Origin of the sequence: Stenotrophomonas maltophilia R551-3 (assembly GCF_000020665.1) — a bacterium.
Lineage (GTDB): Bacteria > Pseudomonadota > Gammaproteobacteria > Xanthomonadales > Xanthomonadaceae > Stenotrophomonas > Stenotrophomonas maltophilia_L.
Map to the genome: position 1 here is coordinate 1,603,745 of NC_011071.1, position 453,166 is coordinate 2,056,910.

Below are 453,166 nucleotides of genomic sequence, written 5' to 3' on the forward strand. Positions count from 1 at the left end.
CGGATTGCAAATCCGTTTACAGCGGTTCGATTCCGCTTGAGGCCTCCATATTGAAAAGCCCTGACTCCGGTCAGGGCTTTTTCTTTGGGCGCTTTCTGGCCGGTTCCGGTCGAGCCCTCCCATTCATGGGCATGTCACTAGAATCCGCCAACTTCTTCCCTGCCCGTGCTGGCGGCCGGCAGGTCCTTGTCGCCTGGCTCGGCAGCCGTACTCCCCCCACTTCTTGCATCCCGCCGCCATGCATCCTGCCCATCGCCGCCTTCTGGCCCTCGTTCTGAGCACCTGTCCACTGCTGCCCCTGGCCGCATGCGCGTCTGGATCCAACACAGGTCGTCCAGTGGAAGCGGCCCCCGCGGAAGGCCGCTTCATCGCCATCCATGAGAAGGCATCCACCAGGGAGAATCAGGCAGAGGCCCGGCTGTGGAAGGAACGGAAACTGCTCGAGGACTTCGTTGACGCGATGAACAGCTACATCCGCATCCCGCGTGACATCAAGGTCATCGCGAAGGAGTGCGGAGAGTCCAATGCCTACTTCGATCCGGAAACCAGCAGCATCGAGATGTGCTACGAGATGTCCGCGGAGGAGCGTGCGCGCTTTGAGGCGGCGGGCGATGCTGCTGAAGATATCGACAACGCGCTGTACCAGAGCGCGGTGGGTACGCTCTACCACGAGCTGGGCCATGCGCTGATCAGCGAACTGGAGCTGAAGATCACCGGCCGCGAGGAAGACGTTGCGGATCAGTTGGCCGCCTACGTACTGACCGCAGACGATGAGTCCAGGGCGTTCCTGGTCACGGTTGCTGATACCTATGTGCTGTCCGCGCAGGAGCAGACCCGTATCGAGGATCTGCCCACGGCGGGCACCCATTCGCTGGACTTCCAGCGCGCCGTGAATTTCCTGTGCTACCTGTACGGCTCGGACGCGGGCACCTTCGGTTATCTGGTGAAGGACGGCACGCTGCCCGAGGAGCGTGCGGAGAACTGCGAGCACGAATATGGGCAGCTGGTCGATGCCTGGGAGTCGCTGCTGAAGTCGTACCTCAAGCCGGAGTAGGGGGCTGTGCGCCTGGCCTTGTCTTGGCCCGGGTGAGCGGCCGCGGTAACGCATCGCCAGCCACCCCACAGATCGAGGCGCTGGCCGATGCGCTATATGCGCGCAACCGGGCCGCATTCAACACTGCGTGATGTGGCCGCCAGCGCCGGCGTCTCAGCACGGAAGTTGCGCGCGACCGGTTCGCCCACGCCGGTGTAGTGGCGGAACAGGTAGATCAGCGGCTTCCAGCGGGTCACGTCGATGTGCTGGCTGCCCGCAATGGTGATGTCCTCGTGTGCATGCACGCAGCGGATGCGGCCTTCGGCAATCACGAAGCCCTGGCCATCGTCATCGCTGGGTGCATGCATCGCCATCATCGTGACCTCCACCTGCAGCGGGCATTCGGCAATCGTTGCCGGTGCCACCTGCGCTGAGGGCATGGCACTGAACCCGGCTAGCGCGAACTTGTCGCGCACATGCACATAGCCCATGGCCTGCTTGGCTTCGGGCACCGGATCGCGCCCGGTCGCACGCGCAATGGCTTCCACCTGCTCGGCTTGTGTGGCTGCAGGGAAGTTGAGCACGCACTCGTTGCGCAACTGCAGGTTGCGGTAGCCCTGGCCCTGCGTTCCCAGGCCCAGCACGACCCGGTTGCCCAGCGCCCAGAACGAAGACAACGGGCTGATGTTGCTTCTGCCATCGGGATTGAGCGTGGTCATCAGCACCACCGGGGTGCCCGGGTACATGACGGTCGGGGCGATGCGCCGGCGCGGGAAGGAAGGGATCGTCACTGCGGGTCTCACGATTGCGGGACGGCCACTGTGCGGGGTAGCTGCCGGTGGATGCTTCGGCCCGCATCGAACTGTCCGCGTGCCACTGCATGCCACAATGCCGGCATGGTCCATACCTCCGGTTCCCTTGTCAGTGTCGGTGCCCTGGTTGGCGACCAGGCACGCGCGGCCATGCTGCTGCAGCTGATGGATGGGCGGGCCTACACGGCGATGGAGCTGGCCCGCGTGGCAGGAGTGACGCCGCAGACGGCGAGCTCACACCTGCGCAGGTTGGTCGAGGGCGATCTGCTGGTGGCCGTCGCGCAGGGGCGCCATCGCTACCATCGGCTGGCCTCGCACGAGGTTGCCGACATGCTGGAGGGCATCCTGCGCGTTGCCGACCGCACGCCGTCCTGCACCGCTGCGGCATCACGCAGCATGCCGGCGCTGCGCAAGGCGCGCTCCTGCTACCGGCATCTGGCCGGCGTGCATGCGGTGGCCATCGCCGATCATCTGTTGCAGGTGGGGCATGTGCTTCCGTGCGAGGGGCATTGGCAGGTGAGCGCGGGTGGTGCCGACTTCCTGCGAGGGCTTGGCCAGCCGCTGGCCGATGTGTTTCAGCAGCCGCTGGCGGTCAAGCCGGCCCGCTACTGCCGGGGATGCCTGGACTGCACCGAGCGGCGCCCACACCTGGCGGGCGTGGTCGGCGAGGCGATGCTGGACAGCTTCGTGAAGAACGATTGGCTGCGGCGCGTCGAGGCACGGCGAGAGCTGCAGTTGACACCGCCCGGGCGCGAGGCCTTCTGGAGGTTGTTCGGTCTGGCGACCTGAGTCGCGCGATCAATCTCATCCGCCCGCGACATGGCAAGGCGCTATGGTCGAGGTCCAAGCCTCAGGGAGCAGCAATGTCGAGCAGGGACAAGATGGATCGCGGCATGCAGGCAGCAGGCCGACAATGAACAAATCTACTGCGGAAGTCCGCTGGCTGACGTTCCGGTTGATGAACGGCCAGTCGATCGGGCCGGATCAACTGAAGGATGGCTGGGTGACCGCTTCGGAAACCCGCCATTGTGGTGTGCGTCGCGAGTCCATTGAAGGCGCGGGCATGGTCTATGCGCTGTATGGGCCTGCCAACCTGGCCTCACCGCGACGCGCGGAAATGCGCATGCGCGAGTTTCTGATGAGCTCCGGCTACACCTTCACCATGGGCACGCTGGGCGGCTGACGCCGCCCGTCATCGTGGTCACGGACGTACCGTCAATGCCTGGGCGAGCGTCCCGATCGGGCCGCGCGCATCGTGCAGCACCGTGCTGGTCAGGCCCAGGCCCTGGCGGCCGAACGACACCGAGGTGTCAAAACCCAGCCACTCGCCTTCGGGCATGCCGAACAGGTGCGCGGTCAGGTCGAGGTTGGGGAAGGCGATTTCCTTGGGATCGGCGCGCACGGCCATGCCATTGGACAGATCGAACAGGGTGGCTGCACGGGCCAGCGGACTGACCGGTTCGCCGTCCAGCAGTGCGTGCTTTGCGCGCGCCCAGTAGCTGGCGCGTCCAGGCCCTTGGTCGTGTCGGCGGATCTCTACGCTTTGGATGAATCCCCCTGGCCAGACCGTGCCCGGATCCCACGCCGGCATCGACTCCGGTGGTGCAATGGTTGCTAGCGGTGTGCCGGCGATGGTCTCGGTATCGTTCGGACGCATCAGCCAGGCGCGCACGCGCAGTGCCGGCCGGCCGCCATGCTGCAGCGTGGCTTCGACCAGCTCGATGGTGCGACCGCTGCGCAGTACCTGCACGACGGCTTCCATCGCTTCGATAGGGATGGTGCCGAGAATGTCGTAGGACAGGCGCGCGATCAGGAAGCCGTGGCCACGTGCGGTGGCATCGCGCTCCAGATGATGCGCCAACAGGCCGATCGCAGGCGCGATATGTTGTTCGCGGATGTTCCAGGCGCCGCCGGTATGTTCGGTCGGCAGGTAGCGGGTGTCGCTGAGTCGTTCGAAGAAGGCCATCGTGCGCGTTGCTTCAGCAGGAAGGGAGGCGGCAGGTGCTGCACCGGTCCTTGCATCGTAAGCGTTTGGCAACGTGGCGGGCTGAGCCGGCTCCCGCAGGAGCCGGCCGGACGCCGGTCAGGGAGACGGGCAGTCCATTTCGCGGCACATCTTGTACTCGGCCAGACACTGCTCAGAGGTCTTGCCCAGCGGTCCATGTGACGTGCGCAGGCACTGCTCGTACTTCAGCGTGCAGAACTCGCAGGATCCTGCTGCGAAGGCCAGGCCGGTCACGGCCATGCCAAGGAACATCATGGTCTTCAAGGTCGTCTTGATCATCACGTCAGTCCTTTGTTCGCCCTTCATTGGGCCAGGCCACCATAGCAGTCCTCATGGCACGCCCCTGATGCGCTGCGGCACGCGATGGGCTCAGTGCTGCACCGCCTTCAAGGCCTCGACCACCTGCGCCTCAGAGAAGCCACAGTGACCTTCGCCCGCCGGCTGCAACACCCGTGGCCGTGGCCGTGCGCCGGCCCGTGCCGCCAACTGCGGGTACACCGCCTGCATGTGCGGCACGATGGTCGGGTCATTGTGGTTGAACTGGATCACCAGCGGTCGCTTCAATGCGCCGGTCAATGCCAGCGTGTTGCGAACGTGCGCCTGCGCCGCAGGCGCGGCAGCGATACGCTGCACGCCGGCGTTGAACGCGGCGTCGTCGCCGAAGCCGCTGTAGATCACGTCGATGTTGCCGACCGGCATGCCGTCGCTGCGCGTGACCAGTTCGTGCAGGACCAGCGCGTGCAGGCTGATCGTGCCGGCCAGTACATCAGGGGAGACCTGCAGCCGCCGCGCCAGCAATGCGGCGTGCGACGGATCGTGCTGCAGTGCAGTGGCAATGCCCTGGTACAACTCGCCCTGCGGCAGCGCCGCCGCCTCGCGCGATACCAGTCCTGCGCCCTGCAGGCCCTCGGCCTTGGGAAAGAAGTAATCGAACGCGACCAGTGTAGTCAGCAGTTCGGTCGCGATCTGTTCGCCACTGAGATTGGCGCCGCAGAGCGAAACACCGCCCGTGTAGTGCTGCGGGAAGCGTTCAAGGGTACTGATGGCGACAGTACCCCCCATCGAGAATCCGAGCATCCAGGTGTGGCGTACATGCTTGAGTTCAATCAGGGCATGTTGGCGCAGGTGTTCCATGTCGGTGATCGCATCGGCCACCGCCCAGCCCTGGCTTGCATAGGCACTCTGCGCGACCGCGTAGCCCGCAGCCAACAGTGGCGCGGTGCTGTCATTGGCGGCCATCGGCGTAGTGCGAGGCACACCCACCGGTTCGTAGCCATGGGCCAGCATCACCAGGTCGCCGTTCCAGGCTGCCGGCACATCCAGCCGCCAGGGCGCGCCCTGCAGCTCGCCACTGAGCGTGCGTGCCGCCGTGGGCGGTGCACCCAGCAAGACCGTCGATGGCAACAGCAGGCCGAGGGCGAGGGCACATCGAAGCAAGGGGCGCATCGGGGTCGTTCCATGCAGGAATGGCGCCGAGCATAGATGCCAGCGAAACGTTGCGCGCGCTGCACTGCCGCAGGCATTGCCGGTCGACCGTGCTGCGCTCTACGCTGGCGACATGGTCCTGCACACTTCCGCGTCGATTATCCGCATTCCCCTCGGGAAGACGGGATAGCGCGCGGTCGTCACGGCCATGCAACCCGCCCGGGAAGGCGGGCTGCGCACAGCTCTCTCTCCCGGATATTGGAAACCAGCCTGGAGAGCGTAGATGCACCATCCTTCATCGATCGGCGATGCCCCGATCCTGCACCTGATGTGCGGCAAGATCGGCGCCGGCAAATCCACCTTGTCGCAGCAGTTGGCTGCACAGCCACGCAGCGTGCTGATCAGCGAAGACGCGTGGCTGGCGGCGCTGTATCCCGACCAGATCCATTCCATCGCCGATTACCTGCAGTGCGCGGCAGCCCTGCGCGACGTGCTGACGCAGCATGTACGCGCGATCCTGAAGGCAGGTGTTTCGGTCGTGCTCGATTTTCCGTTCAATACGCCGGCCAGCCGTGAATGGGGCCGCGAATTATTCGACTCGGCCGGCGTTGCCCATCAGCTCCATTTTCTCGACGTTCCCGACCCCATCTGCAAGGCGCGGCTGCGCGCACGCAACGCACGCGGTGAACACCCATTCCAGGCCAGCGACGAAGCGTTCGAGCAGATCACCCGCCACTTCGTGGCGCCTGCGGCGACGGAGGGCTTCGTGGTGATCCGCCATTTGCAGGATGGGTGAGAGTCCGGGGCGGACAGCGCTCAATTGTCCATCACAGGGGCGATTCCGATACGATCTGACGTATTGAACCCTTTCTGCTTGATCCGGAGTGCCGTCATGGTCGACCGTCTCGCCATTCTGCTTGAGCGCTTTTCGGTCACCGCTTCGGTGTTCCATGCGGGTGCGCTGTGCGGCATCAACAGCCTGGAGAGTGAAGATGAGGCCGGCCAGCTGCATCTGGTGCGGCGCGGGCCGGTGCAGGTCAGCCACGGCCAGCAGACCGTGCAGGTCGAAGTGCCGAGCCTGCTGCTGTATCCGCGACCGACGCCGCACCGCTTCAGCACCGACCCACAGCATGGCGCCGACATGGCCTGCGCCAACCTGCACTTCGAAGGGGGCCGGCTGAATCCGATCAGCGCCGCGCTGCCCGATTTCATCTGCCTGCCCTTGGCGGATCTGTATGGCGGCCACGCGGCGCTGGAACTGCTGTTCGAAGAGGCCTTCGAGCAGCGTTGTGGCCGTGCGGCCATGGTCAACCGCCTGTTCGAGGTGGTGATGATCCAGGTGCTGCGCCAGCTGATGGAAGGTGGCGAGATGCGCGGTGGCCTGTTTGCCGGGCTCGGGCATCCGCGGCTGCGGCTGGCGCTGGTGGCCATGCACGAATCACCGGCACAGGCGTGGACGCTGGAAGATCTGGCCGACGTCGCCGGGATGTCGCGCAGTGTGTTCGCGGCCAGTTTCCGCGAGGCCATGGGAACCACTCCAGGCCAGTACCTGCAGGGCTGGCGGGTGGGCCTGGCGCAGCAGGCACTACGCCAGGGTAGGCCGCTGAAGCGGATTGCCGACGACGTGGGCTATGGCAGCGAAGCGGCGTTGTCGCGCGCGTTCAAGGCGCACACCGGGCAGTCGCCACGGCAGTGGCGCGGGCAGGCCCGTGCCACTGCGGCCTGAGCTTCAGCCCAGCACCAGCCGGGCCAGCTTCATCCCGCCGAACAGGCCGGCCAGGCCCAGTGCCACCGAGCCGCCGGCATACAACGCCGCCAGTCCGTGCTGGCCCCGCTGCAGCAGCAGGCCGATTTCCAGCGCGTAGGTGGAAAATGTGGTGTAGCCGCCGAGGATGCCGGTGGCCAGCAGCAGGCGAAGCTGCGGTGAGGCGCCATTGCGCATCGCGAAGACCTCGACCACCACGCCCATCAGCAGTGCGCCGCTGATGTTGATGAGGAAGGTCGACCACGGCCACGGGCTGCCGACTGCCACCCGTGCGCCGATCAGGTTGCAGGCATGGCGCAGGCAGGCGCCGAGACCGCCGCCAATGAAGACCAGGAAGTAATTGTTCAGAGCTTGCATCGCGTGCCTCGAGTGCGGATTCGCAGGTTCGATGGCGAACGGCGAGGGCAGGCACGACCTGCCCTCGACGAACGCCGGGTTCGTCTTGGCAGGAGCCATCAGCCTTCTCAGGCGGTTATCGGGGGAGCCCCATCCCCATCGTCGCCCATGCTACCAGCGGCGGTGCGCTCACGTCATCGAGGTCATCAGCACGCGGGCGACCTTGCTGCGGCTGAAGCCATCCATCAGCAGCTCGAACGCGAGCAGGTCCAGCGCCGCGTGACGGCGGTGATCGATCTCCAGTCCGTTCTCGGCAACCAGGTGACTGACCAGTTCGTAGGCGTCCTGCCAGACGTCCAGGTGGGCCTGGCTGGGGATGTAGGCATTGCCGGGCTCACCTACGCCGAGCCCACTGATGCCGTACAGCAGTTCACGCGCGTCCAGCTTGGCCGCATCGGCGATGCGGAACAGCTGTTCGGCCTTCACATGCGAGGGACTGACATGGTCGTTGAGCCAGTTGCTGATGGTTGCCGTCGTCGAATGCGCGGCGCGGGCCAGATCGGCCGGGCGTGGATGCCCGGCTTTCTTCATGGCGGTGGCGAGTCGTTGGCCGAGAGTATTCATCTATGCAAGCCAGCTTAACGCGTGGAATGCGAAGAATCCTTGTCGCAAGAATAAGGCTGGTTAACAGAAGGACCGGCCATGACCGAATTCTGGAGCAAGGGGCAGGTGCGTACCCGGTTGGGCTTCCGGACCGACGCCGAACTGGCGCGTTTCTTCGGCATAAGCCGATCCGCAGTGTCGCAATGGCCCAGGGACTTTCCAATCCCGGCATTGCGGCAATACATCCTGCACCAGCGCTATCCGAATCTGTTCCCTGCAACTGAGGCCGCGGAAGGTAAATCCATCTGATCTGCGCCGCATTCTGTCGCATCTAGCACTCTAAGCACTTTTTGTTAAGTATGCTTAGCAACATAGGCAGATTCGATCAATCCGGGTTTGCCGATCAGTGATGTCTACTGGCGAGCGGAGCGGTCGAGGCAGGTCGCGTGTCGGCTTCGGACCATCCGGCGACCCCGTGGGCCCGTATGCAGTTTCGTGAACGATTAATAATTTCGATCACGAATGTCGCCGCATGTAATTGACCTGTCGTGAAATCTATGACTAATTGGCATCAACTGGGCGTGAAGCCCGGGAGTCTTTCAGTAGCACGCAAGTGAGTCGGTAGACCGTCAACAATGCAGAACAAGTCCAACGGAGGTCGTATGGAATACGGCATGCATGGCTTGGCTGAACGGGTACGCCGCGAACTGGAAGCCAGCTATCACAAACACGGATGCGGTCCGGCGTTCTGGGATACCTACCAGCAGGTGCTGGACCGCCTGGTCCCGCAGGGGACCGAGCGTACTGAAGTCACCAATGAAATGGCGTTGATCATCGAGCAGCTGGGCATCGTCCGACGAGCGCAGCTGGTCCCGCCGAACGCCAGCGGGCCGCGTTGATTCAGAGCAGGCGCCAGGCGCCGCAGGCAAGCAGCGCCAGCAGCATTGAAAGCAGGCCCAGGGTCCGCGGTCGCCACCAGCGCCGCGGTTGCCCGGCCATCGACTGTGGACTGCAATAGCGCACCAGCCCCGGACCGAAGCCGGCCCGGTGCTGTTGCTGTGCGCAGGCTTCCATGCAGGCGCCGCAGGCCAGGCAATCGGCCTGCGGCCCGTGGCGGATGTCCAGTTGCATCGGGCAGGCGTTGACGCAGGCAGCGCAGTCGGTGCAGTCGCCCAGGCGGTTGGCGCTGAAGACGGGCATCGGCCCGGCCAGCAACGGATGCGCAGCACGGAACACGTAGTCCTGCGCAGTTGTTGGATCGAGCAGGCCACGACCGCGGCCGAGAACGCCTCCCAGGCCGGAAGGCCGCGACCCGCGTGGTTCACCCCGACGCGCGTCGTACATCATGCGCGGCGTGTGTGGATCGGTCAGCAGCGGCTGCATGCGTGCGAACGGGCACAGCGAGCGGCAGACCTGCTCGCGCAGGAAGCCGGCATTGCCCAAGGTAGCGGTCGCATAGAACAGCACCCAGAACGTTTCCCAACGGCTCCAGCCCGCGTGCGGCAGCGCCGACACCAGTTCGCCGATTGGACTGAACAGTCCGACGAAGGTCATGCCGGTCCACAGTGACAACAGTCCCCAGGCCACCTGCGTGGCGGGGCGTGCCATTGATGCCGGCAGCATGCGGGCCACGGCGCGTGCGATCCAGTCGAAGGCACGGCGCCACAGTGTCTGCGGGCAGGCGTGGCCGCACCAGATGCGCCCGGCAAGATGGGTGAGCAGCGCAAGGCCCACCGCCAGCGCTGCCAATAGTCCGATCAGTACGCCGGCGTCGCCAGGCCACAGCGTCCAGCCGAACAGGTCGAAGCGTCGCGCGTTGATGTCCAGCAGCAGGGCCTGGCGACCGTCCCAGCGCAGCCACGGCAGTGCGTAGAACAGCACCAGCAGGGCGGCGCTGAGCGGGCCGCGCCAGTGCCACGGTCCGGGTGTCGTGGTGCAGGTCGTGCTCATCCCAGCGGCAGCTCGTCGTCGTCGTCGCTCGGCAACGGTCGTTGCAGATACCAGGTGACTGCACTGGACAGCGCCGTCACCGCCCAGAACATGAAGAAGCCAGCGCTGTAGCCCAGCTCGCGGCTGATCACCGTGCCGGGGAAGCTGATCGCCTGCAGGCGCAGCGGGTCGACGAAGGCGAAGAACACCACGCTGGCCACGCCGGCGGCAATGAAGCTGGGCCAGAGAATGGCGCCCCATTGCTGGATCAGTCGCTGGCGGCGGCTGGGAGAGGGTCTGTTCATGCTGTCCCGGTTCGAAAAGTGGGCGGCGCGTATACTCCGCCGGGCTGGCGCAGCATCCGCAGGGCATGCTTCCTGCAAGCGCGCCAGCCTAGGTGCAGCGGACTGCGCCGACATTGATCTGGATCAACGGTGGTGATGGCCGGCTGCGGCACACTGCCGGCAAGCTTTGGGTACCCCGATGACCGCAATACCTCCGCCAGCCCTTCCCGTCGCCTCGCCGGAGTTGTGCACCGAGCAGGAAGTCTCCCGCCTGGTCCACGACTTCTATGCCCGCGTGCGCGAGGAAGAACGGCTGGGGCCGGTGTTCGGCGCGCACGTCCATGATTGGCCGGAGCATCTGGCGCAGCTGGTCGACTTCTGGTCGGCGATGCTGCGTGGCACCCGCCGCTTCAAGGGCTCGCCGATGTCCAAGCACATGGCCATTGAACTGGACAAGGATCTGTTCGACCGCTGGCTGGTGCTGTTCCGGATCACCACTGCCGAATGCAACAACCCGCCGATGCAGGAACTGGCCAACGATGTGGCCGCACGCATCGGAGACACCTTCTGGAAGCGCTACCAGATGCTGCGCTGGCCGCAGGTCGGCCTGCCGGTGCTGGGGATCCCCGCCAAGGATTGATCTGGGTCAAGGCGGCGCAGGCCGCCCGGCGCGATGCTGGCGCCATGGACACGTTCTCTCCCGCCGCTGGCGGCCTGGCCTGGAATTTCGACCCCGACCTGCTGCGTCGGCACGACCGCCCGGGGCCGCGCTACACCTCGTATCCGACCGCGCCGCATTTCCATGATGGCTTCGACGCACCGGCGTTGCGCCAGGCAATTGCCGACAGCAACCAGCTGGCCCGCGCGCTGTCGCTGTACGTGCACGTGCCGTTCTGTTCCAGCCCGTGCTTCTACTGCGGCTGCAACCGGGTGATCAGCCGTGATCGCGGCCGTGGCCACAGCTATGTCTCGCGGGTGCTGGCCGAGGCCGACCTGCTGGCGCCGCAGTTCGAGGATGGTCGCGAGGTCATCCAGCTGCATCTGGGCGGCGGCACGCCGAACTTCCTCGACGCCGAGGCGATGACCACGCTGATCGAAGGGCTGCGCCGGCGTTTCGACTTCAGCGATTCGTCACAGCGCGATTTCTCCATCGAGCTCGATCCGCGCTTCATCGATACCCCCGACGTGGCGATGCTGGCCCGGCTGGGGTTCAACCGCGCAAGCCTGGGCGTGCAGGATTTCGACCCGCAGGTGCAGGAATCGATCAACCGCGTGCAGGGCGTGCAGCAGACGCTGGACATCCTGCGCGCCTGCCGCGACAGCGGCATGCGCTCGGTCAACGTCGACCTGATCTATGGCCTGCCGGGGCAAAGCCTGGAGGGCTTCGGGCGCACATTGGAACTGGTGCTGGCGCTGCGCCCGGATCGTTTGGCGGTCTACGGATATGCGCACCTGCCGCATCTGTTCCGCGCGCAGAAGCAGATCGACGAAAGCCGGTTGCCGTCGCCGGAAGACAAGCTGGCGCTGCTGGGCCTGGCGGTGGAGAGGCTCTCCGCGGCCGGCTACCAGTACATCGGCATGGATCACTTCGCGTTGCCGGAAGAGGACCTGTCACGCGCGCAGCGTGCCGGCCAGCTGCATCGCAATTTCATGGGCTACACCACCCACGCCGATACCGATCTGCTCGGCCTGGGCGTGAGTGCGATCAGCCACATCGGGGCCACTTACAGCCAGAATCCGCGTGACCTGCCGTCCTGGGAGGATGCGGTGGATCACGGCCAACTGCCAGTCTGGCGTGGCGTGGCACTGAGTGCCGACGATCAACTGCGCGCGGAACTGATCCAGCAGCTGATGTGCCAGGGCGAGGTGGATGGTGCCGTGCTGGGCCAGCGCCATGGTGTCGACTTCGAGCAGTACTTCGCCGAAGACCTGCGTTCGGTGCAACGCCTGCAGGACGACGGTCTGGCCGAGTACCGTGAGGGTGTGGTGCGCGCCAGTGAACCGGGACGGCCGCTGCTGCGGCTGCTGGCAATGTGCTTCGATCCGTACCTGCGCGCGGCGCATGAGCAGCCGCGTTATTCGCGCGCGATCTGACGGCTCGCTGCGCTGTGCGTGTGTGGTGCCCGGAGCCGGAATCGAACCGGCATGGGGTTGCCCCCGGCGGATTTTAAGTCCGATGCGTCTACCAGTTTCGCCATCCGGGCCTGCAGCGCGGCGCCGATTGTAGCCCACCTGCCGCACGACGGCTGGATTGCACCGGAGCAGTGACCTGCGGGGACGTGCTTAACTGTTGTGCCTGTTCATGTCATAGTCCCAACCATCGTTCCCAGGGGGGGAGCCACCTGATGTCGCTGCACGCGATTGCCTATGCCAGTGAGGCCCGCGCCGATCTGCAGACAACCGATCTTGACCGCCTGCTGGCCGATGCCACGGCATTCAATCGTGTAGCCGGCGTCACCGGCGTGCTGATGTTCGACGGCACGCGCTTCCTGCAGTACCTGGAGGGTCCGGAAGATGGCATCGATTCGGTGTTCCCGCGCATCCTCAACGCGCGCAGTCATGGGCAGCTGAAGGTGTTGTGCCGCGCCCCGGTTGCGCAGCGTGCGTTCCCGCGCTGGTCGATGGGCACGCGCCGGATCGAAGCGGACCTGCTTGCGCAGATCATCGACGCCGCCTGGCCGGGCTTCCTGCTGGGCAGCGGTGGCTTCGAACGCCTGCGCCAGGCCTGGACCGGTGCTGATGGCGAGCTCGAACCGGCAGCGGTGGCACTGGGGTCCTGAACCGCCTTGGCGGCGGGGGGGCGAGGCCGTTACGCTGTAGTCTTTCCGGCGTGGGTTCCTCCGAGTGGTACAGCGAATGAGCGTATTGGCCGAAGCCATGGCTGCGAACGTGAAGCCTTGCCTGTTGCACAGGGCGTGCCGATGAGTGTGCCTGTTGCAGCGGCCGACGCACCCCGTTTTGCGGTGATCGGCCTGGGCTATGTCGGCCTGCCGCTGGCGGTGGCCTTCGGCCGGCACTGGCCGACGCTGGGTTTCGACATCGATGCCGGGCGCATCGCCGAGCTGCGCAAAGGCGTGGATCACACGCTGGAAATGGAAGCCGACGAGCTGGTCACTGCGCAGCTGCTGGAGTACGGCAGTGATCCGGATCTGCTTGACGCGTGCAACGTCTATGTCGTGACCGTGCCGACGCCGATCGATGCCTACGAGCAGCCCGACCTGGAGCCGCTGCGCTCGGCGACGCGGTTGATCGCCAGCCACCTGCGTGCCGGCGACCTGGTGATCTACGAATCCACGGTGTATCCAGGCACCACCGAAGAAGTGTGCGTGCCGCTGCTGGAGCAGGGCTCCGGCCTGCGCTTCAACGAAGATTTCTATTGCGGCTACAGCCCGGAACGGGTCAGCCCCGGTGATCGCCAGCGACGCCTGGCCGACATCCGCAAGATCACCTCCGGCTCGACCCCGGGCGTCGCTGCGGTGATCGACGGCCTGTACCAGCGCATCATCGCTGCCGGTACGTTCCCGGCGCCGTCGATGCGCGTGGCCGAAGCGGCCAAGGTGGTCGAGAACATCCAGCGTGACGTCAACATCGCGCTGGTCAACGAGCTGGCACTGATCTTCGACCGGCTCGGCATCGATACCCAGGACGTGCTCGACGCGGCCGGCAGCAAGTGGAACTTCCTGCCGTTCCGCCCGGGCCTGGTCGGTGGCCATTGCATCGGCGTGGATCCGTATTACCTGTTGCACAAGTCCGAGAGCGTGGGTTTCCACCCGGACCTGATCCATACCGCGCGGCAGGTCAACAACCGCGTGGGTGAACACGTGGCGACGCGGGTGCTGGCAATGCTGGCCGAACGCGACCGCGCTCCGGCGCAGGCACGGATCCTGGTACTGGGTGTGACCTTCAAGGAAGACTGCCCGGACCTGCGCAACAGCCGCGCGCTGGAACTGGCGCAGCGCCTGCGCGATGCCGGTGCCCAGGTCGAGGTCAGCGACCCATGGGTGGGCCCCGCCGCATTGGCCGGCGAAGGCGTGCAGTGGCTGGCCGAGCCGGCAGCAGGCTGCTACGACGCGGTGGTGCTGGCCGTGGCCCATGCCCACTTCAAGGCGATGGATGAAGCACGGATCCGCAGCCTGCTGGCGCCCGGCGGCCTGGTCTACGACGTGAAATCGGCCTGGCCGCGCAACGTGGTTGATGATCGACTGTAAACCCTGCGGACAGGCGGCGCGGTAGACTCGGGGGCAGTTGCAACCGAGGAAAGCCATGCACCGGTATATCGTCTACCTGCTCGCCATCCTGATGTTCCCGATCTGCCTGTGGCTGGCCGTGATATGGCCGGCCTGGTACTGGGGCGTCGGCCTGACTGCCGCGATGGTGGCGCTGGGGACCTGGGACCTGCTGCAGAAGCGCAGCACGCTGCGCCGCAATTATCCGGTGATGGCGCACTTCCGCTACGGCCTGGAATCGATCGGCCCGGAGATCCGCCAGTACTTCGTGCAGAGCGACCTGGAGGACGTGCCGTTCTCGCGGCAGCAGCGCGCGCTGATCTACCAGCGCGCCAAGAACGAAATGGACACGGTGCCGTTCGGTACCCTGCGCAGTACGTACGCTGTGGACTACGAGTGGATCAACCATTCGCTGGCGCCGACCGCCATCGCCAAGCATGACTTCCGCGTGCTGATCGGTGCCAGCTGCGCCAAGCCCTATTCGGCCAGCGTGTTCAATATCTCGGCAATGAGCTTTGGCTCGCTGTCGGCCAATGCGATCCGTGCGCTGAACGAAGGCGCGCGCCGCGGCGGCTTCTACCACGACACCGGCGAAGGCTCGATTTCACCCTATCACCGCGAAATGGGGGGTGACCTGGTGTGGGAGATCGGCTCGGGCTACTTCGGTTGCCGCGACGAGAAGGGCGGTTTCAGCGAAGAGCGCTTCGTTGCCAACGCCACCCATGACCAGGTCAAGATGATCGAGATCAAGCTGTCGCAGGGTGCCAAGCCCGGCCACGGCGGCGTGCTGCCGGCGCCGAAGGTGACCGCCGAGATTTCGGTGACCCGTGGCGTCCCGATGGGCGTGGATTGCGTGTCGCCGTCGCGTCACTCGGCATTCTCCACGCCGGTCGAGCTGCTGCAGTTCGTCGCCCGCCTGCGCGAGTTGTCAGGCGGAAAGCCGGTCGGCTTCAAGCTGGCCATTGGCCATCCGTGGGAGTGGTTCGGCATCGCCAAGGCGATGCAGGAGACCGGCCTGCTGCCGGACTTCATCGTGGTCGATGGTGCCGAGGGTGGTACCGGCGCAGCCCCGGCCGAGTTCGTCGACCATGTCGGCGTGCCGATGCATGAAGCCCTTTTGCTGGTGCACAACACTCTGGTCGGTCTGGACCTGCGTGACCGCATCCGCATCGGCGCGGCGGGAAAGATCACCAGTGCCTTCGACATCGCGCGCACCATCGCGCTCGGGGCCGACTGGTGCAATGCCGGCCGTGGCTTCATGTTCGCGCTGGGCTGCATCCAGTCGCTGAGCTGCCACACCGACAAGTGCCCGACCGGCATCGCCACGCAGGACCCGGCACGCTGGAAGCACCTTGATGCGCCGGACAAGGCAACGCGTGTGTACAGCTACCACGAGCACACACTGCACGCCTTGAAGGAGCTGCTCTGCGCTGCTGGCTTGAATGACCCGGCGGAGCTGGGCCCGGAGCACATCCTGCGTCGTGTTTCGCCCGTTGAGATCCGTTCGCTGGCGTCACTGTACCGTTATCTGGAACCGGGCGAGCTGCTGCACAAGGTGCCGGACCACGCGGTGTTCCATGCGTTCTGGGCCGATGCACGCAGCGACTCGTTCCAGCCACCGCCGAAGATCCAGGCGTTGCGCGCCAGCAAATCGCGATGACGCTTCTGTAGAGTCGAGTCTTGCTCGACTGCCTTTCAATCAGGCATCGCGACGTTGGAACGAAGAACAGCCGAGCATGGGCTCGGCGCTACAAGGAGGCGTCATGCAGTTCAGGACCGGCACCATGGCCGACGTGGCCACGTTGTGGGCGCTGCGTACGCGCTGCGTGCGCGAAACCTGCAGTAGCCACTACCCGCCGGAGGTGATCGCCCCCTGGTCGGCTTCACCGCCGCCGGTGCAGTACGCGCGGTTGCTGGGGCAGGGCGGTTGCGTGGTGGCTGAGGACACGCAGGGAGACCTGCTGGGCTTCGGCGTGTTTGATCTAGAGGCCAACGAAGTGGATGCGTTGTTCGTCGACCCGGATCAGGGCGGCAGGGGCATCGGCCAGGCCCTGATGCAGCGCCTGTTGGCGATGGCCGACCAGGAGCGCGAGGTCGTGCTGTCGGCCTCGCTCAATGCCGTACCGTTCTACCAGCGGCAGGGCTTCATCAGTGTGCGCGAAGAGGCTTACCCGCATCCCAGTGGTGTTTCGCTGGCCTCGGTGAGCATGCGCAGGCCGTGGTGACCAGTGTGTAGAGCCGAGCTCGCGCTCGGCTGCTTTTGATTCAAGCCGAGCATAGGCTCGGCTCTACAACGCAATGCAGTCGAGCAAGCTCGACTCTACAGGGCGGGCTTCAGCGCCCGGTCAACCACCCGATCACGCCTTCCGCTGCACGCAGGCCACTGGCGTAGCACGCAGTCAGCAGGTAGCCACCCGTCGGCGCCTCCCAGTCCAGCATTTCGCCGGCACAGAACACGCCGGGCACTGCCCGCAGCATCAAGCCCTCATCCATCGCATCCAGGCGCACGCCACCGGCGGTGCTGATCACTTCGGCCATCGGCCGCGGGCGCAGCAGCCGCAGCGGCAGACGCTTGAGCGTGGCAACCACGGCGGTCAGATCGTTGCCCGCTTCCTTGCCGAGGAGCTCGAACACCAGCGCGGCCTTCACCGCATCCAGACCGGCCTGACGGCGCAGGTGTTCGCCGAAACTGCGACCCTTGCGCGGGCGCGACAGGTCGGCCAGCAGGCGTGCCTCGTCGCGTCCCGGCACAAGGTCCAGCCACAGCATGGCGTGGCCATCGCGGTTGATGGTCTCGCGCAGATCAGCCGCCAACGCGTAGACCAGGCTGCCTTCGATGCCGTACTCGCTGGCCACGCATTCGCCCTGCAGCGACCGCGGCTGGCCGGCCAGGTCGATCCAGTGCGCAACGACCGGCTTCAGCGGCGCGCCGGCGTTGCGCTGGGCAAAGAACGGCGTCCAGTCGACGTCGAAGCCGCAGTTGGCTGACTGCAGCGGCGCAATCTCCACACCCTGTGCCTGCAATGGTGTGACCCAGGCGCCGTCACTGCCGAGCTGTGGCCAGCTGCCACCACCGACGGCCAGCACGGTGGCATCGGCGTGGACCGCGATCTCACCCTCTTCTGTGGTGAAGCGCAGGGCGCCGTCGTCACTCCAGCCGATCCAGCGATGGTTGGCATGCAGGCGCACGCCCTGTTCCTTCAATCGGCGTACCCAGCCGCGCAGCAGCGGTGCCGCCTTGCGGTCGACCGGGAACACGCGCCCGGAGCTGCCGACGTAGGTTTCCACGCCGAAATCGGCGGCCCAATCGCGCAGCGCCTGCGCATCGAAGCTGTCCAGCCATCGACCGACCGCGGCCGCCTGCTCGCGGTAGCGGCTGTCGAACAACGGGCGCGGCTCGGAGTGGGTGAGGTTGAGCCCACCCTTGCCGGCGATCAGGAACTTGCGGCCGGGCGAACCCTTGGCCTCGTACAGGTCGACCTGCAGCCCGGCCGCGCGCAGGCGCTCGGCGGCGAACAGGCCGGCCGGACCACCGCCGACGACGGCGACCCGGGGTGGCATTGCGGTATTACGGTTTGACATCGAGCAGCTCGACATCGAACACCAGCGACGAGCCAGCCGGGATCGGGCCGACGCGACGGTCGCCGTAGCCGTAGTCCGGCGGAATCATCAGGGTGCGCTTGCCACCGACCTTCATGCCGGCCACGCCCTCATCCCAGCCGCGGATGACCTGGCCGGCGCCGAGCGCGAAGGTGAACGGTTCGCCACGGCTGACCGAGCTGTCGAAGGTTTTGCCGTGCTTGGTTTCGGTGCGGTTGTCGTAGATCCAGCCGGTGTAGTGCACGGTGACCTTGTTGCCGGCAACGGCTTCGGTGCCGGTGCCCGGGACGGTATCGATGCGCTCGAAGGTGGTCAGGGTGCCACCCGGCGGTGGGCCGGACGGTTCTGTCGAGCAGCCAACGGCGGCGAGGGACAGCAGCAGGGGAAGCAGCAGGCGGCGCATCGGGCGTCTCCGGAAGGGCGCAGGGCGAGGGCGGCAAGGGTAGCGCATCGGCGCCGGGTATCATGGGGGCATGGCAAAACTCCTGCTCAATCTGCGCAATGTCGGCAACGACGAATATGCCGATGTCTGCACGCTGCTCGACCAGCACGGCATCGCCTGGTATCGCACCGAACCCAGCCCGTGGGGCATCTCCAACGGTGGCCTGTGGCTGCGCGAGGACGCCGATCATCCGCGCGCCAAGGCGCTGATGGCCGAGTACCAGGCCGAACGCGGGCCGCGCATCCGTGCCGAGCGCGAGCAGGCCCTGCGCGATGGCACCGCCGAGACTTTCGGCAGCCTGCTGCGGCGGCGGCCTGTGTACGTGGTGCTGGTGCTGCTGGCGATGGCCGGTGCGGCGGCGCTGGTGCTGCTGCCGTTCGTGCTGTTGCGGGGGTAAGGGGGGCTTCTGGCCGGGTTGCACCCGGCACCCGCCGATGCCAGGGCAACTACAACAGCAACAGCAACAGCAACAGCAACAGCAGGCAAGCCGTGGTGGGCAGGGCGGTGTGGGCAGGCGGGACACGCCGTAAACCCGTCCATGGGGGCTCGATGGCGCCATCCATGGCGCCAACGGTCCCGCCTGCCCACACCGCCCCGCCTCTGACAGATTCCGGGTGCCTGCCGGGGTCGGATCCCTCTGCTGCGCAGAGGGCTCTGACCCCTGAATCTGATTCTGGGGTGGTCTGGCGCTAAAATGGCAGGATGATCGCCAATACCGCTGCCTACCATTTCGCCGTCATCGACGCCCCCCAGGCCTTGTGCGACCAGTTGCTGGCGCGCGCCGAGGCGGCGCAGCTGCGTGGCACGATCCTGGTGGCGGGCGAGGGGCTGAACCTGTTCCTGGCCGGTGCGCCGGAGGCGGTCGAAAGTTTCTATGCGGTGCTGCGTACCGATGCGCGCTTTGCCGATATGCGGGTCAAGACCAGTTTCAGCGAGCACCAGCCGTTCGTGCGGCTGAAGGCCAAGGTGAAGGACGAGATCATCAGCTTCCGTCGCGATGACGGCCAGCCGCTGGATTACCCGCGCGCACCTGCGGTCGACCCGGCCACCGTGCAGCGCTGGTTGCGCCAGGGTCATGACGACGCCGGTAAGCCGGTGGTGATGCTCGATACGCGCAATCTGCAGGAAGTGGAGTACGGCACCTTCAAGGATGCGCTGGTCTTGCCGATCCACAAGTTCACCGACCTGCCCGAGGCGTTGGCGCCGCACCGCGAAGCGTTGAAGGACAGCACGGTGGTCAGTTTCTGCACCGGCGGCATCCGTTGCGAGAAGGCGGCGCTGTGGATGGTCAACGACGGCATGGACAACGTGCTGCAGCTCGACGGCGGCATCCTCGGCTATTTCGAGGAGGTGGGGGGCGAAGGCTATGAAGGCCGCTGCTTCGTGTTTGATGAGCGCGTGGCGCTGGATGCCGGACTGAAGCCAATGGTCGACCAGCCGCTGCCGGAGCCGCGCCCCAGCGCGTTCTGACGCTTCCTTGGTAGAGCCGGCCGCTGGCCGGCTGCAAGGGCTCTCCGTCTGCCGGCCAGCGGCCGGCACTACCCAATACGCATGGCACCCCGGGCCATGCCCGGCGGCCCTGAACCCGCCCCACGGGAATCAGCATCCCGCTACCGTCACTGGCCGCCGCGCCTGACCGACCCCATGCATGGGGAATCCTGTGACGGAAAACCGCCTGATGATTCCATTGTCGATTCTCGACCTGGCCCCGGTCTGCGAGGGCAGTGACACCACCGCCGCCTTCGCCAACATGCTGGAGCTGGCCCAGCATGCCGATGCGCTGGGCTACCGCCGCTACTGGCTGGCCGAACACCACAACATGCCCGGCATCGCCAGCGCCGCCACCGCGGTGCTGATCGGCCATGTCGCCGGTGGAACAAAGCGCATCCGCGTCGGTGCTGGCGGCATCATGCTACCCAATCATGCGCCGCTGCAGGTGGCCGAGCAGTTCGGCACGCTCGCCTCGTTGTATCCGGACCGCATCGATCTCGGCCTGGGCCGTGCGCCGGGCACCGATCAGCCGACCGCGCGTGCATTGCGCCGCTACTTCGACAGCGCTGACCAGTTCCCACAGGACGTGCGCGAGCTGCTGCACTACTTCGAGCCGGTGCAGCCCGGGCAGGCGGTGCAGGCCGTTCCGGGTGGTGGCCTGCGGGTGCCGACCTGGATCCTCGGTTCCAGCCTGTTCGGTGCGCGCATGGCCGCGTCGATGGGTCTGCCATACGCGTTTGCCTCGCACTTCGCACCGGATGTGATGGACGAAGCGCTGGCGGTGTACCGCCGCGAATTCCGCCCCTCGGGCACGCTGAAGCAGCCGCACGCGATGCTGGCCCTGAACGTCGTTGCCAGCGACAGCGAAGCCGAATCGCGGCGCCTGTTCACCAGCCAGCAGCAGAGTTTCGTGAACCTGCGTCGTGGCCGACCGGGCAAGATTCCGGCACCCATCGACGACATCGAGTCCTTCTGGGAGCCGCACGAAAAAGTGGGCGTGGAGCGGGCACTGGCCTGCACCGTGCTGGGGGATCCGCAGCAGGTGGCGGAAGGCATCGCCGCGTTTGTCGAGCGCCACAAGCCGGACGAGCTGATGCTCACCGCCAACCTGTATGACCACCGTGCGCGCCTGCGCTCGTTCGAACTGGCGATGCAGGCCTGGCACGCCCGCCACGCGGGCTGAACAATTGCGTCACGGCCCATTGCGGCCGAACCGCGTCTGATGGGGGCTCATATCGAAGGAGCCCCCACATGGCCGACACCCGCGCCGAACACATTGCCCAACTGGCAGAACTGATCAAGGACGTGGAGGTGGCGATGTTCACCACCACCGGCGTCGACGGCCGCCTCTACAGCCGGCCGCTGGCCACCCAGCAGGTCACCTTCGACGGTGATCTGTGGTTCGTCATCACTGCCGACAGCCCGAAGGTGGCCGAGATTGCGCTCGACCCGCGCGTCAACGTGGCCTATGCCTCGCCATCGAAGAACACCTATGTGTCGGTGGCCGGGCGCGCGCGCGTGGTTGATGATCGCGCGAAGATCGAGGAACTGTGGTCGCCAGCGATGAAGCTGTTCTTCCCCGGTGGCAAGGATGATCCCAACCTGCGCCTGATCCATGTGCGTGCCGATTCGGCCGAGTACTGGGATGGCCCGGGTACGTTGCTGGGCAAGGCGTTGACGTTCGTGTTGTCGGCAGTGCAGGACGAGCCCGGGCAGTTGGCCGACAACGGATTCATTGACCTTCGGTGATGGCAGTAACCCGCCGGGCATGGCCCGGCGCTACCGGGCGTGGCTCGTGGGGGTAGCGCCGGGCCATGCCCGGCGAGCGCAGCGGCGCGCGCTCAGAACCAGCGCTGGAACAACTCCACCGTATAGCCCACCAGCTGCCCCGAACTGAAACCGAAGAAGGCGATCGCCGCCAATGCCGCGATCCAGTTGAACAGCATCAGTGCGCCATCGCGTTCCAGCAGCGCCAGCGCGAACAGCAGCAGCTGGAAGCCGAACAGGAAGTTGGTGAAGGGGATCGGCAACGACAGCAGCAGGCCCAGCAACACCAGCAGCATGCCGCTGAAGGCGTGCGCCGGCAGCGGTGTCAGCAGCTGCGGCAGGCGCGGTTTCAGCATCTTGTCCAGGCGCCGCAGCGGGCGATCGATGCGGTCCAGGAAACGGTGCATGGTGCCGCGCTTGGGCCCGCGACGGGCGATGAAGCCGGGCAGCCACGGTCGGCGCAGGCAGAACAGCATCTGCAGGCCGATCAGGATCACCAGCGGGCCGCTGACCGCGCCGCCCATGCCCGGGATCGGGATGAACGACGGCAGGATCGCCACGAACAGGAACACGCCGAACGCGCTTTGCTGCAGGTTGCACAGGATCTGGCCGAGCGGCATGTGCTCGGCCGGGTCGCCGGAGGCGAACATCTCCAGCAGGGTGCGGATGCCCTCGTTGCGGTAGGCCGGGCGCTCAGGGCCCGGTCCCTGGCCGGCCTCAGGCGGTGAGCTCATCGGCCTGCTCGTCCGACAGCGTGCGCAGCAGCAGCTTGTCCACGCGGGCACCGTCCAGGTCGACCACCTCGAAGCGCCAGCCAGCCCAGTCGAAGTATTCGCCCGCATGCGGGATGCGGCCGAAGTAGTGGATGCACATGCCGGCCAGGGTGTAGTAGTCGCCATCCTCGGCATCGGGCAGGTCGTTGCTGCCGATCAGCTCGCGCAGGTCTTCGATCGGCAACGAACCATCCACCAACAGCGAACCATCTTCGCGGGTCACCACCAGCGCATCTTCGTCGGCATTTTCGGTGGCCTGCAGACGGCCAACCACCGCGCCCATCAGATCGCTGATGGTCACCAGGCCCTGGATCTCGCCGTATTCGTCCACCACCAGCGCCATCGACTGCTGTTCCTCGCGGAAGATCTCCAGCAGCTTCATCGCGTGGGTGGATTCAGACACGTAAAGCGGCTCGCGCAGGGTCTGGAACAGCGCGTTGTCACCGCGCGCCATGCGCGTGGCCAGCGACTTCAGTTCCAGCACACCGACCACGTCCATGTCGTTGTCGCGGTACACCGGGTACCGCGAAAACTCATGCTCGGCCATGATCTCCAGGTTCTTGTCCAGACCGCCCTGCGTGTCCAGCCAGGCAATCCGGTTGCGCGGGGTCATCAGACTGTCGGCGGTACGATCGCCCAGGCGCATGACGCGGTTCATCATGTCGCGCTCGTGGGCGTCGATCACGCCGGCCTCGTGGCTTTCGGCCACCAGCATGCGGATCTCTTCTTCAGTTACCGAGGCGACTTCATCCTTGCCCAGGCCGAACAGGCGCAGCACCAGCTGGGTGGTCTTGGACAGCAGCCAGACGAAAGGCAGGGCCAGTTTGGCCAGCCAGCTCATCGGCATTGCCACCAGGCTGGCAATGGCCTCCGAACGGGTCAGCGCCAGTCGCTTGGGCACCAGTTCGCCGAAGATCAGCGTGATGAAGGTGATCAGGCTGACCGCCAGCGCGGTACCGACATTGCCGGCGTAGGCAAAGCCGGGCATCAGGCCCTGGATCCAGCCGGCGAAGGCCTCGCCCAGCGCTTCACCGCCGAGGTAGCCGGTCAGCACACCGATCACGGTGATGCCGATCTGCACGGTGGACAGGAAGCTTTCCGGCTTCTCCGACAGCTCCAGTGCCTTGGCGGCGCGCTTGGAGGTGCCGGCCATCTGCTTCAGGCGGCTCTTTCGCGAGGTCATGACCGACATCTCGGACATGGCGAAGAAGCCGTTCAACAGAACCAGCGCGAAGACAATCAGGATCATTTCAAACACGGGCATCGTCCCCGGTTGGTGGCAGGGAGGGCGGGTGCTTGCGATGGCGGCAGGCGCTCAGGAACCGGGTCCGGCGCGGCGCAGGGGGATAAGGGTCGTCGTCCATAAGGTGCGCCCGAGGGCGCGCTGGCATCTTAGCAAAGGGCCGTGGCAGGGTGGCAACTGCCTGTTCAGGTTGAGGGTCTCCAGGCCCCGAAAGGAGGCGGGGATACCCGAGATGGTCATCTAGCCGTCATAATTCCGTCTGGTGCCGTCCTTCCCGCGACGGCTGACAGGTTTCTCAATGTTCTCTCTGCAGACCATTTTCGGTTCCGGCAAACAGTTCTACACCCTGCTCGATGAGGCTGCCGTCGCGGCGTCCGACGCCGCCAAGGCGCTGCACTCCATGCTGCGCGAGGCCGACCGCCAGCCCGCGCTGGACGCTTTCAAGCTGGCCCGCCTGCGCGAACGCGCGGCCTCGGACAAGATCAGCCAGGCGCTGGTGGACAGCTTCATGACCCCGATCGAGCGCGAGGACATCGAGGCGCTGGGCTCGGCGCTGTACAAGATTCCCAAGCAGATCGAGAAGTTCGCCGATCGCTATTCGCTGGCCACGACCCACCTGGAGCACATCGACTTCGCGCCGCGCGCGGCGATGCTGGAGCAGGCTGCCGGCGTGGTGGTGGAGATGGTGGCCGACCTGCGCCACATGAACCTGGACCGGATGACCGCGCTCAACGAGAAGCTGCGCTCGCTGGAGAACGAGGCCGACCGCCTGATGCTCGAGCTGTACCGCGACATCTATTCGGGCCGCCTGGACAACCTGCAGATGTTCCTGCTGAAGGAATTCTTCGAGATCCTGGAAAAGGCCATCGACCGCTGCCGCGAGGCCGGCGTCGTGGCATACCAGATCGTGTTGAAGAACAGCTGACGGACGCCGCCGCATGTTGACCCTTGTCCTGGTGGTGATCCTGGCCGCACTCGTCTTCGAGTTCATCAACGGCTTCCACGACACCGCCAACTCCATTGCCACCGTGGTGGCGACCAAAGTGCTCTCGCCCGGCTGGGCGGTGATGCTGGCCGCTTTCATGAACCTCATCGGTGCACTGACCGGTACCGCGGTGGCGCTGACCATCGCTTCGGGCCTGCTCAACACCAACGTGGTCGACGTGACCCCGCAGGTGATCCTGTGCGCGCTGCTGGGCGGCATCATCTGGAACCTGATCACCTGGTGGAAGGGGCTGCCGTCCTCGTCCTCGCACGCGCTGATCGGCGGCCTCTGCGGCGCCGGCCTCGCGGCGGCCCACAACAACTGGGACGCGCTGATCTGGTCCGAGCGCCTGGGCAGCTGGGCGCAGAACAAGGGCCTGCTGTGGAAGGTGTTCGTGCCGATGATCACCTCGCCGATCGCCGGCTTCCTGCTCGGCATCGTGGTGATGGTGCTGCTGTGGGGCTTGATCGCCGGCCTGGCCAAGATCGGTGGTGCCATCGGCCGCCTGGCCCGTCCGCGCATCGTCAACGCCTTCTTCGGCAAGGCACAGATCGCCTCGGCGGCCTACATGGGCTTTGCCCACGGCCACAATGACGCGCAGAAGACCATGGGCATCATCGCGATGACCCTGATCGGTGCCGAAGCGACCGGCGCACTGAACGACCTGCCGTCGTGGCTGGCCTTCATGCACCCGGACGCGCATGCCGGCGACGGCATCGCCATGTGGATCGTGCTGACCTGCGCGGTGGTGATGGCTGCCGGTACCGCTTCGGGCGGCTGGAAGATCATCAAGACCCTGGGTCACAAGATGGTCAAGCTGCACCCCATCCATGGCTTCGCCGCAGAGACCAGCTCGGCAACCATCCTGACCCTGGCGGCCCACTTCGGCATGCCGGTCTCGACCACGCACAGCATCTCCACCGCGATCATGGGCGTCGGCTTCGCCAAGAACCCGCGTTCGCTGAAGTTCGGCGTGATCGAACGCATCGTCTGGGCCTGGATCCTGACCATTCCGGCAGCAGGTGGTTGTGCGTACCTGATCCTGAAGCTGTTCGAACTGTTCGGCTGGGCCTGATCGCCGCGCCAAGGTGCACACGAAAAAGCCCGCCGGATACCGGCGGGCTTTTTTCATGGGCAGAGCATTCTTCCGGACACATCGTGTCGACCAAGGTCGACACCTACCAGAGCAGAACCAGGGTCAGAGCCCGTTGCCAAGCAATGGGATCCGCCCCCGTGCCGACCAACGGTCGGCACCCACCAACAGCCGCAGGAATCTGTCAGCGGCGGGGTGGGGTGGGGTTGCAGGACCGTTGGCGCCATGGATGGCGCCATCGAGCCCCCATGGATGGGTTCACGGCGTGTCCTGCAACCCCACCCCACCTCGCCAGCCCACGGAAACCCGGCTTTTGACGCTGCCGTTGCCGTTGCCGTTGATCCGGCGGGTGCCGGGCCGCAGGCCCGGCCGAACCCCCTCAATTGCGCTGGAACAACGCCTGCACATCCTTCCGGAATGCCGCCTGGCTGTCCGCCCGGCTGTAGAACATGTGCCCGCCCGGATAACTGCGTACCTGCACCCGGTCCGGATTGCTGCCCATCGCCGGCATCTGGTCCACCGTCAGGATCGACCCCATGAACGGGCACGACAGGTCGTTCCAGCCATGCACGATCAAGACCTGAAGGTGCGGATCGATCGCCACCGCCTGGCGCAGCTGGGTCACCGCTCCCTGGCGCAGATCACTGTTGCGGTCCCACAACCGGTTCACCTCGTAGTTCAGCGCCTGGTAGCGGGAATCCACCTTCCAGCCGACCACGCGCGTGACGAAGTCGACCATCGCCGTGGTGGTCGGCGCGATGATGCTGTCCAGCAGCGGATCGTTGGCGCGCTGCTCCGGATCGTTCGGGAACGGATCGAACGCGGTCACGTTGGAATCGTAGCGGCTGCCCAGCGTGCCCTTGTCGCGGAACACCTCGCGCAGGTACGCCTGGGTTTCCAGACGACCACCGGCACGACGCACGAACTGCGGATCCAGGCCGGTCAGCTCGGTCACCCGGCGCAGCATCGCCTCGGTGGCCTGCGGATCGCTGCGGCCCTTCATCAGCGCGGTGGCGTAGTCGCCGCGGGTGTACTCGACCACGTCACGCATCGCCGCGTCGGTCAGCTTGCCCTGGCGCTCCAGGTGCGCGGCGGCGATGGAGGGCAGCGTCTGCATCCACGCCATCGGCGAGACATCGGCGTTGTCTTCCAGGGTCGGGCTCAGGTACGGCGACACCAGCACCAGGCCGTTCATCGCCACGCCCAGCCGGGTCTGCAGGTAGTGGGTGATGCGCGGGCCGCGGTAGCCACCGTAGCTTTCGCCGGTCAGGTACTTGCGCGAGGCCATGCGCTGGTTGCGCAGCAACCAGTCGTAGATCGAACGTGACAGGTACTCGATGTCGGCGTTGGGGTTGTACAGCTGCTTCTTGGCCTCGTCATCGCCGATGCGCGCGCGGCTGAAGCCGGTGCCGACCGGATCGATGAATACCAGGTCGGTGAAGTCCAGCCAGGTGCCCGGGTTGTCGTGCAGGGTGGCCGGCGCCGAGGCGCTGTCGCCTTCCGAACCGAAGGTCACCACCTTGGGGCCGATCGCGCCCATGTTGAGGTAGACCGACGAAGCGCCGGGGCCGCCATTGAGCGCGAAGGTCACAGGCCGGTCCTTGCCGGGCATCGTGTAGGCGGTGAACACCACGTCGGCGATCACCTTGCCCTTCTCATCGCGCACCGGCAGGGTGCCGACGGTGGCGGTGTAGTCGAGGGTGCGGCCGGCCAGGCGGATGCTCTGGCGGGCGGACGCATCGGCCGGCAGCGCAGGTGCTTCGGTCTTGTCGTCCTTGGCATCGGACTTGGATTCGGCGGCGGGCGCGGCCAGTACGCTGGCAGGAGCAATGAGCAGGCCGACGCAGAGCGCGGCAGTGTGCAGCAGGGACTTCATGGCACCGGATCGGCAGCGGAAGGGGGTTCCGATGCTAGGCCGCTACGGTGCCGCACCGTATGTGTCCAAAGCCATGGACAGGCGTTGTCGCCCGTTGCAGCCAGATTGGGTCAAGCGGGCAGGGCAGCGGCGGCTTCGTCGTCGGCCAGCAGACCGTACACCGCCGAGTCGGCCAGTTCACCCTGGATGCGCCAGCGCTGGCGCAGCAGGCCCTCACGATGGAAGCCGAGGCGTTCAAGCACGTGCGCGGAGGCCGCGTTGCGCGGATCGATCTCGGCTTCCACGCGATGCAGGCGCAAGGTGCGGAACAGGTAGGCCAGCACCTGCTGCAACGCTTCGTGCATGTAACCCTGGCCCTGCAGGTCAGGTGCCAGCAGGTAGCCGATCTCGGCACGGGCAGCGTCACGGTCGACGGCAAACACCACGCAGATGCCCAGCAGCGGCCCCTCCAGCGACTCGCGCACGGCCAGCTTGAGCTGGGTGCCGATGGCGTGCGCGGCGAGGTCGTCGTCGATCTGTTCGCGGGCGTCGGCCGGTCGTTTCCACGCCGGATGGTTCCACCAGCGCATCACCGCCGGATTGGATTGCAGCGTGAACAACGCAGCCGCGTCATCACGGCGGATCGGGCTCAGGACCAGGCGCGCGCTGTGCAGCGGCAGGCCGGGGAACAGCAGCGAGTGGCTGGGCAATGCGGTGGTCCGCGCGGGTAGGCGCGCATTATGGACCCGCAGGGTTTGCCGATGGGGGTGTAATGCCAATGGGGGTGTAATGCCAAGGGCACATGAACCGGTAGTGCCGGCCGCTGGCCGGCAGATCTGCCTGAATCACGCTGATGTCGAGGGTGCCGGCCAGCGGCCGGCACTACCGGGCGATGGGGTCAGAGCCCTTTCCCGCTGGGAAACGGATCCGACCCCGGTCAGGGATCAGGCTTCCAGCGAAGCGAGGTCGCCCTTGGTCTCCAGCCAGCCCTTGCGGTCAGACGCCCGCTTCTTGGCCAGCAGCATGTCCATCAAGGAACTGGTCTGCTCGCGATCGTCCACGGTCAGCTGCACCAGCCGGCGGGTATCCGGGTGGATGGTGGACTCACGCAGCTGCGGCGGGTTCATTTCGCCCAGGCCCTTGAAGCGGGTCACGTTGACCGCGCCCTTGATCTTTTCGCGTTCGATCTTGTCCAGCATCGAGCGCTTTTCTTCCTCGTCCAGGGCGTAGAACACCTGCTTGCCCACGTCGATGCGGAACAGCGGCGGCATTGCCACGAACACGTGGCCGGCATCGACCAGCGCCGGGAAGTGCTTCAGGAACAATGCGGTCAGCAGGGTGGCGATATGCAGGCCGTCCGAGTCGGCGTCGGCCAGGATGATCACCTTGCCGTAGCGCAGGCCGCTGATGTCATCCTTGCCCGGGTCGCAACCGATGGCGACGGCCAGGTTGTGCACTTCTTCCGAGGCCAGCACGCTGTTGGAGGACACTTCCCAGGTGTTCAGGATCTTGCCGCGCAACGGCAGGATCGCCTGGAAATCCTTGTCGCGGGCCTGCTTGGCGCTGCCACCTGCGGAGTCACCCTCCACCAGGAACAGCTCGGTACGGGAAAGATCCTGGCTGATGCAGTCGGCCAGCTTGCCTGGCAGGGCAGGGCCCTGGGTGACCTTCTTGCGGACGACCAGCTTTTCGGTCTTCAGGCGCGCGCTGGCGCGCTCGATGGCGATCTGCGCGATCTTCTCGCCCAGTTCCACGTTCTGGTTCAACAGCAGGCTGAACGCATCGTGCGCGGCGCCTTCGACGAAGCCGGCCGCTTGGCGCGAGGACAGGCGTTCCTTGGTCTGGCCACTGAACTGCGGGTCGGTCATCTTCAGCGACAGCACGAACGACACGCGGTCCCAGACGTCTTCCGGGGCCAGCTTGACGCCGCGCGGGAGCAGGTTGCGGAAGTCGCAGAACTCGCGCAGCGCTTCGGTCAGGCCGGTGCGCAGGCCGTTGGCATGGGTGCCGTGCTGCGCGGTCGGGATCAGGTTGACGTAGCTTTCCTGCACCAGCTCGCCTTCCGGCAGCCACGCCACGGCCCAGTCGACGATCTCGGTATCCTTCTTCAGGTTGCCGACGAACAGATCGGCCGGCAGCGACTCACGATCGCCGAGCTCCAGCTTCAGGTAATCGCGCAGGCCGTCTTCGTAGTACCAGGTGTCGACGTCGCCCGTGGCTTCGTCGGTCAGCTTGACGGTCAGGCCCGGGCACAGCACGGCCTTGGCACGCAGCAGGTGCTTGAGCGCACGCACCGCGAACTTGGGCGTGTCGAAATACTTGGGGTCGGGCCAGAAGCGCAAGCGGGTGCCGGTGTTCTTCTTGCCAACGCTGCCAACCACTTCCAGCGGCGAGGCGCGGTCGCCGTTGCGGAAGGTGATGCGGTGCTCGGCACCTTCGCGCTTGATGTGGATTTCGACCAGGGTGGACAGCGCGTTGACCACGCTGACGCCGACGCCATGCAGGCCGCCGGAGAAGGTGTAGTTGTTGTTGTTGAACTTGCCGCCGGCATGCAGGCGGGTGAGGATCAGCTCGACGCCCGGGATCTTCTCTTCCGGATGGATGTCCACCGGCATGCCGCGGCCGTCATCGCTGACCTCTACGCTGCCGTCCTTGAACAGGGTGATCTCGATCGAACGGGCGTGGCCGGCGAGGGCCTCGTCCACCGAGTTGTCGATCACTTCCTGCGCCAGGTGGTTCGGGCGCGCGGTGTCGGTATACATGCCGGGGCGGCGCTTGACCGGGTCAAGGCCGGACAGGACTTCAATATCGGCGGCGTTATAGCGGGCGTTCATCTGTCTTCGAAAGCTTGGAGCGACGCGCAAGTGTGCGGTCTGGCCCGTGATTTTGCACGCCTGCGGTTCAGCCTCGGAGCGCGCAAGGGGGTAAAATGGCAGCCGCTGGAATCTGAACGCCGGCGCCCCTAGTTGGACCGATATGTCCAAGCCATACCGCGAGGAGGACTCCATGAAGAAGTTGCTGACCATTGCGATCCTGGCCGCCGCTGCCGTTGCAGTGCCGCTGGTGCTGGCGCAGAACGCCGGCCAGCCGGCCCCGCAGCAGGGCGACCAGGCCGACAAGGCGCAGTCCGAGGCCGACGCCAAGGCCAAGCGCCGCGCCCAGGCCAATGCCGAGATGAAGGCCAAGGGCCAGCCGGTCCCGCAGCAGGAAGAAGAGGAAGAAGCGCGGAAGAAGCGCTGATCGCACAACCTGCCAGGCGCCCTTGCGACAAGGGTTGCGCTCCAGAACGCCCCGCCCAGCGGGGCGTTTTTTGTTGGATGGGACGCACAAGCCCCTTGGGTTGGCGGCCATCAATCTGTAAACTATGGCTTTCCGGGAGTAAGTGCGTGTCCACCATTTGCGAATGGGCTGGAGCGGCCAAGCGTGGCTTCCAGCATGGCGGGTCGCAGGTGACGGTCGATTTGACCGGCACGGCCGCCCCGACCTCGCACGGTGGTCCCCGTCCGGCGCCTGCCGCCGCACGGATCAGCACCTCCCTCGCTGTCCCAGCGAACCGGAAAACCCCCTCTGAGCACCATGCCCGCCCTCCGGGTGCGCGTGGTGCTGCCGTTTTCCATTTCCAGACAGGATGCTTGCAGCCATGACTCCCTTGATTTTCGTAACCGGCGGCGTGGTGTCCTCGCTCGGCAAAGGCATTGCCGCCGCGTCGCTGGCCGCCATTCTCGAAGCCCGTGGCCTCAAGGTCACGATGATGAAGCTCGACCCTTACATCAACGTCGACCCGGGCACCATGAGCCCGTTCCAGCACGGTGAGGTCTATGTCACCGACGATGGCGCCGAGACCGACCTCGACCTGGGCCACTACGAGCGCTTCGTGCGCACCCGCCTGAGCCGCAAGAACTCGGTTACCACCGGTCGCATCTACGAGAACGTGATCCGCAAGGAACGGCGCGGCGACTATCTGGGTGCGACCGTGCAGGTCATTCCGCACATCACCGACGAGATCCGTCGCTGCATCGATGAAGCCACCGAAGGCTACGACGTTGCCCTGGTCGAGATCGGCGGCACCGTCGGCGACATTGAATCGCTGCCGTTCCTGGAAGCGATCCGCCAGGTGCGCACCGAGCGCGGTCCGGAGAAGGCGCTGTTCATGCACCTCACCCTGGTGCCGTACATCGGCGCCGCCGGTGAGCTGAAGACCAAGCCGACCCAGCACTCGGTGAAGGAGCTGCGCTCGATCGGCATCCAGCCGGACGTGCTGCTGTGCCGCTCCGAGCAGGCCGTGCCGGATTCGGAGCGCCGCAAGATCGCCCAGTTCACCAACGTTTCCGAGCGCGCGGTGATCAGCGTGCCGGACGTGGACGTGCTGTACCGCATTCCGTCGGGCCTGCATGCGCAGGGCCTGGACGAGATCGTTGTCAACCAGCTGAAGCTGGCCGACAAGGTCGGTCCGGTCGACCTGTCGATGTGGGAAGACGCGGTCGACGCGACCCTGCACCCGCTGGATGAAGTGACCATCGCCGTGGTCGGCAAGTACGTCGACCACCAGGACGCCTACAAGTCGGTCGGCGAGGCACTCAAGCACGGCGGCCTGCGCCAGCGCACCAAGGTCAACCTGAAGTGGCTGGAAGCGCAGGATCTGGAAGGCACCGACATGGCCGCGCTGGCCGATGTCGATGGCATCCTGGTGCCGGGTGGTTTCGGCGACCGTGGTTTCGAAGGCAAGGTGCTGACCTCGAAGTTCGCCCGCGAGCAGCAGGTGCCGTACTTCGGCATCTGCTACGGCATGCAGGCGGCGGTCGTTGATTACGCCCGCAACGTGGTTGGCCTGGAAGGCGCCAACAGCACCGAAAACGACCGCCAGTCGCCGAACCCGGTGATCGGCCTGATCACCGAATGGCGCACCGCCACCGGCGACGTCGAGAAGCGTGACGACAAGAGCGACCTGGGCGGCACCATGCGCCTGGGCCTGCAGGAACAGCGCCTGAAGCCGGGCACGCTGGCGCGTGAGCTGTATGGCAAGGATGTGGTGGCCGAGCGCCATCGTCATCGCTACGAGTTCAACAACCGCTACCGTACCCAGCTGGAAGATGCGGGCCTGGTGATCGCCGGCAAGTCGATGGACGACACCCTGGTGGAAGTGGTCGAGCTGCCGCGCGATGCGCACCCCTGGTTCCTGGCCTGCCAGGCGCACCCGGAATTCCTGTCCACGCCGCGTGATGGCCACCCGCTGTTCATCGGCTTCATCCGTGCCGCGCGCGAGCGCAAGGCCGGCGGCAAGCTGCTGCAGGAAGTCCGCGCCTGACTTGTGATGGGGGCCGTGAGCCCCCATCTTGCTCGCTTCAACCCCAGTGCATCGGCCCGGCCGATGCCGTGGACAACCAAGGAAATGCCATGAAACTGTGTGGATTCGAGGTCGGGCTGGATCAGCCCCTGTTCCTGATCGCCGGCCCCTGCGTGATCGAGTCGATGCAGCTGCAGCTCGATACCGCCGGCAAGTTGAAGGAAGTCACCGACAGGCTCGGTGTCAACTTCATCTTCAAGTCCAGCTTCGACAAGGCCAACCGCACCTCGGGCACCGCGTTCCGCGGCCCGGGCATGGAAGAGGGCCTGAAGGTCCTGGCCGAGGTCAAGAAGCAGATCGGCGTGCCGGTGCTGACCGACGTCCACGAATACACCCCGATGGATGAAGTGGCCTCGGTGGTGGACGTGCTGCAGACCCCGGCGTTCCTGGTCCGCCAGACCGACTTCATCCGCAAGGTGTGCTCGGCCGGCAAGCCGGTCAACATCAAGAAGGGCCAGTTCCTGGCGCCGTGGGACATGAAGCCGGTCGTGGAAAAGGCCAAGGCCACCGGCAACGAGCAGATCATGGTCTGCGAGCGCGGTGCCAGCTTCGGCTACAACAACCTGGTCAGCGACATGCGTTCGCTGGCGGTGATGCGCGATACCGGTTGCCCGGTGGTGTTCGACGCCACCCACTCCGTGCAGCTGCCGGGCGGGCAGGGCACCAGTTCCGGTGGCCAGCGTGAGCATGTGCCGGTGCTGGCGCGTGCCGCCGTGGCGGTGGGCATCTCCGGCCTGTTCGCCGAAACCCATCCGGACCCGTCCAAGGCGCTGTCCGATGGCCCCAATGCATGGCCGCTGGACCAGATGGAAGCCCTGCTCGAGACCCTGATGGAGCTCGATGCGGTGACCAAGAAGCACGGCTTCTCGCGCTTCGCGTGAGTCGTGACCCGTGGGCGGCGCTGGCAACCCAGCGTCGTCGCCGGCACTGGAAGCAGTGGCCCTGGGGCCTGATCGCACTTGGCTTGGCATTGCTGTCGCTGTCGGGTGCGTTCTTCATCTTCATGCTGGTGGGCGCGGCGATGCGCCCGCCCGGTGACGGCGCGGGCGTCAACCTGAAGCCCTATGTCATCACCCTCGCCGTGGCCGAACTGTTCACTGTTTGCGCCGGCATCGTTGCGTCGGTGCTGGGCTGGCGACTGAACCGGGGCAGGGCGGCTGCGGCACTGGCGATGGTCCTGCTCTCGCTGTGGCTCGGCGTCCTGCTGCACGACCTGCTCTGATGAATACGACGACGCCGCCACGAAGCTGGCCCTGGGGTCTGGTTGCCCTGGGATTGTCGGTGCTTGCCTGGAGCAGCCTGTTTACCGCCGTAGTGGCCTTTGCGGCCAGCTTCCGTCCCCCGGGGGACGGCGACAACGGCGTGCAGGCGATGCAGTGGTGGGTGCTGGGCGCGCTGGTCACGCTGGTACTGTCCTTTCTGGGCAGTCTGGTGGCGATGGTGCTGGCCTGGCGGCGGCAGCGAGGACCCATCTGGGCGGCGATTGCCGGTGCCCTGCTGGTGATGCTGGTGTCGCTGGTGCTGATCGTGATCGGGTCCAGCTGGGGCTGACGCCGATCAGGCCATTTGGCAAGCGGCGGGTAGCCGGGGATAATCACGCGGCATTCGTTTTTGTCGCCCCCTCTCCATACAGGTAACCGGCCCGACCATGAGTACGATCCGCAGCATCCATGCCCGTGAAATCCTCGACAGCCGTGGCAACCCCACGCTGGAAGCCGAAGTCACCCTGGAGGACGGTTCGTTCGGTCGCGCCGCAGTTCCCTCTGGTGCCTCCACCGGCACCAAGGAAGCGGTGGAGCTGCGCGACGGCGACAAGACCCGTTACCTGGGCAAGGGCGTGCGCAAGGCGGTCGACAACGTCAACACCACCATCGCCAACGCGCTGAAGGGCGTTGAAGCCTCCGACCAGGAAGGCCTCGACCGTCGCCTGATCGACCTCGACGGCACCGAGAACAAGGGCCGCCTCGGCGCCAACGCGCTGCTGGGTGTTTCGATGGCCGCCGCGCATGCCGCCGCTGCATCGAGCAAGCAGGCGCTGTGGCAGTACCTGGCCGCCAAGACCGGCGTGACCCCGTCGCTGCCGGTGCCGATGATGAACATCATCAACGGCGGCGCACATGCCGACAACAACGTCGACTTCCAGGAGTTCATGGTGCTGCCGGTCGGCTTCACCTCGTTCTCCGAAGCGCTGCGTGCCGGTACCGAGATCTTCCACTCGCTGAAGTCGGTGCTGAAGGGCCATGGCCTGAGCACGGCGGTTGGCGACGAAGGCGGCTTCGCGCCGGACTTCCGCAGCAACGTCGAGGCGCTGGACACCATCCTCGAAGCGATCGGCAAGGCCGGCTACACCGCCGGTGAAGATGTGCTGCTGGGCCTGGACGTGGCCTCCAGCGAATTCTTCGAGAACGGCAAGTACAACCTGGTCGGCGAGAACAAGCGCCTGACCTCCGAGCAGTTCGTCGACTTCCTCGCCGACTGGGCCGCGCAGTACCCGATCATCACCATCGAAGACGGCCTGGCCGAGAACGACTGGGCCGGCTGGAAGCTGCTGACCGACCGCATCGGCAAGAAGGTGCAGCTGGTGGGTGACGATCTGTTCGTGACCAACCCGAAGATCTTCCAGGAAGGCATCGACTCGGGCACCGCCAACGCGATCCTGATCAAGGTCAACCAGATCGGCACGCTCAGCGAGACCCTGGAAGCCATCGCGATGGCCGACCGCGCCGGTTATGCCGCCGTCGTCTCGCACCGCTCGGGCGAAACCGAAGACACCACCATTGCCGATATCTCGGTGGCCACCACCGCCACCCAGATCAAGACCGGCTCGCTGTGCCGCAGCGATCGCGTGGCCAAGTACAACCAGCTGCTGCGCATCGAGGAAGCTCTCGGCGCCGGCGCGCGTTACGCCGGTCGTGACGCGTTCGTTTCGCTGAAGCGCTGATCCGATGCGCGACTGGCGCTGGATGCTGCTGGTGCTGGCCCTGTTGCTGGGCTGGCTGCAGTATCGCTTCTGGTTTGGTCCGGGCAATTCGGGTGAAGTGATGATGCTCGAAGCCCAGGTCACCAACCAGGAGCGCGACAATGAGGGCCTGCAGCAGCGCAATGATGCGCTGGCTGCCGAAGTGAAGGACCTCAAGGAAGGCCAGTCCGCCATCGAAGAGCGCGCACGCAGCGAGCTGGGCATGATCAAGCCTGGCGAGAAGTTCTACCGCGTGGTCGAGGATGCACCGGTGCATCCGGTGCAGCCTGCGGCTGGGGTCAGCGCGCAGGTGGGCGAACACCCGGCGGACGTGCCATGAGCGCGGCGATCTGGGTGGTGGTTCCGGCCGCCGGTCGTGGCGCCCGTTTCGGTGCGCCGATGCCCAAGCAGTACCTGCAGGCGGGTGGGCAGATCCTGCTCGCCCATACCCTGGACGCACTGCTGGCACATCCGGCGGTGGCCGGAGCGATGGTGGTGATCGGCCCGGACGATGCCGACTGGCCGGGCTGGAGCGAATGGGCCGGCAAGCCGGTGCTGACCTGTATCGGTGGCGCTACCCGTGCGGCCTCGGTGCTGGCCGGGTTGCAGGCGCTGCCGGAGACGGTGCGCGCCGATGAATTCGTGCTGGTCCACGACGCGGCGCGCCCGAACCTGTCGCCGGCCGATCTCGGCCGCCTGCTCGAAGTTGGTCGTGCCGACCCGGTCGGCGCGATTCTCGCCGCACCGGTGCGTGACACCCTCAAGCGCGCTGGCGACGATGGTGGCATCGATGGTACCGAGCCGCGCGAGCGCCTGTGGCGCGCATTGACGCCGCAACTGTTCCGCCGCCATCAGCTCAGCCGCGCGCTGTCCGAAGCCGCCACCGCCGGTGTGGAAGTCACCGACGAGGCCATGGCCATGGAGCGCCAGGGCCAGCGCCCGCTGCTGGTCGAAGGCAGCGAGGACAACTTCAAGGTCACCACCCCGGCCGATCTGGACCGGTTTGAATTCGTACTTTCCCGCCGCGCCGGCTGATCGCCCGCGCGGCCCTGCTGCAAGGGCTGTATCCATGAGCACCGCACCGTTCCCGCCCGTCCGCATCGGCCAGGGCTACGACGTCCATGCCTTCGGTGAAGGCGACCACATCATGCTCGGCGGAGTGAACGTGCCGCACAGCTGCGGCGTGCTCGCACACAGCGATGGCGACGTGATCCTGCATGCGCTGTGCGATGCCATGCTGGGTGCGATCGCGCTGGGTGACATCGGCCAGCATTTCCCGCCCAGCGACGATCGCTGGAAGGGCGCCGACAGCAGCGATTTCGTGCGCCACTGCGACAGCCTGCTGCGCGGGCGCGGCTGGCGCGTCGGCAACACCGACATCACCGTGATCTGCGAGCGGCCGAAGGTCGGCCCGCACGCGTTGGCCATGCGCGAACGCATCGGCGAGCTGCTGCAGCTGCCGCTCGACGCGGTCAGCGTCAAGGCCACCACCTCGGAGAAGCTGGGCTTCACCGGCCGTGGCGAAGGCATCGCCGCGCAGGCGGTAGTGCTGCTGGTGGCGGCATGATTCCGCTGCCGCTCGCGTTCGGCGCGCCGCTGCTGAGCGCACGCATCCGCACCACGCCGGAAGATTTCCAGGTTGACGAACTGCCGGCCTTCGAGGCCACCGGCGAAGGCGAGCACCTGCTGCTGCATATCCGCAAGCGTGGAGCCAACACCGTGCACGTGGCCAAGTTGCTGGCCACATGGGCCGGCCTACCGGAAATGGCGGTGAGCTATGCCGGCATGAAGGATCGGCACGCGGTCACCACCCAGCGCTTCAGCGTGCACCTGCCCAAGCGCGTGGCACCTGACCTGGCCACGCTGGCCAGTGATGAAATCGAAGTGATCGAATCCACCTGGCACAACCGCAAGCTGCAGCGTGGCGCGCTGGCCGGCAACCGCTTCAAGCTGGTGCTGCGCGACGTGCAGGGTGATGCCGCGGCGATCAGCGAGCGCCTGCAGCAGATCGCAGAGCGGGGCCTGCCGAACTGGTTCGGCGAGCAGCGTTTTGGCCGCGACGGTGGCAACGTGCCGGCGGCGCTGGCGATGTTCGGTGGCCGTCGCATGCGCAAGGACCAGCGTTCACTGCTGCTGTCGGCGGCCCGCTCGGCGCTGTTCAACCGCGTGCTGGCCGCGCGCGTGGAGCAGGGCAACTGGGACCAGCCGCTGGATGGCGAAGTGTGGATGCTCGATGGCAGCCGCAGCGTGTTCGGCCCCGAGCCGTATACCGACGTACTGGCCGAGCGCCTGGCGCGCTTCGACATCCACCCCAGCGCACCGCTGTGGGGCGAAGGTGAACTGCGCAGCACCGAAGCGGCACACGCGCTGGAGCTGGCGGCGCTGGATGACGACGAATCCAGGGCGCTGCGTGCAGGTCTGGAAGACGCGCGCCTGAAGCAGGAGCGCCGCGCACTGCGCCTGCGTCCAGCGTTGCTGCAGCACCAGTGGCTGGCCGACGACGTGCTGGAACTATCGTTCGCGCTGCCGCCGGGCTGCTACGCCACCGCCGTGCTGCACGAACTCGGCCCCGTCGAAGACGCCTCGCAGGCCTGACAGAAAAAGGGGACGGAGGGAATTAAGTCGTTTGTGCCACAAACGACTTAATTCCCTCCGTCCCCTTTTTCATCTACGCGCCAGCAGCACCAGCACTGCGCCGGTGCCGCCTTGTCCGGTCGGCGCCGAATGGAATGCCAGCACGTCGTTGCGCAGCCGCAGCAGGCGATCGACCAGGTTTTTCAATACCGGGGCGCCGCCATCGGATTGCAGGCCCTTGCCATGGATGATGCGCACGCAGCCGTATTCGTGCGCATGCGCTTCCAGCAGGAACTGGCGCAGCAACGCCTCTGCCTGCGACGCAGTGGCGCCATGCAGGTCCAGCTCGTCCTGCACCGAGTACTGGCCACGCTTGAGGCGCTGGAACACCCGCGGTGGCAGGTTGTCGCGTCGATAGCTGGCCACGTCGCCGGCTTCCAGTGGTGTACTGTCGCGCAGCAGCCGGGCGAACTCGCCGGCGGCTTCCGCCTCGTCGCGCTCTGCCATGCGCGCGCGCGGTTTCGGCCGCGGCGCGGCGGGCGCCGGCTCGACTTCCTTGCGCAGCGGCGTCACTTCGCCGATGGCCGCACGGAACAATGCGGCCGGATCTTCGTCTTCAGGGTGCGACATGCGCACAGGGTAAACCGCCGGCGCGAGCCTGCCTATGACGATTCGATGTCGGCCGTGACCGCCGGCAGGGTAGGACCGGCGGCTCGCATGCGGCACAATAGACGATGCCCTTGCAGGGTCGACCGCTTCCGCAGGGAAGCGCGACGGTCCCGCCCACACTGCACGGTGATGGAATCGAATTCTTGGAAAATCAAGCGGTTAAATCGAAGATGCGAATCCTGGTCAGCAATGACGATGGTGTCGACGCCGCAGGCATCCGGATGCTTGCCTCGGTCCTGCGCGAAGCCGGTCACGAAGTGACGGTGGTCGCACCCGACCGCGACCGTTCCGGCGCCAGCAACTCGCTGACCCTGGACCTGCCGATCCGCCTCAAGCGCATCGACCACTACACCGTCTCGGTAGCCGGCACGCCGACCGATTGCGTGCATCTGGCGCTGACTGGCCTGCTTGAATTCGAACCCGACATTGTCGTGTCCGGCATCAATAACGCCGCCAACCTCGGCGACGACGTGATCTATTCCGGAACCGTCTCTGCAGCGATGGAAGGCCGCTTCCTCGGCCTGCCGGCAGTAGCGGTCTCACTGGTCAGCCGCAATCACGATCCGAAGCACTTCGAGACCGCCGCGCGTGCCGCAGTCGAGATCGTTGCCCGGCTCAAGGCCGACCCGCTGCCCGCCGACACCATCCTCAACGTCAACGTGCCGGATCTGCCGTGGAACGAGGTCAAGGGCTTCGAGGTCACCCGCCTCGGCAACCGCCATCGCGCCGAAGGCTGCATCGCGCAGAAAGACCCGCGCGGCAATGAGGTGTACTGGATCGGTCCGGCTGGCCGCGAGCAGGACTCCGGCCCCGGCACCGATTTCCATGCGGTGCGCACCGGCCACATCTCGATCACGCCGATCCAGGTTGACCTGACCCGCTACCAGGCGCTGGAGAAGGTGGCCAGCTGGGTCGGCGGCCTCAGTGCTGCGCTGGACCAGCCGGCATGAGCCCGCGCCTGCGCCTGCAACCGGAAGCCGTCGGTATCGGCATGACCTCGCAACGTGTGCGCGACCGTCTGGTCGACCGCCTGCGTGAAGCAGGCATCGTCGACGAATCAACCTTGAATGCGATCCGGGTGGTGCCGCGCCATCTGTTCATCGATGAGGCGCTGGCGTCACGCGCCTACGAAGACACCGCACTGCCGATCGGCCATGGCCAGACCATTTCGCAACCCTGGGTGGTGGCGCGGATGACCGAGGCCGTGCTGCAGGTGGCACCCAAGCGGGTGCTGGAAGTGGGTACCGGTTCGGGCTACCAGGCCGCCGTGCTCGGTGCACTGGGCCTGGAGGTCTACACCGTCGAGCGCATCGGCGACCTGCTGCGCCAGGCGCGCAAGCGCTTTCGTGCGCTGGGCATGAACATCCGTACCAAGCATGATGACGGCCGCGTCGGTTGGGCCGAGCACGGTCCGTTCGATGCCATCGTGGTCACTGCAGCGGCGCCGGCGCTGGTCGATGTACTGATCGAGCAGCTCGCTGAAGGCGGCCGCCTGGTGGCCCCGGTCGGCGGCCCCAGTGCGCAGTCGCTGGTGCAGCTGGACCGCAGGGCCGACGGCAGCATCGAACAACACGTGCTGGCGCCGGTCACCTTCGTACCGCTGCTGTCTGGCATGCTGGACTAATCCACGGAGCAGGGTTGCATGAAGATTTTCGGGCCGCTGTACGAGCGGGCGATGAAGTGGGCGGCGCACGAACGCGCGCCGACCTATCTGACGGTATTGAGTTTCTTCGAGGCGATCATTTTTCCGGTGATGCCGGAAGTGATGCTGGCGCCGATGTGCGTGGCCCAGCCCAAGCGCGGCTGGTGGTTCGCGACTCTCAGCCTGGCCGGTTCAATGGTCGGTGCGGTGGTCGGCTATGCGCTGGGTCATTTCGCCTTCGAGGCGATCAAGCCACTGTTCGAAGCACTGGGCATGCTGCCGGCGATCGAGCAGGGCATCACCACCGTGCAGGCCAAGATGGCCGAGTCGCCGTGGGCGGTGTTCACCTTCCTGGTGCTGGGCGGCTTCATGCCCATCCCGATGAAGGTCTTCACGTGGGCATCGGGTATCGTCGGCGTACCGATGCCGCAGTACCTGTTGAGCATGCTGATCGGTCGTGGCAAGCGCGTGTTTGTGCTGGCCGCGGTCATCCGTATCGGTGGTGCGCGTGCCGAAGCGGCGCTGCGCCGCTGGATTGAACCGCTGGGCTGGATCGCCACCGCGTTGGTGGTGGTGCTGATCGCCTGGCTTGTATGGAGGTCGAAGTTCGCATGAATCCTGATCGTCTGAGCAAGGGAGTGCGCATCGGCGCGCTGGCGTTGCTGGTTTCCACCCTGGCCGCCTGCGGCACCGCTACCGTGGTTCGTCCTGGTGGTGGCAGCACCGGTGGCGGCGTGAGCACGCCGAAGACCTCGGTGCCCAAGCCGGGGCAGACCGTGGTCGTGCGCAAGGGTGACACCATCTATGCGCTGGCCCGCATCCACGACATCACCCCGGCCGACCTGATTGCCTGGAACAGCCTGGACAACCCCTCGTCGATCCATCCGGGGCAGGTGATCCGGCTGTATCCGGCGGGTGCCAGCGGTGGCCGCGCACCGACCACGGTGGTGACCCCGCCACGTTCCGGCGGCAGCACCGCAGGCAGTACTGCACCGACCACGGCGCCGGCCGGTCCGGTGAAGAGCAACATCGCATGGCGCTGGCCGGCCGATGGCGCCGTCGTGGGCCGCTATGTGGCGGGTGATGCGACCAAGCAGGGCGTGGATATCGCGGGCACCAGCGGCCAGGCGGTCAAGGCCACTGCCAATGGCGTGGTGGTGTATTCCGGTGCCGGCCTGGTCGGCTACGGCGAGCTGATCATCATCAAGCACAGCGATCAGTGGTTGTCGGCCTACGGTCATAACCGCAAGCGACTGGTGAATGAAGGCCAGAGCGTGAAGGCCGGTGAGCAGATCGCGGAGATGGGCCGTACCGGCGCGAACCGCGACATGGTCCACTTCGAGATCCGCTACAACGGCAAGCCGGTCGACCCGCAGCAGTACCTGCCGGCGCGCTGATCAGCGCGCTACGAGTTGCCGCATTCACTGTAGATACCGTGTCGCCCTCGCCTAGGCAAGGGCGACGTCAGGCTCAAAGGGTCGGCCACTTCTCAGTACGCCCCAAATCAGATGGATGAGCTTGCGCATCACTGCACACATGACGACCTTGAAGGGCTTGCCTTTCGCGCTGAGCCGGTCTGCAAAGGACTTCAGTGTGGGGTTGTGGGTCTTCCCGGTCAGCGCCGGCATGTACAGCTTTTTGCGGAAATTGGCGTCGCCGACGCGTGATATCCGGCATTTGCCTTCGTAGTTTCCTGATTGACGCTGGGCCGGATTCAGGCCCGCGTGGGCAACCACCTGGCGCACGTCGCTGTATTTGCTTAGATCCCCCAGCATGGCCAACAGCTGGGCACTGCTGGTGTTGCCTACACCGGGGATGCTGGTAAGCAGTTGATGACGCCGGCGCAGGTCCGGATCGTTATCGATATGGTCCTCAATCGCCTTCTGGACCTGCTTGATCTGCTCTTCCAACGTCCGGATCACATCCTTGATCCCTTGCTGGACCGAGATATCGGCAACGTCCAGGCGGTTGTGCTCCATCTGCAGCATTTCCTGGAGGTCATCTCGACGCCGTACCAAGGCGCGCAGCTTCACCTCCGAGGGCGTCGGTGGAACGTAGGGATACAGCTTTTCCGAGCGTTGTGCCTCAAAAAACCGGGCAATCAGCTTGGCGTCGCTGCGGTCAGTCTTGGTCCGCATCCCCTCCGCCTGCCCAAACGCCTTTACTCGGGCGGGATTGGCCACATGAACCACTACCCCCGCTTCCACCAGTGCTTGAGCCAAGGCCTCGTGATAGATGCCTGTAGCCTCCATACCTACCGCCGCGTTCGGCGCATGTTTGGCGCGCCAGGCCAGAAGCTCATCAAAACCCTTTGGCGTATTGGGGAGTTTGGCCTTGGTTCGATACTTGCCGTGAGATAGAGGCAGGGCGATGTCAAAAGTCGCCTTGGCTGCGTCGATGCCGATAAATTGCATGATTTCGCTCCAGCTTGAACTTACGATCGTGATCGGAAGCCGCCAGACTTGCCCTTGTGAGTACAGGCTCTCACCCGATGGCGGGCCTAAGATACCGTTCAAGTTCCATGGCGGTGTCAGGCCGCCGACGCGCTGAATCTACTTTGCAAGCTCGAAGGCTTAAGAGCCGAGGCAGCGTCATCGGAGCCTCCCGGGTCACCGGGGGATTGTGCCTGATCAGGGCACGATCCAAGACACAAGAGCCGAGCCTAGGCTCGGCTGCCTGTCGTCGCCATGCGGCGCCGCCCGAGCATGGGCTCGGGCGCTGGGTGTCGCGTTTCAACCTTCCCGGCGAGCCGGGGACGCGGCATGCTTCTGCGTACCCCAACCGAGCCCGTTGCCGCGTATGAGTCGTCTTGCCTCCACTCTGCTGCTGCTCATCGTCGCGCCGCTGGCTGCCGCAGCCAGTGATCCGCGTGACGTGGTCACCCGCCTCTACGCCACAGTCCAGGCCCCTGCTTCGAGTGAAGAGGTCATCAGACCGTTGCTCGGCGATGCCCTGAGCGCGGCCATCAATGCGCAACGCGCATACGAGAGGGCTTGCACCGTGCTGGCCGCGCACGACGAGAAGCCGCATATGCTCGACCAGAGTCCCTACCTGATGGCCCCAGATCGACCGGAGACGGTGAGGGTGGGAAGGCCAGGGCCGATTGGCAGCGCGACGTGGGTCCAGGTCGACATGGCCGTGGGCGACTATCGCTGGACCGACCGGGTCCTGCTGCAAAGGCAGGGCCAGGACTGGAAGGTCATGGACATCCGCTGGGGCCAGGGCGGTAACCTGATCGGGCGGCTGAAGCAGTTCTCCGCCTTCCGATGCACCGCTTCTGGCAGCTAGCGCCGGGGTGCACCCGGCGGCTCGAAATCAGCCTTCCAGAATGAAGGCGGCCGCGACCTTGCGGCCTTCGCCGGCCAGGATGTTGAAGGTGCGCGCGGCGGCCGGGTTGTTCATCACTTCCAGACCGATGCCACGGCTCAGGCACGCAGCCATCACCACCGCCGGCGGGAACACCTGGCGGTCGCCGGTGCCCAACACGATCAGCGCCGGATTCAGCGCCAGGATCGGCTCAAGGTCAGCCAGCTGCAGCGCGGTGGCGCTCACTACCGGCCATTGCGTGACCAGCTGGTCCGGGGTCAGGAAGAAACTGCTGCCCAGCACCTGGTCATTCACCTTGGCCGAGCGGCCATCGGCGGCACGCAGGCTGTAGGCGTAATCGGGCGGTTCGTGGTTCAGCTGCATGGCAGTAAGGCGATCAGCCGCGCGGCAGCACGATCTGGCGCTGTTCCTTGCTCGGGCGGTACAGCACGGCGACGTGGCCGATGCGCTGCACCAACGCGCTCTCGGTGGCTTCGACGATCTCGCCGATCATCACGTCACGGGCGTCGCGGTCTTCGGCAGCGACCTTCACCTTGACCAGCTCGTGGCGCTCCAGCACTTCGTTCAGCTCAGCGATGAAGGCCGGGGTCACGCCCTTGCCGCCGGTCTGCAGCAGGGCCTTCAGGTCGTGGGCTTGGCCGCGCAGGAAACGGGTCTGGGAAGCGGTCAGGGCGATGGACATGCAGGAAAACACGGTTGAATGGGGCGATCAGGGTATCATGAGGACCCCATCAGCCCCTATTTTCAATGGCTACCCGCAGCAAAAGCAGCCAGCGCTGGCTCAAGGAACACTTCTCCGACCCCTTCGTGAAGAAGGCCCAGGCCGAAGGCATGCGCTCACGCGCCGCCTACAAGCTCGAAGAGCTGCTGGAACGTGACCGGTTGCTGAAGCCGCACATGGTGGTGGTCGACCTCGGCGCAGCCCCGGGCGGCTGGTCTCAGCAGGTTCGGAGACAGATCGGCGACACCGGCCGCGTCCTGGCATTGGACATCCTGGACATGCCGCCGCTGGCCGGCGTGGAGTTCCTTCATGGTGACTTCAGGGAAGAAACCGTTCTATCGCAGTTTGAAGCCATGCTCGGGGATCAGCCGGTAGACCTTGTGCTGTCGGACATGGCCCCCAATAAGAGTGGTGTAGGCGCGGTCGACCAGCCGCGGATGATGCACCTGGCGGAGCTGGCCCTGGATTTTGCCGACAACCACCTGAAGACCGGTGGGGCGTTCCTGATCAAGCTGTTCCAGGGTGAAGGCTTTGACGACTACGTGCGTGACATGCGCCGCCGGTACGACAAGGTCTCCATCCGCAAGCCGGAAGCGTCGCGCAAGCGCTCCCCCGAGGTGTATGCCTTGGGTCAGGGAAAACGCGCCCACATGAAGTAAGCTCGCAACGTACGCAAGTTCGACCCCAACGCAACGCCAGCACTGAGAGGAACACCGGAGCCAATGAGGATGAACGACTTGACCAAGAACCTCCTGCTATGGGTGGTCGTCGCCGTCGTGCTGATGGTGGTCTTCCAGAGCTTCTCGCCCAAGACCTCCGGGGCCGGGGCGCAGGGCGCGTCGTATTCGCAGTTCCTGGACCAGGTGGACAGCGGCAACGTGCAGAAGGTCGCCTTCGGCGGCGACATGCGCGGCGGCACCAGCCAGCTCACCTACACCACCCGCGGCGGCCAGTCGGCCACCATCACCGCACCGTTCGATCGTGACCTGATCAACGTGCTGCGTACCAAGAACGTGGAAATCGTGCAGGAAGAGCCGTCCAGTGGCATCTCCCTCGGCGCGATCCTGATGAATTTCCTGCCGGTCATCCTGATCATCGGCTTCTGGCTGTTCATCATGCGCCAGATGCAGGGCGGTGGCGGCGGCGCCAAGGGCGCGATGTCCTTCGGCAAGTCGCGCGCCAAGCTGCAGGGCGAGGACCAGATCAAGGTCACCTTCGCCGACGTCGCTGGCTGCGACGAGGCCAAGGAAGAAGTGGGCGAGCTGGTCGACTTCCTGCGCGACCCGTCCAAGTTCACCAAGCTGGGCGGCAAGATTCCGCGCGGCGTGCTGATGGTGGGCCCGCCGGGTACCGGCAAGACGCTGCTTGCCAAGGCCATCGCCGGCGAAGCCAAGGTGCCGTTCTTCTCGATCTCCGGTTCGGACTTCGTGGAAATGTTCGTCGGCGTCGGCGCCAGCCGCGTGCGCGACATGTTCGAGCAGGCCAAGAAGCACGCGCCATGCATCATCTTCATCGACGAAATCGACGCTGTCGGCCGTCACCGTGGCGCCGGCCTTGGCGGCGGTCATGACGAGCGCGAGCAGACCCTGAACCAGCTGCTGGTCGAGATGGACGGTTTTGAAGGCGGCGAAGGCGTGATCGTGATCGCCGCGACCAACCGTCCGGACGTGCTGGACCCGGCGCTGCTGCGTCCCGGCCGTTTCGACCGCCAGGTGGTGGTCGGCCTGCCGGACGTGAAGGGCCGCGAGCACATCCTGAAGGTGCACATGCGCAAGCTGCCGCTGGCCGACGATGTCGAGCCGATGGTGATCGCGCGTGGTACCCCGGGCTTCTCCGGCGCCGACCTGGCCAACCTCTGCAACGAGGCCGCCCTGTTCGCCGCGCGTGGCAACGAGAAGGAAGTCCGCATGGACCACTTCGACCGTGCCCGCGACAAGATCCTGATGGGTGCCGAGCGCCGCTCGATGGCCATGAGCGAAGAAGAGAAGACCCTCACCGCCTACCACGAAGCCGGTCATGCCATCGTCGGCCGCCTGGTGCCCGAGCATGACCCGGTCTACAAGGTCACCATCATCCCGCGCGGCCGTGCGCTGGGTGTGACCATGTACCTGCCGGAAGGCGACAAGTACTCGATGAACCGCGTGGCGATCAAGTCGCAGCTGTGCTCGCTGTACGGTGGCCGCGTGGCCGAGGAGCTGATCTTCGGTGCCGACAAGGTCACCACCGGCGCCTCCAACGACATCGAGCGCGCCACCAAGATGGCTCGCAACATGGTCACCAAGTGGGGCCTGTCCGACCAGCTCGGCCCGATCGCCTATGGCGAGGAGGACGACGAGGTGTTCCTGGGCCGTTCGGTCACCCAGCACAAGAGCGTGTCCAACGACACCGCGCGCCGCATTGACGAGGAAGTGCGCAACATCCTCGACGAGGCTTACGCACGCACCACCGAGCTGATGACGGCCAACCTGGACAAGCTGCACGCGATGTCCCAGCTGCTGCTGCAGTACGAGACCATCGACGCGCCGCAGATCGACGCCATCATGGAAGGCCGCGATCCGCCGCCGCCGGCCGGCTGGAACAAGTCGAACAAGGACGGCGGCAACGACAAGGGCGGCGACGCCCGTCCGCTGCCGCCGATCGCAGGCCCGGCCGAATCGCACTGACGGCCCGCTGCAGGTAACACCAGACGAGGCCGGGGCAACCCGGCTTCGTCGTTTCCGGGCCCCACTGGCCCATCCCGAAGACCCGATCTGACGCTGGAGCCCGCATGTCCACCCCGAAGCCCGAACCGATTTCCCACACTGTCGAAATGGTCATCGCCACCGTGGTCGGCGTGGGTGTAGGCCTGGGTGCCGACAACCTGTTGCTGGGCTGTGTGGTGGGTATCGGTGTCGGCATCGTGCTGAGCATTGCCAAGACCCTGTACGTGGACCGCAAGCGCCGCCGTCGTTGAGGGGTATCGGCAGGGCTGCGCCCTGCACCTGCTACGAGCCGGAGCAACAGCAACAGCAGCATCAGGTTTCTGGGGATGGTGGGGCGGTGTGGGTTGGCAGGACACGCCGTAAACCCGTCCCTGGGGGCTCGATGGCGCCATCCATGGCGCCAACGGTCCTGCCAACCCACACCGCCCCACCTCTGACAGATTCCGGCAGCTGTTGGTAGGTGTCGACCTTGGTCGACACATCTGTCAGATATCGATGTACAAGGGGGTCAGATCCGTTTTCCGCAGGAAAACGGATCTGACGCCAAGAGCTGCTCCAACAGATCGCGGAAATCTGTCGAAGGCGGGGTGGATCCGGTTGCGGGGGCGTGAGCCGCATGGATGCGGCGACCGAGCTTACATGGACGTACTTGCAGCGGCCCCCGCAACCGGATCCACCCCGCCATCCCTCAGTAAACCCGCTGTTGCTCCGGCTGTTGCTGTCGCTCTGGCCTCTGCGGGTGCAGGGCGCCGCCCTGCCGAACTAAACTACCCGCCGTTGTCCCTGCAGGATTGCCCATGTTCGATACCTCGCCCCAGCTCGATTGCGCCGGCCGCATCCTGCGCCTCGACCGTGCCCGGGTCATGGGCATCGTCAACGTCACCCCGGACTCGTTCTCCGATGGCGGCGCACACGACACCACCGAAGCGGCGGTCTCGCATGGCCTGAGGCTGGTCGAGGAGGGCGCTGACCTGCTCGACATCGGCGGCGAATCCACGCGCCCGGGCGCCGCTCCGGTCTCGATTGAAGAAGAACTGCGCCGCGTGATCCCGGTGATCGAGCAGTTGGCCGCCCGAACCCAGGTGCCGATCAGCATCGACACCTTCAAGCCCGAGGTGATGCGGGCGGCAGTGGCCGCCGGCGCCGGCATGATCAACGACATCTTTGGCCTGCGCCAGGAAGGTGCGTTGGACGCGGCTGCCGAGGCAGGCGTGCCGGTGGTGCTGATGCACATGCAGGGCGAGCCGGGCCACATGCAGGCCGATCCGCACTACGACGACGTGGTCGGCGAGGTGCATGGCTTCCTGGTGCAGCGCCTGTTCGCCGCGGAAATGGCCGGCATCGCAAAGAAGAACCTGCTGATCGACCTCGGTTTCGGCTTCGGCAAGACCACTGCCCACAACATGACCCTGCTGGCGCGTTCGGAGCGCTTCCTGGAACTGGGTGTGCCGATGCTGGCTGGCCTGTCGCGCAAGCGCAGCCTGGGAGAACTCACCGGCCGCGATACGCCCTCCGAACGGGTGGCGGCGTCGGTAGCCGCGCACCTGATTGCGGTCCAGCGTGGCGCGCGCATCGTGCGCGTGCATGACGTGGCCGCCACGGTCGACGCACTGAAGATCTGGCAGGCAGTGCAGGCCGTACCGACGCCGCGCGCCGACGCCACGCCGACGATCCGCTGGCCGGACGAAGACTGATGGGGATCGACCAGCGGCCGCTGGCGATCGCCGTGATGGGACCGACCGCCAGTGGCAAGACCGCGACTGCGATCGCCCTGGCCCGGCAGCTGGATGGCGAGATCGTGAGCGTCGATTCGGCACTGGTCTATCGCCACCTGGACATCGGCTCGGCCAAGCCCGACGCGGCTGAGCGCGCACAGGCACCCCACCACCTGCTGGACCTGCGCGATCCCTGGCAGACCTATTCGGCGGCCGAGTTCGCGGCCGATGCCAGTCGCGTCGTGGTCGACATCGTGGCGCGCGGCAAAATGCCGATCCTGGCCGGTGGCACGGGCCTTTATTTCCGCGCCCTGCTGCAGGGCCTCTCGCCGATGCCCGAAGCCGACCCGGCCATGCGTGCGGCACTGGCTGCCGAAGCCGCCGAACGTGGTTGGGCGGCGCTGCATGCTGAACTGGCACAGATCGACCCCGCCGCCGCTACGCGTATCCACGCGACCGACCCGCAACGTATCCAGCGCGCACTGGAGGTCTATCGCCTGACCGGCACGCCCATCACTGAATGGCAGCGTCGGCCGGGCGTAGCGCCGTTGCCGGTGCGCACCCTCAAGCTGATCCTGGCGCCGCATGATCGCGCGGTGCTGCACCAGCGTATCGAGGCGCGCTTCGACGCCATGCTGGCGCAGGGCTTTCTGGATGAGGTGCGGGCATTGCGCGCGATGCCGGAAATGGCCGCCGTGGAGGCGCCACTGGACCTGCCGGCGGTGCGCGCGGTCGGCTATCGGCAGGCCTGGGAGTACCTGGACGGGGAGGGCGATGCCGCCCGCTTCCGTGACAAGGCGATCTTCGCCACGCGCCAGCTGGCCAAGCGCCAGCTGACCTGGCTGCGCGGCGAGCTTGATGCGCGCTGGTTCGACCCCCATATCGACCAAGAGCGCCTGGCCGGCGCGGTGTCGACCTTCGTCGCACGCTGAACCCCCGCCAGCCGTGTAACATCATCGGTCGGCGGGCGGCTCGGGGGCCGTGGCAATCGTCGGCAACCCAATAAGAACAATAATCAGGAGTGTGCAATGTCCAAGGGGCAATCGCTGCAGGATCCTTTCTTGAACGCACTGCGGCGCGAACGCGTGCCGGTTTCGGTGTACCTGGTGAACGGCATCAAGCTGCAGGGCACGATCGAGTCGTTCGACCAGTTCGTGGTCCTGCTGCGCAACACGGTCAGTCAGATGGTCTACAAGCACGCCATTTCCACGGTCGTTCCAGCACGCAACGTGAAGGTCGGTCCGGGCGGTGGTTACGTGCAGTCGGGTGAAGGTGGTCAGGCAGGTGATGAAGCAGACGAGTAATACCGGAGCGGTGAATGTTTGACCGCTCGAAGAAGGGCGAACACGCCCTGTTGATCCAGCCCCATTTCGGCAAGCTGGAAGACGATGTGCTGGAAGAATTCGGTGATCTGGCCCGCTCGGCTGGGGCCAGCATCGCCGCGACGATCACCGCGCGCCTGGATCGTCCGAATCCGTCGACCCTGATCGGCAGCGGCAAGCTGGACGAGATCAAGGCTGCGGCCGATGCCAGCGGTGCCGACCTGATCCTGGTCAACCATGCGTTGAGCCCGGGCCAGGAGCGCAACCTGGAACGCTTCCTCGAGCGCCGGGTGATCGACCGTACCGGCCTGATCCTGGACATCTTCGCCCAGCGTGCGCACAGCCACGAAGGCAAGCTGCAGGTCGAGCTGGCGCAGCTGCGTCACCTGGCCACGCGGCTGGTGCGCGGCTGGACCCATCTGGAGCGCCAGCGCGGCGGTTCGATCGGCCTGCGTGGTCCGGGTGAAACCCAGCTGGAAACCGACCGCCGCCTGTTGCAGAAGCGGGTCGAGCAGCTGCAGAAGCGGCTGGAAAAGGTCGAGGTGCAGCGCACCCAGATGCGCCGTGCGCGCGTGCGCAGCGAGCTGCCGCGCGTGGCCCTGGTCGGCTACACCAACGCCGGCAAGTCGACGCTGTTCAACGCCATGACCGGCGCCGAGGCTTATGCCGCCGACCAGCTGTTTGCCACGCTGGACCCGACCGTGCGCCGCATCGCGGTGCCGGGCGGCAACGTGGTGCTGGCCGACACCGTCGGCTTCGTCCGCGACCTGCCGCATGACCTGGTCGCCGCGTTCCGCTCGACCTTGTCCGAGGCGCGCGAGGCCGACTTCCTGCTGCACGTGGTTGACGCCGCCGATCCGCACCGCGAGGAGCGCATCGCCCAGGTGGACGAGGTGCTGACCGCAGTCGGTGCCGGTGACCTGCCGCAGTTGCTGGTGTTCAACAAGATCGACCGGATCGAGGGCGCCGACGTCCGCCACGATGGCCAGGACGGTATCCCGGACGAGTCGCGCCGCGAGCGGGTGTGGATTTCCGCACGCGATGGGCAGGGCCTGGAGCTGCTGCAGAGCGTGCTGGGCAAGCGCCTGGGCCTGCAGCACGTGACCGGTGAGCTGCGCCTGCCGCCGGATGCCGGCCGCCTGCGTGCGCGCCTGCACCAGCTGGAAGTGATTCGCAGCGAGCAGGCCGATGAAGACGGCTGGCTGCTGCAGGTCGACCTGCCGATCGCCGAAGCCGAAAAGCTGGCCGCCAGTGTCGACGGCGCGCCGATCAGGGCGCTGCTGCCGGAGAAACTGCCGGAGTGGTGAGGTAGCGCCGGGCTAGGCCCGGCTGCTGTCATTGCGGTGGCCCGCGACATCCGGCTGTCATCTGCGGTACAACGTGCAGGTTCTTCACCCCACCGTCATGCCGATGTCCATTCCCACCGACGCTGAACTCAATGCCCAGTCCGCCGCGCTCGGGCAGCGCCTGCAGCAGGCCTCGCTGCAGCTGGTGACCGCTGAAAGCTGCAGTGGCGGCTGGATCGCCAAGTGCATGACCGACATCGCCGGTTCCTCGGCGTTCTTCGACTGCGGCATGGTGGTCTACAGCTACGAGGCCAAGCAGCGCCTGCTCGGCGTGCGCGCGCAGACGCTGGAGCAGTTTGGTGCGGTCAGCCGCGAAACCGTGCTGGAGATGGTGTCCGGTGCGCTGGTCAACTCTGGCGCCGGCATTGCCGTGGCGGTGACCGGTATCGCTGGCCCTGGTGGCGGCAGCCCTGACAAGCCGGTCGGCAGCGTCTGGATCGGCTGGAAGCGCCGTGGTGGTTACGCCCGCGCCGAATTGTTCCAGTTCGATGGCGACCGCGAAGCCATCCGCCGGCAAACCGTGGCCGCGGCATTGCGCGGTATCGACGCCCAGCTGTGACATGCTGCTCCGGTAATCGTCCGGAGCACGCATGATGTGGGAAACGCTGGGCACGGTCCGTGACCTGGGCCGACTGCAGGAAATCGCCGTCGTCCTGATCCGCTATGGCTTCGGCGACGTGGTGCGGCGCATCGGCCTGGCCACGGTGCTGGAACGGGCAGGGCGCCTGCTGCACTGGAACGAAGAGCGCCAGGAACTGCTGCGGATGACCGCACCGGTGCGCGTGCGCAGCGCAATGCAGGATCTCGGCCCGACCTTCGTCAAGCTTGGCCAGGTGCTGGCGACGCGCGTCGACCTGCTGCCGCCGGAATGGATCGCCGAGCTGTCCGAACTGCAGAACGCAGTGCCGGCGTTGCCGTACGCGGAAATCCGCGAGCAGCTCGAGTCCGACCTCGGTGCGTCGCCGCAGGAGGTGTTCGCCTTCCTTGATGAAACGCCCATGGCTGCGGCTTCGCTGGCGCAAGCCCATCGCGCGCGACTGCAGGACGGCCGGGAGGTGGTGCTGAAGGTGCGTCGCCCCGGCATCCGCGATGTGGTCGAGGCCGATCTGCGTCTGCTTGCCCGCCTTGCCGAGATCGTTGAAGCCCGCCTGCCGGACCTGCGCCGCTATCGTCCGGCCGAGGTCGTGCAGCAGTTCACCGTTTCATTGCGCCGCGAGCTGGATTTCGCCGCCGAGTGCCGCAACGCCGAACGCATCGCGCGCAACTTCAAAGGACGCGACGACATCCTGATCCCCAGCGTGCACTGGCAGTGGACCTGTGAAAGCCTGAACGTGCAGGACTTCGTTGATGGCATTCCCGGCCGCGACCTGGCCGGCGTCGATGCGGCGGGGCTGGATCGGCGCGAACTGGCGCGGCGTGGTGCTGACATCGTGCTGAAGATGGTGTTGGAGGACGGCAGCTTCCACGCCGATCCGCATCCGGGAAACATCATCTACCTGCGCGACGGCCGCATCGGCGTGATCGATTTCGGCATGGTCGGTGCGCTGTCGGAAGTGCGTCGTTTCCAGGTCGCGCAGCTGCTGCACGGGCTGGTCGAGCAGGACCCGCAGGGCGTGGCCGACGTGCTGCTGGACTGGGCCGGCGGCGTGGAAGTGGACGAAAACCGGCTGCAGCACGACATCAGCCAGTTCGTCGACCAGTACCGGGGCGTGCCGTTGAAGGACCTGCGCATCGGCCTGATGCTGGGCGACATCACCCAGTTGCTGCGCAGCTACAGCCTGACCCTGCCGGCCGATCTGGCGCTGATGATCAAGGCGTTCCTGACCCTGGAAGGCATGGGCCGGCAGTTGGACCCGGATTTCGACATGGCCAGCGCCGCGCGCCCGTTCCTGGAGCGGGTGGTGCTGCAGCGTTATGCGCCCAAGGCGCTGCTCAAGCGTGGCCGGCGCAGCCTGCTGGGCCTGGTCGATTTCGCCGGTGAACTGCCGCGCGACCTGCGCAAGCTGGTCCAGGCCGCGCGCCGTGGGCGCCTGCAGCTGAAGGTGGAAACCACAGCGTTGCAGGGCTTCGGCGAACAGGTCAACCGCGCCGCCAACCGGCTGGTGATGGGCATCGTTACCGCCGCTCTGATCATCGGCTCATCCATCGTGATGCACAGTGTAGGTGGCGTCTCCAGCCGCTGGCTGCTGGCGCTGGGCGTGTGCGGCTTCATCGGCGCCGGCTTCTGCGGCGTCTGGATCCTGTTTTCGATCTGGAGAAGCGGCAAGCACACATAGTGTGCTTGCCGCAGCGGTTCCCAACGGGAACCGCGGAATCGCCCAGCGATTCCTGTAGAGCCGACCGCTGGTCGGCTGCTTTTGCTCTCGCCTTTGCTTCTGCCTCTGCCAGCCGGGCCAAGCCCGGCGACGATCGCCGAGCATGGCTCGGCACCACAGATGCCGCCGTGTCGCCCACGGCACTTGCAGTCCCGCTAGTTAGTAGTAATACTACTAATCATGGACCTGACCGACACCCAGCAGGCGATCCTGCAGTTGATCGCCGAGCGTATCGAGAGCGAAGGCGCACCGCCGTCGCAGACTGAAATCGCGCGTGCATTCGGCTTCAAGGGCGTGCGCGCGGCCCAGTACCACCTGGAAGCCCTGGAGCAGGCCGGTGCGATCCGTCGCATTCCGGGCCAGGCCCGTGGCATCCGCCTGGTGCAGGCGCCACCACTGGAGAAGCTGGCCGAGCCGGGCCTGCCCGACAACGTCCTGCGCCTGCCGGTGCTCGGCCGGGTCGCAGCGGGCCTGCCGATCGGTGCGGACATCGGCTCGGATGATTTCGTGGTGCTGGACCGGGTGTTCTTCTCGCCGGCGCCGGATTACCTGCTCAAGGTGCAGGGCGATTCGATGATCGACGAGGGCATCTTCGACGGTGACCTGATCGGCGTGCATCGCACCCGCGACGCCCATTCCGGGCAGATCGTAGTGGCCCGCATCGATGACGAGATCACCGTCAAGCTGCTGAAGATCGCCAAGGACCGTATCCGCCTGCTGCCACGCAACCCCGACTACAAGCCGATCGAGGTGCTGCCGGACCAGGACTTCTCGATCGAAGGCCTCTATTGCGGCCTGCTGCGGCCCAACCGTTGACCTGTTCCATAGCGCATTACCCCGCGGTCTTTTGTGGCGATTCTCTGGTTCCACTGAGGTTGGTACGGATGTCCGATAATTCTTTTCAGAGCGCCGGGCAGAATCTCAGCCTGTGCGATACGTCCGACTTAAAGTGAGCCCATGGCAAAGAAGACCCCCAAAGACAGCACCTCCAACGACACGACCTCTGCAAGGACCAATCCGATGGACGAGAACAAGAAGCGCGCCCTCGCTGCAGCTCTGGGCCAGATCGAAAAGCAGTTCGGCAAGGGCTCGGTGATGCGCATGGGCGACCGTGTGGTCGAACCCGTCGAAGCCATCCCGACCGGTTCGCTGATGCTCGACATCGCGCTCGGCATTGGTGGTCTGCCGAAGGGCCGTGTCGTTGAGATCTATGGTCCGGAGTCGTCGGGCAAGACCACCTTGACCCTGCAGGCCATCGCCGAGTGCCAGAAGCTGGGCGGCACCGCAGCCTTCATCGACGCCGAGCATGCGCTGGATCCGATCTACGCCGCCAAGCTGGGCGTCAACGTGGACGACCTGCTGCTGTCGCAGCCGGACACCGGCGAGCAGGCGCTGGAAATCGCCGACATGCTGGTCCGTTCGGGCTCGGTGGACATCCTGGTGGTCGACTCGGTTGCCGCGCTGACCCCGAAGGCCGAAATCGAAGGCGAGATGGGCGACCAGCTGCCGGGTCTGCAGGCCCGCCTGATGAGCCAGGCGCTGCGCAAGCTGACCGGCAACATCAAGCGCTCCAACACCCTGGTGGTCTTCATCAACCAGCTGCGCATGAAGATCGGCGTGATGATGCCGGGCCAGAGCCCGGAAGTGACCACCGGCGGCAACGCGTTGAAGTTCTATGCCTCGGTGCGCCTGGATATCCGCCGTATCGGCGCGATCAAGAAGGGCGACGAGATCATCGGCAACCAGACCAAGATCAAGGTCGTCAAGAACAAGCTGGCGCCGCCGTTCAAGCAGGTCATCACCGAGATCCTGTACGGCGAAGGCATCAGCCGCGAAGGCGAACTGATCGACATGGGCGTGGATGCCAAGCTGGTCGAGAAGGCCGGCGCCTGGTACAGCTACGGCGAAGAGCGTATCGGCCAGGGCAAGGACAATGCCCGTGGCTACCTGCGCGACAACCCGACCGTCGCCGCCAAGCTCGAAGCCGAGCTGCGCGAGAAGTTCCAGCCGTCTGAAGCTGCCCGCGAAGAAGGCGATGACGAAGGCGACGACGAATAAGGCTTGCTGTGGGGCAGGGTGGCGCCGTCAGTGACGTCGCCCTGCTCCGCAGGTTCGAATCGCCCATGGACGGGCAGGGCGCCACGGATGGCGCCACCCCTGGAGCACCGATGTCCGACGCCGAAGACATTCCCACCGGCCGCAAGCGCCGGCCGCGTGAGCAGACCCCGGTACAACGGGCGCTGGGCCTGCTGGTCCGCCGCGAACACTCGCGCAAAGAGCTGACCCGCAAGCTGACCGCCCGTGGCATCGAGGATGAGGCCGCGCAGGCTGCTGTTGCCAAGCTGACCGAGGCGGGCTGGCAGGATGACGCCCGCTTTGCCGAGAACCTGGTGCGGATGCGTGCCAATACCGGCTACGGGCCGATCCACGTGCGCGCCGAGCTCGGCACCCATGGCCTGGACAGCGAGGCGATCGCCGCGGCGATGGACAGCTATGAAGGCGACTGGCAGGAGAACGCCCGCGACCTGGTCCGCCGCCGCTTCGGCGAAACCGGCCCGCAGGACCTGGCGCAGCGTCGCAAGGCTGCGGACCTGCTGGCCCGACGGGGCTTCGACGGTGACAGTATCCGCCGCGCGACCCGCTACGACCCGGATGACTGAGACTGGCGGCGCCGGGCCTGATACCCTTTAGGTTTTCGGCGGTCCCGCGCGACCCTGGCCATTGCGGCCGGTGGTCCGGGTCCGCCGGCCCGCCGACTGCCAGCCCCCAATGAACGCATCCGCCAAATTCACGACTTCCCAGATCCGCAGCGACTTCCTTGAATTCTTCAAGGGCAAAGGCCACACCATCGTGCCGTCGGCGCCGCTGGTGCCGGGCAATGATCCGACCCTGCTGTTCACCAATTCCGGCATGGTGCAGTTCAAGGACGTGTTCCTTGGCGCGGAGAAGCGCAGCTACGTGCGCGCGGCCGACGTCCAGCGCTGCCTGCGCGCCGGCGGCAAGCACAACGACCTTGACCAGGTCGGCTACACCGCACGTCACCATACTTTCTTCGAAATGCTGGGCAACTGGTCCTTTGGCGACTACTTCAAGAAGGACGCGATCGCCTGGGCATGGGAGCTGCTGACCCAGGTCTGGAAACTGCCGGCCGAACGCCTGCTGGTCACCGTCTACCAGACCGACGACGAAGCGTATGCGCTGTGGCGCGACATGGTCGGCATCCCGGAAGAGCGCATCGTGCGCATCGGTGACAACAAGGGTGCGCCGTTTGCCTCGGACAATTTCTGGCAGATGGCCGATACCGGCCCGTGCGGCCCGTGCACCGAGATCTTCTACGACCACGGCGACCACATCGCCGGTGGCCCCCCGGGTTCCCCGGATGAAGACGGCGACCGCTTCATCGAAATCTGGAACCTGGTGTTCATGCAGTTCGATCGCCAGCCCGACGGCACCCTGGTGCCGCTGCCGGCACCGTGCGTGGATACCGGCATGGGCCTGGAGCGCCTGGCGGCGATCCTGCAGCACGTGCACACCAATTACGAGATCGACCTGTTCCAGGCGCTGATCCGCAAGGCGTCCGAACTGACCGGCACCGCCGATCTGGAGAACAAGTCGCTGCGGGTGATCGCCGATCACATCCGTGCCTGCTCGTTCCTGATCGTCGACGGCGTGCTGCCGTCCAACGAAGGCCGCGGCTACGTGCTGCGCCGTATCATCCGCCGCGCCCTGCGCCACGGCTGGATGCTGGGTGTGCGCCAGCCGTTCTTCAGCAAGCTGGTGCCGACCCTGGTCGAGCAGATGGGCGAGGCCTATCCGGAACTGCCCGCGGCGGCCGATACCGTCACCCGTGCGCTGCAGGCCGAGGAAGAGCGTTTCGCTGAAACCCTCGACGCCGGCATGAAGATCTTCGAAGACGTTGCCGGCAAGGCCAGCAATGGCGTGATCCCCGGCGTTGACGCGTTCCGCCTGTACGACACCTATGGCTTCCCGCTCGACCTGACCCAGGACATCGCCCGCGAGCGCGACCTGACCGTCGACATCGCTGGCTTCGATGCGGCGATGGAGCAGCAGCGCGAAACCGCGCGCGCGGCAGGCAAGTTCGGCGGTGGCGTGACCCTGCCGGCCGAGCTGGTGGCGACCCTCAGCCCGACCCGCTTCCTCGGCTACGACCGCCTGCAGGCCGACGGCCTGACCGTGCTGGCCGTGCTCAAGGACGGCCGTCCGGTGCAGTCGGCCAATGCCGGCGATGCGGTCATCGTGATTACCAACCAGACCCCGTTCTACGCCGAGTCCGGCGGCCAGGTCGGCGACACCGGCGTGCTGACCGGCAACGGCGTGCGCCTGGCGGTGGAAGACACCCAGAAGTTCGCAGGTCAGTTCCATGGCCACGTCGGCATCCTGTCCGAAGGCGGCCTGAAGGTTGGTGACGTGCTGTCCGGCCAGGTCGATGGCGAGCGCCGTGGCGCCACCATCCTCAACCACTCCGCCACCCACCTGCTGCATGCCGCCCTGCGCGAAGTGCTGGGTACCCACGTGCAGCAGAAGGGCTCGATGGTGGCGCCGGATCGCCTGCGCTTCGACTTCTCGCACTTCCAGCCGATCAGCGCGGAAGAGCTGGCCGTGATCGAGCGCAAGGTCAACCAGCAGGTGCGTGCCAACAACGCTGCCGAAGTGCACAACATGGGCATGCAGGAAGCGCTGGACTTCGGCGCGATGGCCCTGTTCGGCGAGAAGTACGGTGAGCACGTGCGCGTGCTGAAGATGGGTGACTACTCCACCGAGCTGTGCGGCGGTACCCACGTCAACCGTACCGGCGACATCGGCCTGTTCAAGATCACCTCCGAGGGCGGCGTCTCCGCTGGCGTGCGCCGCATCGAGGCCGTCACCGGCCAGGGTGCCCTGGACTACGTGGATGCCGAAGAGGCCCGCTTGGCCGAGGCCGCCGACCTGCTCGGCGGCAGCGCTGCCGACGTGGTCGAGAAGATCCGCGCCCTTGGCCAGCGCCAGAAGCAGCTGGAACGCGAGCTGGAGTCCGTGAAGGCCAAGGTTGCCGCTGGCGCCACCGCCGACCTGTCCGGCCAGGCCGTCGAGGTTGCCGGTGTGAAGGTGCTGGCGGCGCGCCTGGAAGGCTTCGACGCCAAGGCCCTGCGTGACGCCATGGACCGCCTGAAGCAGCAGCTGGGCGACGCGGTGATCGTGCTGGCCGGTGCCCAGGACGGCAAGGCCGCCCTGGTCGCGGGTGTGAACGGCAGCGCAATGGGCAAGGTCAAGGCCGGGGAACTGTTGTCCCATATCGCCGGTCAGATCGGGGGCAAGGGCGGCGGACGCCCGGACCTCGCCCAGGGTGGTGGCGAGGACGGGCCCGCCCTTGCCACCGCGCTGGCTGCCGTCGTCGAATGGGTCAGCCCCCGCCTGTGATGAACCGCGCCGTCCCCCTCCTTGTAGGAGCGGGACGGCTGACGGTACCATTGCGAATCTTTTCCCTTTGTCGTGGTAGCGCTTCTTGACGGAGCGTCAAGCCGGTGGGGGATACCCTTCCACACGGTTCCATGGAGACTTACAAAAATGTTGATCCTGACTCGCCGCGTCGGCGAAACCCTGATGATCGGTGACTCGGTGAGCGTCACCGTGCTTGGCGTCAAGGGTAACCAGGTGCGTATCGGCATCACTGCGCCGAAGGACGTCGCTGTGCATCGCGAAGAGATCTACCAGCGCATCCAGCGTGGTGACGAAGCCGGTGGCACCGGCAGTGAAAATTCTGCCGAATAACGCTTTACCTTCGCACTCGATTAACGTTATGATTCACGCCCCGCTGAGGTGCAACGCACCAGACGCGGAGAAAACCCCGGAGTGATGCCCGAGCGGCTGAAGGGGCTCCCCTGCTAAGGGAGTATAGGGTCAAAAGCTCTATCGAGGGTTCGAATCCCTCTCACTCCGCCAGATGCAAAGAAGCGCCTGCAGATCCTCGATCTGCAGGCGTTTTTCTTTGCTCCAATACTCATCTCTGAAGCACCATCCACCGATCATCGATCAGTGGATGGTGGCGGATCCATTGTCCGCTCAGAGCTTCACCGTTACACCCACCTGGAAACCACGCCCCGGCAGCGGCGCGATGTATTTCAGCGGCGAGTTGTGCGGCCGTGCTTCCTCATTGAGCAGATTGCTGCCATTGATGAACACTTCCATGCCGGCGATGAAGCTGTTGCGCACCGGCAGTTCGCGGCTGACCTGCAGGTCGACTATGTTGAACGCATCCAGTGGCACTTCCTCGCTGACATTGCGGCCGAGGTACTTCTGGGTGTCGTAGTAGGTGCTGGACAGCTGCGCCTTCCAGCCCTCGCGCTGCCACTGCAGGTTGGCGCCGTAGCGGTTGGTCGGCATGTTCGGCAGGTACTCGCCGTCATTGTGGGCGCGCAGCGAATCGGGGTGGTCGGCCTTGTTCTTCACCAGGTCGGCGAAGGCGGAGACATTCAACGAACCATAGCGGCCCAGGTCCACGGCCTGCGACACGTCGATCTCGAAGCCCTTCACCGTGGTGTCGGTCTGCTTCCAGTACTTCAGCGGCAGGCGGTTGGCGGTCTGCAGGCCGGAGTAGCCGAGGTAGAGATAATTCTCGTACTTCATCCGGTACGCGGTTGCCGATAGTTCGAAACCACCGAGGTGGAACAGGCCGGTCAGCTCCAGGTTCTTCGCGCGTTCCGGTTCCAGATTCTGGTTGCCTTCTTCCTGGGTCATCACCGAGTAGTGCGCGTTGCTGGCATACAGCTCGTTGATCTCCGGGGCACGCTGTGAAGACGAGTAACGCACCTTGGCCGCGAACATCGGCCCCAGCTCGACATACGAGCCCAGGCTGTAGCTGTTGAGCCGGTAGTCGCGGTCCTGCAGTTTCGTGTTGGAAGCATTGCGCGCGGTCTTGAAGCGGCTGGGCTGCAGCTCGTGATCCACGCGTTCGTGGCGCACGCCTGCGTCGAAGCTGGCCCAGCCGAAGTCCAGCGTTTCCTTCAGGAACACCGCGTTACTGCGGGTGTCGACGTCAGGCAGGTAGCGCAGCGAGCCGCTGCCGGTGACATCACGCGACTGATGGCTGAAACCGAGCTGGCCGCTGAGCGGGCCAACCCGCTGGTGGCTCAGCAGCAGCTCGGCCTGGGTGCTCTCGAAGTCGTAGTCGTTGGCTTTCTTTGCGCCCAGCCGCTCACCGGAGGTGTTGTCCAGCTTCGAGACCCGCAGCTCGGCGCGTTCAACGTAGGGCAGCGGATCGCGCAGCAGGGCTTCCAGTGCGTAGCGCTGCTGCTTGATCACCACGCCCACCGGCAGGCCGTCGGCGTAGTTGGAGCCGAACGACAGGTTCTGCATCGAAAAACCCGGCACGCCGTACTCGCTGTCCTTGGCATCAATGCTGACACCGACGTAACCGCGGTCGAAGAACAGCGTCGAACCGAAGGCCACCTGCGAATTGCGTGCATAGCTGTTGCCCAGCCGGTGGTGGTAGTCGGGAGTCACATCGTTGTTGATCTGCTTCTGCACGTATGAAGGCGTGCCTGCGACGTAGGCCGGGTTGACCGGATTGACGTAGGTGCGGCGCTGCCAGACCGATGTCGGATTGTTGGTGTAGAAGGAGAAATCACCATCGGCCCAGTCAGGGTTCTCGGTCATGAACTGGTCGATGTAGGGTTGCGAGGCCTTGTTGTAGATCTGCTGGACGCGCGCCTCTTTCTGGCAGGCGTCGGCCAGCGCCGAGTTGACGCCCCCGCCTGCCGGGAACAGCCCGGTGTTGCAGACGCTGGCCTTGCTGTTGCCGGGGATGTCGTAGTGCGAGATGCGCTGCCGCGACACCTGCAGATTGGTGGAGATGTTGCGCTGGTTGTTGAAGTTCATGCGGAAGCCCTGCGCGTCGGCCGCGTTGAAGCCCTTGCGCAGGACCAGTTCCATCGACTGATCCTTGTCTTCCATGCTGCGCGAGATCAGGCCCGAGTCGATCTCCACGCTGCCGCCGATCGCATTGCCCCCATAGCGCACGGTGTCGGAGGACTTGTTGACGGTGACGCTGCGTACGAACAGCGGATCGAACGGGATGTTGATGTCACCGCTGATCGCGTTCATGCCCAGGATGGACTGGCCGTCCTGCAGGATCTGCACGCGGTTGCCGCTGAGGCTGCGGATGACCGGGGCGCCCGCATTCGGCCCGAAGGCGCTGCTCTGCACACCGGAGACGTGTTCGAGCAGGCCGCCGAGGGTGCGGTTCTGCGCCTGCGGGTTGTCCACGGTGACCCGGCTGTCGATGCGGGAGGGCTGCGAGGCCTGCACCTGGAGGGTGGGAAGGGTAGGTTCGTCCGCAGCCTGGGCGTTGTGAACGACGAACAGAATGGCGGCAGCAAGCAGGTGGCGACGCATGGAACGCTCCGTGAAAAAGATGTGAAATGTTATAACGTAACTATTTGTATCGGCAAGGGCAGATCGGGCCTTGCCACGAAGGCTGGAGATGAGAGCGGTTCTCATATGACAATGGCACTGGATTTCCCTCAGGCGCCCCATGCACACCCTTACCCTTGCCGACCTGGACCGCTTGGGCCGCAGCAGTGGTTTCCGCTATCGGCTGCCAGCACTCGCGTCCGCCGCCGATTCGGGCGTGCTGTGCGTGGTCGAGGGCAGGGTGGAACAGCGCTGCTTGCGCCCTGGCATCAGCCTGGCGCTGTCGGACGTGGTCGCGCACCAGCCGTTCGAGGCGACTTCGGAGGCCCCCCCGCCGTTCGCTGCGATCGTGATGCTGGAAGGTCGTGCCGGAGCACGCCTGGCAGGGCAGGCCGTGATCGGCATGAACCGCGGCGCCGGCGCGATGGTGTTGGCCGATGCCGCGCCGATGACTGCGATCCATCCGGCCGGCCAACGGATGCGCAGTCTGAATGTCTCGCTGGATGCACCGGCCGAGATGGATGATCCGGTGATCAGCGATCTGTTGTTGCAGGCTCGTCGCCATGGTCGGCGGCGGCTGCACAGTTGGCAGGTACCCGCGCATCTTGAACACGCCGCCGAACAGTTGCTGTCGGGGACCTGGCAAGGCGCGATGCATGCGCTGCTGTGCGAGGGTGTGGGACTGCAGATGCTGGCGATGGCGTTGGGTGCGTCTGCACAGGACGCGCTGCCGGATCTGCGTGTTTCACCGCGCGACCGCCGCATGCTGCAACGGGTGATCGACTGCCTGCAGGCATCACCTGCGGCTGACCACCGGCTGGAGGATCTGGCCCGCGTGGCCTGCATGAGCCCGAGCAGCCTGCGCCTGAAATTCCAGCAGGTGCACCACTGTTCGGTATTCGCGTGGTTGCGCGAGCGACGCCTGCAGTTGGCCTGCGAGCAACTGCGGCAGGGCTGCAGCGTGCAGCAGGCCGCGCATTTCGTCGGCTACCGGCATGCCACCAATTTCGCGACTGCGTTCCGGACGCGCTACGGCATCGCCCCCAGCCAGATCCGCTGAGTCCGGATCGCGGCTGGCAGTGCGCATACGCGTGCTGCGTGGGCGCATACGTGCGCTCACGCTCAAATGACAATAATTCTCATCCAGCCTTTCCCTCCCGCTGGATCTCCCATGCCTGCCTGTTTCCGCCCGTGTGCCCTGGCCACCGCCATCGGCACGACCCTGGCGCTGTTCAACGCTGCCCACGCCGCCGAACGCATTCCCTCCGTAACGCCTTCCCAGCTCCCAACCGTGCAGGTCACGGCCGACCTCGATGGCAGCACCGAAAGCTCGCGCTCCTACACCACCGATTCCATGGGCACGGCGACGGGGCTGTCGCTGACCTCGCGACAGACGCCGCAGTCGGTCAGCGTGGTCACCCGCCAACAGATCGAGGACCGCGGGCTGCTGAGCACCGCCGACGCCTTGTCGACCGCCCCGGGCATCTCGGTCACACGCAGCGATGCCAACCGCTATTCGTTCTCGGCGCGCGGCTTCGACATCGACAACTACCAGTTCGATGGCGTGGTGATGCCGGTGCTGTCGCCATGGAATTTCGGCGAGAACAATCTGGACATGGTGGTGTACGACCGTATCGAGATCGTGCGCGGTGCCAACGGCCTGATGACCGGTGCCGGTAATCCCTCGGCGGCGGTGAACTACGTGCGCAAGCGCCCGCTGCGTGAATTCGCTGCCAGTGGTGGCATCAGCCTCGGCAGCTGGGACGCGCGCCGTGCCTGGGTGGATGTGTCCAGTCCGTTGAGCCGGGAAGGACGTGTGCGCGGGCGCGTGGTCGCTGCGCAGGCAGAGGGCGACAGCTACACCGCTGGCCTGGACAGCACCGCGAAGACGCTCTACGGCGTGGTCAGCGTGGACCTGGGCGAGGACACCGGATTGATCGCCGGTATCTCCTACCAGGGCAACGACAACCGTGGCTTCGGCAGCGGCTTCGCGCTGTTCAACGCCGATGGCACGCGTACCCGTTTCGACCGCTCGGTATCAGCCACCGCGCCGTGGGCACGGATGACCACCGATACCCGCAACGGCTTCTTCGACTTCAACCATCGTTTCGGCAACGACTGGCAAGCGCGCGTGTCCTACAGCCGCTCGCATACCGACATGGAAATGAAGCATCTCTATCGCGGTGGCTACCCCGATCCGGCTACCGGCGCCATGCCCAATGGCAACAGCTTCACCCGCTACGACGGTCCGGTGCGCCGAGAAGCGATCAGTGCCAGCCTGTCCGGTCCGTTCCAGCTGTTCGGCCGCCAGCACACTGCGTCCATCGGCTGGTCGCGCTCACGCGATGAAATCGCGCTGGGGCAGTACCGCGCACTGGCACCGCTGCCGCCGTTGGCCAGCTATCTGGACTGGCACGGGCCGGGCACGCCGGAGCCGATCTGGGCCAGCAGCAAGACCCAGGCCGATGACCTGGACAACCAGCAGAGCGGTGCCTATGCCGTCGCGCGGCTGTCGTTGGCCGATTCGCTGCACGTGATCGTCGGTGGCCGCCTGAGCAACTGGGAGACCGACCAGGTGTACTTCGGAGCCAAGCGCAAGTACCGCTACCGCAACGAGTTCGTACCCTATGCTGGCGTGGTCTGGGACATCAACAACTACAGCAGCGTGTACGCCAGCTACACCGGTATCTTCAAGCCGCAGAACAACCGCAATGAATCCGGGCAGATCCTCGATCCGGTCCGCGGCCGAAGCTACGAGCTGGGCCTCAAGGGCAGCTGGCTGCAGGAGCGTTTGAACGCCTCAGCGGCGTTGTTCCGCACCCAGCAGGACAACCTGGCCGAAGCCACCGGCGGGCTGGTCGAAGGCAGCACGCAGGCGGCCTACCGCGCGGTGAAGGGCGCAACCGTGGACGGTCTGGAACTGGAACTGGCCGGCGAGCCGCTGCCGGGCTGGAGCCTGGGCACCAGCTTCACCACCTTCATCGCGCAGGACGCGCAGGGCCGGGCGATCAATACCGCCAAGCCGCGCAGCCTGTTCAAGCTGTTCACCACCTGGCGCCTGCCAGGTGCCTGGGACCAGCTGACGATCGGCGGTGGCGTGGACTGGCAGAACCGCATGTACCAGACCGCCACCGCGCCCGGAAATCGCCGGGTGCCCGTGGAGCAGCCCAGCTACGCACTGGTGAACCTGATGGCGCGCTACCAGTTCAGTTCCAACGTGTCGGCGGCGGTCAACATCAACAATCTGTTCGACCGCCACTATTACTCGCAGATCGGCTTCTACAACCAGGGCTGGTACGGTGCACCGCGAAACGTGATGCTCACGCTGAAGGTCGGCTACTGAGGATGACGTCGCGCCCTTCAGGGATCCAATGGATCCATCGGATCGATGCGCAGCGATTCGGGCGCTGGCACGAAGGTGATCGCGTACGGCGAAATGCGTGAACCGACCTTGCCTGGAACGTAGCCCAGCTCACGACGGTTGCGCTCGCTGAATCCGCTGCTGGCGACCGAATCGATATGCGATGGGCTGCTGACCACCAGTGCCGGTTGCCGTGGCGGTGCCTGCAGGGCCGCCAGCAACCGGGCTGCGTTGCGCAGGTTGGTGGTGGTGTGGCGGGCATAGGGCTCGATGAGGATCGCCTCTGCGGGAATGCCGAAGCGCGCGATCAGCGCTTCGCGCATCTGCACGGCTTCGACGCTGCGGGTGCCGCGCGGATGCACGGCGCCGCCAGAGACGATGATGAAAGGCGCATCGCCCGCTGCATAGCGCTGCGCAGCGGCTTTCAGGCGCAGCTTGCTGCCGGCGCTGAGCGGGGTGGTCAGCTCGTCTGGGCCCTGCCCAAGCACGATGATCGATGTGTATGGATGCGCGGTCCAATCCAGCTGCCGCGCGCGTGCGAATGGCGCGGCGTTCATTCCCGCGCTGATGGGCTCGAAGCGGATCGCATCGAGGCGGTCATTGGCATCAAGCAGGCCCACCGCCACCGCGATGCTGCGATCGAATGCGGTGTAGGCCGCGGCGGCGTCCACCTCGCTCATCTGCATGGCAATGGCAGCATCGCCAGCCAGGCGCGTGCTGCCCGCCGCGCCGACCGGGCCGTCGACGGCGTCGTAGCGGGGCGGCTGGCCGTGGCCGTAGACGGAGAGGATGTTGTTGAGGCCCGCCAGCTCCCTTTCGATGGCTGCAGCGCGCGCCGGAACCGCGGCGCTCAACAGGCCCGCCTGCGCGGGCGTCCAGCGTGCGGCCTCGAGTGTGCAGGCAGTGGTCCGGCAGGCCGACAGCTGCTGCATGCGTTCGGCCAGGGCGGCGCGCGCACGATCGGGCAACGTATCGTGATTCAGCTGCACGAGGGTCGGAAACAAGCGCGAGGCGAGGGCCGCGCTGTCGCGGTCGTCGGCGGCTGCCGCAAGCGGCAGCACAGCCGTGGCCAGCAGGGCGAGGGACAAGCTCAATCGTCGGTGCATCACCAGCTCCTGCTCACCATCAGGCGGACGTTGCGGCCGAACAGCGGCCGTCCATAGATTGCCTCGGCCGAACCCTGGCCAGCCAGTGCATCGGTACGGGTGTTGCCCTCGGTGAGCCCCTTTTCATTGGTCAGGTTGTCGCCCACCAGCTGTGCGCCCCAGTTGCCGCGCTTCCATGAAATGCCCAGGCCCAGGGTCTGGTAGGCCGGCAACGCGGTCTGGTTGAACAGATCGACATACGATTTGCCGACCACGTCATAGCGCAGCCAGGTCTCGAACTGGTCCTGGCCGTGCTGGAAGCTGAAGGTCGGCCGCAGGTTGCCGTAGAGCTTGGGCTCGCGGACGATCTGCTTGCCGTTGACCGCGGCCGGATCGGCGCCGGAATCGTTCTGCAGGCTGTCGTACTGCGGATCGCTGACCGTGATCGAGCCGGCGATGCTGAACCAGTCCAGCGGCCGGAACATGCCATCCAGCTCGATGCCCTTGGAGACGGCGGTGCCGATGAAGGGCACCGACTGGTCATTGCGGCCGGTCGTCGGATTGAAGGCGACGAAGGACGCATTGAGTGGATCGAACTTGGTGTAGAACGCGGTCAGGTAGAGATAGGACCGGCCGAACCCGGCCTTCAGGCCCAGCTCGTACTGGTCCAGCTGGGTCTGCACGATGGTGGGGTCGATCGAGCGCGCCACCGACGAATTGGGAACGATCTCCATGTGCGAGACGCGGGCGTAAGCACCCACTGAAGTGGTGAAATCGAAGTTCGCACCCACGGTCCAGTTGGTCGCGGACGGATTCAGGCGATGGTTCTGGACGACGCCGGTGAACCGGCGCGTGGTGTTGTCGGCCAGTGTGTTGCGGTCGCCGAGGTCGACCTGGGCAGTCTGCTCGGCATAGCCCTCGTAGCGGTAGCGCTCATGGCGGATGCCGGCATCAAGCTTGAAGCGGTCCGACAGTGCCCACGTGTCATTGGCATACACCGCGAACATGCGGGCATCGACCTTGCCGCGATTGAGAGTGGTGGTGTAACGCAGCGTGCCCTTGTCGGTGACATAGCCCAGTGGGGCGCCATCGTTACCGTAGGCCACCAGATCAAGCAGGCGTGGCTTGCCGCGCATCTCCATCAGCATGTCCTGGTACAGGCTGAAGGACGTGGTGCCGAAGAAGGCGGTGTAAGCGCCGATGTTCAGATCGTGATTGCCCCAGGCCGTTTCAAACAGCCGCGTCGCACCCAAATCGGCCTGACCGGAGTAGAAGTCCGAATCAGCAGCACGGTACTGGGCTGAGATCACCAGGCCGGAGTCGGCGTAGGGATCGTAGGCAGTGGCGCCGTTGCTGCCGGCCAGCGCGTAGCCCATCCGCGCGACACCGGCACCGAAGGCGGTACGGGCCGCGCCCAGATAGCCGTTGGCGAAGCTGCGTGCGTCGACCGGATTGGTGGTCGAGTACAGCGCGTCGAAGGTATTACGGCCCTTGGTGTAGCCGGATTTCAGCGAGATCGTCCAATCGCTGGCGGTGTTCTCGTACTGGAAGCCGATGTTGCCGAAGCGCATGTGGCGTCCATCGGCCAGATCGCGGTTCATGCCCTGCAGGACACCGCCGCCATCGAGGTACTTCAGGTTGACACTGCGCAGCGAGGGCGAGTTCAGGGTGCCGTCGAAATAGTCGATGTACGGGTCCAGCGGAACGCTGGGATTGCGCGGATCGGCGACCGGGATCGGCAGGTAGAACGTATTGTGGTCATCAACGAAGGTACCGCTGACCTTGAACCAGCTGGTGTCGTCGAAGTAGTGCTTGATGTTGCCCCTGATCTGCCCGCCCTTGTCATTGGGGAAGCCGTTGTCGCGGTAGCCATCGTGCTGACGCAGGAATCCACCGACCGCATAGAAGGTGTCCTTGCCCAGCGCGCCCGACTGGTACATCTCACCGCGGTACAGGCCGGTATCGCCGATGGTCAGCTGCGCCTTGCCGTGGGTGTCTTCGGAACCCTCGGCCAGGATGTTGTTGACGATGGCACCACCGCTGCTCGCATAGATCGGTGCGGGGCCACCACGTACGATCTCTACCCGCTGGTTCATCACGTCGAACCGGTTCATGCCGTCGCCGGAATTGAAGAAGTGGCCGTCCAGCTCCTGGTAGAGCGGCAGGCCGTCCTGCTGGAAGGCAATGAAGCCGCGGTCAGTGGGAATGCCACGCAGCCGGGTGATGTTCTGTACTTCACCACCGGTGGCCTCGACATGGATGCCGGGCACCGACCCGAGCAGGTCGGCGTAGCTTTTCGGTGCGAGCTTCTGCACGTCTTCGCGGCTGAGTGAATTGACCGCGAAGGATGCATCGAAGCGACGCTGGGTGCGTGCCGCACCGGTAACCACCACCGCATCCAGTGTTGCTGCGTCGGCCGTGTCTTGCTTCTGCACCGGTGTGTCCTGCGCCGTTGCAGTGCCGTGCAGGGATATCAGGACCAGGGAGATGCCCAGGACCAGGGGGCTGATGTTCATCGTAGGGCGGCCATGCAGGGAAGGGGGACCGCTGCACGGTAGGTCCGGGCGATGACGGAATTGTTTACTTCGGCGGAAATAAACAATTAAGCGGCGGCATCGGCACCCAGCTGGTGGATCGGCAGCAGGGCCGCGCCCACCGATACCGCAGACCCTCCCAGCCGCGACACATGCACCTGCGGCAGGCGCAGGCTGTCCAGCGCACTGCTCCAGCGTGCAGGCTGCTGCAGGTGTTGCCCCAACACTTCCAGCACCTGCCTCGGCAGTGAGCCGGACAGGATCACGGCGCCAGGATCGAGCCACGCCACACCGGTATTGGCGGCCGCGCCCAACTGGTTCCCCGCGCGTTCGGCCCAGGCGCTGATGATGCCGGCATGGGTTTCCAGGCAGGACTCCAGTTCGAACAGTGAGGGAATGCCGGCGCCGGCCTCGCGCAACGTGGCCAGCAGGTCGATGCCCGAGGGACGCGGTGCGTCCATGCGGAACAAGCGACCGATATCCCCGGCATTGCCGAACTCACCGCGCATCACGTCGCGCCGATGGATCACGCCGCCGCCCACGCCGTGGCCGACATACAGCAGCAGCGCCGAGGCGCAGTCCCGGATCAGTCCGCTGTCGTAGTACTCCGCCAGCGCCGCCAGGGTCGCATCGTTCTCCACCCAGACCGGGAAACCGAAGTAGTCTTCGAAGAACTGGTCGTTGTCGATATCGCGCCAACCGTGCAGCCAGTCCACCGCGTGCCTGCGCGCCGGCCCGGTTTCGACCACGGGCCCGGGAACCGCCACGCCGAGGCCCAGGAAGCGCGCGCGCATGAGCCCAGTGCGGCTGGTAAGGCTGCGCAGGCGCTGGTCCACTGCGTGCACGAAGTCGTAGGGATCTGCGCTGTCGAATGCGGTTGCATCGCGGGCGATGAGCTGGCCGGCAAAATCCACCAGCGCGATCTCCAGCCAACCGGGATGTACCGTGGCACCGGCGGCATAGCCGCCCCGCCCGGACAGCGCCAGTGGCACCGAGGGTCGGCCGCGCTGGCCATCGGACAGTTGCCCCTGTTCCTCGATCACCTCCAGCATCAGCAGTTCACGCGCCAGGCGGGTCAACGCGCCGTTGTGCATGCCCAGCTGGTGGGCAATGGTGATGCGGGGAACGGCGCCCATCGTGCGCAACAGCCAGATGATGCGCTTGTGGTCGGCATCCAGCGCGATCAGCGGTTTGCGGCGCAGCCGCGATGTGGGGGCCAGGTTCATGGGTGCAGGCCCTCGGTACGTGGCAGCGCGACCGGCCAGGCCAATGCGGCCAGCGACAGCAGGCTGCCGACGGCAACCAGCGAGACCAGTGCGGCAGAGGTGACCGGATCACCGGCCTGTATGCCGGGCAGCAGCTGGCCCAGCAGCAACGAGGAGGCGGCAATGGACAGTTTCATGGTTCCAGTGAGCAGGGCAAAACAGCTCAGGTCATCCTCACGTCCGCTGCGGGCGGCATGGCGACGGGCGATCAGCGCGGTGCGCCGCCACAGGACCAGGCCGACACTGGCCACCGCCGCCCCATGGACAGCGGCACACGCAATCGCTACAGGCAGGGAGGGCTTGGCCTGGTAAACGCAGACGGCAGCGATGGCCAGCACCGACATCAGCGCAATGAGGCCTGTCTCGCTGCACAGTGGGGGGCGCAGGCGCAGATGGAGCCAAGGCGCGACCACCATGCCCGCGACCATGGCGAAGGTCAGCGCTGCACCCTGGTCGGCAAAGGGAAACAAGCGCCCGGCCAGGCCCACCAGCGCCGTTTCTGCCGCTGCAGCCAGCAGAACCGGCAGCAGTGCCGGCAGCGGCAGGGCGCCGGCAACGGGCCTGATGGCTGTGGCCGGCTGTGCGGGCGTGGCGACGCAGGCCAGGGGAAGCGCGGCGGCCACGATCAGGATGCCGATGATCATGCAGATCAGCAGCGCGCTGCCACTGCCTGCGGATGCAGGTGAACCGACCACGCCGAACAGTGCTGCAGCGATGCACAGCTTGGAGATCGGTACCACCACAGCGCGGGCGGAAACGTAGCGCATGGCCTCGTTCTCGTCGCGGGGCAACAGCGACGTCAGTGCATTCTGGGCTACGTCGTAAACCGCGTAGCAGGTACGGAACAACAGCGAGGCGGCCAGCAGCGGCAGGAAGGCGGGCTCGGTCGCGCTGCTCGGGCTGAACAGCAGGCAAGCGCTGGCGGCGGTGCCGAGCCCGCCGATGAGCTGCAGGCGCAGGGCGAGGCGCTGCTGGTTGCGAAGGCGGGTGAATACGGCGGCCAGCAGCAGGTCGAGAACGCTGCTGTAGGCCAGTGAGATGGCCAGCAGTTGGCCGGTGTGGGCAGCAGACAGTCCCAGCCGGACGTGCAGGTAGTAGCCCAGCGCCAGGTCCACGAACGACCAGGACAGAGTGCGGGCGAAGTGGCCGGCGGCATAGAGCTGCCGCGGCGATGGCTGCGCGTTCAACGCTGTTTTGGGGGGAGGAGGCCGGAGATCCGGGATCGTTCTACTACCCCTGTGTGACAGCGGCCTGACATGGCGCGAGGTCGGCCATTCAGCGAGTGGCTTGCAGCGCATGCCGTGGGCGAGCAGCATTGATCGTGCTGCGCCCCGCAACGCCTCACGCAGAGCCTTCTTCGCCGAATGGAGCAACGTATGAAGCTGTTGTCCGCTGTGTTGTTGTCTGCGCTTTCACTCCCCGCCGTTCCGGCGCTGGCAATGGAGGTATCTCCTTCGCCGCTGTTGGGGCGCTGGTCGCTGGATATCGCTACCTCGGCGCTGCCGCAGGCGCAGCGTCCAAAGCAGGTAGTACTCGAATTCAAGGATGCCGGTGGCGGCCGCTGGAGTTCGCACGTGGACATCGTGCTGCACGATGGCAATACCATGAAGTCCGATGGCACGCTGGCGCTGGATGGCACGCCAGGTCCCCTGTCCGGTACCTACGGTGCGGACAAGGCCAACCTGAAGCTGCCGGCACCGAACACCCTGGTGATGCAGCTGGTGGACCATGGTACGCCGGCCTCCACCCGCATCTACACCGTGGCGGCCGATCGCTCGACGATGACCGAGACCAAGGCGTTCTACGGCCACGACGGTACGCCGATCCTGCAGACCAACCTGTTCAAGCGGATGCCCTAGCGTTGCCGCCGGCACCACGCCCGCAGAACGGGCGTGGTGAATGCAGCAGTCTTACACCGCCGCCGGATCGCGCTTGCCGGTGTCGATGCCGTACTTTTCGATCGCCTCCTGCATCCGCGAACGCTCGATGCGGCCCTCATCGGCCAGTGATTTCAAGGCCGCCAGTACGATGAAGTGGCGATCCACTTCGAAGAACGTGCGCAGCGACTCACGCGTGTCGGAGCGGCCGAAACCATCGGTGCCCAACGCGGTGAAGCGGCGGTCGTTGATGAAGGGACGGATCTGGTCGCCGACGATCTTCATGTAGTCGGTGGCAACCACCACCGGGCCTTCATGGCCCTGCAGGCACTGCTGCACGTAGGGTACGCGTGGCGCCTCGGCCGGATGCAGCAGGTTCCAGCGTTCGGCGGCCAGGCCGTCGCGGCGCAGTTCGGTCAGGCTGGTCGCGCTCCACACATCGCTGGCGACGCCGAAGTCCTGCTGCAGCAGTTCCGCCGCGGCTTCCACTTCGCGCAGGATCGAGCCGCTGCCCATCAGCTGCACGCGTGGCTGCGAGGCGGCATCGGCGGCTGCCGGGCGCAGCAGGTAGAGGCCCTTCAGGATCCCAGCCTCGGCGCCCTCGGGCAGTGCCGGTTGCGGGTAGTTCTCGTTGAGTACGGTGATGTAGTAGTAGATGTCTTCCTGCTCGACGTACATGCGGCGCAGGCCGTCGTGGATGATCACCGCGAGCTCGTAGTTGTAGGTCGGGTCGTAGGACACGCAGCTCGGGATCACCGACGACAGCACGTGGCTGTGGCCGTCATCGTGCTGCAGGCCTTCGCCCATCAGCGTGGTACGGCCGGAGGTGGCGCCGAGCAGGAAGCCGCGGGTGCGCGCATCGGCGGCGGCCCAGGCCAGGTCGCCGACGCGCTGCAGGCCGAACATCGAGTAGAAGATGTAGAACGGAATCGTCGCCAGCCCGTGGTTGCTGTAGGCGGTACCGGCGGCGATCCACGAACAGATCGCACCGGATTCGTTGATGCCTTCCTGCAGGATCTGGCCGTCCTTGGCTTCCTTGTAGTAGCTCAGCTGGCCGGCATCCTGCGGGGTGTACAGCTGGCCCAGGTACGAATGGATGCCGATCTGGCGGAACAGGCCTTCCATGCCGAAGGTGCGCGATTCATCGGGCACGATCGGAATCACCAGCTTGCCCAGTTCCGGGTCCTTCAGCAGGCTGGTGAGGATGCGCACGAAGCCCATGGTGGTGGACTGGCCGCGATCGCCGCTGCCCTGCAGCTGGGTGTTGAAGATCGACAGCGGCGGCAGCGGCAGCGGATCGACCTTGGCCAGGCGCGCCGGCAGCTGCCCGCCTTGGATGCGGCGGCGTTCGGCGAAGTAGGTCGCCTCGGCGCTGCCCGGCTCCGGACGCAGGTACGGCATTTCCTCCAGCTGCTCATCGCTGACCGGCAGGTTGAAACGGTCGCGGAACGCACGCACCGCGTCGGCGCTCATCTTCTTCAGCTGGTGGTTGATGTTCTGGCCTTCGCCGGCTTCGCCCATGCCGAAACCCTTGACCGTCTTGGCCAGGATCACGGTCGGCCGGCCGCTGGTATTCACGGCCTGCTGGTAGGCGGCGAACACCTTCTGCGGATCATGGCCACCACGTGCCAGCGCCCAGATGTCGTCGTCGCTCATGTGCGCGACCAGCTCCAGCAGCTCGGGGTAGCGGCCGAAGAAATGCTCGCGTACGTAGGCACCGTTCTGCGACTTGAAGGTCTGGTAGTCGCCGTCCACGCATTCCATCATGCGCTGGCGCAGCAGGCCGCTGTGGTCGCGGGCCAGCAGCTCATCCCAGCCACTCCCCCAGATCAGCTTGATCACGTTCCAGCCGGCCGCGCGGAAGGTGCCTTCCAGTTCCTGGATCACCTTGGCGTTGCCGCGTACCGGTCCGTCCAGGCGCTGCAGGTTGCAGTTCACCACGAACACGATGTTGTCCAGCCGCTCGCGGCCGGCCAGCGAGATCGCCGCCAGCGATTCGGGCTGGTCCATCTCACCGTCGCCGAGGAAGGCCCAGACCTTGCGGCCCTGGTGCTCCTTCAGGCCGCGGTACTCGAGGTAACGCATGTAGCGTGCCTGGTAGGCGGCGGTCAGCGGGCCCAGCCCCATCGATACGGTGGGGAACTGCCAGAACTCCGGCATCAGGCGCGGGTGCGGATACGAGGACAGGCCTTCGCGGCCCGCTTCGCGGCGGAAGTTGTCCATCCGCGCCGGATCGATGCGGCCTTCCACATAGGCGCGTCCGTAGATGCCTGGCGCTGAATGACCCTGGATGTAGATCATGTCGCCGTCGAAAGTGTCGGTGCGGCCTCGGAAGAAATGATCGAAACCCACGTCATACAGCACTGCCGCCGACTGGTAGGTGGCGATGTGGCCGCCGACGTTGGAATGCTTGCCGGCACGCAGCACCATCACCATCGCATTCCAGCGGATCATCGCGTTCAGGCGGCGCTCGATGGCCAGGTCACCTGGATAGGCCGACTGGCGCTCGGGCGGAATGGTGTTGACATAGGCGGTCCACGCGCGGGTATGCAGGTCGCCGTGCTGCTGCGCATCCAGTTCGCTCAGCTGGTCGATCAGGTAGTGCGCGCGGGGCCGGCCGCCGGCCTGCATCACCGCCTCCAGCGATTCACGCCACTCCTGCGTTTCCAGCGGGTCGGTATCGAAGGGAATGAGGGCTTGATTCATGGCTGTCTCCAGAAGGCGCCGGTCGGACTACTGCCTGGGCGACAACACCGGCAGGGCGCACAGCACTGGAGCGGGGTCGCAACGGCGGGGCCGTGACGCGAAGGGCGACCGTGGCGGTCACCGAGAAGACAAGCGTAGGCCGGGCCCCCGGGCTTCGATAGGCGGGCAGGGCTTGGGTCTCTGGCAAGCTGGGGTTGGCGCGGCGCGCCGTATCATGGGCGGGGGCGCTGGGTGCGGCCGCTGATCAGGCCGGGGACAGGCCCGGGAAGAACATCGGGATGACCGCCACGCCGATGCCCAGCAGGCACCAGGCCACGATCGGCAGCCAACCTGCGAGCTGCTGGCAACGTTCCGGCATCCGGCGCCCACCGATCCACAGCAGCAGGGTGAGCAGGCCGAGCGCGTAGGCGAGGGCGACGACTACCGGATGCACGTGGACGACCCGGCTGGGCGGCCACATCTGCTGCTGGTACGCGGTGGTGTGTGCGACCAGCAGCAGGAACAGCAGGCTGCTGAGGGTGTTGATGGCGGTGCGGGCGTTCATCGCGGGGCGCTCCTTGTGCCGGCTGCCGGAAATTGCAGGGGCGGCATTCTAGCGGCTGCGTGCCGGCAGTTGAAACGCCACTGTCATCGATGGCCGTCACCCTGCGGGGCTTTCCAGCCTCGGGGTGGTTGGTCGGCCGTGAACAGCGTGAGGATCTGGGAGAAGGGCTATGCCCTGCGGCGACGGCTGCTGCGTGGCTTCTTCCTGCGTCGCGGTTCGGCCAGCGAGGATGCCGAAGACCTGGCGCAGGAGGTCTACCTGCGCCTGCTGCGCAGCACCGGCGAGAATGCCGCAGCGATCGAGAATCCGGAAGCCTACCTGTTCGCCGTCGCGGCCAACCTGGCGCGCGAGCATGCACGCTCACGTTCGTCGCTGCCGCCGCTGGAAGACGTTGATCTACTGGCGGAAGTGCTGAAAAGCGAAGAAGACATCGAAGGCGAGTTCGAGCGCGCGCAGCGCTGGAACGGTATCCGCAGCACCATCGCTCGGCTGCCTGCGACGACGCGGCGGGTGATGGAGCTGCATTACCGCGACGGGCTGGACTGCCCGGCAATCAGCCAGCAGCTGCAGGTGTCGGTGCATATGGTGCGCAAGCATATCGGCAAGGGGCTGGAGGCCTGCAGGAAGGCGCTGGGCGCCAGGGAGATCAGATGAACTGGCATCCATTGCGTGCGGCCGACGATGAGATCGCCCGTGAGGCCGAGGACTGGTTCCTGCGCAATCGAGAGGGGAGTATGGGCGAGGCCGAGCGCGCTGCGTTCCTGCACTGGATGAAGCGTTCGCCCGAACACGTGCGCGCCTATATGCACGCTCTCACGCTGCACCGGCAGGTCGGTGCAGCGCTGCAATCGCCATTGCCTGAAGAGGCGCAGGCGCCGCCACGGCAGGCGGCCGCCAAGGTGGTGCCGCTGTTCGGTAGCGCACCCGCCGCGTCGCGCGCTGCACCGCGTCGCGGCCGCGCGCGCTGGTGGGCGGTGGCTGCCGCAGCCTGTGTCGCCCTGCTCGGCGTGGGCCTGGTTCCGCAGTTGATGCCCACCGAACAGCTGTACAGCGCCGACCATGGTGAACTGCGCGACCTGGTGCTGCCTGACCAGACCCAGGTGCGGCTCAACGCGGACAGCCGCCTGCGGGTACGCATGAGCTGGTTCATCCGCAAAGTGGAGCTGCTGCAGGGCGAGGCCACGTTCGACATCGCCCGCGACCGCCGTCCGTTCGAAGTGCAGGTGAACGGGCTGCAGATCCGTGACATCGGCACCGTATTCGACGTCTCGCGACGCCTGCAGGGCACGCGCATCGGCGTGGTCTCCGGCGAAGTGGAGGTGTGGAGCCAGGGCAGGGATGCAACGCGTCTTGCGCAGCTGGGCGAAGGCCGGGTGGTGCAGGTCGACGCGCGCAGCCATGCGGTGGAGTCGCTGGATGTACCGCTGTCGATGCTGCTGGACTGGCAGCAGCGCAAGGTGTCCTTCCTTGATGAGCGGCTGGATGAGGTGGCTGCCGCCTTCAACCGTCACAACCAGGTGCAGGTGCGCGTGCTGGACGAGGGTGCGGCAGCGGCACGGCTTTCCGGCAGCCTGGATGCACATCGCATTGGGGCTCTGCAGGCGTTCCTCGAACGCGATCCGCGCTTCGTCGTCCGCCGCGAGGGCGACACGATGCGGGTCGGCAGCCGCTGAGGCCGGCGTGGCCCTGCGCTGTCAGAAAAGATTCATCGAATCCGCGTTCTCCACTTCGGTGGAAGCGGGCTCTTACTTGGGAGAAGCCGCTGTCGAATCGCTCAGCGGCACCTGCTGCCTTCTCTCTTCCAAGGACCCGTGATGCGCAACACGCTCTACCTGTCAATCATCCTCGCCCTGTCTCCCTGCAGCGTACCGCTGGCAGCCGCGGCCACTGCCGATGGCCTCGAGGCGCGCGTGCCGGCTCCGATCGCGGCGCAGCCGCTGGCGCGTGCGCTGGAGCAGTTGTCGCGCAGTTCCGGCGTGCAGTTCCTGTACTCGGGCAGCGGTGAAGCACGCATGGCCGGGGCGGTGCCGCGTGGTGCGACCGTCAAGCAGGCACTGGACGCGCTGCTGGCAGGAACCGGCCTGGGCTACACCGTGGTGGACGGCAACGTCATCGCCATCGATCCGGCGCCCGCACGCAACGAACCGAAGCGGGCCGCGCCGAAGCCGCGCGAGGCCGAGGCGGTGGTGGCGCCGACCCTGGACACGGTGAAGGTGATTGCTGCACATGAGGTGATCGACCAGAAAAAGACCTCGCCGGTGATCAAGGATTCGGTGGTCTACGACGAGATGGACAGCTACGGCGACGAAACCCTGGCCGAGAGCCTGATGGCCGCGCCGGGGCTGAGCGCGGTGGAAGACGCCGGCGAGCCGCGTTACGTGACGGTGCGTGGCGTGCAGGCCAACCTCAACTACACGACGATCGATGGCATCGCGATTGCCAGTGTCGGTGGCAGTGGCTCGGGTGAGCGCATGAACAACCTGCAGCTGATCCCCAGCGACATTGGCACCCGTACCGACATCTACAAGAGCTTCAGTGCCGAGCAGGCGCCGGATGCCATCGGCGGCGTGATCGACATCATCAGCCGCAGCGCGTTCGACCGGTCCGGCAGGTACGTGTTCGCCGATATCGCCGGCATCTATTCCACCGCTGAAACCAACGTCGAGCGCAGCGCCGGCGGTGATCACAAGACCCTCGGCCACTTCGGCAAGAGCGCCAAGATGGTGTTCTCCAACCAGTTCGGCGCCGACCAGGAATTCGGCATCGTTGCGGTGGCCCGCTATGAGCAGCGCTCGCGCAACAGCGTCAAGCGCTGGGTGGAGTCGAACTACTACTACAACGACGCCGGCAAGTACCTCACCGACGGCACCACTGGGCCGGACGAGGCCAAGGGCTGGAACGGGCTGCGTGCGCCCGGCAATTTCAGTACCGGTACCTACACCAACTTCATCACCAATTTCGGTGGATCGGCCAAGCTGGAATGGAAACCGTCGGACGATCCGTTCTACGCGTCGCTGCTGCTGTACTCGTACCGGTTCTACGAGAACTCGACGATGAACAAGACCGACCTGTACGGCAACGCCAAGTTTCCGGTCCGCAACCAGACCAATGACAGCGGCACCACCCAGATCAACAGCATCTACATCAAGAACCGGCATGATCGTTGGGATCGCAGCAATCGCGGCGCCATCGCCAGCTTCAACTGGGACATTGGTGACCGTTCGCGGTTGACCCTGCGTGGCGGCCACACCGAAGAAACTTTCCACAACAGCCAGGTCTACTGGGGTGTGCGCGCTTATCCGAGCAACCTGTTCGTCGACTACGAGAACGACAGTCACGGCTTCCCCAACGCGGTGGCGGTGTCCGATTCCAGCCTGTTGACCAGCTCGGCCTTCAAGCTCAACCCGGCACAGGCCTATGTCTCGCCGCGTGATGCCAAGGAGAGCATCGACAACCTGCGCGCCGACTTCAGCTACAACATTGATGCCGATGCGCGCGGCTTCGGCCTGGCTGCCGGTGCCGAATACCGCCACCTGAAGATCTGGCAGGACATCGACTTCGACTACTTCAAGAGCAGCGCGACGCTGAACGACTATCTGTACCCCGGCTCGACACTGCTGGGCAGCGTGCCGGGCTTTCCGCTGATCGACAATCGCAAATGGAATGACGAACTCGCGCCCACGCTTGGCGGCAACGACGCGGCCTATCCGAATGCCGATTTCACCAGTGACTACAAGTACGTTGAGGACATCACCAATGCCTATGTCTCCGCGCACTATGCCTGGGATCGGCTGTTGCTGATCGGTGGCCTGCGCTACGACCACACCACCTTCGATGCATTCAGCCCTTTCAGTGATGATGGCGGTGCCACCTATACCTCCGCGTTCCGCAGGACCAGTGGTGGCTACAACAACCTGCTGCCGTCGTTGAACGCAACCTTCAAGCTGACCGACGACCAGCGCCTGCGATTCTCCGCCAGCCGAACGCTGGGCCGGCCGACACCCAGCAACATCGCCCAGGCCACCAGCACCAGCTGTGGCGATGACGAGGAGGGCAGAGGCTTCTGCACGATCAAACAGGGCAACGCCAACCTGCAGCCGCGCCGCTCCACTAACATCGACCTGGCCTGGGACCTGTATTTCAACGACAACAACGGCCTGGTCTCGGTCGCGCTGTTCGACAAAGTGATCAAGGACGACATCTACACCCTGACCACGTTCGAGAACGTGGGTGATACCCGCTACCGGGTCACCCAGCCGATGAACACCGACGCGTCCAAGCTGCGCGGCGTCGAGTTCGCGGTGGCCAACCGCAACCTGCAGTGGCGCCGCCAGCGCTTTGATATGTATTTCAACGCCACGCGGCTGGAAGGCCAGACCAACTACCGCATCAGTGATGGCAGCGAGCGCCGCCTGGACCGCCTGCTGTACCAGCCGGACTGGTCGCTCAATGGGTCGGTGATCTGGCGCATGCCATGGAAGAGCGCACAGCTGCGCATGTCCGGCACCTACCGCAGCCGGATGCTGGTCGACTTCGGTGATACCCAGTGGCTGGACTCGTACTACGACCCGTACATGACCTTCAACATGGCCTTCAGCCACAAGGTCAGCAAGCACGTGACGCTGAAGTACGAGGCCAAGAACCTGTTCAACACGCAGCCGACCTACAGCACTGGTCCCAACGGTCGCTTCCGCACCGAGATCGACGACTACGGCCGCTTCTTCTACTTCCACATCATCTACAACTGAGGGCGCACCCGTGGATACGATCAATCGCAGGCGATTCCTGGCCCTGGCCGGTCTGTCCGCCGCCGGCGCCTGGATGGGCACGGCACGGGCGCTGGCCGCGCAGACTGATGCCACCGCGCTGAACCCGCGCAACCTGCTGGCATCGCCGCGGTTCGCCAGTACACCGTTCACCCTGGGCGTGGCCTCGGGTGATCCCTCGGCCGATGGCATGGTGCTGTGGACACGCCTGGCAACGGAGCCGCTGGTGTTCGGTGGTGGCATGCCGACACAACCGATGGCGGTCCAGTGGCAGCTGGCGGCCGACGATGGCATGCGCAAAGTAGTGCGCCAGGGTTCGGCGATGGCCCACCCCGAGCTTGGCCATGCGGTGCACGTGGAGCTGGAAGGGCTGGCACCGGGCCGTCCGTACTGGTATCGCTTCAGCGTGGGCGGCCACGCCAGTGCCGTGGGCCACACCCGCACGCTGCCGCCAGCCAACGCTGCGGTGGATCGTGTCCGTTTTGCCGTGGCCGGTTGCCAGCACTATGAAGAGGGCCATTACACCGCGTGGCGGCGCATCGCCGAGGAGCCGCTGGACTTTGTCTTCCACTACGGCGACTACATCTACGAGGGCGCAAGCCAACCGGGCGCGCGCCGGATGAACGGCCAGCCGTTCACCAACCTGCGCAACCATGTAGGACCGCAGATCTACACGCTGGACGATTACCGTCGCCGCTACGCCCAGTACAAGAGCGATTCCGACCTGCAGGCCGCGCATGCGTCGGCGCCGTGGTTCGTCACCTTCGATGACCATGAAGTGGACAACAACTGGGCCGGTGCCGAGGACCAGGACGATACCCCCAGCGAGGTGTTCCTGCTGCGCCGCGCACAGGCATTCCAGGCTTACTACGAGAACATGCCGCTGCGCCGATCGGCGCTTCCCCGCAACGGCCACATGCAGATGTATCGGCGTGCCCGCTATGGCACGCTGATGGACCTGCACCTGCTCGACACCCGCCAGTACCGCAGCAAGCAGGTGAACATGGCGCTGCGTGAGGAAGTGGAATCACCGGCGCGCAGCATCGTCGGTGCGAAGCAGGAGCGCTGGCTGTTCGACGGACTGGCCGATGCCACGCCACGTTGGCACACCATCGCCCACCAAGTGGCACTGGGCAACTACATGCGCGAGAAGGATGGTGTGGTTCAGTCGTCCGACGACCAGTGGTCGGGCTATCTGGACAGCCGCCGGCGCCTGCTTGACCACATCCAGAAGGTTGGCTTCGGCAATGTAGTGACCGCCTGCGGCGACGCGCATCGGCACTACGCCAGCGACCTGGTGCAGGATCATCGTGATTCAGGCGTGGTCTCCAGCGAATTCCTCGCCACCTCGATCACCTCCGGTGCCGATGGCCAGGGCGTGGACGCGTATGCCGAGAACCAGCTGCGGCACAGTCCGCAATTAAGGGCGACCACCGACAAGCGTGGCTATGTGCTGTGCGATGTCACCCGTGATGCCTGGATCGGCGACATGAAAACGCTGGATACCGTGATGCAGCCGAACGGAACGGTGCAGAGCTGGAAGCGCTACGCGGTGGAGCACGGCCGGCCGGGGTTGCAGGAGGCCTGAATCTACCGGTCTACTCTGTAGAGCCGAGCCCATGCTCGGCTGCTCTTCGATAACTGACCGGAAAAGCAGCCGAGCATGGGCTCGGCTCTACAGAGATCCTTCAATCGTGCTCGAACCGCAATGGCTCGCTGCCCATCGCCGGGTCGCTGGTGCCGGGGCGACCATCCTCTGCGCGCCCGGCCAGACGCAGCATGCTCTCACCCGCGCCGACCTGCAGGTCATACCAGCCTGCAGTGGGTGTCGCGTCCCACGCCAACGCGGTCTCTGCATGCGCCGGCAGCGCCAGCGTCTGTTCCGGCATGTGCCCGGCATAGGCGCCTGCATGCACGCGCAGCTGCTGTGCGGCATCGCTGAGATTGCGCAGGCGCAGCCGCAGCTGGCCGTCGGCGCGCTCGACCGACGCCTGCACGACGGGCCCGTTGGCAGCGCCCTGGAAGTGACGGTGGAAGCCGTTCGGGCCCAGCAGCCACAGGTCATAGCGGCCATGGGCGTCCAGCGCCCAGCGTTCGCGCAGCGGCGTGCCCGGTACCAGCGTGTAGCGGCGTGGTACCGCTCCCAGCCGCAGCCGGTCGTAGACATGCAGCACCGCCGCTGCACCATCGCAGGACAGCGTCAGATCCACGCCCGATGCGCCGATCGCAGCAATCGATGCCTGCGGCCGGTAGGGCAGGGCACGCGCCGGGCGTACGCCGCTTTCCTGTTTCGCCGGCTTCAGTCCCTCCGGCAATGCCGGCACGGTGCGTCCCGGCAGGGCGGCAGCACGTGCGGCAACGGCGCTCACGTCGGGAAGGCCGCGTACGAACGGGCGGGTATCACGCTGGGCGAAGTCGAAGGCATTGCTGAGGTCACCGCAGACCGCGCGGCGCCACGGCGAGATGTCCGGTGCGGCCACGCCGAAGCGGTGTTCGATCAGGCGTATGACCGAGGTGTGGTCGTACACCTGCGAATCGACCCAGCCACCCCGGCTCCAGGGCGAGATCACGTACAGCGGCACGCGCGGGCCCAGTCCGTAGGGGCGTCCGCGTAGCTCGGCGGCGTCGTACTTCTCATCCCCCGGTGCCGGATGGCGGTGGTACTCGCCCTCGGTGCTGACCGAAGACGCACCCGCCCAGCCACCGTTTTCCGGTGAAGGTGGTGCCGGTGGCGGCATGTGGTCGAAGAAGCCGTCGTTCTCGTCGAACATCAGCAGCAGGGCGGTGCGGCTCCAGACCTCCGGATCGGCGGTCAGTGCATCCAGCACGCGAGCGGTATAGGCCGCGCCGTGGGCCGGGCTGGAAGGGCCGGGATGCTCGCTGCCGGCCGCGTCGGCGATGATGAAGCTGACCTGCGGCAGGCGCCCATCGACCACGTCCTGGCGCAGTTGTGCCAGCCCACGCGTGCTGACCCCACGCGCGCGCAGCTGCGGGTCATGCCCCGGCGCAGCACGGTAGGCCTGGCGGAAAGACTCGAAGCCGGCCAGTGGGTTGTCGGTGAAGTTGTCAGCCATGTCCTGGTAGATCTGCCAGGACACCCCGGCCTTCTGCAGGCGTTCGACATAGCTGCTCCATCGGTACGACGCCGGATGCCCGCCATGTTCCGGGAAGTTGTCGTGCGAGTTGGCGATCACCGGGCCACCGGCGCGCGCGGCCGCATCGTTGTGGCCCGTCCACAGGAACACCCGGTTCGGGTTGGTCCCGGCCTGCATCGCGCAGTGGTAGGCGTCGCAGATCGTGAAGGCATCGGCCAGGGCAAACTGGAAGGGCAGGTCGCTGCGCTGGAAGTAGCCCATCGAGTGGTTCTGCTTGGATTTCGGCCATTGCCCCATGCGTCCATGGTCCCAGGCGCGCTGTGCATCGGGCCAGGTATGCGGCGTGCCTTCCACCCGCATGTAGCCGAAGTGCGCAGCGGTATCCAGCGGGAACGGTGCGATCGCGCGCTGGCCGCTGGCATCGGGCTGCAGCCACAGGCTGCGCGCGCGGCCACCGGCCTGCAGCGCAGCGGCCGGGGCCACGAAGCGGTCGCCGAAGCCACGTACCCCCGGCAGCGTGCCGAAGTAGTGGTCGAACGAACGGTTCTCCTGCATGAACACCACGATGTGCTGCAGGTCTTCGAGGCTGCGCGTCTGCGCGGCGGGGGCGATCGCTGCGGCCCGGGCGATGCTGGGCAGCAGCGGGGAAAGGCCGGCGGCAGCGCCGGCCTGCAACAACCGGCGTCGGCCGATATCGGTCACGGGTTCACTCACAGGTCCACACGGAAGGAGATGCCGACGGTACGCGGTGCGCCGATGAAGGCGTTGTCGCGGCCATCCACCCCTGCAAGATACCGCTTGTCGGTGAGGTTGCTCACCACCAGGTTGGCACCCATGCCCTTCAGGCGCGGCGACAGGCCCTGCAGGTCGAAGCCGATATTGGCGTTGAACACGGTGGCCGAGGGCAGCTTGTTGACGTTGGCGGCATCGAGGTAGCGCGTGCCCAGGTAGCGGCCGGACAGGCCGAAGTTCCAGTTTTCGCCCTGCCAGTCGGCCGACAGCACCAGGGTCTGTTCGGGCTGTCCGATCACCTTGGCGCCGTCGACGATGCCCAGCTGGGTATCGCGCGCGGCATCGCCGCTGCCCAGGTACTTGGAGCGGTTGTAAGTGTAGGCAGCGTTGAGTCGCCAGCCATTGTCCCAGCCGTAGCCGAAGGCGGCTTCCAGGCCGTTGCTCTCAACGCCGCCGAAGTTCTCGTAGACGCCGTCGGTCTCGCCCAGGTAGTCGATGCCGCTGACAAAGCCGGCCGGCAGGTAGACGATGCGATTGTCGAACTTGATGTTGTACAGGGTGACCGACGCGGTCAGCGGCCAGCGGCTGATGCGCATGCCGACTTCGATGTTGTCGGCGGTTTCCGGTTCCACATTGCGGAAGCGCTGCGGATCGGTCTCGCCGAGCACGCCGGAAGGAATGGCGGCGAAGTTCTGCGAGAAGCCGGCAAACAATTCCATGCCTTCCACGCCCGGTGCCCAGGTGAAGCCGGTGGACAGCAGCGGATCGGACTTGGAATCGGATTTCACGTGCTCATTGGCACCGATCACGCGGCGGCGCGACTGGTCGACGAAGAACTGCTTCACGCCCAGGCGCGCGCTGAACGGGCCGAAGCGCGCGACATCCTCGACGTAGTACATCTGCTCATCAACCTTGTACTTGTCCTCGAACTGCACCCAGTACGGCTGGTGGTCGAAGGCGATGTCCTGGCCGACGTTGAGCAGGCGGTGCCAGTCGCGGCGCGCCGAGCGGTCCAGCTTCTCCACCCACAGGCCGCCACGGATCGTGTTGTCGACGGCACCGAAGGTCTGCCGCCACTCGACGTCGGCGGTCACGCCCTTGCGGTTGTTGTCGTAGTGGGTGTGGCGGTAGGACTGCGCGCCCAGCACGTTGCCGGCGTAGCAGTTCGGGTCGTACCCGGCAGTGAAGCCCAGCCGTGGGGTGCAGCTGGCCAGGCGCTGTGCGGCGCTGCCATCGGGATTGACGAAGAAGATCTGGCCGCGGTTGCTGCCGCCGTACACGGTCTTTCCACCGATGTACTCCGACTCCGGGCGACCGGCACCATCATCGCTGACCTGGGCCAGGTAGGGTGGCAGCCAGTCGCCACGACCCTCCATGCGGTGCCCGTAAGCCGCCACCGAGGCCTTGAAGCCGTTGCCGCCGTCGAAGGCCGCGCGCAGGTAGCCGAAGGTGTTCTCGCGCAGCGCACGCGAGCCGGAACGGTAGTTCTGGTCCAGGTACGGAATGCCGGTGAGGGTGCCGACCAGGTTGTCGCGGTCCGGGTTGGTGGCGAAGCCCTTCGGCGAGACGCTGGTGTACTCCGGCTCGTCGGCATCGTTGTAGGACAGGTAGCCGGTCAGGGTCCAACGGTCCAGTTCGGTGATGAACTTGCCGGCGATGTGGTCGTTGCTGGTCTTGCCGCTGCCGTCGATCCAGTCGTGCACGCGCGCGGAGGAAGCGCTGACCCAGGCGCGGGTATGGCCACCAAGCAGGCCGGTGTCGTAGCGCACGTAGTACTTGCGGGCCTCGTTGTCACCGGCGCCCACCACGAAACGCAGGCGGCTGTCCTGCAGCGGATCGCTGGTGAGGAAGTTGAGGGTGCCGCCGAGGGCCTCGTTCGAGCGCGAGGAGATGTCGGCGGTGCCCTGGCTGACTTCCACCGTTTCCAGATCGAGGGTGTCGATGTAGCGGTTGGCCAGCGAGCCGCCGCCGTAGCCCGAGCCGCCATTGGGCAGGCCATCGATGGTGGTGCCGATCTGCTGCGTATCGCGATTGGTGACGAAACCGCGCATGCTGATCTGCGTGCCCCACACCGACGAACCGGTGGCGTCGGCTTCACTGACCACCACCCCGGGTACTTCATTGAGTGCGTCGTTGACGCTGCTCATCACGGTCTGCCGGTTCAACGTTTCCGCACGTACCGAGGTCTTGGCGTAGCTGGTGGCCTGGCCAATCACCTGCACCTGGTCCAGGGTACGGGCATCGCTGCTGCGCGATTCGGCCGCGTCGCCCTGCGGTGCTTCGGCCAGGGCATCCAGTGCGGGGGCGATCAGCAGGGCAAGCAGGGAGACACGGGGAAAGCGCGCAATCGTTCGCATCGAGACCGGACCTTGAGGGGAGTGAAGCCCCGGAGTGTCGGCAGCGCCAATGACATCGGCATGACGCGCAGATGCAGGAACCGTGTTGTGTGACGGCCGGTGCCTGCGGCCGCCTGCCTCAGTAGCGCGCGTCCTTGGGTTTCGGGTCACGCGGCCAGTCCTTGGCCTTGTTGGCGAAATCCGGACGCGGCTGGTTGATGAAGTAGCTGGCGATGTCCACCGCATCCTGGTCGGGCATCACCTGCTGCCCCAGCGGGGGCTCGCGGGTCACCGCCGGTGGCATGTTGTGCTTGACGAAACCGGCGGCCTTGTACAGGCGCGCCATGCCGGCGCCGATGTTGAAGCTGTGGTCACCCCACAGCGGCGGGAAGGCGATATCACCGCTGGCATCACGTCGGCCTTCGCCGTTGTCACCATGACAGGAGGCGCATTGCGCGGCGTACAGCGCCTGGCCGCGGATCGGATCAGGTGTCAGTGAGCTGTCGATCGGCCCTTCGCTGGGTGCCGCCACGCGCGCGCCTTCGGGAACGGGGCGGTTCAACCAGGTCATGTATTCCAGCATGGCGCGCATTTCCGGCGCGTCCTTGGCCAGCGGCTTGCCGTTCATCGAGCGCTGCAGGCAGCCGTTGATGCGCTCGGTCAGCCCGATCACCTTGCCCGGCCGTGGCATGTAGCGTGGGTAGGCACCACCACCCGTGTTGAAGTAGTGGTTGCCGAACGGCCGCTTGCCCTCGGCCATGTGGCACGAATTGCAGTTCAGATCGTTGCCGACGTTGTCCGGCAGCAGCCGCGCGGTCTCGTTGAGGAGGCGGCGGCCGAGCATCACCGACCCGGCATTGCCCAGCCCGGCAATTTCTTCGGCACTGGGGGCGTGGTACTGGCCGACCACCGTGCCCTGCGCATCGAGAATGTCGATCGTGCTGGCCACGGCGGCATCCAGGTCCGGGTACAGATGGCGATAGGCGAGGGTGCCGGCACCGGCCAGCAGCACGACAACGATCGCACTGCCGAGCAGCAGGCGGGAACGTTTGCGCGAACGCTTCATCGTGCAGCCTCCTGCGGAACGTAATGCACCGGCTTGTCACGCACCACCCGGCGCATCCTCGCCACGTCGACCTCGCTGACCGCGCTGGCCTGGTTGCCCCAGCTGTTGCGGATGAAGGTCAGGATCTGTGCCAGTTGTGCATTCGGCAGCTGCTCGAAACCGGGCATGGTGAACGCCATGCGGTCGTGCGGGGTATGCGGGGTGCGGCCCCCGATCAGGGTCACCTGCACCAGCGAACTGGGATCATCGGCGAACACGATCGAGTTGCCGGCCAGCGCCGGGTAGACCCGTGGCATGCCGCGGCCGTCGGCGCGATGGCAGGCCTGGCAATGCTCGGCATAGGCCAGCGAGCCGGCCACGCGATAGTCACCACTGCGCAGCGCGGCGGTGGTGGTGTTGGTACCCGGCGACCACTGTGCGCTGCGGCCCTCGCGCGCCGGCAGCTGTTTCAGGTAGCGGGCCATCGCCAACAGGTCGGCGTCGGACAGGTACTGGGTGCTGTGCTCGACCACATCGGCCATGCCACCGAAGGCCGCCGAGCGATCAGTGCGGCCGGTGCGCAGGAAGTCGACGATCTCGCCCTCGCTCCAACTGGCCAGGCCGGTCGATTCGTTGCGCAGGTTCTTCGCATACCAGCCTTCCAGCACCGAGCCGGACAAGTACTGGCGGCTGCCATCATCGGCCATCGCCTTTTCCTGGAACGCCAGGCCGCGTGGCGTGTGGCAGGCGCCGCAGTGGGCCAGGCCTTCCACCAGTTCGGCGCCGCGCTGCTGGCTGGCATCCAGCGACGGATCCGGGTTGAACGTACGCGGGCGTGCAAACAGCAGCTGCCACCAGGCCAGTGGCCAGCGCATGTTGGCCGGCCACGGAATCGTGCTGTCGGCGTTGTCCTGCTTCACCGGCTGCACCGAGCCCATGAAATAGGCGTACAGCGCCTTGATCTCGGCGTCGCTGGCGATCACGTACGAGGCGTATGGCATCGCCGGATACAGCGGCTGGCCATCGTGGCGGATGCCCCGGCGCACCGCGCGTTCGAAGTCGGCGTAATCGTAGGCACCGATGCCGGTGTCCGCATCGGGCGTGATGTTGGTCGAGTAGATCGTGCCCATCGGCGTCTGCATGCCCAGGCCACCGGCGAACGGCTTGCCGCCCGGCGCTGTGTGGCAGGCCGCGCAGTCGGCAGCACGCGACAGGTATTGCCCCTGCGCGATCAGCGCCGGATCGTGGATGTCGACCTGCGCCGCCTGTCGCAGTGCGAACCAGTAGGGCGTGGTGCGGGCGATGCCGTAGGCGGCGGCCACGGTGGCGGCCAGGGCAATGGCGAGCTTGAACGAGGTGCGCATGGCGGCACTGTGGGCAATCGCGCACGCGCGTTCATTGATCCGGATCAATGACTGAACGGATACAGCTTGTACACCAAGCTGAATCGTTCCTGCGTTGTCATCAAGCCGTCATCCGCGCGCGATAGATGGCCGGTCTATTGGGGCGTTAACGTCACAACTTGTCTGATTCACCCCTACGACGTGATATGAAGCGCCTGCTGCTGTTGCTGCTGGCGTGCGCCGGCCTGTGGCTGGCTGCATGCTCATCCTCGATCAATGCCTCGTCCACCTCGCTTGCCGATCGGCTGATCGCGCCGGGTGGCGTGTCGACCCTGCTTGATCGCCCGCGCATAGCCGCGGCCATCGCCGAACTGCCGAACCGCCATGGCTTCGCGCCGGGGCGCGATGGCGTGCCGATCTTCTGGCGCGTGTTCGATCCGGGCAACTATGGTGCGCGCTATCACTACCTGCCGCAGCGCCACGAGAATGGCCTGCCGCTGGATACCGGCTTGAGCCTGGCCGTGCCACAGCCCTTCCACGCGCAGGCACCGCGCGGCACCGTGGTGCTGCTGCACGGCTGGATGATGAATGGTGATTCGATGCTGCCGTGGTCGCTGCAGCTGGCGGAGTCCGGCTACCGCGTGGTCACCCTCGACCTGCGCAACCACGGCCAGTCCGGTGCCGGTCCGTCCGGCTATGGCACCTATGAATCGGATGACGTGGTCGATGTAATCAGCGAGCTGCGTGCACGTGGTGAAGTGACCGGCCCGCTGTACCTGTTCGGCGTGTCCTATGGCGCCGCCACAGCGGTATTCACCGCCGACAAGCTCGGCGACCAGGTGGAAGGCGTGGTAGCGATGGAGTCGTTCGCCAATGCCGGCGTGGCCATCCGCACGATGATCCCGCACCTGATGGGACTGCAGCCGGAAGGGTTGAAGGCGCAGGCGGTAGCCTCCTACGCGCGCTGGCGTTACGGTGGCCAGGACATCGACCAGGTGGTCGCCGCGGCAAGCCGCCGCATCGACGTCGATCTCGACCGTGTGGATGTGGCGCGCGCGCTGGCCGATACCCGCGCCTGCGTACTGCTGCTGCACGGGCAGGGCGACCAGCACATCCCGGTCAGCCAGGGCCGCGAACTGGCGCAGGCCAATCCGCGCGCGCACTACATCGAGATGCGCGGCGAGGACCACATCACCCTGCCGTTGCGGCTGGACCTGCTGGCCGGTGTGGTCGACGACTGGATGGCGCGCGACGAGCACCATCCGCAGAGTGCCTGCCCGGCTCCCCAGCTGCCGGCCCAGGCCGAGTGGCTGACGCGCAGCTGAAAAAAGGGGACGGAGGGGATTAAGTCGTTTCCCGCACACCCAGGGCAGAAACGACTTAATCCCCTCCGTCCCCTTTTTCTGTCAGGGCAGGCGCCGTGCCAGTGAGCGCGCCGACGCGGCTACGCCCAGCAGCAGCGCGGCCACGCAGAGGAAGGCGAAGCCGAGGCTGGTGGCGTGTGCCAGTGCACCGATCGCTGCCGGGCCGGCGAGGATGCCGGCGTACCCCAGCGTGGTAACCGCAGTGATGGCGATGCTCTCCGGCATCACCCGCTGCTGGCCCGCCATGGAAAACAGCGCTGGCACGATGTTGGCGCAGCCCAGCCCGACCAGCACGTAGCCGGCCAGCGCCACCGGGAATGACGGCACCAGCGTGGCCAGGGTGAAACCGGCCGCAGCGGTGATGCCGCCGAAGACCATGGTGCGGGTGCGGCCCAGGCGCTCGACGATACCGTCGCCGAACAGGCGCATCGCGGTCATCGCCAGGGTGAACAGCGCGAAGCCGGCGCCAGCCTGGTCGCGTGGCACCTGCCGTACTTCGGCCAGGAACACGGCACTCCAGTCCAGCATCGAACCTTCGCCGAGGAACACCACGAAGGCCAGCACGCCGATGAACAGCACCACGCCATGTGGCAGTGCCAGCAGCGGCCCTTCGTGCAGGATCCGCTGTGGGCGCCAGTGAGGCGCCGACAGCGCCGCGACCAGCAGCAGTGCCGCCACCGAAACCAGCGCGGCCAGCCACAGCGGCGTACCCAGGATCAGCAGGCCGGTCATGCAGCCGGCACCGATAAAACCACCGATGCTGTAGAAGGCGTGGAAGCCGGACATCATCGCGCGCCCGGCGTCGCGTTCGACCGCCACCGCCTGCATGTTCACCGTGCAGTCCATCGCGCCCACGCCGGCACCGAATACGAACAGAGCAGCGCCCAGCGCGAAAGGCGAGGGCGCAAGCGCCAGCAGTGGCAATGCCAGCAGCACCATCGCGCAGGTCACCATCAGCAGCCGCCGGCAACCGAGGCGGCCGGTCAAGGCACCGGCCAACGGCATCGCCAGCAACGAGCCCAGGCCGAGGCACAGCAGTACCGCGCCGAGGCTGGCATCGGACAACCCGGCCTTGGCTTTTGCATAGGGCACCATCGGCGCCCAGGCGGCGGTGGCGAATCCGGGAATGAAGAAGGCGGCACGGGTGGCGTGCTGCTGGGCACGTGGGGATGAGGGCGTCATGCGCGGTGCGAAACTCCAAGGATCATCCATGAAAACGTTTTCAGGCGGGATCGGCAAGTGCCATGCGTGACATCGAGCGACGCATACGATTGCAGTGACCCGAATGCGTCACCGCTGATTAACGCCAAAGACGGACAGTAGCGACACGGTCGGCATTCCGCCGGCCGCTGCCGGAGATCCGTACATGAGCACGACACCGACCATCCTCCTCGTCCATGGTTTCTGGGGCGGGGCCGCACACTGGGCCAAAGTGATCCTGGAGCTGCATCGCAACGGCCATGACCGCGTGCAGGCGGTGGAACTGCCACTCACCTCGCTGGCCGATGATGCCGGCCGCACCCAGAAAATGATCCGGCAGATCGACGGGCCGGTGCTGCTGGTCGGCCACTCCTACGGCGGCGCGGTGATCAGCCAGGCCGGCAACGAGGCCAACGTGAAGGGCCTGGTCTACATCGCGGCGTTCGCCCCGGATGCCGGCGAGAGCCCCGGTGGCATCACCCAGCAGCATCTGCCGGAAGCGGCACCGAACCTGGCGCCGGACAGTGATGGTTACCTGTGGCTGCGTGCCGACACGTTCCATGAAAGCTTCTGCCAGGACCTGAGCGACGACGAAGGCCGGGTGATGGCGGTGACCCAGAAGGCACCGCTGGCCAGCACTTTCGGCGATGCAGTGAGCGACCCGGCGTGGAAGCACAAGCCGAGCTGGTACCAGCTGTCCCGCCACGACCGGATGATCGCGCCGGAGAACCAGAAGACCATGGCCGGACGGATGCAGCCCAAGCGCCTGCTGGAGCTGGATGCCAGCCATGCCTCGCTGGCCTCGAAGCCGGCCGAGGTGACCGCGTTGATTCTCGAGGCCTGTGCCGCTGTAGGCGGCTGATCCGGCGCCATCGCGCCGCGCGACGGCACACCGCACGACAGCCGGGGCGCAGGGGAGTAAACTCCTGCGCCTGCGGCCATCCGGCCTCATTCCCATCCCGCCTCCAGCCGCCGCCAGAGGATCCCACCCGATCGTGGAGGTCCCGTCGTGTCGTCTGTGCCTGTCCGTTTTCCGCTCCCGTTTCCACGTCGCCTGCCGCTGTCGCATGCGCTGGCCCAGGGCCTGCTGCTGCTTGCGCTGAGCGGCGGCACCGCGGCCGCCCAGTCCTCCCAGGACGAGGACAAGGCCAAGCCGGCGCCCGCCTCGCAGACCCTGCAGACCGTACAGGTCACCGCCAACCAGCTCGGCACCATCACCGAAGGCAGCGGCGCCTACACGCCGGGCACCATCGCCACCGCCACCCGGCTGGTGCTGACCCCGCGGCAGACCCCGCAGACCATCAGCGTGATCACCCGCGCACAGATGGACGACTTCGGCCTGGACGGCATCGATGACGTGATGCGGGTGACCCCGGGCATCAGCATCGTGACCTACGACAGCGAGCGCACCGAGTACTACGCGCGCGGATTCGCCGTGCAGAACTTCCAGTACGACGGCATCCCGATGTCGCGCGACTCGGCCTATTCGGCCGGCAACACGCTCAGCGACACCGCCATCTACGACCGCATTGAAGTGCTCAAGGGCGCTACCGGCCTGCTGACCGGCATGGGCGATCCAGGCGCGACCATCAACCTGGTACGCAAGAAGCCGGGCAAGGACTTCGCCGGCAGTGCGACGCTGGGTGTGGGCCGCTGGGACGACTACCGCGCCGAGATCGATGTGGGCGGCCCGCTGACCGCCGATGGTCGTGTGCGTGGCCGTGCCGTTGGTGCCTGGCAGGACAAGCATTCCAATCTCGACTTCTACCAGCGCACCAGCAAGGTGGGCTACGCAGTGCTGGAGGCCGATGTGGGCGAGCGCACGCTGCTGACCGTGGGTGGCGATGCGATGGACAGCGACCCGAAGGGCTCGACCTGGGGTGGCATCCCTCTTCTGGACAGTGCCGGCAACTTCAATGACATGCCGCGTTCGTTCAACAACGGCACGCGCTGGAGTGGCTGGCGCCAGTATGTGCGCACCGGCTTCGCCACGCTCGAGCACACCTTCGCCAACGACTGGGTGGCCAAGCTGCAGCTCAACCACCAGGTCAACGGCTATGACGCGGCACTGGCCGGTGCCGCCGCCGGCAATCCCGATCCGTTGACCGGCGAGGGCGTCAGCCTGTGGCTCGGCAAGTACGTTGGCAAGACCGTCAGCAATGCGGCCGACTTCTACCTGAGCGGTCATTTCGGCCTGTTCGGCCGCGAGCATGAGCTGGTCGTCGGTGGCAGCGCCTCGCGCAAGCGCTGGACCAACACCGGCTACGGCCCGCAGGCGGGGTTCCCGGATACCGTGCCGGACTACAGAACCTGGAATGGCGACATTCCCGAGCCGGAGTGGCAGCGCAGCTACAGCAACAACGAAGTGACGCGTGAGAACGGCCTGTACGTGGTCGGCCGCTTCGACGTGGCCGATCCGTTGAAGGTGATCGTCGGCAGCCGCCTGGCCAGCTACCGCTCGCCGCAGACGCGCGAAACCGGCGTGTTCGTACCGTATGCCGGCGTGGTCTACGACCTTGGCGAGCACTATTCGGTGTATGCCAGCTACAGCACCATCTTCAAACCGCATAGCGAACGCGACGAGCAGGGCAAGGCACTGGATCCGCTGGAAGGCCGCAGCTACGAGATGGGCCTGAAGGCCGAGTTCCTCGATGGGCGCTTCAACGCCAGTGCGGCGCTGTTCCAGCTCGACCAGGACAACTTCGCCCAGCCCACCGGCGGCAAGACGCCGGACGGGCAGGATGCGTATCGCGCCCTGATGGGCGTGCGTACCAAGGGCTACGAGCTGGAAATGTCGGGCCAGCTGGCGGAAGGCTGGCAGGTGCAGGGTGGGTTCTCGCACAAGATCGCCCGCCAGGCTGGTGCCAAGGTCACCACGCTGGAGCCGGAAAACCAGTTCAGCCTGCACACCAGCTATCGCCTGCGTGGCGACTGGAAGGGCCTGACGCTGGGCGGTGGTGCGCGCTGGCAGGATTCCACTTTCGGCGAGATCACCAACCCGGCCACGCAGGCCAAGGTGGTGCATCGTACCCAACCCTACTGGCTGCTCGATGCAATGGCGCGCTATGAATTCAACGATCGTCTGTCGGCTACGCTCAACGTCAACAACCTGCTGGACAAGCGGTACTACACGATCTTCAGCTGGTACAGCACCTATACCTGGGGTGAGCCGCGCAACGTGCGCCTGGCGATGACGTACAAGTTCTGACGCCGGTGGTGCTGTAGAGCCGAGCCCACGCTCGGCTGGCTGTCAAACCGCAGCCGAGCATGGGCTCGGCCCTACAAATACGCCCGCGATGATTTTCGGCATCGCGGGCGTTGTCGTTACAGCGGCAGGTCGAACACCAGCACTTCGGCGTCGTTGCCGTTTTCCAGGGTCAGCTGTGCTTCGTCGCTGACCTGCAGTGCATCACCGGCTTCGAGGGTGATGCCATTGACCTGCAGCTGGCCTCGGGCTACCTGCACATAGGCGCCACGACCGTTGCCGAGGGCGTGGTGCAGCTTCTGGCCGCCATCGAGGATGGTGGCGAAGATGCGGGCATCCTGGTGGATGCGCAGCGAACCGTCGGCACCGTCCGGCGAGGCGATCAGGCGCAGCTGGCCGCGCTTGGTTTCCGGGGCGAAGTGGGTCTCTTCGTAGGACGGCGTGATGTTCTCCGCGTCCGGGAAGATCCAGATCTGCAGGAAGTGCACGGTCTCGTCGGCGGAGTGATTGAACTCGCTGTGGCTGACACCGCTGCCGGCACTCATGCGCTGCACGTCGCCGTAACGCAGCACCGAACCGGTGCCCATCGAGTCCTTGTGCTCCAGCGCGCCGCCCAGCACATAGGAAACGATCTCCATGTTGCTGTGGCTGTGGGTGCCGAAGCCCTGGCCGCCGATCACCTTGTCTTCGTTGATCACCCGCAGCGGGCCGAAGCTGACGTAGCGGGGGTCGTAGTAGTTGGCAAAGGAGAAGGTATGGCGCGAGGACAGCCAGCCATGCTCGGCCAGGCCACGGGTAGCGCTCTTGCGGATCTGCAGCATGATGGAATCTCCTTGTTCGATGGTTTCGATGGGGCGGGGTGGGCCGCTGGCCGCTGTGTTTCCCCGTTGGAGAGAAGTATCCGCTTGCGCCCCGGCTTTGAAAAACGGATAGTTTTGACAGCCATCATCGAAAAAATCGAATGCTCAAGCTCAGCCTCGATGCCCTGCAGATCCTGGATGCCATCGACCGCCGTGGTTCGTTCGCCGGCGCCGGCAAGGCCCTGCACAAGGTGCCCTCAACCATCTCCTACACCGTGGCCAAGCTGGAGGAGGATCTGGGCGTGCAGCTGTTCGACCGGGTCGGCCCGCGTGCCGAACCGACCGAGGCCGGCCGCGCGCTGCTGGAAGAGGGCAGGCACCTGCTGCGCGCCGCGCGCGAGCTGGAGCTGCGGGTGCGGCGAGTGGCCTCGGGCTGGGAGACCGAGCTGACGCTGGCGGTGGACTCGGTGTTCCCGACCTGGCTGCTCGGCCCGGACATCGCCGCCTTCCGTGAGGCCGAGGCGCCGACCCGGCTGCGGCTGATTGGCGAGGCCCTGTCCGGCACCTGGGAGGCCCTGCTGGACCGCCGTGCCGACCTGCTGGTCGGTGCGCCGGGCGAGGGGCCCAGTGGCGGTGGTTACGTGGTCGAGCCGCTGGGTACGGTGGAGTTCGTGTTCGCGGTCGCCCCCGGTCATCCGTTGGCTGCAGTGCCGGGTGTGCTCGGTCGCGAGCAGCTGGTCGAGCATTGCGCGATCGCGGTCTCCGATTCGGCACGGCGGCTGTTGCCGCGCACGGTCGGCCTGTTGATGGGACAGGAAATGCTCACGGTGCCGGACATGGCCAGCAAGCTGAAGCTGCAATGCGAGGGTGTGGGCTTCGGATTCCTGCCCGAGCCGTGCGCACGCGCTGCGGTGGCGCGTGGTCAGCTGGTGATCCGTGAGGTGGAGGAGCACAAGCCGGAAGAGACCTTCTGGCTGGCCTGGCGCACCGGTGAGGATGGCGCCGCACTGCGCTGGTGGCGCGAGCGCCTGCGCAGGCCGGAGCTGCTGTCGCAGTGGTGGCAGTCAATGGCACGGGGTTAGGGGTACGGCAGGGCTGCGCCCTGCACCCGCTACGAGCTGGAGCAACAGCAACAGCAACAGCAACAGCAACAGCAGAAGCTGGTTTCCTGAGGGATGGCGGGGTGGGTCCGGTTGCGGGGGACGCTGCAAGTACGTCCATGTAAGCTCGGTCGCCGCTTGCTCGTGTGCGCAGTCCTGCGCACACGGCAAGACCGGGGTTGGGCGTCCTGCCCAACCCGCCCGAGGCATGCCTCGGGCCCATGCGGCTCACGCCCCCGCAACCGGACCCACCCCGCCTTCGACAGTTTTCCGCGATCTGTCGGAACGGCGTACTGCTCTGGTAGGTGTCGACCTTGGTCGACACGGTAGATCCACGCCATGCGTGGATGAATTCATTCGATATCTGACAGATGTGTCGACCAAGGTCGACACCTACCAACAGCCGCGTGAACCTGTCGAAGGTGGGGCGGTGTCGGAGTGCGGGGTGTCAGCCGCATGGATGCGGCTGCCAAGCCTACAGGGACGTACTTGCGGCGTCCCCGCACTCCGACACCGCCCCGCCAACCCACGGAATGCCAGCTTTTGCTTTTGCTTTTGCTTTTGCTGTTGAGGTTGCCGGCCAGCGGCCGGCACTACCAGGGGTGCAGGGCGCAGCCCTGCCGAAAAACACACATAAAAAAACAGCAGGCCGAGGCCTGCTGTTTCGGTGTAATGGTGCGCCCGGAGAGATTCGAACTCCCGACCGCCTGGTTCGTAGCCAGGTACTCTATCCAACTGAGCTACGGGCGCCAATTACATAAACTTGTTGTGCTGACTGTGTGTGGTGCGCCCGGAGAGATTCGAACTCCCGACCGCCTGGTTCGTAGCCAGGTACTCTATCCAACTGAGCTACGGGCGCGCGGTACACAATCAACTTACTGCCTAATTTTACTGCATTTCCAGCGGCGGATGCTGGAAACCTGTCGAGTGGTGCGCCCGGAGAGATTCGAACTCCCGACCGCCTGGTTCGTAGCCAGGTACTCTATCCAACTGAGCTACGGGCGCCCTGCGACAGGAGCGGAATTATGCGGATCTCGGCGCGGACCGTCAACAGTTTTGTGAAAATTTTCACCCAACTGAATGAAAAAGCTGTCAGCTACGGCGTCCGGTGCCTTCAGCCAGGCGAAATGATCGGCACGCGTGCCCAGTTCCTGCGCGGAAAGCACGCGCAGCTGCGCGGCCACATTCGGCAGCTTCGCCAGCAACGTCTGCATCGATCCGGTCGGTGCCAACCAGTCGTGTTCCATCAGCACCGCCTGTGCGCTGCCATGCACGCGTGCCATCTGTGCGTCGAGGTCTTCGGCCATGCCCGCGGCGGCGTAGTGATTGTTCAGGCCCACGCGCGCCCAGTCGGCGATCAGCCCACGTGCTTCGGTGCCACCGAAGCCGAGGCGACGGCCATGCAGCACGCCTTGGCGTTGTGCGATCCACGGCAGGAAGCGATAGACCAGCGGCAGCAGCCAGCCGCGTGGCGGCGGGAAGCTGCGCCAGAACGGTGAGCCACTGGCGGCCAGCCACAGCCGATTGAAGTGCTGCGGATGTCGACCGGCGTGTACGCAGGCCAGCTGCCCACCCAGGCTGTGGCCACCGATGATCCAGGGCAGGGCGCCCGTTTCGTGGTCCGCTGCGGCCAATACGCCCTGGCTGCTCGGCAGATCCTGATCGAGTACTTCGCGATAGCCCCAGTCCTTCGCGCGTGACGGACGCAGCGAGCTGCTGCCGTTGCCACGCCACTCGTGCAGGTACACCGCCACCCCCTTGGCCGCCAGCGCCTGCGCCAGCGGCAGGTAATGGCGTGCGGCCACGCCCAGCGCCGGCAGCCACAGCAGGCGTGCGATCGGCTGTGCCGGAACGCATGCGATCACTTCATAGCGATGACCATCACCACACTGCACGGCAACAATCTGCGGTGTCACGCTCATGCGTGCGGTGCCGCGCCGAAGTGGTCGAGCACCAGTACCTCGCTGCGGCCCGGCGCGTAGCCTTTCTGCAGCCCGCGTGCGACGTAGTCGATGCCGGCTTCGCAGGCGTTGGCCAGGCTCAGGCCATTGCACAGCTGCGCGGCAATGGCCGAGGCCAGCGTGCAGCCAGTGCCGTGCGCATCCAGCGGCAAGCGGGCATGGATGAACTCTTCGCTGCTGACGCCATCGAAGTAACGGTCGATCACCCGGTTGCCTTCATGCAGGTGCCCGCCCTTGAGCAGCACCGCGCCGGCGCCGAGGTCGAGCAGGGCCGAGGCGGCGCGCTCTGCATCTTCGGCATTGTCGATGCGGCGGCCGATCAGCAGCTCGGCTTCCGGGGTATTGGGGGTGACCAGCGTCGCCAACGGCAGCAACCGTTCGCGCATTGCGTTCAGGGCACTTTCTTCCAGCAGGCGCGCGCCACTGGTGGCCACCATCACCGGGTCCAGCACCACATGCGGCGGGCGATGCTTCTCCAGTGCGTCGGCAACGGCGTTGATCACTTCGGCATTGGCCAGCATGCCGAGTTTCACGGCGTGGATGTCGAAGTCGTCGAAGCAGGCTTCGATCTGTGCACGCAGGAATTCGACCGGCGGCACGTGCACGGCGGTGACGCCGCGGGTGTTCTGTGCGGTCAGCGCGGCGAACACGGCCAGACCGTGCACGCGGTGTGCGGCGAAGGCCTTGAGGTCGGCAGGAACGCCGGCGCCGCCGCCGGAATCGGAGCCGGCGATGGTGAGGGCGGAAACGGGAGTGGTCGGGCTCATCGGGTGATTGTGCCGTGGTCGCCGTAAAGGCGGTAGCGTCGATCCGGTAGACGGGGTCAGATCCCGTTTCCGCGGGAAAAGGGATCTGACCCCAAGCGCGGACGGTTCAATGTCGCCAGCGAGCCCACTGCTGGTACAGCACATAGCCCAGGCCGGTCAGGCCGGTCAGCAGGGCGGGGGCAAGCAGGGCGTCGTATTGCCAGCGCATGAACAACCAGGCGCCGAGGATGCCGCCGCCGAGGAAGCCGCTGATGATCAGGCCGCTGAGGGTCAGCCGTCGAACCTGCAGCGGCAGTCCACGCAGCAGGTGGCCCAGGCCAATGCCGAGGTCGGTGAACATGCCGCTGAGGTGGGTGGTGCGCACCACCGCGCCACTGAAGGTGGTGGCCATCGCGTTCTGCAGGCCGCAGGCCGTGGCGGCGGCCAGTGCGCCCCAGATCTGATGCTGTTCGAACAGCGGAATGGCCACCAGCAGCAGCGCCGATTCCAGTGCCAGCGCCACGCCGTAGCGACGGCCCAGCTGCAATGCGCTGTCCTGGATCAGCAGGCCGCTGAGCATCGCGCCCAGCGAGAACGCGATCAACAGTCCCCATAGATGGCCGACTGCGCGCCAGTCGCCCTGGGCCAGGGCCATGCCCAGCTGGCTGGTGCTGCCGGTCATGTGGCTGACGGCCTGGTGTTCGAAACCGAGGAAGCCGACCACATTGACCATGCCAGCCACGCACGAAAGCGCGACCGCGCCGATCCAGACCCAGGTGGGCAGGCGTATTCCCATCGGCGGGGCCCCTCAGGGCCCGCCGAAGCCGCCGTTGAACTGCAGCTCGCTGAAGGTGTTGCTGGCCGGGTCGAATACCGCGCCCCAGAACTGCGTGCCGCCGTCACAGACGCGGATCGCTTCCCGTGCCGGGTTGATGCCGCTGTCGTCGGGCAGATGGAAGGCGTTGATGTAGATCAGCCGCTTGCCGGCGCTTTCGATGCCGACGTATTGGCGGTCGAAGTCCAGCACCTTCGGTACCTGTGACTCCAGCGACGACAGCTGCGCTTCCAGCTGGTCGATCTGCTGCCGGCTGGGTGCCCAGTAGCCGCTGACCCGCCCGGCCTCGCGGCCGGGACTGGGGCGCGAGCAGGTGTCGAGCACCTGCGCGGCGATGATCGGGCGGGTGACCACCCAGGATTGGCCGGTACGCTCGGCGGTCGGCACGCTGGCCGGGCCGCGCGTGGTGGTGCAGGCACCCAGGGCGGCTGCGAGGGCGATCGCAGCCGTGGGCAGCAGCAGGCGGGTGCAGCGGTTCACAACACCTCCGAGGCGTAGTCGGCCAGGCGCGAGCGCTCGCCACGACGCAGCGTGATGTGCGCGCTGTGCGGCCAGTTCTTGAAACGGTCCACCGCGTAGGTCAGGCCCGAGGTGGTCTCGGTCAGGTACGGGGTGTCGATTTGCTCGACGTTGCCCAGGCAGACGATCTTGGTGCCGGGGCCGGCACGGGTGATCAGCGTCTTCATCTGCTTCGGGGTGAGGTTCTGCGCCTCGTCCAGGATCAGGTAGCGCGACAGGAAGGTGCGGCCGCGCATGAAGTTCATCGAGCGGATCTTGATGCGGCTGGCGAGCAGGTCGTTGGTGGCCTGGCGGCCCCAGGTGCCGCCTTCCTGGTTGTGGGTGAGCACTTCCAGGTTGTCGGTCAACGCGCCCATCCACGGCGTCATTTTCTCTTCCTCGGTGCCGGGCAGGAAGCCGATGTCTTCGCCGACGCTGACCGTGGCGCGGGTCATGATGATCTCGCGATAGCGCTGCTGGTCCATCGTCTGCGCCAGGCCAGCCGCCAACGCGAGCAGGGTCTTGCCGGTGCCAGCGGTGCCAAGCAGGGTGACGAAGTCGATTTCCGGATCCATCAGCGCATTGAGCGCGAAGTTCTGTTCGCGGTTGCGCGCGCTGATGCCCCACACGGCGTGGCTGCCGTGGCGGAAATCATCGACCAGCGACAGCACCACCTTGCCATCGCCGACCACGCGGCTGACACGCAGCTCGACTTCGTCTTCGCCGGGCAGGTAGACGTACTGGTTCGGGTACCACTCTTCGCCGTCCTGCGCCTGGATCTCGTAATGGGTACGGCCCTTGTCGCTCCAGCTGCGCAGGTCATCGCCGTGGCGCTTCCAGAAATCTTCCGGCAGCTCGGTGGCGCCGGTGTAGAGCAGGCTGAAATCGTCCAGCGCGCGATCGTTCTCGTAGTCCTCGGACACGATGCCGGCGATCGCTGCCTTGATCCGCAGGTTGATGTCCTTGGATACGAACACCACCGGGATCTCCGGGGTCTCTTCCTTCAGGGCCAGGATCGCGCCGAGGATGGCGTTGTCCGGGATCACCTTGCCGAAGCTCTTGCCGGCGTCGAAATGGCTGGTCTGGAAGCGCAGCAGGCCCACGCTCTGCTTGCCGCGCAGCTGCAGGCCCTGCGGCCGCTGCAGCGGAATGCCGTCGGCCAGGTTGTCCAGGCCCGACGCCTGCACCAGCTCGTTGAGGAAGCGGCTGACCTGGCGGGCGTTGCGGCTCGCCTCGGTGGTGCCCTTCTTGCCGTTGTCCAGCTCTTCGATCACCTGCATCGGCAGGTAGACGTCGTGCTCCTCGAATTTGAACAGCGCGGTGGGATCGTGCATCAGCACGTTGGTATCCAGCACGTAGATGCGCTTGCCTCGGGTCATCGTCGATTCCTGGTTACGGACAGGGAAAAACCATCACGGCCTGCTGCGGGGCAGGGTGATGGCAGACACAGTAGGCAGTGGGACTCACTTGGACTGGGAGGCCTTCAGTTCGGCGAGAACGGCATCGGCATGGCCGGCGACCTTGACCTTGCGCCAGGACTGCACGATGCGGCTGTCGGGGGAAATCAGGAAGGTGCTGCGCTCGATGCCACGTACCTGCTTGCCGTACATGTTCTTCATCTTGATCACGTCGAAGGCGCTGCACAGCGCTTCGTCGCCATCGCTGACCAGCGGGAAGCTGAACCCCTGCTTGGCACAGAAGTTGTCGTGCGACTTCACCGAATCGCGCGAGACGCCGAGTACGACTGCGCCTGCCTTCCTGAACTTCGGCAGCAGCGCGTTGAAGTCGATGCCTTCGGTGGTGCAGCCGGGGGTGCTGTCTTTCGGGTAGAAGTACAGCACCAGCCATTGGCCGGCGTAGTCGCCGAGGGTGGCCTGTTCGCCGCCGGACAGTGCCAGCGGCAGGGAAAGAGTGGTGCTGTCCAGGGTGTCGCCGTTGTTCATGAGGTCCTTCTGTCGAGCCTGGGTTCTTTCCAAGACAATTGCATGAAACGCCACGCGCCTGTGAGAGGCGCGCGAAATTCAGAACTTCATCGGGTCCATGATCGCGTCCAGGTTCAAGTGGTCGCAGAACTCGAGGAAATCGTCGCGCAGTGCGGCGATGTGCATGTTGGCTGGCACGCCGATGGTGACCTGCGCGCTGAACATTTCCGCACCGGTCTGCATGGCGCGGTAACGCGTGCTCTGCAGGCTCTCGATGGTGATGCCCTGGCGGTCGAAGAAGTCGGCCAGCTGGAACAGAATGCCCGGCTTGTCGGCGGCGATCACCTCCACGATGTACGGCAGCAGGTTGGACTGCGCCTGCTTGGCCGCGGTGCGGTACCAGACCAGCTTCAGGCCTTCTTCGCGCTCGAGCCGGGTCAGCATCGCTTCCAGCTTGGCCACCGAATCCCAGGAGCCAGTGGCCAGGGCGGTGACCGAGACATCGCGGCCGACCGTGGCCAGGCGTGCGTCCACCAGATTGCAGCCGCTGTCGGCAATGCGGCGGGTGACGGACAGCAGGGGGGACTCCGGATGCGTCGTATAGGCGTTGATCAGGAGGTGGTTTTCGCTCGGCGCGGGGCGCGGGGTGGTGTCGGTCAAGGCGATTCCGGGTAATGCATGCGTTAGTCTGAATGCCCGCCAGAGGCGGGGATCCACCGGTGTCCAGCATACTTGCCCGTGGTTTCGCGCCGCAAGTAACATTCAGGTCGCCCCCGGCCTTTCGTGGCGGGCGTTTTCCCTTTCCAGCCAAGAGCAGCACGTCCTTGTCCCTTTCCGGCCTCATCACCGCGCTGGCGACCCCGTTCCGGGCCGACGGCGCCCTCGACCCCGACGGTTGGCAGCGCCTGCTGCATCTGCAACTGGAAGGTGGTGTCCATGGCGTTGTCGTTGCCGGCTCGACCGGTGAAGCGGCAACCCTCACCGATGCCGAGTACGACCAGCTGCTGGCCAGCGCGGTCGAGCGCATCGGCGGCCGCATCCCGGTCATGGCCGGTACCGGCCTGTCGGGTACCGCCAAAACCATCGAACAGACCCGCCGCGCCGCCGCGCTCGGTGCCAGCCACGCGCTGGTGGTCACCCCGCCGTATGTACGGCCGACCCAGGCCGGCCTGATCGCGCACTACCGCGCCGTCGCCGACCAGGGCGGGCTGCCGGTCGTGCTGTACAACGTGCCCGGACGTACCGGTTGCGACATGCAGCCGGAGACCGTGGCCGAGCTGGCCAGCCATCCCAACATCGTCGGCATCAAGGAAGCCGTGGGTGACACCGGCCGGGTGCAGGCGCTGCTGGCGTTGCGCAGCGCGCAGTTCGCCGTGCTCAGCGGCGATGACGGTACCGCTGCGCGTTCGATCCGGGCTGGCATCGATGGCCTGATCTCGGTCGGTTCCAACGTGCTGCCGGGCGCCTATCGCCGGATGTGCGAGCTGGCGGCCGCCCACGACCACGAAGCCACCGAATCATGGGATGGGCGCCTGCAGCCGTTCCATGAGTTCTGTGGCGTCGAACCGAACCCGATTCCGGTCAAGGCGCTGCTGCGCCGCATCGGCATCGGCCACGACCTGCGCCTGCCGCTGCTGCCGTTGTCGGCAGTGCATCATCCGGCTGCCGATCACCTTGCCGGCGACATCGCCGCCCTCGAAGCCCTTTCCAGCCACTGACCTTTCGTCTTGGTCTGACCCAGGAGATTCACATGCGTCAATCCGTTTCCACTGTCCGCGTGCTGTCCTACGCCCTGCTTGCTGTGGCCGTCGCCGCCGGCACCACCGGTTGCTTCAAGCGTGGCGTCAAGGGCGACTACGCCTTGGCGCCGGAAATGCGTCCGCTGGAAGTGCCGCCGGACCTGAACCTGCCGGCCACCACCGGTGACAACAAGCTGCCGGCTGCGGCTTCGGTGACCAAGCCGGCTGCGCCGGTTGCGGCGGCTCCGGCCGTGGGCAACACCGGCTTCACCATTGCCGGAGGCAAGGATGAAGCCTTTGCCAAGGTGGGTACCGCGCTGGAAGGCGTGGAAGGCGTGACCATCGCCAGCCGCGCGCAGCTGCTGGGCTCGTACGACGTGGCCTACGAAGGCAGCAACTTCCTGGTGCGTGTGGTTGCCGTCGACGCCGGTGCTTACATCTCCGCGGTCGACCCGCGTGGCCTGCCGGCCACCGCCGAGGCCCCGGTGAAGCTGATTGCCGCGCTGAAGGCGAAGCTGGCGCAGTAAGCGCGGGTCGGGTGGGGGCGGGCCCAGGTCCGCACCTGCCTTGGGTAGCGCCGGGCCATGCCCGGCGAGCGTGAAGCGCGGCCCAGGATCCGCCGGGCATGGCCCGGCGCTATCGAAAAAAAGGGCGCCGATGGCGCCCTTTTCCTTGCCGCAACAAGCGCTTCTCAGCGCTCCAGCAGCTTCAGCTTGTCCGGCTTGCCGTCCCATTCGCCGGCGTCGGCAGGTGGGTCCTTGCGCACGGTCAGCACCGGCCATTCTTTGGCCAGTTCGGCATTGAGGGCGACGAAGCTTTCCTGGCCGGCGGGGACATCGTCCTCCGGGAAGATCGCATTGACCGGGCACTCCGGTTCGCAGAGGGTGCAGTCGATGCACTCATCCGGGTCGATCACCAGGAAGTTCGGGCCTTCGTGGAAACAATCCACGGGGCACACTTCCACGCAATCGGTGTGTTTGCACTTGATGCAGTTTTCGGTGACGACAAAGGGCATGGGCTGGGGGTGGATCGATTCCTGAACCCGACAATTCTAGAACAGGTTGGCCCCCGGTGTCGGCGCAGGGCGGAAAACGGGCGTCTGGCAGGCCCGGCCATGGCTGGTTGGCGGCAGGGCAACGCCCATGCGACGCTGTGGCGCAGCCGGTCATCCGCGATGGCCGGCGCCCCTTCCCAGCAGGAACGTCCATGTCCCAGATCCAGACCGGATCCGCCTTGCACCGCGGTGAGAACACCGCGTTCATCGTCCTGATCAGCTGCGTGGCCACCCTCGGTGGATTCCTGTTCGGCTTCGACAGTGGTGTCATCAACGGCACGGTTGATGGCCTGCGCCAGGCCTTCAATTCCAGTGAGGCGGCGCTGGGCTTCGAAGTCGCCTCGATGCTGCTGGGCTGCGCGATCGGTGCATTCCTGGCCGGTTGGCTGGGCGACCGCCTGGGCCGTCGCGGCGTGCTGATCGTGTCCGCGCTGTTGTTCCTGGTCTCGGCGCTGGGTGCCGGTGCTGCGCATGCCTCCTGGCTGTTCATCGCCGCACGCGTGCTCGGCGGATTCGCAGTGGGCGCTGCCAGTGTGATGTCGCCGGCCTACATTGCCGAAGTGGCGTCGGCACGCTATCGCGGTCGCCTGGCCACGGTGCAGCAGATGGCGATCATCTGCGGCCTGTTTGCCGCCTTCCTCAGCAATTACCTGCTGGCCCGTGCCGCCGGGGCCTCCACCGAGCCATTGTGGCTGGGGTATGAGGCCTGGCGCTGGATGTTCTGGATGCAGGCGCTGCCGTCGGGCCTGTTCCTGCTGCTGTTGCTGGTGATCCCGGAGAGCCCGCGCTTCCTGGTGCTGAAGGGTCGGCAGGCGCAGGCGAGGGCGGTGCTGGCACGGTTGTATGGCGAGGACGCGGCGGTGGCCAAGCAGGCCGAGATCGAGGCCAGCCTGGCCCAGGACCAGCACAAGCCTCGCTTCGGCGATCTGCTCGACAAGGCCACCGGCAAACTGCGCCCGATCCTCTGGGTGGGCATCGTCCTGGCGATGTTCCAGCAGCTGGTTGGCATCAACGTGGTGTTCTACTACGGCGCGGTGCTGTGGCAGGCGGTGGGCTTCTCGGAAAGCGACGCGCTCCTGATCAATGTGTTGTCCGGTGGGCTGAGCATCGGTGCCTGCCTGCTGACCGTGCTGCTGATCGACCGCATCGGGCGCAAGCCGCTGCTGTGGATCGGCTCGGTCGGCATGTCGGTGGCGCTGGTGCTGATGGTGGTCGCCTTCGCCAGCGGCAGCCTGGTCGACGGTCGCCTGCAGCTGTCCGATGGCATGGGCCGGCTGGCCCTGGTTGCGGCCAATGCCTACGTGGTGTTCTTCAACATGTCCTGGGGCCCGGTGATGTGGGTGATGCTGGGTGAGATGTTCCCCAACCAGATCCGCGGCCCGGCGCTGGCGGTGGCCGGCGCGGCGCAATGGACCTCGAACTTCGCCATCACCGTGACCTTCCCGATGCTGCTTGCCGGCATCGGCCTGGCCGGTGCCTACGGCATCTATATGGTCGTGGCGATCCTTTCGATCTTCTTCGTGGTCCGCTACGTGCGCGAGACCAAGGGCAAGGAACTGGAGCAGATGGAAGGCTGACGAGTTACAGCTTCGGTTGCATCCAGTTGGCGCCTGATTGTCCCGAGTTTGAGGGGGCAGGCCGCCCTCTCCAGGACACGCAAAAGCCCATCCATGGTGCTCGATGGCGCCATCCATGGCGCCAACGGTCCTGGAGAGGGCGGCCTGCCCCCTCCTGACAGTTTCATGGTGCGTGCGGACGCGGCGAAGCGCTGGTCGGTTGTTGCCGGGGTTCGCGGGAAACCGTCCAGAGCCGGTGGGGTCACCCAGGGCGGGACCGTTGGCGCCATGGGTTGGGCGCATGCGCCCGACGGGTTGGGCAGGAGCCCAACCCCGGTCTTGCGGTGTGCGCAGGACAGCGCACGCGAGCAAGGCGCCATCGAGCCCCCATGGATGGGTTCACGGCGTGTCCTGCCCTGGGTGACCCCACCGGCTCAAGCCGATTGCAGGGAAGCGCCGATGCGACCAACCCGACCGCAGTCACTGCAATCCCGGAAAACAGAAAAGCCCGCACAAGGGCGGGCTTTTTCGGTTCCTGCTGCGGCGACTGGTGCTCCCTAGGGGACTCGAACCCCTGTTTTAGCCTTGAGAGGGCCACGTCCTAACCACTAGACGAAGGGAGCAGTGTGTCGCTGCCGATGCAGGAGCGCTAGTATATGCACCTCGATGCCATTGGGCAATCCCGAAACTTCAACCGGAAGCGCCAACATCATTTCCTCTGCTCCATCACCGTTCAGCCTGCGCGTCATCCCGCGCGACCAGCACACGATCTCCCGCAAGGACATCAGCCCGAACGCCCTGCGCGTGCTTTATCGCCTGCGCGATGCCGGCTTCGGCGCCTACCTTGTGGGTGGCGCGGTGCGCGATCTGCTGGTCAATGGCCAACCCAAGGATTTCGACGTGGCCACCGATGCCACGCCCGAGCAGGTCAAGCAGTTGTTCCGCAACTGCCGCCTGATCGGCCGCCGATTCCGCCTGGCCCATGTTGTGTTCGGCCGCGAGATCATCGAAGTGGCCACGTTCCGTGCCAACAGCGATGACGGCAGCGGCGACCGCGAGATGGAAAACGGCATGCTCGTGCGCGACAACGTGTACGGCACCATCGAAGACGACGCCATCCGCCGCGACTTCACCTGCAACGCCCTGTATTACGCCATCGAGGACTTCTCGGTGCGTGACTACACCGGCGGCTTCGAAGACGTGCAGGCACGCCTGATGAAGTTGATCGGCGACCCGGTGCAGCGCTACCAGGAAGATCCGGTGCGCATGCTGCGTGCGGTGCGCCTGGCGGCCAAGCTTGGTTTCCAGATCGAAGAGGGCACCGCCGCACCGATCCCGCAGTTGGCCAGCTTGCTCAACGAGGCCGCGCCGGCGCGTCTGTTCGAGGAAGTGCTCAAGCTGTTCCTGTCCGGGCACGGCGTGGCCAGCTTCGAAGGCCTGGAGCGTTACGGCCTGCTGGACGTGCTGTTCCCGGAAAGCGCCAAGGCCCTCAAGTCCAACCGCACCGGCGCGCTGCGCCGCATGCTGGTGGAAGGCCTGGCCAATACCGATGCGCGCGTGGCCAATGACGAGCCGGTCTCGCCGGCGTTCCTGTTCGCGCTGCTGCTGTGGCCGGCGTACTGCCGTGCACAGGCGACCCTGCTCAAGCAGGGCGTGGCGCCGGAAGAAGCGCAGCGTCGCGCCGCCGACCGCGTCACCGTGCAGCAGCTGAGCACCATCGCATTGCCGCGCCGCTTCTCGCTGCCGATGCAGGAGATCTGGCTGCTGCAGTCGCGCTTCGGTTCGCGCCAGCGCAAGCGCGTGTTCCGCACCCTGACCCACCCGCGCTTCCGCGCCGCGTTCGATTTCCTGGCCCTGCGCCAGGTGGCCTCGGCCGAGCACGAGGCCGATGTCGCGTTCTGGCGCGAAGCGCAGGCGCAATCCGGGCATGAGCTGGAATCGTCGCTGGATTCGCTGCACCACGAGGGCGTTGACGAAGAGGGTGGGGCGCCGCGCAAGCGCCGCCGTCGCCGTCGCCGTCCGGGTGCCCCGGCTGGTGCTGCGGGCGAGTAAGCGATGACCCTTGCCTGGATCGGCCTCGGCGCCAACCTTGGCGACGCGGCTGCAACCGTCCGCGCAGCGATTGCTGCGCTGGATGGCCTGCCCGGCACCCGCGTGGACAGGGCGTCGCGCCTGTACGCCACGCCGGCCTGGGGCAATGAAGACCAGCCGCCGTTCGTCAACGCGGTGGCTGCGGTCGAAACCGATCTGCCGGCCGACGAACTGCTGCAGGCGATGCTGTCGCTGGAGCGGCACTTCGGCCGCGTACGCGATCCGCAGGTGCACTGGGGGCCGCGCGCGCTGGATCTCGACCTGCTGCTGCATGGCGCGCAGGTGATCGATCAGCCCGGCCTGCAGGTGCCGCATCCCTATATGCACGAACGCGCCTTCGTATTGGTGCCGCTGGCCGAAATCGCGCCGGATCTGGCCATTCCCGGCCACGGCCGCGTGCAGGATGCAGTGATGCGGGTGGATGCCTGCGGGATCGCGCCGATAGGGTGATAATGCCCGGGTTATCTCCCCCGGTTATCAGCACATGAGCACCCACGCAGACAGCAAGCCCTGGACCGTTCCCGCACTGGCCGAGGCCAAGCGCAATGGCCAGAAGCTGGTCATGTTGACCGCCTACGACGCCGGCTTCGCCCGCACTTTCGATGCCAACGGTGTCGACCTGATCCTGATCGGCGATTCGCTGGGCATGGTCGTGCAGGGTCATGACTCCACCTTGCCGGTGACCGTGGCCGACATGGTCTACCACACCCGCGCCGTGGCCCGCGTGCTGCAGCGCGCGCTGCTGGTGGCCGACCTGCCGTTCGGCGCCGATGCCACCCCGGAGCGCGCGCTGGATGCCTCGCTGCAGCTGCTGCAGGCCGGCGCGGAGATGGTCAAGATCGAAGGTGCCGGCTTCAAGGTCGACATCATCCGCTACCTGGTCGAACGCGAGATTCCGGTCTGCGCGCATCTGGGCCTGACCCCGCAGTCGGTGCTGCGCCTGGGCGGCTTCAAGATCCAGGGCCGTGGCGATGCTGCGCGCCAGCTGGTGGAAGATGCCAGGGCCGTGGCTGCTGCCGGCGCCAGCATCATGGTGCTCGAATGCGTGCCGACTCCGGTCGCCGCCGAAGTCACCGCTGCGGTGGACGTGCCGACCATCGGCATCGGTGCCGGCCCGCAGTGCGATGGCCAGGTACTGGTGCTGCACGATTTCCTCGGCCTGGACAGCGGCCATCGCCGTCCGAAGTTCGTCAAGGACTTCCTCGCCGAAGGCGGTTCGGTGGCCGGTGCCACCCGCGCCTATGCCGACGCCGTGCGCGACGGCAGCTTCCCCGACGAACAGCACGCCTACGCCCAATGATCCAGACCTTCAACGAGCTCGGCGCACTGCGCGGGCAGATCGCCGAGTGGAAGCGCGAAGGCCTTCGCGTTGCGCTGGTGCCGACCATGGGCAACCTGCACGGGGGCCACCACTCGCTGGTGACCCTGGCCCGCCAGTACGCCGACAAGGTGGTGGCAAGCATCTTCGTGAACCCGACCCAGTTCGGCCCCAACGAGGATTTCAGCCGCTACCCGCGCACGCCCGAGGCCGACGTGGCCGGGTTGGAGCAGGCCGGCTGCGATGCGGTGTGGCTGCCCAGCGTCGAGGCGATGTACCCGCTGGGCGTGGACAAGACCACGCGCATGCACGCGCCGGGTGTCAGTGAAGTGCTGGAGGGCGCCAGCCGCCCGGGTCACTTCGATGGCGTCTGCACGGTGGTCGCGCGCCTGTTCCTGCAGGTGCAGCCGGACGCGGCCGTGTTTGGTCGCAAGGACTACCAGCAGCTGGCCGTCATCAAGCAGATGGTGGCCGAGCTGTCGTTCCCGATCCAGATCGTCGGCGCGGACATCGTGCGTGACGACGATGGCCTGGCCAAGAGCTCGCGCAACCAGTACCTGAGCGCCGAACAGCGCCCGGTCGCGACCAGCATCCACCGCACCCTGCTGGGCATGCGCGAGGGCTACGTTGCTGGCCAGTCGCGCGCGCAGATCGAGGCCGACGCAACGGCCGCGCTGCAGGCGGATGGTTTCCAGGTCGACTACGCCGTGTTGCGCACACCGGAACTGGCCGAGCCGACCTTCGATGGCGGCGGCCGTGTAGCGCTGATCGCCGCGCGCCTGGGTACGACCCGGTTGATCGACAACCTGGAATTCTGAGCCGCCAAGCGCAGCATGGGAGGGCGCCCACAACGGGCGCCTTTCACCTTCCCACGGACGGGAGATCGGAAATGAAGACCCCCACCACTGATACCGGCCGCCTTGCCCAGGCCTCGATCCTGGCGGTGCTGGCGGCCGGCATGCTGCCGGCCCAGCTGTTTGGCGGCCTGTTGTTCGCGCTCGAATTCCGGCGCACGCCGGTGCCCGCGCTCACCGGGGCTGGGCTGATGTTCGTGCTGGCCGCCTGCAACGCGATCGCCGTGCTGCTGCCGATGGCGCTGATCCTGCAGTCTCAGCAGCGCCTGCGCCGGATCGGGTTCGTCCTGGTCGGGTTTGGGCTGGGCGCGTTGGCCATGGCCACGTGCGCCTGGCCGGGCGCGGACAACGGCCCGCTGCTGCAGCGCCTGCGCTATGTCGACACCTTCGACGTGATCAGCTACGGCCTGACGGTGCTGGCCGCAGGGGGCTTCGGCGTGGTCGCCGGGCTGGCCTTCCACACGGTCTTCCGCCTGTCGCTGCACGGCACTTCCGGCGCTGTCCCGGCAGTCCCGCCGGGCGAGGGCGCCTGAACGGCCTTCAGCGTCCTGCCGCAGGCCCCTGACGACAGCCAAGCGGGTGCTAGAATCCGCTCTTTCCTTTGCCGTTGCAGCGCCCCCATGCACCTGTCCCTGCTCAAGACCAAGATCCACCGCGCCACCGTCACCCATTCCGAGCTGAACTACGAAGGCTCGATCGCCATCGATGACAACCTGCTGGCTGCCACCGGCATCCGCGAGTTCGAGCAGGTGCACATCTGGGACGTGACCAACGGTGCGCGCTTCTCGACCTATGCCATCCGCGCCGAAGCCGGCAGCGGCGTTGTCTCGCTCAACGGTGGCGCCGCGCGCCATGTGCAGGTCGGTGACATCATCATCATCGCCGCGTTCGCCAGCATGACCGAGCAGGAAGCTGACAGCTTCAAGCCGAAGCTGGTGTACGTTGATGGCAACAACCAGATATCCCACACCAACGACACGATCCCGACACAGGCCGCATGACAACGAACAACGGATTCGACTCGCTGCATTCCCACGCCCAGCGCCTGAAGGGCGCAAGCATTCCCAGCCTGCTCGCCGCCGAACCCGGCCGCGTCCAGGAGCTGGCGCTGCGGGTCGGTCCGTTGTATGTCAGTTTCGCCCGGCAGACGTACGATGCCGCGGCGCTGCAGGCGTTGCTGGCGCTGGCTGCCGAGCGTGATGTCGGTGCTGCCATCACCCGTCTGTTCCGTGGCGAACAGGTCAACCTGACCGAAGGCCGCGCCGCACTGCATACCGCGCTGCGTGGCGATGTGGTCGATGCGCCGGTGGCGGCCGAGGCCTATGCCACTGCGCGCGACATCCGCCAGCGCATGGGCGTGCTGGTACGTGCGCTGGAAGACAGCGGCGTCACCGACGTGGTCAGCGTTGGCATCGGTGGTTCCGATCTCGGTCCGCGGCTGGTCGCCGATGCACTGCGCCCGGTCACCGGTGCGCGCCTGCGCGTGCATTTCGTGTCGAACGTGGACGGCGCCGCCATGCAGCGCACGCTGGCTACGCTGGATCCGGCGAAGACTGCCGGCATCCTGATCTCCAAGACCTTCGGCACGCAGGAAACCCTGCTCAACGGCCAGATCCTGCACGACTGGCTGGGTGGCAGCGAACGCCTGTACGCGGTCAGCGCCAATCCGGAACGTGCCGCCAAGGCCTTCGCCATCGCCGCCGATCGCGTGCTGCCGATGTGGGACTGGGTCGGTGGCCGCTATTCGCTGTGGTCGGCGGTCGGTTTCCCGATCGCGCTGGCAATCGGCTTCGAGCGCTTCGAACAGCTGCTGGAAGGTGCCGCGCAGATGGACGCGCACGCACTGGACGCGCCGCTGGAGCGCAACCTGCCGGTGCTGCATGGCCTGACCGATATCTGGAACCGCAACCTGCTGGGCTATGCCACGCATGCGGTGATGACCTACGACCAGCGCCTGGCGCTGCTGCCGGCCTACCTGCAGCAGCTGGTGATGGAAAGCCTGGGCAAGCGCGTTCAGCGCGACGGCCAGCCGGTTACCACCGATACCGTGCCGGTGTGGTGGGGTGGGGCAGGCACCGACGTGCAGCACAGTTTCTTCCAGGCGCTGCACCAGGGCACCAGCATCATCCCGGCCGATTTCATCGGCTGCGTGCACAACGATGATCCGTACACGATCAATCACCAGGCACTGCTGGCCAACCTGCTGGCGCAGACCGAGGCGCTGGCCAATGGCCAGGGCAGCGACGACCCGCATCGCGATTACCCGGGCGGTCGCCCGAGCACGCTGATCCTGCTGGATGCGCTGACTCCGCAGGCGCTGGGCGCGCTGATCGCGATGTACGAACACGCGGTGTACGTGCAGTCGGTGATCTGGAACATCAATGCCTTCGACCAGTTTGGCGTCGAGCTGGGCAAGCAGCTGGCCAGCGGCCTGCTGCCGGCGTTGCAGGGCGAGGACGTGGCGGTTGCCGATCTGATGACCCGCGAGATCCTGGCGCAGCTGAAGCGCTGAGGTATCTGTAGAGTCGAGCCATGCTCGACTGGCTTGTGCGCGTAGTCGAGCATGGCTCGACTCTACAATTCGGTAGCGCCGGGCCATGCCCGGCGGACGCGACGCCGCGTTACCGGCTCGGATCGCGCTCCGGGCTCGGCCGCTTGGCCAGCTTGCGCTGCAGCGAACGCCGGTGCATGCCGAGCAGGCGCGCGGCCGCTGACACATTGCCGCCGGTCTCGTGCATCGCCTGCTGGATGTGTTCCCACTGCAGGCGGCTGATCGGCGTCATCGCGTCCGGCACTTCCATTTCGCCATCGTCGGCCGGGCCGTCGTCTTCCTCGCCGAGCGCGCGCAGGATCATCGGCACCGTGGCCGGCTTCGGCAGGTAGTCATCCGCACCCAGCTTGATCGCCTCCACGGCGGTGGCGATGCTGGCGTAGCCGGTTACCAGCAGGATCCGCATGTCCGCGCGCAGGGCACGCAGCGGCTGGATCAGTGCCAGGCCGGAATCGCTGCCCAGTTTCAGGTCGATCAGCGCGAACGCCGGCGGGTGCTGGCGAGCCAGTGCAAGCGCGCTGGCGGCATCCTGTGCGGTCTGCGTTTCCAGCCCCTTGCGGGCCAGGCTGCGCTGCAGCGTGCGCAGGTACAGTTCGTCATCGTCGACCAGCAGGCCGAGGGTGGAGTGGTGAAGGCTCATGGGGTGTCCTCGCGTGGGGCCAGCGGCAGGCGGAAGCCGACGCGGCTGCCGGCCCCCTGGGCCGGGCGCATCCACATCTCGCCGTCGAGGCGTTCGATGGTGGCATGGGACAGGGCCAGGCCGACGCCCATGCCCTCGCTCTTGCTGCTGCCGAACAGCTTGCCCGGCAGGACGGCGGCACGGGCGTCGAAGCCATGGCCGTAGTCGCGGACTTCGCCGATCAGGTCGTCGCCTTCGATGCGCAGGTCCAGGTCCACGCGCGGCCGGCCGGCCTGTTCGCCGGCATCGGCGGCATTGTTGAGCAGGACCATCAGCAGATGGCCCACGCCCGGATCCAGCGGCAGCCGCAACGGCGCATCGTCGTTGCGGTGCAGGTCGATGGTCGGACGCACCAAACGCCACTGCTCCAGCACCTGCTGGGCGCTGGAATGGCTGCGTCCCGGTGCATCAGCCGAGGCCGGCGCGGCCAGCGCCAGCACCCGTTCACGGCATTGCACCAGCAGCTCGCGCAGGGTTTCCATGTCTTCGCGTACTTCCGGCTCTTCGCTGCGCTCGGCGACGTCATCGGCGAGCAGGGTCATGGTCGCCAGCGGCGTGTTCAGTTCGTGCGCCACCGAGGCCGCATGGGTGGCCAGGGCGACAATGCCCTCGTTGCGGGCGAAGCGCTCGCGCAGTGCCGACAGTTCAAGCTCACGCTGGCGCAGCGCCAACGCCAGGCGGGTGGAGAAGGTCAGCACGACCGCAGCGGAAATCAGGAAATTGGCGACCACGCCCCAGCGGTTGAGGTCCTGCGCGCGGAAATAACCGTCCGGCAACGGCTGCCCGAAAATGCCGCTGGCGGCGTAGCCGAGCAGGCAGGCCAGTGCCACCGCCAGCGCCCAGCGCAGGGGCAGGGCGAACGCGGCCAGCGCGATCAGGATCAGGAACAGCGAGCTGAACGGGTTGGCCATGCCGCCGCTCCAGCCCACCATCCAGGTCAGGATGATCACGTCCACCAGGATGTGACCGAATGCGGTCAGCGGTGCTGTGTCAGCCGCTTCCGGGCGCAGCTGGGTGTAGATGTTGAACAGGGTCAGTACGGCCACGCCGGCCCACAGCGGCAGCTGCGGCAACGGCAGTCCCAGCACCCAGGTGGCGACCAGGATGGTGGCGGCCTGGCCGCCTACGGCAAGCCAGCGCAGGCTGCACAGGGTTCGGAGAAACGGGGCGTCGGGACCGGTCATTCACGCTCATCGTATGCGTTCACGCGTGGACGTGCCTGCGACAATCGGCCGCAGCCGTGCCGGCGGCTGAATGCGAGTCACCCGGAATGCGGGGGCGGGCGGTAGAATGCGCCCATGCACGACGCCGTCACCCGCCCGACTCCTCCCTCCGATGCCACCTCCTGGCCGCGCCGCCAGACCCATGCCGTACAGATCGGCGGGGTCACCGTAGGCGGAGGCAAGCCGGTGGTGGTGCAGTCGATGACCAATACCGACACCAGCGATGTGGCCTCCAGCGTGAAGCAGGTGGCCGAGCTGTGGCGGGCTGGCTCGGAGATGGTGCGGTTGACCGTCAACACCGTTGAAGCGGCCGCCGCGATCCCGCGCATTGTCGACAAGCTGGCGATGATGGGCATCGACGTGCCGCTGATCGGCGACTTCCATTACAACGGTCACCAGCTGCTCACCGCCGAACCAGCGTGTGCCGAAGCGCTGGCCAAGTACCGCATCAACCCGGGCAACGTCGGCTTCGGCAAGAAGAAGGACCTGCAGTTCGCCCAGCTGATCGAGTTCGCGATCCGCTACAACAAGCCGGTGCGCATCGGCGCCAACTGGGGCTCGCTGGACCAGGCCCTGGCGGCGAAGCTGATGGACGAGAACAACCACCGCGAACAGCCCTGGGACGCCGGCCGCGTGCTGCGCGAGGCGCTGATCCGTTCGGCGCTGGACTCGGCCGAGCAGGCAGTGGAGATCGGCCTGCCGCGCGACCGCATCGTGCTGTCGGCCAAGGTCAGTGGCGTGCAGGAACTGATTGCGGTGTACCGCGACCTGGCCCAGCGTTCGGATTTCGCCCTGCATCTGGGCCTGACCGAGGCCGGCATCGGCAGCAAGGGCATCGTCGCCTCGTCGGCCGCGCTGAGCGTGCTGCTGCAGGAAGGTATCGGCGACACCATCCGCATTTCGCTGACCCCGGAGCCGGGCCAGTCGCGTACGCAGGAAGTGATCGTCGCCCAGGAACTGCTGCAGACCACCGGCCAGCGCGCCTTCACGCCATTGGTCACGGCCTGCCCGGGCTGTGGCCGTACCACCTCCGAGTTCTTCCAGGAACTGGCCAAGGTGGTGCAGAGCCATGTGCGCGAAAAGATGCCGATGTGGAAGATCCAGCACCCGGGTGCGGAGAACATGACCCTGGCGGTGATGGGCTGCATCGTCAACGGGCCGGGCGAGTCGCGGCACGCCAACATCGGTATTTCGTTGCCGGGCACCGGTGAAACCCCGGCTGCGCCCGTATTCGTCGATGGCGAAAAGAAGGTGACCCTGCGCGGCGAGAACATCGCCCAGGACTTCGTCGCCCTGATCGACGACTACGTCGAACGCACCTATGTACGAAACGCCGGATAAGCCTGCGATCCTCGCTGCACCGGAGTCTGCCTCCGGGTTCCGCCACTGGATGGCGAGCAATGCCTGGCGCCTGCTCCTGCTGTTCGGTGGCGTGCTGCTGCCGTTGGCAGGCTTTGTCGCCCTGGCCGACGAGGTGCACGAGTTTGAATCGTTCCATTTCGACGCGCCCCTGCTGTGGCAGATGCATGGCCTGCATTCGCCGCTGCTAGACCGCTTCTTCGTGCTCATCTCCAAGCTGGGCTACGAGTGGTTCCTGATTCCGGCCGACGTGCTGATCATCGGTGTGCTGCTGGGCTACCGGCGCTGGCGCGAGGCCACCTTCGTGGCGGTCAGCTTCGTGGGCTCGGCGCTGTTGAACATGGGCAGCAAGCACTTCTTCCAGCGCCAGCGCCCCAGCCTGTGGGAATCGATCGCGCCGGAATCGACGTTCAGCTTCCCCAGCGGCCATGCGATGGGCTCGATGACCCTGGCGGTGACCCTGGTGCTGCTGGCCTGGAACACCCGCTGGCGCTGGCCGGTGCTGCTGCTGGCACCGGCGTTCAGCCTGCTGGTCAGCGTGTCCCGGGTCTACCTGGGGGTGCATTACCCCTCCGACATCCTGGCAGGATGGTGTGCCGCGCTGGTTTGGGTGGTAGGGTGCTATCTGGTCATGTTCAGTCGCCGGCACCCATGGCGACGTCACGGCTCGCCGCCAGCGAAGGCCAGCGAAGCATCATCACAGGGGGATTGACGTGGATGGCCCCTCCGGGACGTCTACGTGATAGATCAGTTGTTTCGTTGCAGCAGGTTCTGCAAGACAGGGGGCAAGCACAACGCGCGGTAATGTGATGCGCAAGGCAGATCGCCAGCGCCGCATTCCGGACGCGCTTGCAGGGTATCGGCACCCTGTCTAGCTTGACCTGCAATGGCCGCATTCGAAGAGGTACGTGAATGACGATTCGAGTCTACCTGGTGGATGACCACGCGCTGGTCCGCACCGGGATGAAGATGATTCTGTCGGGGGAAACCGACATCGAGGTGGTGGGCGAAGCCGAGACCGGCGAAGACGCGCTGCGTGAAGTCCGCCAGCTGCTGCCGGACGTGGTGTTGTGCGATCTGCACCTGCCGGGCGTAAGCGGCATGGAAGTGACCGAGCGCATCGTCCGCAGCCACCGCAACACCCGCGTGGTGATCGTGTCGGTGCTGGAAGACGGCCCGCTGCCGAAGCGCCTGCTGGAAGCCGGTGCTGCCGGGTACATCGGCAAGGGCTGCGATGCGCAGGAACTGCTGCGCGCGGTGCGCGACGTGGCCGGTGGCCGCCGCTACCTGGGCACCAGCATCGCGCAGAACCTGGCGTTGTCGACGGTGGAGGGCAACGGTTCGCCGTTCGACAGCCTGTCACCGCGCGAGCTGGAAGTGGCACTGCTGCTGACCCAGGGCCTGCGTCAGGAAGACATCGCGCGGCGGCTGAGCCTGAGTGCGAAGACGGTGAACACGCACAAGGCGCGGTTGTTCGAGAAGATGGGGATCCACGACAACATCGCGCTGGCGCGGATGGCCAGCCAGTATGGGCTGGTGGATCCGGCACGGCCGCTGTAAGGGATTCGGCCAACGGCTGAGCCCCTCGCGGTGGAGTGCGGTTGGATTCTGGGGGATGGCCGGGCGGATGGGCTGTGCAGGGGGCGCTGCAAGTACGTCCATGTAAGCTCGGTCGCCGCATCCATGCGGCTCACGCCCCTGCACAACCCATCCGCCCGTCCACGGACAGGTTCCGTGCGCGTCCACCGCGGAATGAAGAAGGAAGAGCAGGAGCGGGTCGCGCGCTGTGCGCGCTCGTTACCCGGGGTCGGATCCCTTTCCCTGCGGGAAAGGGCTCTGACCCCGGATGATGCCGGAGCCGAGCGTCGGCTCGGCTCTACACCTTGATCTGCTCAGTGACCGCGCACGCGCTTGATGATCTTGGCGGCGTCGGCGGCGCTGGCGCGCACCTTGTCCCATTCGCCGTTGGCGATCCAGTTGCCCGGCACCATCCACGAACCGCCGATGCAGACCACGTTCTTCTGCTCGAGATATTCGGCGGCGGTGTTTTCGGTGATGCCACCGGTCGGGCACAGCTTGAGGTCGGCGACCGGGCCGGCCAGGCCCTTGATCATCGCCAGCCCACCCACGGCCGTGGCCGGGAACAGCTTGCACACACGGAAGCCCCGCGCATACAGCGACAGCAGCTCGGTCGGCGTCGCCGCACCCGGCACTACCGGCAGCGGTGCCGCCGCCAGTGCATCGGCCAGCGCCGGTGGCGTACCCGGCGTCACGAGGAAGTCCGCACCCGCATCGATCGACTGCTGCATCTGCTCCACGGTCAGCACCGTACCGGCACCCACCACCACGTCCGGCAGCTCACGCTTGAGCATCGCCAGCGCTTCCATCGCCACCGGCGTACGCAGCGTCAACTCGATCGCCGGCAGGCCACCTTCCAGCAACGCCGCACTGACCGCACGCGCCTGGTCCAGCGTATGAATCGTCACCACCGGCAGGATGCCCGCCGCACGCAACAGCTCCGCCGCCTTCACCTGATGTTGTTCGATACCCATAGCTCTGCTTCTGCCTTTGCTTCTGCTTTTGAATTTGATTTTCAGTGATCACTTCGCGGCGTCGATGCGCCGCAGAGTGTCAGGAGGGCGCGGGTAGCCCCAGCCGGGACCGTGAGCGGCATGGATGCCGCGACCGAGCCCCCATGGAAGGGTTTACGGCGTGTCCCGGCTGGGGCTACCCGCGCCCTCAACCAGGAAACTCACCGCCACATAGAACCCGCAACGCTCCTCAACCCTCAGGCGTCTTTCGCCTCATGCGGCGCCGCCGCCGCCGCTGCGTCATGCCCCAGCTCGTACTCCGCATCGTAGTCCCACGGCCCACCATCAGCCGCTGCCGGCCCGCACGAAATCGAAATCGCACCCTGGTCGGCCGGCCCCACCACGCGACGGTTGATCGCGAACAGGTTGCGGCCCAGGTCATGCGCTGCCGGTGCGGTGTTCGGCGCCAGCGGACGTGCGGCCCATTCAGCCGCGTCCACCAGCACTTCCAGCGTGCCGGCCTCGCCATCAAGGCGGATCATGTCGCCCTCGCGCACCTTGCCCAGCGGACCACCGCGCGCCGCTTCCGGCGTCACATGGATCGCCGCCGGAATCTTGCCCGAGGCACCGGACAGGCGGCCGTCGGTGACCAGCGCCACGCGTCGGCCCTGGTTCTGCAGCAGGCCCAGCAGCGGCGCCAGCGAATGCAGTTCCGGCATGCCGTTGGCCCGCGGGCCCTGGTAACGCACCACCGCCACGAAATGCTCCGGCAGCATGCCAGCGGCGTGCAGCTTGTTCAGCACCTGCGGCGCATCGACCACTACCGCCGGTGCTTCAATCGTGCGGTACTGCGGCTTCACCGCCGACAGCTTGATCAGTGATTTGCCAAGGTTGCCGCGCAACAGGCGCAGGCCCCCCTGATGTTCGAATGGATTGTCTACGCCACGCACCACCTCTTCGTCGGCGCTGCGTTCCAGGCCCGGCAGGTAGACCAGCTTGCCGTCGCGCAGCTGCGGCTCGCGCGCATAGTCGGCCATGCCGCCGCGCGCCACGCTGACCAGGTCGCCGTGCATCAGGCCGGCCTTGATCAGTTCGCCGAACACAAAGGCCGGGCCGCCTGCTGCGGCGAAGCGGTTTACATCGGCTTCGCCGTTCGGATAGACGCGGGCCAGCAGCGGAATCAGCTGCGACAGCTCGTCGAAGTCGTCCCAGGTCAGCACGATGCCGGCCGCGCGTGCCACCGCGATCCAGTGGATGGTGTGGTTGGTCGAGCCGCCGGTCGCCATCAGCGCAATGACCGCGTTGATGATCGCGCGCTCGTCGATGATCCGGCCGAGCGGACGGAAATCGTCGCCCAGTGCGGTGATGTCCAGCGCGCGTTCGGTGGCTTCGCGGGTCAGGGCATCGCGCAGCGGCGTGTCCGGGTTGACGAACGAGGCGCCCGGCAGCTGCACGCCCATCGCTTCCAGCAGCACCTGGTTGGAATTGGCGGTGCCGTAGAAGGTGCAGGTGCCCGCACCGTGGTAAGAGGCCGATTCCGCTTCCAGCAGTTCCTCGCGGGTGGCCTCGCCGGCGGCGTAGCGCTCGCGCACTTCGGCCTTCTGCTTGTTCGGAATGCCCGGCGTCATCGGGCCGGCCGGCACGAACACCGCCGGCAGGTGGCCGAAGGCCAGCGCACCGATCAGCAGGCCGGGCACGATCTTGTCGCACACGCCGAGATGGATGGTGGTGTCGAACATGTCGTGGCTGAGGCCGATGGCGGTCGCCTGCGCGATCACATCGCGCGAGAACAGCGACAGCTCCATGCCGCCGCGGCCCTGGGTGACGCCGTCACACATCGCCGGTACCGCGCCGGCCACCTGTGCGGTGGCGCCCAGCTCACGGGCCATCGCGCGGATCTGATCGGGATAGGTTTCGAATGGCTGGTGCGCCGACAGCATGTCGTTGTAGGCGGTGATGATGCCGAGGTTCGGCGTCACGCCACCGCGCAGGCGGCTCTTGTCAGTGCCACCGCAGGCGGCGAAACCGTGGGCGAGATTGCCGCAGCTCAGGCGGCTGCGGAACGGGCCATCGCGCAGTGCGGCGTCGATCGCGGCCAGATAGGCGGCGCGCGAGGCGGCGCTGCGGCGGATGACACGTTCGGTGATGGCTTGCAGTTGCGGATGGAGGCTCATTGGCTACCGGCGTTCGTGGTGGCGAGAGGCAAGCGGCGGCACGGTGCCGCCGCCAACATCAATCAGCCCAGTGGACGCGCAGGCGCGCGCCTTCCAGGTTGATCGCATTGAGGATCGGGTACTGCTGGGCGTCGTTGCTGTCCAGCGCCTGGCGCAGCACCTGCAGCTTCTGCTTGCCGCGCAGCAGCAGCAGGCGCTGGCGGCACTGGCGCAGGCCATGCGGGGTCAGGGTGATGCGCAGCGGCCACTGGTTGGCACCCGGGCAGCCGGTGGCGTCCAGCGCGGCATAGGGCAGGGTGCTTTCCAGTGCACGGGCCAGGTCCTTCGAGCCGGGGAACAGCGAGGCGGTGTGGCCGTCGTTGCCCATGCCCAGCGCCACCAGGCTCGGCGGCTGGCTGTGCTGCGCCTGCAGGTTGGCGGTGTACACGCATTCCGGAAGCGGCTTGCCGATCCGCACCAGCGGATCGAAATGCGCACCTTCGGCGCGCTTGAGCAGATTCTCGCGCACCAGCCAGGCATTGCTGTCGCGATCCTGCGGCGACAGCCAGCGCTCATCGGCCAGGCTCACTTCCACCCGGTCCCAGTGCACGTCCAGCTCGGCCAGTGCCTGGTACACCGGTGCCGGCGTGGTGCCGCCAGACAACAGGATGCGGGCGCGGCCCACTTCGTTGATGTCGTGGTTGAGGGTCTGCGCCATCTCGGCGGCCACCGCCTCGATCCAGCCATCGGCATCGCCGTGCTGGATGAACTCGATGCGGTCGTCGTGGAAGGTGGTGGGGCTCATGCGGCAACTCCAGGTGCGTCACGTTCGGCGTCGGCGGCATAGGCGGCGGCGCCCAGCAGTCCGGCGTGGGGGTGCATCACGGCCAACGAGGGAACCCGCGCCATGATCGAGGAGAAGCGGCCCTTGTGTTCGAAGCGCTGGCGGAAACCGGAGTGCTGCAGCGAATCGAGCATCTTCGGGGTCAGCCCGCCGGTCAGGAACACGCCGTCCCACGCGCCCTGGGTCAGCACCAGGTCGCCGGCGATGGCGCCGAACACCGCGCAGAACACGTCCACGGTGCGCATCGCCTGCGGATCGCCGTGCAGGGCACGGGCGGTCACGTCCACCGGCTGCAGCTGGCCGGGATCGATGCCCGCCATCTCGCAGACCGCGCGATGGATGTTGACCAGGCCAGGGCCACAGATCAGCCGCTCGTTGGAGACGCGGCCGAACTGTTCGGACAGGATCTCCAGGATGCGGATCTCCTCCGGGGTTCCCGGCGGGAAGCTGACATGGCCACCCTCGGTCTCCAGCGGATAGCAGCGGCCATGGCGCAGGATCAGGCCGCCGACACCGAGCCCGGTGCCCGGCCCGATCACCGCGTAGTTGCGCGGCTGACCCGGCTTGCCCGGTACCCATGCAGCGCCGCCGACCTGGACCACGTCATCGGACTGCAGCAGTGAAATCGCCATCGCCTGCGCGGCGAAGTCGTTGATCAGGTGCAGTTCGTCGAAACCGAGCATGGCCGCGGTGCGGCTGCGCGAGATCACCCACGGATGGTTGGTGATGCGTGCTTCGTCACCGTCGACGCGACCAGCGACCGCGAACACGCCGCGGCTGGCGGTAGCGCCGATCTGTTCCAGATGGTGGCGCGCGGCATCACCCAGCGACGGGAACTCCGCCACCGCGTACTCACGGATGCTGTCCTGCTGCAGCGGTGCATCCAGCGAGGTGTCGGCCAGGGCGAAGCGGGCGTTGGTGCCACCGATGTCGGCGACCAGCACCGGCTGCGAGCTGGCACTCATGCCGACGCCTCGCTGTCCGGCGCATCCACGCCCTGCGGCAGGAAGCCGGTCGCGTTGTCCGGGCCCCACTGGCCGGCGGGGTAGGGTTCCAGCGGCAGCTTTGCTTCCTTCCAGGCATCGGCCACGCTGTCGATCCACGCCCAGGCCGCGCGCACTTCGTCGTCGCGCACGAACAGCGTGTGGTTGCCGTTGAAGGCGTCCAGGAACAGGCGCTCGTAGGCGATGCGGCGATGCAGGCCGGTCGGCACCGACAGTTCCAGTTCCAGCGGGTGAAGTTCCAGCGCACCCCATTCCGGGCCGGCCAGGCTGCTCATCAGGCCCAGCTCGATGTTCTCCTGCGGCTGCAGCTGGAACACCAGCCGGTTCGGTGCGGCCTGCGCGCGCTGCGGGCGCTCGAACAGCCAGTGGGTGACCGGCTTCAGCGTGACCACCACGCGGGTGGTGCGCTCGGGCAGGCGCTTGCCGGTGACCAGGTGGAACGGCACGCCGCTCCAGCGCCAGTTGTCGATATGCGCGGTGACACCGGCGAAGGTTTCCACGTCGCTGCCTTCCGGCGGCTGGTAGGCCTGTGCCGGCTGGCCATTGATGGTGCCGGCGGTGTAGCGGCCGCGGATGCTGTCACGTGCGGCGTGCTTCGCATCGAGCGGGCGCAGGGCGCGCAGCACCTTGACCTTCTCGTCGCGGATGCGATCGGCTTCCAGCGAGGCCGGCGGTTCCATCGCCACCATGCACAGCAGCTGCAGGATGTGGCTCTGCACCATGTCGCGCAGCGCACCGGAGCGCGCGTAGTAGGCATCGCGGCCGTCCACGCCTTCGCTCTCGGCCACCAGGATGTGCACCGATTCGATGTAGTTGCGGTTCCACACCGCTTCCAGCAGCGTGTTGCCGAAGCGCAGCGCGATCAGGTTCTGCACCGCCGCCTTGCCCAGGTAGTGGTCAAGGCGGAACACGCGGTCCTCGTCGATCCACTGGCCGATGGTGCTGATGATTTCCTCGGCGCTCTCGCTGTCGCTGCCGATCGGCTTCTCAAGCATCAGCCGTGCCGGCGCGGCAAGGGCGCCGCCCTTGGCCAGGCCTTCGCAGGTGGAGATGTACAGGCCCGGCGGAATGGCCAGGTAGCTCACGCAGCGGCGATCAACCAGATCGGACACCGCAGCGGCCACCGAGTCGACATCGCGCAGGTCGACCGAACGGTAGTCGATGCGGCGCAGCAGCGCGGCGATGTCGTCCTGGCTGGCCATCGGCATGGCCTGCTGCAGGCGCGGCCGCAGGATGTCATGGAAGGCTTCGGTGTCATGCCCGGACAACGCCAGTGCGCGGATGCGGAAGTCCTCCGGCAGCAGGCCGTCGCCAAGCAGGCGAAGCAGCGAAGGGAACAGATAGCGCTGGGCCAGATCACCTGTGGCACCGAACAGGAAGAGGGTGTCGTGCATCGCTCGAGTTTCAGATCCGGGTGACATCGTTGTCAATCGCTTCATGGCTGGGTTCGGGGGACATCCGCGCAACTGCCTGTCCGAGGTTCGTCCGGGGCGATCTCCGCGGTAGCGGAAGACCGTTCCATTCGAAACCACTACATCGGCGGAACCTTCGTTCAACCGCCGACGCAGATCGGTGCGCACCGATCATCGGATAGTGCCACGTGAAAACGTTTACATGGCAGAATGGGCAACTGTATTCGATTGCAGTGCTCGCCGTCATGCGGCAGGCGCGCAATCATCACTGCCATCGGGAGGCCCGAGGCAGTCCCAAAAGACAGCCCGGCTTCGGGCGGACCGGATAGGTGATATGGCAAAAGTGCAGTTGCAGGGTGTGCGCAAGGTCTACGACAACGGCCAGGTCGCGGTGAAGGACGCCACCTTCGAGGTCGCCGATGGCGAACTGATGGTGCTGGTCGGTCCCTCCGGCTGCGGCAAGTCGACCCTGTTGCGGATGGTTGCCGGCCTGGAAGAGATCAGTGGCGGCACGCTCACCATCGGTGACCGTGTGGTCAACGATGTGGCGCCGAAGGACCGCGACATCGCCATGGTGTTCCAGAGCTACGCGCTGTACCCGCACATGACCGTGGCCGAGAACCTGGCCTTCGGCCTGAAGCTGCGTGGCCATGACAAAGCCACGATCGACAAGCGCATCAGCGAGGCGGCGCAGACGCTGGGCCTGACCGAGATGATGGACAAGCTGCCCAAGGCGATGTCCGGTGGCCAGCGCCAGCGTGTCGCGCTGGGCCGTGCGCTGGTGCGCGAGCCGGCGGTATTCCTGCTTGACGAGCCGCTGTCCAACCTCGATGCCAAGCTGCGCCACAGCGTGCGTACCGAGATCGCGCAGCTGCATCGCAAGCTGGGCACCACCATGATCTACGTGACGCATGATCAGGTCGAAGCGATGACCCTGGGCCAGCGCATCGTGGTGCTGAAGGACGGCATCATCCAGCAGATCGATACACCGATGGCGCTGTATGATCGCCCGGCCAACCTGTTCGTGGCCGGTTTCCTCGGCAGCCCGGCGATGAATGTGCTGCGTGGCACCCTTGAGGGCGATGCCGGCGGGGTGACCGTGGTCGATGGCGAATGGCGTGCTCCGCTGGGCCAGGCCACGATCGATCCGGTCTGGCTGCAGAAGCCGATCGCGGTGGGTGTGCGTCCGGAACACCTGCAGCCGGCCAGTGCCGATAATGCGCATGCATTCACCGCGCGTATCGAGGGCATCGAACCGGTCGGCAACGAGATCTTCGTCAACCTGAGCAGTGGCCAGCACGCGCTGACCATGCGCGTGGCGCCGCAGTCGCTACCGCGCGTGGGCGAGGACATCCGCGTGGCGATCCACCCGCAGGGCCTGCATTTCTTTAACCCGGAAACCGGCGAGCGCCTGTAAGGGGCGGTAGCGCCGGCGTCATGCCCGGCGTCATGACCGCCGTGCGGACCAACGGTCCGCACCCACCAGGGTGGTGGTAGCGCCGGGCCATGCCCGGCGGGCGCCTAACGCGCCAGCCCATCCAGCAGCGGTATCCGCTGCGCAACCGCATCACCCACCTGCAGATCAGCGTCGCTGGCCTCCAGCGGCAGCACCGCCAGCGCCAGATCGCCGGCCACGCTGGCAATGGTGCCCAGCGCCGTACCGTCCTGCTGCACGCCATCACCGGCCTGCGCCGGTGCTGCGGTATGCAGCAGCTGCACCGCGCGCTTGGCCTTGCCGAGGAAGTGGGTGCGGGCGACGATTTCCTGGCCCGGGTAGCAGCCTTTCTTCACGCTGTAGCCATTCAGGCGGTCCAGGCCCAGCTGCTGCGGGGTCCACACTTCGCGCTGGCTTTCTTCCAGCCGCGGCAGGCCATGGCGCAGGTCGGCCTGGCGCCAGGCAAGCGCGAAAGTGGCCTCATCGGCCTCGCTGCCGGCGGCGAAGGCCTCGGTGGCGCCGATGCGCAGGGTGCGCGGCAGCGCGTCGCTGCCCAGGTCCAGCTCCCAGCCGTCACCTGTGGTCTGCGCAATGGCGGCGCCGCTGGCGGCCTCGGGCGCAGTGAACGCACCGGCCACGGCCAGATCGCTGCGCACCAGTACCTTCACCTTGCGGCGGAACACGAAGCGCTGCAGTTGCGACGCAATCGCATCGGCATCACCGTCGGCCAGCACCAGCATCACATGGTCTTCGGCCAGCCGAAGCAGCTGGAACACCGTCAGGGTGCGGCCCTTGGCGCTCAGCCAGGCGCTCCACTGCCAGTGCAGCAGGGGCAGGGCAGTGACATCGCCACTGAACTGGGCATGGGCGAATACGGCCGCATCCGGGCCCTGCAGGCTCAGCAACTGGTGGCCGGGCAGGCGCGGATATCCGACGAAAGCAGGGGGCAGGTTGTCAGGCACGTGAACGAGGTCTAAAATTTGTGCGTTGCGAGACCAACAATGATAGGCCAAACAACCCCCACTCCCGACGACGAATCTGAAGCCCCGCTGGTCCCCGCGGCACCCGTGCCCGTGGAACAGGAAAAAGCAGAGGAATTCGGCGGCCGCGGCGGACTTGATCCGGTGCGGTATGGCGATTGGGAGAAAAACGGACGCTGCATCGATTTCTGATCAGCATTGAGCCAACGCGGCCGTGTGCCGCCCAGCCGAGACAACGAGCCCAGCGAATGGCGACCAGACAACGCCCACTTTCCCCGCACCTTCAGGTGTATCGCTGGCAGATTCAGATGGCCACCTCGATCCTGCATCGAGCCACTGGCGTCTTTCTGTCTGTTGGTGCCCTCATCATCGCCGCCGGCCTGCTGGCCCTGATGATGGGGCCCGATTCCTGGAACTGCTTCACCGGCCATGCCGGGGCCTGGTATGGCCGCGTGTTCCTGTTCGCGTGGACATGGTCGTTCGCCTATCACCTGTGCAATGGCATCCGCCATGTGGTGCAGGACTTCGCCATCGGCTTCAGCATCCCCGCCTTCATCCGCAGCAGCTGGCTGTCGGTCATCGGCAGCCTGGTGATCACCCTGCTGGTGTGGGCCTATGTGATGTTCGGAGGTGCCGCGTGAGCAAGTTCCGTACTCCGCTGAAGGGTGTGCGCGGCCTTGGTTCGGCCAAGACCGGCACCGAGCACTTCGTGCACCAGCGCCTGACCGCCGCCGCCCTGGTGGCGCTGGGCATCTGGTTCCTGGTCTTCGTGCTGGGCCTGCTGGGCTCGGACTACGCGACCGCCGCCGCCGCCGTGGCCAAGCCGTGGAACGCAGTGCCGCTGATCGGCCTGCTGATCGCCATGTTCTGGCACGCGCAGCTCGGCATGCAGGTCGTGCTGGAAGACTACATCCACGAATCGCTGCTGGCCCTGGTGCTGCAGACCGCGGTGAAGTTCGTCGCCGTGCTCGGCATGATCGTCAGTGTGTTTGCGGTGGGCCGCATCGCCCTCGGCGTTGCCTGAGCCCAGGCACCTACACAGGAATCCAGATTAGATGTCCGCTTACAAGATCACCGAACACAAGTACGACATGGTCGTGGTGGGCGCCGGCGGCGCCGGCCTGCGCGCCACGTTCGGCCTGGCCGCCAAGGGCCTGCAGACCGTGTGCCTGACCAAGGTCTTCCCGACCCGTTCGCACACCGTTGCCGCCCAGGGCGGTATCTCGGCCGCACTCGCCAACATGGGCGAGGACGACTGGCGTTACCACTTCTTCGACACCATCAAGGGCTCGGACTGGCTGGGCGACCAGGACGCCATCGAGTACATGTGCCGTGAGGCCATCCCGGCCATCATCGAACTCGAACACTACGGCGTGCCGTTCTCGCGTACGGCCGAAGGCAAGATCTACCAGCGTCCGTTCGGTGGCATGACCACCAAGTACGGCGAAGGCCCGGCGGCGCAGCGTACCTGCGCGGCGGCCGACCGTACCGGCCACGCGATGCTGCACACCCTGTACCAGCAGTCGCTGAAGCACGACGCGCGCTTCATGATCGAGTACTTCGCGCTCGACCTGATCTTCGATGACGAAGGTGCCTGCCGCGGCGTGCTGGCCCTGGACATGTCCGACGGTACCCTGCACCTGTTCCGCGCCCAGGGCGTGGTGCTGGCCACCGGCGGCTACGGCCGTGCCTACTTCAGCGCCACCTCGGCGCACACCTGCACCGGCGACGGTGGTGGCCTGGCCATGCGTGCCGGCATCGCCATGCAGGACATGGAGTTCGTGCAGTTCCACCCGACCGGCATCTATGGCGCCGGCTGCCTGATCACCGAGGGTGTCCGCGGTGAAGGTGGCATCCTGCGCAACAGCAGTGGCGAGCGCTTCATGGAGCGTTACGCACCGCACTACAAGGATCTGGCCTCGCGCGACGTGGTCAGTCGTTCGATGACCATCGAGATCCGCGAAGGCCGCGGCGTTGGCGAGCACAAGGACCACATCCTGCTCGACCTGACCCACCTCGGCCCGGGCGTGATCGACGAGAAGCTGCCGGGCATCGCCGAGAGCGCCCGCATCTTCGCCGGCGTCGACGTGCACAAGCAGCCGATCCCGGTGATCCCGACCGTGCACTACAACATGGGCGGCATCCCGACCAATTACCACGGCGAAGTGGTGCGCAAGGATGGCGACAACCCCGATGCGGTGATCCCTGGCCTGTACGCGATCGGCGAAGCCGCCTGCGTGTCGGTGCACGGTGCCAACCGCCTCGGCTCGAACTCGTTGCTGGATCTGGTGGTGTTCGGTCGTGCGGTGGCCAACCGTTGCGCCGAGACCATCAAGCCGGGCGCGTCGCACAAGCCGCTGGCGGCCGATGCCTGCGACAAGGCACTGGGCCTGCTGGACAAGCTGCGCCACGCCAACGGCGACACCCCGACCTCGGTCATCCGCGATCGCATGCAGCGCACCATGCAGGCCGACGCCGCCGTCTTCCGCACCAGCCAGACGCTGAAGGAAGGCTGCGAGAAGATGGACAAGATCTTCGACTCGTTCCAGGACGTGAAGGTCTCCGACCGTTCGCTGGTATGGAACTCGGACCTGATCGAGACCTACGAGCTGAACAACCTGCTGCTCAACGCGGTGGCGACGATCAACTCGGCCGAACAGCGCAAGGAAAGCCGCGGCGCGCATGCGCACGAGGACTTCCCGGACCGCGACGACGTCAACTGGCAGAAGCACACCCTGGTCAGCGTCGACGAGAAGGGCAAGTGCAGCTTCGACTACCGTCCGGTGCACATGTACACGTTGACCGACGACGTGTCCGTGGTGCCGCCGAAGCCGCGCGTGTACTGATCCGACCCCGCCTACCATGCAATCCGCGCCCAAGGGCGCGGGCCGCCTGAGCCAACGAGAGCAGCCATGGCCGAGTTTTCACTCCCCAAGAATTCCAAGATCACGAAGGGCAAGCACTTCCCCGTCAAGAACGGCGGCAAGAACGTGCGCACCTTCAAGATCTACCGCTGGAGTCCGGACGACGACAGCAACCCGCGCACCGATACCTATGAAGTCGATCTGGACGCCTGTGGCCCGATGGTCCTGGACGCCCTGATCAAGATCAAGAATGAGATCGACCCGACCCTGACCTTCCGCCGCTCCTGCCGCGAAGGTATCTGTGGTTCGTGCGCGATGAACATCGACGGCACCAACACCCTGGCCTGCACCCGAGCCATCTCGGACTGCGGCAAGAAGGAAGTGCCGATCTACCCGCTGCCGCACATGAACGTGGTCAAGGATCTGGTTCCGGACCTGACCCACTTCTACGCGCAGTACGCCTCGATCAAGCCGTGGATCCGCACCCAGACCCCGGCACCGCCGGACCGTGAGCGCCTGCAGTCGCCGGAAGACCGCAAGAAGCTGGACGGCCTGTACGAGTGCATCCTGTGCGCCTGCTGCTCGACCAGCTGCCCGAGCTACTGGTGGAACGGCGAGCGTTACCTGGGCCCGGCGATCCTGCTGCAGGCCTACCGCTGGATCATCGACTCGCGCGATGAGGACACCGGTGCGCGCCTGGACGATCTGGAAGATCCGTTCAAGCTGTACCGCTGCCACACCATCATGAACTGCGCCCGGACCTGCCCGAAGGGCCTGAACCCGGCGCTGGCGATCGCCGAGATCAAGAAGCTGATGATGGAACGCCGCGCCTGATCGGGCCTGGCTGTACCTGGTAGAGCCACGCCATGCGTGGCTGTGCCACCCCAGTAGAGCCACGCCATGCGTGGCTTTGCTGTATCTGGAGAAACACGATGGAAGAAGATGTACTGCTGAAGAAGCTGCGCTGGCGTTGCCGCCGCGGCATGCGCGAGCTGGACCAGCTGTTCGGCCGCTATCTCGACCGCGAATGGAGCACTGCGCCGACCGAAGAGCGCGAGGTTTTCCTGTTCCTGCTCGACTGCGAGGACGATAAGTTGTGGCGCTGGTTCATGGGCTATGAGGCCTGCCCGCATGCGCACGCGATCCCCCTCATGCAGAAGATCCTCGCCCTCAAGCCTTGAGTGGCGCCCCTCGCGGCTGCAGGCCGCCGCCCAGTTGGCGGTGCTGCTGGCCGCGCCATGGCTGCTGCGCGCGACGGAGTTGCCGCCGCGCCTGCTGATGCCGGCCGTGCTGCTGGCCTGGGCCATGGGACTGGCGGAGCTGGCCTGGCGCTTTCGCCGGCCACGCGTTGCCCTGTGCCTGCCAGCGCCGCCCGACCCGATGCAGGTTGCCGGTCAGGACATCGAAAGCCCGCAGCTGGTCGTGCGTGGGCCTTGGCTGCTGTTGCTGTGGCGTGAGGATCGGCGCCGCCGGCGCCTGTTGTTCTGGCCCGATGTGCTCGATCCCGGGCAGCGACGTGAACTGCGACTGGCCGTGGCCGCACGTGCCGTTTCCCGTAGGCCCCGTACGATGGCACCATAAGCTGAATTGACTGGCGTGCCTGCATGTTCAAACCCCTTCCCGTGGCGATCGGCCTGCGCTACCTGCGCGCCAAGCGCCGCAACGGCTTCATCTCCTTCATCTCGATGGCATCGATCCTGGGCATCGCGCTCGGCGTCACCGTGCTGATCACCACCCTGGCGGTGATGAGCGGTTTCCAGAAGGAAATCCGCAGTCGCCTGCTGCAGATGACCGCGCACACCACCATCAGCCGCGACGGCGAGCCGATGCCGGACTGGATGCGCGTGGTCGACGTGGCCCGCAAGGACCCGCGCGTGGCCGGTGCCGCGCCTTACATCGAGATCCAGTCGATGATCAGCGGCCCGCGCGTGCAGGGCGCGATCATCCAGGGCATCGACCCGGCGCTTGAGCCGAAGGTGTCGGTGATCGACAAGAAGGTCACCAAGGGCAGCTACGACAGCCTCAAGCCAGGCAGCTTCAACCTGCTGCTGGGCAAGGAACTGGCGATCTGGCTGGGCGTGGATGTCGGCGATCAGGTGCTGGTGACCTTCGCCGAAGTGCAGGGCACGCCTGCCGGTGCGGTGCCACGGATGAAGCGCTTTACCGTGAGCGGCCTCTTCGAGGCCGGCTACAACGAGGTCGACCGAGGTGTCGGCTTCGCCAACATGAAGGACCTGGAGCGCGTGCTGCGTTCCGATGGTGCTACCGGCGTGCGGCTGAAACTGCACGACATGGACCGCTCGCTGGAAGTGGGCGTGGACCTGGCGCAGAACCTCGGTGGTGCGTACCGGGTGAGTGACTGGACCCAGCAGAACGCCAACCTCTACCACTCGCTGCGCATGGAGAAGGTGGTGATGGGCATCCTGCTGTCGTTGATCATCGCCATGGGCGCGTTCAACCTGGTGTCCTCGCAGGTGATGCTGGTCACCGACAAGCAGGCCGACATCGCCATCCTGCGCACGCTAGGCCTGACCCCGGGCGGGGTGATGCAGGTGTTCATGGTGCAGGGTTCGCTGATCGGCATCTTCGGCACGCTGGCCGGCTTGATCGGCGGCATCACCCTGACCCTCAATCTGGAACGCATCCTCGGCGCCATCGAGAGCGTGTTCAACGTCAAGCTGATGCCGGAGGATGTCTACTACATCACCGGCCTGCCGACCGACATGCAGACCGGCGACGTGGTGGCGATCACCGTGGTCGCGCTGCTGATGAGCTTCCTGGCCACCCTGTATCCCGCCTGGCGGGCAGCACGCACCCAGCCGGCGGAGGCCCTGCGTTATGAATAAGGTCTTCAACCGCGGCGATGAAGTGATCCGCGCCGAGGCATTGGGCAAAACCTATGCCGAGGGACGCATGCAGACCCCGGTGTTCGATGGCCTGGGCCTGACCGTGACCGCAGGCGAGACGGTGGCGATCATCGGTGCCTCCGGCGCCGGCAAGAGCACGCTGCTGCACCTGTTGGGCGGGCTGGATACTCCGACCGCCGGCGAGGTATACGTGACCGGCCAGCGAATGTCGGCGCTGTCTGATACCGCGCGTGGCCTGCTGCGCAACCAGGCACTGGGCTTCGTCTACCAGTTCCATCACCTGCTGCCGGAGTTCACCGCGTTGGAAAACGTAATGATGCCGGTGCTGCTGGCCGGCACCGCGGTGGCCGAAGCGAGCAGCCGTGCAACGACCCTGCTGGAAGCGGTCGGCCTTGGCCATCGTCTGGACCACAAGCCGGGCGAACTGTCCGGTGGCGAGCGCCAGCGCGCGGCCGTGGCGCGTGCGCTGGTCAACCATCCGGCCTGCGTGCTCGGCGACGAGCCGACCGGCAACCTCGATGACCGCACCGCGGCGACGGTGTTCGAGCTGATGCTGGAGCTCAACCGGGCGCGGCATACCAGCCTGGTGCTGGTGACCCACGACCGCAGCCTGGCGCGGCGCCTGGACCGGGTGCTGGAGCTGCGCGAAGGGCGCCTGCACGCACTGGCCCACGCCGACGTCTGAGGCACTGGGCACGCTTTGGTAGAAGCCGACCTTGGTCGGCTGCTCTTGCAGGGCAAGCGCCAACCAAGGTTGGCGACTACCGTGGTCCGGCCAGCAGCCGCCGACCGGCTGCTGAATGGGGCTCCGGCTGTCGCGCCGGCGTTGTCTGCGCAGGCGCATGATGGCGACAGTTCCCCGAGGAGATCGCCATGAAGACCCCGATCCTGATGGCCGGACTCTGCCTGGCTCTGGCCGCCTGCGCGACCACCGGCCGGCTCAGCTCTGCCGAGAAACTTGACCTGTACCGTGCCCATGCCGGCGCGGCGCAGAACGACATGCAGTTCTTCGGCAGCCTCAATGGCTGGACCGAGCTGGGCGACAGCGCGCTGGCAGTGTGGACCCGTCCCAGCGAAGCCTACCTGCTGGAATTGAGAGGTCCCTGCCAGGACCTGCCGTATGCCACCGCCATCGGCCTGACCAGCCAGATGAACCGTGTTTCGGCGCGTTTTGACAAAGTGCTGGTGCGCGACCCGACGGGCGGCCCGCGCATGCCGTGCTTCATCGACAGCATCCGCAAACTGGACGTGAAGGCGCTGCGTGCCTCCGAACAGGAGCTGCGCCAGGCGCAGGTGCAGGAGCGCGAGGAAAGCACGAAATAGCGTGATAGTGCCGGCCGCTGGCCGGCATCGCGCGGATGCCAGGTTGCCGGCCAGCGGCCGGCACTACCTGTGTGTCAGGCTTCCGGGGTGAAGCCGGCCGGCTTTTCCGCGTCCTTCTCGAACAGGAACTTGACCAGTTCGCCTTCAAGGAACGCGCGATGCTCCGGCGTGCGCGGCGACAGGCGGTTTTCGTTGATCAGCATGGTCTGGTGCGCCAGCCATGCGGCCCAGGCCTGCTTGCCGATGTTGTTGAAGATGCGCTGGCCCAGCTCGCCGGGGTAGGGCACGAAGTCCAGGCCCTCGGCATCGCGTTGTTCGTACTGGCAGAAGACGGTTCGGGACATGGCATTCACTCGTGGTTGCGGGGTTTCTTGGAATTTCGTTTTGGCGTCTTGATCGTTGCGCCGTCGAGCAGTTTGCGGATCGGTGCCGGCAGGCCCAGCGCGGGCAGTTCGTCGGCGGCCACCCAGCGCAGCGTCGGTTCTTCCACGCGCAGGCCGTGCACCTGTCGCGACAGTACCTGCAGATGCAGCTTGTAGTGACTGAAGGTGTGCTGCAGCACTGGCAGCTCTTCGGCCTCTTCCAGCGAGCCGTCGACGTGCAGGTCGAACCAGTCCTGCAGCACGCTGCCGGCCTCGGCCTGTGGCAGCGTCCACAGCTGCGCCCAGATGCCGGTATCCGGCCGCTTCTGCAGCAGCACGCGCTGCTGGGCGTCGCGCAGCAGCAGCGCAACGGCCTCGCGCTCGGGCAGGGTCTTGCTGGGCTTGGGGGTCGGCAGTTCGGCGCTGCGGCCTTCGCGCCGTGCCACGCAGTCATCCTGCAGCGGGCAGATCACGCAGGCCGGTTTGGCGCGGCTGCACACCGTCGCGCCCAGATCCATCTGCGCCTGGGTGTAGTCGGCCATGCGCCCGGCCGGCACCTGCGCCACGTGCGTCTCGGCGATCGCCCACAACTGCTTCTCGATCGCGGGCAGGCCGGGGAAACCCTCGATGCCGTGGTAGCGGCTGAGCACGCGCTTGACGTTGCCATCGAGGATCGCGAACGGATCGTTCCAGGCCTGGCTGAGGATCGCGCCGGCGGTGCTGCGGCCGATGCCGGGCAGGGCATGCAATGCATCGAAGTCGCGCGGCAGTTCGCCGTCGTGCAGTTCCACGCACCGTTTGGCTGCGGCATGCAGGTTGCGTGCGCGGGCGTAGTAGCCGAGCCCGGCCCACTGCGCCATCACCGCGTCGTTGCTGGCGGCGGCAAGGTCGGGCAGGGTCGGGAAGTGCTGCAGGAACCGCTGGAAATACGGGATGACCGTACTCACCTGGGTCTGCTGCAGCATGATTTCCGACAGCCAGACCCGGTAGGGACTGCGCGGGTGCTGCCAGGGCAGGTCGTGGCGGCCGTGGTCGTCGAACCAATGCAGCAGGTGGGCGACGAAGCCGTCTTCCTGGGCAGTCTTGGCGCTGGCGTGCGGCTGGCGGGGCATCGGTGTTCCGGAGGTGGGCAGCCACCCATGGGGTGGCTCTACCGGTTTCAGTAGAGCCACGCGACGCGTGGCTGCACGGTGTATCAGGCGCCCAGCGCCTCAGGCAGCAGGGCGTCGACGAAGGCTTCCGGATCGAACACGCGCAGGTCTTCCGGGCGCTCGCCGATGCCGGCGAAACGGATCGGAATGCCGAACTCGCGGGCTAGCGCGAACACCACGCCGCCCTTGGCGGTGCCGTCCAGCTTGGTCACCACCAGGCCGGTCACGTTCACGGCGGCGTTGAACTGGCGCAGCTGCGACAGCGCGTTCTGGCCAGTGGTGCCGTCGATCACCATCAGCACTTCGTGCGGTGCAGTGGGGTCGATCTTGCCGAGCACGCGGCGGATCTTGCCCAGCTCGTTCATCAGGCCGGACTGGGTATGCAGGCGGCCGGCGGTATCGGCGATCAGTACCGAGGTGCCGCGAGCCTTGCCGGCCTGTAGCGCGTCGAATGCCACTGAAGCGGCATCAGCGTTCTGACCCTGCGCGACCACGGCCACGCCGTTGCGCTCGCCCCAGGCCTGCAGCTGGGCCACGGCAGCGGCGCGGAAGGTGTCACCGGCGGCCAGCATCAGGCTGTGGCCTTCGTCCTTGAAGCGCTTGGCCAGCTTGCCGATGGTGGTGGTCTTGCCGACGCCGTTGACGCCGACGGTCAGCACCACGAAGGGCTTGGCGGTGCGGTCGATCACCAGCGGCTTGGCCACCGGCTGCAGGATCGCGATCAGTTCGGCACGCAGCGCGGCAAGCAAAGCGTTGGCATCGACGAATTCACGCGCCTTCATGCGCTTGCGCAGGCCCTCCACCAGGTCGGTGGTGGCACCAACGCCGACATCGGCAGTGATCAGTGCGGTTTCCAGCTCGTCCAGCAGGTCGTCGTCGAGCTTGGGATTGCGCGAGAACAGGCCGCCGAAGCTGCGCGCGATGACGCTGTTGCGCAGGCGCTCCCGCCAGCCGGGCTTGCCAGCCGTGGCCGGCACGGCGTCGACGGAGGCTGCCGCAGGCAGATCGTCGGTGATCGGTGCCGGGGTGGGCTCAGGCAGCGGTGAGGGTACCGGTTCGATGGCCGGGGTCGCGACGGGGGCGACGTCGATCTGCGTAATCGGGCTCGGAGCGGTGGGAGCCGGGACTGCCGGGACCACCGGCGCTGTAGCCACCGGGGAGGGCTCGATCGTTACCGGTGCGACCGCTGCCGGGGGCGGCTCGACGGGGGCGGGTGCGGTTGGCGCAGCTACCGGCGCCGGTTCCTTGTCCTCGGCGGGCGCGGCCGACGGGAACGCCGCCGCCAGCTCTTCAGCCGAGTAGTGCTGGGTCTTGGGAGCCTCCGTTGCGGGGGCATCCTGGGGCTTCTTGCGGCGGAAAAAACTGAGCATTGGCAAAAGGCGCTGAAATCAGAGGGATATGCTACCACTCGGGCCTGTCGGGCCGATGTGGACTCAAGGTCGCGGCCCGTCGGCCGTTAACCGGTCCGGAGGGCTGCGCAGGGCGGCCCGGAGACCGCCATGAACAACGTGATGGGAATCGCCCTCAGCGGGATGCGCGTGGCCCAGCAGGGCGTGCAGGTAGCCGCGCACAACGTGGCCAACCTGGCGACCCCGGATGCCCAGCGCCTGCAGCTGCAGCGCGGTGCTGCGGAGCAGGGCGGGGTGCAGGCCGCGGTGGTCCCTGCCGACGCCGATCCTGGTGCGCCATTGGGGGATCTTCTGGCGGCAAAGGCCGAGGTGGTGGCCTTCGCTGCCAATGCCGCGGTGATCCGCCGCCAGGACCAGATGCTGGGCTCGCTGCTGGATCGGGACGCCTGAGCAACACCGCTTTGGCAGGTGCCAACCGCCGCCCCTGGTGGGTGCCAACCTTGGTCGGCACGCTTCGACCCAGCCTGGTAGGTGCCAACCTTGGTCGGCACGCTCGACCCGCCCTGGTAGGTGCCAACCTTGGTTGGCACGCTTTTTGGGGCGCCAACCAAGGTTGGCCTCTACCAGGGCAGCAGTGCCAACCAAGGTTGGCCTCTACCAGGGCAGCAGTGCCAACCAAGGTTGGCCTCTACCAGGGCAGCAGTGCCAACCAAGGTTGGCATCTACCAGGGCAGCAGTGCCAACCAAGGTTGGCATCTACCAGAGCAGCGCCGGGCCATGCCCGGCGACCACCGCTTCGATCAGGCCGACAATTCCAGCAGCAGCTTGTTCAGGCGTGCCACGTAGGCACCCGGGTCCTTCAGGCTGTCGCCGGCGGCCAGCGCGGCCTGGTCGAACAGCACCCGGCCCAGGTCGTCGAAACGTGCGCCATCGGCTTCCGCATCCAGCTTCGCGATCAACGGGTGGCCCGGATTGATCTCCAGCACCGGCTTGCTGTCCGGCACCTTTTGCCCGCTGGCTTCCAGGATCTGGCGCATCTGCAGGCCCAGGTCCTGCTCGCCGATGGCCAGCACCGCCGGCGAATCGGTCAGGCGGTGCGAGACGCGCACTTCGGCCACGTCATCGCCCAGCACGCTCTTCAAGCGCTCGACCAGGCCCTGCTTGTCCTTGGCTGCCGCTTCCTGCTCCTGTTTGTCGGCTTCGCTTTCCAGCGCACCCAGGTCGAGGTCACCACGCGCGATATCGACGAAGCCCTTGCCATCGAAATCGGTCAGGTAGCCCATCAGCCACTCGTCGATGCGGTCGGTCAGCAGCAGCACTTCCACGCCCTTCTTGCGGAACACTTCCAGGTGCGGGCTGTTGCGTACCTGGCTGTAGCTCTCGCCGGTCAGGTAGTAGATCTTGTCCTGGCCTTCGGCCATGCGGCCGATGTAGTCGGCCAGCGACACGCTCTGTGCATCGCCGTCGCCACGGGTGGAGGCAAAGCGCAGCAGGCCAGCGACCTTCTCGCGGTTGTTGTAGTCCTCGGCGGGGCCTTCCTTCAGCACCTGGCCGAATTCCTTCCAGAACGTGGCGTACTGCTCAGGCTTGTCGTTGGCCAGCTTCTCCAGCATGTCCAGCGAGCGCTTGGTCAGCGCGGCCTTCATCGAATCGATGACCGGGCCGGACTGCAGGATCTCGCGCGAAACGTTCAGCGACAGATCATTGGAATCAACCACGCCCTTGATGAAGCGCAGGTACAGCGGCAGGAACTGCTCGGCCTGGTCCATCACGAACACGCGCTGCACATACAGCTTCAGGCCCTTGGGCGCGTCGCGGTGGTACAGGTCGAAGGGCGCGCGACCGGGCACGTACAGCAGCGAGGTGTACTCGAGCTTGCCTTCGACCTTGTTGTGGCTCCACGCCAGCGGGTCGCTGTGGTCGTGCGCCACGTGCTTGTAGAACTCCGTGTACTCGGCGTCGCTGATTTCAGTACGCGGACGGGTCCACAGCGCGCTGGCGCGGTTGACGGTCTCCCACTCGACGGCCGCGCCTTCTTCGGCGTCTTCCTTCGGCATCTGGATCGGCAGGCCGATATGGTCCGAGTACTTCTTGAGGATGCTGCGCAGGCGCCAACCGTCGGCGAAGTCATGCTCGCCATCCTTCAGGTGCAGCATGATCTGGGTGCCGCGCTCGGCCTTGTCGACGGTGGCGACGTCGAAATCGCCTTCGCCACGCGAGGTCCAGCGCACACCTTCGCCTGCAGCCAGGCCGGCACGGCGCGAGGTGACTTCCACTTTGTCGGCGACGATGAAAGCGCTGTAGAAGCCGACGCCGAACTGGCCGATCAGCTGCGAATCCTTCTTCTGGTCGCCGGACAGCTGGCGCAGGAAGTCGCCGGTGCCGGACTTTGCAATCGTGCCCAGGTGGGCAATCGCTTCGGCGCGGCTCATGCCGATGCCGTTGTCTTCGATGGTGATGGTGTGGGCGGCGGGGTCGAAGCTGACGCGCACGCGCAGTTCGCTGTCGCCTTCCAGCAGGGCGGGCTGGGTCAGGGCCTCGAAGCGCAGCTTGTCGGCGGCATCGGCGGCGTTGGAGACCAGCTCGCGCAGGAAGATCTCCTTGTTGGAGTACAGCGAGTGGATCATCAGCTGCAGCAGCTGCTTGACTTCGGTCTGGAAGCCAAGGGTTTCGGTCTGGGTGGTCTCGGTCATCGATAAGGCTCCGTGTGCAATGCCGCGCCAGCGCGTGCGGCCTCGCCAAGGGGTATGGCTGATTGTCCCGAAATCAAGGGGTTGGTCGGCCGGGCTGCGCCCGGCACCCGCTCAGTGCAACTGCAACTGCCAGAGCCAGAGCGGCATTCCGTGGGATGGCGGGGCACTGTGGGTTCGCGGGGACGGCGCAAGTACGTCCATGTAGCCTTGGTCGCCGCATCCATGCGGCTCACACCCCGCGAACCCACAGTGCCCCGCCTCTGACAGGTTCACGCGGCTGTTGGTAGGTGTCGACCTTGGTCGACACATCTGTCAGATATCGATACATCCAATGGGGTCAGATCCGTTTTTCGCAGGAAAACGGATCTGACTCCAAGAGAGTTCCGACAGATCGCAGAAAACTGTCGAAGGCGGGGTGGGTCCGGTTGAGGGGGCGTGAGCCGCATGGATGCGGCGACCGAGCTTACATGGACGTACTTGCAGCGTCCCCCTCGACCGGACCCACCCCGCCATCCCAAGGAATGCCCGCTGTTGCTGTTGCTTCGGCCGTTGCTGTGGCTTCTGCGGGTGCCGGGCGCCGCCCGGCCGAACTACAATCCCGCTCATGCTGAAATTCTCGAATACCTCCCGCCGGGGGCGCCGATGAGCGGCCGTGGCGGCAATGACGGCCAGGTCCGCATCATCGGTGGTCGCTGGCGCAATACCCGCCTGCCGGTGCCGACCCTGCCGGGCCTGCGGCCCAGCAGCGACCGCGTGCGCGAGACCCTTTTCAACTGGTTGATGCCCAGGTTGGGCGGTGCGCGGGTGCTCGATCTGTTCGCCGGCAGTGGTGCGCTGGGCCTGGAGGCGGTCTCGCGCGGTGCCGCCCACGCCACTATGGTCGAGCGCGACGCGCAGCTGGGACGCAATCTGACCACCGCCGTGGCCAAGCTGCAGGCCACCGACCAGATCACGGTCGTGCAGTCCGACGCCGTGCGCTGGCTGCAGGGTGCGCCCGCGCAGCAGGCCGACCTGGTCTTCATCGACCCGCCGTTCGCCGACGGCCTGTGGCAGGACGTGCTGGCCCAGCTGCCGCGGCACCTGGCCGCCGATGCCTGGCTGTACCTGGAGTCGCCGGCCGGCCACGTGCCGGTGCTGCCGCCGGAATGGCTGCTGCACCGCGAGGGCAGTACCCGCGAGGTGCGCTTTGCCCTGTACCGCCGCGCCACTGCTACACTTTGACCTCATCTGAACATCTGCAACCGCCCATGACCGTGGCCAACCGCCGCATCGCCGTCTATCCCGGCACGTTCGACCCCATCACCAATGGTCATATCGACCTGGTGAGCCGGGCCGCGCCGCTGTTTGAAAAGGTCGTGGTCGGTGTGGCGCAGAGCCCGTCCAAGGGCCCGGCGCTGCCGCTGGAGCAGCGCGTGCAGCTGGCGCGTGGCGCATTGGGCCACCACAGCAATGTCGAGGTGATCGGTTTCGATACGCTGCTGGCGCATTTCGTACGTTCGGTGCAGGGGGGGGTCCTGCTGCGCGGCCTGCGCGCGGTGTCCGACTTCGAATACGAATTCCAGATGGCCAGCATGAACCGCCATCTGATTCCCGAAGTCGAGACCCTGTTCCTGACCCCGGCCGAGCAGCACAGCTTCATTTCGTCATCGCTGGTCCGCGAGATCGCGCGCCTGGGCGGCGACGTGTCCGGTTTCGTGCCGGCCGCGGTGCTGGAAGCCCTGCGCAAGGTCCGCGAGGCGAAGTCGGCGCAGTCGTAAGCCCCGCGGTACCCGCACCCCCTTTACGTACAACACCACGCACCATTCCGGGAGGAAACCCATGAACACCACCATGCGCGCGATGCTGATCGCTTCGTTGGCCCTGGCCTTCACCGCCTGCAAGAAGGAAGAGGCCGCTCCGGTCGACGAGGCCAAGCAGGCCTTGGTCGCTCCGTCCAAGGACGACGATGCAGGCTGGAAGAAGTACCTGCAGGAAGTGGCGATCCAGAACATGGGCAACATCACCAACAGCCCGTTCCTGTACTACCTCTCGCCGGAATCGGATCCGGACTTCCAGGCCAAGTACGAGCGCCAGACCGAGAGCGCGACCCAGGCCGTGGCCCGTGGCGTGCAGCCGGGCAACATGCTGGCCTTCGGTTCGTCGGCCTCGGGCAAGATGGCTGACATGATCCAGGCCGTGTTCAAGGACGTGTCGCCGGATTCGATGAAGGGCGTGCGCGTCGTCTTCATCGGCCAGTCGGCCGACAACGCCCGTGTGCAGGCTGCGATCCAGCCGACCGGTGCCGAGTACATTTTCGTCGAAGCCAAGTAATACCGAGCCATGGCGGCCATGCTCCGGCATGGCCCGGGCGGCGTCCTGCAAGGGCGCCGCTGATGACCTGACCGGCCCGCGCGCCCGCGTTGGCCGGTCCTTTGTCCCAGGGCGCGGGCGAGGAGTATCGCCGTGTCGCTGAAAATCAACGAGCTCTGCGTCAACTGCGACGTATGCGAGCCGGCCTGCCCGAACCAGGCCATTGCGATGGGTGAAACCATCTACGTGATCGACCCTGCGCGCTGCACCGAATGCGTGGGTCATTTCGACGAGCCACAGTGCGTGGTCGTCTGCCCGGTCGAATGCATCGACCCGGACCCGGAGATCGTGGAAACGGAAGACCAGCTGCTGGCCAAGCTGCGCCAGCTGCAGCACGATCACCCTGAACTCTATGCGGAGCCCCCATCCGAATGAAGACGTTGATCGTCCGCCCCCTGTTGCTGCTTGGCCTGCTGCTGAGCCCGATGGCCTGGGCCGACAGCTCGGTCCGTGCCGAGCGCCCCGATGGTGCGGCCATCGCCAGTGGCCACCGGCTGGCCACCCAGGCCGGCATCGACATCCTGGCGCAGGGCGGCAACGCTTTCGACGCTGCGGTGGCGGTGTCGTCCACGCTGGCGGTGGTCGAGCCGATCAGCTCGGGCCTTGGCGGCGGCGGTTTCTTCCTGCTGCATGATGCGGCCACCGGCAAGGACGTGATGCTGGACGCGCGCGAGACCGCGCCGGCCGCTGCGACTCCGCAGGCCTACCTGGACAAAAAGGGCGACCTCGACCGTGACCGCTCGGTCAACGGGCCGTGGTCGGCCGGCATTCCCGGCCTGCCTGCGGCGCTGGTCGAGCTGTCGGCCAAGCACGGCAAGCTGCCGTTGTCGGCTTCGCTGCAACCGGCGATCCGCATCGCGCGCGACGGTTTCCCGGTGTACGACCGCATGGCCAAGGGCTATGCCTCGCGCCGTGAAGTGATGGAGCGCTACCCGGGGACGCGCGAAGTCTACCTGCGCAACGGCAAGCCGATCGCCACCGGCGACCTCTTCCAGCAGCCGGAACTGGCGCAGACCCTGGAACGTCTCGCCGCTGACGGCTTCGATGGCTTCTACAAGGGCCAGACCGGCAAGCTGCTGCTGGCCGGCGTGAAACAGGCCGGTGGCAAATGGACCGCCGAGGAGCTGTCGGGCTATCGCGTGAAGCTGCGCGAGCCGATCGTCTTCAACTACCGCGACTGGAAGATCACCACGGCGTCGCCGCCGTCTTCCGGTGGCATCGCGCTCGCGTCGATGCTGCAGATCCTGGAAGGCTGGGACCTGAAGTCGATGGATGAGGCCCACCGCACCCACCTGGTGGTGGAAGCGATGCGCCGTGCCTACCGTGACCGCACTTTCTTCCTCGGCGATCCGGACTTCGTGCAGATCCCGCAGAAGGTGCTGGTCAGCAAGGACTACGCACAGGGCCTGCGCGCCACCATCCATCCTGAGAAGGCCACCCCCAGCGACCTGCTGTCGGGCAACCCGACCCCGCTGGAGGACGACGAGACCACCCATTTCTCGATCATCGACCGCGACGGCAACCGCGTCGGTGCCACCCAGACCGTCAACCTGCTGTATGGCTCGGGCCTGATTCCGAAGGGCACCGGCGTGCTGCTGAACAACGAGATGGACGACTTCGCACTGAAGCCGGGTACGCCCAACGCGTTCGGCGTGATGGGCTATGAGGCCAATGCGCCGAAGCCGGGCAAGCGCATGCTCAGCTCGATGACGCCGACCTTCATGGAGAACGCCGACAAGGTGGTGGTACTGGGCACGCCGGGTGGCAGCCGCATCATCACCATGGTGCTGCTGGGCATCCTTGGCTACGACGCGGGCCTGGACGCGCAGCAGGTCGCTGCGCTGCCGCGCTACCACCACCAGTGGCTGCCGGACCTGATCGAAGCCGAGAACGATGCGTTCGACGCCGACACGGTAAAGCAGCTGCAGGCGATGGGCCACAAGATCGACCTGCCGGGCAATGTCGCCGCCGGTGGCCGTGGCTCCAGCCACGTCTGGGGCAACCTGCAGACCGTGGAATGGGACCGCAAGGCGAACAAACTGTTCGGTGGCAGCGACCCGCGTAACCCGGTGGGCAGTGCCCAGGTTGTACCGGCACGCTGATGCTCCGGTAGCGCCGGGCCATGCCCGGCGGACGGAGAGCCTGAAGACCCCGCCTTTACCGGCGGGGTTTTCCGTTTCCAATCTAGCGATTATTTAACGAGCCGACGCCGATAATTGGCGCATGAAACTCTGGTCGATTCGTGGAAACTCGCAGCGCCTTGATGGCGGTGCGATGTTTGGTAACGCGCCGCGCGCGTTGTGGGAAAAATGGGCGGCACCGGACGAGCTCAATCGCATCGAGCTGGCCTGCCGTGCGCTGCTTGCCAGCCCGCTGGAAGGCAAGACGGTGCTGTTTGAAACCGGTATTGGTGCCTTCTTCGATCCACGCATGCGCGAACGCTACGGCGTGCAGGAAAGCCAGCACGTGCTGATCGATTCGCTGCGCGAAGCCGGTTTCGAGCACGAGGATATCGACGTGGTGGTTCTCAGCCACCTGCACTTCGATCACGCCGGGGGCCTGCTCGCGGCCTGGAGCGAAGGGCGTGAGCCGGAGCTGCTGTTCCCCAACGCGACCTATGTGGTCGGTGCGCAGCACTGGCAGCGTGCGCTGCAGCCGCACCCGCGTGACCGTGCCAGCTTCATTCCGGAACTGCCGGGCCTGCTGCAGGCCAGTGGCCGTCTGGAAGTGGTGGACGGCGAATATTCGAAGGCGCTGGGGCGCACCGTGCGTTTCAGTTACAGCGACGGCCACACGCCGGGGCTGATGCTGGCCGAAATTGTCGGCCACGCGCGCGCCGATGAATCACCGAAGGGCGGCGTGGTGTTCTGCGCCGATCTGATTCCGGGCCGCTCGTGGGTGCACGTGCCGATCACCATGGGCTACGACCGCAACGCCGAGCTGCTGATCGACGAGAAACGGCAGTTCCTCGAAGACAAGCTGGCGCGCAACGTGCATCTGTTCTTCACCCACGACCCGCAGGTGGCGCTGGCGCAGCTGGGCCGCGATGACAAGGGCCGTTTCGTGACCCTGCACGAGCAGGGCGAGCTGAAGGCACGCGCCCTGGGGTAAGGGTAGAGCCGAGCCTACGCTCGGCTGCTCCCCTGAACGGTCATGCACGTTACGGATTCCTGAGCCGAGCATGGGCTCGGCTCTACGTCACTGCCATTACGACGCCTTCAGGCAGCTGCTCATGAAGGTCTTGCGTGCATCACCGGCCAGCTTCTTCGTACCCGCATCGGCGTTGCACTTGCGCATGCGTTCCTGCGGCGTGGTCGCAGCCTTGCTGTCGGTAGCGTGGCCGCTGAGGCAGGAGCTCTGCGCGGTCTTGTAGGCGTCGCCCTTGAGCCCCTTGTTCTTGGCCGAGCAGTCGGCCATGCGCTGCTGCTGCGGAGTGGTGGCGTTGGCAGCCAAGGGCAGGCCGACCAGCAGGACGGCGGCCAGCAGGAAAGAGGCTTTCATCGGGAGCTCCAAGGGTGGCTGGTGCGCGGAGCATTCGCTTCCCGGCGCCAAGAGCACGTGAAGAATCGCAACGCGGCCGCGACGCCCCGCGCTGTTGGGGTCAGAACCCTTTCGGCACGAAAGGGCTCTGACCCCGCTGGCATTCAGCCGACGCGGGTGCCGAAGATGCGATCACCGGCATCGCCCAGGCCAGGCAGGATGTAACCCTTGTCGTTGAGCTGGGCATCGATGGCCGCGGTGTAGATCTCCACGTCCGGGTGCACGGCCTTGACCGCCTCGATGCCTTCCGGCGCGGCGACCAGGAAGATGCCCTTGATGCGGCGGGCACCGGCACGCTTGAGCATGTCGATGGTGGCGATCAGGGTGCCGCCGGTAGCCAGCATCGGATCCAGGATCAGCGCATCGCGCTCTTCCAGGCGACCGGTCAGGCGCTCGAAGTAGGGTACCGGCTGCAGGGTTTCCTCATCGCGCTGCAGGCCGACCACGCTGACGCGGGCCGCCGGGATCAGCGACAGCACGCCGCTCAGCATGCCCAGGCCGGCGCGCAGGATCGGCACCACGGTGATCTTGGCCCCGGCAATGCGTTGTACGGTGATCGGGCCGGCCCAGCCGGGCAGGGTGTGCGGTTCGGTCTCCAGGTCAGCGGTGGCCTCGTAGGCCAGCAGCGTGCCCAGCTCGTTGGCCAGTTCGCGGAAATCCTTGGTGCTGAGCGCGGCGTTGCGCATCAGGCCGATCTTGTGCTGCACCAGCGGGTGGCGCACTTCGACGATCTTCATGGTCGGGAAGGGGGAAGAAGGAGAGAGGACGCCATTTTGCCGGATCGGCGGGCCGAACCCAAACCTGGCCTGGAGCGGCCTTACATGAAATGTGCAGGCGCATGTCACGGCCATGCAACCTTGCGGACATACCGTGCAGACCCATTCTTAACAGGAATGGGGATTCCCAGTGCATATCAAGACTCCGTTGGCCGTTGCCATCACCCTGACCCTGGCGATGGGGGCCGCAGCCCCGCTGCAGGCGGCCGGGCAGCAGGCGGTTGCCGCCACCGGCGCCGTGGCCGCTGATGCGGTCGACCTGGACCGCATCGAAGTGCGCGCCCAGCTCGAATCACAGATCCGCGCGGTTGACCTCAAGCGCAGCAGTGATGCGATCGAAGATGCCGTGTCCTCCGATGCACTGGGCCAGTACCCGGACAAGAATGTCGCCGAATCGCTGCAGCGACTGCCGGGCATCAGCGTGACCCGCGACCAGGGCGAAGGGCGCTTTGTGGTCATCCGCGGCCTGGACGCCAACCTCAACAGCGTCAGCGTGGACGGCATTGCCATCGGTACGCCGGAAGATTCCAGTCGTGCCGCACCGCTGGATGTGATTCCGTCCGATTCCACCGAGCGCCTGCGCGTGGTCAAGTCGCCGACCCCGGACATGCCGGGTGATGCCATCGGTGGCGCCGTGCTCGTGGAGTCGGCCTCGGCCTTCGACCGCGACGGTCGCAGCCTGCGTGGCAAGATCGAAGGCAGCCACCAGCAGTTGTCCGGTGAGACCAGCCCCAAGGCTGCCTTCAACTACAGCGAAGTGTTCAACGACACCTTCGGTGTGGCGCTGGGCGTGAACTACCAGAAGCGCAAGTTCGAGTCGGACAACACCGAAGTGGAGTATGACGGCGAGGACGATGCCGTCCCCGGCGATGTCACCGCGATCAACCTGCAGCACCGCAAGTATGAGATCGAGCGCAAGCGCATCGGTGCCAACCTCAACCTCGACTGGCGCCCGAATGAAGACAGCAAGTACTACCTGCGGACGCTGTACAGCCAGTTCGACGATGCGGAGACCCGCCAGCGCGTGATCTTCAACTTCGACGACGCAAAGATGGTCAAGACCGGCACCGACCAATATCGGCTGGATGGCATGCCGAAAGATTCCATCGACAAGCGCATGCGCTACCGCACCAAGAAGGAAAACACCTTCGCGGCAAGTCTCGGTGGCGAGAACAAGCTGACCAACGCCGTGGTCGATTACCGGATCGGCTACACCCGCACCGAAGAGCGGGTGAACGACGAGATGGAGGCCCGTTTCAAGCTTGATGGCAAGGCCTTCAATGGCACCCTCGACCAGCGCAGCCGCCTGCCCAGCTACAGCTTCGACAACCCGCAGTGGCTGGACAACGGCAACTACGCGTTCGACCGCTTCGTGCTCTCGCCCAAGCAGGTCAACGACAAGGAACACAGCGCGCAGGTCAACGTACGCTTCGACGGCGACAGCAGCAGCATCAAATTCGGCCTGCTGGGCCGCTGGCGCGACCGCGACGTGAACGTCGACGAACGCGAACTGCGTGTCGGCCCGAAGGTGGCGCTGTCGAGCTGGACAACCTCCTCGCCGGAACACCGCCACGGCAACCTGGGTGACGGCATGGATTCGGCCGCGATGCGTGCTTTCTGGGCGGCCAATGGCGGCCAGTACAGCGCCCGTCCCCAGGATGCCGGTGGCAACGCGATGACATCGCTGGAAGAGGACTACGTGGCCAGTGAAGACATCTTCGCCAGCTACGCCATGGGTACCTGGGATGTGGGCGCGCTGCGCATCATCGGCGGTGTGCGCGTGGAAAACACCCAGTTCAAGGCGATCGGCAACCAGGTGGACGTGGCCGCCAACGGGCGCAGCTTCACGGTTACCCCGCGCGTGGCCAACAGCAGCTACACCAACGTGCTGCCGGGCCTGCACCTGCGCTACGACGCGGCCGATGACTGGGTACTGCGCGCCTCGGCCAACAAGACCGTATCGCGTCCTTCCTTCGGCGATGTCTCGCCACGTGTGGGCTACAGCCGCGGCGACGAGGAAGTGCGCCTGGGTAATCCGGAACTGGATCCGTACGAGTCGAAGAACATCGACCTGTCGGTGGAGAAGTACATCGGCAGCACCGGTATCGTTTCACTTGGCCTGTTCCACAAGTCGATCGATGGCTACATCGTGCAAACGGTGCGGACCAATGATCCCGCTTATGGCGGCTTCGACGTGACCCAGCCGATCAATGGCCGCAAGGCCACCGTGCGCGGTGCGGAATTCAACTGGCAGCAGCAACTGGCCTTCCTGCCAGCCGGCCTGGACGGCCTGCTGGTCGGCGCCAGCGGTACCTGGCTGGATACCAAGTTCGATGCCGGCATCAAGGACCGTGCCGGCGAGGATTTCACCCTGCCGCGCGCCTCCAAGCATGTCTACAGCGCCCACATCGGCTATGAAAAATATGGTGTCAGTACGCGGCTGGCGGCGGTGTACCGCAGCGAGTACCTGGACAGCATCGGCAAGGGCCGCGCGTTCGATATCTTCGTGGCGCCCAACACCCAGCTCGATTTCTCGCTGGACTACAAGTTCACCCCGCGGGTGAGCATGTACTTCGAAGCACAGAACCTGCTGGACAAGCCGCTGGAGCTGTACCAGGGCACGCGCTCGCGCACCCTGCAGATGGAAGAGTACGGCCGTACCTACGCGCTGGGCCTGAAGGTGGCGCTGTGATGGGGCGCCGCATCCCGGTCCTTGCCGCGGCATTGGCGGCTGCTCTGCTGGCAGGCTGCACGCCGGCCACCGGCAATGATCCGGCCGTGGCCGCCACAGCAGCGAAGCCCGCGGCACAGCGGGCGGTGGCGACCATCGCCGAGGCATTTGTCACTCCACTGACCCCGGCCGACAACATCGATTCGCCGGCGGCGTGGCGTGCACCGGATGGCAAGCTGTGGCTGATTGCCACCGCCAAGGCCACCGACAAGCTGGTGGTCTACGATGGCAGCACCGGCCAGCACCTGCGTGACGTTGGTAGCAGCGGCACCGGGCCAGGGCAGTTCGATCGCCCAAACGGCATCGCGGTGACCGACGACCTGCTGTGGATCGTGGAGCGCGACAATCATCGCGTGCAGGTGCTGAGCCTGCCGGACTTCATCCCGCTGGCAACGTTCGCTGCCGAGGATCTGCGCAAACCGTACGGGTTGTGGGTCGACCGCCGTGCCGATGGCTACAGCGTCTACGTCACCGACTCCTGGGACAACGGCGAGGATGCGCAGGGCCGTGACATCCTGCCGCCGCTGGCCGAACTGGACAAGCGCGTGCGCCAGTACCACGTGACCCGCGACGGTGCGAAGGTCGAGGCGAAGCTGGTGGCCAGCATCGGCGATACCACCGAGGCGGGAGCGTTGCGCGTGGTCGAGTCGATCTGGGGCGATCCGGAGAACGATCGCCTGTTGATCGCCGAAGAGGACGAGAGCTACGCCAGCGAGTTCAAGGTCTACACCCTGGCGGGCCGTTTCACGGGTACCACCTTCGGCCGCGATGTGTTCAAGGCGCAGGCTGAAGGCGTGACCCTGCGCACCTGTGGCAAGGACGGCTGGTGGATCACCACCGAGCAGGGCAAGCAGCGCAGTGTGTTCCACCTGTTCGACCGGCATACGTTGAAGCCTGTGGGTGCGTTCCAGGGCAATACGGTGGCCAACACCGACGGCATCTGGTTGATGCAGCCGGCCAGCCCACGCTTCCCGCACGGTGCGCTGTACGCAGTGCATGACGACCAGGGCGTGGTCGCGTTCGACTGGGAAAGCATCGCCAAGCAACTGGCGCTGCCATTGGAGTGTGGCGAATGAGCCGCCATTGCGTGATGCGTTCATTGGCGCTCGGCCTGCTGCTGGTGTTGCCGTCGCTGTCACCTGCTGCGGTCGAGCCGAATACCCAGGTGCCGGCGGGCAGCCGCTACTACGCAGCATCCACGGTGCCGGACCGCATCGTGGCATCGCCCGCGGCCGATCCCAGCCATGGCTTTGCCGTGGCATGGCGTACCGATGGCAGCGTGCAGGCGCCGCTGCTGGAGATTGCCGTGGCAGGTGATTCGCCGGCCATCGAGGACATCCGCCAGGTGCGTGCGACGACCCGCGCGCTGCAGACCGAGAACGGGCTGTCGCATCATCATCGCGCGGACATCAGCGGCCTGCAGCCGGATACCCAGTATGTCTACCGCGTGCAGGGCAATGGCAGCTGGAGCGCCTGGAACCAGCTGCGTACGCTGGCCGCCGCCGACCAGCCGTTGACGCTGTTGTACTTCGGAGACACCCAGAACAAGAACGTCAGCCATGTCAGCCGCGTGCTCCGGGCCGCGCAGAAGGCCGCGCCGGAGGCACGCATGAGCCTGTTCGCCGGTGACCTGGTCAGCGGCGGCGACAACATGGATGACAGCGAGTGGGGCGAGTGGTTTGCTGCTACCAGCTGGCTGGCGCAGGAAACCCTGGTGGCGCCGGCGATCGGCAACCATGAGTACTTCGAGGAATTCGAGGACACCCCGCAGGAGCGCCGCGTGCTGGGCAAGCATTGGCCGGTGACGTTCGCGCTGCCGGGCAATGGCACCACCGCCGCGCAGCAGACCAGCTACTGGTTCGATGCGCAGGGCGTGCGCGTGGCCGTGGTTGATGGTACTTCGGCACTCGACCTTGGCACGGCCAAGGCACAGGCGCAGTGGCTGGACAGGGTGCTGACCGGCAATCCGCAGCCATGGACCATCGTGCTGCTGCACCAGCCGTTCTACTCACCGCGCGAGGGCCGCGAGAACGCGGCGCTGCGTGATGTGCTGTTGCCGGTGGTGCGTCGCCACAACGTGGACCTGGTGCTGCAGGGCCACGATCACACCTACGGCCGCCGTGGAGAAGGGCAGGCTGCCACGCCGCAGTACGTGGTGACCGTGGCCGGGCCCAAGCAGTACCGCCTTTCCGACGAAGCACGCAGGACGATGGATCCGGTGGCCGAAGACACCCAGCTGTTCCAGGTGCTGCGCATCGACCCGCAGCAATTGCGTTACGAGGCACGCACGGTGACCGGTCGCCTGTACGACGCGTTCGAGCTGCGTCGTGATGCCAAGGGTGGCAAGCAGCGGCTGGAGCAGCGCGAGGGCCGCATCACTTCGCGTGAATGCCCCCGTGCGCAGACTGCCAAAGGTCGCGCAGACCGTTGTTGGGAGTGAGAGGAAACGCCATGACGACACGCCGTATCGTCCCGATGGCCGCCATCGCCGGCGCACTGCTGCTTCTGGCCGGTGCGGTTGCCGCCGCCGACGCGGTGCTGCATCCGTTCCTGGTCGCGCAGCCGAAGCAGGCCCCGCAGGAGGTGAACCTGGCGGTGGAGATCCCCGCTGGCAGCTTCACCAAGTACGAAATCAAGGAAGACGGTTTGGTACACGTAGACCGCTTCCAGTCGATGCCGGTGGCCTATCCGGCCAACTACGGTTCGATGCCGCGCACCTTGGCCGGCGACAACGATCCGCTGGATGCGCTGGTGTTGACCCGCGAGCCACTGCATCCGGGCGTGATCGTGCGCTTCCGGCCGATCGGCTACCTGAAGATGATCGACGGCGGCGAGCATGACGAGAAGATCATCGGTGTTCCCACCGACAAGGTCGACCCGACCTACGCCAACATCCGTGACCTGAAGGATCTGCCGGAGGTCGAGCGCCAGCGCATCGAGGCCTTCTTCCGGGTCTACAAGGACCTGCCGGCGGGGCGCAATCCGGTGCAGCTCAACGGCTGGGGCGATGCCGCCGAAGCGCGTGTGCTGATCAGCGAGGCGATGCAGCGTTTCGAGAAGTAGATCCATGCCATGCATGGATTCAGCCTCGCAGTGTCTCCAGCAGGCACTCGGCATCCAGGCGGTTGCCAAGCACCTGCGCAACGGCCTGCACCGCGGCTTCCTCGTGCACGGCACGGATGCCCCCATCGTCATCATCGTCGTAGAGGTCGTCGCCGGCCTCCAGATACACGGTGCCGGCCGCGGCCAGAACCGCCATCAGGGTGGGTACATCGGCAACAATCTCGCCGGCATCCAGCAGACCGGCACCGTGGTGACTGAACAGCACGCGGCCGTCGTCCAGGTCGAGGATGAACGGGTCAGCGCCGCGATCGGCAATCACCAGCCAGTTGGAGGGCCAGCTGTCGATGGGCTCGCCGCTGACGCCGTTCCAGCGGTAACCGGCTTGGTGGCGCCACAGACGCTGCAGCGGGGGTATCCAGACATCGAGGCCCGGAATGGTGATGCCGGAGTTGCCCACCTTCGAATTGATCTCATGACCCAGCGGTCCCACCTGCGCGTAGAAGCGCGCCAGCACCGGTGGTAACGGGAGCGGTCCCTGCCAGTCACCTTCGTGCTGGGCCCGCAGCAGCCCGAAGCGGGCGAATGAGGCGTGCAGATCATCCATGGCGGGGTCCAAAGAGGAGCGGCTCAGCAGACTAGCAGACGGGGTCTGCGTGCAACGCCTTCACCGCCGCTGGCTATCATGACCGCCTTCCACAACGAAGGCGGTGCATGTGTCGGTAGCGTTGGTATGGTTCCGCCGTGATCTGCGGCTGCAGGACAATCCGGCCCTGCAGGCCGCGCTGGATGCCGGCCACGATGTGGTGCCGGTCTACATCCACGCGCCGCACGAGGAAGGCGAGTGGGTACCCGGTGCGGCCTCGGATGCGTGGCGCCACCGTTCGCTGGCGGCACTGGATGCCTACCTGCGTTCGCGCGGTTCTTCGCTGGTACTGCGCAGCGGCGACAGCCTAGCCACGCTGCAGGCACTGATCAAACAGACCGGCGCCGAGGCGGTGTTCTGGAACCGCAAGTACGAGCCAGCCACCCAGCCGCGCGACGCCACCATCAAGCGCACGCTGCGCGAGCAGGGCATCGACGCACAGAGCTGCAATGGCAGCCTGCTGTTCGAGCCGTGGGACATCGCCACCCAGCAGGGCCAGCCGTACAAAGTATTCACGCCGTACTGGCGCAACGTGCTCAGCCACTGGCGCCTGCCCGCGCTGCAGGCCGCACCGAAGGCGCTGACGGCGCATTCGGTCGACAGCCTCGGGTTGGAGGAGCTGCGGCTCGCGCCCACGCTGGACTGGGACATCGGCTTCTGGGAGCACTGGCAGCCGGGCGAGGCCGGTGCGCTGGAGGCGTTGTCCGTGTTCGAGGACGGCGCGTTGCGCGGTTACCGCGAGCAGCGTGACCTGCCGGATCGCGTGGGCACCTCGCGGATGTCGCCGCACCTGCATTTCGGCGAGATCGCGCCGTGGCGCATCGCCCATGCGCTGGAAGGGCTGCGCAGTGCCGGGACCGATGCCGATATCGATGGCTACCTGCGCCAGTTGGGCTGGCGCGATTTCGCCTACCACCTGCTGCACCACTTCCCGAAGACGCCCACCGAAAACCTCAACCCACGCTTTGACCGTTTCCCGTGGGCCACACCGAGTGCCGCGCAGCTGCATGACTGGCAGCGCGGCAACACCGGCGTACCGATCGTCGATGCTGGCCTGCGCGAGCTGTGGCACACCGGCTACATGCACAACCGGGTGCGGATGATCGTGGCCAGCTATCTGTGCAAGCACCTGCGCGCGCACTGGCTGCATGGCGCACGCTGGTTCTGGGACACCCTGGTCGATGCCGACCTGGCCAACAACACGATGGGCTGGCAATGGGTGGCCGGGACCGGTGCCGATGCCGCGCCGTACTTCCGCGTGTTCAACCCGGTCACCCAGGCCGAGAAGTTCGACCCGCAGGCCCGCTACATCAGCCGCTGGGTGCCCGAACTGGCGGCGCTGCCGGTGAAGGCGCGCTTCGCGCCGTGGCAGCATCCGCTGCTGCTGGCGGCGCATGCCCCGGGCTATCCGCGTACGCCGCTGGTGGATCTGGCGGTTGGCCGCGATGCCGCGCTGGCTGCTTACCGGCAGTCGGGAGCGGGGTAAAGTGCGGGCTGGGCGATCCGGTCAGTTAGCTGAACGCGGCCCTGTCGGCGTGCCCGATCATCATTCCGGCATCGCACCGGGCTGTTTATTCTCTTTGCGCCCGCAGGCCGCCGGCCGACCGGAAACCAAGGAGAACCTCATGATCCGCAACACCACCCGCAACGTCGCACTGGCCCTGATGAGTGCGGCCGTCCTGTCGGCCTGCGCCACCGGCGGCTCCTACGTACAGAGTGACCAGTACGGCAACCCGACCGAGCAGCAGAACCGCACCGGCCGCAACGCGCTGATCGGTACCGCCATCGGCGTGGCCGCCGGCCTGCTGACCGGTGACAGCGCCACGGAGCGTCGTCAGCACGCGCTGATCGGCGCCGGTATCGGCGCGCTCAGCGGCGCGGCCGTTGGCCAGTACCAGGACCGCCAGGAACGTGCACTGCGCGAGCGCACCGCCAACACCGGCATCGATGTGCAGCGCCAGGGCGACAACATCATGCTGAACCTGCCGGACGGCATCACCTTCGACTTCGGCAAGGCGACCCTGAAGCCGCAGTTCTACGGCTCGCTCAACGGTGTTGCAGGTACCCTGCGTGACTACAACCAGACCATGATCGAAGTGGTCGGCCACACCGACAGCATCGGCAGTGACGCAGTGAACAACCGCCTGTCCAAGGAACGCGCCGACTCGGTCGCGCAGTACCTGGTCGGCCAAGGTGTGCAGAGCGTGCGCATCGAAACCCTGGGCGCAGGCAAGTCCTACCCGATTGCCGACAACAGCACCGATGCCGGCCGCGCCAAGAACCGCCGCGTCGAGATTCGTGTGATTCCGCTCAAGCAATAACGCTACGCGTTATTGCTTGAGCCGGTCCGGCCATCGGCCGGAACGAAAATGCCGCCCTTGCAGGCGGCATTTTTGTGGGTACCGAGCGTTGCTCGGCACGCCGATAGCGCTTCCGGTTGCGGCTTCTCCGAACGGCGCCGACCAAGGTCGGCGCCGTTCCAACAGCAGTCGAGCATGGCTCGACTCTACATGGAGCTGCACCGCGCGCCGGATAGATCCATGCCGTGCGTGGATGCGTCCGGTCATGCCGCCGAAGCGGCCACCTTCTCCAGAATCCGCTTGCCGCTGCTTTCCAGCGCGGCGTCTTCCTTTTCCCGCTGCTGCTGCGCCAGTTTCGCGCCCGGGCACTGGGCCAGCATGTAGTTCGCGTCGAAGTTGAGCTTCTCGACCAGGAAGTCGACGAATGCACGCACCTTCGGCGAGACCAGGCGGCCGCCGGCGAACACGGCATTGAAGTCCACCTCCGGCCCGGTCCAGCCAGCCAGAACGCGGCGCACCATGCCTGATTCGACGAACGGCTTGGCCATCACGTCGCCGGTCAGCAGCAGGCCTTCGCCACACACCAGCGCACCATTGAGCGCGGACATGTCGTTGGCGGTCATCAGCGGCGTGACCGGGAAGTCACGCAGCTCGCCACCGTTCTCGCCCAGCTGCCAGGTGAAGCGCGGCGAGTTGCCGGTGTGGTACGGCTTGCGCATCGCCAGGATGCGATGGAACTGCAGCTCTTCCGGATGCAGCGGCTCACCATAGCGTTCGATGTAGGCCGGGCTGGCGAACACCTGCGTGCGCAGGCTGCCGAGCTTGCGTGCCACCAGGTTGGAATCGGGCAGGGCACCCACGCGCAAAGCCAGATCGGCTTCGCCGGCAATCAGGTCCAGCTTCTCGTTGCCCATATGCATGTCGAGGCGGATCTCCGGGTACTGCGCATGGAACTGGCCCAGTAGTGGTGCGATCCAGGTGATGCCGATCGAGTAGGGCACGGTGAAGCGCAGCCAGCCGCGTGGGCCGGACTGCAGCTGGCTGACCGCGCTCTCGGCTTCTTCCAGTTCGCGCGCGATGCGCTGGCAGTGTTCGTGGTAGATCGAGCCGGCTTCGGTCAGGCCAAGGCGGCGCGTGGTCCGGTGCAGCAGGCGCGCACCCAGGCGCGTCTCCAGTTCCTGCACCTTGCGGCTGACCGTGGTCTTGGGTAGGCCGAGCGATTTGGCAGCGGCAATGAAACTGCCTTGCTCGACCACTTTGACGAAGATCAGCGTCTCGTTGAGATCGTGGGACATGGTCGGGGATCCTGGACGTCGGGGATGGGACAATCGTGACAGAACGATTGGACCGGGAGCGGGATGATTATTCCCCTTAATCAGGACTAATCAAGTAAAGGTTTGAGGTCTATCGTGGCGCCATTCGTTATTTGGAGCCCGTCCGCCATGAGCCTGCGCAACATTCTTGCCCGTCTCCGGAACGCCGGCCAGAGCACCCTGGACCTGGCAATGACCGTTGAAGTCCGCCCGAGTTCCTTGGTACACAAGGACTTCCGTGAGTTTACCGCGCCCATGCGTCAGCAGCGTGGCGGTGCCATCCGCCTGGTCCCACACAAGGGCGACCGACTGCGCCGAATTGGGACTATCCCGGATTTGGGAGGAAATGTCCCGTGAATGGGATGCTGACGCCAGAAGTTCTGGTTCTCGGCGGCACCGGTGCCGTGGGTCAGGGCGTGGTTGGCGCACTGTTGGAAGCCGGTAGCCCGGTGCTGGTGGTTGGCCGCGATCCGGGCCGACTGGCGGCGCTGCATGAGCAGTTCGCCGATGAGCCAGGCCTGGAAACGCTGCTCGGCTCGCTCAGCGACGATGGTTCGGCGCGCGCGCTGGCTGAGCGCGTCGCGCAGCGCCCGCGCCCGCTGGCTGCCGTGATCGCGGCCATGGGCGGTCCTTACCGGCGTGGCCGCGTGGTCGATCGCAATGGCAATGAACTGCTCGGCGCGCTGCAGGCTGACCTGATGCCGCACGTGCACGCGGTGCGCCACCTGCTGCCGTTGCTGCAGGAGAACGTGCACGCACGTCGCTACGTGATGATCGGCAGCCCGGCCGCCGTGAAGCCATGGGCCGGTTACGGCGAAAGCTCGATCACGGCTGCCGCGATGCGCATGTACGCGCAGGTGGTGCACCAGGAAGCGCAGGCGATCGGCGTGCGCGCGCAGATGCTGGAAGTCTGCAGCCCGGTGTGTACCCCGGCCAACGCGGCCAATGCCTGCATCGAGTGGCCGAGCTCGCTGCTGGTCGGCCGCCGCGTGGTCTCGCTGCTGGATGGATGCCGCGACAACCGCGCCGTCGTCCGTTGTGACAGCAGTGATGCCGAACTGCCGCGTGGCCTGCTGCACCTGGAAATTCCACCTTTGTGGCGCGATACCGCAGGCGTTGCTTGACCTCGACCTTGGTTGAGGTCGCAGGATACGCCGCCCGTTTTTGCAACACGTTCTCATCTAGCTGTACCACCCCTCCGTACGGATGCATGCCATGACTTCCCCCAATACCACCCCACATCGTTTCGGCCATCGCATCGCGATGGTCGGCGTGTCGATCCTCGCCGCAGCCGTGCTTGCGGCCTGCAGCGGCGGCCACGCCGAAGAAGCGGGCGCACCGCCGCCGCCGCAGGTCAGTGCCGCGCCGGTCCTGGTCAAGCAGGTCAGCCAGTGGGACGAGTTCAGCGGCCGCGTCGAGGCGGTGCAGAGCGTTGAACTTCGCCCGCGCGTGTCCGGCTACATCGACAAGGTCAACTACGTCGAAGGCCAGGAAGTGAAGAAGGGCGAAGTGCTCTTCACCATCGACGCGCGCAGCTACCAGGCCGAGTACGACCGCGCTGCTGCCGAACTGGCCCGCGCTCGCACCCAGGCCACCCTGGCCCGCAGCGAGTCCGAGCGTGCCAAGCGGCTGTCCGAGCAGCAGGCCATTTCCACCGAGACGGCCGAGCAGCGTCGCGCTGCGGCCGACCAGTCCGGTGCGGCCGTGCAGGCGGCGCAGGCGGCGCTGGATGCCGCTCGCCTCAACCTGGAGTTCACCAAGGTGCGGGCCCCGATCGACGGCCGTGCCGGCCGCGCGATGGTTACCGCCGGCAACCTGGTCACCGCCGGCGACAGCGCCAGCGTGCTGACCACGCTGGTGTCGCTGGATACCGTGTTCGTCTACTTCGATGCCGACGAAAGCACCTTCCTGCGCTACGCACAGATGGCACGCAAGGGCGAACGCCCGAGCGAGCGTGACAGCGATCTGCCGGTGAAGGTCGGCCTGTCCGGTGAAGAGGGCTACCCACATTCGGGCAAGGTCGACTTCCTCGACAACCAGGTGGCCCGCAGCACCGGCACCATCCGCGTCCGTGCACTGCTGGACAATGCCGACCGCCAGTTCACCCCGGGCCTGTTCGCCCGTGTGCAACTGCTCGGCAGCGGCCAGTTCCAGGCCCTGCTGATCGACGACAAGGCGGTGCTGACCGACCAGGACCGCAAGTACGTGTACGTGGTCGACAAGGATGGCAAGGCCCAGCGCCGTGACATCCAGCTCGGTCGCACCGCCGACGGCCTGCGCATCGTCGAACACGGCCTGGCGGCCGGCGACAAGGTGATCATCGACGGCGTGCAGAAGGTCTTCATGCCGGGCATGCCGGTGCAGGCCAAGGCCGTGGCGATGCAGCCGCAGGCTGCGCCGCCGGCACCGGGTCGCGATGCCACCGCTGCACTGAACCACTGAACCGCGTCCCCGCTTAGCTGCCGGCGCCAGCGGCAGCCTTCCCTGCCTTCGTCATATCGGCGAGGGGCAGGGTGGCTGTTGCCCGCCGAACGCCTTTTCCAGGAATTCCTCCATGGACTTTTCCCGTTTCTTCATCGACAGGCCGATCTTCGCGGCGGTGCTGTCGATCGTGATCTTCGCCGCAGGCCTGATCACAATTCCCATCCTGCCGATCAGCGAGTACCCGGAAGTGGTGCCGCCGTCGGTGGTGGTGCGCACGGTGTATCCGGGCGCCAACCCCAAGGTCATTGCCGAGACCGTTGCCACGCCGCTTGAAGAAGCAATCAACGGCGTCGAAGGCATGATGTACCTGAAGTCGGTTGCCGGTTCCGACGGCGTGCTGCAGATGACCGTCACCTTCCGCCCGGGCACCGACCCGGACGCGGCCGCGGTGAAGGTGCAGAACCGCGTGGCGCAGGCGCAGGCGCGCCTGCCCGAGGACGTGCGCCGGCAGGGCGTGACCACGCAGAAGCAGTCGCCGACCTTCCTGATGGTGGTGCACCTGACCTCGCCGCAAGGCAAGTACGACACCCTGTACCTGCGCAACTACGCCCGCCTGCACGTCAAGGATGCGCTGGCGCGTATTCCGGGCGTGGGTGATGCGCAGATCTTCGGTGGTGGCGACTACGCCATGCGTGCCTGGCTGGACCCGGACAAGGTCGCATCGCGCGGCCTGACCGCCAGTGACGTGGTGCGCGCCATGCGCGAGCAGAACGTGCAGGTCTCGGCCGGCCAGCTCGGCGCCGAACCGCTGCCGAACAGCCAGTTCCTGACCCTGATCAATGCCCAGGGCCGCCTCAAGTCCGAGAAGGAATTCGGCGACATCGTGCTCAAGAGCGGTGTGGATGGCGAGATCGTGCGCCTGGCCGACGTGGCCCGCCTGGAACTGGGCGCCGGTGACTACACCCTGCGCTCGCAGCTGGACGGCAAGAACGCGGTGGGTATCGGTATCTTCCAGTCGCCGGGTGCCAATGCACTGGAGATCCGTGACCAGGTCATCTCGACGATGGACGAGATGCAGAAGACCATGCCGGCCGACGTGAAGTACGAAGCGGTGTATGACACCACCATCTTCGTGCGCGACTCGATCAAGGCCGTGGTCTCCACGCTGCTGGAAGCCATCGCCCTGGTGGTGCTGGTGGTGATCCTGTTCCTGCAGACCTGGCGTGCCTCGATCATCCCGTTGATCGCGGTGCCGGTGTCGGTGGTGGGTACCTTCGCAGCGCTGTACCTGCTGGGCTTCTCGATCAATACGCTGAGCCTGTTCGGCCTGGTGCTGGCGATCGGCATCGTGGTCGACGACGCGATCGTGGTGGTGGAGAATGTCGAGCGCAACATCGAGGAAGGCCTGTCGCCCACTGCGGCGGCACACCAGGCCATGCGTGAGGTGTCTGGCCCGATCGTGGCGATCGCGCTGGTGCTGTGTGCCGTGTTCGTGCCGATGGCGTTCCTGTCCGGTGTCACCGGCCAGTTCTACAAGCAGTTCGCGGTCACCATCGCCATTTCCACGGTGATCTCGGCGATCAATTCGCTGACCCTGTCGCCGGCCCTGGCCGCGCGCCTGTTGAAGCCGCATGACGCGGCCAAGGACGCCCCGACCCGGATCATCGACCGCCTGTTCGGCTGGGTGTTCCGTCCGTTCAACCGCTTCTTCAAGTCCAGCTCGGAGAAGTACGAGCGTGGCGTGTCGAAGATCCTCGGCCGTCGCGGTGCGGTGTTCGTGGTCTACGCGATCCTGCTGGTCGGTACCGGCGTGATCTTCAAGCTGGTGCCGCCGGGCTTCATCCCGACCCAGGACAAGCTGTACCTGATTGCGGGCGTGAAGCTGCCGGAAGGTTCGTCGATCGCGCGTACCGATGAAATGCTGCGCAAGGTTGCCAAGATCGCCCAGGAAACCGATGGCGTGGCCCACACCATTTCGTTCCCGGGCCTGAACGCGCTGCAGTTCACCAATACCCCGAATACCGGTGTGGCATTCATTCCGCTCAAGCCGTTCGCCGAGCGTCATGGCCGTACCGCCGCGCAGATCAATGCCGAGATCAACCAGAAGATCGCCGGCCTGCAGGAGGGCTTCGCGTTCGCGATGATGCCGCCGCCGATCCTCGGCCTGGGCAACGGCAACGGCTACCAGATGTTCATCGAGGACCGTGGCAACCTGGGTTACGGCGCGCTGCAGAACGCTGTGCAGGCGATGCAGGGTACCGTCGCGCAGACCCCGGGCATGGCCTTCCCGATCAGCAGTTACCAGGCCAACGTGCCGCAGCTGGATGCTGAAGTGGACCGCGTCAAGGCCAAGGCGCAGGGCGTGCAGCTCACCGAGCTGTTCGACACGCTGCAGACCTATCTCGGTTCGGCCTACGTCAACGACTTCAACCAGTTCGGTCGTACCTGGCAGGTGATCGCCCAGGCCGACGGCCCGTTCCGCGAGAGCGTCGAGGACATTGGCAAGCTGCGTACCCGCAACGACCGTGGCGAGATGGTGCCGATCGGTTCGATGGTCACCATCAAGCAGACCTTCGGCCCGGACCCGGTGCTGCGCTTCAACGGCTACCCGGCGGCGGACCTGGCCGGTGAAGCCGACCCGCGCCTGCTGTCTTCGGCCGAGGCGATGAACAAGCTGACCGAGATCGCCGGCAAGGTGCTGCCGGTAGGCATGACCACCGAATGGACCGACTTGAGCTATCAGCAGGCGACCCAGGGCAAGGCGGCCTTCATCGTGTTCCCGGTGGCGATCATGCTGGCCTTCCTGGTGCTGGCCGCGCTGTACGAGAGCTGGTCGCTGCCGCTGGCGGTGATCCTGATCGTGCCGATGACCCTGTTGTCCGCGCTGTTCGGCGTGTGGCTGACCGGCGGTGACAACAACGTGTTCGTGCAGGTCGGCCTGGTGGTGTTGATGGGCCTGGCGTGCAAGAACGCGATCCTGATCGTCGAATTCGCCAGAGAGCTGGAGATGGGCGGCAAGGGCATCGTTGAATCGGCACTGGAAGCCTGCCGCCTGCGTCTGCGCCCGATCGTGATGACCTCCATCGCGTTCATTGCCGGCACGGTGCCGCTGGTGCTGTCGCATGGTGCGGGCGCTGAAGTGCGCTCGGTGACCGGTATCACCGTGTTCGCCGGCATGCTGGGCGTGACCCTGTTCGGCCTGTTCCTGACGCCGGTCTTCTACGTGGCCCTGCGCAAGTTCGTCACCCGCAATGGTGGTGGCAAGCTGGTGCAGCACGGCGAGCCGACCATCCATCACTGACATGGAACCCCGTCGCCGCCGGTCACTGGCCGGCGGCGGCTTCCCCCTCACAAGGCATGAATCCATGAACTCCCATCAGAACAAGATCGCGCTGGTTACCGGCGCTACCCGCGGCATCGGCGCCGAGACCGTGCGCCAGCTGGCCCAGGCCGGCGTGCACACGCTGCTGGCCGGCCGCAAGCGCGAGACCGCTGTCGAGCAGGCACTGAAGCTGCAGGCCGAGGGCCTGCCGGTGGAAGCCATCCAGCTGGACGTGACCGACGCGGCCAGCATCGCCGAAGCGGTCGAGCAGGTACGCCAGCGCCACGGGCGCCTGGACATCCTGGTCAACAACGCCGGCATCATGATCGAGAACCCGGCACAGGCGCCGTCCGAACAGTCGCTGGATACCTGGAAGCGCACCTTCGACACCAACGTGTACGCACTGGTCGCGGTGACCCAGGCCTTCCTGCCGCTGGTCAGGCAGGCCAAGTCCGGGCGCATCGTCAACGTATCGAGCATGCTCGGCTCGCAGACCCTGCACGCTGATCCGACCTCGGGCATCTACGATTTCAAGATCCCCGCGTACAACGCCTCCAAGGCAGCGGTAAACAGCTGGACGCTGGCGCTGGCCCATGAACTGCGCAGCACCCAGATCAAGGTCAATACCGTGCATCCGGGTTACGTGAAAACCGATATGAACGGCGGCCACGGCGAGATCGAGATCAGCGAAGGCGCGCGCTCCAGCGTGCAGATGGCACTGATCGGCCATGAAGGTCCGAACGGCAGCTTCACTTACCTGGGTGAGGTGCTGCCATGGTGATCCGCACGTTGGCGATGGCCGTCTCCAGCCTGGTGCTGGCAGGTTGTGTCAGCGTCGGCCCGAACTACAAGGCGCCGGTGCAGGAACCGGTGGTGCTGCAGGGTGCGCAGCAGCCGGTATTCAGCACCACCTCGCCGGTGGCCAGCTGGTGGGCGCAGTTCGATGATCCGGTGCTGGAAGAGCTGGTGCATGGCGCACTGTCGGACAACCTGGACCTGCGCGTGGCCGTGGCCCGCGTCAGCCAGGCCCGTGCGGTGTTCGTCGAGAGCCGCTTCGACCAGGCGCCGCATGTTACCGCAGGCGGCAGCTACGATCGCCGCAAGCAACCCGATCCGCAGCTGGGTGGGCAGCGGGTGTTCAGTGAAAGCTACCAGCTCGGCTTCGATGCGGGCTGGGAGCTGGATCTGTTCGGCCGCAAGCGCCGTGCTGCAGAAGCCGCGCGTGCCGACCTCGATGCCGAGCAGGCCAACCTGGCCGACGCACAGGTGCTGGTCGCCGCCGAAGTGGCTCGCAACTACTTCGAACTGCGCGGCACGCAGAAGCGCATCGCCGTGGCCCAGCACACTCTCGTCAATCTGCGCGAAACGCAGAAGCTGACCGAGGCGCGCTGGGAACTGGGCGCCGGCAGCGAGCTGGACGTGCAGAGCAGCCGTGCACGGCTGAAGGCGATCGAGGCCGACATTCCGCTGCTGGAAGTGGCCGAGACGCAGTCGCGCAACCGACTGGCGGTGCTGCTGGGCCAACGTCCGGAGACGCTGACCGCGATGCTGGCACCGCACGAAGTGCCGGCCTATGCCAAGGCGTTGCCGCTGGGTGATACCCGTGAGCTGCTGCGCCAGCGTGCCGACGTGCGCGTGGCCGAGCGTCGCCTGGCGGCGGCGACCGCACGTGTGGGCGTGGCCACTGCCGATCTGTTCCCGCGGCTGTCGCTGTCCGGTTTCGTCGGCTTCCTCGGCGGTGACGCCAGCGGGCTGGTCAACGGCAACAACAAAGCCTGGTCGCTGACCCCGTCGTTGAGCTGGGCGGCGTTCGACTTCGGCACCGTGCGTGCACGCCTGCGTGCCAGCAAGGCCGAGGCTGAAGGTGTCGCCGCGCAATACGAACAGGCCGTGCTGCTGGCACTGGAAGACACCGAGAACGCGCTGACCCGCTACTCCAAGCAGCAGGCGCGCCTGGCCATCGTGGTCGAGCAGGCGCAGGCGGCACGGCGTGCCGAGTCGCTGGCGCAGATCCGCTACCGCGAGGGTTCGGAGGACTTCCTGACCCTGCTCGATGCACAGCGCACCCAGCTGTCCGCTGATGATGCGTTGGCCGCGGCCGAAGCCGAGGTCAATGTCAGCGTAGTGGGTGTGTACAAGGCGCTGGGCGGTTGGGGCCAATCACCTCAACAGCCGAGTGTGGCGCAGGTGCAGTAAAGGGGAGGGGACGGACGCGCAGGCTTCCGTCCCTTTCTTCTTCAGGGCCGGCGATGGGCTGGCACGGTGCAGCCGTGCACCTGGTCACAGTCGTGACGTTTCTGACTCTGCCGAAAGCCGTGTCCGCCGTGTAACTAGTGGGGCAGGCTCTTGGGAGGACAGGTGATGGTCGACGGTAAACGGGATACCCGGCGGATGTTGTTCGGCGATCCGGGGCCGCCTGGCGCCGGGCTGTCGGTAGCGGTCGTGGTGTTGCTGGTACTGGCGACGACGGCCGCTGCGATCGGGTTCCTGCGCTTGCCCGATCAGATGCTGGGCCTTGGCCTGATCGGAGTTGCCGTGTTCCTGGCGATCGGCGCGCGCATCTGCCAGGCACGCAACCAGCATCAGGCGTTGTATCGGTTGTTGTCGCGGCAGCCGCCACCGTAGCTGCGGCTGCCGCGCGGGTTCAGCGCGCTGGCCAGTCCAGCTCGACCACCAGCGGGAAATGATCGGATGGCAGTACGCCGTCGATGCGCCGGTCATCGGTGAGGAAGCTGCGCGCATGGAAACCACGCACCAGCACCCAATCCAGCTGTGAGGTGGCCTTGCCGGTGAAGTCATGGAAGGTCAGGCGTGGGCCCTGCGGCGCCTTCACCTGGGGACGGGTGTCCTGCAGCACGCGGGAGAACGCTTTGTAGGTATCCCCGCCGGGCTCGCTGTTGAAGTCTCCGGTCAGCACCACCGGCAGGTCGGCCGGCAGCGATGCCAGGCGTTTGCCGATCAGTTCGGCACCCTTGACCCGGCGCGGCTCATCTTCGTCGCGGTAGGGCAGGTGGGTGTCCATGAAGTAGAAACGACGGTCATCATCAAGGCGCCGGAATACGGCCCAGGTGACCATGCGCGGATACAGGTTGCCCCAGCTGATGCTGCCGGGCACGTCGGGCGTATCGGACAGCCAGAAGTTGCCTGACTCCTCGATGGTCAGCACCTTGCTGTCGTAGAACACGCCCATGTGCTCGTCGCCGCTGCCACCACGGCGGCCTTCGCCGAACCAGCGGTAGCCGGGCAGGTGCTCGGACAGGTAGTCGGCCTGTTCCTTCACCAGCTCCTGGGTGCCGATCACTGCCGGGTGTGCATCGAGGATGACCTTGACCATCGCATCACGGCGGTCGGGCCAGCGTTTGCCGGGCTCGGTATCGGCCGGGGTGCGGACATTGAACGACATCACTTTCAGTGGCGCAGGTGTGGCAGCCCAGGCGACGGCAGGCAGAGCTAGTGCCAGCAGCGCACACAGCGCAGGGCGATGGAAACGCAACAACATCGTGGAATCCCTCCATTCCATGAAAACGGTTTCACGGAGCATCGCATGGATTGCCGGTTCCCGGTTGTGCCCGCACTGGCGGTATCCGCTGGCTGTCCCCAGCGTATTCAGGTCAACGTTGACGGCGTATTGACCTGCCTGCGCGGGTTCGCGTGCTAGAACGGCGCTGCCGGGCCGTTGATTCCGGCACCCGCAACAGCAACCCACAATGGATCGACAAGGAGCTGTGCCATGACACGATTGATTCGCGCTCTTCAGGTATCGCTGAACCTGCGTTCGGACAATTCCACGCAGTGCATCCGTTCCAAGTACCGCTACTGGAACATCTTCTGAGCGGAAGGACTCCACGTATTCGATGACACATCGCCAGGGATGGCCGGTGGCCATCCCTGGCCTCAGGAGCGGGGCATGGATGAGCGTGCAGCGGATGCGGAAGTCGTGTCCATCAACGACCTGCTTGAGCGGGTGCGGCGCGAAGGACCGGTACTGCGGTTCCAGAATGATGTGGTTGGCATCTTCGACCCGGCATTGGCGGTAAAGATCGACAAGGCCAATACCGACCAGCATACCGTGCCGGATTCGTTGATCGATTTTCTTGGCCTGCGCGGTTCAAAGGATCCGGTTGCATGGCGCGAGGTGCGTGCGTTGTTGAGCGAACAGGCCGGGCGCCTGGCCAGTCCTGCGCACATGCGTTCACTGTATGCACGAATGCAGGGTTTCCTCACCGAGCGCGCAGGCCGCCCGCACGACCTGAGCGCGCTGAGCTGGTGGACGATCTCGCAGTCGTTGCTGCCATTGCTGATCGACGGCCTCAGCCGATCCGATGTCGATGCGCTCATCGGCGAGCAGAAGACCCGCTACAACGCGATCGTGCTGCAGAACTTCTCGTTCTGGCGGCGCGTCATTGATTTCCACCTTTCCCGCCGCGCGGCTCGCACGGTGTCACGCCATATCCGCCGCCGGTCACGCGAGACGCAGCCGCGCGAGGATTTCCTGCAATCCCTGCTGCCGTTGGTACAGCGGGTGGGTGTGGATCGCGTGGCTTACCTGGTGTCCATGGTACTGGCTGGCATGTCGGGGTTGCCGGGCATCACCGCCGCCAGCCTGCTGTATGCCATGCATCGCTTCCCGCAGTGGCATGCACGGATCCGCGAGGAAACCTCGGCGCTCAGCCTGGACGAACTGTATGCGCTGCCGATCAAGTCGTTGCCGTGCACATCGCGATTCGTGAAGGAAACGTTGCGACTGTGGCCTGGGCTGTTCGCCCTGCATCGCCCGGCGTCGCATGACATCGATATTGACGGGGTCTGCATCCGCAAGGGAGGTGCCTATGAGTTGTCGTCGTACTTCCAGCACCATTCGCCGGACTACTGGCAGTCGCCTGACAGCTTCGATCCGGACCGCTGGTTGCCCGAGCGCCGGCAGCCGAACAAGGGGGCCTACGTCCCGTTCGGTTTTTCTTCGCGTGCGTGCATCGGCAGCGCGGTCGGCCATGCACAGCTGCTGTTGTTCTGTGCGCTGGTGACGCGTGATTTCGAGCTGCAGGTACAGGATCAGCCGGCCCCGTGGATGCAGCTGGAAGGGTTCGCGATTCCCGTCGATTTCATCGGCACGCTGACGCCGCGTCGCGCTTGAAGCCCGCAGCTGCAGCCGTGCAGACCGGGCGGGCGATGGACGCCCACCCGGTGAATTGGACATACAGTCGCTCAGTCGGCCGGGAGGTACCACTGGCCATTCTGGTCAATCCAGTACACGCGGACGTAAGGTTCGCCGTTCTCGTCGAAGTACGTTACTTCACAGCGCTGATGGTAGTAGGGCCCCATCTTCACTGGAACGCAGTTCGTGTTCTCTGGGCCGCCTCCACCGGGACGGGCGTCCGCCACCGGGGCCAGGGTCGCAGTTGCCACTACCAGAGCGGCCATCGCGGCCAGTTGCAGTTTCATAAGCATCATCCTTGCTTTCTGCAATCGCGCACATGCGCATGGCGTGTGTAACACGTGAACCCCACCGCAGGAAGTGCCTTGCCAGGATCAGTCCTCGATCTCGCCGCGACGGCTGGCAGCGCGTACCGCCTGCGCGGTGGTCGCCACGCCCAGGCGCTGGCGCGCGCGCCGCAGGTGGTTTTCCACGGTGCGTGCAGACAACCCCAGCGTGGCGGCGATCTCTGCTTGGCGCCGGCCCGCGGCAACCCAACGCAGCACTTCGCGTTCGCGCGCGCTCAGTGCGCCGACTGGCAGTTCGGCGGGGGCTTCGGCCAATCGTCGCGCCGTGCGGAATGCTGCGGTCGCAACAGCCTCCAGCAGTAGGCGCGCGCGTGCGGATGCATCGACCGCGGCCCCGGCGAAGCTGATCGCCCCCTCCAGACCCGTGGTGCCGAACACCGGCACCTGCAGACCGTGCAGGCCATCGCCACGTGGCTGCTTCACCACCTGGTAGCGCTCGCCGCGCGCACCCTGGCGCTTGCTCCAGAAGAACGGCGCATCACTGTCCAGCACGTGGCGGTTGACCGGGCAGGCATGCAGGTAGCGGGCGAGGTCGGTATCGCTGCCATCGCCGAGCCAGTCGCCCTCTATCCAGTACACGCGCTGCGCGTCGCGCTCCAGCCCGGTGCCGGTGGCGAACACCAGCACACGGTCGTAGCCAAGCGGTGCGGCGACACTGCGCAGTATTGCGCCTACCTCGGTCAACGAGTCGGCGCGTTCAAGCCCCAGCAGCGCCTGCACCAGCTCGGCCATCGGGATCAGCGCCCGGCCAGAGTGTCGAGCAGGGTGCGTGCAGCCAGCTTGCCCAGCGCGTTGCCGGCCAGCGGGCTGTCGCCGGTCAGTAGCAGGCGGTCCTGCAGGACGCTGCCATCGATACCCTTGTTGACGATCTGCACGCCCTGCTGCGCCAGCCGTTCACCGAAGAACCACTGCAGCTGCCCCGGCATGTAGCCGATGTCGGGTGTCTGCCGGTCCATTGCATCGGGGAAGGCACAGATACGATAGCCACGGAACAGCGAGCCGCCATCGGCTTCGTCGACGCCCGCGGCCAGCAACGCAGCAGGTCCGTGGCAGAGGGTGATGATGTGGCGTTGCTGGGCCATCGCCCACTGCAGGGTGGCCTTCACCGCGCGGCTTTCCGGCAGGCCGATCAACGCGCCATGGCCACCGGGGATGAATACCGCTGCGTAGTCCGAATCGGGACCGAGGCCGGCCACCACGTCGTCCAGCTGCAGCGGCTGGCGGAAGCGTTCTTCATAGCGCTCATACAGTCCGCCGATCTCCTTGTCCTCGCGCGGGAATGCCCACCACTCGAACTTGGCGGCGTTGCCCGAAAGCGTGGCTACATCGATGTCGAAGCCGGCTTTGTCGAGGTGGTACATCGGCAGCAGGGTTTCCACCGGGTGGTTGCCGGTGGAGAAAAGATGGCCGTTGGCGGTCGGCAGATAGCGCTCGTCGGCGGTGATCATCAGCACCTTCCAGCGGCCATCGCGGCGCGCATCCGGGTAGTCGGCGCCGGACAGGTCACTCTTCGCCGAAGTGAACTGCGACAGCGAGTACGGGGAAGGGAAGAAGGCGTCGCGCTCGGCCGGATCAGGGCTGGGCTGGCGGCTGGGCTCTTGCGTGTTCATGCGGACCTCCTGCGGGAATGTGTGGCCAGCATAGAAGGGCCGCTGCGCACGCGCGATGAGGGAATTCCCTCAAGCGCCGCGGGCTCCCGTGGCGGCGCGCAGGCCTCAGGCGGCCCCCTGCGCCGACTTCACGCAGCGGTAGGCATCATCCAGCGCGGACAGGAACGCCTGCTGCTGCGCCGCATCCAACGTCACCGAGCGTTCGAAGGCCGTCAGGCGTTCGCTCCAGTCCGGCAGGGCGTCGTCGCTGTACAGCGCCTGGTGAGCGTCCCAGCAATCAGCGGCCTTCAGCAGCATCCACGGCGCATACAGCGCCAACCGGGTACCGTCCTTGAGGATCAGCGGGCGCGTGGTCTGCGAATGTGCCAGCACAGCATGCAGGGAAGGGTCATCCTGCACCTGGCTCTTCCAGATGTGATTGTGGAGGCGCTGCTTGGTGAAATGGAGGATGGCTTCATGGTCCTCACCCGGTCCCGCGGCCCGGAGGGCATCGGTGAGCTTCAGATGCCCGCGTTCGAACAGCCAGCGCACCAGCAGGGTCGAGGCCTGCTTGAACGTGTTGTGTTCGTTGTCCGGGTCGAAATCGTGATGGCCGATGAACTGGCGGTCCTCGACCAGATTGATCTGCAGCTCCTGCACGTGCTGGCGGCGCTGATCGAACCAGAGCTTCATCTGCACATCGTCAGCGAGCACTTTCTCAAAGTAGGCCGTGTCACCGAAGTCCTGCATCTGGCCGTCGAACCCGTCCAGGCAATCCTGAAGCGATGCCTCCGGTCCGACGTATCCACTCCAGAATCCTGCGGGCACGGCAGGAGCGTTCCGCGGCCGATGGGAATACAGGGTGACCGACTTCAGATGGCTCGCCCAGCTCCCGCGCTTGGCCTCCCGCGGTGGGTAGAAGCGATCATGGATGATGTCGAATGCAAAGTGGTACTCCATGCCATGTGCCTTGTCCCTGGCCGACTTCTGGCCCTGGTTGGCGGTGATCGTGGCAGGTGGAGATGCCAGTCCGTGCTGCGCGAACCAGGCGGCCAGCGCCGGATCGGAACCGCGCAGGCCGATCAGGCCGATGATGTCCTTGATATGCATTCCGTTGCCTTGTCCTGTTGAAATGAGGGCGGCCCACACGCCGTGGTGGCGTCCCGGTAGCGCTAGTTCGCCGCGGCACCGTGCTCCTGCATGTCCTCGTGCAGGATCCGCCGCAATTCGACGATTGCCGGGGTTGCCTCCTGCACGCTGTGCCCGGACACGATCACCTTTTCCGAAACCGCATGTGGCAGGTGCGAGCTCCAGTACGGCACCAGCCCATCGTCAGTCTTCTCCAGCGGGCCGTCGGCCTTGGCGCGGGCGATGATCGAGTGGTAGTGCACCTTCGGCGCCATTGGCAGGTCGGCCACGGCGCGTACGAAGGGATCGTCCTTGTCCAGATTCTGGATGCTGTTCATCTGGTAGCCGTGCTTGCCGTCGTTGCGATCGATCTTGCCGTCGTTGGCGATGGTGGCCACGTCTTCCAGTACGGTCAGCGGCAAGCGCACCAGGCGGCCGATCCAGCGGCCCAGGCGGGTGCTCGCCACATCGGTGCCGCGGTGCGGCGTGGCGATGAACACCACGCGCGATACTTCCGGTTCCGGCAGGAAGGTCAGCACCGGCGCGCCCTTGGTGCGCAGCAGTTCCTGCTGTGCCGGCGTCATCTGTGCGGTGGCCAGCAGGGTATCGACCAGGTGGTCGCCTGAAGAGGAGATCATCAGTCGCGCAATCACGCCGCCCATGCTGTGCCCGACCAGCACCATGTCATGCGAGGCCTGCGCCTTGCCGCTGGGGTCGAAGTGCTGGAAGACCTCGGCCAGCGTATGACGCATCGCATCGTGGCTCATCGCGATCGGCATGTTGGTCGGGTAGTAGAACTGCCAGATCTGGAAATCCTGGCGGATCTCCTCGTCGCGCATCAGCTCGTTGGCGACGTTGACCCAGGCTTCCGGGCTGCTGGCCAAACCGTGGATCATCAGCAGCACGCGACGGTTCGGATCATACGGTTGCATCATGTACAGATGCGGCGTATCGATGCCGCCCTTGCCGCCGAACAGCGAGCGCAGCGACTGGTGGCTGAAGTTCGAGCGCGCCAGCCACAGTGCGTAGCCAGCGGTGAAGTTCGCCGCCAGCGGCACTTCCTGTCCGTGCAGGGTGACTTCGGTGACCTGGTAGGGATCGTGGATCTCCAGTTCCGGCTCGTCGTCGTGCAGCACTTCCCACAGGTTCTTTCCGGAGAAGCGCAGCAGCACTGTCATCGACGGCGAGGGCATCTCGCTCCAACTGCGTGGCGTCGCTGCCGTCGCCACGGTAGAAGTAGAGGTCGTAGTTGGCGTCGCACTGGCATTGGCTGGATCATCCATCACCGCCACCAGCTCCGCGCCGAAGCCATCGCGGCGGTGCACGCTGCGCAGCGTGCCGGTGAACGACAGTGACGCGGCGGGCACCAGCTCGGTGGGGGTACGCGTGTCCAGTGGCGAAGCTTCGCCTGATGGGGCCAGCACAAAGGTCCAGCGGCCGAGCTGGAAATGGCTGGCTTCACTGTGCACGCGGCCGGTGGCATAGGCGTTGTACAGCTGCACCGAGGCTTCCTGCACGGCCAGGTTGTAATAGTCACGCACCTGGGTCTGGCGATCTTCGAAGCCACGCTGGTTGGCGGTGCGCTCGGTGAAGAACAGATACCCGTAAGCCTGCCGCGCGACCTGCATCCAGGCATCCAGGCGCGGCTGGAAGTCGGCGTCCAGTTCGGTGATGGTGGTCTTGGCCCGGCCCGAGGCGGAGTACTCGCGTTTCGGTGCGGGCAGGGTCATGGCGTACTGCAGCCACAACTCGGCCAGGCTCGAGCGCTTGTCCTCCTCGCGCACCAGGATGGTGGCTTCCATCGCTTCGATGCAGGGTAGGCCAGGCTTGGCGCAGACGCCTTCGTCGAGGCCGGCCACGCGCAGGGTTTCCGTAGTTGCCGAGCTGAGCTTGCCGGTGGTGAGGATGTCACCGCGCTTGAGCGCGATGTACTGGCCGGGCGTGACCGAGGCCACCTGCACCGACGGTCCGAACTGGCGCAGCGTCGCGCAGCCACCGAGGGTGAGCAGCACGGTGATGATGAGGGTCGTGCGACCGATGAAGCCCAAGCCCGTGGTTGCCATACGATCCTCCTGCGCGGTGGCGACACTCTAACGACAGGCCTGTCAAAGCGGAAGATACCGAGCGGTCGGTTTGTCTGGCCAAAGCACCGCCTTCCGGGCGATTCAGGCATTTCCGTGTGACACTGGGGTGAATGGGGTGAGGCAGGGACTGCGATGCGGTGGCTTGAGACCCGTATTCCACCACCGCTGGTGATGCTGCTGTGTGCCGCTGCCGGTTACCTGGCCAGCCGCCTGTGGCCGGGCACAGTGTTGTCATTGTCGATGCCGGCGCTGCTGGCGGGCGGGGTGATGGCCATCGGCCTGGTGCTGAACCTGCTGCCGAAGCTGGCTTTCCAGCGTGCGCGTACCACGGTTAACCCGCTGCGCCCGTCGGCGTCGAGCGCGCTGGTCACGCACGGGGTGTATCGCTACACGCGCAATCCGATGTATCTGGGCCAGGCGACCGTCCTGGCCGGAGCGATGCTGTACCTGCAGAATCTGGCCGCGTTGCTGGCTGTGCCACTGTTCGTGCTGTACATCACCCGCTTGCAGATCGTGCCGGAAGAGCGGGCACTGTCGGCCCGCTTTCCCGAGGCCTATGCAGGCTTCCGCCAACGCGTGCGGCGCTGGCTATAGACCTGCGCCGTTACGGAGTGATCTGGCACTTCACCGCCGCCGAATAACCTTCGTAGTCGTCGCCGGCGATCACGTGCAGGGTGTGGCGCTTGTCAATGCGCTTCACATACGACGGCTCTTCGGTGTTGGCGTGCTCGTTGACCGTGGTCACCGACCAGGACTTGGCCAGGCGCTGCGAGTCGACACCGTTCAAGTACACGAAGATGCTCTTCTCGCCCTCGGCCACGTTTACATCGGCACTGGTTACCGTGCCGCCAAACAGCGCGACCGGCTTGTCCTCCGGCTCGAAGGTACCGCCCGGTTTCTTGGCCAGGCCGGCCGCCTGCAGCGCATCGATGGCGTCGGCCGCACTGAAGTTCGAGCCAGCCTTGCAGGCCAGCAGCGCTTCCAGCGTGGCGGTGCCTGGCGGCGCGATGGTCGGTGTCGCGGCGTGCGTGGCTGGGGCTGCTGCGAGGGCGGCGAGGAGCAGGGAAATCGTGAGGGCAGCTTTCATGGCAGATCCTTCTGATGGGAGCAGGAATCAGAACGCCGGTTCGATTACCGGGAACTCTTCAGCGGAGGAGTAGAGGCGATACGCCTGCGTGGCGCCGGCGCGGACGTTGATTTCGGTCGAGCGCCGACGGGAATTGTTGGTCTTCTCCGATTGCAGCACGCCGCACAGGCCCCGCCCCTGGACAGGCGTGGCGGTCAGTACGTGGCGCCCCTCGGCCAGGACAAGGGACAGGCGCTCGGCGGGATCGAGATGTGCGGCCATCTTCCCGTCGACCATGACCCCCATGTAGCAGCCGCTGCCCACGAATCCAACGTCGCGGGTGACCGTGATGGTGCCGGTGGGTTCGCCCTGTGCGTCGATCGGGAAGATACGGGCCGCCGGTGCGTCCTTGATCTGCTCAGGCAGAGCCTGCTTGGTAGGCATGCAGCCTGATAGCGCGGCAGCCAGCAGGGCAGGGGCGAGCAGTTTCTTCATTGCATTCTTCCTTGGTCGTGGACAGAGTCTTGATGATCGGGATGATGCAATGAAACAGGTCCTGGGAAAAGTTGCCACACATCCACCAGTGCTGGACATGCTGCTGGCGGGCCTGCCGCCTCTGCACGGGAGGCTCAGGGAGCCGCGAAGGACGCAGCGGCCTCGACAGGCCGCTGCGCCATGCCATCAGTTGCTGGCGGCCTTCACCGCTTCTGCAGCGTCGACAATGCCCGGTCCGCAACCGCCCGGGCAGTTCGCCGCCGCGATCGGGTGCGCGGTTCGACGCAGGATGTCCTTGACCTGGTCGGTGGTCTTCGGCACCGGCGCCACCGCCTGCATCAGCGCGACGATGCCAGCGACGTGGGGCGCCGCCATCGAGGTGCCGGACATGAAGTCGAAGGCGTTGTTACCCACGGTGGACAGGATGCCCTGCGCCGGATGCTGGCGGGTGGGTGCGCAGTTGGCCTGGCTCGGCGGCGTGGCCAGCGGCAGGAACTCACCCACCGACGCACGGCACGACCAGGTCTCGCCACCCGGTGCGGTGATGTGGATGCCTGCACCATAGTTGGAGTAGAACGCGCGACGACCGCCCTGATCGTTGGCAGCAACCGCGATCACGCCCTTGCAGTTCGCCGGGGCGAACTCGGACACATCAAGATTGCTGTTGCCGGCGGCGACCACCACGATCGTGCCCTGGGCCGTGATGTCGTCGATTGCATCCTGCTCGGCCGGCGAGCAGGCGCGGCGGCCACCCAGGCTCAGATTGATGACCTCGGCCGGGTTGGCATTGGCCGGGACGTTGGGCACGTTGATACCGGCACTCCAGAGCATGCCGTCGATGATATCGGCGGAGCCACCATTGCCCTGGTTTCCCAGTACGCGCACCGGTACGACTTTTGCGTTGTAGGCCACGCCGGCCACGCCGATCTGGTTGTTGGTCACCGCAGCGACCGTTCCGGCGACGTGGGTGCCGTGTGCAATGCCCGAGGCATCGAATGCATCGGCGTCGCGTCCGTCACCATCGTCGGAGCCACCACAGCCGGGATTCATGCCCCCGATGATGCACTGCCAGTCACTGAACGGACGGGTTGACGAGATCATGTCGTAACCCGGCAGCAGGTTCGCCTGTAGGTCGTTGTTGTTGAGATAGCCCGAATCGACCACCGCAACCACCACGCCCTGGCCGGTGGAGCGATCCCACGCGCCGGGCAGGCGCGCGCCACTGGTCGGGTTGCTGTAGTGCCACTGCTCGCCGTAGCGCGGGTCGTTCGGCGTGGCGAATGCACTCATCATGTAGTTCGGCTGCACATACTCGACGTCAGGATCGTCGGCGATGCGCTGCATCAGGATCTCGGCCTCCGGACGGTCCAGTGGCTTGTCCGTGGTGACCACGTCGGCGCCGCCGCCCATGCGGCGTTGATGGGTCACGGACGCGGCCGCTGGCGGCGCACTGCCGATCGAACGCTTGCTGCGCTGCTGGACGCCGAGGCGCTTCTTCAGCGCGTCCTGGGCGGTGTTGGCGGAGACGCGCTTGCTGCTGCCGTCCCGGTACTTGACGATGAAACTGCTGTACTGCTCGTTGCTGGCCATGCCTCGCGTCCATACCCGTTCGATGGGTTGGGCGAAGGCGGGGGCGCTGGCCAGGACCAGAGTGATGGCACTGGCAAGGGAAACCCGAAGCGACGTACGCATGGATACAGTTCCTTTGTGGAAGATGTGTCGAACAGGCCGTGCCCTTCGGGCTCGGCTCGATGTGAAGGGTGCAGGTGTCCCGTGGCCTCCTTTTGATGGCGACCAAGGACGAACGTCTTCGCGGACACATCCCCCCCAAGGAGAGGGTGGGAAATTTCTGAAGTGGTTTAGTGATGTCGAAAGCGAGAGAAGATGGCCGTTACCGACATGGCCTGTCGGACTTAGATCTAAGTGGCGCCTTTTCAGGGATTTTCACGGCGAAGCTGGTCGGGAAATGAAAAAACCCGGAAACCCACGCTGGAGGAATTTCAGGGCTTCTTCGGTACGTGACGAACCGTTTACTGCTGCCGGTCCAATCGAGCCATCGCGTACTAGCCCTTCAGCCTTCCGGACACAGAATAGAGCGGTTCCAGCAGCCATTCATAAAGCTTGCGACGCTCCCCCATGATATCTGCCTCGAGTTGCATGCCAGGGCGAAGCGGCTCCATCTTCCCGTATGCCAGCACTCCCTGCTGATCCAACGAGACCAGGACTCGATATAGAGACTGCGTCGTGCTGCCTTCCTTCTGATTCCCCGCCAAGGCGCTGCGAGAGATGCGGATGACTGTTCCTTCGTGGGCTCCAAATTTCTGATGGGGATAGGCCTGGTAACGCAGCAGAACCCTGTCGCCTGATTTAACGAATCCTATGGCCGAGCTGGGCACCAGCAGCTGTGCTCGAAGCTCGGACCCCTTGGGAAGCAGACTGAGAAGGGGTTGGCCGGGCTGCACCGCCTGGCCAGCCTCAACGAGTCGATTTGCCACCAGTCCAGTTACCGGGGCTCGAAGGAGCAGCTCTCCGTCGGCCTCCATCCGGATGAATTCCTGATTCAACGCGGCAAGGTCACGCTCAGACACTGCCTTGGCGGACAGCCTTTGGTGGGGAATTTCTGCAAGCCGCTGCTCAAGTTCGGCCAGGTTCCGCCGAATCGAGGTCGCTTGGCGTTGAAGGGCTTGTTGCGCATTGACCGCCTCAAGCACCGATTGCTCTTGTTGGTTGATCTGAATCAGGCTTACGTAGCGCTCATCCTCGACGCTCCGATAGCGGGCGAGGGTCTCGCGCCCGATTCTCACCTGCTCGCCGCGGGTATGTATCTCCGCGTCGATCTGCGAAAGCTCGCGCAACATCGCAGCGCGTTGGGTCTTGGCGCCATCCTGTTGAGTTGCCAGCTGTCTATCCTGAAATTCGCTCATCGCACCCACACTGGCTATGCGGGAGCGTTGTGCGTCCAGCAATGTTGATACGGCATCCTGGCCCGAGGACGTTACCCGAGGCACGTTGATCGTCAGCAGCCCGTCCTGGCGTTGCACATGATCACCCTCTTCGACGTCCAGTCTTGCGACCACTCCAGCGGACGGGGCGACGACCGTGGAAAGCCCGAGGTCGGGCACAAGCTCACCGGAAACTCGCGATCTGCGCGAATACTCGCCGATCCAGAAGAAGCTGACGATGCCCATGGCCGCTATCGCTGCGAATACCGCCAGAAGCCAGAACCGGAGTGGCTGTACGAGGGATATCCCGCCCAGCCAGCTTCGCCGCTGGGCATCAATCGCCTCCTTGCGGAAGAGGCCGCTCATGCAGTGAGCTCCGCTGCATCACCTCGCTCCGGCGCCAGGGAGCTGGATGTGTTCTGGCTCAGCACGTGCGCTACTCCTCCCGCATGCATGATCAGCACGCGGTCGGCGCTGGCGATGGTTTCCGGCCGATGGGCGATGATCACCCGAGTCAGTTCAAGCTGTTTTACGGCCTCATTCACCAGTCTTTCGCGCTCCACATCAAGATGGCTGGTTGCCTCGTCCAGGAAGAGCAATTGAGGTCTGCGATACAGGGCGCGAGCGAGGATCACCCGTTGTTTCTGGCCTCCAGAGAGGGTCGTTCCCATATCGCCGATCAGGCTGTTGTAGCCCATGGGCATGGCCGCGATGTCGTCATGCACAGCAGCCAACTGCGCCGCCTCAAGCACTTTTCCTTCATCATGGTGATCATCTTCGAAGGCAATGTTGTCGCTGACACTTCCTGCGAAAAGCTGGTCATCCTGCATCACGGCTCCGATCATGCGGCGGTAGTCGCTTATGCTGATCCTTGATAGTGGCACGCCGCCAATGCGGACCTGACCCTCGGTCGGCTGTAGGAGCCCAAGGAGTATCTTGATAAGCGTAGTCTTCCCGCAGCCCGAAGGGCCAATGATTGCGACCGACTCACCGGCGTCCACCACAAAGCTGCAGTTTTTCAGCACCCATGGCTCCCCAGGGGCGTAGCGGAAGCCAAGATCCTCGACCTCAATGCGGAGTCCGTCTGGCAACAGGGCGTTCCCGTTGTCAGTGCTGTCCTCTGGCTCGGAGAGAACAATGTCGGAGAGTCGCTCGCCGTGAAGGCGAAGCATGCGGAACTCTACCCACTTGTCGATCAACGCTCCAACGCGCTGCGAGAACTGGTCCTTGTAGGCAAGGTAAGCAATCAGCATGCCGACGGAGAACACATTGTCCATGGCCAGTAGTGCCCCCAGCCAGATGACCGCAATGCGCTCCAGGCCAAACAGCAACTGATTCGCACCACCGAAGCTCAGCCCGAACTTCGAGAGCCAAATGTCTTGATTGACGGTCTCGTTCATGAGGTTGAAGTAGCCCGCCTGACGAACTGATTCGCGGCCAGCGACTTTCACCGACTGAACTCCCCGAATCGACTCAAGAAGATGGCTCTCCTGTCGTGCCCCGGCAATCAGCTGCTTCTCCGTGCCTCGCCTGAGGGGCGCGAATGCGCAGGCGCGTGCAATTGCATACAGGGCAACTGCAAGCAGCGTGACCAGCGCCAGCTTCCAGCTGTACAGCAGCATCATTCCCAGGGTCACAACCGCCATGAGGCCGTCAATGAGTGCTTCTACGAAGCTGGTTGTCAGTGTTCTCTGAATGGCCTGGATGCTTCCCATCCGTGACGTGACATCACCTAGATGGCGCTTCTCGAAATAGTCCAAGGGTAAATGCAGGAGGTGGCGGAAGACGTTGCCGGTCCATTGCAGGTTGAGCCGGTTTGACAGGTAGATGACTGCCCAGCCTCGAATCTGCCCAATACATACCTGCAGCAGAAGCGCCAGAGCGAACCCAGTGCCCAGCACAGTCAGCAAGTCTCTGTCATAGGCGACGAGGGCTTGATCCACGGTCCACTGCATGAAGAACGGTGCTATCAGGACGAATACCTGAAGTGCCACAGACAAGAGCAGCAGTAGCCCAAGAGCCCGCCAAAGCCCCTCGACCCTGCCTGTCAGCTGTGCAAGCGAGACTGCTGGCGGGCGAGGGGTTACCTGGAACTCGGCAGTTGGATGCAACTCCAGAGCAATCCCGGTGAAGTGGCGTGAGATCTCCTCCAGGGAAAGCCTACGCTCGCCATAAGCGGGATCCAGGACAGTGACGCCGTTGCGATGAACTTTGCTGATTACAACAAAGTGGTTGAGGTCCCAGTGCGCGACGCACGGCAACTGAAGTTGGCTCAGGTGCTCCAGGTCCAAGCGCAGGGGCCGGCAACGAAAGCCTAAGCTTCCCCCGATTTCCATGATCTGGGCGAGGGTGGCACCCTTGAGGGAAAGTGCATGACGACGGCGAAGTTCACGGAGTCCGAGGTTGTTGCCATGATGCGACGCAATCATGGCCAGACAAGCGAGTCCGCATTCCGCTGCCTCAGATTGAATCACGACGTCAATGATCTAACGCTCCCAAAAAGGCCGCAAGACTGAAATAAAAAGAATGGGAAACTCAGGCGCGTAGCCGATGTCCATCATGTGCGCATGTGCGTCTTCAGGATGGGCGGGTTGTAAGTCCATGCTGGAACATGTGGGGGCCTAGGGATGCTTGGTATGGATCCTAGAGAAGAGGGGGGAGAAGTGCCCAATGCATGATGGAAAGATTGATAACTCCATGGATTATGGATCGCTGGACGGTGTTCAGGCCAAAAGCTATCGCACCAATGCAGAGAATCACCGAGTAGATGAAAGATGACACAAATGCATCGACGTGGACGGCAGCGAACAGCGCGCTGACGACAATGGCACCCGCGACTTTTCCGAGGTAGTGAGAGGCTCCATCCAGAAAGAGATGTCTCACGACCTTCTCCTCAAAAAGTGGAGCTACGATGCAGCTGGTTACGATGCCGAGCACATAGAACTTCAATGGAATTTCATTCAAGGATATGGAATTGCTGGCATGTCCTGAGGGCAGTCCTGCAAAAGCTATCCAAAGTGCTCCGCAAATAAGGCCGGCGCCAACCAATACGGGTGGAAGCCAGAAAGTCCATCTCCTTCCGGGTTCATTTGGAAATAGCCAGGCGCAAGCGAGAAATGCGAGGAACTCAGTCGCCGCCTTTGATCCGAATACGTTGAATGAATCCAGAATCCCCTGTGCTGCCCCAACGGCAACCGTCGCAATCGCTGCGGCGAATATCTTGTTCTCCGCAATAGGGCGGGGTCTTCGATGGGCAAATTTTTGAAGCATGTTTCCTTGCTCCAAGGGTCTAGGCCCGAAATGGCGCCTAGACCCCTACTTATGCTGCCTGAATCAGCGAGCCATGATGTAGTGATAGATCAGGCCGGCAGCGCCAATTCCACTGAATGGTGCGATCCTTCCGTACATATACGCAGCATTACCAAAATCATTGAGCGTTCCGGTGACGTGGGTGCCGTTGCTTGGGCCAATCTGGATGCGAACACCGCCCGAAATTTCTGCAACTTCAAGTTCATTTAGATCACGCATACAGCCTCCAATTCCAAGTTGTTGAGACAGTCATCCTCGTGAGCCCGCGCAGCGCGTCGAGCATGAGCCAAGCCGCACCGACAGTCATTCATGTGGCTACGATGCCGATGTGCTGGCAATGCTCTTGTGTAAGAACGGATTGAGGCAAGGCATCCCCCATTCCACCTTCAGCAATGTTCACGTTGAGTTCACATCCCGCTTGGCTGCAGGACCGGGGCGTGGCAGAGCAAGCTGCGAACAGGTTGGTCAATACACAGCCAGCAGAATTGGCGCATGGCATTCCGTTCGATGCCGGATCTGTTCGAAGGCGTCAAGTGATTCCACAAGGCGAGGGGCCATGAGTCGCTAATCATGGTCGACGGCCAGGTGATCGCGCTGATCGTATGGCGACGGCGTACCGCACGACCTGGCCACAGCTCTATGGATTGTCCAGATCTACAGCGGGCAACAAAAAAGCCGGAACCCTTATTTGACGAGGGATTCCGGCTTTTCGTGGACCCTTGCGGACCCGGTATTGGTGGAGGTGGGCGGAATTGAACCGCCGTCCGAAGGCACTCCATCCCCAGCACTACATGCTTAGCTCACCGTTGAATCTCATCCCCGAGCAGCACGGTGTGCAAAGCGCACCCGGGAACCAGCCTGTTGTGTTCTAGTGCCGGACTGACAGGCAGCCGCCCAGCGCGATTCCATGATAATGACTCTACGCTGCGAGCATGGACACAAGCAGTTTCGAGGCTCCGCCTAAGTCGGCAGAAGGTCACGCACCGCAGTTTTTAGGCTGCGAGAGCGACCGGAGCGTAGTTGTCGTCGTTGGCAACTAGAGTTTTGCAGCTGGATTTACGAGGAAAGCTACCCCCTCGGCATGCGCCAGGCGACTTCACAACCCCCGTCGAAACCAATGCACCCCCGGTTTCTTCAAGTCTTGCAAGGCTTTCAGGTTCCAGGTTGACCTAAAGTCGCCCAGGAGCCTGCCTAACGCTGCGAATGGTACGGCAATCTTCCTGAACAGTCACGCGCGGGGTGGTCTCGTGCCCCTGCCGCTTGGCACGTTGCCATCCCCGGGGAGGCATGCTCGAATTTCCTGACGTCACTCCACGGGCCTCCCATGGTCGTTTCCGTCAGCTCCGGCAAGATGCGACTGGGATGGGCGCGGGCGCTTGCCGCGGCCGTTCTGGCAATGCAGGCATGGCCCGTCGTAGCGGTCGAATCGCCGCAGGCGACGGTGGAGGTGGCTTACAGTCCATCGCTGGACCTGTTCAACCTGCTCGACAACCTGCCTGATTGGCTGCCGGGATACACCGCTTCGGTCTACCAGCAGGAGTGGCAGCGGCGCTTCGGCCTGGACGAGCAGGACCGCGCGTTGTTGGCTGCCTATGCAGCATTCCGCCAGCGCACGTCACCACTGGCGCGGGATCACGAGGTAATGGCCGCGGCAGCCGAGCGGGTGTTCGCAGGTGCAGACACCCGCGACGGCGATCCGTTCGCCAACCATTTCCTGGCGGCAGAATCGTTCGACGTAGCCGTCAAGGCTGCAATTGCCGGCCAGGACCACCATGACCAGGCCTTGCTGCGGCGGTATTACGCGCGCTTCGCCCCGCATGCACGCCAGCTGCTGGCAGGGCAGGCGCCATTCAACGCGCAGAAGCGCGAACTCGCACGGCAGCTGGCATCCGACCCGGTCGGCGGGCTTGCAGCGCAGATGCAGGCGTTCTTCAGGGTGGATGCGCCAGCCACCTTCCAGGTGCGTTTCCTCTGGTGGCCGGATGCGACGCAGACCCAGGCCAAGCTGCGGGACGGATACATTTTTCTGTTCTCGATGTTCGATGCCGAGGAAGACTGGGCACCGATCGTGATGCACGAGTACAGCCACTTTCTTTCAGCCGGGCAGCCGCCGGCGCAACGAAAGGCGTTGGCCGAAGCCTTTACGGCGTTGTGTCCCGCCGCGCTGACGCTGCGCAACCCATTGAATGCACTGGAGGAACCGCTGGCGATCTACTGGGGCCAGTACCGGTTCGAGCAGGAGGTGCGCGGTGACACGCTGTCGCCGGAGTCGTCCTGGTACATCCAGCCCCATGCAGACCAGGCAGCGAAGGCGCTCGCGGCAGCGTTCCCGGCAACAGGTCCTGCGCCACGCCTGGAGGCCGGCCCGCTGTTGGATGCAGCGGCATCTGTCTGTGCTGACGCCAAGGTGAAATAGCGTTGGGCGCTGCGCCGGGTGCACGCAGGGTTGATAGGATCAGGATCCCGGATATGCAGCTTATGGACGGATCCGATGTCGCTTGAAATCGCTGTAACGGATGAACCCAGCAACGAGGCGCTGGACCTGATTGGCAGTGGCCTGGACCAGTTCAATCTGGAGGCTGCAGGGTATGCCGATCGACGCGCGCTGGCGGTACTGGTTACCGATCCAGCCAGCGGCAAGGTGGTAGGGGGCCTCACAGGGCGAACGTCGCTGGGCCTGTGGTTTGTCGATCTGTTCCATCTGCCACCGGCATATCGCGGCAGCGGGCTGGGCTCGCGTGTGCTGAAGGCTGCGGAAGATGAGGCACGGCGGCGGGGTTGCCGCTCCGGTGTGCTTTACACCATCAGCTTCCAGGCGCCGGACTTCTATGTGAAGCATGGCTGGACCGTATTCGGTGAAGTGCCGTGCGATCCGCCCGGTACGTGCAGGGTGTTCCTCAGCAAGGATCTGTCAGCGGGGTGAGCGCGGCCGCCGCCCACGCGCCTTGTCAATCCGCAACTTGTTGTAGAGCGTCTGTCATAGCGGATTGCTAACTTCGTGGGCACGAATTTGCGACACACTGGCAACGACCATCCGGGCCAGGACAGACACGGAGACTGTGGGTGACCGATGCAAGCCAACAACGCAGCCTGCGACAGCTGATCGGGCCGGTCGGCGCCGATTACCAGCGGCGCGCTGTGCCGCCGGGCTGGGTCTGGGCGGTGCTGGGGGTGCTGCTAGCGGCAACCTGGCTGACCGAGCTGCCGGCTACCGCCGCCGCCGCGTTGGTGGCCAGTGCGGTGGTGGTGCATTGGTCGCAGCGGGGCCGGTTCCATTGGCTGGGCTGGCGCCTGCCGGCGCTGGCGGTGCTGGCCGCCCTGCTGTGGGGGCCGGAGGTGCTGTCGCAGTGGTTCGAACACGGGCTTGCCGTGGTCCTGATGTCGCTGGCCAGCCTCAGTATCGGTGTGCATGTGTGGCAGTCGCGGCAGATGGCCCGGCAGCTGCAGGGTGCGGCTGATTCGCTGGATGACGCCCAGTTGCTGGCGCTATTGCCGGCTGATGCGGCTGAACTGGCCCGGAAGTGGCGGGCGGGTGATGACCGCTACGCGCCGGAACTGGCCGTGGTGATGCACCTGGCGGTGATGCATGCGGCGCTGGCGCCGCGGATGCGCAGGCAGGGCATGCTGGCGGGGTGACCCGCCTTTTGTAGAGTCGAGCCATGCTCGACTGCTTTTCTTACCGAAGCCGAGCATGGCTCGGCTCTACAGAAAGCCAAGGCAGTCGAGCATGGCTCGACTCTACAGGGGGATGCGCAGACGCCTTACGCGTCGCGGTTGCCGCGACGCATTACGCGCTGCTTCTCGATCGCCCAGTCACGATCCTTGGCGGCATCGCGCTTGTCGTGGGTCTGCTTGCCCTTGGCCAGCGCCACTTCCAGCTTGATCTTGTTCTTGCTCCAGTACATCGCCGTCGGCACGATCGTGTAGCCATCGCGCTCGACCTTGCCCACCAGCTTGTCGATCTCGCTCCGGTGCAGCAGCAGCTTGCGCTCGCGCCGATCGTTGGCCACCACATGGGTCGAGGCCTGGATCAACGGGGTGATCTGCGCGCCGATCAGGAAGATCTCGCCCTGCTTCACATAGGCGTAGGCGTCGATGATGTTGCCGCGGCCGGCGCGGATCGACTTCACCTCCCAGCCCTGCAGGGCCAGGCCGGCTTCGAAGCGCTCCTCGATGTGGTACTCGTGGCGGGCACGCTTGTTCAACGCGATGGTTTTGTTGGCCGTCGCGCTCTTTGCTTTATCCTTGACGCTGTTCTTGCTCATATCCGTATTGTCTCCGATTCGGGCCCGCCCGGTCGATTGCCGAAACGTCCTGTATTCATGCCAACTATCCGCCGCAGCGCCCTGGTCGAACATTCGGCCGCACGCATGTTCGACCTGGTCAACGATGTCCAGGCTTATCCGCGCCGCTTCCGCTGGTGCTCGGCTGCCCAGATCCTGGAGCAGGGCGAGGACCGGCTGGTCGCGCGCCTGGACCTGGGCCTGGGCTCGTTCAGTACCTGGTTCCAGACCGAAAACACCCTGCAGCGACCGCACAGCATCGACATGCAGCTGCGCGACGGTCCGTTCAAGCAACTGCACGGCCGCTGGGAATTCCATGTGCTGGCCGAGGATGCCTGCAAGGTGACCCTGACCCTGGAGTTCGAGCCCAGCTCGCGGCTGCTTGGCCCGGCATTGGCGATCGGCTTCCAGGGGCTGGCCGATCGCATGGTCAACGACTTCGTCCGCGTCGCCGACGAGGCCTGAACGATGATCGAGGTCGAGGTGGTGCTAGCTTGGCCGCAACAGGTGCTGTCGCGCCGGCTGCAGCTGGAAGAGGGCGCCACCGTGGCTGAAGCCATTGTCGCTGCCGCGCTGGAAGGCAGTGCTGGATGCCCGGCCGTGGCCGTGCACGGCGTACTGGCGCGCCCGCAGCAGGTGCTGCTGGATGGCGACCGCATCGAGCTGCTACGCCCGCTGCTGGCCGACCCCAAGGACAACCGCCGGCGTCGCGCGCTCGGCGGTTGATTCCCGCAACCCGTCCGCGTGGACGGGCAGGGGGCCTCAGCGGCCCTTCTTCTTCTTGTCCTTCGGCAGGTTGCGGCCGAACTGGCGGACGGTCTGCTGGGCCAGGGCCTTGTCGTTGCCCGGGAAATACTCGCCTTCCCAACGGGTCACGTTGTCGTTCTCGAAGAACACGGTGAAGTTCTTCACCTCGGTACGGCCCAGGCGGTTCACGCGCTGGCTGGCGGTGTAGTCCCAGCGCTGCGCATGGAACGGGTCGGGAATGGACGGGGTGCCCAGCAGCGCGGTGACCTGCTGCTTGCTTTGCCCGACCTGCAGCTTGGCCACGGCATCTTCCCGGATCAGGTTGCCCTGATAGATGGGTTGCTTGTAGATGATGCCGCACCCGGTGGTGGACAGGGCGACGGCGGCGACCAACAGGAGATTGCGCATCGGGACTGGCGGTTGGGGAAATCAAACCGATGATACACTCCCGGCGTGCCACCGCGACCCAATCCGAGGCAGCTGGCGCTAAATCGCCAATGAACGGAGACCTATGGAAACCCACGACCTGCGTAAAGTCGGCCTGAAGGTGACCCATCCGCGGATGCGGATCCTGGCGCTGCTCGAGCAGCGCAACGCCCAGCACCACATGACCGCCGAAGATATCTACCGCCAGCTCCTCGAGCACGGCGACGAGATCGGCCTTGCCACGGTGTACCGGGTGCTGACCCAGTTCGAGGCCGCCGGCCTCGTGCTCAAGCACAATTTCGAAGGCGGCCAGGCCGTCTACGAGCTGGACCGTGGTGGCCACCATGACCACATGGTCGACGTGGACAGCGGCAAGATCATCGAGTTCGAAAGCCACGAGATCGAGGAGCTGCAGCGCAAGATCGCAGCCGACCACGGCTACGAGCTGGAAGAGCACTCGCTGGTGCTGTACGTGCGCAAGAAGCGCAAGTAAGCCGTTCCGGCCAGCTGGATGCGACAAGACCCCGGGCTTGCCCGGGGTTTTTCGTTGATGGGGTCAGCGCCCTTTCCCTGCGGGAAGGAGATCCGACCCCGGCCGGCCCCTTGGGGTCAGATCCCTTTTCCACCAGGAAAGGGCTCTGACCCCGGGCTGCCCAGCAAGGCGTCCAGATCCACCGCCTCGGCCATCGCCTTGTTGCCTGCATCGCCCGGATGCAGGTGGTCGCCGGAGTCATAGGCGGCAGCCATCCGTGACGGATCCGCCGGGTCGCGCAGGGCGGCATCCAGATCGATCAGCGCATCGAACGGGCTGTCGCTGCGCAGCCAGGCATTGAGCTGCTGGCGCAGCGCTTCTTTTTCCGGCTGGTAGTAGTCGTCCAGCGGCGTGCCGGGCAGGGCGCCGGCGAACGGCGCCAGGGTGGCACCCAGAATGCGCAGGCCCCGGCCACGGGCCTGGTCGGCCAAGGCGCGATAGCCGGCCTGCAGTTCGGCCAGCGTTGGCCGCACCTGGTTGCGGGCGAACGCGGTGCCGGGCCAGCTGATGTCGTTGATGCCGATCAGCACGATCACGCTGGCCACGCCGGCTTGGTCCAGCGCGTCACGCTGGAAGCGACTGAGGGCGGCGTCCCCCATCCCGTCGCGCAGCAACCGGCCACCGGAGATGCCGCCGTTGACCACGGCCACGCCTTGCGGTGCCAGGCGCGCCGCCAGATGGTCGGTCCACCGCTGGTCCTGGTCGAGGCTGGCGCTAGCGCCGTCGGTGATTGAATCGCCGATCACCACCACGCTGCGCGCGCTGGCCGCCGCCTCGACCTCGATGCCTGTCAGGAACAGGCGGGCAGTGGTGCTGCTGGCCCGGCTCAGTGCCTGGGCTTGGCTCTGGTCGCCGGGCGCAATCCAACTGGTCTGGCGGCCTTCCCAATGGAACGTCTGCAGCGGCGTCGGCCCCGGCACGAAGACGCTGACCTGCAGCGCCTGGCGGTCATCCGTGGCCAGTGGTAGTGGATCGCTCAGCCGTTCCTGGCCGGGATCGATCAGCACGCTGGGCTGGCCGTCGAAACGGAGTGGCTGCGGCGTTGCGCCTGCCTGTGCCGCCACGCTTGCCGCCTCGATCCGCAGCGGCTGGCTGCCATAGGCATTGCTCAGCCGAACCCGCAGCCGAGGGCCGCCCAGGCTGATACGCGCGGTCTGGCGGAAGGTCTGGTCATGCAGTTCGGCTGGAATCAGGGGGGGGAACAGGAAGCCCGCGTCCCACACCCGTTGCGGGCTGGCCTGCCAGCTGGCGACCCAGAGTGGGGGCGGGGCGGCGCTGGCAGCGCCGGACAGGACGATCAATGCGGCGGCGGTGAGCTGGCTGAAGCGATTCATTGGGCGGCCCAGAGTGGAGGGACCGCCATGGTGATTCCGCGCTCATCTGTGAACTAGACTGCGCATGGACAATCATCTGTGAACTGAATTCATAGTCATGGCACGACCCGACATCAACCGATCCGGCGAACTGGAAGTGTTCGTGCGGGTGATCGAGACCGGTGGCTTTTCCGCCGCCGCGCGTACGCTGGATATGACGCCGTCGGCAGTCAGCAAGCTGGTGGCACGGCTGGAGCAACGGCTGGGCACGCGCCTGCTGCAGCGTTCCACCCGCCAGCTGCAGCTGACCCCGGAGGGCTGCGCGTTCTACGAGCGTGGCCTGCGCGTGCTGGCCGACCTGGAGGAGGCCGAGCGTTGCGCCAGCGCGCATGCCGAGCCGCGCGGACGGCTGCGGGTCAATTCCAACGTGCCGTTCGGCCAGCATTTCCTGTTGCCGCTGCTGCCGGCGTTCCTCGAGCGCAACCCGCAGGTGGGCGTCGATCTGACCTTGAACGACGAGGTGATCGATCTGCTCGAGCAGAGAACCGACGTGGCGGTGCGCGCCGGCCCGCTGAAGAGTTCCAGCCTGGTGGCACGACGGCTGGGCGCAACGCGGATGATGATCGTGGCCGCACCGGCCTATGCGCAGCGGCACGGCCTGCCGCGCACCCCCGAGGAGCTGCAGTCGCACAACCGTCTGGACATCGGTCATGCGCGTGCGATGCAGGGCTGGCCGCTGCTGCAGGATGGTCGTGAGCGGATGTTGCTGCCCAGCGGCAATGCACGCGCCAGCAACGGCAACGCACTGCGTCAGCTGGTGCTGGGGGGCCTGGGCCTGGCGCGGCTGGCGACCTATCAGGTGCAGGAGGACATCGCTGCCGGACGCCTGTTGCCGGTGCTGGAAGAGGCCAATCCCGGTGACCTCGAAGAGGTGCACGCAGTGTTCCTGGGGCAGGGCGGTTACCTGCCGCTACGCGTACGCGCGTTCCTCGATTTCCTGGTGGAAACGGTGGATCTGGCGCGGCCGTTGGGGTGAGCCTGGTAGTGCCGGCCGTTGGCCGGCAACCTCACGATCTTCGCCCAACCGCGTCGGGGTGCCGGCCAGCGGCCGGCACTACCGTGCGGAAGTCGAGCATGGCCCGACGCTACAAAAGCGGGGCTCAGACCTGCAGCAGCTTGCGCGCGGCGGCGCGCGCTTCCTTGCTCACTTCCACGCCGCCCAGCATGCGCGCCAGTTCTTCTTCGCGTGCCTTGCTGTCCAGCTTCTCCACTGCGCTCTGGGTCATGCCTTCCACCGGCGCCTTGCTGACCCGGTAGTGCGCATGGCCCTTCGAGGCGACTTGCGGCAGGTGGGTCACGCACAGCACCTGGCGCTTCTCGCCCAGCGCGCGCAGCTTCTGCCCGACGATGTCGGCCACTGCACCGCCGATGCCCGAGTCGACTTCGTCGAACACCATGGTCGGCACCGCATCCAGGTCCAGCGCGGCCACTTCGATGGCCAGCGAGATGCGCGACAGTTCACCGCCGGAGGCCACCTTGCGCAGCGCGCGCGGCGGTTGGCCGGCGTTGGCCGCGACCAGGAATTCCACGCGTTCGGCACCCTGCGGATCGGGCTTGCCGGCGTCCTGCGGCTCCAGCTCGATCAGGAACTGGCCGCCGCCCATGCCCAGCTCGGCAATGATGCCGGTGGTGGTGGCCGACAGTTCGGCAGCAGCGCTGCGGCGGCTGGCGGACAGCACGTCGGCCTGTACGCGCCAGGCGGCGACGGCCTTGTCGATCTCGCCGGCCAGGCGCTGCAGGCGCTCGTCGGCGCCGCGCAGCTGTTCCACTTCGGCATGCATGCGCTCGCGCTGCGCGCCGAGCTCGTCCATCGGCACGCGGTGCTTGCGGGCCAGGTCGTGCAGTCGGCCGAGGCGACGCTCGTTCTCCTCGAACTGTTCGGGGTCGGCGTCGAGGTCGTCGTGCACCCGGTCCAGCAGCGACAGGGCTTCGTGCAGCTGGATCGAGGCGTTCTCGATCAGGCCGTCCACCTCGCCCAGGCGCGGGTCGTGCTCGATCAGCCGCGACAGCTCGTGGCGGACCTGTTGCAGCAGGTCCAGCGCGGAACTGCCGTCGTCGCCGTTGAGCTGGTTGCTGGCGGCCTGGCAGGCACTCAGCAACGCGCTGGCATGGGCCTGGCGGCGGTGGCTGGCGCCGAGTGCGGCGATCGATTCCGGCTCAAGGTCCTCGCGGTCGAGCTCGCGCAGCTGGTGTTCAAGGAAGCCGATACGGTCACTGACGTCGCCCTGTTGCGACAGGGCAAGTGATTCGTCGACCAGCGTCTGCCAGGCGGCAGCGGCACGGCGCACCTGGCGGCGCTCGTCCTCGTTGCCGGCATAGGCGTCGAGCAGGGCCAGCTGCGACGGACGCGTCAGCAGGGCCTGCTGCTCATGCTGGCCATGGATTTCGACCAGCAATCCGGCCAGGTCTGCCAGCTGTGCCAGCGTCACCGGGCGGCCGTTGATCCACGAACGTGAACCGCCATCGGCGCGGATCACCCGCCGCAGCTGGCACTGTTCCTCATCGTCCAGCTCGTTGTCGGCCAGCCATTGGCGCGCGGCCTGCAGCTGGTCCAGCGCGAATTCGGCGGAAAGCTCGGCGCGCGCGGCACCGTGGCGGACCACGCCACTGTCGGCGCGCAGGCCGGACAGGAAGCCCAGGGCGTCGACCATCAGCGACTTGCCGGCGCCGGTCTCGCCTGAAACGACCGTCATGCCGGGCCCGAACTCCAGTTCGGTGGCGCGGACGACGGCAAAATCCTTGATCGAAAGATGTCTGAGCATGGGTAAGGGGTATCAGCAGCCGCGCAACGCTAGCACGTGGGCGAGGGAGGTCCAATGACTTGCCAAGGTGATGCGCCGCCATTATCTAGTGTCCGTGTCTCACAGGTTGATTCCATGCACGGTTCTCCCGACCAGCTTGCCCCGCGTGCGCGCCATCTGCTGCGCTCGCTGATCGCGCGTTACATCCAGGACGGCGAGCCGGTCGGCTCGCAGACGCTGGCGCGTGTGGCCGGCCTCGAGGTCAGCCCGGCCACCATCCGCAACATCCTCGGCGACCTTGAAGACCTGGGGCTGCTGGCGTCGCCGCATACCTCGGCCGGGCGCATCCCGACCGCGCATGGCTACCGGGTGTTCGTCGACAGCCTGCTGCAGATGCAGCCGCCGGGCGAGGGCGAGCTGGCCCGCCTGCGTCAGGAGCTGGCGGGCGGCGGCAGCACCCAGGCCCTGCTTGGCAGCGCCTCGGAACTGCTGTCGGCGATGAGCCACTTCGTTGGCGTGGTCAGCGCGCCACGACGCGAGCAGTTTGCCTTCCGACAGATCGATTTCGTGGCGCTGGACGGACGCCGGGTGCTGGCGATCCTGGTGTTCGCCGACAACGAGGTGCAGAACCGGGTCATCGAGACCCGTCAGGACTTCGCGCCAGGCCAGCTGGAGCAGGTCGCCAACTACCTCAATGCCCACTTCGCCGGCCTCCCGATGGCCGAGATCCGCACTCGGCTGCTGCTGGAGCTGCGCGACGCCCGCTCGGAGCTGGAGCAGCTGCTGGCGCACAGCATCGAGCTGGCCGAGCAGGCCCTGCAGCCGCCGGCCGACGACATGCTGGTGGCCGGCCAGACCCGGCTGATGGGAGTACAGGACCTGTCCGACCTGGAACGCCTGCGCGAGCTGTTCGAGCTGTTTTCCAGCAAACGCGAGATCCTGCAGCTGCTGGAGCGCACCATCCAGGCCCCGGGCGTGCGTATCTTCATCGGCGAGGAGACCGGGATGATGCCGCTGCAGGGTGTCTCGCTGGTCACCGCCCCGTACACCGCCAATGGCCAGGTGCTGGGCGTACTGGGCGTGATCGGGCCGAAGCGGATGGCCTACGACCGCATGATTCCGCTGGTCCAGGCCACCGCCGATGTGCTCGGCGCGGCCTTTTCACCGGCCGGGCGCACTCCCGGAACATCCGACGCTTGAAACGCAGCATCCCGCCCACACTAGGGTGGGTGGAGGCGGAGATTGACCGCCAGGGACCCAGACATGAACCACGAACATCCAGATATCGAATCCCAGCAGAGTGCCGCCGATGCGGCCGCCGCCGCCGGCGTGAACGACGAAGTGGAGCGCCTGCGCGCTGAGCTTGATCAGGTCAAGGCCGATGTACTGCGCGAACGCGCCGACCTCGAGAACCAGCGCAAGCGCGTCGCCCGCGACATCGAGCAGGCCCGCAAGTTCGCCAACGAGAAGCTGCTGGGCGAGCTGCTGCCGGTGTTCGACAGCCTGGATGCCGGCCTGAAGGCCGCCGGTGACGATGCCCATCCGCTGCGTGAAGGCCTGGAGCTGACCTACCGGCAGCTGCTGAAGGTCGCCGGCGACAACGGCCTGGTCCTGCTGGACCCGACCGGCCAGCCGTTCAATCCGGAGCATCACCAGGCCATCAGCCAGGTGCCGACTCCGGGCGCCGCCCCCGGCAGCGTGGTGACCGTGTTCCAGAAGGGCTACCTGCTCAACGAGCGCCTGCTGCGGCCGGCGCTGGTGGTGGTGGCGGCCGACTGACCCCGCGGGGCCGGGAGGCGGGCAGGATCCGCGCCCGACCCGACGCTGAACGCGCCGGGCAACCGGAAACACAGCGTTCGGAGGATGGCTTGAATGTTCCACGGGCCTCCCCCACTTCGTATTCATCCACCGGCCGAACGGCCGGACTGACCTAAACAGCATTCTTCAGGAGTCTCCCCCATGGGCAAGATCATTGGTATCGACCTCGGCACCACCAACTCGTGCGTGGCGATCATGGACGGCGGCAAGGCCCGCGTCATCGAGAATTCGGAAGGCGATCGCACCACACCGTCGATCGTCGCCTACACCAAGGACGGCGAAGTCCTGGTGGGTGCCTCGGCCAAGCGCCAGGCCGTCACCAACCCCAAGAACACCTTCTACGCGGTGAAGCGCCTGATCGGCCGCAAGTTCACCGACGCCGAAGTGCAGAAGGACATCGCGCACGTCCCGTACAGCATCCTGGCGCATGACAATGGCGATGCCTGGGTGGCCACCAGCGATGCCAAGAAGATGGCGCCGCAGGAAATCTCGGCCAAGGTGCTGGAAAAGATGAAGAAGACCGCCGAGGACTTCCTCGGTGAGAAGGTCACCGAAGCGGTCATCACCGTGCCGGCCTACTTCAACGACAGCCAGCGCCAGGCAACCAAGGACGCAGGTCGCATCGCCGGCCTGGACGTCAAGCGCATCATCAATGAGCCGACTGCGGCCGCGCTGGCCTATGGCCTGGACAAGGGCGACAACAAGGATCGCAAGATCGTGGTGTACGACCTGGGCGGCGGCACCTTCGACGTTTCGGTGATCGAGATCGCCAACGTCGATGGTGAAAAGCAGTTCGAAGTGCTGGCGACCAACGGTGACACCTTCCTGGGCGGCGAAGATTTCGACAACCGCGTCATCGAGTACCTGGTTGAAGAGTTCAACAAGGACCAGGGCATCGACCTGCGCAAGGATCCGCTGGCCCTGCAGCGCCTGAAGGATGCTGCCGAGCGCGCCAAGATCGAACTGTCCAGCGCCCAGCAGACCGAAGTGAACCTGCCGTACGTCACCGCTGACGCGTCGGGTCCGAAGCACCTGAACATCAAGTTGACCCGCGCCAAGCTGGAGTCGCTGGTGGAAGAGCTGATCAGGAAGTCGATCGAGCCGTGCCGCGTCGCCCTGAACGATGCCGGCCTGCGTTCGAGCGACATCAGCGAAGTGATCCTGGTCGGCGGCCAGACCCGCATGCCGAAGGTGCAGCAGGCGGTGACCGAGTTCTTCGGCAAGGAACCGCGCAAGGACGTCAACCCGGACGAAGCCGTGGCACTGGGTGCTGCGATCCAGGGCGGCGTGCTGGGCGGCGACGTCAAGGACGTGCTGCTGCTGGACGTGACCCCGCTGTCGCTGGGTATCGAAACCATGGGTGGTGTGTTCACCAAGATCATCGAGAAGAACACCACCATCCCGACCAAGGCCTCGCAGGTGTTCTCCACCGCCGAGGACAACCAGTCGGCCGTGACCGTGCACGTGCTGCAGGGTGAGCGCGAGCAGGCCCGCTTCAACAAGTCGCTGGCCAAGTTCGACCTGTCCGGCATCGAGCCGGCCCCGCGCGGCCTGCCGCAGGTGGAAGTGTCCTTCGACATCGACGCCAACGGCATCCTGCACGTGTCGGCCAAGGACAAGAAGACCAACAAGGAACAGAAGGTCGAGATCAAGGCCGGTTCGGGCTTGTCCGAGGAAGAGATCGCACGCATGGTCGCCGACGCGGAAGCCAACCGCGAAGAAGACAAGAAGTTCCAGGAACTGGTGCAGGCCCGCAACCAGGCCGACGCCCTGATCCACGGCACCCGCAGCGCCATCACCGAGCACGGCAGCAAGGTTGGCGGCGATGTCATCGGCAAGGTGGAAGCGGCCCTGGCCGACCTGGAAACCGCGATGAAGGGTGACGACAAGGCGCAGATCGAAGCCAAGTCGAAGGTGCTGGAGGAAGCTGGCCAGTCGCTGTTCGCCGCCGCTTCGGCCGAGCAGGGCGGTGCCGCCCCGGGCGCCGACGCCGGCAATGCGGGCAAGGCGCAGGATGACGTGGTGGATGCCGAGTTCACCGAAGTCAAGGACGACAAGAAGTCCTGATCCGGACCGACGCGGGACGCTGCCTGCCAGCGTCCCGTTGTCGTATCAGGGTCCTGGCCGCCCTCTGGCGTGTCGGGGCGCCCGACGCAAGAGCGGACCTGGTTCCGCTCTTCCGCTTTGACGAATCCCGACTTTCCGGAATGCGATCCACGATATGAGCAAGCGCGATTACTACGAAGTGCTGGGCGTTGCCCGCACTGCCAACGACGAAGAGCTGAAGAAGGCCTACCGCCGTTGCGCGATGAAGTTCCACCCGGACCGCAACCCGGGTGATGCGGCGGCCGAAGCCTCCTTCAAGGAGTGCAAGGAAGCCTACGAAGTGCTGTCCGACGGCAACAAGCGCCGCATGTACGACAGCCACGGCCACGCCGCGTTCGAACACGGCATGGGCGGTGGCGGCGGTCCGGGCGGCCCGGACATGAACGATATTTTCGGCGACATCTTCGGCAACATCTTTGGTGGTGCAGGCGGCGGTGGTCCGCGCCAGGCCCGCCGTGGTGCCGATATCGGTTACGTGATGGAGCTGGACCTGGAAGAAGCGGTGCGTGGCGTCGAGCGCCGCATCGAGATTCCGACCCTGGCCGAATGCGGTGACTGCGATGGCAGCGGCTCGGAAGACGGCAAGGTCGAGACCTGCAACGTCTGCCATGGTCGCGGCCAGGTGCGCATCCAGCGCGGTATCTTCGCCATGCAGCAGGCCTGCCACAACTGCGGCGGCCGCGGTCAGATCATCGCCAAGCCCTGCAAGACCTGCCATGGCAACGGCCGTGTCGAGGAAGACAAGGTGCTGTCGGTGAAGGTGCCGGCGGGCGTGGATACCGGCGACCGCATCCGTTTGTCGGGCGAAGGCGAGGCCGGTCCGGCCGGTACACCGCCAGGCGATCTGTACGTGGAAGTGCGGGTACGCGAGCACGCGATCTTCCAGCGCGATGGCGACGACCTGCACTGCGAAGTGCCGATCCGCATCTCGCAGGCCGCGTTGGGCGACACCGTGCGCGTGGCAACCCTCGGCGGTGAAGCGGAAATCCGCATCCCGGCCGAGACCCAGACCGGCAAGCTGTTCCGCCTGCGCGGCAAGGGCGTGCGTTCGGTGCGCAGCCGCAGCGAAGGCGACCTGTACTGCCGCGTGGTGGTGGAGACCCCGGTCAACCTCACCAACGACCAGCGCAAGCTGCTGGAGCAGTTCGAAGCAACCTTCAACGGTGAAGATGCGCGCAAGCACTCGCCGAAGTCGGCGACCTTCATCGATGGCGTGAAGGGCTTCTGGGACCGGATGACGTCCTGAGTCTTCAACGGAAACGTTGAACGGTAGCGCCGGGCCATGCCCGGCGTTTTCGTTTGTGGTGCCGCACTGCCGCCGTCGGGCATGGCCCGGCGCTACCGGAAAAACGCCGCTGGCGTCTGCCCCAGCTGCCGCTTGAACATGCTGGTGAACGCGCTGGGGCTGTCGTAACCCATCGCCAGCGCGACATCGATGACCTTGTCGCCGACTGCCAACCGTTCCATCGCGGCCAGCAGCCGCGCCTGCTGCCGCCACTGCCCGAAGGTCATGCCCAGTTCGCTGGTGAAATGGCGCTGGATGGTTTTCACGTCCACCTGCAGCGCCTGCGCCCAGTCCTGCAGGGTGGCGTCGTCCGCAGGATGCTTCTGGATATGCAGGCAGATCTTCAACAGGCGGGGATCGGACGGTTCCGGCAGGTGCAGCGGCAGCGCATCCATCCGTCGCAGTTCGTCCAGCAGCAGGCGCACCACACGGCCATCGCGGCTGTCGTCCTCGTGCGCGCCCTCGATCAGGCTGGCAGCCAGCAGCAGTTCGCGCAGCAGGGGGGCCACCTGTATCGCGAAGGCTTCGGCAGGCAGGTGTGGCGCGAACTCCGGCTCTACATACAGGCTGCGCATGTGCACCTCGGCAATGCAGTCCACCGCATGGGCAATGCCTGCAGGTACCCAGATCGCACGGGTGGAAGGCACTACCCAGCGGCCGACTTCCGAGCGCACCACCATCAACCCGGACTGTGCATAGACCAACTGGTGGCGGCGGTGCTTGTGCGGCGAGATATGGGTGCCGGCCTGGTAATGGCGGGCACGGCAGGTCACCGGCCGTTGTATCGGCACCTCCCGCCAGGGAGCGGTTTCGCGGACCGGGCAGGGGATGTCCTTTTTGCGATAGGCCATGACCAGAACGCGGCAGAAGGGAGGGACGTGCAACCGTAGCATGCGTGGCTCGCCCCCAACCTGACTGTGTCCATGTCGACCCTGGCTTCCCCCGCAACGACCTCACGCCCGGTGGCTCCCGGCGTGTTGGCCGCCATCTCCACCTCGCATGTCGTCAACGACATGATGCAGTCGCTGATCCTGGCCATCTATCCGGTGATCAAGGGCGGCTTCAATCTCAGCTTCACCCAGATCGGCCTGATCACGCTGACCTACCAGCTCACCGCCTCGATCTTCCAGCCGCTGATCGGCATCGCCACCGATCGCCGCCCGGCGCCGTACTCGCTGCCGATCGGCATGGCCTCGACCCTGTGCGGCATGCTGCTGCTCGGCTTCGCGCCGAACTACACGATGGTGCTGCTGGCCGCCGCGATGGTCGGCATTGGTTCGGCGATCTTCCATCCCGAGGCCTCGCGTATCGCACGCCTGGCATCGGGTGGCCGACATGGCTTTGCACAGTCGGTGTTCCAGGTTGGCGGCAACTTCGGCACCGCGCTGGGCCCGCTGATTGCCGCCGCGGTGATCGTGCCGTATGGCCAGCACGCCGCATCGTGGTTTGCTGGCGCTGCCCTGATCGGCATCGCATTGCTGACCTATGTCGGTCGCTGGTACGCGCTGCACCTGGGTACACCGCGTCCGGCCAGCACCGCATCGATGGCCCCGCGCCATCCGCCGCGCACCGTGGCCAGGGTGCTGGCGATCCTGCTCGTGCTGATCTTCAGCAAGTACTTCTACATGGCCAGCATCGGCAGTTACTTCACCTTCTACCTGATCCACCACTTCGGCATTCCGGTGGCGCAGGCGCAACTGCACCTGTTCGCCTTCCTGGTGGCCTCCGCCGCCGGCGGATTCCTTGGTGGCCCGCTGGGCGACCGCATCGGCCGCAAGCCGATCATCTGGACCTCGATCCTGGGCGTGGCACCGTTCGCGATGATGCTGCCGCATGCCGACCTGCTGTGGACCACGGTGCTGGCGGTGCTGATCGGCTTTGTGCTGTCCTCGGCGTTCTCGGCCATCGTGGTGTATGCGCAGGAGATGATGCCGCACCGCATCGGCATGGTGTCGGGGTTGTTCTTCGGCTTCGCGTTCGGCATGGGCGGGCTGGGTGCTGCCGTGCTCGGCCTGCTGGCGGACAAGACCAGCATTGAGTACGTCTACCAGCTGACGGCGTTCCTGCCGCTGCTCGGTATCGTGGCGGCATGGCTGCCGCCGTCGCGGCCTGCTGCTCACTGAGGGAGTGTAGGTTTGCAGGGCTTGCAGCCCTGCACCTGCCGAATCAACGTCAACGTCAAAAGCCTGCATTCCGCGGGTTGGCGGGGTGGGTCCGGTTGAGGGGGGCGCTGCAAGTACGTCCATGTAAGCTCGGTCGCCGCTTGCTCGTGTGCGCTGTCCTGCGCACACGGCAAGACCGGGGTTGGGCCTCCTGCCCAACCCGCCCGAGGCATGCCTCGGGCCCATGCGGCTCACGCCCACTCAACCGGACCCACCCCGCCTTCGACAGTTGGCCGCGATCTGTCGGAACGGCTTACTGCTCTGGTGGGTGTCGACCTTGGTCGACACGGATGAATTCGTTCGATATCTGACAGATGTGTCGACCAAGGTCGACACCTACCAACAGCCACGCGGAACAACAGCCGCAGTTACCAACAGCCGCGTGAACCTGTCGAAGGTGGGGCGGTGTCGGATTGCGGGGTGTCAGCGGCATGGATGCCGCTGCCAAGCCTACAAGGACGTACTTGCGGCGTCCCCGCACTCCGACACCGCCCCGCCATCCCACGGAATGCCGCTCTGGCTTTGGCTCTGGCTGTTGCCGCTGCATTGAGCAGGTGCAGGGCTGCAAGCCCTGCCGAAAACCCCCTTGGGCGTAGAATGCGGGCATGAGCGAATCCCTTGATAACCACCTGGTCCACGGCCGCCGCCAGCGGCCGGACGGGCCCTCGCCGATCGATGTCATCTCGGTCCAGTCGCAACTGGTCTACGGCCACGCCGGCAACAGCGCCGCCGTGCCGCCAATGCGTGCACTTGGCGTGCGCGTGGCGGAGATCCCGACCGTGCTGCTCAGCAATGCGCCGTTCTACGACACCACCCGCGGCCGTGTGCTGCCCGCCGACTGGTTCGCCGATCTGCTGCTCGGCACCCGCGAACGCGGCCTGCCGCAGCGGGCGAAGATGCTGGTCTCCGGCTACTTCGGCAGCACCGCCAATGGCGCTGCGTTCGCCGATTGGCTGGATGAAATCCTGCCGGCCTGCCCGCAGCTGCGCTACTGCCTGGACCCGGTGATCGGCGATACCCATACCGGGCCCTACGTGGAACCGGGCCTGGAGGCGATCTTCGCCGAACGCCTGCTGCCGCACGCTTGGCTGGTGACGCCGAACGCCTTCGAACTGAATCGCCTGACCGGCATGCCGGCACTGGCCGAGGCCGATGCCATCGCTGCCGCTCGCACGTTGCTGGACCGCGGTCCGCACTGGGTGATCGCGCACAGCGTCGGCGGCAACCCGGGTGAGCTGGTGACGTTGGCCGTCGGCCGCGAGGAAACCTGGCGCTGGACCTCGCCGCTGCTGCCGGTGGACGTGGCCGGCACCGGCGACGTGCTGATGTCGCTGGTGGTGTCGTTCCTGCTGCGCGGTGAGTCGATGCAGCAGGCGATCTCGCGCGCCATCGCCGGTACTCACGCGGCATTGGAAGCGACCCTGGACAACGGCTTCGAGGAATTCGACGTAATCGCCGCGGCACCTGCCGCGCTGGCCGAAGGCACGCGCTTCCGCGCCGAACGCGTGGCATGAGCGGCCTGCAGGAACGCGCGCCGCGCACGGTCGGCATCATTGGTAGCGCCGGCGCCTATGGGCGCTGGTTGACCCGCTTCTTCCAGCAGCACATGCAGTTGCAGGTGATCGGCCACGACCCGGCCGATGCCACCTCGCATACGCCGGAGCAGCTGTTGGCGCAGGCCGATGTGCTGGTGTTCTCGGCGCCGATCCGGCACATGCCGGCGCTGATCGCCGAATACGTGCGGGAATCGGCTGGTCGCGAGCGGGACCGCCTGTGGCTGGATGTGACTTCGGTAAAGGAGGCGCCGGTACAGGCGATGCTGGCCTCGCAGGCCGAAGTGGTCGGGCTGCACCCGATGACCGCTCCGCCCAAGGCGCCGACACTGAAGGGCCGGGTGATGGTGGTCTGCGAAGCACGGCTGCAGCACTGGCAGCCGTGGGTCGACGCGTTGTGCGCGGCGCTGCAGGCCGAGTGCGTGCGCGCCACGCCGCAGCACCACGACCAGATGATGGCGCTGGTGCAGGCGATGGTGCATGCCACCCATCTGGCCCAGGCCGGCGTGCTGCGCCAGTACCAGCCGCAGTTGGGTGACCTTGCCGCGATGATGCCGTACCGCTCCGCGTCATTCGAGCTGGATACGGCGATCATCTCGCGGATCCTGTCGCTGAACCCGGCGATCTACGAGGACATCCAGTTCGGCAACCCGTACGTGGCGCCGATGCTGGAGCGCCTGGTAGGCCAGTTGCAGGCCCTGCAGGTACAGGTCGGGCAGGGTGACGACACCGCGCGTGCTGCGTTCCGCGAGCAGTCGCTGTCGGCCAACCACAATGCCTTCGGTGAGCAGGCGCTGGCCGCAGGCAACTACACCTTTGAACGGGTGGGCTACCTGCTGGCCGACCTGACCGAGCGCAACGCGTTGTCGGTTCACCTTCCGGAAGATCGTCCAGGTTCGTTGCGCGAGCTGCTGAACGTGTTCGAGCAGCATCGCATCAGCCTGGCCTCGATCCATTCCTCGCGCACCCCGGGCGGCGAAGTGCATTTCCGTATCGGCTTTGTGGCGGGAAGTGATCCGGCCGCCATCGCGCCGGCGGCGGCCGAGGTGGATGCCAGCGGCATTGGGCGGGTGCTGGGCTGATCATATTCATCCACAGGCGGTGTGGATGGTTTCTGAGCAAACATGTGGATAACCGCGTGCAGCCCTTGGCAGGAAAGGCTGTCAAGATGGTTGGTCAAAAAATGGCCACGCTTTTTTATGGCGTCGGGCCATGCTCGACTACCCTTGGCAAAGAGCGTGTCGACCAAGGTCGACACCTACCAGGGCGGGGCGATACGAATTCCGGTAGCGCCGGGCCATGCCCGGCGAACCTCAGATCGTCAGCCGCACATCACCGCCGCTGGTGGTGAACTCACGGCCATTGCGGACCAGCAGGCGTCCGTCATCCAGCTCGTAGCGCGGCGTGGACTCGGAGTTGTGCCCGCTGCCATTCGCCTCGGGCTTGAACTCGATGATGATGTGGCTGTCGCCATTGCTGTCGACGGCGGGGAACTGTCGGAACGACATCGTGCACCTCCTTTCAGCAGGTGTTGCTGACGCGCGACCAGCTTGGCCCGCTTGGTGTTAGCCGGCCGTCATCAATCGATGAACTGCAGCCTTGCCAGTTCAGCGTACAGACCACCTTCGGCCAGCAATTGTGCGTGCGTGCCCTCGGCGACGATGCGGCCCTGGTCCATCACCACGATGCGGTCGGCCTTGAGCACGGTGGCCAGGCGGTGGGCGATGACCAGCGTGGTACGGCCGGCCATCAACCGCTCCAGCGCCTGCTGCACGCCATGTTCGCTCTGCGCATCCAGCGCGCTGGTGGCTTCATCCAGCAGCAGGATCGGTGCGTCCTTCAGCAGCGCACGGGCGATCGCCACACGCTGCTGCTGGCCGCCGGACAGGCGCGCGCCACGCTCACCCAGTTCGCTGTCGTAGCCCTGCGGCAACGCACGCAGGAAGCCGTCGGCCTCGGCTGCGCGCGCAGCATCCTCGACCTCGGCGTCGCTGGCCTGCAGGCGGCCGTAACGGATGTTGTCGCGTGCGCTGGCCGCGAACAGGGTCGGCTGCTGTGGCACCAGCGCCAGCTGGTCGCGCAGTTCGGCCGGATCGACCTCGCGTACATCGATGCCGTCCACGCAGATGCGGCCAGCAGCCGGATCGTGGAAGCGCAGCAGCATCGACAGCACCGTACTCTTGCCGGCGCCGGACGGCCCCACCAGCGCCACGGTCTCGCCCGGGCGCACGTGCAGGTTGAAATGATCCAGCGCAGCCTGGTCCGGCCGCTGCGGGTAGTGGAACACCACGTCGTCGAACCGGATCTCGCCATGCAGCGGCTGCGGCAGCGCGTGCGGCTGTGCCGGCGCGCGGATCTCGATGTCTTCCTGCAGCAGCTCGCCGATGCGGCCCATGCCGCCAGCCGCGCGCTGCAGCTCGTTCCATACTTCGGCCAGGGCGCCGACGGATCCACCGCCGATCAACGCGTAAAGCACGAACTGGCCCAGCGTGCCTGCACTGAGGCGACCGTCGATGACGTCGTGCGCGCCCAGCCACAACACGCCGACGATGGCACCAAACACCAACAGGATGGCGCTGGCGGTGACCAGAGACTGTGCACCGATGCGCCGGCGCGCGGCACCGATGGCGTCACCCAGGGCCTTGTCGAAGCGGCCGCGCTCGTACGGTTCGCGCGCGTGCGCTTGTACCGTGCGGACCGCGCCCAGGGTTTCGCTGGCCAGGCTGTTGGCATCGGCGATGCGGTCCTGGCTGCTGCGCGCGACGGTGCGCAGCTTGCGTGCGCCAATGATGATCGGCAGCACCGCCAACGGGATGCCCAGCAGTGACCATGCCGCCAGCCGCGGGCTGGTGACGAACAGCATCGCCAGGCTGCCGACCACGGTCACGCTGCTGCGCAGGGCCACCGACATGGTTGACCCGACCACGCTGCGCAGCAGTTCGCTGTCGGCGGTCAGGCGAGAGACCAGCTCACCGCTGCGACTGCGGTCGTGGAAGCCGGCACCGAGTTGGATCAGGTGCGCGTACAGGCGGCTGCGCAGATCGGCCACCACCTTTTCGCCCAGCAGCGACACGAAGTAGAAGCGTGCCGCCGTGGCGAGGGCCAGCACCACCGCCACCAGCATCAGCAGGGCGAAGGCGCGGTTGATCTGGCCGCCACTGGTGAAGCCGTGGTCGATCATCTGCTTCACTGCCGGTGGCAGGCTCAGCGTTGCCGCCGAGGACACCGCCAGAGCCAGCAGCCAGGCGGTGAACAGGCCACTGTGGCGGCGCACGAACGGCCACAGCGTGCGCAGGCTGCCGAGGCGGCGCAGCGGCGGGGTCGAGGCGGGGGCGTCGTCCTTGTCAGTCATCCTGGTCGTCGTCTTGTATGCGGATACGGTCACGGGTGGCGTCGCGCAGGCGGATTTTCAATGCGTCGACCTGATCGGCAGGCAATTCGACCCGCAGGCAGACACCGTCGGCATCGAACTGTTCATCACGCTTCTCTGCGGCAAAGGCGGGCAGGGTAGCGTGCAGGATGCCCAGATCCTCGAAGCCGGCCAGCAGCCGCAGCCGGGTCATGGCCACCAGCGGCAGCCGCGGTGCGGTACGCAGGCATTCGGCTGCGGCCCCGCCGTAGGCACGCACCAGGCCGCCGGCGCCAAGCTTGATACCGCCGAACCAGCGCGTCACCACCACCATCACCCGATCGAAGCCCTGGCCATCAATGGCGGCCAGGATCGGCCGGCCGGCGGTGCCAGCAGGCTCGCCATCGTCGCTGGAGCGATAGTCCTGGCCGTGCCTGTAGGCCCAGCAGTTGTGCGTGGCATCGGCCACCGCCACCTGCTGCAGGAATGCCATCGCCGCCGCCGCACCGTCGATTGGCGCGGCATGGGCGATGAAGCGGCTGTGCTTGACTTCCAGCGTGTGGTTGACCGGCTGGGCGAGGGTATCGGGCATCCCCACCATTCTACGGGGTTGCTGCAGGACCCGGTCCCGCTCAGTCGTCCAGCAGCGGACGCAGGTCGCGCGGCAGGCGCGATTCCGGATACTGCTGGATGTAGCGCTCCAGGCTGGCGCGGGCGAGGTCGCGCTGGCCATCGTCGCGACGTTCGCGGATCTTCTGCAGCCACTGCCGCCGTGGCAGCCGGGCGTCGGCAGCCACTTCAGCCTGCACCGTGTCCGCACTCAGGCCAGCATCGCTGCCGCGGCGCATGACCCCCGGTGCGGAACGGCTGGGGACTTCGCGCTTCATCGAGGTGATCTCTACCCGGTCCAATGCCGAGGCCTGTTCGGCCTGCATGCTGTTGGACTCTGGCGAGCCTGCCGAGCGCGCCTTCAGCGAACCACTGGCGACAACCGGCGCCATCAGTGGCGCAGGTGCCGAGTAGGCGGCGGGCGCGGGCGGCGCCGGGGGTGCCGCAGCCGGGGGCGGCGGCAGTGCAGCGAAGTTACTGTCGGCAGCGGGTTCTGCCGCCATCGAGCGCGCGGCCGGTGCCGGTGCATCGGTGGCGTCTGCAGGTGCCGGCTTGCGCTCGCGCGCGATGGCCGCTGCCGGGGCGGCAACGGATGCGGCCTCCGGCATTGCCGGCGCAGCCGCTGGTTCTGCAGCGGCAGTGGCGCTGTCTGCGGCGCTGCTTTCAATCGTCTGCTCAGTGGCGGCGACATCGGCAGCTGCAGGCGCTGCCGCCATCTGGGCTTCGCCGGCCGGAACCGGCGGCGGTTCCGGGCGCAGCTGCCAGGCAATACCGATCGCGAACACCATCGAGGCCGCAATGCCGAACACCGCCGGCCACCGCGGGCGCGTACGCTGCGCGCGCGGGGCGTCGGGCGAGGCAACGGCGGCGTCGGCCGGCGCATCCACGGCGGCACGTGCCGCGGCCAGGATGGCGGCGTCCAGCGCGGCCGGCGGCGCCTGCTCGGGGCGACGGCCGAGCAGCTGGGCCAGCTCGCGTTCTTCCGGCGTCAGGGGTTCGTTTCGGTTCATGCGTTCAATCCCGCACGCAGCTTGTCCATCGCATAGCGCAGCCGCGATTTCACGGTTTCCCGGCCCACGCCGGTGATCTGGCCGATCTCCTCCAGGCTCAGTTCCTGATCCAGCCGCAGCTGCAGCACTTCGCGCTGCTCGGGCGGCAGTTGCTCCATCGCCAGCTGGATGCGGCGACGCTGTTCGAATTCGGAAAGCTCGGCTTCCGGGGTCTGCCCGTCCTCGATCGCGGCCAGGCGCAGGTCGGCGTCGGCCGGTGCAGCGGGGCGATGGCGGGCGGCGCGCCAGTGGTCGTTCAAGCGGTTATGGGCGATGCGGAACAGCCAGGTACTGAACGCCGCTTCGGGCTGCCAGCCGGCGCGAGCGCTGATCACCCGCTGCCACACATCCTGGAAGATCTCCTCGGCCAGCGCGTTGTCGCGCAGTTGCCGCAGCAGGAAGCCGAACAGGCGCTTGCGATGGCGCGCATACAGGCTTTCGAACGCACGCAGGTCGCCACCGGCCCAGGCCAGCATCAAGGCTTCATCGGTTGGCAGTGCGCTGGCTTCCACGGCGTACAGGGTAAGGCCTGCAGGCGGTGGCGCATAGCCGGTGGCGGTGGTGGGAAGGGCGAGGGTCATGGCTCGGAAGGGGCTACGGTCGGCAGGAAAAACGTACGGGCGCACGATTCGGGGTTTACGGGCTTCCATTGCCCCCCGGGTGGCGCGCTATGCTCGGCGGCTCAGGGGAGGCGACGCACAGACGGCGCCAAGAGATTGTCATTTGTCCACGCATGCTGAACCGGCGGAAGAACCACTACACGAGGCCGTGCTGAGCACGGCGCTGGTGCGCGCGCTGCATGCGCTGCTGCCGGAAACGGCGGTGGTCCGGGTCGGCTGGGACGACCTGCAGCTGGGGCGTGGCGAGGGCGGCTGGCCGCCCGTCAGCGGTGACCGGCCTGCAGTACCTGCTGGCATCGGCGATGGCCAGCATGGCTGGGACTACGACGGTGCGCGCCTGCTGCTGTCGGTGGAGGGCGCGATCCCCTCGCCAGCGTGGTGGGGGCTGGCCCGGCAGGCGATGGAGCTGGCCCTGCAGCGTGGCCGCCAGGCGGGACAGATCAAGGCGCTGGAGGAGGCCGAGCGGCTGCAGCAGGCGCTGTTCCAGATCGCCGACCTGGCCGGTGCCGACCTGGAGATGGGCGAGATGCTGCGCCACGTGCACGGTGTGCTGGGCACGCTGATGTACGCCGAGAACTGCTACATCGTCGAGTACGACGATGTGCGCGACCAGATCCGGTTCCTGTACTTCGCCGACCAGGTCGATGACTTCGTTGCCAACCCGGCGCAGAGCCACGACGCCAGCGAGATGCCGCGCAGCCTGACGGTGGCGCTGCTGCGCCATGGCAAGCCGCTCAGTGGCCCGTCACGCGAGCTGCTGGCGCGGGTGGTCGAGCAGGAGCACGATCCGCAGCGTGGCCCGGAAAGCCTGGACTGGCTGGGCGTGCCGATGCTGCGCGATGGCCGCGTGTGCGGTGCCATCGTGGTGCAGAGCTACGAACACGCGGCCCGCTATGGTGAGTCCGAGCGTGCCCTGCTGGGTTTTGTCGCCCAGCACGTGCAGACCGCGATGGACCGGCGCCAGGCGCAGGTGCGGCTGGAGCAGCAGGTCGAGCGGCGCACGCAGCAGCTGCAGCGTGCCAACCACAGCCTGCAGGACGAGGTGGCCGAACGGCGCCGTGCCGAGCAGCTGCAGACCGCGTTGTACAACATCGCCGAGATGGCGATGTCGGCCGACAGCCTGGCCCAGTTCTACGGGCGGGTACACGGTGTGGTCGGGCGCCTGCTCGACGCGCGCAATTTCTACATCGCGCTGGTCAACGCGGCCGGCAACGGCCTGGATTTCGTCTATTCGGTGGACGAGCACAATGCCAGCCGCGCGCCACGGCCGTTCAGCCGTGGCCTGACCGAATACGTGGTACGCAACCGGCGGCCGCTGTTGGCTTCGCGCGCGCAGATCGATGCGCTGCTGGCCAACGGCGAGGTGCGTGAATCCGGTGCGCGTTCGCACTGCTGGCTGGGCGTGCCGCTGCTGCGCGACGACGAAGTGGTCGGCGCGATCGTGGTGCAGAGTTACAGCCAGAACAGCACCTTCAGCGTGCACGACCAGCGCCTGCTGACCTTCGTCGCGCAGAACATCGGTACCGGCCTGGCCCGCCAGCGCGACCAGCAACGGCTGCGTTCGGCGCATGCCGAGTTGGAAAAACGGGTGGAAGAGCGCACCCGGGAGCTGGCCGAGGTCAACGAGAAACTGCTCGGCCAGATCGGCGAGCGGTTGCGCGCAGAACAACGGCTGACCCACCAGGCCATGCATGATGCGCTGACCGGGCTGCCCAATCGCCTGCATCTGCTCGACCGCCTGCAGGACGCATTGGCGCTGGCCCGGCGCGAGGGTGGACCGGTGTTCGCCGTGTTGTTCCTTGACCTGGACCGCTTCAAGCTGGTCAACGACAGCATCGGCCATGCCGCGGGCGATCGCATGCTGGTGGAGGTTGCCAAGCGCATCGTGTCGATGGCCGGCACCGACGATGTGGTGGCACGGCTGGGCGGTGACGAATTCGCAGTGCTGCTGCAGTGTCCGCAGGGCCTGGCGCAGGCACTGGATTTTGGTCAGCGACTGCTGCTGGCGCTGCAGGAATCGATGTGGATCGCCGGCCGCGAACTGTTCCCGTCCGGCAGCCTGGGCATCGCCCTGTGGAACCCGCGCTACCGTACCGGCGAAGAACTGCTGCGCGATGCCGACGCCGCGATGTACCGGGCCAAGGCGCAGGGCCATGACCGCTGCGCGATCTTCGACGAGGACATGCGCGAGCAGGCCATGCGCAGCCTCGACTTGGAAGCCGATCTGCGCCGCGCGATCAATAACCACGATTTCCTGCCGTTCTACCAGCCGATCGTGCGCCTCTCCGATGGCGAGGTGGTCGGGCACGAGGCGCTGCTGCGCTGGCAGCACGAGCGCCGTGGTCTGCTGCTGCCGGGTGCGTTCCTGGAGCTGGGTGAGGAGAGTGGGCTGATCGAACAGGTCGACTGGCTGATCTACGAACAGGTCATCGCCGGCCTGGCCGAAGGCGGCCACACCTATGTGTCGGTGAACGTGTCACCGCGTCATTTCCGCTCTGCGGAGTTCAGCGGCCGCCTGTTCGGCCTGCTGGATGCGTACGGTGCCGATCCGCAACGGCTGCGGCTGGAGATCACCGAGGTCGCACTGCTGGATGACGGCCCGCACACGCTGCGCATCCTGCAGGGCCTGCGCGAGCGCGGCATCCAGGTGCAGCTGGACGATTTCGGTACCGGCTTCTCGGCGCTGTCCTACCTGCACCGCTTCCCGATCAGCACGCTGAAGATCGACCAGAGTTTCATCGCTGGCCTGCATGGACCGGAAGTGCAGAGCACGCGCGCATTGGTCGAGGGCGTGCTGTCGCTGGCGCGCACGCTGGGCATCGAGACCATCGGCGAGGGCATCGAGACCGAGGCGCAGCAGCAGACGCTGCGCGAACTCGGCTGCGACTATGGCCAGGGCTACCTGCTGGGGCGGCCGGCACCGTGGGGCTGCGCGGCGGCCTGAGCCGCCGCGCAGGGAAGCATCAGCGCAGGGCGGCGCGACGCTTTTCGTCGATCCACTTCGAGGCCTGGGCCGGCTGGTAGTTCTTCATCCACGCCAGCATTTCTTCGATGTCCGAGCCGTACCACAGGTCCTGGCGCTGGTCCGGGTGCAGGAAGCGCTCTTCCACCATGCGATCGATCATGCCGATCAGCGGTGCGTAGAAGCCTTCCACGTCGAGGAACGCGCACGGCTTGTTGCCGATGCCCAGCTGGCGCCAGGTCAGCATCTCGAAGATTTCTTCCATGGTGCCGAAGCCGCCGGGCAGGGTGACGAAGCCATCGGCCAGGTCGAACATGCGCGACTTGCGCTCATGCATTGAGCCTACGATTTCCAGTTCGGTGAGGCCGCGATGTGCCACTTCCCAGTCGGCCAGCTGGCGCGGAATCACGCCGGTCACTTCGCCGCCGGCAGCGAGCACGGCATTGGCCACGGTTCCCATCAGACCGACGTTCCCGCCGCCGTACACCAGGCGCATGCCGTCGCGGGCGATGCGGTCGCCCAGGGCAAGGGCGCGTTCGGTATAGGCCGGCTTGCTGCCAGCGTTGGAACCACAGTACACACAGATCGATTTCATGGATCTTCCTGTCTCTTGGCCGGAAACGAAAACGCCCCGTCGCCGACCGCAGAGCGGTCAGGGACGGGGTGTCTATGGATTATGGACTTTCGCGGTTGCCGTCTGTAGAGCCGAACCGCGCTCGGCTGTTCTTCGTTCAGATCGCGGCAACGGTAGAGTCGAGCAAGCTCGACTCTACAAAGAACGGGGCTTACGCCGCGGCGGCCTGCTCGCGGCGCGGACCTTCACGCAGGGCGCGGCCGACCAGGCCCACCAGCAGGTCCAGCTCCTCGCTGTCCATGCCGAAGTGCGGAGTGAAGCGCAGCGAGTTCTCGCCACCGTGGATCACGTTGATGCCGTGCTGGCGCAGCCATTCCTCGGTGGAATTGGCGCCGTAGCACTTGAACTGCGGGGCCAGCTCGCAGGAGAACAGCAGGCCGGTGCCCTGCACCTTGGTGATCAGGCCGCCCAGTTCGCCCTTGAGCTGCTCCAGCTTGCGCACCGCCTCGGCACCGCGTTCGGCGATGTTGGCGCGCACCTGCGGGGTCAGCTGGGCCAGGGTGGCGCAGGCCACGTCCAGCGCACGTGGGTTGCTGGTCATGGTGTTGCCGTAGATGCCCTTGCGGTACAGCTGCGCGGCATGCTCGGTCACGGCCAGCACCGACAGCGGGTACTGCGCGGCGTTGAGCGCCTTGGAATAGGTTTCCATGTCCGGCGGATCGAGGCCTTCAAAGCCCGGGTAGTCGACCACCGACAGCACGCCATGCGCGCGCAGGCCGGCCTGGATCGAGTCCAGCAGCAACAGGCTGCCATGGGCACGGGTCAGTTCGCGGGCCACCGCATAGAACGACGGCGGCACCGAACGGCCCGGGTCGCCTTCGCCCATCACCGGCTCCAGGAACACCGCCTCGATGAACCACTGGTTGCGTGCGGCGTCCTCGAACACCTTGCGCAGGCCGGCTTCGTCGTACGGCGCCACGGTGATCACCGAGTCCTCGCCACGGTAGCTGGCCAGGTGCTGCATGTAGCTCTTGCGGCTGGAATCGGAATACAGGGCAGGGCGGTCGGTGCGGCCATGGAAGCTGCCCTTGACCACCACGCGCTTGATCGCAGCACCGGCGTGGCGTGCGCCGGGGTCGGTCTGCAGCTTGGCGTTGACGTCGGCGATGCGCGCGGCCAGGCCGACCGCCTCGGAACCGGAATTCAGGCACATGAAACGGGTGAACGGGCAACCGCCACGGCGGTGGCCGATCTCGGCACGCAGGGCGGTGATGAAGCGCTGCTGCGACAGGCTGGGGGTCATGATGTTGGCCATCACCTGCGGGCGGGCCATTGCCTCCAGCACGGCGTCCGGGGTGTGCCCGAAGCCGAGCATGCCGTAGCCGCCGGCGTCGTACAGCACGGCGCCCTTCAGGGTGACCACCCAGGGGCCGCGTGCGGCCAGTGCCACGTACGGAGTTACCGCGTCATCGGCATAGAAATTGACGAAGCCGTCCTGCATCGCGTCGATCTGCGCCTGTTCGTCCTGCGCCAGCAGCGGCCCCAGGTCGGCCTGCACGCGCGCGAATTCCTCGGCGGCGGCGTCCACCGCGGCGATCAGCTGCGGGTGGTTGGCGGACAGGGCGGTCAGGGTGGCATCGTCCAGGCCGGAGGTGAGGCGGGTGCCGGGCTGGCTGCGCAGGGGGGCGAGGCGTTCGATGAAGCTCATTGCAGATCTCCTGAAACAATGGGTCGCACGGGTCTTCAAAAGCAAAACGCGCGTCATCACGCGCGCTTGGGGCAGGCTCGTGCAGCGGACTTCCAACTCGATGCTAGCACTTGTTTTTTTGCGCGATAACCCCGCGGAAACCTGCTGCATAGCAGCATTTTGCGCGACGTTCGCCGCGAAGCGCGCTGGCTCGCAGACGCTGGACGTACAATGCGCGCCATTGTCGACCTGTTGCCGCCCACTGCCTTGAAGAAGTCCGATTTCAACTACAACCTGCCGGCTGAACTGATTGCGCAGGCGCCCCTGGCCGAGCGTTCCGCAAGCCGCCTGCTGCTGGTGCCTCCGGCGCCCGATGCCTTCACCGACCTGCAGGTGCGCGACCTGCCGTCGCTGCTGCAGCCTGGCGACCTGCTGGTGTTCAACGACACCCGGGTGATCCCGGCGCGCCTGTTCGGGCAGAAGGCCAGTGGCGGCCGCGTCGAGATCCTGATCGAGCGCCTGCTCGGCGGCCAGCAGGCACGTGCCCAGGTGGGCGCCAGCAAGTCGCCCAAGGCCGGCAGCCGCATCGCCCTGGATGCCGGTGGCGAAGCCGAGGTGCTGGGCCGCGACGGCGAGTTCTATGTGCTGCAATTCCATGTGCCGGAATCGCTGGAGCAGTGGCTGCTGCACGCCGGTCGCCTGCCGCTGCCGCCGTACATCCAGCGCGAGCCGGGCATGGACGACCGCGAGCGCTACCAGACCGTATTCGCGCGCGAAGTGGGCGCGGTGGCGGCGCCGACAGCCGGCCTGCATTTCGACGAACCGCTGCTGGCCGCGCTGAAGGACAAGGGCGTGGACTTCGGCCACGTCACGCTGCACGTGGGTGCGGGTACGTTCCAGCCGGTGCGTGCCGATGACCTGAAGGACCACGTGATGCACCGCGAGTGGCTGAACGTGGGTGCCGAGCTGGTGCAGCAGGTACGGCGCACGCGCGCCGCCGGCGGCCGGGTGATCGGCGTCGGTACCACCGTGGTGCGCGCGCTGGAAAGCGCGATGCGCGATGGCGAACTGCTGCCGTTTGCTGGTGAAACGCAGATCTTCATCACCCCGGGCTACCGCATCCGCAGCGTCGACGCGATGGTGACCAACTTCCATCTGCCGGAAAGCACGCTGCTGATGATGATTTCCGCGTTCGCCGGCAAGGAGCGCGTGTTCGAGGCCTACCAGCACGCGATCGCGCAGCGCTACCGCTTCTTCAGCTACGGCGACGCGATGCTGTTGTTCCCGCAGGCGGGGTAGGGTAGCGCCGGGCCATGCCCGGCGAGCACGCTGTGCGGCCCAGGAGCCGCCGGGCATGGCCCGGCGCTACCTGTAGATGCCGCGTTTGGGGGACAATAGACAACTATTTGCCCGAATGACCGCTCCATGTCCCGATTGCAGTTCCAGCTCCAGACCCGCGACGGCCGCGCCCGCCGTGGCCGCCTGACCTTCCCGCGTGGCACGGTGGAAACGCCGGCCTTCATGCCGGTGGGTACCTATGGCTCGGTCAAGGGCATCCTGCCGGACCAGGTGCGTGCGCTGGGCGCCGAGATCATCCTCGGCAATACCTTCCACCTGTACCTGCGGCCGGGCCTGGACATCATCGCCGACCACGGCGGCCTGCACGGCTTCTGCCGCTGGGATGGCCCGATCCTGACCGACTCCGGCGGCTTCCAGGTGTTCTCGCTGGCCCATCGCCGCAAGATCACCGAACAGGGCGTGACCTTCGCTTCGCCAACCGACGGTGCCCGCGTGTTCCTGGGCCCGGAAGAGAGCATGAAGATCCAGAAGGTGCTCGATTCGGACGTGGTGATGATCTTCGACGAGTGCACCCCGTACCCGGCCACCGAGGATGTCGCCCGCCGTTCGATGGAGCTGAGCCTGCGCTGGGCCCAGCGCAGCCGCAACGCGCATGACGAGCTGGGCAACGACGCGGCCCTGTTCGGCATCGTCCAGGGCGGCGTGCACACCGACCTGCGCAGCCGCTCGGCCGATGCCCTGCAGGCGATCGGTTTCGACGGCTATGCCATCGGCGGCCTGGCCGTGGGCGAGCCCGAAGACGAGCGCAACGCCATGCTCGACCACCTGGACCCGGAACTGCCCGCCGACCGCCCGCGCTACCTGATGGGCGTGGGCCGGCCGGAGGACCTGGTCGAGGGTGTCGCACGTGGCGTGGACATGTTCGACTGCGTGATGCCCACCCGCAACGCGCGCAACGGCCACTATTTCACCTCGTTCGGCACCGTTCGCATCCGTAATTCCCAGTACGCGCGCGACATGGACCCGATCGAGCCGGGCTGCGGCTGCGTGGCCTGCACCGGCGGCTACACCCGGTCCTACCTGCGCCACCTGGACCGCTGCAACGAGATGCTGGCGCCGATGCTGGGCACCCTGCACAACCTGTTCTATTACGAAAAGCTCATGGCCGACATCCGCGCGGCGATCGAGGCGGGAACCTTCCTGGCCTTCCGTGAGTCTTTCTACGCGGCACGCGGGGCGGTAGCGCCGCCCCTGTAACCCGAACACCCCCTGCCAAACGGCCCAAGGACGAATGCCCGGGGCCGTGGCATACTTCAAGGCTGACCCAGATCCGCGGTCGACACGCCGTGCCCGTGAAAGGGCCGGAGCGCCGCCCAACCAAAGGACCAACGATGAACCTGCTTGCCTTCCTGATTCCCGCCGCCCACGCCCAGGCCGCCGGCGGCCAACCGCAGGGCATGGGCCTGACCACGCTGCTGTTCCCGGTCATCCTGATCGCCATCATGTACTTCCTGATGATCCGCCCGCAGATGAAGCGGCAGAAGGAGCACAAGTCCATGCTGGAGAAGATCAAGCGTGGCGACGAAGTGCTGACCAACGGCGGCATCGCCGGCAAGGTCACCGACATCGGCGACAACTTCGTCACCATCGAAGTGGCCGAGAACGTGCGCATCCGCGTGCAGAAGGGCGCTGTTGGCAGCGTGCTGCCGACCGGCACCCTGGATTCGGCCAAGTAAGCCACTCCCTTTCCGAAGCACAACCGCGGCGCCGGGGATGGCGCCGCGCGGGACCCAAGCAATGCTCGAATTTCCACGCTGGAAGTACGTCGTCATCCTGATCGTACTGGCGCTCAGCGCGCTGTACGCGCTGCCCAACATCTACCAGAAGGACCCGGCCATCCAGATCACCGCCAACCGTGGCGGGCAGATCGACGATGCGCTGCGTGACCGTGTGCTGGCCGACCTGAAGAAGGCCGGCGTGGACGCCGTTGGTGCCGAGAAGGAAGGGGAGAGCCTGATTGTCCGCCTGCCGGACCTGAAGGCGCAGTCCGCTGCCAGCGACGCCCTGCGTGACACCGTCGGTGAGAACTACACCGTGGCCCTGAACCTGGCCTCGACCGTGCCGGACTGGCTGGCCAACCTCGGCGGTCGCCCCATGGTGCTGGGCCTGGACCTGCAGGGTGGCGTGCACTTCGTGCTGCAGGTCGACCAGAAGGCCGCCCTGGACAAGCGTCTGGATGCCTACACCGAAGACGTGCGCAGCACCCTGCGTGATGCGCGCATCCCGTACCAGTCGGTGGAACGCCGCGCTGACAACAGCATCGTGGCCAACCTGAGCCCGTCCGCTGGTGACGATGCCGCGCAGCGCGCCCGTGCCGCCCTGGTCAAGGCGCAGCCGACCCTCGGCTACGACGTCAGTGGCAACCGCATCACGGTGACCGTGCCGGAAACCGAGATCACCCAGATCGCCAACGGTGCCATCGAACAGAACATCAACACCCTGCGCAACCGTGTGAACCAGCTCGGCGTGGCCGAGCCGATCATCCAGCGCCAGGGTGCCGACCGCGTGGTCGTGCAGCTGCCGGGCGTGCAGGACACCGCCGAAGCCAAGCGCATGATCGGCGCCACCGCCACCCTGGAGTACCGTGCGGTGGTCGAGGGCAATGCGCAGGACGCCATCACCGCCGGCCGCATCCCGCCGGAAGCGAAGGTCTACCAGCAGCGTGATGGCCGCGGCCCGATCCTGCTGAACAAGCGCGTGATCGTCACCGGTGACCAGATGGTCGGCGCGCAGGCGGTAACCGATTCGAACAGTGGCTCACCGGCGGTCAGCGTGACGCTGAACAATGTCGGCGGCCAGCGCATGTTCGACTTCACCAGTGCCAACGTGAACAAGCCGATGGCGGTGGTCTACACCGAGCGCGTGCCGACCGTGACCGTCGTTGACGGCCAGGAAGTGCGTGGCTTCAAGGTCAACGAGGAAGTGATCTCGGTGGCCAACATCAATGGCGTGTTCGGCAAGAACTTCCAGACCACCGGACTGCAGAAGAAGGAAGCCGAGGACCTGGCCAAGCTGCTGAAGTCCGGCTCGCTGGCCGCGCCGATGGACTTCGTCGAAGAGCGCGTGGTCGGCCCGAGCCTGGGTGCCGAGAACGTCAAGAACGGTATGCGCGCGGTCGTGTTCGCGTTCCTGTTCACCCTGGTGTTCTTCAGCGTCTACTACCGCATGTTCGGCGTGATCACCTCGATCGCGATGCTGTTCAACCTGCTGATCGTGGTGGCGGTGATGTCGCTGTTCGGCGCGACCATGACCCTGCCGGGCTTCGCCGGCCTGGCGTTGTCGGTCGGCCTGTCGGTGGACGCCAACGTGCTGATCAACGAACGTATCCGTGAAGAACTGCGTGCCGGCGTGCCGGGCAAGACCGCGATCGTGACCGGTTACGAACGTGCTTCGGGCACCATCCTCGACGCCAACCTGACCGGCCTGATCGTCGGTGTGGCGCTGTTCGCATTCGGTACCGGTCCGCTGAAGGGCTTCGCGCTGACCATGATCATCGGTATTTTCGCCTCCATGTTCACCGCGATCACCGTGTCGCGTGCACTGGCGACGCTGATCTACGGCCGCCGCAAGAAGCTCCAGAACGTGGCCATCTGACGGGACGACACGCACATGAAACTGTTTCCGCTGCACATCCTCCCGAACGACACCAAGATCGACTTCATGCGCTGGCGCCATGTCGCGATGGTCGTCACGATCATCGTGTTCCTGGCCTCGATCTCCATCATCGGCTTCAAGGGCTTCAACTACGCCCTGGACTTCACCGGCGGCACCCTGATCGAAGCCCGCTTCGACAAGGCGGTGGACGTCGAGCAGGTCCGTACCAAGCTCGAAGAGAACGGCTTCGACGGCGCCCAGGTACAGAGCGTCGGTGGCAACACCGACCTGCTGATCCGCCTGGCCCCGCACGGTGAGCACGCCCCGGGTACCGGCGATGCCGCGCACGAGGACAAGGCCACCGCCGCGGCCGTGGTGAAGGCGCTGTCCACCGCCGACAACCAGGCTACGGTGCTGCGCAATGAGTTCGTGGGTCCGCAGATCGGCAAGGACCTGGCGATGAATGGCCTGTACGCCACCATCTTCATGCTGGCCGGCTTCCTGATCTACATCGCCGTGCGCTTCGAATGGAAGTTCGCGGTCACCGCCAGCATCGTGGCGATGTTCGACCTGATCGTGACGGTGGCTTATGTGTCCCTGCTGGGCCGTGAGTTCGACCTGACCGTGCTGGCCGGCCTGCTGTCGGTGATGGGCTTCGCGATCAACGACATCATCGTGGTCTTCGATCGCGTCCGCGAGAACTTCCGCAGCCTGCGCGTGGACTCGATGGAAGTGCTGAACCGTTCGATCAACCAGACGCTGTCGCGTACGGTGATCACCGCGGTGATGTTCTTCCTGTCGGCGCTTGCCCTGTACATGTACGGCGGCAGCTCGATGGAAGGCCTGGCCGAGACGCACATGATCGGCGCGGTGATCGTCGTGCTGTCCTCGATCCTGGTGGCGGTGCCGATGCTGACGATCGGTTTCCTGCGCGTCAGCAAGCAGGACCTGCTGCCGAAGGCGAAGGACGTCGAGGCCCTGGCCCGTCGCCCGTAAGCACCTGCTGTATGCAGCACACAGAGAACCCCGCGCAAGCGGGGTTTTTTGTTGGCAGGGCTGCGCCCTGCACCCGCTCAATGCAACGGCAACGGCAACGGCAACGTCAAAAGCCGGAGCTGGCTTTCTGCTGGTTGGGCGGGGCCATGTGGGTTGGCAGGACACGCCGTAAACCCGTCCTTGGGGGCTCGATGGCGCCATCCATGGCGCCAACGGTCCTGCCAACCCACATGGCCCCACCTCTGACAGATTCCGGCGGCTGTTGGTAGGTGTCGACCTTGGTCGACACATCTGTCTGATATTGAACAATCAAGATGGGGTCAGATCCGTTTTCCTTCGGAAAACGGATCTGACCCCCAAGAACTGCCCTGACAGATCGCGGAAATCTGTCGAAGGCGGGGTGGGTCCGGTTGAGGGGGCGTGAGCCGCATGGATGCGGCGACCGAGCTTACATGGATGTACTTGCAGCGTCCCCCTCAACCGGACCCACCCCGCCAACCCACAGGAACCCAGTTTTTGACGTTGCTCCGGCTCTGGTCGTTGCTCCGGCCTCTGCAGGTGCAGGGTGCAACCCTGCAAAACAAACTCCACCCTACGCCAGCGTCGGTTGTGCAATCTTCCCCCGCGCACTACGATCCTGCGGTTCGCGCGCGCAGGCGCGCGCCCGTATTCCTGCTGAGCGCCCCGCGCGCCGCATCTGCCAACCCGAGGTATCCATGGTCATCAAACCGCGCGTCCGCGGCTTCATCTGTGTCACCACCCACCCGACCGGCTGCGAGGCCGCGGTCAAACAGCAGATCGACTACATCCGTGCGCGCCCGCCGATCCAGAACGGCCCCAAGCGCGTGCTGGTGATCGGTGCCTCCACCGGCTACGGCCTGGCGGCGCGCATCACCGCGGCGTTCGGTAGCGGCGCGGCGACCCTGGGCATCTTCTTCGAGCGCCCGGGCAGCGAAACCAAGCCGGGTACCGCGGGCTGGTACAACTCCGCCGCGTTCCACAAATACGCCGACGAAGCCGGCCTGTACGCCAAGAGCATCAACGGCGATGCCTTCTCCGATGAAGTGAAGGCCAAGACCATCGAGATGATCAAGGCCGATCTCGGCCAGGTGGATCAGGTGGTCTACAGCCTGGCCGCGCCGCGTCGCAAGCATCCCAAGACCGGCGAAATCATCAGCTCGACGCTGAAGCCGATCGGCGAGCCGATCACCCTGCGCGGGCTGGACACCGACAAGGAAGTGCTGACCGAGACCCACCTGCAGCCGGCCACGGCCGAGGAAATCGCCGGCACGGTCGCGGTGATGGGTGGCGAGGACTGGCAGATGTGGATCGAGGCGCTGGCCGATGCCGGCGTGCTGGCCAACGGCTGCACCACCACTGCCTTCACCTACGTGGGCGAAGAGATCACCCAGGCCATTTACTGGAACGGTTCGATCGGCGCGGCCAAGAAAGACCTGGACACCAAGGTGCTGAGCCTGCGCGAGAAGTTGGCCAAGATCGGTGGCGACGCCCGGGTGTCGGTGCTGAAGGCGGTGGTCACCCAGGCCAGCTCGGCCATTCCGACCATGCCGCTGTACCTGTCGCTGCTGTTCAAGGTGATGAAGGAAAAGGGCACGCACGAAGGCTGCATCGAACAGCTCGATGTGCTCTACGACATCCTCTACGGTGCCAGCGCCGATGGTGTGGCGGTCGATCGCCTGCGCCACGACCTGGTTGATGGTGACGGCAACAAGGTCACGCTCATCGACGAAGAAGGCCGCCTGCGTGCGGACTACAAGGAAATGGCGGCGGACGTGCAGGGCAAGGTCGTTGCGCTGTGGCCGCAGGTGACCACTGAGAACCTGTACGAGATCAGCGACCTGGCCGGTTACAAGGCCGACTTCCTGCGCCTGTTTGGTTTTGGCGTGGACGGCGTCGACTACGAGGCCGACGTCAATCCGGACGTGAAGATCGACAACCTGGTCGATCTGACCTGATCAAGCAAAAGGCCGGCGAAAGCCGGCCTTCTTGTTTCGGTAGCGCCGGGCCATGCCCGGCGGATGACTGGCAGGCCGCTGCGCTCGCCGGGCATGGCCCGGCGCTACCGGTCACCCGAACTCGAAGCCCATTTCCGCCAGCGCGGGGCCGACAAAGTCGCCCTGCACATAGTCCACGCCGGCGCTGAACAGCAGGGTCATCGAGTTGGCATCGCTGACGAACTCGGCGATGGTGCGGATGCCGGCTTCCTGCGCACGCGCGGTGATCTGGCTGATGCGATCGATGTTCTCGCGGGTGGCCGCCAGATCGCTGGTGAAACCGCGGTCCAGCTTGAGGAACTGCGGCTGGAAGTGGGCCAGCAGCTGGAACGAATCCAGCCCCGAGCCGAACTGCTCCAGGCCGATCCGGCAACCCAGCGGTGCCACTTCGGCAAGGAACTGCTGGGCGCTGCGCAGGTGGGTGAACACCTTCGCTTCCGGCGCATGCAGCCACAGCCGCTCGCCAGGCACACCCTGTGCCTGCAGCTCACGGCGAAGGGTGGCGATCATCTGCGGGTCGTCGAACGATTCCGGGGTCACCTTCACCAGCATCTGGGTGGCATGCCCTTCGCGGGCGCGCTGGCCAAGCACGGCGATCGCCTGCGAGACCACCCAGCGGTTGATGTCGGCCAGCAGGCCGTGCTCCTCGGCGATGCCCAGGAACGCAGTCGGGCTCAGCAGTTCGCCGTTATGCTCCAGGCGCAGATACGCCTCGTACAGCTCCAGTGACTCGCCCTGCAGGTTCAGTACCGGCTGGTAGTGCAGCTGGAAGCCGTCGCCAGCCAGTGCTTCACGGATGCGCGCGACCCAGCGCAGCACGCGTTCTTCCTCCACGCGGTCAGCGGCGGCCGGGTCGAAGATGCGGCAGGTGTTGCCCAGCTCGGCGGCGGCATGCGTGCATTCGCTGGCGCGCGCCAGTACCTGGCCGATGCTGGCGATCTTCTCGCCCACCTGCACGCCGCCGATGCTCACCGTCACCGTGGCCGAGCGGGCGCCGATGCTGAACACATGCGCGGCGTAGGCCTCGCGGATGCGCTCGGCCAGCGCCACGGTCTGCGCATACGGGCCGGCCTGCAGCACGGCGAAATTGTGCTCGCCGAAACGGGCCAGTTGCGCATCCTCGCCCACCACTTCGGCCAGCAGGCCGGCGAGGGCGCCGATCAGGGTGTCGGCCGACGCCAAGCCGATGTCCGGCAGCAGGCGCGCATAGTGGTCCGGCTCGATCAGCAGCAGGCCGAACTGGCCTTCGCTGCGCCCGGCCTGGGCTACCGCGCTTTCCAGCTGCAGCATGAAGGTCGGGCGGTTGAGCAGGCCGGTGACCTGGTCGCGCTGGCGCAGGTCCTCGACCTCGCGCGCCAGTTCCGGGTCGAACTCCATGCGGCGGCGGAGCACCACCTGCAGGCAGGACTCGCCTTCATAGGTGGCGGCAGTGAATTCCATCGTCGCCGGAAACGCGCTGCCGTCCTCGTGACGGGCATCGAGCTGGTACTGCGGCGGCGGCGCCTCGCCACGGCTCAGGCCCTTCAGCAGCTGCTTGAAGCCCTCCACGTGCTGGGCGGCGACCATGTCCAGCAGGGAGATGCCTTCGATGTCGTCGAAATGCTCGTAGCCGAACATCTCCAGGTAGGCATCGTTGGCGCGGATGTGCATGCCTTCGTGCACGTAGGCGATGGGATCGCGCGAGGAGGCGATCAACGCATCGCAGCGGCGCTCTGTCTCGCGCATCTGAGCCTCGATGCGGCGCAGGCCGCGACGCGCCTGCAGGTCCACCCACTGGTCACGGATCACCGCAAGCAGATGCTCGGGGCGCTGGCGCAGGGCGAGGGCGCGTATACCATGGCTGCTGGCCTGCACCAGCTCGTCCTCGTCGATGCGCTCGGCCAGCAGCACCAGCGGAATGTCCTTGCCGCTGGCAGCGATATGTTGTGCGGCCAACGGCAGTGGAATGCCCTGCGAGGGTGACGCCAGCACCAGGTCGATGGCCTGGCTGGCCAGCACCTGCGCCAGTTCGGCCGCGTCCTGCGGGCGCCATGGGCGCACCGCGATGCCGCTGTTGCGCAGGGTGCTGACGATGGCTTCGGCATTCTCGCCGCTGTCGTCGACGATCAGCAGGCGGATGGTGATGTCGTTCGCGTTCTGCATGCACTGCTCCCCAATCTGCGAACCTAGATACACGATGCGCGGCGAACCGTCCATGCGCGCACCCCTTGCGCGCATCGAACGGCGATGTGGTTCACACCACGCCGCCGGCCGCGTGGCCGCTGGCCCAGGCCCACTGGAAGTTGTAGCCGCCCAGCCAGCCGGTCACATCCAGCACCTCACCGACGAAATGCAGGCCGGGCACGCGCTTGGATTCCAGCGTCGAAGACGAGACTTCGGCCGTATCCACGCCGCCCAGGGTGACTTCGGCGGTGCGGTAGCCCTCGGTGCCACTGGCCACCAGCGGGAACGCGCCCAGCAACTGTGCAGCCTGGCGCAGCACCGGCTCGTCCAGCTGGCGTACCGGGCGGTCGGGCAGCCAGTGCTCGCACAGGCGCTGTGCCAGCCGCTTCGGCAGCACCTCGCCCAGCACCGTGCGCAGTTCGGCGGCGGGGCGCTCCTGCTTCATCTGGCGCAGCCAGTCGCCGGCATCCTGGCCAGGCAACAGGTCCAGCTCCAGCGCGTCACCGGGTTGCCAGAACGACGAGATCTGCAGGATCGCCGGGCCACTCACACCGCGGTGGGTCAGCAGCATGAAGTTCTGGAAGCTCTTTCCATTGCAGCGTGCCTCGATCGGCAGCGCCACACCGCTGAGATCGGCCAACCGCTCCTGGTGCTTGCCGCTGAGAGTGAGCGGTACCAGTCCGGCGCGGGTCGGCAGCACCTGGTGGCCGAACTGGCGGGCGATCTCATAGCCGAAACCGGTGGCGCCAAGGCTGGGAATCGACAGGCCACCGGTGGCCACCACCAGCGAGGCGCAATGGAACAAGCCCTGCGTGGTGTGTACGCGGAAACCATCGGTGCCATGCTCGATGCGCTCTACGCTGCACTGGGTACGGATCTGCACGCCCGCCGTCTGGCATTCATCCACCAGCATCTTCACGATCTGCTTGGACGAAATGTCGCAGAACAGCTGGCCCAGCTCTTTTTCGTGATACGCAATGCCGTGCTTGTTGACCAGCTCGATGAAATGCCAGGGCGTGTAGCGCGCCAGCGCCGACTTGCAGAAGTGCGGGTTGGCCGACAGGAAGTTGGCCGGGGTGGTGCCGGTGTTGGTGAAATTGCAGCGGCCACCACCGGACATCAGGATCTTCTTGCCGATCTTGTTGGCATGGTCGATCACCTGCACCTGGCGGCCGCGCTGGCCGGCCGTGATCGCGGTCATCAGCCCGGCTGCACCGGCACCGATCACCACCACATCGCAACGGATCGCGCTCATGCCTTGGCGCGCTTGCGCCAGTTCGGAATCACGTCGAGCTGGATCTGGTCGTCCAGCAGCTGCACCTCGCCGTCCTGGATCAGCACGCTCCAGCGCATCGCACGCTTGATCTGCTGGCCCCAGCGCTCGACGAAGTCGCCGTCCAGATCCACCACGGACAGGTTGTCGAAGCGTGCCAGGCCCTTGCTCTGCTTGCCCCACCAGATCTCCGAGGCGTTGCCGCCGTAGTTGATCACCTGCACCTGGCGGCTGCGGTTGCTGGCCTTGCGAATGCGCGATTCGTCCGGATGGCCCAGGTCGATCCACTGCAGGATGTCGCCGGTGTAGTCGTGTTCCCACAGGTCCGGTTCGTCATCGGTGCTCAGGCCGCGGCCGAACTCCAAGCGGTCGCCAGCGTTCAGGGCGAAGGCGAGCAGGCGCACCATCAGGCGGTCGTCGGTCTCGGACGGGTGCTGGGCCAGGGTCAGGTTGTGGGTCGCGTAATAGCCGCGATCCATGTCGCTGATCTGCAGTTCGGCCTTGCGGATGGTAGCGGTGAGAGCCATGGGGGTACCGTGGACTAAAGAGGACCATGATAGAGGTTTGCTCCGGGGGTGTCCGTGGCCGGGCTGTCTGTGCAGCGTCAACGTGGCACGCTTGGGCTCTTTTTCGTTGCCTGAGTGGACCTGATGATCCTGCCCAGCCGCCTGCAGCTTCCGCCCGGCCACTGGGCCACCCTGCTCGACGGCCTGTGCGCGCGTTTTCCGCGCATCGATCGTGAGCAATGGCAGGATCGCTTCACGCGCGGCCGGGTGCAGGACGCGCAGGGCAGGGCGCTGGCAGCGGACATGCCCTGGCAGGTGGGGCTGGAGATCCAGTATTTCCGGGAGGTGGTGGACGAGCCGGTGATCCCCTTCGCCGAGACTATCGTCCATCTCGATGCGCACCTGCTGGTGGCCGACAAGCCGCACTTCCTGCCGGTCACGCCAGCGGGAGGTTATGTGCGCGAGACGTTGCTGGCACGCCTGGTCGCGAGCACCGGTAATACCGATCTGGTGCCGCTGCATCGGCTGGACCGGCTGACTGCAGGCCTGGTGCTGTTCTCCACGCAGGCTGCATCGCGCGACGCCTACCAGCGGCTGTTCCGCGAACGCCGCATCGACAAGACCTACGAGGCGCTGGCGCCGGCACTGCCCGCGGTGACGTTCCCGCTGCATCGGCACAGCCGCCTGGCTCCGGCCGAACCGTTCTTCCGCATGGCCGAAGTGCCCGGGGAGCCCAATGCGCGCAGCCGGATCGAGCTGATCGAGGGTGAGGGACCGATCTGGCGCTATCGGCTGCTGCCGGAAACCGGCCGCAAGCACCAGCTGCGCGTGCACATGGCGATGCTGGGCGCGCCGATCGAGGGCGATGACCTGTATCCGCAGTTGCGTCAGCGGCCGGCCGGCACGGCCGAGGTGCCGCTGCAGCTGCTGGCGCAGGGGCTGGCCTTCGACGACCCGTTGAGCGGCGAGCGTCGGGTGTTCAGCAGCCAGCGCTGCCTGCGCCTGCCGGATCAGGAAGGCTAGACGCGTTCAGCGAGTCGGATGCCGCGCCAGCCAGCGGTCCAGCTCGGCCGCAAACAGCTGCCGGTCGCGTGGCCCCAATGGCGGAGGCCCCCCGGTCTGTACCCCGGCGCCGCGCAGTTCCTCCATGAAATTGCGCATCGACAGCCGTTCGGCCATGTTGTTCGGGGTGTACAGCTGGCCGCGCGGGTTCAGCGCCACTGCCTTCTTTTCCAGCACCAGTGCGGCCAGCGGGATGTCCTGGGTGACCACCAGGTCGCCGGCGGCCACCCGCTCGACGATGGCGCTGTCGGCCACGTCCAGGCCCTGCGGCACCTGGATCGAGCGCAGCCAGCGTGAGGGCGGGGTACGGATCCACTGGTTGGCGACCAGGGTCAGTTCGATCCCGACCCGTTCAGCCGCCCGGAACAGGATGTCGCGAATGACGGTGGGGCAGGCATCTGCATCCACCCAGATACGGGGGCGGGCGTGTTCAGCTTGGGTTTCAGCTTCAGTCATTTACCCAGTGTAGGGTAGGAAAAACCTGAATGGGGACTCGGGGTTAGCCGCGGAAAGGCGCCAACCCTTGCCACGCCTAGCGGGCGGCGTTTGTCGATGAACGTCCGGGCTATCGCTTTTTGCAGAAAACACGCGTATCGTTCGTCCCACTGTGTTTGCTAGGGTCACCGTGAATCGTGGCCTGGTGCAGTTGATCTCACGATCCGCTCATCGATCCGCTTTACCAACGCCTGCAACTCAGTCTCGGCCCCGATACCCGGTGGCTGCGATTTTTTCAACATGTGTTTCAGGAGTTAGTCAAATGTCTGATCGTCAGACCGGCACCGTCAAGTGGTTCAACGACGCCAAGGGCTTCGGCTTCATCACCCCGGAAAGCGGCCCGGACCTGTTTGTGCACTTCCGTGCCATCCAGGGCACCGGCTTCAAGACCCTGCAGGAAGGCCAGAAGGTTACCTTCATCGCCGTCCAGGGTCAGAAGGGTATGCAGGCTGACCAGGTGCAGGCGGTCTAATCCGTCTGCTACCGTTTGGTAGCCAGAACGCCGGAAGCGAAAGCTTCCGGCGTTTTTTATTGCCCGCTGCTTTTTGTAGAGTCGGCCATGCCCGACTCTACAAAGGGCATGCACCGTGCGCGGTACGATGCAGGTCTTCCCAAGGATCGTCCCCATGCGCATCGTCCACCATCTGGAAAACTCCCGTTCACTACGCGTGCTGTGGATGCTGGAGGAGCTGGGGCTGGACTACGAGCTGCGCCGCTATCCGCGCGATCCGAAGACGCTGCTGGCACCGCCGGAACTTCGTCAGGTGCATCCGCTGGGCAAGTCGCCGGTACTGCAGGATGGTGAACTGGTGCTGGCCGAATCCGGTGCCATCCTCGATTACCTTGCCGACCGCTACGACACCCAGCGCCAGCTGTCGCCGTCGCCGACGCCTGCTGATGGTGCCGAACGCATCGCCTACCGCTACTGGCTGCACTACGCCGAAGGCTCGGCGATGCCGCCGCTGCTGCTGACCCTGGTGATCGGTCGCATCCGCAGCGCACCGATGCCGTTCTTCGCGCGCCCGATCGCACGCAGCATCGCCGACAAGGCCGAGCGTGGCTTCATCGGCCCGCAGCGGCGTCTGCACCTGGACTGGATGGAGCGCCGCCTCACCGAAAGCCCGTGGTTCGCCGGCGAGCGCTTCAGTGCCGCCGACATCCAGATGAGCTTCCCGATCCAGGCTGCCGCTGCGCGCGGTGGTGGCCTCGACGACAAGCCGGCACTGCGTGGCTTCCTCAAGCGCATCGGTGAACGCCCGGCCTATCAGCGCGCGGAGGCCCACGGCGGTCACCTGCAGGCACTCAGCGGCAATTGAGGAGGGTGGCCGTCGCCCCCATCTTCAGCACCATGGATACCGACAGCCCCCGTTTCGACAACCGCCTGCTGCACATGCTGCCAGGCGACCCCGAATCCGGCCCACGCCGCCGCGAAGTGCTGGGCGCCGCCTGGTCGCCAGTGATGCCGACCCCGGTGACGGCGCCCACGCTGCTGGCCTGGGCACCGGATGTCGCCGAGATGCTTGGCTTCGATACCGCTGAGGTCGAGAGCGAAGGCTTCGCGCAAGTGTTTGGCGGCAATGCACTGTACGCCGGCATGCAGCCATGGGCAGCCAACTACGGCGGCCATCAGTTTGGTCACTGGGCCGGTCAGCTCGGCGATGGGCGTGCGATCTCGCTGGGTGAACTGGTCGCGCCGGATGGCCGTCACTGGGAGCTGCAGCTGAAGGGGGCCGGCCCGACGCCGTACTCACGCGGGGCGGATGGTCGTGCCGTGCTGCGCTCGTCGATCCGCGAATTCCTGTGCAGCGAGGCGATGCATCATCTGGGTGTGCCGACCACGCGCGCGCTGTCGCTGGTAGGCACCGGCGAAGACGTGATGCGTGACATGTTCTATGACGGCCATCCGCGCGCCGAGCCCGGCGCCATCGTATGCCGGGTGTCGCCGTCGTTCCTGCGCTTCGGTTCGTTCGAGCTGCCTGCGTCGCGTGGTGAAACCGCGTTGCTGCAGCAGCTGGTTGATGCCTGCATCGCCCGCGATTTCCCCGAGCTGGAAGGGGAGGGCGAGACGCTGTACGGCGACTGGTTCGCGCAGATCGCGGTGCGCACCGCCGAGATGATCGCGCACTGGATGCGCGTGGGTTTCGTGCATGGCGTGATGAACACCGACAACCTGTCCGTGCTCGGCCTCACACTCGATTACGGCCCTTACGGCTGGGTCGAGGACTTCGATCCGGATTGGACGCCGAACACCACCGACGCACAGGGCCGCCGTTATCGTTTCGGTACCCAGCCGCAGGTGGCGTACTGGAACCTGAGCCGATTGGCGCAGGCACTGTCGCCGTTGTTTGCCGATGTTGCGCCACTGCAGGCGGGCTTGGCGGCGTATCAGTCCACCTTCGTGGCCTGCACGCGTCGCGATGCTGCCGCCAAGCTCGGCCTGGCCGCGGCCGACGATGACGACCTGCAGCTCTACCTGCGCTGGCAGCAGCTGATGCAGGACGGTGCCATGGACATGACCCTGGCTTGGCGCGCGCTGATGCGCCTCGATCCGGCCGCACCGGATGCGGCGCTGCTGGACGCGGTGTACTACGACGAGGCGCGCCAACAGGCGGTGCAGGCACCGTTGCAGCACTGGCTGCAGGACTACGCGGCAAGGTTGCAGGCTGATCCGCTGTCGGCCAGTGAGCGCACGGCGAAGATGGCCGCGGCCAATCCGCTGTACGTGCTGCGCAACTGGCTGGCCCAGGAGGCCATCGACCGCGCGGAGCAGGGCGACCTCGGCGGTGTCCATGCGTTGCAGGACGTGCTGCGCGATCCATACACCGAGCGCCCGGGGCTCGAGCACTTCGCGGGCAAGCGCCCGTCCTGGGCCGACAATCGCGCCGGCTGCTCGATGCTGTCCTGCAGTTCCTGAGGGTGGGTTTCGGCAGGGCTGCGCCCTGCACCCGCAGAGGCCAGGTCAACAGCCAGAGCAAAAGCTGGATTCCGTGATTTGGCGGGGCGGTGTCGGAGTGCGGGGACGCCGCAAGTACGTCCCTGTAGGCTTGGCAGCCGCATCCATGCGGCTGACACCCCGCACTCCGACACCGCCCCACCTCCGACAGATTCCCGCTGCTGTGGGTAGGTGTCGACCTTGGTCGACACGGTAGATCCACGTCATGCGTGGATGCTCTTCGTTCAATTCTCGAAACATTCGATTTCGATAGAGATCCATCCACGCATCGCATGGATCAACAGATCGCAGAAGTCTGTCGAAGGCGGGGTGGGTCCGGTTGCGGGAGTGTCCGCGGCATGGATGCCGCGGCCAAGCCCCCATGGACGGGTTTACGGCGTCTCCCGCAACCGGACCCACCTCGCCATCTCTCGGAATGCGGCTTTTGCTTTCGCTTTTGCTTGCGCGGTGGCCTCTGCAGGTGCCGGGCGCAGCCCGGCCGAACACCCTCAACAGGCAGGCGGCGCTCGGAACAGGTACCCTATGCCGCCATCAGATAGCCAACGTGACATGACCGACGCCATCGTCGCTCCGCAGTGGGCCTCCCGCCTGCGCGACATCGCCGACTTCCCCAAGCCCGGCATCCTCTTCAAGGACATCATGCCGCTGCTCGCCCACGGCGAGGACTTCCGCGGTGCCATCACCGCGATGGCCGACCGCTGGCGTGACCAGAAGCTGGACGCGGTGGTAGGCATCGAATCGCGTGGCTTCATCCTCGGCGCCGCGATGGCGCTGGAACTGGGTGTCGGCTTCGTGCCGGTGCGCAAGCCGGGCAAGCTGCCGGGCCAGGTGCTGCGCGAGGAATACACGCTGGAATACCGCAGCGACTGCATCGAAGTGCACGCCGATGCGCTGCCGGCCGGTGCCCGCGTGGCGATCATCGACGACGTGCTGGCCACTGGCGGCACGCTGGTTGCGGCGCTGTCGCTGGTGCGCCGCCTGGGCGTTGACGTGGTCGGTGCCGGCGTATTGGTCGAGCTCGACGGCCTCGGCGGCCGCGCGCGCTGGGAAGCGGATCTGCCGCTGCACACCGAACTGGTGTTCTGATTAGAGGGTAGGTGCCAACCAAGGTTGGCATCTACCAGAGCGAATGGCCGGGAGCCGGTAGTTGCCAACCTTGGTTGGCAGCGCTGTTGCCGTTCGCTGTTCCCACAGAGTCGAGCATGGCTCGACTCTACAGGTCACCCGGTTACATCATCCGCACGCGGAAACGTCGGCCCTTGATCTTGCCGGCTTCCAGCTTGGCCACGGCCTTGTTGGCCTGCTCACGCGCGATCGCCACATAGGAGCGGGTCGGGAAGATCGCGATCTTGCCGATGAACTTGCTCGACAGGCCGGCGTCGCCGGTCAGTGCACCGAGGATATCGCCCGGGCGCAGCTTGTCGGTCTTGCCACCGTCGATACGCAGCGTGCGCATCGCGGCCTGCGGCAGCTCGGCCGGGCGCGAAGTCGCCAGCGGCGTCTTCTGCCAGTCCAGCGGCTGCCCCATCTGCGCTTCGATGGCTTCGGCGCGGGTCTTCTCGCGGCCGGCCACCAGGCTGATCGCCAGGCCGCTGGCACCGGCACGGCCAGTACGGCCCACGCGGTGCTGATAGCTCTCCACGTCGGTCGGCAGCTCGTAGTTGATCACCGCCGCCAGCTCTTCCACGTCCAGGCCGCGTGCGGCCACGTCGCTGGCCACCAACACGTTGCAGCTGCGGTTGGCCAGCAACAACAAGACTTCCTCGCGGTCGCGCTGCTCCATGTCGCCGTGCAGGGCCAGTGCGGAGAAGCCGAACTGCTGCAGCGAGTTGGCTACTTCGTCCACGTCCTTGCGGGTGTTGCAGAACACCACCGCCGATTCCGGCGTGTACTTCAGCAGCAGGCCGGCCAGTGCCTTCTGGCGGTGCGCCGGTTCCACCTCGCAGAACATGTGGCGGATGGCCGGTGCCTGGTCGGCGCCTTCCACGGTCACTTCCACTGCCTCGCGCAGCAGGTCACGCGCCATGGCGCGGATGCTGTCCGGGAAGGTGGCGGAGAACAGCAGGCTCTGGCGGTCCTTGTGGGTGCGGCCGGCGATCTCGCGGATCGGCTCCTCGAAGCCCATGTCGAGCATGCGGTCGGCCTCGTCCAGCACCAGCGTGCGCACCGCGCCAAGATTCAGCGCGCGCTTGCGTGCCAGCTCCTGCACGCGGCCGGGCGTGCCGACCACCACGTGCGGGTCGTGGCCTTCCAGCGACGCCAGCTGCGGGCCCAGCGGCACGCCGCCGACCAGCAGCAACAGCTTCAGGTTGGGAATGCCGGTGGCCAGCTTGCGGATCTGCTTGCCGACCTGGTCGGCCAGTTCGCGGGTCGGGCACAGCACCAGCGCCTGCACGCGGATCAGGCTGGGGTCGATCGCCTGCAGCAGGCCCAGGCCGAAGGCGGCGGTCTTGCCGCTGCCGGTTGGCGCCTGTGCGATCACATCGCGGCCATCGAGGATGGCCGGCAGGCTCTGCGCCTGCACGGGGGTGAGAGTGGTGTAGCCGAGGGCATCCAGGCCGGGCTGCAGGGCCGGGCTCAGCGGCAGGGTCGAGAAGTCAGTCATGGCGCATTGTACCCGTCCGCGCGGCCGCTCCCGCCTAATGGGGTGGGGTCAGATCCCTTTCCGCAGGAAAGGGCTCTGCCCCCCAATTGGAGCCGCCATCCACGCATGGCGTGGATCTACTGGTGGGTGCCGACCTCGGTCGGCACGGGCCCGCTCAGCCCAGCACCGCCAGCACACCCTGGTGTATCGCCAGCCCGCCGAACAGCAGCCAGCCGAACAGGATCAGCGCCAGCAGCAGCGGCTTCAGGCCGGCCTGGCGCAGCGCCGAAACGTGGGTGGTCAGGCCCAGCGCGGCCATCGCCATCGCCAGCAGCACGGTATCCAGCTGCACCAGCCCCGTCTGAAGGCCGGCCGGCAGCAGATGCAGCGAGTTGAACCCGGCCACCGCCACGAAACCAAAAGCGAACCACGGCACCACGATGCGCGCCTTGCTGCCGTCGGCGCTGGCCTTGCCGTCACGCGCCAGCCACAGCGACAGCGCGACCAGGAACGGTGCCAGCAGCATCACCCGCACCATCTTCGTGATCACTGCGGTATCGGCCGCCGCTTCGTTGACCGCGCGGCCAGCCGCCACTACCTGTGCCACTTCATGCACCGTCGCACCGGTGAACAGGCCGTACTGCTGCGCGTCCATCGCCAGCCAGCCGTGCGACTGCACCAGCGCATACAGGGCGGGATACAGGAACATCGCCAGCGTGCCGAACACCACCACCGTCGACACCGCCACCGTGACCTGCGCAGCACGGCCGCGCACCACCGGTTCGGCGGCCATCACCGCCGCCGCGCCGCAGATCGCGCTGCCGGCACCGATCAGCATCGCCGCCTCGCGTTCCATCTTGAACACGCGCATGCCCAGCCAGCAGGCCAGGCCGAAGGTGCTGGCGACCACCAGCACGTCCATCAGCACGCCGGTGACGCCGACATGGCCGATGTCCTGGAAGGTCAGGCGCAGGCCATACAGCACGATGCCGGCGCGCAGCAGCCAGTGCTTGGAGAAGCCCACGCCGGCCGCGCTGCTCGGCGCCAGCCGCGGGTAGAGGGTGTTGCCGACCACGATGCCGGCGACGATGGCCACGGTCAGCGCGCTCAGACCGTGCGCCTGCAGCCAGGGCAGCTCGGCCAGGTACAGCGACGCCGCCGCGATCAGGCCCACCAGCAGCAGGCCGGGCAGGCGTGGCTGCCAGCGTTGACGCAGGGCGGGCAGGGACCAGGAGGAGAGAGCGGGGGCGTTCATGGCAGGAGCAGGGCTGGGGTGACGTGGCAAGCGTGCGCGCCAGACGATGACCTGTAAAACGAATAATATGGGTGAAACCTACCCATCAAGAAGGTAAGTGCCATGCGCCTGACCTTGCGCCAGCTGCAGGTCTTTGTTGCCATCGCCGACCACGGCAGCACCACTGCCGCCGGCCAGGCCATTGCGCTCTCGCAGTCGGCCAGCAGCGCCGCCCTGCAGGAGCTGGAGGCGCACTTCGGCACCCCGCTGTTCGACCGCATCGGCCGCCGCCTGGCGCTGAACGGCCACGGCCGCGCCCTGTTGGAACCCGCGCGCACGCTGCTGGTCAACGCCGCCGACCTCGAGCGCCAGCTCGCCGCCGGCGGTGACCCCGCGCAAGGCGCACCACTGCGGCTGGTGCTGGCCGCCAGTACCACCATCGGCAACTACCTGCTGCCGCCACGCATCGCCGAACTGCTGCGGCAGGCGCCACAGGCCGAGGTCGACCTGCGTATCGACAACAGTGCCGGCGTGGTCGCCGCCGTGCAGCGCCTGGATGTGGACGCCGGCCTGATCGAAGGCCCGTGCCACGAGCGCGGCCTGCAGGTCACGGCCTGGCAGCAGGACCCGTTGGTGATTGTGGCTGCCGCCGACGCCCCCGCGCGCTGGACGCTGGATCAACTGCGCCGCGCACGCTGGCTGCTGCGCGAGCCCGGCTCAGGCACCCGCGAGGCCGTCGAACAGGCGTTGTTGCCGCATCTGCGCGGTTTCGCGCAGACCCTGCAGCTGGGCAATACCGAAGCGATCAAGCAGGCCGCCATCGCCGGTCTTGGCCTGGCCTGCCTCTCGCGTCATGCACTGGAAGAGCCGCTGGCTCTCGGCCGCCTGCGCGTGCTCGAGACCCCGTTGCCCGCCCTGCAGCGCACCCTGTGGCTGGTACGTCACCCGGGCAAGCAATGGTTGCCGGGGTTGCAGGCGTTGTTGGGGGAGGTGCAGTAGCCGAGATCCGTCTTCCACAGCGCGAACTCCACGAAGGGGTCAGAGCCCGTTGCGCAGCAACGGGAGCCGACCCAGTGCCGACCAACGGTCGGCACCCACCAACAGCAGCGGGAAACTGTCGAAGGCGGGGTGGGTCCGGTTGCGGGGGCGTGAGCGCCATGGATGGCGCGACCGAGCTTACATGGACGTACTTGCAGCGTCCCCTGCAACCGGACCCACCCCGCCATCCCACAGGAAACCAGCTTTGGCTGTTGCTTCGGCCGTTGACGTTGCCTCTGCGGGTGCCGGGTGCAACCCGGCCGACGCCCCCAACCGGTACAATGGCCGGATGCCTCTGATTACCCTACAGAACGTCGACTTCAGCGTCGGCGGCCCGTTGTTGCTGGAAAAGGCCGAACTGTCGATCGAGCCGGGCGAACGCATCGCCCTGATCGGCCGCAACGGCGCCGGCAAATCCACCCTGCTCAAGCTGCTGTCCGGCGACCACAAGCCCGATGACGGAGAAGTGCGCGTGCAGCAGGGCGTGCGCGTCACCCGCCTGGAGCAGGAAGTGCCGCATGGCGCCGCCGGCTCGGTGTTCGACGTCGTCGCCGATGGCCTCGGCGAACTGGGCCAGTGGCTGGCCGAATTCCACCACCTCAGCCATGCAGAGGTGTTCGATGGCGAAGCGCTCGGCAACGTGCAGGCCAAGATCGACGCCGCCAACGGCTGGGGCCTGGACCAGCGCGTCAGCGAAACCCTGACCAAGCTCGACCTGGACGGCGAGGCCGAGTTCGGCCGCCTGTCCGGCGGCATGAAGCGCCGCGTGCTGCTGGCCCGCGCGCTGGTGTCCAGCCCGGACGTACTGCTGCTGGACGAACCGACCAACCACCTCGACATCGAAGCCATTGATTGGCTGGAAGCGTTCCTGAAGGGCTGGAGCGGCAGCGTGGTGTTCGTCACCCATGACCGCCGCTTCCTGCGCGCATTGGCCACCCGCATCGTCGAGATCGACCGCGGCCAGGTCACCAGCTGGCCGGGCGACTGGGCCAACTACGAGCGCCGCCGCGAGGAACGCCTCAACGCGCAGGCGCAGGAAAACGCCCGCTTCGACAAGCTGCTGGCGCAGGAAGAAGTCTGGATCCGGCAGGGCATCAAGGCCCGCCGTACCCGCGACGAAGGCCGCGTACGTCGCCTGAAGGCGATGCGCAACGAGCGCTCCGCGCGCCGCGACCTCAGTGGCAACGTCAAGATGGAAGCGGCCCAGGGCGTCAGCTCGGGCAAGAAGGTCATCGACGTCAAGGACATTTCGTTCGCCTTCGGCGAGCGCACCATGGTCCGTGACTTCAGCACCACCATCCTGCGCGGCGACCGCATCGGCCTGATCGGTCCCAACGGCAGCGGCAAGACCACGCTGCTGAAGCTGCTGCTGGGCGAATTGCAGCCGCAGAAGGGTGAAGTCAATCCCGGCACCAATCTGCAGATCGCCTATTTCGACCAGTACCGCGCGGTGCTGCGTGAAGACTGGAGCGCGATCGAGAACGTGGCCGAAGGCCGCGATTTCCTCGAGTTCAACGGCAAGCGCAAGCACGTGCATGCCTACCTGCAGGACTTCATGTTCACCCCGGAACGTGCGCGTGCGCCGATCACCCGACTGTCCGGTGGCGAGCGCAACCGCCTGTTGCTGGCCAAGCTGTTCGCACAGCCGTCCAACCTGCTGGTGATGGACGAACCGACCAACGACCTGGACGTGGAAACCCTGGAGCTGCTGGAAGAGCTGCTGGGCGAGTACACCGGCACCCTGCTGCTGGTCAGCCACGATCGTGACTTCATCGACAACGTGGTGACCTCCACGCTGGTGATGGAAGGCGACGGTGTGATCGGTGAGTACGTCGGTGGCTACAGCGACTGGCAGCGGTACGCCAGCAGCATTGCCGCCGCGCCGACGGCGGTGGCTGCTGCCAAGCCGGCCACCGCCGCACCCGCTGCAGCGGCCGCTACGCCGGCAGCCCCCAAGCGCAAGCTGGCCTACAAGGAAGCGCGCGAGCTGGAGCAGCTGCCGAAGACCATCGAGAAGCTGGAAGGCGACGTCGAAGGGCTGACCTCGGCGATGAACGACCCGTCGTTCTACACCCGCAGCAGTGCCGAAGTAACCGCGCACACCCAGCAGCTGGCCAAGGTGCAGGCCGAGCTGGATGCGGCTTACGCGCGCTGGGAAGAGCTGGAAGGCTGAGGGTTGAACCGCGCCCGCCGGGCGCGGCCCGGCGCTACCGGGGCGTGTTCCCGCCGGGCGCGGTGTTCGTGGGGCGCGCAGGATGCCGGTAGCGCGGGGACATGCCCCGCGAGCGCGCAGCGCGGCGCTTCTGGTTTTCCGCCGGGCATGGCCCGGCGCTACCGAAAAGCGGCCGAGCGCAGGCTCGGCTCTTGTGTCTTGGATCGTGCCCTGATCAGGCACAATCCCCCGGTGACCCGGGAGGCTCCGATGACGCTGCCTCGGCTCTTAAGCCTTCGAGCTTGCAAAGTAGATTCAGCGCGTCGGCGGCCTGACACCGCCATGGAACTTGAACGGTATCTTAGGCCCGCCATCGGGTGAGAGCCTGTACTCACAAGGGCAAGTCTGGCGGCTTCCGATCACGATCGTAAGTTCAAGCTGGAGCGAAATCATGCAATTTATCGGCATCGACGCAGCCAAGGCGACTTTTGACATCGCCCTGCCTCTATCTCACGGCAAGTATCGAACCAAGGCCAAACTCCCCAATACGCCAAAGGGTTTTGATGAGCTTCTGGCCTGGCGCGCCAAACATGCGCCGAACGCGGCGGTAGGTATGGAGGCTACAGGCATCTATCACGAGGCCTTGGCTCAAGCACTGGTGGAAGCGGGGGTAGTGGTTCATGTGGCCAATCCCGCCCGAGTAAAGGCGTTTGGGCAGGCGGAGGGGATGCGGACCAAGACTGACCGCAGCGACGCCAAGCTGATTGCCCGGTTTTTTGAGGCACAACGCTCGGAAAAGCTGTATCCCTACGTTCCACCGACGCCCTCGGAGGTGAAGCTGCGCGCCTTGGTACGGCGTCGAGATGACCTCCAGGAAATGCTGCAGATGGAGCACAACCGCCTGGACGTTGCCGATATCTCGGTCCAGCAAGGGATCAAGGATGTGATCCGGACGTTGGAAGAGCAGATCAAGCAGGTCCAGAAGGCGATTGAGGACCATATCGATAACGATCCGGACCTGCGCCGGCGTCATCAACTGCTTACCAGCATCCCCGGTGTAGGCAACACCAGCAGTGCCCAGCTGTTGGCCATGCTGGGGGATCTAAGCAAATACAGCGACGTGCGCCAGGTGGTTGCCCACGCGGGCCTGAATCCGGCCCAGCGTCAATCAGGAAACTACGAAGGCAAATGCCGGATATCACGCGTCGGCGACGCCAATTTCCGCAAAAAGCTGTACATGCCGGCGCTGACCGGGAAGACCCACAACCCCACACTGAAGTCCTTTGCAGACCGGCTCAGCGCGAAAGGCAAGCCCTTCAAGGTCGTCATGTGTGCAGTGATGCGCAAGCTCATCCATCTGATTTGGGGCGTACTGAGAAGTGGCCGACCCTTTGAGCCTGACGTCGCCCTTGCCTAGGCGAGGGCGACACGGTATCTACAGATGCGAGGGCGTCACGGCGCCCGATCCTATTTAACCCCGTGCAGATCCCGCAGCTGGCTCGGTCGGCTGCCGAAATACGCCGCCAGATCGGCGATGTCCTGATCACTCAGGTCCTTCGCCTGTGGCGTCATCAGCGCATGCTGGCGGTCGCCGGCACGGTAGGCCTGCAGCGCATGCGCCAGGTAGTCACCGTACTGCCCACCCAGCTTCGGATAGGTCGCATCGATCGGCGCATTGCCGTCGGCGCCGTGGCAGTCGATGCAGCTCTGGTTGGTGGCCTTGCTCTTCACCTTGGCGCGGGCTTCACCGGCGGCCTCGCGGCCCGGTGGCAGGCCGGCGGAGGATGAAGAGCCGTGTTCGCCGCTGGCATGGCCCGGGTCGGCGGCGGATTTCTCGCTGTTTTCCACCTGCGACTGTGAACAGGCGGCCAGCAGCAGGGCAACGGACAGGGCGATGGCGTGACGCATCGGATGCGCGGCTTTCGACATGGGCGGGCCTTACTTGACGGTGGACAGGTAAACAGAGAGATCGGCGATCTCCTGTTCGCTGAAACTCATCGACTGCGCCTGCATCGTCGGATGCCTGCGCTTGCCCTGCCGGTACTCGGTCAGGGCCTGGGCCAGGTACTGCTGGGTCTGGCCGCCGATCTTCGGCACCCGGTAGCTGGGGTAGGCGTTCTTGTAGCCGGTGATGCCGTGGCACCCCTGGCAGGTATAGGCCAGTACCCGGCCATTGTCGAAATTGCCGGTGGGAGCGGTGGCCTGCGGCGCGGCGGCGGGCGCCGGAGCCGGGGCGGGTGTGGCAGGAGCAGGAGCGGGCTGTGCGGCGGCCCCGAGGGGCAGGAGGACGGCCAGAGCGAGACAAGCGGCGAGCGGCTGCGGGCGCATGGTGTCTTTTCCGGGGATTCGGGTCTGGTCGTTCCGGCGTGGGGTACGGAACGACCCGAGTATAGCCTCAGGTTTCATCTAGCTGAAATGGGGGGGGGGCCGACCGGTGGCATGAAGGCACCATGACCTTTGGGATATGGTGTGGCCGTGAAGTGGTGCATTACTTTGCTACCACACCTGTCCACGCATCCTCCAGGGATCTGACGATGTCGCACCCAACCTTCCTGTCCGGCCGTCGCAGCGGAATCTGCGCTGCCGCACTGCTGATCTCCACCTCCCTGCTGCTGGGCGGTTGCGCCGCAGGGCCCAATTCCGAAGCCAAGGCCGCCGAGACCAAGGAGGAGAAGAAGGTCGATGCGGTCCCGGTCGAAGTGGCCGTGGCCAGCCACCGTGCCGTCGCCGCCAGCTACACCGGCACCGCTGCGCTGGAGCCGCGTGCCGAATCGCAGGTGGTCGCCAAGACCTCCGGCGTGGCGCTGGCGGTGCTGGTCGAAGAAGGCCAGCGGGTCACTGCCGGCCAGCCGCTGGTACGTCTGGACCCGGACCGCGCTCGGCTGGCTGTGGCGCAGAGCGAAGCGCAGATGCGCAAGCTGGAAAACAACTACCAGCGCGCGCAGAAACTGGTTGGCCAGCAGATGGTCAGCGCCGCCGACGTCGACCAGCTGCGTTACGACCTGGAAAACGTACGCGCGCAGTACCGCCTGGCCACGCTGGAACTGTCCTACACCACGGTGGTGGCGCCGATCTCCGGCGTGATCGCGTCGCGCTCGATCAAGACCGGCAACTTCGTGCAGATCAACACGCCGATCTTCCGCATCGTCGACAACTCGCGGCTGGAAGCCACCCTCAACGTGCCCGAGCGCGAGCTGGCCACCCTGCGCGCTGGCCAGCCGGTGACGCTGGCCGCCGACGCGCTGCCGGGCCAGAGCTTCACCGGTACGGTCGATCGCATCGCGCCGGTGGTGGATTCGGGCAGTGGCACGTTTCGCGTGGTCAGCGCCTTCGACGGCGCCGCGCACGCGCTGCAGCCCGGCATGTTCGGTCGTATCCGCATCGATTACGACCAGCGTGCCGATGCGCTCGTGGTGCCGCGCCTGGCGTTGCTCGACGACGGTGAACCGGCGGTGTTCCGGGTGCGCGAAGGCAAGGTCGCACGCGTTCCGGTCAAGCTGGGTTACGCCGAGGGCCCGTGGGTGGAGATCCGTGATGGCCTGGCGGCCGGTGATCAGGTGGTCACCGCCGGCAAGGTCGCCCTGCGCGACGGCACCGCAGTGCAGGTGATCGCCGATCCGAAGGCAAAGGCGAAGACGGTCGCAGCGGCCGCCAAGCCGGCAGACAAGGCCGGGAGCAAGCAATGACCGCCCCGGGCCACGACCACGGTGCCTCGCCGGCGAGCGACGGCGCCGCCGCCGGCATGCGCGGCGGACTTGTGGAATTCGCCACCCGTCGCCGCGTGACCATCGCCATGTGCACGGTCACCCTGCTGCTGTTCGGCGTGATCGCCCTCGGTAACCTCAAGGTCAACCTGCTGCCGGACCTGAGCTACCCGACGCTGACCGTGCGCACCGAGTACACCGGTGCGGCACCGACCGAAATCGAAACCCTGATCACCCAGCCGGTCGAAGAGGCCGTGGGCGTGGTCAAGAACCTGCGCAAGCTGAAATCGGTCTCGCGCACCGGCCAGAGCGATGTGGTGCTGGAGTTCGCCTGGGGCACCAACATGGACCAGGCCAGCCTGGAAGTGCGCGACAAGATGGAAGCGCTGAACCTGCCACTGGAGGCCAAGGCACCGGTGCTGCTGCGCTTCAATCCGTCCACCGAGCCGATCATGCGCCTGGTGCTGTCGAACAAGGCAGCGCCGACCAGCGATGCCGATGCGGTCCGCGAGCTGACCGGCCTGCGCCGCTACGCCGATGAAGACCTGAAGAAGAAGCTGGAGCCGGTCAGCGGCGTGGCGGCAGTCAAGGTCGGTGGTGGTCTGGAGGACGAGATCCAGGTCGACATCGACCAGCAGAAGCTGGCCCAGCTGAACCTGCCGATCGACACCGTCATCAAGCGTCTGAAGGACGAGAACATCAACATCTCCGGCGGCCGCCTGGAGGAGGGTTCACAGCGCTTCCTGGTGCGTACCGTCAACCAGTTCGCCGATCTGGAAGAGATCCGCAACCTGCTGGTCACCACCCAGGCGTCGAACGGCAGCGCGGCTGACTCGGCGTTGCAGCAGATGTTCAACATCGCCGCGTCGACCGGTTCGGCGGCGGCCATCGCGGCGGCGTCGGCGGCGCAGAGCGCATCGTCCGGTGGTGGCTCCAGCGTGGTTGCCAACGGTGTGCCGGTGCGCCTGAAGGACGTGGCCACCGTGCGCCAGGGTTACAAGGAGCGTGAAGCGGTGATCCGCCTCGGCGGCAAGGAATCGGTGGAACTGGCGATCTACAAGGAAGGCGACGCCAACACCGTGTCCACCGCCGAAGCGCTGCGCAAGCGCCTGGAGCAGATCAAGGGCACGTTCCCCTCCGATGTGGAGATGACCACCATCGAGGACCAGTCGCGCTTCATCGAGCACGCCATTGCCGACGTCAAGAAGGATGCAGTGATCGGTGGCCTGCTGGCGATCCTGATCATCTTCCTGTTCCTGCGTGATGGCTGGAGCACGTTCGTGATCAGCCTGTCGCTGCCGGTCTCGATCATCGCCACGTTCTTCTTCATGGGCCAGCTCGGCCTCAGCTTGAACGTGATGTCACTGGGCGGCCTGGCACTGGCCACCGGCCTGGTGGTGGATGACTCGATCGTGGTGCTGGAAAGCATTGCCAAGGCGCGTGAGCGTGGCCTGGGCATCCTGCAGGCGGCGATCGTCGGTACCCGCGAAGTGAGCATGGCGGTGGTCGCCTCCACCCTGACCACCATCGCGGTGTTCCTGCCGCTGGTGTTCGTCGAGGGCATCGCCGGCCAGCTGTTCCGCGACCAGGCATTGACCGTGGCGATCGCCATCGCGATCTCGCTGCTGGTGTCGATGACCCTGATCCCGATGCTGAGCTCGCTGAAGGGGCGCCCGCCGCTGGCGTTCCCGGAAGAAGCGCAGAACGCACCGTGGCAGCCGCAGAGCCGCTGGCAGAAGCCGGTCGCGCTGGGCCGCCGTGGCGTGGTCGCGACCGCGCGCTGGAGCTTCTACGCACTGGCCTGGCTGGTGGTGCGGGTGTGGCGTGGCGTGGTGGCCGTGGTGGGTCCGGTGATGCGCAAGGCCAGCGATCTGGCAATGAAGCCCTATGCCGGTGCCGAGCGTGGCTACCTGCGCCTGCTGCCGAGCGCACTGGCGCATCCGGGCAAGGTATTGGGCGTTGCCTCGATCATCTTCGTGGCGACCATGGCGCTGGTGCCGATGCTCGGTGCCGACCTGATCCCGCAGCTGGCGCAGGACCGTTTCGAGATGACGGTGAAGCTGCCGGCCGGCACGCCGCTGAAGCAGACCGATGCACTGGTGCGCGAGCTGCAGCTGGCACACGGCAAGGGCGAAGGCGTGGCGTCGCTGTACGGTGTCAGCGGCAGCGGCACCCGCCTGGATGCCAGCCCCACCGAGAGCGGCGAGAACATCGGCAAGCTGACCGTGGTGATGGAAGGCGGAGGCAATGCACGCACCGAGGCCGAGATCACCGAGCGCCTGCGTGACACCATGGGCCAGCATCCGGGTGCACAGGTCGATTTCGCGCGGCCGGCGTTGTTCAGCTTCTCCACGCCGCTGGAAATCGAGTTGCGCGGGCAGGACATGGCAACCCTGGAAGTGGCCGGCCAGCGCCTGGCGGCGATGCTGCGCGGCAACGCGCACTACGCCGATGTGAAGTCGACGGTGGAAGAGGGCTTCCCGGAAATCCAGATCCGCTTCGATCAGGAACGCGCTGGTGCGCTCGGCCTGACCACGCGCCAGATCGCCGACGTGGTGGTGAAGAAGGTGCGCGGCGACGTGGCGACACGCTACAGCTTCCGTGACCGCAAGATCGATGTGCTGGTGCGTGCGCAGGAAGGCGACCGCGCCAGCGTGGAGAGCATCCGTCGGCTGATCGTCAATCCCGGCAGCACCCGCCCGGTGACACTGGACGCGGTGGCCGAGGTGGTGGCCACCACCGGTCCCAGCGAGATCCATCGCGCCGACCAGACGCGGGTGGCGGTGGTGTCGGCCAACCTGCGCGACATCGATCTTGGCGCGGCCATGCGCGAAGTGCAGCAGATGGTGTCAGAACAGCCGCTGGGCGCGGGCGTCGGCCTGCACATCGGTGGCCAGGGTGAGGAGCTGGCCCAGGCGGCGAAGTCGCTGATCTTCGCCTTCGGCCTGGCGATCTTCCTGGTCTACCTGGTGATGGCTTCGCAGTTCGAGTCGCTGCTGCATCCGTTCGTGATCCTGTTCACCATCCCGCTGGCGCTGGTCGGTGCGATCCTGGCGCTGATGTTGACCGGCAAGCCCATTTCGGTGGTGGTGTTCATCGGCCTGATCCTGCTGGTCGGCCTGGTCACCAAGAACGCGATCATCCTGATCGACAAGGTCAACCAGCTGCGCGAGGCTGGCGTGGCCAAGCACGAGGCGCTGGTGGAAGGTGCGCGCTCGCGCCTGCGCCCGATCATCATGACCACCCTGTGCACGCTGTTCGGCTTCCTGCCGCTGGCGGTGGCGATGGGCGAGGGCGCCGAGGTGCGCGCACCGATGGCGATCACCGTGATCGGTGGCCTGCTGGTGTCGACCCTGCTGACCCTGCTGGTCATTCCGGTGGTGTACGACCTGATGGACCGTCGCGGCGATGCGTATTACCGCGAACGTGGCCGCAAGCATGCCGGTGAGATCGAGCCGGGCGCAGCGGACAGTGCGGCGGGTGCGGAGGAACCGGCATGAGTGTTGCCGAGTTCTCCATCCGCCGTCCGGTCACCACCATCATGTGTTTCGTGTCGCTGGTGGTGATCGGCCTGATCGCCTCGTTCCGGCTGCCGTTGGAAGCGCTGCCGGACATCTCGGCGCCGTTCCTGTTCGTGCAGATCCCGTACACCGGCTCGACCCCGGAGGAAGTGGAGCGGACCATCATCCGCCCGGTTGAGGAATCGCTGGCGACAATGACCGGCATCAAGCGCATGCGCTCGTCGGCCACCTCCGAGGCGGCGCTGATCTACATTGAGTTCAGTGACTGGGATCGTGACATTGCGATTGCCGCGTCCGATGCGCGCGAGCGCATCGATGCGATCCGCAGCGACCTGCCCGACGACCTGCAGCGCTACAACGTGTTCAAGTGGTCCAGTAGTGACCAGCCGGTGCTGAAGGTACGTCTGGCCAGCACCACCGATCTGACCACTGCCTATGACATGCTCGACCGCGAGTTCAAGCGGCGCATCGAGCGCATTCCCGGCGTGGCCCGTGTCGACATCACCGGCGCGCCGCCGAACGAGGTGGAGATCGCCATCGATCCGAACCGGCTCAACGCGCACGGGCTGAGCATCAACGAGCTGAGCGAGCGCCTGCGCACGCTGAATTTCTCGATCTCGGCCGGGCAGATTGACGACAACGGCCAGCGCGTGCGCGTGCAGCCGGTGGGCGAAATCACTGACCTGCAGGAAATGCGCGACCTGGTGATCAACGCCAAGGGCCTGCGTCTGGGTGATATCGCCGAGATACGCCTGAAGCCGGCACGGATGAGCTATGGACGCCGCCTGGACGGCAACCCGGCGGTCGGCCTGGACATCTTCAAGGAGCGCAGCGCCAATCTGGTGGAGGTTTCGCGCGCGGCACTGGCCGAGGTCGAGGCGATCCGCGCGGAGGCGTCGATGCGCGACGTACAGATCAAGGTGATCGACAACCAGGGCAAGGCGGTGACCTCCTCGTTGCTGGAACTGGCCGAGGCCGGCGGCGTTGGCCTGATCCTGTCGGTGACTGTGCTGTTCTTCTTCCTGCGCCACTGGCCATCCACGCTGATGGTGACCCTGGCCATTCCAATCTGCTTCACCATCACCCTGGGCTTCATGTACTTCGCCGGGGTGACGTTGAACATCCTGACCATGATGGGCCTGCTGCTGGCGGTCGGCATGCTGGTCGACAACGCCGTGGTGGTGGTGGAGAGCATCTACCAGGAGCGCGAGCGCATGCCCGGCCAGCCGCGGCTGGCCTCGATCATCGGCACCCGCAACGTGGCCATCGCGCTCAGCGCGGGCACGCTGTGCCACTGCATCGTGTTCGTGCCGAACCTGTTCGGCGAAACCAACAACATCAGCATCTTCATGGCGCAGATCGCGATCACCATCTCGGTCTCGCTGTTGGCCTCCTGGCTGGTTGCGGTCAGCCTGATCCCGATGCTGTCCGCGCGCATGACCACACCGAAGCTGGTGCACTCGAAGACCGGCCTGATCGCGCGCCTGCAGCACCGCTACGCACAACTGCTGGACTGGTCACTGCGCCATCGCGGCTGGAGCCTGCTCGGCATCCTGCTGGTGGTGCTGATCAGCCTGGTGCCGATGAAGCTGACCAAGATCGATATGTTCGGCGGCGAAGGCGGCAAGGACATCTTCATCGGCTACATGTGGAAGGGCGCCTATACCTACCGGCAGATGTCCGAAGAAGTGGCGCGGGTGGAGAGCTGGATCGACCAGAACCGCGAACGCCTGCACGTGAAGCAGGTGTACTCCTGGTACAGCGAGCAGGAAGGCAGCTCGACCGTGGTCACCCTGGACGAGAAGTACGCCAAGGACATCAAGGCGCTGCAGGAAGAGCTGCGCAAAGGCCTGCCGAAGTCGGCCCGCACCGATTATTTCGTCGGCAACCAGGGCGGTGACGGCGGTGGTGGGGGCAATCAGGGCGTGCAGGTGCAGCTGGTCGGCGACTCCAGTTCGATGCTGCAGGAGATCGGCCAGGAAGTGGTGCCGCTGCTGGCCCAGCGTGCCGAGCTGCGCGACGTGCGCATCGACAACGGCGAGAAGGGCGGTGAACTGAAGGTGCGCGTTGACCGTGAGCGCGCTGCGGCGTTCGGCTTCAATGCCGAGCAGGTGGCCAGCTTCGTCGGCCTGGCCCTGCGCGGTGCGCCGATGCGCGAGTTCCGCCGTGGTGACAACGAAGTGCCGGTATGGGTGCGCTTCGCCGGCGCCGAACAGAGCAGCCCCGAGGATCTGGCTGGCTTCAGCGTACGTACCGGCGATGGCCGCAGCGTGCCGCTGCTGAGCCTGGTCAGTGTCGACGTCGGCTCGTCGGCCACCCAGATCGGCCGTACCAACCGCCAGACCACGTTGACCATCAAGGCCAACCTGGCCGAGAAGATCACTGCGCCGGATGGTCGCAAGGCGATGGAATCGGTGCTCAAGCCAATGAACTTCCCGGCCGGCTATGGCTTCACCTTCGATGGCGGCGACTACGGCAACGACGACGAAGCGATGCAGCAGATGGTGTTCAACCTGCTCATCGCACTGGTGATGATCTACGTGGTGATGGCCGCAGTATTCGAGTCGCTGTTGTTCCCGGCGGCGATCATGAGTGGGGTGCTGTTCTCGATCTTCGGCGTGTTCTGGCTGTTCTGGATCACCGGTACCTCGTTCGGAATCATGTCCTTCATCGGCATCCTGGTGCTGATGGGCGTGGTGGTGAACAACGGCATCGTGATGATCGAGCACATCAACAATCTGCGGCGCGGCGGCATGGGACGCACCCAGGCGCTGGTGGAGGGCTCACGCGAGCGCTTGCGGCCGATCATGATGACCATGGGCACGGCGATCCTGGCGATGGTGCCGATCTCGCTGACCAATACGCAGATGTTCGGCAACGGCCCGGAGTACGCGCCGATGGCACGCGCGATTGCCGGCGGCCTGGCGTTCTCGACGGTGGTCAGCCTGCTGTTCCTGCCGACCATCTACGCGGTGCTGGATGACCTGCGCAGTGCGGTCACACGACTGATCCGGCGTGCGCGCGGTCTGGAGATGGTGCCGGGTACCCCGGTGTAGTGGTCGAGCTTGCTCGACCGTAATGCACGACAACGTGTTGTGGTGTGGGGGGAGGCCGGTCGTAGTGGGGCGGTCTCCCCCCATTTTTTCGCCGGGCATGGCCCGGCGCTACCCCGTCAGTGCCTCTCGGAAATGCTGTGCCAACCAAGGTTGGCACCTACCGGTGGCGCCGGGCCATGCCCGGCGGGACCATCAGCCCGCCACCTTGCCCCACACCTTGAACGTGGTCAGCCACAGGCCGAGCATGCTGCCCAGGTTGGTCAACATGAAGGTCAGCACCACGCGGGTGACGCGGTTGCGGTACCAGCCCTTCAGGCTCTGCGCATCGTCGCGCAGTTTCAGGAAGTCCTCGTACGCCGGCTTGCGCAGGCGTGCTTCCACCAGCGCCGAGAACGCGCCGGTTGGAATGCTCAAGCGGAACGGTTTGAACGGCGCTACCGCAATCGCGGTCAGGATGCTCAGCGGATGGCCACCGGCCAGCAGGCAGCCCAGGCCGGCCAGGCCGCCGGTGTACATCGCCCAGGTTGCCAGCAGCTCGGTGCCCACACCCAGCCCGCCGCGATAGAAGCCCACGCCGATGCCGGTCGCTACGATGGCCAGGATGCCCAGCGTGAACCACGGGATGTTGCGCTTCTTCGGCACCGATTCCAGCTCGGCGCGCAGCGGTGCCGGTGCCTCGGTGTCGGTTTCCAGATAGCGTGCCAGCCCGGCCAGGTGACCGGCACCGACCACCGCCAGCACTTCGCGCTGCTGCGGGTCGTGCGCTTCGCGCAGGCGCGTGGCCATGTAGCGGTCGCGCTCGCCGATGATGGTCTCGTACAGCGCCGGGCTCTCGCTGGCGAACTCGCCGAAGCTCGACTCCAGCATGTCGCCCTGCTTGAGCTTCTCGATCTCGTTCTCGCCCACTTCCTCCGACGAGAACAGGCCGGCGCCAAGCCCAGCGACCAGCTTCAGCTTGCCGAAGAAGCCCAGCCGCTGCGATGCACGGCGGAAGGTCAGGCCGACTTCACGGTCGATCAGGTGCACCGGCAGATCGCGCTCGCGGGCCAGCTCCACCGCGCGTTTGAGTTCGGCACCCGGCTCGATGTCGAGCTGTTCTGCCAGGCGCCGCTGGTAGGCGGACAGCGCCAGGTTGGCGGCGAACAGGGCGACGCGGCCCTTGCGGATCACCTCGACCAGGTCGAGCTTGGCCAGCGTGTCCGGGTCGCTCAGGGCCTGCAGGCGCTGCGGATCGAGCTCGACGGCCACCGCGTCGAAGCGGCCACTGTCGATCGCTTTTTCCACCGCTTCGACGCTGGCGCGGGAAACGTGCGCGGTGCCGAGCAGGGTGTAGCGCACGCCGTCGCGTTCAACGATGCGTACCGGCTGGCCGGCGAACAGGTCGTCGCCGGTGTCAGGAAGGGTTTCAGTCATGGATTCATTCATTGGAAGGTGCGGTGTCGGCGCCATCGCCGAGCGCGCGCTGCATCTGCACGGTATCCAGCCAGCGGCCGTGCTTGCGGCCGAGGCCACGGAACACACCCACCAGCTCGAAGCCGAAGCGTTCGTGCAGCTTGATGGAGGCGGCATTGGTCGGCTCCCCGATCACCGCCACCATCTGCCGGTAGCCACGCGCCACGCAGGCGTCGATGAGGGCCTGGAGCAGGCCAGTGCCCACGCCCTGGCCCTGGAAGCGGGCATCGACGTAGACCGAATTTTCCACGGTCCACTGGTAGGCGATGCGGGTGCGGTAGGTGTTGGCGTAGGCATAGCCGGCCACCTGGCCGTCGATCTCGGCGACCAGGTAGGGGAAGCCACGGTCGATGATGTCGCGCATGCGGCGCAGCATCTCCGACGTGTCGGGGATGTCGTACTCGTAGGTGTTGACGAAGTCGGTCACTTCCACCGCATAGATCGCGGTGATCGCGTCGATGTCGGCCGGGCCGGCATCACGGATGAGGACGGCCATGCGCGGGCTCCGGCTCAGTCGATGTAGCGCTTGAGCAGGTCGCCGTATGCATCGATGCGGCGATCACGCAGGAACGGCCAGATGCGGCGCACATGCTCGCTGCGCTGCAGGTCGACGTCGCACAGCAGCACGGTGGCGTCGGTGCCGGCCTCGGCCAGGAATTCGCCCTGCGGGCCGAGCACGTGGCTGTTGCCCCAGAACTGGATGCCCGAAGCACCCAGCGGCGAGGCTTCGTGACCGACGCGGTTGCAGCTCAGCACCGGCAGGCCGTTGGCCACGGCGTGGCCGCGGTGGCTCAGCACCCAGGCGTCGCGCTGGCGGGTCTTCTCGTCCTGCACATCGTCCGGGTCCCAGCCGATCGCGGTCGGGTACAGCAGCAGTTCGGCGCCGGCCAGCGCCATCAGGCGTGCCGCTTCCGGATACCACTGGTCCCAGCACACCAGTACGCCGAGGCGGCCCACCGAGGTATCGATCGGCTTGAAGCCGATGTCGCCCGGGGTGAAGTAGAACTTTTCGTAGAAGCCCGGGTCGTCCGGAATGTGCATCTTGCGGTACTTGCCGAGCAGCGTGCCGTCTTTCTCGAACACCACGGCGGTGTTGTGGTACAGGCCGGCGGCGCGGCGCTCGAACAGCGAGCCGACCAGCACCACGCCATGCTTCTTCGCCAGCGCGCCCAGGCGCTCGGTGCTCGGGCCCGGGATCGGCTCGGCCAGGTCGAACTCATCGACCGACTCGTGCTGGCAGAAATAAGGACCGTTGTGCAGTTCCTGCAGCAGCACCAGCTTGGCACCCTGGGCAGCCGCCTCGGCCACGCGTGCTTCGATCACCGCCAGGTTGGCGGCGGCATCACCGTGGTTGCGCTCCTGGATCAGGGCGACGGTAAGGGGGCTGCGCGAGTTCATGCGGGGCGTTCCTGCGGGGGAAAACCTGCATGTTAGCGCGGATGGGATGCTGCGGCGTGTCGGCCGCTGAATGGGTGCATGCAACCGGTAGCGCCGGGCCATGCCCGGCGGATTTTCCAGATGCCGCTGCGCTCGCCGGGCATGGCCCGGCGCTACCGCGCGATTTATGCCTTCAACAGGCCTTCCGGCAGCTGCATGGTGATGCAGTGCAGGCTGCCGTTCTGCCAGATCAGCGAGCGGCACGGCACCTGCACGATCTCGCGGCCCGGGTGCGCCTGCGCCAGTACATCGCGGGCCAGGTCGTCAGCCGGATCGCCGTAGGCCGGCATCAGCACCGCGCCGTTGACGATCAGGTAGTTGGCGTACGACGCAGCCAGGCGGCGGCCTTCGTCGATCACCGGCTGTGCCCACGGCAGCGGGAACAAGCGGTACGGCTGCCCATCCTTGGTACGCAGTGCGGCCAGCTCGTTGCCCATCGCCTGCAGCTCGGCGTAATGCGAGTCGCTTTCGTCGTCGCAGGCCTGGTAGACGATGCTGTCGGCCGAGGCGAAGCGGGCGAGGGTGTCGATGTGGGCGTCGGTGTCGTCGCCTTCCAGGTAACCGTGGTCCAGCCACAGCACGCGGTCCTGCTGCAGCCAGCCGGCCAGGTCGGCGGTCAGGCTTGCCCGGTCGCGGTCCGGGTGGCGCTCGTGCAGGCACTTCCAGGTGGTCAGCAGGGTGCCTTCACCGTCGGTCTCGATGCCGCCGCCTTCCAGCGCGAACGGGATGCTGCGCACCGGTGCGTCGTTGAACACGCCGGCCTGGTCGAGCACGCCCACCAACTGGTCATCCAGGGTGGCATCGAACTTGCCGCCCCAGCCGGTGAAGCGGAAGTCCAGCAGCTGGAAGCCGCCATCGGCGCGGCGCAGGGTGATCGGGCCGGAGTCGCGCAGCCAGGTATCGTCGTAGGCCGCCGTGGTGAAGTGGACCTTGTCCATGTCGATGCGGTTGGAGCGCAGCCGCATTTCGGCATAGGTCTCCACATCGTCGTCGGCCACGCAGATCAGCACCGGCTGGAAGCGGGTGATGGCCGCGACCAGCGCGATGTAGGTCTCTTCCACCTGGCCCAGGCGGTCGGCCCAGTCGGTGTCGGCGGTGGGCCAGGCAATCAGGATGCCGCTCTGGGCTTCCCATTCGGCAGGAAAACGAAGGGTCTGGTTCATGGTCTCGCTACACAGGCCCGCGCACGGCGGGTAAAGGGATCAACGGATCGGCGGTTTCGGGCCGATTTCGTTCGGGTCCGCCTGGTTGGCCACCACGTTGATCACCTTCTGCTTCTCGAAGTAGACGGTGAACTGCGGGTACACCCAGCGGTTGATGGTCGGCCATTGGCGCTTCTGCCCGCCACGCGGCTGCAGCTGCTCGCTCGGCGCACCGAACTGCGACTGCACCTGCTGCATGCTCTGGCCGCGCACGGGCAGGGCACCGGCCGGTTTTTCGCGGGCGCGGTCGACAAGCAGGGTATCGGCCAGCGCCGGTGTGGCGACGGCCAGGGTGGCCAGCATGGCCAGGGCGGACAGGTAACGCTTCATCTCGAACTACTCCCCAGTGGTCAAGAACGGCGATTACAGCAAAAACGGCAGGAAAAAGCCGCATAAACAAAAAACCGCCCGAAGGCGGCTTTTTGCATCGGGTCGGCCCCGCGTAGGGCCAGCCGCAGCCGCGAGGGCTGTGAGGCTTAGCGCTGACGCGCCTTGAAACGCGGGTTCGACTTGCAGATGACGAAGATCTTGCCACGACGACGCACGACCTTGCAGTCACGGTGACGGGCCTTCGCCGACTTCAGGGAGGACAGGACTTTCATGGCATACCTCGGCGTAAACAGTAGTTGTTCGGGTGGAGCGTGGCCGCGATATGCGAAAGACAATCGGCAGTTGACGCTCGTTCAAGCCCGCCATTCTACCGGGCTTTTCCTCGTGGTTTCAAGTGGTTGCACAAAAGATCCTGCTGGGGGCGTCTGGCAGGGGCTAGAATGGCCTCTTCACACGCTCTGGGACCCCCATGAATCCACTCGCTCCCGTCCTGACCATCGACGGCCCATCCGGGGCCGGCAAGGGTACCATCAGTCGCATCGTGGCGCGCCGGATGGGCTGGCATTACCTGGATTCAGGCGCGCTGTACCGGGCGGTGGGCGTGGCTGCCAGCTGGGCCGACATCGATACCTCCGACGCCTCGGCGCTGGTCCGCTGCACCTTCGATACCCACGTTCAGTTTGTCGAGCAGGGTGAAGCCATGCGGGTCATGGTCAACGGCACCGATGCCACCGACGAGCTGCGCCTGGAGACCACGGGCGCACTGGCCTCGGCCATTGCGGCCATCCCGGAGGTCCGTGCCGCCCTGAAGGAGCGCCAGCGCGCATTCAGGGAGCTGCCGGGCCTGGTCGCCGACGGCCGCGACATGGGCACGGTGATCTTCCCGGATGCCTCCTACAAGGTCTTTCTGACCGCCAGTGCCGAGGAACGCGCCGAGCGCCGGCATAAGCAGTTGAAAGACAAGGGGGTTTCTGTTAACTTTGATGACCTCCTGCGCGAGATCATGGCCCGCGACGCCCGTGATGCTCAGCGTACCGTGGCGCCCCTGAAGCCGGCAGACGATGCTGTCCTCATCGACACCACAGGCATCGGCATCGATGATGTCGTTGCCCGAGTGATGGATCTGCTTCCGGTTCCGGCTGCCTGATCCGTTCGCGCGGGAGTACTGCCAGCAACACCGGTGGTGGTCGCGCAAAGCAGTGCTGTACCAGCTCCGTCGCGCAATGATGCGTGGCGGTTTTCCTACTACACACGACCTGCGTTTCCGGGGTCGACCAACAGGCGGGCGGTCGCCATTCCCCTGAAGGGGACGCCACCGACCCATGTGTCCAACAGAGTAAATCTAATGACCGAATCATTTGCCGAACTGTTTGAAGCCAGCCAGGCCAACCTGGCCAAGCTGAAGCCGGGCGCCATCGTCAGCGGTACCGTTGTTGAAGTCCGCGGCGACGTCGTGGTGATCAACGCTGGCCTGAAGTCTGAAGGCATCGTGCCGATCGAACAGTTCCGTAACGACGCTGGCGAAATCGACGTCGCCGAAGGCGACATCGTCAAGGTCGCCCTCGACTCGATCGAGAACGGCTTCGGCGAAACCGTCCTGTCGCGCGAGAAGGCCAAGCGCGCGATGGTGTGGGACGAGCTGGAAGAAGCGTTGGAAAAGAACGAAACCATCACCGGCCGCATCAGCGGCAAGGTCAAGGGTGGTTTCACCGTGGACATCAAGGATGTCCGCGCCTTCCTGCCGGGTTCCCTGGTCGATGTGCGCCCGGTGCGCGATCCGGCCTACCTGGAAGGCAAGGAGCTCGAGTTCAAGCTCATCAAGCTGGACCGCAAGCGTAACAACGTCGTGGTTTCGCGCCGCGCTGTCGTCGAAAGCGAGCACTCGGAAGAGCGCGAGCAGCTGATGGACAAGCTGCAGGAAGGCGCGATCCTGAAGGGTGTCGTCAAGAACCTGACCGACTACGGCGCATTCGTGGACCTGGGCGGTATCGACGGCCTGCTGCACATCACCGACATGGCATGGAAGCGCGTGCGCCATCCGTCCGAAGTCGTGAACGTCGGCGACGAGCTGGACGTGCGCGTGCTGAAGTTCGACCGCGAGCGCAACCGCGTTTCGCTGGGCCTGAAGCAGCTGGGCGAAGATCCGTGGGATAACATCGCCCGTCGTTACCCGGCCAACAGCCGCGTCTTCGGCAAGGTCTCCAACGTCACCGATTACGGCGCGTTCGTCGAGATCGAGCCGGGCGTCGAAGGCCTGGTGCACGTTTCCGAGATGGATTGGACCAACAAGAACGTCAACCCGTCCAAGGTTGTGCAGGTCGGTGACGAAGTTGAAGTCATGGTCCTGGACGTGGACGAGGAGCGTCGCCGCATCTCGCTGGGCATGAAGCAGGTTGCCGCCAATCCGTGGGAAACCTTCGCTGCCACCCACAAGAAGGGTGACAAGGTGTCGGGCCAGATCAAGTCGATCACCGACTTCGGCATCTTCATCGGCCTGGACGGCGGCATCGACGGCCTGGTTCACCTGTCCGACATCAGCTGGGCGACCACTGGCGAAGACATCGTTCGCAACTTCAAGAAGGGCGACACCCTGGACGCGGTTGTCCTGGCTGTCGATCCGGAGCGTGAGCGCATCTCGCTGGGCGTCAAGCAGCTGGAGCAGGATCCGTTCGGCCAGTACATGGCCGCCAATCCGAAGGGCTCCAAGGTTGAAGGCGTGGTGAAGGAAGTCGACGCCAAGGGCGCGATCATCGAGCTGGCTGACGGCATCGAAGGTTACGTTTCGGCTCGCGACATCGCCAACGAGCGCGTTGACGACGCCACCCAGCACCTGAAGGTCGGCGACAAGGTCGAAGCCAAGTTCGTGGGCATGGACCGCAAGGGCCGTACCCTGCAGCTGTCGATCAAGGCCAAGGACGACGCGGAAATGCGCGAAGTGCTGGAGGAATACCAGTCCTCTTCGGCTGCCAGCGGCACCACCCAGCTGGGCGCGCTGCTGCGTGCACAGCTGAGCGGCAACAAGTCCGAGTAATCGGCCTTACGCTGTTCGTTGTTTCCTGGACGGCCCGGGCATTGCCCGGGCCGTTTCAGGCTGAGATGCCCCTGATGTGAGCCGGTAATGACCAAATCCGAACTGATCGAAATCCTTGCGCGCCGGCAGGCGCACCTGAAGGCCGATGATGTCGATCTGGCGGTCAAGTCATTGCTGGAAATGATGGGCGGTTCCCTCTCTGCCGGGGATCGCATCGAAATCCGCGGCTTTGGCAGCTTCTCGCTGCACTATCGTCCGCCACGCCTGGGTCGCAACCCGAAGACCGGCGAATCGGTTGCCCTTCCGGGCAAGCACGTCCCCCATTTCAAGCCGGGCAAGGAACTGCGCGAGCGGGTCAGCAGTGTGCTGCCGCTGGACGCCGATCCGGCCTGAGCCCGCCGTCGCGCCACCGCGTGCGAATCGAGCCGCGAGTCGGATAAGCTACGGTCTCCTGCCACTGGAGCTGTCGCATGAAGGTTTTTCGTCTGCTGGTGCTGCTGGCGGTGCTGATCCTTGGACTGATCATTGGTGCGGTCAACATGACGGCCATGTCGATCAACCTGTTGTTCACCCAATTGAATACGTCCGTCGGCGTGGCGCTGATTGCCGCGCTGCTGATCGGCGTGATCGTCGGTGCAGGCCTGGTGCTGGTGAGCGTGGTCATTCCGCTCTACAGCCAGCTGCGCCGCGCCAACAAGTCCGTTGCCGCCACGCCGGCGCCGGTGGTTCCCCCGCAATCTTTTGATGGACGCTGACCGAAGATGGATTTCGTCACCGAGTGGCTGTGGTTTTTCCTGTTCGTTCCGCTGGCCGCGTTGGCCGGATGGGTGATCGGCCGGCGTGGCGGGCAACGCCACGGTGACAACCAGGTCAGCCGCCTGTCCAGCACCTATTTCCGCGGCCTGAACTACCTGCTCAACGAACAGCCAGACAAGGCCATCGAGCTGTTCCTGCACATCGCCGAGCTGGACAAGGAAACCTTCGAGACCCAGGTCGCGCTGGGCCATCTGTTCCGCCGCCGGGGTGAAGTCGATCGCGCCATCCGCCTGCACCAGGGCCTGGTCAACCGCCACGACCTGAGCGACGCGCAGCGCGTGCAGGCACTGCTGGCACTGGGCGAGGACTACATGAAGTCCGGCCTGCTGGATCGCGCCGAGACCGTGTTCACCGAACTGGCACAGCTGGACCAGCGTGCTCCGCAGGCGCTCAAGCACCTGATCGGCATTTACCAGGCCGAGCGTGACTGGGAAAAGGCGATCGACAATGCCACCCGCTTCGAGGACGTGACCGGCGAGCCGATGGGCAAGCTGATCGGCCAGTTCGAGTGCGAGCTGGCCGAGCGCTTCCGCGGTGCCGGCAAGCTGGAAGAGGCGAGGGCGGCGATTGCCCGCGCCTACCAGGCCGACGCGATGTCGGTGCGTGCCGGCATCATCGAGGGCCGCCTGGAAACGGATGCCGGCAACGCAGAAGCAGCCGTGCGCGCGTTCGAGCGCGCGGCCCGCAACGATCCCGAGTACCTGCCCGAGCTGCTGCCGGCGCTGATGGCCAACTACCGCAAGGTCGGTGACCTCGGCGGTGCGCGTGCCTTCCTGTCGGAAATGACCGAGCACTATCGCGGCATCGCCCCGGTGCTGGCGCTGACCCGCCTGATGGAAGAGCAGGAGGGCGTGGCCCCGGCCCGTGCCTACCTCGGCCGCCAGCTCAAGGATCGTCCTTCGGTACGTGGCGAGTCCGCGCTGATCGACCTGACCCTGGCAGAAGGCGCCGATTCCACGGCGACCCTGCACGACCTCAAGCACATCACCGACCAGCTGCTGGTCCGCAACCCCGCTTACCGCTGCACCCGCTGCGGCTTCGGTGCGCGCACCCACCACTGGCAGTGCCCGAGCTGCAAGGAGTGGGGCACGGTCAAGCCACTGCTGAACTACGCGGTGCTCTGATCCATGCCGTGGTTTGTGATGGGGGCGCTGCTGGGATTGGCCCTGCTGAGTGCGGCGCTGACCTGGGCGGCACGCGGTTACGCGCTGCGCCGGCAGCTGATGGACCAGCCCGGCGAGCGCCGCAGCCATAGCGTGGCAACCCCGCGCGGTGGCGGCATTGCCATCGTCATCAGCCTGCTCGTTACGGCGGGCGTGGCGATGTGGGCCTGGCCCGAAGCAACGCCCAGCCTGCTGGTTGCCAGTCTCGGCCTGGTCCTGGTCGCGGGCATCGGCTGGTGGGACGACCACAAGCCGCTTCCGGCCATGCGCCGACTGCTGGTGCATTTCATTGCCGCCGCACTGCTGGCGGCGTTGGTCAAGGTTCATGGTGGCAGCTGGGTGCTGGCCGTACTGGTGCTGCTGTTCACCGCCTCGCTGATCAACATCTGGAACTTCATGGATGGGATCAACGGCATTGCCGCCAGCCAGGCCATCGTGGTCGCTCTGGGCCTGGCGCCGGTGCTGCCCTGGCCGTATTCGCTCGCAGCCGTGGCGTTGGGCCTGGCCTGCCTGGGATTCCTGCCGTTCAACTTTCCGCGGGCACGGATCTTCATGGGCGATGTCGGAAGTGGCGCGCTGGGGTACGCCGTGGCGGTGGTTCTGGCGATCGCCAGCGTGCGTACCGACATCAACTGGATCCTGCTGTTGGTGCCGGCCTCGGCGTTCCTTGTGGACGCAGGCTTCACACTGCTGGCGCGCATCATTTCGGGGCAACGCTGGACGGAACCCCATACCCAGCACGTCTACCAGAGGGCGGTGCAGGCAGGAGCCAGCCACGCCCTGGTGACAGGGATGTACTTTGCTTTGGGCCTGTTCAGTATTACAGTGCTTAATGTCTGCTCGAATTTGCAGCCGAGGTGGGAGGCTGTCGTGGCGATCGCGTGGTTCATTGCGCTGAGCGTCCTTTGGCTCCTCCTGCGCAATGGATTGCGTCACCGACAAGGAACTATCTGACTCATGGCTTCACCCTGGCGGGACAGAATCCTCGGCCTGATGCCGCGTTCGGCCATCGTCTGCCACGACCTCTTCATGGTCTGGGCATGCTGGCAGCTGCTCCATGCGGGGCGCTACTCGATCCTTCCCAACGCGCCCGCGCTTCCCCTGTGGAATGTCGACACCACCCTGGTACTGCTGCTGCAGGGCCTGGTGTTCTGGCGCGTTGGCCTGTATCGCGGGCTGTGGCGTTTCGCCAGCGTCAGCGACCTGCTGAACATCTTCAAGGCCAGCTTCATCGGCATGGTCGCCATCGTGCTGGTGCTGATGTGGAAGCGCTTCGATGGCGTGCCGATGTCGGTGCTGGTGATCTATCCGTTCGCGCTGTCGGCGCTGCTGGGCGCGCCGCGGTTGCTGTACCGGGCATGGAAGGACTACCAGTCGCTGCAGTCGGATTCGTCCGCGCGGCGCGTGTTGATCCTGGGTGCCGGCCAGGCCGCTGAGACCCTGGTCCGCGACCTGCGCCGGTCGGGCAACTTCGAACCGGTGGGCCTGCTGGATGATGCGCCCCACCTGCGCGGGGCCAAGCTGCAGGGCCTGCCCATCCTGGGTGGCCTGGACGACGCGCCGGCAGTAGTGCGCGAAACCGCGGCCAAGCTGCTGGTGATTGCGATGCCCTCGCTTGACGCTGCAGGCATGCAGCGCGTGGTCGCCATCTGTGAAAGCACCGGCGTACCATTCCGCACCGTGCCAAAGCTCAGCGACATCCTGCAGGGCCAGTCGCTGCCAGGGCAGTTGAAGGAAGTGGCGATCGAGGACCTGCTCGGTCGCAAGCCGATCATGCCGGACTGGAACCTGATCCGCGGCTGGTTGGGCGGGCGTACGGTGATGGTCACCGGTGCCGGTGGCTCGATCGGCTCGGAGCTGTGCCGCCAGTGCGCGCGCCACGGCGCCGGCCGCATCATCCTGCTGGAGATCAGCGAGCTGCTGTTGCTGACCATTGAAGGTGAACTGCGCCGCAGCTTCCCTGATGTCGAGGTCGAAGCGGTACTGGGTGACTGTGGCGACCCGGCGGTGATCCGCCACGCGTTGTCGCTGCATCCGGTCGATACCGCGTTCCACGCCGCTGCCTACAAGCATGTGCCGGTGCTGGAGCGCCAGCTGCGCGAAGCGGTACGCAACAACATCCTGGCCACCGAGAACGTGGCCCGTGCCTGCATGGAGGCACGCGTCGAGCATTTCGTGTTCATCTCCACCGACAAGGCAGTGGACCCGGTCAACGCACTGGGCGCCAGCAAGCGCTACGCCGAGATGATCTGCCAGAGCCTGGACCAGAAGTCCACGCACACCCGGTTCGTCACCGTGCGCTTCGGCAACGTGCTGGCCTCGGCCGGCAGCGTGGTGCCGTTGTTCCGCGAGCAGATCCTGCGCGGCGGGCCGGTCACCGTCACCGACCCGGAAGTCAGCCGCTACTTCATGACCATTCCGGAGGCCTGCCAGCTGATCCTGCAGGCCGCTGCGTCGGCGTCGCATGGTGCGATCTACACGCTCGACATGGGCGAGCCGGTGCCGATCCGCGTGCTGGCCGAACAGATGATCCGCCTGGCCGGCAAGCAGCCGTACAAGGACGTCCAGATCATCTACACCGGCCTGCGCCCGGGCGAGAAGCTGCACGAGACGCTGTTCTATTCGGACGAGGACTATCGTTCGACCGCACACCCGAAGATCCTTGAGGCCGGTGTGCGCACGTTCGCGCGCGATGTGGTGCTGGGCAATGTCCCGCGCCTGCGCGAGGCGGTGTGCAGCTACGACACGACCAGCATCCAGGAGATCCTGTTCGCGACGATGCCGGAGTTCTCTCCCATCGAACAGGATGCTTACATTTCATCCGCTAAAGTTGTGCCCTTTCCGGCACGTGAGGCCAACAGGCACCAATGAGCAAGCGAATTCGCAAGGCAGTTTTCCCGGTGGCAGGACTGGGGACGCGTTTTCTGCCAGCAACCAAGACCGTTCCGAAGGAAATGCTGCCGATCATCGACCGGCCGCTGATCCAGTACGCGGTGGATGAAGCGATCGAGGCGGGCTGCGACACGCTGGTGTTCATCACCAACCGCTACAAGCATGCGGTGGCCGATTATTTCGACAAGGCCTACGAACTGGAGCAGAAGCTCGAGCGCGCTGGCAAGCTGGAGCAGCTGGAGTTGATCCGTCATGTGCTGCCCAACGGCGTCCGCGCGATCTTCGTGACCCAGGCTGAAGCACTGGGCCTGGGCCATGCGGTGCTGTGTGCCAAGGCGGTGATCGGCGACGAACCGTTCGCGGTACTGCTGCCGGACGACCTGATCTGGAACCGTGGCGATGGCGCGCTGAAGCAGATGGCCGACCTCAACGAAGCCAGCGGTGCCAGCGTGATCGCGGTGGAAGACGTGCCGCATGACAAGACCGCCAGCTACGGCATCGTTGCCACCGATGCGTTCGATGGCCGCAAGGGCCGTATTTCTCAGATCGTGGAGAAGCCGAAGCCGGAGGACGCGCCGAGCGACCTGGCCGTGGTCGGCCGCTACGTGCTGAGCCCGAAGATCTTCGAGCTGCTGGAGCAGACCGGCAGTGGTGCCGGTGGCGAGATCCAGCTGACCGACGCGATCGCGCAGCTGCTGAAGACCGAAGAGGTGGATGCCTATCGTTTCGAGGGCACCCGTTTCGACTGCGGTACGCACCTGGGGCTGGTGGAGGCGACGATCCGCTTCGCGCTGGACAACCCGAAGCTGGCCGGCCCGGCACGCGAGAAGCTGGCGGCGATGTTGGCGGAATAAGGTTTTTCGAGCGCTCCGTTCGCGCTTTGATTGATACGTGAAGGGGGGGATGGGTGGGCCTTTGCAGGACACGCCGTAAACCCGTCCTTGGGGGCTCGATGGCGCCATCCATGGCGCCAACGGTCCTGCAAAGGCCCACCCATCCCACCTGTCAGGTCTCCTGCGGGCGCGGACGGGAAGGGCGGAATCAAGGGCAAGAGCAAAAGAAAAAAAGGCAGCCGATGGCTGCCTTTTTTGCTTGTTGGGGTCAGATCCCTTTGCTGCGCAAAGGGCTCTGACCCCAGCCTTTGCTTCTGCTCACCCCTCCGCCGCGTGGAATGTCGGCTGGCGCGGGTGGGTGAGGCTGGCCGGGACTGTCAGCGGCATGGATGCCGCTGCCAAGCCCCCAGGGAAGGGTTTACGGCGTGTCCCGGGCAGTCTCACCCACCCGGGCCCCACAGCAAACCGACACTCCAGCCGGCAACGCTTTGAACCTTACAGCGCCTCGAAAATACCCGCTGCGCCCATGCCGGTGCCGATGCACATCGTCACCATGCCGTACTTCTGCTGGCGACGGCGCAGGCCGTGCAGCAGGGTTGCGGTGCGGATCGCGCCGGTCGCACCCAGCGGGTGGCCCAGGGCGATCGCGCCGCCCAGCGGGTTGACCTTGCTCGGGTCCAGGCCGCAATCGCGGATCACCGCCAGCGACTGCGCGGCGAACGCTTCGTTCAGTTCAATCCAGTCCAGCTGGTCCTGGGTCAGGCCGGCCTGCTTGAGTGCCTTCGGAATCGCAGCGATCGGGCCGATGCCCATCACTTCCGGGCGCACGCCGGCTACCGAGAAGCTGACGAAACGGGCCAGCGGGGTCAGGCCGTAGTCCTTGATCGCCTGTTCCGAGGCCAGCAGCACGGCACCGGCGCCGTCGCTCATCTGCGACGAGTTGCCAGCAGTGACGGTGCCGCCGAACTGGCCGTTGCGGAACACCGGGCGCAGCTTGGCCAGGCCTTCGGCCGAGGAATCCGGGCGCGGGCCTTCGTCGGTGTCGGCCAGCTTGTTGCGGGTGAGGATGCGCTTGCCGTCAGCCAGGTCCGGCTGGTGCGAGATGATCTCGTACGGGCTGATCTCGTCCTTGAAGTCACCGTTCTGGATCGCGGCCATCGCCTTCTGGTGCGAGGCCAGGGCGAAGGCGTCCTGGTCTTCGCGCGAGACCTTCCACTCTTCGGCGACCTTTTCGGCGGTGATGCCCATGCCGTAGGCGATGGCCACGTGGTCGTTGTCGAACACGCTCGGCGCCATCGCTATCTTGTTGCCCATCATCGGCACCATCGACATCGACTCGGTGCCGCCGGCCAGCATCAGGTCGGCGTTGCCCAGGCGGATCGCGTCGGCGGCCTGCGCCACGGCCTGCAGGCCGGACGAGCAGAAGCGGTTCACGGTCTGCGCGGCGATGGTGTTCGGCAGGCCGGCCAGCAGCACGCCGATACGCGCCACGTTCATGCCCTGCTCGGCTTCCGGCATCGCGCAGCCGATGATCGCGTCATCGATGCGATTGACATCCACGCCGGGGGCCTGGGCAACGACGCTGCGCAGCACGTGCGCAAGCATGTCATCGGGGCGGGTGTTGCGGAACATGCCCTTGGGCGCCTTGCCAACCGGGGTGCGGGTGGCGGCGACGATGTAGGCGTCCTGGATTTGCTTGGTCATTGCAGTGATCTCTCGAATTTTTTAGCCGGAGTGCCGACCAACGGTCGGCACCCACCAGAGGCAGAGGAGTGCCCACCAGGGTGGGAACCCACCAGAGGCAGAGGAGTGCCGACCTGGGGTCGGCACCCGCCATCAATCAGTTACGCAGCGGCTTGCCGGTCTTGAGCATGTGCGCGATGCGGGCCTGGGTCTTTTCCTGCTGGGCCAGTTCGACGAAATGCTTGCGCTCCAGGGTCAGCAGCCACTCTTCGTCCACCAGGGTGCCGCGGTCGACCTTGCCGCCGCACAGCACGGTGGCGATGCGCTCGGCGATCTCGTAGTCGTACGGGCTGATGAAGCGGCCTTCCAGCATGTTGACCAGCATCATCTTGAAGGTGGCGATACCCACGTCACCGGCGACCTGGATGCGGCGTGCCGGCAGCGGCGGACGGTAGCCCGCTTCGGCCAGTGCGCGTGCTTCAGCCTTGGCGATGTACAGCGCCTCGTAGCTGTTGAACACCACCTTGTCGGTGCTGCGCAGCAGGCCCAGTTCCTGGGCGTTGACCGCCGAGTTGGAGACCTTGGCCATTGCCACGGTCTCGAAGGTCTTCTTCAGTTCGGCGAACACGTCACCACCCGGGCCGGCCGCCTGCGAGGCGCGCACGGCCAGTTCCTTCAGGCCGCCACCGGCCGGCAGCAGGCCGACGCCGGCTTCGACCAGGCCGATGTAGCTTTCCAGGAAGGCTACGGTCTTGGCGCTGTGCATCTGGAACTCGCAGCCACCACCCAGTGCCAGGCCACGCACGGCAGCCACCACCGGCACCAGCGAGTACTTGATGCGCTGGCTGGTGCGCTGGAAGTTGTGCACCATTTCTTCGAACTGGTCGACCTTGCCGGCCTGCAACAGGCCGAGCGCACCGGCCAGGTCGGCGCCGGCGGAGAAGGGTTCCTTCTGCTGCCAGATCACCAGGCCCTGGAAGTTCTTTTCGGCAAGCGACACGCATTCCTGCAGGCCGTCGAGCACGTGGTCGGAGACGGTGTTCATCTTGGTCTTGAAGCTGACCACGGCAATGCCGTCGCCGTCGTGCCACATGCGCACGCCGTCGTTCTCGAACACGGTTTCGCCCGGGGCGAACTTCTCGCCCAGCAGCGGATCCGGGAAGCGCTGGCGCTGGTACACCGGCAGCGACGAGCGCGGCAGCTTGGCGTTGCGCGACGGGCTGTAGCTGCCCTCGGCGGCGTGCACGCCATCGCGGCCATCGAACACCCAATCCGGCAGCGGGGCGTTGCTCATGCTCTTGCCGGCCACGATGTCATCGGCGATCCACTGCGCAACCTGCTTCCAGCCGGCGGCCTGCCAGGTTTCGAACGGGCCCAGCGACCAGCCGTAGCCCCAGCGGATGGCCAGGTCGACGTCGCGCGCGGTTTCGGCGATGTCGGCCAGGTGGTAGGCGCTGTAGTGGAACAGGTCGCGGAAGGTCGCCCACAGGAACTGCGCCTGCGGGTGCTGGCTCTCGCGCAGCTTGGCGAACTTCTCGGCCGGGTTCTTGATCTTCAGGATCTCGACCACTTCCGGTGCGGCGGTGCGATCAGCGGCGCGGTAGTCCTGCTTTTCCAGGTCCAGCACCACGATGTCCTTGCCGACCTTGCGGAAGATGCCGGCGCCGGTCTTCTGGCCCAGCGCGCCCTTGGCAATCAGCGCGTCCAGCCACTTCGGCGACTTGAAGAACTCATGCCACGGGTCGTTCGGCAGGGTGTCGCCCATGGTCTTGATGACGTGGGCCATCGTGTCCAGGCCGACCACGTCGGAGGTGCGGTAGGTGGCCGACTTCGGGCGACCGACCAGCGGGCCGGTCAGGCCGTCCACTTCATCGAAGCCCAGGCCGAACTGCTGGGTGTGGTGGATGGTGGACAGGATCGAGAACACGCCGATGCGGTTGCCGATGAAATTCGGGGTGTCCTTGGCGTACACCACGCCCTTGCCCAGGGTGGTGACCAGGAAGGCTTCCAGGCCTTCCAGCACCGAGGCGTCGGTGGTGGTGGCCGGGATCAGCTCGGCCAGGTGCATGTAGCGCGGCGGGTTGAAAAAGTGCACGCCGCAGAAGCGGTGGCGCAGCTGTTCGGGCAGCACGTCGGCCAGCTTGTTGATGCCCAGGCCCGAGGTGTTGGAGGCCAGCACCGCGTGGTCGGCCACGAACGGGGCGATCTTCTTGTACAGGTCCTGCTTCCAGTCCATACGCTCGGCGATGGCCTCGATGATCAGGTCGCAGTCCTTCAGCTGCTCCAGGCCGGACTCGTAGTTGGCCGGGGTGATGGCTTCGGCCAGCGACTTGCTGGCCAGCGGCGCCGGGCTCAGCTTGCCCAGGTTGGCGATCGCCTTCAGCACGATGCCGTCGGCCGGACCTTCCTTGGCGGGCAGGTCGAACAGCACGGTGTCGACGCCAGCGTTGGTGAGGTGGGCGGCGATCTGGGCACCCATGACGCCGGCACCCAGCACGGCGGCGCGGCGGACTAGCAGGGAATTGGACATGGTGTAGGGCCTTTGTTGGTCAGCAGTTACTGGGTGGAATCAATGGAGGCGGGCAGGGCGCTGCCGCTGCGTGCGGCGGCGCGGAACCCGGCCTCGGCGAAATGGATCAGTTCATGGGCGGCATGGGCACGATGCGCCGCTTCGGTGACACCGGCGGGACGCTTGATCAGCCCGAAGTCGGCCATGGCATAGGTGAGCGAGCCGGCCAGGAAATCCAGGCGCCAGTACAGCTCTTCCTTGCTCAGGCCGGGCACGCATTCGGCGATGGCCTTGCCGAACGCGCGCAGCACATGGCCGTAATGGTCGGACAGGAACTTGCGCAGGTTGTCGTTCTTCTCGGCGTAGGCGCGGGCGATCACGCGCACGAAGGCGCCGCCGCTCTGGCGGTCCTGGGCCATCGCCAGCGCAGGCTCGACGAAGGCGGCCAGCACCGGGCGCAGCTGGCCGGGGTGCTCGGTGCGGGCGCGCTCGAGCTGCGACAGGCGGGCGCCGGTCATCTCGTCCATGCGGCGGCGGAACACCTCGTTGACCAGGTTTTCCTTGGAACCGAAGTGGTAGTTCACCGCAGCGATGTTGACGTCGGCCTGGCTGGTGACCTGGCGCAGGGAGGTGCCGGCGAAGCCGTGCTGGGCGAACAGCTCCTCGGCGGCGCCGAGGATCCGGTCCTTGGTCGAGAAGTGGGCGGGCTTGGCCATCGGGCAGGCGGACCTTAATCAAACGATTGTTTGATACTAGAACCAGACGGTAGCGTATGGCATTTTGCAGTGCAGCAAAAATGGACCGGGTGGTCAGAATCCGCTCAGGTGGGTGAATGGGGTGGGGCGGGGTCGGATCCCCGAACGGGGCTCCGACCCCGACCTTGGGCCAGGAACGGGGTCAGAGCCCCTGCGGGGATCCGACCCTGGCCCCTCACGGGGTTGCCGGCCAGCGGCCGGCACTACCACCACGCCGCGATATCTTTTACAATCCGCGCACGTTTATCAGGCTAAGCCCGCGTTTCGACGCGGCTTTTTTTTTGTTACCCTTCGGGCCATCAGCGGCCCGATTCCATTGGAGACATCCCATGGCGCTGGAGCGCACCCTTTCGATCATCAAGCCGGACGCCGTTGCCAAGAACGTCATCGGCGAAATCTACGCCCGCTTTGAAAAGGCTGGCCTGAAGGTCGTGGCCGCCAAGTACAAGCAGCTGTCGCGCCGTGAAGCCGAAGGCTTCTACGCCGTGCACCGCGAGCGTCCGTTCTTCAACGCGCTGGTCGAGTTCATGATCTCCGGCCCGGTGATGATCCAGGCCCTGGAAGGCGAGAACGCCGTCCTGGCCCACCGCGACCTGCTGGGCGCCACCAACCCGAAGGAAGCCGCGCCGGGCACCATCCGCGCCGACTTCGCCGAATCCATCGATGCCAACGCCGCCCACGGCTCGGACTCGGTCGAGAATGCAGCGATTGAAATCGCCTACTTCTTCGCCGCCACCGAAGTCGTTTCGCGCTGAGAGTAATGCCGTGAACGAGGTCGTACAGACACCCGCCATCCAGCCGCTGCCGAAGTCGGCACCCACGGCTGGCAAGCAGAACCTGCTCGACCTCGATCGCGCGGGCCTGGAGAAGTTTTTCGTCGAGGTTCTTGGCGAGAAGAAGTTCCGTGCCCATCAGGTGATGAAGTGGATCCACCATCGCTACGTCACCGAGTTCGATGAGATGACCGACCTCGGCAAGGTCCTGCGCGCCAAGCTGCAGGAGCATGCCGAGGTCCTCGTCCCGAACATCGTGTTCGACAAGCCCTCCGCCGACGGCACCCACAAGTGGCTGCTGGCGATGGGCGTGGATGGCAAGAACGCCATCGAGACCGTGTACATCCCCGACAAGACCCGTGGCACGCTGTGCGTGTCCTCGCAGGTCGGTTGCGGCCTGAACTGCACGTTCTGTTCCACTGCCACCCAGGGCTTCAACCGCAACCTGACCACCGCCGAGATCATCGGCCAGGTGTGGATTGCCGCACGCCACCTGGGCAACGTGCCGCACCAGATGCGCCGTCTTACCAACGTGGTGATGATGGGCATGGGCGAGCCGTTGATGAATTTCGACAACGTCGTGCGCGCCATGAGCGTGATGCGCGACGACCTGGGCTACGGCCTGGCCAACAAGCGCGTGACCCTGTCGACCTCCGGCCTGGTGCCGCAGATCGACCGCCTGTCCACCGAAAGCGACGTGTCGCTGGCGGTGTCGCTGCATGCGCCCAACGATGCGCTGCGCGAGACGCTGGTGCCGCTCAACAAGAAGTACCCGATTGCCGAGCTGATGGCTTCGTGCGCACGCTACCTGCGCGCCAACAAGCGCCGCGAATCGGTGACCTTCGAGTACACCCTGATGAAGGGCATCAACGACAAGCCCGAGCATGCCCGCGAGTTGGCGCGCCTGATGCGCCAGTTCGACAACGCGGTGCAGGCCAAGGACTCGGGCAAGGTCAACCTGATCCCGTTCAACCCGTTCCCGGGCACCCGCTACGAGCGTTCGGAAGAAGCGCATATCCGCGCCTTCCAGAAGATCCTGCTCGACAGCAACGTGCTGACCATGGTCCGCCGCACCCGTGGCGACGACATCGACGCCGCCTGTGGTCAGCTCAAGGGCCAGGTGATGGACCGCACACGCCGCCAGGCCGAGTTCAACAAGACGCTTCAGGCGGGGAAGGGGAGCGATGCCGCGGCCTGACCGCCTCTGGCTGGTCCTGATCGCAGGCGTGCTGGCCATTTCGGTCGGCGGCTGCAAATCCCACTCCAAGGCCAAGCTGGGCCCCAGCATGGCGCCGGTGTACTCCGTGCGTGACCCGGACAACGTCCGGCGCCAGGTGCGCTGGCAGGATCTGCTGTCCCTGGCGGCCCGCGACCTGCAGGTCGGCAACCTTGATGCTGCCGAGCGCAAGGTCCGCGAGGCGCAGAAGCTGGCCCCGGATGCGCCGGACGGTCTGGTGCTGCTGGCCGGCATCGACGAGCGCCGCGGCCGTACCCAGCAGGCTGGCGAGAACTTCCGCCGGGCTGCTGAGTTGGCGCCGCAGCGCGGCGACGTACTCAACAATTACGGTGCCTGGCTGTGCCAGCAGGGGCGGCCGGCCGAGTCGCTGGTCTGGTTCGATCGCGCATTGCAGGCCCCCGGCTATGCTGCAGCGGCCGAAGCACAGGCCAATGCGGGCGGTTGTGCGCTGGATGCCGGCCAGCTCGAGCGTGCCGAGCGCGACCTGCGCGCGGCACTCGCAGTGCTGCCCGGCAACCCGGTTGCGCTGGAGGCGATGGCTCAGTTGAGCTTCCGCCAGGGCCGCTTCATGGAGGCCCGGGCCTTCGCCGAACGTAGGATTGCAGCTGCACCCGCAACGCGTTCCGTGTTACAACTTGCGTCTCAAATCGAAGCGCGGCTGGGTGATCGGGCGGCATCTGATCGCTATCTTCAGCGGATTCGACAGGAATTTCCGCAGGAAGCGGGCTCCTAACTCCAGGGTTGATGCATTGTGATTGATGACCAGACTGTGAGCGCTCTCGAGACTGCGGCCGGCTGCGGCACCCGCCTGCGCCAGGCCCGTGAGGCGGCCGGACTGACCCTCGAAGATGTCGGCTCGCGCCTGCGCATGCCGATCCAGGTGGTCAGGTCGCTGGAAGAAGAACAATGGCAGAAGCTCGGCGCGCCGGTGTTCGTGCGCGGCCAGCTGCGCAGCTATGCGCGCCTGCTCGACGTGGACGTGGGCCAGCTGCTGGAGCAGGCCCAGGTCGGGCCGGTGGTCCCGCCCACCCTGGTCAGCCATACCCATACCCCGCGTGCGCGCCGTATCGCCGAGAACCTCGGTCGGCGCGTGCTCTATGTCGGTATCACCGCGGTGCTGGCCGTGCCGGTGTGGTTCGCCACCCGTGGCCACTTCGATGGCAGTGCCCCCCCGGCGCCGAATACCGCGTCGCTGGATGCGCTGCCGGCCGCCGTGCCGGTGACCCCGTCGGCGGCAGGCATCGAGCCGTCCGCGCCGGTCGAAGTGGCGGCTGCTCCGGCCAGCAAGCCGGCGGCAACCCCGTACGTGGCCTCGCTGGCTCCGGTGCCGCGTTCGGCCCCGGCCGCCGCTGCGGCCAATACGCTGGACATGCAGTTCAACGGCGACAGCTGGGTCGATATCGGTGGCCCGGACGGCACCAGCGTCGAGAAGGCGCTGATCAAGTCCGGCGAGAGCCGCAGCTTCACCCCGGGCCAGGTTGCCCGGGTCACGCTGGGCAATGCCTCGGCGGTCCAGGTTCAGCAGAATGGCGCTATCGTCGATCTGACCCCCTACCAGCGAGCCAACGTGGCACGCTTTCAGGTATCCTCTGAAGGCTCCGTAGTCCCGGTTTCGCACTGAGGCGCGGTTTCACCACCTTCGATTAATCCCAATGGTCCCTCCCGACGGGCGGGGCGAGAGTACGCATGGCGATCGACGACCTGCTCGACGAGCACGAACAAAGTGAACGCGTCCGCAGCTGGCTGCGGAAGAATGGCGCCAGCATCCTCGGTGGCGTAGTCATCGCCATCGGTGCCATTGCCGGCTGGCAGTGGTACCAGAAGGATCAGGGCGGCAAGCTGGCCTCGGCCAATGTCGAGTACCAGAAGGCCCTGGTCGGCCTTCAGCAGAACAAGCTTGACGACGCCTCCAAGGCGGTCAAGGCGCTCGAAGCTGGTCCGTCCAGCATCTACGGCGACCTCGCGGCGCTGCAGCTGGCCAAGGCCCAGGTCGACGCCGGCAAGAACGAAGAAGCGCTGGCCACCCTGCGCGCCGTGAAGGTCGAAGGCGACCTGCAGCGCGTGGTCGACCAGCGCGTGGCCCGCCTGCTGGTGGCTACCGGCAAGAGCGACGAGGCCATCAAGCTGCTCGGCAGCGCCACTGACAGCAGCAGCCTGGAGATCCATGGCGACGCGCTGATGGCGCAGGGCAAGCGCGATGACGCCCGTGCACAGTACGAGAAGGCGCTGAAGTCGCTGGACGTGGCAGCGCCGCAGCGGCGCCTGCTGGAAACCAAGGTTATGGATGCTGGCGGCACGGTCGCCGCCCCTGCGGAGTCGGTTTGATGAGTCAGAAGGTCATGATCACCCGCGTCGCCACCGTGCTCCTGATGGGCATGGCGTTGACTGGCTGCAGCACCGTGAAGGGCTGGTTCGCCGGTAAGGACGCGGCAGCGAAGAAGGCCCAGGAGCCGGCTGAACTGGTCAAGTTCGAGCCCTCCGTGAAGGTCAACAAGGCCTGGTCGGTCAACCTCGGCAAGGGCGAGCGCCGCATCGGCGTGCGCCAGGGCCCGGCAGTGGCCAACGGCCACGTGTTCGCCGCGGCGATCACCGGTGGCGTCCACGCCATCGACCTGCAGACCGGCAAGAAGGTCTGGACCTGGGAGCCGAAGAAGGAAAAGAAGAAGGCCAAGCTGCGCCTGTCCGGTGGCCCGGGTGTCGGTGAGAATCTGGTCGTGATCGGCACGCTCGATGGCCAGGTCATCGCCCTGGACATCAACGACGGCAGCGAGAAGTGGCGCGCCCGTGTTCCGGGTGAAGTCATTGCCGCGCCGGCCGTTGCCCAGGGCATGGTCTTCGTGCGCAGCAATGATGGCCGTGTGACCGCTTTCGATGTCGGCAACGGCACCCAGAAGTGGTTCAACCCGAGCGAGCTGCCGGCGCTGACCGTGCGTGGCAACGCGCCGGTGGTGACCGGTCCGGGCGTGCTGTTCATCGGCAAGGATGAAGGCGCGGTTGCCGCGCTTGCCATGCAGGATGGCCGCACCCTGTGGGAACAGAACCTCGGCAACGGCGAAGGCCGTACCGAGCTGGAGCGCATGGCCGACGTCGATGGCGCCCCGGTGCTGGAGGGCAACACCCTCTATGTAAGCAGCTTCAAGAACCAGACCATGGCCATCGAAGGCCCGACCGGTCGCCCGCTGTGGGCGCGCGACCATGGCGGCGCGGGTGGCGTGGCGGTTTCGTCTGGCAATGTTTTCGTTACCGACAACAAGGGCGGCGTGTTCGGCCTGGACAAGGCGACCGGCGCAGCAATGTGGTCGCAGACCGAGCTGGCGCGTCGTTCGCTGACCGGCCCGGCGCTGCACGGCGACTACGTGGTGGTCGGTGACTACAAGGGATACGTGCACTGGTTGAAGACCGCCGATGGGGCGATGGCTGCACGGGCAAAGAGCGGCGGTGACGCCCTGCTTGCCCAGCCAATCGTCGTAGACGGGGTGCTGCTGGTGCAGAACGTGGATGGCAAGCTGACCGCCTTCCGGTTGGCAAATTAAAAATGGAGTAATCGCGATGCTGCCTTTGGTCGCCCTGGTTGGACGGCCGAATGTCGGCAAGTCGACTATTTTCAATGCGCTTACGCGCACCCGTGACGCCCTGGTCCACGACCAGCCCGGCGTCACCCGCGACCGCAACTACGGCGTCTGCCGTCTCGACGAGGACAATCATTTCCTCGTCGTCGACACCGGCGGCATCGCGGAAGAGGAAGAAGGCCTGGCTGGCGCTACCACGCGCCAGGCCCGTGCCGCCGCTGCGGAAGCCGATCTGATCCTGTTCGTGGTCGATGCCCGTGACGGCAGCTCGGCCATGGACGATGAGATCCTGGCCTGGCTGCGCAAGCTGTCGCGCCCGACGCTGCTGCTGATCAACAAGATCGACGGCACCGACGAGGACAGCGTGCGTTCGGAGTTCGCCCGTTACGGCTTCAGCGAAATGCTGACCGTCTCGGCCGCGCATCGCCAGGGCCTGGATGACCTGCTCGAAGAAGTGGTGCAGCGCCTGCCGGAAGAAGGCAGCGGCGAAGAGCTGGACAACGATCCGAACCGCATCCGCATTGCCTTTGTCGGCCGCCCGAACGTGGGCAAGTCGACCCTGGTCAACCGCATCCTCGGCGAGGAGCGCATGATCGCCTCCGACGTGCCGGGTACCACCCGCGACTCGATCGCCGTGGACCTGGAGCGTGATGGCCGTGAGTACCGCCTGATCGACACCGCCGGCCTGCGCCGCCGCTCGCGCGTGGACGAAGTTGTCGAGAAGTTCTCGGTGGTCAAGACCATGCAGTCGATCGAGCAGTGCCAGGTGGCGGTGCTGATGCTGGACGCCACCGAAGGTGTGACCGACCAGGACGCCACCGTGCTCGGCGCCGTGCTCGATGCCGGCCGCGCGCTGGTGATCGCCATCAACAAGTGGGATGGCCTGACCGAGTACCAGCGCGAGCAGGCCGAAACCATGCTGTCGCTTCGCCTGGGCTTCGTGCCATGGGCCGAATCGGTGCGCATCTCGGCCAAGCATGGCTCGGGCCTGCGTGAGCTGTTCCGTGCGGTGCACCGCGCGCACGAATCGGCGAACAAGACCTTCACCACCAGCGAAGTGAACAAGGCGCTGGAAGTGGCCTACGAGACCAACCCGCCGCCGACCATCCGCGGCCATGTCTCCAAGCTGCGTTACGTGCACCCGGCCGGTGCCAACCCGCCGACCTTCATCGTGCACGGCACCCGCCTGAAGGAACTGCAGGAGTCGTACAAGCGCTACCTGGAGAACTTCTTCCGCAAGCGCTTCAAGCTGATCGGCACGCCGGTGAGCTTCATCTTCCGCGAGGGTACCAACCCGTACGAGGGCAAGAAGAACGTCCTCACCGAGCGGCAGGTCAAGGCCAAGCGGCGCTTGATGAAGCACGTCAAGGGCAAGTGATGCAGAGAAAGGCGGCCGCAGGGCCGCCTTTCTTGTTTGTGGTAGTGCCGGCCGCTGGCCGGCAACCCGATGATGCCTGGCGTGTTCACGAGGTTGCCGGCCGGCGGCCGGCACTACCCCCACGTCTACAGATCTCGATCAGGGCGGAGTGCTGCGGCGAGCGCGGCAATGCGGCAACGCGCATGGCATGCCTCGGCCGCGCCGCGATGTTGAAGCCGGTTGCATCTGGCTTGTGGCAGGGATCGATTCCGGCAGCTGCACCTGCCCCGTGATGCTTGCCCAGACCAGGGTCGTACCCAGTGCACCTGCCAGGTACGCCACCGACACCGCCCCGATCAGCAGGCCCGCAGCATGCTCCAGCCATGGAAGCAATCGGCAACACCCCTGTGCCCAGCGCGGATGGCTGCCGAGCCACGCCATCAGCAGGCCGAGCGACAGTGCGACGCCACTCAGGCAGGCCACGTAAGCGGCCTGGGTGCCAGTGTCGGCTACGAGGCCGGTAACCAGGGCTGCAATCGCGAACTGCAGCATCCAGTTGCTGCTGCTGGCGAACGCCAGCAGGCATCCTGCTTCGGCGAGCGGGCAACGGGAGCGGGCGCGCAGGCCCAAGGGCATCTGCAGGGAAAGCGGAGAGAACGGGGTCAAGCCGGCGTCGCGCAGGCACATACCCGCCAGGCGCAGCAGCAGGAGGCAGCCCACACACTGCATCGCCAGCGTCCACAGGCCGCGGTTTCCCAGCATGCCCGCTGCAACGAAAGCCGTCGCACAGATGACGCCCGTACCGACGGCGATACCGAACGACGTGGCCATGGCGGCGTGCCTGCCCGCGCCCATCGCGGTGCGCAGGATCTTCGCGTGATGCGAAGCAGGCAGGAGCATGGCGAAGCCGTACAACACCGCGACGATGAAGAACTGCTGCACGTAAACCTGCCACTGACCTACAGAAAGTGCAGAGTGTGGGCGGGTGTGAACGCGCCGTATTGAACGCCATTGCGACAGGCGCGAATCGCCGGCATCAGCCGGCCCACAGCGACACGACGATCCATAGCGCCAGTGCGATCATCAGAAGCCCTGCGGCCCGCTCCAGCCAGGGCAGGGCGCGTGCGAACCGACGCAGCACCCACGGGTGGCCGACCAGTGCGGCTACCAGCAGATCCCAAAGCAGGACAATGCCGAACATCCACGCGCCATAGAAGAATTTCGTTGTGGCGTTGGCCTGCGGGCCGTTGAGCATTGCCGCCAGCGTTGCGTAGAACAGCGCATTCTTCGGGTTCAGCAGCGCAGACAGGGCGCCCAGCCCTGCCGCCTTCCACCACCCGTGCGTATCGCCTGCGCGCGATTCCGTGGCAGGTGCCTGCAGCGTCGTAGAACCCGCATGGCGCAGGAACAGCGTGCCGAGGTACAGCAGGAAGCCGCAGCCCGCCAACTGCACCGCAATGAACCCTGCGCTGCCCGCGCGCAGCATCGCGATGCCGGTGAAGGCGGCCACGATGAAGATGCCATTGCCCAAGGCAATGCCGGCGCAGGCGCCGCTGGCGGTACGCCACCCGGACGTGATCGCCGTGCGTGCAACGAGGAAGAAGTCGGGGCCGGGCGAGAGCAGGGCGAGAAAATGTACGGTGGCGATGACCAGGAACTGTTCCATCGGGTCCGGCGGAGGCTGGCTGGGGCGCCAGTCTGGGGATGTGCCGCGCGACGGTATTGAACGATATTGCAGGCTCAGCGCCGATACTGCCCGGGTGTCGCACCGGCGTGGGCCTTGAAGACCCGCTGGAAATGACTCTGGTCGGCAAAGCCCAGTGCATGCGCGACCACGGCCAGTGCCTGGCCTTCGCACAACCGTCGGCGAGCCTCCTGGATGCGCTGGTCGATCTGCCAGGCGTGTGGGGTCAGGCCCGTGGCACGTCGGAAGGCGCGGATCAGCTGGTAACGGCTCATGCCTGCCAGCGATGCGAGCTCCTGCAGGGCCGGGGTGTGCTCGAGCCGCTGGCGCAGAAGGTCCATCACCGGCTGCACCCGCTGCTGTAGTGCGGCGTCTTCAGGCGGGCCGGCGACGGCTACACCATCGTGTTCATCCAGATCGCCGACGAACGCGATCAGGGCCGCTTCCTTGACGCTGACCGGATCGTCGGAGAACAGCGTCTCATTGAGCTGGCAGTACTGCTGGTAGCGCGGGCGATGGTGGGAAATCCGGATGGGTTCCTGCTGCCAATCGGGTCCGGGCAGGCCGTCATACTCGGCGCGGACCTCGGCCATCCAGCGCGCGTCCAGATGCAGCATCTGGTAGCTCCAGACCTGGCCGGGCAGGGGGTTGCAGGCGTGCACGCGGCCTGCGGGTACGCCGACCAGATTGCCGGGTTGCAGCAGGCGCGGTCCTTCCGCGGCGCCGGTGAACACGCTGTTGCCAGCGTCCACTGCGCCGATCGAGAAAGTGTCATGGCTGTGCGGGCGATGGCAGGCGCGGCTGTCGCACGCCCGTCGGCTTTCGACGAAGGGCATGCGCGGGTCACGCCAGAATTCAGTGGCAGAGCGCATGCAGCGGTTCCGGGATGCAGGGGGCAACGCCCGCATGGTGCCATGTTCGGGGCAAGGCGCGTCGAGGGTGTCTGCGCGATAATGCACCCATGAGCATCCAAGAGCTTTCCCCCGCGCAGGCGCGCGAGCGCCTGACCCATGGCGCCGTGTTGATCGATGTGCGCGAGGCGCACGAACGGGCCGGGGGCATGGCCGAAGGCGCGCGTGGCGTGGCCAAGGGCGAGCTGCAGGCTGATCCCGCTGCGCATCTGCCAAAGCACGACCAGGAAATCCTGTTGATCTGCCAGAGCGGCAAGCGCTCGGCCGATGCCGCGCAGTTCCTGCTGGAGGCCGGCTACACCCACGTCGCTTCCGTCTCCGGCGGCACCGTGGCCTGGCGCGAGCAGTCGCTGCCGCTGGCGCAGCCGCTGACCAGCGCGGCCGACAGCGACTTCTACGACCGCTACTCACGCCACCTGCTGCTGCCCCAGGTGGGTGAGGCCGGCCAGCGCAGGCTGCAGCAGTCGCGGGTGCTGGTGCTGGGCGCGGGCGGTCTGGGCGCGCCGGCCGGCTTCTATCTGGCTGCGGCCGGGGTGGGGCACCTGCGCTTTGCCGACCATGACCGCGTGGAGCGCAGCAACCTGCACCGGCAGATCGTGCATACCGAGGCCAGCGTCGGCCAGCTCAAGGTCGATTCCGCGCGCGAGCGATTGCTGGCGCTGAACCCCTCGATCGAGGTCGAGGCGGTGCCGGAGCGGGTTACGTCCGAGAACGTGGATGCGCTGCTGGAGGGCGTGGACGTGGTGCTGGACGGCTCAGACAACTTCCCGCTGCGCTACCTGCTCAACGACGCCTGCATCAAGCACGCCAAGCCGCTGGTGTACGCCGCCATCGAGCGCTTCGACGGCCAGGTGAGCGTGTTTGATGCCGGCCGCCAGCGTGGCGTGGCGCCGTGCTACCGCTGCCTGTTCCCCGAGCCACCGCCGCCGGAGTTCGCGCCGAACTGTTCCGAGGCGGGTGTGCTGGGTGTGCTGCCTGGCCTGGCTGGGGTGCTGCAGGCCACCGAGGTGCTAAAGCTGCTGCTGGGCATCGGCGAACCGCTGGTTGGCCGCCTGCTGCGTTTCGATGCGCTGGGCATGCGCTTCCGCGAGACCGGCATCCGGCCGGACCCGCACTGCCCGGTATGCGCGCCGGGCGTGCCATTCCCGGGGTATATCGATTACGCGGCGTTTTGTCGGGGTGGGTGAGGCTGGCCGGGGAGTGGATTGGTAGATGCCGACCTTGGTCGGCGCTCTTGTGCCAACCAAGGTTGGCACCTACCGAAGCGGGTGCATGATTGGCGCCCGCCGATGCGCATGCATGGTTTCGGAATCCGGCATCCGGCCGGACCCGCATTGCCCGGTGTGCGCGCCGGGCGTGCCGTTCCCGGGGTATATCGATTACGCCGCGTTCTGCCGGGGCGGGTGAACCCGGTAGCGCCGGGCCATGCCCGGCGAGCGCAGCGGCGCGCGCAGGTACATCCGCCGGGCATGGCCCGGCGCTACCGTTTATGGTTTCGGGATGATGCTGGGGGTCGCTCCCGGCATCGTTCCACCTCCAAGACAATCCGGCGCAACATGCGTGCTATTGCCGTCATCGGCATTGCTCTATTGTTGAACCCGATTCTGGATCTTGGGGAAAACACCGCATGGCGGTAGAAGCAGCGACCAGCGAGCTGGTCAAGGTCGTGGCCCTGTTGGGCGCGGCGGTGGTGATGGTGCCTTTGTTCCGCCGGGCCGGCCTGGGCTCGGTGCTGGGCTACTTCGCTGCCGGCCTGGCGATCGGACCGTTCGGGCTGGGCTGGTTCTCCGACCCACAGTCGATCCTGCATACCGCCGAACTCGGCGTGGTGATGTTCCTGTTCGTGATCGGCCTGGAAATGCGGCCGTCGCACCTGTGGAGCCTGCGCAAGGAGATCTTCGGGCTGGGCACGCTGCAGATCGTCACCTGTGCGCTGGTGCTGACCAGCATCGCCAAGCTGTTCGGCCTGCCGTGGCAGGTCGCCTTCATCGGTGCCACCGGCTTCGTGCTCACCTCCACCGCGGTGGTGATGCAGCTGCTGGCCGAGCGCGGTGACATCGCGTTGCCGTCGGGGCAGAAGATCGTCTCCATCCTGCTGTTCGAAGACCTGCTGATCGTGCCGTTGCTGGCGCTGGTGGCTTGGATGGGACCGAGTGCGGGCAGTGCCGATGGCGAGGGCTCGCGCTGGCTGTCGGTGGCGATCGGCGTCGGTGCCATCGTCGGCCTGGTGCTGGTCGGCCGCTTCCTGCTCAACCCGCTGTTCCGCGTGCTGGCCGAATCGAAGGCGCGCGAGGTGATGACCGCCGCCGCATTGCTGGTGGTGCTGGGCGCGGCGCTGCTGATGCAGCTGTCCGGACTGTCGATGGCGATGGGCGCGTTCCTCGCCGGCGTGCTGCTGAGTGAGTCGACCTTCCGTCACCAGATCGAGGCGGACATCGAGCCGTTCCGCGGCATCCTGCTCGGCCTGTTCTTCCTCAGCGTGGGCATGGCGCTGGACCTGAGCGTGGTGGCCGCGCACTGGCAGCTGATCCTCGGCCTGGTGCTGGCGCTGATGGCGGCCAAGGCACTGTGCATCTACGTGGTGGCGCGCATCATGGGCAGCGACCATGCGCAGGCGCTGGATCGCGGCGTGTTGATGGCGCAGGGCGGCGAGTTCGCCTTCGTACTGTTCTCTGCTGCCGCATCGGCCGGCGTGATCGACCTGGAGATCAATGCCAACTTCACCGCCGTGGTGGTGCTGTCGATGGCGCTGACCCCGCTGGTGGTGCTGGTCTACAAGCGCATCGCGCCGAAGCCGACGGTGAACATGGACGGCGTGGACGAGGCCGACGGCCTGTCCGGCAGCGTGCTGCTGATCGGCTTCGGCCGCTTCGGCCAGGTCGCCAGCCAGTCGCTGCTGGCGCGCGATGTGGATGTGACCATCATCGACAACGATGTGGAGATGATCCAGAGCGCGGCGCGCTTCGGTTTCAAGATCTATTACGGTGATGGCACGCGTCTGGATGTGCTGCATGCCTCGGGTGCAGCGACCGCGCGTGCGATTGCGGTGTGCGTGGACAAGGCCGAAGCCGCCGACCGCATCGTGGAACTGGTGGCGCATGAATTCCCACAGGCCAAGTTGATGGTGCGCTCGTTCGATCGCGAGCATTCGCTGCGGCTGATCCATGCCGGTGTCGATTTCCAGATCCGCGAGACCTTTGAATCGGCAGTGCTGTTTGGCCAGGCCGCGCTGGTGGAACTGGGTGCGGACGAGGACGACGCGGTGGAGATTGCCGAACAGATCCGCCGTCGCGATGCCGAGCGTTTCGAGCTGGAGATTGCCGGTGGTGGTTTGAATGCCGGCGCGCGGATGATCTACGGCAACAGCCCGCAGGGCGTACCGACGCCGACGCCGTTTACTGCGCCGAAGCGGGAGAGCAAGACGCTGAACCCGCAGGATGTGCCGGAAGAGGAAGAGTAGCCCCGGTAGTGCCGGCCGCTGGCCGGCAAATACGGAAACGTTCCGACGTCATGAGGTTGCCGGCCAGCGGCCGGCACTACCGGAGGTTGGCAATTTGCGTCACCCCGGGGTCAGAGCCCTTTGCCTGCGGCAAAGGGATCCGACCCCATCAGGACCCCATTCTGCGGTGGGCGAGGGGGCCTGAATCGGGGACAATAGCGTCCCCGCCGCCCCACGCCTGCTCCCGATGACCGATTCCGCCTCCCAGCTTCCTGCCCGCATCCTTGATGGCCGCCGTATCGCCGAGGACCTGCTCGACAGCCTGAAGGTGCGCGTCGACGCCCGCGTGGCCGCCGGCGGCAGCCGCCCGGGCCTGGCCGTGGTGCTGGTCGGTGGTGACCCGGCCTCGACCGTGTACGTGCGCAACAAGCGCCGTGCCGCCGAGAAGGTCGGCATCGAAGCACATGACTACGACCTGCCGGCCGGTACCACCGAAGCCGAGCTGCTCGACCTGATCGACCAGCTCAATGCCGATCCGAAGATCAACGGCATCCTGATCCAGCTGCCGCTGCCGGGCATCCCCGACGCGCGCCGGCTGATCCAGCGCATCGACCCGCGCAAGGACGTGGACGGTTTCCACCCGGAAAACGTCGGCCACCTGGCCCTGCGCGAGTTCGGCCTGCGCCCTTGCACTCCGCGCGGCATCACCACGCTGCTGGGCCACACCGACCAGCCGGTGCGCGGCCGCAACGCCACCATCGTGGGCGTGAGCAACCATGTCGGCCGCCCGATGGGCCTGGAGCTGCTGATTGCCGGCTGCACCGTCACCAGCTGCCACAAGTTCACCCCCAAGGACGTGCTGGAACAGGCCGTGCGCAACGCCGACATCCTGGTGGTGGCGGTGGGTCGCCCGGGCATCGTGCCGGGCGAGTGGGTGAAGCCGGGCGCGGTGGTGATCGATGTGGGTATCAACCGGCTGGATGACGGCCGGTTGGTGGGTGACGTTGGGTTTGAAGCGGCGGCCCAGCGGGCGAGCTGGATCACCCCGGTGCCGGGTGGCGTGGGCCCGATGACCGTGGCCACGTTGATGCAGAACACCCTGGAAGCCGCGGAAGCGCTGAGCTGACCTTTTGGGGTGGGTGCCGACCGTTGGTCGGCACAATGCCGGCAGGCCGATGACCCGCTCTTGGTAGGTGCCAACCTTGGTTGGCACGATCCGTCCGGCGCCTGTGCCCCAGATGGGGTGAAGGCAGCTCCCTGATTGTGCCAACCAAGGTTGGCACCTACCAAAGGCGGTTCCGTGGCGATTCCATGTCCATGGCGGTTCCATGGGTGCCAACCTTGGTTGGCACGATCCGTCCGGCGCCTGTGCCCCAAATGGGGTGATGGCCTCTCCCTGTTTGTGCCAACCAAGGTTGGCACCTACCAAAGGCGGTTCCGAGGCGGTTCCATGTCCATGGCGATTCCGTGGGTACCAACCAAGGTTGGTACCCACCCAGGCCCCCCTGAACCAATCACCGCCCGCGCGACACTGCGTCGCATCTACCCCCTGCCACACGGTGCGAAAACAGGGTAAAATGTCGCGCTTCCCCACATCTCGGGTATGCCGATGCTGCGCATCCAGGCTGAAGCACTCACTTACGACGACGTCTCGCTCGTCCCCGCCCATTCGACCATCCTGCCCAAGGACGTCAACCTCGAAACGCGGTTGACTCGCGACCTGAAGCTCAAGCTTCCGATCCTGTCCGCAGCCATGGATACCGTCACCGAAGCCCGCCTGGCCATCGCCATGGCCCAGCTCGGCGGCATGGGCATCATCCACAAGAATCTCAGCCTGGAACAGCAGGCCGCGGAAGTGGCCAAGGTCAAGAAGTTCGAGGCCGGTGTCATCCGCGACCCGATCACCGTCGACCCGGAAACCACCATCCGCGACGTGCTGGCCCTGACCCAGGCGCACAACATCTCCGGCGTGCCGGTGGTGGGCAGCGACGGCCTGCTGGCCGGCATCGTGACCCACCGCGACATGCGCTTCGAGACCGAGCTGGACGATCCGGTCCGCCACATCATGACCAAGAAGGATCGCCTGATCACGGTCAAGGAAGGCGCCGCCTCTGACGAAGTGCTGCAGCTGCTGCACCGCAACCGCATCGAAAAGGTGCTGGTGGTCAACGATTCGTTCGAACTGCGTGGCCTGATCACCGTCAAGGACATCCAGAAGAACACCGACTTCCCGAACGCTGCCAAGGATCTGTCGACCCGCCTGCTGGTCGGCGCTGCCGTCGGCGTCGGTGGCGATACCGATCGCCGCGTGGAAGCGCTGGTCGCCGCCGGCGTGGACGTGATCGTGGTTGATACCGCGCACGGCCATTCGCAGGGCGTGCTGGACCGCGTCAGCTGGGTCAAGAAGAACTTCCCGGGCGTGCAGGTCATCGGTGGCAACATCTGCACCGGTGAAGCCGCACTGGCGCTGCTGGGCAGCGGCGCGGACGCAGTCAAGGTCGGCATCGGCCCGGGCTCGATCTGCACCACCCGCGTCGTCGCCGGTGTCGGCGTGCCGCAGGTCACCGCCATTGACCTGGTGGCCGAAGCGCTGCAGGACCGCATCCCGCTGATCGCCGACGGTGGCGTCCGCTACTCGGGCGACATCGGCAAGGCGCTGGCCGCCGGTGCCTCGACCATCATGGTCGGTGGCCTGCTGGCCGGTACCGAGGAATCGCCGGGCGAGACCGAGCTGTACCAGGGCCGTTCGTACAAGAGCTACCGCGGCATGGGTTCGCTGGCTGCCATGGAAAAGGGGTCGAAGGACCGCTACTTCCAGGACGCCGCCACCGCCGACAAGCTGGTGCCGGAAGGCATCGAAGGCCGCGTGCCGTACCGCGGCCCGGTGGGCGGCATCATCCACCAGCTGATGGGCGGCCTGCGCGCCACCATGGGCTACGTGGGCTGCGCCACCATCGAAGACATGCGCAGCAAGCCCAAGTTCGTGAAGATCAGCGGCGCCGGCCAGCGTGAGAGCCACGTCCACGACGTGACGATCACCAAAGAGCCGCCGAACTACCGCGCCTGATGCGCTTGCGAACTGCTCTTGCGATTACGGGCAGCCTGCTGATGGCAGGCTGTTCGTTGTCCGAACCGCCGCCGCGCTCCGGGTCTCCGGGCGCGGCGGTTTCGCAATTGCAGGACGTGCAGGCGTGCCAGAACGCGTTCTCGCTGCCGAAGGGCTGGCAGGTGCAGGCCGCTGGCGAGCAGCGTTGGCTGCTGAAGGGCACTGGCGAGCGCCCGCTGCAGGTCACCCTGCAATGCATTACCGAGCTGTTGCACGGGCCGGATGATCCGGTGCTGACGCCAGTACTGGGCGCGCTGGAGCCCGCACGGATGAGTGTGCGCTGGGCGTCCTGGGGCGCTGCGGATTCGGGCGCCTCGATGGCGGCGCTGCAACGGCGCATCGTGCCCGGCACCGAAGTGCAGGAAATCGCCGAAATGCCGCGCGTTGACCGCGCCACCCCCAACGCACCGCACGGCCTGCTGATGCTGCGCTGGGATGAGGAAGACCCCTCACATATTCAACAACGCGAGGCGTTCATCGCCACGCTGACGCAGAGCCTTGAAGCGCCGGGCGCTGCGAAAAACACCACTGGAACGGCACCATGACCAACATCCATAACGACAAGATCCTCATCCTCGATTTCGGCGCGCAGTACACGCAGCTGATTGCCCGCCGCATCCGCGAGCTGGGCGTCTACTGCGAGATCTGGGCGTGGGACCACAACCCGGCCGAGATTGCCGGCTTTGGCGCCAAGGGCATCATCCTGTCCGGTGGCCCGGAATCGACCACGTTGCCGGGTGCCCCGGCCGCGCCGCAGGAAGTGTTCGACAGCGGCCTGCCGATCTTCGGCATCTGCTACGGCATGCAGACCCTGGCTGCCCAGCTGGGCGGTGCAACCGAAGCGGCTGACCAGCGCGAGTTCGGCCACGCCGAAGTAAACGTGATCAACCCCGATGCGCTGTTCAAGGGCCTGAGCGACCACGGCGGCGAGCCGAAGCTGAATGTCTGGATGAGCCACGGCGACCACGTCTCCGTTGCACCGCCGGGCTTCACCATCACCGCCACCACCGACCGCATTCCGGTGGCCGCCATGGCCAACGAAGAAAAGCGCTGGTACGGCGTGCAGTTCCACCCGGAAGTGACCCACACCCTGCAGGGCCAGGCGCTGCTGCGCCGCTTCGTGGTGGACGTGTGCGGCTGCCAGACCCTGTGGACCGCCGCCAACATCATCGACGACCAGATCACCCGCGTGCGCGAGCAGGTGGGCGATGACGAAGTGATCCTGGGCCTGTCCGGCGGCGTCGATTCGTCCGTGGTGGCTGCGCTGCTGCACAAGGCCATCGGCGAGAAGCTGACCTGCGTGTTCGTGGATACCGGCCTGCTGCGCTGGCAGGAAGGCGACCAGGTGATGGCGATGTTTGCCGAGCACATGGGCGTGAAGGTCGTTCGCGTGAATGCCGCCGACCGTTACTTCGCCGCGCTGGAAGGCGTGAGCGACCCGGAAGCCAAGCGCAAGATCATCGGCAACCTGTTCGTTGAGATCTTCGACGAAGAGTCGAACAAGCTGAAGAACGCCAAGTGGCTGGCGCAGGGCACCATCTACCCGGACGTGATCGAGTCGGCCGGCAGCAAGACAGGCAAGGCGCACGTGATCAAGAGCCACCACAACGTGGGCGGCCTGCCGGAGCACATGAAGCTGGGCCTGGTGGAGCCGCTGCGCGAGCTGTTCAAGGACGAAGTGCGCCGCCTGGGCGTCGAGCTGGGCCTGCCGCGCACCATGGTCTACCGCCATCCGTTCCCGGGCCCGGGCCTGGGCGTGCGCATCCTGGGTGAAGTGAAGCGTGAGTACGCCGAACTGCTGGCCAAGGCCGATGCCATCTTCATTGATGAGCTGCGCAAGGCGGATCTGTACGACAAGACCAGCCAGGCGTTTGCCGTGTTCCTGCCGGTGAAGTCGGTGGGCGTGGTGGGTGACGCGCGGGCTTATGAGTGGGTGATTGCGCTAAGGGCCGTGGAAACGATTGACTTCATGACGGCGCATTGGGCGCACCTGCCGTATGAGTTCCTGGGTACGGTGAGCAACCGGATCATCAATGAGTTGCGAGGGGTGTCGCGAGTTGTTTATGACATCTCGGGGAAGCCGCCGGCTACTATTGAGTGGGAATGAGTTGAACGAACGAGGGCGCCGAGAGGCGCCCTTGTTGTTTGTAGGCGTCCAGTGCTGAACGCCTACGGCAGTAGATTCGGCTAGCCTACTTGCGAGTAGCTATATGAATTTTTGACGCTCTTTGCAAAATATCCCCCAACGGAAGGTGCCGAAATTAGCTCTTGATGGACGTAAGGAGGGACACCGAAGTACTGGTAGATGCCGCCCTTTAGAAATTCAACCTCAAGTGTCTGTGATTCTTCGTGGTACCCAACTGATGCGAGGTTCGATGAGCTCACTGGATTGCGTTCCATTGCTAGTCCTTTTGACTGCTGTCTTGGTTTCTCCAGGCGCTTACGAGCTTGGAGTAATCTTCGGCGCCTCGGTCTGCACGCCACCTACTTCCGATCTCTGGATCTCCGCTGGTTGGATATTTTCCTTCAGGTAGGACATTGAATCTGCAACGAGTTGGTAGTTGCGCAGCCTCGCCGACGATTACTGCTTCCCCCGTCCGCAGTACTGGTAGTGAATCAATTACTCCGGCAAGCCCATCGGACATGGCTGCCTTCACGATTCCTCTATCCGTTGAATTGTTAATTCGAAGGGAGATTATCGTTCCACACTGTGAAAGTATAGTTTCGTCTATCTCCGAAGGACGTTGGCTGACAATCATGGCGCCAACACCAAATTTCCTGCCTTCCTTGGCAATTCGCTGGACCATCTCCTTTGATTCGCCTCCCTGAGACTTTCCGAGGTAGCGATGCGCTTCCTCTAGAACGATCAACAAAGGTCGTTCGCGCATGCCTTCTTTTGCATTCCTGCCCCAGATAGCTGCTTCAAAAATTATGTCTAGAAGCGCTCCCAAAAGCAGGCTAAGCCTGGCTGAAGGCATTCCGGAGAGGTCGAAAATAGTAACCGGCTTGTCATGGCCCAGCCACTCATCGAGAAGCCCGTCCAGATCTCTTTTGATTGTCCCATCCGTTTCTGGGTTCCAATCACCAGGTTGAAATAAGAAGGAGAACTGTGTGTCGAGCAGCCTCGATTTCATAAGGTCGAGCTGTCTCTTGAGTGCTCCAGGTCCACCCTTCTTGGGGAGTGAACTTCCTGCCCCAGGAGGAACAAACTTGGGCGCTATCAGTGTGGCGAAATCCCCCTCTCCGCCTTCTGTATAGGCTGGCTTCGTCATTTCGGCGTCGGAGTAGTTTACTCCGTCGTCGTGACAAAGGTCATACCATATCTTTTTGATTCGATATGGAAGAGGCGTGCTGCTGGTAACATTGCTCGGGTCGACATCGGCTATTCCATTTGTCCCGATTCCTAGTCTCTTCTCCTCAACTACCTTGTCCATAAAAGACGATCTTTGAGATTCATTAGGACTATTAAAAACAAGATCAAATAGCTTATCTGGTGATATGCACCAATAAGGAATGTAGAGCTGATTCTCTTCCTTTGGCAATATGGAGAAAGACTTTGCGATATCGCTCAGCGCGGGACCGTATTCGCCGTGGATATCAATTAGCATTACACGGGCTGATGGCGCAGGTCTTTCATCAGATCCGATGAGCATTGATCTCAAAATGCTCGCTGTGCTTGTGGACTTTCCAGATCCAGTAGAGCCAAGGATTGCGGAGTGTCGTGCGACGAGCTTATTTAGGTCAAGGCTGACCTCAATTCCCTCTGAGCTTGAAAGGCGTCCCACTTGGAAATGACTTTTTAGATCATTCCTAAATATTCTCTTTAAGTCGCTATCTACAACAAAGTGGACTTGGTCGCCAATGCTCGGGTACTCGCTGATTCCCCTGTCGAATACTCCGCCAATGGATTCGCCGACCAGCTCTACCTTAATCCACTTTCTATCGGAAGAAATCGTTTCCTCGAGGTTGAGTGTTGATGTTTCACTCGATTCGGAGATTATTCCGTAAAGGTGATTATATCCAATTGGGATTTTTACAAAGCTTCCGACTTGGCCAATTCTGTAGTTTCGTCCTTCAAGCACAACAATTCCAGAGTCGACCGTGGATGCTATCTCAACCGAAATCGATGAGCTGGATACTGAGCTAACGAGGCCTAGGTAGGTGGGCTGAGTTGCCACTAATTTTCCCCCGTTGCAGCGACTTGAGGATTTGGTTGCAGTGGCGTCTCTTGTGACACGTCACTACCTGCGATCGCTAGGAAACGCGCAAGCTTTTTGAAGTCGCCGAGGAGGAACTTGTCGTCCTTGTAGTACTCGGACCTAATTTCGTGCCAAGTACGCGTTGGCTGCGCACCGATCTTCCACTTTGCTTCAACGCCATTAATTACTGCACCATCACTGCAGAATGCGCTGATGCCGGGGCATTTGAGCGCCAGGGATTTGGCTGAGCTCTCTTGGGCGAGACTGTTGAACTGGAATGCGAACAATGCAGCTGATGGATTCGCCAGCAAACACTCAAGTAGTCGAGATGAGATGTGCGCATCGGCAAATGAGAAGCCTGTGCTTATGATCAGCGTGTCAGGCTCCAGAATGAAATTCTTCAGGCGCTCAAAAAGCGAGGAGAATGGTGCCGCTTGTGTTTGATCGTATTTAATGTGGGATGGGTAGACCAAGTTTGCGTTAGTTGAGTTCGGGATCCGAACTACCTCGCCCTTTATGTTGGTTTCCCATCCGATCGATCCGTGAAGCTTCCAGAGCCGCACCCATCTCGCAGGCAGATCGTTCTTTGCGATACTTGAAGGATCAAAGAATGCTGACTTCGACCCGCTAAAACCATCGAAGTACGGAGTTCGCGCGCGCTCCAACGCATTTTCCAGTAGCAAGTCATAATTGGTTGTAAAAATTTCGACTGCATGCTTTCGATCTATTCCATTAATCCATGAGACTAGCTCTGAATATGGATTGGCGCCTTCTGGAAGGTCCTGGGATACCACCTGTCTGATGGAATTACAGATTGACTCAGAGAGGTTATTAAAGTCGGCAGCAGACGACTCGAAAATATGCCCGTCGCCGACAACCTCAGATAGCATTCTAATTCTGGATAGGACCTTTTCCAAGTTAGAATCCGCTATGGAGTCCCTTATCTTGGAGTAAGTTTTTGCTTGCGCTTGGTTAAGGCTTTGGAGGACTATTGATTCCAATCCCGCAATGTTTGGTATTAATGGTTTCCAGGTCTCATCATTGCTCGTATTGATGCTGACAGGCGCTCCAGCTCCGAGGAGTATTGCTATTCTCTTCCGTCCATTTGTCGCGAGTTGGCGCAGCGCGAACATATATTGATCTGGGTTGTGTGATGTGTTGTCCATAATTTCCCCCTGTCTAGAATAACAATTATCTCCTTCTGTCGTTACTTGGAGTTTTGTTGGCCATCTCCTTTGAGATCATTGAACTTGGACGCCATTGTTGGGTTTCCCTTGGTGAGCTTTTTGATTGTAACGTCTTGGGCCTTATCGTTGGCCAGCCGGAGATTTCGATCCGTCCCCAATAGTGCGTCTTTCGTCTTCTGTAGATGGTCAATTGACTTATCAATTTCAATGATGGCAGTCTGAAATCTCTTGGTCGCCAGGTCGTAATTCTTTGAAAAGGCTGACTTGAATGAGTCCAGTTGATCCTCGAAGTTTGTTATGTCAATGTTCTGGGCTTTCATCAGCGCAAGCTCAGACCTATATTTTAGTGAATTGAGTGATGCGTTTCTGATTAATGCAATCAACTGTATGAAGAACTGTGGTCTGATAACGTACATCTTTGCGTACCGGTGCGAGACGTCGACGATCCCTGTGTTGTATAGGTCACTGTCTGGCTCAAGGAGTGAAACCAGGACTGCGTACTCACACCCTTTCTGGGAGCGATCTTTGTCGAGCTCTTTGAGGAAGTCTTCGTTCTTGCTTTTAGTTGAAGTTCGATCTGCTTCATTCTTCATCTCAAACATGATCGAGGTGATCTCGACGCCGGATACATCGGTGTCGCGAAAAATATAATCACCTTTGCTGCCAGATCGCGCATCATTATCCTTTTCAAAGTATGCCGTCGGAAAGGCGGTCGCGCGGATCCTGTTGAACTCATTCTCGCAATGTTGCTCGAGTGTTTCTCCCAGCATCTTGGTGGAAAGTCGCACCTTCATGTCACGTAGTCTCTCTATGGACTCATCGCGATCCCTAAGTAAGGTGTCATACTTGTCCTTTAAAGACTTCTCTGCAAGAAGGCGTTCAAGCTCGGATTTTTCAAGTTGACTTCGAAGTTCCTGGGCCTGCTTCACTTCCTTGTCAACTGCTTGGAAGATTTCCAATTTGTTGCTTGCTTTAGAGTTGTCGAGCTGATTCTTTAATTCTTGGATCTCGCGATCCTTAGACGACGTTGCAATGGCCAGGTCTCGTGATAGCTTTGCTTGCATCAAGCTCAGCGCGCTCGCGTTATCTGATCGCGTTTGTTCAAGCTGTCTCGCTAAGTCATCGCGCTGCTTCTCTATGCCGTCAAGCGCTTCGCGGACAGCTAGCTGTCGAGCAGTTTCCTCTGCCTCGACTTTTGATTGTAGTCTTTGTATCTCGCGATCCTTGTCGAATTGCTTCTTTTGAAGTTCTCTTGTGCTCGCTGCTACGGCAAGTTCAACGGCGCTTCTCTTCTCTTGCTCGGCTAGGTCAAGCCGCTCTCGAAGCTGTCTTTCAAATTCGGCATCTCGGACTTGCTTTAGGATTGCCGCATAGCCAGAGCCGTCAATCTTGAAGGCTTTGGAGCAGTGCGGACAGATAATCTCGGGCATTCTATGATCTCCGATCGATTTCAGCTAACTCTGGCCGCCCCCAAGCCGGCTTGCCGCTGGTGGCGCGGAGGCAACTAGTTGGGGGATTTATCGGATAGTAGATGAACATCGCGTGCTTGTCTCATGGTCGTGTCATAGCTTGCCTCGGACACATGATTGCGCTGCGCTACTACGGCTCCCCAAGGGTGTCGAAGAGTTCGGTGTCACCCCGCCCCCACGCTTACAACTTTCAATGCGGTGATGAGACTCTAGTAGGACGCGCGTGTCGAATAAAAAGTTATAGAACGAAAGTAGTATTCCGAGAGATCGAATCCTCTCTGCATCGGTCCAGTTATTCTGCCCCTACCGTGGCCTCGCTTTCCTATAGACCAGTTCGACAAGCTCTCGTCAAGCAACGGGAAAGCCCTGAACTGGGCCCTCATCCAGATGTCAGTCGGGCGTAGACATCGCCTCATAGCGCCTTGCTGCTTGCGGGATCTCACGGCCGCCAGAATCGCCGCTGCCGCACGGCCAACGCCGGCCATGGCAGTCCGTCGGAGCCTTCGCGATCGCGATCGCGGTCGCGTTTGAAGCAACCTTGGAAGATGACGAGTTCCGGGAAATTGGCAGGCATCGTCGTTGATGGAGCCATTTGTACAGAAGGGTGGATTCTCGCAAGTGGGCATGTCGCGGACTTTCGCGCCAGCAGGGCCTAGCGCCAGCCGCTGCAAACGGTTGGCGGACATTGCGAGTTACAAACTAGGGCGGATAGCTGGCGCACGCACGGTCTCACTCCGGTCTAACCTCCCGACAAGCCCACTCAACCAGCCCGCGGCAAGCCAGGAACAACCCATCCACAACCCCCTCATCCAGATGCCGTTCCGGGTCCGCTGACACCCGGCAGCGGTCTGCTGCATGCAGCAGCTCCAGCACCGTCAGCGCCCCCACCATCGCGCGCTCACTCCTCGCCAGGCTCACGCGACGCCCGGGCGACACATCGGTTTCTGGCCAAGGGTGCCCATCTGCCCCTTCGCAGCCACGCATGCGCTTGAGAATGCCGAGCAGGGAGTTCAGGTCGGGAAGGGGAGTGTCGTCGTTGATGGGCTCAACAACGGTGTACGAAGAGAAGGTGTCGGATTCGTTCATGGCGTCGGCTTCCGTGGCTGTGCTTAACAGCGCCACCGCGAAGAGGTGGCGGACGATGCGTGGCTGCAAACCGGGATGAAATAGCACCATAGACCGGTGGGCCCGAGGGCCCCCACGCACCGCCCGCCAGGAAGGCCGACGGATTGCCCGCCGGCATCGGTTAAGGACGGTGCCGACGGGCAAGCGCAAACTACAGGTGCATCTCTCATCACGGGTTTGCAGACCCGCTGCCACCCTTTTTCGGTGGCGCGCCATGGTGTTTACGCCGCCGCTTCGAATGCCAATAGAAATTCGCGAAGGAATCACGGAATCCGAGAGCGAAGAACTATTGTTGCACGCGCCATTCGTGCAGCACGCGACGCCAACAGACGCATTAGCGCAGCCGCTCTGTTGATGGCGAACCAAACTGGCGTAATCGCCCACACCACAAGCGAATTGCGCGACAGCCTTCTTTGCAACAGTTCTTATTCTGCTTCGCCAGGCAACCGCGCCCGATCAGCCGCACACGCCGAAAACCGGTTCAAATCCGACACCGTTAGCAAGCACGCAGCTTCAACCAACGGCAGCCTCGGCCGCATTCCCCACCAGCAACTCAATCATCGCCCGCGCCGCCGCCGACTGCCGCCGATGCGGCGCATAGATCACCGAGAATGGCCGCGATCTCCCGCGCAACTGCTGCAGCACTTCCACCAGCTGCCCGCGCTGCAATCGCTCGCGCACGATGAACTCGTAGCTCTGGCAGATGCCGATGCCCTGTTCGGCCAGCGACACCACGCCCAGCACATCGTCGGAGGTCTCGATGGACGAACGCGGCAGCCAGTCCACGTCGCGCCCGTCATCGCGGAATATCCAAGGGGCCAGCCGGCCGGTGCGCGGCATCACGAAGGGCAGGCACAGATGCTGCTGCAGGTCGTCCAGCGTCTGCGGCGAGCCGCGGCGCTGCAGGTAGTCCGGCGTGGCCACCAGCAGCAGCGGGGCGTCTTCCAGCTTTCGCGCCACCAGCCCGCTGTCCGGCAGCTGGCCCAGGCGGATGGCCAGGTCGAAGCCTTCGGCCACCAGGTCTACGTTGCGGTTGGTGATGTTCAGTTCCACCTGCACCTGCGGGTACAGCTGCGCAAAGCGCGCCAGCACGGGTGGCAGCCGGTAGTGGCCATAGGTGGTGGGCACGCTCAGGCGCACGCGGCCGGCCAGCGCACCGTCCTGGGCCAGTACGTCGCGCTCGGCGTCGTCCAGCAGGCCGAAGGCGGTGCGCACCTGTTCCAGATAGAGCCGCCCGGCGTCGGTCAGGCCCACGCGGCGGGTGGTCCGTTGCAGCAGCTGCCGGCCCAGCCGCGCTTCCAGGCGGGTAACCGCGCGGCTCAGCACCGAGGGCGTGGTGGACAGCGCCACCGCGCCCGCGGTGAACGAGCCGTGCTCGACCACCGCCAGGAACACCTCCACGTCGCCCAGGTAGTCGAACTTGCGGCTCATTTGGCTCTTCGGGGAACAGATGTTTTGCGATGAGGCCAATTTATCGCCGCTCGGGCGATGAATAAAGTGGCGGCCATTCCCCGATAGGAGCTCCCCATGAACCTGATGACCCGGCTGGCCGCAGCGCTGGCCCTGACCCTGGCCGCGACCGGCGCACACGCCGCCAACGTGCTGGTGGTGCTGTCCGACGAAAACCACCTGGACCTGAAGGAGGGCAAGGTGCTGTCCACCGGCTTCTATCTCAACGAGCTGATGCAGCCGGTCAAGCTGCTGCTGGACGCGGGCCACGAGGTGACCTTCGCCACGCCGCAGGGGCGGGCACCGACGGTGGATGCGTCCTCGGTGACGCCGGCGTACTTCGGCAACGATGCCGGGCAGCTGACGCTGCACAAGGATCTGCTGGAGAAGCTGGCGCTGACCTCGCCGACGGCCTCGCCGGTGGTCAGCCTGGCGCGTGTGGAGCAGCAGGGCTACGCGCGTTTCGATGCGGTCTACATTCCCGGTGGCCACGCGCCGATGCAGGACCTGCTGAAGAGCCCGGCGCTGGGCCGGCTGCTGGCCGACTTCCACCAGCGCAACAAGACCACCGCGCTGGTCTGCCACGGGCCGATCTCGCTGCTGTCCACGCTGCCGGATGCCGCTGGGTTCGTGGCGAAGCTGGAAGCGGGTGCGACGCCGGCCACGCCGAAGTGGATCTACAGCGGCTACCAGATGACGGTGATCAGCAACCAGGAAGAAGAGCAGGCCAAGCCGCTGCTGGGTGGCGGTGAGATGAGGTTCTACCCGCAGACCGCGTTGCAGCGGGCGGGTGCGACGTTCAGCAGCAACACCACGCCGTGGACGGGGCATGTGGTGGTGGATCGTGAGCTGATTACCGGGCAGAACCCGGCTTCGGCGCTGGAGGTGGGGCAGCGGTTGGTGGAGCGGTTGAAGTAGGGCGGGTTCTGCATCGCATGTGGCGCCGTGGCACCATGGCGGACCGGCCTCGTCCTAACGGGCGGGCTGGTTTTCCAGGGAAGCCAATCACTACGACATGCGAACGTCCATCCGCTTCATTCTCTCCGTGCTGTGCCTTGGCCTGCTGTCTGGCTGCGCCAGTGGGCCGGATTACCACCATTCCAATCGCGAGATCACCAGCGCGTTCGTGGCCGACGACGGCAAGCTGTACCTGCTGCCGGTTTATGACGAGCCGATGCGCTTCGACGCCGCGCCGTTCCGTGATTACCGCGCCCTGATGGACAGCCCGCTGCGCGAGGCAGTGGTCTGCGCACAGCTGTACTTCCGCGAGGACTGGCGCGTGCCGGCCGACAGGACCAAGGTGCATGGCAGCTACGCGCTGCTGCTGCGGCCGGAGCAGGTGACGCCGGAACAGGCGGCGCAGTTCAACCTGGAGCGGTTGGAGATCAGCCCGCGGGTGGCCAAGGCCATCGATGAGTTGACCCGCCGGCCGTACATCCTTGAAGCCCGGAGCCGTTACGAGCTGGCGGCCAACCCGGACTGCAACCTTTCCAGGAAGGGTGGTAGCTACTACAGCGCGTTGTTCGAGAGTGATGGCGAGCGGGTGAAGTTGCCGGACGCTGCGGCGCTGGCCGAGAAGGCCAAGCTGCCGCAGTCGATTACCGCGCGGGCTGAGAGGATCCGGCCGGACGATACGGACAAGCCGGGTGTTGGAACGGCCGCCGGCAAGGTGCTGGGCGCGGCGTTGATTCCTGTGGCGGTTCCGGTGTTTGTGTTGAGCCTGCCGTTCCTGGGGCCGGATCATTGGAAGTGATGGGGCGTTGAGAGAAAGCCATCCACGCGTGGCGTGGATCTACTGGCACCTGTGCTTACCGCCAGCCACGCAGCTTGCCCGCCAATGTTCCCATGCCTTGGCATCGATGCCGGCCTTCATCGCGATGCCCTGCAGCTCCGCCCAGTTCCTCGGCGAAGGCGCGGCCAGCAGCCCGCGCATGAAGGCCTGCATCTTCGCTTCGCCCACCTGCTTCTCCAACGAGAGCAGCAGCAAGGGCGCATAGACGTAGCGATACATCTCGCCCAGATCCGAGTTGCCGTCGATGGCATCGAACGCCGGCAGCGGCTTCTCCTGCTTTTCGATGGCCGATTGCAGTCGCGCGATGTAGCGATCCGCCGCAGCATCGCCACTGATCTCACGCAGCGCCTTGATCGACAGGAATTCGGCGCTGGATTCCAACAGGACCCAGAAGTAGGGGCCCTGCGGACGGTTCAGTGTGCCGAAGTAGTAATGGCCCATTTCGTGCGCGATGTACTGCACGCGCCGTTCGGCCTTCTCGCCACCGGCCATCAGCGAATCCGCGACGTTGCCGATGCTGCCGCTCATGGCGATGGTGGGCCAGGTGGCAAAGCCCCACTCGCTGCCCTCGCGGTCGCGCTCGATCTGGTTGAGCGTGACCATGCGCAGGAAGGTGGGGCGGTCGGCCAGCGGCACGCCCATGTAGCGGCTGTGCACGTCGGCTATCTTCTGCACCGTGCTGGACAGTGCATCGACCTTCGCCGGAGGCAGGGTCTCGTTGAGGATCGTGACCTGCGAGGTGCGGGTGATCGGGCCGCTGCCGCCGAACAGCAGGATCGGTCGTGCGTTGTCGCTGCGGAAGCGGCCCTGCGCGCCTTCGATGGCCGTGCTGCCGTTGAGATACAGGAAGCGGCAGCCGCTGCAGTCCACCTGCAGGTCGTAACGGCTTTCGCTGCTGCGCACGCGGGCCTTGGGATCGAACGCCTGCGGCAGCCATGCGGACTGTTCGGTGAAGCGGGCGCTGTCGCCGTTGAAGGCCATCAGGCCCTTGAAGTCGGTCGGGGCATCGTGCCGGGCGTAGACCGGGAAGGCGCCCACATACTGCATGCAGAGCGTGGTGGGTGGCTTGGCCACGGTGTACACGCGCGCCTCGCCATCCACGCCGGCGTCGTACCAGCCTTCGAAGTCCAGCGGCGCGCCATCGCTATCGGTGACCCGCGCGACATTCAGGCCGGCGTTGAGCACGAACGAGCCCATCGATTCGGCAGGTCGGCTGGATACGCAGACGTTGCCTTCCACGCGGCCGGTCGCTATATCCACCCGCACGCTGCCGGTGGTGAGTGGCGTGGCGTCTTGAGCAGGCGGCGCGGCCTGGCTGATGGCAGGGACGAGCAGTGCGGCAACAACGGCGGGCAGCAGGGCCTTGCAGGGGTTCATCGGGCCATCCATGGGTGGATTGCGCTGACTATAGGGGTAATGTGAAAGTCTGCCGAGAGGGGGCATCCACGGATGGCGTGGATCTACTGATCCGCGCGTGGAGTGGATCTAGAGGACTACACTGGCTGCCTGTGCCCGATGGAAGCTCGCCCATGTTCAGTGGAAAGGTCGCGGTGGTTACCGGCTCCACAAGCGGTATCGGTCTTGGCATTGCCACGGCGCTGGCGCGGCAAGGCGCCGACATCGTGTTGAACGGATTCGGCGATGCGGCGGAGATCGAACGTATCCGTTCCAACCTGGAAGCCGAGTTCGGTGTTCGCGTGGCGCATGACGGTGCCGACCTGTCCCGTGGCGAGGCAGTGCGCGGGATGATCGACCACGCCGTTGCGAAGATGGGGCGCATCGACATTCTGGTGAACAACGCGGGCATCCAGCACACCGCGTCGATCGAGGAATTCCCCACAGAGAAATGGGATGCGATCATCGCGCTGAATTTGTCGGCGGTGTTCCATGCAACGGCGGCAGCCTTGCCCCACATGAAGCGGCGGGGCGCCGGCCGCATCATCAACATCGCATCCGTGCACGGGTTGGTGGGCTCGGTGAACAAGTCGGCCTACGTGGCGGCCAAGCATGGCGTGGTGGGGTTCACCAAGGTGACCGCGCTGGAGAACGCGGGCACTGGCATCACCGCCAACGCGATCTGCCCGGGTTGGGTGCGAACTGCGCTGGTCGAGCAGCAGATCACCGCGTTGGCCGAGCGCGAAGGCACGGATCAGGAGACCGCTGCGCGTGCGCTGGTGGCCGAGAAACAGCCCTCGCTGCAGTTCGTGACGCCCGAGCAGCTGGGGGAAATGGTGGTGTTCCTGGCCTCGGACGCCGCGGCGCAGATCACCGGCACGGCGTTGCCGGTCGATGGTGGCTGGACCGCCCGCTAGCGGACCGGCATTGGCCGCGTTGCCGACGCCGCAGCAGCCAAGGCGCCTGCGGCGTCGTCCCGGCGCAGCCGTTTACTGCGGCTTGGCAAACACATCCAATCCCTTGCCCGTCTCCAACAGCGACTTCAGGCTCGACAGCACGATCGGCCAGCCCTGGCGGATGCCGGTATCCATGCCGCTGCCCGGTTCCAGCTCGTCGTGGGTGACGGTCAGCCGCACCATGTCCTGGTAGGGCACGATATCGAAGGTGACGCGGCTGTAGGCATCCGGGTTCTCCGCTTGCGAGGCGGCGGCCCAGGTGATGACCAACCGCGAGGGTGGGGTGCTTTCCACCACCTCGCCCACCAGCTCGACCGAGCGCGTTTCGTTGGCGCGCACATGCTGCCAGCGCGAGCCGGGTTTCCAGTCCGAGAGGTTCTCGTGGCCCCAGTAGCGACTGGCGATTTCGGGCCGCGTGATGGCCTCGAACACCTTCTGCGGGGTGGACGCGATGTAGATCACGTGGATGAAGCGGGTGGACTCTGCGGACATCGTCATTCTCCTTCCAGTTCTCGTTTCAGGTCATGCAGCAGGCTCAGGCGCTGCTGCTCGAACTTGCGTACCCAGCGCTCGTAGACCTCGTGCAGCGGCACCGGGTTGATGAAGTGCAGCTTCTCGCGGCCGCGGCGCACGGTGCTGATCAGGTTGGCGTCTTCCAGCAGGCCCAGGTGCTGGGTGACCGATTGCCGGGCCATGTCCAGGTGCTCGCACAGTTGGCCGAGCGTCTGCCCGTTGTCTTCGCAGAGCAGGTCCAGCAGCGTCCTGCGCGTGGGGTCGGCCAGTGCCTTGAACACCTTGTCTGCATTCATGCGGGGCGTCTTCAGTTCCAGTTGTCGATCCTGACGTCGTGTGGGTTGGGCTGGCCATTGCCGGTTTCTACCAGCGCTTTGAGGCTGAGCAGGAACACCGCCCACTTGGTGCTGCAGTGGGAGGTGAACTCAACGCGCTCTTTCCAGCCTTCATGGGTGAACAGCACGATGCAGTAGTCACCTTCCTGTTTCAGCACAAAGCGCGCGTGGGTGCCGATCCATTCGGCTGGGCCGGCGAGGAACCGCCACAGCACGAGCTCGCCTGGAACAAGCTGCTCAAGTTTCATTTCCATGGCGCCGATTTCCTGGCCGTTGTTCGTGAAGCGCACGTTGACCGTGCCGCCGGCCACGCGGTCGCCATGGGTGTCTTCAGCCCACCAGGCGGCGACGCCTTCGGGGGTTGCCAGAGCTTGGTACACCTGGCTTGCAGGGGCCTTGATGCCGACCCTGTGTGCGATATCGACCATTGCAGGTTCCTCGCGTGGGCGGACAGGCGCCGTCCTTGGATGGACTATAGGCAGGCAAATGCCTGCATGTCAAATCCGGCTCACGGACTTCCAGCCCTGGTAGTGCGGGCCGCTGGCCGGCATCCTCGTCGCAATTGATTGAAGCGTTGAAAGGAATGCGCACATGACTGAAGCAGGAAAGGAAATCTTGAACATCCGCCGTGCGAACGTGGACGATGCCCCTGCGGTGCTGACGCTCTTCGACGAAGTCATCGAATGGTTCGTGTCGATCGGCAATGTGCAGCAATGGGGCAGTGAGCCGTGGTCCACGGTGCCGCGCCGGATCACCCAGGTGACCGATGCGTGCGCGCTGCCGGGCGCATGGGTTGCGCAGAACGAGCAGGGTAAGGTGCGCGCGTTCCTGGCGCTGGGCGAGTCGATGCCCTATGTGCCTGCGCCCACCGGCCCGGAACTGTATGTGCGGGTGCTGGTGGCATCGCCTGACGCCCGTGTGCGCGGCATCGGTCGCCGCCTGATGGCCTTTGCCGATGAGCAGGCGCGCGCTGCCGGGCTCGACCATCTGCGCGTGGACTGCTACGGCGGTGGCAACGGTGATCTGGTGCGCTTCTATGAATCCTGCGGCTATGCGCGCATCGCGCCGTTCAATGTGGATGGCTGGCCGGGGATGTTGCTGGGGCGACAGCTCTGACGCGGCAGCAGCATTCCCTCGCAGCCTGCGCGCAGGACACGGACCGCTTCGTTCGCCGGGCATGCCAGGCGCTACTCCAACCCTGCGCAGCGGTTACCGTTTGAACTCAGCCCACGCCGTCGGTTGAACGGCTGAGATGTTCCCATGCGTTGATGCTGTCGGCCATCGTTTCCAGCTTCGCCCGCACCAGCTGCAGTGCATCACTGCCCAGCAGCAGATGGCTGGGCGGCGCGTCGCTGTCGATGATTTGCAGCATGGCCTGCGCAGCCTTCACCGGATCACCGAGCTGGTGGCCACTCTTTGCCTCACGCGCGCTGCGGATGGGATCGAACAATGCGTCGTAGTCGTCAATGCTGCGCGGCGCCCGCGCCATCGAGCGGCCTGCCCAGTCGGTGCGGAATGAGCCCGGCGCGACGGCGGTGACATGGATGCCGAACGGGGCAACCTCCTTGCCAAGCACTTCGCTGATGCCCTCCAGCGCGAACTTGCTACCGCAGTACCAGGCGATGCCGGGCATTGTGATGAAGCCGCCCATGGACGTGATGTTGAGGATGTGGCCGCGGCGGCGCGCGCGCATGTGCGGCAGCACGGCCTTGATCAGCGCGGCCGGGCCGAACACGTTCACCTCGAACTGCTGCCGCAGCTCGGTCAGCGTGGATTCTTCGAGGATGCCTTCGTGACCGTAGCCAGCGTTGTTGACCAGCACGTCGATGCTGCCGATGTTGGTTTCGATATCGGCGACGAGTGCATTGATGGCGGCGGTATCGGTTACGTCCAGCAGGCGGCCAAACGCGCGGCCGGGCGCCAGCGTTTCGAACGCCTGGCGGGCGGGTTCGTTGCGCACGGTGCCGACCACGCGATGGCCGGCCAGCAGCGCCTGTTGGGCAAGGGCACGGCCAAAGCCGCTGCTGACGCCGGTGATGAGGAGAAGGCGGGAAGGGGGCATGGGGAGGCGCTCGTGGTGGACAGGGCTTGCACGTTAGTGATTGCACCGTTCCGGCCCCAGGCCTAGGATTCGCTCATTCTTGCCTATTCCTCTGGAGCGTCCGTGCCGGTGATCGATTCCCTGCAACGGCAGGTGCAGGCGCGCATGGTCGGCCTGCTGCAGACCTTGGCGGTGGAGGAGGGCTATACGCTCACGCCGCTGACGGGGGTGCGGCTGCTGCGCTCCGACCGGCCTTTGGCACGCACGCCGGTGCTGTATGACCCCGGCATCGTGATCGTCTGCCAAGGCGTGAAGCGCGGCTACCTGGGTGGGCAGGTCTACCAGTACGACGCGCAGCACTATCTGGCGGTGTCGGTGCCGGTGCCGTTCACGATGGAAACCGATGCCTCTGCAGAGGCGCCGCTGCTGGCGATCTACCTGCATCTGGATCTGCAGTTGGCCGCGGATCTGCTGATTGAACTGGGCGAACAGGCGGGCAAATCGGAGGCACCGGCACAGAGCATGATGTCCAGCCCGATGCAGGCGCCGATGCAGGCCACGGTGCTACGCCTGCTGGAGGCGCTGGCCGACCCGCTCGAAGCGGTCGTGCTGGGCCCGGCACTGGTGCGCGAACTTTACTTCCGCGTGTTGACCGGCGCGCAGGGCGGCGCAATGCGCGAGGCGCTGGCCATGCGCGGCCGCTTCGGCAGCATTGGCAGGGTGCTGCGTACGATCCACTCCTCGTATGCCAGTGCGCTGGACGTGGCGCAGCTGGCGGCCGAAGCGGGCATGAGTGTGGCGACCTTCCACGACCACTTCCGCGCGATTACCGGCACGTCGCCGATGCAGTACGTGAAGTCGACCCGCCTGCACCAGGCACGGCTGCTGATGCTGCGGCAGGGGATGACTGCCGAAGCGGCATCGCTGGCGGTGGGATATGCCAGCCCGTCCCAGTTCAACCGCGAGTTCAAGCGGTTGTTCGCGCTGCCGCCGGCAGCCGAGGTGGCGCGGATGCGGCTCAGTTTCGCGCTGCCACCGCCGCCAGCGGATGCGCTGTACGTGTCTTCGCATTGAGGAGCCCGCCATTGCACTCGCCGGGCATGGCCCGGCGCTACCTGAAACGGGTTTCCCCGGTAGCGCCGGGCCATGCCCGGCGAGCCCAGCGGAGGGGATTGACAGGGAGTCTACCTACTAGTAGGTTAATTGCCATGAAAGAGTCGCTCTCGCCCAAGGCCCAGGAAATCCTGGCCCACGCCCGCTCGCTGCTGGAAGCTGGTGGCTACAACGGTTTCAGCTATGCCGACGTGTCGGCACGGGTGAACATCAGCAAGGCCAGCATCCATCACCATTTCCCCAGCAAGGCGGACCTGGTGCGCACGGTGGTTGAGCTGTATCGGGCTGAGGCACGCGAGGGCCTGGCACTGCTGGACCGGCAGCTGGATGACCCGCTGCAGGAGCTCAACGCCTATGTGGACTATTGGTCCAGCTGCATCGCGGGTGGCACGTCGTCGTTCTGCATCTGCGCGATGCTGGCGGCAGAGGCGCCGATGATCCCTGCGGAGATTGCCGATGAAGTACGCGGTCACTTCGAGGATCTGAGCGGGTGGTTGACCGTGACGCTGGAGAAGGGCGCCGCGCAGGGCCAGTTGCGACTGCAGGGGTCGGCTGCGGACGAGGCCAAGGCGTTCATGTCATCGGTGCATGGCGCCATGCTGGCTGCGCGCGGCTTCGGTGATGCGGCCACGTTCGCGACGCTGGCCCGGCTGGCCATCGCGCGGGTGAGCGCGGCCGCCTGACGTTTGTGTGATGGGCCTGCGGTTACGCGGGCTTTTTTTGGTTTGCCTGCCTACCTACTAGTAGGTTTAATTCAACAACGGAGATAGCCATGGCCCATCCCCTTTCCCTTCTCGGAGCGATCCATACCGCCATCAGCCTGGTGCCGATCCTGGCCGGCCTGTACGGCTTCATCCGCCACCGGGCAATCGACCCCGGCACGCGCTCGGGCAAGGTTTATCTGATTGGCCTGGTGCTGTCGGTGGCGACCTCGTTCACCGTCTCCAGCACAGGCGGGCTCAATCCAGGCCATGCCTTCGGCGTGATCGTGCTGCTGGTGGCGTTCGGCGGTGTTCTGGCGGCACGCCTACGCTGGCTGGGACGCTCGGCGCGCTATCTGTCGACGTTCGCGTTGTCCTTCAGCTTCTTGCTGTCGCTGGTGCCGGGTGTGAACGAAACGCTGACGCGGTTGCCGGTGGGCCACCCTGTTGCCGCCGCACCGCTGGCGCCGGTGATACAGCAGACGCTGCTCGGATGTGCGGTGATGTTTGCGATCGGCTTTCTGGCGCAGTGCTGGATGATTCATGAGCGCAGCGTACGTGCGCGTGGCTGACAGCGCCGGCGCCGACCCTCAGTCAGCCAGCACGGTGTCGGCACCTTCACCGTAGGTGGCGCGGGCGCTGCCACATCGCGCGTGGGCCGCAGCACTGGCCGGCAAGCCGGTGGCTTTGATGCCGCGCCGCGAATCGCCGTCAAAGACCTCGGCGTAGCGTTCGGCGGCCAGCGCGTCATCGGGCAGCATGTACAGCAGGACGCGCTGCAACGTGGATTGTCCCTGCAGTGGCTGCGGCTGCCGGAACGCGGGCACCTGCACGCGCGCGCTGTGCCACCGCGTCGGCGCGTCTGCAGTCTGCCAGCGCACCTGCAGGGGCAGGTTGAGCGGCAACAGCGCGGGGCTGACCGGGTAGCCGTAGGCCGTGCAATCCCGGGGCGCTTCCGGGATGTTCGCGATGGCCCCGTCGCCGATGTCCAGTGTGAGGCCATTGACTTCCATCCGCAGGATGGGCGCACTGCCGTAGTTGTGGATCTTGAACAGCGTCAGGCCTTCGAAGCGGCTGCGCTCCAGATCATCGGTGGTGAAGCCACTGAGGCGTGCGAGCGCGGGCGCGACCTCTACGTGATCGCTGTAGTGGTAGTAGATATGCACGAGCTCGGGTGTACCCGCGCGTCGCCAGGCCGCATTGAACGGTGCAAGATCGGGATACGGCCGACGGACCAGCGGCACATCGGTGACGGCGCGATCTCCAGACGGTGTGGCGTAGCGGTAGTGGTCGACGGAGGGCTTCAGGCGCGCATCTTCATACGGGAAGGCCCTGTCTGCGTCGGACTGCGGGTTGGGGTAGCGGTGGAAGGCCAGGAAGCGCTGGGGCGTTTCGCCCTGCATGGGCAGGTCCGGGCCAGCGCCAGAACCGGTGGATGCATACGGCGAGGTGTCCAGCCAAAGGGGTTGCCCGTTGAGGTTGACGTGCAGCTCGGCGATGGATGCGCGTGAGCCGCCGGCCAGGCTGTCCACACTGCCTTGCAGGAAGTGCCACAGTGGAATGATGAGCATGGCGGCGGCGGTTGGCACGAACATCAGCACGTGTATGCGGCCCGGCACCTGCCCGTGCTGACGCACCATGTAGCGCAGCCAGGCCAGCAGAAGCACCAGCAGCAGCGGGACGCCGGCCCAGATCGCGATGGTGGCCAGCGCCACGACGCCCCAACCCAGGTTGGGGCTGGCCACGGCAATCAACGAGAGCGTGGCGATCAGTGCCGCCAACAGCAGCGATACGCCGATTCCAACGCGGTAGGTCCTGTAGGGGCTGTCGCTCATCACCGGTCCGTCGGCAGTGCGGGGCATGCCCCTATAGTGCAGTGGTGGTGATGGCGTGGAAAGTCGTCGACGAAGAGGGCGGGGGGCCTTGCCTGCCGGCCAGAGGCCGGCATTACCCGGGGCTCAGCAGCCGACCAGGCGGTCCGCACTGATGCCGTTGCGATGCTGGCTGCGGTACTCGGTAGGGCTGGCATCGACCTGACCACGGAAATGGCGGCGGAACGACTCCTGCGAACCAAAGCCGGCCTGCTCGGCAATCCACTGCAGTGGCCGGTCGGTGGTTTCCAGCAGCTCACGCGCGAAGGCCACGCGCTCGCGGATCAGCCAATCGATGGGCGACAGGCCGGTGGCTTCCAGGAATTGACGTTGCAGCGTGCGTTGGCTGAGTGCGGCCTGCTCGGCGAGGCTGCCAAGCGAATGAGGTTCGCGCAGGTTGCGGCGCATCCATTCCATCAGTTTTGCCAGGCGCGAGGGCTCACCATGGGGAATGGCGCGGCTGACGCGCTGGCTGCGCCCGGCATCACGCCACGGTGCCAACACCAGCCGTTCGGCCACCAGGTTGGCCACGCGCGCGCCGTAATCCTTGCGCACCATGTGCAGCATCATGTCCATGCCGGTGGCCGAGCCGGCCGAAGTGATGATGCTGCCGGTGTCCACATACAGCACATCCTCGCGCACGTCGATGCGCGGGAACTCGCGCGCGAGCGCTTCGGTGAGGCGCCAGTGGGTGGTGGCCTGGCGGCCGTCGAGCAGCCCGGCCCAGGCCAGCACGAAGGCACCGGAGCAGATCGAGGCGATGCGTGCGCCACGTGCGTGGGCACGGATGAGTGCATCGAGCAGGGCCTGCGGAGGACGTTCGCTGGGTTCGCGCCAACCGGGGATGACGATGACGTCGGCGTCATCAACGGTGCCGAGATCGTAGGGCAGCTGCACCTGGGTGTTGCCGAGCATGCGCAGTGCGCCGGGCTCGCCCGCGCACAGCTGGGTGCGGTACCAGGCCACGCCCAACTCGGGCCTTATCGGCGCGAACAGGCCCACCGCACAGCCGAACTCGAACAGCCCCTGGCCGTGGCAGGCAACGATGGCGACGAGCGGCGCGGTGGGATCGGCGGGTGGGCTGGGCATGGCTTGATGCTACGGGTAGCGGTGCGTGGCGCTGCGTGGTGGGCGGGCATGAGGTGATGCCGGGTGGGCATATGGAGGCCGGGGTCGGATCCCTTCCGCAGGAAGGGCTCTGACCCCGTGGAGGGATGAGTGCCTGGGGTCAGAGCCCTTTCCTTTGGAAAGGGATCCGACCCCGTGTGCGCAGGCCGCCTAACGTCATTACCAGCGGTCATGTGGGTGGCCGGATATGACGGTTGGGTGACGCGATCCCGCCTGTCGCCGTGGGTGAACAGGCCCTTGAATGGAAGCGTGTTTCCGGCCCACCCCCACGAGCCCCCATGCCTGCCGCCTACGCCCCAGCCTTTAACACTCTTGCCGTCCTGATCGCGGCCGTCCTTGCTGCATCGCCCAGCCATGCAGCGGAAGCCGATGCAGACCCTGCCACCACTGCAACCACCGCCAATGTGGCGGCCTCCACGCTGGATGCGGTGGTGGTCACCGGTTCACGTACCAGCACGCGCACGGTGAAGAACAGCTCCACACCGATCGATGTGATTTCCGCCGAAGACCTCGCCGCCACCGGCCAGGGCAATCTGCTCGAAGCCCTGCAGCGCAGCCTGCCGTCGCTGAGCCAGATCGGCGGCTACCAGAGCGATCAGGAGAGCCTGATCCGCGGCTATCAGCTGCGCAACCTGTCGCCGGGCTACACGCTGGTACTGGTCAACGGCAAGCGCCGCAATGCCAGCGCCTATGTGAGCGGTGCCAATGGGGGCGGCTTCCCCGGCCATGCGTGGGCGGACCTGGCGTTGATTCCGGTCTCGGCCATCGACCATGTGGAAGTGCTGCGTGATGGTGCCTCCGCCATCTACGGCTCGGACGCGATCACTGGCGTGGTCAACGTGATCCTGAAGTCGCAGGCGCACGGTGGCGATGTGTCGGTGGAGAGCGGGCAGAGCACCGATGGTGATGGTTCGCGAACCAGCGTGCGCGCCAACGTCGGCCTGCCGTGGGGCGAGGATGGCTTCATCAACCTGTCCGGCGAGACCACCCGCCAGCATCATGCGATCCGTACCCGTCGCTACATCGATGGCTACCTGAGTTACCCGGCAGTGGATGGCAGCGGCAATCTGGTGGCGCTGCGGCCGAACAATCGACTGCCTGCAGGTGCCGCACCGAATCCGGCCGAGGCCAGCCGCAATGCCGAGGCCAACACCATTCTCAGCTCGCCGTCGTATGCGCTGAAGGCCTTCGCGGTGAACGTGGGCCATGGCCTGGGCGAGAGCGCGCAGTTCTATGCCAACGCCACGGCCAGCGATCGCACCGCGCAGGCAATCCAGAACTTCCGCCTGCCGGCGACCATCTTCACTACCTACAAGGCACCCGGCGTGCTGAGCGTGTTTCCGGATGGCTTCCTGCCGGTGCTGGAAACCAAGGAAAAGCAGTACACCGGTACGGCCGGGGTAAAAGGCCAGATCGCTGGCTGGGACTACGACGCCAGCCTGACCGGCAACCGCAGCACCGTGCGCACCTATACGCGCAACTCGGTGAACTACTCGCTGCCGTATCCCGGTTCGCCCACCGACTTCTATGACGGCAAGCTGGATTACCAGCAAGGCATCGCCAACCTGGACCTGCGTCGCGGCTTCGAGGTGGCGGCATTCGCTTCGCCGCTGGAGGTCAGCGCCGGCGCCGAGTACCAGCATGAGCAGTATGAGCGCGGGGCAGGGCAGTGGGAGTCGTATACCGGCTTCGGTGCGGCGGCCTTCGTCGGCTATTCCACTGCGGACGCGGTGAAGGCGACCCGCAACAGCAAGGCGGTGTACGTGGGTGCGGCCACCAACATCACCTCACGCTGGTACCTGGATGCGGCCGCGCGCTGGGAAGACCATTCCGATTTCGGCAGTGTCTCCACCGGCCGCCTGACCACGCGCTTCGACTTCACCGACGCGCTGGGTGTGCGTGCTACGGTCAGCAACGGCTTCCATGCGCCCAGCCTGGGCGCGCAGTTCTACCAGGCCACCGGCAGTTGCCCGTGCGGGACCACGCTGGTGGCGCAAGTATCTTCGCCGGCGGCGATTGCGTTGGGTGCCACGCCGCTGAAGCCGGAGAAGGCCACCAACTACAGCCTGGGCGTGACCTGGGACCCGAGCCCGGCGTTCCATCTGGCGGTGGATGCCTATCAGATCGACATCCGCGGCCAGCTCGGCCAGTCCAGCCAGATCGGCTACAACGCGCAGGATCCGGCGCGCATCACCGACAACAGCGGGACGGTGCTGAGTGCGGCGCAGAAGAACACCATCGATGCGCTGCTGGGTTCGGCCGGCATCAGCATCCTGCCGGGCGATGCGTTCTATGCCAGCTATTTCACCAACGTGGGCAATACCCGCACACGCGGTGTGGAGCTGACCCTGGAAGCGAACCAGGAAACGGCGTGGGGCAAGCTGCGCTGGAGCTACGCGGCCAACGTCGGCCGCACCACCATCCAGAAGGTCAGCGACATTCCGGCGGCGCTGCAGGGGCTGCCGAACATCAACCTGCTGACCAAATCCAGCGAGTACGCGCTGCGCTTCCGCACGCCCAGCTATACGCAGGTGGCGGGACTGGGCTGGCAGAACGGGCGCTGGCGCTCGAACGTGGACTTCACCTACTACGGCCCCATCAAGCGCCTGAACAACGGCGTGGAGTACAAGCAGCCGCCGGTGCTGGTGACCAACCTGTCCGGTGGCGTGGAGCTGGGCGCGGGCTGGAGTGCGGCGCTGGGCATCAACAACGTGTTCGACAAGCGCACCCGCAAGGTGCCGGAGTACGCGCGCAGTGCCACCGATGTGGCGAGCATCGAAACCACCTGGGATAGCGGTGATGTGCTGGGCAATGTGGGTGCGTATTGGTTTGGCCGGGTCAGTTACCGGTTCTGATCTGGAGTAGTCGAGCATGGCTCGACTCTACAAAAGGCGAAGGGCAGTCGAGCATGGCTCGACTCTACATGGGAGCAGTTCATGTCTTCTGCATTGAAGTTGGTTGCATTGGTGGGGTCGCCGACCAGCTCGGCGACGTCGCGCACGTTGCTGCTGGCGCGGCATCTGCTGGACTCGCTGCAGCAGCGGGTGCACGCCAGCGTTGAACTGGTGGAGCTGGCGCCGATCGCGCGTTCGCTGGGCCAGTCGCTGTCGCGTGGCGAGGCGGAGCTGACGGTGGAACGGGCACTGCAGACCATCGAAGCGGCGGAGCTGCTGGTGGTGGCCGCGCCGGTGTATCGCGGCTCGTATCCCGGGTTGTTCAAGCACCTGGTCGACTTCATCGAGCTGGAAGCGCTGGTGGATACGCCGGTATTGCTGGCGGCAACCGGAGGCAGCGAGCGCCATGCGCTGGTGATCGACCACCAGTTGCGACCGTTGTTCAGTTTCCTGCAGGCGCACACGCTGCCGATCGGGGTGTATGCCACACCGGCCGACTTCGAGGGCGAGCACATCAGCAGTGCGGCCTTGCAGGCACGCATCGAACTGGCGACCGAGCGTGCAGCGGGGCATCTGGCCACGCAGGCACTGGCGGTAGCGGCGCCGCTGCGACGTATTGCCTGACGCCATAACCGGCGGCGCTTTGCTTATGGCTAGGCCGCATCTGCGTGGCCGGATCTGACCGCCGATTGTCGCCAGCCGTCGCTGCTGCGGCTGCTGGCATCTCTAGCATCGATATCGAAGCGGCATCGCATTGCCGGCCCCGATGAGGACGACCCCTGTGACTTTCGACGCAGCAAGCAAACCCATCCTGTTCCTGCTCGACCGTGAGTTCGAGGACGGCCAGATTCCCGGCCAGCGCTTTTTCTGCCGGCACAGCCTGTTGCTGGAGGGCGCGCTATCGAGCATCGATGGCCTGGACGCGCAGCTGGACGTGCGTCGCATCGGCTTCGCGCGGCCGCGCCGCGAGGTGATTGCCGAGATCGGCGAGCAGGACCAGTCGCTGCCGAAGCTGGTGCTGCCGCAGGGCGTGCGCAGCGAGCTTGCCAGTGGCGCGCACCAGGACCGCCAGTACATCTCCGGTGCCGAGCCGATCCTGGCCGCGCTGAACGGGTTGCTCGGCATTCCCGTGGCCCACCCCTGAGCGAGGACACGACCATGAGCTATCAGATCAGTGTGCTGGACAAGAGTCCGGTGGCCGAAGGTGCCTCGCCGGAGCAGGCGCTGCGCAACAGCCTGCAGCTGGCGCAGCGCGCCGAACAGCTGGGCTACCACCGCTACTGGTTTGCCGAGCACCACGCTGCACCGACGCTGGCCAGCCCCGCACCGGAAGTGCTGGCTGCGTGGGTGCTGGCGCAGACCCGGCGCATCCGCATCGGCAGTGGTGGGGTGATGCTGCGCCACTACGCGCCCTACAAAGTGGCGGAGAACTTCAACCTGCTGTCGGCGCTGGCGCCGGGGCGTGTCGATCTGGGCGTGGGCAAGGCCCCCGGTGGCCTGCCGGCCTCGACTGCCGCGCTGGCAGCCGGGCGTCCGGCGTTCGCCGACTTCGACCAGCAACTGCGTGACCTGGAAGGCTATCTGTCCGGGGCCGACACCGAGGCACAGGCTCGGCCGGTTCCGCAGCAGGCACCGGAGCGCTTCCTGCTCGGGGCCAGCCCGCAGAGCGCGCAGCAGGCGGCCGAGCTGGGCTGGCGCTTCGTCTACGCCGCGCACTTCGATGGTGACCCGAAGCATATCGAGGCCGCGTTCGATGCCTACCGCAACGTTTCAAAGCAGCCGCCGCTGCTGGCCACGGTGGCCTTCGCCGCACCAACTGCCGAAGCCGCAGCGCGTCATATCGGCGCGCTGCGCGTCTACAAGCTGCACCTCGGCCCCGGCCAGACGGTGAATCTGCCCAGTCCCGAGGCGGCTGCCGAGTACGCGCGGCAGGTGGGCGTGGCTGACTTCCGCATCGAGGAGACACGCCCGAGCGTGTTGTCCGGTGATGCGCAGCACGTGCGTGACGAACTGGATGCGCTGCACCGGCGCTTCGGCGTGGGCGAGTTCGTTCTCGATGCGCCGGTGGCCGACCTCGACGCGCGTCTTACATCCCTTGAACTGCTGTCGCCCGCGCCGCGCGCGGCGGTGGCCTGACCTGCAGGAGCGATTCCCATGAGCACGACCCCGCGCCACATTCCGTTCGGCATCATGCTGCAGGGTCCTGGCAGCCACATGCATGCCTGGAAGCATCCCTCCAATCCGGCCGATGCCAGCGTCAACCTGCAGTTCTACATCGACATCGCGCGTACCGCCGAGGACAACGGCATCGCCTTCGGCTTCGTGGCCGACGGCCTGTACATCAACGAGAAGTCGATTCCGCATTTCCTCAACCGCTTCGAGCCGATCTCGCTGCTATCGGCACTGGCCACGGCGACAAAGAAGATCGGCTTGGCCGGCACGCTGTCGACCTCCTACAGCGATCCGTTCACCGTGGCCCGCCAATTCGCCTCGCTGGATCTGCTTAGCGGCGGGCGTGCCGGTTGGAACGTAGTGACCTCGCCACTGGAGGGCTCGGGCCGCAACTACGGCCGCCCGCACCCGGAGCACGCGCTGCGTTACCAGATCGCCGACGAGTACCTGGACGTAGTGCAAGGGCTGTGGGATTCCTGGGATGACGATGCCTTCGTGCGTGAGCGCGACAGCGGCACGTTCTTCGCGCCGGAAAAGTTCCGCCGCCTCGACCACAAGGGCCGCTTCTTCCAGGTGGAAGGGCCGCTCAACATCCAGCGATCCCCACAAGGCCAGCCGGTGATCTTCCAGGCCGGGTCGTCCGACGATGGCATCGCGCTGGCCGGAAAGTACGCCGATGCGGTGTTCACCCATTCGCCATCGCTGGAGGAGACCCGCGCGTTCACCCAGAAGGTGAAGAACTCGGCGATCGCCCACGGCCGCAGCGGCAATGACGTGAAGATCTTCCCGGGTATCGGCCCCATCGTCGGCCGCACTGCCGAGGAGGCTGAAGCCAAGTACCAGGCCATCGCCGCACTGGCCACGCTGGAGGATGCGCTGGCGTACCTGGGGCGCTTCTTCGACCACCATGATTTCAGCCAGTACGATCCGGACGCGCCGTTCCCGGAGCTGGGTGACATCGGCAGCAATTCGTTCCGTTCCACCACCGACCGCATCAAGCAGGATGCACGTGAGAAGGGCCTGAGCCTGCGCCAGGTGGCACTGGAAGCGGTGAGCCCGCGACCGAATTTCATCGGCACGCCGGAGCATGTGGCCGACGAGTTGATCCGCTGGTTCGATGCCGGTGCCAGCGACGGTTTCATCCTCGGTTTCGCGGCACAGCGCGAAGGCCTGGACGATTTCGTGACCCAGGTGCTGCCGATCCTGCAGGCGCGCGGCTACCACCAGCGCGAGCTGGAAGGGCAGACCCTGCGCGAGCATCTGGGCCTGCCGTACAAGGCCAGCCGCCATGCGACCGATGCCGAGCCGGCGCGGAAGGCAGGGTAAGGCGATGAGCGGAGAAAACGCGGTAGCGCCGGGCCATGCCCGGCGGAATTCCCAAACGACGGGCGTATTGCCGGAGATCGCGGCGCGCGCCGAGGCCGCCATCGCGATTCGCCATGACCTGCACCGCCACCCGGAGCTGGCCTTCGGGGAACACCGCACCAGCGCTCGCGTGGCCGAGCTGCTGCAGCAGTGGGGCTATGAGGTGACCACCGGCCTCGGCGGTACCGGCGTGGTCGGTACGCTGCAGCGCGGGCAGGGGAGCCGTCGCCTTGGGCTGCGTGCCGACATCGATGCACTGCCGATCCATGAGGACTCCGGCCTGGCCTACGCCAGCCAGAACGAGGGGCTGATGCATGCCTGCGGCCACGACGGGCATACCGCAATCCTGCTGTCCGCCGCGCACTACCTGGCCCACCACGGCCGCATCGACGGCACCCTGCAGCTGGTGTTCCAGCCGGCCGAGGAAACCGGTTCGGGCGCTTCGAAGATGATCGCCGATGGCCTGTTCGAGCGCTTCCCGGTGGATGCGATCTATGGCCTGCACAACTGGCCGGGCGTGCCGGTGGGGCACTTCGGCTTTGTCGATGGCCCGGCAATGGCGTCGGTGGACTGGGCGCGGTTGAAGGTGATCGGCAAGGGCGGCCACGGCGCCGAGCCACAGGGAAGCGTCGACCCGATTCTGGTGGCAGCGCACATCGTCACCGCGCTGCAGAGCGTGGTGTCGCGTAATGTCGATCCGCGGCAGATGGGCGTGGTCACCGTCGGTTCGATTCATGGCGGGCAGGCCGCCAATGTGATTCCAGACGTGGTCGAGCTGAAGCTGACCGTGCGCGCCTATCTGCCGGAGGTGCGCGACACGCTGCGGCGTCGGGTCACCGAGATTGCCGAGCAGACCGCCGCCGCGTTCGGCGCGCGCGCCGAGATCGAGTTCCCGCGCGGCTTCCCCAGTGTGATCAACCACCCTCAGCAGACCGCCTACATCCGTGAGGTGGCCGTGCAGGGCTTCGGCAGCGAACACGTGGTGCCCGAATTCGCGCCGCGCACTGCCAGTGAGGATTTCGCCTTCCTGCTGCAGGCGCGGCCCGGCAGCTTCGTGTTCGTCGGCAACGGCGACAGCGCACCGCTGCACAGCCCGCGCTATGTATTCAACGACGCCGCCATCGCACCCGCCGCCAGCCTGTGGGCGCGGCTGGCCGAAGACTATCTGGTGAAGGACGTGGCATGAGCAGCAACGAACGCTTCCTCTACACCTCGGTGGACGATCCACTGGCCCGTCCACTGTTCGATGGACTGGAACAGGAGTACGACAGCCGCTACGCCGATGTGCGCCGACGCATCGGCGGCAGCGCCCGCGAGGAGCTGCAGCGCTACCCGGCGCAGGCCTTTGCTGCGCCGGTAGGGGCGTTCGTATTGCTGCTGCGCGACGGTGTGGCGATCTCCGGCGGTGCCTTCATGCCGCACCGGGATGCGGACACCGCCGAGTTCAAGCGCATCTGGACATTGCCAGGGCTGCGCCGCCAGGGCATCGCGCGGCGCGTGCTGCAGGAGCTGGAAGACCAGGCAGCGCGGCAAGGATACCGGCGGGTGTTCCTGACCACCGGCTTCCGCCAGCCTGAAGCCGTCGGCCTGTACCTCAGCCACGGCTACACCGCGCTGTTCGATCTGGAGGCCGATCCGGAATCCATCGCCCACTTGCCGTTCGAGAAGCTCCTGGGCGTATCGGCGCCAGCCGCCGTGCCATCACAGACCGTGCTGCACGGAGCCCACGCATGAGCACGCCTTCGACCGCGCTGGATGGAATTGCCACACGCCCGGCGCCAACCCCGGCGTTGAAGATCGTGCCGGCCCGGCATCCACTACAGGTGGTCGGAACCCTTCTGGCGTTGGCGCTGATCCTGATCGGGCTGCAATCAGTGTTGGGCAATCCGCGTTGGGGCTGGGGCACCTTTGCGGAGTGGTTCTTCGCACGCCCGGTGCTGGAAGGCCTGGGTCGCACGCTGCTGCTGACCGCGCTCGGCACCGGCCTCGGCTTCGCGCTGGGCACGCTGCTTGCGCTGGCCCGCGTCTCTGGTTCACCGCTGCTGTCGGCAGTGTCGTGGGGCTATGTGTGGCTGTTCCGCTCGATCCCGCTGCTGGTGCTGTTGCTGCTGCTGAACAACCTGGGCTATCTGTACAGCACCATCGAACTGGGGATTCCGTTCACCGGCATCAGCCTGTTCTCGTACCCGACCACACAGTTGATCGGTGTGTTCACTGCCGCGGTGCTGGGCCTGACCCTGAACCAGGCCGCGTTCTCGGCCGAGGTGATCCGTGGCGGCATTCTTTCGGTCGACCACGGCCAGTACGAGGCCGCGGCCGCGCTGGGCCTGCCACGTGGCCGCCAGGTGCGCCGCATCATCCTGCCGCAGGCGATGCGCTCGATCCTGCCGGCAGCGTTCAACGATGTGATCGGCCTGGCCAAGAGCACGTCGGTGGTCTACGTGCTGGCGCTGCCGGAGCTGTTTTACACGGTACAGGTGATCTACCGACGCAACCTGGAAGTGGTGCCGCTGCTGATGGTGGCCACGGTCTGGTACCTGGTGATCCTGACCGTGCTGTCGCTGCTGCAGCGGCGCGTGGAGCAGCGCTTTGCGCGCGGCCAACTGCAGCGCGAGCGTTCGGTATCGCGTGTCTCGTCACCGACGCGCGCCACAGGTGAGGCTGCACCGCGCGTGGTCAATCGCCCGCGCATCGCCGCGCAGGTTGAAGCGGGCGAGGGGGCATCGGTGTCGCTGCATGGCGTAGGCAAGGTGTTCGGCGACCAGCCGGTGCTGGAAGACGTGAACCTGGACCTGCGCGCTGGCAGCGTGACGGTGCTGATCGGCCCGTCCGGCGCTGGCAAGTCCACGTTGCTGCGGCTGATCAACCACCTGGAACGTGCCGTCAGCGGTTACGTGACCGTCGGCGGGCAGCTGATCGGCTACCGCCGCGATGGCGACACCCTGTACGAGCTGCCCGAACGCGAGATCCGCCGCCGTCGTGCGGAGGTGGGAATGGTGTTCCAGGGCTTCAACCTGTTCCCGCACCTGACCGCGCTGGAGAACATCATCGAAGCGCCAATCGCGGTGCGTGGCGTGTCACGCGCGCAGGCCGAGCAGCAGGCGCGCACGCTGCTGGAACGGGTTGGTCTGGCCGACAAGGCCGATGCCTTCCCGCGTCAGCTGTCCGGTGGCCAGCAGCAGCGCATTGCGATTGCCCGCGCACTGGCGCTGCAGCCGAAGGTGCTGCTGTTCGACGAACCGACTTCGGCACTGGATCCGGAACTGGTGGCCGAGGTGCTCAGCGTGATCGAGGAGCTGGCAAGCTCCGGCACCACGCTGGTGATTGTCACCCACGAACTGAGCTTCGCCCGCCGCGTGGCCGACCACGTGGTGATGATGGACCAGGGGCGGGTGATCGAGCAGGGCACGCCCGAAGCCCTGTTCGAGCGTCCGCGCCAGCAACGTACGGCCGATTTCCTCGCCAAAACACTGTAACCCCGAAAGGAACGCCATGAGCCCTGCCGCACCGCGTCGCCCCTCGCGCAGCACCCTGTTGATCGTGGGCGTGCTGGTCATTGGCATTGCCGGCATCGTCTACTCGCGCGTGCGCCAGGCACCGGATGCGAGCGTCGTGGCCGCGACCAGCCTTGCCGGTGCGAATACGGCGCTGCTGAAAGGAACGCTCGATCCCAAGGCGCAGGCATTGATCCCGGCCGGCTACCGCTTCGTCACGCCCGGTGCGTTCACCATCGCCACCCATCCCGGTCAGCTGCCCTTGGCCGACTACGGCGCCGACAGCAAGGACGTGGTCGGCGTGGAGCCGGATATCGCTCGCCTGATTGCCGATGGACTGGGGTTGAAACTGGTGGTGGTGCCGGTGGCTTGGGCCGACTGGCCGCTGGGTCTGGAATCGGGCAAGTACGATGCGGTGCTGTCCAATGTGACCGTCACTGAAGAGCGCAAGAAGAAGTTCGACTTCTCCAGCTACCGCTACGATCTGCTCGGCATCTATACGCGCAGTGATGGCCCGATCCAGAAGATCGAAAAGCCGGCCGACGTGGCCGGGCTGAAGGTGGTGGTCGGTGCCAGCACCAACCAGGACCAGATCCTGCGCCAGTGGGACCAGCAGAACATCGCCGCTGGATTGAAGCCGGTGGAATACCAGTACTTCGATGACGCCGTGGTCGGGCGGCTGGCGGTGATCACCGGGCGCGCCGATGTGTCGTTCGAACCCAATGCCACCGGCGCTTACTCGGCACGCGACGGCAAGGTGCGGCGTGTGGGCCTGTTCCCCGGTGGCTGGCCGAACGCCGCGGCGATTTCGGTCACCACACGCAAGGGCAGCGGCTTGGCCGATGCGGTGACCCAGGCGTTGAACACCCAGATCAGCAGCGGCACTTATGCCCAGGCGCTGGCGCGCTGGAACGTGGCCGAGGAGGCCGTGCCGCAGTCGCAGACCAATCCGCCGGGCCTGCCGGCGTTGTAGATGACGCCGGGCATGGCCCGGCGCTACCGCTGCCTTTGTAGAGCCGAGCCATGCTCGGCTGCTCTACCAACGCGCCTCCAGCGTTTTGAACGGCTTTGCCAGCCGAACACCTTCAGCATCGAAGTCGGAAACGCTGCGTCCATCCACGCGCACAGACTTCGGCGCGGTCCGGTTCGGCCACCACATGCGCACGGCGGTGTCCTTGCGCAGCCCCTCGCCAATCACCACTGTCAGCAGCCCGTCGCGCTGCCGCGCCTGCATCTGCAACGTGCCATACGCGGTCGGCAGACGCTCCACCGCCAATCCATCGCCGGCCACCCACGAAGGCGGTGTGCCCGGCAGCAATGACAACGCGTCATCGTCCTCGCGCATCAACATGCCGAACAGCGTGCGGCCGTATTCGGCACCGATCCAGGTATGCGGCATGTCGCCGAGGTAGCGCGGGAAGCGCAGCCGTGAATGCACTACTTCGGCCAGCACCTGCCATTCAAGCGGGCGCCGATCGTGAAGCAGGCCCTGCAACAGCTCGTCAGCCACGTCTGGCTGGCCAAGATGCACATAGCTCAGCACATTGCGGATCTCGTACGGTGTGTAGGCATACAGCGCACCGGGCTGGCTGCGCTTGCGCACGTCGTCCAGGTAGCGGGCGAAGGTGGTCCGCAACGCATCTGCCGGCAGCACGCTCTGCGCGCCGGTGGGATCCAGTGCGATCGATACGCCGGTGGGATCACCATCGCCCAGATCCGCGGAGGAAGGAATGAAGTCGATGCCCTTCCAGGCCATCGTTGCGCGGATCGACGCATGCAGGGCGTCGTACAGCGCCTTGTACTGCTCACGCGCCCAGCGTGCGGTCTCGTGGTCACCCAGCGATTCGGCCAGCCATGCACCGTCGTGCCAGCCCTTCAGGCCCCAGTAGTCATCCCAGTAGCTGTGGGTGGGCGACGGATAGCCCTCATGGCTGATCGACGGCGCAAGAATGCCCGCGAATCGCTCCGGCGCCGGCTGGTCGGCCTTGTAACCGGGCACCAGCGTGCGCTCGCGCAGTTCCTGCAGGAAGCGCAGTGCGGCCTTCACTTTCGGCAGGTACGCGCGCACCGACTCCGGACCACCATCGAGGCGGGCGACGTCGGCGACCAGCGCCACATACTGGCCCTGGCTGTCGTACTCGATATCCGAACCGAAGCCGGTGTTGACGCTGCCATCGCCGTTGAGGATGGGCGAGACCAGGCCGTTGCCGTGCACGCCATGTTCGCTGTACCAGGCCAGATAGTCGCGCGCGACCTTGGCTTCGCCCATGCGCAGCAGCACCGCCGAGGTGGCCATGCCATCGCGGATGAAGGAGCGGTTGTAGTTGCGCGGGCCGGGCTGCATGGCCGGGCCGGTCTGGTTGATCAGCATGTAGGCAGCCTGCGCGCGCAGCATGTCGACCAGCGAGGGATCGGGCAGGCGCAGGCCGACCTGGCCCAGCCGCGCCTGCCAATCTGCGGACGCCTGCGTGGCCAGCGTCTCGAACGCCGCATTGGCATCACGGGGCAGCGTGGTCAGGTCAAGCGCAGGCGCTTCGGGCAGCACGCCATTGGCATCGGCAGCGGCGGTGCCGAGTGGGAACGCCACGACCACCGCATCGCTGGTACCGGGGGCGAGGCGGATCCGGTAGCTCAACGCGGCCGCGGCCAGTCCTTGCTCATCGCGTGCCTGCTGAGCGGCAGGCAGACGCCCGGCTGCGATGCCGGCGGTGATTTCCGTTGCACCTTCGTTGCCGAACGGCGCGGCTCCGGCAGCATCCACCGGCGTGAGCGAGCGCAGCAGCGTGCGGCCGTTCACGCGCACCGTGTTGGCTTCGACGGCGACCTCGCGGATCGGCGACAGCCCGCCGTTCTGCCACGGCGGGTTCATCTGCATCGGTCGTACCGCCAGTGTCAGCGTGCCGTCGATCGTGGCGGTGCCGGTGTTGCGCAGGCGGTGGCGGACCAGGGTGACCGGTTGCCCGCCGCGTTCGATGGCGAAGGCCTCGCTGCGTAGTTCCAGTCCCGGCTGCGGTGCCCACGTGGCAGACGGCATTGGCTTCCAGCCGTCGCGCAGCGCGTGCTGCACCTTCTGCCCGGCGGCCCCGGCTGCGCTGCCGTCGGCATTGCGCCAGATCGGCTGTACCAGCGGTGCGCCCTTGAAGGCCTCGATGTTGCCGTACTCGTCGTAGATCGATTTCTGCCGGCCCGCGTGCACACCCACGGCGGTCCAGTAGGTCTGCTGCATCTGCAGCGAGGCGGGGAACAAGGAACGTTGCGCACCGCTGGCGGCAATCTGGTAGCGCTTCATCGGCGTCATCACGGCTTTCGGGCCGAGCAGGCGGATGCGTGCCACCTGGGGGGCATCGCCGTCGACGTTCAGCCGCAGTGCCTGCAGGTCCAGCGGCGCGCTGGCCGCGAGCCAGCTCTGCTGCCGGGTTGCCGCCTGTGCATCCGTGGCCAGTTCGTGCCAGCGGCCCTGGGCATCGCGTGCCTGCAGGCGCGCAGCGCCGTGCTCATTGGCCCAGTCCACCGCCAGCCCGGTGCTGGACTGCGCGCGCGGCAGAACGATGTCGAGTGTGTGGGTACCGCCCTTGCCGGCGGGAATCGCCACCGCACTGCCGCCCTGCCAGAGTGCCGCGGACTGCGTGGCATCGAGTCCGGCCACGCGCGCACTGAGCGTGGTGTCCAGCGGCTCCATTTCGAAGATGGACACGCCCCAGTCAGAAGTGCGCTGCGGGCTGGCCAGACGCAGGTAGCGGGCCTGGCGCGGTGCGAAGTACAGCGTTTCGATGCCGCCGAGCGAATCGGCCATGGTGTAGGCGGTCTGCCACTGCATGCCGTCCAGCGAGGTCTGCAGCGAATAGCCTTCCGGGTTGGAGACGTCCCAGGTGAGGCGTGCGCCGGCCAGCATTGCTGGCGCGCCGAGGTCGATCTGGAACCAGTGGCCCGGACTGAAGGCACCGCCGGTCACTGTTTTCGGATCGTTGTCGATCAGGTGGCTGATGGCCATCGCCGGAACCTGTTGCGACGACGCACTGGCCTGCCACTGGTCGCGGGCTGGCAGGTTCTGGGCATGCGCGGACATGGCCAGCCCGACAAACAGCAGGACCGCGGTGGGGCGGAAAGAGGAGGGCAGCTTGAGGACCGTGGAGCGTTCAACGCGAAATGCCATTACAGACAGCCTCGCAGGTTCGGCCGGGATCGGGCGAGCGCTACGCTAGCAAGTGATGTAACCGTTTACATGACGCGCTGCGGTAAGGGATGCGGCGGGCGTTGACGGATGTGGCTCTGGACGCATGGCCAGGATCGCCTAGGGTCATTGCCCAAGGTCGAATTGCCTGGGTTGTCATTTGACAACCTGGGTATGCCATGTGCAGACTAGGGAGAACAAGGAATGTCTCGTGCTCGTCATCCCGACAAGGACATCGAATGGGTACTGCGGTTCGCGGAAGCTCGAGGTTGGACCCTCCGTGTAGGTGGGAGCCATGCGTGGGGCCGCATGTATTGCCCTTACAACGACACCGACTGCCGATGTGGAGAGTTCTGCGTCGTGAGCATCTGGAGCACGCCGCGCAGTCCTGGCAATCACGCGCGCGCCTTGCGCCGTGTGGTCGAGAACTGCAGTCGTGAGCAATGAGATCAGGCGTTGATGGAAGTGAGGTGGCAGATGATGGAATTCAATTTCACCCTGAAGTACCGCTTGCCGGACATCTGCGATGACGTGGGTGTGCTCGAGCGGCGGCTGGTAGAGGCGGGGTGTGACGATGCCCTTCTGGGCAGCGGCCTGCCCGGAAGGATGGCGCTGGCCTTCTGCCGTGACGCCGACAGCGCGGTGGCTGCGTTGTGCTCGGCCGTCGATGACGTGCAACGGGCCGTGCCGGGTGCCGAACTGGTGGAAGTGAGCCCCGATCTGGTGGGGCTCACGGACGTGGCCGATCTGCTCGGGGTGTCACGCCAGAACATGCGCAAGCTCATGCTGGCCAACCCGCAGTCGTTTCCATCCCCGGTGCACGACGGCTCAACCTCCATCTGGCATCTCGCCGACATTCTGGGGTGGATGCGCGCGCGCGGCAGCGAGAAAGTCACCACGGAAATGTCCGATCTCGCCGCCGCCGCACTGCAGCTGAATCTGGCACGCGAAGGGCGCAGGCTGCAGCCCAAGGTGTAGTGCAGGGCGACCGCATCAGCGCCGTCATCACCGCTGGCGTCCTGCAGGGCGCTCGAAGGCGCCTTGCAGGTGCGCTGCCACTCCCGCTTCAGCCTCGTGGCGAGAGCAGGTCTGCGAGACCGATGGCGGTGTACATCTCGCGTCGCATGCGATCGGCAACGGCATTGACCACTTCGGCGCCGTCCTGTGAGGGGTCTACATGTACCCGGAACGGCCGATGTCCGTGTGGCAGGCCCACGACCCGCACGATCTGCCGCGCGACCTCCTCGGGATCGGCATCTGCAGGCTCCAACCCTACCAGGCCCTTCAGCGCCTGGTCGGCGACACCGGCGTAGGGACCGTTCTCATAGTCGGCCGCGATGGCGGTATCGGCGGGCGTGCCCGAATGCAGGAAATGGTTGGTGCCCTTGGTGAATGCACCCGGCACCATGATGGTGGTCTCGATGCCCCACCGCGACAGTTCGGTTGAATAGGACACGGCCAGTGCATCCATGGCTGCCTTGGCGGCGAAATAGGGCGCAAGGAACGGAGGAGTGCCACCGCGTGTGGAGGACGAGCCGATCCAGACGAGCAGGCCGTTGCCACGGCGGCGCAGGTGCGGAAGCGCGGCGCGGTTCACCCGCTGTGTGCCCAGTACGTTGACGTCGTACTGCTGCATCAGCTGTTCCGGGGTGAACGCTTCAGCCGGCCCGAACACCATGTGCCCGGCGTTATGCACGATGACGTCGAGCGCGCCTGCGTCGGTCAGCACCTGTTCGACCGCCGCCTGGCTGGACGCGTCCGACTGTACGTCCAGTTCGACGCTGCGAAGGTCGGCGTGATGCGCGTCTGCCCACTGTGCGATGTCGGCCACCCGCGTTGCATTGCGCCCGCGTGTTTCGCGCATCGAGGCGTAGACGACGTGGCCGGCAAGGGCCAGTGCCTTGGCGGTCATCAGGCCGAAGCCGGAGGATGCGCCGGTGATCAGGATGGTGTGTGACATGGGAGCTCCAGAAGAAGAGAGGGTCATGGCCGGGCGCGGGCCAACAGGCGCTGCGGCACGGTGTGTGCGGTCCAGGCGGCCAGTGAACCGAGGGCGCTGGCCGCGGCCAGCTCGGAGAGATGGGCCAGCGAGGGCTCAAGGTGGGCCGCGAACCAGCTGACCAGTCCGAGGAAGTACCCCAGCAGGTTGTTCAACACCGGCAGGCCACGCAGGGCAACCACGCACAGCGCTACGACCAGTACAACGACGGGCACGGCCAACGAGGGATCCAATGGGTGAGAGAGCAGGCCCACTGCAAGTGTTGCCAATGCGCCGATGCCCAGCCCGAACCAGACGCAGGCCAGGTTTTCGATCGTGGAGCGCGTGCCCTGCAGCTGGGTGAAAAAGGCAATCCAACCGATGAACATCGTCCACACTGGCCAGCCGGCATGCAGCGCTCCGGCTGCGGCGAAGGCAGCGGTGACCGCTGCGGTCACGGTGACGAGGGCGTAAGCGCTGCGGGAAACGGGGATCGGATTCATGGCGTCTCTCCGTGGTTCAGACCGCGCCGCCGTTGGCACGCAGAACCTGACCGTTGATCCACCCGCCGTCGGTACCGGCCAGGAAGGCCACAGCAGCGGCGATGTCATCCGGCGTACCCAGGCGTTCAAGCGGGCTCATCTTTGCCAACCGGTCGATCAGTTCGGCTGACTTGCCTTCCAGGAACAGGCTCGTTGCCGTCGGGCCCGGTGCGACGGCGTTCACGGTGATGCCGCGGCCGCGCAGCTCCTTGCTGAGGATGGCGCTCATGGTTTCCACCGCCGCCTTGCTTGCCGCATAGACGCCATAACGCTCGAGCTTGAATCCGACCACGCTGGTGGACAGGGTGACGATGCGGCCGCCATCGCGAACCCGTCGTGCGCTCTCGCGCAGCACATTGAACGCACCCTTCAGGTTGATGGCGATGAGGCGGTCGAACAGCGCGTCTTCGCTTTCGGCCAGCGCAGCGAGTTCCAGTACCCCGGCACTGTGCACGACCACATCGATACCGCCGAAGCGGGCCTCAATGGCATTGAACAGGGATTGCACCGCCTGAGGATTGGCAACATCGGCTTGAAGTGCGATGGCCTGGCCGCCGTTGGCCATCAGTTCGGCGGCCAGTGCTTCGGCTTCTTCGTGACGGCCGGCATAGTTGATGGCAACCGAGAAGCCATCGGCGGCGAGGCGGCGGGAGATGGCGGCACCGATACCGCGCGAGCCGCCGGTGACAAGGGCAACGGGGGCTGAGGAAGCGATGTTCATGTTCAGATCCAGGAAGGTGCACCCACATGGCGCACGATCATCCTGAGCGTAATTTCCTGACGGATAATCCCCCTTGATCCGCCAATATTATCCGGATGGTCGAACAATCAGGCGGCCGACCCGCTGCAGGTCCCCGTCCGGGCCCCCAGAGGCGGCTGCGCCTGCTGCAACACCCGCGCGAGGCGGGTGCGGCAGAGGGTTCCAGGCAAGGGCGGTTGCTGGTTACAGCTGCACCTGCTCCCACCAGCGCGTGCCGGCGCTAGGCGCCTGCATGTCCAGCGCTTCGCCCATCATCGGCGTGGCGACCGGCACGCTGTTTGCCTCCGCCAAGGCGGTGATGCGTTCGAAGGGCTGCTGCCATTCGTGCAGGGCCAGGTCGAAGGTGCCGTTGTGGATCGGCAGCAGCCACTTGCCGCGCAAGTCCAGGTGCGCCTGCAGGGTCTGTTCGGGCTGCATGTGCACGAACGCCCAGCGCGGGTCGTAGGCACCGGTTTCGATCATGGTCAGGTCGAACGGGCCGTACTTCTCACCGATGGCCTTGAAACCGTCAAAGTAGCCGGTATCGCCACTGAAGAAGATGCGGAAGTCGCCGTCCTGGATCACCCACGACGCCCACAGGCTGCGATCGCTGTCGCCCAGCCCACGGCCGGAGAAATGCTGGCCCGGGGTGGCGGTCAGGCGCAGGCCGCTGGCTTCGGTGGACTGCCACCAATCCAGCTGTTCCACCTTGCTGGCGTCCACGCCCCACGCAATCAGCTGGTCGCCCACACCCAGCGGTGCGATGAAGCGCGCGGTCTTGCCGGCCAGCTGCATCACCGCGGCATGGTCCAGGTGGTCGTAGTGGTTGTGCGAGAGGATCACGCCGGCGATCGGCGGCAGTTGGTCGATGCTGATCGGCGGCGCGTGGAAGCGGGCCGGGCCCATCCATTGCACCGGCGAAGCGCGCTCGGAGAACACCGGATCGGTCAGCCAGTACTGCCCGCGCAGCTTCAGCAGGATCGTGGAATGCCCAAGCCGGAACAGGCTGCGATCAGGCGCGGCGTCCAGGGTGGCGCGGTCCAGCGGCAGCACCGGAATGGGGTGGGCGGGCACGGTGCCCTTGGGCTTGTTGAACAGGAACGTCCACCAGATCTCCGCGCCATCGCGCAGGCCCATCGCCGGACGCGGCAGGGCATTACGGAACTTGCCGTCGCGGTACTGCGGCGATTCGGGGAAGTCGGGGAGGGACCAGGACTTGCAGAAGGTGTAGGCGGTCACGGCGAGGATTCCAAGCAAAAGGACAAGGAGCAGGCGCTTCATGGGTGACGTCCGCTGGGTACACTGCACAGTGTAGTTTCGTGTTTTTCAAAAGTACACTGAACGGTGTAAAATGTGCAGATCCGTTCAGCTATCTGGTTCCTGCCATGCCCCGTGCCCCGCAACGCCTGACCGACCGCAAACGCGACGCCATCGTGCGCGCGGCGGTGGAGGAGTTCCGTGCGGCGGGGTACGAGGCGACCAGCATGGACCGCATCGCCGAAGTGGCCGGGGTCTCCAAGCGCACCGTCTACAACCACTTCCCGAGCAAGGAAGCGTTGTTCTCGATGATCCTGGAGGAGCTGTGGGAGCGCAGCGTGGCCAGCGACGCACTGCCGTACCGCGCCGACCAGCCGCTGCAGGCGCAGCTGATGCAGCTGCTGGGGCAGAAGCTGGAACTGCTCAGCGATGCCAACTTCATCGACCTGGCACGGGTGGCAATGGCCGAGATCATCCATTCGCCGGAACGTGCGCAGGCCATCGTCTGCCGCATGGGCGAGAAGGAAAGTGGCGAGAGTGCCTGGATCCGCGCGGCGATCGCCGACGGCCGGCTGCGCAAGGTGGATCCGGAGTTCGCCGGTCACCAGCTGCACGGCCTGGTGAAGAGCTTTGCGTTCTGGCCGCAGGTGACGATGGGTCAGGCGCCGTTGAACGAACAGGAGCGTGCACGCGTGGCCGAATCGGCGGTAGCGATGTTCCTGGGTTTCTACGCGATCTAGCTGGCAGCGAAGCGGCGGAACTCGTCGGCCGGCAATGCCGCCGAGTACAGATAACCCTGGCCGACATCCACCCCCAGTGCGCGCAGTTGCTGTTCCTGGGCCAGGGTTTCAGTGCCTTCGGCCACCACGATCGCACCGCAGCGGTGCGCGACTTCGACGATGAAGCGCACGATCGACTGCGACTTGGCATCGGACAGCGTGGCGATCAACGCCTGCTCGATCTTGACCTCGGCGATGGCCAGCTGCGAAAGCAGGATCAGGGTCGAATAGCCCGCGCCGAAATCATCCAGCGACAGGGTGACCCCGGCTGCCAGCAGCTGTGCGATGTTGGCATCGACCACGTCGCGCTCGACGATCTCGGTCCACTCGACGATTTCCAGCCGCAGCATCGCACCGGGGATGTCGTGCAGCTGCAGCAGCTCCTGCAGGCGCAGACCGAAGTCGGGCAGGCGCAGGGATTCGGCGGAAACATTGACCGCGATCGTCAGCTTGCTGCCTTCCTGATGGCAGCGCTGCAGGAACTGGATGGCTGACTGCAGCGTGGCCCATTCCAGATCGGCCAGCCGGCCGTGCCGACGCAGCAACGAGATCACCCGCATCGGCGCGATCAAGCGGTTCTCGCCGTCACGCATGCGCAGCAATGCTTCGGCGCCGACCAGCTGGCGGTCCTGCAGGCGATGCTTGGGCTGGTAGCACAGCGGCGCGTCGCCATGCTGCAGCCAGTGCTCGAGTGCGCGCTCGATCAATGCGTCGATCTCGCTGTCGCGCTGGACCGGGTCATCGAAAAACACCACGCCCGACTCGATCGCACTCAGCGCCAGGGTGATCGCACGGAACGGGAGATGGCCATCGTCGGCAGTGGCCGGTGGCTTCAGCTCGACTACCGCACAGCGGAACAGTGGCCGGAAGCCCGGCCAGTCGCGCCCGACCAGATCAGCCAGGTTGCGAGCCAGATCGGTGATCTGCGACTGCGTGCGCAGCTCGGGCAGCGAGGTGTCACGTACCAGGATCGCCAGCGCAGCGTCGCCGAACTGGTAGATCTCCAGTTGGTGCGCCGGTAGCGAGGGCAGCAGCTGATGCACTTCGTCGGTGCTGTCATGCCGCCACAGGCCGTTGTCCTGCAGCGGCCCATAGCGCAGGCGGAGGTCGCGCAGGTTGCCCATCTCGGCCACCACCAGGCAGGCCTTGCCGACGCCATCATTGTCACGCCAGTAGTGCTTCAGCCGTTCGCCGAGCGCGCGCATGTTGGGCAGGCCACTGATCGGGTCGATGCGCAACCAGGCTTGCTCACGCTGCCGCTGCGTATCGATCTGTGCATCGTTGTAGACCAGCGCGAACACTGCGCCGAGCACCAGCAGCGACACCGGCAGTGCCAGTACGCGCTGGATCGCCAGCTCGGCAACCGGCAACTGCGCGGCACCGATGATGGCCACGCCCAGCGCCAGCCCCAGCGCTGTCACTGCGATGCGCACGCCCCATGCCTGCAGGATCATGCGCGCTGACAGCTCGCTGAGCATGCGTGGGTGCAGGCGCGTGCGCAGCCAGATGCCGGCCATCACCTGCAACGTGGCTTCGATGCTGGCGGGAAGGAAGTACGGGGTGCCTGAGAACTGGTAACGGGCCAGCAGGCTGGCGGCCAGGCAGGCCAGACCGCCGCGCCAGCCACCGAGCAGGCCACTGATCAGCAGGACGTCGAAGCCGAGATTGAGCTTGACCACGCCCTGGGTGTAGCCGGCGACGAACCAGGCGTTGAACAGGTAGATCAGGCCGAGTGCTACGCCTACATACAGGCGGCGGCCTTCAATAGCGTGGCCGGAGCGGCGGGTGGCGATCAGCAGTACGCCGATCATGCCGATCACCGCCGTGGCCTGCAGCAGGTACAACGGCAGGCTGGGCAGGGCGCTGTCCAGGACCTGGGCCGAGACCCGTGAAAGCGCATCCATAGCAGGTTCCCGCCTGTGACCGACGGCCAATGACGAGCAGGGTAGTCGCAGCAGCGCGCAGGTTCAATTGTGACCGCCGCCCTCAGGGAGAAGGTGGCCGGCCATGAAATCGACGAACACACGCACGCGCGGTTGCAGATGACGATGGCTTGGCCAGAGTGCCCAGAAGGTGCTTTGTTCGGTGGTCCATTCGTCCAGGATGCTGACCAGCGTGCCGTTGCCAAGCGCGTCCCGTGTGGCGAAGTCGGGCAGGCACGCAATGCCGTGGCCATCAATGGCCATGTGCAGGATTGTCTCAAGATGATTGGCGGTCATTGCAGGCATCAGCCGCACGTCCTGGCCTGCAGCGTTTGCCTGAAGCGGCCATCGCTCGATCAGGCCGGTGCCGGGAAAACGATGGAGAAGGCATGCGTGGCCGCCCAGCTCGTCCGGGTGCCGTGGCGTGCCTCGGTTCGCGAAGTACGCAGGGGCACCCACGCAGAGCAGCCGGGTGCTGCCCAGGTTGCGGCCGTGCAGCCGGGAGTCGGCGGGACTGCCTGTCCGAACGACGACGTCGAAGCCTTCCTCGATGACATCGACAAGACGATCACTGAAGTGCAGGTCCAGTTCTATGGCCGGAAAGCGGTGCGCGAATGCGGAAAGCAGCGGCAGCATCAGGCCGCTTACAAGAGGAAGACTTGCTTTCAGGCGACCGCTGGGCGCGGCGTGGGCATCGGTCAGCTCACGCTCGGCGGCAGCGACTTCGACCATGATGCGGCGGCAGCGTTCAAGGAATTGCTCGCCCTCGGCAGTCAGGCTGACACTGCGGGTATTGCGATTCAGCAGGCGGGCTCCCAGGCGCTCCTCCAGGCGGGCAATGGTCTTGCTTGCCGCCGAAGGGGTGATGCCACGCTGGCGAGCTGCGGCGGCGAAGCTGCGCGCCTCGGCGACCAGAACGAAGAGACTGAGACCGGCAAGGCTGTCCATGATTGGTGATTGATGACGTTGGTGTCATGAAAGTATGGACCTGATGTGGGATTTTTCCAGAATCATGTCGTCGATAGCATCAATCCCATGGCGCTTGGCCATGTTGAAGCTTCATCCACATGTCTGTTCCCTATTCGCGGGCTGCCGAATCGTCCGCTCGGGGGCTGGTCCTTGCCGGCTGCCTGACCGCCCTCATCATTCCACTGAGCATCGCCAGCCCCGCGGTGGCCATCCCTGCGATACGTGCTGCATTGGGCGGGTCTCCCGCAGAGCTGTCCTGGATGATCAACGCCTATCTGCTGACCTACGGCAGTACGACGCTGGTGGCCGGTGGATTGGCCGATCTGTACGGCAGGCGCAGGATCTGGATCCTGGGTGCCCTGCTGTTTGCGATCGTCACCGGCCTGATTCCCTTGATGCCCGATGTGGCATGGATGAATGGCATGAGGCTGCTGCAGGGAATGGCCGCGGCGGCAGCGTTTGCCGGCGCGATGGCGTCGTTGGCACAGGTGTTCGACGGCCAGGCGCGGGCCAGGGTGTTCAGTCTGATCGGGACCACCTTCGGCGCAGGGGCTGCGGGCGGGCCCTTGCTGGCCGGCGGGCTGATCGATGGCCTGGGCTGGGAGTGGGTGTTCTTTCTGCCCGCGCTGCTGGCCGCGTTGACCGTACCGTTGATCGCCGTTACATCCGTCGAATCGAAGAATTCAGGCTCGCCCCGGTTGGATTGGCTGGGGGCGGCAACCTTCACGCTTTCCCTGGGTTCACTCACCTACGCGATGATCGTGCTTCCAGAGTTCGGTGGACTGCATCCGCAGACGCTTGTACCGCTACTGCTCTCGGTCGTTCTGCTGGCAGCATTCATTGCGGTGGAGCGGTCCCATCGCACGCCGCTGCTGGACCTCGAACTGCTCCGCAACCGGCGCTTTGTCGGGGTGCAGATTCTGGCCGTGGCGCCCGCGTTCTGCTACGTGGTGCTGCTGGTCATGCTGCCGGCGGGCTTCATTGGTGTGGAAGGCCTGCGGCCAACCGAAGCCGGGCTGGCGATGGCAGCATTGTCGGGTCCATTGCTTGTCGTTCCGCTGGCGTCCGGTTATCTGCTGCGATGGATTCCCGCGCGGGCGTTGTGCTGTGCCGGTCTGTTGATCGCTGCGGCTGGTCTCGCGTGGCTGGCACAGGTGTTCGAGTCCCCGCCGCAACGGTGGATGCCGATGTTGGCCATCGGTATCGGTATCGGGCTTCCGTGGGGAATCATGGATGGTCTTGCGGTCAGCGTGGTCGGCAAGGAGCAGGCAGGCATGGCTGCTGGCATCTTCAACGCGATGCGATTGGCCGGTGATGCAATCGCGCTCGCCGTGGTCGGCATCATGCTCTCGGCCGGTATCAGTCGGAGCATGATGCTGGAGGTCGGTCACGTGGCCCGTGCCACATCGCACAAGCTGTCCATGGGCGACCTTGCCGGTGTTGCGCAGGAGCTGCCCGGCGTATCCAGAACGGTTCTGGCCCAGGCGTACCTGGGCGCGGTCCACAGCCAGCTGTTGATCCTGGCCGCTGCCACGGTAATTTCAGCCCTCGTGCTGTGGTACCTGCTGCGCGACGAGGTTGAGCCCACGCCGGGCCGATGCAGTCAGTAGCGCGGGTCGGCGATGGCCGGCAGTACCAGCTCGCGCACGAAGCCGGACGGTGACAGCTGCAGCAGCGCCCGCACCATCGTCACCACGTCATGCACCGGCACCAGCTCGCCTTCACCGCGTGTGGCGGCTTCGGATACCGGCACCGAAAGCGCATCGTCGGTATTGAGATACCCCAGCTGCAAGCTGGTCACCGCCAGCCGACGGTCGCGGAAGCCTTCGCGCAACGCATCGGCAATACCGTTGAGGGCGAACTTGGAGGCGCCGAATGCCACTTCCGGGCGGCCACTGCGCGGCAGCGCGGAGGTCGAGCCGGTCAGCACCAGCTGCGGACGCGGCGAGGTCAGCACGCGGGGCAACAGGCGCTGCAGCAGCACCAGGGTCGCGCTGATGTTGACGTCGACCAGCTGCGTGAGCGCCGCATCACTTTCATCGAGGAAGTCGTACGCGTCGCTGAAGGCCCTGTCTTCCCAGATGCCCAGGTTGTGGATCAGCACATCGATATCGGCCGGTGCCTGCGCCGCGATGTGGTCGGCAGCCACGGTCGGCTGGGACAGGTCTGCTTCGATCCATTGCAGGGTGACGCCTTCGGGGCAGGCGATGTCGCGTGGGCGGGTACGCGAGACACCGATGACGGTGTCACCTGGGCCGCACAGGCCTTCCACGAACGCGCGCCCCAGGCCCCGGCTGGCGCCGATGATCATCAACTTCATGTTGCTTCCTTGTTGTGCTGCGGCGGCCTCACGCGGCCGCCAGAATGATGTCCCAGTCACCGAACGCGCGCAGGCCGGCGCGTTCGGCGGTGATGAGCGATGCCATGTTGTCGAGCTGGCAGCGGTACTGCGGCTGCAGCCCGGACACCTGCGCGGACAGGGCCATGGCCTGCACCAGATGGCGTGCATGACCGCAGCCACGGGCCGCCGGCAGGGTCAGCACGCCCATGTCGGCAAGCGTCGGATCCAGGCTCCACGGATACACGCTGCCGGCAGCGGCCAGCCGCTCGCCGTCGAAGGCGCCGAATACCTGCCAGTGTTCGAGTTCGACCCAGGCGGCATCGAGATCCTCCTCACTGGCGCTGGCCTGGAACACGTCAAACGCAGCAGCGTCGGCTGGGCCGAGACGGCGGATGTGGGGTGGAGCAGGGTGTTCGGCCAATGCCGCCAGGGATGCGGCAGGGAAACAGAAAATGCGGTCTGCGCCATGCGTGCGCTGGCCGATGTCGATCAGGCGCTGTTGCAGATGTTCCAGGGTCCAGTGCGCGCGTGCCTGCAGTTGCAGGCGTTCAGCCAGGACAGGGCGCAGCAGTGCGCGCGCGGGGCCGGAAACCGGCTGCAGCAGCATGCCGTTCTCGCCCTCATCGAGGTCGTCGCTGCAGGCAATGTGCAGCGTCGGGTCATCCTGCAGGACGCGTTCGCCCGCGAACAGGCGCCGCCAGCAGTTGTCGATCAACGGGGAGAACACATCATCCATGACACGCAACTCACTCAGTGCTGGGGCAGATCGACCTGCAGGCCCGCGGCTTTCCATTCGGGGTAGCCGGCGGCGAGCCGCTGCGCGGTCAGTCCGGCCTCGCGCAGCATCGCCACCGCATCGTTGGAAAGCACGCAGTAGGGCCCGCGGCAATAGGCCACAATGTGGACGGCACGCGGCAGTTCGTCCATCCGTGCGCGCAATTCTGTAACGGGAATGTTCAGCGCGCCGGGCAGATGTCCGAGCGCGAACTCTTCCTGCGGCCGCACATCCAGCAACACCACATTGTCTCGTTGCTGCAGCAGCTGTTCCACCGTCAGCCCATCCAATGCATCGCGGCGCAGCACGCTGTCGGCAATCACATCGTGCATTTCGCTGCGCTGGTGGTCGGCGTAGTCGCGCAGCGCGGCCATCAGGTTGCCCAGCGGGCCATCACCACTGCGGTACAGGATGCGCTTGCCGTCGCGACGGGTCTGCACCAGGCCAGCGCGGCGCAGCTGCTGCAGATGCTGGGAGGTATTGGCCACCGACAGCCCTGTCAGTTCGGCCAGCCGTTCCACCGCGCGTTCACCCTGGGCGATGTGTTCCAGCAGGGCCAGGCGGTGGGCATGGCCGAGGGTGCGGGCGATCTCGGCCAGTGCTTCCAGCGGCGAGGGGGGCGGCTCGGTTGCGGCGTTCATGCGGCGCACGCTAGCATCGCTCTATCATTCAAGCAAATAATTGAAGGTGCGCGATATGAGCGGGTTGGCGACATGGGTAGTGGACGCGGTGCTGATCGGTGTGGGCGCGACCGCAGTGATGGATCTGTGGGCGCTGTTGCAGCGGCGCCTGCTCGGCATTCCTTCGTTGGACTTCGCGATGGTGGGCCGCTGGCTGGGCCATCTGCCGCGCGGGCGCTTCCGCCACGATGGCATCGGCCGCTCGGCGGTGGTCGGCGGTGAACGCGCGCTGGGCTGGACCGCGCATTACCTGATCGGGGTGATCTTCGCCGGGCTGCTGCTGGCGGTGGTCGGCGTTGACTGGGTGCGTGCACCGACCCTGCTGCCGGCGCTGGCCTTCGGCATTCTCAGTGTGGCCGCGCCCTTCTTCATCCTGCAACCGGGCATGGGCGCGGGCATTGCGGCATCGAAAACGCCAGCGCCGGGCAAGGCGCGCCTGCGCAGCCTGGTGGCGCACAGTGTGTTCGGTCTCGGCCTGTATCTAGCGGCCGCGCTGTTGGCGGCGGTCGGCGCGGAATGAGCGAGAATCCATGGGGTCACCGGCAACTGGAGCACCCCGGCATGCAGGCAACACACGCAAGCAGCGACGGCATGCCGTTGCCATCGGCGTGGCGCGAAGCGCTGGCCGGCGCGCGCATCGAGCGGCAGTCGATCGGGGTTTCGCGTGCGGACGTCGCCCGCGTGCATCGACCGGGGCAGGCCGATGCCTTCCTGAAATCGGAAGTGATCGATCCCTTCAGTGAGCTGGGCGATGAGATCGCCCGCCTGCGTTGGCTGCAGGCGCAGGGCCAGCCGGTGCCGACGGTGATCGCCACCGCCGAGGACGCTGGCCGGCGCTGGTTGCTGATGAGCGCGCTGCCCGGCCGTGACCTGGCGTCCTCGCCGGAACTCGTCCCGCAGCGGCTGGTGGAGGTGCTGGCCGATGCGTTGCGCGGGCTGCATGCGTTGCCGGTGGCAGCATGTCCGTTCGATCAGCGCCTGGCCTCGCGCGTGCAGGCCGCGGTGGCGCGCGCCGAAGCAGGCCTGGTCGATGCCGATGATTTCGATGATGAGCGCCTGGGGCAGAGCGCGCAGCAGGTGCTTGCCGAGCTGCTCGCCAGCCAGCCCGCACATGAAGATCTGGTGGTCAGCCACGGTGATGCCTGCCTGCCCAACCTGATGGTTGCCGAGGGCCGCTTCAGTGGTTTCATCGATTGTGGCCGGCTGGGTGTGGCCGACCGCTATCAGGACCTTGCGCTGGCCGCGCGCAGCCTTGTCCACAATTTCGGTGATACGCGCTGGGTCGCGCCGTTGTTCCAACGCTACGGCGCGGTGGCCGACGAGCGCCGGCTGGCGTTCTACCGGTTGCTCGACGAGTTCTTCTGAGCCCGCGCATGGCTGGCGATGGCCGCGCAGATCAGGCCACCGACCACGCTCAGGTGTTCCAGCGCGAAGAACAGGGCCAGCTGCTGTTCGGCGCCGTGCTTGTTCCAGAAGGTATGCACGATGACGATGGTCAGCAGCATGAACACCGCCAGCGCGCCGCTGCCCAGCCAGAGCAGGCGATCAAGCAGCAGGCACACTGCGCCGCCCAGCAGCACCACGGCGCTGGCGATGTTGAACATAACAGGCGGTTGCAGCCCGGCCGCCTGCATTTCGGCCACGCTGTTGTCCCACGCCAGCAGCTTGGCCAGGCCCGAGGACAGGAACACCACGGCCAACAGCAGTCGGGCGAGGAACCACAGCACGCGGCTGTCGAGCAGGGTGGTGATCATCCGTGGCATGCAGGAACTCCGGGTTGAGCGTGGGACAGGCCGCGCAGCATCGGGCCTCAACCGCAGTTGAGGTCAAGGCTGGCTGAACGGAGCCCGACCTCGGCCGGATCGTCAGCTTCTAATTGGACGAACGTTCGTTCACTATTTTCGCCATGAACCGAGCCGACCGCAACGAGCAACGCATCGCGCAGATCCTGCAGGCCGCCCTGCAGTGCTTCCTCGTGAAGGGATTCCACCAGACCAGCATGCGTGACATCGCGCAGGCGGCCGGCGTCAGCCTGGGCAATCTCTACAACCACTTCCCGGGCAAGGAAGCGATCATCCTTGCAGTGGCGGTGGCCGAGAGCGAAGAACTGGCACCGTTGCTGCAGCGACTGGCCGCGTCCGATGGCGAACGCACACAGGTGATGGCCTTCCTGCAGGACTTCCATGCGCTGTGCCGGCAGCCGGAATGGGCAACACTTGCGGTCGAGGTGCTGGCCGAGAGTGCACGCAACCCTGCCGTGGCCGAGGCCTTTGCGACCAACCGCAGGCAGCTGCAGCAGGCGCTGGGCGATGCCCTGCAGCGTGTTGCGCAGCGCGAGCGGCGGCGACCCGCGCTGGCCCCGGCGCTGCAGGCGCAGGTGCTGTTGGATGCGATCGAAAGCGATGCGCTGCGTCGGGGACTGGGCGAAGCCGATGGCACCGACGATGCATCGCTGGATCTTGGCCTGCTCGCGCTGCTGCTGGGGGCGCGTGCATGAGCACCGTGGACCGGCGGTTGCACGGGCTGGACCTGGCGCGTTACCTCGCACTGGCCGGCATGGTGCTGGTCAACTTCCGTCTGGCGATGGCCGTGCCTGCAGAGGGTACGAGCTGGTTGGCAGGCTTCTTCCATCTGCTGGAAGGCAAGGCCTCGGCGACGTTCGTCACCCTGGCCGGGCTGGGCCTGGTGCTGGCAACGCAGCGGCAGCCCTGGTGGCAGGCCAGCGTGCAGACCTGGCGGCGCGCCGTGTTCCTGCTGGTGCTGGGCCTGCTCAACCTGATCCTGTTCCCGGCCGATATCCTGCACTACTACGCGGTGTACTTCGCGCTGGCGGTGCTGTGGCTGCGAGCATCGCCGCGCATCCTGCTGGCCAGCATCGTGGCGTTGGCATTGGTTTCGTTCTGGGCGCTGCTGCACTGGAACTACAGCGAAGGCTGGAACTGGCAGACGCTGGAGTACGCCGGCCTGTGGCAGTGGCCGGGTGCGGCGCGAAACCTGTTGTTCAACGGTTTCCACCCGTTGATGCCATGGCTGTGCTTCTTCCTGCTGGGCATGCTGCTGGCGCGCCTGCCACTGGCGCAGCCGCGGGTGCAACGCGGGTTGCTGGTGCTGGGCCTGCTGCTGATCGGCGCCGGCCATGGTGTGCAGCATCTGGCGCAGGGAACGCCGTGGCAGGCATGGCTGGGAACGCAGCCGATGCCGCCGGGTCCTGCCTATGTACTGACCGGGGCGGGCGCGGCCTGCAGTGTGATTGCCGCCTGCCTGTGGCTCACGCGGGTACACCCGGGTGACTGGCTGGAACCCTTCACGGCGGCGGGACGCATGACCTTGACCCTGTATGTCGGCCACATCCTGCTGGGCATGGGCACGCTGGAAAGCCTGGGCCTCCTGGACGGCAGCGCGTCATTGGCCTCGGTACTGCTGTGGGCACTGCTGTTCCTGATGCTCGCGACCGCTGCGGCGTGGCTGTGGTCATGGCAGTTTGCGCGCGGTCCGCTGGAGGCAGTGATGCGGCGCATCGCAGGCTAGTTCTTTGGTTGCACCGCACGATGTTGTGACGGACATGTCTGTGTCGCAGCGAAGTCATCTGCGATAGTGGCGGCAGGTAATACTTTCCGTTTGCATCCATGTCATTCGCTTCGGCGCAGCATCTCGGCGAAGTCCTTCAGCAATCCTATGGCATCACCGCCACTGCGGTGGTGCCGCGCCCGGTGGGCGCCGACGCCAATGCCAGCGTGTATCGCATTGATGCACGGCACGGGCAATGGTGGCTGAAATGCCGGAACTACCAGGTTGATCCCTCGGTATGGGACAGCCTGCATTGGCTGCGCGGCACCCTCGGCATAGACGAAATCGTCGCGCCATGGCCGGCGCTGACCGGCGGCGCGTCGGTGCAGCGCTGGGGCCTGCAGTTCACCCTGTTCCCCTATATCGAAGGCCAGTCCGGCTTCGAGGCGGCGCTGAGCCGCACGCAGTGGCGGCGGCTGGGGGAGGTGTTGCGACGCCTGCACGGCGCGCCGCTGCCTCCGGAGTTGCAGCAGGCATTGCCGATCGTACGGCTGGAAACCGCGGCGCTGGAGACGGTGGGGCAATGGTTGGCCGGTGAAGGACTGGCGGTGGCGCAGGACGGGCTGGGGCGCGCATTCGCTTCGGTCTGGGATCAACAGCATGCGCGCATCGCTGCGCTGCATGCGCACGCGCTGGAGCTGCACGCTGCGTTGAAGGATGCGCCGGTCGACCTGCATCTGTGCCACACCGATCTGCATGCCGGCAATCTGCTGATGGGCAACGACGGCGGTCTGCATCTGATCGACTGGGATGGCCTGTCACTGGCGCCGCGTGAGCGCGACCTGATGTTCATCGGTGGCGCCGTGGGCGGTCGCTGGGGCCGCGAGAATCCGCTCGATTTCGCGGAGGGCTATGGCGGCGACCTCGGGGATCCGCGCTGGATCGCGTGGTACCGGCATTGGCGGATCCTGCAGGACCTGATCGAGTTCCAGCAGGTGCTGCTGGGCAGCGACGGTGAGGAGCGTTCGCCGCAACTTCGCCGGCAGTCGCTGCATTACCTGGGAGAGCAGTTCGCGCCGGGCAATGTGTTCGATGCGGCGGAGCGGGTGTATCGGGCGTTGGATTAGATTCTGGGCCGTTGCCAGGATCGCGCCGGGTAGAGTCGACTGTTAGTCGACTGCTCTTCGATTGGAACGGGCAAAGCCCGCGCTGCGCGCGATAGTCGACTAACAGTCGACTCTACCAAGGGCTTGTCCATCGAGGCGGTTTTCATTCGGCGGGCTTGGCTGCTGATGAGGCCGCAGCGCTCGCTGCGCGGCGCGACAGCACCGCTTCGCGGTGGGCGATGTAGGCGTTGGCGGCGAGGATGATGCCGGCACCGACGATCGTCCATCGATCCACGGTTTCATTGAACAGCAGCCAGCCGCACAGCGTCACCAGTGGCAGCTGCAGGAAGCTGATCGGGGTCAGCGCCGAGACTTCGCCCAGGCGCAGCGCACGTGTCCACAGCAGCTGGCCGATGGTGCCGAGCACGCCGGTGGCCAGCAGCCACAGCCAGGCCACGCCGGTCGGCCAGACCCAGACGAACACTGCCGGGATCAGCGACAGCGGCACCCAGAACACGTAGGTATAGAGCACCACGGTGTCGGCGCTGTCGATGCGGGTCAGCTGCTTGATCTGGATCGCCACCAGCGAACTGAGCACGGCCGCACCCACCGCCACCAGGCTGCCCGCAGTGAAGCCCGCGGTACCGGGGCGGACGATCACCAGCACGCCGATGAAACCGACCACCACCGCGGCCCAGCGGCGCACGCGCACGACCTCGCCCAGCCACAGCACGGCGGCGATGGTGACGAACAGCGGCGTGGAGTAGGAGAGCGAGACCGCCTGCGCCAATGGCAGATGGCCCAGCGCCCAGAATGCGCACAGCATTGAGCCGAGGCCAATCGCACTGCGTACGAAGTAGCGCGGCAGCTGCTGCGTCTTCAGCGGCGCGTGGCCCGGCCGCAGCAGCATCGGCAGCAGCGCGAGCAGTCCGAAGGCGTTGCGGAAGAATGCCACTTCCTGGGTGGGCACGTAACGGGTGGCATAGCGGATCGCCACCGCCATCAGGCCGAACGCCAGGGTGCTGCCGAGCATCAACAGCGCCGCCCGCATCGGGGTGGCGCTGGGGGAGAGGGCGGGGGTGTTCACCACTGTGCGCCGAGCAGGCGGGGCTCCGGTTCGATCGGCACGCCGAACTTTTCCAGCACCGAGGCCGAGATGCGGCGGGCCAATGCCAGCAGTTCAGCGCCGGTGGCGTTGCCGTGGTTGACCAGCACCAGCGCGTGGCTCGGCGCCACGCCGGCATCGCCTTCGCGGAAGCCCTTCCAGCCGCAGGACTCGATCATCCATGCCGCCGAGACCTTGCGCTTGCCGTCCTGGTCGGACGGAAACACCGGCAGTTCGGGGAAGTGCTGCAGCAGCACGTCGACCTGCTCCAGCGGCAGCACCGGGTTCTTGAAGAAGCTGCCGGCATTGCCGAGCACATCCGGGTCGGGCAGCTTGCGGCGGCGGATCGCGATCACCGCATTGGCCACGTCCACCGCGCTCGGCAATTCCACGCCCTGCGCCTGCAGTTCCTCGCGGATGCCGGCGTAGTCCATGCGCAGGTCATGCAGCAGCGGCAGCTTCAATTCGATGGCGGTGATCAGGTAGCGATCGGGCTGTTGCTTGAACACGCTGTCGCGGTAGGCGAAACCACATTGTTCGTTGTCCAGCCGTATCCAGGCCTGTTCCTGGCAGTCCCAGGCTTCGACGGCCTGGATGAACTCGCCGACCTGCGCGCCATAGGCGCCGATGTTCTGGATCGGCGCGGCACCGGCCGTACCGGGAATCAGGGCCAGGTTCTCCAGCCCGGACAGGCCTTCCTGCAGCGACCACATCACCAGGCCGTGCCAGGGCACGCCGGCGCCGGCGCGGATCACCGCATGGTCGGCGCGGTGCTCAAGGAAACTGATGTCACGGTTGCCGAACACCAGCACGGTGCCGGGGAGGTCTTCGGCGATCAGCACGTTGCTGCCTGCACCCAACACCAGCAGCGGGCCGCTGGCCACGTCGGGCAGGGCGAGTACTTCCGGCAGCAGCGCCGCATCGTGCAGTTCCAGCAGCTGAGCCGCGCTGGCCTGCACGTGGAAGGTGTTCAGTGCCTGCAGCGGCGCGTTGCGGGTGAGCGTCCAGCGCAGCGGGGCATTGCCGTCGACGGTATCCATGGGCGCGCTCACAGCGGGGCCACCGCGCCGCGGCTCGGCGCTTCGCGGCGGCGACGGATCGCCTCCACGCATTCCGATACCAGCGACGGGCCGCGGAAGATCAGGCCGCTGTAGCACTGCACCAGCGCCGCACCGGCAGCCATCTTGGCCACCGCGTCGGCACCGGACAGGATGCCGCCAACGCCGATCAGCGGCATCGATTCGGGCAGGCGCGCGCGCAGGCGGCGCAGCACCAGCGTGGACTGTTCCAGCACCGGCGCACCGGACAGGCCACCGGCTTCGTTGGCCAGCGGGTCGCCGGCCACCTTGCTGTGGTCGATGGTGGTGTTGGTGGCGATCACGCCGTCCACCTGCAGTTCGCCCAGCACGCGCGCGGCGGCGTCGATGTCGCGCTCGCTGAGGTCCGGTGCAACCTTCACCAACATCGGCACGCGGCGGCCATACCGGGCGGCCAGGCTTTCCTGGCGCTCACGCAGCTGGCTGACCAGCTGGCGCAGCGAGGTTTCTTCCTGCAGTTCGCGCAGGCCGGCGGTGTTCGGCGAGGAAATATTGACGGTGATGTAGTCGGCCAGCGGGTACACCTTGTCCAGGCAGGCGATGTAGTCATCTGCGGCCTGTTCGTTGGGGGTGTCCTTGTTCTTGCCGATGTTGATGCCGAGCATGCCGCGACGGTTGCGCGCGCGCTCGACGTTGCGCACCAGCGCGTCCACGCCCGCATTGTTGAAGCCCATGCGGTTGATGATCGCGTTGTGTGCGGGCAGGCGGAACAGCCGCGGCTGCGGGTTACCTGCCTGCGGGCGCGGGGTGATTGTGCCGATCTCGACGAAGCCGAAGCCGAGCGCGAACAGTGCGTCGATGTGCTCGCCGTTCTTGTCCAGGCCGGCGGCCAGGCCGACCGGATTGGGGAAGGTCAGCCCGAACACCGTGCTGGGCATCGGCGCGATGCGCGCGGCGAGCAGCGGCGTGGTGCCGGTGCGATAGGCCAGGTCCAATGCGGACAGGCCAAGGCCGTGGGCGCGCTCGGCGTCGAGCGAGAACAGGAAGGGGCGGGCAAGCGAATACATGCGTCGGTTCAGTCCAGCGTGCCGAGGAAGGCTCGGGTTCGATATTCAAAATCAACCTGGCCGTCGACCGCATGGGCGGCGAACAGGTCCTGCAAAGCGTCGATCATCGGCGCGTGGCGCGGATGACCGGATTGGGGGGCATAGGAGGAGGACAGCAGGCGCCCGCGCAGGGCATCGAAGTCCAGATGCTGCACGTTCGGCAGCTCCACCGCGCCGCGCAGGCCGTTGCCGAACCAGGCCTGCATGGTGGCGTTATCCTGGTAGCGCTCGGCCACGGCGGAGTAGTCGGTGCCGTAGTCCAGCAGCAGCTGTTCGTAGCCGACCAGGAACGGGCTGGCATCGAGCAGGCGCGAATTCCAGTAGATCAGCGCTTGGCCGCCGGGGCGCAGGATGCGCTGCCATTCGGCGCGCACCGCCACGGTATCGAACCAGTGGAAGGCCTGCGCGACGCTGACCAGATCAATGCTGGCATCGGCCAGTCCGGTGGCCTCGGCGCGGCCGTCGACCGCGCGGAACTGCGGGTACTGCGGTGCCAGCCATTGCTCAGCCGCGCCCCGCATGGCCGCATTGGGCTCAACCGCAACAACGGGATGACCGCTGGCCAGGAACTGGCGGCTGGAAATGCCGGTGCCGGCGCCGATGTCGGCGACCAGCGCCTCGCGGTTGACACCCATCGGGCCGTGCAGCCAGTCCAGCAGGGCCGGCGGGTAATCGGGCCGGTAGCGGACGTAATCGGCGACGCGGCTGCTGAAGCGTTCAGTGCTGTCGGAGGCGGTCATGGCGCTCAGTTCGACATCGCAGCGAGCCAGGCCAGGCCGCCGAAGAACAGGATGAAAACCAGGATGGCGGCGATCACCGCGCCGACCATCACCCAGCCCAGTACCAGGCCGGTGACGGCCAGGCCATCGCCTTCCAGTTCATGCTGGCGGCGGCGGATCTCGGCGCGGGCCATATGCCCGGTGATGATGGCCACGATGCTGGCCACGAAGGGCAGGACGGTCCAGCTGGCGATGCCCATGACCAGGCTGACCACGGCCAGGGCGCTTGTCTGTCGGGGTGCCACGCTCATCGGGGTCCTCCTTGGCAGTGTGCACATGATAGTGCCTCTGCCCTGGCAATCCCATGCCCGGAGGATACGATGGTAGGCCTCGACCTTGGTCGACGAAAGGCATGCCAACCAAGGTTGGCAGCTACCGGGATGCCGGTGTCAGCCCATCAACACCTGGCCGCCATCCACGTTGAGCACGCTGCCGGTGACCCAGCGCGCCAGCGGCGAGCACAGGAACAGGGCGGCATCGGCGATCTCGCGCGGGTGGCCGAAGCGGCCGAACGGAATCTTCGCCAGCGTACCGTGGTACAGGGCGGGATCTTCGGTGCGGCGGCGGTCCCAGAGGCCGTCATCGAACTCGATCGAACCCGGTGCGATGGCATTGACCCGGATCCGATCCTTGGCCAGCGCCAGTGCCTGCGAGGTGGTGTAGTGCGACAGCGCGGCCTTGGCGGCGGCGTAGGGTGCGCCACCGGGGCGCGGCTGCTGCGCGGCAATCGACGACAGGTTGAGAATGCAGGCATCGCTGGATGCGCGCAGCCAGGGCAGGGCCAGGCGCGAGGCCCTAACGGCGGCCATCAGATCGATCTGCAGGCTGGCCGCCCAGCCATCCTCGTCGTCGGCCATGCCATAGCCGGTGGCGTTGTTGACCAGCACGTCGATGCCGCCGAGTGTGTCGGCGGCTGTTTGCAGCCAAGCCTGGATCTGGCCAGCGTCGGCCAGATCGGCGGAGAACGTATGCAGTTCGAAGTTCTGCGCCCGCGCATCGGCGCGCAGTGCATCCAGACCGACCTGGCCTCGGGCGCAGACCGAAACCTGCGCACCGGCGCCGGCAAACGCCAGCGCCATTTCACGACCGATGCCCTTGCTGCCGCCGGCGATCAACACGCGGCGGCCGGTGAAATCGAGGATCGGAGCCCCTGCGGGGATCCGACCCTTCTCTTGGGTCAGATCCCCGGAGGGGCTCTGACCCACGGACGTGGCCGGATCCGTTGCCATCACAGATCGAACTTGATGCCCTGGGCCAGCGGCAGCGAATCGGAGTAGTTGATGGTGTTGGTCTGGCGGCGCATGTAGACCTTCCATGCATCCGAGCCGGACTCGCGGCCACCGCCGGTGTCCTTCTCGCCACCGAACGCGCCGCCGATTTCCGCACCGGACGTGCCGATGTTGATGTTGGCGATGCCGCAGTCGCTGCCGGCCGCCGACAGGAACTTCTCGGCGGTCTTCAGGTTGGCGGTGAAGATGGAGGACGACAAGCCCTGCGGCACGCCGTTCTGCATGTCGATGGCTTCGTCGATGGTGTCGTACGGCATCACGTACAGGATCGGCGCGAAGGTCTCATGCTGGACCACGGCGTCGCTGTTCTTCAGGCCGGAGACAATCGCCGGCAGCACGAAGTTGCCAGCGCGATCGATGCGGGTGCCACCAGTTTCGATGGTGCCGCCGGCGGCCTTGGCCTGGGCGATGGCATCGAGGAACTGCTGCACGGCGCCATCGCTGTTCAGCGGGCCCATCAGGTTGGCGGCGTCGGTCGGGTCGCCGATCTTGCCTTCCACCTGCTTGTAGGCCTTGACCAGGGTGGCCAGCACGTCGGCGTAGATCGAGCGGTGCACGATCAGGCGGCGGGTGGTGGTGCAGCGCTGGCCGGCGGTACCGACCGCGCCGAACACGATGCCCGGCACGGCCAGCTTCAGGTCGGCGGTTTCGTCCAGGATGATGGCGTTGTTGCCACCCAGCTCCAGCAGGCAGCGGCCGAGGCGACGCGCGACCTTCTCGTTGACGGTGCGGCCAACCTGGGTCGAGCCGGTGAAGCTGATCAGCGGCACGCGACGGTCATCGACCATCTTTTCCGACAGCGCGGTACCGGCATCGTTGATCAGGAAGAAGATGTCCGGGAAACCGGCTTCGCGAAGAGCGTCGTTGCAGATCTTCATCGAAGCGATGGCGGTCAGCGGCGTCTTGTTGGACGGCTTCCAGATGCACACGTCGCCACAGATGGCGGCCAGGAATGCATTCCAGCTCCACACCGCGACCGGGAAGTTGAAGGCCGAGATGATGCCGACCAGGCCCAGCGGGTGGTACTGCTCGTACATGCGGTGGCCGGGGCGCTCGGAATGCATGGTGTAGCCGTACAGCATGCGGCTCTGGCCCACGGCGAAATCGGCGATGTCGATCATCTCCTGCACCTCGCCATCGCCTTCCGGCTTGCTCTTGCCCATTTCCAGGGCGACCAGCGAACCCAGCGCGTCCTTGTGTTTGCGCAGTGCTTCACCGCACAGGCGCACGGCTTCACCGCGGCGCGGCGCCGGCGTGGTACGCCAGACCTTGAAGGCTTCCTGGGCGCGGGCGACGACGGTGTCGTACTCGGCCTCGGTGGTCGCGCGGACCTGCGCGATCGGCTCGCCGGTGGTCGGGTTGACCGGGGTGATCAGCTCACCGCTGGTCGCGCTCGACCACTCCCCGTTGCCCAGGTACGTGCCAGCGTTGATCGCGTCCAGGCCAAGGGACTTGAGCAGCTCGGAAGACATGCAGACTCCTGTGTTTCGTTACGTTGTTTGGTGCCATCGCGGGCAGGTGGGGGACGCGATGAACTGAGCCGCCGATGGTAGCAGAGCAACCCGCACAGCCATGGTGCAACGCGCCAGTAAAATGCGATGGAACATGAACGCTTGGAGGGCAGGGGCGCTTACCTGTAAACTTCCCGGCTGCATGGCCCCGTAGCTCAGCTGGATAGAGCGTCCCCCTCCTAAGGGGAAGGTCGCCCGTTCGAATCGGGCCGGGGTCACCATCCGCTGCAGCCTCCTGACAGGTGCTCGCCGGGGTTTCACCGTAACCCGAGCCCGCCCAGCACCGTCGCGACCTCTTCCCGCTCGCCATCACGCAGCCCCTGCAACGGCAGTGGCAGGCAGTCCTCGCCGCACAGCCCCAGCAGCGCCGCCGAGCAGGCCATGACGCGAATCCCGCCGAACCGGTCGTACAGTGACCAAAGCGGTGCCAGCCGCGCAGACAGGGCAATAGCGCCCTCCGCATCGCCGCTACCCACGGCTCGCGTGATCTGCAGCGCAACCTCGGGGAACAGCCCGGCGGTCACCGAATACCAGCCATCGCACCCCGCCAGTAGTCCACGCACCGCAGATGCGTCACCACTGACGCCCAACGTCACATGTGCGGGAACGCACGCACGGAGTGCCGCAACACGCGCGGCCGCATCGGCCGGATCATCAGCAAGGCGCGGAATCTTGATCGAAGCGATGTTGGGCAGCGCGGCAATCCGGCCATGCAGTGCATCGGTGAAGCGGAAGTGCGTGGTGCCTGGGTTGTCATAGACGCAGATCGGCGTGCGCACCGCCGCACAGATGGTTTCAAACAGCGCTTGCACCTCATGATCCTTCAGGGGCTGGTAGGACACGGGCGCGAGCAGCAGGCCTGCGGCACCCGCATCTTCGGCATCCAGGGCCAGCTCCAGCACATCCCGGGTGCGTAGTGCGCCGATGCCAGCGATGACCGGTACGCCTCCTGCGTGGGCCAGGGCCTCGCGCAGCACGCGCTTGCGTTCACGCTTCTCCAGATAGGCATAGCTGCCGGTGGAGCCAAGCACGCCCATCGAGTCAACTCCGGAATCGGCCAGGCGCTCGACCAATCCCGCAAATGCCCGAAAGTCGATGTTGGATTCAGAGAGGGGCGTAAGTGGAAACGCGCTGAGGCCTTTGAACATGGGATCTCCCGAATCTGGGGTGGGCTGGGTGCTACCGCGCTTGGGGCGTGGCGGCTGGACGCCTGGAATTGTTTGTTGTCCTATGACAAAACTCAAGCGCCACCGTGCAGCGTGTCTGCTCGGTGCAGATGGCGCACCATGAGCGTCATGAAGCCGAGCCTTTGCCCTGTCCAGCCTCCGCACTACGCCACCATCGCCGATTGGCTTGATTCCGCCGAGGCCACCCAGCGCTGGGCAGGCCCCGGTGTGCCGTTTCCCTTACCGTCGGAACGGTTCGCGCAGGTGCTCGAACTCGGGTTGCGGCCGGGCTGGGCGCTGCTGGACGAGCAGGGCCAGTGCCTTGGCTTTGGCCAGTACTGGATGACCGACGCCTGCACCGCACACCTGGGCCGCATCATTGTTTCGCCATTGGCGCGCGGGCGCGGCCTTGGCCGGCTGCTCATGCAGTCCCTGGGGGAACAGGCGCTGCGCGAAGACGGTATGCAACGCCTCACCCTGCGCGTCTATCGTGACAACGCAGCCGCCGTTGCCCTGTATCGCGACCTCGGTTTCCAGCAGGTCGGCGCGTCCTCGACGCCAGAACTTCTATTCATGCAGCACATGGCGGGCTGAGACCGCTCAGGCCGGTGTGGCGGCCTGCAGGGCAAACCACTGCTCGCGGGTGATGCGGCTGATGTGCTCGGTGCGGTAGTCGCCGAGAAAGCTGTTGAACTTGTCCACTTCGGTATGGTGATGCTGAAAACCGCATTTGCTCTGTGCGCTGAGCGATTGCAGGTTGTCAGCGAAGTAGCCGCACCACAGTGCGTCCAGTTCCAGCTGCATGAAGGCGTGTCGCATCACTTCGCGCACCGCTTCGGGGACCAGCCCGCGGCCCCAGTACGGGACGCCGATCCAGTAGGCGATCTCACCCTCTCGATTGCTGATCTCGAAATTGCTGTCAGCGCCGATCAGGATGCCGACGCAGCCGATGGCGCGGCCATCCTCGCGGTTCTGCAGTGCGTAGACCTCCGGCTGATTGAAGACGGTGCGGATGATTTCGGTACTTTCCTCGACGCTGGTGTGTACCGGCCAGCCGGCGATGGGGCCCACGCGCGGGTCGCGGGCGTACTCGTACAGATCGGCGGCGTCGGTGTCGCGCCAGGGGCGCAGGATCAGGCGTTCAGTGTGCAGCTGCATGGCAGTTCCAGGTACAGAAAGAGAGTGCACAGGCTAGGTTCCGGCGCATCGCGGGCACAGGGCGGGACCTTGATGATTCCGGTACTTTTGACAACTCAATGCCGAGGGCCGCTATGCTGTGCCCCGGAATCCAGCCGGAAGGGCCCATGGACCGCATACCCCAGCTTCTGGATCAGGACGAATCCATGCGCCTGGAGGTCAGCACGCTGGCCGAGGGGCAGGGCGTCCCGTTGTCGTTCGGCCACGCCTATCTGGCGGTACTGGTATGCGTATCGGGGCGCGCACGCTTTGCACTGAACTTCCGCGAGGTGGCGATGCAACGGCACGATGTGCTGGTGCTGGCCGAGGACACGCTGGCGCTGCTGCGGCAGCGCTCACGCGGCTTTCTGGCCGTGGTCTGCCTGATGCCCAAGGCGCTGGCGTCGGAGGTGGCTTATGTACTGCCCAATGCGCTGTTCCAGTTCCTGCACGAACAGCCGCACTGTCGGCCGTCAGCGCTGGATCTGCCGCTGCTGCAGGGCTGGCTGCAGCTGATGATGGACGCGCAGCACAACGGCGGACGGCACCGCCATGTGATGCTGCGCAATCTGCTGCAGAGCTTCTTCCTGAAGATGGCCACGCTGCTGCCGAAGCAGAAGCGGGTGCCGGCACAGGTCAGCCGGCGCGAGCGCCTGGCCTGGAACTTCTGGGAGCTGGTGGGCCAGCGCAGCACGCGCCAGCGTGACGTGCAGTCCTATGCGGAGGCGCTGTGCATCACCCCGTTCTATCTCTCGCAGCTCACCCGCGAATGTTTCGATGAAACGCCGAAGGCGTTGATCGACCGCCAGGTGGTGCTGGAGATCAAGGCGCTGCTTACGTACAGCGAATTGCCGATCGGACGCATTGCCGATCGCCTGCAGTTCGAGGATGCGTCGTACCTGTGCCGGTATTTCCGGCGGCATACCGGTCAATCGCTGACCGGCTACCGCCGAGCGGGGCAGGGCGGGACTAGTGCGATACGAACAGCGGCGCCGGCACTTCGGCCAGCAGATCCTCGGTGACCCCGCCAAGCACGCGCTCCACCACCCGGCTGCGGCTGTAGGGGCCCAGAACCAGCAGATCGGCTTCGGCGTCCAGCACGTGCTGGCGGATGGTTGCGGCGATGCCGCCCTGGCTCGAGTTGATCGCCTGTACTTCCACTTCAACGCCGTGCCGCGCCAGATGCTGGGCCATCTCGGTACCGGGTGCGCCTTCGGTCTTGGGCGTGTCGACCATCAGCAGGTGCACGGCCTGTGCACGGGCGAGCAGCGGCAGCGCATCGGCCACCGCGCGACGCGCCTGTTTGCTGGCATTCCAGGCCACCACGATGCGACGACCGACCTGTTCACCGCGCCAGTGTGGAGGCACCAGCAGCATTGGCACGCCGGTCTGGCGCAGCGTGCCCAGGGGCCGCCAGCCGCTGGGGGCGCCGGGTGTGTGCGGATAGCCGGCGATGATCAGGTCGCAGTACAGCGATTGCAGGGCCAGGTCGGCACCGCCCAGATAATCCGAAACGATGCGTAGCTCGGTGCTGATCTGCAGTGGTTCGGACACGGCACGCAGGTTCTGCATCAACTGCGCGGTACAGGCCGCGTCGGCGCGCGCTTCATGATCGAGCGCTGCGGCAATGCCGGCGCCACGCGCGAACCCGTTGGCGATGTCGGTGGGATGCTGGGCAGTGGACACTGCGACCAGATGCGCCTGCTGTGCCTGCGCCAAGTGGGAGGCGATGTTCAGTACGCGTTGTCCGGTGTCGCTGGCATCGAACAGCACAGCGATATCGCGTAGGGGATGCAGCATGGCCTTTCTCCTTCGATGCCTGTGACGCGTTCCCTGCCATGCACCGACCCGGGTGCACCGGACGCAGCTCCCTTGTAGCGCATCTGCGATTCGGATGAATCACTTTTGATTCAGTTTATTAATTGATGATTCATGCTAGCGTGGCCGTATTCCCGGTTTCCGACCCTTTCATGCGACCCGCCACCGCCCGCCCACGCCGCGACCTGCACCACGCCCTGGCGGCCACCCTGGTCAGTCATCCGCGCTGCACGCTCAGCGAGCTGGCGAGGGGGGCCGGCATCAGTCGCGCCACCCTGTACCGGTTCGCGCCGACCCGCGAGGCGATCGACGAGGCGTTGTTCGCCGCGGGCTTCGAGCGCCTGGAGGCAGCGGCCAGCTGGTTCGACAAGGGCGCTGATGCGCAGCACGTGCTGGAGCAGGTCACCACCACGCTGCTCGCCGATTGGGAGCTGGTGACCCTGGTGTTCGCGAGGATGATGGAAGAGCAGCAGCGGCAGGGTGACCTGCATCTGCTGCCAGAGCGCTGGGCACCGATCGGCGATCGCTTCGAGGCGTTTTTCCTGGATGGCCAGAAGGCCGGTGTGTTCAACGTCGAGTTCAGCGCGGTGTGGCTGGCGGACTTTTACTGGACCTGCTTCTACGGCATCACCTGGTCGCTTGCGCGCGGTCGCATGGCACCGGCATCTGCAGCGTCCACGCTGCTGGCCTCGTTCCGTCATGGTGCGATGAAAGGGTGACCGTCGTGCTGCCCACGCAGCTGGGCAGGCCTCACGCCTGTTTCAACAGCTCCACCAGCTGGCGCAGGCGATAGGGCTTGGGCAGGAACTCAACCTGCTCGGGTAGCGGCGGCAGCTGCGAGCGGGCGTAGCCGGATGACAGGATCATCCGCGCCTGCGGTTGATCGCGCGCCACGTGTTCGCTGAGTTCGATGCCGGACATGCCGTTGGGCATGCTGATGTCGCTGAACACCACGTCGAAGCGTGCTTCACCCTTCAACAGGGCGGCCGCTTCGTGTGCATCGGCGGTCGTGGCCACGTCGATGCCGAAATCGCGCAGGGCCAGGCCGATCATTTCGCGAAGATCGGTCTGATCCTCCACCATCAATACGCGGATCGGGTCATCGGTCATGGGCAGGTTCCTCCATTGCGGGAAGCAGCAGGCTGACCGTGGTGCCGACACCGGGCGTGGTGGACACGTCGACGAAGCCGCCGCTCTGGGTAGTGAATCCGAACACCTGGCTCAGGCCCAGGCCGCTGCCTTTGCCGATGTCCTTGGTGGTGAAGAACGGTTCGGTTGCCCGTTCGGCGATATCAGCGGCCATGCCATGGCCCTCGTCGCAGACGCTGAGGGTGACATAGCCACGTTGCAGCGTGGAGTCCGCATCCGGGTCGAGGCGATGCTCCAGTGCAGTGCCGATCAGGATGCGGCCGCCTTCAAGGGTAGCATCTGCGGCATTGGCGACCAGATTGGCCAGCGCCGTCTGCAGCTGCAGCGCATCGGTGTTGATCGCAGGCAGGCCGGGCGCAAGCTGCGCATCCAGCACCACCGTGGGCGGGCAGGCGCGTTGCAGGTCCGGCAGCCACTGCCGTATCAGCGCATTGATATCCAGTGGTTCGCGGATCAGGGTCTGCCCGGTGCTGAAGGCCAACAGCTGGCGGGTCAGCAGTGCACCGCGATCGGTCGCAGTCTGCGCCGCATCAAGCAGCTCGGCGGCGCGCGCATCGTCACCGTTCACGCGCAGGGACAGCAGGTCCAGTGCGTTGCCGATGGTGGTCAGCAGATTATTGAACTCGTGCGACAGCCCGCGGCTGAGGCGGCCGACCGTCTCGAACTGTTGGGTATTGCGCAGCGCGCGCTGGGCATCACGCAGCAACCGCTGTGCCTGCCACTGCTCGGTGATGTCGCGGGTGATCTTGACGAAGCCGAGTAGCTCGCCCGCTTCGACGACCGGCTCGATGACCACGCTGGCACGGAAAGACGAGCCATCGCGGCGCACTCGCCAGCCTTCACTGGCGACGTGGCCCTGCTGCGCTGCGAGGCGGAGCAAGCGCTGCGGTTCCCCGGCTTCGCGATCGGCAGCCAGATAGAAACGGCCAAAGTGCGTGCCGACCACTTCATCGGCTGAATAGCCCTTGATGCGCTCCGCGCCCGGGTTCCAGCTGCAGACGATGCCATCAGGATCAAGCAGGTACAGCGCATGGTCGCGCACGCTGTCGATCAGCAGTCGCAGTTGGCGAGAAGGGTCCGTCAGCACGGACGTCGTAGAGGCATCAGCGTCCACGTACAAATAAGTGTTACCCCTGTGAGGGACGTGAAGCTAGGCATTCAAGTGTGAAGGCGGTGTGGAGGCGCGGCACGTGCCAATGGTCCTGTGCGGCTGAATACGACACGGAGTACCATCACCCACCTTTTTGTCTACTGGAGCCGACCTGCATGCGTCCTGGTGCGACCACGCGTGACCGCTGGATCTGGATGACCTCTGCTGTGCTGCTGGGCGCGACCATTGCACTGGAGCTGGTGGTGCCGCTGGGCTACGCGGTATGGCTGGCTTACTTCCTTGCCGTGGGCGTGACGGTGTTCCAGCGCAGTGCGCGGGCTCCATTCATCGTGGCGGTGCTCGCCTGCATTCTGTTGATTGTCGGCTATAACGTTGCACCGGCCAGCTCGAACTCGGCATTCTCGTTTGTCAATCGCAGCATCGGCGGCGGCGCATTCCTGATGATCGCGCTGATTGTTTCCCGAGCGATCCAGGCCCGGCGCCAGGCGATGCGGGCGTTGTGGCTGCAGGAAGCCGAGAATGCAGTGGCGATGAGCCTGCGCGGCGACCTGGGCCCGGAGCAGATCGCCGACGCGGCGGTGACCCGCCTGGCGGAGCAGCTGCGCGCCGACGTAGGGGCGGTCTATCGGCTGGAGGGCGGACGGCTGCAGCTCACCGGTGGCATGGCGCTGCCATCCGGCACACCCGCCTCGTTGTCGTTGCAGGAAGGGCTGGCCGGGCAGGTCGCGCGTGATGAGCGCATCCGTCACCTGCACGGCGACGAGGCAGCTGTGCTCGAACTGCAGACCAGCCTGGGCCGGTTGCCGGTGCGCGAACGCATCCTGGCGCCGATCAACAGCGATGGCAGCGTGGTGGGTGTCATCGAGCTGGGCCGGGCGCGCATCGGTGACCAGCAGGGCCTGGACGACGAACTGCTGGAGCGCTGCGCCGAGACCATCGGCATGGCCCTGCGCGCGTCATTGCTGAGGGCGCAGCTGGTGGTCCTGCTGGAAGAATCGCAGCGTCAGGGCGAAGAACTGCAGGCCCAGCAGGAAGAGCTGCGCGTGGCCAACGAGGAGCTGGAAGAGCAGAGCCGCAGCCTGTTGCAGTCGCAGAGCCATCTGGAAGAGCAGCAAGCCGAGCTGGAGCAGAGCAATGTCCAGCTGGAAGAGCGTACCCATGAACTGGAGGCACAGAAGCAGGCGCTGCTGGTTGCGCAGGGGCAGTTGGTCCGCAACAGCAATGAGCTGGCTGCCACCTCGCGTTACAAGTCCGAGTTCCTCGCCAACATGTCGCACGAGCTGCGCACGCCACTGAACAGCTCGCTGATCCTGGCCAAGCTGCTGGCTGACAACAAGGACGGCACGCTGACCGAAGAGCAGGTGAAGTATGCCCGCGCGATCCTGTCGTCCAATAATGACCTGCTGGCGCTGATCAACGACATCCTCGATCTGTCGCGCATCGAGGCCGGTCATGTCGAGCTGGCCGATGAAGTGGTGGTGGTCGACAGTGTGCTGCAACGCCTGCGCGAGACCTTCGAGCCGATGGCACGACAGAAGGGCCTGGCGCTGGAGATCGAGGCCGATGCGCTGGCACCGACCCAACTGGTGGCCGACAACCAGCGCCTGCAGCAGATCCTGAAGAACCTGCTGGCCAATGCCCTGAAGTTCACCGAGCACGGCAAGGTCAGCCTGCACGTGCGCGCTGGCGGCAATGGGCGCGTGCGTTTCGATGTCTGCGATACCGGCATCGGCATTGCCCGCGAGCAGCTGCCGGTCATCTTCGAGGCGTTCCGCCAGGCCGATGGCAGCACGCGTCGCCGCTACGGCGGCACCGGCCTGGGCCTGTCGATCTCGCGCGACCTGGCCGAGCGCATGGGCGGCAGCATCCAGGTTGACAGCGAGCCGGGACGCGGCAGCTGCTTCATCCTTGAGCTGCCGCTGCAGGGTGCGCCGGCGTCCCAAGCTCTCCCGGCGATGGCGACGGAAGCTGTTCCGTTGCCAGTGGCAGCACCGGCGCCCGCTCGTGTTGTGGCTGCGCCTGCGGCTGTGCCCCCCGCTGCTGTGTCGATGGCAGTTGCAAGCGTGGCGGATGACCGGGGCCGGCGCCAGCGCGCCGGTCGGCTGATCCTCGCAGTGGAGGATGACACCACCTTCGCCGAGGCGCTCGTGTCACTGGCCCATGAGCTGGACTTCGACTGCGTGGTAGCCAGTACGGCCGAAGAGGCCCTGGCGCTGGCCGCCGAGCTGCGTCCGAACGGCATCCTGCTCGATATCGGCCTGCCCGACGTTTCCGGTCTGAGCGTGCTGGAGCGGCTGAAGCGCAATCCGGACACGCGCCACATCCCGGTGCATGTGGTTTCGGCGATGGATCGCAGCCAGGTCGCGCGCGAGTTGGGCGCGATCGGCTTCGCGATCAAGCCGACCACACGTGAGCGACTGGCAGCGGCCATCGAGCAGCTGGAACAGACCAGCCGGCGCGATGTGCGGCGCCTGCTGATCGTCGAGGACGACAGCGAGCTGCGCCGCAACCTGGAGCTGCTGCTGGGCCGCGAGCAACTGCAGATTGTCGCCGTCGGTACTCTCGCCGGCGCGCTGGAACAGCTCAGCACGGTTACCTTCGATTGCATGGTGATGGATCTGTCGTTGCCGGATGGCAGCGGTTACGACCTGCTCGAGCATATGGCCAGCAACGATGACGTCGGCTTCCCGCCGGTGATCGTCTACACCGGCCGTGCGCTCAGCCGCGAGGAAGAGCAGCGTCTGCGCCGTTACTCGAAGAGCATCATCATCAAGGGCGCGCGCTCCCCGGAGCGACTGCTGGACGAGGTGACCCTGTTCCTGCACAGCGTCGAGGCCAGCCTACCCAGCGACCAGCAGCGCCTGCTGCGCGAGGCACGCCGCCGCGATACCGTGCTCGATGGCCGTACCGTGCTGCTGGCCGAGGATGACGTGCGCAACATCTTCGCGCTGTCCAGCGTGCTCGAGCCGCTGGGCGTGACGTTGGAGATCGCGCGCAACGGCCAGGAGGCGGTGGATCGCCTGGCTGAGCGCGAGGTCGACCTGGTGCTGATGGACATCATGATGCCGGAGAAGGACGGCCTGGCCGCGATGCGCGAGATCCGCGCGCAGCGCCACTTGCAGGACCTGCCGATCATTGCGCTGACCGCCAAGGCCATGCCGGACGACCGCGAACGTTGCCTGCAGGCCGGTGCCAATGACTACATCGCCAAGCCGATCGATGTCGACAAGCTGGTCTCGCTGTGCCGGGTCTGGTGCTCGCGGCAATGAACGAGCAGGCGCTGTTCGATCTGGAACTGAAGGTGTTGCTGGAGGCGTTGTACCAGCGCTACCACTACGACTTCCGCAGCTATGCGGTGTCGTCGCTGCGCCGGCGCATCCGCCAGGCCATGCAGCGTTACGAGTGCGAGCGACTGGCGGACCTGCAGCATCGCCTGCTGCATGAGCCGGAGCTGTTCGCCCAGGCCATGCAGTTTTTCACCGTGCAGGTCTCGGAGATGTTCCGTGACCCCGCCTATTTCCGTGAGCTGCGCGAACAGGTGGTGCCGGTGCTGCGCACCTATCCGTCGGTGAAACTGTGGGTGGCCGGTTGCAGCACCGGCGAGGAAGTGTGGTCACTGGCGATCCTGCTGCATGAGGAAGGCCTGCTTGATCGCAGCATCGTCTATGCCACCGACATCAATCCGGCCGCGTTGGCCACCGCCGAGGCGGGTGCCTATGGCATCGACCGGATGGCCCAGTTCAGCCGCAACTACCTGGCCGCCGGTGGCACCGCGTCGCTGTCCGACTACTACGCCACGGCCTACGATGGCGCGGTGTTCGACCGTCAGCTGCGCCGCAACGTGGTGTTCGCCGACCACAGCCTGGCCACCGATACCGTGTTCTCCGAAGTGCACCTGGTGTCGTGCCGCAACGTATTGATCTATTTCAACCGTGATCTTCAGGACCGGGCCGTGGGCCTGTTCCGGGAGGCGCTGGTGCACCGCGGATTCCTCGGCCTGGGTAGCAAGGAGTCGCTGCAGTTCGGGCGCCACCACGATGCCTTCGCGGTCTGTTCGCGCGAGCATCGCCTGTACCGGAAGGTTGCCTGATGGCGGTGCAGGCTCGCCCTGCGGTGCTGGTGGTCGGCGCCTCCGCGGGAGGTGTTGCCGCGCTGCAGGTGGTACTCGGCGCACTTCCGGCCCGGTTGCCGGCGCCGGTGCTGGCCGTGCTGCACCTGCCGCGAGACCGTACCAGCCGCATTGCCGAAGTGCTGGCGCCCTATTGCGCGCTGCCGGTGCGCGAGGCGGAAGACAAGCAGCCGCTGCAGCCCGGCACGGTGACGTTCGCCCCGCCGGACTACCACCTGCTGGTGGAGGACGCCGGCGCGGTGGCGTTGTCGGTGGATGCGCCAGTGCTGTTCTCGCGCCCGGCCATCGACCCGCTGTTTGAATCGGCCGCTGCGGTGTTTGGTCCGCAGGTGCTGGCGCTGCTGCTGACCGGTGCGAGCAGTGACGGCAGCGAAGGAGTGGCCGCCGTGCGCGCCGCTGGCGGCCGCGCCTGGCTGCAATGTCCCGAGGAGGCCGAGGCATCGATGATGCCGGCCTCCGCCCTGCAGCACGCTGGCGCCGATGCCGTGCTGCCCCTTGAACTGATGTGTCGTCGCCTGAAGGAGTTGTTTGCATGAACCTGCTGCCACCGGACCCTGCGCAGTCGCAGTCCCCGGTCAACCTGCTGATCGTCGATGACGTGCCGCAGAACCTGGTGGCCATGCAGGCGCTGCTGCAACGCGAGGGCGTGAATCTGCTGCTGGCCGGTTCCGGCGCGCAGGCGCTGGAGCTGCTGCTGGAGCATGAGGTCGCGCTGGCCCTGCTGGACGTGCACATGCCGGAGATCGATGGCTTCACCCTGGCCGAGCTGATGCGCGGTTCGCATCGCAGTCGCACGGTACCGATCATATTCCTGACCGCCTCGCCGGATGATCCGGTGCGCGCGTTCAAGGGCTACGAAACCGGCGCGGTGGATTTCCTGCACAAGCCGGTGGCGCCGCAGGTGATCCTGAGCAAGGTCAACGTCTTCATCGAGCTGTACCAGCAACGCCAGTTGCTGAAGGCGCGCAACGAGGCGCTGGAGCGTGCGCTCAAGCTCAACGAGACGATGGCTGCGGTACTGACCCACGACCTGCGTACGCCGTTGTCGGCAATCCTGCTGTGCGTCGACAAGCTGGCGCTGGACCTTCCGCAAGGCAACGCGGGTGCGCAGCAGACGCTGCAGTATCTGGAGGCCAGCACCCTGCGCATGGCGCGGATGGTGGAGCAGCTGCTGGACTTCTCGCGGATCCGCAGCGGCGGCCTGCGCCTGCAGGCCAGTACCTGCGATCTGGCCGAGGTCACCCGCGCGGTGGTGGCGGAGGTGGGCAGTGCGCATGGTGCAGGCCGGATCCGACTGGATACACACGGCGACACGCAGCTTCAGGGCGACCTGGATCGACTGGGACAGGTTGCAGCAAACCTGATCGGCAATGCACTGACGCATGGCAACGAGGCACAGGTCGAGGTGGATGGCCGTGACCCGCGCAACGTGCTGCTGCGGGTGCGCAATGCCGGTGAGATAGATGCGGCGCTGCTGCCGCGCCTGTTCGAACCGTTCAAGGCCAGCTTCCACCAGAGCAATGGACTTGGCCTCGGCCTGTACATCGTCGATCAGTTCGTGCGGGCGCATGGCGGCCGTATCGGTGCCCGCAACGAAGCAGGGCAGGTGGTGTTCGAGGCGTTGTTGCCAAGGCGCAGTGACGGGGCGGTGGCGACCGCAAGCTGAATTCTTCAGCAAACGTTTCCGGATACTGAGACGGGCTCGTCCGCAACTGCTACCGTGGCGACTCACGTTGCCAAGGAAGCTCCATGCCATTGCGTGCCATCGCCTACGTCAGCAAGGTGCTGCCGGATCTTTCCGCCGAACGCCTGCATGTATTGGTCGAGGATGCGGCACGCTTCAACAAGCTGGCCGGGGTGACCGGCGTGCTGCTGCATGACGGTGACCGTTTCCTGCAGTACATCGAGGGACCACCGGACGGCATCGATTCGGTGTATGAGCGCATCCTGCAGGCGGGCAGCCATATCGACATCGTCGAGCTGGCGCGCGGCCGGCTGGGCCAGCGCCAGTTCCCGTACTGGTCGATGCGCGCGCTGCCGGTGGATGCGGCGCTGTTGCGTCAGCTGTCTGCCAGTGACTGGTCCGGCTTTACTCGCGCACTGCAGGGCGATCGTTCCGCGCCGACGCCGGTGGACCTGCTCGACAGGGTGGTGCAGCCGGTCCTTCACGTCGGCTGACCCCGAACCACAGGCTCAGCGTGGATCGCCACCACAGTAGGCGGCATGCAACGCCTTCAGTACACCCAGCGCCGGGCCATCGACCACGCGGTAGTGGATGGCCTGCGCCTGGCGGCGGGTCGCCACGATATCCAGTTCGCGCAGCACCGCCAGATGCTGCGACAGCGCCGATGCACTGAGCCCGGTCAGCGCCTGTAGTTCCGGCACCGGCGCTTCGCCTTCCACCAGTCGGCACAGCACGCGCAGCCGCGCAGGATGGGCCAGGCTCTTAAGCAGCGTTGCAGCCTCGGCGGCGTGTTCGGCCATGGCGGCGCTGTCGAGCGGGGTGCGGGCCATGGTTGACCTTTTTGTTTAGAAGTGTCTAATTTAGATAAATCTAAATCAAAGGGCAATCCCATGAGCGGCGTGAAAGAGGGCAGGGCATGAACCTGCCATGGACCGCGGTGGCTGGCGGAGCGCTGATCGGCGCCGCCGCGGTGTTGCTGCTCGCCACTGTCGGGCGCGTGGCGGGTATCAGTGGGATCGCCGCGGGCAGCCTGCGCGCAGCAGAAGGCGAGCGCGGCTGGCGCTGGGCATTCCTGCTGGGCCTGCTCACAGCAGCGGGGCTGGTGCTGTGGTGGCAGGCGTTGCCCGAGGCCTCGCCACGCGTGCTGTTGCGCGATGCCTTGCCGGCCTGGCAGTTGATCTGCGCCGGCCTGCTGGTGGGCTTCGGCACGCGCCTGGGCAGTGGTTGTACCAGTGGTCATGGCGTCTGTGGCATGGCCCGCGGCTCGAAGCGTTCGCTGCTGGCAGTGCTGGTGTTCATGGCCTGCGCAATGCTGACCACGTTCCTGATCCGGCACGGCGGAGGGCTGGCATGAGTCGCGCACTATGGGCCGCCGCTGCGGCCGGTGTGCTGTTTGGCGCTGGGCTGGCGCTTTCCGGGATGACCGACGCGCGTCGCGTGCTCGGCTTCCTCGATGTCGCCGGTGATTTTGATCCGACGTTGATGTGGGTGCTGGCCTCGGCGCTGCTGGTCAGTGCGGTCGGGCAGCGCTGGGTGCTGCGACGCGCGCGTCCCGGGTATGCGGCCCGCTTCCAGCTGCCCACCGCACGTGATGTCGATGCGCGCCTGCTGCTGGGCGCCGCGCTGTTCGGTATCGGCTGGGGATGGGCTGGTTACTGCCCCGGACCGGCCATCGCGGGGCTGGCGGTGGCATCGCGCGAAGCGCTGTGGTTCGTACCCGCGATGCTGTTGGGCTTCTGGCTGCACGACCGCTTCGTACGCTGAGGTTTCACCGCTGTGTCACGATGGATCGGGTCAGATCCACGGACCACGGGGAAAGGAGCGTACCGACATGGCACGGATGAAGTGGAAGGGAAAGGCAATGCTGGCCATGGCGCTGGCATCCGCGATCACACCGGCACTGGCCTGCACGCGTGCGGTGTACCTGGGCGACAACGGTGATGTGATCACCGCGCGTTCGATGGACTGGAAGGTCGATGTAGCGACCAATCTCTACGTCCTGCCGCGCGGCATTGCGCGCACCGGCCAGGCCGGCCCGAAGTCGCTGGCGTGGACCGCGCGCTACGGCAGCGTGGTGGCCACCGGCTACGACGTGTCGACCACCGATGGCATGAACGAGAAGGGCCTGGTCGCCAACCTGCTGTGGCTGGTGGAGTCGGAATACCCGCAACAGCGCGGCAAAAAGCCCGGCTTGTCCATCTCGCTGTGGGCGCAGTACGTACTCGATAATTTCGCAACAGTGGAAGAGGCGGTGGCGGCGCTGAAGCGCGAGCCGTACTCGATCGTCACCGACAAGGTTCCCGGCGAAGACCGCCAGGCGACGTTGCACCTGTCACTGTCCGACGCGAGTGGCGACAGCGCTATCGTCGAGTACATCGGTGGCCGCCAGGTGATCCATCACGATCGTCGCTACCAGGTGATGACCAACTCGCCGACCTTCGAGCAGCAGCTGGCACTCAACAGCTACTGGCAGCAGATCGGTGGCACGGTGATGCTGCCGGGCACCAACCGCTCGTCCGACCGCTTTGCGCGGGCTTCGTTCTACATCAATGCCATTCCCAAGGCGGAAGACCCGGTGGAGGCGTTGGCCAGTGTCTTCAGCGTGATCCGTAACGCGTCGGTGCCGTACGGCATCACCACCCCGGGCGAGCCGAACATCTCGTCCACGCGCTGGCGCACCGTAGCCGACCACAAGCGCCGGCTGTATTTCTTCGAATCGGCGTTGACTCCGAACACCTTCTGGGTCGATCTGAACAAGGTCGATTTCGGCGGCCAGGTGCTCAAGCTCGACCTTGGCAAGGACCAGCGCAATACCTTTGCCGGCGATGCACTGGGCCAGTTCGTGCCCAGCGCACCGTTCACCTTCCTTGGCGTCGACGGTTAGTTCGACGCCTGGCTGGAGGCCGGATAGACCGCCTGGATCGTGCAGCTGCCGCGGGTGTACTGCGGCAGCGGCGCCAGCGCATCGTTGCGCAGGTCGCCATTCTCGAAATCGGCGGTGAGGATGCGATCGCCGGGATTGCCACAGATCAGCCCGTTCTGCATGCCGGAGCGGAAGCTGAGCTGCGGCGCACGGTCGAGCTGGCGGCAGTGGCCGCCGAGTTCGACGCGGTAGTAGCGGTGACCACCATTGCGACGCGGATTGGTCTCCACCAGCATGCCTTGTGGGTCGGATGACCAGGCGCGGACGTTGCGGGTGGCGAAGCAGTAGGACGGTGAGCCGCCGAAGCTGCGGCGGACGTCTTTGCGTTCGCTGATGGTCAGGGTGGGCAGCGTGGCTGTGCGCAGGCGGTCACTGGTGCGGGCGACGCTGGCGTAGTCGCGATCCTGTACCGGGGTAATCGCGCTGACGGCGCAGCTGCGGCCGTCGACCACGACGCGTTCGCTGGGACGACCGCAGGCCCAGCCGGCCGGCGCTTCCAGTTTCAGCGTGGTGGCATCGCGAACACCGGGGCAGTCTTCGCTGAAATCGATGCGATAGGCCTGGCCGGAGGCGGCGCGCAATGCGATCGAACGCGGCGATGCCTGCTCCACTTCCTGCACGCCGACCGCATCCATGCAGTGCGGAGCGGGCGGGGTGCGTTCCTGTGCCGATGCAGAGCTGGCGACTGCCAGGCCGAGACTTGCGGCCAGCACCGCGAAAACGTGCCGATGGGTCATGACCTGCACTCCCTGCGTTGGATGACGGATCGACTATAGCAGCGGTTTGCACGGCCGTTGTTACACGCGCACACTGCCCGGATGGGCGCGATCTTCCATCTGCGGCACTACGGACAGGCCACCGGCCTGGACCGCCATGACTACGCGCAGTGGGTGCTGCCGCTGCAGGGTGAACTGCAGTTCGAGATGGAAGGCCGCGGCGGTCGCCTGGACCTGCTGCAGGGCGCTTTCGTGGCTGCTGGTGAAGCGCATGATCAGATGGCCGATGGCCCGAACGGTTTCGTGATCGTCGATTGCCCCCCGGGCGTGCTCGATGACGGCACGCAGGAGCATCTGTGCCGGCAGCGCTGGCTGCACCTGCCGCTTGCGCTACGACAACGCCTGGCGGGTGTGCAGGACGGGCAGCCGATGCCGGCCCTGTTGCCGCAGCTGCTGCAGGTGTTCGCACCTGCGGGCAGTGGTGCGCGCATGCAGGGGCTGTGCGCGGCGGTGCAGGCCGATCCGGGCCAAGCATGGCCGGTGGCGCGCATGGCCGCGTCCGTCGGGGTCAGCGAGAGCCGGTTGCACGCGCTGTTCCAGCGTGAGTTCGGGCTCAGCCCGCAGGCTTGGCTCAGTGCAGGCCGGTTGCGCTGGGCCAAGCACCAGCTGCGCACCAGTACGGCGCCGATCAGTGACATCGCGCTGGCCGCAGGCTATTCCGAGCAGAGCGCACTGACCCGCGCGCTGCGGCGTGAGTGTGGGCAGACCCCGGCCGCCTGGCGCAGGGCCGCAATCTGACCTGTAGAGCCGAGCCCATGCTCGGCTGCCGTTCGCGAGGGGCCGTGCAAAAAGCAGTCGAGCATGGCTCGACTCTACATGGGCGGGAGGGCAGTAGCCTCGGTCAAGAGCCCGCGCTGGCCACCGCTTACACTGCGCAGCCTGTTCTCCCCCCAAGAACCCGAAATGCGCAACAACCCGATGGCCCTGGGCATCGCCAATGGCGTTGCCGCCGGCGCGGTGTGGGGCGTGGTCTTCCTCGCGCCCGCCGTGCTGCAGTCGTTCAACGCCCTGCAACTGTCAGCCGGCCGCTACCTGGTCTACGGCTTGATCGCCGTGGTACTGCTGCTGCCGCGCTGGAAGCGATTGGCCCCGCGGTTGGGTCGTGCCGAGTGGATCGGTCTGCTGTGGCTGAGCCTGGCCGGCAACCTGGTGTACTTCCTGCTGCTGGCCACGGCCGTGCAGTGGGCCGGAGGTGCGGCGGCGTCGTTGATTGTCGGCCTGATTCCGGTGGTTGTGACCCTGGTTGGCGTGCGCGAGCAGGGCGCGGTGCCGTTGAAGCAGCTGTTGCCGGCACTGGGGCTGTGCGTGCTGGGCGTGGCGCTGGTTGGCTGGGAAGCACTGATGTCCGAGCATCTGGCAACGCCCTGGCGGCAGCGCCTGATCGGCCTGCTGTGCGCGTTTGGTGCGCTGTTCTCCTGGGCGCTGTACTCGATCGGCAACAGCCGCTGGCTGGCGCGCCGTTCCGATCTGTCCAGCCACGACTGGTCACTGCTGACCGGCGTCACCACTGGCGGCCTGGCCCTGCTGCTGGTGCCGATGGCGTTCATCGGCCACACCGGCAGCCACACGTCAGCGCAATGGAGTGGTTTCTGGGCGATCAGTGCCGGCGTGGCGGTGGTGGCTTCGATCCTTGGCAATGCGTTCTGGAACCGCGCCAGCCGCCTGCTGCCGTTGACCCTGACCGGGCAGATGATCGTGTTCGAAACGCTGTTCGCGCTGCTCTACGCATTCGCCTGGCAGCAGCGCTGGCCGAGCCTTCTTGAAGCGCTGGCGATCGTGTTCCTGGTGGCAGGCGTGATGCTGTGTGCGCACGCCCACCGCACACCACGGGCGATCGCCGAACATGCCGGCTGAATGCCGTCGTCAAGCGCGCTGATACCGATTTTGTCACAGATGCAACCAAATGGCGGCACGATGACCGATGATCGCCGCAGCGGTTTTTTGCATCGCAGCACTTGACAGCACCCCGGCGGCCGGTGTTTTCTGTGCGTCATGGTTTTTGATGCCGCCCACGCCAGCCTGATCGCCCCTGCCACTGCGGGCCGTTCGACTGCGCCGGTCGCCACCACCACCATTACCACCACCACCGTCACCACTGCCCTGGTGCGGCCCGTCGTCTTCGTGTAACTCCCGAAAACCACGGCCCCGCACCATACAGGTGACGGGGAAACTCGACACCTGCATGCGACGGGGCCTCCTACCGAGGTCTGCATGTCTTCCCACGCCCCCGCCCATCTCGCTGCTCCGTCCGATCTGGCTGCGCCGTCCACTGTCGTGCACAAGTTCGGTGGCACCTCGGTGGCCGACGCCGAGCGCTACCGCCATGTTGCTGGCCTGCTGCTCGCCCGCCCCGAATCGCTGCAGGTCGCCGTTGTCTCGGCGATGAAGGGCGTCACCGACGCGCTGATCGAACTGGCCCAGATGGCGGCAAAGGGTGACGAAGGCTGGCGCGAGGCCTGGCATGCCCTGCGCGCCCGCCATCGTGGCGCGGCGGTGGCCCTGCTCGGCGAGCAGGTGGGCGAGACCGTGGAATGGATTGACGTGCGTTTCGATCAGCTGGCCGACGTGCTGGCGGCACTGGCGGTGATCGGCGAACTGCCGCGCGAGGTACTCGATCGCGTGCAGGGCCTGGGCGAAGTGTTCTCCGCGCAGCTGCTCGGTACCCACCTGCGCGCGCTGGGTGAAGACTGCGCGGTGCTTGATGCGCGCGACGTGCTGGTGGTCGCGCACGGCGAGCTGGGTGTCGACGTCGACTGGGAAGTCAGTGCCGATCGCCTGGCCAGATGGCGCCTGCAGCATCCGCAGTCGCGCCTGGTCGCCACCGGTTTCGTTGCCCGTGACCGCCACGATCGCATCACCACGCTCGGCCGCAATGGCAGCGACTACTCCGGCGCGATCTTCGCGGCACTGTTCAACGCCGACCAACTGCACATCTGGACCGACGTCGACGGCGTGCTGTCGGCGGACCCGCGGCTGGTGCCCGAAGCGGTACAGCTGGAATCGCTGAGCTACGACGAAGCCTGCGAACTGGCCTATTTCGGCGCCAAGGTGGTGCACCCGCAGACGATGTCGCCGGCGATCCGACTCGGCCTGCCGATTTTCATCCGCAACACCTTCCAGCCGGCGCATCCGGGTACGCGCATCAGTGCCGAGCGCTCGCCGCGCGGGCCCGTGAAAGGCCTGACCCTGAGTCCCGGACTGGCCCTGCTCAACCTGGAGGGTACCGGCCTGATCGGCGTCCCCGGCACCGCCGAACGCGTTTTTGCGGCACTGCGCCAGGCGCAGGTCTCAGTGGTGATGATCTCGCAGGGGTCGTCCGAACATTCGATCTGCTGCGTGGTGCGTGCGGCCGAAGCCGCTCGCGGTCGTGAGGCGCTGCTGCAGGCATTCGCGCATGAACTCTCGGTCGGCCACGTGCAGCGTGTGCAGGTCAGCGACGGTGTCAGCGTGCTGGCGGCGGTGGGCGACGGCATGGCGGGCCAGCCCGGCGTCGCCGCGCGCCTGTTCGAGGCCCTCGGCCGGGCGCAGGTGAACATCCTGGCGATCGCGCAGGGCTCGTCGGAACGCAACATCTCGGTGGCGGTGGACAGTGCCGATGCCACCCGTGCGCTGCGCGCCGCACATGCCGGCTTCTGGCTGTCGCCGCAGACATTTGCGGTGGGTGTGATCGGGCCGGGCAATGTCGGTGCCGCACTGCTGGACCAGTTGCTGTCGGCGCGCCCGCAGCTGCTGGCCAAGGCCAATGTCGACCTGCGCCTGCGCGCGCTGGCCTCGCGTTCGCGCATGCGGCTGGAGGCTGATGGCCTGCATGCCGATTGGCGGCAGGCACTGCAGCAGGCGGGCGAGGCCAGTGACCTGGACCGTTTCACCGAGCACCTGCTGGCCGCGCACCTGCCGCACGCGGTGGTGATCGATTGCAGTGGCAGTGCCGAGGTGGCCGAGCGCTACGAGGGCTGGCTGGCCGCCGGCATCCACGTGGTCACCCCGAACAAACAGGCCGGTGCCGGTCCGCTGGCGCGCTATCAGCGCATCCGCGCTGCCGCCGCTGCCAGCGGTGCGCGTTTCCGCTACGAAGCCACGGTCGGCGCCGGGCTGCCGGTGATCACCACGCTGCGCGACCTGGTCGATACCGGCGACGAGGTGCTGGCCATCGAAGGCATCTTCTCCGGCACGCTGGCCTGGCTGTTCAACCGTTACGACGGCAGCCAGCCGTTCTCGGCCTTGGTCGCGCAGGCGCGTTCGATGGGCTACACCGAGCCGGATCCGCGTGACGATCTGTCCGGCATCGATGTCGCGCGCAAGCTGGTGATCCTGGCCCGCGAAGCCGGTCATCCGCTGAGCCTGGAACAGGTCGAGGTGGAAAGCCTGGTGCCAGCGCTGCTGCGCGAGGGCGGCGTGGATGATTTCATGGCGCGCCTGGGCGAGTCCGATGCCAGCCTGTTGCAGCGCCTGCAGGACGCACGGCAGCGCGGTGCGGTGTTGCGCTACGTGGCGCGGCTGGGTGCCGACGGTGCCTCGGTCGGCCTGCAGGAACTGCCCATCGAGCATGCGTTCGCCAATCTGCGGCTGACCGACAACGTGGTGCAGTTCCGTACCCGCCGTTACTGCGACAACCCGCTGGTGGTGCAGGGGCCGGGTGCCGGCCCGGAAGTCACGGCCGCAGGCGTGTTCGCCGACCTGCTGCGGGTGGCCGCCGGTGAAGGAGCGCGGCTGTGATCGCACGTGCGTTCGCACCGGCCTCGGTGGCCAACGTGGCGGTGGGCTTCGATATTCTCGGCCATGCCATTGCCGGTGTCGGCGATACCGTGAGCGTGCGTCGCATCGATGAACCGGTGGTGCGGATCGAGGCAATCCGTGGCAGTGCGGTCGAGCTGCCGCTGGACGCTGCCAGCAATACCGCAGGGGCCGCGCTCATGTCGTTGCGCGAAGGGCTGGGTCTGGACTTCGGCTTCGCGGTCGAGATCGACAAGGGCATCCCGTTCGGCTCCGGCATGGGTGGTTCGGCGGCGTCAAGCGTTGCGGCGTTGGTTGCCGCCAATGCACTGCTGGACGCACCGCTGGCGCGCGAGGCGTTGTACCCGTTTGCGCTGGATGGCGAGGCGGTGGCCAGCGGTGGTCGCCACGGTGACAACGTGGGGCCGCTGCTGCTGGGGGGTCTTGCGCTGTGCACGGCCGATCGGCTGCTGCCGATTCCAGTGCCGGCTACCTGGCACAGCCTGCTGGTGCATCCGCACGCGGTGCTGGAAACGCGCCGCGCACGCCAGGCGCTGCAGGGCAGCTATGCGCTGGGCGAGTTCGTGGCGCAGAGCGCGAACCTCGCACTGGTGCTCAGTGGTTGCCATCGCAGCGATGCCGCACTGGTGCGCGCGGGACTGCGTGACGTGCTGGTGGAGCCGCGCCGGGCCGGATTGATTGCCGGCTTCGAAGCTGCCCGTGATGCGGCGCTGTCGGCCCATGCAATGGGCGCAGGCATCTCCGGTGCCGGCCCCAGCGTGTTCGCCTGGTTCGAGGATGCCGACCAGGCCCATGCCGCAGCGGCACCGGTGCGCGCCGCGTTTGCAGCGGCCGGCTTCGACAGCGATGCCTGGGTGTCGCCGCTGGACGCGCCGGGAGCGCGGCTGTGCTGAATTCTTCCCCTCTACTGGATACCTTGCCCATGCATTTCGTTTCGACCCGTGGCCAGTCACCTGCTGTCGGCCTCAGTGCGGCAATCGCCGCAGGATTGGCGCCCGATGGCGGGCTGTATGTGCCTGAGGTTCTGCCTGCACCTCGTGAATTGCAGGCCGGTGCAACCCTGGCCGATACCGCCGCTGATCTGCTGGCACCGTTCTTTGCCGGCGATGCGCTGGAAGGCGCGCTGCCGTTGATCTGCCGCGAGGCCTTCGACTTCCCGGTTCCGCTGCGCCCGCTGGGCGATGGTGACCACGTTCTGGAGCTGTTCCATGGGCCGACGGCGGCGTTCAAGGACATCGGCGCGCGCTTCCTGGCCGGTACGCTGTCGCGGCTGCAGGCGGGCCGCGACCGTGACCTGACGATTGTTGTTGCCACCTCCGGCGATACCGGTGCCGCCGTTGCAGCGGCCTTCCACCGCCAGCCGGGCGTGCGCGTGGTGGTGCTGTATCCCGACGGCCGCGTGTCGCCGCGACAGGCGCACCAGCTCGGTTGCTTCGGTGACAACATCCGGGCGCTGCGCGTGGCCGGTTCGTTCGACGACTGCCAGGCCTTGGTCAAGCAGGCGCTGGCTGACCGCGAACTGCAGGCGCAGGTGCCGTTGAGCTCGGCCAACAGCATCAGCCTGGGCCGACTGCTGCCGCAGATGAGCTACTACGCGCATGCGGCGCTGACCCATCATGCCGCACATCGACGCCGGCTCAACCTGGTTGTGCCCACCGGCAACCTCGGCAACGCAATGGCGGCAGTGCTGGCGCGCGCGCTGGGCGTGCCGGTCGGGCAGATCGTGCTGGCCACCAATGCCAATGCCGTACTGCCGGCCTACTTCAATGGCGACGACTATCAGCCGCAGGCCAGTGTTGCCACCGTTGCCAACGCGATGGACGTGGGGGCGCCCAGCAACTTCGAGCGTCTGCGCTGGCTTTACCACGGAGATGATGCCGAGCTGCGCGCTGCGTTCCGTGCGTTTGCGGTAGATGACGTGACCATCCGCGCGACGATTGCGGCTGAGCATGCCAGCCATGGCGAGCTGTTCTGCCCGCACACGGCCACCGCAGTGAAGGTGCTGCAGGATCTGCGCAGTGGCGGTGCCAAGGGGGACTGGGCGGTAGTGGCCACCGCGCATCCGGCCAAGTTCGAAGCCGTGGTCGAGCCGCTCATCGGCGAAGCTGTGGCGGTGCCGCCGGCACTGGAGGCATTGCTGCAGCGACCGGCGCATGCCGAGCCGTTGGCCGCAGACTATGCGGCGTTGCGCGACGTGCTGCTGCGCTGACCCGGAGATGGGTACGGTTGCCGGCCAGCGGCCGGCACTACCGGGGGAATGCAATTCGGGTAGTGCCGGCCGCTGGCCGGCAACCCCACGGACCGCGATACGGTCAGATCAACCCTTCACCGGCCAGCGTGCGCAGCCCATCCTCGTCGAGGATCTCCACCACGTTCAGGTGGGGCAGGGCGATCAGCTCCTGTTGGCGCAGCTTGGTGAAGGTGCGGCTGACCGTTTCCATGGTCAGGCCCAGATGGTCGGCAATATCGCCGCGGCCCATCGGCAGCGATACGCGCAGGCCGTCGCCACCTAGCTTGGCCTCGCGTGCGGCCAGCCGCAGCAGGAAATCGGCCAGCTTCTCGGCCGGCTGCAGGCGTGCCAGCGCCAGGGCGGCATCCTGTGCGGCGTCCAGTTCCTGGCAGGCGCGCTGCAGCAGCTTGCGCTCCAGGTGCGGGTAGCGGCTGCGCAGCGCCTTCATCTGCGGCAGCGCGACGCGGCACACGCGGCTGTCGGCGATGGCTTCGATATCGTAGCGGTGGTGGTCGCTGCCGCTCAGGCCCAGGTAATCGCCGGGCAGCACGAAACCGTTGATCTGGCGGCGGCCATCGGCCAGGGTGCGCACCAGGCGCAGCGCGCCGCCGGTCAATGTATAGACATGCTGGCGTTCTTCACCGGTGCGGGCCAGGGTACTGCCCATCGTCACCTGCTGCGAAACGGTGACCTGTTCCAGCGCCTGTACTTCATCGGGCGACAGCGCCGAGCAGACCGCCAGGTGGCGAACCGAGCAGTGCAGGCAGTCCTGCGTGACGCAGGACGGCGCGGCGGAGTCATTGGTGGCGGGCGGAGCGCCGGAAGGCCGTGACATGTTGCGGGGGGCGTATCGCGGTCGGGGAGGGCCTTATGATACTTCAAGCGGGCGTTCGACCCTGCCCGAGGCGGGGGCGCTAGAATGTCGCCCCCTCCCACGTCCCGTTCCAGCAGGAGTTCCGCCCGTGATCAAGCCCCGTACCCCGCCCGGCACCCTTGAACTGCTGCCGCGCGAGCAGATCGCGTTCCAGCGCATGCTGGACGTGATCCGCCGCAATTACGAGCGCTTCGGGTTCCTGCCGGTGGAGACGCCGGTGTTCGAGCTGTCCGATGTGCTGCTGACCAAGTCCGGTGGCGAGACCGAGCGCCAGGTGTATTTCGTGCAGTCCACCGGCGCGCTGGCCAATGCGGCCGAATCGGGCGACCGTTCACTGCCGGAAATGGCGCTGCGCTTCGACCTCACCGTGCCGCTGGCGCGCTACGTGGCCGAGCACGAACACGAACTGACCTTCCCGTTCCGTCGCTACCAGATGCAGCGCGTGTACCGCGGCGAGCGTGCGCAGCGCGGTCGTTTCCGCGAGTTCTACCAGTGCGACATCGATGTGATCGGCAAGGACAGCCTGAGCGTGCGTTACGACGCCGAAGTGCTGGCGGTCATCCATGCGGTGTTCTCGGAGCTGCGCATCGGTGATTTCAGCATCCAGCTGAACAACCGCAATCTGCTGCGTGGTTACTTCGAGAGCCTGGGCGTGGCCGAAGGCGAACGCCAGCTGGCGGTGCTGCGCGAAGTGGACAAGCTGGACAAGCGCGGCGCCGACTACGTGCGCGAGACGCTGGTTGGCGAGGGCTTCGGGATTCCGGCCGAACAGGTCGAGAAGATCCTGGCCTTCGTCGCCGTGCGTTCGAAGGGCCACGACGATGCGCTGGCGCAGCTGGCCGCGCTGGAAGCGGCGGCGGAATCGTCGGAAACCCTGCGTGCCGGCGTGGCCGAACTGCGCGAAGTGCTGCAGCTGGTGCAGGCGCTGGGCGTGCCGGAAACCGCGTACTGCCTGAACTTCTCCATCGCGCGCGGCCTGGATTACTACACCGGTACCGTGTACGAGACCACGCTGACCGACCACCCGCAGATCGGCTCGATCTGCTCGGGCGGCCGCTACGAAGACCTGGCCAGCCACTACAGCAAGTCGAAGCTGCCGGGCGTCGGTATCTCCATCGGCCTGTCGCGCCTGTTCTGGCAGCTGCGCGAGGCCGGCCTGATCGACGGCATCGAAGCCAGCAGCGTGCAGGCGCTGGTGGCGCTGATGGACGAGCAGGGCATGCCGCAGTCGCTGGACATCGCGCGCCGCCTGCGCGCCGGTGGCATCAACACCGAAGTGCAGATGGAGCCGAAGAAGATCGGCAAGCAGTTCCAGTACGCGGCCAAGGCTGGCATCCGCTTCGTGGTGCTGGCGGGTGAGGATGAACTGGCGCGCGGCGTGGTGGCAGTGAAGGACCTGCTGCGCGAACAGCAGTTCGAAGTGTCGCGCGACGAGCTGGCCAGCACCCTGCTGGTGGAGCTGGAGCAGTCCAGGGCGATGGTGTGATGCGTGCCGCCGCAGGAGTGCTGAGCGTGCTCCTGCTGGCGGGCTGCCAGAGTGACCCGGTGCTGCGCAGTGCCCGGCTGGGTCCGACGCAGTACCGGCTGCAGGTTGATCGCTGCCACGTGGTCGACCGTGCGCAGCTGGAGGGTGACCTGCAGGTCCTGGCGGCACGGAAGTGCCCGGCGGGTGCAGGGGCGTTGGAGAGTATCCAGCCCCTGCCGAGCCGGCAGGGCAGCCTGTTCGGCGAATGCCTGCGACGCGGGGCGCTGCAAGCGGAGGTGCACTGCCGGCCCTGAGCTTCGGCAGGATGTTGATTTCAAGGTAGAACGCCCACCCCTGGTGGGCGTTTTGCGTTTCCGGGTGAAGCGCAGTCGAGCATGGCTCGACTCTACAAAGGCCGGCTCCCCGCCATCCGGCGGAATGCAGGCCTTTGACGTTGCCGGCCAGCGGCCGGCACTACCGGGTGCAGGGCTGCAGCCCTGCCGCCCCCTCAATCCACGATTTGACGCACTGCGCAAGAATGCGTTAATGTACTAACACGCTATTACATTGATGCAAGAGCCCTGCCTGTGAAAGCCCGTCCCGATATCACCGCCAAAGACCCGAAGGCCGACCTGGAAGCCCTGGCCGAGGCCTTTGCCGCACTGCGCGAGCCGGAACAGGTCGAGGCCTTCCTGCGCGACCTGTGCACCCCGGCCGAGCTGGAAGCCATGGCCGACCGCTGGAAAGTGGTGCCGCTGCTGCAGCAGGGCGTGCCGTATCGCGAGATCCACGAGCGCACCGGCGTCAGCGTGACCACCACCGGACGGGTGGCACGCACGCTCGAGCATGGCCATCGAGGCTATGCCGCCGCCATCGACCGCCTTGCTTCGCGCTGATCCGCGCCCCGTTCCGAACTTCGAGACCTCCCCCATGAGTGCAACCCAGGCAGCGCCGGCACGTGACCGGTTGCGTATCGCCATCCAGAAGAGTGGCCGGCTGGCCGAACCCGCCCGCAACCTGCTCAGCGCCTGCGGCCTGAGCTGGCGCGAGAGCCGCGACAAGCTGTTCTGCTACGGCGAATCGCTGCCGGTGGACCTGCTGCTGGTGCGCGACGACGACATTCCCGGCCTGATTGCCGATGGCGTCTGCGACCTCGGCATCGTCGGCCGCAATGAGCTGGACGAACAGGCCGCCGCGCGCCGCCAGATCGGCCTGCCGGATGCCTACCAGGCGTTGCGCGGGCTAGGCTTCGGCCAGTGCCGGCTGATGCTGGCGGTGCCCGAGGAATGGCAGTGGCAAGGCCCGGCCCAGCTGGCCGGCACCCGCATCGCCACCAGCTACCCGGCCATCCTCAAGCAGTGGCTGGCGGAGCAGGGCGTGGACGCGCAGGTAGTCGAACTGTCTGGCTCGGTCGAGATCGCACCGCGTCTGGGCACTGCGGATCTGATCTGCGACCTGGTCTCCAGCGGTGCCACGCTGCGTGCGAACCAGTTGGCACCGGTGCACAACCTGCTGGACAGCGAAGCAGTACTGGCCGGCGCGGTGCGCGCGCCGGACGATGCCCGTGGCGCGCTGCGCAGCATGCTGCTGCGCCGTCTTGATGGCGTGGTGCAGCGCCAGGACCGCAAGCTGCTGATGTTCCGCGCCAGCGAAGACCGTGTCGATGCATTGGCACAGTTGCTGGTCGATGCCGAACCGCTGGTGCGTTTGCCGGCCGATGGCGGCGCACTACGTCTGCAGACCATGTGCCCTGGCCCGTTGAGCTGGCAGCGCATGGAAGAGCTGGAGCGCGCGGGTGCGCAGGGCCTGATGGTGCTGAGTGTGGAGCGATCGCTGGCATGAACCGTCTGATATGGTCCCGACTTGATGAGGCCGCGCGCAGCGCGGCACTGACCCGCCCGGTGCAGACCGTCGCGCAGCAGACCCGTGACGCCGTGGCTGCGCTGATTGCACAGGTGCGTGCACAGGGCGACGATGCGCTACGTGCAATCACCGCGCGCTTCGATGGTGTCGAGCTGGCCTCGTTCGAAGTTTCCGAAGCCGAATTCGCCGCTGCCGACGCAGCGGTGCCGGCCGAATTGCGGCAGGCGATGGTCGAAGCCGCAGAACGCATCGCGCGCTTCCACGCCGCCGGTATGGGCAAAGGCTATGCGGTGGAAACCGCACCGGGCGTGGTCTGCGAACGCATGCTGCGCCCGATCGGCCGGGTGGGTCTGTACGTACCGGCCGGCAGTGCGCCGCTGCCGTCCACCGCGTTGATGCTGGGCGTACCGGCACAGCTGGCCGGCTGCCCGCAGGTGGTGCTGTGCACGCCGCCGCGCGCCGACGGCAGTGCCGATCCTGCAGTGCTGGTGGCCGCGCGCCTGACCGGAGTGCAGCGCGTGTTCAAGCTGGGCGGCGCGCAGGCAATCGCGGCGATGGCCTACGGCACCGCCAGCATTCCGGCCTGTGACAAGCTGTTCGGACCGGGCAACAGCTTCGTTACCGAGGCCAAGCAGCAGATTGCACAGGACGGCGCGGCGGCCATCGACATGCCGGCCGGTCCGTCGGAAGTGCTGGTCATTGCCGACGCCGGTGCCAATCCCGCTTTCGTGGCGGCCGACTTGCTGTCGCAGGCCGAGCACGGCCCGGATTCGCAGGTCCTGCTGTTGACCGACGACGCGGCGATGCTGGCCGCAGTGGAAGCCGAAGTGGAGCGCCAGGTCGCCTTGCTGCCGCGCCAGCAGATCGCACGTCAGGCGCTGTCTGCGTCGCGCCTGATCCAGGTCGATGCGCTGCCTGAAGCCTTCGCCATCAGCAACCGTTATGCACCCGAGCACCTGATCCTGGCCCTGCGTGAACCGCGCGACTGGCTCGGCCAGGTGCAGGCCGCCGGCTCAGTCTTCCTTGGCGATTACACCCCCGAAGCGCTGGGCGACTACTGCAGCGGCACCAACCACGTGCTGCCGACGGCCGGTGCCGCGCGCGCCTACAGCGGCGTCAGCGTGGCCAGCTTCCAGAACTTGATCAGCGTGCAGAGCGCCAGCGCTGCCGGCCTGGCGGCGATTGGCGGCTGCGCGCGCATCATCGCCAGCGCCGAAGGCCTGGATGCGCATGAGCGTGCGGTTGCGCTTCGCATGGAGGCGGCGGCATGAACGCGGATATCGATGATGTGCTGGCGCTGGTGCGCCCCGATCTGCAGGCCTTTGCCGGCTACAGTTCGGCGCGCAGCGCGGCGGTGCAGGGCGAGGTCTGGTTGAATGCCAACGAATCGGCCTGGGCCAATCCGGCTGATGCGGCGGGCAACAGCCGGCGCTATCCGGAACCGCAGCCGTTGGCATTGCGCGAGGGCCTGGCGGCGCTGTACGGCGTGACGCCGCCGCAGCTGCTGATCGGTCGTGGCAGCGACGAAGCCATTGATCTGCTGGTGCGTGCCCTGTGCGTGCCGGGCCGCGATGGCGTGCTGGTCACGCCGCCGGTATTTGGCATGTACGCGGTCTGCGCGCGCCTGCAGGGCGCCGCACTGATTGAAGTGCCCCTGGTGGATACCGAAGACGGCCTGCGTGCCGATCTGGATGCTGTGATCGATACGGCAAAGTCGCGCAACGCCAAGCTGGTGTTCCTGTGCGCACCGTCCAACCCGGCCGGCAGTGACATCGCCCTGGACGAGATCGAGCGCGTGGCCACTGCTCTGCGTGGGCAGGCGCTGGTGGTGGTGGACGAGGCCTATGTCGAGTATGCGCAGCGCCCGTCAGCGGCCACGCTGCTGGCCGCGCATGCCAACCTGGCGGTGCTGCGCACGCTGTCGAAGGCGCACGCACTCGCGGCCGCCCGCATTGGCAGCCTGATCGCTGCTCCGGAGCTGATTGCCGTGCTGCGCCGCTGCCAGGCGCCGTACCCGGTGCCGACCCCGTGCGCGGAGCTGGCCGTGCAGGCACTGCAGCCGGCCGGGCTGGCACGCACCGCCGAGCGCGTAGCGACGGTCATCGCCGAGCGCGAACGCCTGTTCGCGGCGTTGCCGGGCCTGCCCGGCGTTCGTCGCGTGTACCGCTCGGCCGGCAACTACCTGCTGGTCCGCTTCGCCGATGCCCAGGCCGCGTTCGATACGCTGCTGGCTGCTGGTGTGGTGGTGCGCGATCAGCGCGCCGCGCCGCAGCTGGGTGATGCGCTGCGCATCAGTATCGGCAGCCCCGAAGAGAATGACCGCGTGCTTGCGGCCCTGTCGGCGCGGAGGGCCGCAGCATGACCCCGATCCTGTTCATCGACCGCGACGGCACCCTCATAGAGGAGCCTTCCGATTTCCAGATCGACGCCTACGAGAAGCTGCGCTTCGTGCCGCAGGTGATCCCGGCGCTGCTGAAGCTGCGGGATGCCGGCTACCAGTTCGTGATCGTCACCAACCAGGATGGCCTCGGCAGCGACAGCTACCCGCGCGCCAGCTTCGATGGCCCCAACGAGCTGATGCTGCAGATCTTCGAGAGCCAGGGCATCACCTTCCGTGACGTGCTGATCGACTGCAGTTGGCCGCAGGACAACGCGCCGACCCGCAAACCGGGCATCGGCCTGATGACCGCCTACCTGCAGGACCGCAGCATCGACTGGGCGCGCTCGGGCATGGTCGGCGACCGCATCACCGACCTGCAGTTTGCCGAGAACCTCAACATCCGCGGTTTCCAGCTGCGCACCGAGCAGTTCGGTGGCGAGTGGGACTGGCCGGGCATCGCCCACGCGCTGGCCGATGCGCCGCGCATCGCGGTGGTCCAGCGCGATACCAAGGAAACGAAGATCCGCGTCGAACTGGACCTGGATCGGGCCGGTGATGCACGCATCGACACCGGGCTGCCGTTCTTCGACCACATGCTGGAGCAGATCGGCAAGCATGGTGGCTTCGCGCTGGACATCCAGGCCGAGGGCGACCTGCACATCGACGAGCACCACACCATCGAGGACACCGGGCTTGCACTCGGCCAGGCACTGCGTGAGGCGCTTGGCGACAAGCGCGGCATCGGCCGCTACGGTTTCACCCTGCCGATGGATGAGACCCTGGCCAGTGCCGCGCTGGACTTCAGTGGCCGCCCCTATTTCGTGTTCGAGGGCGAGTTCAAGCGCGAGCGCGTGGGCGACATGCCGACCGAGCTGGTACCGCACTTCTTCCGTTCGCTGTGCGACGCCAGCGGCCTGAACCTCAACCTGCAGGTGCGCGGCGACAACGACCACCACAAGGTCGAGGCCTGCTTCAAGGCACTGGCGCGGGCATTGCGCCCGGCGTTGGCCCGCCAGGGCACGGCGCTTCCCACCACCAAGGGGGCACTGTGAGCGACGTCGCGCTGATCGATGCCGGTGGTGCCAACCTGGGCTCGGTGCGCTATGCATTGGAGCGCCTGGGTGCAACGGTGCGGCTGGTGCGCGACGCCGACAGTCTGGTTGGCGCGCAGCGGGTGATCCTGCCCGGCGTCGGCGCTGCCGGTCCCGGCATGCAGCGCCTGCATGCGCAGGGTCTGGTGGAACCATTGCAGCGGCTGGAAGTGCCGTTGATGGGCATCTGTCTGGGCATGCAGCTGCTGTTCGAGCGCTCCGAAGAGGCCGGCGTAGAAGCGCTGGGACTGATTCCCGGCGTGGTGCGCAAGCTGGTACCGGCCTGTGGCATCCGCGTGCCGCACATGGGCTGGAACCGGTTGCTGCCATTGCGCGGATCGCTGCTGCTGCAGGGCGTGCCGGAGCGCGCCAGCGCCTATTTCGTGCACAGCTATGCGGCACCACTCAACGCCCACACGGTAGCCGCCTGCGATCACGGCGGCCTGTTCACCGCGGTGGTGGAGCAGGGGCGCTACTTCGGCGCGCAGTTCCATCCCGAGCGCTCCGGCGATACCGGTTCGTTGATGCTGCGCAATTTCCTCGAGGGCACTGCTGCATGAGTTTCATCGTCTACCCCGCGCTGGATATCCGCGATGGCCGCGTGGTGCGGCTGCGCCAGGGCGACTACGCGCAGGAAACCTCCTATGGCGACGATCCGCTGCCGCGCACGCAGGCCTTTGCCGCGCAGGGCGCGCAGTGGATGCACCTGGTCGACCTGGATGCCGCGCGCGCCGGGGGCTACACGCTGGCACCGCTGCTGTCGTCGATCCGCGCGCAGACCACGCTGCAGGTGCAGACCGGTGGCGGCGTGCGTGGCCGTGACGATGTGGCGCGCATCCTCGATGCCGGCGCTGGCCGTGTGGTGGTCGGCTCACTGGCGGTGCGTCGTCCGGATGAAGTGGTCGGCTGGCTGGAGGAGTTCGGCGCCGAGCGCATCACCATCGCGCTGGATGCCCGTCAGGACGCGCAGGGCCAATGGCAATTGCCGGTGCATGGCTGGACCGAGAACGCCGACGTGACCCTGGATGATCTGGCCCGGCGCTATGCGCGTGCGGGTATGCGCCACCTGTTGTGCACCGACATTGCCCGCGACGGCATGCTGGCTGGGCCCAACATCAGCCTCTACCAGCACCTGTCGGCGCTGCTGCCGGGCGTGGCGGTGCAGGCCTCCGGTGGCATCCGTGACGTGGCCGATGTGGCCGAGGCGCGTGCCGCCGGCTGCGGTGGCGCGATCCTCGGCAAGGCACTGCTGGAGCAGCGCATGGACCTGGCGGAGGCGCTGGCATGTTGAGCCGTCGCATCATTCCCTGCCTGGACGTGCGCGACGGCCGCGTGGTCAAGGGTGTGCGCTTCCGCGACCACGTCGACATGGGCGACATCGCCGAGTTGGCGCAGCGCTATCGCGACCAGGGGGCGGACGAGTTGGTGTTCTATGACATCGGCGCCAGCCCCGAGGCGCGTTCGGTCGACGTGGCGTGGATCGAGCGCATCGCACGGCTGATCGACATTCCGTTCTGCGTGGCCGGTGGCATCGACAGCGTGGAAACCGCGCGCCGTGTGCTGTTCGCCGGTGCCGACAAGGTGTCGATCAATTCGCCGGCGCTGGGCCGCCCGGAACTGATCACCGAGTTGGCAGACGAGTTCGGCGTGCAGTGCGTGGTGGTCGGTGTCGATTCGGTGCGCGAGGCTGATGGCCAGTGGCGGGTGCGTCGTTTCAGTGGCGACCCGGACAAGACCCAGGCGGTGCCGCTGCGCACGCTGGACTGGATCGTCGACGCACAACGGCGTGGCGCAGGCGAGATCGTGCTGAACTGCATGGACAGCGATGGCGTACGCCGTGGCTACGATGTCGTGCAGCTGCAGCAGGCGCGGGCCCTGTGCCAGGTGCCGCTGATAGCTTCCGGTGGCGCCGGTGCGATGGAACACTTCGCCGAGGCCTTCGACCAGGCCGACGTCGACGGTGCGCTGGCGGCCAGTGTGTTCCACAGCGGCGCCATCGCCATTCCGGAATTGAAGCGCTACCTGCGCGGGCAGCAGATCGAGGTGCGGGATGTCTATTGAAGTGAAGCCATCACTGGATGTACTGCAGGCGCTGGACTGGGGCAAGGGCGAAGGTCTGTTGCCGGCGGTGGTGCAGGATGCCGACACCCTGCAGGTGTTGATGCTGGGCTATGTCAGTGCCGAGTCGCTGGCGGCCACGCTGGCCATCGGTCACATGACCTTCTTCAGCCGCAGCAAGCAGCGGTTGTGGACCAAGGGCGAGCAGTCCGGCAACGTGCTGGTGGTGCAGTCGATCAGTGTCGACTGCGATGCCGACACGTTGCTGGTGATGGCACGCCCGGCGGGGCCAACCTGCCACACCGGCGCCGAGAGCTGTTTCGACCAGGCGCCGAAGGACTTCCTGGGTGGGTTGGGCCAGCTGGTGGCGGTGCGCGAGGCGCAGCGCCCGCCAGGCAGCTACACCACCAGTCTGTTCGAGGGCGGCATCCGCCGCATCGCGCAGAAGGTGGGCGAGGAGGGCGTGGAGACCGCCTTGGCGGCGGTGGCGCAGGATGACGAGGCGCTGCTGGGTGAGGCTTCGGACCTGCTGTACCACCTGCTGGTGCTGCTGCGCGCGCGCGGTTTGTCGCTGGATGATGCGCGGGCGGTACTGGAAAAACGCCATCGTTGAGCTGCGGTAGTGCCGGCCGCTGGCCGGCAACCACCAGATGCCCGACGATCATGAGGTTGCCGGCCAGCGGCCGGCACTACCGGCAATGCGCCACCGCGTGCGCGATGTCATCAACGGAATCTACAATAGGCGGTCTTCTTTTTCCCCGGACCGCCCATGAAACTGCCTGCCGCCTGGCTGTGCTGCCTGTTGTTGACCTCGCCGGCCTGGGCCGCGGACACCGTGGTCAGCGGCAAGGTCTACCTGGAGCGCGACGGCAAACCCGGGCGCGGTGCGACCGATCCGGGCCTGGCCGGGGTGCAGGTCTCCAACGGCGAAGCCATCGTCAAGACCGCCGCCGATGGCAGCTACAGCCTGCCACTGCGCGACGGCCAGACCGTATTTGTGATCAAGCCCGATGCCTACACCTTCCCGAAGGCCACCGACGGCCTACCGTCGTTCTGGCGCCACTACCGCCCGAACGGTTCGCCGGCGCTGAAGTACGGCGGCATCGCCGCCACCAGTGACGTCACCCGCAACTGGGATTTCGCCCTGCAGTCGGACCGCCATGACAGCCGCCGTGGTTTCCAGATGCTGGTGTTCACCGATTCGCAGACCGCCAGCCTGAAGGACATCGGCTACTACCAGCAGTCGATCGTGGCACCGCTGATCGGCCAGACCAGGGCGCGCATGGGCACCACCCTGGGTGACATCGTCAACGACGACCTGGCCCTGTACCCGGCGATCAACAAGGTCACCACCGAGCTCGGCGTGCCGTGGTTCCACGTGCCGGGCAACCATGACCTCGATTTCGATGCGGCCAGCGATGAGCATTCGCTGGACAGCTGGCGCAACATCTACGGCCCGGACACCTACGCGGTGGAAGAGGGTGGCGCCAGTTTCGTGTTCCTGGACGACGTGGTCTACGACCCCAAGGCCAAGCCGAAGTACATCGGCGGCCTGCGCGAGGATCAGTTCGCCTTCCTTGCCAGTTACCTGAAGGGCCTGCACAAGGACCGCCTGCTGGTGCTGGGCATGCACATCCCGTTGTTCGACGCCGCGCCGGGGCGCGAGACCTTCCGCCACGGTGACCGCCAGCGCCTGTTCGACCTGCTGAAGGACTTCCGCAACGTGCTGGTGCTCAGCGGCCACAGCCACACCCAGCAGCACGTCTACCACGGCAAGGCCGAGGGCTGGAACGGCGACAAGCCGCTGCACGAATACAACGTCGGTGCCAACTGCGGTGCGTTCTGGTCGGGCGTGAAGAATGCCGCCGGCGTGCCGGACAGCACCATGAGCGATGGCACGCCGAAGGGTTATGCGCTGCTCGACGTGGCTGGCAATGGCAGCTACAAGCTGCAGTACCGCGTGGCCGGCCAACCGGCCAGTGAGCAGATCGGCCTGCATGCCCCCAAGGTGCTGCGCCAGGGCGCCTACCCGGCGTGGGGTGTCTACGCCAATGTCTACATGGGTGAGGATGCCAGCGTGGTCGAGTACCGCGTGGATGGCGGCGCCTGGCAGCCGATGAAGCAGGTCAGCCAGCCCGATCCGCGTCTGATGGTGGAGAACGTGGCCGACGATCTTGCAAACAACCTGCGTGGCTACGATCGCTCGCCGGAGGCCACCGCATCGCCGCACCTGTGGCGCGGCGCGTTGCCGACCGATCTGGCGGTGGGCAGCCACAAGATTGAAGTGCGTTCGACCCAGCCCGACGGCGCGGTGTTCACCGCCACCACCAGCTACAGCCTGCAGACTGCCCAGCCCTGATCCAGGGCGCTGCTGCCCAACGCGAAAGGACCCCGCATGGATATCCGCTTCATGGCCGGCACCACGCCGGTGACCCTCAGCCGCCACTGGTTCACCGGTGCGATGCTGCTGCAGAGCGCCACCGAGAAGGTCTGGGTGCAGCACCCGCTGCATCCGGGCACCCACTTCTCGTTCTCGCTGGTACAGTCGTGGCTGCGTCACATCGCCGGCCACGAAGTGCTGGTCGAGCGCACCCGGCCGCTGCTGTTTGCCGGCTTCCGCCCGCAGCGGCTGCGCGTGCTGGTGGATGGTGTGCAGGTGGCCGAACAGGAAGGCATGTAGGCCAACCTGAACCATCGGCGTGCTAGGCAAAGCCGCCCCGATGCCTGAGAATCGGGGCGATTCAATCGATCCAAGCAGGCCAGCGTGACCATCGCAGCAGCGTCCCCGGTTTCCACCGACTCCGCCCGCGGCGGTCTTCCGCGCAGTCTCGTTGTCGCCGATGTCGGCGGCACCTTCGCCCGTCTGGCCTTGGCTGAGACCCAACCCGGCCAGGCGCCGCTGCTGGGCAGCCATCGCACCTATGCCTGCGCCGAGCACCCCAGCCTGGCCGCGATCCTGGCCGATTTCACCGCTGGTCTCGGCCAGCCGGTGCAGACCGCAGTGGTGGCCATCGCCGGTCTGCTCGATGGCGATGTGCTGATCAATGCCAACCTGCCGTGGACGGTCTCGCTGTCGACCACGCGCGAACAGTCTGGGCTGCGCGAACTGCAGCTGATCAATGATTTCGAGGCGGTGGCGCTGGCCATCCCGTACCTGCAGCCGGAAACCCTGGTGCCGCTGAACGGCGATGCTGATCCGGCGCAGGCGTTCCCGGCACTGGTGCTGGGCGCCGGTACCGGCCTGGGCGCCGCACTGCGCTTCGCCGATGGCGAGCGGCCGGTGCTGGCCAGCGAGATCGGCCATGCCGCGCTCGGTGCAGGCAACGCGCTGGAACTGCAGGTGTTGGGCAAGCTGCTGCAGCGCTGGGCGCACGTGGACAACGAGCGCGTGCTGTCCGGTAGTGGCCTGATGAACCTGTACCCGTGCCTGTGCGAGCTGCGCGGTGCCACCCCGGTGTGGACCAGCACCGAAGCACTGATCGGTGCCGCCCGCAGCGGTGAGGACGCTCTTGCTGTGGAAACGTTGCAGGTGTTCTGTGCCTGGCTGGGCAGCCTGGCCGGCGACGCGGCGATCGCCGTCGGCGCGCGCTCGGTGTATCTGGCCGGGGGCATTTCCGCGCATGTGCAGGATTTCCTGGCCGATGGCCGCTTCCGTGAGCGATTCCTCAACAAGGGTGTGCTGACCGAGGTGCTGCGCCAGGTACCGGTGTGGCGGGTGGAGCACGGCCAGCTGGGCGTGCTCGGTGCAGCGGTCTGGCACGCCGCACGGCAGCCCACGCACGACTGATCGGCAGGGCCGGCATCGGGCCGGCCATGCATTGCAGACTGGGAGGGGAAGATGGTGGATCGCAGGCAGTTCCTGCAGGCCGGTGCACTGGCCGCAGGCATGGCGGCATTGCCGGGCGTGCAGGCACGCACGCAGGGTGGGGCCAAGGTGGTTTCGACCTGGGACTTCGGCGTACCGGCCAACCAGGCCGCATGGAAGGTACTGGCGCAGGGCGGCAGCGCGCTGGATGCGGTCGAAGCGGGCGCACGCTGGGCCGAGAGCGAGTTGTGCAACCCCACCGTCGGCCATTGCGGCAATCCGGATCGCGACGGCGTGCTGAGCTTGGACGCGAGCATCATGGACGGCGATGGCCGTTGTGGTGCAGTGGCCGCGCTGGTCGACATCCTGCATCCGGTGTCGGTGGCCCGCAAAGTGATGGAGAACAGCCCGCACGTGCTGCTGGTGGGCGAGGGCGCGCAGCAGTTCGCGGTGCAGCAGGGTTTCGAGCGCAAGCACCTGCTGACGCCGCAGGCTGAAGCCGCCTGGCACGAGTGGCTGAAGACCGAGAAGTACCAGCCGCAGATCAATGCCGAGCGCCGCGGTATTCCCGGCAACAGCGACAACCACGACACCATCGGCATGCTGGCACTGGATGCCAAGGGCCACCTGGCCGGTGCCTGCACCACCAGCGGCATGGCCTGGAAACTGCATGGCCGCGTCGGCGACAGCCCGATCATCGGTGCCGGCCTGTACGTCGACAACGACGTGGGTGCAGCCACTGCCTCGGGCGTGGGCGAGGAGATGATCCGCAATGCCGCCTCGTTCCTGGTGGTCGAGCTGATGCGCCAGGGGCGCTCGCCGGCGCAGGCCTGCCGTGAAGCAATTGACCGCGTGGTGCGCAAGCGCCCCGAAGCGAGCAAGACACTGCAGGTCTGCTTCCTGGCCATGAACAAGCAGGGTGAGGTGGGCGCTTACGCGCTGCATCGCGGTTTTGTCTACGCCGTGTGCGATGCGCAGCGCCAGGATGACCTGCGTGATTCGCCGTCGATCTACACGAGCACCCAGACGTGAGCACGCGGCTTGCTCTGGAAATCGCCAGCAACTCGCTGGCCTCTGCGCTGGCCGCCCAGGCCGGCGGCGCCGACCGCATCGAGCTGTTCGACAAGCTGGCCGAGGGCGGTACCACGCCGTCGTTCGCCAGTATCGCGATCGCCCGCGAACGCCTGTCGATTCCGCTCTTCGTGCTGGTGCGGCCACGCCCGGGCGACTTCCACTACGACGCGCTGGAAACCGAACTGATGCTGCGTGACATCGCACAGTGCCGCGCGCTCGGCTGCGATGGCGTGGTGATCGGTGCGCTGGACGTGCAGGGCGGCATCGACGTGCCGTTGTGCCGTGAACTGGTGCAGGCTGCCGGGCCGCTGCAGGTGACCTTCCATCGCGCCTTCGATGCTGCCCGCGATCTGCCCGCCGCGCTGGAGCAGGTGATCGGGCTGGGTTGCCAGCGCGTGCTGACCTCGGGCGGCCAGGTCAGCGCCGAGGCCGGTGCCGATGTGCTGGCGGGTCTGGTCACACAAGCGGCGGGGCGCATCAGTGTGATGGCCGGCGCGGGGCTGGGCCCGGCCAATATCGCCGCCGTGGCACGACGGAGCGGCTGTACTGAACTGCACGCCTCGGCCAAGGGCCTGCGCCGCTCGGCAATGCAGTTCCAGAACCCGGCCTTGCGAGGGCTGGACCCGGACTGGAGCCAGACCGCCACCGCGACCGTAGCCGCGCTGCGGCAGGCGATGGACAGCTGAGGGCTGCCCGGGGTCGGATCCCTCCGTAGGAGGGCTCTGACCCCACCCGAGGCAATCGGGTCAGAGCCCCTCTGCGAGGGGATCCGACCCCGTACGCCGGCCCGCCACGGACAAAATAGTTCCGCGCGCGATTGTCGCGATCGTGTCATTGACGTGTGTGCCGTTCTCTCAGCGATGTTTCGCAACTCTTTGATTTTTCTGGATGCCGGCAGCCGATAGCGGCATTCCCTCGGGTGTTGCTGCGTCGCCGCATGCCGGGCGCGGTTCAGCTGTGCTTTAGTTTGGATCGATCCACAGGGGAGGGTGTCGGGACGGTCTTGAACCGATCCAGGTGCCCGGATCAGCCGTAGTGCCGCGCCACCACCCGTCCGTGCGTCCACACTTTCGAAGAGCAACCACCCATGGCTCAGTCCGTTCGCAAGCGTCGTCACCTGCTGTCCCAGGCGTTGATCCTGGCCCTGTTGCCCTTGGCTGCCAGTGCGCAGGAGGCCACCAGTTCGTCTACCAAGGATCTCGATGCGGTCACCGTCACCGGTTCGCGCATCAAGCGCGCCAGCGTTGAAGGCCCGGCGCCGGTCAACGTGATCACCGCCGCGCAGATCCAGAAGGAAGGCTTCGTCAGCGTGTACGACGCGCTGAAGACGCTCACTGAAGCCACCGGCACCGTTGAAGCGGCCTCGCAGTGGGGATCGCATACGCCCAATGCCAGCGGCCTGAACCTGCGCGGGATGGGCCCGAACCGCTCGCTGCTGCTGGTCAACGGTCGCCGCGTGGCGGACTACCCGTTGCCCTACGGTGGCGAAACCAACTTCTCCAACTACGGGAACATTCCCGCTGCCGCGGTGGAGCGCATCGAAGTGCTGACCGGTGGTGCCTCGGCCATCTATGGCTCGGATGCGATCGCCGGTGTGGTCAACGTCATCCTGAAGACCAACTACGACGGCGACGAAGTACGTGTGCGCGGTGGCACCTCCACCGAAGGCGGCCGCGATACCTGGGATCTGTCCTGGGCCGGCGGCAGGACCGGCGACAACTGGAGCGTGACCTACGCGCTGCAGTACACCAAGCGCGATCCGCTGTTCGGACGTGACCGCCCGCAGATGGACGATGCCGACGATGCGCCGTACGCGTCCTGGAACATGGAACAACGCAAGGTCGGCTTCCGTCCCACCGCCGGCCTGGCGCTGATCGATCCCACCACCGGCCAGCGCCTGGCGCCGCCCACCGGCACCTGCGAGAAGTTCGACGGGGAGTACTACACCGCCGATCGCCTGGTCTACAACTACGCCGCCAACACCATCACAAACACCGGCCGCCTGTGCGGCATGAGCGCCGACTACGCCAACTGGCTGCTCACCGGCGGTGCCGAGAACGTGTCCGGCAACCTGTATGCCACCTTCGATTTCAGCAACGACCTGCAGGCCTGGACCAACCTGGCGGTATATCGCTCCGAAGCGATCTGGGGCACCAATCCGCCCAGCGTGTCGCTGATCGACGATGACAATGGCTACTACTGGGATGCCAACCGCAACCGCCCGATCCTCGGCGTGCGCCAGTTCACTCCGAACGAGGTGGGCGGCCTGGATACGCTGCGTAACACCAACCGCGAACTGTCCTGGGACTGGAGTGCGGGCCTGCGCGGCCGCCTCGCCGGCCGCTTCGACTGGAGCGCGACGGTGGGGCGTTCCTACTACCGCGTGGAAGAGCGGCAGAACGTGGTTGACAAGCAGAAGTCGTACGACTATTTCCTCGGCCCGAAGCTGGGTACCACCGCCGACGGCGAGGCGATCTACGCACTGAACGAATCGCGCTGGTGGAACCCGTTGACGCCGGAGCAGTACTGGCAGATGGGCACGGTGGCGAAGAACCGTGCATCCTCATGGGTCAACCAGGCTTCGGCGGACATCACCGGCGAACTGTTCCAGGGATGGGCCGGCCCGATCTCGTTCGCGGCGGTGGCTGAAGTCGCACAGCAGGGCTATCACCTCAGTCCCGATCCACGCGCCGGCATCGACTTCGACCTGCAGAACGTCGATCGCGGTGGCGGCGAGCGCACGCGCTATTCGGCCGGCGTCGAGTTCAAGATCCCGCTGCTGGAAAGCGTGACCGCCACTGCGGCCGCGCGCTATGACCGCTATGGCAACTACAAGGCCGACAGCAGCAGTGAAGCGCTGAACATTGGCAGCCAGAAGGAGACCACCTGGAATGTCGGCCTGGAATGGCGCCCGGTGGAGTCGCTGCTGGTGCGTGGCTCCTATGCCACCAGCTTCCATGCGCCGGACATGCACTACCTACTCGGTCAACCGAGCAGCTCCGAAGTGCAGACCTATGACCGCCTGCGCTGCATCCAGAGCGGCGCGTACCTGGTCAACAACTGTGGCGTGGGCAATACCGATGTCTGGTACACGTTCGATGTGAACCGGCGTGGCACGCCGCTGCTGCGCTCGGAAACCGGCGATTCGTGGACGGTCGGTTTCGTCTGGGACGTGATGCCGAACCTGTCGGTCAGTGCAGATTACTGGGCAATCAAGCTGGAAGACATGATCGTCGACGTTGGCGCCGACGAGGTGCTGGCCAGCGAAGCGGGCTGCCTGACCGGCAAGAACATGGACGGTACGCCGTGGGCCAATCCGGCTGGCGGCGAGTACTGCGCCGGCATCCTCGCCCGCGTGAACCGCGACAGCAACGGCCGTCTGGTATCGATCGAACGCGGCCCGTTCAACCTGGCCAGCCGCGAAGTGCGCGGCATCGACCTGACCGCACGCTACCGCCTGGAAACCGCGCAGTGGGGCAGCTTCCAGCTCGGCTTGAACTACACCAACCAGATCTCGACCAAGGAACAGCGCTACGCCAACGATCCGAACCCGGAACGCCGCGACCGCGACCTGCGCAGCAAGCTGCGCGCGAGCCTGGCCTGGCAGCGCGGCAACTGGAATGCCAATGTCTATGCCGATCGCATCGGTTCGGTGCCGGGCGTGCGCTACCACTGGGGCACCGATCGCCTGAACAATCCTGGCGGCTGCCTGCCGTTCGCCGATGGTTACGTGCCCAGCGACAGCCCGTCGCTCAACTGCCTGGAGCCGGCCACGCGTCCGGACGGCTCGCCGAATCCGAATCCCAACGCCGGCCAGCAGACGGCGCGCTACTACGGGCGGGTCGGGCCGTTCATCACCTGGAACTTCAACGTGGGCTACCAGGTGACCGAACGCGCCAAGGTCAATGTCTACGTCAACAACGTGTTCAATTCGGCCAGTTGGAACCACAAGGATCCGTACAAGCTGGACTACGATTTCGCCCCGACCCGCCTGCTCGGCGCGGTCGGCCGCGAGTTCGCGCTGGAATACGTGTTCACCTTCTGAGGTGGACGGCGGGGGCGTCGGGCCTTGTGCTGCCGGGCATGGCCCGGCGCTACCGGGCGTTGGTAGATCCACGCCATGCGTGGATGTGAAGACCGGGATGCCCCTTCAGGCACGCGGACAGGCTGGATTTGACCTTCCCACGATGGCAAGGTTTAGCCTGTCCGCATCCAGAAGGAACCCCGGGAATCAGATCATGAGCACGCCCCGCGCCATTGCAGCCCCCGCAAGCCCGTCCACCATCAGCCTGTCCATCGAGGGCATGACCTGCGCCAGCTGCGTCGGCCGTGTCGAAGCGGCGCTGTCCAAGGTCGAGGGCGTCGGCAGCGTCTCGGTCAACCTGGCCACCGAACGTGCGGATATCCGCGCGTCCGGCCCGGTCGATCGTGCCGCGCTGATCCAGGCGGTGGAGCGGGTGGGCTACGACGTGCCGGCCGCCACCGTCGAGCTGGCGGTGGAGGGCATGACCTGTGCCTCCTGCGTCGGTCGCGTCGAGCGCGCGCTGCTGGCGGTAGCGGGCGTCAACCAGGCCAGCGTCAACCTGGCCACCGAACGCGCCACGGTGCGCGGCGTGGCCGCTGTGGATGCGCTGGTGGCGGCCATCGACAAGGTCGGTTATGCCGCCCGTGCCATCGAAGCAGGCGTTCAGTCTGATGACGAAGCGGCGGAAAAGAAGGACGCCGAGCGCGCCGAACTGAAGCGCGACCTGATCGTGGCGACCGCGCTGGCGCTGCCGGTGTTCGTGCTGGAGATGGGCTCGCACCTGATTCCCGGCATGCACGAATGGGTGATGGCCAACATCGGCATGCAGACCAGCTGGTACCTGCAGTTCGTACTGACCCTGCTGGTGCTGGCTATTCCCGGCCGCCGCTTCTACCAGAAGGGTTTCCCGGCACTGCTGCGGCTTGCGCCGGACATGAATTCGCTGGTGGCGGTCGGTACCGCCGCAGCGTTCGGTTACTCGGTGGTGGCGACCTTTGCACCGCGGTTGTTGCCGCCGGGCACGGTGAACGTCTACTACGAAGCAGCGGCGGTGATCGTCGCGCTGATCCTGCTCGGCCGCTTCCTCGAGGCGCGCGCCAAGGGCCGTACCTCCGAGGCGATCAAGCGCCTGGTCAACCTGCAGGCCAAGGTCGCGCATGTGATCCGTGACGGCCGCACGATCGAGATTCCGGTCAACGAGGTGCTGAGCGGCGATGTGGTGGAAGTGCGCCCGGGCGAGCGCGTGCCGGTCGATGGCGAGGTGATCGAGGGCCGTAGCTACATCGACGAGTCGATGATCAGTGGCGAGCCGATTCCGGTCGAGAAGCAGCCGGGCAGCAGCGTGGTCGGCGGCACGGTCAATCAGAAAGGTGCACTGACCGTGCGTGCCACGGCGGTGGGCGCGCAGACCATGCTGGCGCAGATCATCCGCATGGTCGAACAGGCACAGGGCTCGAAGCTGCCGATCCAGGCGGTGGTCGACAAGGTCACGCTGTGGTTCGTGCCGGCGGTGATGCTGGCCGCACTGGCCACGTTCCTGGTCTGGTTGATCTTCGGCCCATCGCCGGCGCTGAGCTTCGCGCTGGTCAATGCGGTGGCGGTGCTGATCATTGCCTGCCCGTGCGCGATGGGCCTGGCGACGCCGACGTCGATCATGGTTGGTACCGGCCGTGGCGCCGAAATGGGCGTGCTGTTCCGCAAGGGTGAAGCGCTGCAGTTGCTGAAGGACGCGCAGGTGGTGGCGGTGGACAAGACCGGCACGCTGACCGAAGGCCGCCCGCGCCTGACCGACCTGGAGATCGCCGACGGCTTTGATCGCGCCACAGTGCTGGCCGCCGTCGCCACCGTGGAATCACGTTCGGAGCATCCGATCGCCCGCGCCATTGTCGATGCAGCCACCGAGCAGGGCCTCGCGCTGCCGTCGATGATTGATTTCGAGTCGGTCACCGGCATGGGCGTGCGCGCCAGCGTAGAGAGCGCACGGGTAGAGGTCGGCGCCGATCGCTTCATGCGCGACCTTGGCGTGGATATCACCGCGTTTGCGGCGTTGGCGGCCGAACTCGGCGCGCAGGGCAAGTCGCCGTTGTACGCGGCCGTCGATGGACGCCTGGCAGCGATCATCGCAGTATCCGATCCGATCAAGCCGAGCACGCCGGCCGCGATCGCGGCGCTGCATCAGCTTGGCCTGAAGGTGGCGATGATCACCGGTGACAATGCCGGCACCGCTCAGGCGATCGCGCGCCAGTTGGGTATCGATGAAGTGGTGGCCGAGGTGCTGCCGGAAGGCAAGGTAGAAGCGGTGCGCCGCCTGAAGGCCACGCATGGCCACGTCGCCTTTGTTGGTGACGGCATCAACGATGCGCCGGCGCTGGCCGAGGCCGATGTCGGCCTGGCGATCGGGACCGGCACCGATATCGCGGTGGAGTCGGCCGATGTGGTGCTGATGTCGGGCAACCTGCAGGGCGTGCCGAATGCCATCGCGCTTTCGAAGGCAACGCTGGGCAACATCCGGCAGAACCTGTTCTGGGCCTTCGCCTACAACACCGCGTTGATTCCGGTAGCGGCCGGCGTGCTGTACCCGGTCTGGGGCGTGCTGCTGTCGCCGGTGTTCGCCGCCGGTGCGATGGCGCTGTCCAGCGTGTTCGTGCTGGGCAACGCACTGCGCCTGCGCCGCTTCCAGGCGCCGATGGCGGATGTACCTGCCGCCAGTCATTGAAGGAGAACCGCATGAACATCGGTGAAGCCGCCAAGGCGTCCAGCGTTTCGGCGAAGATGATCCGCTACTACGAACAGATCGGCCTGATTCCCGCGGCCGATCGCACCGAGTCCGGCTACCGGGCGTACTCGCAGGCGGACATTCACCGCCTGCGTTTCATTCGCCGCGCGCGCGATCTCGGCTTCCAGGTCGCCGAGATCACCGACCTGCTGGGTCTGTGGAACGACACCTCGCGGCACAGTGCCGACGTCAAGCATCTTGCCGAACAGCACATCGCCGACCTGGAACAGCGTATCGAAAGCATGCGGCAGATGGCCGACACGCTGAAGTCGTTGATCAGCTGCTGTGCGGGCGATGAGCGCCCGGAATGCCCGATTCTGCAGCGGCTGGGCGAAGACGAAGAAACCCTGGCACCGCCGGAGACCGCGAAGACCGGTGCGGTACGGCGCCGCGCGCACAAGCACTGACCCGGCGTCGCATGCATGAAGAAAACCCGCCCGGTGCAGATGCACCGGGCGGGTTTTTCGTTGCAGGCGCAGGGTAGGGGATCAGGCCGTGCGCGGCGGGAAGCCGGCATCGGTCAGTGCCGCCACGATCTGTGATTCGCTGGCCGAGGTCTGCACCTGCACGCGACGGCTGGCCGGATCTGCCTGCACGCTGGCCTGCGGATCGACCAGCTCGATCGCCTTGGTCACGCTGCGTGCGCAACCGCCGCAGGTCATGCCTTCAACGTGGAATTCCATCTGTAGCTCCTTCGGTGCTCTTGGGGGTGGAGCCAGTGTGCACCTTCCAACATTGGCAGGGTCAAGCGCAGGGCTGAACCGAAGAAAAAGCACCAATGAAAACGGCAGCCACCTGTACCAGCGCGGCTGCCGTGGAGGAACGTCCCCGCCAGGGCGGGGCGTGGGTTGCACCGGGGGGGGCCCGGGCAACCCGGTGTTGCGTTAGAACTTCCAGGTCAGGCCGATGTAGTACTGGCGGCCGGAGTAGGTGTTGGACAGCAGGCGCGCCCTGGTGTCGTTGCCCAGGTGCACGCGCTGCTCGGACTTGGTGACGTTGAGCACCGAGGCCGTCAGCGCCAGGTCTTCGCGGATGTTGTAGGCCGCGTTCAAGTCCAGCTGGTCGTACGGCTCGGAATACGAGCTGAAACCGTTGTTGAGTCCACCGACCACCACGCCACGACGATTGTACGAGGCGCGCGCCAGGAACTTCTCGTTCTCGTAGAACATGGTGAAGTTGGCCTGGTTCTTGGCACTCCCCACCAGCGGCGAAGAACCGATCTGCTCGCCGTTGATCTCCACCGACGCCATGTTGGTGTCGTTGTAGGTGTAGTTGGCCTGGAAGCCGAGGCCAAAGTCGAGGGTGTACTGGCCGTAGATTTCCACGCCCTGCGACACGCCATCGCGGCCGTTGGCCTGGGTCTCGTACTTCTGCACGGTCACGTTCTGGCCGCCGACGTTCATCTGCTGGTCGCGGACCACCGGCACGGTGAAGTTCTTCACGTCCTTGCGGAACAGGCCGACACCGGCCACTGCGCCCGGCTTGAAGTACCACTCCAGGCTCAGGTCGTACTGGGTGGCCTTGAACGGCTCCAGTTCCTTGTTGCTGCCCGAACCGTACCAGCCCGGGTTGGTGGCGCCGCCGGCGACGCGGCGGTCGTTGCTGTACTCGTCGGAGTAGTAGCTCAGGCCGCCCGGGTAGGCGATGTTGGTGTAGCTGGGGCGGGCGATGACCTTCGACGCGGCACCACGCAGCACCAGCGAATCGGTGATGTCCCAGGCGATGTTGAAGCTCGGCAGGATGTCGGTGTAGGTCTTGTCCAGCGAGGACTGCTCGTAGGTCTTGGCGCGTGCCAGATCGTCCGGCAGGCGCACGAAGCCGCTCTCGCAGCCATAGCCGCTGTTGGAGCCGAGCAGCGCGGCCGCCGACGGATCGGTGCAGGCCAACGGCGAACCGGCGGCGTTGTCGGCGAAGTAGTCATTGAAGCGCTCGACCGAATCGCTCGAGGATGCATGCTGCTTGGTCCGTGCCACGCGCACGCCGACATTGCCGCGCAGTCGCTCGGTGCGGAAGTTGGCCTGCAGGTAACCCGAGTACACCTTCTCCTGCACGTCGTAGACGAAGTCTTCCTCGGTGCGGTTCTGCACGCCGCCGTAGCGGTTGTTCAGATAGTCGATGTACGCGGGGTAGTTGATGCCCGGGAACACATTGGCGTTGAACCCACCGGCAATGTTGTCCATCGGCTGCGACAGGAAGAAGCCCGGCTGCGCGATACCGGCGGTCGAATCACAGCCTGCCTGGTAACGCTTGCTGTAGTCGCCAGGGTCGGCACCCTGGCAGACCCAGTAGGTATTGCCGGTGTTGCGGTGGACCTTGCCGTCGCTGTACTTGGCGCCGAACTGGATCGAGTCCAGCCAGCCGGCCTCGAACATCTTGGTCACGTCGGCCTGGAAGTGGTTCTGCTTGACCTCGGTACGCTTCCACGACGAGTCGGTCGAACCGGTATCCACCTCGGCTATGCCGGCCATCAGCTGCTGCTGCAGGTCCGGCGAGAAGTTCACCGACGGGGTGCCGGTCAGGTCCCAGGACGTGGCCGTATTGCCGGCCTGCCACTGGCCATCGACCTGGCGACGCGGCTTGGCCGACATGCGGAAATTCATCGACGGGCCGCCCTCCGACCAGGTCCTGCCACCAGCGAAGCTGGCTTTCCACAGCGGGCTGATGTCCCAGTCGATGGTCAGGTCGGCCGTCTGCGACAGCGCTTTTTCCTTGCTGTAGGTGCCGGTCAGCTGCGGGGTGGGGATGGTGCAGTCATCCGGACCCCAGCCGCCCGGACGCAGGCCGGCTGCGGCCGCCTGATCCTCGCTGCAGATGTAGTTGCGGCCTGGCTGCATCTGGTACTGCGCGCCGGTCACGATGGTGCCGCTGGGGTCCATGGTGAAGCCGTTGAGCATGCGGCCGCCTTCCCAGTTGCCGTCGCCGGCCACGCGCGCCAGGTTCCATTCCGGAACCTTCAGCATGTTCTGGGTGTAGTTGCCCTGCAGCTCGAAGCGGAAGTAATTCGCCGTCATCGTGACGTTGTCGAGCGGCTTGAACTGGAACGTCAGCTGGCCACCGGTGCGCTCGCGGCGCTCGTCACGCACGGCGAAGTTGACCGAGGTCGGCATGAAGAAGCCGGAGTAATGGCCGCCATTCTGGTTGTAGATGCCCGAGCGGCCCCAGAACTGCGATGCATCCGGCAACGCGTTGCCGTACACGTCGACGGCCGGATTGCGGGTGCGGCCGGCAGCATTCCAGACATAGTCATGGATGACGCCGCCATTGGCGTCCACACGGTCGCTGTACCACTGCCAGTCTTCGGTGCTGACTTCCATGCTGCGGTTGGTACGGACCTGCCGGGTCGCACCGATCAGCAGGCCGAAGCGCTCGTCCTTGCTGTGCCAGGAGTACATCGCCGACGCCTGCGGGTCGACGCCGCTGCTGGTGTCGGAAGAGGTACCTTCGATCGAGGCGAAGCCGGAGTTGGCTTTCATGTCCAGCGGACGGCGGGTGCGCAGGATCACGGTGCCGCCGATGCCGCCTTCGTCGATGCGTGCTTCCGGCGTCTTGTACAGCTCCGCCGCCGACAGCATGTTCGAGGGCAGCAGGGTGTAGTTGAACGAACGCGATGCTTCGTCGTTGGTTTCCGAGGTGGCGACGTAGTTGCCGTTCAACTGGGTCAGGGTCAGGTCCGAGGCCAGGCCACGCACGCTGACGTTCTTACCTTCGCCACCACTGCGGGTGATGATCACGCCGGGCACGCGCTGCAGTGCGTCGGCGACGTTCTTGTCGGGGAACTTGCCGACATCTTCAGCGGTGATCACTTCGACCACGGCGTTGGCGTCGCGCTTCTGTTCGAGGCTCTTCTCGATGGCGTAGCGATAGCCGGTGACCTGGACGCTGTCCAGGGTGGTGGCGTCCTGCGCGCCGGCGGAGGCAGCCTGCTGTGCGGCGGCGCCTGCCGGCACGATGGCGGCGGTCAGGGCCAGCGCGATGGCCAGCGACAGTGCGTCGTGACCATGCGTGCGTGTTGAATGCTTCATTCCCATCTCTCCCTCTCTCCTGGATTGATCCGGTGACGTGGCACGGACAACTTGAATCGATCTAATTTGAAGTGACATTGTCGCTATTGCCATGCAGTGGCAGTAGCACCGTGCGCGTGGCCTGGTACGTCCTGTTGCTGCTCCCCCAACTCCCGGCCATCGCAATGTCGTTCTTGGATCGATCTAAGCGATGGGCGGGCGATTTTTAGCATGGGTCGCCCGTGGGCGCATGCTGCTCCGCAATATGGTACTGGCGTGGCGAAGGGATGACGGTTTGCTGAAATCAGTGAAATCGTTTTCGTGCGCAGGGGAGGGTGGGGTGGCAGGGCTGCGCCCTGCACCTGCTGTGAGCTAGGGCAACAGCCAAAGCCAAAGCCAAAGCGGCTCTGGGTTGTCTGTGTGTTGGGCGGGGCGGTGTCGGATTGCGGGGACGCCGTAAACCCGTCCATGGGGGCTTGGCCGCGGCATCCATGCCGCGGACACCCCGCAATCCGACACCGTCCCGCCTTTGACAGTTTCCCGGTGACGGTTGGATGGGTCCTGGAATCACGCGGGGTCATGGGGTCAGATCCGTTTTCCGTTGGAAAACGGATCTGACCCCAATTGATTTCGTTATCTGACAGAGATTCATCCACGCGTGGCGTGGATCCACAGATCGCGGAAATCTGTCGAAGGCGGGGTGGGTCCGGTTGCGGGGGCGTGAGCGCCATGGATGGCGCGACCGAGCCTACATGGACGTATTTACGGCGTCCCCCGCAACCGGACCCACCCCGACTCCCCGCAGGAAACCGGCTTTTGCTGTTGCTTCGGCTTCGGCAGGTGCAGGGCGCAGCCCTGCCGAACACCCCCTCTCATGCTGCGCCGCAGAATGCATTCGGCTGAACCTGCATGTTCTACTTGAATCGATCTAAATTCACGGTCTGGTGGGTCGGGCGTCATTCCAGGGGGAGCTCTCTGCCAGTTGTGGCGGGGCTCAGCGGAACGGTGCCGGACGGCCCCGGCCGTCTGCCTCCGCGTCATCGACTACAGGAACCCGACATGCGTCCAGTGCCGTCCGCTCCCGCCGTCCCATTGTGCTCGCGCCCGCTGATGCGCCTGGCCTGCCTGCTCGCACTGTCGTCAGTGCCGGTGCTGCTGCAGGCCGCTCCGGCGGCGCTGGAGCGCGAGGTCAACACCTTCATCGGCAGCAAGGACGACGGCAACACCTTCCCGGGCGCGTCGGCGCCGTTCGGGCTGATCCAGGTCAGCCCGATCGGCAGCCACTATTCGGGCTGGCGCTATGACGACGAGAAGATCCGCGGTTTCGGCCACTCCTTCATCTCCGGCGCCGGCTGCTGGGAGCAGGGCGGCCAGGTGTCGGTGCTGCCGGTCACGGGCTCGATCGGTCCGGGTGGCGATTTCGATACCGGCAACGCGAAGAAGTTCGACCACAAGGCCTATGCCGCGTCCTACACCCACGACGGCGAGGTCGGCCAGGCCGGCTACTACAAGGTGCGGCTGACCAGCTACGGCGGCATCGATGCCGAGACCACCGCGCGTACGCGTGCCGCCGCCGAGCGCTACACCTTCAGCCAGCGCCAGGGCGATGGCCACGTGCTGGTCAATGTCGGCCAGGCCAACGAGCGCCACTCGGTGATCGGCAGCGTGGTCGATGTGGTCGGCGACCGCGTGGTGGAAGGCAAGCTGGTCACCAAGAGTTTCTGCGGCGGCCATCAGTACACCACCTGGTTCCGCATCGAGTTCGACCGCCCTTTCAAGGCGCATGGCACCTGGGGTGAGGGCGGTGGCCTGCCGGGTGCGCGCCACAGCATGGAAGGCGAGCAGAAGCCGAACGGTGCCTGGCTCAGCTTCGACCTGGCCAAGGGCCAGTCGGTGACGGCGGTCAGCGCGATCTCGCATGTGGATGCCGAAGGCGCGCGCATCAATCTGCGCGCGGACGGCATGCAGGGTGGGGCGCTGCTCGGCTTCGACCGCATGCGCGCACTGTCCCAGCAGTCCTGGCGCGAGCAGCTGGGTCGGGTGCGTGTGCAGGGCGGTACGTCTGATGACCGCACTGTGTTCTACAGTGCGGCCTACCACGCGCTGCTGCAGCCGATGACCGGCAACGATGCCGACGGCCGCTATCGCGGCTATGACGATGGTATCCACCGCGCCGATGGCTGGACCTACTACGAGTACTTCTCGTTGTGGGATACCTACCGCGCGCAGAACCAGTGGCTGGCGCTGACCCGCCCGGACGTGGCGCGTGACATCGGCCGCACCCTGCTGGCGATCGACGAGCAGGGGGGCTGGCTGCCGCGCTGGGGCTATGCCAACTTCGAGACCAACATCATGACCGGCGATCCGGTCACGCCGTTCATGGTCGACCTGTGGCGCTTCGGTGCGCTCAAGGGCCGTGAATCGCAGGCGTGGGATGCGCTGCGCCGCAACGCGTTCGGCACGCCGCCGCTGAACTCGCGGATGGCCGGCCGTTCCGGTAACCCGACCTACCTGGACAAGGGCTACGTGGTCTACGACCGCGCGTTCCCGTCCAAGGGCATGGACGTCGATCCGCACCACGGCGGCTCGGCCACGTTGGAATATGCGCTGGCCGACTGTGCGCTCTCGCAGATGGCCGATGGCCTGGGCCACGCGCAGGACGCGGCGACGCTGCGTGAGCGCGGCCGCAACTGGCGCAAGGTGTGGGACCCGCAGGTGCGTGACGCCGAGACCGGCTTCACCGGTTTCCCGCGCCCGCGTACCGAGGACGGCCAGTGGTACACGCCGGCCGATGGCCACTACAGCCCGCGCTCGCACCATGGTTTCCATGAAGGCACGGCGTGGCAGTACCAGTGGCTGGCGCAGCAGGACGTGCCGGGCCTGGTCGAAGCGATGGACGGCCGCGAACAGGCCGGCCGCCGCCTCGATGCGTTCTTCGCGATGGACGCGCTGCAGGCCGATCCGCTCAATGCCGCCCGCAAGGAGTGGGTGGTCGGGCCGTACAGCTATTACAACCAGTTCCGCTACAACCCGAACAACGAGCCGGACCTCCACTCGCCGTGGCTGTACACGCTGATCGGCCAGCCGTGGAAGACCGCCGCCGTGGTGCGCGCCGCGCAGCAGTTGTTCACCAATGCGCCCAACGGCGTGACCGGCAACGATGACCTCGGCACGATGTCGGCCTGGTACCTGTTCAGTGCCATCGGTGTGTATCCGGCGGTGCCGGGCAGCGGCCAGTTCCTGCTGCACACCCCGCGTTTCAGCAAGGTGGAAGTGGACATGGGCAATGGCCGCACGCTGCGCATCGACGCGCCGGGCGCCGATGGCCGCCGCCTGCAGTACGTGCAGGGCGTGCAGGTCGATGGCCAGGTGCATGCACCGGTGTGGCTGGACTGGAACCGCCTGCAGCAGGGCCCGCGCCTGCAGTTCGCACTCGATGCGAAGGCGCCGGAGCAGGGCTGGGGCACGGCGGTGAAGGACCTGCCGGTATCCTGGTGCGCGGCACCGGGCAGCCAGCTGCGCTGAGACGGACTGTGCCGTTCGCGGTCACCCAGCGAACGGCACGGCACGACAGGGCCCTGATCCATTAGGCTTGAGCCTCCAGCGGAGTCCGGGAAGACGATGAACGACAACGGCAGCAGCAGTCCCAGCAAGCGCGCCGGCAAGGCGGTGACGGTGACCGACATCGCGCGTGCCATCGGCGTGTCACGGGCAACCGTGTCGCTGGTGCTGCGCGGCAGCCCGCTGGTCAACGTCGATACCCGCGCCAAGGTCGAGGCCGAACTGCGCCGCCAGCGCTATGTCTACAACCGCGCGGCGGCCAATCTGCGTCGCCGTACCTCGTCGAGCATCGCGCTGGTGATCAACGATCTGTCCAACCCGTTCTTCGCCGAATTCGCTTCGGGCGTGGACGAGGCGCTCGGCGGGCGTGGCTACGTAACCCTGCTGGGCAGTACGGGTGAATCGCCGGAGCGCCAGCAGGCGGTGCTTTCGACACTGATGGAACACACCCCGGCCGGCCTGATCCTGTCGCCGGCCGAAGGCAGTGACACTGCGCAGCTGCGCCAGGCGCTGGGCGCCAATGCCAACGTACTGCTGTTCAACCGCGAACTGGAAGGGGCCGACTGGGACTTCCTGACCCTGGACAACCAGCACGGCGCCTACCTGGCCACGCGCCACTTGATCGAGCGCGGCCATCGCCAGATCGCCTTCTTCGGTGGCCACGCCGCGTCCAGTTCGTGCCACCAGCGCCGTGCCGGTTTCCAGCAGGCGCTGGCCGAGGCTGGGCTGTCGTTGCCGCCGGGTTGGATGATCGAGTCGGCGCCGAACCGCCTGGAAGCTGCGGCGCGCACCGATGAGCTGTTTGCCGACGGACATCGCCCGAGTGCAGCGGTCTGCTACAACGACACCGTCGCGCTGGGCCTGATGCTGGGCTTGAATTCTCGTGGCATCCGTCCGGGCGGTGACTTTGCCGTTACCGGATTCGATGATATTTCCGAGGCATCTGTCGCGGTGCCGCCGTTGACCACGCTCACCGCCGACCCGCGCGAGCGTGGCCGGCAAGCTGCCGCGTTGCTGCTGCAACGACTGGACGAGCCGGACGCGCCGCCACGGCGCACGGTCGCACCGGTGCAGCTGCGCATCCGCGAAAGCAGTGCCGCACGACCGAACTGATTTCCTTCCTACACCCCTTCCACGCAACAACGACCTTCCGCGCATCGAGGCGCGTACCGCATGCCGATCTCCGCAACGCCCCGTCCATCGGGTTCCTCGGGCAACGCACCTGCCGTCACCAACGGCAAGGCGCTGGCTGTCGTCACCACGATCTTCTTCATGTGGGGCTTCCTGACCTGCCTCAATGACATCCTGATCCCGCACCTGAAGGCGGTGTTCGAGCTGAACTATGCCAAGGCGATGCTGGTGCAGTTCACCTTCTTCGGCACCTATTTCCTGATGTCGCTGCCAGCGGGTCGGCTGGTGGCGGCGCTGGGTTACAAGAAGGGCATCGTTGCCGGTCTGGTGATCGCTGGTATCGGCGCGCTGGGCTTCTGGCCGGCGGCCGAGCTGCGCGTGTACGGCGCCTTCCTCGGCGCGCTGTTCGTGCTGGCCACTGGCATTACCGTGCTGCAGGTCGCTGCCAACCCCTACGTTGCGCTGCTGGGTCCGGAGCAGACCAGCTCCAGCCGCCTGACCCTGGCGCAGGCGCTGAACTCGCTGGGCACGGCCATTGCGCCGATTTTCGGCGGCATGCTGATCCTGTCCAACACGGTCAAGAGCGCCGATGAACTGAACGCGCTGCCGGCCGCCGAACAGCTGGCCTACCGCGCCGCCGAGGCGCAGGCCGTGCAGGGCCCGTACGTGGGCCTGGCAGTGGCGCTGGTGCTGCTGGCGCTGTTCGTGTTCCTGTTCCGCCTGCCGGCGCTGAGCGACGCCACCGAGCAGGCCGACCAGGGCCACCACCACAGCTATCTGGATGCGCTGCGCAAGCGCCACCTGTTGCTGGGTGTGCTGGGCATCTTCTTCTACGTCGGCGCCGAAGTGTCGATCGGCAGCTTCCTGGTCAACTATCTGTCGATGCCGAGCATCGGCGGCTTCAGCGAACAGGAAGCCACGCACTACGTGTCGGCCTACTGGACGATGGCGATGATCGGCCGCTTTGCGGGCTCGGCGCTGCTGGCGCGCTTCTCGCCCAGCCGTCTGCTGGCGATCTTCGCGCTGGTCAACGTGGGCCTGCTGGCCACGACCATGCTGACCTCCGGCAACGTCGCGCTGTACTCGGTGGTGGCGATCGGCCTGTTCAACTCGATCATGTTCCCGACCATCTTCGCGCTGAGCATCGAGCGCCTGGGCCCGCTGACCAACAAGGGTTCCAGCCTGCTGATCATGGCCATCGTCGGCGGTGCCGTGGTGCCGTACCTGCAGGGCGTGCTGGCCGACCACATCGGCGTGCAGGCCAGCTTCATCCTGCCGCTGCTGTGCTACGGCTACATCATTTTCTACGGACTGGTCGGCGCGCGTACGCCGGCTTCCGCAACGCAGGGAGGCTGAGTCCGGAATGGGTGCCATTGTCTGCTTCGGCGAAATTTTGATCGATCTACTAGCGCAACCGCCGGCCTCGGCCGATACTCCGCGCGCGTTCCTGCAGTACGCCGGTGGTGCACCGGCGAACGTCGCGGTGGCGGCTGCACGGCTGGGTGCAGAGACCCAGTTCGTCGGCATGCTCGGCCGCGACATGTTCGGTGACTTCCTCGCCGACAGCCTGGTCGAGCACGGCGTGGGCACGGATTACATCGTGCGCACCGACGCCGCCAAGACCGCGCTGGCCTTCGTCGCGCTGGATGCCAGTGGCGAGCGCAGCTTCAGCTTCTACCGCCCGCCGGCGGCTGACCTGCTGTTCCGTGACAACGATTTCCAGGCCGCGTGCCTCGACAGCGCGCAGTGCTTCCACGTCTGTTCCAACAGCTTGACTGAACCGGCCATCGCCGAGGCGACCTTCGCCGGCATGGACCGCGCCCGCGCCGCCGGTGCGGTGGTCAGCCTCGACCTCAACCTGCGTCCGGCCCTGTGGCCGGCGAACGAGGATCCGACGCCGAGGCTGTGGCAGGCACTGGAACGTGCCGACCTGGTCAAGCTCTCGCGCGAGGAACTGGACTACCTGGCAGCACCGCTCGGCGATGACGGAGAGGCGCTGGTGCTACGTCGCCTGCTGGCCGCGCAGGCGCGCTGGGTGATCGTCACCGATGGCGCGGCCACGCTGCACTGGTACACCCGCGACAACCACGGCACGGTCACCAGTTTCCGCGTGGCCACGGTCGATACCACGGCCGCCGGTGATGCCTTCGTCGGTGGCGTGCTGGTCGGCCTGCTGGAGCGGGGCGGGGCGGGCGCTGGTTTCGCCGCGTTCTGCCAGGACCCGGAGGCGATCGCCGCCACGCTGCGCTTCGGCGCCGCCGTGGGTGCGCTGGCGGTTACCCGCAAGGGCGCGTTCGCCGCGATGCCCTCGCTCGATGAAGTGCAGCAGCTGCTGCAGGCACAGGACATTCCCGCATGAGCACCTCGCCCGATTTCCGTTCGCCCGCGTTCCTGCGCGCGCACATCGCCGACACGATGGCGTTCTACCACCCGCGCTGCATCGACCCGAAGGGTGGCTTCTTCCATTATTTCCGCGACGACGGCAGCATCTACGATGCCAGCCACCGCCACCTGGTGAGCAGCACCCGTTTCGTCTTCAACTATGCGATGGCCTACCGTGAATTCGGCAATGCCGAGTACCGCGAGGCGGTCGAGCATGGCGTGCGCTACCTGCGCGAGGTGCACCGTAACCCGGCCACCGGCGGCTATGCCTGGACCCTGCGCGACGGCAAGGTCGAGGACGACATGAACCACTGCTACGGCGTGGCGTTCGTGCTGCTGGCCTACAGCTGCGCACTGAAAGCCGGTGTCGAGCAGGCCCGCGAGTGGATGGATGAGACCTGGCAGCTGCTGGAAGCACGCTTCTGGGAGCCGCAGCACGGCCTGTACAAGGACGAGGCTGACGGCCAGTGGAACTTCACCGGCTACCGTGGCCAGAACGCCAACATGCACATGTGCGAGGCGATGCTGGCCGCGTTCGAGGCCAGTGGCGAGCAGCGCTATGTCGAGCGCGCGCTGCAGCTGGCCGACAACATGACCCGCCGCCAGGCCGCCAAGGCCGGTGGCCTGGTCTGGGAGCATTACGATTCCAACTGGGAAATCGACTGGGACTACAACCTGGACGACCCCAAGCACCTGTTCCGCCCATGGGGCTTCCAGCCGGGGCATCAGACCGAGTGGGCCAAGCTGCTGCTGATCCTCGATCGCCACGTGCAGGCCGACTGGCTGGTGCCGACCGCGCAGCATCTGTTCGACGTGGCCGTAGCGCGCAGCTGGGACGACACCCGTGGTGGCTTGTACTACGGCTTCGCACCTGAATCGCGGCGGCAGCCGGGCATGGACGGCGCACCGATCGGTGGCGACAGCTTCGTCTGCGACGACGACAAGTACTTCTGGGTGCAGGCCGAAACGCTGGCCACCGCCGCGTTGATGGCCAAGCGTACCGGCGACGACCGCTACTGGCAGTGGTACGACCGCTTCTGGGCGTACTCCTGGGAGCATTTCGTCGATCACCAGTACGGTGCCTGGTTCCGCATCCTCGATGCGGACAACCGCAAGTACAGCGACGAGAAGAGCCCGGCTGGCAAGGTCGATTACCACACCATGGGCGCGTGCTACGAAGTGTTGAACGTCGTGCGTTGAGGCGCGTGTCGCCGTACGCATGATGAATCGGAATCGGTAGCGCCGGGCCGCGCCGCGCCTCGGTCCGGGCGCCGGGATGATGAACGCATCGCCATGCGCGCGGAGCCAGCCGCAGGCAATGGACACTCGCTTTGGCCTTCAGCAGAGAAACAGGAGTATCACGTGCATCGCCTTTCCCTCGTTGTCCGTCTGCTCCTGCTGCTGATCGCAGCGTCGGCCTTCCCGGCAGCTGCAGCGCCTCTGCAGGCACAGTGGCAGTTCCGCATGCTGCCCGGCGACGCGCAGGGCGCCGCGCGTCCAGGCCTGCAGCAATGGCGGGCGGCGAAGGTGCCGGGCAGCGTGCACACCGACCTGCTGGCGCATGGGCTGATCCGCGATCCGTACGTCGGTGCGCCTGAGGCCGAGCTGCAATGGATCGGCCTGGCTGATTGGGAGTACCGCGCCCGCTTCGACGTGGATGCGGCGACGCTGGCCAAGCCCAATGCCGAGCTGCGCTTCGATGGGCTGGACACCTACGCCGAAGTCAGTCTCAACGGCAAGCCGCTGCTGCGTGCAGACAATGCGCACCGTACCTGGACCGCGCGCGTGGAAGGGCGTCTGCGGGCGAAAGGCAATGAACTGCAGATCGTGTTCCGCTCGCCGATTCGGACCCTGCTGCCGGGCGTGCAGGCGATACCGCACAAGATCGCCGGCAATTACCCGTCGCCGTATGGCGATGAACCGAAGGACGCGATGGTCGGCAACTTCGCGCGCAAGCCGGCCTACCACTTCGGTTGGGACTGGGGCCCGCGCTATGTCACTGCCGGGGTCTGGCGCGGCGTCGATCTGCAGGCCTGGGATGCGCACCGGCTGACAGATCTGGCGGTGCGCACCGATGCATTGAACGCGGAGCAGGCGAAGCTGGCAGTGCTGCTGCAGGTGGAGCAGGGTGCTGCGGCGGGTTCGGCCGTGGTCAATGTGTATGTACATGATCCGGAAGGCCGCAGCGTGGCCCAGAAGCAGCGCACGGTTCTGCTGAAGCCCGGCCAGAACAGTGTTGAACTACCGATTGAACTGGCGGAACCGAAGCGTTGGTGGCCGGTCGGCCACGGTGCACAGGACCGCTACACCGTGCAGGCTCGCCTGGACGGCGGCGCAGATACAACGCTGGCCCGCGAGCAGCGCATCGGCCTGCGCACGGTCGAACTGCGTCGCGAGGAAGACGGTAAGGGCGGGCAGGGCTTTGCTTTCGTCATCAACGGCGTGGAGATCTTCGCCAAGGGCGCCAACGTCATTCCGTTCGATGCCTTCCCCGCACGGGTCGATGCCGCACGCCTGCGCCAGGTGCTGACCGCCGCCCGCGACGCCAAAATGAACATGCTGCGCAACTGGGGCGGCGGCTACTACGAGGACGATGCGTTCTTCGACATCGCCGATGAGCTGGGCCTGCTGGTCTGGCAGGACTTCATGTTCGGTGGTGGCATGCAGCCGGGCTACGATCAGGCGTTCCGCGCCAGCGTGGTGGCCGAGGCGCGCGACAACGTACGCCGCCTGCGCCATCACCCCAGCATCGTGCTGTGGTGTGGCAACAACGAGGAAGAGACCGCCTGGAAGGACTGGGGCCACGGCCGCGACCTGAAGGCGGCTGACCCGGCATTTGCAGCGAGGGTCTGGCAGGGCTACGTCGACCTGTTCGGCAACGACCTGCGCCAGGTAGTGGGCGAGGAGGGGTTGGGCGTGCCGTACTGGTCCAGCTCGCCCAGCAATGATCTGGATGAGAAGGCCAACGACTCGACCCGCGGCGACAAGCACTACTGGCAGGTCTGGGGCAATCCAGCGCTGCCGGTGCAGGCCTACCTGCGTGAGACGCCGCGCTTCATGTCCGAATACGGACTGCAGGCGTGGCCGTCGGTGGCGACGGTGGACCAGATCGCCACCCGCGCCGAGCAGCGCATCGACAGCCCGGTAATCCGCGCGCACCAGAAATTCATGGCCGGCGAGGGCAACAGCCGCCTGCTGCACTACATCGAACTGGGCTACGGCACGCCGAAGGACTTCGAGGACTTCGTCTATCTGAGCCAGGTGATGCAGGCCGATGGCATCGCGCTGGCGGCGCTGCATCATCGCGCCTCGCGGCCGTACACGATGGGCTCGCTGTACTGGCAGCTCAACGACGTCTGGCCAGGTGCTTCATGGTCCAGCGTGGACTACTTCGGTCGCTGGAAGGCGCTGCACTTCGCCGCGCGGCGCTTCTTTGCGCCGGTGACGGTGGCGGCGTTGCGCGATGAGGGCAGCACGCGGGTGCGCCTGATCAACGACGGTGCCGCGCTGGATGCAAGCTGGCGGTTGCGGGTGATGGATGTAGACGGCAAGGTGCTGCGTCGTCGCGAGGACGCGGTGACGCTGGCCGCTGCCGGTGTCACCTCGATCGGTGATTTCCGCGATGCCGAATTGTTGGCCGGTGCCGACCCGAAGCGCACCATTGCGGTGTTCGAGCTGCTGCAGGAAGGCAGGGTGAGCGCGCGACAGGTGCTTGGCTTCGTCGAGGCCAAGGATCAGATCCTGCCGCGGCAGAAGCTCAAGGCCAGCCTGTCCATTGAAGGCGACCACTATCGTCTGCGATTGGAAAGCGCGGCCTACGTGCGTTCGGCGTGGATCGACTTCGGTGCATTGGACGTGCAGGTGGAAGACAACCTGCTCGACCTGCTGCCCGGCGAAACCCGCGACATTGCGGTTCGCGGCCCGGTGGACCTGGCTGCCCTGCGCGAAGCGCTGAAGGTGAAGACCCTCAACGATCGTTGAGCAAAAAAGGGGACGGAGGGGATTAAGTCGTTTGTGGCCCATGTGTGCCACAAACGACTTAATCCCCTCCGTCCCCTTTTTCTTGCTTACAGCTGGATCTGCTGGAAGTTCTCGACGCGCTCGTGGCCGTTGGCGGCCTGGCCGGTGCGCGGCAGCGGGTAGTCATCCAGGCGATCGATCAGGCGGGTCTGCAACCCGGCTTCGCGGGCAGCATCCAGTTCTTCCACCACATCCGACAGGAACAGGATCTCGCCGGCCGGCACGTCGATGGCCTGCACGATGCGGCGGTAGCTGTCGGCCTCGCGCTTGCCGCCGATCTCGGTATCGAACCAGCCCGACACCAGCGGGCTGAGGTCACCGGCATCGCTGAAGCCGAAGAACAGCTTCTGCGCCGGCACCGAGCCGGAGGAATACACATACAGCGGCAGGCCGGAGGCGTGCCAGCCCTTCAGCACCGGCGCCACTTCCGGGTAGAAGTGCGCGGTGTAGTCGCCGCGGCGGTAACCTTCGTCCCAGATCAGGCCCTGCAGCGCCTTCAGTGCAGTGTGCTTGCGGTCCTGGTCGATCCAGCCCTGCAGCGTCTCGGCCACCAGGCTGTCCTGGCAGGCGCCGCCAATCTCGGTGGCCACCGCATCCAGCCAACGGCGGACTTCCGGCTGCTGGCCGTGCTCGGCGACGAACGCGGGCAGCGCCTTGCGGGCATAGGGGAACAGCACGTTCTTGACGAACGAGATGCTGCTGGTGGTGCCTTCGATGTCGGTCAGGATGACGCGGGGCTGCATGGATCAGGACGCCTGGGTAGGTACGTAACGGGGGAACTTCTGCGCGATGTCGGTGCCGGTGAAGTGGCCGACCCAGCCGTCCGGCTCGGTGAAGAAGCGGATCGCCACGAAGCTGGGCTCATCGCCCATGTCGAACCAGTGGGTGGTGCCGTCGGGCACGGCGATCAGGTCGTCCTTCACGCACTCGATCTCATAGACCTTGTCACCCACGTGCAGCGTGAACAGGCCGGAGCCTGCGACGAAGAAGCGCACCTCGTCTTCCTTGTGGAAGTGTTCGTCGAGGAACTTCCTGCGCAGCTCGGCGCGGTTCGGGTTGTCCGGGGCGATCGAGGCCACGTCCACGCTCTTGAAGCCGCGCTCGGCCACCAGGCGGTCGATGTCGGCGCGGTAAGCGGCGAACACTTCCTCCTGGCTGGCGCCCGGCGCGACCGGCGCGGTGGCCTGCCAGCGCTCGAAGGTGACGCCGATCTTCTGCAGCTCGGCAGCGATGATCGCGCCGTCCTGGGTGTCCAGCAGCGGCGATTCGGGGCGGGTGTCGTCGTAGATGCGCAGTCGGCTCATGGCGGCAGCTTGAACGTCTCGGGGGGAAGACAGGGTAGCAGGGTGGGGGCAGGGTGCAGATTCCAGATGGGAATCTGCACCCCTCGATCAGCCGCGCAGCTTGCGCAGTTCCAGCTCGCAGTGGAGCAGGAACTCGAAGGCTTCCAGGTGGCGGCGCGCGTCGGCCATGTCGCGGCCCCAGGCATACAGGCCGTGGCCATCGATCAGGTAGCCCCACAGGTTCTGACGGTCGAGCAGGTCATCGACCTGCTTCGAAAGCACGTTCATGTCCTGGGTGTTGGCGAACACCGGAATGTCGATGGCCATTTCATGGGTGCTGTTGCCGGCGAAGGCCTTCAGCAGCTCGTAGCCTTCGACCCGGATGTGGCCCTGCGGCGCGTACAGGCGCGAGGCAATGGTCTGCACCGGCGAGTGGGTGTGCAGCACGCAGCCGATCTCGGGGAAGCGACGGTACAACTGGGTGTGCAGCAGGGTCTCGGCAGACGGGCGCAGCGGGCGGCCGACGGCCTGGCCGTCGAAGTCCACCACCATGATGTCGTCCTCGATCAGCCGCCCCTTGTCCTTGCCGGACACGGTGATCGCGGCATGGCGGTCGTCCAGGCGGTGGGAGAAGTTGCTGCTGGTGGCCGGGGTCCAACCGGCCTGGGCCAGCTCGCGGACATTGTCGATCAGCAGCTGGGCCAGTTCGCTCAGGCGCGCGGTGTCGTACGGGAAGGTGGGGGCGTTCATGCCGGCGATTTTACTGGATTCGGCCCGTCGCTGGACCTGCGCAGCAGCAGCGGGCCGGCTATGCGGGCAGACCGCGGCAGTGTGCTGCCACAGGGTCGGCAGGATTTGGATCGAGGCAGGCACAGCGCTGGCTGAATGGGGGAGGCCGGCAGCGCGTTGGAAGCGATTCCGGTCGTGGACAGCCTTCGCGCCGCGAAACACCATCAGGTGGCCGCAGAAATTCCGGCGAGCGCCAAGGATAGGAGTACTTCGATGACCGCGCGCGCGATGGGAACGATGGGGATGATCGGTGTGGTGCTGGCCTGCAGTGGCTGCACGATGGAATGGGTAAAGATGGATGCGGGAGCACGGCCATTCGGCCCCGCCCACTCGAGTTGCGCGGCGCGGGCCGACGATCATTGGCCGGTGAGGAATGAAGTGGCCACGCGCACCGTCTACGAGGACCGCAAGGTACCCTGCAGGCTCGATGAAGTCTGCACGATCGATGGCAAGTACAACATGGTGCCGATGCCGAAAGAGGAGAGCTACATCGTGGACGTCAATGCGTCCGACCGCGGCAGTGAGTTCCGGGGCTGCATGGCCGGTGCCGGCTGGCAACAGCAGCTCATCTGGTTCAATCGTCGCTAGGCGAGACGGGTACCTCGCACCAGCAAGCGGAAGGGCAGGGCCGTCGTGGCCCTGCCGCTCTTACTTCGCCCGCAGCCGGCTGTGCCGGAACCCGTAGCAGAAATAGATCACGAAGCCGACGAACGTCCACACGCCCATCAGCATCCAGTTGTGCATCGTCATCGCCGACAGCAGGGCAAGGCAACTCAGCACGCCCAGGCTGCAGATCAGCCATGCCATCGGCATGCGGAACGGACGCGGCAGGTCCGGCTGGGTGCGGCGCAGGATCAGCACGCCCGCGCACACCGCCGCGAACGCGATCAGCGTGCCCATCGAGGTCAGTTCGCCGAGGATGTCCAGCGGGAACAGCGCCGCCAGCAGGGCGATGCCGATGCCGGTGATCACGGTATTGATGTGCGGAGTGCGGTACTTCGGGTGGATCTTGGTGAACACCGGCGGCAGCAGGCCGTCGCGGCCCATGATCATGAAGATGCGCGGCTGGCCGATGATCATTACCAGCACCACCGAGGACAGGCCCACCAGTGCGCCGACCTCGACCACCCAGCGCAACCAGCCCAGCTGCGGATGCGCGGCCACCGCGGTCACCACCGGTTCGTCGGTGCCGAGCAGCTGGTAAGGCACCAGGCCGGTCATCACCGCCGCCATCGCGATGTACAGCACGGTGCAGATCACCAGCGACAGCATCATGCCGAAGGGCATGTCGCGCTGCGGGTTCTTCGATTCCTGCGCCGCCACCGACACCGCCTCGAAACCGATGTAGGCGAAGAACACCATCGCCGCGCCGCGCAGCACGCCTTCCATGCCGTACTTGCCGGGGCCTTCGTTGGCCGGAATGAACGGGGTCCAGTTGCTGGTGTCCACGTACTTCCAGCCCACCACGATGACCAGCACGATCAGGCCGGTCTTGAGCACGACCATCGCCATGTTCATCGCCGAGGACTTGCTGATGCCGACGTAGCACAGCCAGGTCAGCAGCAGCACCAGTGCGGCGGCGGGCAGGTTGGCGATCGCCCCGGTCGGGCGCAGCTGCGCGTCGAGTGGCGCGCTGACCAGCGCCGCCGGTAGATGGATGTCGAACTGGCTGAGCAGGCTGAGGAAATAGCCGGTCCAGCTGACCGCTACCGCCGAGGCCGAGACACCATATTCGAGCACCAGCATCCAGCCGATGAACCAGGCCGAGAGCTCGCCGAAGGTGGCGTAGGTGTAGGTGTAGGCGCTGCCGGAGACCGGCACCATCGAGGCGAACTCGGCGTACGCCAGCGCGCAGAAGGCGCAGCAGATCGCGGCCAGCACGAAGGACAGCATGATGGCCGGGCCGGCGTGGTTGGCGGCGGCCTGGCCGGTAATGACGAAGATGCCGCCGCCGATCACCGCGCCGATGCCGAGGGCGGTCAGGCCCCAGGGGCCGAGGTGGCGGCGCAGGCTCAGGCCATTGGCGTCTTCATGGGCGGCATGCGGGTGCTTGGTGGCCCACAGTTGCTTGAACATGTGTGGTGGTCTTGTCGAAGCGCGCCGCAACGGGCGCGCGGGGAAAACGGACGGGCCGGCGCGAGGCCGGCCCGTAGGCGGATCAGGAGGACTTGGCCAACTTGCTGTTGCGGATGCCGTAGCCCAGGTAGATCAGCAGGCCGAGCAAGGTCCAACCGACGAACAGGTGCCAGTGCACCACGAACGCCTGCCAGAACAGGAACAGGCAGGTAGCTGCGCCGAGCGGGCAGATGATCCACACCGCCGGCACGCGGAACGGGCGGTGCAGGTCCGGCTTGGAGTAGCGCAGCACCAGCACGCCGATGCAGACCGTGGCGAAGGCCAGCAGGGTGCCCATCGACACCAGTTCACCCAGCACGTTCAGCGGCACCATGCCGGCCAGCGCGGCGGCGATCACGCCGACCACGATGGTGGCCACGTACGGCGTGCGGAAGCGCGTATGGACCTTGCCGAAGAACTTCGGCAGCAGGCCGTCGCGGGAGATGGTGTAGGCGATGCGAGTCTGGCCCATCATCATCACCAGCACCACCGAGGACAGGCCGGCGATGGCGCCGATCTCGACCAGCGTCTTCAGCCAGGCCAGGGTCGGGTAGGGCTCCAGCGCGGTGGCTACCGGCTTGTCGGTGCCCAGCAGGTGGTACGGCATCATGCCGGTCAGCACCGCGCAGACGATGATGTAGACAATGGTGCACACCGCCAGCGAGCCGAGCAGGCCGATCGGCATGTTGCGCTGCGGGTCCTTGGTTTCGCCGGCGGCGGTGGAGACCGCATCGAAGCCGATGTAGGCGAAGAACACGATGGTGGCCGCACGGAACACGCCGCTCCAGCCGAACTCACCCGCCACGCCGGTGTTTTCCGGGATGAACGGCTGCCAGTTGGCCGGATCGATGTGGGCCGCGCCGATGCCGATGAACAGGCAGATGACGGTGACCTTGATCGCCACGATGATCGCGTTGACGAAGGCCGACTGGGTCACGCCCACGTACAGCAGGCCGGACACCGCCGCCACGATCAGTACTGCCGGCAGGTTGAACAGCTTGCCCGAGGCGATGAACTCGCTGCCGGTCCAAGCGATGGGTGCTGCGCTGAGCGCATCCGGGAACGGCATGTGCAGGGTGGTGGTGATGAAGCTGATCAGGTACGCCGACCAGCCCACCGCGACCGAGGCCGAGGCGAACAGGTACTCCAGTACCAGGCACCAGCCGATGAACCAGGCCATGCCTTCGCCGAGGGTGGCGTAGGAGTAGGAGTAGGCGCTGCCGGAGACCGGCATCATCGCCGCGAATTCGGCGTAGCACAGGCCCGCCAGGGCGCAGGCGAAACCGGCGATGACGAACGACAGCATCACTGCCGGGCCAGCGTGGTTGGCCGCAGCCTGGCCGGTCAGCACGAAGATACCTGCGCCGATCACCGCACCCACGCCAAGCAGGATGAGGTGTTTAGCCGTGAGGGTCCGTTTCAACGTGGCTTCGCCGTCCAGGCTGCCTTCGATGGGTTCGCCAGCATCGACGTGCCCGGCCGGTTCAACCGGCTTGACCCTCAACAGAGCTTTCAGCATGCAGTACTTCCTAGTGATCGGATTGGGTGGGCCGCCGATACGTTGCCGGCAACCCTGGAATGGTGAAGGCCGCGCGAACGGCCCGCTGTACCTTAGCCAAAGCTGAAGCCAACGCACAAGCGCAATCGCAACAATGAACGGCGATAATGAGCAGTATTTTTCCAAACGCCGCCCATTCATGAGCCAGACCGCCGAAACCCTTGCCGTGCTTGACGATCGCCTGCGTGGTCTGCTGCGGGACTATGCCCGCCGCGAGCCCGCCCACGACGCATTGGCTGCCGAATTCGGCACATTGTTGGACGATCCGGAAGATCCGTTCCGGCGCGAACGACTGGCCGGCCACTTCACCGCCAGCTGCTGGCTGGTCAGTGCCGATGGCCAGCGCCTGCTGCTGACCCACCACCGCAAGCTGCAGCGCTGGCTGCAGCTGGGCGGCCACGCCGACGGCGACCGCGACCTGGCCCAAGTGGCGCTGAAGGAAGCCGAAGAAGAATCGGGCCTGAGCGGTCTGGTGCTGGAAGATCCGGCCATCTTCGATATCGACAAGCATTGGATTCCGGAGCGCAAGGACGTGCCAGGGCACTGGCACTACGACGTGCGTTTCGTGATCCGGGCGCTGGGTGGCGAGGCCTTCGTGCTCAGCGAGGAGTCGCTGGACCTGGCCTGGCGGCCGGTGACCGAAGTCGCGGCCGATCCGGAATCGGACGAATCCATGCAGCGCATGGCGCGCCGGTGGTTGACGCGTTGAAGAAAAAGGGGACGGAGGGGATTAAGTCGTTTGCGGCACATGCGGCATAAACGACTTAATCCCCTCCGTCCCCTTTTTTTCAGTACAGGATGCGCGTGCGCAGCGTGCCCGGAATCGCGGCCAGCTCGTCGCGCACCGCGGCGGCCTGTTCCTCGCTCGCGGTGATGTCGATCACCACGTAACCCACCTTCGGGTCGGTGCGCAGGAACTGGCCGTCGATGTTGACGTTGTGGCGCGAGAAGATCTCGTTGACCTTGGACAGCACGCCCGGCACGTTCTGGTGGATGTGCAGCAGGCGCAGGCTGTCGGCGTGCTCGGGCAGGGTCACTTCCGGGAAGTTGACCGCCGACAGGGTGCTGCCGTTGTCGCTGTAGCGCACCAGCTTGGCCGCTACTTCAATGCCGATGTTGTCCTGCGCTTCCAGCGTGCTGCCGCCCACGTGCGGGGTCAGGATCACGTTGTCGTGGCGGGTCAGGGGCGATTCGAAGATATCGCCGTTGCCCTTCGGCTCGACCGGGAACACGTCCAGCGCGGCGCCACCGACGTGACCGCTGGCCAGGGCCGCATCCAGTGCATCGATGTCGACCACGGTGCCGCGCGCGGCATTGATCAGGTGCGCGCCCTTGCGCATCTTCGCCAGCTCGGTGCTGCCGATCATCCACTGCGTGGACGGGGTCTCCGGCACGTGCAGGGTGACGATGTCGGCACGCGCCAGCAGGTCGTCCAGGCTGGCCGCTGCACGGGCATTGCCCAGTGCCAGCTTGGTTTCCACGTCGTGGAAGATCACCTGCATGCCCAGCGATTCGGCCAGCACACCCACCTGGGTGCCGATGTGGCCATAGCCGATGATGCCCAGGGTCTTGCCGCGCACCTCATGGCTGCCGCTGGCCGACTTCGACCAGCCGCCACGATGGCATTCGGCGTTCTTCTGCGGGATGCCGCGGGTCAGCATGATCGCCTCGGCGATCACCAGTTCGGCCACGCTGCGGGTATTGGAGTAGGGCGCGTTGAACACCGGGATGCCGGCCAGCTCGGCCGCGTCCAGGTCGACCTGGTTGGTGCCGATGCAGAAGCAGCCCACCGCGATCAGCCGCTTGGCCTCGGCCAGCACTTCGGCACTGAGCTGGGTGCGCGAACGGATGCCGACGATGTGCGCCTCGGCGATGCGCGCCTTCAGTTCATCCTCGGGCAGCGCCTTGGTGTGCGCTTCGATCTGGCTGTAGCCGGCGGCGCTGAACACCTCCACGGCGGTCTGGCTGACCCCCTCCAGCAACAGCACGCGGATATCCTGCTTCGGGAACGAGGTCTTCTTCGGCGACATGGGGCAACACGGCCAGTGGGACGGGGGCTGACCACTATGCCAGATCGTGCCGCCCATGGTGCAGTGCGCAATTGGTTGCATCCGTAGCTATCTGCGCGGCTGCGGGGCTGGACGCTGGCGCGCGCCGCTGGCACGCTTGCCCGTTCTTCACGCACCGCGCTGGACCGTCATGACCGATTCCCGCATTGCCTCGCTGCAGCAGGCCTGTCCCGGCCTGAAGCTGAAGACCGACCCGGCCGACCTGGAGCATTACGGGCGCGACTGGACCCGGCGCTGGACGCCGGCGCCGCTGGCGATCGCGCTGCCGGCCACGGTCGAGGAAGTACAGGCGGTGATGCGCTGGAGCGCACGCGAGGGCGTGGCGGTGGTGCCGTCGGGCGGCCGCACCGGCCTCTCGGGTGGCGCGGTGGCCGCCGACGGCGAGCTGGTGCTCAGCCTGGAACGGATGAACAAGGCGCTGGCCTACGACGCGGTCGATCGCACCCTGGTGGTGCAGGCCGGCATGCCGCTGGAAGCCGTGCACAACGCCGCGCTGGACCACGGCCTGATCTACCCGGTGGATTTCGCCGCGCGCGGCTCGTGCACGATCGGGGGCAACATCGCCACCAATGCCGGTGGCATCCGCGTGATCCGCTACGGCAACACCCGCGAGTGGATCGCCGGGCTGAAAGTGGTTACTGCCAGCGGCGAGCTGCTTGAACTCAACAAGGGCCTGATCAAGAACTCCAGCGGCTACGACTTCCGCCAGCTGCTGATCGGCTCGGAAGGTACGCTGGGCGTGATCGTCGAGGCGACGGTGAAACTGACCGACCCGCCGCCGGCCAGCAACGTGATGCTGCTGGCGCTGCCCAGTTTCGATGTGCTGATGCAGGTATTCGCCGCGTTCCGCGCGCGCCTGCAGCTGCAGGCCTTCGAGTTCTTCACCGACCGGGCACTGGAGCACGTGCTGGCACATGGCGCACAGGCGCCGTTCGACGAAGTGCACCCGTATTACGTGGTGACCGAGTTCGCGGCCGGCGACGAGGCCCAGGAAGCGGCGGCGATGGCCGCGTTCGAGGACTGCATGGGCAATGGCTGGGTCAGCGATGGCGTGATCAGTGCCAGCGACGCGCAGGCCGCGCAGCTGTGGCGCCTGCGCGAGGGCATCACCGAATCGCTGGCGCGCTATAAACCCTACAAGAACGACGTTTCAGTGCGGATCTCGTCGATGCCGGCGTTCCTGGCCGAGACCCAGGCGCTGATCGGGCAGGCCTACCCGCATTTCGATGTGGTGTGGTTCGGCCATATCGGCGACGGCAACCTGCACATCAACGTGCTCAAGCCGGACGACACCAGTGACGCTGATTTCGTGGCGCAATGCGAGCACGTAACCAAGCTGCTGGCGCAGGTGCTGGCCCGCTTCGACGGCAGCATCTCGGCCGAGCACGGCATCGGTCTGGTCAAGAAGGGCTACCTGGACAGCACCCGCGGCCCGGCCGAGATCGCCCTGATGAAGGCGGTCAAACGCGCGTTCGATCCCCAAGCGCGGCTGAATCCCGGCAAGCTGTTCGACGTTTGAGCCGGGCAAATCCTTCACGCACCCGTTACGCTCCACGCTTCCTAACAACCGGCTTCGAACCGATGACCCGTCCGCTCCTGCTGCTCGCCCTGCTGTCCCTGCCGCTGGCCGGCTTCGCTTCCAGCTTCGCCGGCACCTCGGCCGGTTCGGCCACCGGTGCGTCCTCCGGTTCCTCGGGCAGCAGCTCGGGTGACGACAAGGTGGTGCTGGCTGCACGCGACGATGCCGCTGCGTTCGTCGCCAGCGATGGCCAGATCCGCGGTGCCCGCCTGCAGGCGGCGCTGGTCAACCTGCGTGAGCAGAGCACTGCCGCACAGCAGCAGAGCGATCTGGAACTGGCCCGCGCGCTGCTGGCACGTTGATCCCGCCTTCGGGTAGTGCCGGCCGCTGGCCGGCAACGCCATGACATCTGCACGGAACGCAGCCACGCATGGCGTGGCTCTACTGCTGATCGCTCACGTCGCGCACGCCGCTGACCGCCTGCAGCTGGACCCCGCCGGCCTCGACCCGGCGCAGCAGCAGCTCGCCAGCCAGACCCTGGCCGATGTGCAGTCGCTGTTGCCGGAAGGCCTGCTGCACGCCTTGCCTGCGCAGGTGCGGGTGGCCTGGCGCGATGACCTGCCGGCCGACGTGCACGGCCGAACCTTCGACGGACGCATCGCGCTGCGTCGCGGGTTGCTGGATGAAGGCATGCCCGGCGCCCGCCGTGCGCGCCGCAGCGCGCTGGTGCACGAACTCACCCACGTCGCCGACCGTGGCGGTGCGGACTGGTCGCGCACTGCGCGTTGGCGGGACCTGGCGGGGTGGCAGCGCAAGCCGTGGCACCTCGGCCGTGGCGACAACGACTTCCGTGACCGTAGTCCGGATGCCTATGAACTGAAAAGTCCGGCCGAGTATCTGGCGGTGAACGCCGAGCATTTCGTGCTCGACAGTGAATTCGCCTGCCGGCGACCGGCACTGGCGCAGTGGTACCAGGCGCATTTTGGAACGCCGCCTTCGTTGCCGCAGCCGCATTGCGCTACGACACTGCCGTTGCTGCAGGCCGAACCGGAAGAGGGCGCGGCGTCGTTGCTGCAACTCGACCCGGCACGCGTCTACGCGGTGGACTACCTGTTTGCCGAAGGCAGCGCGCAGCCGATGAGCCGCTGGGGTCACAGCATGCTGCGGCTGGTGATCTGCCGGCCGGGCCGGGAGCCGGGGCCGGATTGCCGGTTGGACCTGGAGTACCACCGGGTACTGTCGTTCCGTGCGTTCGTCGGTGACGTGCAGATTTCCAACTGGCGTGGGCTGACCGGCGGTTATCCCTCGCGGCTGTTCGTGCTGCCGCTGCAGCAGGTGGTGGACGAATACACCAAGGTTGAGCTGCGTGGGTTGCAATCGCTGCCATTGCAGTTGGAGCGCAGCGAGATCGCCAGCCTGCTCGAGCGCACCGCACAGGTGCACTGGAGCTACGACGGACGCTACTACTTCGTCAGCAACAACTGCGCAGTGGAAACCGCAAAGCTGCTGCAGGCCGGCGTGCCGAGGCTGGGCGAGGCCGGGCTGGCCCAGCTCAGCCCGCGTGGCCTGAAGCGCCGGCTGGCACGGCTGCAGATGCTCGACGAACAGGTGCTGGTCGATCGCGGCGCGGCGCAGGCGCAGGGCTATTACTTCGCCTCGGCGCGTGATCACTACCAGCAGTTGTTCGGCGTGGCGGCAGCCCAGCTGGCATTGCCCGCACGCGATGTACGCGGCTGGTTGAAGCTGCCTGCACAGCAACGGGCACCGTGGTTGCTGAAGGGCGACCTGCGCGCCAGCGCCGGCCTGCTGCTGCTGGAACAGGCCGCACAGCGGCGTGCCGAGCTGCGCGCACGTGACGTGCTCAAGCGCCGGTTGCTGGCCGCGCCCGAGAGCGCAGAAACCCGCAGCCTGCGTGGGCTGCTTGAGCAGAGCGGGCAATGGCTGCGCCCGGGCACCCTGCTGCGGGACGCCGGCTACGGGCTGCCGTTGGCCGACGAACAGGCGGTGCTGACCGAGGCCGTGTCCACCGCCAGCGCACAGGCAGTACCGGCGTGGCAGGCGCTGCGCGTGCAGCTGCGTCAGCGGCTGCCGGTGAAGCAACGCGATGAGATGGATGCGATCGATGCCAATCTGGCCGCACTGGGTTCACACCTGCGCACGCAGGCAGCCAGTCCGGCTATTGACGCGGCAGTTCGATGACGAAACGGCTGCCGCCGGCACTGCCCGGCGAGCAGTAGACGCGGCCGCCGTGCGCGTCTGCGATGGCCTTGACCACCGCCAGACCCAGTCCGCTGCCGCCGCCCTGGCGTGAGCGCGAGCCATCGGCGCGCATGAACGGGGTGAAGATATCGGCGTGCAAGGCCGGGTCGATGCCCGGGCCCTCGTCCTCGATCGCCACCTGCACATGGCCGGGCGTGTCGTGCACGGCAATCCGCACCTTGCCCGGGCTGGCGTAGCGGCGGGCATTCTCCAGCAATGCCAGCAATGCCTGGCGCAACCGGGTCGGATCGCAATGGGCGGTGTGCTCTTCGCGGCTGGTTTCCAGTTCCAGCACGAAGCCGGCGGCGCGGAACTGGGGGTCGACCAGGGTCATCACCGAATGCACCTCGGCCACCACATCAGTGCGCGCACGTCGCACATCCAGCCGTGCGTTGTCGGACAGGCTCAGCACGCGCAGGTCTTCGATCAGTCGTGACAGGCCCTCGACCTGGGCGAGCAGGCTGCGAAACTGTGATTCATCCGGTTGGAATACGCCCTCGGCCAGGCCCTGCAGGCGACCGCGCAGGATCGTCACCGGTGTGCGCAGTTCATGGGCGATGGCCGCATGCCACATCGCACGCTCGCTCTCCACGTGCTGCAGCCGCCGCGCCATGGCGTTGAAGTCCTCGACCAGGGTCGCCACTTCGCCCGGTGAGTTCTCTTCGACGCTGGCGCGCGCACCCAGATCGCCGCCGGCCAGCGCGCGCACGCTGTCCACCAGCGAATTCAACGGTGACAGGATGCGGTGGGCGAGGCGGAACGAGGCGGCGATGGCCAGTGCCAGGCCGGTCAGGATCACGCCGACCATCCATGCCAGTTCAGGGCCGGTCGGCAGCCAGCTTTCCGGCTCCTCGGTAGTGCCGGGGAAAAATTCGACCAGCACTGCATACAGCAGCCACGACGACAGGATCATCATCACGATGACGCCGATCACCATCAGCGACATCGAGACGATGATGTGGCGGCTGAGCCCGGAGCGGCGCAGGCGGGCCATCAGCGGTCGGCCATCAACCGGTAGCCGACGCCACGCACGCTGGCCGGCACATTGACCATGCCCACTTCATCCAGCTTGCGGCGCAGCTTGCTGACATGGCTGTCGACCGTGCGCTCCAGCGCCTCGCTTTCCGGCAGGCATTCGTGCATCAATTCGCTGCGGCTGAAGATGCGGGTCGGCGCCAGCGCCATGCAGTGCAGCAGCTTGAACTCGGTGAGCGTGAGCAGCACTTCGTGGCTGTAGCCTTCGCCCTCGACGTGCACGGCATGGGTGGCCGAATCGATCAGCAGCGGGCCCACGCGCAGTGCGGTGGGCGCGTCAACGCGCGAGGTGCGCAGCGTACGCCGCAGCACGGCACGCACGCGTGCCGCCACTTCAGCGGGATTGAACGGCTTGACCACATAGTCGTCGGCGCCCATGCGCAGCGCGGTCAGCTTGTCCAGGTCCTGGTCCAGTGCGGTCAGCATGATCACCGGCGTCTCGCCGCGCTGGCGCAGCTGTGTCAGCACGCTCCAGCCATCCAGGCGCGGCAGCTGCACATCGAGCAGGACCAGGTCGGGGCGGGCGCTGCGATGCAGGTCCAGCGCACTGTGGCCGTCGGCGGCACGGAGCGTGCGCAATCCTTCGCGTTCCAGGTAGGCGGTGAGAATGTCGGCGATCTCGGCCTCATCCTCGACGATCAGGACGAGGGCGGCGAGGGCAGGGGAGGCTTGCATGCAGGGGCGGGGCCTTAAGGTGCTTGCCTCCATCGTATCTCCACAGTTCCTCCATCGAAACCCCATCATCGCCACGCAGACTGCACGCTTCAGAACCTATCAGCCGCTTGCGCGGCATTGTGCACAGCAATGAGAACCTTCAGGACTCCGGTCGCGTTGATCGCGGCCCTCGCCTTGGCCATGACGGCCTGCTCCAGCCCCGAAGCCACGCCCGAAGCCGCACCCCGCGTGAGCGTGGTTACCGTCGGCCCGCAGGTGGTGCAGCGTGACGACGAACTGCCTGGCCGCGTGGCCGCCGTTCGCACCGCGCAGATCCGAGCGCAGGTGGGTGGCATCGTGCAGCGCCGCCTGTTTGACCAGGGCGCGGAAGTAGACGCCGGGCAGGCCCTGTTCCAGATCGATCCGGCGGCCTTCCGTGCCGATGTCGATTCGGCACTGGCCGCGCTGCAGCGCAGTGAGGCTGCCCTGGGCCGCAGTCGCGTGCAGTCGCAGCGCCTGCATGCACTGGCCGCGGCACAGGCCGTCAGCCAGCAGCACCGCGACGATGCCAGTGCCGAGTACGAACAAGCCCGTGCCGCGGTGAATGAAGCGCGCGCGATCCTGGCGCGTCGCCAGCTCGACCTGCGCTATGCCACGGTCAGCGCGCCGATTGCCGGCCGCATCGATCAGGCGCTGGTGACAGAAGGCGCGCTGGTCGGCGTGGCCGATACCGAGCCGATGGCGGTGGTACAGCAGATCGACCAGGTCTACGTCGATGTGCGCCAGCCGGCGGCCCAGCTGGAATCGCTGCAGCGCAGTGCTGCCGGTGGTGGCGAGCTGCCGGTGACGATCATCGGTGCCGCCGGCAAGCCGCTGTCCGAGCGTGGCCAGATGCTGTTCTCCGGCATCAACGTCGATGCGCGTACCGGTGATGTGATCCTCCGCATCCTGGTCGACAACCCGCAGCGCCAGCTGCTACCCGGCATGTATGTGCGCGCGAAAGTGCCGCGGGGTGCGCCGGCCAGTGCGCTGACCGTGCCGCAGCAGGCCGTGCTGCGCAGCGCCGGTGGCCAGGCCTATGCCTGGGTGATCGGTGGCGATGGCAAGGCGGTGATCCGCACGCTGGAGGTCGACGGCAGCGTTGATCGCCAGTGGCTGGTGCGCACCGGTCTGAAGGCGGGCGAAAAGGTGGTGGTCGAGGGCCAGGAACGCCTGCAGGAAGGCGTGGTGGTCGATGCGCGCGATTGGCAGATGCCGGTCGCCAGCGCCGGCGCGGTGCAGGCCGGCAGCAAGGGCTGAGCCTTTCCCGGGCCAGCCCCTCCAGGAAAATCCAACATGGCACGTTTCTTCATCGATCGCCCGGTGTTCGCCTGGGTGCTGGCGATCTTCATCATCCTGGCCGGTGTGCTGGCGATCCCGCGGCTGGCGGTGGAACGCTATCCGGCGGTTGCACCGCCCAGCGTCAGCATCTACGCCAGCTACCCGGGTGCTAGCCCGCAGACGCTGAATGACGCAGTGGTCGGCCTGATCGAGCGCGAGCTGTCCAGCGTCAAGCACCTGCTGTACTTCGAGTCATCGGTGGACACCTCCGGCGAAGCCTCGATCACTGCGACCTTCAAGCCGGGCACCAACCCGGAGCTGGCGCAGGTGGACGTGCAGAACCGGATCAAGGCGATCGAGCCGCGCCTGCCGCGCAGCGTGCGCCAGAACGGCTTGTTCGTGGAGGCTGCCGATTCCGGTTTCCTGATGCTGGTCGGCCTGCGTTCGCCGGATGCCAGCGTGAGCGAGGCGGCGCTGGGTGACTTCATGGCGCGCAACATCATCGAGGAGCTGCGCCGCATCGATGGCGTCGGCCGCGTGCAGCTGTTCGGTGCCGAGCAGGCGATGCGGGTGTGGCTGGACCCGACCCGGTTGACCGGCTACGGGCTGACCATGGGTGATGTGGCCAGTGCCATCGAGCAGCAGAACCTGGAGATCTCGCCAGGGCGCATCGGCGATTCGCCGGGCGTGCCAGGCCAGCGCATCACCGTGCCGCTGAGTGCCGATGGCCAGCTGTCCACACCGGAACAGTTCGCTGCGATCGTGCTGCGCGCCGGCGCCGATGGTTCGCGCGTGCTGCTGGGTGACGTCGCCCGCATCGAGCTGGGTGCGCAGAGCTATGCCTGGGGCACCCGCGAGGACGGCCATCCGGCGACGGCGGCTGGCGTGCAGTTGCGTCCTGGTGCGAACGCAGTGCGCACCGCGTCGGCGGTACGCGAGCGCATGGCCGAGCTGGCGCCGCTGCTGCCGCGTGGTGTGCAGTCGAGCATTCCGTTCGACACCGCACCGTTCGTCAAGATCTCGATCCAGAAGGTGGTGCAGACGCTGCTGGAAGCGATGCTGCTGGTGTTCGCGATGATGTACCTGTTCCTGCAGAACTGGCGCTACACGCTGATTCCGGCGCTGGTCGCACCGATCGCGCTGCTGGGCACCTTCGCGGTGATGCTGGCGCTGGGCTTCTCGATCAACGTGCTGACCATGTTCGGCATGGTGCTGGCGATCGGCATCATCGTCGACGACGCGATCGTGGTGGTCGAGGGCGTGGAGCGGATCATGGCCGAGGAGGGCCTGCCGCCGCGCGAAGCGACCATCAAGGCGATGCGCGAGCTTACCGGTGCGGTGATCGGCATCACGCTGGTGCTGACCGCCGTGTTCATCCCGATGGCCTTGGCCAGTGGCTCGGTCGGCGCGATCTACCGCCAGTTCACCGTGGCAATGGCGGTGTCGATCCTGTTCTCGGCACTGCTGGCGCTGAGCCTGACCCCGGCGCTGTGCGCGACCCTGCTGCGCCCGAATACCCATGGCCACCATGGTCGGGGTGGGCTGTTCGGTGCTTTCAATCGTGGCTTCGAGAAGATGACCGGGCGCTACCAGCGTGGCGTGGCCTCGGTGCTGCAGCGTAGTGGGCGGGTGATGGGCGTGTTCGCCGCACTGGTGGTGGCACTGCTGCTGGGCCTGCACTGGTTGCCCGGTGCGTTCCTGCCGGAAGAAGACCAGGGCTATTTCATGACCTCGATCCAGCTGCCGGCCGAAGCCACCGCCGAGCGCACGCTGGCCGTGGTCGAAGCCTACGAGCAGCACGTGGCCTCGCGTCCGGGCATCGGCTCCAACCAGTCGATCCTCGGCTACAGCTTCTCCGGCTCCGGTCCGAGTGCGGCGCTGACCTACACCATGCTGAAGGACTGGGGCGAGCGCGCCGGTGCCACCGCGGCCGGAGAGGTGGAGGCCGCGCAGAAGGCCATGTCCACGCTGGCCGAGGGCGAGGTGATGAGCGTGATGCCGCCGGCGATCGACAGCCTGGGACGCTCCTCCGGTTTCTCGCTGGCCCTGCAGGCGCGTACCGGGGAGAGCCAGGCCGAGTTGCGAGCGGCACTGCAGCGGCTGCTGAAGCTTGCCGAGGCAAGCCCGCTGCTGTCGGAGGTGCATGCCGATGGCCTGCCTGCAGGCACCAGTGTGCGGCTGGACATCGACCGCGCCAAGGCCGAGGCGATGGGCGTGGGCTTCGCCGATATCAGCAGCACGCTGTCGGCAGCGATGGGTTCGCAGTACGTCAACGACTTCCCCAACAAGGGACGGCTGCAGCAGGTGATCCTCCAGGCCGACGCGCCGCACCGGATGGAACTGGAGGACGTGCTGAAGCTGTACGTTCGCAACAGCGAAGGCGGCATGGTGGCGTTGTCCGAGCTGGTGACCCCGCACTGGACCGAGGCGCCCCTGCAGCTGCAGCGCTATCTCGGTTTCCCGGCGCTGAACCTGTCCGGCGCCCCGGCCTCCGGTGTTTCGACCGGCCAGGCGATGGCGGAGATGGAGCGGTTGGCGGAGAAGCTGCCGTCCGGCTTCGCCCTGCAGTGGACCAGCCAGTCGCTGCAGGAGCGCGAATCCGGTGCGCAGGCGCCGTGGCTTTTGCTGCTCTCGATGCTGGTGGTGTTCCTGGTGCTGGCGGCACTGTACGAGAGCTGGTCAATTCCGCTGGCGGTGATGCTGGTGGTGCCCTTGGGCCTGCTCGGTGCGGTCGCGGCCGTGTTGTTGCGCGGCATGCCCAACGACGTGTTCTTCAAGGTCGGCATGATCACGGTGATCGGGCTGTCGGCGAAGAACGCGATCCTCATCGTCGAGTTCGCACGCCAGCTGCAGCAGCAGGGCCGTGGCCTGGTGGAAGCGGCGCTGGAGGCGGCACGGCTGCGCCTGCGGCCGATCGTGATGACCTCGCTGGCGTTCGCGCTGGGCGTGGTGCCGCTGATGCTGGCGCAGGGCGCATCGAAGGAAACCCAGCAGGCGATCGGAACCGGCGTGTTCGGCGGCATGGTCAGCGCGACCGTGCTGGCGGTGTTCTTCGTGCCGGTCTTCTATGTAGTGGTGCAGGGCGCGCGGCAGTGGATCGCGCAGCGCCTGCGCAGACGCCGGCCGACGCCGGAAGGATCCGTGGATGGAACGGAACATCGTTGAAGATCTGCATGAACTGCAATTGAGGGCGCTGGAGCAGCGCCTGTGCGAAGCGCTGCTGGGTGATGATCACGATGCGCTGACCGCGCTGGTATCGCCGGCCTTGTTCATGATGGACGGGCAGGGTGGGCGCATGCTCGACCTGCCGTGGTTGCGCGAGTGGCTGGGCGGCCGCCTGCAGGTGCTTGGCCTGCAGTCCTGCGCGACGGAAACGCTGCTGTGTGGCCGCTTGGCGCTGCTGTCCAGCGATGTGCGCTTGTCGGTGCGCGAGCAGGGCCAGGAGCGCGAACTGAAACTGCGCCTGCTGCGGGTCTGGACCTGCAGTTCCGGCGACAGTGGTGCGCAGTTGCTGTCGATGGCGGTGCTGGCCGCATGACCGCGGTCAGGCCGCTTTCAGGCCCCGCTCACCGCCAGATGGTAGGGTCGAGCATCTCTGTAGTGTCGACAAGGAGTCGAGCCATGCGTGTAGTTCCCAGTCTGTTGGCAGCCTCCCTGGGGTTGGTCCTGGCCGCGTGCCAGCCAGCCCAACCGCCCGTCGCGGGCAGCAGCAACCCCGAACCGGCCGCCCCTCAGCCAAGCCCCAGTACCGGTGCTGGCAGCGAGACCACCTATCGCTGTGGCGATCTGGACGTGCGCGCGACCTTCAATGGTGAGGATGCGGCCACGGTGGTGATCGGCGACCGTACCTTCGCCATGACCTCCGAGCGTGCGGCTTCCGGCGCCAAGTACGGTGATGGCCAGGGCAATACCTTCTGGACCAAGGGCAGCGATGACGGCCTGCTGAGCCTGAAGGGTGAGGCCGACCGCGAGTGCCATGCGGTGGAAGCCACCGAAGGCGATGGCAGCGCCGGCAATGCGGCGTTCCGTGCCACCGGCAACGAGCCGGGCTGGCTGGCCATCGTTGACGGCGACACGCCCGGCCTGCAGGTGGAAGTCGACTACGGCGAGCGTCGCTTCGACGTCGCCAAGCCCACCGAAGGTGCTGACGGCTGGAGCGGCAAGGCGTCCGATGGCACCGACGTCAAGCTCAGCTTCCAGCGCACTACCTGCCAGGACGACATGAGTGGCGAGGCCTTCGATGCCAAGGTGAATCTGACCATCGGAACCCGCCAGTATCACGGCTGCGGCAACTTCGGCACGAAGTAACGCGTGATTGCGCGGATCGGTGGCGCCGGGCGATGCTCGGCGTCGCTTTCTGCGGCCGCTGCGCTCGCCGGGCATGGCCCGGCGCTACCGCATGATGCATGTGATGCACGGGATTGGGCGCGGCCCCGTCCCGGTAGCGCCGGGCCATGCCCGGCGTTGATCGATCAGCCTTCGCAGGGCTTCAGGTCGAGATCGAAGTCCAGGTCATAGCGGCTGTTGATCCCGATCAGCGCTTCGCGGACAGCGCAGTCGTCGCGATGACGCGCGACCAGATCGGTGAAAATCTTCTTGCGGCCCTCGCAGTACTTGGCGCTGGCCTCTTCCAGTTCGCGGCGACGCTCGTCGTCGTACGGCTCTTCGCCAGCGAAGTGCTGGCAGGTGTTCTCGCGCGCGAGGAAGGCCTGCACGTCGGCCGGCATCGCGCAGTAGATGCGCACGTCATCGACGTCATACACGTCCTCCGATACCGGACAACCTGCGGCTGCACGTGCCGTGTCCAGCGCCTCATCGCCCGAGGACAGCTCGGCAGTGGGCTCCGCTTCGGCGGTAGCCTCCACGGCGGCCGGTGCCTCCACCACCGGTGCTGCCGTCACGGCCGGTTCGACAGACGCTGCGTTCGGCGCAGCATCGGCCGTGCTGTCCGTTGCCTGCGGCGAACACGCCGCAAGCAGGGACAGGCAACCGATCAGCGCAAGGCGCTTAGTCGGCACGGCCAGCGAATTCGCCGGTGGCGGTGTTCACCAGCACGCGCTCGCCGTTGACGATGTACTCCGGCACCATGATTTCGATGCCGGTGTTGAGCTTGGCCGGCTTCGGGCGCTTGGTGGCGGTGCCGCCCTTCAGTTCCGGCGGCGTCTCGATCACTTCCAGCACCACCGAGGCCGGCAGCTGGATGGCCACCGGCTGCTCGTCGATCACCTGCACGTAGATGCCGGTCAGGCCGTCGGTGATGTAGCCGGCGTCGTCGCCGATCACGTCCGCATCCAGGGTGTACGGGGTGTAGTCCTCGTCATCGAGGAACACGAAGGCGTCGCCGTCCTTGTACGAATAGGTGGACTGGCGGCGCAGCAGTTCGACTTCGACCAGGTTGTCGTCGGCATCGAAGCTGGCGTCGAGCTTGTTGCCGCCCGGCACGCTGTACATGATGAAGCGGAAGCGGACGTTGCCGCCGCGACCCTGCGGCGAGCTGCGCTCGATGTCGCGGATCTGGTACACGCCGTTGTTGAACTCGACGACGTTGCCCTTCTTGATGTCGTTGGCTTTCATGGTGATCTAAGTCGTTGGGGGAGGGCGCCGTCCCGGCGCCCGGGGGGGAATCACTTCGGAGCGAGCCGGGTGGCGCCGTCCAGGCGGATGGTCTCGCCGTTGATGTAGGTATTGCCGAGGATATGGCCGACCAGGCTGGCGAAGTCTTCCGGCTTGCCCAGGCGCGACGGGAACGGGATCGAGGCGGCCAGCGATTCCTGCACGGCTTCAGGCATGCCATCGACCATCGGGGTCCAGAACACGCCCGGGGCGATGGTGTTGACGCGGATGCCGAAGCGCGAAAGCTCGCGTGCCATCGGCAGGGTCATCGCCACCACGCCGCCCTTGGAGGCAGAGTAGGCCGCCTGGCCGATCTGGCCTTCATAGGCGGCCACGCTGGCGGTGTTGATGATTACGCCGCGCTCGCCGTCCACGCCGGCTTCGTTGTGCTGCATGCGGTTGGCCGCGGCCTTTGCAACGTTGAAGCTGCCGACCAGGTTGACCATCACCGTGCCCTGGAAGCCGGCCAGCGGCATCGGGCCTTCTTTGCCGAGTACGCGGCCGGCGCCGAGGATGCCGGCGCAGTTCATCGCCACGTTCAGGCCACCGAGGAAATCGTGGGCCTGGTCGATGGCAGCCGAGACGGCCGCTTCATCGCTGACGTTGACGTTGAAATAGCGGGCCTTGTCGGCACCCAGCCCGGCAACGGCGGCAGCACCCTTGTCGTCGTTGAGGTCGAACAGGGCCACCTTGCCGCCCTGGGCGACGAGGTGCTGGGCCACGGCCAGGCCGAGGCCGGAGACGCCGCCAGTGATCACGGCACGTACGGAAGACAGCTGCATTGAACGGTCCTGCAGGTTCGAGAACCGCCGATTCTAACGGAAGCCGCAAAGGCGCCGTTGTGCACTGCGCCGCCTTTGCGGGGCGGCGCATTGCGGTGGTCAACCGGCCGCGGCCAACGCCTGCCCGGTGCGGCTGGCAGTGGCGCGGCCGAGCAGGCCGGCCAGCCAGCGACCGGTCTCGGCCAGCGCCGGCAGGTCCACGCCGCTGTCCAGGCCCAGGCCCTGCAGCAGGTAGGCCACGTCCTCGCTGGCGACGTTGCCGCTGGCCCCCTTGGCATACGGGCAGCCACCGGCGCCGGAGACGGCGCTGTCGACCACGCGCACGCCTTCTTCCAGGCAGGTGGCGATGTTGGCGATGGCCTGGCCATAGGTGTCGTGGAAGTGCACGGCCAGTGCATCCATCGGGATCTCGGCGGCAACCGCCTGCAGCATCGCCCGTGCCTTGCGCGGGGTACCGACGCCGATGGTGTCGCCCAGCGAGATTTCGTAACAGCCCATCTGGTGCAGGGCGCGTGCCACGCGCACCACGTCGGCCAGCGGTACCTCGCCCTGATAAGGGCAGCCGAGCACGGTGGAGACGTAGCCACGCACGCGCACGCCATCGGCGGCGGCGCGGCGCAGGATCGGCTCGAAGCGGGCCAGCGACTCGTCGATGCCGGCATTGGTGTTGGTGCGGTTGAACGCCTCAGAGGCGGCGGTGAACACCGCCACTTCTTCCACGCCCACCGCACGGGCGCGGTCGTAACCCTGTTCGTTCGGGACCAGCACCGGGTAGTGGATGCCCGGCCGGCGCTGGATGCCGGCATAGACCTCGGCGGCGTCGGCCAGCTGCGGGACCCACTTTGGGCTGACGAAGCTGGTCGCCTCGATGCTGCGCAGGCCAGTGGCCGACAGGCGATTGATCAGTTCGATCTTGTCGGCGGTGGAGACCGACTGCTTTTCGTTCTGCAGGCCGTCACGCGGGCCGACCTCGACGATGCGGACGTAATCGCTCATGCGCTCACCCCAGCGGCAGGGCGATGGCAGACCGCCTCGATGTTGTTGCCGTCCGGGTCGAGCACGAAGGCGCCGTAGTAGTCGGGGTGGTACCACGGGCGCAGGCCCGGCGCGCCGTTGTCACGGCCACCGGCGGCGAGGGCAGCGGCATGGAAGGCGTCCACCTGGGTGCGGCTGGCGCAGGCGAAGGCCACGTGCACGCCGTGGCTGGCGGTGCCGCCATTGCCAAGCCAGAAGAACGGCTTGCCGTCGCTGCCGAAGCCGATGTGGTCGTGGGCGCCGGTCTGTTCGGCGGTGACTTCCATCACCACGCCGATCTGCAGCGGTGCCAGTGCCTGCAGGAAGAAGGTCTTGCTGCGCGCCAGGTCGGCGCTGGTCAAACCAAGATGATCGAGCATGTTCAGGCTTCCGTGACCCAATGGGGGGCGCGCTTGTCGAGGAAGGCGCCCAGGCCCTCCTGGCCCTCGGCGGACACCCGCAGGCGCGCGATCAGGGCGGCATTGTCGCGATCCAGCGTGTCGCGGTCATGGCTGTCACGCACCTGCCGCACCAGCTGCTTGGCGCTGGAAGAAGCGATCGGGCCGGCCTTGTCGAGCAGGGCCAGCTGGCGCTGCACGGCCTCGTCCAGGCGTTCCGGCTCGACCAGCTGGTGGACCAGGCCGATGCGCAGCGCGGTCTCGGCGTCGAAATGCTCGCCGGTGGCGAACCAGCGACGGGCCTGGCGCGGGCCGATGGCCTCGATCACATAGGGCGAGATCACCGCCGGCAACAGGCCGAGGCGGCTTTCAGTCAGGCCGAAGCGGGCCGAGGTGCTGGCGATGGCGATGTCGCAGCAGGCGACCAGGCCGACGCCACCGCCAAAGGCCGCGCCATGGACCCGGGCCAGGGTCGGCTTGGGCAGCTCATCCAGGGTGCGCATCAGTCGTGCCAGCGCCAGCGAGTCCTCGCGGTTGTCGGCCTCGCTGGCGGCAGCCATGCCGCGCATCCACTGCATGTCGGCACCGGCCGAGAAGGAGGCACCGTGGCCGGCCACCACCAGCGCGCGTACCGAATCATCGCGCCCGGCCGCCTCCAGGGCGGCGGTCAGCCGGGCGATCAGGCCAGCGTCAAAGGCGTTGTGCAGCTCTGGCCGGTTCAGCCAGAGGGTGAGGACGGCGCCACTGCGCTCGATCTGCAAAGCATCGTTCATGGGATTCCAGGGTCACTCCATACCTGTATGGATCATAGCGGGCCATTGGTCATGGGCCATGACGCGACGCGGGAATGTTAGAATCGAGAACCATTTACATCCAGCAGAGAACACGCTAGATGACGCTGTCCGAACTGCCGCTGCACACCTCGGCCGTGGTCGAATCCGTGCAGGACCTGCATGCCAACGATGCCATCGCCCGCCGCCTGCGCGAGCTGGGCTTCGTCAAGGGCGAGGAAGTGCGCCTGGTGGCCAAGGGCCCGGTGGGCGGTGAGCCGCTGCTGGTGCAGGTCGGGTTCACCCGGTTCGCGCTGCGGATCAGTGAAGCCAAGCGCGTCGTTGTCGACGCCGCCAGCCAGGAACGACGTGCATGACTGCCACTGCCACCACCGCCCCGCTGCGCATCGCGCTGGTCGGTAATCCCAACAGCGGCAAGACCGCGTTGTTCAACCAGCTGACCGGCAGCCGGCAGAAGGTCGCCAACTACACCGGCGTCACCGTCGAGCGCAAGGAAGGCCGCCTGCGCGCGCCGTCCGGCCGCGAATTCGCCGTGCTCGACCTGCCCGGTGCCTACAGCCTGCATCCAGCCAGCCTGGACGAAGCGATCACCCGTGACCTGTGCCGGGGCTTCTACCCGGGCGAGGCTGCGCCGGACGTGTTGCTGTGCGTGATCGACGCCACCAACCTGCGCCTGCACCTGCGCTTCGCGCTGGAGTTGCGCGAGCTGGGCAAGCCAATGGTGGTCGCCCTGAACATGGTCGATGCGGCCCAGCGCCGCGGCATCCAGGTGGACGTGGCTGCGCTGGAACGCGAACTGGGCGTGCCGGTGGTGGAGACCGTGGCGGTGCGCAAGCAGGGTGCCAAGGCCCTGGTCGAGCGCCTGGACACCATGGTGCCGCACCTGGATGCACCGGTGCCGGGCCCGGAAGGCGGCATCGACTACCACGCCAAGGTGCGCGAGATCCTGTCGGTGGCCGTGCGCATGCCGGCGCGTACTGCAAAGGTCGACGACGCGCTGGACCGCTGGCTGTTGCACCCGGTGTTTGGGCTGATCAGCCTGGCGGTGGTGATGTTCCTGATCTTCCAGGCGGTGTACGCCTGGGCGACACCGCTGATGGACGGCATCGAGGCCGGTTTCGCCTGGCTCGCGACCTTCGTCGGCAGTGTGTTGCCGGAAGGCCCGCTGGCCAGCCTGCTGACCGACGGCATCATCGCCGGCGTCGGTGGCGTGGTGGTGTTCCTGCCGCAGATCCTGATCCTGTTCTTCTTCATCCTGGTGCTGGAGGAATCCGGCTACCTGCCGCGTGCGGCGTTCCTGCTCGACCGCATGATGGCTGCCGCCGGCCTGTCTGGCCGCTCGTTCATCCCGCTGCTGTCCAGCTTCGCCTGTGCGGTGCCGGGCATCATGTCCACCCGCAGCATCCAGGACCCGCGTGACCGCCTGGCCACGATCCTGGTCGCGCCGCTGATGACCTGCTCGGCGCGCCTGCCGGTGTATGCGTTGCTGATTGGCGCGTTCATCCCTCAGAAGACGGTGTGGGGCGTGTTCAACCAGCAGGGCCTGGTGCTGTTCGGCCTGTATGCGGCCGGCATTCTCAGTGCACTGGCGATGTCGTGGATCATGAAGAAGTGGCGCCGCGACAAGAGCGAGCACCCGCTGATGCTGGAGCTGCCGTCGTACCGCCTGCCGCATGTGCGCGACCTGGCGGTGGGCCTGTACGAGCGCGGCATGATCTTCCTCAAGCGCGTCGGCGGCATCATCCTGGCGCTGACCATCCTGCTGTGGGTGCTGCTGTCGTTCCCGGCGGCCCCGGTCGGCGCCACCATGCCGGCCATCGATTACAGCTACGCCGGCCAGATCGGCCATGCAATGGCGGTGTTCTTTGCGCCGCTGGGCTTCAACTGGCAGATCTGCATCGCGCTGATTCCGGGCCTGGCCGCGCGCGAAGTGGCGGTGTCCTCGCTGGCCACCGTGTACGCGCTGTCGGCGGCCGATGACGATGCCGCCAGCCAGGCACTGACCCCGCTGATCAGCGACGGCTGGTCGCTGGCCACTGCGCTGTCGCTGCTGGTCTGGTACATCTACGCCCCGATGTGCATCTCGACGCTGGCCACCATCAAGCGCGAGACCAATTCGTGGAAGACGATGGCCTTCTCGGCGTTCTACCTGTTTGCTGCGGCCTACGTGGCGGCGCTGATCACCTACCAGGTGACCAAGGCGCTGGGGGGCGGCTGATGGACGGTGGACTGCTGCTGCAGTACCTGATCATTGCGGTGGCCGTGCTGGTCAGTGCCTGGGTGGTGTTGAAGAAGCAGTTCCCCGGCACCGTGCGCAAGCTGCGGGGGGCGCTGGCGCTGGCCCTGCTGAAGCCGCGCCGCGCCGCCTGGCTGCAGGCGCTGGGTAGGAAAATCGCGCCGCCGGCCACGGGCGGCGGTGGTGCCTGTGGCGGTTGCGACAGCTGCGGACCGACGCCGCCCAAACAGCACTGACTCTGCCTTGGTAGGTGCGAATCTTGGTTCGCACGCTCCCGGGGTTCAGACCTCTCTGCGGATGATCGCCCGGAAGTTCCCGTCCTGATTCAATCGCCGCACCGATTCCCGGTTTCCATGGGTTGCCGCGAAGCCCGCCACGTCGGCAAGGGCGTCGAGCAGCAGGCATTTCATCCCATCGCGATTGCCGGCCTCCAGCAGATCATCCAGATCCTGCTGGATGAAAGCCCGGCGCAGGCCGGGCGTCTCTTCGATCCGCCAGTCGACATGGGGCGTGGGAATGCTGGAGCGGTACCGGAAAGCCGTCTCAAGATCGTCAGGCGCGAGGGGATACTCGAGCAGCTCCGGAAAGTAGAGTCCAGCATTCACATAGAAGCCCCGGCATTCGCTGGCGCGCTGGTGATTCACGACAAGTAGGGCGGCATCCAGCAAGCGGTAGCGGGTCGTCGACGTGCCGGAAAAGCCGGTCTTCCTCGCGCACTTGCTGAAGACGGTCGAGGATTTCATGAGCGCTGCCTGGGCCGGAAGAAGGGCCCACAGCCTTGAGGCGCAGCGCTTTGGGGTCAATTGGCAAACGCGACACGCGCAACGAATGCCCCGGGTGGGTGCAAACGTTCCAGGTGGGTGCGAACCTTGGTTCGCACGCTTTACCCATGGCGGCGGATCTACCCGGCCCGTGAACCCAGCTCCGCTGCCAGCGCAAGCCATCGCTCCCGCTGCGCCGGGCTGCTGCTGCGCACCGCCCCCAGCCGGCTGACCCGCACCGGGCGGATGCCGCAGAATTCCAGGATGGTGGCGCGGATCTGGGTGATGCCCGGGTCGCGGTAGATCCAGCGGTAGTACCAGGGCGGCGTGTCCAGCGTGCTGATCACCCGCGCGCTGCGGCCGGCCAGCAGCCGGTCCCACCACACCGAATCACGCCGGTAGCGGAAAGCGAAGCCCGGCAGCAGCACGCGATCGAAGAAGCCCTTCAGCAGCGCCGGCATCGCGCCCCACCAGGTGGGATAGACCAGCACCAGGTGATCGCAGGCCTCGATCGCATCGGCGGCGTTCTGCAGATCGGCTTCCAGCGGCTGGATCTGGCGATAGCCGTGACGCAGCACGGGATCGAACTCAAGGTCACCCAGTGCGATCAGTCGCACCCGATGACCGGCGTTCTCGGCGGCGGTGGCGTAGCACTGGGCGAGGGCGCCGCACAGGCTGTCGCGGTCGGGATGGCCCAGCAGGATCAGGATGGAGCGGGACACGGCAACCTCGGGCAATGGAAAGTGCGCGAGGGTGCGGTCTGCCCCAGGGGCAGGGTCAAACGCCGGCGGGGCAGCCGCTGGGTTGCAGGACGCAATCAGTGCCGCCGGAGTGCAGCCATTGCTGCAGTTCATCGCGGACCTGCCGCAGGGCGAGGTCGACCTGTTCCAGCCGCGCCCGCTCACTGGCAATGCGGGTGCGCTGTTGTTCCAGCAAGGCCAGTACCGCAGGCCAGTCGAGCCGTCCATCGCGACCCTGCAGGCGGGATATCGCGGCCAGGGTGATGCCCAGCCCCAATGCCTGGCGGATCAGCTGTATCCAGGCCACGTCCTGTTCGCTGTAGTCGCGATAGCGGTTCAGTCGTGGCACGGGCGGCAGCAGGCCGCGTGCTTCATACAGGCGGATGGCCTTGGCGCTGGCACCGGTCAGGCGGCTGACTTCGGAGATGCGCATCTGTTCAGTCCCGCACCAGTCCGCCATCCACCACCAGGTTCTGCCCGGTCACCGCGCGTGACCACGGGCTGGCGAAGAACAGCGCGGCATCGGCGAATTCGGTCGGGGTGGTGACGCTGCGCAGCGGGGTGTTGGCGGCGATGTAGTCGAATACCGCTTCGGGCGTGGCGGCGCTGGCATCGGTGGTGCGCAGCAGGCCGCCGGACAGCATGTTCACGGTGATGCCGTGCGGGCCGAGGTCGCCTGCCAGGGTGCGGGTCAGCGACAGCAGCGCGGCCTTGGCGGCAGTGTAGTCGTGATAGGGCACCACCGGATTCTGGAACAGGTTGGTGCCGATGTTGATGACGCGACCGAAACGGCGCGCCTGCATCCCGGGCAGGGCGGCCTGCACGGTGTTCAGCGCACCGCGCACACTGCCTTCGAACTGTGCCTGGAAGGCCGGCCAGCCGATGTCGGCAGCGCTGTCGCGGGCGTCGCCATTGAACGAGAAGGCGGCCAGCGCGTTGTTGACCACGGTGGTGACGCCCTGGCCGAAGTGCGCCAGCGCGTGCTGCAGCATTGCATCGACCTGGGCGCGGTCGGTGACATCGGCCGGCAGCGCGATCGCCTGGCCACCCAGCTCGCTGGCCAGCGCACGTGCGGCGGCCTCGCTGCGGTGGTAGTTGATGATGACGCGGGCGCCCTGTGCGGCGAAGGCGCGGGCGATGTGCTTGCCAAGGCCGCGGCCGGCGCCGGTGACCAGCACCAGCTGTTCGCTGATCTGCATGGTGGAACTGCCATCCATTGCATGAAAGGGCATGCAGCGTAGCAGCGATGGCGCTTGCCGGAGCAGGCTTGCTGCCGCTAGCCTGCAGGCATGAACCAGACTCCCCTGCGATTGCTCATTCACGGCGCTTCCGGGCGCATGGGCCAGGCCCTGCTGCGGCTGGCCGCCGAACATCCCGAATCCCTGCAGATCGTGGCCGCGGTGACCGGCCGTGCGCCGGCCCAGCGCGTGGTCGACGGCGTCCCGTTCTTTGCTGCCAGCGAGCTGCCCGGTGCGCCGGCGTTCGACGTAGCGATCGACTTCAGCCTGCCGGAGGGCTTCGACCCGCTGCTGGCGCTGTGCGTGGAGCGGGGTGCGGGCCTGGTTTCAGGCACCACCGGCATCTCCAGCAGCCAGCGGCAGGCGCTGGAGGCCGCGGCGGCGTCCATCCCGCTGGTCTGGGCCTCGAACTTCAGCTTGGGCGTGGCGGTGCTGGACGAGCTGGTCGAGCGCGCCGCGCAGGCGCTGGCCGGCTGGGACTGCGACATCGTCGAGTCGCACCATACGCAGAAGAAGGACGCGCCGTCGGGTACTGCGCTGACCCTGGGTGCGGCCGCGCAGCGGGGCGGGGCGGAGCCGCATTACGCCAGCCTGCGCGCCGGTGACATCGTGGGCGAGCATCTGGTGCAGTTCACCGGGCTGGGCGAGCGCATCGAGCTGGTGCACCGGGCCACCAATCGCGACATCTTCGCCCGCGGCGCCCTGTTTGCCGCCCGCCAGCTGCAGGGGCGCGCCCCGGGCAGCTATCGGGTGCGGGACCTGCTGCAGTAAGGCGGTAGTGCCGGCCGCTGGCCGGCAGCTTCCGGGCGTCCGAAGGCGTGGGGATTGCCGGCCAGCGGCCGGCACTACCAGGCGCCCGATGGCATGCAGATTGCCGGCCAGCGGCCGGCACGATCTGGCGGCGGACCCCGCATACGCCGCCGGATTGAAATGAATACGCAATCGCCTGTTCATGAAGCGCGATAACCGCTGGCGCGAGCGCCCCGGCAGCGCTACAATTCGCACTCGCCGAATCACGAAAGCCGGACCGGTCCCAGACCGTACGTCCGCGCTTTTTTGCAACCGGATTTCCGTGAAGCGCAGGCGTGACTTCGGCAGCCCCCTCGGTAGCCAAAGTGAGATTCCCGTGACCCAAGCCGCAATCCTCGTCCTCGAAGACGGCACCGTATTCGAGGGCGAATCCGTAGGCGCGCCCGGCCTGTCCGTCGGTGAGGTGGTGTTCAACACCGCCATGACCGGCTACCAGGAAGTGCTGACCGACCCGTCCTACGCCCGGCAGATGGTCACGCTGACCTATCCGCACATCGGTAACACCGGCATGACCGACCAGGACGATGAAGCGTCCAAGGTGTGGTCGGCCGGCCTGATCGTGCGCGATGTTCCCCGCCGTCCCAGCAACTGGCGCAGCCAGGTGTCGCTTCAGGACTGGCTGATCCAGCGTGGCGTGGTCGCCATCGCCGGCATCGACACCCGCAAGCTGACCCGCATCCTGCGCGAGAAGGGCGCGCAGAACGGTGCGCTGATGGCCGGTGACATCGACGTGGAAAAGGCACTGGAAGCCGCCCGCAAGTTCCCGGGGCTGAAGGGCATGGATCTGGCCAAGGTCGTCACTACCGAGAAGACCTACGTCTGGACCGAGGGCCAGCTGGACCTGGATGCCAACGCCTTCGTCAGCGTGCCGGCCAAGCACAAGGTGGTGGCCTACGACTTTGGCGTGAAGACCAACATCCTGCGCATGCTGGCCGAGCGCGGCTGCGAGGTCACGGTGGTGCCGGCGCAGACCCCGGCCGCCGAAGTACTGGCGCTGAAGCCGGACGGCGTGTTCCTGTCCAACGGCCCGGGTGACCCGGAACCGTGCGACTACGCCATCGAAGCGATCAAGACCTTCATCGAACAGAAGATCCCGACCTTCGGCATCTGCCTGGGCCATCAGCTGCTGGGCCTGGCCTCGGGCGCGAAGACCATGAAGATGGGCCACGGCCACCACGGTGCCAACCACCCGGTGCAGGACCTGGACAGCGGCCGGGTGATGATCACCTCGCAGAACCACGGCTTCGCGATTGATGAAGCGACCCTGCCGCCGACCCTGCGCGTGACCCACCGCTCGCTGTTCGATGGCACCAACCAGGGTGTCGCCCGCACCGATGTGCCGGCGTTCTCGTTCCAGGGCCACCCGGAAGCCTCGCCGGGCCCGCACGATGTCGGTCCGCTGTTCGACCGTTTCGTGGTGCTGATGGAAGAAGCCAAGGCGTGATCAGTACGCCGCCGCCCCCCCGGTGGCGTCGCGATGGACCGTAAGCCCCCGCATCGCTGCTGCCCCTGGCGCGGCGCTGCGGATCAAGATTCCTGATCGACAGCGTGCGATCACCCCCCTTGTCACGCTGTACTGACTTAGAGAAGAAAATGCCCAAGCGCACTGACCTCAAGACCATCCTCATCATCGGTGCTGGCCCGATCGTCATCGGCCAGGCCTGCGAGTTCGACTACTCCGGCGCTCAGGCCTGCAAGGCCCTGCGTGACGAGGGTTACCGCGTGGTGCTGGTCAACAGCAACCCGGCCACGATCATGACCGACCCGGAGATGGCCGACGCCGTCTACATCGAGCCGATCAACTGGCAGACGGTCGAGAAGATCATCGCCAAGGAAAAGCCCGATGCGCTGCTGCCGACCATGGGTGGCCAGACCGCGCTGAACTGCGCGCTGGACCTGGCCGACAACGGCGTACTGGAGAAGTACAACGTTGAACTGATCGGCGCCAAGCGCGAAGCGATCCGGATGGCCGAAGACCGCGAGCTGTTCCGCGTCGCCATGGGTGAGATCGGCCTGGAATGCCCGACCGCCGCCGTCGCCCACACGCTGGACGAAGCGCTGGAGATCCAGACCCGCGTCGGCTACCCGACCATCATCCGCCCCAGCTTCACCCTGGGCGGCAGCGGTGGCGGCATCGCCTACAACCGCGAAGAACTGGTCGACATCGTCAGCCGTGGCCTGGAGCTGTCGCCGACCACCGAAGTGCTGGTGGAAGAGTCGGTGCTGGGCTGGAAGGAATTCGAAATGGAAGTGGTCCGCGATACGGCGGACAACTGCATCATCGTCTGCTCGATCGAGAACCTGGACCCGATGGGCGTGCACACCGGTGACTCGATCACCGTGGCCCCGGCGCAGACCCTGACCGACAAGGAATACCAGCGCCTGCGCGATGCCTCCATCGCCGTGCTGCGCAAGATCGGCGTGGATACCGGTGGCTCGAACGTGCAGTTCGGCATCAACCCGGACACCGGCCGCGTCGTGGTGATCGAGATGAACCCGCGCGTGTCTCGTTCCTCGGCGCTGGCTTCCAAGGCCACCGGCTTCCCGATCGCCAAGGTCGCCGCCAAGCTGGCCGTCGGCTACACCCTGGACGAACTGAAGAACGAGATCACCGGCGGCCTGACCCCGGCCTCGTTCGAACCGTCCATCGACTACGTCGTCACCAAGATCCCGCGCTTCGCCTTCGAGAAGTTCCCGGCCGCCGATGCGCGCCTGACCACCCAGATGAAGTCGGTGGGTGAGGTGATGGCGATGGGCCGCACCTTCCAGGAATCGATGCAGAAGGCACTGCGCGGCCTGGAGACCGGCAAGGTCGGCTTCGACCCGACCGGCCTGGACCTGACCAATGAAGACGATCTGCAGACCCTGCGCCGCGAGCTGAAGGCACCGGGCCCGGAGCGCCTGTTCTTCGTCGCCGACGCATTCCGTGCCGGCATGAGCGTGGAGGACATCTTCAAGCTGTCCTACATCGATCCGTGGTTCCTGGACCAGATCGAAGAGATCATCGCCGCTGAAGCCGCTGTCGCCGCCGACGGCATTGATGCGCTGGACGCCGCGCGCCTGCGCAAGCTGAAGCGTTCCGGTTTCTCCGATGCGCGCCTGGCGCAGCTGACCGGCACCAATGAAGCGGCCATCCGCGCGCTGCGTCGTGCGCACAAGGTGCGCCCGGTCTACAAGCGCGTTGACTCCTGCGCCGGTGAATTCTCCACCGGTACCGCCTACCTGTACTCGACCTACGAGGACGAGTGCGAGGCCGCGCCGAGCAACCGCGACAAGATCATGATCCTGGGCGGTGGCCCGAACCGCATCGGCCAGGGCATCGAGTTCGACTACTGCTGCGTGCACGCGGCACTGGCGCTGCGCGAGGATGGTTATGAAACCATCATGGTCAACTGCAACCCGGAAACCGTGTCGACCGACTACGACACCTCCGACCGCCTGTACTTCGAACCGCTGACCCTGGAAGACGTGCTGGAAATCGTCGAACTGGAACAGCCCAAGGGCGTGATCGTGCAGTACGGTGGCCAGACCCCGCTGAAGCTGGCGCGGGCGCTGGAAGCCAACGGCGTGCCGGTGATCGGTACCAGCCCTGATTCCATCGACCTGGCCGAAGACCGCGAGCGCTTCCAGCAGCTGGTCGACAACCTGGGCCTGAAGCAGCCGCCGAACCGCATCGCACGCAACGACCAGGAAGCCCTGCTGCTGGCGCGCGAGATCGGCTACCCGCTGGTGGTGCGCCCGAGCTACGTGCTGGGCGGCCGCGCCATGGAAATCGTCTACGGCGAATCCGACCTGGCCCGTTACGTGCGCGACGCGGTGAAGGTGTCCAACGATTCGCCGGTGCTGCTGGACCGCTTCCTCGACAACGCCGTGGAAGTGGATGTGGACATCATTGCCGATGCACAGGGCAACGTGCTGATCGGCGGCGTGATGGAGCACATCGAAGAAGCCGGCGTGCATTCGGGCGATTCGTCCTGCTCGCTGCCGCCGTACTCGCTGTCCGCCGCCACCCAGGCCGAGCTGCGCCGCCAGGTGGTGGAGCTGGCCAAGGCCCTGAACGTGGTCGGCCTGATGAACACCCAGTTCGCGATCCAGACCAGCGACGAGGGTGATGACACCATCTACCTGCTGGAAGTGAACCCGCGTGCCTCGCGCACCGTGCCGTTCGTGTCCAAGGCCACCGGCATGCCGCTGGCCAAGATCGCTGCCCGCTGCATGGCCGGAAAGACCCTGGCCGAGCAGGGCGCGACCAAGGAAATCGTGCCGGATTACTACTCGGTGAAGGAAGCGATCTTCCCGTTCGCCAAGTTCCAGGGCGTCGATCCGATCCTCGGGCCGGAAATGCGCTCCACCGGTGAGGTGATGGGCGTAGGCCGTACCTTCAACGCCGCCTTCGCGCGTGCGCAGGAGGCGGGCGGCATCAAGGCACCGCCGGTCGGCAAGGCCTTCGTCTCGGTCCGCGATCCGGACAAGAAGCGCGTACTGCCGGTGGCCAAGGCACTGCTGGCACGTGGCTACAGCCTGGTTGCCACCCGTGGCACCGCCGCGTGGCTGCAGCAGCACGGCATGGACTGCGAGATCATCAACAAGGTGGTCGAAGGCCGTCCGCACATCGTCGACTCGATCAAGAACGGCGAGATCGTCTACATCGTCAACACGACCGAAGGTCGTTCGGCGATCAACGACTCGTTCTCGATCCGTCGCGAGGCGCTGCAGCACCGCGTCACCTACTCGACCACCATTGCCGGCGCCAAGGCGCTGGTGGATTCACTGGAATTCCGCGGCACCGGCCCTGTCTGGTCGCTGCAGGAGCTGCACAAGGAGTTGAATGCATGAGAGCCCCCATCACCATGAAGGGCGCGCAGAAGCTGCGCGACGAACTGGATCACCTGAAGTCGGTCAAGCGCCCGAAGGTGATCGCCGCGATCGCCGAAGCGCGTGAACATGGCGACCTGAAGGAGAACGCCGAGTACCACGCCGCGCGCGAGGAACAGGGCTTCATCGAAGGCCGCATCAAGCAGCTGGAAGGCGAGCTGTCGCATGCCGAGATCATCGACGTGAGCAAGCTCAATGCCGGCTCCAAGGTGGTGTTCGGTGCCAGCGTGACCCTGGCCGACGTGGAAACCGACGAAGAACGGAAGTACCAGATCGTTGGCGACCTCGAGGCGGACATCAAGCAGGGCCTGATCGCGATTTCCTCGCCGGTGGCGCGCGCGATGATCGGCAAGCTGGAAGGCGATTCGATCGTGATCGACGCCCCGGCAGGCCAGCGCGAGTACGAGATCGTCAGCGTCAGCTACCTGGACTGACCGCGTGGCGACGGCGACCCTGCTGTTGCCCGCGCGCAGCCGCTTTGCCGCGGCTGCGCTGCCCGATGATGTGGCCCGTGCCTTGGGCCGCGCCAACGCCTCGCAGCATGAGGCGGGCGAGCGTGCGCAGCTGACGCGCCATTTCACGGTCGCCGCGCCGCACTGGCCGGTGGCCGCGTTGACCCGCCAGCGTGACGTCGGCGATGCCGCCGGCGCGAGCTGGCTGCGGGCCGATCCGGCCTGCATGGTGCCGGACATGCACGGTGCGCGGATGATGGCCTATGGCGAAACGCTGCGGCCGACGCTGGCTGACTGCCTGGCACTGCTGCCGGTACTGCAGCCGTTGTTCGCCGACGCCGGGTTCGCGCTGGATGCACCGGACCCTTCGCGCTGGTACCTGCGGCTTCCGATCGACAGCGAACTGCCGGACTTCGACAGTCCGGACGAGGTGCTCGGCGATGACCTGTTCGCGCACCTGCCCGAAGGCGAGGTCGGCCGCCGCTGGCGTGCCTTGATGACCGAGGCGCAGGTGCTGCTGCACAACCATTCCTGGAACCAGCAACGTGCGGCCCAGGGGCAACAGCCGATCAATTCGCTGTGGTTCTGGGGCGGTGGCGTGATGCCGGTATCGGTCAATACGCCGCATGCGCAGGTACGCAGCCGCGATGCGTTGCTGCAGGGTCTTGCGCTGGCAGCGGGTGTAGCGACGGATGGCGATCAGTCCGTGGATGCGCTGGTCGATCTGCGCCAGCTGCGATCACTGCAGCAACTGGGCAGCGACGCGATCCGGCCACTGCTGGCCGCGCTGAAGCGTGGCGAACTGCAGCGGCTGGTGCTGGATTTCGAGGATGGCATGCAGTTCCAGCTGGACCGCGGACAGCGCTGGCAGTTCTGGAAGAAGCCGCGGCAGCTTCACGATTGATCGGGGTCGGATCCGTTTTCCATGGGAAAACGGCTCTGACCCCCGATGTTTGCCGGGGTTGCCGGCCAGCGGCCGGCACTACCGCAGGTAACGGGCGAAGGCGGATGCCCTACCGGAATTCAGTGATATAGGTCGGCAGTCGCCAAGTGGAAGCTCCTGTGCCAGTGCAGGTGCCACCAACGTACTCCATGCTCAGCTGCATCCGCTGGCCATCCCATGCCCAGTAGCGCCCCGTTCCGCAGCGATCCCGGTCGGTCTCCACGGTCTCTTCAACGAACATCAGCTCCTCCGAGTACGGGAACAGTGCGCCCTGGGTAATGAAAACGGGATTGAACGGCGCCTGGTCGTTGATCGCCCATGTACCCCCCGGCACATTGAACCCCGGAATGTGGCAGACAACGGAGGCCAGTACGTGATGGTCGTCCAGGCGCTGGATGGCGATGTAGGGTTCGCTGGTCTGTGGTACATCCGCAGCGCACGCCCAGTCCGCCTTGTTGCCGGGCCGAAGCAGCCGGCGCAGGTCCTCGCGTTCGCCCAGGCGCGCATCCTCCTCACGCGGAGGCACCCGCTTGGATGGCATGGCCAGCACCGGCTTCGGCAGAGCTGGCGGCACGCTCGACTCCGGTCGGCTTCCGCGTTGCACCAGTGCACCGGGCGTATCCAGACGCTGCTGGATCTGATCCATCTTCAGCATCAGTGCGGCTGCGCCGGATGCAGACAGCGACCATGTCTGCCCCCTGCCATCGGTGATGCTGATGCGGGATTGCCTGATGAGGGCGGTGTTGAACGCCTGCACTTGAGCCGGGGTGAGCTTTGCATGCTCCGTGGCTGACTCAAGTGCCCCGATGCTGCCCTCGCGTTTCCCGTCCAGGAGCAGCTGCAGTGTGCCAACAGGTGACTGAGCCTGTGCCTCGGGATCGTCAGCGTCGTCGCGGGCGAGTACCAGCCGGATCTCCACCGCTTCCCCGGGTCCGCCATTGCGCTCGATCAGCGTGGCCAGTCTCAGCGGTGCGGAGGCGCCGACACCGGCGATACGGCAGGCACGCGTGTTGTCGCACACCATGAACCAGTCGCCCTCGGCGAACGATGCACCAATCGGAGCCGTGGCCCAGGCGGACGAGGACATCGCCAGCAATCCCAGCAGGAACAGCGGCAGTTGCGGCAGAGCAGGGGAGTGCATTCAACGAACCTCGCTGACCAGGGTCGGCAGCATCCAGTGACCGCCCGGCATGCCACGGCACAGCCCGGTGCTGAAAGCACTGCTTGGCTGGAATCGGCGGCCATCCCATGTCCAGTCCGAGCCGGAGACGCAGTCGCCGATGCCTCTGCCTTTGGAGCGTGCGTACAGCGTGCGCTCGAAGTGCGAAAAACCCTCCGCTTCGAGCGTAACCGTCTGCGGGGCGAACGGAGGGCGATCACGCGCGATCCAGAAACCATTGCTGTAGTTGTATGCACCCATCTGGCACAGCGCCTGCACCAGTACATGGCTGTCGTCCAGCCGCTCGATCACCATTTCCGGGGTGCCCTTGTACTCGATCAGACGCGGACAGTCGTCACCGTCGTCGAGCGTGGCAATCAGCGCGTCGCGCAGCGCTTCGCTGCTACCCAGTGTGTTGTCTCCGGGGCGAGTGGCCGCCAGCGTGGCACGCATGATCACGGGCCTGGTCTGCGCAGCCGGCACACTCGCTTCAGCACGCGTGCCACGCCGTACCAGGGCGCCGGGCGTGCCAAGGCGCCCTTGTACTTCGTCCATCTTCAACAGCACGGCGGCGGCACCACGATCGGAAATCGGCCAGCGCGTGGCCCTGCTGTCGATCACCTCGATGCGCGCCTTGCCGGGCAGAGCGGCGAGCAGCGCACCAACCTGCGCCGGCCGCAGCGTCACGGATTCGTCGGCACCGGTGTCCTGCACGGGCCCCAGATCACGGCCGTTCACCTGCAGGCGCATCGCGCCTTCGGGCATTGCACTTTCGCCATCCTCGCCCACCCGCAGTCGCGCCTTTACTGCCGTTCCGGGACCGCCGACACGTTCCAGCATCAGGCCCAGCGAGCTGTCTGCGTTCTCCGGACCATAGCCGGCTGCACGGCAGGTGCCGGTGTTGTCGCAGGCCAGGAACCAGTCGTGATGCACGAACTCGATGCCGGGTTCCAGTGGCGTGTTTCCGGCATGGCCGGCGAGCGGCAGCAACAGGCCGACAATCAGTGCGGACAGCAGGCGGTACATGGCGAATTCCGTTTCAGAAGCGGACAAGCATGGGCGATCACCGCGCCTGCGCCAAGCCCGGGAAGAGCCTGGCAAGCCGAGCGGGGTATCATGCGCGGGTCTTCCGTAACCCGGCGATGCCGATGTCCCTTGCCGCCGATGCCGTGCAGCCCTCCTCTGATACGCCGACGATCCGCCGCCGCGATGCGGTCGCGCCCGCCAACTGGCCGGAGGGCACGCTGCCACTGCTGGCGCGGCTCTACGCCAGTCGCGGTGCCGGTACCCCGGAGCTGGCGCTGCCGAAGCTGGGCAGCCTGCATGCGCCCGAGCTGCTGACCGGCATCGAGGCTGCGGTGGGCCTGCTGGTCGAGGCCATCGCCAACGACAAGCGCATCCTGGTGGTCGGCGATTTCGACTGCGATGGCGCCACCGCCTGTGCGGTCGGCGTGCGCGGCCTGCGCATGCTCGGCGCACAGCACGTCTTGCACGCGGTGCCGAACCGCATGGTGCACGGCTACGGCCTGTCGCCGTCGCTGGTGGAGGAGCTGGCCGAGCTGCAGCCGGACCTGCTGGTCACGGTTGACCATGGCATTGCCTGCCACGCGGGTGTGACTGCGGCCAAGGCCCGTGGTTGGCAGGTGCTGGTCACCGACCACCATCTGCCCGGCCCGCAGCTGCCGCCGGCAGACGTGATCGTTGATCCGAATCTGGATGGCGATGCGTTCCCCAGCAAATCGCTGGCCGGCGTCGGCGTGATTTTCTATGTGCTGATGGCATTGCGCCGGCAGATGCGCGAGGCCGGCGTCTTCGCCGATGGCAAGGGCCCGGACCTGACCACACTGCTGGACCTGGTGGCGGTCGGTACCGTCGCCGACCTGGTAGCGCTGGATCCGAACAACCGTGCGCTGGTCAGCGCGGGCCTGCGCCGTCTGCGCGCGGGGCAGGGCTGTGTCGGCCTGCGTGCGCTGATCGAAGCCAGCGGCCGTGATGCCGCGCGACTGACCGCCACTGACATCGGCTTCGCGCTCGGCCCGCGCCTGAACGCTGCGGGTCGGCTGGAGGACATGGCGCTGGGCATCGCGCTGCTGCTGACCGAGGACCCGCGCCAGGCGCGCGAGATCGCGCAGACGCTGGAGCAGATCAATTCGGAACGGCGCGCCGTGCAGCAGTCGATGACTGACGACGCCGAGCAGGCGTTGACCCGCGTGGTGCTGGACATGGCCGGCCAGCGACCGGTGGCGGCCTGCCTGTTTGACGCCGATTGGCACCCGGGCGTGGTCGGTCTGGTCGCGTCGAAGATGAAGGATCGCCTGCATCGCCCGGTGATCGCCTTCGCGCCTGCAGAACCCGGTGCCGACACGCTGCGCGGTTCGGCGCGCTCGATTCCCGGCCTGCACATCCGTGACGCGCTGGCACTGGTCGACGCGCGCCATCCGGGCCTGATCGAACGTTTCGGTGGGCATGCCATGGCGGCTGGACTGAGCATGCGGCTTGATCATCTTGATGATTTCAAGGCCGCCTTCGTCGCCGTGGTGCTGGAAATGCTCGACCCGGCGGCGCTGCAGCAGCAGGTGCTGAGCGATGGCGAACTGGCCGCAGATGAGCTGGATCATCGCCACGCCGATGCGCTGCGCCTGGCCGGCCCGTGGGGCCAGGGCTTCCCCGAGCCGCTGTTCGACGGCCACTTCGAAGTGGCCAACTGGCGTGTGCTGAAGGAACGCCACCTCAAGCTGGAACTGCGCCTGCCAGGCGTACCCGGCACGATCAACGCGATCCATTTCGGCGGCTGGCACGGTAACGCGCCCGGCCGTCACGTGCATCTGGCCTTTCGGCTGGCCTGCGATGACTATCGTGGCGGCAGCGCCATCCAGTTGATCGTCGAGCACTGCCTGCCTGCATGAAAAAAGGGGACGGAGGGGATTAAGTCGCTTGTGCCTTGTTTGCCACTTGCGACTTAATCCCCTCCGTCCCCTTTTCTGTGGCGTCAGCGGACCTCGCTGACCAGCGTCGGCAGTTCCCAGGTGCCACCGGGCACGCCCCGGCATAGCCCAGGTGCCACCTCGGACGTCGCGATGAAGTTCGTCCCGTCCCACGTCCAGGCTGCGTGCGAAATGCAGTCAGCGAGGCCGCGGCCCTTCTGCGCGGCAATGATCTGGCCGTCGGCGTAGTCGATCGCATCGCTGGTCACCCATTGCGCCTGGAACGGCGCCTGCGGGCGGGCGATCCAGTAGCCATCGCCGATGTTGTAGGCCCCGCGCCAACACGGGACAGTGACCAGCACATGCTGCGCGTCCAGGCGCTGGACCTGCAGCGGGGAGTTGCTGAGCGGAACGTCGGCGTCGGTTTCCTGCAGGCCTTCGCATCTATCGTCCTCCAGCGTGGCACGCAGTGCCGCGCGCAGGGCGGGTGAGGCGGCCAGCCGAGCAAACGCAGGATCATCCGGAGTCGAGTCCAGGGTAGCGGCCTTGCGTACAACCGGCACCGGAAGTGCGGTGGGAACGCCGGACTCAGGCATGCTGCCCCTGCGCATCACGGCGCCGGGCGTGCCGAGGCGGCCCTGGTATTCATCGATCTTCAGCAGCACGGCTGCGGCACCCTTGCCCGACAGCGGCCAGCGATGGCCAGCGCCATCGGTCACGCTGATCCCTCCATCGCGTACCAATGCGGACAGCACCGCGCTGGTCTGTGCGGCATTCAAGCCGTGCGTGCCTTCGCCCTTCACGGGAGCCAGTACGCCCAGGTCCTGGCGCTGGATGCGCAGATGCAGCGCGCCCTTGGGCTGGGTCTGGCCTTCTTCCGGCTGCAGCGACAGGCGGCCCTGGATGGCCTGGCCCGGGCCGCCCTTGCGGATGAGCAGCACACTCAGGGTGCTGTCATCGTCGGCGGCGTAGCCGGCCGCGCGGCAGGTCAAAGTGTTGTCACAGGCCACGACCCAGTCGTGGTGCTGGAAATACAGGCTCTTGGCCGGAGCCGCAGCAAGGGCGGTCAGGGGGCAGGCCAGTGCCAACAGAGTGGCCAGCAGGGGCAATCGCATCGGCATCCTTGCGCGTGTGGGAGCGTGGGGAATGGTGCCTGTGGGTGAGGGCAAAGAAAAGCCGCGCACGGTCCAACCCCATTCCGGCTGTCCGTGCGTTCAAATGTCCACGATCCCACTGGAGCCCTGTCATGGTCTTCGTCCGTTGCTGCGCTGTGTTGTTGCTGGCCCTCGCGGTTGGGCCTGTCGGCGCTCAGTCGCCACGTATTGCCAGGCCGCAAGCCACCACCCCGCTGTTGATTGCGCCCGCCGCCGAACAGTCGGTGCAGCTGCAGCGTGCCCGCATCGAAGGCGAGGTCCAGGCCGGCGTCGCCCAGACCCGGATCACCCTGGAGTTCCACAACCCGAACCGGCGCGTGCTGGAGGGCGAGCTGCAGTTCCCGTTGGCCGATGGCCAGCAGATCACCGGCTTTGCACTGGACATCAACGGTGAGCTGCGCGATGCGGTGCCGGTGCCCAAGGACCGTGGCCGCCAGGTGTTCGAGGAGATCGCCCGCCGCGGTGTCGACCCGGGCCTGCTGGAACAGACTGCCGGCAACCAGTTCCGCCTGCGTATCTATCCGCTGCCGGCCGGTGGCAGCCGACGCGTGCAGCTGGTGATTCGCGAACCGCTGGCCTTCGCCGGCCAGGGCTGGCAGTGGACGCTGCCGCTGCAGTTCGCCGCTGGCGCTGCATCGGTTGAGCTGAAGCTGCAGGCGCCGGAAGCGGCCACCGCAGGTACGGCTCCGTTCCGCATCAACGCGGGCCAGCTGCACTGGCAGGGCAGGGGCGCGCAGTTGCCGACGCAGCTGCAGTGGAGCCTGCCGGCGGCACGCCAGGCACAGGTGCAGGTGGCGCCCTGGCAGGACGGGCACTACCTGTTGGCGCAGCTGCCGGTGTCGCCCAGCAGCACGCCCCGCACGTTGCCCAGCGATATCGGCCTGCTGTGGGACGGTTCCGGTTCGGCGGGCCAGCGCGATCGCACACGTGAGTTCGCCTTGCTGGATCGCTATTTCGCAGCGATGGGTGACGGCACCGTGGCGTTGACCGTGCTGCGCGACCGTGCCGAACCGATGCGTCGCTTCCGTGTCCGTGCAGGCAACTGGAGCGAGCTGCGCGCAGCGCTGCAGGCCGTACGCCCGGACGGTGCCAGCGCGCTGGCGCAGTGGCAGCCGCAACCGAGCGTGAAGGAGTACCTGCTGGTCAGCGATGGCCTGCTGACCTATGGACCGGAAGCACTGCCAGCACTCGCACCGCAGCAGCGCCTGTTCGCGGTCAGCAGTGCTGGTGCGCGAACCGATGCAGTGCGCCTGCGCGGCTGGAGCGAAGCGCATGGCGGTCGCTTTGTCGCGCTGGGCAAGGATGTTGATGCGGCCGCTCGCGAACTGCTGTCGTCGCCGTTGGACGTGCAGGTCGATGCGGGCCGTGGCGTACAGGATGTTGTGATCGATCGTCGCAGCGAGGCCGAAGGCTGGCTATGGCTGCATGCCCTCCTTGCGGCGGACGGCGTGCCGATGCGGGTGCGCGTGGGCGGCGGTGAATGGCAGGCGCTGCCGGCAACGCAGAAGAGTGACGACGGTGAGCTGCTGGCCGGCTTGTGGGCGCAGGCCCGTCTGCAGCAACTCGGCGCCGACCGCCGAGGCAATCGCGAGGCAATGCAACTGCTGTCGCAGCAGTTCGGCGTGGTCGGACCGGACACCTCGCTGATCGTGCTGGAGACCCTGGAGGACTACCTGCGCTACGCGATCCGCCCGTCCGGCAAGCTGCGCGCCGAGTACGATGCCCGCTTCGCACGGCAGGTGAGCGATCGCGCCGCTGCCGATCGCCAGCGCCTGGACCAGGTTGCCGCACGTTGGAAGGAGCGCCAGCAGTGGTGGAACCGAAGCTGGCCGAAGGGAGCGCCTCCGCAGTTGAAGGGCGGGGCGCTGGAAGTTGCATCCGCGGACTACGCGATGGACTCGGCGCCGGTGGCGATGCTCGCTGCGCCGGCCCCCGCGGCACCGATGGCCGCCGCCGAGCAACGCATGGAAGCCAGCAGCGCGCGTGCACGTCGCTCAGCCTCCGCATCGAACAAAGCGCTGGATGTGGTCGCGCTCACCGGCAGCGTTGTCGCTGCATCCGCCGCCAACAATGGGGAGCTCGGCATCCAGCTGGCGGCGTGGCAGCCGGACTCGGCCATCGCCCGGCGGCTGCGCCAGGGCCCGGCGTCGCAACTGTATGACCGTTACCTGGCCGAGCGTGACGCACACGCCGACAGCAGCGCGTTCTTCCTCGACGTGGCCGATCTGTTGCTGGAGCAGGGCCAGCGCGAACTGGCACTGCGCGTGCTGTCGAACCTGGCCGAGATGGACCTGGACAACCGCCACCTGTTGCGTGTGCTCGGCTACCGGTTGATGCAGGCCGACGCGCCGGCACTGGCGGTTCCGGTGTTCGAGCAGGTGCTGGCGATGGGCCAGGAAGAACCGCAGAGCTTCCGCGATCTTGGCCTGGCACTGGCGGCTGCGGGCAAGCCGCAGCAGGCGTTGGCGCCGCTGTATCAGGTGGTGGTGCGGCCGTGGGACAACCGCTTCGACGGCATCGCCCTGATCGCGCTGGATGAGCTGAACAACTTGGTGGCACGCAGCACGCCACGGCTGGATACCCGCAGCATCGACCCGCGCCTGCTGCAGGCGATGCCGCTGGACCTGCGCGTGGTGCTGTCGTGGGATGCCGACAACAGCGACATGGACCTGTGGGTGACCGACCCGAACGGCGAGCGCGCGTACTACGGCAACCGCCTGACCTATCAGGGCGGGCAGATGTCGCAGGACTTCACCGGCGGCTATGGTCCCGAGCAGTTCTCGCTGCGCAACGCCAAGCCCGGCAAGTACAAGGTGGAGGCGAACTACTTCGGCAGCCGCCAGCAGCTGGTGACCGGTGCGACGACGCTGATGCTGCGGCTGACCACGCACTGGGGCACGCCGAAGCAGAAGGACCAGATGGTGACGATGCGATTGAAGGATCGCGCTGAAACCGTGCTGGTGGGCGAGTTCGAGGTGAAATGATCGATCCCAGGCATATGTAGAGTCGAGCTTGCTCGACTGCCTCAAGGTAGAGCCGAGCCTATGCTCGGCTCACGGCAGAAGCAGCCGAGCGTGGGCTCGGCTCTTGTGTCTTGGATCGTGCCCTGATCAGGCACAATCCCCCGGTGACCCGGGAGGCTCCGATGACGCTGCCTCGGCTCTTAAGCCTTCGAGCTTGCAAAGTAGATTCAGCGCGTCGGCGGCCTGACACCGCCATGGAACTTGAACGGTATCTTAGGCCCGCCATCGGGTGAGAGCCTGTACTCACAAGGGCAAGTCTGGCGGCTTCCGATCACGATCGTAAGTTCAAGCTGGAGCGAAATCATGCAATTTATCGGCATCGACGCAGCCAAGGCGACTTTTGACATCGCCCTGCCTCTATCTCACGGCAAGTATCGAACCAAGGCCAAACTCCCCAATACGCCAAAGGGTTTTGATGAGCTTCTGGCCTGGCGCGCCAAACATGCGCCGAACGCGGCGGTAGGTATGGAGGCTACAGGCATCTATCACGAGGCCTTGGCTCAAGCACTGGTGGAAGCGGGGGTAGTGGTTCATGTGGCCAATCCCGCCCGAGTAAAGGCGTTTGGGCAGGCGGAGGGGATGCGGACCAAGACTGACCGCAGCGACGCCAAGCTGATTGCCCGGTTTTTTGAGGCACAACGCTCGGAAAAGCTGTATCCCTACGTTCCACCGACGCCCTCGGAGGTGAAGCTGCGCGCCTTGGTACGGCGTCGAGATGACCTCCAGGAAATGCTGCAGATGGAGCACAACCGCCTGGACGTTGCCGATATCTCGGTCCAGCAAGGGATCAAGGATGTGATCCGGACGTTGGAAGAGCAGATCAAGCAGGTCCAGAAGGCGATTGAGGACCATATCGATAACGATCCGGACCTGCGCCGGCGTCATCAACTGCTTACCAGCATCCCCGGTGTAGGCAACACCAGCAGTGCCCAGCTGTTGGCCATGCTGGGGGATCTAAGCAAATACAGCGACGTGCGCCAGGTGGTTGCCCACGCGGGCCTGAATCCGGCCCAGCGTCAATCAGGAAACTACGAAGGCAAATGCCGGATATCACGCGTCGGCGACGCCAATTTCCGCAAAAAGCTGTACATGCCGGCGCTGACCGGGAAGACCCACAACCCCACACTGAAGTCCTTTGCAGACCGGCTCAGCGCGAAAGGCAAGCCCTTCAAGGTCGTCATGTGTGCAGTGATGCGCAAGCTCATCCATCTGATTTGGGGCGTACTGAGAAGTGGCCGACCCTTTGAGCCTGACGTCGCCCTTGCCTAGGCGAGGGCGACACGGTATCTACAACGGCACCGAACTCAGCGCGCCGTTGCGGCGCGTGCAATCGGCGACGCTGGCGGATCGGCACGGAGGCCGAACAGCGGGCGCAGCCAGCGCACACGTCGGATCAGCAGCTCGTGGATCAGCAGACAGGCGCTTATTGTGCCAGCCACCAGTAGTGCAGGTTCCAGCCACGGGCCCAGCTGCAGCGGGCGCAGCGCGTACAGCAGAACGATCAGCACAGTCTGATGCAGGATGTACCAACTGAACACAGCTTCGCGGCAGTAGTTCAGACCGTGCCAGGGACGGTCCAGCAGCACGCGCGCCCAGCCGAATAGGGTCAGCAGCATGCACCACGTATACAACGCGCGGCCGACGCGTTCGGTCTGGGCCCACGGCAGTGCCAGCACCCACGCATCCAGATCGCCTACATGCGGCAGGCGGGCCAGTGCGCGGATGCCCAGCTCCAGGCAGAGCCCCAGCACCGCCAGGGCCAGGGTCAGGCGACGCCCGCGCACCAGCAGATCCCAGCCGCGCTGCCAGCGTGCCGCCAGGAAGCCGGCCAAGAACAGCGGCAGCGATTCGGCGTGCACGTATATGTCGTCCAGTAAGGCGTGGGTGGGTGGCCAGCGAGGCATCAGCACCAGCAGTGCCCAGGTCAGCCACGCTACCGGCAGCACCAGCAGCAGGGTGCCCAGCAGGCGATCACCGGGTTGCCAGCGCGGCAGCGCCCTGCGCAATGGTCGGAGCAGGCTGGCCAGCACGACTGCCAGTACGGTGTAGGGCAGAAGGTAGGCCAGGTACCAGAGATGATTCCAGGTGAAGCCGTAGGCGGCACCACTGAAGTGCGCGCCCGGCCACGGCCGGAACTGCCAGTAGCGCCACAGGAAATGGCCCAGCCCCGGTGCCACGTCACCCTTGTCCAAGGCCTCGCAGTAGGCCTGCAGGGACACCGCCGCGACGATACCGAAGACCAGGGGCAGCAGCAGGCGCCAGCTACGGCGGAGCGTGTGCTGCAGTCGCCCGTGGTCTGGCAGGGAAAGGCCCAAGGCGATACCACTGATGGCAAACAGCAGCGGCATACGCCAGCGGTTCAGCGCGATCATCGGCCACTGCAGCCATTCGGCGGTGTAGGCGCTCTTGAGGTGGAAGTCCCAGCCGGCCACATAGGCCATGGCGGCGTGGTAGAGGATCAGCAACGCGAAGGCGGCGATGCGCAGGGTGTCCAGATCGTGGCGACGGTGCATGGCGATGGGCGTCAGGAGGATGCTTCACCTTCCGCCGCAAGGCTCAGCGTCGCCAGCGGATAGGGTGCAATGGCAGCCTTGCAGGGTCCAATGGAGGGGTTATTGGGACCAATGGCCGATGCGGAAAGGGTCGGATGGGCAACAATGGCGGCATGGAAAATGGAGATCCGGCGGTCGATCCCGCCCTTGTTGCAGATCGTCCCAACCGCGCGGGCATGGCTGCAGTGTTCTGGTCGCTGCTGTTCCTGTGTACCGCTGCGGGCAATGTGCTGGCGCAGTGGATGCGGGCATTGCGGGACGCCCAGCCATTCCCGGGCCTTGCGGCTTCGATCGAGGAGTTCAGCAGTGCGCTTGCCAGCCTGGGCCTGCTGGCACTTCTGCATGCCGCCGCTCACCGGTGGCCGTTGCATGCAGACACCTGGCGGCGCCGGATCGGCTTCTACGTGCTGGGTGGCGTTGCCTGGTGGCTGTTGCATGTCAGTGCCATGGTGCTGATGCGCAAGCTGGCCTTCGCCCTGATTGGCCAGCACTACACCTATGGCGCCTGGCCGGCGCAGTGGTTCTACGAGTTCTTCAAGGACGTGCAGACCTACAGCCTGCTGGTGATTGCCGTGCACGCCGTGGCCTGGTTCGGCCGCCAGCGGCAGGGTGAAGCGCACCTGCTGACCGAGCCCGACGTCGGCCCGCCGGTGGAGCCGGTCGAGCGCCCCCAGCATTTCCTGGTTCGCAAGCTGGGCAAGGAATTCCTGGTGGCCACCGCGGACGTGGAGTACGCCCAGGCGGCGGGGAACTACGTGAACCTGCGGGTACGCGGCCACGACTACCCGCTGCGGATCACCATGGCGGTACTGGAACAGCGGCTGGACCCGGGCGAGTTCCTGCGTCCGCACCGCAGCTGGCTGATCCACCGTAGCCAGTTGCGCTCGATCGAGCCGCTGGACGGCGGCGAGGCCCTGCTGCATATGGCCGATGGGGCCAAAGTGCCCTGCAGCCGGCGCCAGCTGCCAGTGCTGCGGCAGGCGCTGGGGGCAGGGTGAGGCCCTCATTCCGGGCATCCCCGGCCTGCGGTATCATTACCAGTCATCTTTTGAATGCATAACCGCCGACATGATCGAACTGAATCCTGTCCGCCAGCGCATCACCGATCTGACCGATCGCGTGCTGTCGCTTCGGGGGTATCTTTGACTACGACGCCAAGAAAGAGCGTCTTGAAGAAGTAACGCGGGAGCTGGAAAGCCCCGACGTCTGGAACAACGCCGAATACGCCCAGAACCTGGGCCGCGAGCGCTCCAGCCTGGAAAAGACCGTGGGCGGCATCGCCTCGGTGCTGGACGGCCTGGCTGATGCCACCGAACTGCTTGAGCTGGCCGAGTCCGAGCAGGACGAGGACACCGCACTGGCCGTGGTGGCCGACCTGGACAAGCATCAGGCGCATGTGGAGAAGCTGGAGTTCCAGCGCATGTTCTCCGGCGAGATGGACAACGCTGCTGCCTTTGTCGACATCCAGGCCGGTGCCGGTGGCACCGAAGCCCAGGACTGGGCCGAGATCCTGCTGCGCATGTACCTGCGCTGGTGTGAATCGCGCGGCTGGAAGACCGAGCTGATGGAAGTCTCCGGTGGCGACGTCGCCGGCATCAAGTCGGCCACGCTGCGCGTGGAAGGCGACTATGCCTATGGCTGGCTGAAGACCGAGACCGGCGTGCACCGCCTGGTGCGCAAGTCGCCGTTCGACTCGGACAACCGCCGCCACACCAGCTTCACCTCGGTGTTCGTGTCGCCGGAAATCGACGACAACATCGACATCACCATCAACCCGGCCGACCTGCGTACCGACGTGTACCGTTCGTCCGGTGCCGGTGGCCAGCACGTGAACAAGACCGAGTCGGCGGTGCGTATCACCCACATCCCGACCAACATCGTCGTGGCCTGCCAGACCGGCCGCAGCCAGCACCAGAACCGTGACAACGCGATGAAGATGCTGGCCGCCAAGCTGTACGAGCTGGAGATCCAGAAGCGCAACGCCGAAAAGGACGCCGTGGAAGCCACCAAGTCCGACATCGGCTGGGGCAGCCAGATCCGCAATTACGTGCTCGACCAGAGCCGTATCAAGGACCTGCGCACGGGCATCGAGCGTTCGGATACGCAGAAGGTGCTCGACGGCGACCTGGACGAGTTCGTCGAAGCCAGCCTGAAGGCCGGCCTGGCCGTGGGCTCCAAGCGCGTCGATGCCTGATCGACGTGCCTGCGCGGATATCATCGCCCTCCGTGATGGAGGGCGATGATGCGCAGCGAAAGTGAACGCAAGGAACTTGGCGGCTTCCTCAAGGCCTGCCGTGCCCGTGTCGACCCCGCCACGCTCGGCCTCCCGGCCGGGCGCCGGCGCACCCCGGGCCTGAAGCGGGAGGAAGTCGCGCTGGCGATCGGGGTCAGCGTCAGCTGGTACACCTGGATCGAGCAGGGGCGCGAAGTGCGCGCTTCGCCGGAGGTGCTGGAGCGCTTGGCGCAGGTACTGCGCATGAGTGATGACGAACGCGCCTATGCGTTCGCGCTGTCCGGCTACGGCGTGCCACTGGAGTCTCCCGACGAGACGGTCACCGATGGCCTGCGCCAGCTGGTCGAAGCGATGCAGCCGATCCCGGCTTACGTGCGCAATACCCGTTACGACATCCTGGCCTGGAACCCGGCCATCGCCGACCTGTTCGTGGACTACAGCCAGCTGGCGCCACATGAGCGCAACACGCTGCGGCTGATGTTCCTGTACCTGCCGTACCGCACGTTGATCCTCAACTGGGAAGAAATGACCCGCGGCCTGCTGGCAGGCTTCCGCGCGGCGATGGCGCAGGCGCCGGACAAGGCCCCGTTCCTCGCGCTGGCCGAGGACATCGCCGCGCACAGCGAGGAGTTCCGCCAGTGGTGGCCGGAGCACGACGTGCGCCGGTTCGACGAAGGTGCGAAGAAGCTGAACCATCCCACGCGCGGGTTGCTGGACCTGCAGTACGTGGCGCTGGTGCCGGAGAGCCGCCACGATCTGTCACTGGTGACCTACCTGCCGCGGAAGTAGGTTGGTCGGCAGGGCTGCGCCCTGCACCCACAGAGGCCGAAGCGACAGCAGCAGCAACAGCGGGCATTCCGTGGGATGGCGGGGCGGTGTGGGTTGGCAGGACACGCCGTAAACCCCGCTCCGCGGTCCGGCCCAGCCGCTGGCGGCTGTGCGTTCGGGCGCTTGCGAAGCAGTGCTTCGCAAGCAAAGCGCCCTCACCCCTGGGGGCTCGATGGCGCCTTGCTCGTGTGCGCTGTCCTGCGCACACGGCAAGACCGGGGTTGGGCGTCCTGCCCAACCCGCCCGAGGCATGCCTCGGGCCCATGGCGCCAACGGTCCTGCCAACCCACACCACCCCACCTCAGACAGATTTCGCGCGGTTGTTGGTAGGTGTCGACCTTGGCCGATACATCTGTCAGATATCGAAAGAAATTCCGGGGTCAGATCCGTTTTCCGTAGGAAAACGGATCTGACCCCAAGAGCATTTCCGACAGATCGCGGGAAATTGTCGAAGGCGGGGTGGGTCCGGTTGCGGGGGCGTGAGCGCCATGGATGGCGCGACCGAGGCTACATGGATGTATTCACGCCGTCCCCCGCAACCGGACCCACCCCACCATCCCGCGGAATGCACGCTGTTGCCGTTGCCTTGGTTTGAAGCCTCTGCGGGTGCAGGGCGCAGCCCTGCCAGGACAACCCACCCCATTCAGGCAGGTAAGTGCAGGTCACAGGATAAGTAGACGCCTTGTTGTGCCCGTCCATCGGGTCCACATTCCTGTGCAGGAGACGGGCCACCGCCCGTTGTCGAGACACCAGGAGACCTGCATGTCCGCTGCCCCCACCACCGCCATTTCCCGCGATCCCGCCACTGGCCAACAGATCGCCAGTCATCCCTTCGCCACCGACGCCGAACTGGAAGCGATCCTTGACCGCGGCCAGGCCGGCTTCGCGGCCTGGAGCGCCAGGAGCCTCGAACAGCGGGCGGAGGTGCTGCGCGCGATGGCTGCCGTACTGCGCCGTGACCGCGAGAAGCTGGCTGCGCTGGCCACCGCCGAAATGGGCAAGGTCCAGGCCGAGTCGCTGGCCGAGATCGAGAAGTGCGCCGTGCTGTGCGACTGGTACGCCGACAACGGTGCGCAGTTCCTGCGCGACGAACCGACCCAGGTGCCCGACGACAAGGCTTACGTGTCCTACCTGCCGCTGGGCGTGGTGCTGGGCATCATGCCGTGGAACTTCCCATACTGGCAGGTGATGCGCGCGGCGGTGCCGATCCTGATGGGCGGCAACGGCTTCCTGCTGAAGCCGGCCGAGAACATCGTCGGTACCGCGCAGCTGCTCGACGCGGCGTGGCGTGATGCAGGTCTGCCGGACGGTACCTTCATTGCCGCCAACATCAGCCGCGAAGGCACCAGTCGTGCCATTGCCGATGACCGCATCGCGGCGGTGACCCTGACTGGCAGCGTGGCCGCCGGCCGCAGCATCGCCGCCCAGGCCGGGCAGGCGCTGAAAAAGGTGGTGCTGGAACTGGGCGGCTCGGACCCGTTCATCGTGCTGGCCGACGCCGATCTGGACGCTGCCGTCGAAGCGGCGGTGGCCTCACGCTTCCAGAACACCGGGCAGGTCTGCATCGCCGGCAAGCGCATCATCGTCGAAGACGCGGTGTACGACCGTTTCGTGGCGCAGTTCTGCCAGAAGGTGCAGGCGCTGGCCATCGGTGATGGCCGTGAAGCGGGTAATCGCATTGGTCCGATGGCACGCCAGGATCTGCTGGAGCAGCTGGACGCGCAGGTGCGGGCCTCGGTGGACGCCGGCGCGAAGCTGCTGGTCGGTGGCCATCAACTGGATCGCCCGGGCGCGTTCTACGCCCCCACCGTGCTGGCCGACGTGGAGCCGGGCATGCAGGCTTTCGATACCGAAACCTTCGGGCCGGTGGCCTCGATCAGCCGCGCCCGCGATGCCGACCATGCGGTGGAACTGGCCAACCAGAGCGAGTTCGGCCTCAGTGGCAACCTGTGGAGCGGCGACCGCGCGCGGGCCATGCAGCTGGCACGCCGGCTGCAGACCGGCGGCGTGTTCGTCAACGGCTTCTCCGCTTCGGACCCGCGCGTGCCGATCGGCGGCGTGAAGAAGAGCGGCTTCGGCCGCGAGCTCTCGCACTTCGGCATCCGCGAATTCGTCAACGCGCAGACGGTGTGGTTCGACAAGCGTTGACGCGCAGCTTTCATCCTTCCTGCAACGATCCATCATCAGTCCAGCGAAAAGGACGGCATTCCAATGTCCAAGGGTTCAGATCTGCTTGTCGCCGCGCTTGAGAACGAAGGCGTCGAGCGTATTTTCGGCATCCCCGGCGAGGAGAACCTCGACGTGGTCGAATCACTCCGCCATTCCAGCATCGAGCTGGTCATCACCCGCCACGAACAGGCGGCGGTGTTCATGGCAGCCACCTACGGCCGCCTGACCGGGAAGCCGGGTGTGTGCCTGGCCACGCTCGGCCCGGGCGCGCTCAACTTCACCACCGGCGCCGCGTACGCGCTGCTGGGTGCGTGGCCGGTGATCATGATCACTGGCCAGAAGGGCATCGTCGCCAGCAAGCAGGCGCGTTTCCAGATTGTCGATATCGTCAGCACGATGAAGCCGCTGACCAAGCAGGCGCGGCAGATCGTCTCGGCGCGCACCATTCCGACCATCGTCCGCGAGGCATTCCGTACCGCGCTGGAAGAGCGCCCGGGCCCGGTGCTGCTGGAGCTGCCCGAAGACATCGCGGCCGATGAGGTCGGGGACGTAGCGCTGATTCCGCCGCACGCGGTGGATCGTCCCATTGCCAGTCCGGAAGCACTGGACCGCGCGGCGGAGATCATCCGCAATGCCAAGCGCCCGCTGCTGATGATCGCCTCGGCGGCGTCGCGGCCGCAGTCCAGCGAAGCGTTGTCGGCCTTCGTGTTGCGCGCGGGTATTCCGTTCTTCACCACGCAGATGGGCAAGGGGGCGGTGGCCGGTGGCTCGGGCCTGTACATGGGCACCGCCGCGTTGACCGAGCGTGACTACGTGCATATGGCCATCGACCAGGCCGACGTGATCGTGACCATCGGCCATGAGGTCACCGAGAAACCGCCGTTCGTGATGCGCCCGGGTGGGCCGACCGTGATCCATATCGGCTATTCGCAGGCGGCGGTGGAGCAGGTGTACTTCCCGCAGGTGGAAGTGATCGGTGACATCGGCCGTTCGCTGACCCAGCTGGCCGACCGTATCGAAGGTGCAGTGCCGAACGCCGACGCGCTGCTGCCACTGCGCGCGACCATTCTAGAACACCTGGCTGACCGTGCCGAGGAAGCTGGATTCACCCCGCAGCGGCTGGTGCACGACGTGCGCCAGGTGATGCCGCCGGACGGCATCGTGGCGCTGGACAACGGCATGTACAAGATCTGGTTTGCGCGCAATTACCGCACCCAGGTGGCCAATACGCTGCTGCTGGACAACGCGCTGGCGACGATGGGCGCGGGCCTGCCGTCGGCGATCATGGCCTCGATCCTGTACCCGCAGCGGCGGGTGCTGGCGGTGTGCGGCGATGGCGGTTTCATGATGAACAGCCAGGAGCTGGAGACCGCGCGCCGGCTGGGCCTGAACCTGGTGGTGCTGATCCTCAACGATGGCGCCTACGGGATGATCCGCTGGAAGCAGGCGGTGGATGGCTTCACCGACTACGGCATGACCTTCAGTAACCCGGATTTCGTGAAGTATGCGGAAGCCTATGGCTGCAAGGGGCATGAGGTGACGGCCATCGAGCAGTTCATCCCGACGCTGGAGGCGGCGTTCAACGAGGGTGGGGTGCACCTGGTATCGGTGCCGATCGACTACTCGGAGAACCAGCGGGTGCTGGTGGACGAGCTGCGTCAGGCGTTCCCGGGGAACGGGTAGAAACAGGTGGTTGGTAGCGCCGGGCCATGCCCGGCGGATTTCTGCGACCTGTCCGCCGGGCATGGCCCGGCGCTACCGCGTTGGCGGACGGTAGATCCACGCCATGCGTGGATGGCGGACCGCATACATAGGCCACGGAAAAGCGCCAACCAAGGTTGGCGACCACCAGGGCAGGGCGCCGGCCCAGGGCCGGGGCTGGGCGGTTTTGGTATGCTGGGCAACCGGCTGTGCCGGGCGCAACATCCCCCCTCACTATACGATTCCCGCAGATCCATGAGCGAAGCTACCGATACCCCCCCCGTTGACGAAAACAAGTTGATCGCCGAGCGCCGCGAGAAACTCAAAACGCTGCGTGGGCAGGGCATCGCGTACCCGAACGACTTCCGTCGCGAGGACTTCGCCGGCCGCCTGCAGGAAGAATTCGCCGACGCCGAGCAGTGGACCGCTGAGGCCCTGGAAGGCAACGGCCGCCAGGTGAAGATGGCGGGCCGCCTGATGGCCAAGCGCATCATGGGCAAGGCCAGTTTCGCGCAGATCCAGGACGAGTCCGGCCGCATCCAGCTGTTCCTGCAGGGCACGGTGCTGGGCGATGCCTATACCGCCTTCAAGGGCTGGGACGTGGGCGACATCATCGCCGTCGAAGGCGGCCTGACCCGTACCAAGACCGGCGAGCTGTCGGTCAAGGCCGAATCGATCCGCCTGCTGACCAAGTCGCTGCGCCCGCTGCCGGACAAGTGGCATGGCCTGGCCGACGTCGAGCAGCGCTACCGCCAGCGCTATGTCGACCTGATCGTGACCCCGGAGTCGCGCGCGGTGTTCATCAAGCGCTCGAAGATCATCCGCGCCATGCGCGCGTGGCTGGACAACCGCGACTTCCTCGAAGTCGAAACGCCGATGATGCATTACATCCCCGGCGGCGCGGCGGCCAAGCCGTTCACCACCCACCACAACGCGTTGGACCTGGACCTGTACCTGCGCGTGGCGCCGGAGCTGTACCTCAAGCGCCTGACCGTGGGTGGCCTGGAGCGCGTCTACGAGATCAACCGCAACTTCCGCAACGAAGGCGTCAGCACCCGCCACAACCCGGAATTCACCATGATGGAGCTGTACGAGGCCTACGCCACGTACAACGAGATCATGGACCTGACCGAAGGCGTGATCCGTGACGTGGCCACGACCGTCAACGGTGGCACCGAAGTCGAGTGGGATGGCGCGAAGATCGACCTGGGTCCGGCCTTCCGCCGCTGGCGCATGGACGAGGCGGTGCGCCACCACAACCCGGAAATCTCCGCTGCCGACTGCACCGACCGCGAGGCGCTCCTGCGCCATTGCGAGCGCTTGAAGATCCGCGTCAAGCCGTCTTACGGCTGGGGCAAGCTGCTGCTGGAGATCTTCGAAGCCACCGTCGAGCACACCCTGATCCAGCCGACCTTCATCACCGACCATCCGGTGGAGGTCTCGCCGCTGGCCCGTGCCAACGACAACGATCCGGGCTACACCGACCGCTTCGAGCTGTTCGTCAACGGCAAGGAGCTGGCCAATGGCTTCTCCGAGCTGAACGACCCGGAAGACCAGGCCCAGCGTTTCCAGGCCCAGGTGGCCGCGAAGGAAGGCGGCGACGACGAGGCGATGCACTACGACGCCGACTACATCCGTGCGCTGGAGTACGGGATGGCCCCGACCGGCGGCCTCGGCATCGGCGTCGATCGCCTGGTGATGCTGCTGACCGGCAGCAGCTCGATCCGTGACGTGCTGCTGTTCCCGTACATGCGTCCGGAGCAGTAAGTCGTCTTTTTGACTCCTGTTTGTGCGCGCCGTCGCGAAATGAGACGGCGCGATTGACGCCTCCCGCACTCGGCGTATCGTTAATGCACTACCTTGACGTCTGTTGTGGCTTGATCGGCGCCAGGGGGAGTGCGCACTGTGGAGAGTCCGCTTCACAATGTGATGACGATCATGAACCGGGACGCATGACACGGGAGTCAGGCCGATGCAGGGTGCGAGCGTTCGCAGCGGCAGGGTATCCTCGCCTGCTGATGATCCAGCATGGTCGAGAAACCAGGCAGAGTACGCGTTGAACATCGTCATTGTTGACGACCAGACGTCCGCGCGGACGATGCTGCGTCACGTCATCGAAGATATCGCGCCGGAACTGAGCGTGTATGACTTCGGTGATCCGTTGACCGCATTGGCCTGGTGCGAGGCGCATCCGGTCGACCTGCTGCTGCTCGATTACCGCATGCCGGAGATGGACGGGCTGGAATTCGCCCGCCGTTTCCGTCGCCTGCCCAAGCACCGCGACATTCCCGTGATCCTGATCACCGTCGTCGGCGACGAGCCGATCCGGCAGGCCGCGCTGGAAGCGGGCGTCATCGACTTCCTGGTCAAGCCGATCCGCCCGCGCGAACTGCGTGCGCGCTGCTACAACCTGCTGCAGCTGCGCCAGCAGACCGAGAACGTGAAGCAACGCGCCTTGTCGCTGGAGCAGCGGTTGCTGGCCAGCATGCACGAGGTCGAAGAGCGTGAGCGCGAGACCCTGTCGCGGTTGGCACGGGCGATCGAGTTCCGTGATGCCGGCACCAGTGCCTACCTCGAACGCATGGCGCGCGTGGCGGGGCTGATCGCCGAGCAGCTGGGCCTGCCCGAAGACGACGTGCGCCTGATCGAGATGGCCGCGCCGCTGCATGACATGGGCAAGATCGCCATTCCCGATGCAGTGCTGCTCAAGCAGGGCAAGCTCAACGACGAGGAGCTGGCGATCATGCGCCGGCACCCGCGCATCGGGCACGAGCTGCTCAGTGGCAGCCAGAACCGCTTCATCCAGGTGGGCGCATTGATCGCGCTGCGCCACCACGAACGCTATGACGGCAGCGGCTATCCCGATGGCCTGGTCGGCGAGGCGATTCCGCTGGAAGCGCGCATCGTGGCCGTGGCCGACGTTTTCGATGCCCTGATTTCGCCCCGTCCGTACAAGGAAGCATGGACCATGGAAGCCACACTGGCCTATCTGTACGCCCAGCGTGGCCGACTGTTCGACCCGCGCTGCGTGGATGCGCTGATGCGCGGTCACCAGCAGTTGATGGATATCTGCGCCCAGCACTCGACGGCATCGACGCGACCGGGTGGGTGACATGCAGGACCTGTTCGCACGCGTGAAGCGCCGGTTGGCGCAGCGTCCGGATTCGGAGCATGGCCAGGCGATCGTGCGGGTGGCGCTGATCTCGCTGATCCTGG

Annotated in this window: 416 protein-coding genes, 8 tRNA genes, 1 other RNA gene and 1 riboswitch (2 of these 426 cut by a window edge); of the genes, 254 read left to right on the plus strand and 171 right to left on the minus strand. The window is 66.0% G+C overall.

Going from position 1 to position 453,166, the window contains the following annotated elements; genetic code table 11:
• Positions 1-48 (plus strand) — tRNA-Cys (locus SMAL_RS07275) (it extends 26 nt beyond the left edge of the window).
• Between the two features lie 289 nt (positions 49-337).
• Entirely contained in the window at positions 338-1,054 is a 717-nt protein-coding gene (locus SMAL_RS07280; RefSeq protein ID WP_198283152.1) for a DUF4344 domain-containing metallopeptidase, read from the plus strand.
• Positions 1,055-1,146: 92 nt separating this feature from the next.
• Here the strand turns inward: SMAL_RS07280 and SMAL_RS07285 are convergent, their stop codons facing one another.
• Positions 1,147-1,824, minus strand: a complete 678-nt coding sequence (locus tag SMAL_RS07285) for a flavin reductase family protein (protein WP_012510624.1) — start codon at positions 1,822-1,824, stop codon at positions 1,147-1,149.
• 105 nt (positions 1,825-1,929) lie between these two features.
• Between SMAL_RS07285 and SMAL_RS07290 the strand changes: the two genes are divergently transcribed.
• Positions 1,930-2,634 carry an ArsR/SmtB family transcription factor gene (locus SMAL_RS07290; RefSeq protein ID WP_012510625.1) on the plus strand — a complete coding sequence of 235 codons (705 nt, stop codon included), beginning with the start codon at positions 1,930-1,932 and terminating at the stop codon, positions 2,632-2,634.
• Positions 2,635-2,758: 124 nt separating this feature from the next.
• On the plus strand, positions 2,759-3,028 hold the full coding sequence (locus SMAL_RS07295; RefSeq protein WP_012510626.1) for a hypothetical protein: 270 nt from the start codon (positions 2,759-2,761) through the stop codon (positions 3,026-3,028).
• An 18-nt stretch (positions 3,029-3,046) separates the two neighbouring features.
• Here the strand turns inward: SMAL_RS07295 and SMAL_RS07300 are convergent, their stop codons facing one another.
• The 3 genes from SMAL_RS07300 to SMAL_RS07310 form a co-directional block, all read right to left on the minus strand.
• Entirely contained in the window at positions 3,047-3,811 is a 765-nt protein-coding gene (locus SMAL_RS07300; RefSeq protein WP_012510627.1) for a thioesterase family protein, read from the minus strand.
• Between the two features lie 117 nt (positions 3,812-3,928).
• Positions 3,929-4,129, minus strand: a complete 201-nt coding sequence (locus SMAL_RS07305; RefSeq protein ID WP_012510628.1) for a hypothetical protein — start codon at positions 4,127-4,129, stop codon at positions 3,929-3,931.
• Between the two features lie 90 nt (positions 4,130-4,219).
• On the minus strand, positions 4,220-5,296 hold the full coding sequence (locus tag SMAL_RS07310) for an alpha/beta hydrolase family protein (RefSeq protein WP_012510629.1): 1,077 nt from the start codon (positions 5,294-5,296) through the stop codon (positions 4,220-4,222).
• A gap of 262 nt (positions 5,297-5,558) precedes the next feature.
• On the opposite strand from SMAL_RS07310, the gene SMAL_RS07315 reads away from it, so the two are divergent.
• The gene (locus SMAL_RS07315) at positions 5,559-6,071 is read left to right on the plus strand and encodes a P-loop nucleotide/nucleoside kinase family protein (RefSeq protein WP_012510630.1); all 513 of its coding nucleotides are present in this window, start codon (positions 5,559-5,561) and stop codon (positions 6,069-6,071) included.
• 96 nt (positions 6,072-6,167) lie between these two features.
• Entirely contained in the window at positions 6,168-7,001 is an 834-nt protein-coding gene (locus SMAL_RS07320; protein WP_012510631.1) for an AraC family transcriptional regulator, read from the plus strand.
• Positions 7,002-7,004: 3 nt separating this feature from the next.
• Here the strand turns inward: SMAL_RS07320 and crcB are convergent, their stop codons facing one another.
• Positions 7,005-7,397, minus strand: coding sequence for a fluoride efflux transporter CrcB (crcB, locus tag SMAL_RS07325; RefSeq protein ID WP_012510632.1), 393 nt, complete (start codon positions 7,395-7,397; stop codon positions 7,005-7,007).
• Between the two features lie 82 nt (positions 7,398-7,479).
• Positions 7,480-7,543, minus strand: a riboswitch (Fluoride riboswitch).
• A gap of 22 nt (positions 7,544-7,565) precedes the next feature.
• The gene (locus SMAL_RS07330) at positions 7,566-7,967 is read right to left on the minus strand and encodes a helix-turn-helix domain-containing protein (protein ID WP_012510633.1); all 402 of its coding nucleotides are present in this window, start codon (positions 7,965-7,967) and stop codon (positions 7,566-7,568) included.
• 111 nt (positions 7,968-8,078) lie between these two features.
• Between SMAL_RS07330 and SMAL_RS07335 the strand changes: the two genes are divergently transcribed.
• Positions 8,079-8,288 carry a helix-turn-helix domain-containing protein gene (locus tag SMAL_RS07335; protein WP_004152788.1) on the plus strand — a complete coding sequence of 70 codons (210 nt, stop codon included), beginning with the start codon at positions 8,079-8,081 and terminating at the stop codon, positions 8,286-8,288.
• A gap of 353 nt (positions 8,289-8,641) precedes the next feature.
• Complete coding sequence (locus SMAL_RS07340) at positions 8,642-8,878, plus strand: hypothetical protein (protein WP_012510634.1); 237 nt, start codon at positions 8,642-8,644, stop codon at positions 8,876-8,878.
• A 1-nt stretch (position 8,879) separates the two neighbouring features.
• Here the strand turns inward: SMAL_RS07340 and SMAL_RS07345 are convergent, their stop codons facing one another.
• Both SMAL_RS07345 and SMAL_RS07350 read right to left on the minus strand, forming a co-directional pair.
• Positions 8,880-9,929 (minus strand): 4Fe-4S dicluster domain-containing protein, encoded by a 1,050-nt coding sequence (locus tag SMAL_RS07345; RefSeq protein WP_012510635.1) that lies wholly within the window; start codon positions 9,927-9,929, stop codon positions 8,880-8,882.
• Positions 9,926-10,213, minus strand: coding sequence for a hypothetical protein (locus tag SMAL_RS07350; protein ID WP_012510636.1), 288 nt, complete (start codon positions 10,211-10,213; stop codon positions 9,926-9,928). Before SMAL_RS07350 ends, SMAL_RS07345 begins: the two co-directional genes overlap by 4 nt.
• Positions 10,214-10,391: 178 nt before the next feature.
• Between SMAL_RS07350 and SMAL_RS07355 the strand changes: the two genes are divergently transcribed.
• Together SMAL_RS07355 and hemN are read left to right on the plus strand one after the other, a co-directional pair.
• A complete protein-coding gene (locus SMAL_RS07355) occupies positions 10,392-10,832 on the plus strand; it encodes a group III truncated hemoglobin (protein ID WP_004152794.1) in 441 nt (146 codons plus the stop codon).
• A gap of 44 nt (positions 10,833-10,876) precedes the next feature.
• The gene (gene hemN / locus SMAL_RS07360; RefSeq protein WP_012510637.1) at positions 10,877-12,286 is read left to right on the plus strand and encodes an oxygen-independent coproporphyrinogen III oxidase; all 1,410 of its coding nucleotides are present in this window, start codon (positions 10,877-10,879) and stop codon (positions 12,284-12,286) included.
• Positions 12,287-12,309: 23 nt separating this feature from the next.
• Here hemN and SMAL_RS07365 read toward each other — a convergent pair.
• A tRNA-Leu gene (locus SMAL_RS07365) sits at positions 12,310-12,396 on the minus strand.
• Between the two features lie 141 nt (positions 12,397-12,537).
• Between SMAL_RS07365 and SMAL_RS07370 the strand changes: the two genes are divergently transcribed.
• The 4 genes from SMAL_RS07370 (at position 12,538) to SMAL_RS07385 (ending at position 16,643) form a co-directional block, all read left to right on the plus strand.
• The gene (locus tag SMAL_RS07370) at positions 12,538-12,972 is read left to right on the plus strand and encodes a BLUF domain-containing protein (RefSeq protein ID WP_004152797.1); all 435 of its coding nucleotides are present in this window, start codon (positions 12,538-12,540) and stop codon (positions 12,970-12,972) included.
• 141 nt (positions 12,973-13,113) lie between these two features.
• Positions 13,114-14,400: a nucleotide sugar dehydrogenase gene (locus SMAL_RS07375; protein WP_012510638.1), complete on the plus strand. Its 1,287-nt coding sequence runs from the start codon at positions 13,114-13,116 to the stop codon at positions 14,398-14,400.
• Between the two features lie 55 nt (positions 14,401-14,455).
• Positions 14,456-16,078 carry an FMN-binding glutamate synthase family protein gene (locus tag SMAL_RS07380; RefSeq protein ID WP_012510639.1) on the plus strand — a complete coding sequence of 541 codons (1,623 nt, stop codon included), beginning with the start codon at positions 14,456-14,458 and terminating at the stop codon, positions 16,076-16,078.
• Between the two features lie 103 nt (positions 16,079-16,181).
• Positions 16,182-16,643, plus strand: coding sequence for a GNAT family N-acetyltransferase (locus tag SMAL_RS07385; protein WP_012510640.1), 462 nt, complete (start codon positions 16,182-16,184; stop codon positions 16,641-16,643).
• 109 nt (positions 16,644-16,752) lie between these two features.
• Here the strand turns inward: SMAL_RS07385 and SMAL_RS07390 are convergent, their stop codons facing one another.
• Together SMAL_RS07390 and SMAL_RS07395 are read right to left on the minus strand one after the other, a co-directional pair.
• Positions 16,753-18,000 (minus strand): TIGR03862 family flavoprotein, encoded by a 1,248-nt coding sequence (locus tag SMAL_RS07390; RefSeq protein WP_012510641.1) that lies wholly within the window; start codon positions 17,998-18,000, stop codon positions 16,753-16,755.
• Positions 17,987-18,421: an FKBP-type peptidyl-prolyl cis-trans isomerase gene (locus SMAL_RS07395; RefSeq protein ID WP_004152813.1), complete on the minus strand. Its 435-nt coding sequence runs from the start codon at positions 18,419-18,421 to the stop codon at positions 17,987-17,989. The genes SMAL_RS07390 and SMAL_RS07395 overlap by 14 nt, the downstream gene beginning before the upstream one ends.
• A 70-nt stretch (positions 18,422-18,491) precedes the next feature.
• Between SMAL_RS07395 and SMAL_RS07400 the strand changes: the two genes are divergently transcribed.
• The 4 genes from SMAL_RS07400 to SMAL_RS07415 all read left to right on the plus strand — a co-directional run bounded on the left by SMAL_RS07400 (position 18,492) and on the right by SMAL_RS07415 (position 21,700).
• Positions 18,492-18,857, plus strand: a complete 366-nt coding sequence (locus SMAL_RS07400; protein WP_012510642.1) for a DUF6164 family protein — start codon at positions 18,492-18,494, stop codon at positions 18,855-18,857.
• A gap of 305 nt (positions 18,858-19,162) precedes the next feature.
• On the plus strand, positions 19,163-19,930 hold the full coding sequence (locus SMAL_RS07405; protein ID WP_012510643.1) for a sulfurtransferase: 768 nt from the start codon (positions 19,163-19,165) through the stop codon (positions 19,928-19,930).
• Between the two features lie 208 nt (positions 19,931-20,138).
• On the plus strand, positions 20,139-21,134 hold the full coding sequence (locus tag SMAL_RS07410; RefSeq protein ID WP_012510644.1) for an LLM class flavin-dependent oxidoreductase: 996 nt from the start codon (positions 20,139-20,141) through the stop codon (positions 21,132-21,134).
• Positions 21,135-21,202: 68 nt separating this feature from the next.
• The gene (locus SMAL_RS07415; RefSeq protein WP_012510645.1) at positions 21,203-21,700 is read left to right on the plus strand and encodes a pyridoxamine 5'-phosphate oxidase family protein; all 498 of its coding nucleotides are present in this window, start codon (positions 21,203-21,205) and stop codon (positions 21,698-21,700) included.
• 92 nt (positions 21,701-21,792) lie between these two features.
• Here the strand turns inward: SMAL_RS07415 and SMAL_RS07420 are convergent, their stop codons facing one another.
• The gene (locus SMAL_RS07420; protein WP_012510646.1) at positions 21,793-22,452 is read right to left on the minus strand and encodes an exopolysaccharide biosynthesis protein; all 660 of its coding nucleotides are present in this window, start codon (positions 22,450-22,452) and stop codon (positions 21,793-21,795) included.
• Positions 22,436-23,740: a hemolysin family protein gene (locus tag SMAL_RS07425; RefSeq protein ID WP_041864498.1), complete on the minus strand. Its 1,305-nt coding sequence runs from the start codon at positions 23,738-23,740 to the stop codon at positions 22,436-22,438. Before SMAL_RS07425 ends, SMAL_RS07420 begins: the two co-directional genes overlap by 17 nt.
• A gap of 292 nt (positions 23,741-24,032) precedes the next feature.
• Between SMAL_RS07425 and SMAL_RS07430 the strand changes: the two genes are divergently transcribed.
• Together SMAL_RS07430 and SMAL_RS07435 are read left to right on the plus strand one after the other, a co-directional pair.
• Positions 24,033-24,659: a DUF47 domain-containing protein gene (locus SMAL_RS07430; RefSeq protein ID WP_004152833.1), complete on the plus strand. Its 627-nt coding sequence runs from the start codon at positions 24,033-24,035 to the stop codon at positions 24,657-24,659.
• Positions 24,660-24,672: 13 nt separating this feature from the next.
• A complete protein-coding gene (locus SMAL_RS07435; protein WP_012510648.1) occupies positions 24,673-25,794 on the plus strand; it encodes an inorganic phosphate transporter in 1,122 nt (373 codons plus the stop codon).
• A gap of 397 nt (positions 25,795-26,191) precedes the next feature.
• Here SMAL_RS07435 and SMAL_RS07440 read toward each other — a convergent pair whose 3' ends face one another.
• The 3 genes from SMAL_RS07440 to parE all read right to left on the minus strand — a co-directional run bounded on the left by SMAL_RS07440 (position 26,192) and on the right by parE (position 30,501).
• Entirely contained in the window at positions 26,192-27,688 is a 1,497-nt protein-coding gene (locus tag SMAL_RS07440; RefSeq protein ID WP_004152835.1) for a S10 family peptidase, read from the minus strand.
• A gap of 110 nt (positions 27,689-27,798) precedes the next feature.
• Positions 27,799-28,377, minus strand: a complete 579-nt coding sequence (locus SMAL_RS07445) for a GNAT family N-acetyltransferase (protein WP_012510649.1) — start codon at positions 28,375-28,377, stop codon at positions 27,799-27,801.
• 234 nt (positions 28,378-28,611) lie between these two features.
• Entirely contained in the window at positions 28,612-30,501 is a 1,890-nt protein-coding gene (parE, locus tag SMAL_RS07450; protein ID WP_012510650.1) for a DNA topoisomerase IV subunit B, read from the minus strand.
• A gap of 172 nt (positions 30,502-30,673) precedes the next feature.
• Between parE and SMAL_RS07455 the strand changes: the two genes are divergently transcribed.
• From SMAL_RS07455 to truD, 10 genes are all read left to right on the plus strand, one after another.
• Positions 30,674-30,907: a hypothetical protein gene (locus tag SMAL_RS07455; RefSeq protein WP_032969519.1), complete on the plus strand. Its 234-nt coding sequence runs from the start codon at positions 30,674-30,676 to the stop codon at positions 30,905-30,907.
• A gap of 400 nt (positions 30,908-31,307) precedes the next feature.
• Positions 31,308-32,972, plus strand: coding sequence for a CTP synthase (gene pyrG, locus SMAL_RS07460; protein WP_004152841.1), 1,665 nt, complete (start codon positions 31,308-31,310; stop codon positions 32,970-32,972).
• An 89-nt stretch (positions 32,973-33,061) separates the two neighbouring features.
• A complete protein-coding gene (gene kdsA, locus SMAL_RS07465; RefSeq protein ID WP_012510652.1) occupies positions 33,062-33,892 on the plus strand; it encodes a 3-deoxy-8-phosphooctulonate synthase in 831 nt (276 codons plus the stop codon).
• A complete protein-coding gene (locus tag SMAL_RS07470) occupies positions 33,889-34,233 on the plus strand; it encodes a hypothetical protein (protein WP_004152843.1) in 345 nt (114 codons plus the stop codon). Before kdsA ends, SMAL_RS07470 begins: the two co-directional genes overlap by 4 nt.
• Positions 34,233-34,562, plus strand: coding sequence for a hypothetical protein (locus tag SMAL_RS07475; protein ID WP_012510653.1), 330 nt, complete (start codon positions 34,233-34,235; stop codon positions 34,560-34,562). Before SMAL_RS07470 ends, SMAL_RS07475 begins: the two co-directional genes overlap by 1 nt.
• Before the next feature lie 97 nt (positions 34,563-34,659).
• The gene (gene eno, locus SMAL_RS07480; RefSeq protein ID WP_004152845.1) at positions 34,660-35,952 is read left to right on the plus strand and encodes a phosphopyruvate hydratase; all 1,293 of its coding nucleotides are present in this window, start codon (positions 34,660-34,662) and stop codon (positions 35,950-35,952) included.
• A gap of 4 nt (positions 35,953-35,956) precedes the next feature.
• The gene (gene ftsB / locus SMAL_RS07485) at positions 35,957-36,310 is read left to right on the plus strand and encodes a cell division protein FtsB (RefSeq protein WP_004152846.1); all 354 of its coding nucleotides are present in this window, start codon (positions 35,957-35,959) and stop codon (positions 36,308-36,310) included.
• Entirely contained in the window at positions 36,307-37,005 is a 699-nt protein-coding gene (gene ispD / locus SMAL_RS07490; protein ID WP_004152847.1) for a 2-C-methyl-D-erythritol 4-phosphate cytidylyltransferase, read from the plus strand. Before ftsB ends, ispD begins: the two co-directional genes overlap by 4 nt.
• Positions 37,006-37,039: 34 nt before the next feature.
• A complete protein-coding gene (ispF, locus tag SMAL_RS07495) occupies positions 37,040-37,537 on the plus strand; it encodes a 2-C-methyl-D-erythritol 2,4-cyclodiphosphate synthase (protein ID WP_004152848.1) in 498 nt (165 codons plus the stop codon).
• Positions 37,534-38,565 carry a tRNA pseudouridine(13) synthase TruD gene (gene truD, locus SMAL_RS07500; protein WP_004152849.1) on the plus strand — a complete coding sequence of 344 codons (1,032 nt, stop codon included), beginning with the start codon at positions 37,534-37,536 and terminating at the stop codon, positions 38,563-38,565. Before ispF ends, truD begins: the two co-directional genes overlap by 4 nt.
• Before the next feature lie 69 nt (positions 38,566-38,634).
• Here the strand turns inward: truD and SMAL_RS07505 are convergent, their stop codons facing one another.
• Entirely contained in the window at positions 38,635-39,174 is a 540-nt protein-coding gene (locus SMAL_RS07505) for a Smr/MutS family protein (protein WP_012510654.1), read from the minus strand.
• Between the two features lie 209 nt (positions 39,175-39,383).
• Here SMAL_RS07505 and surE point away from each other — a divergent pair, with 209 nt between their 5' ends.
• Genes surE through SMAL_RS07525 form a run of 4 tightly spaced genes read left to right on the plus strand, consistent with a single transcriptional unit; the run spans position 39,384 to position 42,252 of the window.
• On the plus strand, positions 39,384-40,163 hold the full coding sequence (surE, locus tag SMAL_RS07510) for a 5'/3'-nucleotidase SurE (RefSeq protein WP_012510655.1): 780 nt from the start codon (positions 39,384-39,386) through the stop codon (positions 40,161-40,163).
• Entirely contained in the window at positions 40,160-40,837 is a 678-nt protein-coding gene (locus SMAL_RS07515; protein ID WP_012510656.1) for a protein-L-isoaspartate(D-aspartate) O-methyltransferase, read from the plus strand. Before surE ends, SMAL_RS07515 begins: the two co-directional genes overlap by 4 nt.
• 18 nt (positions 40,838-40,855) lie before the next feature.
• Positions 40,856-41,470, plus strand: coding sequence for a YqaA family protein (locus tag SMAL_RS07520; RefSeq protein ID WP_004152860.1), 615 nt, complete (start codon positions 40,856-40,858; stop codon positions 41,468-41,470).
• Positions 41,467-42,252 (plus strand): peptidoglycan DD-metalloendopeptidase family protein, encoded by a 786-nt coding sequence (locus SMAL_RS07525; RefSeq protein WP_004152861.1) that lies wholly within the window; start codon positions 41,467-41,469, stop codon positions 42,250-42,252. Before SMAL_RS07520 ends, SMAL_RS07525 begins: the two co-directional genes overlap by 4 nt.
• A 51-nt stretch (positions 42,253-42,303) precedes the next feature.
• On the opposite strand, the gene SMAL_RS07530 is transcribed toward SMAL_RS07525, so the two are convergent.
• Positions 42,304-43,269, minus strand: coding sequence for an IS110-like element ISStma4 family transposase (locus SMAL_RS07530; RefSeq protein WP_012510657.1), 966 nt, complete (start codon positions 43,267-43,269; stop codon positions 42,304-42,306).
• 385 nt (positions 43,270-43,654) lie between these two features.
• On the opposite strand from SMAL_RS07530, the gene SMAL_RS07535 reads away from it, so the two are divergent.
• A complete protein-coding gene (locus SMAL_RS07535; protein ID WP_012510658.1) occupies positions 43,655-44,143 on the plus strand; it encodes a hypothetical protein in 489 nt (162 codons plus the stop codon).
• 27 nt (positions 44,144-44,170) lie between these two features.
• Here the strand turns inward: SMAL_RS07535 and SMAL_RS07540 are convergent, their stop codons facing one another.
• Both SMAL_RS07540 and yhbY read right to left on the minus strand, forming a co-directional pair.
• On the minus strand, positions 44,171-44,545 hold the full coding sequence (locus SMAL_RS07540) for an Mth938-like domain-containing protein (protein WP_012510659.1): 375 nt from the start codon (positions 44,543-44,545) through the stop codon (positions 44,171-44,173).
• Positions 44,546-44,558: 13 nt separating this feature from the next.
• Positions 44,559-44,864, minus strand: a complete 306-nt coding sequence (yhbY, locus tag SMAL_RS07545; RefSeq protein ID WP_004152868.1) for a ribosome assembly RNA-binding protein YhbY — start codon at positions 44,862-44,864, stop codon at positions 44,559-44,561.
• Positions 44,865-44,929: 65 nt separating this feature from the next.
• Between yhbY and rlmE the strand changes: the two genes are divergently transcribed.
• The 15 genes from rlmE (at position 44,930) to SMAL_RS07620 (ending at position 60,243) form a co-directional block, all read left to right on the plus strand.
• On the plus strand, positions 44,930-45,562 hold the full coding sequence (rlmE, locus tag SMAL_RS07550; RefSeq protein WP_004152870.1) for a 23S rRNA (uridine(2552)-2'-O)-methyltransferase RlmE: 633 nt from the start codon (positions 44,930-44,932) through the stop codon (positions 45,560-45,562).
• 69 nt (positions 45,563-45,631) lie between these two features.
• Complete coding sequence (gene ftsH, locus SMAL_RS07555; protein ID WP_004152871.1) at positions 45,632-47,566, plus strand: ATP-dependent zinc metalloprotease FtsH; 1,935 nt, start codon at positions 45,632-45,634, stop codon at positions 47,564-47,566.
• A gap of 104 nt (positions 47,567-47,670) precedes the next feature.
• Positions 47,671-47,856, plus strand: coding sequence for a hypothetical protein (locus SMAL_RS07560; RefSeq protein ID WP_004152872.1), 186 nt, complete (start codon positions 47,671-47,673; stop codon positions 47,854-47,856).
• A gap of 546 nt (positions 47,857-48,402) precedes the next feature.
• Complete coding sequence (gene folP, locus SMAL_RS07565) at positions 48,403-49,299, plus strand: dihydropteroate synthase (RefSeq protein WP_012510660.1); 897 nt, start codon at positions 48,403-48,405, stop codon at positions 49,297-49,299.
• Positions 49,299-50,252, plus strand: coding sequence for a tRNA (adenosine(37)-N6)-dimethylallyltransferase MiaA (gene miaA / locus SMAL_RS07570; RefSeq protein WP_012510661.1), 954 nt, complete (start codon positions 49,299-49,301; stop codon positions 50,250-50,252). The genes folP and miaA overlap by 1 nt, the downstream gene beginning before the upstream one ends.
• 96 nt (positions 50,253-50,348) lie before the next feature.
• The gene (gene hfq / locus SMAL_RS07575) at positions 50,349-50,624 is read left to right on the plus strand and encodes an RNA chaperone Hfq (protein ID WP_004152891.1); all 276 of its coding nucleotides are present in this window, start codon (positions 50,349-50,351) and stop codon (positions 50,622-50,624) included.
• A 14-nt stretch (positions 50,625-50,638) separates the two neighbouring features.
• On the plus strand, positions 50,639-51,949 hold the full coding sequence (gene hflX / locus SMAL_RS07580; protein ID WP_012510662.1) for a ribosome rescue GTPase HflX: 1,311 nt from the start codon (positions 50,639-50,641) through the stop codon (positions 51,947-51,949).
• Positions 51,950-52,052: 103 nt separating this feature from the next.
• Positions 52,053-52,547 (plus strand): CinA family protein, encoded by a 495-nt coding sequence (locus SMAL_RS07585; RefSeq protein ID WP_010484249.1) that lies wholly within the window; start codon positions 52,053-52,055, stop codon positions 52,545-52,547.
• 34 nt (positions 52,548-52,581) lie between these two features.
• A complete protein-coding gene (gene ubiB, locus SMAL_RS07590; RefSeq protein WP_041864637.1) occupies positions 52,582-54,264 on the plus strand; it encodes a 2-polyprenylphenol 6-hydroxylase in 1,683 nt (560 codons plus the stop codon).
• Positions 54,265-54,483: 219 nt separating this feature from the next.
• Positions 54,484-55,119, plus strand: coding sequence for a transcriptional repressor LexA (gene lexA / locus SMAL_RS07595; RefSeq protein ID WP_012510665.1), 636 nt, complete (start codon positions 54,484-54,486; stop codon positions 55,117-55,119).
• A 204-nt stretch (positions 55,120-55,323) separates the two neighbouring features.
• Positions 55,324-56,361, plus strand: coding sequence for a recombinase RecA (gene recA, locus SMAL_RS07600; protein ID WP_012510666.1), 1,038 nt, complete (start codon positions 55,324-55,326; stop codon positions 56,359-56,361).
• Positions 56,362-56,471: 110 nt separating this feature from the next.
• Positions 56,472-56,963: a recombination regulator RecX gene (gene recX, locus SMAL_RS07605; RefSeq protein WP_012510667.1), complete on the plus strand. Its 492-nt coding sequence runs from the start codon at positions 56,472-56,474 to the stop codon at positions 56,961-56,963.
• Between the two features lie 109 nt (positions 56,964-57,072).
• The gene (gene alaS, locus SMAL_RS07610; RefSeq protein ID WP_012510668.1) at positions 57,073-59,721 is read left to right on the plus strand and encodes an alanine--tRNA ligase; all 2,649 of its coding nucleotides are present in this window, start codon (positions 57,073-57,075) and stop codon (positions 59,719-59,721) included.
• 147 nt (positions 59,722-59,868) lie between these two features.
• Positions 59,869-60,072 (plus strand): carbon storage regulator CsrA, encoded by a 204-nt coding sequence (csrA, locus tag SMAL_RS07615; RefSeq protein ID WP_004152909.1) that lies wholly within the window; start codon positions 59,869-59,871, stop codon positions 60,070-60,072.
• Positions 60,073-60,150: 78 nt separating this feature from the next.
• Positions 60,151-60,243, plus strand: a tRNA-Ser gene (locus SMAL_RS07620).
• Between the two features lie 120 nt (positions 60,244-60,363).
• Here SMAL_RS07620 and SMAL_RS07625 read toward each other — a convergent pair.
• Positions 60,364-62,694, minus strand: coding sequence for a TonB-dependent receptor (locus tag SMAL_RS07625; RefSeq protein ID WP_012510669.1), 2,331 nt, complete (start codon positions 62,692-62,694; stop codon positions 60,364-60,366).
• 139 nt (positions 62,695-62,833) lie between these two features.
• On the opposite strand from SMAL_RS07625, the gene SMAL_RS07630 reads away from it, so the two are divergent.
• On the plus strand, positions 62,834-63,772 hold the full coding sequence (locus SMAL_RS07630) for a helix-turn-helix transcriptional regulator (protein ID WP_012510670.1): 939 nt from the start codon (positions 62,834-62,836) through the stop codon (positions 63,770-63,772).
• A 111-nt stretch (positions 63,773-63,883) separates the two neighbouring features.
• Positions 63,884-66,055: a TonB-dependent alcaligin siderophore receptor FauA gene (gene fauA / locus SMAL_RS07635; RefSeq protein ID WP_012510671.1), complete on the plus strand. Its 2,172-nt coding sequence runs from the start codon at positions 63,884-63,886 to the stop codon at positions 66,053-66,055.
• A gap of 17 nt (positions 66,056-66,072) precedes the next feature.
• Here fauA and SMAL_RS07640 read toward each other — a convergent pair whose 3' ends face one another.
• From SMAL_RS07640 to SMAL_RS07655, 4 genes are all read right to left on the minus strand, one after another.
• A complete protein-coding gene (locus tag SMAL_RS07640; RefSeq protein ID WP_012510672.1) occupies positions 66,073-67,179 on the minus strand; it encodes a YdcF family protein in 1,107 nt (368 codons plus the stop codon).
• Positions 67,179-69,674 carry a TonB-dependent receptor gene (locus SMAL_RS07645; protein WP_012510673.1) on the minus strand — a complete coding sequence of 832 codons (2,496 nt, stop codon included), beginning with the start codon at positions 69,672-69,674 and terminating at the stop codon, positions 67,179-67,181. Before SMAL_RS07645 ends, SMAL_RS07640 begins: the two co-directional genes overlap by 1 nt.
• Positions 69,675-69,760: 86 nt before the next feature.
• Entirely contained in the window at positions 69,761-70,918 is a 1,158-nt protein-coding gene (locus tag SMAL_RS07650) for an ROK family protein (protein WP_012510674.1), read from the minus strand.
• Positions 70,915-72,144: an MFS transporter gene (locus SMAL_RS07655; RefSeq protein WP_041864499.1), complete on the minus strand. Its 1,230-nt coding sequence runs from the start codon at positions 72,142-72,144 to the stop codon at positions 70,915-70,917. Before SMAL_RS07655 ends, SMAL_RS07650 begins: the two co-directional genes overlap by 4 nt.
• A gap of 189 nt (positions 72,145-72,333) precedes the next feature.
• Here SMAL_RS07655 and SMAL_RS07660 point away from each other — a divergent pair, with 189 nt between their 5' ends.
• A complete protein-coding gene (locus SMAL_RS07660) occupies positions 72,334-72,816 on the plus strand; it encodes a hypothetical protein (protein WP_012510676.1) in 483 nt (160 codons plus the stop codon).
• A gap of 51 nt (positions 72,817-72,867) precedes the next feature.
• Here SMAL_RS07660 and aceE read toward each other — a convergent pair whose 3' ends face one another.
• Positions 72,868-75,540 carry a pyruvate dehydrogenase (acetyl-transferring), homodimeric type gene (gene aceE / locus SMAL_RS07665; protein WP_012510677.1) on the minus strand — a complete coding sequence of 891 codons (2,673 nt, stop codon included), beginning with the start codon at positions 75,538-75,540 and terminating at the stop codon, positions 72,868-72,870.
• A gap of 244 nt (positions 75,541-75,784) precedes the next feature.
• Complete coding sequence (locus SMAL_RS07670) at positions 75,785-76,084, minus strand: hypothetical protein (protein WP_004152961.1); 300 nt, start codon at positions 76,082-76,084, stop codon at positions 75,785-75,787.
• Positions 76,085-76,222: 138 nt separating this feature from the next.
• Here SMAL_RS07670 and SMAL_RS07675 point away from each other — a divergent pair, with 138 nt between their 5' ends.
• From SMAL_RS07675 to SMAL_RS07690, 4 genes are all read left to right on the plus strand, one after another.
• Entirely contained in the window at positions 76,223-76,738 is a 516-nt protein-coding gene (locus SMAL_RS07675; RefSeq protein ID WP_004152962.1) for an RNA polymerase sigma factor, read from the plus strand.
• Entirely contained in the window at positions 76,735-77,757 is a 1,023-nt protein-coding gene (locus tag SMAL_RS07680) for a FecR family protein (protein WP_012510678.1), read from the plus strand. Before SMAL_RS07675 ends, SMAL_RS07680 begins: the two co-directional genes overlap by 4 nt.
• A 141-nt stretch (positions 77,758-77,898) precedes the next feature.
• Positions 77,899-80,832: a TonB-dependent receptor gene (locus SMAL_RS07685; RefSeq protein WP_012510679.1), complete on the plus strand. Its 2,934-nt coding sequence runs from the start codon at positions 77,899-77,901 to the stop codon at positions 80,830-80,832.
• Between the two features lie 10 nt (positions 80,833-80,842).
• Positions 80,843-82,438, plus strand: a complete 1,596-nt coding sequence (locus tag SMAL_RS07690) for an alkaline phosphatase D family protein (protein WP_012510680.1) — start codon at positions 80,843-80,845, stop codon at positions 82,436-82,438.
• A 100-nt stretch (positions 82,439-82,538) separates the two neighbouring features.
• Here the strand turns inward: SMAL_RS07690 and SMAL_RS07695 are convergent, their stop codons facing one another.
• The 4 genes from SMAL_RS07695 to SMAL_RS07710 all read right to left on the minus strand — a co-directional run bounded on the left by SMAL_RS07695 (position 82,539) and on the right by SMAL_RS07710 (position 89,422).
• Positions 82,539-84,647: a phosphocholine-specific phospholipase C gene (locus tag SMAL_RS07695; protein WP_012510681.1), complete on the minus strand. Its 2,109-nt coding sequence runs from the start codon at positions 84,645-84,647 to the stop codon at positions 82,539-82,541.
• 8 nt (positions 84,648-84,655) lie between these two features.
• The gene (locus tag SMAL_RS07700; RefSeq protein ID WP_012510682.1) at positions 84,656-87,034 is read right to left on the minus strand and encodes a TonB-dependent receptor domain-containing protein; all 2,379 of its coding nucleotides are present in this window, start codon (positions 87,032-87,034) and stop codon (positions 84,656-84,658) included.
• 118 nt (positions 87,035-87,152) lie between these two features.
• Positions 87,153-88,079 carry a c-type cytochrome gene (locus tag SMAL_RS07705; RefSeq protein WP_012510683.1) on the minus strand — a complete coding sequence of 309 codons (927 nt, stop codon included), beginning with the start codon at positions 88,077-88,079 and terminating at the stop codon, positions 87,153-87,155.
• The gene (locus SMAL_RS07710; RefSeq protein ID WP_012510684.1) at positions 88,076-89,422 is read right to left on the minus strand and encodes a c-type cytochrome; all 1,347 of its coding nucleotides are present in this window, start codon (positions 89,420-89,422) and stop codon (positions 88,076-88,078) included. The genes SMAL_RS07705 and SMAL_RS07710 overlap by 4 nt, the downstream gene beginning before the upstream one ends.
• 185 nt (positions 89,423-89,607) lie before the next feature.
• On the opposite strand from SMAL_RS07710, the gene SMAL_RS07715 reads away from it, so the two are divergent.
• Positions 89,608-90,726, plus strand: a complete 1,119-nt coding sequence (locus tag SMAL_RS07715) for an alpha/beta fold hydrolase (protein ID WP_012510685.1) — start codon at positions 89,608-89,610, stop codon at positions 90,724-90,726.
• A gap of 81 nt (positions 90,727-90,807) precedes the next feature.
• On the opposite strand, the gene SMAL_RS07720 is transcribed toward SMAL_RS07715, so the two are convergent.
• Positions 90,808-91,947 carry an MFS transporter gene (locus tag SMAL_RS07720; RefSeq protein WP_012510686.1) on the minus strand — a complete coding sequence of 380 codons (1,140 nt, stop codon included), beginning with the start codon at positions 91,945-91,947 and terminating at the stop codon, positions 90,808-90,810.
• Positions 91,948-92,131: 184 nt separating this feature from the next.
• On the opposite strand from SMAL_RS07720, the gene SMAL_RS07725 reads away from it, so the two are divergent.
• Both SMAL_RS07725 and SMAL_RS07730 read left to right on the plus strand, forming a co-directional pair.
• Positions 92,132-92,827: an alpha/beta hydrolase gene (locus tag SMAL_RS07725; protein WP_012510687.1), complete on the plus strand. Its 696-nt coding sequence runs from the start codon at positions 92,132-92,134 to the stop codon at positions 92,825-92,827.
• A 147-nt stretch (positions 92,828-92,974) separates the two neighbouring features.
• On the plus strand, positions 92,975-95,173 hold the full coding sequence (locus SMAL_RS07730; RefSeq protein WP_012510688.1) for a TonB-dependent siderophore receptor: 2,199 nt from the start codon (positions 92,975-92,977) through the stop codon (positions 95,171-95,173).
• A gap of 116 nt (positions 95,174-95,289) precedes the next feature.
• Here the strand turns inward: SMAL_RS07730 and SMAL_RS07735 are convergent, their stop codons facing one another.
• On the minus strand, positions 95,290-95,991 hold the full coding sequence (locus SMAL_RS07735) for a pirin family protein (RefSeq protein WP_012510689.1): 702 nt from the start codon (positions 95,989-95,991) through the stop codon (positions 95,290-95,292).
• A 140-nt stretch (positions 95,992-96,131) separates the two neighbouring features.
• Here SMAL_RS07735 and SMAL_RS07740 point away from each other — a divergent pair, with 140 nt between their 5' ends.
• On the plus strand, positions 96,132-97,052 hold the full coding sequence (locus SMAL_RS07740) for a LysR family transcriptional regulator (protein WP_012510690.1): 921 nt from the start codon (positions 96,132-96,134) through the stop codon (positions 97,050-97,052).
• Positions 97,053-97,743: 691 nt separating this feature from the next.
• On the opposite strand, the gene SMAL_RS07745 is transcribed toward SMAL_RS07740, so the two are convergent.
• The 10 genes from SMAL_RS07745 to SMAL_RS07790 all read right to left on the minus strand — a co-directional run bounded on the left by SMAL_RS07745 (position 97,744) and on the right by SMAL_RS07790 (position 103,692).
• Positions 97,744-97,820: transfer RNA gene (locus SMAL_RS07745), tRNA-Arg, on the minus strand.
• Positions 97,821-97,852: 32 nt separating this feature from the next.
• Positions 97,853-97,929, minus strand: a tRNA-Arg gene (locus SMAL_RS07750).
• Positions 97,930-97,998: 69 nt separating this feature from the next.
• Positions 97,999-98,075, minus strand: a tRNA-Arg gene (locus SMAL_RS07755).
• The gene (locus tag SMAL_RS20725) at positions 98,066-98,992 is read right to left on the minus strand and encodes an alpha/beta hydrolase family protein (RefSeq protein ID WP_012510691.1); all 927 of its coding nucleotides are present in this window, start codon (positions 98,990-98,992) and stop codon (positions 98,066-98,068) included. Before SMAL_RS20725 ends, SMAL_RS07755 begins: the two co-directional genes overlap by 10 nt.
• Positions 98,989-99,798, minus strand: a complete 810-nt coding sequence (gene thiD, locus SMAL_RS07765; RefSeq protein ID WP_012510692.1) for a bifunctional hydroxymethylpyrimidine kinase/phosphomethylpyrimidine kinase — start codon at positions 99,796-99,798, stop codon at positions 98,989-98,991. The genes SMAL_RS20725 and thiD overlap by 4 nt, the downstream gene beginning before the upstream one ends.
• Before the next feature lie 106 nt (positions 99,799-99,904).
• Positions 99,905-100,573 (minus strand): YoaK family protein, encoded by a 669-nt coding sequence (locus SMAL_RS07770; protein ID WP_012510693.1) that lies wholly within the window; start codon positions 100,571-100,573, stop codon positions 99,905-99,907.
• Positions 100,574-100,585: 12 nt separating this feature from the next.
• Complete coding sequence (locus tag SMAL_RS07775) at positions 100,586-101,092, minus strand: hypothetical protein (RefSeq protein WP_004153046.1); 507 nt, start codon at positions 101,090-101,092, stop codon at positions 100,586-100,588.
• The gene (locus tag SMAL_RS07780) at positions 101,089-102,489 is read right to left on the minus strand and encodes a PhoH family protein (protein ID WP_012510694.1); all 1,401 of its coding nucleotides are present in this window, start codon (positions 102,487-102,489) and stop codon (positions 101,089-101,091) included. The genes SMAL_RS07775 and SMAL_RS07780 overlap by 4 nt, the downstream gene beginning before the upstream one ends.
• Before the next feature lie 84 nt (positions 102,490-102,573).
• The gene (locus tag SMAL_RS07785) at positions 102,574-103,053 is read right to left on the minus strand and encodes a peroxiredoxin (RefSeq protein ID WP_004153048.1); all 480 of its coding nucleotides are present in this window, start codon (positions 103,051-103,053) and stop codon (positions 102,574-102,576) included.
• 78 nt (positions 103,054-103,131) lie between these two features.
• Positions 103,132-103,692 (minus strand): glycine cleavage system transcriptional repressor, encoded by a 561-nt coding sequence (locus SMAL_RS07790; protein WP_012510695.1) that lies wholly within the window; start codon positions 103,690-103,692, stop codon positions 103,132-103,134.
• Between the two features lie 164 nt (positions 103,693-103,856).
• On the opposite strand from SMAL_RS07790, the gene dapA reads away from it, so the two are divergent.
• Positions 103,857-104,750 (plus strand): 4-hydroxy-tetrahydrodipicolinate synthase, encoded by an 894-nt coding sequence (dapA, locus tag SMAL_RS07795; RefSeq protein ID WP_012510696.1) that lies wholly within the window; start codon positions 103,857-103,859, stop codon positions 104,748-104,750.
• Positions 104,751-104,782: 32 nt separating this feature from the next.
• Positions 104,783-105,298 (plus strand): hypothetical protein, encoded by a 516-nt coding sequence (locus SMAL_RS07800; RefSeq protein ID WP_004153055.1) that lies wholly within the window; start codon positions 104,783-104,785, stop codon positions 105,296-105,298.
• Between the two features lie 164 nt (positions 105,299-105,462).
• Here the strand turns inward: SMAL_RS07800 and fdxA are convergent, their stop codons facing one another.
• Positions 105,463-105,786 (minus strand): ferredoxin FdxA, encoded by a 324-nt coding sequence (gene fdxA / locus SMAL_RS07805; RefSeq protein WP_004153066.1) that lies wholly within the window; start codon positions 105,784-105,786, stop codon positions 105,463-105,465.
• A 191-nt stretch (positions 105,787-105,977) separates the two neighbouring features.
• On the opposite strand from fdxA, the gene SMAL_RS07810 reads away from it, so the two are divergent.
• On the plus strand, positions 105,978-107,402 hold the full coding sequence (locus SMAL_RS07810) for a sugar porter family MFS transporter (RefSeq protein ID WP_012510697.1): 1,425 nt from the start codon (positions 105,978-105,980) through the stop codon (positions 107,400-107,402).
• A 527-nt stretch (positions 107,403-107,929) separates the two neighbouring features.
• On the opposite strand, the gene SMAL_RS07815 is transcribed toward SMAL_RS07810, so the two are convergent.
• A tRNA-Glu gene (locus SMAL_RS07815) sits at positions 107,930-108,004 on the minus strand.
• 49 nt (positions 108,005-108,053) lie between these two features.
• Between SMAL_RS07815 and pcnB the strand changes: the two genes are divergently transcribed.
• The 7 genes from pcnB (at position 108,054) to pgi (ending at position 114,156) form a co-directional block, all read left to right on the plus strand.
• Positions 108,054-109,433, plus strand: coding sequence for a polynucleotide adenylyltransferase PcnB (pcnB, locus tag SMAL_RS07820; protein WP_041864501.1), 1,380 nt, complete (start codon positions 108,054-108,056; stop codon positions 109,431-109,433).
• Between the two features lie 3 nt (positions 109,434-109,436).
• The gene (gene folK, locus SMAL_RS07825) at positions 109,437-109,922 is read left to right on the plus strand and encodes a 2-amino-4-hydroxy-6-hydroxymethyldihydropteridine diphosphokinase (RefSeq protein ID WP_004153070.1); all 486 of its coding nucleotides are present in this window, start codon (positions 109,437-109,439) and stop codon (positions 109,920-109,922) included.
• 34 nt (positions 109,923-109,956) lie between these two features.
• Entirely contained in the window at positions 109,957-110,772 is an 816-nt protein-coding gene (gene panB, locus SMAL_RS07830; RefSeq protein ID WP_004153072.1) for a 3-methyl-2-oxobutanoate hydroxymethyltransferase, read from the plus strand.
• Positions 110,769-111,608 (plus strand): pantoate--beta-alanine ligase, encoded by an 840-nt coding sequence (gene panC / locus SMAL_RS07835; RefSeq protein ID WP_012510699.1) that lies wholly within the window; start codon positions 110,769-110,771, stop codon positions 111,606-111,608. Before panB ends, panC begins: the two co-directional genes overlap by 4 nt.
• Positions 111,609-111,679: 71 nt before the next feature.
• Positions 111,680-112,177, plus strand: coding sequence for a hypothetical protein (locus tag SMAL_RS07840; RefSeq protein WP_012510700.1), 498 nt, complete (start codon positions 111,680-111,682; stop codon positions 112,175-112,177).
• A gap of 87 nt (positions 112,178-112,264) precedes the next feature.
• A complete protein-coding gene (gene panD / locus SMAL_RS07845) occupies positions 112,265-112,645 on the plus strand; it encodes an aspartate 1-decarboxylase (protein ID WP_004153087.1) in 381 nt (126 codons plus the stop codon).
• Positions 112,642-114,156 (plus strand): glucose-6-phosphate isomerase, encoded by a 1,515-nt coding sequence (pgi, locus tag SMAL_RS07850; protein WP_012510701.1) that lies wholly within the window; start codon positions 112,642-112,644, stop codon positions 114,154-114,156. Before panD ends, pgi begins: the two co-directional genes overlap by 4 nt.
• Positions 114,157-114,265: 109 nt before the next feature.
• On the opposite strand, the gene SMAL_RS07855 is transcribed toward pgi, so the two are convergent.
• Together SMAL_RS07855 and SMAL_RS07860 are read right to left on the minus strand one after the other, a co-directional pair.
• Entirely contained in the window at positions 114,266-114,835 is a 570-nt protein-coding gene (locus SMAL_RS07855) for a response regulator transcription factor (protein WP_012510702.1), read from the minus strand.
• Positions 114,832-116,058, minus strand: coding sequence for an ATP-binding protein (locus tag SMAL_RS07860; RefSeq protein ID WP_012510703.1), 1,227 nt, complete (start codon positions 116,056-116,058; stop codon positions 114,832-114,834). The genes SMAL_RS07855 and SMAL_RS07860 overlap by 4 nt, the downstream gene beginning before the upstream one ends.
• Positions 116,059-116,172: 114 nt before the next feature.
• On the opposite strand from SMAL_RS07860, the gene ispG reads away from it, so the two are divergent.
• The 3 genes from ispG (at position 116,173) to SMAL_RS07875 (ending at position 119,016) form a co-directional block, all read left to right on the plus strand.
• On the plus strand, positions 116,173-117,438 hold the full coding sequence (gene ispG / locus SMAL_RS07865; RefSeq protein ID WP_012510704.1) for a flavodoxin-dependent (E)-4-hydroxy-3-methylbut-2-enyl-diphosphate synthase: 1,266 nt from the start codon (positions 116,173-116,175) through the stop codon (positions 117,436-117,438).
• Complete coding sequence (locus tag SMAL_RS07870) at positions 117,419-118,168, plus strand: phosphatase PAP2 family protein (RefSeq protein ID WP_012510705.1); 750 nt, start codon at positions 117,419-117,421, stop codon at positions 118,166-118,168. Before ispG ends, SMAL_RS07870 begins: the two co-directional genes overlap by 20 nt.
• A gap of 200 nt (positions 118,169-118,368) precedes the next feature.
• A complete protein-coding gene (locus SMAL_RS07875) occupies positions 118,369-119,016 on the plus strand; it encodes a response regulator (protein ID WP_004153112.1) in 648 nt (215 codons plus the stop codon).
• Between the two features lie 332 nt (positions 119,017-119,348).
• Here SMAL_RS07875 and SMAL_RS07880 read toward each other — a convergent pair whose 3' ends face one another.
• The 5 genes from SMAL_RS07880 to zwf form a co-directional block, all read right to left on the minus strand.
• Positions 119,349-120,008: a bifunctional 4-hydroxy-2-oxoglutarate aldolase/2-dehydro-3-deoxy-phosphogluconate aldolase gene (locus SMAL_RS07880; protein ID WP_004153124.1), complete on the minus strand. Its 660-nt coding sequence runs from the start codon at positions 120,006-120,008 to the stop codon at positions 119,349-119,351.
• 236 nt (positions 120,009-120,244) lie between these two features.
• On the minus strand, positions 120,245-122,161 hold the full coding sequence (gene edd, locus SMAL_RS07885) for a phosphogluconate dehydratase (protein WP_012510706.1): 1,917 nt from the start codon (positions 122,159-122,161) through the stop codon (positions 120,245-120,247).
• Positions 122,162-122,219: 58 nt separating this feature from the next.
• On the minus strand, positions 122,220-122,945 hold the full coding sequence (gene pgl, locus SMAL_RS07890) for a 6-phosphogluconolactonase (protein WP_012510707.1): 726 nt from the start codon (positions 122,943-122,945) through the stop codon (positions 122,220-122,222).
• The gene (glk, locus tag SMAL_RS07895; protein ID WP_012510708.1) at positions 122,942-123,949 is read right to left on the minus strand and encodes a glucokinase; all 1,008 of its coding nucleotides are present in this window, start codon (positions 123,947-123,949) and stop codon (positions 122,942-122,944) included. Before glk ends, pgl begins: the two co-directional genes overlap by 4 nt.
• Positions 123,946-125,382 carry a glucose-6-phosphate dehydrogenase gene (zwf, locus tag SMAL_RS07900; protein ID WP_012510709.1) on the minus strand — a complete coding sequence of 479 codons (1,437 nt, stop codon included), beginning with the start codon at positions 125,380-125,382 and terminating at the stop codon, positions 123,946-123,948. Before zwf ends, glk begins: the two co-directional genes overlap by 4 nt.
• 352 nt (positions 125,383-125,734) lie before the next feature.
• Between zwf and SMAL_RS07905 the strand changes: the two genes are divergently transcribed.
• Positions 125,735-126,817, plus strand: coding sequence for an ABC transporter ATP-binding protein (locus SMAL_RS07905; protein ID WP_012510710.1), 1,083 nt, complete (start codon positions 125,735-125,737; stop codon positions 126,815-126,817).
• Between the two features lie 104 nt (positions 126,818-126,921).
• On the opposite strand, the gene ygfZ is transcribed toward SMAL_RS07905, so the two are convergent.
• Positions 126,922-127,797 carry a CAF17-like 4Fe-4S cluster assembly/insertion protein YgfZ gene (gene ygfZ, locus SMAL_RS07910; protein WP_012510711.1) on the minus strand — a complete coding sequence of 292 codons (876 nt, stop codon included), beginning with the start codon at positions 127,795-127,797 and terminating at the stop codon, positions 126,922-126,924.
• Between the two features lie 39 nt (positions 127,798-127,836).
• Here ygfZ and SMAL_RS20730 point away from each other — a divergent pair, with 39 nt between their 5' ends.
• From SMAL_RS20730 to SMAL_RS07955, 10 genes are all read left to right on the plus strand, one after another.
• Positions 127,837-128,007: a DUF1674 domain-containing protein gene (locus tag SMAL_RS20730; RefSeq protein WP_005409075.1), complete on the plus strand. Its 171-nt coding sequence runs from the start codon at positions 127,837-127,839 to the stop codon at positions 128,005-128,007.
• A gap of 56 nt (positions 128,008-128,063) precedes the next feature.
• Complete coding sequence (sdhC, locus tag SMAL_RS07915; RefSeq protein ID WP_004153151.1) at positions 128,064-128,456, plus strand: succinate dehydrogenase, cytochrome b556 subunit; 393 nt, start codon at positions 128,064-128,066, stop codon at positions 128,454-128,456.
• Positions 128,453-128,839, plus strand: a complete 387-nt coding sequence (gene sdhD, locus SMAL_RS07920; RefSeq protein ID WP_004153152.1) for a succinate dehydrogenase, hydrophobic membrane anchor protein — start codon at positions 128,453-128,455, stop codon at positions 128,837-128,839. Before sdhC ends, sdhD begins: the two co-directional genes overlap by 4 nt.
• Before the next feature lie 31 nt (positions 128,840-128,870).
• Positions 128,871-130,661 carry a succinate dehydrogenase flavoprotein subunit gene (gene sdhA / locus SMAL_RS07925; protein ID WP_012510712.1) on the plus strand — a complete coding sequence of 597 codons (1,791 nt, stop codon included), beginning with the start codon at positions 128,871-128,873 and terminating at the stop codon, positions 130,659-130,661.
• A 66-nt stretch (positions 130,662-130,727) separates the two neighbouring features.
• Positions 130,728-131,513, plus strand: coding sequence for a succinate dehydrogenase iron-sulfur subunit (locus SMAL_RS07930; RefSeq protein WP_005409079.1), 786 nt, complete (start codon positions 130,728-130,730; stop codon positions 131,511-131,513).
• 98 nt (positions 131,514-131,611) lie between these two features.
• Positions 131,612-131,860 carry an FAD assembly factor SdhE gene (locus SMAL_RS07935; protein ID WP_004153155.1) on the plus strand — a complete coding sequence of 83 codons (249 nt, stop codon included), beginning with the start codon at positions 131,612-131,614 and terminating at the stop codon, positions 131,858-131,860.
• Positions 131,811-132,260 (plus strand): hypothetical protein, encoded by a 450-nt coding sequence (locus tag SMAL_RS07940; protein WP_004153156.1) that lies wholly within the window; start codon positions 131,811-131,813, stop codon positions 132,258-132,260. Before SMAL_RS07935 ends, SMAL_RS07940 begins: the two co-directional genes overlap by 50 nt.
• A 23-nt stretch (positions 132,261-132,283) precedes the next feature.
• On the plus strand, positions 132,284-133,525 hold the full coding sequence (locus SMAL_RS07945) for a lipoprotein-releasing ABC transporter permease subunit (protein ID WP_004153157.1): 1,242 nt from the start codon (positions 132,284-132,286) through the stop codon (positions 133,523-133,525).
• Entirely contained in the window at positions 133,518-134,231 is a 714-nt protein-coding gene (gene lolD, locus SMAL_RS07950) for a lipoprotein-releasing ABC transporter ATP-binding protein LolD (protein WP_004153158.1), read from the plus strand. The genes SMAL_RS07945 and lolD overlap by 8 nt, the downstream gene beginning before the upstream one ends.
• 188 nt (positions 134,232-134,419) lie before the next feature.
• Positions 134,420-134,869 (plus strand): DUF6491 family protein, encoded by a 450-nt coding sequence (locus SMAL_RS07955; RefSeq protein WP_012510713.1) that lies wholly within the window; start codon positions 134,420-134,422, stop codon positions 134,867-134,869.
• Between the two features lie 74 nt (positions 134,870-134,943).
• Here SMAL_RS07955 and SMAL_RS07960 read toward each other — a convergent pair whose 3' ends face one another.
• From SMAL_RS07960 to ftsY, 3 genes are all read right to left on the minus strand, one after another.
• A complete protein-coding gene (locus SMAL_RS07960) occupies positions 134,944-135,213 on the minus strand; it encodes an oxidative damage protection protein (RefSeq protein ID WP_004153160.1) in 270 nt (89 codons plus the stop codon).
• Positions 135,214-135,218: 5 nt separating this feature from the next.
• Positions 135,219-136,343 carry an A/G-specific adenine glycosylase gene (gene mutY, locus SMAL_RS07965; RefSeq protein WP_012510714.1) on the minus strand — a complete coding sequence of 375 codons (1,125 nt, stop codon included), beginning with the start codon at positions 136,341-136,343 and terminating at the stop codon, positions 135,219-135,221.
• A gap of 83 nt (positions 136,344-136,426) precedes the next feature.
• On the minus strand, positions 136,427-137,752 hold the full coding sequence (ftsY, locus tag SMAL_RS07970) for a signal recognition particle-docking protein FtsY (protein ID WP_012510715.1): 1,326 nt from the start codon (positions 137,750-137,752) through the stop codon (positions 136,427-136,429).
• 129 nt (positions 137,753-137,881) lie between these two features.
• Between ftsY and SMAL_RS07975 the strand changes: the two genes are divergently transcribed.
• Positions 137,882-138,181 carry a hypothetical protein gene (locus tag SMAL_RS07975; RefSeq protein WP_004153163.1) on the plus strand — a complete coding sequence of 100 codons (300 nt, stop codon included), beginning with the start codon at positions 137,882-137,884 and terminating at the stop codon, positions 138,179-138,181.
• A 350-nt stretch (positions 138,182-138,531) separates the two neighbouring features.
• On the opposite strand, the gene htpG is transcribed toward SMAL_RS07975, so the two are convergent.
• The gene (htpG, locus tag SMAL_RS07980) at positions 138,532-140,424 is read right to left on the minus strand and encodes a molecular chaperone HtpG (RefSeq protein WP_012510716.1); all 1,893 of its coding nucleotides are present in this window, start codon (positions 140,422-140,424) and stop codon (positions 138,532-138,534) included.
• Positions 140,425-141,066: 642 nt separating this feature from the next.
• Between htpG and rsmD the strand changes: the two genes are divergently transcribed.
• From rsmD to SMAL_RS08010, 6 genes are all read left to right on the plus strand, one after another.
• Positions 141,067-141,645, plus strand: a complete 579-nt coding sequence (rsmD, locus tag SMAL_RS07985) for a 16S rRNA (guanine(966)-N(2))-methyltransferase RsmD (RefSeq protein WP_012510717.1) — start codon at positions 141,067-141,069, stop codon at positions 141,643-141,645.
• Between the two features lie 26 nt (positions 141,646-141,671).
• Positions 141,672-142,181, plus strand: coding sequence for a pantetheine-phosphate adenylyltransferase (gene coaD, locus SMAL_RS07990; RefSeq protein ID WP_008267036.1), 510 nt, complete (start codon positions 141,672-141,674; stop codon positions 142,179-142,181).
• 61 nt (positions 142,182-142,242) lie between these two features.
• Complete coding sequence (locus SMAL_RS07995; RefSeq protein ID WP_004153167.1) at positions 142,243-142,734, plus strand: hypothetical protein; 492 nt, start codon at positions 142,243-142,245, stop codon at positions 142,732-142,734.
• A 132-nt stretch (positions 142,735-142,866) separates the two neighbouring features.
• Complete coding sequence (locus SMAL_RS08000) at positions 142,867-143,148, plus strand: YfhL family 4Fe-4S dicluster ferredoxin (protein ID WP_004153175.1); 282 nt, start codon at positions 142,867-142,869, stop codon at positions 143,146-143,148.
• On the plus strand, positions 143,145-144,875 hold the full coding sequence (ggt, locus tag SMAL_RS08005; RefSeq protein WP_012510718.1) for a gamma-glutamyltransferase: 1,731 nt from the start codon (positions 143,145-143,147) through the stop codon (positions 144,873-144,875). Before SMAL_RS08000 ends, ggt begins: the two co-directional genes overlap by 4 nt.
• Before the next feature lie 121 nt (positions 144,876-144,996).
• On the plus strand, positions 144,997-145,884 hold the full coding sequence (locus SMAL_RS08010; protein ID WP_004153182.1) for an MBL fold metallo-hydrolase: 888 nt from the start codon (positions 144,997-144,999) through the stop codon (positions 145,882-145,884).
• A 96-nt stretch (positions 145,885-145,980) separates the two neighbouring features.
• Here SMAL_RS08010 and SMAL_RS08015 read toward each other — a convergent pair whose 3' ends face one another.
• Positions 145,981-146,274 carry a PsiF family protein gene (locus tag SMAL_RS08015; protein WP_004153183.1) on the minus strand — a complete coding sequence of 98 codons (294 nt, stop codon included), beginning with the start codon at positions 146,272-146,274 and terminating at the stop codon, positions 145,981-145,983.
• Between the two features lie 143 nt (positions 146,275-146,417).
• Complete coding sequence (gene upp / locus SMAL_RS08020; protein WP_012510719.1) at positions 146,418-147,050, minus strand: uracil phosphoribosyltransferase; 633 nt, start codon at positions 147,048-147,050, stop codon at positions 146,418-146,420.
• Between the two features lie 217 nt (positions 147,051-147,267).
• Between upp and SMAL_RS08025 the strand changes: the two genes are divergently transcribed.
• Genes SMAL_RS08025 through SMAL_RS08040 form a run of 4 tightly spaced genes read left to right on the plus strand, consistent with a single transcriptional unit; the run spans position 147,268 to position 152,883 of the window.
• The gene (locus SMAL_RS08025; RefSeq protein WP_428993285.1) at positions 147,268-149,781 is read left to right on the plus strand and encodes a TonB-dependent receptor; all 2,514 of its coding nucleotides are present in this window, start codon (positions 147,268-147,270) and stop codon (positions 149,779-149,781) included.
• Positions 149,781-150,896, plus strand: a complete 1,116-nt coding sequence (locus SMAL_RS08030; protein WP_004153186.1) for an NHL repeat-containing protein — start codon at positions 149,781-149,783, stop codon at positions 150,894-150,896. Before SMAL_RS08025 ends, SMAL_RS08030 begins: the two co-directional genes overlap by 1 nt.
• A gap of 14 nt (positions 150,897-150,910) precedes the next feature.
• Positions 150,911-152,260: a purple acid phosphatase family protein gene (locus tag SMAL_RS08035; protein ID WP_232054061.1), complete on the plus strand. Its 1,350-nt coding sequence runs from the start codon at positions 150,911-150,913 to the stop codon at positions 152,258-152,260.
• A gap of 11 nt (positions 152,261-152,271) precedes the next feature.
• A complete protein-coding gene (locus SMAL_RS08040; RefSeq protein ID WP_004153188.1) occupies positions 152,272-152,883 on the plus strand; it encodes an inorganic diphosphatase in 612 nt (203 codons plus the stop codon).
• A 19-nt stretch (positions 152,884-152,902) separates the two neighbouring features.
• On the opposite strand, the gene SMAL_RS08045 is transcribed toward SMAL_RS08040, so the two are convergent.
• The gene (locus SMAL_RS08045) at positions 152,903-153,487 is read right to left on the minus strand and encodes a hypothetical protein (protein WP_012510722.1); all 585 of its coding nucleotides are present in this window, start codon (positions 153,485-153,487) and stop codon (positions 152,903-152,905) included.
• A 109-nt stretch (positions 153,488-153,596) separates the two neighbouring features.
• Between SMAL_RS08045 and SMAL_RS08050 the strand changes: the two genes are divergently transcribed.
• Both SMAL_RS08050 and SMAL_RS08055 read left to right on the plus strand, forming a co-directional pair.
• Positions 153,597-155,012 carry a cryptochrome/photolyase family protein gene (locus SMAL_RS08050; protein ID WP_012510723.1) on the plus strand — a complete coding sequence of 472 codons (1,416 nt, stop codon included), beginning with the start codon at positions 153,597-153,599 and terminating at the stop codon, positions 155,010-155,012.
• 139 nt (positions 155,013-155,151) lie between these two features.
• Positions 155,152-155,847, plus strand: coding sequence for a YiaD family glycine zipper/OmpA-like lipoprotein (locus SMAL_RS08055; protein ID WP_012510724.1), 696 nt, complete (start codon positions 155,152-155,154; stop codon positions 155,845-155,847).
• A gap of 242 nt (positions 155,848-156,089) precedes the next feature.
• Here the strand turns inward: SMAL_RS08055 and SMAL_RS08060 are convergent, their stop codons facing one another.
• Positions 156,090-157,121, minus strand: coding sequence for a LysR family transcriptional regulator (locus SMAL_RS08060; RefSeq protein WP_012510725.1), 1,032 nt, complete (start codon positions 157,119-157,121; stop codon positions 156,090-156,092).
• 147 nt (positions 157,122-157,268) lie between these two features.
• Here SMAL_RS08060 and SMAL_RS08065 point away from each other — a divergent pair, with 147 nt between their 5' ends.
• The 7 genes from SMAL_RS08065 (at position 157,269) to SMAL_RS08095 (ending at position 165,510) form a co-directional block, all read left to right on the plus strand.
• Positions 157,269-157,496: a hypothetical protein gene (locus SMAL_RS08065; RefSeq protein ID WP_012510726.1), complete on the plus strand. Its 228-nt coding sequence runs from the start codon at positions 157,269-157,271 to the stop codon at positions 157,494-157,496.
• Complete coding sequence (locus SMAL_RS08070) at positions 157,493-158,263, plus strand: SDR family NAD(P)-dependent oxidoreductase (RefSeq protein ID WP_012510727.1); 771 nt, start codon at positions 157,493-157,495, stop codon at positions 158,261-158,263. The genes SMAL_RS08065 and SMAL_RS08070 overlap by 4 nt, the downstream gene beginning before the upstream one ends.
• Before the next feature lie 91 nt (positions 158,264-158,354).
• A complete protein-coding gene (locus SMAL_RS08075) occupies positions 158,355-159,581 on the plus strand; it encodes an efflux RND transporter periplasmic adaptor subunit (protein WP_012510728.1) in 1,227 nt (408 codons plus the stop codon).
• Between the two features lie 112 nt (positions 159,582-159,693).
• Entirely contained in the window at positions 159,694-162,864 is a 3,171-nt protein-coding gene (locus SMAL_RS08080; protein ID WP_012510729.1) for an efflux RND transporter permease subunit, read from the plus strand.
• A 64-nt stretch (positions 162,865-162,928) separates the two neighbouring features.
• Positions 162,929-163,666, plus strand: coding sequence for an SDR family oxidoreductase (locus SMAL_RS08085; RefSeq protein WP_012510730.1), 738 nt, complete (start codon positions 162,929-162,931; stop codon positions 163,664-163,666).
• Positions 163,660-165,081 carry an efflux transporter outer membrane subunit gene (locus SMAL_RS08090; RefSeq protein WP_004153207.1) on the plus strand — a complete coding sequence of 474 codons (1,422 nt, stop codon included), beginning with the start codon at positions 163,660-163,662 and terminating at the stop codon, positions 165,079-165,081. Before SMAL_RS08085 ends, SMAL_RS08090 begins: the two co-directional genes overlap by 7 nt.
• Before the next feature lie 165 nt (positions 165,082-165,246).
• Entirely contained in the window at positions 165,247-165,510 is a 264-nt protein-coding gene (locus tag SMAL_RS08095) for a hypothetical protein (protein ID WP_012510731.1), read from the plus strand.
• A gap of 19 nt (positions 165,511-165,529) precedes the next feature.
• Here the strand turns inward: SMAL_RS08095 and SMAL_RS08100 are convergent, their stop codons facing one another.
• Entirely contained in the window at positions 165,530-166,384 is an 855-nt protein-coding gene (locus SMAL_RS08100) for an endonuclease/exonuclease/phosphatase family protein (RefSeq protein WP_012510732.1), read from the minus strand.
• Between the two features lie 408 nt (positions 166,385-166,792).
• Between SMAL_RS08100 and SMAL_RS08105 the strand changes: the two genes are divergently transcribed.
• Positions 166,793-168,019 (plus strand): cytochrome P450, encoded by a 1,227-nt coding sequence (locus SMAL_RS08105; RefSeq protein WP_012510733.1) that lies wholly within the window; start codon positions 166,793-166,795, stop codon positions 168,017-168,019.
• Between the two features lie 71 nt (positions 168,020-168,090).
• On the opposite strand, the gene SMAL_RS08110 is transcribed toward SMAL_RS08105, so the two are convergent.
• From SMAL_RS08110 to SMAL_RS08130, 5 genes are all read right to left on the minus strand, one after another.
• Complete coding sequence (locus SMAL_RS08110) at positions 168,091-168,327, minus strand: hypothetical protein (protein WP_012510734.1); 237 nt, start codon at positions 168,325-168,327, stop codon at positions 168,091-168,093.
• An 87-nt stretch (positions 168,328-168,414) separates the two neighbouring features.
• On the minus strand, positions 168,415-169,119 hold the full coding sequence (locus SMAL_RS08115) for a PA1136 family autoinducer-binding transcriptional regulator (protein WP_012510735.1): 705 nt from the start codon (positions 169,117-169,119) through the stop codon (positions 168,415-168,417).
• A 5-nt stretch (positions 169,120-169,124) separates the two neighbouring features.
• Positions 169,125-169,997 (minus strand): glyoxalase III HchA, encoded by an 873-nt coding sequence (gene hchA, locus SMAL_RS08120; protein ID WP_012510736.1) that lies wholly within the window; start codon positions 169,995-169,997, stop codon positions 169,125-169,127.
• A 105-nt stretch (positions 169,998-170,102) separates the two neighbouring features.
• A complete protein-coding gene (locus SMAL_RS08125; protein ID WP_012510737.1) occupies positions 170,103-171,086 on the minus strand; it encodes a hypothetical protein in 984 nt (327 codons plus the stop codon).
• A gap of 62 nt (positions 171,087-171,148) precedes the next feature.
• Complete coding sequence (locus SMAL_RS08130) at positions 171,149-173,167, minus strand: esterase/lipase family protein (protein WP_012510738.1); 2,019 nt, start codon at positions 173,165-173,167, stop codon at positions 171,149-171,151.
• A gap of 153 nt (positions 173,168-173,320) precedes the next feature.
• On the opposite strand from SMAL_RS08130, the gene SMAL_RS08135 reads away from it, so the two are divergent.
• Positions 173,321-173,782 carry a methyltransferase family protein gene (locus tag SMAL_RS08135; RefSeq protein WP_004153220.1) on the plus strand — a complete coding sequence of 154 codons (462 nt, stop codon included), beginning with the start codon at positions 173,321-173,323 and terminating at the stop codon, positions 173,780-173,782.
• Between the two features lie 10 nt (positions 173,783-173,792).
• On the opposite strand, the gene SMAL_RS08140 is transcribed toward SMAL_RS08135, so the two are convergent.
• The 8 genes from SMAL_RS08140 to ssrA form a co-directional block, all read right to left on the minus strand.
• Positions 173,793-174,275, minus strand: coding sequence for a hypothetical protein (locus SMAL_RS08140; protein ID WP_012510739.1), 483 nt, complete (start codon positions 174,273-174,275; stop codon positions 173,793-173,795).
• A 27-nt stretch (positions 174,276-174,302) separates the two neighbouring features.
• On the minus strand, positions 174,303-174,749 hold the full coding sequence (locus tag SMAL_RS08145; protein WP_012510740.1) for a hypothetical protein: 447 nt from the start codon (positions 174,747-174,749) through the stop codon (positions 174,303-174,305).
• A 186-nt stretch (positions 174,750-174,935) separates the two neighbouring features.
• On the minus strand, positions 174,936-176,441 hold the full coding sequence (locus SMAL_RS08150; RefSeq protein ID WP_012510741.1) for a S8 family serine peptidase: 1,506 nt from the start codon (positions 176,439-176,441) through the stop codon (positions 174,936-174,938).
• Between the two features lie 371 nt (positions 176,442-176,812).
• Positions 176,813-178,057, minus strand: a complete 1,245-nt coding sequence (locus SMAL_RS08155) for an HlyD family secretion protein (protein WP_012510742.1) — start codon at positions 178,055-178,057, stop codon at positions 176,813-176,815.
• Positions 178,054-180,174 (minus strand): peptidase domain-containing ABC transporter, encoded by a 2,121-nt coding sequence (locus SMAL_RS08160; protein WP_232054062.1) that lies wholly within the window; start codon positions 180,172-180,174, stop codon positions 178,054-178,056. Before SMAL_RS08160 ends, SMAL_RS08155 begins: the two co-directional genes overlap by 4 nt.
• Before the next feature lie 160 nt (positions 180,175-180,334).
• A complete protein-coding gene (locus SMAL_RS08165) occupies positions 180,335-180,961 on the minus strand; it encodes a CPBP family intramembrane glutamic endopeptidase (protein ID WP_012510744.1) in 627 nt (208 codons plus the stop codon).
• 63 nt (positions 180,962-181,024) lie between these two features.
• Positions 181,025-181,219, minus strand: a complete 195-nt coding sequence (locus SMAL_RS20735) for a hypothetical protein (RefSeq protein WP_012510745.1) — start codon at positions 181,217-181,219, stop codon at positions 181,025-181,027.
• A 515-nt stretch (positions 181,220-181,734) separates the two neighbouring features.
• Positions 181,735-182,127: a transfer-messenger RNA gene (gene ssrA / locus SMAL_RS20740) on the minus strand.
• Positions 182,128-182,447: 320 nt separating this feature from the next.
• Here ssrA and SMAL_RS08170 point away from each other — a divergent pair.
• The 3 genes from SMAL_RS08170 (at position 182,448) to SMAL_RS08180 (ending at position 184,636) form a co-directional block, all read left to right on the plus strand.
• Positions 182,448-183,416, plus strand: a complete 969-nt coding sequence (locus SMAL_RS08170; RefSeq protein WP_232274012.1) for a hypothetical protein — start codon at positions 182,448-182,450, stop codon at positions 183,414-183,416.
• 75 nt (positions 183,417-183,491) lie between these two features.
• On the plus strand, positions 183,492-183,923 hold the full coding sequence (locus SMAL_RS08175; RefSeq protein WP_012510747.1) for a GNAT family N-acetyltransferase: 432 nt from the start codon (positions 183,492-183,494) through the stop codon (positions 183,921-183,923).
• 140 nt (positions 183,924-184,063) lie between these two features.
• Positions 184,064-184,636: a hypothetical protein gene (locus SMAL_RS08180; RefSeq protein WP_012510748.1), complete on the plus strand. Its 573-nt coding sequence runs from the start codon at positions 184,064-184,066 to the stop codon at positions 184,634-184,636.
• 125 nt (positions 184,637-184,761) lie between these two features.
• Here the strand turns inward: SMAL_RS08180 and smpB are convergent, their stop codons facing one another.
• Positions 184,762-185,265, minus strand: a complete 504-nt coding sequence (gene smpB / locus SMAL_RS08185; protein WP_012510749.1) for an SsrA-binding protein SmpB — start codon at positions 185,263-185,265, stop codon at positions 184,762-184,764.
• Positions 185,266-185,322: 57 nt separating this feature from the next.
• Between smpB and SMAL_RS08190 the strand changes: the two genes are divergently transcribed.
• Positions 185,323-185,748: a type II toxin-antitoxin system RatA family toxin gene (locus SMAL_RS08190; RefSeq protein WP_012510750.1), complete on the plus strand. Its 426-nt coding sequence runs from the start codon at positions 185,323-185,325 to the stop codon at positions 185,746-185,748.
• Between the two features lie 3 nt (positions 185,749-185,751).
• Positions 185,752-186,009, plus strand: coding sequence for an RnfH family protein (locus SMAL_RS08195; RefSeq protein ID WP_012510751.1), 258 nt, complete (start codon positions 185,752-185,754; stop codon positions 186,007-186,009).
• Between the two features lie 36 nt (positions 186,010-186,045).
• Here SMAL_RS08195 and SMAL_RS08200 read toward each other — a convergent pair whose 3' ends face one another.
• Positions 186,046-186,438, minus strand: a complete 393-nt coding sequence (locus SMAL_RS08200) for an outer membrane protein assembly factor BamE (RefSeq protein ID WP_012510752.1) — start codon at positions 186,436-186,438, stop codon at positions 186,046-186,048.
• Between the two features lie 103 nt (positions 186,439-186,541).
• Between SMAL_RS08200 and fur the strand changes: the two genes are divergently transcribed.
• Entirely contained in the window at positions 186,542-186,949 is a 408-nt protein-coding gene (gene fur / locus SMAL_RS08205) for a ferric iron uptake transcriptional regulator (protein WP_005409235.1), read from the plus strand.
• A gap of 116 nt (positions 186,950-187,065) precedes the next feature.
• Here the strand turns inward: fur and SMAL_RS08210 are convergent, their stop codons facing one another.
• Positions 187,066-188,322, minus strand: coding sequence for an SGNH/GDSL hydrolase family protein (locus SMAL_RS08210; protein ID WP_012510753.1), 1,257 nt, complete (start codon positions 188,320-188,322; stop codon positions 187,066-187,068).
• A 97-nt stretch (positions 188,323-188,419) separates the two neighbouring features.
• Here SMAL_RS08210 and SMAL_RS08215 point away from each other — a divergent pair, with 97 nt between their 5' ends.
• Positions 188,420-189,337: a LysR family transcriptional regulator gene (locus SMAL_RS08215; protein WP_012510754.1), complete on the plus strand. Its 918-nt coding sequence runs from the start codon at positions 188,420-188,422 to the stop codon at positions 189,335-189,337.
• Between the two features lie 124 nt (positions 189,338-189,461).
• Here SMAL_RS08215 and recN read toward each other — a convergent pair whose 3' ends face one another.
• Positions 189,462-191,123, minus strand: coding sequence for a DNA repair protein RecN (recN, locus tag SMAL_RS08220; RefSeq protein WP_012510755.1), 1,662 nt, complete (start codon positions 191,121-191,123; stop codon positions 189,462-189,464).
• 114 nt (positions 191,124-191,237) lie between these two features.
• Here recN and hrcA point away from each other — a divergent pair, with 114 nt between their 5' ends.
• The 4 genes from hrcA to dnaJ all read left to right on the plus strand — a co-directional run bounded on the left by hrcA (position 191,238) and on the right by dnaJ (position 196,272).
• Entirely contained in the window at positions 191,238-192,302 is a 1,065-nt protein-coding gene (hrcA, locus tag SMAL_RS08225) for a heat-inducible transcriptional repressor HrcA (protein WP_012510756.1), read from the plus strand.
• Between the two features lie 63 nt (positions 192,303-192,365).
• Complete coding sequence (grpE, locus tag SMAL_RS08230; RefSeq protein ID WP_004153267.1) at positions 192,366-192,881, plus strand: nucleotide exchange factor GrpE; 516 nt, start codon at positions 192,366-192,368, stop codon at positions 192,879-192,881.
• Between the two features lie 180 nt (positions 192,882-193,061).
• Positions 193,062-194,987, plus strand: coding sequence for a molecular chaperone DnaK (gene dnaK, locus SMAL_RS08235; protein WP_012510757.1), 1,926 nt, complete (start codon positions 193,062-193,064; stop codon positions 194,985-194,987).
• A gap of 154 nt (positions 194,988-195,141) precedes the next feature.
• Positions 195,142-196,272 (plus strand): molecular chaperone DnaJ, encoded by a 1,131-nt coding sequence (gene dnaJ, locus SMAL_RS08240; protein WP_004153270.1) that lies wholly within the window; start codon positions 195,142-195,144, stop codon positions 196,270-196,272.
• Between the two features lie 92 nt (positions 196,273-196,364).
• On the opposite strand, the gene SMAL_RS08245 is transcribed toward dnaJ, so the two are convergent.
• Positions 196,365-197,162 carry an AraC family transcriptional regulator gene (locus tag SMAL_RS08245; protein ID WP_012510758.1) on the minus strand — a complete coding sequence of 266 codons (798 nt, stop codon included), beginning with the start codon at positions 197,160-197,162 and terminating at the stop codon, positions 196,365-196,367.
• Between the two features lie 72 nt (positions 197,163-197,234).
• Between SMAL_RS08245 and SMAL_RS08250 the strand changes: the two genes are divergently transcribed.
• The 3 genes from SMAL_RS08250 to SMAL_RS08260 all read left to right on the plus strand — a co-directional run bounded on the left by SMAL_RS08250 (position 197,235) and on the right by SMAL_RS08260 (position 201,108).
• Positions 197,235-198,434: an MFS transporter gene (locus SMAL_RS08250; RefSeq protein WP_012510759.1), complete on the plus strand. Its 1,200-nt coding sequence runs from the start codon at positions 197,235-197,237 to the stop codon at positions 198,432-198,434.
• Between the two features lie 644 nt (positions 198,435-199,078).
• On the plus strand, positions 199,079-199,987 hold the full coding sequence (pdxY, locus tag SMAL_RS08255) for a pyridoxal kinase (protein WP_004153277.1): 909 nt from the start codon (positions 199,079-199,081) through the stop codon (positions 199,985-199,987).
• Entirely contained in the window at positions 199,984-201,108 is a 1,125-nt protein-coding gene (locus tag SMAL_RS08260) for a prephenate dehydrogenase (protein WP_012510760.1), read from the plus strand. The genes pdxY and SMAL_RS08260 overlap by 4 nt, the downstream gene beginning before the upstream one ends.
• A 231-nt stretch (positions 201,109-201,339) precedes the next feature.
• On the opposite strand, the gene SMAL_RS08265 is transcribed toward SMAL_RS08260, so the two are convergent.
• The 5 genes from SMAL_RS08265 to SMAL_RS08285 form a co-directional block, all read right to left on the minus strand.
• Positions 201,340-201,534, minus strand: coding sequence for a hypothetical protein (locus SMAL_RS08265; RefSeq protein WP_004153279.1), 195 nt, complete (start codon positions 201,532-201,534; stop codon positions 201,340-201,342).
• A gap of 71 nt (positions 201,535-201,605) precedes the next feature.
• Positions 201,606-203,378 (minus strand): ABC transporter transmembrane domain-containing protein, encoded by a 1,773-nt coding sequence (locus SMAL_RS08270; protein WP_012510761.1) that lies wholly within the window; start codon positions 203,376-203,378, stop codon positions 201,606-201,608.
• On the minus strand, positions 203,371-203,967 hold the full coding sequence (locus SMAL_RS08275) for an IMPACT family protein (protein WP_041864639.1): 597 nt from the start codon (positions 203,965-203,967) through the stop codon (positions 203,371-203,373). The genes SMAL_RS08270 and SMAL_RS08275 overlap by 8 nt, the downstream gene beginning before the upstream one ends.
• Positions 203,968-204,007: 40 nt before the next feature.
• The gene (locus SMAL_RS08280) at positions 204,008-204,994 is read right to left on the minus strand and encodes a hypothetical protein (RefSeq protein WP_012510763.1); all 987 of its coding nucleotides are present in this window, start codon (positions 204,992-204,994) and stop codon (positions 204,008-204,010) included.
• Positions 204,991-205,509: an RNA polymerase sigma factor gene (locus tag SMAL_RS08285; protein ID WP_229298213.1), complete on the minus strand. Its 519-nt coding sequence runs from the start codon at positions 205,507-205,509 to the stop codon at positions 204,991-204,993. The genes SMAL_RS08280 and SMAL_RS08285 overlap by 4 nt, the downstream gene beginning before the upstream one ends.
• 247 nt (positions 205,510-205,756) lie before the next feature.
• On the opposite strand from SMAL_RS08285, the gene SMAL_RS08290 reads away from it, so the two are divergent.
• Positions 205,757-208,597 carry a bifunctional diguanylate cyclase/phosphodiesterase gene (locus SMAL_RS08290; protein ID WP_012510765.1) on the plus strand — a complete coding sequence of 947 codons (2,841 nt, stop codon included), beginning with the start codon at positions 205,757-205,759 and terminating at the stop codon, positions 208,595-208,597.
• Between the two features lie 19 nt (positions 208,598-208,616).
• Here SMAL_RS08290 and SMAL_RS08295 read toward each other — a convergent pair whose 3' ends face one another.
• On the minus strand, positions 208,617-209,210 hold the full coding sequence (locus SMAL_RS08295) for an LOG family protein (protein ID WP_012510766.1): 594 nt from the start codon (positions 209,208-209,210) through the stop codon (positions 208,617-208,619).
• Between the two features lie 190 nt (positions 209,211-209,400).
• Positions 209,401-210,897 (minus strand): aminotransferase class III-fold pyridoxal phosphate-dependent enzyme, encoded by a 1,497-nt coding sequence (locus tag SMAL_RS08300; RefSeq protein ID WP_004153292.1) that lies wholly within the window; start codon positions 210,895-210,897, stop codon positions 209,401-209,403.
• Positions 210,898-211,107: 210 nt separating this feature from the next.
• Between SMAL_RS08300 and queA the strand changes: the two genes are divergently transcribed.
• The 6 genes from queA to fabV all read left to right on the plus strand — a co-directional run bounded on the left by queA (position 211,108) and on the right by fabV (position 218,801).
• On the plus strand, positions 211,108-212,175 hold the full coding sequence (gene queA, locus SMAL_RS08305) for a tRNA preQ1(34) S-adenosylmethionine ribosyltransferase-isomerase QueA (protein WP_041864505.1): 1,068 nt from the start codon (positions 211,108-211,110) through the stop codon (positions 212,173-212,175).
• 126 nt (positions 212,176-212,301) lie between these two features.
• A complete protein-coding gene (gene tgt / locus SMAL_RS08310) occupies positions 212,302-213,432 on the plus strand; it encodes a tRNA guanosine(34) transglycosylase Tgt (RefSeq protein ID WP_012510768.1) in 1,131 nt (376 codons plus the stop codon).
• Positions 213,433-213,566: 134 nt separating this feature from the next.
• On the plus strand, positions 213,567-213,911 hold the full coding sequence (yajC, locus tag SMAL_RS08315) for a preprotein translocase subunit YajC (protein ID WP_012510769.1): 345 nt from the start codon (positions 213,567-213,569) through the stop codon (positions 213,909-213,911).
• Positions 213,912-213,972: 61 nt separating this feature from the next.
• Entirely contained in the window at positions 213,973-215,829 is a 1,857-nt protein-coding gene (gene secD / locus SMAL_RS08320) for a protein translocase subunit SecD (protein ID WP_012510770.1), read from the plus strand.
• Between the two features lie 15 nt (positions 215,830-215,844).
• Positions 215,845-216,825, plus strand: coding sequence for a protein translocase subunit SecF (gene secF, locus SMAL_RS08325; protein ID WP_004153298.1), 981 nt, complete (start codon positions 215,845-215,847; stop codon positions 216,823-216,825).
• A gap of 716 nt (positions 216,826-217,541) precedes the next feature.
• Positions 217,542-218,801 carry an enoyl-ACP reductase FabV gene (fabV, locus tag SMAL_RS08330; protein ID WP_012510771.1) on the plus strand — a complete coding sequence of 420 codons (1,260 nt, stop codon included), beginning with the start codon at positions 217,542-217,544 and terminating at the stop codon, positions 218,799-218,801.
• 111 nt (positions 218,802-218,912) lie between these two features.
• Here the strand turns inward: fabV and SMAL_RS08335 are convergent, their stop codons facing one another.
• The 3 genes from SMAL_RS08335 to SMAL_RS08345 all read right to left on the minus strand — a co-directional run bounded on the left by SMAL_RS08335 (position 218,913) and on the right by SMAL_RS08345 (position 222,803).
• Positions 218,913-220,982: an EAL domain-containing response regulator gene (locus SMAL_RS08335; protein ID WP_012510772.1), complete on the minus strand. Its 2,070-nt coding sequence runs from the start codon at positions 220,980-220,982 to the stop codon at positions 218,913-218,915.
• 91 nt (positions 220,983-221,073) lie between these two features.
• Complete coding sequence (locus tag SMAL_RS08340; RefSeq protein ID WP_012510773.1) at positions 221,074-222,258, minus strand: BaiN/RdsA family NAD(P)/FAD-dependent oxidoreductase; 1,185 nt, start codon at positions 222,256-222,258, stop codon at positions 221,074-221,076.
• Positions 222,255-222,803, minus strand: coding sequence for a YaeQ family protein (locus tag SMAL_RS08345; protein ID WP_012510774.1), 549 nt, complete (start codon positions 222,801-222,803; stop codon positions 222,255-222,257). Before SMAL_RS08345 ends, SMAL_RS08340 begins: the two co-directional genes overlap by 4 nt.
• 123 nt (positions 222,804-222,926) lie before the next feature.
• Here SMAL_RS08345 and SMAL_RS08350 point away from each other — a divergent pair, with 123 nt between their 5' ends.
• Complete coding sequence (locus SMAL_RS08350; protein ID WP_012510775.1) at positions 222,927-223,805, plus strand: pseudouridine synthase; 879 nt, start codon at positions 222,927-222,929, stop codon at positions 223,803-223,805.
• Between the two features lie 6 nt (positions 223,806-223,811).
• Here the strand turns inward: SMAL_RS08350 and SMAL_RS08355 are convergent, their stop codons facing one another.
• Positions 223,812-224,300 carry a YaiI/YqxD family protein gene (locus tag SMAL_RS08355; protein WP_012510776.1) on the minus strand — a complete coding sequence of 163 codons (489 nt, stop codon included), beginning with the start codon at positions 224,298-224,300 and terminating at the stop codon, positions 223,812-223,814.
• A 301-nt stretch (positions 224,301-224,601) separates the two neighbouring features.
• Here SMAL_RS08355 and SMAL_RS08360 point away from each other — a divergent pair, with 301 nt between their 5' ends.
• The 4 genes from SMAL_RS08360 (at position 224,602) to SMAL_RS08375 (ending at position 228,378) form a co-directional block, all read left to right on the plus strand.
• Positions 224,602-224,811: a cold-shock protein gene (locus tag SMAL_RS08360; protein ID WP_004153307.1), complete on the plus strand. Its 210-nt coding sequence runs from the start codon at positions 224,602-224,604 to the stop codon at positions 224,809-224,811.
• Positions 224,812-224,965: 154 nt separating this feature from the next.
• The gene (locus tag SMAL_RS08365; protein WP_012510777.1) at positions 224,966-225,655 is read left to right on the plus strand and encodes a glutathione S-transferase family protein; all 690 of its coding nucleotides are present in this window, start codon (positions 224,966-224,968) and stop codon (positions 225,653-225,655) included.
• 32 nt (positions 225,656-225,687) lie between these two features.
• Complete coding sequence (locus tag SMAL_RS08370; RefSeq protein WP_012510778.1) at positions 225,688-227,253, plus strand: protein adenylyltransferase SelO; 1,566 nt, start codon at positions 225,688-225,690, stop codon at positions 227,251-227,253.
• Positions 227,254-227,841: 588 nt separating this feature from the next.
• A complete protein-coding gene (locus SMAL_RS08375; protein ID WP_032969786.1) occupies positions 227,842-228,378 on the plus strand; it encodes an adenine phosphoribosyltransferase in 537 nt (178 codons plus the stop codon).
• 142 nt (positions 228,379-228,520) lie between these two features.
• Here SMAL_RS08375 and dbpA read toward each other — a convergent pair whose 3' ends face one another.
• Both dbpA and SMAL_RS08385 read right to left on the minus strand, forming a co-directional pair.
• Entirely contained in the window at positions 228,521-229,897 is a 1,377-nt protein-coding gene (gene dbpA, locus SMAL_RS08380) for an ATP-dependent RNA helicase DbpA (protein ID WP_012510779.1), read from the minus strand.
• A 154-nt stretch (positions 229,898-230,051) separates the two neighbouring features.
• Positions 230,052-231,131, minus strand: a complete 1,080-nt coding sequence (locus SMAL_RS08385; protein ID WP_012510780.1) for a YeiH family protein — start codon at positions 231,129-231,131, stop codon at positions 230,052-230,054.
• 102 nt (positions 231,132-231,233) lie between these two features.
• On the opposite strand from SMAL_RS08385, the gene SMAL_RS08390 reads away from it, so the two are divergent.
• The 3 genes from SMAL_RS08390 (at position 231,234) to SMAL_RS08400 (ending at position 235,717) form a co-directional block, all read left to right on the plus strand.
• On the plus strand, positions 231,234-232,109 hold the full coding sequence (locus SMAL_RS08390; protein WP_006360934.1) for a LysR family transcriptional regulator: 876 nt from the start codon (positions 231,234-231,236) through the stop codon (positions 232,107-232,109).
• A 328-nt stretch (positions 232,110-232,437) separates the two neighbouring features.
• A complete protein-coding gene (locus SMAL_RS08395) occupies positions 232,438-234,321 on the plus strand; it encodes an ATP-binding cassette domain-containing protein (protein ID WP_012510781.1) in 1,884 nt (627 codons plus the stop codon).
• 430 nt (positions 234,322-234,751) lie between these two features.
• Positions 234,752-235,717 (plus strand): IS110-like element ISStma4 family transposase, encoded by a 966-nt coding sequence (locus tag SMAL_RS08400; RefSeq protein WP_012510657.1) that lies wholly within the window; start codon positions 234,752-234,754, stop codon positions 235,715-235,717.
• Between the two features lie 50 nt (positions 235,718-235,767).
• Here the strand turns inward: SMAL_RS08400 and SMAL_RS08405 are convergent, their stop codons facing one another.
• Together SMAL_RS08405 and SMAL_RS08410 are read right to left on the minus strand one after the other, a co-directional pair.
• Positions 235,768-236,229, minus strand: a complete 462-nt coding sequence (locus SMAL_RS08405) for a c-type cytochrome (protein WP_006361215.1) — start codon at positions 236,227-236,229, stop codon at positions 235,768-235,770.
• A 9-nt stretch (positions 236,230-236,238) separates the two neighbouring features.
• Entirely contained in the window at positions 236,239-236,628 is a 390-nt protein-coding gene (locus SMAL_RS08410) for a c-type cytochrome (RefSeq protein WP_012510782.1), read from the minus strand.
• Between the two features lie 206 nt (positions 236,629-236,834).
• Between SMAL_RS08410 and SMAL_RS08415 the strand changes: the two genes are divergently transcribed.
• Genes SMAL_RS08415 through SMAL_RS08425 form a run of 3 tightly spaced genes read left to right on the plus strand, consistent with a single transcriptional unit; the run spans position 236,835 to position 244,581 of the window.
• Entirely contained in the window at positions 236,835-237,986 is a 1,152-nt protein-coding gene (locus SMAL_RS08415) for an efflux RND transporter periplasmic adaptor subunit (RefSeq protein WP_012510783.1), read from the plus strand.
• The gene (locus tag SMAL_RS08420; RefSeq protein ID WP_012510784.1) at positions 237,983-241,504 is read left to right on the plus strand and encodes an efflux RND transporter permease subunit; all 3,522 of its coding nucleotides are present in this window, start codon (positions 237,983-237,985) and stop codon (positions 241,502-241,504) included. Before SMAL_RS08415 ends, SMAL_RS08420 begins: the two co-directional genes overlap by 4 nt.
• On the plus strand, positions 241,501-244,581 hold the full coding sequence (locus tag SMAL_RS08425; RefSeq protein WP_012510785.1) for an efflux RND transporter permease subunit: 3,081 nt from the start codon (positions 241,501-241,503) through the stop codon (positions 244,579-244,581). Before SMAL_RS08420 ends, SMAL_RS08425 begins: the two co-directional genes overlap by 4 nt.
• Positions 244,582-244,773: 192 nt before the next feature.
• On the opposite strand, the gene SMAL_RS08430 is transcribed toward SMAL_RS08425, so the two are convergent.
• From SMAL_RS08430 to ykgO, 6 genes are all read right to left on the minus strand, one after another.
• The gene (locus SMAL_RS08430) at positions 244,774-245,994 is read right to left on the minus strand and encodes a TraB/GumN family protein (RefSeq protein WP_087943700.1); all 1,221 of its coding nucleotides are present in this window, start codon (positions 245,992-245,994) and stop codon (positions 244,774-244,776) included.
• A 4-nt stretch (positions 245,995-245,998) separates the two neighbouring features.
• The gene (locus SMAL_RS08435; protein ID WP_012510787.1) at positions 245,999-246,529 is read right to left on the minus strand and encodes a GNAT family N-acetyltransferase; all 531 of its coding nucleotides are present in this window, start codon (positions 246,527-246,529) and stop codon (positions 245,999-246,001) included.
• 14 nt (positions 246,530-246,543) lie between these two features.
• Positions 246,544-247,431: a carbon-nitrogen hydrolase gene (locus tag SMAL_RS08440; RefSeq protein WP_005409280.1), complete on the minus strand. Its 888-nt coding sequence runs from the start codon at positions 247,429-247,431 to the stop codon at positions 246,544-246,546.
• 164 nt (positions 247,432-247,595) lie between these two features.
• On the minus strand, positions 247,596-248,633 hold the full coding sequence (locus SMAL_RS08445; protein ID WP_012510788.1) for an agmatine deiminase family protein: 1,038 nt from the start codon (positions 248,631-248,633) through the stop codon (positions 247,596-247,598).
• 39 nt (positions 248,634-248,672) lie between these two features.
• Positions 248,673-249,002 carry a hypothetical protein gene (locus tag SMAL_RS08450; protein WP_012510789.1) on the minus strand — a complete coding sequence of 110 codons (330 nt, stop codon included), beginning with the start codon at positions 249,000-249,002 and terminating at the stop codon, positions 248,673-248,675.
• A 146-nt stretch (positions 249,003-249,148) separates the two neighbouring features.
• The gene (ykgO, locus tag SMAL_RS08455) at positions 249,149-249,274 is read right to left on the minus strand and encodes a type B 50S ribosomal protein L36 (protein ID WP_005409283.1); all 126 of its coding nucleotides are present in this window, start codon (positions 249,272-249,274) and stop codon (positions 249,149-249,151) included.
• Positions 249,275-249,471: 197 nt separating this feature from the next.
• On the opposite strand from ykgO, the gene cmk reads away from it, so the two are divergent.
• The 8 genes from cmk (at position 249,472) to galU (ending at position 257,758) form a co-directional block, all read left to right on the plus strand.
• Positions 249,472-250,149, plus strand: coding sequence for a (d)CMP kinase (gene cmk / locus SMAL_RS08460; RefSeq protein WP_006361472.1), 678 nt, complete (start codon positions 249,472-249,474; stop codon positions 250,147-250,149).
• Between the two features lie 198 nt (positions 250,150-250,347).
• Positions 250,348-252,033 (plus strand): 30S ribosomal protein S1, encoded by a 1,686-nt coding sequence (gene rpsA, locus SMAL_RS08465; RefSeq protein WP_012510790.1) that lies wholly within the window; start codon positions 250,348-250,350, stop codon positions 252,031-252,033.
• 87 nt (positions 252,034-252,120) lie between these two features.
• Entirely contained in the window at positions 252,121-252,426 is a 306-nt protein-coding gene (locus SMAL_RS08470; protein WP_005409286.1) for an integration host factor subunit beta, read from the plus strand.
• A gap of 77 nt (positions 252,427-252,503) precedes the next feature.
• Complete coding sequence (locus tag SMAL_RS08475) at positions 252,504-252,788, plus strand: LapA family protein (RefSeq protein WP_006361595.1); 285 nt, start codon at positions 252,504-252,506, stop codon at positions 252,786-252,788.
• A gap of 6 nt (positions 252,789-252,794) precedes the next feature.
• Entirely contained in the window at positions 252,795-253,973 is a 1,179-nt protein-coding gene (gene lapB, locus SMAL_RS08480; RefSeq protein WP_012510791.1) for a lipopolysaccharide assembly protein LapB, read from the plus strand.
• A 3-nt stretch (positions 253,974-253,976) separates the two neighbouring features.
• Entirely contained in the window at positions 253,977-254,966 is a 990-nt protein-coding gene (locus SMAL_RS08485; protein WP_012510792.1) for an MraY family glycosyltransferase, read from the plus strand.
• Between the two features lie 3 nt (positions 254,967-254,969).
• Positions 254,970-256,883: a polysaccharide biosynthesis protein gene (locus tag SMAL_RS08490; RefSeq protein ID WP_012510793.1), complete on the plus strand. Its 1,914-nt coding sequence runs from the start codon at positions 254,970-254,972 to the stop codon at positions 256,881-256,883.
• Entirely contained in the window at positions 256,880-257,758 is an 879-nt protein-coding gene (galU, locus tag SMAL_RS08495; RefSeq protein WP_006361639.1) for a UTP--glucose-1-phosphate uridylyltransferase GalU, read from the plus strand. Before SMAL_RS08490 ends, galU begins: the two co-directional genes overlap by 4 nt.
• Positions 257,759-258,232: 474 nt before the next feature.
• On the opposite strand, the gene SMAL_RS08500 is transcribed toward galU, so the two are convergent.
• From SMAL_RS08500 to SMAL_RS08510, 3 genes are all read right to left on the minus strand, one after another.
• The gene (locus tag SMAL_RS08500) at positions 258,233-259,441 is read right to left on the minus strand and encodes an acetyl-CoA C-acyltransferase (protein WP_012510794.1); all 1,209 of its coding nucleotides are present in this window, start codon (positions 259,439-259,441) and stop codon (positions 258,233-258,235) included.
• A gap of 136 nt (positions 259,442-259,577) precedes the next feature.
• A complete protein-coding gene (locus SMAL_RS08505; protein WP_012510795.1) occupies positions 259,578-261,950 on the minus strand; it encodes a 3-hydroxyacyl-CoA dehydrogenase/enoyl-CoA hydratase family protein in 2,373 nt (790 codons plus the stop codon).
• 26 nt (positions 261,951-261,976) lie between these two features.
• Entirely contained in the window at positions 261,977-262,645 is a 669-nt protein-coding gene (locus SMAL_RS08510) for a TetR/AcrR family transcriptional regulator (RefSeq protein ID WP_012510796.1), read from the minus strand.
• 368 nt (positions 262,646-263,013) lie between these two features.
• On the opposite strand from SMAL_RS08510, the gene ndk reads away from it, so the two are divergent.
• The 7 genes from ndk to der all read left to right on the plus strand — a co-directional run bounded on the left by ndk (position 263,014) and on the right by der (position 269,641).
• Positions 263,014-263,439, plus strand: a complete 426-nt coding sequence (ndk, locus tag SMAL_RS08515) for a nucleoside-diphosphate kinase (protein ID WP_005409295.1) — start codon at positions 263,014-263,016, stop codon at positions 263,437-263,439.
• A gap of 10 nt (positions 263,440-263,449) precedes the next feature.
• Positions 263,450-264,655, plus strand: coding sequence for a dual-specificity RNA methyltransferase RlmN (gene rlmN, locus SMAL_RS08520; protein WP_012510797.1), 1,206 nt, complete (start codon positions 263,450-263,452; stop codon positions 264,653-264,655).
• Positions 264,642-265,427: a tetratricopeptide repeat protein gene (locus SMAL_RS08525; protein ID WP_006361657.1), complete on the plus strand. Its 786-nt coding sequence runs from the start codon at positions 264,642-264,644 to the stop codon at positions 265,425-265,427. Before rlmN ends, SMAL_RS08525 begins: the two co-directional genes overlap by 14 nt.
• A gap of 18 nt (positions 265,428-265,445) precedes the next feature.
• Positions 265,446-266,315 (plus strand): RodZ domain-containing protein, encoded by an 870-nt coding sequence (locus SMAL_RS08530; protein WP_012510798.1) that lies wholly within the window; start codon positions 265,446-265,448, stop codon positions 266,313-266,315.
• Positions 266,316-266,380: 65 nt separating this feature from the next.
• Entirely contained in the window at positions 266,381-267,019 is a 639-nt protein-coding gene (locus SMAL_RS08535) for a YfgM family protein (protein ID WP_012510799.1), read from the plus strand.
• Positions 267,019-268,227 (plus strand): outer membrane protein assembly factor BamB, encoded by a 1,209-nt coding sequence (gene bamB / locus SMAL_RS08540; protein ID WP_012510800.1) that lies wholly within the window; start codon positions 267,019-267,021, stop codon positions 268,225-268,227. The genes SMAL_RS08535 and bamB overlap by 1 nt, the downstream gene beginning before the upstream one ends.
• 16 nt (positions 268,228-268,243) lie before the next feature.
• Positions 268,244-269,641, plus strand: a complete 1,398-nt coding sequence (gene der / locus SMAL_RS08545) for a ribosome biogenesis GTPase Der (protein ID WP_006361683.1) — start codon at positions 268,244-268,246, stop codon at positions 269,639-269,641.
• Positions 269,642-269,779: 138 nt separating this feature from the next.
• Here the strand turns inward: der and SMAL_RS08550 are convergent, their stop codons facing one another.
• From SMAL_RS08550 to SMAL_RS08560, 3 genes are all read right to left on the minus strand, one after another.
• Entirely contained in the window at positions 269,780-270,562 is a 783-nt protein-coding gene (locus SMAL_RS08550; protein WP_012510801.1) for a hypothetical protein, read from the minus strand.
• Between the two features lie 94 nt (positions 270,563-270,656).
• Positions 270,657-271,286, minus strand: a complete 630-nt coding sequence (locus SMAL_RS08555) for a LysE family translocator (protein ID WP_012510802.1) — start codon at positions 271,284-271,286, stop codon at positions 270,657-270,659.
• 74 nt (positions 271,287-271,360) lie between these two features.
• Positions 271,361-272,176 (minus strand): helix-turn-helix domain-containing protein, encoded by an 816-nt coding sequence (locus SMAL_RS08560; RefSeq protein WP_012510803.1) that lies wholly within the window; start codon positions 272,174-272,176, stop codon positions 271,361-271,363.
• A gap of 89 nt (positions 272,177-272,265) precedes the next feature.
• On the opposite strand from SMAL_RS08560, the gene moeB reads away from it, so the two are divergent.
• From moeB to guaA, 6 genes are all read left to right on the plus strand, one after another.
• Positions 272,266-273,402, plus strand: a complete 1,137-nt coding sequence (gene moeB, locus SMAL_RS08565) for a molybdopterin-synthase adenylyltransferase MoeB (protein WP_012510804.1) — start codon at positions 272,266-272,268, stop codon at positions 273,400-273,402.
• A gap of 440 nt (positions 273,403-273,842) precedes the next feature.
• Entirely contained in the window at positions 273,843-275,675 is a 1,833-nt protein-coding gene (locus SMAL_RS08570) for a monovalent cation:proton antiporter-2 (CPA2) family protein (protein WP_012510805.1), read from the plus strand.
• Positions 275,676-275,901: 226 nt separating this feature from the next.
• Entirely contained in the window at positions 275,902-276,780 is an 879-nt protein-coding gene (gene folD, locus SMAL_RS08575; RefSeq protein ID WP_005409307.1) for a bifunctional methylenetetrahydrofolate dehydrogenase/methenyltetrahydrofolate cyclohydrolase FolD, read from the plus strand.
• A 483-nt stretch (positions 276,781-277,263) separates the two neighbouring features.
• Complete coding sequence (guaB, locus tag SMAL_RS08580) at positions 277,264-278,721, plus strand: IMP dehydrogenase (RefSeq protein WP_012510806.1); 1,458 nt, start codon at positions 277,264-277,266, stop codon at positions 278,719-278,721.
• A gap of 107 nt (positions 278,722-278,828) precedes the next feature.
• Complete coding sequence (locus SMAL_RS08585; protein ID WP_041864506.1) at positions 278,829-279,305, plus strand: hypothetical protein; 477 nt, start codon at positions 278,829-278,831, stop codon at positions 279,303-279,305.
• On the plus strand, positions 279,302-280,867 hold the full coding sequence (gene guaA / locus SMAL_RS08590; RefSeq protein ID WP_012510808.1) for a glutamine-hydrolyzing GMP synthase: 1,566 nt from the start codon (positions 279,302-279,304) through the stop codon (positions 280,865-280,867). The genes SMAL_RS08585 and guaA overlap by 4 nt, the downstream gene beginning before the upstream one ends.
• An 80-nt stretch (positions 280,868-280,947) precedes the next feature.
• Here the strand turns inward: guaA and SMAL_RS20745 are convergent, their stop codons facing one another.
• From SMAL_RS20745 to SMAL_RS08605, 6 genes are all read right to left on the minus strand, one after another.
• Positions 280,948-281,160, minus strand: coding sequence for a KTSC domain-containing protein (locus SMAL_RS20745; protein WP_012510809.1), 213 nt, complete (start codon positions 281,158-281,160; stop codon positions 280,948-280,950).
• Between the two features lie 2 nt (positions 281,161-281,162).
• Positions 281,163-282,938: an ATP-binding protein gene (locus SMAL_RS20750; RefSeq protein ID WP_012510810.1), complete on the minus strand. Its 1,776-nt coding sequence runs from the start codon at positions 282,936-282,938 to the stop codon at positions 281,163-281,165.
• Positions 282,938-284,092, minus strand: coding sequence for an SIR2 family protein (locus tag SMAL_RS20755; RefSeq protein WP_198283153.1), 1,155 nt, complete (start codon positions 284,090-284,092; stop codon positions 282,938-282,940). Before SMAL_RS20755 ends, SMAL_RS20750 begins: the two co-directional genes overlap by 1 nt.
• A 74-nt stretch (positions 284,093-284,166) precedes the next feature.
• Positions 284,167-285,576, minus strand: a complete 1,410-nt coding sequence (locus tag SMAL_RS08595; protein ID WP_012510812.1) for a DUF2130 domain-containing protein — start codon at positions 285,574-285,576, stop codon at positions 284,167-284,169.
• 768 nt (positions 285,577-286,344) lie between these two features.
• Positions 286,345-286,701 carry a hypothetical protein gene (locus SMAL_RS08600; protein ID WP_012510813.1) on the minus strand — a complete coding sequence of 119 codons (357 nt, stop codon included), beginning with the start codon at positions 286,699-286,701 and terminating at the stop codon, positions 286,345-286,347.
• A gap of 552 nt (positions 286,702-287,253) precedes the next feature.
• The gene (locus tag SMAL_RS08605; RefSeq protein WP_012510814.1) at positions 287,254-288,171 is read right to left on the minus strand and encodes a LysR family transcriptional regulator; all 918 of its coding nucleotides are present in this window, start codon (positions 288,169-288,171) and stop codon (positions 287,254-287,256) included.
• 96 nt (positions 288,172-288,267) lie between these two features.
• On the opposite strand from SMAL_RS08605, the gene SMAL_RS08610 reads away from it, so the two are divergent.
• Both SMAL_RS08610 and SMAL_RS08615 read left to right on the plus strand, forming a co-directional pair.
• Positions 288,268-289,107 (plus strand): type 1 glutamine amidotransferase domain-containing protein, encoded by an 840-nt coding sequence (locus SMAL_RS08610; RefSeq protein ID WP_012510815.1) that lies wholly within the window; start codon positions 288,268-288,270, stop codon positions 289,105-289,107.
• Between the two features lie 97 nt (positions 289,108-289,204).
• Entirely contained in the window at positions 289,205-289,942 is a 738-nt protein-coding gene (locus SMAL_RS08615) for a hypothetical protein (protein WP_012510816.1), read from the plus strand.
• A gap of 39 nt (positions 289,943-289,981) precedes the next feature.
• Here the strand turns inward: SMAL_RS08615 and SMAL_RS08620 are convergent, their stop codons facing one another.
• Complete coding sequence (locus SMAL_RS08620) at positions 289,982-291,358, minus strand: M1 aminopeptidase family protein (protein WP_012510817.1); 1,377 nt, start codon at positions 291,356-291,358, stop codon at positions 289,982-289,984.
• 152 nt (positions 291,359-291,510) lie between these two features.
• On the opposite strand from SMAL_RS08620, the gene SMAL_RS08625 reads away from it, so the two are divergent.
• Positions 291,511-292,293, plus strand: a complete 783-nt coding sequence (locus tag SMAL_RS08625; protein ID WP_012510818.1) for a 3-hydroxybutyrate dehydrogenase — start codon at positions 291,511-291,513, stop codon at positions 292,291-292,293.
• Between the two features lie 72 nt (positions 292,294-292,365).
• Here the strand turns inward: SMAL_RS08625 and SMAL_RS08630 are convergent, their stop codons facing one another.
• Genes SMAL_RS08630 through SMAL_RS08640 form a run of 3 tightly spaced genes read right to left on the minus strand, consistent with a single transcriptional unit; the run spans position 292,366 to position 293,608 of the window.
• The gene (locus SMAL_RS08630) at positions 292,366-292,824 is read right to left on the minus strand and encodes an SRPBCC family protein (RefSeq protein ID WP_012510819.1); all 459 of its coding nucleotides are present in this window, start codon (positions 292,822-292,824) and stop codon (positions 292,366-292,368) included.
• Positions 292,825-292,826: 2 nt separating this feature from the next.
• Positions 292,827-293,141 carry an ArsR/SmtB family transcription factor gene (locus tag SMAL_RS08635; RefSeq protein ID WP_005416268.1) on the minus strand — a complete coding sequence of 105 codons (315 nt, stop codon included), beginning with the start codon at positions 293,139-293,141 and terminating at the stop codon, positions 292,827-292,829.
• Positions 293,142-293,152: 11 nt separating this feature from the next.
• A complete protein-coding gene (locus SMAL_RS08640) occupies positions 293,153-293,608 on the minus strand; it encodes an SRPBCC family protein (protein ID WP_012510820.1) in 456 nt (151 codons plus the stop codon).
• A 163-nt stretch (positions 293,609-293,771) separates the two neighbouring features.
• On the opposite strand from SMAL_RS08640, the gene SMAL_RS08645 reads away from it, so the two are divergent.
• Positions 293,772-294,296: a GNAT family N-acetyltransferase gene (locus tag SMAL_RS08645; RefSeq protein ID WP_012510821.1), complete on the plus strand. Its 525-nt coding sequence runs from the start codon at positions 293,772-293,774 to the stop codon at positions 294,294-294,296.
• Positions 294,297-294,402: 106 nt separating this feature from the next.
• On the opposite strand, the gene SMAL_RS08650 is transcribed toward SMAL_RS08645, so the two are convergent.
• Complete coding sequence (locus SMAL_RS08650; RefSeq protein ID WP_012510822.1) at positions 294,403-295,242, minus strand: oxidoreductase; 840 nt, start codon at positions 295,240-295,242, stop codon at positions 294,403-294,405.
• Positions 295,243-295,350: 108 nt separating this feature from the next.
• On the opposite strand from SMAL_RS08650, the gene SMAL_RS08655 reads away from it, so the two are divergent.
• The 3 genes from SMAL_RS08655 to SMAL_RS08665 all read left to right on the plus strand — a co-directional run bounded on the left by SMAL_RS08655 (position 295,351) and on the right by SMAL_RS08665 (position 297,607).
• The gene (locus tag SMAL_RS08655; protein ID WP_041864640.1) at positions 295,351-296,295 is read left to right on the plus strand and encodes an AraC family transcriptional regulator; all 945 of its coding nucleotides are present in this window, start codon (positions 295,351-295,353) and stop codon (positions 296,293-296,295) included.
• A 134-nt stretch (positions 296,296-296,429) separates the two neighbouring features.
• Positions 296,430-297,017 carry a TetR/AcrR family transcriptional regulator gene (locus tag SMAL_RS08660; protein ID WP_012510824.1) on the plus strand — a complete coding sequence of 196 codons (588 nt, stop codon included), beginning with the start codon at positions 296,430-296,432 and terminating at the stop codon, positions 297,015-297,017.
• An 89-nt stretch (positions 297,018-297,106) separates the two neighbouring features.
• Positions 297,107-297,607 (plus strand): hypothetical protein, encoded by a 501-nt coding sequence (locus tag SMAL_RS08665; RefSeq protein WP_012510825.1) that lies wholly within the window; start codon positions 297,107-297,109, stop codon positions 297,605-297,607.
• Between the two features lie 18 nt (positions 297,608-297,625).
• Here SMAL_RS08665 and SMAL_RS08670 read toward each other — a convergent pair whose 3' ends face one another.
• A complete protein-coding gene (locus tag SMAL_RS08670) occupies positions 297,626-298,870 on the minus strand; it encodes a hypothetical protein (RefSeq protein WP_012510826.1) in 1,245 nt (414 codons plus the stop codon).
• Between the two features lie 123 nt (positions 298,871-298,993).
• Positions 298,994-299,995 carry a transcriptional regulator FtrA gene (gene ftrA / locus SMAL_RS08675; RefSeq protein WP_012510827.1) on the minus strand — a complete coding sequence of 334 codons (1,002 nt, stop codon included), beginning with the start codon at positions 299,993-299,995 and terminating at the stop codon, positions 298,994-298,996.
• A 317-nt stretch (positions 299,996-300,312) separates the two neighbouring features.
• On the opposite strand from ftrA, the gene SMAL_RS08680 reads away from it, so the two are divergent.
• From SMAL_RS08680 to SMAL_RS08725, 9 genes are all read left to right on the plus strand, one after another.
• Positions 300,313-302,889: a TonB-dependent receptor plug domain-containing protein gene (locus SMAL_RS08680; RefSeq protein WP_012510828.1), complete on the plus strand. Its 2,577-nt coding sequence runs from the start codon at positions 300,313-300,315 to the stop codon at positions 302,887-302,889.
• 81 nt (positions 302,890-302,970) lie between these two features.
• Positions 302,971-303,552 (plus strand): FMN reductase, encoded by a 582-nt coding sequence (gene msuE, locus SMAL_RS08685; protein WP_012510829.1) that lies wholly within the window; start codon positions 302,971-302,973, stop codon positions 303,550-303,552.
• A gap of 142 nt (positions 303,553-303,694) precedes the next feature.
• Entirely contained in the window at positions 303,695-304,072 is a 378-nt protein-coding gene (locus SMAL_RS08690) for a DUF3088 family protein (protein WP_219626372.1), read from the plus strand.
• Positions 304,073-304,086: 14 nt separating this feature from the next.
• Positions 304,087-305,064, plus strand: coding sequence for an MsnO8 family LLM class oxidoreductase (locus tag SMAL_RS08695; protein WP_006362431.1), 978 nt, complete (start codon positions 304,087-304,089; stop codon positions 305,062-305,064).
• A gap of 18 nt (positions 305,065-305,082) precedes the next feature.
• Complete coding sequence (locus tag SMAL_RS08700) at positions 305,083-306,426, plus strand: LLM class flavin-dependent oxidoreductase (protein WP_012510831.1); 1,344 nt, start codon at positions 305,083-305,085, stop codon at positions 306,424-306,426.
• A gap of 4 nt (positions 306,427-306,430) precedes the next feature.
• On the plus strand, positions 306,431-307,651 hold the full coding sequence (locus tag SMAL_RS08705; RefSeq protein ID WP_012510832.1) for a M20 aminoacylase family protein: 1,221 nt from the start codon (positions 306,431-306,433) through the stop codon (positions 307,649-307,651).
• Positions 307,648-308,199, plus strand: a complete 552-nt coding sequence (locus SMAL_RS08710; RefSeq protein ID WP_012510833.1) for a GNAT family N-acetyltransferase — start codon at positions 307,648-307,650, stop codon at positions 308,197-308,199. Before SMAL_RS08705 ends, SMAL_RS08710 begins: the two co-directional genes overlap by 4 nt.
• Positions 308,196-309,941 (plus strand): amino acid ABC transporter permease/ATP-binding protein, encoded by a 1,746-nt coding sequence (locus SMAL_RS21260; RefSeq protein ID WP_012510834.1) that lies wholly within the window; start codon positions 308,196-308,198, stop codon positions 309,939-309,941. Before SMAL_RS08710 ends, SMAL_RS21260 begins: the two co-directional genes overlap by 4 nt.
• 16 nt (positions 309,942-309,957) lie before the next feature.
• Positions 309,958-310,932 (plus strand): ABC transporter substrate-binding protein, encoded by a 975-nt coding sequence (locus SMAL_RS08725; RefSeq protein WP_012510835.1) that lies wholly within the window; start codon positions 309,958-309,960, stop codon positions 310,930-310,932.
• A gap of 63 nt (positions 310,933-310,995) precedes the next feature.
• Here SMAL_RS08725 and SMAL_RS08730 read toward each other — a convergent pair whose 3' ends face one another.
• A complete protein-coding gene (locus tag SMAL_RS08730; RefSeq protein ID WP_012510836.1) occupies positions 310,996-314,112 on the minus strand; it encodes a discoidin domain-containing protein in 3,117 nt (1,038 codons plus the stop codon).
• A gap of 498 nt (positions 314,113-314,610) precedes the next feature.
• On the opposite strand from SMAL_RS08730, the gene SMAL_RS08735 reads away from it, so the two are divergent.
• Positions 314,611-315,108, plus strand: a complete 498-nt coding sequence (locus tag SMAL_RS08735) for a helix-turn-helix transcriptional regulator (protein WP_041864643.1) — start codon at positions 314,611-314,613, stop codon at positions 315,106-315,108.
• Between the two features lie 88 nt (positions 315,109-315,196).
• Here SMAL_RS08735 and SMAL_RS08740 read toward each other — a convergent pair whose 3' ends face one another.
• From SMAL_RS08740 to SMAL_RS08755, 4 genes are all read right to left on the minus strand, one after another.
• Positions 315,197-316,090: an SDR family oxidoreductase gene (locus SMAL_RS08740; protein WP_012510839.1), complete on the minus strand. Its 894-nt coding sequence runs from the start codon at positions 316,088-316,090 to the stop codon at positions 315,197-315,199.
• Between the two features lie 23 nt (positions 316,091-316,113).
• Positions 316,114-316,611, minus strand: a complete 498-nt coding sequence (locus tag SMAL_RS08745; RefSeq protein ID WP_012510840.1) for a DUF1097 domain-containing protein — start codon at positions 316,609-316,611, stop codon at positions 316,114-316,116.
• A 16-nt stretch (positions 316,612-316,627) separates the two neighbouring features.
• Entirely contained in the window at positions 316,628-317,371 is a 744-nt protein-coding gene (locus SMAL_RS08750; RefSeq protein WP_012510841.1) for an SDR family oxidoreductase, read from the minus strand.
• 222 nt (positions 317,372-317,593) lie between these two features.
• Positions 317,594-318,670, minus strand: a complete 1,077-nt coding sequence (locus tag SMAL_RS08755) for an MBL fold metallo-hydrolase (RefSeq protein ID WP_012510842.1) — start codon at positions 318,668-318,670, stop codon at positions 317,594-317,596.
• Between the two features lie 104 nt (positions 318,671-318,774).
• Here SMAL_RS08755 and SMAL_RS08760 point away from each other — a divergent pair, with 104 nt between their 5' ends.
• Positions 318,775-319,386 (plus strand): TetR/AcrR family transcriptional regulator, encoded by a 612-nt coding sequence (locus SMAL_RS08760; protein WP_012510843.1) that lies wholly within the window; start codon positions 318,775-318,777, stop codon positions 319,384-319,386.
• Here SMAL_RS08760 and SMAL_RS08765 read toward each other — a convergent pair.
• A complete protein-coding gene (locus SMAL_RS08765) occupies positions 319,383-321,329 on the minus strand; it encodes an EAL domain-containing protein (protein ID WP_012510844.1) in 1,947 nt (648 codons plus the stop codon). The genes SMAL_RS08760 and SMAL_RS08765 overlap by 4 nt on opposite strands.
• A 63-nt stretch (positions 321,330-321,392) precedes the next feature.
• Positions 321,393-322,295, minus strand: a complete 903-nt coding sequence (locus tag SMAL_RS08770) for a LysR substrate-binding domain-containing protein (RefSeq protein WP_006362647.1) — start codon at positions 322,293-322,295, stop codon at positions 321,393-321,395.
• Positions 322,296-322,414: 119 nt separating this feature from the next.
• Between SMAL_RS08770 and SMAL_RS08775 the strand changes: the two genes are divergently transcribed.
• Complete coding sequence (locus tag SMAL_RS08775; RefSeq protein ID WP_012510845.1) at positions 322,415-323,926, plus strand: MFS transporter; 1,512 nt, start codon at positions 322,415-322,417, stop codon at positions 323,924-323,926.
• Here the strand turns inward: SMAL_RS08775 and SMAL_RS08780 are convergent.
• Genes SMAL_RS08780 through SMAL_RS08790 form a run of 3 tightly spaced genes read right to left on the minus strand, consistent with a single transcriptional unit; the run spans position 323,920 to position 326,073 of the window.
• Entirely contained in the window at positions 323,920-324,636 is a 717-nt protein-coding gene (locus tag SMAL_RS08780; protein ID WP_006362652.1) for an SDR family NAD(P)-dependent oxidoreductase, read from the minus strand. The two genes, SMAL_RS08775 and SMAL_RS08780, sit on opposite strands and share 7 nt — an antisense overlap.
• Positions 324,637-324,664: 28 nt before the next feature.
• Positions 324,665-325,393, minus strand: a complete 729-nt coding sequence (locus SMAL_RS08785) for a GNAT family protein (protein WP_012510846.1) — start codon at positions 325,391-325,393, stop codon at positions 324,665-324,667.
• A 14-nt stretch (positions 325,394-325,407) separates the two neighbouring features.
• The gene (locus SMAL_RS08790; RefSeq protein ID WP_012510847.1) at positions 325,408-326,073 is read right to left on the minus strand and encodes an ArsR/SmtB family transcription factor; all 666 of its coding nucleotides are present in this window, start codon (positions 326,071-326,073) and stop codon (positions 325,408-325,410) included.
• A gap of 55 nt (positions 326,074-326,128) precedes the next feature.
• On the opposite strand from SMAL_RS08790, the gene SMAL_RS08795 reads away from it, so the two are divergent.
• The gene (locus tag SMAL_RS08795; protein WP_012510848.1) at positions 326,129-326,632 is read left to right on the plus strand and encodes a DUF2938 domain-containing protein; all 504 of its coding nucleotides are present in this window, start codon (positions 326,129-326,131) and stop codon (positions 326,630-326,632) included.
• A gap of 41 nt (positions 326,633-326,673) precedes the next feature.
• Positions 326,674-327,477: an APH(3')-II family aminoglycoside O-phosphotransferase gene (locus SMAL_RS08800; RefSeq protein ID WP_012510849.1), complete on the plus strand. Its 804-nt coding sequence runs from the start codon at positions 326,674-326,676 to the stop codon at positions 327,475-327,477.
• Here SMAL_RS08800 and SMAL_RS08805 read toward each other — a convergent pair.
• Complete coding sequence (locus SMAL_RS08805) at positions 327,450-327,875, minus strand: DoxX family protein (RefSeq protein WP_012510850.1); 426 nt, start codon at positions 327,873-327,875, stop codon at positions 327,450-327,452. The genes SMAL_RS08800 and SMAL_RS08805 overlap by 28 nt on opposite strands.
• A gap of 143 nt (positions 327,876-328,018) precedes the next feature.
• Between SMAL_RS08805 and SMAL_RS08810 the strand changes: the two genes are divergently transcribed.
• From SMAL_RS08810 to SMAL_RS08820, 3 genes are all read left to right on the plus strand, one after another.
• Positions 328,019-328,609 carry a TetR/AcrR family transcriptional regulator gene (locus SMAL_RS08810; RefSeq protein WP_012510851.1) on the plus strand — a complete coding sequence of 197 codons (591 nt, stop codon included), beginning with the start codon at positions 328,019-328,021 and terminating at the stop codon, positions 328,607-328,609.
• Positions 328,606-329,640, plus strand: coding sequence for a DUF418 domain-containing protein (locus SMAL_RS08815; protein ID WP_012510852.1), 1,035 nt, complete (start codon positions 328,606-328,608; stop codon positions 329,638-329,640). The genes SMAL_RS08810 and SMAL_RS08815 overlap by 4 nt, the downstream gene beginning before the upstream one ends.
• 98 nt (positions 329,641-329,738) lie before the next feature.
• Complete coding sequence (locus SMAL_RS08820) at positions 329,739-330,746, plus strand: aminoglycoside phosphotransferase family protein (RefSeq protein WP_012510853.1); 1,008 nt, start codon at positions 329,739-329,741, stop codon at positions 330,744-330,746.
• Positions 330,747-330,888: 142 nt separating this feature from the next.
• Here the strand turns inward: SMAL_RS08820 and SMAL_RS08825 are convergent, their stop codons facing one another.
• From SMAL_RS08825 to amaB, 7 genes are all read right to left on the minus strand, one after another.
• Positions 330,889-331,776, minus strand: coding sequence for a DMT family transporter (locus SMAL_RS08825; RefSeq protein WP_041864507.1), 888 nt, complete (start codon positions 331,774-331,776; stop codon positions 330,889-330,891).
• Positions 331,777-331,808: 32 nt separating this feature from the next.
• Positions 331,809-332,870: a UDP-N-acetylmuramate dehydrogenase gene (gene murB, locus SMAL_RS08830; RefSeq protein WP_012510855.1), complete on the minus strand. Its 1,062-nt coding sequence runs from the start codon at positions 332,868-332,870 to the stop codon at positions 331,809-331,811.
• Between the two features lie 8 nt (positions 332,871-332,878).
• Positions 332,879-333,934, minus strand: coding sequence for a quinone-dependent dihydroorotate dehydrogenase (locus SMAL_RS08835; RefSeq protein ID WP_012510856.1), 1,056 nt, complete (start codon positions 333,932-333,934; stop codon positions 332,879-332,881).
• Positions 333,935-333,942: 8 nt separating this feature from the next.
• Positions 333,943-334,713, minus strand: coding sequence for a class I SAM-dependent methyltransferase (locus SMAL_RS08840; protein ID WP_012510857.1), 771 nt, complete (start codon positions 334,711-334,713; stop codon positions 333,943-333,945).
• Between the two features lie 5 nt (positions 334,714-334,718).
• Positions 334,719-335,003, minus strand: coding sequence for a DUF4190 domain-containing protein (locus tag SMAL_RS08845; RefSeq protein ID WP_012510858.1), 285 nt, complete (start codon positions 335,001-335,003; stop codon positions 334,719-334,721).
• 138 nt (positions 335,004-335,141) lie between these two features.
• Complete coding sequence (locus SMAL_RS08850) at positions 335,142-335,981, minus strand: SDR family NAD(P)-dependent oxidoreductase (RefSeq protein ID WP_012510859.1); 840 nt, start codon at positions 335,979-335,981, stop codon at positions 335,142-335,144.
• Positions 335,981-337,513: an L-piperidine-6-carboxylate dehydrogenase gene (amaB, locus tag SMAL_RS08855; RefSeq protein WP_012510860.1), complete on the minus strand. Its 1,533-nt coding sequence runs from the start codon at positions 337,511-337,513 to the stop codon at positions 335,981-335,983. Before amaB ends, SMAL_RS08850 begins: the two co-directional genes overlap by 1 nt.
• A gap of 183 nt (positions 337,514-337,696) precedes the next feature.
• Between amaB and SMAL_RS08860 the strand changes: the two genes are divergently transcribed.
• Positions 337,697-337,773 (plus strand) — tRNA-Arg (locus tag SMAL_RS08860).
• Positions 337,774-337,809: 36 nt separating this feature from the next.
• Here the strand turns inward: SMAL_RS08860 and SMAL_RS08865 are convergent.
• A complete protein-coding gene (locus SMAL_RS08865) occupies positions 337,810-338,700 on the minus strand; it encodes a dihydrodipicolinate synthase family protein (RefSeq protein ID WP_012510861.1) in 891 nt (296 codons plus the stop codon).
• Between the two features lie 138 nt (positions 338,701-338,838).
• On the opposite strand from SMAL_RS08865, the gene SMAL_RS08870 reads away from it, so the two are divergent.
• Positions 338,839-339,312: a GNAT family N-acetyltransferase gene (locus SMAL_RS08870; protein WP_012510862.1), complete on the plus strand. Its 474-nt coding sequence runs from the start codon at positions 338,839-338,841 to the stop codon at positions 339,310-339,312.
• 6 nt (positions 339,313-339,318) lie between these two features.
• Here the strand turns inward: SMAL_RS08870 and SMAL_RS08875 are convergent, their stop codons facing one another.
• Complete coding sequence (locus SMAL_RS08875; RefSeq protein WP_012510863.1) at positions 339,319-339,876, minus strand: GNAT family N-acetyltransferase; 558 nt, start codon at positions 339,874-339,876, stop codon at positions 339,319-339,321.
• A 146-nt stretch (positions 339,877-340,022) separates the two neighbouring features.
• Here SMAL_RS08875 and SMAL_RS08880 point away from each other — a divergent pair, with 146 nt between their 5' ends.
• Positions 340,023-340,916, plus strand: coding sequence for a helix-turn-helix domain-containing protein (locus tag SMAL_RS08880; RefSeq protein WP_041864508.1), 894 nt, complete (start codon positions 340,023-340,025; stop codon positions 340,914-340,916).
• On the opposite strand, the gene SMAL_RS08885 is transcribed toward SMAL_RS08880, so the two are convergent.
• Positions 340,864-341,694, minus strand: coding sequence for a universal stress protein (locus SMAL_RS08885; RefSeq protein WP_012510865.1), 831 nt, complete (start codon positions 341,692-341,694; stop codon positions 340,864-340,866). The genes SMAL_RS08880 and SMAL_RS08885 overlap by 53 nt on opposite strands.
• A gap of 170 nt (positions 341,695-341,864) precedes the next feature.
• On the opposite strand from SMAL_RS08885, the gene SMAL_RS08890 reads away from it, so the two are divergent.
• Complete coding sequence (locus tag SMAL_RS08890; RefSeq protein WP_012510866.1) at positions 341,865-342,431, plus strand: TetR/AcrR family transcriptional regulator; 567 nt, start codon at positions 341,865-341,867, stop codon at positions 342,429-342,431.
• Positions 342,432-342,462: 31 nt separating this feature from the next.
• On the opposite strand, the gene SMAL_RS08895 is transcribed toward SMAL_RS08890, so the two are convergent.
• Both SMAL_RS08895 and SMAL_RS08900 read right to left on the minus strand, forming a co-directional pair.
• A complete protein-coding gene (locus tag SMAL_RS08895) occupies positions 342,463-342,822 on the minus strand; it encodes a response regulator (RefSeq protein ID WP_006362973.1) in 360 nt (119 codons plus the stop codon).
• Positions 342,812-343,975, minus strand: a complete 1,164-nt coding sequence (locus SMAL_RS08900; RefSeq protein ID WP_012510867.1) for a two-component system sensor histidine kinase NtrB — start codon at positions 343,973-343,975, stop codon at positions 342,812-342,814. Before SMAL_RS08900 ends, SMAL_RS08895 begins: the two co-directional genes overlap by 11 nt.
• A gap of 152 nt (positions 343,976-344,127) precedes the next feature.
• Here SMAL_RS08900 and SMAL_RS08905 point away from each other — a divergent pair, with 152 nt between their 5' ends.
• The 5 genes from SMAL_RS08905 (at position 344,128) to SMAL_RS08925 (ending at position 350,279) form a co-directional block, all read left to right on the plus strand.
• The gene (locus SMAL_RS08905; protein WP_012510868.1) at positions 344,128-347,241 is read left to right on the plus strand and encodes a response regulator; all 3,114 of its coding nucleotides are present in this window, start codon (positions 344,128-344,130) and stop codon (positions 347,239-347,241) included.
• Complete coding sequence (locus SMAL_RS08910) at positions 347,238-348,062, plus strand: CheR family methyltransferase (protein WP_006362979.1); 825 nt, start codon at positions 347,238-347,240, stop codon at positions 348,060-348,062. The genes SMAL_RS08905 and SMAL_RS08910 overlap by 4 nt, the downstream gene beginning before the upstream one ends.
• Positions 348,062-348,637, plus strand: coding sequence for a chemotaxis protein CheB (locus tag SMAL_RS08915; RefSeq protein WP_012510869.1), 576 nt, complete (start codon positions 348,062-348,064; stop codon positions 348,635-348,637). Before SMAL_RS08910 ends, SMAL_RS08915 begins: the two co-directional genes overlap by 1 nt.
• On the plus strand, positions 348,634-349,767 hold the full coding sequence (locus tag SMAL_RS08920; RefSeq protein WP_012510870.1) for a hybrid sensor histidine kinase/response regulator: 1,134 nt from the start codon (positions 348,634-348,636) through the stop codon (positions 349,765-349,767). The genes SMAL_RS08915 and SMAL_RS08920 overlap by 4 nt, the downstream gene beginning before the upstream one ends.
• Positions 349,768-349,850: 83 nt before the next feature.
• Entirely contained in the window at positions 349,851-350,279 is a 429-nt protein-coding gene (locus SMAL_RS08925; RefSeq protein ID WP_012510871.1) for a BLUF domain-containing protein, read from the plus strand.
• A gap of 15 nt (positions 350,280-350,294) precedes the next feature.
• On the opposite strand, the gene SMAL_RS08930 is transcribed toward SMAL_RS08925, so the two are convergent.
• The gene (locus tag SMAL_RS08930; protein ID WP_012510872.1) at positions 350,295-350,615 is read right to left on the minus strand and encodes an ArsR/SmtB family transcription factor; all 321 of its coding nucleotides are present in this window, start codon (positions 350,613-350,615) and stop codon (positions 350,295-350,297) included.
• Between the two features lie 86 nt (positions 350,616-350,701).
• On the opposite strand from SMAL_RS08930, the gene SMAL_RS08935 reads away from it, so the two are divergent.
• The 3 genes from SMAL_RS08935 (at position 350,702) to SMAL_RS08945 (ending at position 352,669) form a co-directional block, all read left to right on the plus strand.
• Complete coding sequence (locus tag SMAL_RS08935; RefSeq protein ID WP_012510873.1) at positions 350,702-351,139, plus strand: YeeE/YedE family protein; 438 nt, start codon at positions 350,702-350,704, stop codon at positions 351,137-351,139.
• Positions 351,136-351,549, plus strand: a complete 414-nt coding sequence (locus SMAL_RS08940) for a DUF6691 family protein (protein WP_012510874.1) — start codon at positions 351,136-351,138, stop codon at positions 351,547-351,549. Before SMAL_RS08935 ends, SMAL_RS08940 begins: the two co-directional genes overlap by 4 nt.
• 67 nt (positions 351,550-351,616) lie before the next feature.
• Positions 351,617-352,669 (plus strand): linear amide C-N hydrolase, encoded by a 1,053-nt coding sequence (locus SMAL_RS08945; protein ID WP_012510875.1) that lies wholly within the window; start codon positions 351,617-351,619, stop codon positions 352,667-352,669.
• Here the strand turns inward: SMAL_RS08945 and SMAL_RS08950 are convergent.
• Entirely contained in the window at positions 352,666-353,445 is a 780-nt protein-coding gene (locus SMAL_RS08950; protein WP_012510876.1) for a DUF6491 family protein, read from the minus strand. The two genes, SMAL_RS08945 and SMAL_RS08950, sit on opposite strands and share 4 nt — an antisense overlap.
• Positions 353,446-353,526: 81 nt before the next feature.
• Here SMAL_RS08950 and SMAL_RS08955 point away from each other — a divergent pair, with 81 nt between their 5' ends.
• A complete protein-coding gene (locus SMAL_RS08955; RefSeq protein WP_012510877.1) occupies positions 353,527-354,222 on the plus strand; it encodes a helix-turn-helix domain-containing protein in 696 nt (231 codons plus the stop codon).
• 165 nt (positions 354,223-354,387) lie between these two features.
• Positions 354,388-355,338 (plus strand): DMT family transporter, encoded by a 951-nt coding sequence (locus SMAL_RS08960; protein WP_012510878.1) that lies wholly within the window; start codon positions 354,388-354,390, stop codon positions 355,336-355,338.
• 33 nt (positions 355,339-355,371) lie between these two features.
• On the opposite strand, the gene SMAL_RS21095 is transcribed toward SMAL_RS08960, so the two are convergent.
• Positions 355,372-355,668 carry a hypothetical protein gene (locus SMAL_RS21095; RefSeq protein WP_162564129.1) on the minus strand — a complete coding sequence of 99 codons (297 nt, stop codon included), beginning with the start codon at positions 355,666-355,668 and terminating at the stop codon, positions 355,372-355,374.
• Positions 355,669-355,695: 27 nt separating this feature from the next.
• On the opposite strand from SMAL_RS21095, the gene thrA reads away from it, so the two are divergent.
• The 3 genes from thrA to thrC are packed head-to-tail and all read left to right on the plus strand — an operon-like array spanning position 355,696 to position 360,427.
• Positions 355,696-358,200, plus strand: a complete 2,505-nt coding sequence (thrA, locus tag SMAL_RS08965) for a bifunctional aspartate kinase/homoserine dehydrogenase I (protein ID WP_012510879.1) — start codon at positions 355,696-355,698, stop codon at positions 358,198-358,200.
• Positions 358,197-359,111 carry a homoserine kinase gene (locus tag SMAL_RS08970; RefSeq protein WP_012510880.1) on the plus strand — a complete coding sequence of 305 codons (915 nt, stop codon included), beginning with the start codon at positions 358,197-358,199 and terminating at the stop codon, positions 359,109-359,111. The genes thrA and SMAL_RS08970 overlap by 4 nt, the downstream gene beginning before the upstream one ends.
• 29 nt (positions 359,112-359,140) lie before the next feature.
• The gene (gene thrC, locus SMAL_RS08975; protein ID WP_012510881.1) at positions 359,141-360,427 is read left to right on the plus strand and encodes a threonine synthase; all 1,287 of its coding nucleotides are present in this window, start codon (positions 359,141-359,143) and stop codon (positions 360,425-360,427) included.
• Positions 360,428-360,530: 103 nt separating this feature from the next.
• Here thrC and SMAL_RS08980 read toward each other — a convergent pair whose 3' ends face one another.
• Positions 360,531-361,283: a Crp/Fnr family transcriptional regulator gene (locus SMAL_RS08980; RefSeq protein ID WP_006363184.1), complete on the minus strand. Its 753-nt coding sequence runs from the start codon at positions 361,281-361,283 to the stop codon at positions 360,531-360,533.
• A 127-nt stretch (positions 361,284-361,410) separates the two neighbouring features.
• Here SMAL_RS08980 and hisS point away from each other — a divergent pair, with 127 nt between their 5' ends.
• The 19 genes from hisS to cueR all read left to right on the plus strand — a co-directional run bounded on the left by hisS (position 361,411) and on the right by cueR (position 382,265).
• Positions 361,411-362,808, plus strand: coding sequence for a histidine--tRNA ligase (hisS, locus tag SMAL_RS08985; protein ID WP_006363186.1), 1,398 nt, complete (start codon positions 361,411-361,413; stop codon positions 362,806-362,808).
• Between the two features lie 26 nt (positions 362,809-362,834).
• A complete protein-coding gene (locus SMAL_RS08990; RefSeq protein ID WP_232054040.1) occupies positions 362,835-363,101 on the plus strand; it encodes a hypothetical protein in 267 nt (88 codons plus the stop codon).
• Between the two features lie 273 nt (positions 363,102-363,374).
• Positions 363,375-363,683 carry a YerC/YecD family TrpR-related protein gene (locus tag SMAL_RS08995; RefSeq protein WP_006363215.1) on the plus strand — a complete coding sequence of 103 codons (309 nt, stop codon included), beginning with the start codon at positions 363,375-363,377 and terminating at the stop codon, positions 363,681-363,683.
• A gap of 34 nt (positions 363,684-363,717) precedes the next feature.
• Complete coding sequence (hisG, locus tag SMAL_RS09000; RefSeq protein ID WP_012510883.1) at positions 363,718-364,629, plus strand: ATP phosphoribosyltransferase; 912 nt, start codon at positions 363,718-363,720, stop codon at positions 364,627-364,629.
• The gene (hisD, locus tag SMAL_RS09005; protein WP_006363219.1) at positions 364,626-365,921 is read left to right on the plus strand and encodes a histidinol dehydrogenase; all 1,296 of its coding nucleotides are present in this window, start codon (positions 364,626-364,628) and stop codon (positions 365,919-365,921) included. The genes hisG and hisD overlap by 4 nt, the downstream gene beginning before the upstream one ends.
• Positions 365,918-367,012 carry a histidinol-phosphate transaminase gene (hisC, locus tag SMAL_RS09010; protein ID WP_012510884.1) on the plus strand — a complete coding sequence of 365 codons (1,095 nt, stop codon included), beginning with the start codon at positions 365,918-365,920 and terminating at the stop codon, positions 367,010-367,012. The genes hisD and hisC overlap by 4 nt, the downstream gene beginning before the upstream one ends.
• On the plus strand, positions 367,009-368,082 hold the full coding sequence (hisB, locus tag SMAL_RS09015) for a bifunctional histidinol-phosphatase/imidazoleglycerol-phosphate dehydratase HisB (RefSeq protein WP_006363222.1): 1,074 nt from the start codon (positions 367,009-367,011) through the stop codon (positions 368,080-368,082). Before hisC ends, hisB begins: the two co-directional genes overlap by 4 nt.
• A complete protein-coding gene (hisH, locus tag SMAL_RS09020; RefSeq protein ID WP_012510885.1) occupies positions 368,079-368,681 on the plus strand; it encodes an imidazole glycerol phosphate synthase subunit HisH in 603 nt (200 codons plus the stop codon). Before hisB ends, hisH begins: the two co-directional genes overlap by 4 nt.
• Positions 368,678-369,412 (plus strand): 1-(5-phosphoribosyl)-5-[(5-phosphoribosylamino)methylideneamino]imidazole-4-carboxamide isomerase, encoded by a 735-nt coding sequence (hisA, locus tag SMAL_RS09025; RefSeq protein ID WP_012510886.1) that lies wholly within the window; start codon positions 368,678-368,680, stop codon positions 369,410-369,412. Before hisH ends, hisA begins: the two co-directional genes overlap by 4 nt.
• Positions 369,406-370,182: an imidazole glycerol phosphate synthase subunit HisF gene (gene hisF / locus SMAL_RS09030; RefSeq protein ID WP_012510887.1), complete on the plus strand. Its 777-nt coding sequence runs from the start codon at positions 369,406-369,408 to the stop codon at positions 370,180-370,182. Before hisA ends, hisF begins: the two co-directional genes overlap by 7 nt.
• Positions 370,172-370,792, plus strand: a complete 621-nt coding sequence (hisIE, locus tag SMAL_RS09035) for a bifunctional phosphoribosyl-AMP cyclohydrolase/phosphoribosyl-ATP diphosphatase HisIE (RefSeq protein ID WP_012510888.1) — start codon at positions 370,172-370,174, stop codon at positions 370,790-370,792. The genes hisF and hisIE overlap by 11 nt, the downstream gene beginning before the upstream one ends.
• A 156-nt stretch (positions 370,793-370,948) precedes the next feature.
• Positions 370,949-372,538: a calcineurin-like phosphoesterase C-terminal domain-containing protein gene (locus SMAL_RS09040; protein ID WP_012510889.1), complete on the plus strand. Its 1,590-nt coding sequence runs from the start codon at positions 370,949-370,951 to the stop codon at positions 372,536-372,538.
• Between the two features lie 36 nt (positions 372,539-372,574).
• A complete protein-coding gene (locus SMAL_RS09045) occupies positions 372,575-372,859 on the plus strand; it encodes a hypothetical protein (RefSeq protein ID WP_005409434.1) in 285 nt (94 codons plus the stop codon).
• 84 nt (positions 372,860-372,943) lie between these two features.
• A complete protein-coding gene (locus tag SMAL_RS09050; protein ID WP_012510890.1) occupies positions 372,944-373,966 on the plus strand; it encodes a glucokinase in 1,023 nt (340 codons plus the stop codon).
• 51 nt (positions 373,967-374,017) lie between these two features.
• Positions 374,018-375,016 (plus strand): glycosylasparaginase, encoded by a 999-nt coding sequence (locus tag SMAL_RS09055; RefSeq protein ID WP_012510891.1) that lies wholly within the window; start codon positions 374,018-374,020, stop codon positions 375,014-375,016.
• Positions 375,013-375,744: a copper homeostasis protein CutC gene (locus SMAL_RS09060; protein WP_012510892.1), complete on the plus strand. Its 732-nt coding sequence runs from the start codon at positions 375,013-375,015 to the stop codon at positions 375,742-375,744. Before SMAL_RS09055 ends, SMAL_RS09060 begins: the two co-directional genes overlap by 4 nt.
• A 401-nt stretch (positions 375,745-376,145) precedes the next feature.
• Positions 376,146-379,103 (plus strand): TonB-dependent receptor plug domain-containing protein, encoded by a 2,958-nt coding sequence (locus tag SMAL_RS09065; protein ID WP_012510893.1) that lies wholly within the window; start codon positions 376,146-376,148, stop codon positions 379,101-379,103.
• Between the two features lie 193 nt (positions 379,104-379,296).
• Positions 379,297-381,798: a heavy metal translocating P-type ATPase gene (locus tag SMAL_RS09070; RefSeq protein ID WP_012510894.1), complete on the plus strand. Its 2,502-nt coding sequence runs from the start codon at positions 379,297-379,299 to the stop codon at positions 381,796-381,798.
• Positions 381,799-381,809: 11 nt separating this feature from the next.
• A complete protein-coding gene (gene cueR, locus SMAL_RS09075; RefSeq protein ID WP_006363367.1) occupies positions 381,810-382,265 on the plus strand; it encodes a Cu(I)-responsive transcriptional regulator in 456 nt (151 codons plus the stop codon).
• Positions 382,266-382,346: 81 nt separating this feature from the next.
• Here cueR and SMAL_RS09080 read toward each other — a convergent pair whose 3' ends face one another.
• Both SMAL_RS09080 and SMAL_RS09085 read right to left on the minus strand, forming a co-directional pair.
• Positions 382,347-382,541: a heavy-metal-associated domain-containing protein gene (locus SMAL_RS09080; RefSeq protein WP_012510895.1), complete on the minus strand. Its 195-nt coding sequence runs from the start codon at positions 382,539-382,541 to the stop codon at positions 382,347-382,349.
• Between the two features lie 201 nt (positions 382,542-382,742).
• Positions 382,743-385,886, minus strand: coding sequence for a TonB-dependent receptor (locus SMAL_RS09085; protein WP_012510896.1), 3,144 nt, complete (start codon positions 385,884-385,886; stop codon positions 382,743-382,745).
• A 1,032-nt stretch (positions 385,887-386,918) separates the two neighbouring features.
• Between SMAL_RS09085 and SMAL_RS09090 the strand changes: the two genes are divergently transcribed.
• From SMAL_RS09090 to SMAL_RS09115, 6 genes are all read left to right on the plus strand, one after another.
• Positions 386,919-389,384, plus strand: a complete 2,466-nt coding sequence (locus SMAL_RS09090) for a GH92 family glycosyl hydrolase (RefSeq protein ID WP_012510897.1) — start codon at positions 386,919-386,921, stop codon at positions 389,382-389,384.
• A gap of 96 nt (positions 389,385-389,480) precedes the next feature.
• Positions 389,481-390,533 carry a LacI family DNA-binding transcriptional regulator gene (locus tag SMAL_RS09095; RefSeq protein WP_012510898.1) on the plus strand — a complete coding sequence of 351 codons (1,053 nt, stop codon included), beginning with the start codon at positions 389,481-389,483 and terminating at the stop codon, positions 390,531-390,533.
• Between the two features lie 60 nt (positions 390,534-390,593).
• Positions 390,594-391,907, plus strand: coding sequence for an L-fucose:H+ symporter permease (fucP, locus tag SMAL_RS09100; RefSeq protein WP_012510899.1), 1,314 nt, complete (start codon positions 390,594-390,596; stop codon positions 391,905-391,907).
• 7 nt (positions 391,908-391,914) lie between these two features.
• Complete coding sequence (locus SMAL_RS09105; RefSeq protein ID WP_012510900.1) at positions 391,915-392,910, plus strand: carbohydrate kinase family protein; 996 nt, start codon at positions 391,915-391,917, stop codon at positions 392,908-392,910.
• The gene (locus tag SMAL_RS09110; RefSeq protein WP_006363499.1) at positions 392,907-394,133 is read left to right on the plus strand and encodes an AGE family epimerase/isomerase; all 1,227 of its coding nucleotides are present in this window, start codon (positions 392,907-392,909) and stop codon (positions 394,131-394,133) included. Before SMAL_RS09105 ends, SMAL_RS09110 begins: the two co-directional genes overlap by 4 nt.
• Before the next feature lie 162 nt (positions 394,134-394,295).
• On the plus strand, positions 394,296-396,914 hold the full coding sequence (locus SMAL_RS09115; protein ID WP_012510901.1) for a beta-mannosidase: 2,619 nt from the start codon (positions 394,296-394,298) through the stop codon (positions 396,912-396,914).
• Between the two features lie 86 nt (positions 396,915-397,000).
• Here SMAL_RS09115 and mtnC read toward each other — a convergent pair whose 3' ends face one another.
• The 3 genes from mtnC to SMAL_RS09130 form a co-directional block, all read right to left on the minus strand.
• Positions 397,001-397,696, minus strand: coding sequence for an acireductone synthase (gene mtnC, locus SMAL_RS09120; RefSeq protein ID WP_012510902.1), 696 nt, complete (start codon positions 397,694-397,696; stop codon positions 397,001-397,003).
• Between the two features lie 3 nt (positions 397,697-397,699).
• Entirely contained in the window at positions 397,700-398,257 is a 558-nt protein-coding gene (locus tag SMAL_RS09125; protein WP_012510903.1) for a 1,2-dihydroxy-3-keto-5-methylthiopentene dioxygenase, read from the minus strand.
• An 87-nt stretch (positions 398,258-398,344) separates the two neighbouring features.
• Complete coding sequence (locus tag SMAL_RS09130; protein WP_012510904.1) at positions 398,345-398,986, minus strand: methylthioribulose 1-phosphate dehydratase; 642 nt, start codon at positions 398,984-398,986, stop codon at positions 398,345-398,347.
• Positions 398,987-399,142: 156 nt separating this feature from the next.
• Between SMAL_RS09130 and SMAL_RS09135 the strand changes: the two genes are divergently transcribed.
• On the plus strand, positions 399,143-399,613 hold the full coding sequence (locus SMAL_RS09135; RefSeq protein ID WP_229298198.1) for a hypothetical protein: 471 nt from the start codon (positions 399,143-399,145) through the stop codon (positions 399,611-399,613).
• A 60-nt stretch (positions 399,614-399,673) separates the two neighbouring features.
• Here the strand turns inward: SMAL_RS09135 and SMAL_RS09140 are convergent, their stop codons facing one another.
• Together SMAL_RS09140 and SMAL_RS09145 are read right to left on the minus strand one after the other, a co-directional pair.
• Positions 399,674-401,101 (minus strand): amino acid permease, encoded by a 1,428-nt coding sequence (locus SMAL_RS09140; protein WP_012510906.1) that lies wholly within the window; start codon positions 401,099-401,101, stop codon positions 399,674-399,676.
• An 82-nt stretch (positions 401,102-401,183) separates the two neighbouring features.
• Positions 401,184-402,659, minus strand: a complete 1,476-nt coding sequence (locus tag SMAL_RS09145; RefSeq protein ID WP_012510907.1) for an amino acid permease — start codon at positions 402,657-402,659, stop codon at positions 401,184-401,186.
• A gap of 133 nt (positions 402,660-402,792) precedes the next feature.
• Between SMAL_RS09145 and SMAL_RS09150 the strand changes: the two genes are divergently transcribed.
• The gene (locus SMAL_RS09150) at positions 402,793-403,407 is read left to right on the plus strand and encodes an NUDIX hydrolase (RefSeq protein ID WP_006363816.1); all 615 of its coding nucleotides are present in this window, start codon (positions 402,793-402,795) and stop codon (positions 403,405-403,407) included.
• Positions 403,408-403,486: 79 nt separating this feature from the next.
• Here the strand turns inward: SMAL_RS09150 and serA are convergent, their stop codons facing one another.
• Entirely contained in the window at positions 403,487-404,728 is a 1,242-nt protein-coding gene (serA, locus tag SMAL_RS09155; protein ID WP_012510908.1) for a phosphoglycerate dehydrogenase, read from the minus strand.
• Between the two features lie 169 nt (positions 404,729-404,897).
• Between serA and SMAL_RS09160 the strand changes: the two genes are divergently transcribed.
• From SMAL_RS09160 to SMAL_RS09170, 3 genes are all read left to right on the plus strand, one after another.
• Entirely contained in the window at positions 404,898-406,286 is a 1,389-nt protein-coding gene (locus SMAL_RS09160; RefSeq protein WP_012510909.1) for an FAD-binding oxidoreductase, read from the plus strand.
• A gap of 62 nt (positions 406,287-406,348) precedes the next feature.
• Positions 406,349-406,648, plus strand: coding sequence for a DUF2388 domain-containing protein (locus SMAL_RS09165; RefSeq protein ID WP_012510910.1), 300 nt, complete (start codon positions 406,349-406,351; stop codon positions 406,646-406,648).
• Positions 406,649-406,688: 40 nt separating this feature from the next.
• Positions 406,689-408,485, plus strand: coding sequence for a DUF7844 domain-containing protein (locus tag SMAL_RS09170; RefSeq protein WP_012510911.1), 1,797 nt, complete (start codon positions 406,689-406,691; stop codon positions 408,483-408,485).
• On the opposite strand, the gene SMAL_RS09175 is transcribed toward SMAL_RS09170, so the two are convergent.
• Both SMAL_RS09175 and SMAL_RS09180 read right to left on the minus strand, forming a co-directional pair.
• The gene (locus SMAL_RS09175) at positions 408,463-409,539 is read right to left on the minus strand and encodes an ATP-binding protein (RefSeq protein ID WP_006363825.1); all 1,077 of its coding nucleotides are present in this window, start codon (positions 409,537-409,539) and stop codon (positions 408,463-408,465) included. The two genes, SMAL_RS09170 and SMAL_RS09175, sit on opposite strands and share 23 nt — an antisense overlap.
• Positions 409,539-410,255, minus strand: coding sequence for a response regulator (locus SMAL_RS09180; protein ID WP_041864510.1), 717 nt, complete (start codon positions 410,253-410,255; stop codon positions 409,539-409,541). Before SMAL_RS09180 ends, SMAL_RS09175 begins: the two co-directional genes overlap by 1 nt.
• Before the next feature lie 129 nt (positions 410,256-410,384).
• On the opposite strand from SMAL_RS09180, the gene SMAL_RS09185 reads away from it, so the two are divergent.
• From SMAL_RS09185 to SMAL_RS09200, 4 genes are all read left to right on the plus strand, one after another.
• Positions 410,385-411,533, plus strand: a complete 1,149-nt coding sequence (locus SMAL_RS09185) for an efflux RND transporter periplasmic adaptor subunit (RefSeq protein WP_012510913.1) — start codon at positions 410,385-410,387, stop codon at positions 411,531-411,533.
• A 36-nt stretch (positions 411,534-411,569) separates the two neighbouring features.
• Positions 411,570-414,719: a multidrug efflux RND transporter permease subunit gene (locus tag SMAL_RS09190; RefSeq protein ID WP_012510914.1), complete on the plus strand. Its 3,150-nt coding sequence runs from the start codon at positions 411,570-411,572 to the stop codon at positions 414,717-414,719.
• The gene (locus SMAL_RS09195; protein WP_006363896.1) at positions 414,700-415,092 is read left to right on the plus strand and encodes a nuclear transport factor 2 family protein; all 393 of its coding nucleotides are present in this window, start codon (positions 414,700-414,702) and stop codon (positions 415,090-415,092) included. Before SMAL_RS09190 ends, SMAL_RS09195 begins: the two co-directional genes overlap by 20 nt.
• 83 nt (positions 415,093-415,175) lie before the next feature.
• The gene (locus SMAL_RS09200; protein ID WP_012510915.1) at positions 415,176-415,862 is read left to right on the plus strand and encodes a COG3650 family protein; all 687 of its coding nucleotides are present in this window, start codon (positions 415,176-415,178) and stop codon (positions 415,860-415,862) included.
• Between the two features lie 164 nt (positions 415,863-416,026).
• On the opposite strand, the gene SMAL_RS09205 is transcribed toward SMAL_RS09200, so the two are convergent.
• The 6 genes from SMAL_RS09205 to SMAL_RS09230 form a co-directional block, all read right to left on the minus strand.
• Positions 416,027-416,572, minus strand: coding sequence for a hypothetical protein (locus SMAL_RS09205; RefSeq protein WP_012510916.1), 546 nt, complete (start codon positions 416,570-416,572; stop codon positions 416,027-416,029).
• Positions 416,562-417,128, minus strand: coding sequence for an elongation factor P-like protein YeiP (gene yeiP, locus SMAL_RS09210; protein WP_006363947.1), 567 nt, complete (start codon positions 417,126-417,128; stop codon positions 416,562-416,564). The genes SMAL_RS09205 and yeiP overlap by 11 nt, the downstream gene beginning before the upstream one ends.
• A 50-nt stretch (positions 417,129-417,178) precedes the next feature.
• Entirely contained in the window at positions 417,179-417,949 is a 771-nt protein-coding gene (locus SMAL_RS09215; RefSeq protein WP_012510917.1) for an SDR family NAD(P)-dependent oxidoreductase, read from the minus strand.
• A gap of 99 nt (positions 417,950-418,048) precedes the next feature.
• Entirely contained in the window at positions 418,049-418,945 is an 897-nt protein-coding gene (locus tag SMAL_RS09220; RefSeq protein ID WP_012510918.1) for a hydroxymethylglutaryl-CoA lyase, read from the minus strand.
• The gene (locus SMAL_RS09225) at positions 418,942-419,343 is read right to left on the minus strand and encodes a VOC family protein (protein WP_012510919.1); all 402 of its coding nucleotides are present in this window, start codon (positions 419,341-419,343) and stop codon (positions 418,942-418,944) included. The genes SMAL_RS09220 and SMAL_RS09225 overlap by 4 nt, the downstream gene beginning before the upstream one ends.
• A gap of 2 nt (positions 419,344-419,345) precedes the next feature.
• On the minus strand, positions 419,346-420,134 hold the full coding sequence (locus tag SMAL_RS09230; protein WP_012510920.1) for an enoyl-CoA hydratase/isomerase family protein: 789 nt from the start codon (positions 420,132-420,134) through the stop codon (positions 419,346-419,348).
• A gap of 119 nt (positions 420,135-420,253) precedes the next feature.
• Between SMAL_RS09230 and SMAL_RS09235 the strand changes: the two genes are divergently transcribed.
• From SMAL_RS09235 to SMAL_RS09245, 3 genes are read left to right on the plus strand one after another with little or no spacing between them, the layout of a single operon-like run.
• Complete coding sequence (locus SMAL_RS09235; protein ID WP_005409473.1) at positions 420,254-420,508, plus strand: FeoA family protein; 255 nt, start codon at positions 420,254-420,256, stop codon at positions 420,506-420,508.
• Positions 420,505-422,370 carry a ferrous iron transport protein B gene (feoB, locus tag SMAL_RS09240; RefSeq protein WP_012510921.1) on the plus strand — a complete coding sequence of 622 codons (1,866 nt, stop codon included), beginning with the start codon at positions 420,505-420,507 and terminating at the stop codon, positions 422,368-422,370. Before SMAL_RS09235 ends, feoB begins: the two co-directional genes overlap by 4 nt.
• Positions 422,370-422,624 (plus strand): DUF6587 family protein, encoded by a 255-nt coding sequence (locus SMAL_RS09245; RefSeq protein ID WP_006364070.1) that lies wholly within the window; start codon positions 422,370-422,372, stop codon positions 422,622-422,624. The genes feoB and SMAL_RS09245 overlap by 1 nt, the downstream gene beginning before the upstream one ends.
• 45 nt (positions 422,625-422,669) lie before the next feature.
• On the opposite strand, the gene SMAL_RS09250 is transcribed toward SMAL_RS09245, so the two are convergent.
• The 4 genes from SMAL_RS09250 to SMAL_RS09265 all read right to left on the minus strand — a co-directional run bounded on the left by SMAL_RS09250 (position 422,670) and on the right by SMAL_RS09265 (position 425,088).
• Positions 422,670-423,131, minus strand: a complete 462-nt coding sequence (locus tag SMAL_RS09250) for a DUF4304 domain-containing protein (RefSeq protein ID WP_012510922.1) — start codon at positions 423,129-423,131, stop codon at positions 422,670-422,672.
• A 158-nt stretch (positions 423,132-423,289) separates the two neighbouring features.
• On the minus strand, positions 423,290-423,871 hold the full coding sequence (locus SMAL_RS09255; RefSeq protein WP_012510923.1) for an NAD(P)H-dependent oxidoreductase: 582 nt from the start codon (positions 423,869-423,871) through the stop codon (positions 423,290-423,292).
• A gap of 55 nt (positions 423,872-423,926) precedes the next feature.
• Entirely contained in the window at positions 423,927-424,322 is a 396-nt protein-coding gene (locus tag SMAL_RS09260) for a MerR family transcriptional regulator (protein ID WP_012510924.1), read from the minus strand.
• A 4-nt stretch (positions 424,323-424,326) separates the two neighbouring features.
• A complete protein-coding gene (locus SMAL_RS09265; RefSeq protein WP_428993157.1) occupies positions 424,327-425,088 on the minus strand; it encodes a 3-oxoacyl-ACP reductase in 762 nt (253 codons plus the stop codon).
• Between the two features lie 90 nt (positions 425,089-425,178).
• Between SMAL_RS09265 and dapB the strand changes: the two genes are divergently transcribed.
• The 5 genes from dapB to SMAL_RS09290 all read left to right on the plus strand — a co-directional run bounded on the left by dapB (position 425,179) and on the right by SMAL_RS09290 (position 432,168).
• Entirely contained in the window at positions 425,179-425,898 is a 720-nt protein-coding gene (gene dapB / locus SMAL_RS09270) for a 4-hydroxy-tetrahydrodipicolinate reductase (RefSeq protein WP_012510926.1), read from the plus strand.
• Positions 425,899-426,253: 355 nt separating this feature from the next.
• Positions 426,254-427,381, plus strand: coding sequence for a glutamine-hydrolyzing carbamoyl-phosphate synthase small subunit (gene carA, locus SMAL_RS09275; RefSeq protein WP_032969998.1), 1,128 nt, complete (start codon positions 426,254-426,256; stop codon positions 427,379-427,381).
• A gap of 149 nt (positions 427,382-427,530) precedes the next feature.
• Positions 427,531-430,773: a carbamoyl-phosphate synthase large subunit gene (gene carB, locus SMAL_RS09280; RefSeq protein ID WP_012510928.1), complete on the plus strand. Its 3,243-nt coding sequence runs from the start codon at positions 427,531-427,533 to the stop codon at positions 430,771-430,773.
• Positions 430,774-430,781: 8 nt separating this feature from the next.
• The gene (gene greA, locus SMAL_RS09285; RefSeq protein WP_174238326.1) at positions 430,782-431,246 is read left to right on the plus strand and encodes a transcription elongation factor GreA; all 465 of its coding nucleotides are present in this window, start codon (positions 430,782-430,784) and stop codon (positions 431,244-431,246) included.
• 4 nt (positions 431,247-431,250) lie between these two features.
• The gene (locus tag SMAL_RS09290; RefSeq protein WP_012510929.1) at positions 431,251-432,168 is read left to right on the plus strand and encodes a hypothetical protein; all 918 of its coding nucleotides are present in this window, start codon (positions 431,251-431,253) and stop codon (positions 432,166-432,168) included.
• Between the two features lie 109 nt (positions 432,169-432,277).
• Here SMAL_RS09290 and SMAL_RS09295 read toward each other — a convergent pair whose 3' ends face one another.
• Positions 432,278-433,294, minus strand: a complete 1,017-nt coding sequence (locus tag SMAL_RS09295) for a DUF1176 domain-containing protein (protein WP_232274016.1) — start codon at positions 433,292-433,294, stop codon at positions 432,278-432,280.
• A gap of 54 nt (positions 433,295-433,348) precedes the next feature.
• The gene (locus SMAL_RS09300) at positions 433,349-434,392 is read right to left on the minus strand and encodes a DUF1176 domain-containing protein (protein ID WP_012510931.1); all 1,044 of its coding nucleotides are present in this window, start codon (positions 434,390-434,392) and stop codon (positions 433,349-433,351) included.
• A 122-nt stretch (positions 434,393-434,514) separates the two neighbouring features.
• On the opposite strand from SMAL_RS09300, the gene recJ reads away from it, so the two are divergent.
• Entirely contained in the window at positions 434,515-436,272 is a 1,758-nt protein-coding gene (gene recJ / locus SMAL_RS09305; RefSeq protein WP_012510932.1) for a single-stranded-DNA-specific exonuclease RecJ, read from the plus strand.
• Positions 436,273-436,355: 83 nt separating this feature from the next.
• Here the strand turns inward: recJ and SMAL_RS09310 are convergent, their stop codons facing one another.
• Positions 436,356-437,405 carry a DUF1176 domain-containing protein gene (locus SMAL_RS09310; protein ID WP_012510933.1) on the minus strand — a complete coding sequence of 350 codons (1,050 nt, stop codon included), beginning with the start codon at positions 437,403-437,405 and terminating at the stop codon, positions 436,356-436,358.
• 131 nt (positions 437,406-437,536) lie between these two features.
• Here SMAL_RS09310 and SMAL_RS09315 point away from each other — a divergent pair, with 131 nt between their 5' ends.
• Together SMAL_RS09315 and SMAL_RS09320 are read left to right on the plus strand one after the other, a co-directional pair.
• A complete protein-coding gene (locus SMAL_RS09315; protein ID WP_012510934.1) occupies positions 437,537-440,428 on the plus strand; it encodes a DUF2135 domain-containing protein in 2,892 nt (963 codons plus the stop codon).
• Positions 440,429-440,770: 342 nt separating this feature from the next.
• Positions 440,771-441,736: an IS110-like element ISStma4 family transposase gene (locus SMAL_RS09320; RefSeq protein ID WP_012510657.1), complete on the plus strand. Its 966-nt coding sequence runs from the start codon at positions 440,771-440,773 to the stop codon at positions 441,734-441,736.
• Between the two features lie 35 nt (positions 441,737-441,771).
• Here SMAL_RS09320 and SMAL_RS09325 read toward each other — a convergent pair whose 3' ends face one another.
• On the minus strand, positions 441,772-442,980 hold the full coding sequence (locus SMAL_RS09325) for an acyltransferase family protein (RefSeq protein WP_012510935.1): 1,209 nt from the start codon (positions 442,978-442,980) through the stop codon (positions 441,772-441,774).
• 134 nt (positions 442,981-443,114) lie between these two features.
• On the opposite strand from SMAL_RS09325, the gene SMAL_RS09330 reads away from it, so the two are divergent.
• The 8 genes from SMAL_RS09330 to SMAL_RS09365 form a co-directional block, all read left to right on the plus strand.
• Positions 443,115-444,017 carry a LytTR family DNA-binding domain-containing protein gene (locus SMAL_RS09330; protein WP_006364469.1) on the plus strand — a complete coding sequence of 301 codons (903 nt, stop codon included), beginning with the start codon at positions 443,115-443,117 and terminating at the stop codon, positions 444,015-444,017.
• Between the two features lie 70 nt (positions 444,018-444,087).
• Positions 444,088-445,213, plus strand: a protein-coding gene (prfB, locus tag SMAL_RS09335) for a peptide chain release factor 2 (RefSeq protein WP_012510936.1) whose coding sequence is annotated in 2 segments (ribosomal slippage) — positions 444,088-444,162 and positions 444,164-445,213 — 1,125 coding nt in all. Because the reading frame shifts where the segments join, the coding sequence is not laid out codon by codon here.
• A 45-nt stretch (positions 445,214-445,258) separates the two neighbouring features.
• Positions 445,259-446,041: a helix-turn-helix transcriptional regulator gene (locus tag SMAL_RS09340; protein WP_041864512.1), complete on the plus strand. Its 783-nt coding sequence runs from the start codon at positions 445,259-445,261 to the stop codon at positions 446,039-446,041.
• Between the two features lie 801 nt (positions 446,042-446,842).
• Positions 446,843-448,228: an NAD-dependent succinate-semialdehyde dehydrogenase gene (locus SMAL_RS09345; protein WP_006364475.1), complete on the plus strand. Its 1,386-nt coding sequence runs from the start codon at positions 446,843-446,845 to the stop codon at positions 448,226-448,228.
• A gap of 63 nt (positions 448,229-448,291) precedes the next feature.
• Positions 448,292-449,932 (plus strand): acetolactate synthase large subunit, encoded by a 1,641-nt coding sequence (locus SMAL_RS09350; protein ID WP_012510938.1) that lies wholly within the window; start codon positions 448,292-448,294, stop codon positions 449,930-449,932.
• Between the two features lie 273 nt (positions 449,933-450,205).
• Positions 450,206-451,717, plus strand: coding sequence for a lysine--tRNA ligase (gene lysS, locus SMAL_RS09355; RefSeq protein ID WP_012510939.1), 1,512 nt, complete (start codon positions 450,206-450,208; stop codon positions 451,715-451,717).
• Between the two features lie 205 nt (positions 451,718-451,922).
• Entirely contained in the window at positions 451,923-453,062 is a 1,140-nt protein-coding gene (gene rpfG, locus SMAL_RS09360; protein WP_006364528.1) for a cyclic di-GMP phosphodiesterase response regulator RpfG, read from the plus strand.
• 1 nt (position 453,063) lies between these two features.
• On the plus strand, positions 453,064-453,166 hold the start of the coding sequence (locus SMAL_RS09365; protein WP_012510940.1) for a response regulator. It continues 2,621 nt past the right edge of the window; only the first 103 of its 2,724 coding nucleotides appear in the window; it begins with the start codon at positions 453,064-453,066; its stop codon lies off the right edge, out of view.

Bases quoted from the DNA above. Each gene is read 5' to 3' on its own strand.
- SMAL_RS07290 (WP_012510625.1), top strand. From the start codon at position 1,930: ATGGTCCATACCTCCGGTTCCCTTGTCAGTGTCGGTGCCCTGGTTGGC.
- SMAL_RS07295 (WP_012510626.1), top strand. From the start codon at position 2,759: ATGAACAAATCTACTGCGGAAGTCCGCTGGCTGACGTTCCGGTTGATG.
- SMAL_RS07300 (WP_012510627.1), bottom strand. From the start codon at position 3,811: ATGGCCTTCTTCGAACGACTCAGCGACACCCGCTACCTGCCGACCGAA.
- SMAL_RS07305 (WP_012510628.1), bottom strand. From the start codon at position 4,129: ATGATCAAGACGACCTTGAAGACCATGATGTTCCTTGGCATGGCCGTG.
- SMAL_RS07310 (WP_012510629.1), bottom strand. From the start codon at position 5,296: ATGCGCCCCTTGCTTCGATGTGCCCTCGCCCTCGGCCTGCTGTTGCCA.
- SMAL_RS07315 (WP_012510630.1), top strand. From the start codon at position 5,559: ATGCACCATCCTTCATCGATCGGCGATGCCCCGATCCTGCACCTGATG.
- SMAL_RS07320 (WP_012510631.1), top strand. From the start codon at position 6,168: ATGGTCGACCGTCTCGCCATTCTGCTTGAGCGCTTTTCGGTCACCGCT.
- crcB (WP_012510632.1), bottom strand. From the start codon at position 7,397: ATGCAAGCTCTGAACAATTACTTCCTGGTCTTCATTGGCGGCGGTCTC.
- SMAL_RS07330 (WP_012510633.1), bottom strand. From the start codon at position 7,967: ATGAAGAAAGCCGGGCATCCACGCCCGGCCGATCTGGCCCGCGCCGCG.
- SMAL_RS07335 (WP_004152788.1), top strand. From the start codon at position 8,079: ATGACCGAATTCTGGAGCAAGGGGCAGGTGCGTACCCGGTTGGGCTTC.
- SMAL_RS07340 (WP_012510634.1), top strand. From the start codon at position 8,642: ATGGAATACGGCATGCATGGCTTGGCTGAACGGGTACGCCGCGAACTG.
- SMAL_RS07345 (WP_012510635.1), bottom strand. From the start codon at position 9,929: ATGAGCACGACCTGCACCACGACACCCGGACCGTGGCACTGGCGCGGC.
- SMAL_RS07350 (WP_012510636.1), bottom strand. From the start codon at position 10,213: ATGAACAGACCCTCTCCCAGCCGCCGCCAGCGACTGATCCAGCAATGG.
- SMAL_RS07355 (WP_004152794.1), top strand. From the start codon at position 10,392: ATGACCGCAATACCTCCGCCAGCCCTTCCCGTCGCCTCGCCGGAGTTG.
- hemN (WP_012510637.1), top strand. From the start codon at position 10,877: ATGGACACGTTCTCTCCCGCCGCTGGCGGCCTGGCCTGGAATTTCGAC.
- SMAL_RS07370 (WP_004152797.1), top strand. From the start codon at position 12,538: ATGTCGCTGCACGCGATTGCCTATGCCAGTGAGGCCCGCGCCGATCTG.
- SMAL_RS07375 (WP_012510638.1), top strand. From the start codon at position 13,114: ATGAGTGTGCCTGTTGCAGCGGCCGACGCACCCCGTTTTGCGGTGATC.
- SMAL_RS07380 (WP_012510639.1), top strand. From the start codon at position 14,456: ATGCACCGGTATATCGTCTACCTGCTCGCCATCCTGATGTTCCCGATC.
- SMAL_RS07385 (WP_012510640.1), top strand. From the start codon at position 16,182: ATGCAGTTCAGGACCGGCACCATGGCCGACGTGGCCACGTTGTGGGCG.
- SMAL_RS07390 (WP_012510641.1), bottom strand. From the start codon at position 18,000: ATGTCAAACCGTAATACCGCAATGCCACCCCGGGTCGCCGTCGTCGGC.
- SMAL_RS07395 (WP_004152813.1), bottom strand. From the start codon at position 18,421: ATGCGCCGCCTGCTGCTTCCCCTGCTGCTGTCCCTCGCCGCCGTTGGC.
- SMAL_RS07400 (WP_012510642.1), top strand. From the start codon at position 18,492: ATGGCAAAACTCCTGCTCAATCTGCGCAATGTCGGCAACGACGAATAT.
- SMAL_RS07405 (WP_012510643.1), top strand. From the start codon at position 19,163: ATGATCGCCAATACCGCTGCCTACCATTTCGCCGTCATCGACGCCCCC.
- SMAL_RS07410 (WP_012510644.1), top strand. From the start codon at position 20,139: ATGATTCCATTGTCGATTCTCGACCTGGCCCCGGTCTGCGAGGGCAGT.
- SMAL_RS07415 (WP_012510645.1), top strand. From the start codon at position 21,203: ATGGCCGACACCCGCGCCGAACACATTGCCCAACTGGCAGAACTGATC.
- SMAL_RS07420 (WP_012510646.1), bottom strand. From the start codon at position 22,452: ATGAGCTCACCGCCTGAGGCCGGCCAGGGACCGGGCCCTGAGCGCCCG.
- SMAL_RS07425 (WP_041864498.1), bottom strand. From the start codon at position 23,740: ATGATCCTGATTGTCTTCGCGCTGGTTCTGTTGAACGGCTTCTTCGCC.
- SMAL_RS07430 (WP_004152833.1), top strand. From the start codon at position 24,033: ATGTTCTCTCTGCAGACCATTTTCGGTTCCGGCAAACAGTTCTACACC.
- SMAL_RS07435 (WP_012510648.1), top strand. From the start codon at position 24,673: ATGTTGACCCTTGTCCTGGTGGTGATCCTGGCCGCACTCGTCTTCGAG.
- SMAL_RS07440 (WP_004152835.1), bottom strand. From the start codon at position 27,688: ATGAAGTCCCTGCTGCACACTGCCGCGCTCTGCGTCGGCCTGCTCATT.
- parE (WP_012510650.1), bottom strand. From the start codon at position 30,501: ATGAACGCCCGCTATAACGCCGCCGATATTGAAGTCCTGTCCGGCCTT.
- SMAL_RS07455 (WP_032969519.1), top strand. From the start codon at position 30,674: ATGAAGAAGTTGCTGACCATTGCGATCCTGGCCGCCGCTGCCGTTGCA.
- pyrG (WP_004152841.1), top strand. From the start codon at position 31,308: ATGACTCCCTTGATTTTCGTAACCGGCGGCGTGGTGTCCTCGCTCGGC.
- kdsA (WP_012510652.1), top strand. From the start codon at position 33,062: ATGAAACTGTGTGGATTCGAGGTCGGGCTGGATCAGCCCCTGTTCCTG.
- SMAL_RS07475 (WP_012510653.1), top strand. From the start codon at position 34,233: ATGAATACGACGACGCCGCCACGAAGCTGGCCCTGGGGTCTGGTTGCC.
- eno (WP_004152845.1), top strand. From the start codon at position 34,660: ATGAGTACGATCCGCAGCATCCATGCCCGTGAAATCCTCGACAGCCGT.
- ftsB (WP_004152846.1), top strand. From the start codon at position 35,957: ATGCGCGACTGGCGCTGGATGCTGCTGGTGCTGGCCCTGTTGCTGGGC.
- ispD (WP_004152847.1), top strand. From the start codon at position 36,307: ATGAGCGCGGCGATCTGGGTGGTGGTTCCGGCCGCCGGTCGTGGCGCC.
- ispF (WP_004152848.1), top strand. From the start codon at position 37,040: ATGAGCACCGCACCGTTCCCGCCCGTCCGCATCGGCCAGGGCTACGAC.
- truD (WP_004152849.1), top strand. From the start codon at position 37,534: ATGATTCCGCTGCCGCTCGCGTTCGGCGCGCCGCTGCTGAGCGCACGC.
- SMAL_RS07505 (WP_012510654.1), bottom strand. From the start codon at position 39,174: ATGTCGCACCCTGAAGACGAAGATCCGGCCGCATTGTTCCGTGCGGCC.
- surE (WP_012510655.1), top strand. From the start codon at position 39,384: ATGCGAATCCTGGTCAGCAATGACGATGGTGTCGACGCCGCAGGCATC.
- SMAL_RS07515 (WP_012510656.1), top strand. From the start codon at position 40,160: ATGAGCCCGCGCCTGCGCCTGCAACCGGAAGCCGTCGGTATCGGCATG.
- SMAL_RS07520 (WP_004152860.1), top strand. From the start codon at position 40,856: ATGAAGATTTTCGGGCCGCTGTACGAGCGGGCGATGAAGTGGGCGGCG.
- SMAL_RS07525 (WP_004152861.1), top strand. From the start codon at position 41,467: ATGAATCCTGATCGTCTGAGCAAGGGAGTGCGCATCGGCGCGCTGGCG.
- SMAL_RS07530 (WP_012510657.1), bottom strand. From the start codon at position 43,269: ATGCAATTTATCGGCATCGACGCAGCCAAGGCGACTTTTGACATCGCC.
- SMAL_RS07535 (WP_012510658.1), top strand. From the start codon at position 43,655: ATGAGTCGTCTTGCCTCCACTCTGCTGCTGCTCATCGTCGCGCCGCTG.
- SMAL_RS07540 (WP_012510659.1), bottom strand. From the start codon at position 44,545: ATGCAGCTGAACCACGAACCGCCCGATTACGCCTACAGCCTGCGTGCC.
- yhbY (WP_004152868.1), bottom strand. From the start codon at position 44,864: ATGTCCATCGCCCTGACCGCTTCCCAGACCCGTTTCCTGCGCGGCCAA.
- rlmE (WP_004152870.1), top strand. From the start codon at position 44,930: ATGGCTACCCGCAGCAAAAGCAGCCAGCGCTGGCTCAAGGAACACTTC.
- ftsH (WP_004152871.1), top strand. From the start codon at position 45,632: ATGAACGACTTGACCAAGAACCTCCTGCTATGGGTGGTCGTCGCCGTC.
- SMAL_RS07560 (WP_004152872.1), top strand. From the start codon at position 47,671: ATGTCCACCCCGAAGCCCGAACCGATTTCCCACACTGTCGAAATGGTC.
- folP (WP_012510660.1), top strand. From the start codon at position 48,403: ATGTTCGATACCTCGCCCCAGCTCGATTGCGCCGGCCGCATCCTGCGC.
- miaA (WP_012510661.1), top strand. From the start codon at position 49,299: ATGGGGATCGACCAGCGGCCGCTGGCGATCGCCGTGATGGGACCGACC.
- hfq (WP_004152891.1), top strand. From the start codon at position 50,349: ATGTCCAAGGGGCAATCGCTGCAGGATCCTTTCTTGAACGCACTGCGG.
- hflX (WP_012510662.1), top strand. From the start codon at position 50,639: ATGTTTGACCGCTCGAAGAAGGGCGAACACGCCCTGTTGATCCAGCCC.
- SMAL_RS07585 (WP_010484249.1), top strand. From the start codon at position 52,053: ATGTCCATTCCCACCGACGCTGAACTCAATGCCCAGTCCGCCGCGCTC.
- ubiB (WP_041864637.1), top strand. From the start codon at position 52,582: ATGTGGGAAACGCTGGGCACGGTCCGTGACCTGGGCCGACTGCAGGAA.
- lexA (WP_012510665.1), top strand. From the start codon at position 54,484: ATGGACCTGACCGACACCCAGCAGGCGATCCTGCAGTTGATCGCCGAG.
- recA (WP_012510666.1), top strand. From the start codon at position 55,324: ATGGACGAGAACAAGAAGCGCGCCCTCGCTGCAGCTCTGGGCCAGATC.
- recX (WP_012510667.1), top strand. From the start codon at position 56,472: ATGTCCGACGCCGAAGACATTCCCACCGGCCGCAAGCGCCGGCCGCGT.
- alaS (WP_012510668.1), top strand. From the start codon at position 57,073: ATGAACGCATCCGCCAAATTCACGACTTCCCAGATCCGCAGCGACTTC.
- csrA (WP_004152909.1), top strand. From the start codon at position 59,869: ATGTTGATCCTGACTCGCCGCGTCGGCGAAACCCTGATGATCGGTGAC.
- SMAL_RS07625 (WP_012510669.1), bottom strand. From the start codon at position 62,694: ATGCGTCGCCACCTGCTTGCTGCCGCCATTCTGTTCGTCGTTCACAAC.
- SMAL_RS07630 (WP_012510670.1), top strand. From the start codon at position 62,834: ATGCACACCCTTACCCTTGCCGACCTGGACCGCTTGGGCCGCAGCAGT.
- fauA (WP_012510671.1), top strand. From the start codon at position 63,884: ATGCCTGCCTGTTTCCGCCCGTGTGCCCTGGCCACCGCCATCGGCACG.
- SMAL_RS07640 (WP_012510672.1), bottom strand. From the start codon at position 67,179: ATGCACCGACGATTGAGCTTGTCCCTCGCCCTGCTGGCCACGGCTGTG.
- SMAL_RS07645 (WP_012510673.1), bottom strand. From the start codon at position 69,674: ATGAACATCAGCCCCCTGGTCCTGGGCATCTCCCTGGTCCTGATATCC.
- SMAL_RS07650 (WP_012510674.1), bottom strand. From the start codon at position 70,918: ATGAACCTGGCCCCCACATCGCGGCTGCGCCGCAAACCGCTGATCGCG.
- SMAL_RS07660 (WP_012510676.1), top strand. From the start codon at position 72,334: ATGAAGCTGTTGTCCGCTGTGTTGTTGTCTGCGCTTTCACTCCCCGCC.
- aceE (WP_012510677.1), bottom strand. From the start codon at position 75,540: ATGAATCAAGCCCTCATTCCCTTCGATACCGACCCGCTGGAAACGCAG.
- SMAL_RS07670 (WP_004152961.1), bottom strand. From the start codon at position 76,084: ATGAACGCCCGCACCGCCATCAACACCCTCAGCAGCCTGCTGTTCCTG.
- SMAL_RS07680 (WP_012510678.1), top strand. From the start codon at position 76,735: ATGAACTGGCATCCATTGCGTGCGGCCGACGATGAGATCGCCCGTGAG.
- SMAL_RS07685 (WP_012510679.1), top strand. From the start codon at position 77,899: ATGCGCAACACGCTCTACCTGTCAATCATCCTCGCCCTGTCTCCCTGC.
- SMAL_RS07700 (WP_012510682.1), bottom strand. From the start codon at position 87,034: ATGCGAACGATTGCGCGCTTTCCCCGTGTCTCCCTGCTTGCCCTGCTG.
- SMAL_RS07705 (WP_012510683.1), bottom strand. From the start codon at position 88,079: ATGAAGCGTTCGCGCAAACGTTCCCGCCTGCTGCTCGGCAGTGCGATC.
- SMAL_RS07710 (WP_012510684.1), bottom strand. From the start codon at position 89,422: ATGCGCACCTCGTTCAAGCTCGCCATTGCCCTGGCCGCCACCGTGGCC.
- SMAL_RS07715 (WP_012510685.1), top strand. From the start codon at position 89,608: ATGAAGCGCCTGCTGCTGTTGCTGCTGGCGTGCGCCGGCCTGTGGCTG.
- SMAL_RS07720 (WP_012510686.1), bottom strand. From the start codon at position 91,947: ATGACGCCCTCATCCCCACGTGCCCAGCAGCACGCCACCCGTGCCGCC.
- SMAL_RS07725 (WP_012510687.1), top strand. From the start codon at position 92,132: ATGAGCACGACACCGACCATCCTCCTCGTCCATGGTTTCTGGGGCGGG.
- SMAL_RS07735 (WP_012510689.1), bottom strand. From the start codon at position 95,991: ATGCTGCAGATCCGCAAGAGCGCTACCCGTGGCCTGGCCGAGCATGGC.
- SMAL_RS07740 (WP_012510690.1), top strand. From the start codon at position 96,132: ATGCTCAAGCTCAGCCTCGATGCCCTGCAGATCCTGGATGCCATCGAC.
- SMAL_RS20725 (WP_012510691.1), bottom strand. From the start codon at position 98,992: ATGAGCGTGACACCGCAGATTGTTGCCGTGCAGTGTGGTGATGGTCAT.
- thiD (WP_012510692.1), bottom strand. From the start codon at position 99,798: ATGAGCCCGACCACTCCCGTTTCCGCCCTCACCATCGCCGGCTCCGAT.
- SMAL_RS07770 (WP_012510693.1), bottom strand. From the start codon at position 100,573: ATGGGAATACGCCTGCCCACCTGGGTCTGGATCGGCGCGGTCGCGCTT.
- SMAL_RS07780 (WP_012510694.1), bottom strand. From the start codon at position 102,489: ATGACCCGAGGCAAGCGCATCTACGTGCTGGATACCAACGTGCTGATG.
- SMAL_RS07785 (WP_004153048.1), bottom strand. From the start codon at position 103,053: ATGAACAACGGCGACACCCTGGACAGCACCACTCTTTCCCTGCCGCTG.
- SMAL_RS07800 (WP_004153055.1), top strand. From the start codon at position 104,783: ATGCGTCAATCCGTTTCCACTGTCCGCGTGCTGTCCTACGCCCTGCTT.
- fdxA (WP_004153066.1), bottom strand. From the start codon at position 105,786: ATGCCCTTTGTCGTCACCGAAAACTGCATCAAGTGCAAACACACCGAT.
- SMAL_RS07810 (WP_012510697.1), top strand. From the start codon at position 105,978: ATGTCCCAGATCCAGACCGGATCCGCCTTGCACCGCGGTGAGAACACC.
- folK (WP_004153070.1), top strand. From the start codon at position 109,437: ATGACCCTTGCCTGGATCGGCCTCGGCGCCAACCTTGGCGACGCGGCT.
- panB (WP_004153072.1), top strand. From the start codon at position 109,957: ATGAGCACCCACGCAGACAGCAAGCCCTGGACCGTTCCCGCACTGGCC.
- panC (WP_012510699.1), top strand. From the start codon at position 110,769: ATGATCCAGACCTTCAACGAGCTCGGCGCACTGCGCGGGCAGATCGCC.
- SMAL_RS07840 (WP_012510700.1), top strand. From the start codon at position 111,680: ATGAAGACCCCCACCACTGATACCGGCCGCCTTGCCCAGGCCTCGATC.
- panD (WP_004153087.1), top strand. From the start codon at position 112,265: ATGCACCTGTCCCTGCTCAAGACCAAGATCCACCGCGCCACCGTCACC.
- pgi (WP_012510701.1), top strand. From the start codon at position 112,642: ATGACAACGAACAACGGATTCGACTCGCTGCATTCCCACGCCCAGCGC.
- SMAL_RS07855 (WP_012510702.1), bottom strand. From the start codon at position 114,835: ATGAGCCTTCACCACTCCACCCTCGGCCTGCTGGTCGACGATGACGAA.
- SMAL_RS07860 (WP_012510703.1), bottom strand. From the start codon at position 116,058: ATGACCGGTCCCGACGCCCCGTTTCTCCGAACCCTGTGCAGCCTGCGC.
- ispG (WP_012510704.1), top strand. From the start codon at position 116,173: ATGCACGACGCCGTCACCCGCCCGACTCCTCCCTCCGATGCCACCTCC.
- SMAL_RS07870 (WP_012510705.1), top strand. From the start codon at position 117,419: ATGTACGAAACGCCGGATAAGCCTGCGATCCTCGCTGCACCGGAGTCT.
- SMAL_RS07875 (WP_004153112.1), top strand. From the start codon at position 118,369: ATGACGATTCGAGTCTACCTGGTGGATGACCACGCGCTGGTCCGCACC.
- SMAL_RS07880 (WP_004153124.1), bottom strand. From the start codon at position 120,008: ATGGGTATCGAACAACATCAGGTGAAGGCGGCGGAGCTGTTGCGTGCG.
- edd (WP_012510706.1), bottom strand. From the start codon at position 122,161: ATGAGCCTCCATCCGCAACTGCAAGCCATCACCGAACGTGTCATCCGC.
- pgl (WP_012510707.1), bottom strand. From the start codon at position 122,945: ATGAGCCCCACCACCTTCCACGACGACCGCATCGAGTTCATCCAGCAC.
- glk (WP_012510708.1), bottom strand. From the start codon at position 123,949: ATGAGTGCCAGCTCGCAGCCGGTGCTGGTCGCCGACATCGGTGGCACC.
- zwf (WP_012510709.1), bottom strand. From the start codon at position 125,382: ATGCACGACACCCTCTTCCTGTTCGGTGCCACAGGTGATCTGGCCCAG.
- SMAL_RS07905 (WP_012510710.1), top strand. From the start codon at position 125,735: ATGGCAAAAGTGCAGTTGCAGGGTGTGCGCAAGGTCTACGACAACGGC.
- SMAL_RS20730 (WP_005409075.1), top strand. From the start codon at position 127,837: ATGATAGGCCAAACAACCCCCACTCCCGACGACGAATCTGAAGCCCCG.
- sdhC (WP_004153151.1), top strand. From the start codon at position 128,064: ATGGCGACCAGACAACGCCCACTTTCCCCGCACCTTCAGGTGTATCGC.
- sdhA (WP_012510712.1), top strand. From the start codon at position 128,871: ATGTCCGCTTACAAGATCACCGAACACAAGTACGACATGGTCGTGGTG.
- SMAL_RS07930 (WP_005409079.1), top strand. From the start codon at position 130,728: ATGGCCGAGTTTTCACTCCCCAAGAATTCCAAGATCACGAAGGGCAAG.
- SMAL_RS07935 (WP_004153155.1), top strand. From the start codon at position 131,612: ATGGAAGAAGATGTACTGCTGAAGAAGCTGCGCTGGCGTTGCCGCCGC.
- SMAL_RS07940 (WP_004153156.1), top strand. From the start codon at position 131,811: ATGCGCACGCGATCCCCCTCATGCAGAAGATCCTCGCCCTCAAGCCTT.
- SMAL_RS07945 (WP_004153157.1), top strand. From the start codon at position 132,284: ATGTTCAAACCCCTTCCCGTGGCGATCGGCCTGCGCTACCTGCGCGCC.
- lolD (WP_004153158.1), top strand. From the start codon at position 133,518: ATGAATAAGGTCTTCAACCGCGGCGATGAAGTGATCCGCGCCGAGGCA.
- SMAL_RS07955 (WP_012510713.1), top strand. From the start codon at position 134,420: ATGAAGACCCCGATCCTGATGGCCGGACTCTGCCTGGCTCTGGCCGCC.
- SMAL_RS07960 (WP_004153160.1), bottom strand. From the start codon at position 135,213: ATGTCCCGAACCGTCTTCTGCCAGTACGAACAACGCGATGCCGAGGGC.
- mutY (WP_012510714.1), bottom strand. From the start codon at position 136,343: ATGCCCCGCCAGCCGCACGCCAGCGCCAAGACTGCCCAGGAAGACGGC.
- ftsY (WP_012510715.1), bottom strand. From the start codon at position 137,752: ATGCTCAGTTTTTTCCGCCGCAAGAAGCCCCAGGATGCCCCCGCAACG.
- SMAL_RS07975 (WP_004153163.1), top strand. From the start codon at position 137,882: ATGAACAACGTGATGGGAATCGCCCTCAGCGGGATGCGCGTGGCCCAG.
- htpG (WP_012510716.1), bottom strand. From the start codon at position 140,424: ATGACCGAGACCACCCAGACCGAAACCCTTGGCTTCCAGACCGAAGTC.
- rsmD (WP_012510717.1), top strand. From the start codon at position 141,067: ATGAGCGGCCGTGGCGGCAATGACGGCCAGGTCCGCATCATCGGTGGT.
- coaD (WP_008267036.1), top strand. From the start codon at position 141,672: ATGACCGTGGCCAACCGCCGCATCGCCGTCTATCCCGGCACGTTCGAC.
- SMAL_RS07995 (WP_004153167.1), top strand. From the start codon at position 142,243: ATGAACACCACCATGCGCGCGATGCTGATCGCTTCGTTGGCCCTGGCC.
- ggt (WP_012510718.1), top strand. From the start codon at position 143,145: ATGAAGACGTTGATCGTCCGCCCCCTGTTGCTGCTTGGCCTGCTGCTG.
- SMAL_RS08010 (WP_004153182.1), top strand. From the start codon at position 144,997: ATGAAACTCTGGTCGATTCGTGGAAACTCGCAGCGCCTTGATGGCGGT.
- SMAL_RS08015 (WP_004153183.1), bottom strand. From the start codon at position 146,274: ATGAAAGCCTCTTTCCTGCTGGCCGCCGTCCTGCTGGTCGGCCTGCCC.
- upp (WP_012510719.1), bottom strand. From the start codon at position 147,050: ATGAAGATCGTCGAAGTGCGCCACCCGCTGGTGCAGCACAAGATCGGC.
- SMAL_RS08025 (WP_428993285.1), top strand. From the start codon at position 147,268: ATGGGGGCCGCAGCCCCGCTGCAGGCGGCCGGGCAGCAGGCGGTTGCC.
- SMAL_RS08030 (WP_004153186.1), top strand. From the start codon at position 149,781: ATGGGGCGCCGCATCCCGGTCCTTGCCGCGGCATTGGCGGCTGCTCTG.
- SMAL_RS08035 (WP_232054061.1), top strand. From the start codon at position 150,911: ATGCGTTCATTGGCGCTCGGCCTGCTGCTGGTGTTGCCGTCGCTGTCA.
- SMAL_RS08040 (WP_004153188.1), top strand. From the start codon at position 152,272: ATGACGACACGCCGTATCGTCCCGATGGCCGCCATCGCCGGCGCACTG.
- SMAL_RS08045 (WP_012510722.1), bottom strand. From the start codon at position 153,487: ATGGATGATCTGCACGCCTCATTCGCCCGCTTCGGGCTGCTGCGGGCC.
- SMAL_RS08055 (WP_012510724.1), top strand. From the start codon at position 155,152: ATGATCCGCAACACCACCCGCAACGTCGCACTGGCCCTGATGAGTGCG.
- SMAL_RS08060 (WP_012510725.1), bottom strand. From the start codon at position 157,121: ATGTCCCACGATCTCAACGAGACGCTGATCTTCGTCAAAGTGGTCGAG.
- SMAL_RS08065 (WP_012510726.1), top strand. From the start codon at position 157,269: ATGAGCCTGCGCAACATTCTTGCCCGTCTCCGGAACGCCGGCCAGAGC.
- SMAL_RS08075 (WP_012510728.1), top strand. From the start codon at position 158,355: ATGACTTCCCCCAATACCACCCCACATCGTTTCGGCCATCGCATCGCG.
- SMAL_RS08080 (WP_012510729.1), top strand. From the start codon at position 159,694: ATGGACTTTTCCCGTTTCTTCATCGACAGGCCGATCTTCGCGGCGGTG.
- SMAL_RS08085 (WP_012510730.1), top strand. From the start codon at position 162,929: ATGAACTCCCATCAGAACAAGATCGCGCTGGTTACCGGCGCTACCCGC.
- SMAL_RS08090 (WP_004153207.1), top strand. From the start codon at position 163,660: ATGGTGATCCGCACGTTGGCGATGGCCGTCTCCAGCCTGGTGCTGGCA.
- SMAL_RS08095 (WP_012510731.1), top strand. From the start codon at position 165,247: ATGGTCGACGGTAAACGGGATACCCGGCGGATGTTGTTCGGCGATCCG.
- SMAL_RS08100 (WP_012510732.1), bottom strand. From the start codon at position 166,384: ATGTTGTTGCGTTTCCATCGCCCTGCGCTGTGTGCGCTGCTGGCACTA.
- SMAL_RS08105 (WP_012510733.1), top strand. From the start codon at position 166,793: ATGGATGAGCGTGCAGCGGATGCGGAAGTCGTGTCCATCAACGACCTG.
- SMAL_RS08110 (WP_012510734.1), bottom strand. From the start codon at position 168,327: ATGAAACTGCAACTGGCCGCGATGGCCGCTCTGGTAGTGGCAACTGCG.
- SMAL_RS08115 (WP_012510735.1), bottom strand. From the start codon at position 169,119: ATGGCCGAGCTGGTGCAGGCGCTGCTGGGGCTTGAACGCGCCGACTCG.
- hchA (WP_012510736.1), bottom strand. From the start codon at position 169,997: ATGAACACGCAAGAGCCCAGCCGCCAGCCCAGCCCTGATCCGGCCGAG.
- SMAL_RS08125 (WP_012510737.1), bottom strand. From the start codon at position 171,086: ATGCATATCAAGGACATCATCGGCCTGATCGGCCTGCGCGGTTCCGAT.
- SMAL_RS08130 (WP_012510738.1), bottom strand. From the start codon at position 173,167: ATGGCAACCACGGGCTTGGGCTTCATCGGTCGCACGACCCTCATCATC.
- SMAL_RS08135 (WP_004153220.1), top strand. From the start codon at position 173,321: ATGCGGTGGCTTGAGACCCGTATTCCACCACCGCTGGTGATGCTGCTG.
- SMAL_RS08140 (WP_012510739.1), bottom strand. From the start codon at position 174,275: ATGAAAGCTGCCCTCACGATTTCCCTGCTCCTCGCCGCCCTCGCAGCA.
- SMAL_RS08145 (WP_012510740.1), bottom strand. From the start codon at position 174,749: ATGAAGAAACTGCTCGCCCCTGCCCTGCTGGCTGCCGCGCTATCAGGC.
- SMAL_RS08150 (WP_012510741.1), bottom strand. From the start codon at position 176,441: ATGCGTACGTCGCTTCGGGTTTCCCTTGCCAGTGCCATCACTCTGGTC.
- SMAL_RS08155 (WP_012510742.1), bottom strand. From the start codon at position 178,057: ATGAGCGGCCTCTTCCGCAAGGAGGCGATTGATGCCCAGCGGCGAAGC.
- SMAL_RS08165 (WP_012510744.1), bottom strand. From the start codon at position 180,961: ATGCTTCAAAAATTTGCCCATCGAAGACCCCGCCCTATTGCGGAGAAC.
- SMAL_RS20735 (WP_012510745.1), bottom strand. From the start codon at position 181,219: ATGCGTGATCTAAATGAACTTGAAGTTGCAGAAATTTCGGGCGGTGTT.
- SMAL_RS08175 (WP_012510747.1), top strand. From the start codon at position 183,492: ATGTCGCTTGAAATCGCTGTAACGGATGAACCCAGCAACGAGGCGCTG.
- smpB (WP_012510749.1), bottom strand. From the start codon at position 185,265: ATGAGCAAGAACAGCGTCAAGGATAAAGCAAAGAGCGCGACGGCCAAC.
- SMAL_RS08190 (WP_012510750.1), top strand. From the start codon at position 185,323: ATGCCAACTATCCGCCGCAGCGCCCTGGTCGAACATTCGGCCGCACGC.
- SMAL_RS08195 (WP_012510751.1), top strand. From the start codon at position 185,752: ATGATCGAGGTCGAGGTGGTGCTAGCTTGGCCGCAACAGGTGCTGTCG.
- SMAL_RS08200 (WP_012510752.1), bottom strand. From the start codon at position 186,438: ATGCGCAATCTCCTGTTGGTCGCCGCCGTCGCCCTGTCCACCACCGGG.
- fur (WP_005409235.1), top strand. From the start codon at position 186,542: ATGGAAACCCACGACCTGCGTAAAGTCGGCCTGAAGGTGACCCATCCG.
- SMAL_RS08210 (WP_012510753.1), bottom strand. From the start codon at position 188,322: ATGAATCGCTTCAGCCAGCTCACCGCCGCCGCATTGATCGTCCTGTCC.
- SMAL_RS08215 (WP_012510754.1), top strand. From the start codon at position 188,420: ATGGCACGACCCGACATCAACCGATCCGGCGAACTGGAAGTGTTCGTG.
- recN (WP_012510755.1), bottom strand. From the start codon at position 191,123: ATGCTCAGACATCTTTCGATCAAGGATTTTGCCGTCGTCCGCGCCACC.
- hrcA (WP_012510756.1), top strand. From the start codon at position 191,238: ATGCACGGTTCTCCCGACCAGCTTGCCCCGCGTGCGCGCCATCTGCTG.
- grpE (WP_004153267.1), top strand. From the start codon at position 192,366: ATGAACCACGAACATCCAGATATCGAATCCCAGCAGAGTGCCGCCGAT.
- dnaK (WP_012510757.1), top strand. From the start codon at position 193,062: ATGGGCAAGATCATTGGTATCGACCTCGGCACCACCAACTCGTGCGTG.
- dnaJ (WP_004153270.1), top strand. From the start codon at position 195,142: ATGAGCAAGCGCGATTACTACGAAGTGCTGGGCGTTGCCCGCACTGCC.
- SMAL_RS08245 (WP_012510758.1), bottom strand. From the start codon at position 197,162: ATGGCCTATCGCAAAAAGGACATCCCCTGCCCGGTCCGCGAAACCGCT.
- SMAL_RS08250 (WP_012510759.1), top strand. From the start codon at position 197,235: ATGTCGACCCTGGCTTCCCCCGCAACGACCTCACGCCCGGTGGCTCCC.
- pdxY (WP_004153277.1), top strand. From the start codon at position 199,079: ATGAGCGAATCCCTTGATAACCACCTGGTCCACGGCCGCCGCCAGCGG.
- SMAL_RS08260 (WP_012510760.1), top strand. From the start codon at position 199,984: ATGAGCGGCCTGCAGGAACGCGCGCCGCGCACGGTCGGCATCATTGGT.
- SMAL_RS08265 (WP_004153279.1), bottom strand. From the start codon at position 201,534: ATGTCGTTCCGACAGTTCCCCGCCGTCGACAGCAATGGCGACAGCCAC.
- SMAL_RS08270 (WP_012510761.1), bottom strand. From the start codon at position 203,378: ATGACTGACAAGGACGACGCCCCCGCCTCGACCCCGCCGCTGCGCCGC.
- SMAL_RS08275 (WP_041864639.1), bottom strand. From the start codon at position 203,967: ATGCCCGATACCCTCGCCCAGCCGGTCAACCACACGCTGGAAGTCAAG.
- SMAL_RS08280 (WP_012510763.1), bottom strand. From the start codon at position 204,994: ATGAACCGAAACGAACCCCTGACGCCGGAAGAACGCGAGCTGGCCCAG.
- SMAL_RS08285 (WP_229298213.1), bottom strand. From the start codon at position 205,509: ATGCTGGCCTGGGCCGGTGGCGACCTGCGTGCGTTCGAAAGCCTGTAT.
- SMAL_RS08295 (WP_012510766.1), bottom strand. From the start codon at position 209,210: ATGAAATCGATCTGTGTGTACTGTGGTTCCAACGCTGGCAGCAAGCCG.
- SMAL_RS08300 (WP_004153292.1), bottom strand. From the start codon at position 210,897: ATGAGCTTCATCGAACGCCTCGCCCCCCTGCGCAGCCAGCCCGGCACC.
- queA (WP_041864505.1), top strand. From the start codon at position 211,108: ATGCGCGCCATTGTCGACCTGTTGCCGCCCACTGCCTTGAAGAAGTCC.
- tgt (WP_012510768.1), top strand. From the start codon at position 212,302: ATGTCCCGATTGCAGTTCCAGCTCCAGACCCGCGACGGCCGCGCCCGC.
- yajC (WP_012510769.1), top strand. From the start codon at position 213,567: ATGAACCTGCTTGCCTTCCTGATTCCCGCCGCCCACGCCCAGGCCGCC.
- secD (WP_012510770.1), top strand. From the start codon at position 213,973: ATGCTCGAATTTCCACGCTGGAAGTACGTCGTCATCCTGATCGTACTG.
- secF (WP_004153298.1), top strand. From the start codon at position 215,845: ATGAAACTGTTTCCGCTGCACATCCTCCCGAACGACACCAAGATCGAC.
- fabV (WP_012510771.1), top strand. From the start codon at position 217,542: ATGGTCATCAAACCGCGCGTCCGCGGCTTCATCTGTGTCACCACCCAC.
- SMAL_RS08335 (WP_012510772.1), bottom strand. From the start codon at position 220,982: ATGCAGAACGCGAACGACATCACCATCCGCCTGCTGATCGTCGACGAC.
- SMAL_RS08340 (WP_012510773.1), bottom strand. From the start codon at position 222,258: ATGAGCGCGATCCGTTGCGATGTGGTGGTGATCGGTGCCGGTGCAGCC.
- SMAL_RS08345 (WP_012510774.1), bottom strand. From the start codon at position 222,803: ATGGCTCTCACCGCTACCATCCGCAAGGCCGAACTGCAGATCAGCGAC.
- SMAL_RS08350 (WP_012510775.1), top strand. From the start codon at position 222,927: ATGATCCTGCCCAGCCGCCTGCAGCTTCCGCCCGGCCACTGGGCCACC.
- SMAL_RS08355 (WP_012510776.1), bottom strand. From the start codon at position 224,300: ATGACTGAAGCTGAAACCCAAGCTGAACACGCCCGCCCCCGTATCTGG.
- SMAL_RS08360 (WP_004153307.1), top strand. From the start codon at position 224,602: ATGTCTGATCGTCAGACCGGCACCGTCAAGTGGTTCAACGACGCCAAG.
- SMAL_RS08365 (WP_012510777.1), top strand. From the start codon at position 224,966: ATGCGCATCGTCCACCATCTGGAAAACTCCCGTTCACTACGCGTGCTG.
- SMAL_RS08370 (WP_012510778.1), top strand. From the start codon at position 225,688: ATGGATACCGACAGCCCCCGTTTCGACAACCGCCTGCTGCACATGCTG.
- SMAL_RS08375 (WP_032969786.1), top strand. From the start codon at position 227,842: ATGACCGACGCCATCGTCGCTCCGCAGTGGGCCTCCCGCCTGCGCGAC.
- dbpA (WP_012510779.1), bottom strand. From the start codon at position 229,897: ATGACTGACTTCTCGACCCTGCCGCTGAGCCCGGCCCTGCAGCCCGGC.
- SMAL_RS08385 (WP_012510780.1), bottom strand. From the start codon at position 231,131: ATGAACGCCCCCGCTCTCTCCTCCTGGTCCCTGCCCGCCCTGCGTCAA.
- SMAL_RS08390 (WP_006360934.1), top strand. From the start codon at position 231,234: ATGCGCCTGACCTTGCGCCAGCTGCAGGTCTTTGTTGCCATCGCCGAC.
- SMAL_RS08395 (WP_012510781.1), top strand. From the start codon at position 232,438: ATGCCTCTGATTACCCTACAGAACGTCGACTTCAGCGTCGGCGGCCCG.
- SMAL_RS08400 (WP_012510657.1), top strand. From the start codon at position 234,752: ATGCAATTTATCGGCATCGACGCAGCCAAGGCGACTTTTGACATCGCC.
- SMAL_RS08405 (WP_006361215.1), bottom strand. From the start codon at position 236,229: ATGTCGAAAGCCGCGCATCCGATGCGTCACGCCATCGCCCTGTCCGTT.
- SMAL_RS08410 (WP_012510782.1), bottom strand. From the start codon at position 236,628: ATGCGCCCGCAGCCGCTCGCCGCTTGTCTCGCTCTGGCCGTCCTCCTG.
- SMAL_RS08415 (WP_012510783.1), top strand. From the start codon at position 236,835: ATGTCGCACCCAACCTTCCTGTCCGGCCGTCGCAGCGGAATCTGCGCT.
- SMAL_RS08420 (WP_012510784.1), top strand. From the start codon at position 237,983: ATGACCGCCCCGGGCCACGACCACGGTGCCTCGCCGGCGAGCGACGGC.
- SMAL_RS08425 (WP_012510785.1), top strand. From the start codon at position 241,501: ATGAGTGTTGCCGAGTTCTCCATCCGCCGTCCGGTCACCACCATCATG.
- SMAL_RS08430 (WP_087943700.1), bottom strand. From the start codon at position 245,994: ATGACTGAAACCCTTCCTGACACCGGCGACGACCTGTTCGCCGGCCAG.
- SMAL_RS08435 (WP_012510787.1), bottom strand. From the start codon at position 246,529: ATGGCCGTCCTCATCCGTGATGCCGGCCCGGCCGACATCGACGCGATC.
- SMAL_RS08440 (WP_005409280.1), bottom strand. From the start codon at position 247,431: ATGAACTCGCGCAGCCCCCTTACCGTCGCCCTGATCCAGGAGCGCAAC.
- SMAL_RS08445 (WP_012510788.1), bottom strand. From the start codon at position 248,633: ATGAACCAGACCCTTCGTTTTCCTGCCGAATGGGAAGCCCAGAGCGGC.
- SMAL_RS08450 (WP_012510789.1), bottom strand. From the start codon at position 249,002: ATGAAGCGTTACCTGTCCGCCCTGGCCATGCTGGCCACCCTGGCCGTC.
- ykgO (WP_005409283.1), bottom strand. From the start codon at position 249,274: ATGAAAGTCCTGTCCTCCCTGAAGTCGGCGAAGGCCCGTCACCGTGAC.
- cmk (WP_006361472.1), top strand. From the start codon at position 249,472: ATGAATCCACTCGCTCCCGTCCTGACCATCGACGGCCCATCCGGGGCC.
- rpsA (WP_012510790.1), top strand. From the start codon at position 250,348: ATGACCGAATCATTTGCCGAACTGTTTGAAGCCAGCCAGGCCAACCTG.
- SMAL_RS08470 (WP_005409286.1), top strand. From the start codon at position 252,121: ATGACCAAATCCGAACTGATCGAAATCCTTGCGCGCCGGCAGGCGCAC.
- SMAL_RS08475 (WP_006361595.1), top strand. From the start codon at position 252,504: ATGAAGGTTTTTCGTCTGCTGGTGCTGCTGGCGGTGCTGATCCTTGGA.
- lapB (WP_012510791.1), top strand. From the start codon at position 252,795: ATGGATTTCGTCACCGAGTGGCTGTGGTTTTTCCTGTTCGTTCCGCTG.
- SMAL_RS08485 (WP_012510792.1), top strand. From the start codon at position 253,977: ATGCCGTGGTTTGTGATGGGGGCGCTGCTGGGATTGGCCCTGCTGAGT.
- SMAL_RS08490 (WP_012510793.1), top strand. From the start codon at position 254,970: ATGGCTTCACCCTGGCGGGACAGAATCCTCGGCCTGATGCCGCGTTCG.
- galU (WP_006361639.1), top strand. From the start codon at position 256,880: ATGAGCAAGCGAATTCGCAAGGCAGTTTTCCCGGTGGCAGGACTGGGG.
- SMAL_RS08500 (WP_012510794.1), bottom strand. From the start codon at position 259,441: ATGACCAAGCAAATCCAGGACGCCTACATCGTCGCCGCCACCCGCACC.
- SMAL_RS08505 (WP_012510795.1), bottom strand. From the start codon at position 261,950: ATGTCCAATTCCCTGCTAGTCCGCCGCGCCGCCGTGCTGGGTGCCGGC.
- SMAL_RS08510 (WP_012510796.1), bottom strand. From the start codon at position 262,645: ATGGCCAAGCCCGCCCACTTCTCGACCAAGGACCGGATCCTCGGCGCC.
- ndk (WP_005409295.1), top strand. From the start codon at position 263,014: ATGGCGCTGGAGCGCACCCTTTCGATCATCAAGCCGGACGCCGTTGCC.
- SMAL_RS08525 (WP_006361657.1), top strand. From the start codon at position 264,642: ATGCCGCGGCCTGACCGCCTCTGGCTGGTCCTGATCGCAGGCGTGCTG.
- SMAL_RS08535 (WP_012510799.1), top strand. From the start codon at position 266,381: ATGGCGATCGACGACCTGCTCGACGAGCACGAACAAAGTGAACGCGTC.
- bamB (WP_012510800.1), top strand. From the start codon at position 267,019: ATGAGTCAGAAGGTCATGATCACCCGCGTCGCCACCGTGCTCCTGATG.
- der (WP_006361683.1), top strand. From the start codon at position 268,244: ATGCTGCCTTTGGTCGCCCTGGTTGGACGGCCGAATGTCGGCAAGTCG.
- SMAL_RS08555 (WP_012510802.1), bottom strand. From the start codon at position 271,286: ATGGAACAGTTCCTGGTCATCGCCACCGTACATTTTCTCGCCCTGCTC.
- SMAL_RS08560 (WP_012510803.1), bottom strand. From the start codon at position 272,176: ATGCGCTCTGCCACTGAATTCTGGCGTGACCCGCGCATGCCCTTCGTC.
- moeB (WP_012510804.1), top strand. From the start codon at position 272,266: ATGAGCATCCAAGAGCTTTCCCCCGCGCAGGCGCGCGAGCGCCTGACC.
- SMAL_RS08570 (WP_012510805.1), top strand. From the start codon at position 273,843: ATGGCGGTAGAAGCAGCGACCAGCGAGCTGGTCAAGGTCGTGGCCCTG.
- folD (WP_005409307.1), top strand. From the start codon at position 275,902: ATGACCGATTCCGCCTCCCAGCTTCCTGCCCGCATCCTTGATGGCCGC.
- guaB (WP_012510806.1), top strand. From the start codon at position 277,264: ATGCTGCGCATCCAGGCTGAAGCACTCACTTACGACGACGTCTCGCTC.
- guaA (WP_012510808.1), top strand. From the start codon at position 279,302: ATGACCAACATCCATAACGACAAGATCCTCATCCTCGATTTCGGCGCG.
- SMAL_RS20745 (WP_012510809.1), bottom strand. From the start codon at position 281,160: ATGGAACGCAATCCAGTGAGCTCATCGAACCTCGCATCAGTTGGGTAC.
- SMAL_RS20755 (WP_198283153.1), bottom strand. From the start codon at position 284,092: ATGTTCGCGCTGCGCCAACTCGCGACAAATGGACGGAAGAGAATAGCA.
- SMAL_RS08595 (WP_012510812.1), bottom strand. From the start codon at position 285,576: ATGCCCGAGATTATCTGTCCGCACTGCTCCAAAGCCTTCAAGATTGAC.
- SMAL_RS08600 (WP_012510813.1), bottom strand. From the start codon at position 286,701: ATGAACGAATCCGACACCTTCTCTTCGTACACCGTTGTTGAGCCCATC.
- SMAL_RS08605 (WP_012510814.1), bottom strand. From the start codon at position 288,171: ATGAGCCGCAAGTTCGACTACCTGGGCGACGTGGAGGTGTTCCTGGCG.
- SMAL_RS08610 (WP_012510815.1), top strand. From the start codon at position 288,268: ATGAACCTGATGACCCGGCTGGCCGCAGCGCTGGCCCTGACCCTGGCC.
- SMAL_RS08615 (WP_012510816.1), top strand. From the start codon at position 289,205: ATGCGAACGTCCATCCGCTTCATTCTCTCCGTGCTGTGCCTTGGCCTG.
- SMAL_RS08620 (WP_012510817.1), bottom strand. From the start codon at position 291,358: ATGAACCCCTGCAAGGCCCTGCTGCCCGCCGTTGTTGCCGCACTGCTC.
- SMAL_RS08625 (WP_012510818.1), top strand. From the start codon at position 291,511: ATGTTCAGTGGAAAGGTCGCGGTGGTTACCGGCTCCACAAGCGGTATC.
- SMAL_RS08630 (WP_012510819.1), bottom strand. From the start codon at position 292,824: ATGTCCGCAGAGTCCACCCGCTTCATCCACGTGATCTACATCGCGTCC.
- SMAL_RS08635 (WP_005416268.1), bottom strand. From the start codon at position 293,141: ATGAATGCAGACAAGGTGTTCAAGGCACTGGCCGACCCCACGCGCAGG.
- SMAL_RS08640 (WP_012510820.1), bottom strand. From the start codon at position 293,608: ATGGTCGATATCGCACACAGGGTCGGCATCAAGGCCCCTGCAAGCCAG.
- SMAL_RS08645 (WP_012510821.1), top strand. From the start codon at position 293,772: ATGACTGAAGCAGGAAAGGAAATCTTGAACATCCGCCGTGCGAACGTG.
- SMAL_RS08650 (WP_012510822.1), bottom strand. From the start codon at position 295,242: ATGCCCCCTTCCCGCCTTCTCCTCATCACCGGCGTCAGCAGCGGCTTT.
- SMAL_RS08660 (WP_012510824.1), top strand. From the start codon at position 296,430: ATGAAAGAGTCGCTCTCGCCCAAGGCCCAGGAAATCCTGGCCCACGCC.
- SMAL_RS08665 (WP_012510825.1), top strand. From the start codon at position 297,107: ATGGCCCATCCCCTTTCCCTTCTCGGAGCGATCCATACCGCCATCAGC.
- SMAL_RS08670 (WP_012510826.1), bottom strand. From the start codon at position 298,870: ATGAGCGACAGCCCCTACAGGACCTACCGCGTTGGAATCGGCGTATCG.
- ftrA (WP_012510827.1), bottom strand. From the start codon at position 299,995: ATGCCCAGCCCACCCGCCGATCCCACCGCGCCGCTCGTCGCCATCGTT.
- SMAL_RS08680 (WP_012510828.1), top strand. From the start codon at position 300,313: ATGCCTGCCGCCTACGCCCCAGCCTTTAACACTCTTGCCGTCCTGATC.
- msuE (WP_012510829.1), top strand. From the start codon at position 302,971: ATGTCTTCTGCATTGAAGTTGGTTGCATTGGTGGGGTCGCCGACCAGC.
- SMAL_RS08690 (WP_219626372.1), top strand. From the start codon at position 303,695: ATGAGGACGACCCCTGTGACTTTCGACGCAGCAAGCAAACCCATCCTG.
- SMAL_RS08695 (WP_006362431.1), top strand. From the start codon at position 304,087: ATGAGCTATCAGATCAGTGTGCTGGACAAGAGTCCGGTGGCCGAAGGT.
- SMAL_RS08700 (WP_012510831.1), top strand. From the start codon at position 305,083: ATGAGCACGACCCCGCGCCACATTCCGTTCGGCATCATGCTGCAGGGT.
- SMAL_RS08705 (WP_012510832.1), top strand. From the start codon at position 306,431: ATGAGCGGAGAAAACGCGGTAGCGCCGGGCCATGCCCGGCGGAATTCC.
- SMAL_RS08710 (WP_012510833.1), top strand. From the start codon at position 307,648: ATGAGCAGCAACGAACGCTTCCTCTACACCTCGGTGGACGATCCACTG.
- SMAL_RS21260 (WP_012510834.1), top strand. From the start codon at position 308,196: ATGAGCACGCCTTCGACCGCGCTGGATGGAATTGCCACACGCCCGGCG.
- SMAL_RS08725 (WP_012510835.1), top strand. From the start codon at position 309,958: ATGAGCCCTGCCGCACCGCGTCGCCCCTCGCGCAGCACCCTGTTGATC.
- SMAL_RS08730 (WP_012510836.1), bottom strand. From the start codon at position 314,112: ATGGCATTTCGCGTTGAACGCTCCACGGTCCTCAAGCTGCCCTCCTCT.
- SMAL_RS08735 (WP_041864643.1), top strand. From the start codon at position 314,611: ATGGAATTCAATTTCACCCTGAAGTACCGCTTGCCGGACATCTGCGAT.
- SMAL_RS08740 (WP_012510839.1), bottom strand. From the start codon at position 316,090: ATGTCACACACCATCCTGATCACCGGCGCATCCTCCGGCTTCGGCCTG.
- SMAL_RS08745 (WP_012510840.1), bottom strand. From the start codon at position 316,611: ATGAATCCGATCCCCGTTTCCCGCAGCGCTTACGCCCTCGTCACCGTG.
- SMAL_RS08750 (WP_012510841.1), bottom strand. From the start codon at position 317,371: ATGAACATCGCTTCCTCAGCCCCCGTTGCCCTTGTCACCGGCGGCTCG.
- SMAL_RS08755 (WP_012510842.1), bottom strand. From the start codon at position 318,670: ATGAAGCGCCTGCTCCTTGTCCTTTTGCTTGGAATCCTCGCCGTGACC.
- SMAL_RS08760 (WP_012510843.1), top strand. From the start codon at position 318,775: ATGCCCCGTGCCCCGCAACGCCTGACCGACCGCAAACGCGACGCCATC.
- SMAL_RS08765 (WP_012510844.1), bottom strand. From the start codon at position 321,329: ATGGATGCGCTTTCACGGGTCTCGGCCCAGGTCCTGGACAGCGCCCTG.
- SMAL_RS08770 (WP_006362647.1), bottom strand. From the start codon at position 322,295: ATGGACAGCCTTGCCGGTCTCAGTCTCTTCGTTCTGGTCGCCGAGGCG.
- SMAL_RS08775 (WP_012510845.1), top strand. From the start codon at position 322,415: ATGTCTGTTCCCTATTCGCGGGCTGCCGAATCGTCCGCTCGGGGGCTG.
- SMAL_RS08780 (WP_006362652.1), bottom strand. From the start codon at position 324,636: ATGAAGTTGATGATCATCGGCGCCAGCCGGGGCCTGGGGCGCGCGTTC.
- SMAL_RS08785 (WP_012510846.1), bottom strand. From the start codon at position 325,393: ATGGATGATGTGTTCTCCCCGTTGATCGACAACTGCTGGCGGCGCCTG.
- SMAL_RS08790 (WP_012510847.1), bottom strand. From the start codon at position 326,073: ATGAACGCCGCAACCGAGCCGCCCCCCTCGCCGCTGGAAGCACTGGCC.
- SMAL_RS08795 (WP_012510848.1), top strand. From the start codon at position 326,129: ATGAGCGGGTTGGCGACATGGGTAGTGGACGCGGTGCTGATCGGTGTG.
- SMAL_RS08800 (WP_012510849.1), top strand. From the start codon at position 326,674: ATGCAGGCAACACACGCAAGCAGCGACGGCATGCCGTTGCCATCGGCG.
- SMAL_RS08805 (WP_012510850.1), bottom strand. From the start codon at position 327,875: ATGCCACGGATGATCACCACCCTGCTCGACAGCCGCGTGCTGTGGTTC.
- SMAL_RS08810 (WP_012510851.1), top strand. From the start codon at position 328,019: ATGAACCGAGCCGACCGCAACGAGCAACGCATCGCGCAGATCCTGCAG.
- SMAL_RS08815 (WP_012510852.1), top strand. From the start codon at position 328,606: ATGAGCACCGTGGACCGGCGGTTGCACGGGCTGGACCTGGCGCGTTAC.
- SMAL_RS08820 (WP_012510853.1), top strand. From the start codon at position 329,739: ATGTCATTCGCTTCGGCGCAGCATCTCGGCGAAGTCCTTCAGCAATCC.
- SMAL_RS08825 (WP_041864507.1), bottom strand. From the start codon at position 331,776: ATGCGGGCGGCGCTGTTGATGCTCGGCAGCACCCTGGCGTTCGGCCTG.
- murB (WP_012510855.1), bottom strand. From the start codon at position 332,870: ATGGATACCGTCGACGGCAATGCCCCGCTGCGCTGGACGCTCACCCGC.
- SMAL_RS08835 (WP_012510856.1), bottom strand. From the start codon at position 333,934: ATGTATTCGCTTGCCCGCCCCTTCCTGTTCTCGCTCGACGCCGAGCGC.
- SMAL_RS08840 (WP_012510857.1), bottom strand. From the start codon at position 334,713: ATGACCGCCTCCGACAGCACTGAACGCTTCAGCAGCCGCGTCGCCGAT.
- SMAL_RS08845 (WP_012510858.1), bottom strand. From the start codon at position 335,003: ATGAGCGTGGCACCCCGACAGACAAGCGCCCTGGCCGTGGTCAGCCTG.
- SMAL_RS08850 (WP_012510859.1), bottom strand. From the start codon at position 335,981: ATGGCAACGGATCCGGCCACGTCCGTGGGTCAGAGCCCCTCCGGGGAT.
- amaB (WP_012510860.1), bottom strand. From the start codon at position 337,513: ATGTCTTCCGAGCTGCTCAAGTCCCTTGGCCTGGACGCGATCAACGCT.
- SMAL_RS08865 (WP_012510861.1), bottom strand. From the start codon at position 338,700: ATGTTCAAAGGCCTCAGCGCGTTTCCACTTACGCCCCTCTCTGAATCC.
- SMAL_RS08870 (WP_012510862.1), top strand. From the start codon at position 338,839: ATGAGCGTCATGAAGCCGAGCCTTTGCCCTGTCCAGCCTCCGCACTAC.
- SMAL_RS08875 (WP_012510863.1), bottom strand. From the start codon at position 339,876: ATGCAGCTGCACACTGAACGCCTGATCCTGCGCCCCTGGCGCGACACC.
- SMAL_RS08880 (WP_041864508.1), top strand. From the start codon at position 340,023: ATGGACCGCATACCCCAGCTTCTGGATCAGGACGAATCCATGCGCCTG.
- SMAL_RS08885 (WP_012510865.1), bottom strand. From the start codon at position 341,694: ATGCTGCATCCCCTACGCGATATCGCTGTGCTGTTCGATGCCAGCGAC.
- SMAL_RS08890 (WP_012510866.1), top strand. From the start codon at position 341,865: ATGCGACCCGCCACCGCCCGCCCACGCCGCGACCTGCACCACGCCCTG.
- SMAL_RS08895 (WP_006362973.1), bottom strand. From the start codon at position 342,822: ATGACCGATGACCCGATCCGCGTATTGATGGTGGAGGATCAGACCGAT.
- SMAL_RS08905 (WP_012510868.1), top strand. From the start codon at position 344,128: ATGCGTCCTGGTGCGACCACGCGTGACCGCTGGATCTGGATGACCTCT.
- SMAL_RS08910 (WP_006362979.1), top strand. From the start codon at position 347,238: ATGAACGAGCAGGCGCTGTTCGATCTGGAACTGAAGGTGTTGCTGGAG.
- SMAL_RS08915 (WP_012510869.1), top strand. From the start codon at position 348,062: ATGGCGGTGCAGGCTCGCCCTGCGGTGCTGGTGGTCGGCGCCTCCGCG.
- SMAL_RS08920 (WP_012510870.1), top strand. From the start codon at position 348,634: ATGAACCTGCTGCCACCGGACCCTGCGCAGTCGCAGTCCCCGGTCAAC.
- SMAL_RS08925 (WP_012510871.1), top strand. From the start codon at position 349,851: ATGCCATTGCGTGCCATCGCCTACGTCAGCAAGGTGCTGCCGGATCTT.
- SMAL_RS08930 (WP_012510872.1), bottom strand. From the start codon at position 350,615: ATGGCCCGCACCCCGCTCGACAGCGCCGCCATGGCCGAACACGCCGCC.
- SMAL_RS08935 (WP_012510873.1), top strand. From the start codon at position 350,702: ATGAACCTGCCATGGACCGCGGTGGCTGGCGGAGCGCTGATCGGCGCC.
- SMAL_RS08940 (WP_012510874.1), top strand. From the start codon at position 351,136: ATGAGTCGCGCACTATGGGCCGCCGCTGCGGCCGGTGTGCTGTTTGGC.
- SMAL_RS08945 (WP_012510875.1), top strand. From the start codon at position 351,617: ATGGCACGGATGAAGTGGAAGGGAAAGGCAATGCTGGCCATGGCGCTG.
- SMAL_RS08950 (WP_012510876.1), bottom strand. From the start codon at position 353,445: ATGACCCATCGGCACGTTTTCGCGGTGCTGGCCGCAAGTCTCGGCCTG.
- SMAL_RS08955 (WP_012510877.1), top strand. From the start codon at position 353,527: ATGGGCGCGATCTTCCATCTGCGGCACTACGGACAGGCCACCGGCCTG.
- SMAL_RS08960 (WP_012510878.1), top strand. From the start codon at position 354,388: ATGCGCAACAACCCGATGGCCCTGGGCATCGCCAATGGCGTTGCCGCC.
- SMAL_RS21095 (WP_162564129.1), bottom strand. From the start codon at position 355,668: ATGCAGGTGTCGAGTTTCCCCGTCACCTGTATGGTGCGGGGCCGTGGT.
- thrA (WP_012510879.1), top strand. From the start codon at position 355,696: ATGTCTTCCCACGCCCCCGCCCATCTCGCTGCTCCGTCCGATCTGGCT.
- thrC (WP_012510881.1), top strand. From the start codon at position 359,141: ATGCATTTCGTTTCGACCCGTGGCCAGTCACCTGCTGTCGGCCTCAGT.
- SMAL_RS08980 (WP_006363184.1), bottom strand. From the start codon at position 361,283: ATGTCACGGCCTTCCGGCGCTCCGCCCGCCACCAATGACTCCGCCGCG.
- hisG (WP_012510883.1), top strand. From the start codon at position 363,718: ATGAGTGCAACCCAGGCAGCGCCGGCACGTGACCGGTTGCGTATCGCC.
- hisD (WP_006363219.1), top strand. From the start codon at position 364,626: ATGAACCGTCTGATATGGTCCCGACTTGATGAGGCCGCGCGCAGCGCG.
- hisC (WP_012510884.1), top strand. From the start codon at position 365,918: ATGAACGCGGATATCGATGATGTGCTGGCGCTGGTGCGCCCCGATCTG.
- hisB (WP_006363222.1), top strand. From the start codon at position 367,009: ATGACCCCGATCCTGTTCATCGACCGCGACGGCACCCTCATAGAGGAG.
- hisA (WP_012510886.1), top strand. From the start codon at position 368,678: ATGAGTTTCATCGTCTACCCCGCGCTGGATATCCGCGATGGCCGCGTG.
- hisF (WP_012510887.1), top strand. From the start codon at position 369,406: ATGTTGAGCCGTCGCATCATTCCCTGCCTGGACGTGCGCGACGGCCGC.
- hisIE (WP_012510888.1), top strand. From the start codon at position 370,172: ATGTCTATTGAAGTGAAGCCATCACTGGATGTACTGCAGGCGCTGGAC.
- SMAL_RS09040 (WP_012510889.1), top strand. From the start codon at position 370,949: ATGAAACTGCCTGCCGCCTGGCTGTGCTGCCTGTTGTTGACCTCGCCG.
- SMAL_RS09045 (WP_005409434.1), top strand. From the start codon at position 372,575: ATGGATATCCGCTTCATGGCCGGCACCACGCCGGTGACCCTCAGCCGC.
- SMAL_RS09055 (WP_012510891.1), top strand. From the start codon at position 374,018: ATGGTGGATCGCAGGCAGTTCCTGCAGGCCGGTGCACTGGCCGCAGGC.
- SMAL_RS09065 (WP_012510893.1), top strand. From the start codon at position 376,146: ATGGCTCAGTCCGTTCGCAAGCGTCGTCACCTGCTGTCCCAGGCGTTG.
- SMAL_RS09070 (WP_012510894.1), top strand. From the start codon at position 379,297: ATGAGCACGCCCCGCGCCATTGCAGCCCCCGCAAGCCCGTCCACCATC.
- cueR (WP_006363367.1), top strand. From the start codon at position 381,810: ATGAACATCGGTGAAGCCGCCAAGGCGTCCAGCGTTTCGGCGAAGATG.
- SMAL_RS09080 (WP_012510895.1), bottom strand. From the start codon at position 382,541: ATGGAATTCCACGTTGAAGGCATGACCTGCGGCGGTTGCGCACGCAGC.
- SMAL_RS09085 (WP_012510896.1), bottom strand. From the start codon at position 385,886: ATGGGAATGAAGCATTCAACACGCACGCATGGTCACGACGCACTGTCG.
- SMAL_RS09090 (WP_012510897.1), top strand. From the start codon at position 386,919: ATGCGTCCAGTGCCGTCCGCTCCCGCCGTCCCATTGTGCTCGCGCCCG.
- SMAL_RS09095 (WP_012510898.1), top strand. From the start codon at position 389,481: ATGAACGACAACGGCAGCAGCAGTCCCAGCAAGCGCGCCGGCAAGGCG.
- fucP (WP_012510899.1), top strand. From the start codon at position 390,594: ATGCCGATCTCCGCAACGCCCCGTCCATCGGGTTCCTCGGGCAACGCA.
- SMAL_RS09105 (WP_012510900.1), top strand. From the start codon at position 391,915: ATGGGTGCCATTGTCTGCTTCGGCGAAATTTTGATCGATCTACTAGCG.
- SMAL_RS09110 (WP_006363499.1), top strand. From the start codon at position 392,907: ATGAGCACCTCGCCCGATTTCCGTTCGCCCGCGTTCCTGCGCGCGCAC.
- mtnC (WP_012510902.1), bottom strand. From the start codon at position 397,696: ATGCAGCCCCGCGTCATCCTGACCGACATCGAAGGCACCACCAGCAGC.
- SMAL_RS09125 (WP_012510903.1), bottom strand. From the start codon at position 398,257: ATGAGCCGACTGCGCATCTACGACGACACCCGCCCCGAATCGCCGCTG.
- SMAL_RS09130 (WP_012510904.1), bottom strand. From the start codon at position 398,986: ATGAACGCCCCCACCTTCCCGTACGACACCGCGCGCCTGAGCGAACTG.
- SMAL_RS09140 (WP_012510906.1), bottom strand. From the start codon at position 401,101: ATGTTCAAGCAACTGTGGGCCACCAAGCACCCGCATGCCGCCCATGAA.
- SMAL_RS09145 (WP_012510907.1), bottom strand. From the start codon at position 402,659: ATGCTGAAAGCTCTGTTGAGGGTCAAGCCGGTTGAACCGGCCGGGCAC.
- SMAL_RS09150 (WP_006363816.1), top strand. From the start codon at position 402,793: ATGAACGGCGATAATGAGCAGTATTTTTCCAAACGCCGCCCATTCATG.
- serA (WP_012510908.1), bottom strand. From the start codon at position 404,728: ATGTCGCCGAAGAAGACCTCGTTCCCGAAGCAGGATATCCGCGTGCTG.
- SMAL_RS09160 (WP_012510909.1), top strand. From the start codon at position 404,898: ATGACCGATTCCCGCATTGCCTCGCTGCAGCAGGCCTGTCCCGGCCTG.
- SMAL_RS09165 (WP_012510910.1), top strand. From the start codon at position 406,349: ATGACCCGTCCGCTCCTGCTGCTCGCCCTGCTGTCCCTGCCGCTGGCC.
- SMAL_RS09170 (WP_012510911.1), top strand. From the start codon at position 406,689: ATGACATCTGCACGGAACGCAGCCACGCATGGCGTGGCTCTACTGCTG.
- SMAL_RS09175 (WP_006363825.1), bottom strand. From the start codon at position 409,539: ATGGCCCGCCTGCGCCGCTCCGGGCTCAGCCGCCACATCATCGTCTCG.
- SMAL_RS09180 (WP_041864510.1), bottom strand. From the start codon at position 410,255: ATGCAAGCCTCCCCTGCCCTCGCCGCCCTCGTCCTGATCGTCGAGGAT.
- SMAL_RS09185 (WP_012510913.1), top strand. From the start codon at position 410,385: ATGAGAACCTTCAGGACTCCGGTCGCGTTGATCGCGGCCCTCGCCTTG.
- SMAL_RS09190 (WP_012510914.1), top strand. From the start codon at position 411,570: ATGGCACGTTTCTTCATCGATCGCCCGGTGTTCGCCTGGGTGCTGGCG.
- SMAL_RS09195 (WP_006363896.1), top strand. From the start codon at position 414,700: ATGGAACGGAACATCGTTGAAGATCTGCATGAACTGCAATTGAGGGCG.
- SMAL_RS09200 (WP_012510915.1), top strand. From the start codon at position 415,176: ATGCGTGTAGTTCCCAGTCTGTTGGCAGCCTCCCTGGGGTTGGTCCTG.
- yeiP (WP_006363947.1), bottom strand. From the start codon at position 417,128: ATGAAAGCCAACGACATCAAGAAGGGCAACGTCGTCGAGTTCAACAAC.
- SMAL_RS09215 (WP_012510917.1), bottom strand. From the start codon at position 417,949: ATGCAGCTGTCTTCCGTACGTGCCGTGATCACTGGCGGCGTCTCCGGC.
- SMAL_RS09220 (WP_012510918.1), bottom strand. From the start codon at position 418,945: ATGAGCGATTACGTCCGCATCGTCGAGGTCGGCCCGCGTGACGGCCTG.
- SMAL_RS09225 (WP_012510919.1), bottom strand. From the start codon at position 419,343: ATGCTCGATCATCTTGGTTTGACCAGCGCCGACCTGGCGCGCAGCAAG.
- SMAL_RS09230 (WP_012510920.1), bottom strand. From the start codon at position 420,134: ATGAACGATGCTTTGCAGATCGAGCGCAGTGGCGCCGTCCTCACCCTC.
- SMAL_RS09235 (WP_005409473.1), top strand. From the start codon at position 420,254: ATGACGCTGTCCGAACTGCCGCTGCACACCTCGGCCGTGGTCGAATCC.
- feoB (WP_012510921.1), top strand. From the start codon at position 420,505: ATGACTGCCACTGCCACCACCGCCCCGCTGCGCATCGCGCTGGTCGGT.
- SMAL_RS09245 (WP_006364070.1), top strand. From the start codon at position 422,370: ATGGACGGTGGACTGCTGCTGCAGTACCTGATCATTGCGGTGGCCGTG.
- SMAL_RS09250 (WP_012510922.1), bottom strand. From the start codon at position 423,131: ATGAAATCCTCGACCGTCTTCAGCAAGTGCGCGAGGAAGACCGGCTTT.
- SMAL_RS09260 (WP_012510924.1), bottom strand. From the start codon at position 424,322: ATGCGCATCTCCGAAGTCAGCCGCCTGACCGGTGCCAGCGCCAAGGCC.
- SMAL_RS09265 (WP_428993157.1), bottom strand. From the start codon at position 425,088: ATGCAGATCAGCGAACAGCTGGTGCTGGTCACCGGCGCCGGCCGCGGC.
- dapB (WP_012510926.1), top strand. From the start codon at position 425,179: ATGAACCAGACTCCCCTGCGATTGCTCATTCACGGCGCTTCCGGGCGC.
- carB (WP_012510928.1), top strand. From the start codon at position 427,531: ATGCCCAAGCGCACTGACCTCAAGACCATCCTCATCATCGGTGCTGGC.
- SMAL_RS09295 (WP_232274016.1), bottom strand. From the start codon at position 433,294: ATGTCCTCGTCCGCCTGGGCCACGGCTCCGATTGGTGCATCGTTCGCC.
- SMAL_RS09300 (WP_012510931.1), bottom strand. From the start codon at position 434,392: ATGTACCGCCTGCTGTCCGCACTGATTGTCGGCCTGTTGCTGCCGCTC.
- recJ (WP_012510932.1), top strand. From the start codon at position 434,515: ATGTCCCTTGCCGCCGATGCCGTGCAGCCCTCCTCTGATACGCCGACG.
- SMAL_RS09310 (WP_012510933.1), bottom strand. From the start codon at position 437,405: ATGCGATTGCCCCTGCTGGCCACTCTGTTGGCACTGGCCTGCCCCCTG.
- SMAL_RS09315 (WP_012510934.1), top strand. From the start codon at position 437,537: ATGGTCTTCGTCCGTTGCTGCGCTGTGTTGTTGCTGGCCCTCGCGGTT.
- SMAL_RS09320 (WP_012510657.1), top strand. From the start codon at position 440,771: ATGCAATTTATCGGCATCGACGCAGCCAAGGCGACTTTTGACATCGCC.
- SMAL_RS09325 (WP_012510935.1), bottom strand. From the start codon at position 442,980: ATGCACCGTCGCCACGATCTGGACACCCTGCGCATCGCCGCCTTCGCG.
- SMAL_RS09330 (WP_006364469.1), top strand. From the start codon at position 443,115: ATGGGCAACAATGGCGGCATGGAAAATGGAGATCCGGCGGTCGATCCC.
- SMAL_RS09340 (WP_041864512.1), top strand. From the start codon at position 445,259: ATGATGCGCAGCGAAAGTGAACGCAAGGAACTTGGCGGCTTCCTCAAG.
- SMAL_RS09345 (WP_006364475.1), top strand. From the start codon at position 446,843: ATGTCCGCTGCCCCCACCACCGCCATTTCCCGCGATCCCGCCACTGGC.
- SMAL_RS09350 (WP_012510938.1), top strand. From the start codon at position 448,292: ATGTCCAAGGGTTCAGATCTGCTTGTCGCCGCGCTTGAGAACGAAGGC.
- lysS (WP_012510939.1), top strand. From the start codon at position 450,206: ATGAGCGAAGCTACCGATACCCCCCCCGTTGACGAAAACAAGTTGATC.
- rpfG (WP_006364528.1), top strand. From the start codon at position 451,923: ATGCAGGGTGCGAGCGTTCGCAGCGGCAGGGTATCCTCGCCTGCTGAT.